General features: G+C 53.2%; 404 protein-coding genes, 8 pseudogenes, 2 riboswitches and 2 other annotated features (1 of these 416 only partly in view). Of the genes and pseudogenes, 78 read left to right on the forward strand and 334 right to left on the reverse strand.

Annotated features, from left to right (window positions below):
- The first annotated feature begins 210 nt into the window (after nucleotides 1-210).
- From AC27KL_RS02885 to AC27KL_RS02895, 3 genes are all read left to right on the forward strand, one after another.
- Nucleotides 211-1,320, forward strand: a complete 1,110-nt coding sequence (locus AC27KL_RS02885) for a BTAD domain-containing putative transcriptional regulator (protein ID WP_487168780.1) — start codon at nucleotides 211-213, stop codon at nucleotides 1,318-1,320.
- A gap of 132 nt (nucleotides 1,321-1,452) precedes the next feature.
- Nucleotides 1,453-5,352, forward strand: a complete 3,900-nt coding sequence (locus tag AC27KL_RS02890; RefSeq protein ID WP_487168781.1) for an S-layer homology domain-containing protein — start codon at nucleotides 1,453-1,455, stop codon at nucleotides 5,350-5,352.
- 461 nt (nucleotides 5,353-5,813) lie between these two features.
- Nucleotides 5,814-7,049 carry a cytochrome P450 gene (locus AC27KL_RS02895; RefSeq protein WP_487168782.1) on the forward strand — a complete coding sequence of 412 codons (1,236 nt, stop codon included), beginning with the start codon at nucleotides 5,814-5,816 and terminating at the stop codon, nucleotides 7,047-7,049.
- Nucleotides 7,050-7,144: 95 nt separating this feature from the next.
- Here the strand turns inward: AC27KL_RS02895 and AC27KL_RS02900 are convergent, their stop codons facing one another.
- From AC27KL_RS02900 to AC27KL_RS02910, 3 genes are all read right to left on the reverse strand, one after another.
- Complete coding sequence (locus AC27KL_RS02900) at nucleotides 7,145-8,266, reverse strand: NAD(P)/FAD-dependent oxidoreductase (RefSeq protein WP_487168783.1); 1,122 nt, start codon at nucleotides 8,264-8,266, stop codon at nucleotides 7,145-7,147.
- Nucleotides 8,267-8,363: 97 nt separating this feature from the next.
- On the reverse strand, nucleotides 8,364-8,690 hold the full coding sequence (locus AC27KL_RS02905) for an AzlD domain-containing protein (protein WP_036715267.1): 327 nt from the start codon (nucleotides 8,688-8,690) through the stop codon (nucleotides 8,364-8,366).
- The gene (locus AC27KL_RS02910; protein WP_339324685.1) at nucleotides 8,681-9,412 is read right to left on the reverse strand and encodes an AzlC family ABC transporter permease; all 732 of its coding nucleotides are present in this window, start codon (nucleotides 9,410-9,412) and stop codon (nucleotides 8,681-8,683) included. The genes AC27KL_RS02905 and AC27KL_RS02910 overlap by 10 nt, the downstream gene beginning before the upstream one ends.
- 345 nt (nucleotides 9,413-9,757) lie before the next feature.
- Between AC27KL_RS02910 and AC27KL_RS02915 the strand changes: the two genes are divergently transcribed.
- The gene (locus AC27KL_RS02915; protein ID WP_339324684.1) at nucleotides 9,758-10,756 is read left to right on the forward strand and encodes a CPBP family intramembrane glutamic endopeptidase; all 999 of its coding nucleotides are present in this window, start codon (nucleotides 9,758-9,760) and stop codon (nucleotides 10,754-10,756) included.
- Nucleotides 10,757-10,921: 165 nt separating this feature from the next.
- On the opposite strand, the gene AC27KL_RS02920 is transcribed toward AC27KL_RS02915, so the two are convergent.
- Genes AC27KL_RS02920 through AC27KL_RS02940 form a run of 5 tightly spaced genes read right to left on the reverse strand, consistent with a single transcriptional unit; the run spans nucleotide 10,922 to nucleotide 15,541 of the window.
- On the reverse strand, nucleotides 10,922-11,698 hold the full coding sequence (locus tag AC27KL_RS02920) for an ABC transporter permease (RefSeq protein WP_339324683.1): 777 nt from the start codon (nucleotides 11,696-11,698) through the stop codon (nucleotides 10,922-10,924).
- Nucleotides 11,699-11,719: 21 nt separating this feature from the next.
- On the reverse strand, nucleotides 11,720-12,496 hold the full coding sequence (locus tag AC27KL_RS02925) for an ABC transporter ATP-binding protein (RefSeq protein WP_036715264.1): 777 nt from the start codon (nucleotides 12,494-12,496) through the stop codon (nucleotides 11,720-11,722).
- Between the two features lie 11 nt (nucleotides 12,497-12,507).
- Nucleotides 12,508-13,518 (reverse strand): ABC transporter substrate-binding protein, encoded by a 1,011-nt coding sequence (locus tag AC27KL_RS02930; protein ID WP_339324682.1) that lies wholly within the window; start codon nucleotides 13,516-13,518, stop codon nucleotides 12,508-12,510.
- A complete protein-coding gene (locus AC27KL_RS02935; RefSeq protein ID WP_487168784.1) occupies nucleotides 13,511-14,965 on the reverse strand; it encodes an aryl-sulfate sulfotransferase in 1,455 nt (484 codons plus the stop codon). Before AC27KL_RS02935 ends, AC27KL_RS02930 begins: the two co-directional genes overlap by 8 nt.
- Before the next feature lie 33 nt (nucleotides 14,966-14,998).
- Nucleotides 14,999-15,541 (reverse strand): MarR family winged helix-turn-helix transcriptional regulator, encoded by a 543-nt coding sequence (locus tag AC27KL_RS02940; protein WP_339324680.1) that lies wholly within the window; start codon nucleotides 15,539-15,541, stop codon nucleotides 14,999-15,001.
- A 536-nt stretch (nucleotides 15,542-16,077) separates the two neighbouring features.
- Here AC27KL_RS02940 and AC27KL_RS02945 point away from each other — a divergent pair.
- Together AC27KL_RS02945 and AC27KL_RS02950 are read left to right on the forward strand one after the other, a co-directional pair.
- Entirely contained in the window at nucleotides 16,078-17,424 is a 1,347-nt protein-coding gene (locus AC27KL_RS02945) for a cytochrome ubiquinol oxidase subunit I (RefSeq protein WP_487168785.1), read from the forward strand.
- A complete protein-coding gene (locus tag AC27KL_RS02950) occupies nucleotides 17,421-18,443 on the forward strand; it encodes a cytochrome d ubiquinol oxidase subunit II (protein WP_487168786.1) in 1,023 nt (340 codons plus the stop codon). The genes AC27KL_RS02945 and AC27KL_RS02950 overlap by 4 nt, the downstream gene beginning before the upstream one ends.
- A gap of 89 nt (nucleotides 18,444-18,532) precedes the next feature.
- Here AC27KL_RS02950 and AC27KL_RS02955 read toward each other — a convergent pair whose 3' ends face one another.
- Both AC27KL_RS02955 and AC27KL_RS02960 read right to left on the reverse strand, forming a co-directional pair.
- Nucleotides 18,533-19,357, reverse strand: coding sequence for an ABC transporter permease (locus AC27KL_RS02955; protein WP_487168787.1), 825 nt, complete (start codon nucleotides 19,355-19,357; stop codon nucleotides 18,533-18,535).
- Complete coding sequence (locus AC27KL_RS02960; protein ID WP_487168788.1) at nucleotides 19,354-20,328, reverse strand: ATP-binding cassette domain-containing protein; 975 nt, start codon at nucleotides 20,326-20,328, stop codon at nucleotides 19,354-19,356. The genes AC27KL_RS02955 and AC27KL_RS02960 overlap by 4 nt, the downstream gene beginning before the upstream one ends.
- A gap of 236 nt (nucleotides 20,329-20,564) precedes the next feature.
- On the opposite strand from AC27KL_RS02960, the gene AC27KL_RS02965 reads away from it, so the two are divergent.
- Complete coding sequence (locus tag AC27KL_RS02965) at nucleotides 20,565-21,341, forward strand: TioE family transcriptional regulator (RefSeq protein WP_487168789.1); 777 nt, start codon at nucleotides 20,565-20,567, stop codon at nucleotides 21,339-21,341.
- Between the two features lie 57 nt (nucleotides 21,342-21,398).
- On the opposite strand, the gene AC27KL_RS02970 is transcribed toward AC27KL_RS02965, so the two are convergent.
- Complete coding sequence (locus AC27KL_RS02970) at nucleotides 21,399-22,097, reverse strand: 2-phosphosulfolactate phosphatase (protein WP_487168790.1); 699 nt, start codon at nucleotides 22,095-22,097, stop codon at nucleotides 21,399-21,401.
- A 227-nt stretch (nucleotides 22,098-22,324) separates the two neighbouring features.
- Between AC27KL_RS02970 and AC27KL_RS02975 the strand changes: the two genes are divergently transcribed.
- From AC27KL_RS02975 to AC27KL_RS02985, 3 genes are all read left to right on the forward strand, one after another.
- The gene (locus AC27KL_RS02975; RefSeq protein WP_339324674.1) at nucleotides 22,325-23,638 is read left to right on the forward strand and encodes an MFS transporter; all 1,314 of its coding nucleotides are present in this window, start codon (nucleotides 22,325-22,327) and stop codon (nucleotides 23,636-23,638) included.
- A 109-nt stretch (nucleotides 23,639-23,747) separates the two neighbouring features.
- Nucleotides 23,748-24,602, forward strand: coding sequence for a phosphosulfolactate synthase (gene comA, locus AC27KL_RS02980; protein ID WP_487168791.1), 855 nt, complete (start codon nucleotides 23,748-23,750; stop codon nucleotides 24,600-24,602).
- 269 nt (nucleotides 24,603-24,871) lie between these two features.
- The gene (locus AC27KL_RS02985; RefSeq protein ID WP_339325128.1) at nucleotides 24,872-25,471 is read left to right on the forward strand and encodes a YitT family protein; all 600 of its coding nucleotides are present in this window, start codon (nucleotides 24,872-24,874) and stop codon (nucleotides 25,469-25,471) included.
- Between the two features lie 35 nt (nucleotides 25,472-25,506).
- On the opposite strand, the gene AC27KL_RS02990 is transcribed toward AC27KL_RS02985, so the two are convergent.
- From AC27KL_RS02990 to AC27KL_RS03070, 17 genes are all read right to left on the reverse strand, one after another.
- Nucleotides 25,507-25,800, reverse strand: a complete 294-nt coding sequence (locus AC27KL_RS02990; protein ID WP_339324672.1) for an RNA polymerase alpha subunit C-terminal domain-containing protein — start codon at nucleotides 25,798-25,800, stop codon at nucleotides 25,507-25,509.
- A 78-nt stretch (nucleotides 25,801-25,878) separates the two neighbouring features.
- Nucleotides 25,879-26,472 carry a dienelactone hydrolase family protein gene (locus AC27KL_RS02995; RefSeq protein ID WP_339324671.1) on the reverse strand — a complete coding sequence of 198 codons (594 nt, stop codon included), beginning with the start codon at nucleotides 26,470-26,472 and terminating at the stop codon, nucleotides 25,879-25,881.
- Nucleotides 26,473-26,503: 31 nt separating this feature from the next.
- A complete protein-coding gene (locus tag AC27KL_RS03000) occupies nucleotides 26,504-26,926 on the reverse strand; it encodes a VOC family protein (protein WP_339324670.1) in 423 nt (140 codons plus the stop codon).
- 29 nt (nucleotides 26,927-26,955) lie between these two features.
- Nucleotides 26,956-27,474 carry a GNAT family N-acetyltransferase gene (locus tag AC27KL_RS03005; protein WP_339324669.1) on the reverse strand — a complete coding sequence of 173 codons (519 nt, stop codon included), beginning with the start codon at nucleotides 27,472-27,474 and terminating at the stop codon, nucleotides 26,956-26,958.
- A 41-nt stretch (nucleotides 27,475-27,515) separates the two neighbouring features.
- Complete coding sequence (locus AC27KL_RS03010) at nucleotides 27,516-27,965, reverse strand: hypothetical protein (RefSeq protein WP_339324668.1); 450 nt, start codon at nucleotides 27,963-27,965, stop codon at nucleotides 27,516-27,518.
- 125 nt (nucleotides 27,966-28,090) lie between these two features.
- Nucleotides 28,091-28,552, reverse strand: coding sequence for a ribosomal-processing cysteine protease Prp (locus AC27KL_RS03015; RefSeq protein ID WP_339324667.1), 462 nt, complete (start codon nucleotides 28,550-28,552; stop codon nucleotides 28,091-28,093).
- Between the two features lie 265 nt (nucleotides 28,553-28,817).
- Entirely contained in the window at nucleotides 28,818-29,714 is an 897-nt protein-coding gene (locus tag AC27KL_RS03020) for a hypothetical protein (protein ID WP_487168792.1), read from the reverse strand.
- 78 nt (nucleotides 29,715-29,792) lie between these two features.
- Nucleotides 29,793-30,482 (reverse strand): DinB family protein, encoded by a 690-nt coding sequence (locus AC27KL_RS03025; protein WP_487168793.1) that lies wholly within the window; start codon nucleotides 30,480-30,482, stop codon nucleotides 29,793-29,795.
- Nucleotides 30,483-30,666: 184 nt separating this feature from the next.
- Nucleotides 30,667-31,119: a GNAT family N-acetyltransferase gene (locus AC27KL_RS03030; protein WP_487168794.1), complete on the reverse strand. Its 453-nt coding sequence runs from the start codon at nucleotides 31,117-31,119 to the stop codon at nucleotides 30,667-30,669.
- A gap of 15 nt (nucleotides 31,120-31,134) precedes the next feature.
- On the reverse strand, nucleotides 31,135-31,560 hold the full coding sequence (locus tag AC27KL_RS03035) for an NUDIX hydrolase (RefSeq protein ID WP_487168795.1): 426 nt from the start codon (nucleotides 31,558-31,560) through the stop codon (nucleotides 31,135-31,137).
- 50 nt (nucleotides 31,561-31,610) lie between these two features.
- Nucleotides 31,611-32,072, reverse strand: coding sequence for a GNAT family N-acetyltransferase (locus AC27KL_RS03040; RefSeq protein ID WP_487168796.1), 462 nt, complete (start codon nucleotides 32,070-32,072; stop codon nucleotides 31,611-31,613).
- A gap of 261 nt (nucleotides 32,073-32,333) precedes the next feature.
- Entirely contained in the window at nucleotides 32,334-32,819 is a 486-nt protein-coding gene (locus tag AC27KL_RS03045; protein ID WP_487168797.1) for a hypothetical protein, read from the reverse strand.
- 251 nt (nucleotides 32,820-33,070) lie between these two features.
- The gene (locus AC27KL_RS03050) at nucleotides 33,071-34,921 is read right to left on the reverse strand and encodes an ABC transporter ATP-binding protein (RefSeq protein WP_487168798.1); all 1,851 of its coding nucleotides are present in this window, start codon (nucleotides 34,919-34,921) and stop codon (nucleotides 33,071-33,073) included.
- On the reverse strand, nucleotides 34,905-36,650 hold the full coding sequence (locus AC27KL_RS03055) for an ABC transporter ATP-binding protein (protein WP_487168799.1): 1,746 nt from the start codon (nucleotides 36,648-36,650) through the stop codon (nucleotides 34,905-34,907). Before AC27KL_RS03055 ends, AC27KL_RS03050 begins: the two co-directional genes overlap by 17 nt.
- 95 nt (nucleotides 36,651-36,745) lie before the next feature.
- Nucleotides 36,746-37,090: a hypothetical protein gene (locus AC27KL_RS03060; protein ID WP_487168800.1), complete on the reverse strand. Its 345-nt coding sequence runs from the start codon at nucleotides 37,088-37,090 to the stop codon at nucleotides 36,746-36,748.
- Nucleotides 37,091-37,313: 223 nt separating this feature from the next.
- Entirely contained in the window at nucleotides 37,314-37,586 is a 273-nt protein-coding gene (locus AC27KL_RS03065; protein WP_339324657.1) for a barstar family protein, read from the reverse strand.
- Nucleotides 37,587-37,606: 20 nt separating this feature from the next.
- Nucleotides 37,607-38,086, reverse strand: coding sequence for a ribonuclease (locus AC27KL_RS03070; protein ID WP_487168801.1), 480 nt, complete (start codon nucleotides 38,084-38,086; stop codon nucleotides 37,607-37,609).
- Between the two features lie 226 nt (nucleotides 38,087-38,312).
- Between AC27KL_RS03070 and AC27KL_RS03075 the strand changes: the two genes are divergently transcribed.
- Complete coding sequence (locus AC27KL_RS03075; RefSeq protein WP_487168802.1) at nucleotides 38,313-39,281, forward strand: phosphotransferase family protein; 969 nt, start codon at nucleotides 38,313-38,315, stop codon at nucleotides 39,279-39,281.
- A 68-nt stretch (nucleotides 39,282-39,349) separates the two neighbouring features.
- On the opposite strand, the gene AC27KL_RS03080 is transcribed toward AC27KL_RS03075, so the two are convergent.
- Together AC27KL_RS03080 and AC27KL_RS03085 are read right to left on the reverse strand one after the other, a co-directional pair.
- Nucleotides 39,350-42,565 carry a discoidin domain-containing protein gene (locus AC27KL_RS03080; RefSeq protein ID WP_487168803.1) on the reverse strand — a complete coding sequence of 1,072 codons (3,216 nt, stop codon included), beginning with the start codon at nucleotides 42,563-42,565 and terminating at the stop codon, nucleotides 39,350-39,352.
- A 73-nt stretch (nucleotides 42,566-42,638) separates the two neighbouring features.
- Nucleotides 42,639-43,721 carry a peptidylprolyl isomerase gene (locus tag AC27KL_RS03085; protein WP_487168804.1) on the reverse strand — a complete coding sequence of 361 codons (1,083 nt, stop codon included), beginning with the start codon at nucleotides 43,719-43,721 and terminating at the stop codon, nucleotides 42,639-42,641.
- A gap of 285 nt (nucleotides 43,722-44,006) precedes the next feature.
- Between AC27KL_RS03085 and AC27KL_RS03090 the strand changes: the two genes are divergently transcribed.
- Nucleotides 44,007-45,335: an NCS2 family permease gene (locus tag AC27KL_RS03090; protein ID WP_487168805.1), complete on the forward strand. Its 1,329-nt coding sequence runs from the start codon at nucleotides 44,007-44,009 to the stop codon at nucleotides 45,333-45,335.
- A gap of 97 nt (nucleotides 45,336-45,432) precedes the next feature.
- Here the strand turns inward: AC27KL_RS03090 and AC27KL_RS03095 are convergent, their stop codons facing one another.
- The 9 genes from AC27KL_RS03095 to AC27KL_RS03135 form a co-directional block, all read right to left on the reverse strand.
- Nucleotides 45,433-46,803: an ABC transporter substrate-binding protein gene (locus tag AC27KL_RS03095; RefSeq protein WP_487168806.1), complete on the reverse strand. Its 1,371-nt coding sequence runs from the start codon at nucleotides 46,801-46,803 to the stop codon at nucleotides 45,433-45,435.
- A 135-nt stretch (nucleotides 46,804-46,938) separates the two neighbouring features.
- Entirely contained in the window at nucleotides 46,939-47,775 is an 837-nt protein-coding gene (locus AC27KL_RS03100) for a carbohydrate ABC transporter permease (protein ID WP_487168807.1), read from the reverse strand.
- 18 nt (nucleotides 47,776-47,793) lie between these two features.
- A complete protein-coding gene (locus tag AC27KL_RS03105) occupies nucleotides 47,794-48,726 on the reverse strand; it encodes a carbohydrate ABC transporter permease (RefSeq protein WP_487168808.1) in 933 nt (310 codons plus the stop codon).
- Nucleotides 48,727-48,918: 192 nt separating this feature from the next.
- Nucleotides 48,919-50,514 (reverse strand): response regulator transcription factor, encoded by a 1,596-nt coding sequence (locus tag AC27KL_RS03110; protein WP_487168809.1) that lies wholly within the window; start codon nucleotides 50,512-50,514, stop codon nucleotides 48,919-48,921.
- Nucleotides 50,514-52,238 (reverse strand): sensor histidine kinase, encoded by a 1,725-nt coding sequence (locus AC27KL_RS03115; protein ID WP_487168810.1) that lies wholly within the window; start codon nucleotides 52,236-52,238, stop codon nucleotides 50,514-50,516. The genes AC27KL_RS03110 and AC27KL_RS03115 overlap by 1 nt, the downstream gene beginning before the upstream one ends.
- Nucleotides 52,239-52,335: 97 nt before the next feature.
- Entirely contained in the window at nucleotides 52,336-53,463 is a 1,128-nt protein-coding gene (locus AC27KL_RS03120; protein ID WP_487168811.1) for a glycoside hydrolase family 88 protein, read from the reverse strand.
- 272 nt (nucleotides 53,464-53,735) lie between these two features.
- On the reverse strand, nucleotides 53,736-54,071 hold the full coding sequence (locus AC27KL_RS03125) for a TFIIB-type zinc ribbon-containing protein (RefSeq protein ID WP_487168812.1): 336 nt from the start codon (nucleotides 54,069-54,071) through the stop codon (nucleotides 53,736-53,738).
- A 154-nt stretch (nucleotides 54,072-54,225) separates the two neighbouring features.
- On the reverse strand, nucleotides 54,226-55,032 hold the full coding sequence (locus AC27KL_RS03130; protein ID WP_487168813.1) for an NAD-dependent epimerase/dehydratase family protein: 807 nt from the start codon (nucleotides 55,030-55,032) through the stop codon (nucleotides 54,226-54,228).
- 23 nt (nucleotides 55,033-55,055) lie between these two features.
- A complete protein-coding gene (locus AC27KL_RS03135; RefSeq protein WP_487168814.1) occupies nucleotides 55,056-55,343 on the reverse strand; it encodes a GNAT family N-acetyltransferase in 288 nt (95 codons plus the stop codon).
- A gap of 215 nt (nucleotides 55,344-55,558) precedes the next feature.
- On the opposite strand from AC27KL_RS03135, the gene AC27KL_RS03140 reads away from it, so the two are divergent.
- Nucleotides 55,559-56,968, forward strand: a complete 1,410-nt coding sequence (locus AC27KL_RS03140) for an amino acid permease (protein WP_487168815.1) — start codon at nucleotides 55,559-55,561, stop codon at nucleotides 56,966-56,968.
- A 157-nt stretch (nucleotides 56,969-57,125) separates the two neighbouring features.
- On the opposite strand, the gene AC27KL_RS03145 is transcribed toward AC27KL_RS03140, so the two are convergent.
- From AC27KL_RS03145 to tyrS, 7 genes are all read right to left on the reverse strand, one after another.
- Nucleotides 57,126-57,701: a YdhK family protein gene (locus AC27KL_RS03145; RefSeq protein ID WP_487168816.1), complete on the reverse strand. Its 576-nt coding sequence runs from the start codon at nucleotides 57,699-57,701 to the stop codon at nucleotides 57,126-57,128.
- A gap of 175 nt (nucleotides 57,702-57,876) precedes the next feature.
- Nucleotides 57,877-58,734: an NmrA family NAD(P)-binding protein gene (locus tag AC27KL_RS03150; protein ID WP_487168817.1), complete on the reverse strand. Its 858-nt coding sequence runs from the start codon at nucleotides 58,732-58,734 to the stop codon at nucleotides 57,877-57,879.
- Nucleotides 58,724-60,202, reverse strand: coding sequence for an MFS transporter (locus tag AC27KL_RS03155; protein WP_487168818.1), 1,479 nt, complete (start codon nucleotides 60,200-60,202; stop codon nucleotides 58,724-58,726). The genes AC27KL_RS03150 and AC27KL_RS03155 overlap by 11 nt, the downstream gene beginning before the upstream one ends.
- A gap of 112 nt (nucleotides 60,203-60,314) precedes the next feature.
- The gene (locus AC27KL_RS03160; RefSeq protein WP_487168819.1) at nucleotides 60,315-60,899 is read right to left on the reverse strand and encodes a TetR/AcrR family transcriptional regulator; all 585 of its coding nucleotides are present in this window, start codon (nucleotides 60,897-60,899) and stop codon (nucleotides 60,315-60,317) included.
- Between the two features lie 182 nt (nucleotides 60,900-61,081).
- Nucleotides 61,082-61,495, reverse strand: coding sequence for a GNAT family N-acetyltransferase (locus AC27KL_RS03165; RefSeq protein WP_339324638.1), 414 nt, complete (start codon nucleotides 61,493-61,495; stop codon nucleotides 61,082-61,084).
- A 193-nt stretch (nucleotides 61,496-61,688) separates the two neighbouring features.
- Nucleotides 61,689-62,159: an ankyrin repeat domain-containing protein gene (locus AC27KL_RS03170; RefSeq protein WP_487168820.1), complete on the reverse strand. Its 471-nt coding sequence runs from the start codon at nucleotides 62,157-62,159 to the stop codon at nucleotides 61,689-61,691.
- Nucleotides 62,160-62,189: 30 nt separating this feature from the next.
- On the reverse strand, nucleotides 62,190-63,461 hold the full coding sequence (tyrS, locus tag AC27KL_RS03175) for a tyrosine--tRNA ligase (protein WP_487168821.1): 1,272 nt from the start codon (nucleotides 63,459-63,461) through the stop codon (nucleotides 62,190-62,192).
- A 56-nt stretch (nucleotides 63,462-63,517) separates the two neighbouring features.
- Nucleotides 63,518-63,768, reverse strand: a binding site (T-box leader).
- A 182-nt stretch (nucleotides 63,769-63,950) separates the two neighbouring features.
- Here tyrS and AC27KL_RS03180 point away from each other — a divergent pair.
- Both AC27KL_RS03180 and AC27KL_RS03185 read left to right on the forward strand, forming a co-directional pair.
- The gene (locus AC27KL_RS03180) at nucleotides 63,951-64,766 is read left to right on the forward strand and encodes an MBL fold metallo-hydrolase (protein WP_487168822.1); all 816 of its coding nucleotides are present in this window, start codon (nucleotides 63,951-63,953) and stop codon (nucleotides 64,764-64,766) included.
- A gap of 15 nt (nucleotides 64,767-64,781) precedes the next feature.
- On the forward strand, nucleotides 64,782-66,065 hold the full coding sequence (locus AC27KL_RS03185; RefSeq protein WP_487168823.1) for an MFS transporter: 1,284 nt from the start codon (nucleotides 64,782-64,784) through the stop codon (nucleotides 66,063-66,065).
- Between the two features lie 125 nt (nucleotides 66,066-66,190).
- On the opposite strand, the gene pepF is transcribed toward AC27KL_RS03185, so the two are convergent.
- Nucleotides 66,191-67,990 (reverse strand): oligoendopeptidase F, encoded by a 1,800-nt coding sequence (gene pepF, locus AC27KL_RS03190; protein WP_487168824.1) that lies wholly within the window; start codon nucleotides 67,988-67,990, stop codon nucleotides 66,191-66,193.
- Between the two features lie 363 nt (nucleotides 67,991-68,353).
- Between pepF and AC27KL_RS03195 the strand changes: the two genes are divergently transcribed.
- A complete protein-coding gene (locus AC27KL_RS03195; RefSeq protein WP_487168825.1) occupies nucleotides 68,354-68,743 on the forward strand; it encodes a hypothetical protein in 390 nt (129 codons plus the stop codon).
- A 193-nt stretch (nucleotides 68,744-68,936) separates the two neighbouring features.
- Here the strand turns inward: AC27KL_RS03195 and AC27KL_RS03200 are convergent, their stop codons facing one another.
- The 21 genes and pseudogenes from AC27KL_RS03200 to AC27KL_RS03300 all read right to left on the reverse strand — a co-directional run bounded on the left by AC27KL_RS03200 (nucleotide 68,937) and on the right by AC27KL_RS03300 (nucleotide 90,867).
- Nucleotides 68,937-69,773, reverse strand: a complete 837-nt coding sequence (locus AC27KL_RS03200) for a hypothetical protein (protein ID WP_487168826.1) — start codon at nucleotides 69,771-69,773, stop codon at nucleotides 68,937-68,939.
- 294 nt (nucleotides 69,774-70,067) lie between these two features.
- Nucleotides 70,068-72,140: a serine hydrolase domain-containing protein gene (locus AC27KL_RS03205; protein WP_487168827.1), complete on the reverse strand. Its 2,073-nt coding sequence runs from the start codon at nucleotides 72,138-72,140 to the stop codon at nucleotides 70,068-70,070.
- A 188-nt stretch (nucleotides 72,141-72,328) separates the two neighbouring features.
- Nucleotides 72,329-74,407 carry an alpha-glucuronidase family glycosyl hydrolase gene (locus tag AC27KL_RS03210; RefSeq protein ID WP_487168828.1) on the reverse strand — a complete coding sequence of 693 codons (2,079 nt, stop codon included), beginning with the start codon at nucleotides 74,405-74,407 and terminating at the stop codon, nucleotides 72,329-72,331.
- A 37-nt stretch (nucleotides 74,408-74,444) separates the two neighbouring features.
- Nucleotides 74,445-75,119, reverse strand: a complete 675-nt coding sequence (locus AC27KL_RS03215; protein ID WP_487168829.1) for a GntR family transcriptional regulator — start codon at nucleotides 75,117-75,119, stop codon at nucleotides 74,445-74,447.
- 39 nt (nucleotides 75,120-75,158) lie between these two features.
- On the reverse strand, nucleotides 75,159-75,959 hold the full coding sequence (locus tag AC27KL_RS03220) for a Nif3-like dinuclear metal center hexameric protein (protein WP_487168830.1): 801 nt from the start codon (nucleotides 75,957-75,959) through the stop codon (nucleotides 75,159-75,161).
- A 283-nt stretch (nucleotides 75,960-76,242) separates the two neighbouring features.
- Nucleotides 76,243-77,094, reverse strand: coding sequence for a VOC family protein (locus AC27KL_RS03225; protein ID WP_487168831.1), 852 nt, complete (start codon nucleotides 77,092-77,094; stop codon nucleotides 76,243-76,245).
- A gap of 25 nt (nucleotides 77,095-77,119) precedes the next feature.
- Nucleotides 77,120-77,527 (reverse strand): DoxX family protein, encoded by a 408-nt coding sequence (locus tag AC27KL_RS03230; RefSeq protein WP_487168832.1) that lies wholly within the window; start codon nucleotides 77,525-77,527, stop codon nucleotides 77,120-77,122.
- Nucleotides 77,528-77,831: 304 nt separating this feature from the next.
- Entirely contained in the window at nucleotides 77,832-78,089 is a 258-nt protein-coding gene (locus AC27KL_RS03235; protein ID WP_487168833.1) for a hypothetical protein, read from the reverse strand.
- 67 nt (nucleotides 78,090-78,156) lie between these two features.
- Nucleotides 78,157-78,942: a VOC family protein gene (locus tag AC27KL_RS03240; protein WP_487168834.1), complete on the reverse strand. Its 786-nt coding sequence runs from the start codon at nucleotides 78,940-78,942 to the stop codon at nucleotides 78,157-78,159.
- Between the two features lie 21 nt (nucleotides 78,943-78,963).
- The gene (locus tag AC27KL_RS03245) at nucleotides 78,964-79,773 is read right to left on the reverse strand and encodes a VOC family protein (protein WP_487168835.1); all 810 of its coding nucleotides are present in this window, start codon (nucleotides 79,771-79,773) and stop codon (nucleotides 78,964-78,966) included.
- Between the two features lie 72 nt (nucleotides 79,774-79,845).
- Nucleotides 79,846-80,016, reverse strand: a complete 171-nt coding sequence (locus AC27KL_RS03250; RefSeq protein ID WP_487168836.1) for a hypothetical protein — start codon at nucleotides 80,014-80,016, stop codon at nucleotides 79,846-79,848.
- Between the two features lie 333 nt (nucleotides 80,017-80,349).
- Nucleotides 80,350-80,847 (reverse strand): DUF4358 domain-containing protein, encoded by a 498-nt coding sequence (locus AC27KL_RS03255; protein ID WP_487168837.1) that lies wholly within the window; start codon nucleotides 80,845-80,847, stop codon nucleotides 80,350-80,352.
- 4 nt (nucleotides 80,848-80,851) lie between these two features.
- Entirely contained in the window at nucleotides 80,852-81,991 is a 1,140-nt protein-coding gene (locus AC27KL_RS03260; RefSeq protein WP_487168838.1) for a DHHW family protein, read from the reverse strand.
- 12 nt (nucleotides 81,992-82,003) lie between these two features.
- Nucleotides 82,004-83,410: an MBOAT family O-acyltransferase gene (locus AC27KL_RS03265; RefSeq protein ID WP_487168839.1), complete on the reverse strand. Its 1,407-nt coding sequence runs from the start codon at nucleotides 83,408-83,410 to the stop codon at nucleotides 82,004-82,006.
- A gap of 38 nt (nucleotides 83,411-83,448) precedes the next feature.
- Nucleotides 83,449-84,135, reverse strand: a complete 687-nt coding sequence (locus AC27KL_RS03270; RefSeq protein WP_487168840.1) for a GDSL-type esterase/lipase family protein — start codon at nucleotides 84,133-84,135, stop codon at nucleotides 83,449-83,451.
- A gap of 33 nt (nucleotides 84,136-84,168) precedes the next feature.
- The gene (locus tag AC27KL_RS03275) at nucleotides 84,169-84,876 is read right to left on the reverse strand and encodes an N-acetylmuramoyl-L-alanine amidase family protein (RefSeq protein WP_487168841.1); all 708 of its coding nucleotides are present in this window, start codon (nucleotides 84,874-84,876) and stop codon (nucleotides 84,169-84,171) included.
- Between the two features lie 201 nt (nucleotides 84,877-85,077).
- Nucleotides 85,078-85,221: pseudogene (locus tag AC27KL_RS03280) on the reverse strand (polysaccharide deacetylase family protein); the annotation flags it as partial.
- A 35-nt stretch (nucleotides 85,222-85,256) separates the two neighbouring features.
- The gene (locus tag AC27KL_RS03285) at nucleotides 85,257-87,083 is read right to left on the reverse strand and encodes a sensor histidine kinase (protein ID WP_487168842.1); all 1,827 of its coding nucleotides are present in this window, start codon (nucleotides 87,081-87,083) and stop codon (nucleotides 85,257-85,259) included.
- Nucleotides 87,080-87,757, reverse strand: coding sequence for a response regulator transcription factor (locus AC27KL_RS03290; protein ID WP_487168843.1), 678 nt, complete (start codon nucleotides 87,755-87,757; stop codon nucleotides 87,080-87,082). Before AC27KL_RS03290 ends, AC27KL_RS03285 begins: the two co-directional genes overlap by 4 nt.
- Nucleotides 87,758-87,964: 207 nt before the next feature.
- Nucleotides 87,965-89,725 carry a dihydroxyacetone kinase subunit DhaK gene (dhaK, locus tag AC27KL_RS03295; RefSeq protein ID WP_487168844.1) on the reverse strand — a complete coding sequence of 587 codons (1,761 nt, stop codon included), beginning with the start codon at nucleotides 89,723-89,725 and terminating at the stop codon, nucleotides 87,965-87,967.
- Complete coding sequence (locus tag AC27KL_RS03300) at nucleotides 89,722-90,867, reverse strand: glycerol dehydrogenase (protein WP_487168845.1); 1,146 nt, start codon at nucleotides 90,865-90,867, stop codon at nucleotides 89,722-89,724. Before AC27KL_RS03300 ends, dhaK begins: the two co-directional genes overlap by 4 nt.
- 256 nt (nucleotides 90,868-91,123) lie before the next feature.
- Between AC27KL_RS03300 and AC27KL_RS03305 the strand changes: the two genes are divergently transcribed.
- Nucleotides 91,124-92,170, forward strand: coding sequence for a PocR ligand-binding domain-containing protein (locus tag AC27KL_RS03305; RefSeq protein ID WP_487168846.1), 1,047 nt, complete (start codon nucleotides 91,124-91,126; stop codon nucleotides 92,168-92,170).
- Nucleotides 92,171-92,214: 44 nt separating this feature from the next.
- On the opposite strand, the gene AC27KL_RS03310 is transcribed toward AC27KL_RS03305, so the two are convergent.
- From AC27KL_RS03310 to AC27KL_RS03345, 8 genes are all read right to left on the reverse strand, one after another.
- A complete protein-coding gene (locus tag AC27KL_RS03310; RefSeq protein WP_487168847.1) occupies nucleotides 92,215-93,012 on the reverse strand; it encodes a polysaccharide deacetylase family protein in 798 nt (265 codons plus the stop codon).
- Nucleotides 93,013-93,172: 160 nt separating this feature from the next.
- Nucleotides 93,173-95,500: a helix-turn-helix domain-containing protein gene (locus AC27KL_RS03315; RefSeq protein WP_487169132.1), complete on the reverse strand. Its 2,328-nt coding sequence runs from the start codon at nucleotides 95,498-95,500 to the stop codon at nucleotides 93,173-93,175.
- 152 nt (nucleotides 95,501-95,652) lie between these two features.
- Nucleotides 95,653-101,301, reverse strand: coding sequence for a discoidin domain-containing protein (locus tag AC27KL_RS03320; protein ID WP_487168848.1), 5,649 nt, complete (start codon nucleotides 101,299-101,301; stop codon nucleotides 95,653-95,655).
- 45 nt (nucleotides 101,302-101,346) lie between these two features.
- Nucleotides 101,347-102,906, reverse strand: coding sequence for an ABC transporter substrate-binding protein (locus AC27KL_RS03325; RefSeq protein ID WP_487168849.1), 1,560 nt, complete (start codon nucleotides 102,904-102,906; stop codon nucleotides 101,347-101,349).
- Nucleotides 102,907-102,973: 67 nt separating this feature from the next.
- A complete protein-coding gene (locus AC27KL_RS03330) occupies nucleotides 102,974-103,852 on the reverse strand; it encodes a carbohydrate ABC transporter permease (protein WP_487168850.1) in 879 nt (292 codons plus the stop codon).
- 16 nt (nucleotides 103,853-103,868) lie between these two features.
- The gene (locus tag AC27KL_RS03335; protein ID WP_487168851.1) at nucleotides 103,869-104,783 is read right to left on the reverse strand and encodes an ABC transporter permease; all 915 of its coding nucleotides are present in this window, start codon (nucleotides 104,781-104,783) and stop codon (nucleotides 103,869-103,871) included.
- 439 nt (nucleotides 104,784-105,222) lie between these two features.
- The gene (locus AC27KL_RS03340; protein WP_487168852.1) at nucleotides 105,223-106,332 is read right to left on the reverse strand and encodes a phosphotransferase; all 1,110 of its coding nucleotides are present in this window, start codon (nucleotides 106,330-106,332) and stop codon (nucleotides 105,223-105,225) included.
- Between the two features lie 109 nt (nucleotides 106,333-106,441).
- Entirely contained in the window at nucleotides 106,442-107,323 is an 882-nt protein-coding gene (locus AC27KL_RS03345) for a class I SAM-dependent methyltransferase (RefSeq protein WP_487168853.1), read from the reverse strand.
- Nucleotides 107,324-107,488: 165 nt separating this feature from the next.
- Between AC27KL_RS03345 and AC27KL_RS03350 the strand changes: the two genes are divergently transcribed.
- On the forward strand, nucleotides 107,489-108,052 hold the full coding sequence (locus AC27KL_RS03350; protein WP_487168854.1) for a hypothetical protein: 564 nt from the start codon (nucleotides 107,489-107,491) through the stop codon (nucleotides 108,050-108,052).
- Between the two features lie 45 nt (nucleotides 108,053-108,097).
- Here AC27KL_RS03350 and AC27KL_RS03355 read toward each other — a convergent pair whose 3' ends face one another.
- The 7 genes from AC27KL_RS03355 to AC27KL_RS03385 form a co-directional block, all read right to left on the reverse strand.
- Nucleotides 108,098-108,664: an SMI1/KNR4 family protein gene (locus AC27KL_RS03355; protein ID WP_487168855.1), complete on the reverse strand. Its 567-nt coding sequence runs from the start codon at nucleotides 108,662-108,664 to the stop codon at nucleotides 108,098-108,100.
- Nucleotides 108,665-108,873: 209 nt separating this feature from the next.
- Entirely contained in the window at nucleotides 108,874-109,959 is a 1,086-nt protein-coding gene (locus tag AC27KL_RS03360) for a GerAB/ArcD/ProY family transporter (RefSeq protein ID WP_487168856.1), read from the reverse strand.
- A 15-nt stretch (nucleotides 109,960-109,974) separates the two neighbouring features.
- Nucleotides 109,975-110,208, reverse strand: coding sequence for a hypothetical protein (locus AC27KL_RS03365; RefSeq protein ID WP_339324603.1), 234 nt, complete (start codon nucleotides 110,206-110,208; stop codon nucleotides 109,975-109,977).
- A gap of 11 nt (nucleotides 110,209-110,219) precedes the next feature.
- Entirely contained in the window at nucleotides 110,220-111,398 is a 1,179-nt protein-coding gene (locus AC27KL_RS03370; protein ID WP_487168857.1) for a Ger(x)C family spore germination protein, read from the reverse strand.
- Nucleotides 111,395-112,894 carry a spore germination protein gene (locus AC27KL_RS03375; RefSeq protein ID WP_487168858.1) on the reverse strand — a complete coding sequence of 500 codons (1,500 nt, stop codon included), beginning with the start codon at nucleotides 112,892-112,894 and terminating at the stop codon, nucleotides 111,395-111,397. The genes AC27KL_RS03370 and AC27KL_RS03375 overlap by 4 nt, the downstream gene beginning before the upstream one ends.
- Nucleotides 112,895-113,142: 248 nt before the next feature.
- Nucleotides 113,143-114,522, reverse strand: coding sequence for an amidase (locus tag AC27KL_RS03380; RefSeq protein WP_339324600.1), 1,380 nt, complete (start codon nucleotides 114,520-114,522; stop codon nucleotides 113,143-113,145).
- 229 nt (nucleotides 114,523-114,751) lie between these two features.
- Complete coding sequence (locus AC27KL_RS03385) at nucleotides 114,752-114,919, reverse strand: hypothetical protein (protein ID WP_487168859.1); 168 nt, start codon at nucleotides 114,917-114,919, stop codon at nucleotides 114,752-114,754.
- 332 nt (nucleotides 114,920-115,251) lie between these two features.
- Here AC27KL_RS03385 and AC27KL_RS03390 point away from each other — a divergent pair, with 332 nt between their 5' ends.
- On the forward strand, nucleotides 115,252-117,213 hold the full coding sequence (locus tag AC27KL_RS03390) for a GTP-binding protein (RefSeq protein ID WP_487168860.1): 1,962 nt from the start codon (nucleotides 115,252-115,254) through the stop codon (nucleotides 117,211-117,213).
- A 69-nt stretch (nucleotides 117,214-117,282) separates the two neighbouring features.
- Here the strand turns inward: AC27KL_RS03390 and AC27KL_RS03395 are convergent, their stop codons facing one another.
- Both AC27KL_RS03395 and aroC read right to left on the reverse strand, forming a co-directional pair.
- Entirely contained in the window at nucleotides 117,283-117,783 is a 501-nt protein-coding gene (locus AC27KL_RS03395) for a GNAT family N-acetyltransferase (RefSeq protein ID WP_339324597.1), read from the reverse strand.
- 76 nt (nucleotides 117,784-117,859) lie between these two features.
- Nucleotides 117,860-118,918 (reverse strand): chorismate synthase, encoded by a 1,059-nt coding sequence (gene aroC, locus AC27KL_RS03400; protein ID WP_212950705.1) that lies wholly within the window; start codon nucleotides 118,916-118,918, stop codon nucleotides 117,860-117,862.
- Nucleotides 118,919-119,026: 108 nt separating this feature from the next.
- Here aroC and AC27KL_RS03405 point away from each other — a divergent pair, with 108 nt between their 5' ends.
- Nucleotides 119,027-119,923: a LysR family transcriptional regulator gene (locus AC27KL_RS03405; RefSeq protein ID WP_487168861.1), complete on the forward strand. Its 897-nt coding sequence runs from the start codon at nucleotides 119,027-119,029 to the stop codon at nucleotides 119,921-119,923.
- A gap of 87 nt (nucleotides 119,924-120,010) precedes the next feature.
- Here the strand turns inward: AC27KL_RS03405 and AC27KL_RS03410 are convergent, their stop codons facing one another.
- Nucleotides 120,011-120,994: an NAD(P)H-quinone oxidoreductase gene (locus tag AC27KL_RS03410; protein ID WP_487168862.1), complete on the reverse strand. Its 984-nt coding sequence runs from the start codon at nucleotides 120,992-120,994 to the stop codon at nucleotides 120,011-120,013.
- Nucleotides 120,995-121,348: 354 nt separating this feature from the next.
- On the opposite strand from AC27KL_RS03410, the gene AC27KL_RS03415 reads away from it, so the two are divergent.
- Complete coding sequence (locus tag AC27KL_RS03415) at nucleotides 121,349-122,530, forward strand: multidrug effflux MFS transporter (protein ID WP_487168863.1); 1,182 nt, start codon at nucleotides 121,349-121,351, stop codon at nucleotides 122,528-122,530.
- 102 nt (nucleotides 122,531-122,632) lie between these two features.
- On the opposite strand, the gene AC27KL_RS03420 is transcribed toward AC27KL_RS03415, so the two are convergent.
- From AC27KL_RS03420 to AC27KL_RS03450, 7 genes are all read right to left on the reverse strand, one after another.
- Nucleotides 122,633-124,162: a glycoside hydrolase family 31 protein gene (locus AC27KL_RS03420; protein ID WP_487168864.1), complete on the reverse strand. Its 1,530-nt coding sequence runs from the start codon at nucleotides 124,160-124,162 to the stop codon at nucleotides 122,633-122,635.
- A gap of 25 nt (nucleotides 124,163-124,187) precedes the next feature.
- Complete coding sequence (locus AC27KL_RS03425) at nucleotides 124,188-125,321, reverse strand: DUF2264 domain-containing protein (protein ID WP_487169133.1); 1,134 nt, start codon at nucleotides 125,319-125,321, stop codon at nucleotides 124,188-124,190.
- A gap of 268 nt (nucleotides 125,322-125,589) precedes the next feature.
- Nucleotides 125,590-125,784 carry a small acid-soluble spore protein H gene (locus AC27KL_RS03430; protein ID WP_339324592.1) on the reverse strand — a complete coding sequence of 65 codons (195 nt, stop codon included), beginning with the start codon at nucleotides 125,782-125,784 and terminating at the stop codon, nucleotides 125,590-125,592.
- A 59-nt stretch (nucleotides 125,785-125,843) separates the two neighbouring features.
- Nucleotides 125,844-126,638: a carbohydrate-binding protein gene (locus tag AC27KL_RS03435; protein ID WP_487169134.1), complete on the reverse strand. Its 795-nt coding sequence runs from the start codon at nucleotides 126,636-126,638 to the stop codon at nucleotides 125,844-125,846.
- A gap of 97 nt (nucleotides 126,639-126,735) precedes the next feature.
- Entirely contained in the window at nucleotides 126,736-127,563 is an 828-nt protein-coding gene (locus AC27KL_RS03440; protein ID WP_339324591.1) for a DUF817 domain-containing protein, read from the reverse strand.
- A gap of 23 nt (nucleotides 127,564-127,586) precedes the next feature.
- Entirely contained in the window at nucleotides 127,587-127,826 is a 240-nt protein-coding gene (locus tag AC27KL_RS03445; RefSeq protein WP_036713996.1) for a helix-turn-helix domain-containing protein, read from the reverse strand.
- Between the two features lie 10 nt (nucleotides 127,827-127,836).
- Entirely contained in the window at nucleotides 127,837-128,319 is a 483-nt protein-coding gene (locus AC27KL_RS03450) for a DUF2975 domain-containing protein (RefSeq protein WP_339324590.1), read from the reverse strand.
- Nucleotides 128,320-128,733: 414 nt separating this feature from the next.
- Between AC27KL_RS03450 and AC27KL_RS03455 the strand changes: the two genes are divergently transcribed.
- Nucleotides 128,734-129,666 carry a VanZ family protein gene (locus AC27KL_RS03455; protein WP_487168865.1) on the forward strand — a complete coding sequence of 311 codons (933 nt, stop codon included), beginning with the start codon at nucleotides 128,734-128,736 and terminating at the stop codon, nucleotides 129,664-129,666.
- Between the two features lie 50 nt (nucleotides 129,667-129,716).
- Here AC27KL_RS03455 and asd read toward each other — a convergent pair whose 3' ends face one another.
- The 14 genes and pseudogenes from asd to AC27KL_RS03525 form a co-directional block, all read right to left on the reverse strand.
- Complete coding sequence (asd, locus tag AC27KL_RS03460; protein WP_212950689.1) at nucleotides 129,717-130,802, reverse strand: aspartate-semialdehyde dehydrogenase; 1,086 nt, start codon at nucleotides 130,800-130,802, stop codon at nucleotides 129,717-129,719.
- Between the two features lie 188 nt (nucleotides 130,803-130,990).
- Nucleotides 130,991-131,252: a binding site (T-box leader), on the reverse strand.
- 130 nt (nucleotides 131,253-131,382) lie between these two features.
- Nucleotides 131,383-131,853, reverse strand: a complete 471-nt coding sequence (locus tag AC27KL_RS03465; protein ID WP_487168866.1) for a pyridoxamine 5'-phosphate oxidase family protein — start codon at nucleotides 131,851-131,853, stop codon at nucleotides 131,383-131,385.
- A 204-nt stretch (nucleotides 131,854-132,057) separates the two neighbouring features.
- Entirely contained in the window at nucleotides 132,058-132,393 is a 336-nt protein-coding gene (locus AC27KL_RS03470) for an ArsR/SmtB family transcription factor (RefSeq protein ID WP_487168867.1), read from the reverse strand.
- Nucleotides 132,394-132,569: 176 nt separating this feature from the next.
- A complete protein-coding gene (gene arsC, locus AC27KL_RS03475; RefSeq protein WP_487168868.1) occupies nucleotides 132,570-132,989 on the reverse strand; it encodes an arsenate reductase (thioredoxin) in 420 nt (139 codons plus the stop codon).
- Between the two features lie 25 nt (nucleotides 132,990-133,014).
- Entirely contained in the window at nucleotides 133,015-134,310 is a 1,296-nt protein-coding gene (locus tag AC27KL_RS03480; RefSeq protein ID WP_487168869.1) for an arsenic transporter, read from the reverse strand.
- 15 nt (nucleotides 134,311-134,325) lie between these two features.
- A complete protein-coding gene (locus AC27KL_RS03485) occupies nucleotides 134,326-134,673 on the reverse strand; it encodes an ArsR/SmtB family transcription factor (protein WP_487168870.1) in 348 nt (115 codons plus the stop codon).
- A 162-nt stretch (nucleotides 134,674-134,835) separates the two neighbouring features.
- A pseudogene (locus AC27KL_RS03490) lies at nucleotides 134,836-136,073 on the reverse strand (MFS transporter).
- 197 nt (nucleotides 136,074-136,270) lie between these two features.
- The gene (locus tag AC27KL_RS03495) at nucleotides 136,271-137,575 is read right to left on the reverse strand and encodes a discoidin domain-containing protein (RefSeq protein ID WP_487168871.1); all 1,305 of its coding nucleotides are present in this window, start codon (nucleotides 137,573-137,575) and stop codon (nucleotides 136,271-136,273) included.
- A gap of 222 nt (nucleotides 137,576-137,797) precedes the next feature.
- Nucleotides 137,798-138,622, reverse strand: a complete 825-nt coding sequence (locus AC27KL_RS03500; protein WP_487168872.1) for a GNAT family N-acetyltransferase — start codon at nucleotides 138,620-138,622, stop codon at nucleotides 137,798-137,800.
- A gap of 269 nt (nucleotides 138,623-138,891) precedes the next feature.
- On the reverse strand, nucleotides 138,892-139,827 hold the full coding sequence (locus tag AC27KL_RS03505) for a cation diffusion facilitator family transporter (protein WP_487168873.1): 936 nt from the start codon (nucleotides 139,825-139,827) through the stop codon (nucleotides 138,892-138,894).
- 204 nt (nucleotides 139,828-140,031) lie between these two features.
- Nucleotides 140,032-140,283 (reverse strand): YuzB family protein, encoded by a 252-nt coding sequence (locus AC27KL_RS03510; protein ID WP_339324578.1) that lies wholly within the window; start codon nucleotides 140,281-140,283, stop codon nucleotides 140,032-140,034.
- A gap of 38 nt (nucleotides 140,284-140,321) precedes the next feature.
- Nucleotides 140,322-141,269: a bifunctional riboflavin kinase/FAD synthetase gene (locus AC27KL_RS03515; protein ID WP_487168874.1), complete on the reverse strand. Its 948-nt coding sequence runs from the start codon at nucleotides 141,267-141,269 to the stop codon at nucleotides 140,322-140,324.
- A gap of 332 nt (nucleotides 141,270-141,601) precedes the next feature.
- The gene (metE, locus tag AC27KL_RS03520; RefSeq protein WP_487168875.1) at nucleotides 141,602-143,890 is read right to left on the reverse strand and encodes a 5-methyltetrahydropteroyltriglutamate--homocysteine S-methyltransferase; all 2,289 of its coding nucleotides are present in this window, start codon (nucleotides 143,888-143,890) and stop codon (nucleotides 141,602-141,604) included.
- Between the two features lie 148 nt (nucleotides 143,891-144,038).
- On the reverse strand, nucleotides 144,039-145,841 hold the full coding sequence (locus AC27KL_RS03525; RefSeq protein WP_487168876.1) for a glycoside hydrolase family 30 protein: 1,803 nt from the start codon (nucleotides 145,839-145,841) through the stop codon (nucleotides 144,039-144,041).
- Between the two features lie 415 nt (nucleotides 145,842-146,256).
- Here AC27KL_RS03525 and AC27KL_RS03530 point away from each other — a divergent pair, with 415 nt between their 5' ends.
- Complete coding sequence (locus AC27KL_RS03530) at nucleotides 146,257-146,796, forward strand: NADPH-dependent FMN reductase (RefSeq protein ID WP_487168877.1); 540 nt, start codon at nucleotides 146,257-146,259, stop codon at nucleotides 146,794-146,796.
- 157 nt (nucleotides 146,797-146,953) lie between these two features.
- Here AC27KL_RS03530 and AC27KL_RS03535 read toward each other — a convergent pair whose 3' ends face one another.
- Nucleotides 146,954-148,507, reverse strand: coding sequence for a carbohydrate-binding protein (locus tag AC27KL_RS03535; protein ID WP_487168878.1), 1,554 nt, complete (start codon nucleotides 148,505-148,507; stop codon nucleotides 146,954-146,956).
- A gap of 323 nt (nucleotides 148,508-148,830) precedes the next feature.
- A complete protein-coding gene (locus AC27KL_RS03540; RefSeq protein WP_156124737.1) occupies nucleotides 148,831-149,343 on the reverse strand; it encodes a transporter family protein in 513 nt (170 codons plus the stop codon).
- 202 nt (nucleotides 149,344-149,545) lie between these two features.
- On the opposite strand from AC27KL_RS03540, the gene AC27KL_RS03545 reads away from it, so the two are divergent.
- Nucleotides 149,546-150,121 (forward strand): nucleotidyltransferase family protein, encoded by a 576-nt coding sequence (locus tag AC27KL_RS03545; protein ID WP_487168879.1) that lies wholly within the window; start codon nucleotides 149,546-149,548, stop codon nucleotides 150,119-150,121.
- 79 nt (nucleotides 150,122-150,200) lie between these two features.
- Here the strand turns inward: AC27KL_RS03545 and AC27KL_RS03550 are convergent, their stop codons facing one another.
- From AC27KL_RS03550 to AC27KL_RS03590, 9 genes are all read right to left on the reverse strand, one after another.
- Nucleotides 150,201-151,166: an ABC transporter ATP-binding protein gene (locus tag AC27KL_RS03550; RefSeq protein WP_339324572.1), complete on the reverse strand. Its 966-nt coding sequence runs from the start codon at nucleotides 151,164-151,166 to the stop codon at nucleotides 150,201-150,203.
- Nucleotides 151,159-152,142, reverse strand: a complete 984-nt coding sequence (locus AC27KL_RS03555; protein WP_487168880.1) for an ABC transporter ATP-binding protein — start codon at nucleotides 152,140-152,142, stop codon at nucleotides 151,159-151,161. The genes AC27KL_RS03550 and AC27KL_RS03555 overlap by 8 nt, the downstream gene beginning before the upstream one ends.
- A gap of 14 nt (nucleotides 152,143-152,156) precedes the next feature.
- Nucleotides 152,157-153,086, reverse strand: coding sequence for an oligopeptide ABC transporter permease (opp4C, locus tag AC27KL_RS03560; RefSeq protein ID WP_487168881.1), 930 nt, complete (start codon nucleotides 153,084-153,086; stop codon nucleotides 152,157-152,159).
- Nucleotides 153,087-153,100: 14 nt separating this feature from the next.
- A complete protein-coding gene (locus AC27KL_RS03565; protein ID WP_487168882.1) occupies nucleotides 153,101-154,057 on the reverse strand; it encodes an ABC transporter permease in 957 nt (318 codons plus the stop codon).
- Nucleotides 154,058-154,136: 79 nt separating this feature from the next.
- Nucleotides 154,137-155,885, reverse strand: a complete 1,749-nt coding sequence (locus AC27KL_RS03570) for an ABC transporter substrate-binding protein (protein WP_487168883.1) — start codon at nucleotides 155,883-155,885, stop codon at nucleotides 154,137-154,139.
- 246 nt (nucleotides 155,886-156,131) lie between these two features.
- Entirely contained in the window at nucleotides 156,132-156,881 is a 750-nt protein-coding gene (locus AC27KL_RS03575) for an ArsR/SmtB family transcription factor (RefSeq protein WP_487168884.1), read from the reverse strand.
- A 476-nt stretch (nucleotides 156,882-157,357) separates the two neighbouring features.
- Entirely contained in the window at nucleotides 157,358-158,674 is a 1,317-nt protein-coding gene (locus tag AC27KL_RS03580; RefSeq protein ID WP_487168885.1) for a hemolysin family protein, read from the reverse strand.
- Nucleotides 158,675-159,070: 396 nt separating this feature from the next.
- Nucleotides 159,071-159,526, reverse strand: coding sequence for a spore coat protein GerQ (gerQ, locus tag AC27KL_RS03585; protein WP_445164767.1), 456 nt, complete (start codon nucleotides 159,524-159,526; stop codon nucleotides 159,071-159,073).
- A gap of 59 nt (nucleotides 159,527-159,585) precedes the next feature.
- Nucleotides 159,586-160,008: a cell wall hydrolase gene (locus AC27KL_RS03590; protein ID WP_339324566.1), complete on the reverse strand. Its 423-nt coding sequence runs from the start codon at nucleotides 160,006-160,008 to the stop codon at nucleotides 159,586-159,588.
- A 711-nt stretch (nucleotides 160,009-160,719) separates the two neighbouring features.
- On the opposite strand from AC27KL_RS03590, the gene AC27KL_RS03595 reads away from it, so the two are divergent.
- Nucleotides 160,720-161,061 (forward strand): hypothetical protein, encoded by a 342-nt coding sequence (locus AC27KL_RS03595; RefSeq protein WP_487168886.1) that lies wholly within the window; start codon nucleotides 160,720-160,722, stop codon nucleotides 161,059-161,061.
- A 153-nt stretch (nucleotides 161,062-161,214) separates the two neighbouring features.
- On the opposite strand, the gene AC27KL_RS03600 is transcribed toward AC27KL_RS03595, so the two are convergent.
- From AC27KL_RS03600 to AC27KL_RS03625, 6 genes are all read right to left on the reverse strand, one after another.
- The gene (locus AC27KL_RS03600; protein ID WP_487168887.1) at nucleotides 161,215-162,315 is read right to left on the reverse strand and encodes a hypothetical protein; all 1,101 of its coding nucleotides are present in this window, start codon (nucleotides 162,313-162,315) and stop codon (nucleotides 161,215-161,217) included.
- Between the two features lie 197 nt (nucleotides 162,316-162,512).
- Nucleotides 162,513-164,285: a hypothetical protein gene (locus tag AC27KL_RS03605; RefSeq protein ID WP_487168888.1), complete on the reverse strand. Its 1,773-nt coding sequence runs from the start codon at nucleotides 164,283-164,285 to the stop codon at nucleotides 162,513-162,515.
- 233 nt (nucleotides 164,286-164,518) lie between these two features.
- Nucleotides 164,519-165,268 carry an SDR family NAD(P)-dependent oxidoreductase gene (locus AC27KL_RS03610; protein ID WP_487168889.1) on the reverse strand — a complete coding sequence of 250 codons (750 nt, stop codon included), beginning with the start codon at nucleotides 165,266-165,268 and terminating at the stop codon, nucleotides 164,519-164,521.
- A 144-nt stretch (nucleotides 165,269-165,412) separates the two neighbouring features.
- Nucleotides 165,413-165,850, reverse strand: a complete 438-nt coding sequence (locus AC27KL_RS03615; protein ID WP_339324562.1) for a DUF2500 domain-containing protein — start codon at nucleotides 165,848-165,850, stop codon at nucleotides 165,413-165,415.
- 211 nt (nucleotides 165,851-166,061) lie between these two features.
- Nucleotides 166,062-167,351 (reverse strand): WD40/YVTN/BNR-like repeat-containing protein, encoded by a 1,290-nt coding sequence (locus tag AC27KL_RS03620; protein ID WP_487168890.1) that lies wholly within the window; start codon nucleotides 167,349-167,351, stop codon nucleotides 166,062-166,064.
- A 275-nt stretch (nucleotides 167,352-167,626) separates the two neighbouring features.
- Nucleotides 167,627-168,304: an SOS response-associated peptidase gene (locus tag AC27KL_RS03625; protein ID WP_212948564.1), complete on the reverse strand. Its 678-nt coding sequence runs from the start codon at nucleotides 168,302-168,304 to the stop codon at nucleotides 167,627-167,629.
- Nucleotides 168,305-168,492: 188 nt separating this feature from the next.
- Here AC27KL_RS03625 and AC27KL_RS03630 point away from each other — a divergent pair, with 188 nt between their 5' ends.
- Complete coding sequence (locus AC27KL_RS03630; RefSeq protein ID WP_487168891.1) at nucleotides 168,493-168,687, forward strand: LysR family transcriptional regulator substrate-binding protein; 195 nt, start codon at nucleotides 168,493-168,495, stop codon at nucleotides 168,685-168,687.
- A 19-nt stretch (nucleotides 168,688-168,706) separates the two neighbouring features.
- Here AC27KL_RS03630 and AC27KL_RS03635 read toward each other — a convergent pair whose 3' ends face one another.
- The 3 genes from AC27KL_RS03635 to AC27KL_RS03645 form a co-directional block, all read right to left on the reverse strand.
- Nucleotides 168,707-169,597 carry a Vgb family protein gene (locus AC27KL_RS03635; RefSeq protein WP_487168892.1) on the reverse strand — a complete coding sequence of 297 codons (891 nt, stop codon included), beginning with the start codon at nucleotides 169,595-169,597 and terminating at the stop codon, nucleotides 168,707-168,709.
- A gap of 24 nt (nucleotides 169,598-169,621) precedes the next feature.
- Nucleotides 169,622-170,254 (reverse strand): streptogramin A O-acetyltransferase Vat(I), encoded by a 633-nt coding sequence (vat(I), locus tag AC27KL_RS03640; RefSeq protein WP_487168893.1) that lies wholly within the window; start codon nucleotides 170,252-170,254, stop codon nucleotides 169,622-169,624.
- Between the two features lie 301 nt (nucleotides 170,255-170,555).
- On the reverse strand, nucleotides 170,556-171,356 hold the full coding sequence (locus AC27KL_RS03645; protein WP_487168894.1) for an alpha/beta fold hydrolase: 801 nt from the start codon (nucleotides 171,354-171,356) through the stop codon (nucleotides 170,556-170,558).
- A 427-nt stretch (nucleotides 171,357-171,783) separates the two neighbouring features.
- On the opposite strand from AC27KL_RS03645, the gene AC27KL_RS03650 reads away from it, so the two are divergent.
- Nucleotides 171,784-172,326, forward strand: a complete 543-nt coding sequence (locus AC27KL_RS03650; protein WP_487168895.1) for a DUF1697 domain-containing protein — start codon at nucleotides 171,784-171,786, stop codon at nucleotides 172,324-172,326.
- Nucleotides 172,327-172,434: 108 nt separating this feature from the next.
- Here the strand turns inward: AC27KL_RS03650 and AC27KL_RS03655 are convergent, their stop codons facing one another.
- The 3 genes from AC27KL_RS03655 to AC27KL_RS03665 all read right to left on the reverse strand — a co-directional run bounded on the left by AC27KL_RS03655 (nucleotide 172,435) and on the right by AC27KL_RS03665 (nucleotide 175,680).
- Nucleotides 172,435-173,268 carry a carbohydrate ABC transporter permease gene (locus AC27KL_RS03655; RefSeq protein WP_212948548.1) on the reverse strand — a complete coding sequence of 278 codons (834 nt, stop codon included), beginning with the start codon at nucleotides 173,266-173,268 and terminating at the stop codon, nucleotides 172,435-172,437.
- A 12-nt stretch (nucleotides 173,269-173,280) separates the two neighbouring features.
- Nucleotides 173,281-174,171, reverse strand: coding sequence for a carbohydrate ABC transporter permease (locus AC27KL_RS03660; protein WP_487168896.1), 891 nt, complete (start codon nucleotides 174,169-174,171; stop codon nucleotides 173,281-173,283).
- A 90-nt stretch (nucleotides 174,172-174,261) separates the two neighbouring features.
- A complete protein-coding gene (locus tag AC27KL_RS03665) occupies nucleotides 174,262-175,680 on the reverse strand; it encodes an ABC transporter substrate-binding protein (protein ID WP_487168897.1) in 1,419 nt (472 codons plus the stop codon).
- Nucleotides 175,681-176,117: 437 nt separating this feature from the next.
- On the opposite strand from AC27KL_RS03665, the gene AC27KL_RS03670 reads away from it, so the two are divergent.
- Nucleotides 176,118-180,935 (forward strand): S8 family serine peptidase, encoded by a 4,818-nt coding sequence (locus AC27KL_RS03670; RefSeq protein WP_487168898.1) that lies wholly within the window; start codon nucleotides 176,118-176,120, stop codon nucleotides 180,933-180,935.
- Nucleotides 180,936-180,992: 57 nt separating this feature from the next.
- Here the strand turns inward: AC27KL_RS03670 and AC27KL_RS03675 are convergent, their stop codons facing one another.
- The 5 genes from AC27KL_RS03675 to AC27KL_RS03695 form a co-directional block, all read right to left on the reverse strand.
- On the reverse strand, nucleotides 180,993-181,343 hold the full coding sequence (locus tag AC27KL_RS03675) for a hypothetical protein (RefSeq protein ID WP_339324551.1): 351 nt from the start codon (nucleotides 181,341-181,343) through the stop codon (nucleotides 180,993-180,995).
- A 287-nt stretch (nucleotides 181,344-181,630) separates the two neighbouring features.
- Nucleotides 181,631-183,235 carry an amidohydrolase gene (locus AC27KL_RS03680; RefSeq protein WP_487168899.1) on the reverse strand — a complete coding sequence of 535 codons (1,605 nt, stop codon included), beginning with the start codon at nucleotides 183,233-183,235 and terminating at the stop codon, nucleotides 181,631-181,633.
- Between the two features lie 161 nt (nucleotides 183,236-183,396).
- Nucleotides 183,397-184,287 carry an aldo/keto reductase gene (locus AC27KL_RS03685; RefSeq protein ID WP_339324549.1) on the reverse strand — a complete coding sequence of 297 codons (891 nt, stop codon included), beginning with the start codon at nucleotides 184,285-184,287 and terminating at the stop codon, nucleotides 183,397-183,399.
- A gap of 90 nt (nucleotides 184,288-184,377) precedes the next feature.
- Nucleotides 184,378-185,151, reverse strand: a complete 774-nt coding sequence (locus AC27KL_RS03690; protein ID WP_487168900.1) for an SDR family NAD(P)-dependent oxidoreductase — start codon at nucleotides 185,149-185,151, stop codon at nucleotides 184,378-184,380.
- Between the two features lie 32 nt (nucleotides 185,152-185,183).
- Complete coding sequence (locus tag AC27KL_RS03695; protein ID WP_487168901.1) at nucleotides 185,184-185,711, reverse strand: GNAT family N-acetyltransferase; 528 nt, start codon at nucleotides 185,709-185,711, stop codon at nucleotides 185,184-185,186.
- Between the two features lie 160 nt (nucleotides 185,712-185,871).
- Between AC27KL_RS03695 and xerS the strand changes: the two genes are divergently transcribed.
- Nucleotides 185,872-186,954: a tyrosine recombinase XerS gene (gene xerS, locus AC27KL_RS03700; protein ID WP_339324547.1), complete on the forward strand. Its 1,083-nt coding sequence runs from the start codon at nucleotides 185,872-185,874 to the stop codon at nucleotides 186,952-186,954.
- A 134-nt stretch (nucleotides 186,955-187,088) separates the two neighbouring features.
- Here the strand turns inward: xerS and mobB are convergent, their stop codons facing one another.
- From mobB to AC27KL_RS03735, 7 genes are all read right to left on the reverse strand, one after another.
- Nucleotides 187,089-187,607 carry a molybdopterin-guanine dinucleotide biosynthesis protein B gene (gene mobB / locus AC27KL_RS03705; protein ID WP_487168902.1) on the reverse strand — a complete coding sequence of 173 codons (519 nt, stop codon included), beginning with the start codon at nucleotides 187,605-187,607 and terminating at the stop codon, nucleotides 187,089-187,091.
- Nucleotides 187,604-188,881, reverse strand: coding sequence for a molybdopterin molybdotransferase MoeA (locus AC27KL_RS03710; protein WP_487168903.1), 1,278 nt, complete (start codon nucleotides 188,879-188,881; stop codon nucleotides 187,604-187,606). Before AC27KL_RS03710 ends, mobB begins: the two co-directional genes overlap by 4 nt.
- Before the next feature lie 101 nt (nucleotides 188,882-188,982).
- Complete coding sequence (locus AC27KL_RS03715) at nucleotides 188,983-189,747, reverse strand: DUF4247 domain-containing protein (RefSeq protein WP_339324544.1); 765 nt, start codon at nucleotides 189,745-189,747, stop codon at nucleotides 188,983-188,985.
- A gap of 10 nt (nucleotides 189,748-189,757) precedes the next feature.
- Entirely contained in the window at nucleotides 189,758-190,264 is a 507-nt protein-coding gene (locus AC27KL_RS03720) for a DUF4178 domain-containing protein (protein ID WP_339324543.1), read from the reverse strand.
- Nucleotides 190,265-190,314: 50 nt separating this feature from the next.
- Nucleotides 190,315-190,719 (reverse strand): DUF350 domain-containing protein, encoded by a 405-nt coding sequence (locus AC27KL_RS03725; RefSeq protein WP_339324542.1) that lies wholly within the window; start codon nucleotides 190,717-190,719, stop codon nucleotides 190,315-190,317.
- A 121-nt stretch (nucleotides 190,720-190,840) separates the two neighbouring features.
- Nucleotides 190,841-191,509, reverse strand: a complete 669-nt coding sequence (locus AC27KL_RS03730; protein WP_036711989.1) for a PspA/IM30 family protein — start codon at nucleotides 191,507-191,509, stop codon at nucleotides 190,841-190,843.
- Between the two features lie 102 nt (nucleotides 191,510-191,611).
- A complete protein-coding gene (locus AC27KL_RS03735; RefSeq protein WP_339324541.1) occupies nucleotides 191,612-192,634 on the reverse strand; it encodes an NADH:flavin oxidoreductase/NADH oxidase in 1,023 nt (340 codons plus the stop codon).
- A gap of 217 nt (nucleotides 192,635-192,851) precedes the next feature.
- Here AC27KL_RS03735 and AC27KL_RS03740 point away from each other — a divergent pair, with 217 nt between their 5' ends.
- Nucleotides 192,852-193,673 carry a polysaccharide deacetylase family protein gene (locus AC27KL_RS03740; RefSeq protein ID WP_339324540.1) on the forward strand — a complete coding sequence of 274 codons (822 nt, stop codon included), beginning with the start codon at nucleotides 192,852-192,854 and terminating at the stop codon, nucleotides 193,671-193,673.
- Between the two features lie 87 nt (nucleotides 193,674-193,760).
- Here the strand turns inward: AC27KL_RS03740 and AC27KL_RS03745 are convergent, their stop codons facing one another.
- The 4 genes from AC27KL_RS03745 to AC27KL_RS03760 form a co-directional block, all read right to left on the reverse strand.
- Nucleotides 193,761-194,417, reverse strand: a complete 657-nt coding sequence (locus tag AC27KL_RS03745; RefSeq protein ID WP_445164766.1) for a 3D domain-containing protein — start codon at nucleotides 194,415-194,417, stop codon at nucleotides 193,761-193,763.
- 7 nt (nucleotides 194,418-194,424) lie between these two features.
- A riboswitch (cyclic di-AMP (ydaO/yuaA leader) is annotated at nucleotides 194,425-194,579 on the reverse strand.
- Between the two features lie 181 nt (nucleotides 194,580-194,760).
- Nucleotides 194,761-195,483, reverse strand: coding sequence for an amino acid ABC transporter ATP-binding protein (locus tag AC27KL_RS03750; RefSeq protein ID WP_339324539.1), 723 nt, complete (start codon nucleotides 195,481-195,483; stop codon nucleotides 194,761-194,763).
- Complete coding sequence (locus AC27KL_RS03755; RefSeq protein WP_445164765.1) at nucleotides 195,470-196,129, reverse strand: amino acid ABC transporter permease; 660 nt, start codon at nucleotides 196,127-196,129, stop codon at nucleotides 195,470-195,472. The genes AC27KL_RS03750 and AC27KL_RS03755 overlap by 14 nt, the downstream gene beginning before the upstream one ends.
- A 160-nt stretch (nucleotides 196,130-196,289) precedes the next feature.
- Nucleotides 196,290-197,096 (reverse strand): transporter substrate-binding domain-containing protein, encoded by an 807-nt coding sequence (locus AC27KL_RS03760; RefSeq protein WP_339324538.1) that lies wholly within the window; start codon nucleotides 197,094-197,096, stop codon nucleotides 196,290-196,292.
- Nucleotides 197,097-197,409: 313 nt separating this feature from the next.
- Between AC27KL_RS03760 and AC27KL_RS03765 the strand changes: the two genes are divergently transcribed.
- On the forward strand, nucleotides 197,410-199,161 hold the full coding sequence (locus tag AC27KL_RS03765) for an alpha-glycosidase (RefSeq protein WP_339324537.1): 1,752 nt from the start codon (nucleotides 197,410-197,412) through the stop codon (nucleotides 199,159-199,161).
- A 74-nt stretch (nucleotides 199,162-199,235) separates the two neighbouring features.
- On the opposite strand, the gene glgA is transcribed toward AC27KL_RS03765, so the two are convergent.
- Both glgA and glgB read right to left on the reverse strand, forming a co-directional pair.
- Entirely contained in the window at nucleotides 199,236-200,672 is a 1,437-nt protein-coding gene (gene glgA, locus AC27KL_RS03770; protein WP_339324536.1) for a glycogen synthase GlgA, read from the reverse strand.
- Complete coding sequence (gene glgB, locus AC27KL_RS03775) at nucleotides 200,669-202,708, reverse strand: 1,4-alpha-glucan branching protein GlgB (RefSeq protein ID WP_487169135.1); 2,040 nt, start codon at nucleotides 202,706-202,708, stop codon at nucleotides 200,669-200,671. The genes glgA and glgB overlap by 4 nt, the downstream gene beginning before the upstream one ends.
- Nucleotides 202,709-202,917: 209 nt before the next feature.
- Between glgB and AC27KL_RS03780 the strand changes: the two genes are divergently transcribed.
- Nucleotides 202,918-204,138: a glucose-1-phosphate adenylyltransferase gene (locus AC27KL_RS03780; RefSeq protein ID WP_487168904.1), complete on the forward strand. Its 1,221-nt coding sequence runs from the start codon at nucleotides 202,918-202,920 to the stop codon at nucleotides 204,136-204,138.
- Between the two features lie 109 nt (nucleotides 204,139-204,247).
- On the opposite strand, the gene AC27KL_RS03785 is transcribed toward AC27KL_RS03780, so the two are convergent.
- Genes AC27KL_RS03785 through AC27KL_RS03805 form a run of 5 tightly spaced genes read right to left on the reverse strand, consistent with a single transcriptional unit; the run spans nucleotide 204,248 to nucleotide 209,707 of the window.
- Entirely contained in the window at nucleotides 204,248-205,699 is a 1,452-nt protein-coding gene (locus AC27KL_RS03785) for a HAMP domain-containing sensor histidine kinase (protein WP_487168905.1), read from the reverse strand.
- A complete protein-coding gene (locus AC27KL_RS03790; protein WP_036711982.1) occupies nucleotides 205,696-206,394 on the reverse strand; it encodes a response regulator transcription factor in 699 nt (232 codons plus the stop codon). Before AC27KL_RS03790 ends, AC27KL_RS03785 begins: the two co-directional genes overlap by 4 nt.
- Nucleotides 206,387-207,733, reverse strand: a complete 1,347-nt coding sequence (locus tag AC27KL_RS03795; protein WP_339324533.1) for a hypothetical protein — start codon at nucleotides 207,731-207,733, stop codon at nucleotides 206,387-206,389. The genes AC27KL_RS03790 and AC27KL_RS03795 overlap by 8 nt, the downstream gene beginning before the upstream one ends.
- Nucleotides 207,734-207,775: 42 nt before the next feature.
- Nucleotides 207,776-208,501 (reverse strand): phosphonate ABC transporter ATP-binding protein, encoded by a 726-nt coding sequence (locus tag AC27KL_RS03800; protein ID WP_487168906.1) that lies wholly within the window; start codon nucleotides 208,499-208,501, stop codon nucleotides 207,776-207,778.
- 54 nt (nucleotides 208,502-208,555) lie between these two features.
- On the reverse strand, nucleotides 208,556-209,707 hold the full coding sequence (locus AC27KL_RS03805) for an MFS transporter (RefSeq protein WP_487169136.1): 1,152 nt from the start codon (nucleotides 209,705-209,707) through the stop codon (nucleotides 208,556-208,558).
- A gap of 168 nt (nucleotides 209,708-209,875) precedes the next feature.
- Here AC27KL_RS03805 and AC27KL_RS03810 point away from each other — a divergent pair, with 168 nt between their 5' ends.
- Both AC27KL_RS03810 and AC27KL_RS03815 read left to right on the forward strand, forming a co-directional pair.
- A complete protein-coding gene (locus AC27KL_RS03810; protein WP_036711973.1) occupies nucleotides 209,876-210,793 on the forward strand; it encodes an ArsR/SmtB family transcription factor in 918 nt (305 codons plus the stop codon).
- Nucleotides 210,794-210,806: 13 nt separating this feature from the next.
- Nucleotides 210,807-211,574, forward strand: coding sequence for an HAD family hydrolase (locus AC27KL_RS03815; protein ID WP_487168907.1), 768 nt, complete (start codon nucleotides 210,807-210,809; stop codon nucleotides 211,572-211,574).
- A 27-nt stretch (nucleotides 211,575-211,601) separates the two neighbouring features.
- Here the strand turns inward: AC27KL_RS03815 and AC27KL_RS03820 are convergent, their stop codons facing one another.
- The 8 genes from AC27KL_RS03820 to pdhA form a co-directional block, all read right to left on the reverse strand.
- Complete coding sequence (locus tag AC27KL_RS03820; protein ID WP_487168908.1) at nucleotides 211,602-213,944, reverse strand: DNA topoisomerase 3; 2,343 nt, start codon at nucleotides 213,942-213,944, stop codon at nucleotides 211,602-211,604.
- Between the two features lie 377 nt (nucleotides 213,945-214,321).
- A complete protein-coding gene (locus AC27KL_RS03825; protein ID WP_487168909.1) occupies nucleotides 214,322-215,809 on the reverse strand; it encodes a glutamate synthase subunit beta in 1,488 nt (495 codons plus the stop codon).
- A 175-nt stretch (nucleotides 215,810-215,984) separates the two neighbouring features.
- Nucleotides 215,985-216,470, reverse strand: coding sequence for a dihydrofolate reductase (locus AC27KL_RS03830; RefSeq protein WP_339324529.1), 486 nt, complete (start codon nucleotides 216,468-216,470; stop codon nucleotides 215,985-215,987).
- Nucleotides 216,471-216,512: 42 nt separating this feature from the next.
- A complete protein-coding gene (locus AC27KL_RS03835) occupies nucleotides 216,513-217,307 on the reverse strand; it encodes a thymidylate synthase (protein ID WP_339324528.1) in 795 nt (264 codons plus the stop codon).
- A 322-nt stretch (nucleotides 217,308-217,629) separates the two neighbouring features.
- A complete protein-coding gene (lpdA, locus tag AC27KL_RS03840; protein ID WP_036711967.1) occupies nucleotides 217,630-219,051 on the reverse strand; it encodes a dihydrolipoyl dehydrogenase in 1,422 nt (473 codons plus the stop codon).
- Nucleotides 219,052-219,054: 3 nt separating this feature from the next.
- Nucleotides 219,055-220,368, reverse strand: a complete 1,314-nt coding sequence (locus AC27KL_RS03845) for a dihydrolipoamide acetyltransferase family protein (RefSeq protein WP_487168910.1) — start codon at nucleotides 220,366-220,368, stop codon at nucleotides 219,055-219,057.
- Between the two features lie 31 nt (nucleotides 220,369-220,399).
- A complete protein-coding gene (locus tag AC27KL_RS03850) occupies nucleotides 220,400-221,380 on the reverse strand; it encodes an alpha-ketoacid dehydrogenase subunit beta (RefSeq protein WP_212948510.1) in 981 nt (326 codons plus the stop codon).
- A 61-nt stretch (nucleotides 221,381-221,441) separates the two neighbouring features.
- Nucleotides 221,442-222,509: a pyruvate dehydrogenase (acetyl-transferring) E1 component subunit alpha gene (pdhA, locus tag AC27KL_RS03855; protein ID WP_036711962.1), complete on the reverse strand. Its 1,068-nt coding sequence runs from the start codon at nucleotides 222,507-222,509 to the stop codon at nucleotides 221,442-221,444.
- Nucleotides 222,510-222,766: 257 nt separating this feature from the next.
- Here pdhA and AC27KL_RS03860 point away from each other — a divergent pair, with 257 nt between their 5' ends.
- The gene (locus AC27KL_RS03860) at nucleotides 222,767-223,498 is read left to right on the forward strand and encodes an alpha/beta hydrolase (RefSeq protein WP_487168911.1); all 732 of its coding nucleotides are present in this window, start codon (nucleotides 222,767-222,769) and stop codon (nucleotides 223,496-223,498) included.
- Nucleotides 223,499-223,702: 204 nt separating this feature from the next.
- Here AC27KL_RS03860 and AC27KL_RS03865 read toward each other — a convergent pair whose 3' ends face one another.
- Together AC27KL_RS03865 and AC27KL_RS03870 are read right to left on the reverse strand one after the other, a co-directional pair.
- Nucleotides 223,703-224,167: a low molecular weight protein-tyrosine-phosphatase gene (locus AC27KL_RS03865; RefSeq protein WP_487168912.1), complete on the reverse strand. Its 465-nt coding sequence runs from the start codon at nucleotides 224,165-224,167 to the stop codon at nucleotides 223,703-223,705.
- Nucleotides 224,168-224,188: 21 nt separating this feature from the next.
- Complete coding sequence (locus tag AC27KL_RS03870; RefSeq protein WP_036712015.1) at nucleotides 224,189-224,854, reverse strand: trimeric intracellular cation channel family protein; 666 nt, start codon at nucleotides 224,852-224,854, stop codon at nucleotides 224,189-224,191.
- Between the two features lie 166 nt (nucleotides 224,855-225,020).
- Between AC27KL_RS03870 and AC27KL_RS03875 the strand changes: the two genes are divergently transcribed.
- Complete coding sequence (locus tag AC27KL_RS03875) at nucleotides 225,021-225,662, forward strand: thiamine diphosphokinase (RefSeq protein WP_339324523.1); 642 nt, start codon at nucleotides 225,021-225,023, stop codon at nucleotides 225,660-225,662.
- Between the two features lie 302 nt (nucleotides 225,663-225,964).
- The gene (locus AC27KL_RS03880; RefSeq protein ID WP_212948504.1) at nucleotides 225,965-226,489 is read left to right on the forward strand and encodes a C40 family peptidase; all 525 of its coding nucleotides are present in this window, start codon (nucleotides 225,965-225,967) and stop codon (nucleotides 226,487-226,489) included.
- Nucleotides 226,490-226,517: 28 nt separating this feature from the next.
- Here the strand turns inward: AC27KL_RS03880 and AC27KL_RS03885 are convergent, their stop codons facing one another.
- The 22 genes from AC27KL_RS03885 to metH form a co-directional block, all read right to left on the reverse strand.
- Nucleotides 226,518-227,213, reverse strand: coding sequence for a response regulator transcription factor (locus AC27KL_RS03885; protein ID WP_487168913.1), 696 nt, complete (start codon nucleotides 227,211-227,213; stop codon nucleotides 226,518-226,520).
- Nucleotides 227,214-227,330: 117 nt separating this feature from the next.
- Nucleotides 227,331-228,362: a thiazole biosynthesis adenylyltransferase ThiF gene (locus AC27KL_RS03890; RefSeq protein ID WP_487168914.1), complete on the reverse strand. Its 1,032-nt coding sequence runs from the start codon at nucleotides 228,360-228,362 to the stop codon at nucleotides 227,331-227,333.
- A gap of 239 nt (nucleotides 228,363-228,601) precedes the next feature.
- On the reverse strand, nucleotides 228,602-230,155 hold the full coding sequence (locus AC27KL_RS03895) for an ABC-F family ATP-binding cassette domain-containing protein (protein WP_487168915.1): 1,554 nt from the start codon (nucleotides 230,153-230,155) through the stop codon (nucleotides 228,602-228,604).
- 123 nt (nucleotides 230,156-230,278) lie between these two features.
- The gene (locus AC27KL_RS03900) at nucleotides 230,279-231,259 is read right to left on the reverse strand and encodes a hypothetical protein (protein ID WP_487168916.1); all 981 of its coding nucleotides are present in this window, start codon (nucleotides 231,257-231,259) and stop codon (nucleotides 230,279-230,281) included.
- Complete coding sequence (locus AC27KL_RS03905; RefSeq protein ID WP_487168917.1) at nucleotides 231,246-231,800, reverse strand: hypothetical protein; 555 nt, start codon at nucleotides 231,798-231,800, stop codon at nucleotides 231,246-231,248. Before AC27KL_RS03905 ends, AC27KL_RS03900 begins: the two co-directional genes overlap by 14 nt.
- On the reverse strand, nucleotides 231,797-232,204 hold the full coding sequence (locus AC27KL_RS03910; protein ID WP_487168918.1) for a hypothetical protein: 408 nt from the start codon (nucleotides 232,202-232,204) through the stop codon (nucleotides 231,797-231,799). Before AC27KL_RS03910 ends, AC27KL_RS03905 begins: the two co-directional genes overlap by 4 nt.
- 28 nt (nucleotides 232,205-232,232) lie before the next feature.
- Nucleotides 232,233-232,712, reverse strand: coding sequence for an ABC transporter permease (locus AC27KL_RS03915; RefSeq protein WP_212948496.1), 480 nt, complete (start codon nucleotides 232,710-232,712; stop codon nucleotides 232,233-232,235).
- A gap of 14 nt (nucleotides 232,713-232,726) precedes the next feature.
- Entirely contained in the window at nucleotides 232,727-234,802 is a 2,076-nt protein-coding gene (locus AC27KL_RS03920; RefSeq protein WP_487168919.1) for a hypothetical protein, read from the reverse strand.
- The gene (locus AC27KL_RS03925) at nucleotides 234,792-236,702 is read right to left on the reverse strand and encodes a pilus assembly protein CpaF (protein WP_487168920.1); all 1,911 of its coding nucleotides are present in this window, start codon (nucleotides 236,700-236,702) and stop codon (nucleotides 234,792-234,794) included. Before AC27KL_RS03925 ends, AC27KL_RS03920 begins: the two co-directional genes overlap by 11 nt.
- Nucleotides 236,703-237,548 carry a hypothetical protein gene (locus tag AC27KL_RS03930; RefSeq protein WP_487168921.1) on the reverse strand — a complete coding sequence of 282 codons (846 nt, stop codon included), beginning with the start codon at nucleotides 237,546-237,548 and terminating at the stop codon, nucleotides 236,703-236,705. It abuts the gene before it with no gap.
- Nucleotides 237,545-238,261 (reverse strand): hypothetical protein, encoded by a 717-nt coding sequence (locus AC27KL_RS03935; RefSeq protein WP_339324513.1) that lies wholly within the window; start codon nucleotides 238,259-238,261, stop codon nucleotides 237,545-237,547. The genes AC27KL_RS03930 and AC27KL_RS03935 overlap by 4 nt, the downstream gene beginning before the upstream one ends.
- A gap of 36 nt (nucleotides 238,262-238,297) precedes the next feature.
- Nucleotides 238,298-239,425, reverse strand: a complete 1,128-nt coding sequence (locus tag AC27KL_RS03940) for an SAF domain-containing protein (protein WP_487168922.1) — start codon at nucleotides 239,423-239,425, stop codon at nucleotides 238,298-238,300.
- Nucleotides 239,426-239,458: 33 nt separating this feature from the next.
- On the reverse strand, nucleotides 239,459-240,940 hold the full coding sequence (locus AC27KL_RS03945) for a serine/threonine protein kinase (RefSeq protein WP_487168923.1): 1,482 nt from the start codon (nucleotides 240,938-240,940) through the stop codon (nucleotides 239,459-239,461).
- A gap of 205 nt (nucleotides 240,941-241,145) precedes the next feature.
- Nucleotides 241,146-242,204, reverse strand: coding sequence for a 23S rRNA (cytidine(2498)-2'-O)-methyltransferase RlmM (locus tag AC27KL_RS03950; protein ID WP_487168924.1), 1,059 nt, complete (start codon nucleotides 242,202-242,204; stop codon nucleotides 241,146-241,148).
- A gap of 6 nt (nucleotides 242,205-242,210) precedes the next feature.
- On the reverse strand, nucleotides 242,211-242,984 hold the full coding sequence (locus AC27KL_RS03955; protein ID WP_487168925.1) for an ABC transporter ATP-binding protein: 774 nt from the start codon (nucleotides 242,982-242,984) through the stop codon (nucleotides 242,211-242,213).
- The gene (locus tag AC27KL_RS03960) at nucleotides 242,981-243,301 is read right to left on the reverse strand and encodes a thioredoxin family protein (RefSeq protein WP_212948487.1); all 321 of its coding nucleotides are present in this window, start codon (nucleotides 243,299-243,301) and stop codon (nucleotides 242,981-242,983) included. The genes AC27KL_RS03955 and AC27KL_RS03960 overlap by 4 nt, the downstream gene beginning before the upstream one ends.
- Nucleotides 243,298-243,639: a cyclic-phosphate processing receiver domain-containing protein gene (locus AC27KL_RS03965; RefSeq protein WP_487168926.1), complete on the reverse strand. Its 342-nt coding sequence runs from the start codon at nucleotides 243,637-243,639 to the stop codon at nucleotides 243,298-243,300. Before AC27KL_RS03965 ends, AC27KL_RS03960 begins: the two co-directional genes overlap by 4 nt.
- A 40-nt stretch (nucleotides 243,640-243,679) precedes the next feature.
- Entirely contained in the window at nucleotides 243,680-244,540 is an 861-nt protein-coding gene (locus tag AC27KL_RS03970) for a deoxyribonuclease IV (protein ID WP_487168927.1), read from the reverse strand.
- A complete protein-coding gene (locus tag AC27KL_RS03975; protein WP_487168928.1) occupies nucleotides 244,530-245,345 on the reverse strand; it encodes an Fpg/Nei family DNA glycosylase in 816 nt (271 codons plus the stop codon). The genes AC27KL_RS03970 and AC27KL_RS03975 overlap by 11 nt, the downstream gene beginning before the upstream one ends.
- A gap of 53 nt (nucleotides 245,346-245,398) precedes the next feature.
- Entirely contained in the window at nucleotides 245,399-246,214 is an 816-nt protein-coding gene (locus AC27KL_RS03980) for a TIGR01457 family HAD-type hydrolase (protein WP_487168929.1), read from the reverse strand.
- Nucleotides 246,215-246,530: 316 nt separating this feature from the next.
- Nucleotides 246,531-247,460 carry a ribonuclease Z gene (gene rnz, locus AC27KL_RS03985; RefSeq protein ID WP_487168930.1) on the reverse strand — a complete coding sequence of 310 codons (930 nt, stop codon included), beginning with the start codon at nucleotides 247,458-247,460 and terminating at the stop codon, nucleotides 246,531-246,533.
- A 161-nt stretch (nucleotides 247,461-247,621) separates the two neighbouring features.
- Nucleotides 247,622-251,065, reverse strand: coding sequence for a methionine synthase (metH, locus tag AC27KL_RS03990; protein WP_339324505.1), 3,444 nt, complete (start codon nucleotides 251,063-251,065; stop codon nucleotides 247,622-247,624).
- Nucleotides 251,066-251,234: 169 nt separating this feature from the next.
- Between metH and AC27KL_RS03995 the strand changes: the two genes are divergently transcribed.
- Entirely contained in the window at nucleotides 251,235-251,777 is a 543-nt protein-coding gene (locus AC27KL_RS03995; RefSeq protein ID WP_339324504.1) for a 1,2-dihydroxy-3-keto-5-methylthiopentene dioxygenase, read from the forward strand.
- A 105-nt stretch (nucleotides 251,778-251,882) separates the two neighbouring features.
- Here the strand turns inward: AC27KL_RS03995 and AC27KL_RS04000 are convergent, their stop codons facing one another.
- From AC27KL_RS04000 to yneA, 5 genes are all read right to left on the reverse strand, one after another.
- The gene (locus AC27KL_RS04000; protein WP_036711916.1) at nucleotides 251,883-252,296 is read right to left on the reverse strand and encodes a FixH family protein; all 414 of its coding nucleotides are present in this window, start codon (nucleotides 252,294-252,296) and stop codon (nucleotides 251,883-251,885) included.
- Nucleotides 252,297-252,528: 232 nt separating this feature from the next.
- Nucleotides 252,529-253,332 (reverse strand): HAD family hydrolase, encoded by an 804-nt coding sequence (locus AC27KL_RS04005; RefSeq protein WP_487168931.1) that lies wholly within the window; start codon nucleotides 253,330-253,332, stop codon nucleotides 252,529-252,531.
- Between the two features lie 31 nt (nucleotides 253,333-253,363).
- Complete coding sequence (locus AC27KL_RS04010) at nucleotides 253,364-253,909, reverse strand: hypothetical protein (RefSeq protein ID WP_339324501.1); 546 nt, start codon at nucleotides 253,907-253,909, stop codon at nucleotides 253,364-253,366.
- Between the two features lie 34 nt (nucleotides 253,910-253,943).
- Nucleotides 253,944-254,138, reverse strand: coding sequence for a DUF896 domain-containing protein (locus AC27KL_RS04015; protein ID WP_036711911.1), 195 nt, complete (start codon nucleotides 254,136-254,138; stop codon nucleotides 253,944-253,946).
- A gap of 101 nt (nucleotides 254,139-254,239) precedes the next feature.
- A complete protein-coding gene (yneA, locus tag AC27KL_RS04020; protein ID WP_036711909.1) occupies nucleotides 254,240-254,620 on the reverse strand; it encodes a cell division suppressor protein YneA in 381 nt (126 codons plus the stop codon).
- Nucleotides 254,621-254,813: 193 nt separating this feature from the next.
- On the opposite strand from yneA, the gene lexA reads away from it, so the two are divergent.
- Nucleotides 254,814-255,440 carry a transcriptional repressor LexA gene (lexA, locus tag AC27KL_RS04025; RefSeq protein ID WP_212948478.1) on the forward strand — a complete coding sequence of 209 codons (627 nt, stop codon included), beginning with the start codon at nucleotides 254,814-254,816 and terminating at the stop codon, nucleotides 255,438-255,440.
- 66 nt (nucleotides 255,441-255,506) lie between these two features.
- On the opposite strand, the gene AC27KL_RS04030 is transcribed toward lexA, so the two are convergent.
- The 27 genes and pseudogenes from AC27KL_RS04030 to AC27KL_RS04160 form a co-directional block, all read right to left on the reverse strand.
- Nucleotides 255,507-256,538, reverse strand: a complete 1,032-nt coding sequence (locus tag AC27KL_RS04030) for a serine hydrolase domain-containing protein (protein ID WP_487169137.1) — start codon at nucleotides 256,536-256,538, stop codon at nucleotides 255,507-255,509.
- Between the two features lie 209 nt (nucleotides 256,539-256,747).
- Nucleotides 256,748-257,941 (reverse strand): response regulator, encoded by a 1,194-nt coding sequence (locus tag AC27KL_RS04035; protein ID WP_339324499.1) that lies wholly within the window; start codon nucleotides 257,939-257,941, stop codon nucleotides 256,748-256,750.
- Nucleotides 257,919-259,733 carry a sensor histidine kinase gene (locus tag AC27KL_RS04040; protein ID WP_487168932.1) on the reverse strand — a complete coding sequence of 605 codons (1,815 nt, stop codon included), beginning with the start codon at nucleotides 259,731-259,733 and terminating at the stop codon, nucleotides 257,919-257,921. The genes AC27KL_RS04035 and AC27KL_RS04040 overlap by 23 nt, the downstream gene beginning before the upstream one ends.
- A gap of 87 nt (nucleotides 259,734-259,820) precedes the next feature.
- A complete protein-coding gene (locus AC27KL_RS04045; protein WP_487168933.1) occupies nucleotides 259,821-260,699 on the reverse strand; it encodes a carbohydrate ABC transporter permease in 879 nt (292 codons plus the stop codon).
- A 14-nt stretch (nucleotides 260,700-260,713) separates the two neighbouring features.
- Nucleotides 260,714-261,604, reverse strand: a complete 891-nt coding sequence (locus AC27KL_RS04050; protein ID WP_487168934.1) for a carbohydrate ABC transporter permease — start codon at nucleotides 261,602-261,604, stop codon at nucleotides 260,714-260,716.
- An 88-nt stretch (nucleotides 261,605-261,692) separates the two neighbouring features.
- Nucleotides 261,693-263,022, reverse strand: a pseudogene (locus tag AC27KL_RS04055) (extracellular solute-binding protein).
- A 167-nt stretch (nucleotides 263,023-263,189) separates the two neighbouring features.
- The gene (locus AC27KL_RS04060) at nucleotides 263,190-263,363 is read right to left on the reverse strand and encodes a hypothetical protein (protein ID WP_156124535.1); all 174 of its coding nucleotides are present in this window, start codon (nucleotides 263,361-263,363) and stop codon (nucleotides 263,190-263,192) included.
- Nucleotides 263,364-263,539: 176 nt separating this feature from the next.
- Complete coding sequence (locus AC27KL_RS04065; RefSeq protein ID WP_156124534.1) at nucleotides 263,540-263,713, reverse strand: hypothetical protein; 174 nt, start codon at nucleotides 263,711-263,713, stop codon at nucleotides 263,540-263,542.
- Nucleotides 263,714-263,931: 218 nt separating this feature from the next.
- Entirely contained in the window at nucleotides 263,932-265,317 is a 1,386-nt protein-coding gene (nhaC, locus tag AC27KL_RS04070; protein WP_487168935.1) for a Na+/H+ antiporter NhaC, read from the reverse strand.
- Nucleotides 265,318-265,784: 467 nt separating this feature from the next.
- Nucleotides 265,785-265,901, reverse strand: a complete 117-nt coding sequence (locus AC27KL_RS04075) for a hypothetical protein (protein WP_036708264.1) — start codon at nucleotides 265,899-265,901, stop codon at nucleotides 265,785-265,787.
- A gap of 212 nt (nucleotides 265,902-266,113) precedes the next feature.
- The gene (locus tag AC27KL_RS04080) at nucleotides 266,114-268,177 is read right to left on the reverse strand and encodes a bifunctional diguanylate cyclase/phosphodiesterase (RefSeq protein ID WP_487168936.1); all 2,064 of its coding nucleotides are present in this window, start codon (nucleotides 268,175-268,177) and stop codon (nucleotides 266,114-266,116) included.
- Nucleotides 268,178-268,439: 262 nt separating this feature from the next.
- Entirely contained in the window at nucleotides 268,440-269,048 is a 609-nt protein-coding gene (locus AC27KL_RS04085; RefSeq protein ID WP_487168937.1) for a DL-endopeptidase inhibitor IseA family protein, read from the reverse strand.
- 122 nt (nucleotides 269,049-269,170) lie between these two features.
- The gene (gene glnA, locus AC27KL_RS04090) at nucleotides 269,171-270,499 is read right to left on the reverse strand and encodes a type I glutamate--ammonia ligase (protein WP_339324491.1); all 1,329 of its coding nucleotides are present in this window, start codon (nucleotides 270,497-270,499) and stop codon (nucleotides 269,171-269,173) included.
- Between the two features lie 30 nt (nucleotides 270,500-270,529).
- Entirely contained in the window at nucleotides 270,530-270,943 is a 414-nt protein-coding gene (locus AC27KL_RS04095; RefSeq protein ID WP_036708262.1) for a MerR family transcriptional regulator, read from the reverse strand.
- Nucleotides 270,944-271,027: 84 nt separating this feature from the next.
- Nucleotides 271,028-272,281 (reverse strand): methionine gamma-lyase family protein, encoded by a 1,254-nt coding sequence (locus AC27KL_RS04100; protein ID WP_487168938.1) that lies wholly within the window; start codon nucleotides 272,279-272,281, stop codon nucleotides 271,028-271,030.
- 32 nt (nucleotides 272,282-272,313) lie between these two features.
- Nucleotides 272,314-273,603: a GTPase HflX gene (gene hflX, locus AC27KL_RS04105; protein ID WP_487168939.1), complete on the reverse strand. Its 1,290-nt coding sequence runs from the start codon at nucleotides 273,601-273,603 to the stop codon at nucleotides 272,314-272,316.
- A 45-nt stretch (nucleotides 273,604-273,648) separates the two neighbouring features.
- A complete protein-coding gene (locus AC27KL_RS04110; RefSeq protein ID WP_212948455.1) occupies nucleotides 273,649-274,635 on the reverse strand; it encodes an AAA family ATPase in 987 nt (328 codons plus the stop codon).
- Between the two features lie 79 nt (nucleotides 274,636-274,714).
- Entirely contained in the window at nucleotides 274,715-275,374 is a 660-nt protein-coding gene (locus tag AC27KL_RS04115; RefSeq protein ID WP_487168940.1) for a YdcF family protein, read from the reverse strand.
- Nucleotides 275,371-275,928 (reverse strand): ribonuclease FAU-1 family protein, encoded by a 558-nt coding sequence (locus AC27KL_RS04120; protein WP_036708258.1) that lies wholly within the window; start codon nucleotides 275,926-275,928, stop codon nucleotides 275,371-275,373. The genes AC27KL_RS04115 and AC27KL_RS04120 overlap by 4 nt, the downstream gene beginning before the upstream one ends.
- A 230-nt stretch (nucleotides 275,929-276,158) precedes the next feature.
- Nucleotides 276,159-278,852 (reverse strand): transglycosylase domain-containing protein, encoded by a 2,694-nt coding sequence (locus tag AC27KL_RS04125; protein ID WP_487168941.1) that lies wholly within the window; start codon nucleotides 278,850-278,852, stop codon nucleotides 276,159-276,161.
- A 190-nt stretch (nucleotides 278,853-279,042) separates the two neighbouring features.
- Nucleotides 279,043-279,282: an RNA chaperone Hfq gene (gene hfq / locus AC27KL_RS04130; protein ID WP_036708256.1), complete on the reverse strand. Its 240-nt coding sequence runs from the start codon at nucleotides 279,280-279,282 to the stop codon at nucleotides 279,043-279,045.
- Nucleotides 279,283-279,302: 20 nt separating this feature from the next.
- A complete protein-coding gene (gene miaA, locus AC27KL_RS04135; RefSeq protein WP_487168942.1) occupies nucleotides 279,303-280,295 on the reverse strand; it encodes a tRNA (adenosine(37)-N6)-dimethylallyltransferase MiaA in 993 nt (330 codons plus the stop codon).
- Nucleotides 280,279-281,064 carry a class I SAM-dependent methyltransferase gene (locus AC27KL_RS04140; RefSeq protein WP_487168943.1) on the reverse strand — a complete coding sequence of 262 codons (786 nt, stop codon included), beginning with the start codon at nucleotides 281,062-281,064 and terminating at the stop codon, nucleotides 280,279-280,281. The genes miaA and AC27KL_RS04140 overlap by 17 nt, the downstream gene beginning before the upstream one ends.
- A gap of 60 nt (nucleotides 281,065-281,124) precedes the next feature.
- A complete protein-coding gene (gene mutL, locus AC27KL_RS04145) occupies nucleotides 281,125-283,137 on the reverse strand; it encodes a DNA mismatch repair endonuclease MutL (protein WP_487168944.1) in 2,013 nt (670 codons plus the stop codon).
- Between the two features lie 44 nt (nucleotides 283,138-283,181).
- Nucleotides 283,182-285,878: a DNA mismatch repair protein MutS gene (gene mutS, locus AC27KL_RS04150; RefSeq protein WP_487168945.1), complete on the reverse strand. Its 2,697-nt coding sequence runs from the start codon at nucleotides 285,876-285,878 to the stop codon at nucleotides 283,182-283,184.
- A 65-nt stretch (nucleotides 285,879-285,943) separates the two neighbouring features.
- A complete protein-coding gene (locus AC27KL_RS04155) occupies nucleotides 285,944-287,200 on the reverse strand; it encodes a putative amidoligase domain-containing protein (protein WP_487168946.1) in 1,257 nt (418 codons plus the stop codon).
- 123 nt (nucleotides 287,201-287,323) lie between these two features.
- Nucleotides 287,324-287,884: an outer spore coat protein CotE gene (locus AC27KL_RS04160; RefSeq protein ID WP_036708252.1), complete on the reverse strand. Its 561-nt coding sequence runs from the start codon at nucleotides 287,882-287,884 to the stop codon at nucleotides 287,324-287,326.
- 210 nt (nucleotides 287,885-288,094) lie between these two features.
- Here AC27KL_RS04160 and AC27KL_RS04165 point away from each other — a divergent pair, with 210 nt between their 5' ends.
- Nucleotides 288,095-288,520, forward strand: coding sequence for a hypothetical protein (locus tag AC27KL_RS04165; RefSeq protein WP_487168947.1), 426 nt, complete (start codon nucleotides 288,095-288,097; stop codon nucleotides 288,518-288,520).
- Nucleotides 288,521-288,596: 76 nt separating this feature from the next.
- On the opposite strand, the gene AC27KL_RS04170 is transcribed toward AC27KL_RS04165, so the two are convergent.
- The 5 genes from AC27KL_RS04170 to AC27KL_RS04190 form a co-directional block, all read right to left on the reverse strand.
- On the reverse strand, nucleotides 288,597-289,577 hold the full coding sequence (locus tag AC27KL_RS04170) for an aromatic acid exporter family protein (RefSeq protein ID WP_339324478.1): 981 nt from the start codon (nucleotides 289,575-289,577) through the stop codon (nucleotides 288,597-288,599).
- Between the two features lie 158 nt (nucleotides 289,578-289,735).
- Nucleotides 289,736-290,581 (reverse strand): ABC transporter permease, encoded by an 846-nt coding sequence (locus AC27KL_RS04175; RefSeq protein ID WP_339324477.1) that lies wholly within the window; start codon nucleotides 290,579-290,581, stop codon nucleotides 289,736-289,738.
- 5 nt (nucleotides 290,582-290,586) lie between these two features.
- Nucleotides 290,587-291,363, reverse strand: coding sequence for an ABC transporter ATP-binding protein (locus tag AC27KL_RS04180; protein ID WP_339324476.1), 777 nt, complete (start codon nucleotides 291,361-291,363; stop codon nucleotides 290,587-290,589).
- Between the two features lie 30 nt (nucleotides 291,364-291,393).
- Nucleotides 291,394-292,404, reverse strand: coding sequence for an ABC transporter substrate-binding protein (locus tag AC27KL_RS04185; protein WP_487168948.1), 1,011 nt, complete (start codon nucleotides 292,402-292,404; stop codon nucleotides 291,394-291,396).
- 231 nt (nucleotides 292,405-292,635) lie between these two features.
- Nucleotides 292,636-294,153: a carboxypeptidase M32 gene (locus AC27KL_RS04190; RefSeq protein WP_487168949.1), complete on the reverse strand. Its 1,518-nt coding sequence runs from the start codon at nucleotides 294,151-294,153 to the stop codon at nucleotides 292,636-292,638.
- Between the two features lie 159 nt (nucleotides 294,154-294,312).
- Between AC27KL_RS04190 and AC27KL_RS04195 the strand changes: the two genes are divergently transcribed.
- From AC27KL_RS04195 to AC27KL_RS04215, 5 genes are all read left to right on the forward strand, one after another.
- Nucleotides 294,313-294,504: a hypothetical protein gene (locus AC27KL_RS04195; RefSeq protein ID WP_487168950.1), complete on the forward strand. Its 192-nt coding sequence runs from the start codon at nucleotides 294,313-294,315 to the stop codon at nucleotides 294,502-294,504.
- Nucleotides 294,505-294,538: 34 nt separating this feature from the next.
- On the forward strand, nucleotides 294,539-295,114 hold the full coding sequence (locus AC27KL_RS04200) for a beta-class carbonic anhydrase (protein WP_339324473.1): 576 nt from the start codon (nucleotides 294,539-294,541) through the stop codon (nucleotides 295,112-295,114).
- Between the two features lie 130 nt (nucleotides 295,115-295,244).
- Nucleotides 295,245-295,805 (forward strand): PadR family transcriptional regulator, encoded by a 561-nt coding sequence (locus AC27KL_RS04205; protein WP_212948431.1) that lies wholly within the window; start codon nucleotides 295,245-295,247, stop codon nucleotides 295,803-295,805.
- Between the two features lie 125 nt (nucleotides 295,806-295,930).
- On the forward strand, nucleotides 295,931-296,377 hold the full coding sequence (locus AC27KL_RS04210) for a hypothetical protein (protein WP_339324472.1): 447 nt from the start codon (nucleotides 295,931-295,933) through the stop codon (nucleotides 296,375-296,377).
- 6 nt (nucleotides 296,378-296,383) lie between these two features.
- Nucleotides 296,384-296,680: a YxcD family protein gene (locus tag AC27KL_RS04215; RefSeq protein ID WP_487169138.1), complete on the forward strand. Its 297-nt coding sequence runs from the start codon at nucleotides 296,384-296,386 to the stop codon at nucleotides 296,678-296,680.
- A 164-nt stretch (nucleotides 296,681-296,844) separates the two neighbouring features.
- On the opposite strand, the gene AC27KL_RS04220 is transcribed toward AC27KL_RS04215, so the two are convergent.
- Complete coding sequence (locus AC27KL_RS04220; protein ID WP_487168951.1) at nucleotides 296,845-297,381, reverse strand: GNAT family N-acetyltransferase; 537 nt, start codon at nucleotides 297,379-297,381, stop codon at nucleotides 296,845-296,847.
- Nucleotides 297,382-297,566: 185 nt separating this feature from the next.
- On the opposite strand from AC27KL_RS04220, the gene AC27KL_RS04225 reads away from it, so the two are divergent.
- On the forward strand, nucleotides 297,567-298,199 hold the full coding sequence (locus AC27KL_RS04225; RefSeq protein WP_487168952.1) for a stalk domain-containing protein: 633 nt from the start codon (nucleotides 297,567-297,569) through the stop codon (nucleotides 298,197-298,199).
- Between the two features lie 130 nt (nucleotides 298,200-298,329).
- On the opposite strand, the gene AC27KL_RS04230 is transcribed toward AC27KL_RS04225, so the two are convergent.
- Nucleotides 298,330-298,842: a DUF3231 family protein gene (locus AC27KL_RS04230; RefSeq protein WP_487168953.1), complete on the reverse strand. Its 513-nt coding sequence runs from the start codon at nucleotides 298,840-298,842 to the stop codon at nucleotides 298,330-298,332.
- A gap of 352 nt (nucleotides 298,843-299,194) precedes the next feature.
- On the opposite strand from AC27KL_RS04230, the gene AC27KL_RS04235 reads away from it, so the two are divergent.
- The gene (locus AC27KL_RS04235; protein WP_487168954.1) at nucleotides 299,195-300,328 is read left to right on the forward strand and encodes a lyase family protein; all 1,134 of its coding nucleotides are present in this window, start codon (nucleotides 299,195-299,197) and stop codon (nucleotides 300,326-300,328) included.
- 141 nt (nucleotides 300,329-300,469) lie between these two features.
- On the opposite strand, the gene rpoN is transcribed toward AC27KL_RS04235, so the two are convergent.
- Complete coding sequence (gene rpoN / locus AC27KL_RS04240; RefSeq protein ID WP_487168955.1) at nucleotides 300,470-301,783, reverse strand: RNA polymerase factor sigma-54; 1,314 nt, start codon at nucleotides 301,781-301,783, stop codon at nucleotides 300,470-300,472.
- Between the two features lie 134 nt (nucleotides 301,784-301,917).
- On the reverse strand, nucleotides 301,918-303,465 hold the full coding sequence (gene pruA / locus AC27KL_RS04245; protein WP_487168956.1) for an L-glutamate gamma-semialdehyde dehydrogenase: 1,548 nt from the start codon (nucleotides 303,463-303,465) through the stop codon (nucleotides 301,918-301,920).
- Nucleotides 303,466-303,684: 219 nt separating this feature from the next.
- On the opposite strand from pruA, the gene AC27KL_RS04250 reads away from it, so the two are divergent.
- From AC27KL_RS04250 to AC27KL_RS04260, 3 genes are all read left to right on the forward strand, one after another.
- Nucleotides 303,685-304,605: a proline dehydrogenase family protein gene (locus AC27KL_RS04250; RefSeq protein ID WP_487168957.1), complete on the forward strand. Its 921-nt coding sequence runs from the start codon at nucleotides 303,685-303,687 to the stop codon at nucleotides 304,603-304,605.
- 83 nt (nucleotides 304,606-304,688) lie between these two features.
- On the forward strand, nucleotides 304,689-306,419 hold the full coding sequence (locus AC27KL_RS04255) for a sigma-54 interaction domain-containing protein (RefSeq protein WP_487168958.1): 1,731 nt from the start codon (nucleotides 304,689-304,691) through the stop codon (nucleotides 306,417-306,419).
- Nucleotides 306,420-306,683: 264 nt separating this feature from the next.
- The gene (locus AC27KL_RS04260) at nucleotides 306,684-307,490 is read left to right on the forward strand and encodes a lipase family protein (protein WP_487168959.1); all 807 of its coding nucleotides are present in this window, start codon (nucleotides 306,684-306,686) and stop codon (nucleotides 307,488-307,490) included.
- 165 nt (nucleotides 307,491-307,655) lie between these two features.
- On the opposite strand, the gene AC27KL_RS04265 is transcribed toward AC27KL_RS04260, so the two are convergent.
- From AC27KL_RS04265 to AC27KL_RS04295, 7 genes and pseudogenes are all read right to left on the reverse strand, one after another.
- Nucleotides 307,656-308,609 (reverse strand): DUF4822 domain-containing protein, encoded by a 954-nt coding sequence (locus tag AC27KL_RS04265; protein WP_487169139.1) that lies wholly within the window; start codon nucleotides 308,607-308,609, stop codon nucleotides 307,656-307,658.
- A gap of 36 nt (nucleotides 308,610-308,645) precedes the next feature.
- Nucleotides 308,646-309,029: pseudogene (locus AC27KL_RS04270) on the reverse strand (S-layer homology domain-containing protein); the annotation flags it as partial.
- A gap of 159 nt (nucleotides 309,030-309,188) precedes the next feature.
- The gene (locus AC27KL_RS04275) at nucleotides 309,189-309,884 is read right to left on the reverse strand and encodes a response regulator transcription factor (RefSeq protein ID WP_340999390.1); all 696 of its coding nucleotides are present in this window, start codon (nucleotides 309,882-309,884) and stop codon (nucleotides 309,189-309,191) included.
- Nucleotides 309,859-311,361, reverse strand: coding sequence for a sensor histidine kinase (locus AC27KL_RS04280; RefSeq protein WP_339324462.1), 1,503 nt, complete (start codon nucleotides 311,359-311,361; stop codon nucleotides 309,859-309,861). Before AC27KL_RS04280 ends, AC27KL_RS04275 begins: the two co-directional genes overlap by 26 nt.
- Before the next feature lie 4 nt (nucleotides 311,362-311,365).
- Nucleotides 311,366-312,309, reverse strand: a pseudogene (locus tag AC27KL_RS04285) (LysR family transcriptional regulator).
- 114 nt (nucleotides 312,310-312,423) lie between these two features.
- Nucleotides 312,424-314,745: a X2-like carbohydrate binding domain-containing protein gene (locus tag AC27KL_RS04290; protein WP_487169140.1), complete on the reverse strand. Its 2,322-nt coding sequence runs from the start codon at nucleotides 314,743-314,745 to the stop codon at nucleotides 312,424-312,426.
- A gap of 156 nt (nucleotides 314,746-314,901) precedes the next feature.
- Nucleotides 314,902-315,738 (reverse strand): helix-turn-helix domain-containing protein, encoded by an 837-nt coding sequence (locus tag AC27KL_RS04295; protein ID WP_487168960.1) that lies wholly within the window; start codon nucleotides 315,736-315,738, stop codon nucleotides 314,902-314,904.
- A 206-nt stretch (nucleotides 315,739-315,944) separates the two neighbouring features.
- Here AC27KL_RS04295 and AC27KL_RS04300 point away from each other — a divergent pair, with 206 nt between their 5' ends.
- Complete coding sequence (locus AC27KL_RS04300; protein WP_487168961.1) at nucleotides 315,945-317,159, forward strand: MFS transporter; 1,215 nt, start codon at nucleotides 315,945-315,947, stop codon at nucleotides 317,157-317,159.
- Nucleotides 317,160-317,297: 138 nt separating this feature from the next.
- Here AC27KL_RS04300 and AC27KL_RS04305 read toward each other — a convergent pair whose 3' ends face one another.
- A complete protein-coding gene (locus AC27KL_RS04305; protein ID WP_339325111.1) occupies nucleotides 317,298-317,888 on the reverse strand; it encodes an ankyrin repeat domain-containing protein in 591 nt (196 codons plus the stop codon).
- Nucleotides 317,889-318,395: 507 nt separating this feature from the next.
- Here AC27KL_RS04305 and AC27KL_RS04310 point away from each other — a divergent pair.
- Nucleotides 318,396-318,929 carry a YjgB family protein gene (locus AC27KL_RS04310; RefSeq protein WP_487168962.1) on the forward strand — a complete coding sequence of 178 codons (534 nt, stop codon included), beginning with the start codon at nucleotides 318,396-318,398 and terminating at the stop codon, nucleotides 318,927-318,929.
- An 80-nt stretch (nucleotides 318,930-319,009) separates the two neighbouring features.
- Here the strand turns inward: AC27KL_RS04310 and AC27KL_RS04315 are convergent, their stop codons facing one another.
- Complete coding sequence (locus AC27KL_RS04315) at nucleotides 319,010-319,546, reverse strand: hypothetical protein (protein ID WP_487168963.1); 537 nt, start codon at nucleotides 319,544-319,546, stop codon at nucleotides 319,010-319,012.
- A gap of 247 nt (nucleotides 319,547-319,793) precedes the next feature.
- Here AC27KL_RS04315 and AC27KL_RS04320 point away from each other — a divergent pair, with 247 nt between their 5' ends.
- The 3 genes from AC27KL_RS04320 to AC27KL_RS04330 all read left to right on the forward strand — a co-directional run bounded on the left by AC27KL_RS04320 (nucleotide 319,794) and on the right by AC27KL_RS04330 (nucleotide 322,359).
- A complete protein-coding gene (locus tag AC27KL_RS04320; protein WP_487168964.1) occupies nucleotides 319,794-320,549 on the forward strand; it encodes an alpha/beta fold hydrolase in 756 nt (251 codons plus the stop codon).
- Between the two features lie 13 nt (nucleotides 320,550-320,562).
- Nucleotides 320,563-321,153, forward strand: coding sequence for a TetR/AcrR family transcriptional regulator (locus tag AC27KL_RS04325; protein ID WP_487168965.1), 591 nt, complete (start codon nucleotides 320,563-320,565; stop codon nucleotides 321,151-321,153).
- A 270-nt stretch (nucleotides 321,154-321,423) separates the two neighbouring features.
- Nucleotides 321,424-322,359: an exosporium glycoprotein BclB-related protein gene (locus AC27KL_RS04330; RefSeq protein ID WP_487168966.1), complete on the forward strand. Its 936-nt coding sequence runs from the start codon at nucleotides 321,424-321,426 to the stop codon at nucleotides 322,357-322,359.
- 95 nt (nucleotides 322,360-322,454) lie between these two features.
- Here AC27KL_RS04330 and AC27KL_RS04335 read toward each other — a convergent pair whose 3' ends face one another.
- Nucleotides 322,455-323,915: a sulfatase family protein gene (locus AC27KL_RS04335; protein ID WP_487168967.1), complete on the reverse strand. Its 1,461-nt coding sequence runs from the start codon at nucleotides 323,913-323,915 to the stop codon at nucleotides 322,455-322,457.
- A gap of 313 nt (nucleotides 323,916-324,228) precedes the next feature.
- Between AC27KL_RS04335 and AC27KL_RS04340 the strand changes: the two genes are divergently transcribed.
- Both AC27KL_RS04340 and AC27KL_RS04345 read left to right on the forward strand, forming a co-directional pair.
- Nucleotides 324,229-325,035 (forward strand): helix-turn-helix transcriptional regulator, encoded by an 807-nt coding sequence (locus AC27KL_RS04340; protein WP_487168968.1) that lies wholly within the window; start codon nucleotides 324,229-324,231, stop codon nucleotides 325,033-325,035.
- Between the two features lie 454 nt (nucleotides 325,036-325,489).
- The gene (locus tag AC27KL_RS04345; protein WP_487168969.1) at nucleotides 325,490-326,323 is read left to right on the forward strand and encodes a hypothetical protein; all 834 of its coding nucleotides are present in this window, start codon (nucleotides 325,490-325,492) and stop codon (nucleotides 326,321-326,323) included.
- A 100-nt stretch (nucleotides 326,324-326,423) separates the two neighbouring features.
- On the opposite strand, the gene AC27KL_RS04350 is transcribed toward AC27KL_RS04345, so the two are convergent.
- Nucleotides 326,424-328,703, reverse strand: coding sequence for an ATP-binding cassette domain-containing protein (locus AC27KL_RS04350; protein ID WP_487168970.1), 2,280 nt, complete (start codon nucleotides 328,701-328,703; stop codon nucleotides 326,424-326,426).
- Between the two features lie 109 nt (nucleotides 328,704-328,812).
- On the opposite strand from AC27KL_RS04350, the gene AC27KL_RS04355 reads away from it, so the two are divergent.
- Nucleotides 328,813-329,760 (forward strand): helix-turn-helix transcriptional regulator, encoded by a 948-nt coding sequence (locus AC27KL_RS04355; RefSeq protein WP_487168971.1) that lies wholly within the window; start codon nucleotides 328,813-328,815, stop codon nucleotides 329,758-329,760.
- A gap of 71 nt (nucleotides 329,761-329,831) precedes the next feature.
- On the opposite strand, the gene AC27KL_RS04360 is transcribed toward AC27KL_RS04355, so the two are convergent.
- The 3 genes from AC27KL_RS04360 to AC27KL_RS04370 all read right to left on the reverse strand — a co-directional run bounded on the left by AC27KL_RS04360 (nucleotide 329,832) and on the right by AC27KL_RS04370 (nucleotide 333,007).
- On the reverse strand, nucleotides 329,832-330,608 hold the full coding sequence (locus AC27KL_RS04360; RefSeq protein ID WP_339324450.1) for a nucleotidyltransferase domain-containing protein: 777 nt from the start codon (nucleotides 330,606-330,608) through the stop codon (nucleotides 329,832-329,834).
- 190 nt (nucleotides 330,609-330,798) lie between these two features.
- Entirely contained in the window at nucleotides 330,799-331,983 is a 1,185-nt protein-coding gene (locus AC27KL_RS04365) for a GIY-YIG nuclease family protein (RefSeq protein WP_487168972.1), read from the reverse strand.
- A gap of 25 nt (nucleotides 331,984-332,008) precedes the next feature.
- On the reverse strand, nucleotides 332,009-333,007 hold the full coding sequence (locus AC27KL_RS04370; RefSeq protein WP_487168973.1) for an SMI1/KNR4 family protein: 999 nt from the start codon (nucleotides 333,005-333,007) through the stop codon (nucleotides 332,009-332,011).
- A gap of 167 nt (nucleotides 333,008-333,174) precedes the next feature.
- Between AC27KL_RS04370 and AC27KL_RS04375 the strand changes: the two genes are divergently transcribed.
- On the forward strand, nucleotides 333,175-333,948 hold the full coding sequence (locus AC27KL_RS04375) for a hypothetical protein (protein WP_487168974.1): 774 nt from the start codon (nucleotides 333,175-333,177) through the stop codon (nucleotides 333,946-333,948).
- Nucleotides 333,949-334,143: 195 nt separating this feature from the next.
- On the opposite strand, the gene AC27KL_RS04380 is transcribed toward AC27KL_RS04375, so the two are convergent.
- From AC27KL_RS04380 to AC27KL_RS04480, 21 genes and pseudogenes are all read right to left on the reverse strand, one after another.
- A complete protein-coding gene (locus AC27KL_RS04380) occupies nucleotides 334,144-334,569 on the reverse strand; it encodes a hypothetical protein (RefSeq protein ID WP_487168975.1) in 426 nt (141 codons plus the stop codon).
- A 216-nt stretch (nucleotides 334,570-334,785) separates the two neighbouring features.
- The gene (locus tag AC27KL_RS04385) at nucleotides 334,786-335,451 is read right to left on the reverse strand and encodes a spermine/spermidine synthase domain-containing protein (RefSeq protein ID WP_487168976.1); all 666 of its coding nucleotides are present in this window, start codon (nucleotides 335,449-335,451) and stop codon (nucleotides 334,786-334,788) included.
- A gap of 148 nt (nucleotides 335,452-335,599) precedes the next feature.
- Nucleotides 335,600-336,823 (reverse strand): VWA domain-containing protein, encoded by a 1,224-nt coding sequence (locus AC27KL_RS04390; protein WP_487168977.1) that lies wholly within the window; start codon nucleotides 336,821-336,823, stop codon nucleotides 335,600-335,602.
- 3 nt (nucleotides 336,824-336,826) lie between these two features.
- Nucleotides 336,827-339,229, reverse strand: coding sequence for a DUF5682 family protein (locus tag AC27KL_RS04395; RefSeq protein ID WP_487168978.1), 2,403 nt, complete (start codon nucleotides 339,227-339,229; stop codon nucleotides 336,827-336,829).
- Nucleotides 339,226-340,326 carry an ATP-binding protein gene (locus tag AC27KL_RS04400; RefSeq protein ID WP_487168979.1) on the reverse strand — a complete coding sequence of 367 codons (1,101 nt, stop codon included), beginning with the start codon at nucleotides 340,324-340,326 and terminating at the stop codon, nucleotides 339,226-339,228. Before AC27KL_RS04400 ends, AC27KL_RS04395 begins: the two co-directional genes overlap by 4 nt.
- Nucleotides 340,327-340,342: 16 nt before the next feature.
- Nucleotides 340,343-342,199 carry a HEAT repeat domain-containing protein gene (locus AC27KL_RS04405; protein WP_487168980.1) on the reverse strand — a complete coding sequence of 619 codons (1,857 nt, stop codon included), beginning with the start codon at nucleotides 342,197-342,199 and terminating at the stop codon, nucleotides 340,343-340,345.
- Nucleotides 342,200-342,227: 28 nt separating this feature from the next.
- On the reverse strand, nucleotides 342,228-343,661 hold the full coding sequence (locus AC27KL_RS04410; RefSeq protein ID WP_487168981.1) for an SWIM zinc finger family protein: 1,434 nt from the start codon (nucleotides 343,659-343,661) through the stop codon (nucleotides 342,228-342,230).
- A 319-nt stretch (nucleotides 343,662-343,980) separates the two neighbouring features.
- Nucleotides 343,981-345,030: a hypothetical protein gene (locus tag AC27KL_RS04415; RefSeq protein WP_487168982.1), complete on the reverse strand. Its 1,050-nt coding sequence runs from the start codon at nucleotides 345,028-345,030 to the stop codon at nucleotides 343,981-343,983.
- Nucleotides 345,031-345,168: 138 nt separating this feature from the next.
- Complete coding sequence (locus AC27KL_RS04420) at nucleotides 345,169-346,422, reverse strand: stalk domain-containing protein (RefSeq protein WP_487168983.1); 1,254 nt, start codon at nucleotides 346,420-346,422, stop codon at nucleotides 345,169-345,171.
- A gap of 246 nt (nucleotides 346,423-346,668) precedes the next feature.
- Nucleotides 346,669-346,872: pseudogene (locus AC27KL_RS04425) on the reverse strand (GyrI-like domain-containing protein); the annotation flags it as partial.
- A 73-nt stretch (nucleotides 346,873-346,945) separates the two neighbouring features.
- Nucleotides 346,946-347,875: an N-acetylglucosamine kinase gene (locus tag AC27KL_RS04430; protein WP_487168984.1), complete on the reverse strand. Its 930-nt coding sequence runs from the start codon at nucleotides 347,873-347,875 to the stop codon at nucleotides 346,946-346,948.
- A 42-nt stretch (nucleotides 347,876-347,917) separates the two neighbouring features.
- Nucleotides 347,918-349,471 (reverse strand): glycoside hydrolase family 3 protein, encoded by a 1,554-nt coding sequence (locus tag AC27KL_RS04435; protein ID WP_487168985.1) that lies wholly within the window; start codon nucleotides 349,469-349,471, stop codon nucleotides 347,918-347,920.
- Between the two features lie 50 nt (nucleotides 349,472-349,521).
- Nucleotides 349,522-350,661 carry an exo-beta-N-acetylmuramidase NamZ family protein gene (locus AC27KL_RS04440; RefSeq protein ID WP_487168986.1) on the reverse strand — a complete coding sequence of 380 codons (1,140 nt, stop codon included), beginning with the start codon at nucleotides 350,659-350,661 and terminating at the stop codon, nucleotides 349,522-349,524.
- A gap of 155 nt (nucleotides 350,662-350,816) precedes the next feature.
- Entirely contained in the window at nucleotides 350,817-351,524 is a 708-nt protein-coding gene (locus AC27KL_RS04445) for a PIG-L deacetylase family protein (RefSeq protein ID WP_487168987.1), read from the reverse strand.
- A 2-nt stretch (nucleotides 351,525-351,526) separates the two neighbouring features.
- Complete coding sequence (locus AC27KL_RS04450) at nucleotides 351,527-352,492, reverse strand: GNAT family N-acetyltransferase (RefSeq protein ID WP_487168988.1); 966 nt, start codon at nucleotides 352,490-352,492, stop codon at nucleotides 351,527-351,529.
- Nucleotides 352,493-352,524: 32 nt separating this feature from the next.
- Entirely contained in the window at nucleotides 352,525-353,721 is a 1,197-nt protein-coding gene (locus AC27KL_RS04455; protein WP_487168989.1) for an anhydro-N-acetylmuramic acid kinase, read from the reverse strand.
- 4 nt (nucleotides 353,722-353,725) lie between these two features.
- Nucleotides 353,726-354,586, reverse strand: a complete 861-nt coding sequence (locus tag AC27KL_RS04460; protein WP_310859170.1) for a carbohydrate ABC transporter permease — start codon at nucleotides 354,584-354,586, stop codon at nucleotides 353,726-353,728.
- Between the two features lie 19 nt (nucleotides 354,587-354,605).
- Nucleotides 354,606-355,508 carry a carbohydrate ABC transporter permease gene (locus tag AC27KL_RS04465; RefSeq protein WP_339324431.1) on the reverse strand — a complete coding sequence of 301 codons (903 nt, stop codon included), beginning with the start codon at nucleotides 355,506-355,508 and terminating at the stop codon, nucleotides 354,606-354,608.
- Between the two features lie 87 nt (nucleotides 355,509-355,595).
- Nucleotides 355,596-357,014, reverse strand: coding sequence for an ABC transporter substrate-binding protein (locus AC27KL_RS04470; RefSeq protein WP_339325110.1), 1,419 nt, complete (start codon nucleotides 357,012-357,014; stop codon nucleotides 355,596-355,598).
- Nucleotides 357,015-357,080: 66 nt separating this feature from the next.
- Nucleotides 357,081-357,995 (reverse strand): N-acetylmuramic acid 6-phosphate etherase, encoded by a 915-nt coding sequence (gene murQ, locus AC27KL_RS04475; RefSeq protein WP_487168990.1) that lies wholly within the window; start codon nucleotides 357,993-357,995, stop codon nucleotides 357,081-357,083.
- A gap of 319 nt (nucleotides 357,996-358,314) precedes the next feature.
- Nucleotides 358,315-359,175, reverse strand: a complete 861-nt coding sequence (locus AC27KL_RS04480; RefSeq protein ID WP_036708118.1) for a MurR/RpiR family transcriptional regulator — start codon at nucleotides 359,173-359,175, stop codon at nucleotides 358,315-358,317.
- 374 nt (nucleotides 359,176-359,549) lie between these two features.
- Here AC27KL_RS04480 and AC27KL_RS04485 point away from each other — a divergent pair, with 374 nt between their 5' ends.
- Nucleotides 359,550-359,783, forward strand: coding sequence for a hypothetical protein (locus AC27KL_RS04485; RefSeq protein ID WP_339324430.1), 234 nt, complete (start codon nucleotides 359,550-359,552; stop codon nucleotides 359,781-359,783).
- Nucleotides 359,784-359,947: 164 nt separating this feature from the next.
- Here AC27KL_RS04485 and AC27KL_RS04490 read toward each other — a convergent pair whose 3' ends face one another.
- From AC27KL_RS04490 to AC27KL_RS04525, 8 genes are all read right to left on the reverse strand, one after another.
- Nucleotides 359,948-361,051, reverse strand: coding sequence for a 5-methyltetrahydropteroyltriglutamate--homocysteine S-methyltransferase (locus tag AC27KL_RS04490; protein ID WP_487169141.1), 1,104 nt, complete (start codon nucleotides 361,049-361,051; stop codon nucleotides 359,948-359,950).
- 335 nt (nucleotides 361,052-361,386) lie between these two features.
- Nucleotides 361,387-362,346 (reverse strand): Gfo/Idh/MocA family protein, encoded by a 960-nt coding sequence (locus AC27KL_RS04495; RefSeq protein WP_487168991.1) that lies wholly within the window; start codon nucleotides 362,344-362,346, stop codon nucleotides 361,387-361,389.
- A 31-nt stretch (nucleotides 362,347-362,377) separates the two neighbouring features.
- Nucleotides 362,378-363,208 carry a sugar phosphate isomerase/epimerase family protein gene (locus AC27KL_RS04500; protein ID WP_340999426.1) on the reverse strand — a complete coding sequence of 277 codons (831 nt, stop codon included), beginning with the start codon at nucleotides 363,206-363,208 and terminating at the stop codon, nucleotides 362,378-362,380.
- Between the two features lie 87 nt (nucleotides 363,209-363,295).
- Nucleotides 363,296-364,675: an extracellular solute-binding protein gene (locus tag AC27KL_RS04505; RefSeq protein ID WP_339324427.1), complete on the reverse strand. Its 1,380-nt coding sequence runs from the start codon at nucleotides 364,673-364,675 to the stop codon at nucleotides 363,296-363,298.
- A 55-nt stretch (nucleotides 364,676-364,730) separates the two neighbouring features.
- Complete coding sequence (locus AC27KL_RS04510) at nucleotides 364,731-365,597, reverse strand: carbohydrate ABC transporter permease (RefSeq protein ID WP_487168992.1); 867 nt, start codon at nucleotides 365,595-365,597, stop codon at nucleotides 364,731-364,733.
- 52 nt (nucleotides 365,598-365,649) lie between these two features.
- Nucleotides 365,650-366,516 carry a carbohydrate ABC transporter permease gene (locus AC27KL_RS04515; protein ID WP_487169142.1) on the reverse strand — a complete coding sequence of 289 codons (867 nt, stop codon included), beginning with the start codon at nucleotides 366,514-366,516 and terminating at the stop codon, nucleotides 365,650-365,652.
- Between the two features lie 254 nt (nucleotides 366,517-366,770).
- On the reverse strand, nucleotides 366,771-366,938 hold the full coding sequence (locus AC27KL_RS04520) for a hypothetical protein (RefSeq protein WP_487168993.1): 168 nt from the start codon (nucleotides 366,936-366,938) through the stop codon (nucleotides 366,771-366,773).
- Nucleotides 366,939-366,964: 26 nt separating this feature from the next.
- Nucleotides 366,965-368,428 carry a 4-hydroxyphenylacetate 3-hydroxylase family protein gene (locus AC27KL_RS04525; RefSeq protein ID WP_487168994.1) on the reverse strand — a complete coding sequence of 488 codons (1,464 nt, stop codon included), beginning with the start codon at nucleotides 368,426-368,428 and terminating at the stop codon, nucleotides 366,965-366,967.
- Nucleotides 368,429-368,628: 200 nt separating this feature from the next.
- On the opposite strand from AC27KL_RS04525, the gene AC27KL_RS04530 reads away from it, so the two are divergent.
- Nucleotides 368,629-369,492, forward strand: coding sequence for a class I SAM-dependent methyltransferase (locus AC27KL_RS04530; RefSeq protein ID WP_487168995.1), 864 nt, complete (start codon nucleotides 368,629-368,631; stop codon nucleotides 369,490-369,492).
- Between the two features lie 7 nt (nucleotides 369,493-369,499).
- Nucleotides 369,500-370,222: an RluA family pseudouridine synthase gene (locus AC27KL_RS04535; RefSeq protein ID WP_487168996.1), complete on the forward strand. Its 723-nt coding sequence runs from the start codon at nucleotides 369,500-369,502 to the stop codon at nucleotides 370,220-370,222.
- A gap of 162 nt (nucleotides 370,223-370,384) precedes the next feature.
- Here the strand turns inward: AC27KL_RS04535 and AC27KL_RS04540 are convergent, their stop codons facing one another.
- The 26 genes from AC27KL_RS04540 to leuC all read right to left on the reverse strand — a co-directional run bounded on the left by AC27KL_RS04540 (nucleotide 370,385) and on the right by leuC (nucleotide 405,207).
- Entirely contained in the window at nucleotides 370,385-371,041 is a 657-nt protein-coding gene (locus tag AC27KL_RS04540; RefSeq protein WP_487168997.1) for an HAD family hydrolase, read from the reverse strand.
- A gap of 180 nt (nucleotides 371,042-371,221) precedes the next feature.
- The gene (locus AC27KL_RS04545; protein ID WP_487168998.1) at nucleotides 371,222-371,977 is read right to left on the reverse strand and encodes a class I SAM-dependent methyltransferase; all 756 of its coding nucleotides are present in this window, start codon (nucleotides 371,975-371,977) and stop codon (nucleotides 371,222-371,224) included.
- Between the two features lie 68 nt (nucleotides 371,978-372,045).
- Nucleotides 372,046-372,702 (reverse strand): bacillithiol biosynthesis deacetylase BshB2, encoded by a 657-nt coding sequence (gene bshB2, locus AC27KL_RS04550; RefSeq protein ID WP_487168999.1) that lies wholly within the window; start codon nucleotides 372,700-372,702, stop codon nucleotides 372,046-372,048.
- Between the two features lie 43 nt (nucleotides 372,703-372,745).
- Nucleotides 372,746-373,090: a YojF family protein gene (locus AC27KL_RS04555; protein ID WP_339324418.1), complete on the reverse strand. Its 345-nt coding sequence runs from the start codon at nucleotides 373,088-373,090 to the stop codon at nucleotides 372,746-372,748.
- Nucleotides 373,091-373,409: 319 nt separating this feature from the next.
- Nucleotides 373,410-374,609 (reverse strand): MFS transporter, encoded by a 1,200-nt coding sequence (locus AC27KL_RS04560; protein WP_487169000.1) that lies wholly within the window; start codon nucleotides 374,607-374,609, stop codon nucleotides 373,410-373,412.
- A 69-nt stretch (nucleotides 374,610-374,678) separates the two neighbouring features.
- The gene (locus AC27KL_RS04565; RefSeq protein WP_036708097.1) at nucleotides 374,679-375,089 is read right to left on the reverse strand and encodes a MarR family winged helix-turn-helix transcriptional regulator; all 411 of its coding nucleotides are present in this window, start codon (nucleotides 375,087-375,089) and stop codon (nucleotides 374,679-374,681) included.
- Between the two features lie 224 nt (nucleotides 375,090-375,313).
- Nucleotides 375,314-377,758: a DNA gyrase subunit A gene (gyrA, locus tag AC27KL_RS04570; RefSeq protein WP_339324416.1), complete on the reverse strand. Its 2,445-nt coding sequence runs from the start codon at nucleotides 377,756-377,758 to the stop codon at nucleotides 375,314-375,316.
- 11 nt (nucleotides 377,759-377,769) lie between these two features.
- Nucleotides 377,770-379,752: a DNA topoisomerase IV subunit B gene (gene parE / locus AC27KL_RS04575; RefSeq protein WP_487169001.1), complete on the reverse strand. Its 1,983-nt coding sequence runs from the start codon at nucleotides 379,750-379,752 to the stop codon at nucleotides 377,770-377,772.
- Nucleotides 379,753-379,834: 82 nt separating this feature from the next.
- Nucleotides 379,835-380,824, reverse strand: coding sequence for an ABC transporter permease (locus tag AC27KL_RS04580; RefSeq protein ID WP_339325107.1), 990 nt, complete (start codon nucleotides 380,822-380,824; stop codon nucleotides 379,835-379,837).
- Entirely contained in the window at nucleotides 380,817-381,800 is a 984-nt protein-coding gene (locus tag AC27KL_RS04585) for an ABC transporter ATP-binding protein (RefSeq protein WP_487169002.1), read from the reverse strand. The genes AC27KL_RS04580 and AC27KL_RS04585 overlap by 8 nt, the downstream gene beginning before the upstream one ends.
- A gap of 31 nt (nucleotides 381,801-381,831) precedes the next feature.
- Nucleotides 381,832-382,674 (reverse strand): GDSL-type esterase/lipase family protein, encoded by an 843-nt coding sequence (locus tag AC27KL_RS04590; protein ID WP_487169003.1) that lies wholly within the window; start codon nucleotides 382,672-382,674, stop codon nucleotides 381,832-381,834.
- Between the two features lie 252 nt (nucleotides 382,675-382,926).
- Nucleotides 382,927-383,688 carry a CAP domain-containing protein gene (locus AC27KL_RS04595; RefSeq protein ID WP_487169004.1) on the reverse strand — a complete coding sequence of 254 codons (762 nt, stop codon included), beginning with the start codon at nucleotides 383,686-383,688 and terminating at the stop codon, nucleotides 382,927-382,929.
- 360 nt (nucleotides 383,689-384,048) lie between these two features.
- The gene (locus tag AC27KL_RS04600) at nucleotides 384,049-384,510 is read right to left on the reverse strand and encodes a GNAT family N-acetyltransferase (protein ID WP_339324411.1); all 462 of its coding nucleotides are present in this window, start codon (nucleotides 384,508-384,510) and stop codon (nucleotides 384,049-384,051) included.
- Nucleotides 384,500-385,690 carry a formate-dependent phosphoribosylglycinamide formyltransferase gene (purT, locus tag AC27KL_RS04605; RefSeq protein ID WP_487169143.1) on the reverse strand — a complete coding sequence of 397 codons (1,191 nt, stop codon included), beginning with the start codon at nucleotides 385,688-385,690 and terminating at the stop codon, nucleotides 384,500-384,502. Before purT ends, AC27KL_RS04600 begins: the two co-directional genes overlap by 11 nt.
- 213 nt (nucleotides 385,691-385,903) lie before the next feature.
- Complete coding sequence (locus AC27KL_RS04610; RefSeq protein ID WP_339324410.1) at nucleotides 385,904-387,775, reverse strand: ABC transporter ATP-binding protein; 1,872 nt, start codon at nucleotides 387,773-387,775, stop codon at nucleotides 385,904-385,906.
- Nucleotides 387,772-389,544: an ABC transporter ATP-binding protein gene (locus tag AC27KL_RS04615; RefSeq protein WP_339324409.1), complete on the reverse strand. Its 1,773-nt coding sequence runs from the start codon at nucleotides 389,542-389,544 to the stop codon at nucleotides 387,772-387,774. Before AC27KL_RS04615 ends, AC27KL_RS04610 begins: the two co-directional genes overlap by 4 nt.
- Nucleotides 389,545-390,135: 591 nt before the next feature.
- Nucleotides 390,136-393,792, reverse strand: coding sequence for a dynamin family protein (locus tag AC27KL_RS04620; RefSeq protein WP_487169005.1), 3,657 nt, complete (start codon nucleotides 393,790-393,792; stop codon nucleotides 390,136-390,138).
- A gap of 223 nt (nucleotides 393,793-394,015) precedes the next feature.
- On the reverse strand, nucleotides 394,016-394,288 hold the full coding sequence (locus AC27KL_RS04625) for a hypothetical protein (protein ID WP_036715558.1): 273 nt from the start codon (nucleotides 394,286-394,288) through the stop codon (nucleotides 394,016-394,018).
- 46 nt (nucleotides 394,289-394,334) lie between these two features.
- Nucleotides 394,335-395,000 carry an endonuclease III gene (gene nth / locus AC27KL_RS04630; protein ID WP_036715557.1) on the reverse strand — a complete coding sequence of 222 codons (666 nt, stop codon included), beginning with the start codon at nucleotides 394,998-395,000 and terminating at the stop codon, nucleotides 394,335-394,337.
- A gap of 91 nt (nucleotides 395,001-395,091) precedes the next feature.
- On the reverse strand, nucleotides 395,092-397,824 hold the full coding sequence (locus AC27KL_RS04635) for an S-layer homology domain-containing protein (protein ID WP_487169006.1): 2,733 nt from the start codon (nucleotides 397,822-397,824) through the stop codon (nucleotides 395,092-395,094).
- 347 nt (nucleotides 397,825-398,171) lie between these two features.
- Entirely contained in the window at nucleotides 398,172-398,843 is a 672-nt protein-coding gene (locus tag AC27KL_RS04640; RefSeq protein WP_339324406.1) for a GerMN domain-containing protein, read from the reverse strand.
- Nucleotides 398,844-398,873: 30 nt separating this feature from the next.
- The gene (locus AC27KL_RS04645) at nucleotides 398,874-400,289 is read right to left on the reverse strand and encodes an N-acetylmuramoyl-L-alanine amidase family protein (RefSeq protein WP_339324405.1); all 1,416 of its coding nucleotides are present in this window, start codon (nucleotides 400,287-400,289) and stop codon (nucleotides 398,874-398,876) included.
- A gap of 269 nt (nucleotides 400,290-400,558) precedes the next feature.
- Nucleotides 400,559-401,248, reverse strand: a complete 690-nt coding sequence (locus tag AC27KL_RS04650; RefSeq protein WP_487169007.1) for a GerMN domain-containing protein — start codon at nucleotides 401,246-401,248, stop codon at nucleotides 400,559-400,561.
- 35 nt (nucleotides 401,249-401,283) lie between these two features.
- Complete coding sequence (locus tag AC27KL_RS04655; protein ID WP_487169008.1) at nucleotides 401,284-402,816, reverse strand: N-acetylmuramoyl-L-alanine amidase family protein; 1,533 nt, start codon at nucleotides 402,814-402,816, stop codon at nucleotides 401,284-401,286.
- Between the two features lie 352 nt (nucleotides 402,817-403,168).
- Nucleotides 403,169-403,771, reverse strand: coding sequence for a 3-isopropylmalate dehydratase small subunit (leuD, locus tag AC27KL_RS04660; RefSeq protein WP_036715016.1), 603 nt, complete (start codon nucleotides 403,769-403,771; stop codon nucleotides 403,169-403,171).
- A gap of 14 nt (nucleotides 403,772-403,785) precedes the next feature.
- Complete coding sequence (leuC, locus tag AC27KL_RS04665; RefSeq protein ID WP_339324402.1) at nucleotides 403,786-405,207, reverse strand: 3-isopropylmalate dehydratase large subunit; 1,422 nt, start codon at nucleotides 405,205-405,207, stop codon at nucleotides 403,786-403,788.
- A gap of 194 nt (nucleotides 405,208-405,401) precedes the next feature.
- On the opposite strand from leuC, the gene AC27KL_RS04670 reads away from it, so the two are divergent.
- A complete protein-coding gene (locus AC27KL_RS04670; protein WP_036715031.1) occupies nucleotides 405,402-406,316 on the forward strand; it encodes a LysR family transcriptional regulator in 915 nt (304 codons plus the stop codon).
- Between the two features lie 49 nt (nucleotides 406,317-406,365).
- On the opposite strand, the gene AC27KL_RS04675 is transcribed toward AC27KL_RS04670, so the two are convergent.
- Nucleotides 406,366-407,217 carry a carbon-nitrogen family hydrolase gene (locus AC27KL_RS04675; protein WP_487169009.1) on the reverse strand — a complete coding sequence of 284 codons (852 nt, stop codon included), beginning with the start codon at nucleotides 407,215-407,217 and terminating at the stop codon, nucleotides 406,366-406,368.
- A 193-nt stretch (nucleotides 407,218-407,410) separates the two neighbouring features.
- On the opposite strand from AC27KL_RS04675, the gene AC27KL_RS04680 reads away from it, so the two are divergent.
- The 7 genes and pseudogenes from AC27KL_RS04680 to AC27KL_RS04710 all read left to right on the forward strand — a co-directional run bounded on the left by AC27KL_RS04680 (nucleotide 407,411) and on the right by AC27KL_RS04710 (nucleotide 414,940).
- Nucleotides 407,411-408,619, forward strand: a complete 1,209-nt coding sequence (locus tag AC27KL_RS04680) for an aminotransferase class I/II-fold pyridoxal phosphate-dependent enzyme (protein WP_487169010.1) — start codon at nucleotides 407,411-407,413, stop codon at nucleotides 408,617-408,619.
- Between the two features lie 388 nt (nucleotides 408,620-409,007).
- Nucleotides 409,008-410,111, forward strand: coding sequence for a glutamate 5-kinase (gene proB, locus AC27KL_RS04685; RefSeq protein ID WP_339325105.1), 1,104 nt, complete (start codon nucleotides 409,008-409,010; stop codon nucleotides 410,109-410,111).
- Nucleotides 410,112-410,199: 88 nt separating this feature from the next.
- Entirely contained in the window at nucleotides 410,200-411,447 is a 1,248-nt protein-coding gene (locus tag AC27KL_RS04690; RefSeq protein WP_487169011.1) for a glutamate-5-semialdehyde dehydrogenase, read from the forward strand.
- 56 nt (nucleotides 411,448-411,503) lie between these two features.
- Nucleotides 411,504-412,364 (forward strand): pyrroline-5-carboxylate reductase, encoded by an 861-nt coding sequence (gene proC / locus AC27KL_RS04695; protein ID WP_339324398.1) that lies wholly within the window; start codon nucleotides 411,504-411,506, stop codon nucleotides 412,362-412,364.
- Nucleotides 412,361-413,575, forward strand: a pseudogene (locus AC27KL_RS04700) (2,3-diketo-5-methylthiopentyl-1-phosphate enolase); the annotation flags it as partial. The gene proC and the pseudogene AC27KL_RS04700, both read left to right, overlap by 4 nt.
- A gap of 6 nt (nucleotides 413,576-413,581) precedes the next feature.
- Nucleotides 413,582-414,259, forward strand: coding sequence for a 2-hydroxy-3-keto-5-methylthiopentenyl-1-phosphate phosphatase (locus tag AC27KL_RS04705; RefSeq protein ID WP_339324396.1), 678 nt, complete (start codon nucleotides 413,582-413,584; stop codon nucleotides 414,257-414,259).
- Nucleotides 414,260-414,262: 3 nt separating this feature from the next.
- Nucleotides 414,263-414,940: a methylthioribulose 1-phosphate dehydratase gene (locus AC27KL_RS04710; RefSeq protein WP_487169012.1), complete on the forward strand. Its 678-nt coding sequence runs from the start codon at nucleotides 414,263-414,265 to the stop codon at nucleotides 414,938-414,940.
- Between the two features lie 574 nt (nucleotides 414,941-415,514).
- Here AC27KL_RS04710 and AC27KL_RS04715 read toward each other — a convergent pair.
- The 5 genes from AC27KL_RS04715 to AC27KL_RS04735 form a co-directional block, all read right to left on the reverse strand.
- Nucleotides 415,515-416,126, reverse strand: a complete 612-nt coding sequence (locus tag AC27KL_RS04715; protein WP_487169013.1) for a histidine phosphatase family protein — start codon at nucleotides 416,124-416,126, stop codon at nucleotides 415,515-415,517.
- A gap of 292 nt (nucleotides 416,127-416,418) precedes the next feature.
- Nucleotides 416,419-417,057, reverse strand: a complete 639-nt coding sequence (locus AC27KL_RS04720) for a cyclodeaminase/cyclohydrolase family protein (RefSeq protein WP_487169014.1) — start codon at nucleotides 417,055-417,057, stop codon at nucleotides 416,419-416,421.
- 3 nt (nucleotides 417,058-417,060) lie between these two features.
- A complete protein-coding gene (locus AC27KL_RS04725; RefSeq protein WP_487169015.1) occupies nucleotides 417,061-417,915 on the reverse strand; it encodes a bifunctional 5,10-methylenetetrahydrofolate dehydrogenase/5,10-methenyltetrahydrofolate cyclohydrolase in 855 nt (284 codons plus the stop codon).
- A 63-nt stretch (nucleotides 417,916-417,978) separates the two neighbouring features.
- Nucleotides 417,979-418,059: riboswitch (ZMP/ZTP riboswitch) on the reverse strand.
- Between the two features lie 39 nt (nucleotides 418,060-418,098).
- Nucleotides 418,099-418,689 (reverse strand): GNAT family N-acetyltransferase, encoded by a 591-nt coding sequence (locus tag AC27KL_RS04730; protein ID WP_487169016.1) that lies wholly within the window; start codon nucleotides 418,687-418,689, stop codon nucleotides 418,099-418,101.
- Between the two features lie 49 nt (nucleotides 418,690-418,738).
- Nucleotides 418,739-419,650: an AraC family transcriptional regulator gene (locus AC27KL_RS04735; RefSeq protein WP_487169144.1), complete on the reverse strand. Its 912-nt coding sequence runs from the start codon at nucleotides 419,648-419,650 to the stop codon at nucleotides 418,739-418,741.
- Between the two features lie 239 nt (nucleotides 419,651-419,889).
- Between AC27KL_RS04735 and AC27KL_RS04740 the strand changes: the two genes are divergently transcribed.
- Entirely contained in the window at nucleotides 419,890-420,309 is a 420-nt protein-coding gene (locus tag AC27KL_RS04740) for an Rrf2 family transcriptional regulator (RefSeq protein WP_339324390.1), read from the forward strand.
- 108 nt (nucleotides 420,310-420,417) lie between these two features.
- Entirely contained in the window at nucleotides 420,418-421,275 is an 858-nt protein-coding gene (locus AC27KL_RS04745) for an SDR family oxidoreductase (RefSeq protein ID WP_487169017.1), read from the forward strand.
- A gap of 446 nt (nucleotides 421,276-421,721) precedes the next feature.
- Here the strand turns inward: AC27KL_RS04745 and AC27KL_RS04750 are convergent, their stop codons facing one another.
- The 8 genes from AC27KL_RS04750 to AC27KL_RS04785 all read right to left on the reverse strand — a co-directional run bounded on the left by AC27KL_RS04750 (nucleotide 421,722) and on the right by AC27KL_RS04785 (nucleotide 430,727).
- Nucleotides 421,722-422,126, reverse strand: coding sequence for an RDD family protein (locus AC27KL_RS04750; RefSeq protein ID WP_487169018.1), 405 nt, complete (start codon nucleotides 422,124-422,126; stop codon nucleotides 421,722-421,724).
- Nucleotides 422,127-422,206: 80 nt separating this feature from the next.
- Nucleotides 422,207-423,187: a phosphotransferase gene (locus AC27KL_RS04755; protein WP_487169019.1), complete on the reverse strand. Its 981-nt coding sequence runs from the start codon at nucleotides 423,185-423,187 to the stop codon at nucleotides 422,207-422,209.
- Nucleotides 423,188-423,482: 295 nt separating this feature from the next.
- Nucleotides 423,483-423,806 (reverse strand): hypothetical protein, encoded by a 324-nt coding sequence (locus AC27KL_RS04760; RefSeq protein ID WP_487169020.1) that lies wholly within the window; start codon nucleotides 423,804-423,806, stop codon nucleotides 423,483-423,485.
- 287 nt (nucleotides 423,807-424,093) lie between these two features.
- Nucleotides 424,094-424,471 carry a DUF779 domain-containing protein gene (locus AC27KL_RS04765; RefSeq protein ID WP_339324385.1) on the reverse strand — a complete coding sequence of 126 codons (378 nt, stop codon included), beginning with the start codon at nucleotides 424,469-424,471 and terminating at the stop codon, nucleotides 424,094-424,096.
- A 16-nt stretch (nucleotides 424,472-424,487) separates the two neighbouring features.
- Nucleotides 424,488-426,008: an aldehyde dehydrogenase gene (gene adh / locus AC27KL_RS04770; RefSeq protein ID WP_487169021.1), complete on the reverse strand. Its 1,521-nt coding sequence runs from the start codon at nucleotides 426,006-426,008 to the stop codon at nucleotides 424,488-424,490.
- Between the two features lie 262 nt (nucleotides 426,009-426,270).
- Nucleotides 426,271-426,912, reverse strand: coding sequence for a DUF1266 domain-containing protein (locus tag AC27KL_RS04775; RefSeq protein WP_487169022.1), 642 nt, complete (start codon nucleotides 426,910-426,912; stop codon nucleotides 426,271-426,273).
- A gap of 21 nt (nucleotides 426,913-426,933) precedes the next feature.
- A complete protein-coding gene (locus AC27KL_RS04780; protein WP_487169023.1) occupies nucleotides 426,934-429,027 on the reverse strand; it encodes a tetratricopeptide repeat protein in 2,094 nt (697 codons plus the stop codon).
- Nucleotides 429,027-430,727 (reverse strand): molecular chaperone HscC, encoded by a 1,701-nt coding sequence (locus tag AC27KL_RS04785; protein WP_487169024.1) that lies wholly within the window; start codon nucleotides 430,725-430,727, stop codon nucleotides 429,027-429,029. Before AC27KL_RS04785 ends, AC27KL_RS04780 begins: the two co-directional genes overlap by 1 nt.
- Nucleotides 430,728-431,214: 487 nt before the next feature.
- Between AC27KL_RS04785 and AC27KL_RS04790 the strand changes: the two genes are divergently transcribed.
- Together AC27KL_RS04790 and AC27KL_RS04795 are read left to right on the forward strand one after the other, a co-directional pair.
- A complete protein-coding gene (locus tag AC27KL_RS04790) occupies nucleotides 431,215-432,870 on the forward strand; it encodes a histidine kinase N-terminal 7TM domain-containing diguanylate cyclase (protein WP_487169145.1) in 1,656 nt (551 codons plus the stop codon).
- A 118-nt stretch (nucleotides 432,871-432,988) separates the two neighbouring features.
- Nucleotides 432,989-433,579: a class I SAM-dependent methyltransferase gene (locus AC27KL_RS04795; RefSeq protein ID WP_487169146.1), complete on the forward strand. Its 591-nt coding sequence runs from the start codon at nucleotides 432,989-432,991 to the stop codon at nucleotides 433,577-433,579.
- A gap of 103 nt (nucleotides 433,580-433,682) precedes the next feature.
- Here the strand turns inward: AC27KL_RS04795 and AC27KL_RS04800 are convergent, their stop codons facing one another.
- The 3 genes from AC27KL_RS04800 to AC27KL_RS04810 all read right to left on the reverse strand — a co-directional run bounded on the left by AC27KL_RS04800 (nucleotide 433,683) and on the right by AC27KL_RS04810 (nucleotide 435,979).
- Nucleotides 433,683-434,156 carry a hypothetical protein gene (locus AC27KL_RS04800; RefSeq protein WP_487169025.1) on the reverse strand — a complete coding sequence of 158 codons (474 nt, stop codon included), beginning with the start codon at nucleotides 434,154-434,156 and terminating at the stop codon, nucleotides 433,683-433,685.
- A 222-nt stretch (nucleotides 434,157-434,378) separates the two neighbouring features.
- Nucleotides 434,379-435,197, reverse strand: a complete 819-nt coding sequence (locus tag AC27KL_RS04805) for a Cof-type HAD-IIB family hydrolase (RefSeq protein WP_487169026.1) — start codon at nucleotides 435,195-435,197, stop codon at nucleotides 434,379-434,381.
- 80 nt (nucleotides 435,198-435,277) lie between these two features.
- Entirely contained in the window at nucleotides 435,278-435,979 is a 702-nt protein-coding gene (locus AC27KL_RS04810) for a DUF421 domain-containing protein (RefSeq protein ID WP_487169027.1), read from the reverse strand.
- A 336-nt stretch (nucleotides 435,980-436,315) separates the two neighbouring features.
- On the opposite strand from AC27KL_RS04810, the gene AC27KL_RS04815 reads away from it, so the two are divergent.
- The 3 genes from AC27KL_RS04815 to AC27KL_RS04825 all read left to right on the forward strand — a co-directional run bounded on the left by AC27KL_RS04815 (nucleotide 436,316) and on the right by AC27KL_RS04825 (nucleotide 440,395).
- Nucleotides 436,316-438,457 (forward strand): alpha-amylase family glycosyl hydrolase, encoded by a 2,142-nt coding sequence (locus AC27KL_RS04815; RefSeq protein ID WP_487169028.1) that lies wholly within the window; start codon nucleotides 436,316-436,318, stop codon nucleotides 438,455-438,457.
- A gap of 412 nt (nucleotides 438,458-438,869) precedes the next feature.
- A complete protein-coding gene (locus AC27KL_RS04820) occupies nucleotides 438,870-439,055 on the forward strand; it encodes a hypothetical protein (RefSeq protein ID WP_487133263.1) in 186 nt (61 codons plus the stop codon).
- A 113-nt stretch (nucleotides 439,056-439,168) separates the two neighbouring features.
- On the forward strand, nucleotides 439,169-440,395 hold the full coding sequence (locus AC27KL_RS04825; protein ID WP_487169029.1) for an MFS transporter: 1,227 nt from the start codon (nucleotides 439,169-439,171) through the stop codon (nucleotides 440,393-440,395).
- Nucleotides 440,396-440,516: 121 nt separating this feature from the next.
- Here AC27KL_RS04825 and AC27KL_RS04830 read toward each other — a convergent pair whose 3' ends face one another.
- The gene (locus AC27KL_RS04830; RefSeq protein WP_487169030.1) at nucleotides 440,517-440,879 is read right to left on the reverse strand and encodes a winged helix-turn-helix transcriptional regulator; all 363 of its coding nucleotides are present in this window, start codon (nucleotides 440,877-440,879) and stop codon (nucleotides 440,517-440,519) included.
- A 180-nt stretch (nucleotides 440,880-441,059) separates the two neighbouring features.
- Between AC27KL_RS04830 and AC27KL_RS04835 the strand changes: the two genes are divergently transcribed.
- Entirely contained in the window at nucleotides 441,060-441,695 is a 636-nt protein-coding gene (locus tag AC27KL_RS04835) for a TetR/AcrR family transcriptional regulator (protein WP_339324363.1), read from the forward strand.
- Nucleotides 441,696-441,849: 154 nt separating this feature from the next.
- Here the strand turns inward: AC27KL_RS04835 and AC27KL_RS04840 are convergent, their stop codons facing one another.
- From AC27KL_RS04840 to AC27KL_RS04940, 21 genes and pseudogenes are all read right to left on the reverse strand, one after another.
- Nucleotides 441,850-442,422, reverse strand: coding sequence for a histidine phosphatase family protein (locus tag AC27KL_RS04840; RefSeq protein WP_487169031.1), 573 nt, complete (start codon nucleotides 442,420-442,422; stop codon nucleotides 441,850-441,852).
- A gap of 42 nt (nucleotides 442,423-442,464) precedes the next feature.
- On the reverse strand, nucleotides 442,465-442,647 hold the full coding sequence (locus AC27KL_RS04845) for a hypothetical protein (protein ID WP_487169032.1): 183 nt from the start codon (nucleotides 442,645-442,647) through the stop codon (nucleotides 442,465-442,467).
- Nucleotides 442,640-443,161 carry a DUF402 domain-containing protein gene (locus tag AC27KL_RS04850; protein WP_487169033.1) on the reverse strand — a complete coding sequence of 174 codons (522 nt, stop codon included), beginning with the start codon at nucleotides 443,159-443,161 and terminating at the stop codon, nucleotides 442,640-442,642. Before AC27KL_RS04850 ends, AC27KL_RS04845 begins: the two co-directional genes overlap by 8 nt.
- Before the next feature lie 358 nt (nucleotides 443,162-443,519).
- Entirely contained in the window at nucleotides 443,520-444,659 is a 1,140-nt protein-coding gene (locus tag AC27KL_RS04855) for a beta-ketoacyl-ACP synthase III (RefSeq protein WP_487169034.1), read from the reverse strand.
- A 118-nt stretch (nucleotides 444,660-444,777) separates the two neighbouring features.
- Nucleotides 444,778-445,260: a DUF4871 domain-containing protein gene (locus tag AC27KL_RS04860; RefSeq protein WP_487169035.1), complete on the reverse strand. Its 483-nt coding sequence runs from the start codon at nucleotides 445,258-445,260 to the stop codon at nucleotides 444,778-444,780.
- 147 nt (nucleotides 445,261-445,407) lie between these two features.
- Nucleotides 445,408-446,205, reverse strand: coding sequence for a phosphotransferase family protein (locus AC27KL_RS04865; protein ID WP_487169036.1), 798 nt, complete (start codon nucleotides 446,203-446,205; stop codon nucleotides 445,408-445,410).
- Between the two features lie 246 nt (nucleotides 446,206-446,451).
- Nucleotides 446,452-447,027, reverse strand: coding sequence for a PadR family transcriptional regulator (locus AC27KL_RS04870; RefSeq protein ID WP_487169037.1), 576 nt, complete (start codon nucleotides 447,025-447,027; stop codon nucleotides 446,452-446,454).
- A gap of 208 nt (nucleotides 447,028-447,235) precedes the next feature.
- Entirely contained in the window at nucleotides 447,236-447,589 is a 354-nt protein-coding gene (locus AC27KL_RS04875; protein ID WP_339324356.1) for a VOC family protein, read from the reverse strand.
- 292 nt (nucleotides 447,590-447,881) lie between these two features.
- On the reverse strand, nucleotides 447,882-448,589 hold the full coding sequence (locus AC27KL_RS04880) for a DNA alkylation repair protein (protein ID WP_487169038.1): 708 nt from the start codon (nucleotides 448,587-448,589) through the stop codon (nucleotides 447,882-447,884).
- A pseudogene (locus tag AC27KL_RS04885) lies at nucleotides 448,579-448,868 on the reverse strand (YkvA family protein); the annotation flags it as partial. The gene AC27KL_RS04880 and the pseudogene AC27KL_RS04885, both read right to left, overlap by 11 nt.
- Nucleotides 448,869-450,388: 1,520 nt before the next feature.
- Complete coding sequence (locus tag AC27KL_RS04890) at nucleotides 450,389-452,026, reverse strand: DUF6119 family protein (RefSeq protein ID WP_487169039.1); 1,638 nt, start codon at nucleotides 452,024-452,026, stop codon at nucleotides 450,389-450,391.
- 274 nt (nucleotides 452,027-452,300) lie between these two features.
- Nucleotides 452,301-453,869 carry a 23S rRNA (uracil(1939)-C(5))-methyltransferase RlmD gene (gene rlmD, locus AC27KL_RS04895; RefSeq protein WP_487169040.1) on the reverse strand — a complete coding sequence of 523 codons (1,569 nt, stop codon included), beginning with the start codon at nucleotides 453,867-453,869 and terminating at the stop codon, nucleotides 452,301-452,303.
- Between the two features lie 84 nt (nucleotides 453,870-453,953).
- Complete coding sequence (gene csaA / locus AC27KL_RS04900; RefSeq protein ID WP_487169147.1) at nucleotides 453,954-454,283, reverse strand: chaperone CsaA; 330 nt, start codon at nucleotides 454,281-454,283, stop codon at nucleotides 453,954-453,956.
- A gap of 255 nt (nucleotides 454,284-454,538) precedes the next feature.
- On the reverse strand, nucleotides 454,539-455,753 hold the full coding sequence (locus AC27KL_RS04905) for a hypothetical protein (protein ID WP_487169148.1): 1,215 nt from the start codon (nucleotides 455,751-455,753) through the stop codon (nucleotides 454,539-454,541).
- A 66-nt stretch (nucleotides 455,754-455,819) separates the two neighbouring features.
- Nucleotides 455,820-456,287 (reverse strand): hypothetical protein, encoded by a 468-nt coding sequence (locus AC27KL_RS04910; protein WP_487169041.1) that lies wholly within the window; start codon nucleotides 456,285-456,287, stop codon nucleotides 455,820-455,822.
- The gene (locus tag AC27KL_RS04915; RefSeq protein WP_339324351.1) at nucleotides 456,280-456,816 is read right to left on the reverse strand and encodes an RNA polymerase sigma factor; all 537 of its coding nucleotides are present in this window, start codon (nucleotides 456,814-456,816) and stop codon (nucleotides 456,280-456,282) included. The genes AC27KL_RS04910 and AC27KL_RS04915 overlap by 8 nt, the downstream gene beginning before the upstream one ends.
- A 169-nt stretch (nucleotides 456,817-456,985) precedes the next feature.
- A complete protein-coding gene (locus tag AC27KL_RS04920; RefSeq protein ID WP_487169042.1) occupies nucleotides 456,986-457,867 on the reverse strand; it encodes an NAD-dependent epimerase/dehydratase family protein in 882 nt (293 codons plus the stop codon).
- A 159-nt stretch (nucleotides 457,868-458,026) separates the two neighbouring features.
- Nucleotides 458,027-458,719 (reverse strand): DnaD domain-containing protein, encoded by a 693-nt coding sequence (locus tag AC27KL_RS04925; protein WP_036710126.1) that lies wholly within the window; start codon nucleotides 458,717-458,719, stop codon nucleotides 458,027-458,029.
- Nucleotides 458,720-458,737: 18 nt separating this feature from the next.
- The gene (asnS, locus tag AC27KL_RS04930) at nucleotides 458,738-460,033 is read right to left on the reverse strand and encodes an asparagine--tRNA ligase (protein ID WP_036710124.1); all 1,296 of its coding nucleotides are present in this window, start codon (nucleotides 460,031-460,033) and stop codon (nucleotides 458,738-458,740) included.
- Between the two features lie 51 nt (nucleotides 460,034-460,084).
- Nucleotides 460,085-461,293 (reverse strand): acetate kinase, encoded by a 1,209-nt coding sequence (locus tag AC27KL_RS04935; protein WP_487169043.1) that lies wholly within the window; start codon nucleotides 461,291-461,293, stop codon nucleotides 460,085-460,087.
- Nucleotides 461,290-461,373, reverse strand: partial view of a 3-hydroxyacyl-CoA dehydrogenase family protein gene (locus tag AC27KL_RS04940; RefSeq protein WP_339324347.1) — the end only. Its footprint extends 789 nt past the window's final position; only the last 84 of its 873 coding nucleotides appear in the window; the start codon falls outside the window, past its right edge; it ends in the stop codon at nucleotides 461,290-461,292. The genes AC27KL_RS04935 and AC27KL_RS04940 overlap by 4 nt, the downstream gene beginning before the upstream one ends.

Below are 461,373 nucleotides of genomic sequence, written 5' to 3' on the forward strand. Positions count from 1 at the left end.
TATAGCAAAGGAATTCTTCCCTCGGGGTGTGGAACTTTGTTATCTCGTCAATAACAATTTCCATTTTGAGGTGCTGAATTCCTTTTAATTATGCTCAAAACACCCTGACTTTTTCAGGGGAAACTAATTATTGAAAGCGTGGAAGGAACAGGAACGAAGGTTTCCTTCTCCATTCCCGCGGAGCCGATCAAGCCGACTGGAGGTTAAGGTATGCTGCGAGCTATGATCGTAGATGATGAAGAATTATCACTGAAACGTTTGAGAAGAATTTTGTCCGAGAACGGAACCGTTGAAATATGCGCTGCTTTTGGGGATCCGCTGGAAGCCTATGAATATGTGAAGAAAAGTCCGGTAGACGTCGTCTTTTTGGATATTTCAATGCCGGAAATGAATGGCATGAAGCTTTCCATCCTGCTGGCTGAGCTCGATGATTCCATAGATTTGGTGTTTGTCACAGGGTATGACGAGTATGCCTTGCAAGCTTTCGAAGTCAATGCCCTCGACTATGTGCTGAAACCAGTCACTTCGGAACGAATTCGTAAAACGCTGAGTAAAGTCAGCAAAAGACGCGGGTATGCACCTGCCGAATCAGGCATAGCCGTTCATCTATTTAACGGATTTAAAATCATGCAGCGTGGACAACCTCACGCCCAGCTAAAACTAAGAAGCCCTAAAACGGAGGAATTGTTTGCCTTTCTGCTGTGCAAAGGTACGGTAAGCAAGGAAGAAATCATCGACACGTTATGGAACGGCCTGGAGCCTCAAAAGGCATGGAAAAACCTGAACCAGACCCTCTACTATATTCGCAAAGCGATTCATGACAATAAGGCAGGTCAGTGCATCGAGGCAGGCAGAAATGACATCCGTATTCACGGGGGCAGCATGTATTGTGATTTATATGAGTTTGAAAACGTGGCGAAACAGATCCGAATGAATCCGTTGCAACATGAGCATCTGCTGGAGAGGGCCCTCTCCCTGTACACGGGGCCTTTATTGCAAGGCAAGTCCTATGAATGGGCAGGCAGCATCATTTACCGTCTCGAACAAAAGTATTTAGAAATGCTGGAGGCAGCCGCAAGACACTATCTCCAGTGCAATGATCACGCTAAATCGCTGTATTACTTTGGAGAAATCGTGAAGCGAGAATCTCTCCGGGAAGATATCCATGATGAGATGATCCGGCTTTATGCCCGGCTTGGGAGAAAGAATGAAGCGCTACAGCAGTACCGCCTGCTGGAGGAAACCCTTCTGCAGGAACTTGGTACGAGGCCGGAACCGCATCTTAAAGAGCAAATCGAGAAACTGCTGCATACGAATTAGCTGAACAAAGAGCCTTCGAATCGACTGCATTCGAGGGCTCTTTCTTGTTTATTTTTTGTTTATCGCGCTCATGTATAATGATCCCGATTTTTGTCGCAGAAAAAACAGACTAAATTAAGAGGGGATCTGAACATGAAGCAAACATTTACAAAAATAGCTATTTGCTCCACGTTGTCATTGGGGCTCGCCGTATCTGGTGTCGGCCCGGTCCATTCCGTATTGGCACAGGCCGGGTCAAGCTTAGTGTGGATTGACAACAGTCCAGCAGCACTGCCGTCCATCAATGAAGACGATGCGAACAGCACAGGAGCGCGCATATCCGATCTTCTGTCAGGGAAAGTTTCGGACCCGATGAATGCAGGAGTCGCGATTACGGACTTGGATAATGCCCATGGCAATTGGCAGTATTATAATGCCAGCATCGGTCTTTGGTATAATATCGAACCTACTTCGGACAATCACGTCTTATTGCTAGAAAGCACGGATCAAATCAGGTTCGTCCCTGCAAGGGATTGGAATGGAGACACTTCAGTAAAGTATAAGCTATGGGATGCGTCGGCAAACGGCCTCCAGAAGTACAGTTATGTGGACTCGACGAGTTATTCGGGATTCGGTTCAGATTTGGGATCGGCCGGCATTCAGGTTCTGCCCGTGAACGACCCGCCCTATCTGACCGAAATCAGCGGAGGAGACTACCTCAGCTTTGATGGCAACGGGGATTACGTGACCTTTCCGGATTTGGGGATGTACGGGAACTCCTTTACCGTAGAAGGATACCTGAAAGTGAATGCCTTTCAAACATGGATGCGATTTTTCGATTCCTCGATTGGCATGAACAACTATAATGTGTTTGTTGGATTCGACAGAACCAAAATGAATTTCTCTTCCTACACAAGTCAATATCCAGGGGCCGGCGGCAATATTACGACGCAAGAAAACTTCCCGCTCTCCCAATGGGTTCATGTGGCGATTGTCTATGACCAAACCCAAAAGACAGGGAGCATTTACTGGGACGGCGCGCTAAAGGCTCGGGGGCCGATGGATTTAAGCGTAATCGGTAATAAAGCCAGACCAAACAACTGGCTTGGTAAAAGTACATGGGCACAAGATGGCGATTATAATGGCGGCATGAAGGATGTAAGATTCTGGAGCAAAGCGAAGAGCCAAGACGAAATTATTCGCGGGATGAACGATGATTTGACTGGTTCCGAAAATCATCTGGTTGCCAATTATAAATTAAACGACCGCAGCAGCGGCAATATTGCTCTGAATACGGGAGGACCACAAAACAACGGTACGATCAGCAACGCTGCCTGGGCGCAAAATACGGGCTTTGTAGGAAGTACGATCACGGATAAAAACAAGTCGGCGGCGAGAACGTTTAAAATACTCGATCCTGACGAAGGGGACCAGATTCAAGTATCGGCCCGTTCTTCCAATCCATCATTGATCGCTGACCAGAACCTCGTCATTACAGGCAGCGGCGAAGAACGAACGTTGACGATGACTCCTGCCGCCAATGCTTATGGTCAATCTGTCATCACCGTGACTCTGAATGACGGAAGCGCAAGCACAACGTATTCTTTTACGCTCAACGTGAACAATACCGGGGACGTTCTCGTTACAGGCGTTACCCTCGATTCAAAAAAACTGGAACTTACCGTAGGCGGAGCAACCCAAACATTGATTGCGACCGTGGAACCCGCAGATGCGGCGAATCGAAGCGTTACCTGGAAATCCAGCGATGAAACGGTGGCTGCCGTGGATCAAAACGGAGTCGTGACGCCGGTAGGTCCCGGAAATGCAACGATTACGGTGGAAACGACTGACGGAAGCTTTAAAGATACAGCAGCGGTTCATGTCGCGGACAAGCCGAGTGCCCCGACCGACGTAAAGGCCCTTGCCGGAGACGGAGAAGCTACGATCAGCTTTAAAGAACCGGATCGTAATGGTGGAAGCCCTATTACTCAGTATACGGTTATCGTGAGTCCGGGAGGCAAGACCGTTACCGGCAGCGGCAGCCCGATTAAGGTAACCGGATTAGATAACGGGACCCCTTACACCTTTACAGTGATCGCGACGAATCGTGCAGGCGATTCGGCAGCTTCGGCATCGTCGGGCGCAGTTATTCCGGTGCCGCCTGCGCCGGGTGCTCCGGTATTGAAGCCGCCTGTTGCCGGCAATGGTCAAGTGGCGCTTGCCTGGGACCCCGTCGACGGAGCAACCGGATATAAAGTTTTCCAAAGTGAAAATCCTGACGCGATTGATACCCAGGTAGCGACCGTCACCGGCTCCGTGTACAACTATTTGGCGACCGGCCTGACTAACGGCACGACTTATTATTTTGCCGTGATGGCAACGAATCTGGGCGAAGACAGCCCTGCCTCCCTGCCTGTAAGCGCAACGCCGGTAACTACTCCCGCCGCCCCGACGAATGTGAAGGCCGTCGCAGGCAACGGTGAAGCGACGATTACGTTCACCCCTCCCGCAGACAATGGCGGCAGACCGATTACGGGGTATGAAGTGTCAGTTCAGCCAGGCGGCATGATCGTCACTGGGGCAGCCAGTCCAATGACGATTACCGGGTTAACCAACGGCGTGAGTTATACATTTACGGTTAAAGCGATAAACAGCGCCGGCAGCGGCGAATCTTCGGCGGAATCGAATCCGGTTATCCCAAAACAGCCATCAAGCGGAGACGATTCCAATACGCCGGCACCGACACCAGTACCGCCAACAACAACCGGGCCAACGGCTCCTACGGCTCCGCCAAAAGCCGATACGAGCACAGCTATACTGGTCAATGGCAACTCGGAAAAGGCCGGAAACATCACAACTTCCAAGCGTGATGGCCAAACCGTTACTACGGTAGCTCTCGATCCGAAGAAGCTGGAAGATATGCTCCAAGCAGCGGGACAGCATGCGGTTGTTACGATTCCCGTGGCCACGGATTCCGATACGGTTTCCTCCGAATTAAACGGTCAGATGGTTAAAAGTATGGAGAATAAACAGGCCGTCTTGGAAATCAAAACAAACCGGGCGACGTTTACCCTTCCCGCACAGCAAATAGACATCGACTCGATCGCCAACCAGATCGGCAAATCGGTAGCTTTGCAGGACATCAAGGTACGAATCGAAATGGCCACTCCGGCTGCGGACAAAGTAAAAGCCTTGGACAAAGCCGCTGCCGATGGATCGTTCACCCTTGTTGCACCTCCGGTCGAATTTGCAATTCGCGGCATTTACGGGGATAAAGTGATCGAAGTGTCGAAATTCAACGCCTACGTGGAGCGTATGATCACGATTCCGAACGGCGTCGACCCAAGCAAAATTACGACAGGCGTTGCCGTTGATCCGGATGGAACGGTCCGCCACGTACCGACCAAAATTACAGTCATCGGTGGAAAGTATTATGCCAAAATCAACAGCTTAACCAATGACGTGTATTCGGTCGTCTGGCACCCGCTCGAATTCAGCGATGCGGCAAACCACTGGGCTAAAGCCTCCGTTAATGAGATGGGATCGCGCATGGTTATCGAAGGCATGGGGGACGGCCGGTTCGGTCCGGACCGCGACATTACCCGCGCCGAGTTCGCCGCGATCGTCGTTCGTGGCCTGGGGCTAAAGCCTGAAGAAGGAACGGCGCCATTCCAGGATGTGAAGACATCGGATTGGTACAGCGGAGCAATCGAAACAGCATCCGCTTATCGGCTGATCCAAGGTTTCGAGGACGGCACCTTCCGTCCGAACGAAAAGATTACCCGTGAGCAGGCTATGGCGATTGTCGCTAAAGCGACGAAGCTTACGGGCCTGGCAGCGAAGCTTAATCAACAATCGGCAGAAAAAACGCTAGAGCCGTATACGGATGCTGCGCATGCCGCACGCTGGGCACAGCAAAGCATCGCAGATTGCCTGCAGGCCGGTATCGTGACAGGCCGAAGCAGCACCCGGCTTGCTCCAGCTTCATTCATCACAAGAGCGGAAGTAGCCGCGGTCGTAGAGCGGCTGCTGCAAAAGTCCGACCTGATATAATACGTAAATCCATATAGAGAAAGGGTTATCCCGATACAGATCAGCTCACTGCGTTCTGTTTCGGATAACCCTTTTTCTCGTCACGGGGCAGTTGTTCTCTTTTTCAAAATGTTCAAACACACTAACGGGACGTTCAGGAGAGGGCTAAGCTCCCCCCCCATTAAATGCAGCGGAAGCGTCAACAAGGACACCAAAATCCCGATCAGTCCCGTGCTGAAGCCGCTGACGGCACCCATCCACTCCGAGTCTTTGAGCACGCACGCCGTGCTTGTTTCCCTGAAAATAGTTGCTCGCTCCGGGCGTTTCTGTACAACGACAATAAATGCGCGCATTCCCATCGGTAAAACAGAACTTTCGGCATGGGTCGTTCGAAAGTGGCCCCTTTATCCCCGGCATGTTATAATTAACATATATTGGAATTCTTGTTGATGTCCCCATTTTACAAACCGGGAGGGAAACGAATGCAAAAGGAAATTATCTCCTTAGCCGAAATCACCCAGTTTCAATCCGCCGCCGAAGAATTTAGCCCTTTTGAATGGTACAAGCACAAATTGGAACAGGAACCGATCAGCTACAACGAAGCAACGAATTCGTGGAATGTTTTCCGGTATGAAGACGTTAAAAGAGTGCTGAGCGACCATGAATACTTCTCCAGTGTCAGAACCCGGACAACCATCAGCGTCGGCGCGGACAATGAGGAAGGCCAACATTCTTCCGGCCGCATTAATTTGAATTCGGATCCTCCGGAACACCGGAAAAGCCGCAGCCTGCTTTCGGCCGCTTTTACGCCAAGAAGCTTGAAACTTTGGGAGCCGCGCATCCATGAAGTGGTCAGGCAGCTGATCCAGGACATGGGCGACGATCCGGTCATCGATATCGTTCCAGCTTTTTCCGGCGCCCTGCCTACCATCGTGATTGCCGACTTGCTCGGCGTTCCGTCGGAGGACCGTTTTTTGTTCAAAACGTGGGTCGACCACCTGTTCCTCCCGCTGCCGAAAGAAAATGTCGAGGACGTTCAGGAGCTGAAACGACAGGCGGCCAAAAACTACTACAGCTATCTTTACCCTCATGTCGTCCATAAAAGAACGAACCTTGCCGATGACATCATCTCGGACCTGATTCAGGCGGAGGTTGACGGGGAACGTTTGACGGATGACGAAATCGTCCGGATGACCATGTTCATCCTGGGAGCCGGCATCGAGACGACAAGTCATCTGCTGGCCTGCACGTTTTATTCGTTTTTATATGACGACGAACGGATTTATGCCGAAGTGCAGTCGAACCGCGAGCTGCTTCCGAATACCGTAGAAGAAATGCTCCGCTACCGTTTTCATGTCGCCAAAATGGATCGGACGGTAAAAATAGACAACGACGTGCTCGGCGTTCCGCTAAAAAAAGGCGATGTCGTCGTTTCCTGGATGAGCGCCGCCAATATGGACAAAGAGGTGTTCGAGGACCCCTTCACTTTGAACATTCACCGGCCCAACAACAAAAAGCATCTCACCTTCGGCAGCGGGCCGCATTTTTGCCTGGGAGCCCCGCTTGCCAGATTGGAGGCCAACATCGGCCTCGGACTGTTCTTGGATCACTTCCGGCGGATCGAACCCGTTCCCGGTTTCAAGCTGGAAGAACATCTGACGCCTTCCGCCGCCGGACAAACGCTGGCTTCCCTGCCGGTACGCGTCCATCGCTGGTGAGAAGGGATATGACTTCTAGTAAGAATGAAAAAAGCCTCTTCCTTGTGAAGAGGCTTAAGTTTATCGCAACCAAACACTCAGCAGCTTGGGTCCGGTTACCCGATGGCTTTTCGGATGTCGTAATCCCGGATGTCGATGTCCAGGTCCATCCCCAATGCCAGCTTGGCCAATTGGCTTCCTAAAAACGGTCCCATCGTCAAGCCTGACGCCCCGAGCCCGTTGGCCGCAAGCAGCCCTTCCCAGCCCGGGACGGCGCCGATGACGGGAAGAAATTCGGGGGTAAACGGGCGAAAACCGACCCTGACCTCCTGAAACTTGCTCTCGGCCAAACGAGGAGCCAAGCTTAACCCTTTATTTAAAATCTCCTGCATTCCCCCTGCCGTGATTCGCGTATCATAACCTTCGATGTCGTTTTCGTGGGTAGCCCCGATCACGATTTTTTGTTCGCCGAATGCGATCATGTATTGATCCGAAGGCGGCATCACGACGGGCCACTTGCCCGTATCCTCTTTGCGGTCGACCTGCACGTGCATGATTTGCGCCTTCTGGAAACGAACGTTAAACCGAATGCCGAGCGGCTCCAGCAGCAGCCCGGCCCATGCGCCGGCGCAAACGACGGTTTGGTCGGCCGAAATGCGCTCATTGCCTACCATGACGCCTGTTACGCGGTTGGCCTCGTACGTTAGGACGGCATCGCCTTGCAGATATACCGCTCCATGCCGCTGCGCCGACCGGATCAGCGCGTCACGCAGGGCGCGTCCATCGACGCGTGCGGCGCCGCTGATGCGAACCGAATGATACCCTTCTCCCAGCAAAGGAAAAAGTGCTTGGGTTTCAGCCTCGTTCAGCATCTCAATCTCTCCGATTTCCGGCGCGTCTTCTTTTCGCAGCCGGGCCCGCTCCTCCATCTTACGAATTTTTTCCGGATCCAGATGGATGCTAAGGGCGCCCACCCGTGCATATCCCGTTTCGGTTTCGCCTTCACGGGTGAGCTCTTCGATCAATCCCGGGTAAAACCGTGCCCCGGCCTTCGCCAGCCGATACCAAGCTTGATTGCGGCGCTGCGACAGCCAAGGGCAGATGATCCCGGCAGCGGCATCCGTAGCTTGCCCTTGATCTTGGCGATCGATCAGAAGGACATCCGCCCCCATTTTCGACAATTGATATGCGGTCGATGCCCCCAGAATCCCCGATCCGATGACGATGACTTTCTTCATGACTACAATCCTTTCCAAAACATGAGGTCGCATGATTCAATAGTTTATGAAACTAATGTTACCAAACGAAATAAAAAAAGCCCAGAGAATCAGGCTTTTAAAGGATAAACCGCAAAACCATCACCGTGAGGATGCCTACCACGACCGTCCCCAACAAGCTTCGCGTAAGGATGGCGGTCGCAAAGGTCGGTACCGCCGCCAATATTTCGGTATAATTCCGGGATATATCAAGCTTTCCGTCATTCATGAACAATTCCTGTCCAATTAAGGCAGCCATAACAGCGACAGGAACATAATTCAGCCACCGCATCGCCCAATCCGGCAGCTGCATCCGGCTGAGCACCACGAGCGGAAGCACTCTCGGAAGGAGCGTCACGACGGAGGCCCCTATAATCGCGAGCAGGATATGCCATCTTATCTCCATTTTTCCACCGCCATTCCAAGCGTCGCCGCAATAACCGTGGCCGCGATGACGGCCATGCTTCCGGTTAAGAAATAGCTGGAACCGATCACCAACCCCACCGCGCAAACGGCAACCATCAGGTCTTTAAGGATCTTCTTTCTGCTGACCATCTGCAGGACGAGCAAACCGATAAACATGCCCGTCAGCGCAAAATCCAGGCCGAACTTTTCCGGTTCCGTGATCCATTGACCGAAAAAAGCCCCGGCAATGGTCGCAATAATCCAATTGAGATACGCGGTAACGTTTAAGCCGTGCATCCATTTCTCGTCGAGGGAAGTTCGATTCATGGCCTTGTTCATCGCAACCCCGAAAGTTTCGTCCGTAAGCAGGGTGCCGATCAACATCGTCTTCAACGAAGTAAGATGCCGGAAATAAGGCGATACGGCCGCGCTTAGCAGCAAGTGACGAAGGTTCACGATAAAAACCGTAAGAATAATAGCCGTAACCGATCCATGGGAAGCAATCATGCCTGCCATGATAAATTGGGCGGAACCTGCATAAATCATCGTTGACATCAAGGTGATTTCCAACAATGACAAGCCGGACGTTTTTCCGACAACGCCTGCGGCGAAACCGATGCTTAAGTAACCGAGCAGCGTCGGAATGCAATCCTTGACGCCTTGGTAGAAGCTGTCTTCGCGCACGGTAAAATCTTGTTTGTTTACTTGAACCTTTTCAGACACCGTTTTGATCCTCGATTCCATTTCGTTTTTTCTCAGATGTCAGCTTGGACAGCGGATGTTGACGAACCCGTGACGTGTTGACGTTCCGAAAATCCCCCTCTCTATTGCATGTGCGTTATAGTATAAATTACGTGCATTATATCATACAAAATGCCGATAAATGAATAGATTTCACCTCGTAGAATGAGCGTTGATTATGATCCGTCGTATTGCAAGGATTTCAAGACATAAAAACGGACCGCTGGCATGTCCAGCGGTCCGTTTGTGTTATGTTAGGCCTGCTGCCTTACCGAAATCAGGCATTCTATCAGTCACACCTTATACGAAAACTTACTATAAATAGTTATGTCAGATCGAAACGAATTCTGGCGAATCTATGAAATTTCGAAAGGAGGGTTTCTTATTTCAACCTTATCCCCTGAATCCCGCTGGCGAAAAGGTCCGGCGGGCGTATTTCTCGAAGGCGACGGAAGAATCCGTCTATTCTGGCGTGTCCTGCTGGGATGGCTCGCGTTCGTTTCCGGCCTTGGGCTGGCGGTAGCCGCGGCTACGATCGCCGGTAACTACGGCTTCCCTACGTTGGCGCTGCAGGTCATTTTGGCCGTGGTCACGACGGGCGTAAGCGTACCGCTCATTTATTTGCTGCGGCGTTATGCCGACAGGCGGCCTTGGAGCGGCCTGGGGTTGAGTTCGCCCCCGAAAGGGCTGCCTTATTTTCTGCTCGGGATCGGTCTGCTGGCATTGTTGACCGCCGCATCGCTCCTCATCGGTAGCCTGCTCGGGTGGCTGAAAGTCGTTGCTTTCCATCTCCCCGCTTCTACCCTTTTTATCATTCTGATCAATTCGGCTATCGCTTTCTTCTACGAAGCATTTCCCGAAGAAATCTCCTTCCGCGGCTACTTGTACCGGAACCTGAACACGCGCTTTCCCCGCTGGCTCGCTCTCGTCCTCCAGGTTGCCCTGTTCGTGCTCGCCCCCATTGCGCTGACCGCGTTGATGGTGCTTGCGGGAATCGCGACCTGGGATCAAGTGACGGTCGACTATATCATCAATCTGGTCGCATTCGGCACGATGCTGCAGCTATGCCGCATTCTATCGGGCAATCTGTGGATGAATATCGGTTTCCATTTGGCATGGCTCGAAATGGTCCGGTACGTTGTCGTCCCTTCCCCATCGGCCATCGTCGAAGTGGAATATATGTCTCCGCTTGCCGGATACCTGGTGAACATCGGCACGGTCATCCTTGGCGTGATCATCCTTTTGGCCTGGTCGCTCCGACAACGGGTGAACTGGAATCGGATCGAGCCTGATGATCAGCCCGAACCCCAGCATCCCGCAATCTAACCGTTTATTGAATGCAGGCTTGTTTAGGGTAACGCAAACCCGGACATCCGCATGGTTTCAGTTTGGCGCCTTCTGCGCTGTTCGAAGCCATCAAAGGCACCCGAAGAAAATATCGGGTGCCTTCTTCGTTTATTCCGTCTCAATTCCATCCGGTATACCTGTTCGTCAGCGTCTCAATGAGCTCGTGCTGACGACGCCGTATCTGGACAGCAGCTTGCGCCCCAGCAGCGCGACGGCCCGGTCGGTGAGAAAACCCATCAGGCCCAGGCAGATCAGCCCGACGAAAATCCAGTCGGTGCGGAAAAACAGCCGCGAATTCCAAATCAGATAACCGACGCCTTCGTTGGATGCGATCATTTCCGCCCCGATGATCGCCATAAACGACGTTCCCATCGCAAGGCGAATCCCGGTAAAGATATAAGGAACCGTTGCCGGAATGATGACGTGGATGACGATTTGCCATTCCGACGCGCCCATGCTGCGGGCCGACCTGATTTTATCCTCTTCGACGGAGAGGACGCCGGTTAACGTGTTCAAGATCACGATAAAAAACGTGGCGTACATGATCAGCATCACTTTGGACGTTTCCCCGATCCCGAACCATACGAGGAACAACGTGATAAACGCGATCGGCGGAATAAACCGGATAAAATTGAGGAACGGCTCCGCAAACGCCCGGATGGCCCCTACTTTACCGATCAAGATGCCGACGGGCACGGCGAGCAGGCTGCCCAGGGTCCATCCGAGCAGCACGCGGTACGCGCTGATCCCGATATATTGCAGCAGTGTTCCGTCCGCAAGCAGCTCGTAGCCGCCTTTTGCCGTATACAGCGGTCCCGGAAGGATTTCCGGTCCGTAGATCAGCGATATCAGCTGCCAGAGAACCAAGATCCCGATCCAAAACGCAATGTTCAATGACGTTTTTTTGAAATTACCGTTCATGGTGTCCCTCCGTTCCTTCCCCTACTCTTCGAAATGCGCCTGAATGCGATTGTACAATGCGTGGAATTCAGGCGCGGACATGTCGCGCGGATAGGCCAGCGGCACATCGTAGATATGCGTTATTTTGGACGACGGACCGGCCGACATGATACCGATGCGCCCTCCGAGCAGCAGCGCCTCCTGAATGTCATGGGTCACGAAAATGACCGTCTTGTCGGTATCCCTCCAAATGTTGACCAGCTCCCTCTGCATCGTGCGCCGGGTCATCGCGTCGAGCGCGCCGAACGGTTCATCCATCAGCAGGATGGACGGGTCGTTCGAGAGCACCCGCGCAAGCTGGACGCGCTGTTTCATGCCGCCGGACAACTCGCGCGGGAATTTGTTCTCATGCCCTCGGAGTCCAACGAGACCTATGAAGCGGTCCGACACTTCCTTCCGCTTCGCTGCCGGAATGCGTTTCATGCGCAGGCCGAACTCCACGTTCTCCCTTACGGTCAGCCACGGAAAAAGCGAGGAATCCGCCTGCTGAAACACCACCGCGCGGTCCTGTCCCGGCCGGTCCACTTCCTTTTCCCCGACCCGGACCTGCCCCGAGGTTTTGGAGACGAAACCGGCGATCAGGCTGAGCAGGGTGGATTTCCCGCAGCCGCTCGGCCCAAGCAGGACAAAAAATTCTCCCCCTTTGACGACCAGGTCCACGTCTTGAATAATGTAATGAAGATGGCCGGCGCCCGGGGACGCGTAGCTCTTGTTTAACCGTTCAATATGGATTTCGTTTGGCTTTGGCAGCGAGCTCATGGGTTTCCCTCCTATTTCAATTCGATGACGCGGTCCGGAAACGCCTGGCGTACCAGGTCCAGATTCAGTTTCGCATGAAGGTCGAAATCTTTTTCGATGATCTTGTTTTCGACCATATATTTTTTCTGTCCGACCAATCCCTCGTATGCTTTTTGCGTGAAGCCGATATTCCACGGATTTTTCGGAAGATCCTTAAGCGTTGCTTCTCTCGGCTGTTTCACTTCGTCGTACATCATATCCGCCGTTTCGTCCGGATGGGCCTGCGCATAAGTCGAGGCTTCATCCAGCGCCTTCAGGAATTCCACCATGCTTTCCTTGTGGTCCTGGATGAACGAACTTGCGGCAATCAGCCCCGTACCGATCCGCACCGGCGTTTGGGACATATCCGACAGCTCGCGGGCCTCCTCAAGCCCGGCAAACTTCTGGTTGAGCACCGCTCCGTATACCCATGCCGCGTCGATTTCGCCTTTTTTCAGCGCGACGTACGCTTCGTCAAACCCGCCCTGCCCTACGAGCGTCACGTCGGATAACGAAATGCCGTTTTGCTGCAGGTAAACGTCCCATAGATACGGAATAAACGTGCCTCTCGAAAAACTCAGCTTTTTGCCTTTCAGATCGGCTGCGCTGGCGATTTCCTTGCGGGCAAACAGTTTCCACTCGCTTGCGCTTAGATCCGTGGCCGTACCGGAGGAGGCGAAGATGGAATAATCGCCTTTGCTGACGGCGTTCAGCAGCGGGAAGTCCGCGCCGAAGGCGACGTCGACCTGCTTGATGAACAAGGAATTCACACCTTCGGCCGGGGTGGCGAAGTTCACGAGCTCGGCGTCGATGCCGTGTTTCTCGAAAAAGCCTTTTTTCTTCGCGACGCGGAAGACCGTATTGGTCGATATATCGGCAATCTTGAGCTTCAGTCGGCCGCCCTGGCTCGATCCCGCGGCCGTTCCGCAGGCGCTAAGGAGCGAAGCCGACAGCACGAGGGCCATGACGACGAGACTCAAGCGCCGAATGTGCAGCTTATTCATCGCCGGCGCTCTCCTTCCGGATGGTTTCGTCTGTCGTGGCCACGCAGAAAGCGCCTTCCCCGTAAGATACCGTCCCTTCCACATCGACGGCCGTGACCGCTCCCCGGGCAGCGGCGCCCGGCAGCCGGAAATCGGCGACGTCGAACGGGGCGATTTCCGTTTCGACCGGCGCTTCCAACTGCGGAATCCACTCGTAAGGGACCCGATAAGCGCGGTAGACCATGTTGGAATTCCGTTTGTTTTTGTACGGCGAAATGTATTCCCATACCAGTTCATGCTCGCGCGTCACTTCAAAGATTCTGCCGTCTGCGCCTTCCGTAATGAGCGTGTTGCCGTTCGGGAGACGCTGCGCCGAGCTGATGTAAGGACTATAGAACCGGTAAGAGTCGAGCGGCGCCTGGAATCCGGCCTCCGTCGGGGTATACTGCCATTCGATCGCAAGCGTGACCGGGTTGATCTCCAGAATGCGGGAATGGTCGCGGCGCGCCACCTTCAGCCCGTCCGGAGCTTCGGGGTTCGGACTGCCGTAGCCGCCCCAGCCGCCGTTATCGAATACGAGGATATTCCCTTCGCCAGGCAGCCCCCGCGGAATGAGATGGGCATGGTGTTGGCCGATGATCCAGCCGATATGCTCCGTTTCTTTCGACGAATAATCGGGTCCCAGCTTCCATACGATGTTCCCGGATTTTTTATCGATGATCGCGATGATGTTCGCTTCGCGGGCGTCCCAGATCAGGTTATCGGGATGGAACCGCTCGTCGCCCGCATCGTAATGTTTGTTCGGGCCGAGCACCGATACGGAGTTGATATGCATCCAGTCTCCCGAGTGGGTGCCGAACGCCCGCGTGTTGGGATCGCGGAACAACGCCTGTTTGGCCGCTTCGTCGAAGCCCAGCTCGTCAAAATGGTCGCTGACCGCCCATTCCCAAATGACGTTCCCTTCCCAGTCCACCTCGATGATCGTATCGTCGAGCAGCTCGGTGTCGGAAATTTCCGGCCGGTTCACGTTTTTATGCGCAAGGATGATCGTGTTCCCTCCGTCCACCTTTGGTGTCAGCCCCGGGGCGTAGTACCCTACCGGGTTGCCTTCGCGCTGATAATCATGATGCTGGCGCGCCATCCATTGCGCCGGATGGCCCGGATCCTCGATCCATGCGTAACGGTCGAATGTCCAGACGATGTTGCCGTCCCAGTCCACTTGCACCAGGTTGGCTTCGTCCTGGAAACCGTATTTCGGGTCGCGTTCCGCCGTGCTGCCGAGCACATAACCTCCCGGAAATATTTTGTTCGGAAAACCCCGCAGCCCTTTCCAAAGACGGACCTCCCTGCCGTTCATGTCAATGAGCAACGCGCCGGTATCGGCCGCCTGATAAATCGTATACCCGCTCCAAGCTTTGCCTGGCAGGTAAACCGTCGTTCCCGTCGGATAAATCGTTGGATGTCCCATCTTGTTTCTCCCTTCCCGTTTGCGATTATCGTTTTAATACGAAACAAATTTGTTTGAGCGCTTGCCGCTCTCCTTGATGCACACCGCTTCCGTCTTCAAGTCCCTGCCGGCCGATTCCGCTTTTTGGATAACCGCTTCGGCAAATCCCTCCAGGCGGCCATGCAATCGCTGGAACAAGAAGATCAGAAGCTCGAGTTCTGCGAAGGTAAAGGACCCGAACAACGCGTCGATCATATAAGTCCCTGCCTCCCTGTTCCGTGCGACCATCTCTCTTCCTTGCTCGGTAATGTCCAGCGCCACCGTCCTCCTGTCGGTTTTGCTTCGTTTGCGGACGGCAAATCCCAAAGCTTCCAGTTTGTCGCAGATCGCGGTGACGGCACCGGACGTAAAATCCAGCTGCTCGGCGATATCCCCAAGTCCTTGTTCCCCGTCCCTCACAATGGCGTTCAGGATGAGCATGCCCGGGAGCGGGACGCCTTCGATCGTAATTTTGTCGCGCTCCTTGACGAATCTTCGGACCAGCTTGCGAAAATGCCAATCCGCTTCCTCCATTTGTGCCCAGTCTTTTTCTTTCATGCCGCTCCTTTCCGGCGTTATCGACCTTGCTCTGGCTGATTTTAAGAAAAAGGCCTTCCCTGCCCCTCCATCGCGAGCCTTGCGCCGGGAAACAGAAAAGGCCCCTGGTTCTCTACCGGCATGTTTCCGGTATCGATCGCAGGAGCCTTTGGTGGACCAATCGGCTGATCATTTTGTTTAATGTTGAAATAACGAGCATTCATTCAATGAACGATAACCCGTTGGGCTTGACGTAAGATTAAACCAATTATTCACACCTGTCAAGTAGGTTTTTATTTATAATTTGATGCGTACGAAAAATTGCCGCTTGAAGTCTATAGGTTAACGATCTTTATATTATGTAAACTGTAAAAACAACAAGTTCACCCTGCTCTCCTTGTTACTCCAATCTCTTCAAAGAGTCATGGAATAACCTACCCGCGCTATTTTCGCCTTTTACCCCCCCTTTCAATTCCCCGAATTTACATCTTAGGAATACTTTGGATGTCTTCGGTTCACAATAAGATGCGATTTTACGTTCAGAACGGAGGCATCTCATGGATAACGTTATGCTGGCGCGATCGCTGTTCGGGTCGTCCATGGCGTTTCATATCATTTTCGCGACGCTTGGAGTTGGAATTCCCTTCATGATCGTTATTGCGGAAATTTTGTATCAGGTAAAAAAAGACAAGGACTACGCCATGCTCGCCAAACGCTGGACGAAAGGCCTTGCCATCCTCCTGGGGGTAGCGATCCCTTCCGGAACGCTCGTGGGCGTCATGCTTTCGCTGCTGTGGCCGGGTTTCATGGAGATCGTCGGCCAAGTCATCGCGCTGCCCTTTCAGATCGAGATCTGGGCGTTTTTCCTCGAAGCGTTGTTCATGTCGATTTATGTCTACGCGGCGGACCGGCTGCCGGCGGCGGTACGAATCCTTAGCGTCGTTTTCGTGGCCATCGGTTCCAGCATGTCGGCGGTGCTGATTACGGACGCCCATGCGTGGATGAACACGCCAAGCGGCTTTCGGCTGGAAAACGGACAGGTGGTGGACGTGCATCCTTGGGCGGCCGTGTTTAATCCCAGCTTGGCGACGACGGCGATGCATGTGCTCCTGTCGGCCTACATGACCGGCGCTTTTGCCGTCGCCTCGGTGGCTGCCATGAAGCTGCTCAAACGCCGCCACTCGGAACGGGAACGGGCCTATCACTACAAAAGCTTGTTCCTCTCCCTGTTCATCGGCGGCATCATCTCTCTGATCACGGCGCTGAGCGGCCATGAAACGGCGCAAATGCTGCATGCGCATCAGCCCGAGAAACTCGCGGCGGCCGAGGGGCTTTTCGAAACGCAAGCCTATGCCCCCCTTTCGATCGGAGGCGTGGTCGACAAGGAAACGCGCAGCATCAAAGGGGCGATCGAAATTCCTTGGGCGCTCAGCTTCCTCGCAGGCAACCGGTTCGATACCATCGTCAAAGGCTTGAACGATTTTCCCGAAGAGGAGTGGCCTCCGCTGTTCGTGCATACGCTGTTTAATCTGATGGTGGGCATCGGCATGCTGCTGATTCTCGTATCTGTTTTTACAGTGGGCTTCCGCATCCTTGCCAAACGCCCTTACCCCAGATGGCTGTTATACTCGCTGCTGTTTGCCGGCCCGCTATCCATGGTGGGCATCGAGACCGGCTGGGTATTCAGCTGCACGGGACGGCAGCCGTGGACCATTTACCATATCCAGAAGACGGCATCCGCCGCGACGCAGGCCCAGCATTTGGGCTCGTTGTTTGTCCTTTTTCTCGGGCTGTATGCGTTTCTGCTGATCGTAACGGCGGTGGTCATGTTCTACTATTTCAAGCGGCATCCCGTTACTTTTGAACCGGTGGAAGGCCGGACCGGAGAAGGGAGGAGCCTATGAGCGACACGCAGCTGGCGATCACCATTCTTTGGTGCTTTATCTTTATCTATTCGATTGCGGGTTCCATCGACTTCGGCGCGGGGTTTTGGTCCATGGTGTTCAGCAAAAGGAATCCGCATGCCGCCGACATTGCCAACCGTTTTTTGTCCCCGTCCTGGGAAGTTACCAATGTGTTTCTCGTGCTGTTGGTCGTGGCGCTTGTCGGCTTTTTCCCCCGCGCCGCCTTTGTGCTGGGGACCCTGCTGCTGGTGCCGGTCAGCCTTGTGCTCGTGCTGCTGCTGTTTCGGAGCGCGTTTATCGTTTATTCGTATTCGGTGCAGAAACATGAACAGGCGCTGCGTATCGTTTCGGGGATCACCGGCCTGTTCATTCCCGGATTGCTGGTTAGCGTGCTGCCGATTTCGCTCGGCGGATTCATCCATACGGAGCAGGGCTTTCCCCAACTCGAATTCGGAACTTTGCTGCGCAGCGCCACATTGTACGCCCATGTCGGCTTCGGCATTCTGACGGAACTGTTCTTATCCGCCATATTCCTGTCCGATTACGGGCGGGAAGCCGGAAACGAACAGGTGTCGCAGCAATTCCGCTCCCTCGCGATCGTGCTTGGCCCTTTGGCCCTTGCCATGGCCGTCTTGGCCACCTTTACGATGGTGCCGGAGGCGCTTTGGATCGTGGCCCGCATGCAGGAGCAATCGGTATGGTTCCTGCTGTCGGTCGTCGCGTTTGCGATCGGATACGGCGCCTTGTGGATTCGCCGGAAAGACGGCAGAAAAGGCTGGCCCCGGCTGGCCGTCGTGATGACGATCCTCCAGTTCGCGCTCGCGAGTTATGCGTACGGGAAAGCGCATCTGCCCTACATCGTTTACCCGGATTTGACCGTGGAAGCCGGCATCACGAACCATTCGATGTTCGTATCCTTGCTATGGGGGTACGGTTTCGGGACGGTCATTTTATTGCCGGTTTTCGTCTTGTTCTGGTGGTTGTTCTTAAAGGACAAGCGTTATCTGCGCACGAAGTAAAGCGAATCTGTTGTGCCGCATGTTGTTGGAGCTGCGAGAAGTCAAAAAAAAAGCGCCCTTGACGGACGCTAAGACCACTATGAACCCGTTTATTCATTCGTTTTTCGGCGGTAAAGCCAAAATGCCAAAGTCATAAAGACGAGCAGAATCGATCCGAGCACGGCAAGCGCGGCGATGAGCACCGGGGCTTCCGCTGTGCCGTGCGTCAGTCCCCGGGCTGCCGAGGACGCCAAGCTCACAGGATTATAAGCCACGATTCGCCCGAGCCATGGCGGCATGGTGGACGTATCCGCAAAAACGTTGCTGGTAAACATGAGCGGGTACAACGCAATATATGACATTGTGGTGAGGGTTTCGGTTTTTTTGACGACGATTCCGATGCAGGCGAAAATCCAGCTTAAGCTGAATGCATACAGCATGACGAGCGCAAACGCAAGCAGGAATCCTGCGATGCCGGCTTCCGGGCGAAAGCCAAGCAGCAGACCAAGCCCGAACGTGGTAAGGATCGCCGCCGCAAACGACAGCAAATGGATCGCCATTGTGCCGATGATTGCCGCGGGCTGCCAAAACGGAAGGCTTCTGAAACGGTTGAAAACGCCCCGTTCGATATCGGTTTTGATTCCGATTCCGATATACACCGTCATCGTGGTGACCGTATAAACCAGCATGCCCGGAAGCAGAAATTGCAGGTAATCGCCCGTCGAGCCGGAGATCGCCCCGCCGAACAAATACGTAAATATCAGCAAAAAGATCGCCGGAAAAACGATCGAATCGATCGCCAAATAATGAATGTTTCTGATCGTTTTGCGCCAGGAGCGCCAGATAAAGGTTGAGACGGCTTGCAGCGCATTAGCTCTTTTGGGGTGCTCCCCTCCGTTCAGCGCCAACATAACCCTGGATGGCATCTGATTCATCGCGTTCCCTCCTCGATCGTTCCTTCTTGGACAGCCCTGCCGGTCAAGGCAAGGAATACTTCATCGAGGCTGGGCTGGCCGAGCGAAAATTGAACCGTTCCGATGCCGTTTCCGGATAGTTCGGCAAGCGCCAGCGCCGCTAGTTTGGGATCCGAAACGGACGCCGTGATCAAAGCGGGATCATCATGGGTAATTACTGTCGTCCCGAGTACGCGGTTCATCACCTGTTCGGCATCTGTCCGCTGCTCCGCACGGGTCAGCCGGACCTGAATCGTGCCCGATCCGACCAAAGCCTTCAACTCGCCCGGAGTCCCTTCGGCGACGACTGTTCCCCCGTCGATGACCGCAAGCGTGTCGGCAAGCTGATCGGCCTCCTCCAGGTATTGGGTCGTGAGCAGCACCGTCGTTCCCCGTCTCACCAACATCCGGACAATTTCCCAGACGTCGTTTCGGCTCCGGGGATCCAGCCCGGTCGTCGGTTCATCCAAAAACAGCAGGTCCGGCGCCACAAGCATGGCCGCGGCAATGTCCAGCCTCCGCCGCATGCCTCCCGAGTATTTTCCGGCCTTCCGGCCGGCTGCCTCGGAAAGGCCGAACCCCTCCAACAGTTCATCGGCCCGGGCTTTGGCCGCTTTGGTTCCATACCCAGCAAGCCTTGCAAACAGCACCAGATTGTCGCGCCCGCTAAGCTCCTCGTCAACGGCGGCAAATTGCCCGGTTAACCCGATCCTTCGGCGAACCGCATCGGCCTCGCGAACGACGTCCCGTCCGAAGATTTTTACGGTTCCCGCGTCCGGGCGAAGAAGCGTGGACAAAATATGAACCAGCGTCGTTTTCCCGGCTCCGTTGGGACCCAGGATGCCGTACACCGTTCCCCGCGCCACGCCGAGGTCCAATCCTTTCAACACTTCCCGCGTGCCGTATGCTTTTCTTAATCCTTTCACTTCAATGGCAAGCTCCCTTTCCGCCATCGTTCCACCCGCTTTCTTACCGGTTTTGATTTTGAGGTTGTTTCCTCTTGAAAATCCGCTTACAACCCGATTTTATAACACTCATGCAAATGCGAAGGTCCAGGAAAATAATTGCCGATGAAAAGCAATTTGATAACATAAACCTTCACATGTTACTTGAAGGTTTTATCAAAGTGTTTGCTTTGCTTGCAACGATTTGGTAGGATATACCCAATTCATGGGGGAGGGATAAGAAATTGCGATACTACAAGCCGATCGAAATCGCCCGGGAACTGTACATCAGCACCAGCGCTTTGCGGCATTACGAATCCTGGGGAGCGGTTCCCGCGCCGGAGCGTTCGGAACACGGTTACCGCCTTTACACCCGGGTTCATCTGGCTTATTTCCGCTGCCTTCGGGCGATGTTCAACGGATTTAGCGTCGGTCTCACCTGCAAAGTCCTTCGCCTCATTCAACAAGGCGACATGGATGAAGCCTTCTGGCTGGTCAATGAGGAGCAGGCGCGTTTGCACCATGAAAAAACGGTTGCGGAGCAGACGTTGACCCTGCTTCAGGATCCGGAGCTTCCGCTTGTCCCAAACGGCAAGCTGAAAAACCGTATGACGATCGGCGAAGCCGCGGCGCTGACCGACGTTCAGCCCTCGGCGATCCGGCACTGGGAAAAGGAGGGGCTGATCACGCCCGAACGAGATCCCGAAAACGGCTATAGGCTGTTTACCCCCGTACATATCAGGCAAATTTTACTTATACGCACCCTGCGCAAAACCGTTTATTACTTGGAAAACATGAAAGAAATCGTGCATGCCGTCGAGCGCAACAGCCTCGAAAAAGCCAAAAAAGTGACTTTGGAGGCCTTGTCCAGCATCCATGACCGTAACCGGAAACAGTTTTACGCGGTGTATCTTCTGACCGAGCTTTGCATTGAAGTCGGCCTGATCGATCCGAAGGAATACAACAAAAATATGTGGTACGACTATTACAACAAAACGGAACAGGATTCCCAGGAAAATTAACCAGTTTGTACGGCGGCACAAAAAAAGCCTGATTATTCAGGCTCCTCCTTCAATCCTTTATGTGCGGGCCGGGACTTTTTGCACGACCGGAGCTTGGCGCTCGTTGCTCACCTTCATGACAAAACCGGTAGCATATTCTCTGGCGCATAACGTGATATCCTCTTCCAGAAATTCCGGCTTCCCCGCATCGTAAAATTTTGCTGCCGCCTCCGAATCGCGGATGCGCTCGATGGTCCGATCGGAGGAAATGCCGCCTTCGCCCTGAAGTATGCCTGCCATATATTCCGCGCATGCCAGATCATCGTCCCCGCTCGGATGCGAGGCGATCAGCTGCACTTTTACGTCTTCGCCCTTCATCAAATTTCGTTTGATGAATTCCGCCGTCGTTTTGGCATTGGTAAACCCGGTGACAAATATGTGGTGCGCGTTCAACGCGTTTAAAGCCGCCGCAACGCCGTTTGTCGTTTTCTGAATCAAATATTTCCCGTTCAAGTCGAAGCGCTGCAAGCGCGCCGGCGAATTGTCCAGTTCAAACCCCGGAATCGGCAGGCCTTGAATCTCTCCGGCCAACAGATGAGAAGGATAACGTTCTTTTAAACGGAAAGCTTCGTCCACCGTCCCCGCCAGCATGATTCCCCGCACCCCGCCGATAAAAGCGTAATGCGCCACCGTAAAAGCGCGTATCACGTCGATGATCACGTTGATGTCGGCGTCTTCCAACTCGCGGCTGCTTCCCTGAATGATCCGTATAGGCATTGGTATCCCCTTTCACCCTATGCGTAAAGGTACTGCAATAGTCAGTATATTGGCCCACATTCAGGTGGTGCTTTTTTAACGCAAAAAAATCCTTCCCCCCTCAAAGCCTGTCAAGCCTCGGTTCGCTTATGCCCATTCCCAAATCCGTAATTCCGGAATGTTATATTCCTTCTGCGGCAATAATTAGAATGGCGGAAAATCGCTAAATACAGTCAAGGAGCCACACCATGGAAAAAACGAAATCACGAAAAATGAATATCCGCTTTGAAAGCGATATCGAACTGACAAGCCCCGATGAGACGGCGGACCAAGAAGAGGCAAGCTCTAAACAATCGTCGGCAGACGGCCGTTCCAAAGGCCAACTATGGGAGTTCATTGCACTGGCCACCATTCCGATCGTGCTCGTTTTCGGCAATTCCATGCTGGTTCCCGGCCTTCCGCAAATGCAAAAAGAACTTGGCATCAGCAAATTCCAAAGCAGCTTGATCATATCGATTTTCTCTTTGGCCGCCGGCTTGTTCATCCCGCTAATCGGATATTTGTCGGACCGGTTTGGCCGCAAGGTCGTGATCATACCCGCGCTGATCATTTATGGTGCGGCCGGTATCCTGGCCGGCTTCGGCGCCATTTGGGACTCCTACACCGTCATTATCATCGCCAGGGCGATTCAAGGTTTTGCCGCCGCCGGAACCGCTCCGATTGCCATGGCGCTCGTTGGCGATTTGTATGAAGGAGGGACGGAAAGCAAAGCCCTCGGCCTCATCGAAGCCTCCAACGGCGCAGGCAAAGTGCTCAGCCCGATCATCGGTTCCCTGCTCATGCTGATCGTCTGGTATGCTTCTTTTTTCGCCTTTCCCGTATTTTGCGCATTATCGCTTTTAGCCGTCATCTTTTTGATCAAAGAACGCAAACGGAGTCAGAAGCAGGAGCTAAAGGCATATCTCGGGAAAATCAAATGCATCTTCAAGGAAAAAGGCCGCTGGCTCGTCACCGCGTTTTTTGCGGGATCGCTTGGGCTGTTTATCCTGTTCGGCGTGCTTTTTTATTTGTCCAACATCCTTGAGGACAAGCCTTACAACATCGATGGCGTCGTCAAAGGCCTCATTTTGGCCATTCCCCTGCTGGGGATGGTCATCACCTCCTATACGACCGGAAGTTTGATCAAGAAAAAGGGCCTCCTCATGCGCGTGCTGATGAATGTCGGACTTATTGCCATGACCGTTTCGCTCGCGGCCACCTTGTTCTTTTTGAAAAACATCTATGTGTTTATCGGCTTGCTGACCATCAGCAGCATCGGAACGGGCATGCTTCTCCCCTGCCTGAATACGCTCATCACGGGAGCCGTCGAAAAAAGCGAGCGCGGCATGATCACGTCGCTTTACAACAGCTTGCGTTTTTTGGGCGTGGCTGTGGGACCGCCGCTGTTCGGCTGGATGATGGATAAATCGGATCGCGTCGTGTTTATTACGGTATCCGCGTTGTCTTTGATCACGCTTGGTTTCGTGTTCTTTTTGATCAAGCCTCCGCGCAAGGTCGGATAAAGCCGCAAAATGATGGAGCGGGATGGGCACCTGCCGTTCGGAATGCGCATAAGATACCAGTGTCATTTCGATTCAACGACAATTCAAAAAGAATTGAGGAGATCCCCAAATGAACATTTCCCTTCGTGCAGTATGGCCAAAAGAGTTATGCGACCCCAGCGGGCTGCGCGAACGTCAACTCGGCGGCAAAAGCCCGCAACAACTCGGCGGCGGGTTTACGATGGTCATCGATAAGGGCCTGGGCAGAAACGCGTTTACGGATCTGGTCGAAACCGCTTCAGATTATATCAGCTGCGTCAAATTCGGTTTCGGAACGGCTCCGCTATATAAAACGGAAGTTCTGCTGCACAAGATCAACCTTGCCAAACAGCACGGCATCCTGGTCATGCCCGGCGGAACCCTGCTTGAGACGGCCGTTCAGCAGGATCTCGTTCCCGTCTGTTTCAAAACGATATGCAACCTCGGGTTTAATGCGGTTGAAGTCTCCGACGGCACGATCGAACTGTCTCGCAGCAAACGCACGGAGCTGATTCGGGAAGGCAAACAGCACGGGCTCCGGGTCTTCACGGAATACGGCAAAAAGCTTTCCGGCTCTCTCATCGACGCCGCCCGATTGGCTGAGACGATGGAGACGGATTTGGCCGCAGGCGCCGAGTTTTTGACGGTGGAAGCCCGTGAATCGGGGGTAGGCGTAGGCGTGTTCGACCAAAACGGCGAATGCCGGGAAAAAGTCATCCAGGATATCATCGAGTTTGTCCCGGATTCAAGCAAGCTGGTCTGGGAAGCGCCCCAGAAGCAGCAGCAAGCGATGTTTTTGCGCAAATTCGGCCCCAACGTGAACCTTGGCAACATCCCTCCCGGCGAAATTCTTGCGCTCGAGACGATGCGCCGGGGCCTCCGCCAGGACACGTTTGAATTCGGAACGAACCAAAAGCAAGCCGACGAATTTTGTTACGTGATTTAACCATACATCTACGGCCGATCGAAAGCTAAGCGTGGCGACAAACGCATAAAAAGAAAACCGAAAGCACTTTCGCCATAAGTTCTGAAGCTAAGGCATTCTGACATGAACCCGTTCGTTATTCCAGAATGCCTTATATGTATCTTTTGCAGTTCCCGGAATCCCCTTCTATAGACAAGCATACAATGTATGCAAAGAAGGATTCATACTCCACTCAATGAAGGAGATTCCGCGTGAAGATTCAAATGATTTCCGGCCGCAGCAAGCCGTTTATGATCCGCCATATTTCCAGAAAACTCTTTTTTATCACCGCAGGTTCCGTCATCCAAGGGTTCGCGATGGCTGTTTTTTTGTTTCCGCATGCCATTCCGTCCGGGGGAGGAGCCGGGATCGCGGTGCTTTTGAACCATGCGTTCGGCGTTCCGATGAGCCTGGGACTGTGGATGGCCAACTTTGCTTTCCTCATTTTTACGGTCCATTATTTGGGCAGCGTCAGCGCCTTCGGGACCGTTTTTGTCATTACGGTAACTTCGGTATCGGTGAATTTCTTCGAGGTGTTCGTTAAACCGCCGATCGGCAACGTATGGATCGATCTTCTTATCGGTTCGGTCATTTTGGGGACGGGCATTTCGGTGCTCCTTAGGCAGAGGGTATCCAACGGAGGCATCGGATATGTGGCGCTCGCGATTTACAAATACAAACGAATCCATCCCGGCACGTCGTTATTTTGGATGAACGGATTCATTTTTATTTTGACCGCCTATGTCATCGACTGGAAAATCATCGTTCTTGCGGTAGCATGCCAGTGGATATCGACCCGGGTCATCAAGTGGATTCACCGGTTTCCGATTCCCGTCTGGCGCGGCAAGTAACCGACTGTTAAAGGCTGCGCAGGACATTCATGCGCTCACGATTTGAAGGACAAACCGGCTTCTTCTAAAGCAGCCCGAAGTTTGGGCAAAGAAGCCGGGCCCATGCCATGAAATTGCAGGATTTCTTTTTCGCTGTACTCCGAAAGTTTTTGGAGAGAGGTGATTCCATGATTCTCCAATGCCCGTCTGGCCGGCGCGGAAAGAAGCAATAGGAAGCCCGTTTCGTTTTTGGGTTCCTGCCCGCAAATCGGGCATGTCGGACAATCGCTGCTTTTATAATACCGGTGTCCTTGGCTGCAGGTTTTAGCATCCCCTGTTGGAGTCGGCATGTTCAATCCTTCACCCTTTCAACAATGCGCCCCTAGCGCATGATATGTATTCATCATTCATTTTCCCGATCGTTCAATTCAGCCAGCGGTTTGCTTGAGGAAATCCTTGCACCTCTTCAGGCATTGGTGGTACTCATTGAAGTTGTAAGCGTCATGATAAGGGTTCATAAATCCATGTTCGGCGTCGATCATTTCGACGTACGCGTTCTGTTTATCCCTTAATTTTTGCTGCAAATCCAATGCGTTAAACGATTTCTCATGCTTAGCGAAAAACAATAAGGAGGCGCAAGCGGGTTCGATCTCCGTATAATTTCTGATTCTCGATCCGTAAAATCCGACGATGCCGTCTACTCCGTGCCCGCTCGTCATCCATGCGATCGTTGCGCCCACGCTAAATCCAATGATAAAAATCCGCTCATACTCGTCCCGGTTTTGATCTACGATGTTGCATACATGGCGATGTGCACCGGCAAATCCGATCTCGTTCATAAAATAATGGTAGGCTTGGTCCTCCTGATCATAGGAAAATGCTTCCCGGCCAATTAGCTTCGGAACGATCACATCAAAACCTTCCTCGATCATCAAGTCGCTATAAAATTTCATATGATCATTAACTCCATAAATTTCATGCAGAAGAATGATCAGATTTTTCCCAGGGTGATTTGGGGTCATCAGGTCTCCAACTTTCTTCCATTTTCTTTGACTAGCTCATTCTTTTCATCATCGGATGGTCTTCGTTGAGCTGCAGCAAATCCCACAGGTTCCCGTAAAGGTCTTTGAACACTGCCACCATCCCATAAGGCTGCTCCTGGGGGTCTCGGACGAACTCTATCCCATTTGAAACCATCTCGCGATAATCTCTCCAAAAATCATCCGTGTTTAAAAATAAAAATACTCTCTCGCCGGTTTGATTCCCGATAAATGGTTCTTGCTCCGGTTTCGACGCTTTTGCCAGCAGTATTGTCGCTCCTGACGACCCAGGGGGAGATACGACGACCCACCTTTTGTCTTGTTCGGGTTGATATGTATCTTCAATTAATTCAAAATGAAGCTTTTTCGTATAAAAATCAATGGCTTCATCATAATCCTTCACGACAAGCGCGATGTGGACGATAGACTGGATCATTCCCTTTTCTCCTCCGATTCCCATAGGCTTCAATCCTTCCAATCATCAAAAGAGCGATTTAACCGGTATTGTATGAGCTGTGCGTTTTTTCCTAAATATACTTCGCTCCCATGTCGGCCCGTCTCCTCAAAACCTAATTTCTCCAGCATTTTTCTGGATCGGATATTCGTTTCATGCGTTTCCGCGTAAAACATGGAAATTCCATACGTCTTTACCCCGTATTCTATCATACATAGAGCAGAATGATATCCTATTCCCTTTCCCCATAAGGAGCTTTCACCGATGGCGATCCCCAGTTCGGCCGTATGGTTTTGAATGCAGGCTAAATCCGCATAACCAATCAACTGTTTATTCCATTCTATGCCCAATCGTACAAAATCATCTGCCGCCGCATGGATGCATTGATTCCACCATTTGCACAGCTCTTCAGGGCTGCGATTCTTCTCCCATCCATTTGCCGAACAGAAGGCGTCATCCTTGCTCCAGTTTAAGACAATGGGATAGTCGCCCGAGGTTAAACGCCTTAGATTTATCGATGCCGTTGACATAGACCCCCCCTACTGTTTACTTCGGATTCCTCCGCTTACCGTCATTTATTTTTTAATTTGCTCTTTATACTTTCATCAGATAAGACGAAAAGAATGGAGAGATCGTTTATGGTTTTTATTTGTACAAAATGATCGTTTTTCAGATCTTCCTTCATCCCCGTTACATGGACTTGACCTTTATTGCTTGGATCACTTGGGTCATAAATAAACGAAACCTCATAATCGGCATAACCTTTTCGATATATGTAAGAATACAAATTGTCTGTATTGGTCCCCTCATTATAAATGAAATATTGTCCCACTTTTCCGGTTTCCCGAGCTTTCGCTAACCATTGATTGACTTGATCGGCATGCTCCTTTTCCACCGCGTTCAATTTGTATTGGATCACTCGATCCATTTCGCTTTCCAAATCTTTTTTATGCGGCTCTTTTTTTATCGAACATCCCGTAAAGATCAATATAAAAGATAAAGCAAGCAACAGCTGTTTCATTATTTCTCCTTTCGTCTTAGATAGGATAAGGCATGTTCATTTACTTCTACGGTTCACTTCGCCACCTCCCTGTTATCTTCCCTTACTCGAAAAAATGAATGCCACTGGAACGCAACCATTGACTTTTAGCCCAGAAAACCAAAAAATCTTTTATTTTTCTCTACCTTGACCTCTTCTATGGTGATGTATTTTTCACCGTACGTGTGTTGGATCGTGTACATACCTAACCGGAGTGATTTGAACAGCAGAATGGATTCTTTGCTGACTCGACCATGAATCAAACATTGGATATAATTTTTGGTCGCTTCAATCTCGGCCTGATCTTCAGTAAATTGCTGGATGGAATGAACCGTATTCATCGACAAGGACGAAACCGCAGCTGCGATGATGTCCAATCCGTATTGAATAAAGCCCGTTGTCCCCTTGGCGATAAAACCAAATATATGATTTTGTGGGTTGATATAAAAAGTAATCGTAAAAGGTTCCCGCTCATCTTCATCCAGAATCTTTCTCTGGGTTTCAATATCTTTTTCCGGATTGTAAACCTTTGGGATCGTGGGTCTCATGTTTCCCATTCGTTCATTCATGATCTTCCTCCTTATCTATCCGGCATTCGTCTCATCATTCGGTCCTTGTCTTCTTCAAAATGATATTGCCTGTATAGACCATGAGCGTCTCGCGTACCACTTCGGGTCTTCGATTTGCCCAATAACTTCTCGACATAAACCCGGTTATGGTTTCCATGTTTAATTATGTTTTTTCATCACTGATCAGAAAATGATCAAATTCAAGTCTCACGCCGATCACCCGTCTCTTTTTAGTTTTTTTTAAATGGCATAAACGATTCCGTATTTACGAAGGAGAGAGCCTGCAGCGTAGTCCGCAAAAATCAAAGAGGCTTTCCATTACTTCAAGGCTCCGGATCGCGCTAAGCGCACCCTCTTTTTGTTCCAATAGATCTAGAGCGATATGTGCCCGCCGATGTGTCTGATTCAAAAATCCCCCTCCAAACCCATGACACCCTCGAGCGAGTGCCCAGCCAAAAGCGATGCATTTATCTCTTCTCAATTTTGTTGCGCCCATCCCCTCCGAACGGTTCCAAGCCCACCATGTTGCCAAGTGAATAAGATAGAATATCTCGTCTTCCCAATCCTGCGCATGAACGTGAAAGCCCTCCATTACCAATCTCTCTTCGATTTCCATTGCGGTTAGAACATAGGGTTCATTCCGGAGATCATATCCCATTCTGTTTCTTACGGCTGCGACATCCATAAATGGCTCGATATAATTCGGCGTTGTTCCCCAAAAATTCCGATCATCGTCCGTTGCAAAAGGAGGAATCTGAAGCATCCCTGAATCTATGAGGTCTTTTTCAGATCGCGCGGGGAAGTATGTCAGCTCTTTATCAGAAGGGTTGGATACTTTGTCGTTATACTCAAGCCAATATCCGCTTTCATCTTCCATATGGATTTGCTTCAACAGGGGCTTCATTCGATAAAAAAATTCCACAACCTGCTTGTGGACTTCGCTTGGCGCCAGTCCGGTTTTTACAAATCCCGAAAATTTCAAGGTGTCATCCCATTGAATGATGATGGATTCGCAATCTTGGTGCGGCGTAACCGTTATTAGATTTTTTTCCTTGCGGTCAATCTGCCAACCCTGATTCCTGGCGGAATCTTCTACATAGCTGATGAGTTTTGGGCCATGGTTTTTCTTCACGATTCCTTCATAATGTATTGTAATCCCCAAATGAACTTGCCTCCTAACAAAATCAGGTATGAAATCGATGCGTATGACAGAAGTGCAATATGTGGTTTCCATGAAGCTTTAATTTTTTTGGATTCTTTGTTTAATGCGGATCGATTTATTCAAATGCAAAAAGAGATGTCTTGTCGCAGGCATCAGCATTAATCCGGCTATAGTCTTATTCCCCCAATAATCAAGCAACCAGGAGGCTTCATTTTTTACCGCTTTTTGCTCTACAAGAATACCAATTCTTTCTGCGTCTACTTTCTTTCTAAACTCCCCCGGCGATAATTGAGCAACAATTTCCCGGGTTTTTCGTCCGACGGCGTTTCGATATTCCATTAATGCATTTATATCCATATTCTCACTTAGATCAGCAATTTCAATTTGTGTCATTTCGTTTCCTGAATGCGGGTAATCGACATTAAGTTGGTTGGCCCAATGACCCGAGTGTAATATTTGATTTCCTCCGTCTACAAGTATATTCATTGTCATATCTTCAATGCGTGTAATATGCCATATATGCCAAACAATAGAGTTCCGTGTATCAGGTGCCGTGACGGGATATGTACGAAATGATTCCTCCAATAAATCCTTCAGCAATTCATCTTCAAGGGACGCCGCTCGTGAATCGCTTATTTTTGATGAATGTAACAAACCATGTTGACTTAAGAAAAGATCCACTGAATTTTGATGTTCGCTTGGTTTTAGAATCATGTTGGTCAGTTTTTTATGATTTTCATTCCATTGCTTTCTTTGGTTTACATCCAAAGGAACACTTCCTTTTATTCGTCTGGTTTGAATTTTATTTGCACTGATTTCATATAACGTTGTTATGTGAGTGAGCCGAACCTTAGAGCGCATTTGTCTTTGGCCGGCTCATGATCCTATTTTCCAGACTGAATGGACAACCTCGAAGAACCTCCGGCGGCCAGGGGACACTCTGCTGACCTTTCTAACAAAAGGAATACCTAGCCAGCATCTCTCCCCACGGTGCTATCCCTACTTCTTTAAACCCTACCTTCGCGTATAAATTACGCGCTCCTTCGTTGTCAGGCTGATAGCCAAGAAAAATAACATTCGTTCGATCATGCTTACTCTCGATTTCGCGAATAATCAACTGCATGGCATCCTTGCCATATCCGCGTCCTTGAAATCGCTCGTCGATCATGAATCTGTAGATCCAATAGTTGCCGTCATCGGGATCTAACCCGTACATGGAAAAACCAATAAGGATTTCGTCCACATAGATTGCCCTGGTTACAAATCCAGGTAAAAATTGTGCCTCCGCGATCGAGTAGAGATTTGATGCAATAAACTGTTGTTGTTCGGGTTTGGGTTTAAGCTGAATACACTCTTCCCAGTTTGTGCGATCAATTGACCTTAAGCTAATCATTTTATTTTTCATGCCACATCACTCCTTTCAAATATTCTCCTTATCCGTAAACTCAACGCAAAATGGTTGCATCTCGGGATTTAGGCAGTACTCTATTCGTTGTCTAAAGTTTTTCCATTGTACTTTATGAAGTGCTTCCTCGATCGGGAAAAATCCTGCTTCCAGGCTTTCTTCCGATTTAGTTAATTCTCCGCCAATGGGCCTGGCTAAAAATAATGTGTTGCAAATGGAATTCCCCATGTTCTGAAATATTCCGCAGAATTTAATAATTTCGATATCGATCCCTGATTCCTCTTTCGTTTCCCTTATTGCTGCTTGGCTTAAAGACTCTCCTTCTTCTACTTGACCGCCAGGCATTTCCCAGCCCCTTCTTGGGCCTTTAATAAGTAATAATTCATTCTTTTCGTTTACAACGATGGCTGCAGCAGAGAGGATATGTTTAGGCGGGCTCATTCAATCGCTCCTTTTTGATTTTTAATGTTTTTCTTCGCAGATGTTATCGTTTATTTTAAATTTAGTTGATATATAACCTCGCCATCTTGATTCTCTTGATCTTGATTTACAAATCCCAGTTTCTCATAGAGTTTTCTTGCATGAGCATTGCTTTTTTCGATTGTTAGAGATATGACTTCGCATTGTCGATGCACTTCCTGTATAAATTCAATTATTCTTGTCAGCGATTGGGTACCTAATCCAATTCCTTGATAGTTCTTGTCTATTTGAAAACCACCGATCCAGTAATTATTCGTGCTATGAGGTGTATAAGAAAGATAGAAAAACCCGACTGTCTTATCATCCTTACGCAAAATATAAGGATCAAAAGCCTCATCCCACGGTTTGATATAAGCCCATGCTAAAGATTCGATCACAGATGGTACAAGTTTCTCTTGGGATTTATGTAAAGATATCGCGAGCGCATCTTCCCAATTTCTTTTGTTAATTGGTTCTATATGGATTAAATTCATTTTTTGGATTCCTTTCGATTTTCAGTCACTATTTAAAGGAGCGGCCGCGATGCAGTTAGTTCACATTGTTGTCCGCAATAAAACGTTTCTCTGAAAAAAGCCATTTCAAGATGTCATGCAAATCTATCTCGATTCGAAATAATTTTCCTGCGAGCTAACCAAGGAACCGTCAGTTTCTGTAGCGTGCTTGTTTTTCTTCATAACTTTGTTGCACAGCCCCATGGCAACTTCAAGGATCAAAACAGCTCTTATGATCTTCTTCTAGCCTTCCTGGATTACCTTTTCATTTCTTTCTACCCATTTACTAATCTGTTTGATCGATTCCTTTGTTTTAAACGTTTTTCTTATAGTTTCAATTTGATGATCCAGTACTTTGTCTTCCTTTAAAGCACTTATAACGATACTTTCCAATGCAATGTAGCGTTCCTGTTCATAAATTTTGATTACTTCCGCTAAAATAGGATCTGACCACTCTTGCTGACTAAAGTAATACCAGATCATATGCTCCTTAACGGATTTATCAATATTTACCTGATCCTTGTGGTCTTTGATCACTTTTAATGTCTTTAGGCTCAATTCCCCATGAAGCCCCAGTTGGTCCGATATATCCAATGAACGAATCAAACGTTCCAACTCTTTCATTTGATGATTTGAGGCGGCCGTTTCTATCCGGCTAATAACAGACAAAAGATCTATGGTATTCCCCTCCAATGCATGAGATCTTGTGCGGGGCATTACATCTAACACTTATTCTACGAATCCCCATATACTTCCTCTATTCCATGTTATTGCGATATTTTCTGACAACTTAACCTCAATTTTTTTGCCGGAGATCAGATCAAAATATCACGCTCTACGCCCCAATGAACTTCAATCCAAAACAGTCCTCGGTTGCAAAAACATAAAAACCACCCGCGAAAGCGGGCGGTTCCATGATACAGATTAAGTTGATGTTGAATGGATGCAATCTATAAAAAGCTAAAAATGCAACGGCTCCCCTAAATCGCCCGCCTGAACTGGCTGTTATAAAGCTCGAAGTAAATGCCCTTCCGTTCCAGCAGCTCCTCATGGCTGCCTTGCTCCGCAATCCGCCCGTCTTGGATGACGAGGATGCGGTCCGCATCCTGAATCGTGCTGAGCCTGTGGGCGATGACGAAGCTGGTGCGGCCTTGCATCAGCGTTTTCATGGCCTGCTGGATATGCATTTCCGTGCGCGTGTCGACGCTGCTGGTGGCTTCATCCAGGATCAAGATGGCCGGATCGGCGAGGATCGCCCGTGCGATGGTCAGCAGCTGGCGCTGGCCATGACTCAAGCTCCCGCCTTCGGCGCCAAGCATCGTGTCATAGCCATGCGATAGCCTTGCGATGAACCCGTCGGCATTGGCAAGCTTCGCGGCCTCTTCCACTTCCTGGTCGGTCGCATCGAGACGGCCAAAACGGATATTTTCCCGTATGGTCCCCGAAAATACGTGCGCATCCTGAAGCACCATGCCAAGCTGGCCCCGTAGATCGTTTTTGTCGATCTCCCGGATGTCCATGCCGTCTATAAGCACCGCACCATCACTGATTTCATAAAAACGGGTCATCAGGTTGATGATCGTCGTTTTCCCGGCCCCCGTCGGTCCGACCAGAGCGATTTTCTCGCCGGGTTTCGCTATGAAGTTCACGCCGCGAAGTATGGGCGAATCCGGCTTATATCCGAAGGACACGTCCCGAAAAACCACCTCACCCTGCAGGCGCTGAAGTTTGGCGTTCTTCTGTTCATGACCGTATTCCGACGCCATATCCATGACTTCAAAGACGCGCTCCGCTCCGGCAATGGCCGATTGGATCAAATTGTACTGGTTGGCCAGCTCGGAAATCGGGCGGCCGAATTGGCGCGAATAGTTTAGGAAGCTGACGATCACCCCAACCGTAGCCATGCCATGGAAAGCCATCCAACCGCCGACGCCGGCGATCAGCGCAAAATTGAGGTTGTTGATCATGTTCATCACCGGACCGACAAGTCCGGAAACAATCTGCGCTTTGATGCCGTATTTGTTCAATTCGCCGCTCAGCTTGCGGAATCGCTTGGCTTCCGTCTCTTCCCTGCGATACTGCTTCACTACCTTTAAGCCGCTTACCGTTTCTTCGATAAAACCGTTGAGCTCGCCCAAATGCCGCTGCTGGTTTTTGAAATAAACCCGGCTGAACCCGGAGATTTTGCGGCTTGCCAGCAGCACGAGCGGAACGGTCACCATCGCGACGAGCGTCAGGGGAATGTTCAGCATCAGCATGATGGCCAGCGATCCGCTGAGGGTAATCAGGCTGTTTAACAGCTGCGTCACGCTTTGGTTCAGCGTGTTTGCGACATTATCGATGTCGTTTGTTGCCCGGCTCATTAATTCCCCGTTTGCATGCGTGTCAAAAAACTGCACGGGCAGCTCGTGGTATTTTGCGAACAGGTCGCGCCGAAGCTCGAACACGGTATGTTGCGACACCGCCGTCATCACGTAAGCCTGCACCCATGCGATCACGCTTCCAAGCGCGTAAATCCCGAGCAGAAGCAGGCAAAACCGGACTAAACCGCCAACATCTCCGGGGATCACCGCTTTATCGATCGCCTTACCGATCAAATATGGCCCGATCAGGGAAGCAAGCGCGTTCAATACGGTAAAGACGTACACCGTGATAAGTCCTGCCCGCTGGCGGTTCAAGTACGCCCAGATGCGTTTGATCGTAGCGCCGCGGTTTTTGGCGCGCACCTTCGGCACGTCGCCTCTTCCGGGCCCCGCTCCTTGCGGCCCGCCCCCGAAACCGCCCGGACGACCGGGAATCGGTATCGGCGCGCGGTTATGTAGATTGGACATAAGACGCCTCCTCCCCATTCAGCTGCGACTGCAGAATATCCTGGTATATTTCGCTGCTCCGCGTCAGTTCTTCATGCGTGCCTTGGGCCGCGATCCGGCCGTTATCCAAAATCAGGATGCGATCGGCGTCCACCACGGACGAAACGCGCTGGGCAATCAAAATGTTGGTGCTGCTCTGCATCTCCGTTTTTAACAACTGCCTAACCCGCGACTCGGTCGCCGCGTCCAACGCGCTGGTACTGTCGTCCATGACGAGGATCGTTGGCCGGATGAGCAGCGCCCTTGCGATCGCAAGCCGCTGCTTCTGCCCGCCGGAGAGGTTGATGCCGCGCTGGCCAAGCACGGTGTCATAACCTTGCGGAAGCTCTGTTATAAAACGGTGCGCCTCGGCGATTACGGCGGCTTGTTCCACTTCCTCGTCGCTGGCGTCCGGACGGCCGAAGCGGATATTGTCCCGGATGGTGCCGCTGAACAGGATGGTCTGCTGCATGACGAACCCGATCCGGCTGCGAAGATGTTCCAGGCTCATCCGGCGAACATCCGTGCCGTCGATCGTAATCGCACCGCTCGAAACGTCATACAACCGCGGAATGAGGCTGACGAGCGTAGACTTGCCCGTGCCTGTAGCGCCAAGGATCGCAGTCGTTTTTCCCGGTTCCGCGACAAAGCTGATATCCTCCAAAACCAGATTTTCATCGCCTTTGTCGTAAGCGAACGAGACGTTATGGAATTCGACCCTGCCTTCACGGATACCGTCGCTTAGGGCGGCGGGATCTTCGGTAATCTCGCTGGCCGCGGCAAACACTTCATTAACCCGGTCGGCCGATACTTTGGCCCGCGATACAAAGGTTAGCATATTGCTCAGCATCATCATGGACATCAAGAGCTGCGTCGCGTAATTGATAAACGCCACCAAATTCCCGACGGGAAATCCGTAATTCCAGTTCTGCACACCCCCGAACCATAACACGGCAACGATGCTTGCGTTCAAAATGAGCATCATAAGCGGCAAATTCAGCGCCATGAGGCGGTTCGCCTTGATCGCAGTCCGGGTATAATCGGTGTTCGCCTCATGAAAACGCTGCTGCTCCTGCCTTGCCCGAACAAATGCCTTGATGACGCGAATCCCGGCCAAATTTTCCTGCAGGACGATGTTGACGCCATCCAGTTTGGCCTGCATTTGAGCGAACAAGGGGAAGGAGAGCCGGATCAACGTATACAAGAAGATAAACAGCAGCGGAACGGCAACAAGCAGGATGACCGTAAGGGACGGACTGATCCGGATCGCCATCACCAAGCTGCCGACCAGCAGCAGCGGCGAACGCACGAACGACCGCAAAATCATTTGCACGAACGTTTGGAGCTGCACGACATCGTTCGTTAACCGGGTGATCAGCGATCCCGTCTTGAGCCGGTCCAAGTTTCGATTCGAAAACGACTGGATATGCTCGAACAGCCGTATCCGCAAGTCGTTGCCGAAATGTTGCGAAGCGATGCTCGAAAACACGGTGCAGCCCACGCCCCCGACTAATCCGATCAGCGCCACGCCGACCATCGTCAAGCCGGTCGAAACGATATGCCCGAGATCATTTTTCATCAAGCCTTCATCCACGATGCTGGCCATCAGCGTCGGCTGCAGCAAATCCATGAATACCTCCACGACCATCAGCAGCGGAGCCAGCAAGCACCACAACGCATATGGCTTCAAAAAGCCTTTAAGTTTCCACATTCCGTTCACCTTCGTTTCCGGCAGGGTTCGGCTTCGTCACGAATGTCCCGAAAGACGAAATCATGTGCAGACCCAGGTTGCCTTTACCCACCGCCTCATTGATTTTCATGTTTCGTGTCGTCTTCTTCGCTTTTGTTGTCGTTCCCAGGGACCGCTTCAAACAATTCGAACGTATGGATAAACTCCTGAATGATCGCATCCGTTGCTTTGAGCTCCCCGCTGATCACCTGTTTAATGGATGCATATTCCGACTGATCCAGCTGCTGCACCAAAGTCGACCGTTTGACGTTCAATTTTTCCAAAAATGCGATCGCTCTTCCCCGGCGAAAGGTCTGGGCGCTATGGAAACGCTCCTTTCTGTCTTCATGTCCGCGGCCCCGGCCTTCCCTATGCTCCATGGGATCGCGGTGTCCCTTCCGTTCATGTCTGCCTTCGCGCATGATTGCTCCCTCTTTCTTATGTATACATTCGTATACACTTCTCGTTTGTATACAAATGTATACGAGCGGCGAGTATGTTGTCAAGACCGTTTCTGGACTTCTCCATGTCCAAACGACTGCCGACGGATCCGCGACATTTTCCGAGAAAAACAAAAAAACCTGACGGATCAGGTTTTTTCGGTACATTTCAAATACATATATGTAATTTTGCAGTCGGCCGATCTTATTCGAGTTCCAACCGGAAGCCTTCAAGCTCCTCCTCGGCGTCGCGAAAGAGCTCCAGCAGAGAATGGCTGTATTCCCCCAGCTTCTTTTCGCTTTCCTTAAAACGGACCCAACGAACCGTCAGCGGCATGTCGACCCATCCGGTCAGACTATCCCACAACGCGTCCAGATTGCCGCCGTAATGATCGGGCAAATCCAAACCTTCCTTGAGGACGGCATGCAGCTGGTCGATGCTCCCGATGTTCCCGCCATCTAAAATGATCGTTCGCATTTGTTAAGCTCCTCCAATGTTTACTTGATTTGCTCAAACGTCTTGTAATGGTCTTCCGTCTTGTAAATTAAACCGTCGTTGGAAAAAAGGATGCGGTCTTTTCCCCGGTGTCCGGATGTATAGTTGATATCCGCTTCATACCAGACCCGCCCTTTTTTATCGGGCAATTTTTTCTCGCGGTTCCGGAAAATATCGCCGCCGATGCTTTTTCCCGGCGCAACCTTATGCAGATTTCCCTTTTGGGCGTCCCAGCCCAGCTTTTTCGCTTCGTTTTTCGTAATAAAGTTGTCGGGCAGTTTATGATGCTCCTTGATGTAATCCGCAACGCCTTCAAACGTGGTTAAACGATCCGACTGCTCCTGACGGTCTTGCCGTTGCGCCTGCTGGTGGCTCGATGGGTGGCCCGGCTGCTGGGTCTGCTGTATTTCGGCTACTCCGCAACCGGTCAAAAGCAGCAAGCAACTGAACAACACAAATAATATGGATTTTAGTGCTTTCAATGTTTCATCCTCGTTTCTTTATGTAATGGTCTAATGATGTCCGGCGTCCCATCATCGGAGCGCAAACAAAAAGCCTAAGGAATGAAATCCGAAGGCTTTGAACGGCTGTTTTTATCGACACCTTATTCAACATCATACCAATCCGGAAAGAAAAAGTCTATATTTTCGGCCGGATTTTATCTATGCTTGGAGGGCCGGCAAAACTTGTGTACGGGAGTGTTGTTCGATGAATGGAACGGATCATCTTGATCCAGCGGATTTGCAGGAGTATATTCGGGATGTTTTGGGTACCGGCTATTCCGTTGCCGAGGTGTCGAGAATGCACGGAGGCGCGCAAAAAGTCGTCTACAAGATCGGCTGCAGCAATGGATTTTCCTGCGTGTTGTACGTATGGGATCTGTCGATGAATTATTTTCAAGAAGAAACAGTGCATCAAAATTCGGGCCAGCGATCCTTCGGCAGCGATCTTTTTGAACATAACAATAAGTATTTGACGCAAAAAGGCATTCGTACGCCTTCTCTTTACGACGTAAATAAAGCACGGAACCGTTACCCTTTTGATTATGCCTTGGTGGAATACGTGGAAGGACAAAAAGCGGAGGACTATTTCCATCATTCCGATTCGAAAGTCCAACATCAATTGTTCCAACGGTTGGGGGAAATGCTTGCGACCATGCATGCCGACAAAAGGGAAACCTTCGGAAATCTGACGGAGCCTAATTTCAGCGCGGGAACCGCTCAGCAGTTTCAAATGGAAAACGCCAAAACGCAGCTGGATTACGTTTCCCGCCACATGGAACGCATTGCAGCGAACCATGGGAAACTGCTTGATACCATGAACGAGCTTGAATCGAGGATCTCGCCGCGGACGGAGTACGGTTTTATTCATGGAGAGCTGGGACCCGATCATGTTCTAGTAGATAACAAACTGGAACCCTATCTGATTGATATTGAAGGGGCGATGTTTTTTGACATTGAACATGAGCATAGTTTTATGTCGTTCAGGTTCGGCGAGTTCTACCGTTATCTGAAACATGGTTCGCTCGATGAAGACCGGATGCGTTTCTACCGCTTCCTTCATCATATTTCGCTGACCTCGGGCGGTTTGAAGCTGCTTCGCCGGGGGTTTCCGGATCAGCGATTCGCCAAAGAGTTGGCCGATTACCATTGCGGATGCGCATTAGCTTTCCTTTAAATGAGGAGCGCCCGTTTCCGCGGAAACAGGCGCTTCGCTTCATCTTCTCTTGTTAAAATGGCTAATGGCTATGGGTTAAGCAGCCGCCCCGCGTCCCGCAGCAAAAACTCCGCGGCTTCGGCAGAGATGTGCTTCCCTTTTTGGGCCTCCACTTCTTGAATAAAGCTGCTTGCATTCCGTTTTTGCAATTTTTTCAGCAGGCTGTTTGCGATCCCTTGGTTGTCGATCCAGCCGCGATTCGCGAAATGCCTGACCAGCTCCCCGAGCGTTTCATAACTGGTCAGCACCTGAAAATGGACGGATTTTTCCGCCCCGTTCCCCGCCAAATCCGCGGCTTGAACGGTCAATACATGATCTCCAGGCTCCAACAAGTACAGAGGTACGCCGTCTAATGTCTCTAATTTGTTACCGTCCAGCAGCACTTCGGTTTTCGCCTCGTCGACTCCGGTCAGACGGTCCGAAATGTCCAATTGCGGTTGAAGCATGCCAGTGTTATATACGGAAGTCGTTACCGAACGGATCGTAATTTCCGGTGCCGTCCAATCGACAGTGATGCGGCTGGAAGCTTCAAAATGGCCGTCATCCGTTTGGGCGGTGATTACCGCTGTTCCTTCTCCTGCGACCGTCACCGTTCCCTGATCGTCCACCGTGGCCACCCGGGCATCGCTTGTGCTCCAAGCGATCTTTGGATTGGTCGCGTTTTCCGGCGTAACGGTTGCCTTCAGTTCCACACGGCGATCGGAAGACTGATTAAGCACAAGCTGGGGCTGATCGAGCGAAATTCCCGTGACGGGAATATGTTCAGGAATGTGCTCTACGATCAGCTCATTGAGCGCAATGTTACCCCACACCCGGTTGCCATCGCTCACCTTCAACCGAAGTTTATAGGCGTTTACCGTCGGAAAAGCAACGCTTTGGCGTTCTTTCGTGCTGTCGTTCAGCTTCCACTCGACGGAAGCATCGGATAACGCCGTTTGCCAGCGGCTGCCGTCATAATATTCAACGTCAAAATCGGTAATGCCTTGGCCAATGCCGAAAAAAGTGACCAACGTGACTTTATTGACGGGTACCGGTCGATCTCCGTAATCCAGGGTGATGTAACCCGGAAAGCTGATATTGGTGGCGCTTCCCCACGCCGAGTTCAAATTGCCGTCAAGGATGTTCGTAATTTCGCCGGCCCCTGTCGGAAAACTCGTCGTGACCATGTCTTTGTATAAATCAGGATTGTTGTATAATTCAAGTTCGTTCAGCGAAAGATGTCCCGATTGCCGATTCCCGTCATGGACCTTCAATCTCAGTTTAGAGAAACGGGTCAGTGGGAACTCCACGGATTTGATCTCGTTATAGCCGGTCGTCGACTCCCACGTCAGGTGAATACCCGTTCGAATCGGAACCCAGGAAGAGCCGTTATGATATTCCAGATCGAAATCCGTGATCCCGGATTCTTTCCCCATTCTCGTATTTAACTTCAACTGGTTGGCGGAAACGGGTTCATTGCCGAAATCCAGCGTAATATCATTCGGGAACGCAGGCGAATCATCGGTTTTCCAAGCCGTGTCGTAATATTTGTCGTTAATGCTGCCGATCGGCTCGGAAGGGGAAGAATGAAACGACGTGCTGGCGACGGCCAGCGGTGCCAAATCATCCACAGGCGTGCTGACCGGACGGATCCGTACGATATCGATCGGGTCCGGCATGGAGCCGGCCGGAGGCACGCTGCCTTCATATTCGTGCGCGCCGATGTCGGGAGCCCCGTTGTACAGCGGATTGCCGAAATAGTCCCGCCCTCCGTTGTCGTTTATCCGTATGCCCGCCCCAATCAACGGGGAGTCGGCTTGCAGCTTGTATCCGCCGACGGTATTCATGCCGATCGAACCGCTTCCGGGGTCGACGAATTTCGGATCGGCGGTCACCTTATGCGCATCGGCCTGCACTAACGTATTCCCTCCGTAATACGCGTTGTAATCGAAGGTCTGGCCCCGCAAATCCCAGCCCCGGTCCCCCGCGCTGTAATACACGTTGTTATAATTTTTAATGTTGCGCGGCGTGCCCGAAGCTTTCGTGAAATAATCGCTCATGACCGGGTTGCCGGACGCTTTGCCTACATAAACCGTATTGTTGTAATTATAGACGTTATCGATCGAGCCGCTGTAACGGAAGATGCTTTTCCGGTCATTTTGGCTGATGTTGTATCGCACGATCGTGTTGACGGTGTAATAGGTATCGTTGACAAAAAGCATGAACCCGCCGGCGTTGTCGTGGCTGTAATTGTATTGGACCAACGAACCGATGTTGCCCGCATCCACGTCGAAGCCGTGGCCGTCCTCGGCGCCGTTGACGCTTGCGAACGATTCGTTGAATTGCACGAGATTGTTGTCCGCATAAGCCCACCAAATCGAAGCATTCGTTGCCAAGTACGTGGCCTGTCCTACCGTATTCCGCTCAACAATCGCGCCGTCGGTTACGTTCCATGCGATCCCGCCGGTTGCAGCCCGGAGCACGGTGTTGTTGGAAATTTTGACGTTCGTGGAAGGCGTCCACGGTCCGTAAGGTTTCGGCACCCAAGGCCATAAATCGCCCATGCCGTAGCGCAAAATGCAGTTGGAGCCGATGTATATGCCATAGGCGTCCACATCGGTCAGCGTGTTGCCGTCAATCAAAATATCATTAAAAGCACTTGGAGTGTTCGATCCGACCGAGTCGACGATAATTCCTCCGGAACGGGTCGTATAAGAACCGTCCACATCGTGGATATTCAAATTTTTGATATAAATATGATTCAATATGCCTGCTTCCTCATTCAAAATATAGACGCCTCTCCGCTGGCCCCGCGGATTCTGCCAATCCCTGTCGAAGGGCAGCGGCGAGCTGTTCGTCACCTCGAGGTTGTTGATTTCCCAATACTGCTGATTTTTCAACAAGACGGCTTCCAGTTCGGACGTCACCCCGGCGATTAACGGCTTGCTGCCGGTGCCGTACATGTCGATGACGATCGGGTTCCCATGTTCCCCGGAGCCTTTAGGCCATAATCTGCCATTCCAGCTTCCCCCGGCTTTAAACAAAATTTTGTCGCCCGGGGCGAAGGTCGTTGCGTTCACTTTATCCAGCGACCTCCAGGCTGAACTTTCGCTTGTGCCGCTATTTCCGTCATTACCTCCTGCACTATCCACGTAATAAGTCGTTCCGGCAGCCTTCGCCTCAGGCGGCAAAGCGATCACCAACGAACAAAACATGGTGAAAATCAGAATCATGCCGATTGCTTTTTTAAATCTCCGTCGGCTCAATGAGCAACATTCCTTTCCGTTTTTGATTTGAGGATTTTGCAAAAATCCTCGTTTATGTAATGCCTGATCGGCTTTACATTCGAAACGTCTTGTACAGTCGTTCATTGACGACAACCTGCGCATCCGCGATCCGTTGACGAACGTAACCGGCATAGCGGTCATCGATATAGTCTTTGGACACCTGATCCTTTACGGCTTCAAAAGACAAATACCGGGAGCCAGCCTTCACGTCCTCCAATCTTTGGATCAGGTAAAAACGGCCGTTTTCTTCAATGATTCCGCTGATTTCTCCGGCCTGCAGCATCGAAGCGGCCTGAGCGACCGGACTTTCGGCGTTATGCCTGAAGCTGTCCAAGGGATAGGACTGCTCCGCAACTTGTCCATCTGGACCGATTTCCTTTGCCGCTTGCTCGAATGCCATGCCGTTTGAGATGTTCGCCGCCGCTGCCTCGATTTTTCGTTTCGCCTGGGCCTTCCGGCGTTCATCGGCATGCAGGTCCGCTTCAAGAAAAGATATCGATATTTGCTTCACCTTTACGGCTTCGGGCGCTTGGTACAGCTCGTTTTTTTTCGTTTCGTAAAACCGTTTCAGCTGCGGTTCGTCCGGTTTCCAGTCATGTTCGGCCAAATGCTTTTTGACCGACAATACCGCATTCACCATCGCATATTCGAAATAAGCATCCTCGGTATATTGGGCAGGCCCGAACACCACCTCATGATTTTCGATGGCCTTTGCTCTTCTTTCATTTTCGCCCTCTAAATTTTGCAAAAAAACGTCGTAACGGATATCCGTCAGCACTCCCTGTTCTTTGGCGATCAGCTGCTGGACTTTCAAATTCACGCTCTCCTCCAGCGCTGTCTTCTTCAAACGCTCAAGCGGCGTTTCTCCACCATAGGTCTCGGTCCAAAAGGAGGCCGACTGCCCGGCGCCGTATTTTTCGTGAAAATAGTCGATGACGCGGGCTTTGTTCGCTTGTACGGCTCTTTGAAACTCGCTTAAGAGGATCGGTTCGCCGTTTACGGTTGCCATCGGATCGTCGGATCGGTTGGTTTTGGAGAAAACGGGCCTTTCAACGAAGATGAACGCAATGGCGGCAATGACGGTCATTCCGGCGATAAGCCACACGCTGGATCTGCTTAATTTTCGTGTCGTCATGGCCATAAGCACCTCCCTCGTCCTTGAATTTTGGCAATGAAAACTTTGATCTGCATCATAGGGCAAGAAAATATCCAAATCATGTTATAAATGCTTCGCAAATCCATTATAGATTTCATTAGAAAACGCTTACAATTTAAAGTTCTTTACTTTTGTTTCATATTTTTTACCTTATTGCTGACATAAATGTGATACAATCATGCACATGGCGGTTTTGCGCCGCCATATCTTTCAATACCATTGAAAGGGTTGGGTGAGGGGCTACAATGGAAAGCAGGTATTCGGTTGGTCCACCAGGAAAACCATGGACCGTCGCATACGAAGGAGAACGGTTCACCTAGTCCGGCTTCCCGCCTTGCCCCGAGCGCTTGGCGGCGGGAGCTGTTAGCGGGAGTCGTATCTTTTTTTGCGATCGTCTACATTATTATTGTGAATTCATCGATATTGGCGGATGCCGGCATCCCTCAGGAAGCCGGGATTATCGCCACGGTTCTGGCGTCGGCGGTCGGGTGCTTCGTCATGGGCATTTGGGGAAAAGCTCCCTTGATCATCGCGCCCGGGATGGGAATTAACGCCATGTTTACCTACACGCTCGTTCAAGGGATGGGGTTGACGTGGCAGCAGGCGCTGGCGGTCGGCATGATGTCCGGTCTCTGCTTTTTGGCCATCAGCATGACCTCTTTCGTCGAAAAGCTGCGGTCGGCCATTCCCGCCTCGCTTCAGGAAGCCATCTCGGTCGGCATCGGCCTCATGCTGGTCCTGATCGGATTGCATAAAGGCGGCGTGATCGCTTCGGATCCGTCCTCGGTGATTGCCATGCGATCGTTCGCCGATCCGGGCGTGCTTGTAACGCTTGCGACGTTGGCGTTGACGTGCATCCTCTACATGCGCAACGTGCCCGGCAATTTGCTGCTGGCCATCATCGGAGGAACGGTGCTGGCTTATCTGCTCGGAGCCGCGCCTTCGAAGGCGGCGGATGTTGGAGGGTCCTCCTGGTCTACCTATGGAGACGTGTTCGGGCAGCTGTCGGTGAAAGGCGCCTCAATAACGACGTTGATCGTCGCCGTATTTTCGCTGACGCTTGTCATCGTGTTCGAGAACGTCGGACTCATTAACGCCCAGTTGAACATGAGCGGAAAACAGGAGCGCTTTAAGCGCGCCATCCAGGCGACTTCGTTCACCGTCCTTTTGAGCGGCCTCTTCGGCACAAGCCCGACGGTCTCTACCGTGGAGGCTGCCGCCGGCATTTCCGCCGGAGGAAAAACCGGCTGGACTCCGATCGTTACGGGGACGCTGTTTTTGCTCTCGCTGATCGCGATGCCGGTCATCATGCTCGTCCCGGATCAGGCGGTTGCGCCGATCCTCGTTTTTATCGGGGGGTTGATGATGCCGGCGGTCCGCAATATTTCCTTTAAACGGCTGGAAGAAGGGTTTCCCGCGTTTTTTATCATCGCGTTTATCCCGCTGATGCACAGCATCGTGGACGGGATCGCGATCGGTTTCATCAGCTATGCCCTGTTCCATATCGCGGTCGGCAAATGGCGCGAAGTGAAGCCCCTCTTTTATGTCGTGTCGCTTCTCTTCGTGATCTATTTCGTGATGCAGGCGATTTGATCCGCACAAACGAAAAAAAGCCCGCTTCGTACGCTTTGGCGTGCGGGCGGGCTTTTTCGCTGCTTGCTGCTTTTGGCTTGAGTTAGTCGAAAACCAATTACTTTGTTTCTTTTTCGTTAATGATTTTGGTCGCTTCCTCCACCATCCACTTTTGAACCTCGTCAATCGGTTCGTTGCTCAGCATGAATTTGCTGAACCCGTCATCGATGACTTTGGTCAGATCGGAAGAGCTTGTCGTCACGATCGGCGAAGCGTCCAAATATTTGATGTCCGGACCAAACAGCGTGTTTTTCAACGAATCCACGTCGTACATGTCCTTGTTTTTGCCGACCAGACGGTCAAGCACTTTGTTTTGGTCGGATTTTTTCCAGCCGGAGAACTCCATTCTAGATTCCGAGTCCGTCGTCGTCATGAAGCGCATCAGCTTGTAGGCTTCTTCTTTATGTTTGGATGTTGCCCCCATCGCCAGCTGGCCGCCGCCCACGAAATATTTGCCGCCCTCGTAGTTTTTAGGCAAAGCATTCTGCGGCGGAAGCGGTACCGGCGCAAACGCGGTTTTGAAATCATGCGGATACTGTTCCACGTTCCCCGGATCCGGGATCATGAAGCTTCCCGAAAGCAGCATCGCGGCATCGCCGCTGAAAAATTCGCTTCGGTAGTTCAGCTTGGCGGCAAGCGTATCGGCGTAAGGCTTCGCGGATTTGTCGGTGTTCTCCATGTCCTTGCGAAGCTGGAAGAAGTACTTGTACGTCGGGTCCGAAAGGATGGTGGTGCCGTCATCGTAGCGGAACGGGTCTTTCATGACCGTCTGGGCAGGTGCGTTCATGTACAGCTCCCACGTATGGAAATACGTGCCGTAACGTTTGTCGACGCCTTCGCCTTTGGTCAGCTTTTTCGCGTAATCGCGGAAATCGTCCCATGTCCAGCCATAGGTCGGCACGGGCAGCCCCGCTTCGTCCAACGCATTTTTGTTGAGCAGCACGAACTGATAACCCGCGGTCATCTGCATGCCGTAATAGTTGTCGCTTACCTTCGGATTGACGTAATATTCGTCTTCCGGCTTTAATCCTTCTTTGTCGTAAAATTCATTCAACGGAGCAAGCGCCCCCCGGGCCGCCCGTTCGATCACGGCGCCTGAGCTTGGCAGGTTGACGACATCGACGGCTTCGCCGGACGATATGAGGAAATCGAGTTTTTTCAGCATTTCCACCGAGTTGCCGGGAACCAGCACGACATGCTCTACTTTGATGTTCGGATTTTGCGCTTCGAATTCTTTGAGCATCGCGTCCGTCGCGGCTTCCTGATCGGCATTGTCCCAGTTGTAGTACTTTATCGTGACTTGTCCATCGGACGATTTCCCGCTGCCGCCGGCCGAACCGGAATTGCCGCCGCATCCGCTCAGCGCGGTAAACGCTGCCAACAACAGGCAAAGTGAAGCCACAAAATTCCGTTTGCTTTTCCTTCTCATTTTTCTGCCCCCTAAATATGGAAGTTCCTCATCCTTGCAACCCCAGTATAATCACTGGCCGTCGTTCGCAAGTGCATAATTTTGAGGTATAACGATCACTTTTTTGACTTTTTGAAACCGCATACGCGATCAACGTCAGCCCTTGACCCCGCCCAAGGCGATCCCGTTGATGACCTGTTTTTGCAAAATGATGAATACGATCAAAAGCGGCACGATCGCGGAAAGCGAGGCCATCATCATGATGGCGTCGTTGGTCGTATAATCGTCCCGGAACAAGGTCATGCCGAGCGGGATGGTATACAGGTCCTTCGTCTGCAAAAAGATGAGCGGGTTCTGATAGTCGTTCCACGACCAGATGAATTTGATGATGGCCACGGTCGCCAGCACCGGCCGGCAGAGCGGGACGATGATCGACGCGAAGGTTCGGAAATGGCCTGCCCCATCGATTTTCGCCGCTTCGATGTATTCATCGCTGATCCCCATCATAAACTGGCGCAGCAGGAACGTAAAATAAATCGAAAACATGCTCATGAAAATCAGCGCAACATGCGTATCATAGAGCCCCATCCAGCGGATGAGCATGAACCGCGGAATCAGCGTGGCTTGGTCCGGGATGATCATGAAGGCGAGCAGCGCCGTAAACACCAGGTTTTTCCCGCGAAATTTAAGCTTCGTGAACGAATAAGCCGCCATGGTCGACACGAGCAAGGTGATGAACGTAACGATGACGGCAACCTTGATCGAGTTGAAATAAATGTGCAGGAAGGGGACTTTCCCCATCCAAACCGCTTTGAAATTGTACACCACATTTATCGATTTAGGAATCCACTCAATGGGAAAACGCATGACGTCCTTTTCGAATTTAAACGCCGACGAGACCATCCACACGAACGGAATCAGGAAAAATACGGATAAAGCCCCCATCAGCACCGTCGTAATGAGCTTTGAAATATTTCTGCGAATAAACGGCATGGTCGTCCTCTCCTCCTTCTACTCTTCTTTTCTCAATTTCCAGGTTGCCGCCGTAATGACCGCAATGATGGCGAACAGCAGCCAGGAAATCGCGGAAGCATAACCCATGTTGTAGTTCACGAACCCTTCCTCGTAGATCCGGAACACGATGACCGTCGAGGAATTGTCCGGCCCTCCTTCCGTCAGGTAGGAAATGATATCGAACACTTTAAAGGAGCCGATCAGCATCGTGATGAGCAGGAAAAAGGTTGTCGGACGAAGCAGCGGAACCGTAATTTTAAAAAATTTCGTCAGGGCCGTAGCGCCATCGATTTCCGCGGCTTCATACAGTTCGCTCGATATGTTCGTAAGTCCGGCCAGATAAATGATGATCGTATACCCGAGTCCGGCCCAGGAGCTGATGATGGCGATCGAAATGAGCGACGTTTTGGGATCCACGAGCCATTTCGGCGGGTTGGAGATGCCCAGGTCCATCAGGAACTGGTTCACCGGCCCCAAGGAAGGATGGAACAATGCGCTCCATACCGCCGCAACGGCAATGATGGACGAGATATACGGTATAAAAAACACGACCTTAAAATAGTCCTTCCAGAACACCTTGTTATGGATCAAAACGGCGAGCACGAGCGCGATCGCGATCGGAACCGGAACCGTCAGGACGGTATAAATCAAATTGTTTTTCAGCGCCTTCAGGATCGTCGGATCCTGAAACATGTGAATGTAATTTTCGAGCCCCGCGAATTTGATCCCCGAAATCCCGGACAAAAGGTTCCAGGAAGTAAAGCTTAAATACAGGGAAAATCCAAGCGCAAAAACATTGAGCAGCAGCATCCCGACGATTTCGGGAGCAAGGAACAACCAGCCGACGAGGGCCTCCTTCCGCTTGGGCGTCCAAAATTTGCGGGCTTTCTGAGGTTTCTCGGCCTTCAGAGTTGGTTTGGCAGCTTCCACTTGTATCACCTCAACATGATTAGTTGGCCTCAAGGCCGCGTGTACGATTTGCAAAATCCAGAGATTTGAACTTGCTTATATCTTAAAAAAAATCCATCCTGCTCGAAGGATGGATTCTGACCTGGTATGGGTAATATTTTGACTTTTTCCGCACGGAGCCGATGTTGGCCAGCCGCCGTGGCTGCAAGCGCTTCATCTTGCGGTTTTGCTTACGGCATGCTTCGCTTTGTATTCGCTGGGCGTCATCCCGATGTATTTCTTGAACACTTTGGAAAAATAGGTGCGGTCGGAATATCCCAGCCCCATGGCGAGCGATTCCAAGGTCTGCGCGGAGCTTTTCATCATTTTGGCCGCGATGCCCATTTTGTATTGGTGGACGTAATCCGTAAAATTGACGCCGGTGAGCCGCTTGAAATAGCGGGAAAAATAACTGGAATTCAAATATAAATACCGGGCGATGTCGATCGAAGTGATATTGTCGGCTAGGTGCTGGTCGATAAATTGCTGAATCACCTGCAGCTTCGGCTCTTGGATGGCCCGGGCCGCTCCCTTCTGCTGATGCTGCGCGATATGCGCAAGCTGCCTTTCCGCAAGCTCCATGCAATCGTCCAAGGTTCTCGCCGCACGGAGGTAAACGTATCTTGTCTCATCCGTTTTTTTCCCCGCAAAGATGACGTCCATGCGGCGCAGCAGCATCGTAATTTCCTGAATGAACTCGGCCGGTTCAAAACGCTTCTCTTTAGCCATATGCCCGATGGAAGCGGCCAACTCGCGAATGGCAGAGAGATCGTTTCGCAACACCGCACGCTCAAGCTCCGCTTTCATACCGTCCAACGTCCCTTGCGGCAAAGGCAAAAACATGTTTTGAACGAGAAGCTGCATGTCGGCAGCCGTAAAATCCCCATTCTCGTAAAACTCGTATTTGTGCCGAATCATCTGATGATAGCAGGAACCCAGGGCCGCAAGCTCCATTTTGTCCGTCACGGCCGAGATGTTTAACCGCAATTTCAAAAATTGCTCCGTTCGGGACCGCAGCTCCCGCAAATAATCCCGAAAATGGGAGTAGGCGTTGCCGGCCAAATTCAACCTGTAATTATATAAAATGATTAAATGATCCTGCTCCATGAACGGCGTGATCCCTTCGTACGAGGAAGCGAGCTCGACGGCGATATTGTATACGGCGTAAGCGATCAACGGGACGTTGCCTTGCACGTACAGCCGTTCAAATGTCGCATAATGCAAATGCGCGATCCCCATCATGAACCAAGGATATTGCCATGAAATCCCGAGCCCGGCCGCGTACTCGCGCGTCGTTTCGGGATGCGCTCCGTCCAGCACCCGTTGGATGAGACCCTGCTTGAACAAATCGCTGTTATAATTGGAGCTTCTCTGAACCAAAGGAGTTCCTTTGGAGCGGAGGAGCCGGATCGATTTTTGCAAACTTTGCTCCAGCTGCGCCGCGGTCAACTGATCCTTGAGCAGGTAATCGTCGGCGTTCAGCTTGATTGCCTGCTGGGCATAATGAAAATCTTCATGGCAGGTCAAGAAAATGACACGGGTGTCGGGTTTCATGCCGCGGAAGGCCTCGGCGAGCTCAATCCCGTTTTTTTGCGGGAGTCCGATGTCGGTTACGACAATGTCCGGCCAAGTCTCCTGGAACATATGCAGCGCTTTGGCGCTCGAATAGGTCGAACCGACGATATGGAGCTGGAGCGCATCCCAATCGATCATTTGCTTCAGCACCTTCAGCATCGGAACGTCATCGTCGATCAACATGACTTTTAACATCAGATAACATACCTCCCTGGAAGAGTATTGCAGGTATCCCGATCCGGAATTCGCAGCACGGCGGTGATCCCCCGCCGCTTGTTCGGAACCAGCGCGATTCCCGCCTCCGAACCGAAGGATAACCGGAGCCGCTGGGCCACGTTGATCAGCCCCACCCTGTCATAAGGGGTATCCGGGCCGGAATCGGGGATTTGCAGCCGATCATTCACCATTAAGAGCCGTTCTTCTTCGATGCCGTCGCCGTTATCCTCGATTTCGATCGTGACGAATCCCTGTTTTCGTTGGGCGCGGATCCGAATGCAGGCATCCGGATGATCCATCAGTCCGTGCACGATCGCATTTTCGATCAAAGGCTGCAGCATCAGCTTGGGCATGGCCCAAGACGCTAAACCGGGTTCCAACTCGATCGTAAGCTGCACCGGGATGTCGTTCCGGATTTTCATGATATCGACGTAATGGCGCATCAATTCGCATTCTTCCTGCAGCGTTGCCGGTTCGTTAAATTTCATGTACGCGCGGAGCAGGCTCATCAAGGAATCGATAATGCCGCTGTGCAGATGATCCTGCTGCAGGATCAGGCTGCACTTGACCGAATTGAGCGTATTGATCAGAAAATGCGGGCGAATCTGCATGAACAGCGCCTCCAGCTCCATGACCCGCTTTTGCTCCTGCTCTTGTTCGATATCGTGAATCAGTCCCTGAAGCTGATCGAGCATCGTATTCAGCGTGCGGCTCAGCTCGGCGATGTCGTCCCTTCCCTTCACTTCCAGCCTGGCGTCCAAATTTCCCATGCCGAACTGCCGGACGACGCGCTGCAGCTTTTGGATCGGCCTGTGCAGCCTTTTGGCGATAAACATCGACGAAATCGAAAAAATGACGAAAAACAAAACGACGCCCCCGATCCCCGCGTAAAAGGTCCGCGAAATTTTCCCGGTAAACGCCTCTTTGCTGGCCTCATAAACCAAGGTCCAATCCGCTTTGTCGAGCGTCACTTCCGAGCGCAGGTTGGACGGAGGGGCTGCCGGATCGGGCGCGGAAAGCTCCGCGCTTCCGGCAATGCGGTTCTGTTTTGCATCAAACAAGGCCACCTTGCCGAACTCGACCGGCTTGAGAAGCTTTTCGAAATACGATTGGGAAATCCCGATCAGAAGAACCGATAAATACTGCTTCTCGTGTTTGTCGTGGATGACCCTGGCGATGTAATAGGTTCCGGCTTTGCCCGGGTTGTCCCTCACCATGCCGAGCCACTGCAACGTTTCCGGCTGGTTGAAATCGATTTTGCCGTACAGTTCGTCCAAGTGCTTGTTGACGCTTGTCATATCGTCTTCGCTCGAAGGAATGATAAAGCGCTTACGGTTTACCAGATACATCCGGGTGTTGTTGTTCAAAGGCTTGGACGTGATCAGGGAAAAGACGCCTTTAATCTCGGTGAAGTTGGTGTAATCGTCGTAAGAACGAAGACGGTCCGTATCGGCGAAGTTTTTCAGGTATTTTTTGAAGCTTGTATCGTTCACCATGAAATGGGAGGCAAACGATGCGTCGTCTATGGTTTTGCCGATTTCGTCGGTCATGACCTTCAAAAAATTGTCGTTCGTCAATTGCAGCTTCTCTACCATCGTTTCTTTGATAAGCGCAAAGGAAATCACCGAAACGGTGATGATCGGCACGATAATGAACAACAGGAATGACAGCTGGATTCTGCGGTAATAGTTCAGCTTGAACATGGGTGACTTTCGCCTCTTTCATGCTTCTAAGATGATCATGCTACCCGTATCGTATCTCGTCTCGGACAAGTTGTCATTCCTTTTTGCCGAATCCCGGTCATTTGCGTTCATGCCAATATCCCGAGATTCCCTTCTCCAATCGCATGAGCGCCTCCAGGTAATAATAATCGCCCCAAATCATGTAATCGTCGGGAGAGATGCCTCCGTTGACGTGATACGATCCGTGCTTCAGCAGCCCCTCCGCGTCTTCTTCGCCGATGGTGGCATAGCGCTCGACCAGGCTTGTCATCGATTTGAGAAGCATGTCCTGAAAATAGCTCCGGTACGGGTCCTGTGCATCCAGATGGGAGATCAGCTCCAGCAGGCCTGCGGCCGCGATGGCGGACGCCGAGCTGTCCCGGTAGGTGTCGGCTTTTACAGGTGCGTTAAAATCCCAATAAGCGACATGATCCTCAGGCAGATGTTCCAGGAAATAACGGGCAAGGCGTTTTGAAGTTTCCAGGAACCGCGGGTTTTGGGTATACCGGTAAGATAACGCGAATCCGTAGATGCCCCAGGCCTGACCTCGGGTCCAGGTAGAACCGTTCGAATACCCTTGATGCGTCGCCCCTCCAATGGGTTCCCCCGTCTCCGGGTTAAAAAAGAATGTATGATACGAACTGTCATCGCCCCTGACAAGATACCGCCTGGATTTCTCCGCCTGCGCGGCCGCAGCGTCCCGATAAACCGGGTCGCCCGTTTGTTCGCTTGCCCAATACAATAGCGGAAGGTTCAGCAAACAGTCGATGATGATCCGTCCCGCTTCCTTGGCGTCGTCCTTCCTGCCCCATGCCTGGATGTAACCGCCGGGTTCCCGCCACCGCTTCATCAACACATCCGCCGCTTGCAGGGTTAACCGCCGGGCGGATTCGTCCTTCAAGATGATCCACTGGGCTTTGGCGGATAACGAATACAAAAAACCGATATCATGATGATCCAGCACCACATGGTCCTCCAGACGTTTGCGAAAGCTCGCGACCGTCGCTTCGGCGGCCTGGCGGAACCGCTCGTCTCCGGAATATTCGTAACACAGCCACAGCATCCCCGACCAAAATCCGTCGGTCCAGTCGTCGTTATCATTAAGCTCGTACGTTCCGTTTCGGCTTACATGAGGGAATTTCGGTCCGAACCGGTCGATATTTTTTAACGTTTTGGCCACGGCATCCTCTATCGCTTGGGTCCACATATGATACATCCCCTATCCTGATTGGTTTACGATTTTAGAACCATCATATCGGATTCAAGGGCTCGCCAGGCGTGTGAATTTGTTCAGTGATGTGCACAATTTTGACTTTTTGTCCAAGGAAACGAACGCGTTTCGAAAGCACAGCGCTGGCGAATTCGGACTGTCAATCGTTGGCCGGATCCAACGAAAAAAGCCCGGCATTTATCCTAAGATAAGCCAGGCTTTCATTTTCGTATATCGCATATGCATGTCTTGGCGTCCCACGGTTAGAATCAGTCGAACAAGTCCCCGAACACGTCCAGGACGCTTTTTTTCTTTTTCTTGTAAGGGTACGAGGAATGGCCGTGCTTGTCATATCCGGAGTCGTGCTGCTTCGGCGGCGGATAATGCTGTCCGCTTGGCTGGTGTCCCCTGGGAGCGCGATGCTCATCGGAATCCCCGTAATACCATTCGTTATATTTCGGACGCTCTTCCCGGACGTTCGCCATCAGCTTGTCCAGTTCCCCCCGATCCAACCACACCCCTTTGCAGTTCGGGCAAATGTCGATCAGGATACCGTCCTTCTCCACTTCCTTCATGCGAGAACCTTCGCAAATCGGGCAATTCATATTGAATTCCTCCTTGGGATCCATTTACAAATTTCACGGCTTAACGCATATTACGGATCAATGCAGGAATGGTTTCAAAACTCCATGATTTTCAGCGGCCAAGCTTCGCTTGGTCTTCGGCTAAAAACATCATCGTCGCTTCACCACGGCGGCTTCACTGCGGCTCCCGTTCTCTCCGCCCCGCCTTCCGGACCCCCGGACCGCCTTGAAACTCGCCGAGATCATGCCGGATGTCTTCTCCTCCGTATTTTTGGCTCGCCAACACTTCTGCCGCATCATCCCTTGGCCGATAGCCGATCAGCTCGCTCAGATACCCGATGTCGTAGTAATTGTCTGCATTGGCCGATGTCCCATATAAGGTGAGATACGTCAATGAAGGGTCGGCCTCAATGCAGCACATCGCCAGGTGCACCATATCGCGGCGAGAAATCCAGATATGCGCGGCCCGTTCAGAATGCGGACGGTCGTCGCCCGGAAAGTTGCCGATCCGGATGTTGAAGGAAGAGATCCCGTATTGATCCGAATATAACCGGCCCAGCAGCTCAATATAGCTTTTGCTTAGTCCATAAAAACTGTCGGGGCGGTGGTCCTTGGGGGTCGCTTGTTCGCCTACCCGGTAAAAACCCGTCGCGTGGTTCGAACTGGCGAAGATCACCCGGGAGACGCCCCCTTTGCGGGCGCCTTCGTATACATGATAGGCTCCGGTCACGATAACGGGGAGCACCTTGCCGAGGAAATCGTCCTCATCCTTCGCCCAGCCGAAATGGAGCACCGTATCCACGCCCTGCAGCGCCGTTTCGACGGCTTGCGCGTCCGTGACGTCCAGCTTTTCGATGCCGCGGTCCGGATCGGGAGCGATGTCGGTAGCGATGACGTCGTACCGGCCGGCGGCCCGCAAGCCTTCGGCCAAACAGCTCCCGATCCGCCCGGCGGCTCCGGTGATCAAAATTTTTTTGTTCATTGACGAATGTCCTCCATCATGACCTATTCTTCTTCGCCCTGCTGCCACACATCCTGGTAATCCTTATGCCGTTTAAATTGGACCAATGCGAACGAACATGCGGGAACGATCTTCTTGCCTTCCTTGCGTGCCAGATCCACGACGGCCTTCACCAGCTGATCGCCGACTCTCTGGCCCCTTAGCTCTTCCGAAACGAACGTATGGTCAATCATGATCGTATGTTCATCCACCGGCTGGAAAGTGATTTCCGCGACCTCCCGTCCATCCTCCGCCATGACGAATCCTCCGCCGATCTCACGAATTTCTCTCATTGGCACACACCCCATCTCGCTTTTTTCTGTCTCTTCTATTCTTCCCCGTCGCGAAGTCTGCCGAAACGTTTAACAAAAATATCAAACCGAAAAAAAGCTCTCTCCTGAAATTTACTCTGGTGCTTTACCAGAAGAAAGTGTATGATTAATACCTGTCAGTGTTTTTTATTCATTTAACTTGCGACTTCATCATTCGACTAAAGGAGTTTGTCATCATGACCAGACACAAATTGGGCTTCTGGATCCTGACCGCGCTTGTCGTCGGCAACATGGTCGGTTCCGGAATTTTCATGCTTCCCCGCTCCCTGTCGGCAGCGGCAAGCCCTGCGGGCGTCATTCTGGCCTGGATTGCTACCGGGCTGGGCGTGCTTACGCTCGCGCTTGTCTTCGGAAGCCTTGCCGTCCGCAAACCTGAACTCAGCGGCGGTCCGCAAATTTATGCGAAGGAACTTTTCCGCGAAGGCTCGCCAGGCTCGCTTATTGCCGGGTTTATGTCCACTTGGGGATATTGGGTCGGCAATATTGCGGGTTTTGTGGCGGTGATCACGACGTTCGCCAGCTACCTTTCCGCCTTTTTCCCGGTGCTTACGAGCGGCAAGGTTTGGGTGGATTTCGGAGGTTTTACGTTAAAAGCAGGTAATATCCTGACGTTCCTCGTCTGCTCTTTGCTGCTGTGGGGGACGCATGCCATCTGCCTCAAAGGAATGAAAGGCGCAGGACGCCTCAATTTCATCGCGACGGCAACCAAGGTCATCGGCTTTGTCCTGTTCATCGTGATTGCGTTATTCGCGTTCCAGCAAAGCAACATCGGGCCGTTTCTGGCTCCGCGCACCAACGACGGCGGCGAGACGCTTGGCCTGCTTTCCCAGGTGAATGCGGCTGCGGTCGCGACGCTGTGGGCTTTCATCGGCGTCGAATCCGCGATGGTCTTTGCCGCCCGCGCCCGCCGGAAGCAAGATATCCGCCGCGCGACCATCGCGGGGCTGCTGATTTCGATCGTGCTGTATGTCGGCATCAGCATGCTGACGATGGGCCTCTTGACGCAGGAGCAGCTGATGGCTTCCCAGAATCCGTTAGTCGACGGCATTTCCGCCGTGACGGGCCCGATCGGGGGCAAGCTTTTGGCGGGTCTTGGGCTGATCAGTTTGCTCGGCTCCACGATCGGCTGGGTGCTGCTCAGCGCCGAGGTGCCTTTTCAAGCGGCCAAGCTGGGCGTGTTCCTCCCGTCGTTTTCCAAGGAAAACGACAAAGGCATGCCTAAGGTTTCCCTCTGGGTCTCCAACGCGCTCGGCCAGATTTTGCTGCTGTCCACGGTTTCCGGCTCCATTTCGGCCGCATTCGATTTTATCATTTATATCGCTACGCTCGCTTATTTGGTGCCTTACCTGATCGCTTCGCTTTATCACCTGAAGCTGATCTGGATCGGCGAAACCTACACGGTGCGGAAGGAGCGCGTAAGCGAGGGAATCATTGCCGGATTGGCGGCGATCTATTCGCTGTGGGTGATCATCGCGGGGACGGCGGATCTCAAGACGTTCCTGCTCGGAGTTGCGCTGATCGTCAGCGGCATCCTGTTTTACCCGCTGCTGCGGCGGCATCGGAAAACCGGAAACAAAACCACATAAAGCCATAAAAAGTCGTGTGTCCAAATGCAAATCAGGCGTCCATCTTTCGATGGGCGCCTTGTTTTACGCAAGTGGAAGATGGAGAAACGGGCATCGTCATCGGCAGCCCCTCCGGGGAAATAGGACGAAAGAGGCTGATTGGTCCGGGTACGGGGAGTTATCTTTTATATAATCTTTCGGAAAGCTCCCTTTCCACGACCCATTTATGGTTTGTTACCGGGGCTCCCCCGTTTGTCGGGATGTAATCCACCATATATACCGTCGTCCGGTCGGCCGTTTCGATCGTGGCCTGAGCCCCCGTCATGCCTTCCATATGACCGGCTTCCAATATTACGTTCTGTCCCGGCTCCAAGGGTTGATTGCCCGCATCCTTGATTTCTTCCTGAATGACCCACTTATGGTTGCGCACCGGGTTGCCTCCGTCCGTCGGCGTGTACGTAACGGAATAGGCTACGGTATCATAAGCGCCGACCACTTTTCCCGTGGCCCCGTCCATGCCAGCCATATGTTTCGCGTGGATGACCACGGTATCTCCCACATGGTATGTCGGATGTTCGGCTTCTTTTAACCCTTTCGGTACTTCTCCCGAATCGGAGTGATGATGCATGCTCATCATGCCCATTTCCGCATTTTCCTTTTCCGCGGCGGTTTCCGCATGGCCGTTGGCACCACGGTCGCAACCGCTTGTCATGAGCACGGCTGCAAGGCACAGAGAGACGATTCTTTTGTTCATCGATGTCACACACCTTTGCGTTTTTTTGGTCTTGCCCGGGAACCCCCTATGCCTTAACATTTTTACCCAAAATCGCCGAGATATGAGATGCCGATGAAGATATATTATTTTTTCAGGCTAATGCCGTCCTGCCCAAAAAGGCAAAAAACCGCGGTATCCGCGGTTTTTTGTTGTATTACGGTTTCCAAACGGAAGCATGCTCGCCGGCGAACTGTTCCAGCGACTTTGGAGGGCGCCCGGTGATGCGCTCGACCGTATCGGTTGCCAAATCCTCCTTGCCATGGAGCTTGATGTCTTCATCCATTCCGGCAAGAAACCGGGCATAATCTTCAGCCATGCCAAAAGACGTCAACCGGTTCGCCAGCTCCCCCGTGCTTACATGTATATGACGGACCGTCCGGCCGGCCGACGCGCCGATGATTTCACCTGCTTCCGCGTAGGTCAGGGAATGCGGACCTGTGATGATATGATCAGTGTTGTGGGGCTGATGATCGATCAAAGCCCTCACCCCCACTTCTGCAATATCGTCGGCGTCCACGAACCCGACTCTGCCCGACCCGGTGGCGGAGATCATGCTCCCTTCACGGATGATTTGGGCTCCATGATGGCCTTCGGTGAAATTTTGCATGAAATAGGACGGCCGCAGCACCGCCCATTCCGGAACGCGCTGGCGTATGGCCTGATGTATATTGCCAAAAACCGGGCCGCCTTCGGGGATCGAAGCGCTGCCGAGAAAAACGACCCTGCGTACGCCTTCCCTTAAAGCTTTTTCCAAAAAAGGAAGCACGATTGGCGAAGGATCCATCATCCCAACCGGACTGACCAAATACAGCTTATCGACGTTTTTTAAAGCGGGTGCATGCGTTGATTCGTCGAACCAGTCAAATGTCACTTGCTCTCCTGCCCCGAGTGTAGCCGATTGCCCCCGGCTCGCGGTTCGAACGCCGTATCCTAACTCGATAAGCCGTTTCGTAATGCGGCTTCCCGTTTTGCCGCTCGCGCCTGTTATTAAAATTTTGCTGTCATTGTTCATGTCTGTTTCCCCTTTTCAGATTGATTGGTCTAAAATATGAATGCGAAGCCACTTCTTTTTTCTCCATCTTGGATGGCTGCTTTTTCCGTTTGAGGGTGATAAAAGTAACGGCTACGCCCAGCAGCGTCGTGACGGAGGCCGCGAAAAAAGATATATGAATGGCATGATTCAAATCGCTTGATTCCAAGGCTTCCAACTTCAGGCCCGATCCGAGGTTGGCGGAGATGATCGCCATGATGGCGGCCAAACCTACCGCACTGCCTATTTGCTGGCCGGTCGAAATGATGGCCGACGCGACTCCTTGCTCCTTGGGATCGATGCCCGTGCTTCCCGCAATGAACATGGTCGTAAATACGAGCGCTTGGCCCAGCCCGACGATGACGGTACCCGGAATGATCCCCCAGGCGGAGCCATTCTCGGATAACTGCGTGAGCACCAAAAAACCGCTGCCTCCCAGAATCATCCCGATGGCGACCGTACCGGCCACGCCTGCTATGGACAGTATTTTATTAATGAGCCTTCCGCCCAAAAAAGCGCTGATCGTCAGCGGCAGGAAGCTGAGCCCCGATTGAATGGCCGAGTAGTGCAGTACCTCCTGCGTATACAGGGTTAGAAAATAATACAGCGAACCAAAGGAGGCCGAAAATAGGACAGCAATGAGCGCCGCTCCGGTTAAATTGCGGTTGCGGAACAGCCTGAACGGGATTAACGGTTCTTCCGTGCGCTGTTCGATCACGACAAACAAAACGAGCAATAACGCGCTGAGCAGTCCAAACGGCAAGGGTCCGAGGCTTAGCCATCCTTCGACCGGGGATTGGATCAAATAATATACGATAAGGATCATCCCCGCCGTCACCGATATCGTTCCCAAGGCGTCATAACGCTTCGGTCCCGAAGCCGCTTTGTTTTCCGCCAGCACGAACGGGGCAAGAATAAGCGTGATCAGGGCGATCGGCACATTCACGAAAAATGTGAACTCCCAGCCTAAATAACTGGTCAAAACTCCGCCAAGAAGCAATCCAAGCGACAATCCGACGCCCCCCATCGACGCCCAAATGCCCATCGCCCGGTTGCGTTCGGCGCCTTCGTCAAAATTGGACATGATCAGCGACAACGTGGAAGGCGACAGCAGCGCCCCGCCCAGGCCTTGCAATCCTCTCGCCGCGATCAGCAACACTTGCGAATCGGCCAATCCGCCAAGAAGCGAACCGGCGCCGAACAGAGCGATGGCGATGATAAACATGCGCCGCCTTCCCATCAGGTCGGATAATCTTCCTCCAATCAGCAAAAATCCGCCGAAAACGAGCGAGTATGCGCTAACCACCCACTGCAAATGATTGGCCGAAAACCCCAAATCCGCTCCAATCGAAGGCATGGCGACAAAAACGATGGTATAATCCAGCGCCAATATCAATTGGGAAACGGCAAGAAGAATGAGCGCCAAGCCTTTATGCCTGCTTTTGTTCATGGATATTTCTCCTTTTCGCAATTTACATACCAAACGGTCTAATTTGAACAAAGATATTTTAGACCATTCAATCTAGAATGATCAAAATGAAGAAGCGTCAACGAACGCTCCATCAACAATCAAGAACCGACAGCGCGACGGCTGCGATTTCTTCCAGCTCTTTCGGGTTATTGGACAGCTTCGCCGCTTGCGTCATCGAATACCTGACATGGTACAAATACCGCGCCAGCACATGCAGATCTTTGCCCGGCCCGATTTCTCCCTGCTTCTGAGCCCGAACGAGCGCTTCGTAAAAAGCTTTTTCAAGCCGTGTCCGATCTTGCTCGAACAGCGCCGCCATTTCCGGATCATGGGGGATCTGGTCAATCGCGCTGTGCAAAATCATGCATTCCTTTTTCCGTTCCTCATCCTGAAGCGTGGACACGATGATCCGAAAAATGTCGCTGATCGTTCGTTTCACCGATTCCGCTTGCTCCAGTTTGGCGACAACCGACGAGGATTTTTCGTGTAAGTAATGTTTGGCTGCCTTGATAAACAAATCCCTTTTCGTCCCGTACGTGTCGTACAGACTCTGGCGGGCGATGCCCAGTTCATCAAGCAGCGTTTGGAGCGATGTGCCATCATAACCGTAATGTCCGAACACTTCCATCGCCTTATGCAGGACAAGGGTCGTATCGAATTCTTTGTTCCTTGCCATCTAACGATACCTCTTTTCCAGGCCTCTTCTGCGGCCAGCAATTCGATTTTTTATCGGACCATTCAGTCTAAAACATGCGAATCCAAACCTCCTTCCTTTTCATGAACGTATATTATCATTTCCGGATCGTTCAGTCAATAATAATAAAATCTCCGAACCGCCGTTGCCGGCCAGTTCCCCCGTCAATCGTATTTTTTGTACATGCCGACGGAAGCAGGAGCTCCGTATTCAAAACCGAACTGCCGGTACAACCGGTCTGCCGGAACATCGGCCATCAGACTGACGTAAGCCCCTTTCGTGGCATGCCGATCCAGGTAAGCCGTCACCTCGGACATGATTTTTTTGCCGAGCCCTTGTCCCTGATGTTCGGGGGAAACGGCAATATCCACGACATGGAACATGCAGCCGCCGTCGCCGATCACCCTGCCCATGCCGATCAATTCCCCGTCAAGCCGAATCGTTACCGCAAACAGCGAATTTTTCAGTCCTCTGCGCGAAGCTTCGATATCCTTGCCGCTGAGGCCGGCCTTTAGCCGCAAATTGACGTATTCCTCCGCTTCGGGAGGCTCATATCCGATCTGGATCTGCTCATTCATGGCGTTGCACATCCTTTCTTTTAGGTCATATCTAATCATAAATCACCCCAAGTCCATTTGTCATCATTTCTCAGGTGTTCATTTCACTGAAACGCGTTTCTCCGGTTCCTCAAAATAATAATATACACATTCCAAAAATGAAGAGGAAAGCCGCTCGGCTTTCCCCTCCTTTGGTACATCCGCCGGAAGTTGCTTACCGTAACAATTCTATCATTTCCAGTTCTTCGCGGCTTCTGGCGATGTCGATCGGGGTCTGGCCGCTCCGGTCTTTTCGCGTTTTGTCGGCCCCCAGGCGCAGCAGCGCTTCGATGACATCCAGCCTTTCCTCGCCGTCGGAAACCTGCGTGTGGAGCGGCGTGCTTCCGTCCTCCGCTGCCGCGTTGACGTCCGCCCCATGGCGGACCAGGAGCGAAGCAATTTCGGGATACAGTGCGATATGCAGAGGCGTAATCCCATCCTCATTCCTGGCATGGATGTCCGCCCCCTGCCGAATCAAATATTCGACCATTTCCTCGTTATCCGTCGAAACGGCGCCATGGAGCACTGAAAATTCGTATTCGTCTTTCCCGTGAATCAACGACGGGTCCGCTTGCAAAACCCGTTTCACGGCCGTAAAATCATCGATCTCCGCCGCTTCGTACAAATCTTCGAACGTATAGGTCAATGTGGCCCCTTCCTTCCCCGATAAAACGTTTTAATGTCCTTGGTCAATCACGATTTTAACAAATTTCCTTTTGCCTGACTGCACGATGTCGCCATGTTGGATCCGGATCGGCTCGTACGGGTCCGACAGCTTTTTCCCGTTAATTCTGACCGCGCCTTGCGTTACGCTGCGCCTCGCTTCGCTGTTGGACGCCACGAACCCGAGCACGACCGGCAGCTTGCCGGCCGGAATGCTTCCTTCCTCCAAATGCTCGCGGCTTAGCGTAAATTCCTCAATATCTTCCGGAAGCGAGCGATGCTGGAATACGGAGGCAAAATGCCTTTCCGCTTGTTCTGCCGCCTGCTCGCCATGGTACATCTGAACATACGTTTTGGCTAATCGGACTTTCGCGTCGCGGGGATGGATCTCCCCGTTTTCAAGCCCTTTCTTCAGCAGAAGCAGGTCGTCGTTCGAGATCGGCGTACTCAATTCGTAGTATTTTAACATGAGTTCATCCGGGATCGACATCGCTTTTCCGAACATATCATTCGGCGAATCGTCGATGCCGATGTAATTGCTGAGGCTTTTGCTCATTTTTTGCGAACCGTCAAGCCCTTCCAAAATAGGCATCAGGATGGCGATTTGGCTGCTGCTGCAACCAAGTGCGCTTTGGAGCGTCCTCCCCATCAAAATGTTAAACGTCTGATCCGTGCCTCCGAGCTCGATGTCGCTTTCCAGCGAAACCGAGTCGAACCCTTGCATGAGCGGATAAAAAAACTCATGGATGTGAATGGGCTGACGATTCGCGTAACGTTTCGCAAAATCATCCCGCTCCAGCATTCGCGCCACCGTCACCTTCCCCGCCAACTGCAGCGCATCTTCGAAATTCAACTTTTGAAGCCATGCGGAATTAAAATAAAATTGGGTCTTTTGAGGGTCAAGAAGTTTATACAGCTGCTTTTCATACGTGGCGGCGTTACGTTTGACATCCTCTTCCGTCAGTTGCTTCCTCGTTTCGGATTTTCCCGTCGGATCGCCGATCCTCCCCGTAAAGTCGCCGATGATCAGCTGAACCTCATGTCCCAAATCCTGAAACTGCCTCAGCTTGTGCAGGGCGACGGTGTGACCGATATGGATGTCCGGGGCGGACGGATCCAGCCCGAGCTTCACTTTCAGCGGTTTTCCCGTAACGATCGACGACGCGATTTTTTGCGCCAACGCTTCTTCCGGAACGATGTCCGCCGTTCCTCTGCGAATGATGTTCAGCTGCCGGTCCAGCTCTCGTTTTTGCTCATCCGACAACTGTCGTATCCACGATTCCATGTGTGTCTCCCCCTTAAACTCAACCAGAAATAATAAAAAAACAGCCCTCTCTCCCATCAAGGGACGAGAAGGCTGTCTCGCGGTACCACCCTAATTAAAGAAGTTTGGAATAACCTCTTTCGCTTATTTGTCATAACGGCATCTGGACATGCCGGGTAAAAGCTACTGTGCGCGCATTTCGCTTTTCCAGCTCCGGATCGTAATTCGGGAACATGATCGCACCGGTTCACACCAGCCACCGGCTCTCTGCAGACGTCCATTCAAGCTCCTTACTGAAGGTGTACACCCTATCCATCATCGCTTTCCTGATATTCAATTTTTTCCATTTAATCAAAAAATGCCATGGATGTCAACGCCTCTCTTTCACCGGCATGGTCTATGTCCGACATGGATCTAACAATTATCCATTTACAAATCGGATCCGTTCCGGTATATGAAAAGAGCGGGGAGAAATGGTTAATCCATCCATAGGAGCGTGATCTGTAAACGATGAAAATTCACTTTTTGGGAACGGCGGCCGCCGAAGGCGTGCCAAACGTGTTTTGCCGCTGCGATACATGCTTGCAGTCGAGGAAGCTCGGCGGGAAAAACATCCGCACGCGTGCTTCCGTCATCCTCGACGACACTTGGAAATTCGATTATTCGGCCGATTCGCAGATGCAGGCTCTGCGTGACGATATCGATCTGGGCCAAATCGAGCATCTGCTTGTGACCCACACGCATTATGATCATTTTCAGCCGCAGGATCTCATCAGCCGGATCGAAGGCTTCGCGCACGGCATCGAGCACCCGCTACGGATTTACGGCAACGATCTCGTCATGTTTCATTCCCGCCAAGCCCTCGGACACTTCAAAAACCGTTTTGCTTTCCATCGCATGAAACCGTTTCAACCGATGCCGATCGGCTCTGCAACCGTGACGCCGCTCCTTGCGGACCACGACCCCATGGAAACCTGCTTGCTTTATTTCGTGGAGAAAGACGGCAAAACGCTTCTCTACGGCAATGATACCGGATGGTTTCCGGATGCGACCTGGGAGTGGCTGCAGGGCAAAAAAGCCGATATCGCGATCCTGGACTGCACCCATGGCTTGACGGGAAACAACCGCCAGTCCGGACATATGAGCGCAGATACCATCCTCGATGTTCAAAGCAAATTTCTGCAGGAAAAGATCCTGACCGAAAACGGTTTGATCTACGTTACCCACTTCACGCACAACGCCGGCCTGCTTCACGAGGACTGGGTCCGAATATTCGAGCCTCACGGCATCGGAGTGGCATACGACGGCCTGATCCTCCATGTCTGACTTTCAGGAGAAACCATGAACTTTACTCTGCGAAAAGGTTATCAAGGAAATCGCCAGCAGCCGGTCACCGTCATCGCCATCGTTACGGCGCTCTGTCTGCTCGGGGATTCGATGCTCTACATCGTTTTGCCGATTTACTGGAAGGAGGCCGGTCTCACGGCGCTTTGGGAGGTCGGCCTCCTCCTTTCGATCAACCGGTTTGTCCGCTTGCCCATCACGCCGCTGATCGGACTGCTCTATCGAAAACTGCCGCTCCGGGCCGGCCTTGCTTTTGCCGTCCTGCTGGCATCCATGACAACGGTCGGTTACGGCGTGTTGAACGGGTTCGCCGCGTGGCTCGTGCTCCGGTGCCTATGGGGGATTGCGTGGTCCTTTCTCCGCATGGGCAGTTACTTAACGGTCATCCGTTATTCCGACGATTCGAACCGGGGCCATCTCATGGGGCGGTTTAACGAAATTTCACGCCTCGGAAGCCTGGTCGGCATGTTGGCCGGAGGCATTTTGGTTCCGTTTACCGGCATGGATGCCGTCTCCGTCGCATTCGGGTTGTTTATGCTGGCGGGACTTCCTTATGTTGCGTTACATATCACCGGCACCACCGATCGGACGGCAAATGGCGGCGACGGTTCATACCGGCAAAAGAGGCGCGGCAACCTGCACGAGACCGTCTGGACGAAACCCGTAATGAAAATCATCGCTACCGGCTTGCTCTTATTTCTCATCCAAACGGTATTAACTTCTACGTTAAGTCTTCTGATCGAAACCCACTATGCGCAGCCGATGATGCTCATCGGCATGATCGTGACAAGCACGATGCTGTCGGGCGTGCTGCAAGCGGTTCGCTGGGCTTGGGAGCCGTTTCTCGCTTCTTTGTTCGGCCGATGGTCGGACGGAGTCAAGGGGAGACTGCCTCTTTTCCGTATGGCATTGATCGTTTCGGCGGCGGGATATGCCCTGATTCCGTGGCAGCTTCCCGTCTACGTTTGGTGCGCGGCCATCTTGTTCGTCATGGCAACCAGTACGGCCATCACCACGTTACTGGATGCTTTGGCTTCGGATGTCGCCCGCCTTTCTTCCGTCATCGCCGTCATGACCGCTTTTTCGGTTGCTGCGGATTTGGGATCGGCGATCGGCCCGATGCTGACGTATTTGATCCTCAACCTGCCTCACGGTATCATGTACACCTACATGGGAAGCGCCATCGTTTTGGTCGTGCTGGCGATATGGCATCGGCCAAATGCGCAGTTGGTTAACGAGGCCTCAAAAAAAAACTTGGGCTCTTTCGAAAAATCCCAATGATGAATGAAAGCTTGGAACCCTTTCACGTTCCGGACGACATGAACGAACAACGGCAGTCTCCGATGGTGTGCATCGGAGACTGCCGTTGTTGGATTCGGCTTCTTTGAACGTTTGCCGCAAACGGCTTAATACAAGCTTTCCAGCTCATCGATAAGCGATCCGACATAGGCAGCCGCGCTGCGGATCGGATCGGGCTGGGACATGTCCACGCCGGCCAGCTTCATCAAGTCCAGCGGGCTCATGGAGCCCCCTGCTTTAAGGACGTCGAGCCAGCGGTTCACGGCTGGCTGCCCTTCCTCCCGGATGAGTTTGGCTACCGCCGTGGATGCGGTAAGCCCGGCAGCGTAAGTATACGGGTACAAGCTCATATAGTAATGCGGCTGGCGCATCCAGGTCAACTTGGCATGGTCATCGATGACCACATCCTCTCCCCAGAACGAGGACAGGATATCCCCTTTCAGTTCGCACAGCTTCACGGCCGTGATCGGAACGTCGGCCATAGCCAGATCGTACACCCGGCGCTGAAGCTCTCCTTCAAGCAAATGGGTGACGAAATTGTGGTAGTAGGTGCCGAGCAGCTGGGAAATGACCCAGCGGCGCATCCTTGGATCATCGGAACGGGACAGCAAATGATCCGCAAGCAGAAGTTCGTTCATCGTCGACGGCGCTTCGATGAAATACAAGGACGGTCTGTAATTCGTCAAACGCTGGTATTTGCTTGCGAGCATGAGGTGGCCAGCATGACCGACTTCATGCGCGAGCGTAAAGGCGCCTCTCATGCTGTCCGCCCAGCTGATCAAAATATAGGAATGCACTCCCGGAATGGAGCTGCAAAAAGCTCCTGTTCTCTTACCGGCATTATCCGCATAGTCCACCCAACGGTCGCGGAAAGCGGCCGACACGATTTCCCCGTATTCCGGACCCAGAATCGATAGAGCTTCCTTGATCAGCTCGCCTGCCTCCTGAAAAGAAATGCTTGGATTGAACTCGGGATCAAGGGGAGCCTTCAAATCCGCAAACGTCATTTCGTCCAAACCCAGCACCCGTTTCTTAAGGGCGGCGTACTTTCGCATATGCGGCGCAAGTTCTTCCTGCAAAATATCCAAAATATTGTTATACATTTCTTTCGTGACCTGCTGGGGCGTGAGCAGCATGTCCGTGACGGAGTCGTATCCGCGCAGGCGCGATTCGATCACTTGCCGTTTCACTTCGGTGCCGTACGTTTCGGCAAACGTATTGCGGTATTTGTGCAGCGTTTCGCTGAAAACTTTGAATGAATTGCGGCGCAAAGCGGTATCCGATGATTCGACGTATTTGTTTTCATAAAGCGCAAACGACACCGGTACCTCCTCCCCTTCGCCGTTTAGGGCGGACGGGAACGTCATGTCTGCCAGCTTGCTGCGTTCATAGATGCGATAAGGCGCTCCCAAAATTTCGCCGAACGAAGCCAGTACCTTTTCGGTTTCTGCCGTCAATCGATGCGGCTTGGTTTGCAAAAGCAGCTGCAGGCTGCGCTTGAAATCCTCAAGGGCAGGTTGTTCTTTTATGTACTGCTCGATCGTTCCGTCAGGCAGCGCGATGATTTCCGATTTGATGAAAGACAATGCGGTGCTGACCAACGAAGATACATCCCGGGCTTTGGCCGCTTTGATCTGATTGTCCGGATTGATGCTGTCCCCCGACTGAAGCAGGTGAGCATAAGCGGCGGTGCGGTTGGTTCTGCTCAGGAGTTCTTCCTGCGCAACCAAACAAGCCAGCAGCGTATCCGCCCCTTCGCCGAGTTTCCCTTCGAACCGGGTAACGGAAGCGATATCCTGCTCAATCGCCTTCAGTTCCTGTTCCCATGCCTCCGGGGTCGCAAAAATATCGTCCAAATTCCATGTGGATTCCACGGCCACTTCGGACCGGGTCAAAATTTTCGCCATACGCTAAGCACCTCTCCCATGATATGAATTGACCAATGTTTAGCTCCAATAAATCCCATTGTATCATACTTTTTTACGCCGTCACCCGGAAGATTTGCACCTATCGACAGTAAAAATGGTAATTTTTACATAACCAGACTATTTAGGTTATGCTCGATGGCATGTCAGATCCGCTCCGGACGCCAAACGCTCCGGATTCCGAGCGCGGAAGCTCCGCGTCCCAGCCAAACTTTAGGATTTTTTAAAGAACGATTAAGGTTCCCCTCAGGTTTGCAGTTTACAATAACATTAGGCTGGTAACCCGCTTCCCGAAACTTTACGCAGACCATACGCACGATAAAACAAGAAAAGAGGATTTTCACCATGAACATAAAGCGAGTGATGATTGTCGGAACGATGGTAGTCATATTGTCCTTTGGAAACACCGCGTTAAGCGGCTCCATCACAAGCGCATGCCCGGCGCCGAAGTGGTCCTCCACGGACGCTCCGGAAAAAGACGATTTTTTGAAGGCACTCAACCAGACGTCCGACGAGGAATTGGTTCAATCTTTATACGAAGGCAAATCCCTGCATGACATTGCGTCAGAACAAGGCGGCGATATCGAAAACGTCATCGAGCTCCAGGTCGCCCAGCTTTCGAAACAGCTGGATGACCGGCTCCGGAGCGGCAGCATAACCGCAGAGCGGCATGCCGCGCATAAAGCCGAAATCAGGGAACTCGTAGAACAGAGCGTCTATACCTCCTTCGGCTGACGGAAGGTACATAAGAAGCAGATGCTCCGTGCCTAAATTTGATATTCTGCTCCGAAAACCCATAAGGACTTTCTCTCCATCGGAACGTTGCGGCGATTGCCGCTCCTTCCGGCGGGAGAAAGTCCTTATTGATGCATCAGGCGATGATGGACATTAATGGCCAAATGGATGATGCTCCATCCGGACCGTCTGATTAACGATGGAGAACGCCATGGATCTTCCGGTACAAACCCCGAACCCATCGAATGACCGTTGGCAGCAGCATCAGAGCGACGACGGCCCCGATGATCAAATACACGATTTGGCTTTTCCGTTCCTCCGACACCATGCGTTCCACGCTTGCTCCGATCAAAATGACGCGCTTCTCATCCTCCCCCGGCAACGCAAACGGCTCCAGCCGTCCATCGCGCGCCAAACCGATGACCGCCACGTGATCGCCCGGCGAAACGGCATAATAGCCGTAAGCCTTTTCTTTCGGGCTTTCGACCAAAAGCGGACGGGAAGAATCGCCTTCATAAATATTCGATAATTCATCCGCATCAACCGTAGAAGCATTCAAGGGCAGCCAGTCCGAGTAAAACCGGAACCAATCCGATTCCACGATGGCCCCGTTTACCCCTATCAAACCCGAAACCTCGGGCTTCCGGTCTTCATTTCGCTTATAGGAGCATCCGCTTTTGCTGCACTGCCAGTAGAACGTTTCCTTTTGGATCAGCGCGAAGTGAGCCCTAAGCTTGCCTTCGTCCGTGAAGGCGGCCGTGCCCTCGGCCTGGCCTTCAAGCTTGACCATGCCTGTCGTCTCGTCGGTCAGTTGATCGACCGGTGTCGCGTTTAATATGATCGACGTCAGCCGGGCCGAATCCCCATAAAGCAGAATCATGCCCAATAAAACCACGAATCCAAGCGCTTTTAAAAATCCGAACCAGAACCTGGATCCCCAGCTTTCCTTGGGGGTTTTGCGCTTGTTTTTGTTTTTGGATGCTTTCTTTTTGCGCGCATGGCTGTACTGGTATACATGTTTTTGTGCCAAAAATGCCGCTCCTTCCCCTATTTGCTGCCCGCAAACTTTTGTCGTTATCTTATACGTTTTCTTCAGCAGCGGGTTTCGTACGCGAGCATTTATGTCGGTCAGCCTGTTAGCCTTCGTCTGTTTCTGCCTTTCGCTCGGGCTGTTTTCCGGCAGCGGGGCGTTTAGCACCGTTCCCCCCGTTTTATCCCATAAAGCAAACATTAAAGCAATGACGTTTGAACCCAAAAAAAGGCGGACATCCCGGTATGTATTCCGGTGTCCCGCCTTTTTGCGCATAAACCAGTTAAAGATGGACTACTTTTTTAACGTAATGCCGAAGGTCGAACCCGCTTCCCCGGCAAAAACGACGGTTCCGTTCTTCGGCAGAACGACGTCGTTTTTCCCGCTGGCGACGGTGAAGTTCACGCAGGTTCCCTTTTCGTCATACACCGCATACGAACCCCGTGCCGGCATGTTGACCGTCATTCGTTTTCCGGCCGCCCCTTCCGGAATGGTGAACCACTTGGCATAGCCGTCAGGCTGGATCGTCACCGTGGACTGTTTCCCTTTATAGAGCGTTTTTACCTTTTCCCCGCTGACGTAAAGTCCCCCGGCTGCCTCCAGGTACTCCGTGCCGTTCTCCTTATAAAAATGGAATTCCGCCTGATCCCGGCCGCTCATGGCTGGAATCTGCAGCTGGCTTGCCGCCGTGTCGGGGCCGGTAATTTGCCTGTCTCCGAAGTATCCTTTCAAATCATCGGCCCGGGTGATTTCGAACGAAGGCTTCATCATGTACATCAGCGAATCGAATTTCTCGTTGATCGGATAGTACGTTTGGCCTTCTCGTTTCGACCACGCTTTTTCGGCTTCCTTGGCGATCGGGTGCTTTTCAAGCTTTTCCGCCAAGTATTGGGATACGGCAATTTGCCCTAAACCCGGTATGCTGGTGTATTCCCGGTCCCACAGGTACGTGCGTCCGTTTTTCTCCTTGACGAAAGCAAGCTTCGCGGTTCCTTCCGCGTTCACGAATGTCCCGTCCGCCGTGTAGACGAATTTTTGTTCCGGAACCCCGAACGCGCCTGGCATTGCCAGCGTAAGCTCCCCGTTTTGGATGGCGACGTGGATTTGTTGGCCCAAGGCACCATAATATCCTGCGTAATTCTTCACTTCGCTTGGCATGTCGGCCTTTACCGGCTTGCCGAACGATTTCTCGGGCTTGATCGCTTGGATCGCTCCCTTTTCCTTCAACGCTTGCAGCAGCAGTTCGGTGGCCAGCATCTGGTTCGTCGCACTGCTCCCCCCGGAAGACAAGACGGCAGCTGCCATGTTCTGCTCCGGAAGCACGACCAACGAAGCATGGTACAAAATGATGTCCCCGCCCTTGACCAAAGCCTTGATGCCATAGTCGTTAAACGGATACAGCCTTACGCTGTCCCAGCCGAGCCCGTAACCGACGGAACTGTCGGCTTCTTTAGGCCACAGTCCTTTTTTGTATTCCTCCTGCTGCATGGCTTGAATCGACTTTTCAGATAAAATTCCTTGTTGTTGTCCCGTAAACAGCTGCGAAAATCGCGCCAGATCCTCCGCCGTCGAGTAGATTCCGCCCGTGCCGATCACGTTCACCGTTACATTGGGAAGCTGCGTGTCAAATCCCGGATAATAAAGCCCGGCAAACTTGCCTTGCCCCAGGGGATCCTGCGAAGTTTTCGTATGATCCATGGACAGCGGGCCGGTAAAATGCTGATGGATGAATGCGGTAAAATTCATGCCGCTGACTCTTTCGACGAGAATTTCGGCCAGCGTGAACCCGTCGTTGCAGTATACGGAAAAGGCGCCCGGATCGGCCTTGAGCCGTTGCGATGCCAGCTGTTTAAGCAGCGTGTCATGCGCATACGTGTCTTGATCGTTGAACAGAAAAGCATTGCCCAGGCTGGACCCCTGCAGGCCCGAAGAATGGTTGAGCAGCATGCGCGGCGTAATTTGCTTATACCGCTCGTCCTTCATTGTAAAATCGGTTATGTACTTCACAACCGGGGTATCCAGGTCGATTTTACCTTCGTCGACCAGCTTCATAACGGCCGCTGTCGTAAACATCTTGCTGGTAGAACCGATGCCGTACATCGTATCCTTGGTCAGCGGAATCTTCCCTGCAGGATCGTTGAGGCCCGTTTGCCCCGAAGCCAATATCGTGCCACCGTCGATGAGCGCATATTGGACGCTGGTCGTCCCGTATTTTTCGGTAAGCAGCGCGGCTTTTTCGGCAGCGAATTGCTCAAGGCCTTGAACCGCAACGACAGCCTTGCTTTCGGATGCATGCGCCCCGGTCGGCACCAGCGGAGTCAGCGCAAGCGCGGCGGCCAGCAGCCAGATGAACTTCTTTTTCCTCATATAACGTACCTCCTTGGAGTAGGAATCTCATAAGTTAGTACGTATTACTAGCAAAAATGGTTCAACTTTCCACTAAAAAACAATAAAAAATGCAGGAGACTTGCGGCATAGCGCAAATATCCTGCATCCTGAAAGTTCCTTACCTTTTGCAGACCGGTCTAGTCCTGCGGCCTGCGGTCCGAAGAAGCTTAATAGATCGGGCGGCCGTGACGGTCTTCGATTCCCGACTTCCGGAAAAAGTACGTGTTGACGACATCTCTCCACTCCCTCGCATGCGCGAGCTGAATCTGAAGCCGTTCCATCACCTGTGAATGGCGTTTCGCATCGATTCGCCCTTCGAGTCCTTGCCAACGTTCGATGAAAGCCTCCACGCCTTCCACCCCTTCGAAGTGGCTGTCATAAATATGTTGAATCACCGTTTTGCCTGAATGCAGCGTATGGGTGTACGGCATGTGATGGAAAAAAAGCAGCAGCTCGTCCGGACAAGTCTCCGGCGATTCGTAACGCTCCATGTTTTCGGGAAAATACTGCGCCGTGTACCCCGTTCCGTCCTTCACGGTCCGATTCACGCCCATGCCGCGGCAATCGGCATAATGATACGTCCCCCATACGGAATATTCGTAACCGTCGACGTTCGGCCCGTAATGATGCCCCGGATTCACCATCCATCCGATCCCGAGCGGCGACGTATAACTTTCGTATACCCGCCAGGATTCGGCAAGCATGGAACGCAAGACTTGATAAACCTTCTCATCTTTGCCGAAAGTGAGCCCGATCCACTCCGCCGTGATCGCCTCTTCCGAAAGGTCCGGATTCCACGCCAACCGCCCGAAGCCGTAAAGATTGGCCTGCGCCAGCGTATGCCCGGTCCAATTCGGATCGTCTCCCACGTTGATGACTGCCGCCATTCCGGAATGCGCATAAGGGTACGTTTCTCCGGCAACGATCTTTTTTACTTCGGAACCTTTGCCCCGTGCAAAGGTATCAAAGTCAAGTACCTCCTTCCACTGCGGAACGAGATAACATACATGTTTTTGCTGGCCCGTGTATTCCTGCGTGATTTGAAACTCCGCCATTTGGTTGGTCTCCGGCATCGCGCCTAATAGCGGGGAAACCGGCTCCCTGACCTGAAAATCCATCGGCCCGTTTTTGATTTGCAAAACGACGTTTTGCTTGAACTGGCCGTCCAGCGGCTTGAAGTGATCATAGGCGGCTCTGGCCCGGTCGGTCGTGCGGTCTCTCCAGTCCTGCAGGCAGTTATAGACGAAACATCTCCAGACCACGATGCCGCCGTACGGTTCGAGCGCCTCCGCAAGCATGTTCGAGCCGTCCGCATGCGTCCGGTTGTAGGTAAAGGGGCCGGGCCGGTGCTCCGAATCCGCTTTCACCACAAATCCTCCGAAATCGGGGATGTACCCGTAAATTTCAGCGGCCTTTTCCTTCCACCATGCCCGCACGCGGGAGTCGAGAGGATCAGCCGTATCCAGCCCTCCCAGCTCGATCGGGCTCGCATAATTGACGCTGAGGAACAAGGCGATTCCGTACCGGCGGAAAATTCCGGCCACCTCCGCCACGTCCGGCAAAAACCGGGACGTGATCAGCTGCGTTTCGGTCTTGTGGACATTCACGTTATTAATGGCCACGCCGTTAATGCCGACGGAAGCCATCAGCCTCGCATAATCCCTGATCCGAGCCTGGTCCCGAACAAACTCGTTATCCTTGAAAAAGATCGATTGCCCGGCGTATCCGCGTTCGATCGAGCCGTCCATGTTGTCCCAGTGGTTCATCATGCGGAGCCCGTTCCGCGGATTTTCCAGAATTTGCAGTCCGCTCGGCAAATCTCCGGTTTGCATCAGCCTCAATAAATGAAACGTGCCGTACAGTACGCCTTTGCCGGATTTGCCCGCTACGAGAATCGACTCTCCCCCGTTTTCCGGGACGGACCGGATGACATAACCTTCCTCGTGCAAATCGTGGAATGGCGCTAGTTCCCGCAACCGTTCCGGCAATGCCTCGTCGAATTGGACGAGCCGGACGACGTTCGCTTCAAGGCCATTTGGATCTTCCCCCGTTTCCGGCACCGTCCCGGTCATCTCCGTCATGCCGTAAACAAGCTCCGCCAGTGCCGAATGGATTTGTTCCGACGAGCCATGGACGGTAATTTTGGTCAAACGCGGGATGTCTTCAAGGGATTCATTTTTCGTATACCTCAACCAGCACGGATCGGCATTCGAATAAGGAAGCTTATCGTTTTTATCAAGCGTCATTTTCGTTTCCCCTTTCGTTTCTCCTCTATGCATTGCTTTAAATAAAGTAGTGCGGGTACTTTTCCTTCAACATGTCCTGTTCGATTACGACGAGCCGCAAATGGTTTTCCATGATTTGTACGGCTTGCTCCTTCTCCTGCCGTATAATGAGTTGGTACATTTCTTTATGCTGCTGGATGATATGCTCCCAATTGGAGTCCTTCGACAGACGCAGCAGCCGGAGCCGGTTGAAATGGATATTCAGCTGCTGCAGCATTTTCCAGGTTCGTTGCTTCCCCGAAGCTTCAAACAAAATTTGATGGAATTCCTCATCCAATTCGTACAGTTTGCAAACATTGTTTTGGGAGGCGCAAACCTCCTGCATCGCGATGTTGGCTTCCATGCGAAAGCGAAAATCATCCCCGAACTGTCCGCAAGCCAGCGCCACGATCTCTTTTTCGATTTTTTCCCGGATAAAACGGCCTTCCTCGACATGCCTCAGATTGATTCGGGAAACGATGGTGCCGCTCTGCGGGATGATGTCGAGCAGCTCCTCCTCCGCCAGTTTCATGAAGGCTTCCCGAACGGGCGTCCGGCTGACGTTCAGCTCGCTGGCGATCTCTTTTTCCGAAATTTTCGTTCCCGGCTCAAGCTCCAGATGCATGATTTTATTCCTCAACAATTGATAGGAGTAATCCCGGGTCGATCCTTTGATCTTTTGTTCCATTGACATACGGCAACCTCTTTCTGCATTCGCTTCTAGGGTAGTCATTCATATGATTTGCAGCGGCGACGGCGTCCGGACGAATTGAACCGGCATGCCCGGGACCAGATCCCCGATCAGTTCCGCCAGCAGTTCCATGCCCGGCTCTTCGCTGGCCGCATGACCCAATACGAACAACGAACGGCCGATGCCTTGGGCTGCCGCATCTCGGACGTATTCCGGCGTTTCCCATTCGGGACCTTCCCCGGCGAGCAGGAGATCGACTTCCGCCTTCTCGTACAAAGGAATGGCTACCTCGCCGCCCCCCCGGTATCCTACGGCGATGCCGATGGTTTGACAGGCGGTTTCCATGCTCCCTGCCGCGCGCAGATAGGGAAGATGAAGTTTGCTTTTGACATGGGACGCGATATCGCGAATCCGGCGCGCTTCGGGCAGGGTCACCACAACCGCGGCATCTGAATAGTTGTGCTCGTACCGCTCCCACTCCAATGCGCGAAGCAGTCCCCGGGTGATCAAATCGGGATTTGTCCGGTGCGGATGGTCATGATACCGATAGATCGCCATTCCTGCCGATTCAATGAAACTTTCCTTCATGAGTCGAACCCGATTGCGATCGTCCGTCTCCCTCCTGCCTTCCCGATGGCGGTAAAACGCCCCTTCATGGGTAATCAGCAAATTGGCGCCAAGCGCCGCCGCTTCCTTGATCGCTTCGTAAGAGGCGACAAACGATACCGCGATGCCGCGGACGGCCGTTTGGCCGCTTCCCGCAACGATGCCGTCCACCGTGGTTTCGTATGGCCCGAATGCACGATGCAGTTTGTCGATCACATTCTGTACGGTGATGCTCAAACGTTTCCCCTCCCCATGGCGCATGCTCCATCAAAGGCACACTAGTATAACTAGTATGGTAGTTTGGTTTGTCTTATTGTAATGGACAATGTTCATCAATACAATCATTGAATTTAATCACTTGGCTGATAAATGTTAGAAACCGGATTTGTATAGCGGCATCTGATCGAACCATCGTGGAAGCGATATCCTCGAAGCTCATCTACTCAGGCAAAATCAGCAAAAAACCCATCGCATGGCCTAATGCCTGCAAATGGGCTTGAATCAATCCGTATTGGCCGGTTTAAATCAACAGCCGGATCCGGTTATGGGACGAATCTTCCGTAATCCAGGCAGCTTGGCTCTCATGGACGGTAACACCCATGGCCTTCAGCCGCTGAGCGGCGCTTTTTCTCGCTTCCTCGTCCGGAAATACGATATCGAAGGAAGCCAACCCGGCGCTGTTTTCCGCGGGCGCAGGAGCGCCTACCCCATTCCAGGTATTTAACCCGATGTGATGATGATACCGGCCCGTCGAGATAAATAACGCCTGGTTGCCAAGCCGGCTGACGACATCGAATCCCAGCCCATGGCCATAAAATGATTCGGCCTCTTGCAAGGAGGAGACATGCAGATGGATGTGCCCCATCAACGTCTCCGCAGGAAGGCCGTCCCATTGGGCTCCCTCCCCTTCCTGCAAAAGATCGCGAATATCAAGGGCTCGGGTATCCATCACGACCTGCCCGTTGGCCCACGCCCATGACGATGACGGCCGGTCGGCATAAATTTCGATGCCGTTGCCGTCCGGGTCCGCCAAATACAGGGCTTCGCTGACCAAATGATCCGACGCCCCTTGAAGCGGAATCTGGTGCTGGATAAAATGCTGCAGCACGCGGGCCAAATCGGACCGGTTCGGCAGCAGGAGCGCAAAATGGTACAAGCCTGTCGTGCGCGGCTGTTTCGGCGAAACCTGTTCGGGTTGTTCGATCGATAACAGCGGGGTTTTGCCGTCCGCCGTCAAGATCGCTTTTCGGCCTGACTGCTCCAAAACGCGAAATCCGATCACATATTGATAAAAGGCAAGCGAACGCACCAAATTGGAAACTTTTAAGTCCACCTGGCCGATAAAGGTGTGCGGTTTACGATGAAAGTTCATGTTACGCCGAGTCCTCCGTTTTGATTTATTGTTGTTTCGATCGAACAATGAGATTGTCCAATGCGAGCGATGAGCGGTTGCCGATGATGAAGTACACGGAAATGATCAGCAGCGCCAGGTCGATTTCGTAACCCGGAGATTGGTTGCTCCCCAAAAAACCTGCGGCCAGTTTTACCTTGAAGATCGCTCCGGCCATAATCAAGACAAACAAGCACGCGATCACCCGCGTTCCAATCCCGAGAATCATGGCAGCTCCGCCGATGAGCTCGATCGTCGCCACGATGTAAGCCGCAAAACCCGGCAGACCCAAGCTTTCAAAAAATGAGGCCGTGTTGCCGATGCCTCCTTGGAACTTAGCCAAACCGTGGGCGAAGAAGGCAGCTCCTAAAAAAATCCTCAACAGCAACGCGCCGATGTCTTGTTTTCTTGTCATGAAAAGAATTCCTCCCTGATAACCTATTGGACTTATCGTTATTTTTGTAAGTTAATTACTTTATGTTTGTGATTATATTTTGACTAGCGATTAATGTCAAGTAAACTAATGTTTTTTGTGAGTTTTTCAATAGAAAGAAACCTTGGACGGAAAACAAAAGGACGATATTCCGGGCAAGTCGATTGACCTTGGAAATCGTCCTTTCTATTTTGTCTTCAAATAATGCTCCAGCCGCGCCATGACCGGGATCCCGTCGATCGTCATGCCGTCAAGGCGGCAGTTGCTCATGTTCACCTCGCTCAGGTTACATCCTTTGAATCGGGCCGTGTTGTTCGGTAAAAATCTGCGCAAAAATGTCGAAATCGAAGTCGTCGATTTCGTCCGCCGGAACGTCAAACGGATTCAACGGATGCAGACGGTTCATTTCGAACCCGAAGGAACCTTCGCGCGTATCCCTTACATATGCGCCCTCTGCAAACCATTTGAATAGGGAGTCGTAAGCCTCCTCCATTCGGGTCCGGTTTCCCTGAACGGTCATTTTCGCAAACCGCTTGGCAGGCATGGTGATCGCCTCGAGTTCGTCAGGCAGCCCGTCAAAATGATTTCGGGTATTTCTACGATTTCCACGTTCACGACGCCAACCCGGCATGCCGCTGGCAAACCATCACGATATTCCCGTCCTCGTCCCGAATGTTGAAAAACGACACGCGGGGCAGCCTTTGAATGCCGTAAACGATCTCGAAGCCGATTTCCTCCGCTTCTTTTGCGGCTTTTTCGATATTGTACGTGCCCAATTGAAAAAGAACCGGCCCCCGCTCGGGAATGGGCACGTCCTCCATCCCGTTGGAATCCAAAATGAGTTCCGTCCCGTTATCCAGATGAAACACGTGCAGATGATCGAAACGGTCCTCCGCCCTGACCTCCAGCCCCATCAGCTTGGCATACCGCTCCACTGCGCTGTTCAAGTCCCGCACCCACAAAAATGCGGCTTGAATATGCGGATCGATGCTGCAATGGGCCCGGCTGCCGTCGATTCCGCCGAACGCCAGATGATACCCGTCCGGATCGGCGATCACGAATTCCTTCCAGGGTCCGCCGTCTGCGTAGATGACCGGTTCTTGAGCGATGATGGCGCCTTTGGACTTGAATTCTTCGTAGAGGCTGTCCAGCGCGGCCCATGTATCGACATAGGCGGAAACATCGATGCCAAGCTCCGCTCCCGGTTCAGGCGGGTTCGGATGTACGGCGGTCGGGTCCGGAGCCTGATGAAGTTTGAGCGCAAGCCCGGTGAGTCCGTCGCGTTCGGCCCACCAGTCCGTCACGTCGAAACCAAGAACCTCCCGGTAATACTGCCTGGAGCGTGCCAAATCGGATACGGACAATACGGTTAATGAACTGCTGATTTGCCTGGACACGTTTTCACTTCTCCTTTTCGATTAAATATGCATATGCGCGACGACGATGCGGTTGCCGTCGGGATCCGCGAGGGCAAATTCGCTCAGATCCGGAAAGCGGCAGGGTTCGCCCGCAATCTGAAACCCCTGGTCTCGGGCGAATGCGAAAGCGGCATCAAAATCGTCCGTCTCGAAATAAAACACTTCCGTAAAAGACTCCTGATTTAAATAACGGTTATGATCGAGCAGCAGCGCGGCGCCGGAATCCGTCGGCACGGAATAGATGCGTTCCTCTGCAGCCGATCCGTCAAAAGGCACGCCCAAAAGATCGGAATACCAGCGCGCAGCCTCCGGCATGTTCTTTACGTCGACGAACACGCCTCCGACGCGCGGCAAAATCGGACTAACGTTGCTCGGCTCGGTTGGCAATGCCTCCCCCGCGTGCTCAGCCCAGCACGCCATATGGACGTTCCCCTCCGGATCGCGGAAATTGAAGAAGGCCATCGTGCCGTGCCTTTCCGGCTCATCGATCGGTTCGCCTTTCTCCCGTACATGCCTAAAGGCTGCATCGATCTCCTGCGCTGCGAACATGATGCGAGGCATCATCCCTTCGTCCCAATCGGGGTTTTGCCGGTTCACGCGGTTCGAATCGAGAATCAAATGCGTGCCTTGAAAATCAAACCAATAGACGGGTCCTCCGTTCAGCCGTTCCTCCATCAGCGGCAGTCCCAATAAACGGCTGTACCATTCCGCCGACGTGCGCAGATCCGTCACGTGCACGAACACGCTCGCTACCCGGTTCGCAAGCGGGATGCCGGCAGCAGCCTGAACGCCATTGCCATGATTAACCAATAAGAACCAACTCCCTTTCCGAAATTTGAAGCGTCAGACCTGTTAAGCGATGTGTCCTTTCCTCCATGCGGATCATGGTAATTGATGTTTCTCCCTCGCCGAGCATCCAATCGATTTCTTTGCTGCCCCGCCGCGCGATTTGAAATTCGAATTCGCCGGCGTACCAGTCCGCTGCCAGCCTGCATCCGGGACCGGAAGAATCACCCTGCCGAAGCGCTCCAGCATTGTTAGCTCGGGCGGCATGGAGTTCCTCCTTTCGATCGGATCTGCTTACTTCATATGAATAACGATGCTTTTAAATCGATCTGATTTTACCACACATTTGTTCCCATTTTCCATACTTTTCCTCACAATGCCGAAAAAAACAGTCAGAAACCGTGCAGCCTGTCAAACAGGTTTTGTGAACCGGTCAGGGAACGTTCCGAATCGCTGTCGTCAGGTTCCTGAATCTCTGCTCCCATGAAAAAAAGCCGCGCGGTTTCGCGGCTTCGTTGCAATTGCGTTTTATCGCTGGCCCTTTGACAGTAAACTATGATCATTTGATATCTATCTGTGCATCTATCCAGTCAAAAAGCATCAAAACGCATCGTCGAACGCTTTTTCCATCTGCTCCGCTTCCTGGGATACAGCGAAAAAGACGAACGAACCTTTGGTTTTCAGCACATGGTTTTCCACCAGAAAAAACTCGTTGGGGCGGTAATCCTTGAATTTGATTTTTTGCGCGGCAATCCGCTGCCCGATGCTGGCTTTGACGTTTTCCGCCTGCTGCGGATCCTTCAGTTGGATCACTGCCCATTCATCCGCTCTTACGTTCGAGTTCGACGTGTAAAGGATGAAGCCCTCGACCGCGTCCGGATCGATATTGTACAATTTCTGCAGCTTTTTCAGGTCTCCCTTTTTCATTTCTTTCAAATCTGCCGCCTGTCCGACCTTTTCCCCGATTTCATCGAGGGACGTCGCGGCGGTTCCTTCACCCCTCCCCCCTGCGCACCCGGATAACAGACCGATGACGACGGCGATTGCGAGGATGGCGGCAAGCCAGCCCCATGTTTTTCCTTTCCATGACGTACTCATAAAATCACTCCGATATGTGTTTGATGGACGGGTCTTCGCAAAACGTGATTGCGTTGTATAACAGCAGCATCTCCCGAATGCCGCGTTCCTTCACCAAAGTCGCCAGATCGTCCTCGTAATAACGAAGATCCACCACGTCAATTTCGCCGAAATGCCTCAGCAAAAACGGAATGAAGCTGTTTGCGTACGAATCCTTGACGACCAGCAGCTTTCTCCCGTTCTTCTGACCCGTTTGGATCCGAATCAGCGCGTGGTTGCCGTTCAAAAAGACCGCATATTTATCCTTCTTCTGCAGCTGATCCATCGCATACAACGAATCGGTGGTCAGCCCTTCGTCGACATACGAGACGGTATAGGCTTCCGGATGCTTTGGCAGATAGAGCTGGATGGGGTCGGGCTTCACATGCCTGAACCCGCTTTTGGAATATAGCGAACCAAAGAAGGCGTCGGTCACCTGCCGGATTTGAAACTCCTCCTCTTTTTGCGGATTCAACCCCATTTCCTTGCACAGCTCCAGATAGGCGGCAAAAGCGCCTTTCGTAGTCCAGTGATGGTCGGTTCGATAAAAAATAGGCTGCTCCCGTACCGCATATAATGCGGGGAACACATCGACAAAACGGATGCCGGGAGGCATCATCTGCCGAATCTTGCCCAAATAAGCCTCCTCGGCGCCGGTTTCGGCGTATTTCGGCAGCTTGTCTTGAAGCACGGCCGCTGCCGTCGGCACGATCATCGCATATTTACGCAAGCCTGGCGTCGCTTGGTCAAACGCATGGATGGCTTGCATTTTGGCTTCCAAATCCCCTTCTGCCGGAGGGACGAACTTCTGGATCAGGTAACCGCCTTTTCCAAGGTAAACGCCGTTGCTTTCTTTTTTTCCCATGGCGCGGTCCGCGTCGGTTTTCGCTCCGATCCATAAGTCGCGTAGGGCAAATTGATCGGACACGTAAGCCTCGAAATCGGAAGTAAAGTCGCCCGAAAGCAGCGATGCGAACGTAAAATGCGGCATCTGCTTCAGCATGCGGTTCTCCGATTCCGAAAAGGTCCGGTCCGGCGCAGCCAGATTCAGGGCGAGTATGATGCCGATAAACAGCGGCAGCAATACCGCCGGCGTTTTTTTGTTGACATTTTCGAACTTGTCCATGGCCGCCCTCCTTTAAAATCGAAAGTATAAAAACGGATTGTACGTTGCGTTGACCAGGTAAGCCGTCGACAAAGCCATGAACACGAGATACAGGAGCGGAACGGCGATGGCGCCGGCCGTTTTCCATTTCGTTTTCACGTACGCGAGCATTTTGCTCGGAAACGGAGTCGCGCAAAAAGCTAATACGACCAGCAGCGCAGCGTTCGTGGACAGCGCGTAAAGCGCTTGACGATCCGCAAAACCGTGCCCGCCGAAGCCGAACAGCACGCCGATGAATTGCATGGCGGCCGCCAAATGCTCCATTTCGAACCATACCCAGCCGACGATGACGATGAGCAGCGTATAGACATGCCCGATCCATGCCGGACAACGGCTCAGCCACCGCAGCAGGAACAGCTTTTCGATCATGACGAAAAAACCGAAATACAATCCCCAGACGATAAAATTCCAGCTGGCGCCATGCCAAAGACCGGTCAAAAACCACACGGCCAGCACATTCCGAAGCTGCTTCGCCATGCCCTGCCGGTTGCCGCCAAGCGGAATATACACGTATTCCCGGAACCAGGCGCCAAGCGAAATATGCCATCTGCGCCAAAACTCCGTGACGCTTTTGGATATGTAGGGGTAGCGGAAGTTCTCCATGAAATCGAAGCCGAACATTTTGCCGAGGCCGCGCGCCATATCGGAATACCCGCCGAAATCGAAATAAATTTGCAGCGTAAACGCGATGATCCCAAGCCAGGCGGACAGGACGGAAAGCTCGGCGAACGGCTCCGCTTTGACGCTTGTCCACAGCAACCCGATGTTGTTGGCCAGGAGCACTTTTTTGGCGAGGCCTCTCATGAACAGCTCCGCCCCTTCGCCGAAACGGGCCAAGCTGACGCTGCGCGAAGCAAGCTGCCCGGCGATGTCGCCGTATTTGACGATCGGGCCCGCGACAAGCTGGGGGAACATCGTCACGTACGCCCCGAAAGCGATGAAATTCCTCTGTACCGGCACTTTGCCCAGATAGACGTCCACGACATAAGACATCGTTTGGAACGTATAAAACGATATGCCCACAGGCAGCGGCAGATCGGCCGTTTGCAGATGCAGATGAAATAATTGGTTGATGTTCTCCGTGACGAACCCGGCGTATTTAAAGAACCCGAGAATGCCCAAGCTGCCGACCATCGAGCCGAAAAATACGGATCTGGCGATCCATTTCCGATACCTGTACTTATCGATCAGCAGACCGTTGAAGTAATCGAACACCGTGGAAAATACCATGATCAAAATGTATACGGGCTCGCCCCAGGCATAAAAAATCAAGCTTGCGACAAAGAGGATGGCGTTCCGCAGCTTCCTAGGCGACGCATAATAAACCAGCAGGGTGACGGGCAGAAAAAGAAACAAAAAGATCAGACTGCTGAAAACCAACCCGCGTCACCTCCAAAAGGGACTGATCCGCCGCCATGTTATTTCGCCTGCTCCTTCAGAAACTCCAGCAATTTCGCATAATAGTCCGGTTTAAAATGAATGCCGTCCGCATCATAGAAGTCAGAGCTGCCAGCAAAGATTGGAGCCAAATCGACGAAGCCGATGCCTTCCTTGTCGGCCAGCGCTTTGACCGCTTGATTGTAATCGGCGATGTTTTTATAGCGCGGTTCTTCTTTGACGGCTTCCTCCGTAACTGGCGTAACCGTCAAAAGCGTGATATTGGCTTGCGGAAGCTTGTCCTTGATAATGCCAATCAGTTTGACGTAGTTTTTCATGGAGTAAGCTATGGGGTCGTCCGTCGGCCATAAAATGTCGTCAGAGCCCAATTGAATAAACACCTGCTTTGGATTGCGCTTCGTGAGCTCGTCGATGTCTTTCAGCGCGAATTCCGCCGTTTTCCCGGCGCCGGCCAGCACGTTTTTCTCGTCGAGCACCTCATGGAAGGACAGCCCCTCCGTAATGGAATCCCCCAGAAACACGCTGTCTTGAAAGATCCTCTGATACGTATCGGCGGTCGTTTCCGTCACCGCAGCATCCCCCTGTTCCTGCGCTTGCGTTGTCTGTTGTTGGGCCTGCTTGTTCGTTGAATCGTTTCCGCAAGCCGCCAAAGCCAGCGCGAAGCTCCCCATAAGTATCGTCGTCACGATTTTTTTGTTCATGTCCATCTACCTTCCTAGAATCGAATTTCCATCTATGGTTTAATCCAGTTTCAGATATTCCTTGATACCGTCCAGGATGGACCCGGCCATCCGGTACTGCGCCTCGTCGCTCAGCATTTTCGCTTCCTCCTGCGGGTTCGTTAGATACCCCGTCTCGATCAGAACGGCCGGCATCTCCGTATCCTTCACGACGAAGTAATCCTCTTTCTTGACGCCCCGGTCCCGAAACCCGCTCCCTTGGAGGACATGCTTCTGCATGATTTCGGCCAAAGGGAGGGAATCGTCGTGATAATAGTAAGTTTCCGTCCCCGAAACGTTTGCGTCCTCGTACGTATTGCCGTGAATGGATATAAACAAATCGGCCCCCAGATCGTTGGCGAATGTCGGCCTTTCGCGGTCCGCCGAAGATATGAAACGGTCATCTGTCCGGGTCAAATGAACCTCGATTTCCGTCTCCTTCTTCGCTAATTCCTCCACTTTAAGCGCCAGCCGCAGCGTAAAATCCTTCTCGAAATTTCCGCTCGCCCCGGTCGCGCCGCGGTCTTTGCCCCCGTGTCCGGGATCGATGACGACTTTATAAGGCGTCCCCGGCGGATGGGAGACGGCACCGTTTTGGCCCAAAAAGCTTATCATTCGATGGTTTAGATCGAAGCTGCCGCGGCTTGACCCTGCCGAACGGAAGCCATTAAGCAGGACGATCAGCGCGACGGACAGCAGGCATGTCACGATCAGCACGGATTTTCTCATTCTCTCTCCTCCTTCCGAAAAATAGTTTAATCGCTCGAAATAAAGATCAAGTGCAGATGGCATCAAAACAATTTATAGATTCCGGTGGGATGCGATGCGAAACGATAAAAAGGAGCTGTCTCCAAGAACCGATCGGCCCATAGAGATAGCTCCTTCCGTCAAATCTTCCTTTTTAACGCCGCCCTGCGGCTATAAATTGCGATCCTTCAGTTTCCAATCGTTCGAATCGATCGTCCAATCCCATATTTTGATGCCATCCCCGGCGATTTGATCGCGAAGCTTACGGTCTTCGAGCCCCGGTGCCGAGCCGTACGGCGGCCGCACCAAATGCGGATGTTCGCCTGATGGGTATCTACAGAACCGAAGTTCGCGCCTTCATCTTACGTTTTTTTATCCAAATAAAAATAGAACAGGACCCCGTCCTCCGTGTTGGTTACGCCGTAAGGGACGCCGTGCATTTCCAGGATTTTTTTGGAGATGGCCAGGCCGAGCCCGGTACCTCCGGTCGACCGCTGGCGGGAGGGTTCCCCGCGGTAGAAACGGTCCCATATTTTTCCCAGCTGCTCCTCCGGGATATGGGCGCCTTTGTTTTCGATGCCTATTTTTACCCGTTCCTTTTCTTCCGTGACGGCGACGAAAACGGCCCCTTCCTCGGGCGTATAACGGATCGCGTTCGTCAAGAAATTGACCAGGACCTGACCGATCCGGAGCTCATTGCCGACGACTTCGGCCGGTTGAAGCGACACGTGCAGGCGAAGCCGTTTTTGCTCCATGTCCGGCGCCAATTTGGCGCATATCCGCCCGACGGCAGCGCCGATGTCAAACGGTCCCATCTCCATTTTGTACGTGCCGGACTCGTATTTGGCCAATTCCAGCATGTCCCCGATCAGCAGGTTCATCCGGTTCACTTCGTCTTCCATCGCCGCAAAATAATGATCCCGCTTATGGCTGGCAATCCCGTCCTTCAGCACGGACAAGCAGCTTTGGATGACGCTCAGCGGAGTCTTCAGTTCATGCGACACCCCGGAGATAAATTCCTTCCGCGTATGCTCGAGCTGCTTTTCCTTTTCGATGTCCCGTTCCAGCCTGACGATATGGCTGTGCAGCTTCTCTGAAAGCTCGTTGATGCTGCGCGACAAATCGCCGATTTCGTCTTTGGTTTCCGCCGGTATTTTTTCGGAGAAATCGAGCGCCGCCATTTGCTGCGCGGTTCGGTTGATGCGGAGCAGCGGCCGGGCGATCCGGCGCGAATAATAGAACGACGCAAGCAGCGCGAGCAGCAGCGCGGCGGCCGCTATGTAGGCGTAATAATGACGGATCATCCCCGCTGCTTCGTTCACCGGCTGCAACGACGTGACCGCAAACAGGTATCCGGTTTTCCCTTTCTCGTCTTGGAGCGGATCGATGAATATTTTGTAATTCACGCCGTTTTCTTCGTAATTCAGCAATGGATTCGCATCCGCCGTTTGATCATAATCCCCGTAAAGCAAATCGGCCTGGAAAGCTTTGATGCGCTCCAGAAACAAGCGGTTCGTGTAGCGCGAGCCTCCTGCGCCTTCCGGTATTTCTACTTTCGTAATCATCCCGGTGAACAAAATGCTGGGATAAGTTTCATGATATTGGGTCGGGGGGCTTGGGTACCGGTTGACGACCTCGTACTCCTTGTTGACCATTTGCCGATTTTCCAACTGGCCTTCCTCCCGCAGTCCCGATTTGTATTTCGCCATCCGCTGGATAACCAGCTGCTTTTTCATGATCAATCCTTCAAAGGCGATGGGTTCGCCCTCCTTGATCCAAGGCGTGATAAATAGGTTATCGCTATAAAAATCTTCCACGTGAATAAAGCTGTAGAGCGGGACTTTTATCGTGCGACCGGAGAACTCAGGGTAGTCGTCCATACGGTCCAGCTTGATCTCCATAAAGTAATCGTCGGTATGTTGCAAATTTCCAAAGGAGTCCAATTCCGTGATCCATGTATTATACTTTTGGTAAAAATCTTGCTCCAGCTTCGCCGTCCGCTGCGCGTTCGCGGCATGTTTCACGTAGTCCTGTCCGTAAGCCTGCAGCGCCGACTGAACATCCTTTACCTTTTGATGGGCATAAAATTGTTTGAAAAACACGGTTTGCAATGCGAAAATCACGGCGATCAGGAACAGGCACAACCCCGCGGTCAATAAGAACAGCTTAAGCACGATGCTCCTTTTCATGGCTGCTCCTCGAATTTATACCCCGAACGTACGACCGTGACGATATGTTTGGCATGCTCCCCCAGCTTGGAACGCAAATTGCGGATATGGCTGTTTACCGTGCGGTCGTCGCCTGCGAAATCATATCCCCAAATTTTCGTGATCAGCTGCTCCCGGGTGATGATAATTCCTTTGTTTTTCATGAGATGGGCCAAAATCTCGAATTCGGTATGCGTTAAGCTGCAGTTTTCCCCCTCGACCGATACGGTGCGGGACGGAAAATGAATCGTAATGCCGCTGCCAGACAGCGTATCTTTATCCTGTCCGCGAACCTGCCGGCGGTCCAAAAGCCGCTTCGCCCGTGCAAGCAGGATCGGCGGGCTGTACGGCTTGGTGACGTAATCGTCGGCGCCCAGCTCGAATCCGAGGAGCGTATCGTCTTCGTCCGAGCGGGCGGTAAGCATGATGATCGGGACGTTCGACGCCTTGCGGATCCTCTTGCACACGGACCAGCCGTCCAATTCCGGCAGCATGATGTCCAAAATGATCAAATCGACCTCATGTTCCTGGAATAACGCAAGCGCTTGTTTGCCGTCGGCAGCTTCGAGCACCTCGTATCCTTCCTCAAGCAGATAATCCTTCATGATTTCCCGTAAAATAGGTTCGTCTTCCACAATGAATATCGTATTCGGCATATGACAACCTCTCTGCATGTTTCTTGCCTATGGCTGCGGCGCGGGTTCCCTGATGTTCCGAAAGGAGTCCCGGCAACGTATGTATTCGTTATCCTAGCATGTTTGCATCTTGCAGACAAACCCTTGCCCCATTGAATCCATGAAAAAAGATGCCGCATGTTCGCGTTGAACATGCGGCATCCGGCATCTTATGCAATCATCCGTCCGTTACGATCTAAGCGACTGGGCAATTCCGGTAAAAATGACGCCCAGCGCATACGCTCCGGCATCGGGATACCCGATGCTCCGGTCGCCGACCGTTCCCGCGCGTCCCATCCGGGCGGCAATGGCTTCGGTTTTTTTGGCGCCTTCGACCGCCGCCTCCGCTGCCTGGATGCCGGCGGCAATCAGGTCAGCGCCGTCTTCAGCGGCCGCTGCCCACGCATCCGCGTAAGGCGCCAGCGCGTCGACCAGCGTTTTGTCGCCGACGACGGCTCCCCTGCCGAAAGAACGCTCGCCGGTATCCTGAACGCCTTTGACCACGGCGGCCATCATTTCGGCGATTTCCGGCACGGAAAGCTCTTTCCGCTCGCCCGCATATTTGCCCGCCGCCCGGAACGCCGAACCCCAGATCGGTCCGGAGGCTCCGCCGCAATGCTCCATGATCACCAGCGAGCACGCGTCCAGGAATGAACCGATGTCTTTTGCTTGGGCGGTCACTTCGTCCCATTCCGCTTTGAGCTGCTTGAATCCTTTCGCCACGCTCATGCCGAAGTCCCCGTCCCCCGCATGGGAATCCAGTTCGCAGAAGGGCACTTCGTTTTCGATGATGATGGCGCTCATTTTATCGACCACATAAATCAGGTTATCTAGCGAAAGCTTCCCGTCGCGAATGACCGCATGCTCTTCGCTGGTCGTCAGGCCGAAGGAAGCCGGCTTTTTGCCGCTCTCTTCAACGGCGCCGTTGCGATAGCGCACCGGTTCGAACGGGCCGCCCACGGCCAGCGCCGGCGTCTCGCATTCGGCGGCAAGCAGCCGCTTCAGCCGGTCGTCCAGCTTCATGATCGAGACGGATGCGCCGGCCATGTCGATGCTTGTCATGTAGTTGCCGACAAACACTTTGTATACGGCGATTCCGCGTGCGTCCAGCTCCCGCATGACGGCATGATTAAGCAGATAAAGCTCCTGCAGCGGCGTGCCCCCGAAGCCGTTGACCAATACGGCAACCTCTTCGGCGGCCTTCCCGTTCATCTGCAGGCTTTCCAGCAGCTGCGCCACCATCCGGGCAGCCAGGACGTCCGCCGGGATCATCGGTTCGCGCCGGATGCCCGGTTCGCCGTGGATGCCCACGCCGTATTCCATTTCCCCTTCGCCGATCTCGAAGGTGGGCGTGCCTTTGGCCGGCACGGTACAGGACGTCAGCGCAAAACCGATGCTTTTTACGTTGTCGATCGCATGTTGGGCGCAAGCTTTTACCTCTTCCAAGGACATGCCGGCTTCGGCGGCGGCCCCTGCGATTTTATGCACGAGCACCGTGCCTGCGACGCCTCTGCGCCCGACGGTGTAAAGGCTGTCCTCCACCGCGATGTCGTCGTCCACTTTGACGTAATCGACCTGGATGCCGTCTTCGCCGGCAAGATGCGCCGCGTTTTTAAAGTTCATGATGTCGCCGCTGTAGTTTTTGATAATGAGCAGCGATCCTTTTTCGCTCGCCGACGAGCGGATGGCTTGGTAGACCTGGATTTGCGACGGCGAAGCGAACACGTCGCCGCAGACCGCGACGTCAAGCATCCCTTTGCCCACAAACCCGGCATGAGCCGGCTCGTGGCCGCTGCCGCCGCCGCTGATCAGGGTGACCTTTTGCGGGTTGATGTCCTTTTTCTTGACGATTTTATATTTGCCGTCGAATTCGAGTTCCGGATGCGCCATGACGAGGCCGCTAAGCATTTCCCTGACAAGCGTTTCCGGTTTGTTCATGATTTTTTTCATCGTATCGCATCCTTTTTGCTTAGTTTAAAGTCCCGGCCGATTCGGTCCGCGACTACGATCGCCGAAATCACGGCTTCCTCCGTGATCGGGAACGGCATCGCATGGATGGATTCCTCCGGAATGCAGGCCGTTTCAGCCACCAGACGCAGCTCGTCCGCTGTAACGGCATCTACGCCGATGTCCGCCAAGCATACCGGCAGGCCGACCGAGGAGCAAAATTCCAGCACTTCGTCGATTTCCGCCTTGGGTGCGTTTTCGAGCACGAGTTGGGCGATGGTGCTGAACGCCACTTTTTCCCCGTGGAAATAATGATGAGTGCCCGGCAGAACCGTCAAGCCGTTGTGGATCGCGTGCGCGGCAGCCAAGCCGCCGCTTTCGAAGCCCAGGCCGGACAGCAGGATATTGGTCTCGATGATGTTCTCGAGCGCCGGCGTCACTTGGTTGGCATCGCAGGCGATTTTGGCCTGCACTCCGTCTTCCAGCAGCGTTTCGTAGCACAGCTTGGCCAGCGCCAGGGCCGCCTTGGTTCCTCTCGCCGCGGGCGCCGCACCTTCATGGACGCCGCAGGGCAAACCTGCATTCACTTTCGAAAAGGAGCGGGATGTGGCTCGGGCTTCAAAATACGTCGACAGGGCATCGCCCATCCCGGATACGAGGAATCGGGTCGGCGCATTGGCAATGACGGTCGTATCGATCATCACCACGCTTGGGCTTTGCTTGAAATAAGCATAATCCTCAAATGCCCCCTCCCCGGTATATATAACCGCCGAATGGCTGGTCGGCGCGTCCGTGGCGGCGATCGTCGGCACGATGATCAGCGCGTCGCCTTCCGCGACGCATTTGGCCGTGTCGATCGCTTTGCCCCCGCCGAGCCCGATCGTGCACGAACATTGCTTTTCCCGCGCCAGATGCTGCAGGCGCTGCACTTCTTCGCGGGAGCACTCCCCGCGGAATTCGCTTTCAACCAGCGTAACATTGAACTTTTTGGATGTAAAATCAAGCTTGTCCTTCACCCGTTTGACGTCCTCCGGATGGGCAATCAGCAGCGCGGACTCGCCGTAAGTTCGAATAAAATATCCCAAATTCAGCAGTTCGTTTTCGCCTTGGACATATTTGCTTGGACTGATAAACGCTTTTCTCATGATCTCTTTTCCCCTCCGCCGTAATCTCATGTCCATTATACGCGCGGGGACCAGCGGAAATCATGGCACTCAAACCGCCTTTTAAAGCGCTTTCCGATGGTGTTTTTTTGTCCTTTTGCCTGTAAAATTGTACTATCTTGTTCATTCAAACCGGGTTTTTAGTATAATAGAACAAGCGCAGTTGCGCTCAAATGCAGATTCGCTGCAGCCGCACCCTGCACTGCTCTCAGGGAATGAATATTTGGAGACGATGCACATGAACCCGCGCTACGACTTGAAACGAATCATCGATATCGAAAAATGGCACAAGCTGCAGGATTCCCTCTCCCTCGTAACCCAAATGGCGATCATCACCGTTGATTACAAGGGCGTTCCGGTCACCAAACACAGCCGCTGCCAAGCCTTTTGCCAGGGAGTTCGCAAGGACGGCAACCTGTCCTCCTACTGCCAAAAATGCGATGCCCGCGGCGGCCTCGAAGCGGTACGCACCAATAAGCCGTACGTTTACCGCTGCCATTTCGGCATCGTCGACATCGCCGTGCCCATCATCGTCGAAGGCCAATATATCGGCGCCATCATGGCGGGGCAAATCAAGCTTCGCGATGCGGACTTGCCCCTCGAACAAATCGTAACCCGTCCGCCGAACGCTGAAACGGACCGGAAGTTCAAGGAGCTGGAACCCGAATACCGCGCGCTTCCCGAGTTGTCCTCCGGGGAGGTGTCGGCCATTGCGGACATGCTGTTTCATTTGTGCAACTACATCGTCGAGGAAGCGATCCAAAAACATGCGACGATCGACATGTATAAAAAGGTATTGACCGCGGAGCCGGCCGCTCCCGACACGGTCAGTGCCGCGCCGCAAGCCTACGAGCAGATCCAGGCCATGCAGCACGAGCTGTCCAGCACGCTGATCGAAGCGAAAATCAAGCAGGGCACGGAACGCGTATATCGCGCGGCGAACCCGCTGCTGCAGCCCGCTTTTGATTACATGTACCGGCATAAAAACGAAAACGTGCGCCTGCAGGATATGGCCGCGCTGTGCCACGTCAGTCCGAGTTATTTCAGCCGCGTCTTCACCCGGGAAACGGGAGAAAACTTCTCGGTGTTCGTCCCCCGCCTGAAAATCGAATGGGCCAAGCAGCTGCTCGAGACGACCGATTTGTCCGTGAACCACATCGGCGATGAACTCGGCTTTGCGGATCCCGGTTATTTTATCAAAACGTTCAAAAAGTTCGAAAGCTTAACGCCGGCCGTATACCGAAAAATCTATTCTCGTGAGCAGCGCCGAATCTCTGCCGATTAAAGCCCCCGTGCGTGAAAACCCGGCTTGTTCTTTTCCCGCACGGATTATAATCGTACCGTTTGCCCCGCGGGGATCTCGACCGGGTCGCCTTCCGCGCTGATCCAGACGGACAAGGCCGACGGGTTATGGACGATGCGGTTGTCCGCAGAGAAACGAAGCCGTTTTAACGCGTCCGCATAGGCATAAATTTCGGCGTTGGTCGCGTACCAGATGTCCTCCCGTCCGCCGACGGTTTCGCCGAACCGTTCGATCAGCTCCCAATTCCCGTCGTTTTCGAATTCATAGCTGTGTCCCCATACGTACAAAAGCGCCATGCGCGAAAACCGCTGCTCCAAACGGACGAACTGCTCCGCGAATTCCACCATTTGTTTGTGGTGGCAGGTCGGATGCCAGCGAAGCCAATCTTCGGGCATATGGAACGAGCCGTGGCTGTTGACTGTCCGGGCATATTCGATGCCGACGGCGCGAAGAAGGCTTACCACCTGATCGTTGTAGGTCCCGAACGGATAACTCATTCCTTTGATCGGCACGTGGACGAGAGCTTCAAGCGCCTTCCGGTCCTCCACGACCTGCGAAACGACCTGCTCCGGCGGGGACTGCTCCAAAAACGGATGGCTGACGGTATGCGCCGATACCTCATGTCCGCGGTACAACGTCCCTGCCTCTTCCTTGCCGATGTATCCTTCTTTGCCCAAAAAACCGCTGTTTAAATGAAACGTCGCTTTAATACCGTAGCCGTTCAGCATGCGAACGAATCTGCGGTCATGGTCCCTCCCGTCGTCGAAGCTGAGCGTCAGCGCCTTATGCAGGCCGTTCGGAAACCGGTCCAATTGAATGCGCATTCAAAACTTGCCTCCCCCAAAATGATGTTCTCGTCCAATACTATATTCAATTCGCGCCGGGAAGTAAATCGGTCCTGCCGGACCAAGGGACTTTCTATTGGATCCAGCCGCTGAAGCGCCATGGCACGAACGGCAGCGCCCATAAAGTGAACAAGTCTGATCATGGCTCCGCCGCACGGCCGGTCTTGTTTAATTTTCTGAACTGGTTGGGCGAAGTGCCGTTTTTCTTTTTGAATACCGTAATAAAATAGGAGCTGTTTTGGAAGCCGATCCGCTCCCCGATTTCTTTTACGTTTAACGTTGTCGTCAGCAGCAGTTGTTCGGCATCGTACAGCCGCAGATCGGTCACGTATTGCGTAAAGGACACGCCCATGGCTTCATTGAACAGCTTGCTGAAATAAGGCACGGAAATGTCGAGTTCGGAAGCGACAAGTTCGGCCGAAAGACCGCTGCTCCGGTAATGGTTTCGGATAAATCCGCAAGCGGTTTTTACGAGTTCGCCGCGATCTTGGTGCCGGTTCGTTTGCAACTGTCCGATGATAAAATCGGCCAGCTCCCCGTAAAATGCCTCGACCCGTTCCAGCTCCGCAAAGCGCTGCACGATCCCGTAAAGCGAATCTTCTCCACGATCCATCAGCAGCGGCGTAAAATCCGTCATCGTCCCAAATTCATGTTCAATCGTCGTCACCGATTGCCGCAACGCGGCACGGATATCTGCCGGCGCGCTGCCCCGCAATGCTCCGAACCATTCGCCGAGAATCCTTCTCGCCTCTTTTCGGTCGTTGACTTTGATGGCATCAAACAAAGACCTTTCCAATTTGGCGGGATAGCGGAACGGAGTGCCGGTTGCAGCGCGAACACCCTCAAAATCATAGACCGTTCGGCGATAATCCACGAAACTGTACTCCAACGCTGCCCTCGCCTCCTCAAAAGACCGTCCCAGTTCCACGATCGACTCCGCACGGCCGCCCACGCCGATTTTCATCCGGAAACCCGTCACCCTTTCGGCTTGCTGCACCAGCCTGTTGAGCCGATGGATCGAAGGATGATCTTCGGGCTCCCGCATCAAAATGGCCAGCGACTGCCGCCCAACGTCCACCTTTTCCATCTCGTCCCGTTCTGGAAAAATGCGGCGGGCCAGCTCGAATACGGTATCTTTGACCAATCGGATCCCTGCGTCCGTCACGCTGCCATCCCTTTGAAGCGAATCCTCTACGACCACCGTCAAGGCTCGCATCGGTCCTGTGCGCAATAATATGCCATGCTGCGCGGCATGCAGCTCTTCATGCGGATCGCCGGCAGAAATATCGCTAAAAAGAAGATCTTTAAGGTAGCTTTCTTTCAGCTTCTCCCTGCTTTTGACCGCCGAATCCTCAAGAGACGTCACCTTGCCGATCAAACTTTTGAATACGTCGCTTAAATACGCGGCTTCATCGGCCGATCCGTTGCGGGCCTCCCCGGATGCATTCGCAGGATGGCTTCCTCGCACCATTTGAACGACGTTCCCGATCGGGCCGTAAATTTTACGGTTCATCAGGATCGTGGCCGCAAAGCATGCCAAAAGCATCAGCAAGGATACGATGATGATGTTTCGCTGAAGAATAAAGCTCCCTTGGGCCAAATAAGCATAGCTTGTCGCATTGACCAAATACCACTCAAGCTTGTCGTTGTAAGTATAGGTGATCAGAGATTTTGAACCGTTCATCGAAGCGACGAAGCTGCCGGAATCGGTGCCCGAATTCATCACCTTGCCCATGAATTCGGCGCCGGAAGCCGCATCCATAAAGGCATCGGGCTTGTCGCTGCGGGTGATCAAAATCCCGTTTTTGTTCGTGACCATGAAGCTGGATTCCGGGGAATTGCCCATTTTATCAAACAAATCCTGGAGCGCGGACAATTTCAGATTAATAAAGATCGCATACTCCGACCTCGCGTCGGACGGAATAAAGATAAGGGACAGAATCGGGTTGTCGTATCGCTTGCCCGAATAGACGTACTGCTGCCTGTGGGGGAGGAAAATCATTTTGCCCAGCCCGTTGCGGACCTGAACCAGCTTGCGCGCTTCCGGATCGATGTCGGCGATCTCGACGTCCCGCGGAATCGAATGGATGAATTGCCCCGTCGCGCCGTTGCGCAAATAAACGGAATCGATAAAATCATTCGCATTGACGATTTCATGGAGCTTTCGGTCCAGTACAAGCGAGTCGACCGGATCAAGGTTTGGCGCGTACAGGCTTTGGATGACATCCTTGTCGTTCAGGAGCTGTTCCCCGGCCCGAAACGCCCTTTCATACAGCATCTCGATGCTGGCATCGGTTTGATGGAGCAGCTTTCGGGTCGCCTCCGAGATCTGCTTCTCGCTGATCATATTGGTAAACGTGTAGTTCACGGCCGAAAGCATGAGCAGGCTCAGGCCAAAAACGATCGTGTTGGCCGCGATCAATCTGAACAAAAAGCTTCGGGTCGGTACATGCCATCTCCATTTCATCGGGTTCACCGGCATTTCACATCCTGTCACTCTGGAATCCTAAATATATTGGCCGTCGATCGGCTGAATCCTCCCTGTTCAAAGGCAGCCGAATCGGGCTTGATCGATGATGCAGGCCTTCCCCTGAGGGAAGGCCTGCTGGAATGTGTATTTTAACGAGCCGGCTCAAGTTTGGCATCGGCCCAATCGGCATGGTCTTCGGCGTTTCCGTCTCCGCCGTCCAGAACCACGAGTTTGAGCTCGTTTTTGCCGGAAACGTCGACATCGACTTGGCGGGCAGGCGTGTTTCGGTTCATCGTGCCGCTGTCGAACAGTTTGACGCCGTCCGCCCACACCTGGAACACCGCCGAACCACCAGGGCTCTCCAGATCGATTCCCGCCGCGGCGGTAAACCGCTTATAGCCTTTGCCTCCGATGGAATAGCGGATTTCCGAGGCAGCATGGGTGCCCAAGCCCTTGTCGTACGAACGGCTGCCTTCTCCGTCATACAAGGTCAGCACGTTTCCGCCGACGCTCCAATCTTTTTTCACCCGGCCCCAGCCGCTGGTCGCGTCCGACCACTCCATATCGCTTAAATACTGCGGCACGTCCGTGAATTTGAAATCGAAATCGTCACGGTCCGTGAGCTTCATTCGGACGGTACCGGTATAGCCGGAATCGACCGCGATCGGCTTTTGCACCGGATTGGCCTCGACCCAGCCCGGGAATCCGGCGGGATGGGACCATTCGTTCCGGATGTGCAGGCGGACCGATCCGTCAGCGTTCAGCGAAGCTTTGACCGCCCCCGAGCCGTCTCCCTGCACCGAAATCCGGTTTCGGGATTTGCCGAACAGGAGGGAAGCGTAATTCACGTTCGTCTTGGAGGCGCGGAAATCCGCCGTCCCGAGGCCCTCCTTCTCATCCTCCATCCACGGCCAATCCGGCTTGACGCCGTACTTCTCTTCACCTGAGGAACGCTTCTTATAAGCGGTGCCGGAGAGTCTGCCAATATGGTTTTCCGGATATTCGTTCCATTCCCCGTTCCGATCCCAGGTGATCCGGTCGGCATCCGCGGTTGCATCAAAGGATACGCCGACGGCGTCGTAAGTTTCCGGCGGGTCGGTGACGGTATACGTGGTGGAGATGAGTCCCTTGCCGTCCACGTGAACCTCGAAATGGACGCCCGTCTTGCCGTATTTGCCCGAAATGCGGATGATTGCTTCTTTGCCCGAGCGGATTTGGCTAATGTCGGAAAGCGTCCAAGCCCCAAGTTTTGACGTGTAGCCCATATCGAGGTACGGCCCGCCGGTGATCATCGTTTTCCCTTTGTATTCGCCGGTTTGGATCATGCCCGTCGTTTTGCTGAACGTGAGGCTGAAATCATTGCCGGAAACGATAATTTGGCTGTTGGTTTCCCGGATATCCGGGGTTTTCCCTTGCGGCTTCCACGGCACGACCGTTTTCCGGCCGACGGCAAGCACGTATTCGTCCACGAGCGAATCGGCAGCGGTATGGTCGTCCCGGTAAATTTTCAGGCGGACGGATTCTCCGTTTTTCCACTTTCTTGCAGGAAGCGTGAGCTGCCCTTTGCTCATGGGTTCCACGGATGAGCCTTGGAGCTTTCCTTTTTCTTTGCCGACGCTCCACTCGATGGTAACCTCACTCAGATTCGTATGATTATAACGGTTTTCGACCGGTATCGTCAGCGGTTGGCCCGCTCCCGGGTTCGGAAGCGAATCGGCCCCGATTCTTACGGGCGAATAAGCTTTTTTGACATTCCAATATTCCGGCTTTTCCCGGTTCCATTCGTCAAGGATGCCCCAGTTGACCAGAAAGCCCTGCCAGATCCCGTCCGGACCGTAAAAGCGCAGGTCGCGGGAGTGCCAGATGGCTCCGCCCAGAACGCCCGGCGTCTCGTACAGATCATCCCACAGCCGGTGAAGAGCGGTGCCGTAAAAATCCCTGTAGGCCGGATCGTCGTCGATCCAGTCGCCGTAATAGACGTAACCGTGGGCATATTCGTCATACAGCTCCGGCTTGTCATGCGTGCCGAAGGTATGGCCGTATGGGGTGTAATGAATGCTGAACAAGTCGGTATACCCGGCAGGAGCGTTGAATCCCCAACTGAATTTCACGGGGCGGGAAGGATCAACCGCCTTGACGTAATCATGGGTTGCCGCCACGTTGCTTCCCCACGCGCTTTCATTGCCGATGGACCAGATGACGATGCTCGGATGGCTGCGGTCCTTCTCGATCGTTTCGGAGAATTGGCCCATATAGTTGTTTAGATATTTCGGATCGCTGGCCCTGCCGTCGCTGACGAACATCACCGAGTTTTCCTGTTCGACGTAAAAGCCGAGTTCATCGGCCAAATCCAGCACGTATTCGTACTGCGGCCAATGGGAAGCGCGAATGTAGTTGACGTTGGCTTCCTTGAGCTTGATCAGCGACTCGCGGTCATGTTCCGGATCGGCGGCGACACCGATAAGCGGGGACGACTGATGCCAATCGACGCCGCGCAGCTTCACGACTTTCCCGTTCACCAGCATCTGGTTGCCCTCCATTCGGATCGACCGGAAGCCTATTTTGCGGATCACGGTTTGCACGGATTTGCCGTCTGCTTTCGCCGTGGCTTTCAGCGTGTACAGCCGCGGATGCTCGGCATCCCATTTCACGGGTTTTGCAACCGGGATTTGGATCGACGCTTCCGGCTGACCGCCCGTCAAGGAAATTGCAGCGGGCTCGATCGGTACGTCGTTTCCGTCCGGATCGGTAAGCTGCAGTTCGATTTCCCCCTGCATCGCCTCCTCTAACGCCATGCCGGCCGATACCTTCAAGGTCGCGTCCGAATACGCGGCGTCGAACTCGGTTTCGGCGTGCAGGCGGGTGATGTGATCGACGGGCAGCGCAAACAGCTTCACCTGGCCGATCAGTCCCCGGACATGCTGGTATTCGACAAACCCGGTTTCCGCCGTAATCCCGACGGTGATCGTGGCGTCTTCGCCCGGGGCAACGTATTCCGTAACATCGGCGTCAAACGTCGTAAAACCTCCGCGGTGCTGGCGGACCAAATGGCCGTTGACCCAGACGCGGGCGAAGTTGAACGCCGCTTCGAAGCGGAGCATCACCCTGCTTCCATTATAGGAAGACGGAATGTTTACCGTCTTCTGGTACGCGTGTTCAATATTGCGGTCCGGGAACCAATCGCCGCCCTGCTGGCCGCGGATATCGAAGCCGAGCACCTCGATGTTGGCCGGGACCCGGACCTCTTTCCACTCGGACGTATCGGTGCCGTTTCGCCAGAAGCCCTGTCCGGGATTCAGCTTGAATTTCCACGTGCCGTCCAGACTGACGACCGGCTCGGGTACACCGCTGACCGAAGCCGGAAGCGGAACGATCACCGACCGCGGCCAACCGTTCGTTGCCGGACCTATCGGAACGAAAGGCATCGGTTCGCTTGGCGTTCCCCAAACCGCCAACTCGCGGATGCCAGCCTTGGTGCCGGGCTCCAGCCCCGTGACGGTCACCCGGACATAACGCCGCGCCGTTTCCAGGAAGCGATCTTTTCGGACCTGGTCCCGGCCGGTAAGACCGGTCCTGTCAGCAACCGAATACCAGTGAAGAGCGTCGGCGGACACTTCGATTTTGTATTTGTAATTTTTGGCTTCATTCCAGGCGATTTGCGTGCCTGTCAGGTCGTAATCGCCGCCGAGATCGACCTGAAGCCAGCCGTTGGCTTCCAAGCTGCCGGCGATCCATGCGGTATCTTGATCGCCGTCGACGGCGTTACCCGGTTTAGCCGTCAGCTGCGACGACGATGCAGACGCCTCTTTGTTCAGCGCGACGTTGGTTTCATCCCGCATTATGCTGTACGGAATGGAAGCCGAAGGGCTTGCATTCGCCCCGTCCGATACGTAGGCGCGGATCATGACGTCCTCTTCCACGATCAGCGGCTCCGTATACAGGCGTTTGGAGACCGATGTCCCCGGATCCGTTCCATCCAGCGTATAGAAAATGGAAGCGCCCGGAATGGAGCTGGATAATGCAACGGCCGTCCCTGCAGCCACATCCCCCGGCGGCGGGGTAGCCGACAACGGTATGACCTGATATTCGAACGTTTTGACCTCGCTGTCCTCTTTTCCCTCCATGGCCGCGTAAGCTTGCAGTTTGGTTGCGGCTCCGATGCTCCCGCCGTGCAGGATGATCGGTTCCCTATACACGGTCTTGGTCTCCGACGTCTTTGGATCGGTGCCGTCCGTCGTATAATAAATCGCGGCTCCAGGCTGCCCGCCGAACAGCTCGACGGCCGTGCCGTCGATCACCGGTCCCGGCTTGACGCTGGTTTCCACAGGCAGCACGACGGCCGTATTATACAGCTCGAACTCCCATATGGCCGCGGCGATGCCGATTTTGTCCAACTGATGAAGCCTGACGTAACGCGCCTTCGTCGGGGCGAAACCGTATATCTGATCCTTGGAATCGTCATTGCCGGTTTCTTCGGCCACCGTCGTCCAGCGCTCCCCATCTTCCGATACGTCGATCGTAAATTTCGTCACGTAGTTGACGTGATCCGGATTTTTGCGAAGGACCGCATAATTTACCGGCTGGCTGCTGCCCAAATCGACGGTCAAATCCCACAGCACGTTTTGTTCCGGTTGGGCATAGGTCCCGGGGTTGCCGTCAATGGCGCGTCCGGCGACATTGCCCCAGCCTGCCGGGGACGACATTTCTGCCGTGGCCGTCAGCGCGAGGTTCGGATATTGGGATAAATCCTCCTTGGGAACCCGGTATTCAAAGCTCCCGACCTCGCTGACGCCACCTTCCTTTTCGTCGACGGCAACCGCTTTGATGTTCAGGTCAGAACCGACCGAAATCGGTTCGGTATATGGATGCCGGGTCTCGGATGTCACCGGATCCGTTCCGTCCGTCGTGTAATAGATGGCTGCCGTGCCTGGAGAGCTGGACAGCTTCACTTGGGTGCCCGGCAGTACGGTTCCGGACGGCGGAGCGGCCGTCAATACGGGAATGACCGCGGCCTTCGAGAACAGTTCCAGCTCGCTGACCCGTACGGCCGGCCAGTCGACGCCTTCAGCCGTTTTTTTCGTGACATGAAGACGCACATACCGGGCAGATATCTCATCCGGCAACGTCCGGTCGGTCACGGCATCCATGTTGCCGACCACCGAATCCGCCGTTTGCCAGGGGCCGCTTGCATCCCCCGTGCTGTATTCCAATCGGAAATCCTTCGTTGCCCATGTTCCCGCCGCGCCGTGATAGACCGTCCAGCGCATGATCGGTTGAACGGCGCCCAGATCCACCATCGCCCATTCGTCGGCCACCGGGCTGCTTTGCCATCCGGTATCGCTGGTGGACCACATAAGGTCCAGCCTGCCGTCCGTCAAATACGCTCCCGGATGCTGCGGAAGCGCGCTGCTCGCCGTTACCGGCTTGTTCAGCGCCAGGTTTGCCCCGGGTACGGCCGCGACGCCGCTGCCGGGGGCCATCGCTTCCTCTCCCGGCCGAGCCTCCGGCGGGGCCTGCCCATCCGTGCCGGGCGGCGCTTGGACATCGGCAGGGGAAGGGTTTTCCCCTGGCTGCTCCGGCTCCGCTCCGGGCGGCTGATCGCCGGGCGGTTCTTGTGCTGCCGGCGGTACTTCGCCTTCAGGCCATCCTTCTTGCGGCGGGGCCTCTCCCGGACCCTGCGTTGCGGTCCCTGAAACGGCGGCATAGGCCCTGGGGGAAAAAAGCGGCGCGGCAGCAAACGGTCCAAGCACTAGCGAAACGGACAAAGCCGCGATGGCCCATGATTTCAACTTGAGCATGATCGGATATCCCTCCAACATTCAAAATGTTACGCTGCGCGTACCTCAGCCTCGCGGTGATTTGGGCTTAGAAGCGATAAATGCATCCAGCTGGCGCTGCATCTCCGCGATGACTTTATCGATCCCCGCCGATTTGAGCTTGTTTTCGAATTTCGGGTAAAACTGGTCGTAATCCGAAAATCCCGCGTACGCCGCATCGACATATTCCTTCTCGACGGCGTTGATTTGGGCCATTTCGGCTTTGACCGGGTCGGCATTAAACCGGAAGCCGAGGGTCGGGGCCTCTTTCGCCCCTTCGTCCCATTTCTGCAGCGACTGGATGAGTTCTGGGCTGACGTGCTTGCTGAAATGTTTGAGGCGAATATCGTCCCAAGCCCAATACACCTGATTATAGGTTTGCTGCTCCCCGATGCCTTCAAGGGAAATGGCGCTGCCGTCCAGTTTGAAGTTGACGTCTTTCACGCCGTAAGAGAAGAGGTCGTAATTCTCCTGTTGGCTGCGGAACCAACTGACGAAAGCGATGGCCCCCTCCGGGTTTTCGCTCGTCGAAAATACCGACAAAAGGTTGGAAGCGGCATCGAAAATGTACTTGGGCTTGTCGGGGTTTAGAAACACGTCTTCCAGCTCCCCTTGAGGAAGCGTTTTCTTGAATGCGTCGATCCGTTCCGTCGTTTTTAGCACGTTGGACCAGATTGCCGCAAGTTTCCCGTTGTTGAGCGCGGCTTCGGGGTCTTTGATTTCCTGCGCGTCCTTCGGCATCCATCCGTTCAAATACCATTTTCGTTTCGTGTTTACGATGTTTTTAAAAATTTCGGATTCGTAAAAATTGCGCACCTTCAGCTCTGGATCGGCGGGATCCACATATCCCGGCCCTGCTCCCATGTCGCCGACGGGCAAGTAGACGTCGCCGAACTCCCGCAGCAGCGCGCGGGTACCGTCGTTGGCGATCGGCATCATCCCTGGTTCGTTTTTCTTGATCGTGTCCAGGTAATGCTCGAAGTCGGCAAGCGTGCGAATTTCGGGCAGGTTGTATTTTTTGCGCAGATCCCCCCGAACCGCAAAGAAGTTGTTGTTTTCCGCCGTCGGCACGAGCGTGGGAATGCCGTAAATCTTGTTGTCGATCGAAGCGCTGAGCCAGTTGGCGGAAGGAATGTTCGCCTTCAGGTCTTTGCCGTTCGTTTCGAGCCATTCGTCAAGCGGGGACACGACATGTTTGGAAACGATTTGCGACAGCCAGCTGACATGCGTCCAGGCCAAATCGTATTTTTCGCCCGAAGCGGCGATCAGGTTCAGCTTGTTGGAATACTGATCCCACGGGAAATACGTGAATTCGAGCTTCAGCGGCAGCCCATCGGCGTTCAGCTTGTCTTCAAGCGCTTTCTGCACGTTCGCCAGATCTTTCGGCGCATCGCCGGGAAGCACAATTTTGACCGTTCCGCCGACTTGCGTTTTGCCTTCTCCGCCCGTTCCCTGCTCGGTTTTCTTGTCGCCCGGGTTTTCCTCCTTTCCGGTCGCTGAACCGCCGGAACCGGAACAAGCCGCAAGCAGGCCGCTCAGCATCATTGCCAGAATGAGCATGGTAGCAAATGCATTCTTTTTTGTCACCGTTTAGAACCTCCCCGATTAAGTTGAAAAAGCTGTCTATGTTGAACCGTCTTCGGACGGCTGCAACCTATCCTTTGACCGCGCCGATCATGATGCCTTTCACGAAATACCGCTGAATAAACGGATAAACGAGGATGATCGGGCCGATCGTGACCAGCACCATGGCCATCTGCGCCGTCTCCGACGGCAGGGTCTGGCTGCCAGACACCAGGTTCCCCTGCGTGCTCATGTAATTGATCATGGATTGGATTTTGAAAAGGATGAACTGAAGCGGATACAGCTCCCGGTTGTCGATCAGCCAGAGCGCCAGCCCCCAATCGTTCCAATATGCGAGCGAGTAGAACAAGGCCACCGTCGCGATGATCGGCGTGGACAGCGGCAGCATGATTTTGGCAAACACATAGAGCGGTCCCGCTCCCTCCATTTCGGCCGATTCCAGCAGCGCTGGCGGCAGCGACTTGAAGTAATTGCGAATCAAGAACACATGGAATGGATTGATGAGCATCGGCAGGATTAAGGCGGCCAGCGTATCCTTCAGATGCAAATATTTGGTGACGAAGATGTACCATGGGACAAGCCCCGCGTTAAAAATCATCGTAATGAAAATAAACAAGGCGATGCCGTTGCGGTATCTCACTTTCTGCCTGGCCATCGTGTGGGCAAGCATGGCGCTAAGCAGCAGCCCGGCCCCCGTCCCGATCGCCGTCACAGTAACGGAAACCATGTACCCCCTCCAAATTTCGTCTCCGGAGAAAATAAGGCGATAGGCATCCCACGAAAACGTGTCCGGAAACAGCGAATACCCGTGCTTAATTACCGAGGATTCGCCGGAGACCGAGACCATGATCGTCAGAATAAACGGAATGGTCGTAAAAGCGCAAAAGGCGATGGCGATCAGATGAAATAAGACCTGAGAAAACGAGTACCTTCGTTTTTGGATGTGCATAAGATCCTTCCTCCAGTTAGAACAGCGCGTTATCGTTGTTGATTTTTTTGACGGCCCAGTTGCAGCCGAGCACGAACAGGAATCCGCAGACCGACTGGTAGAGGCCTACCGCCGCAGGCATGCTGATGTCGCCGACGTTTTTGACCGCGCGGAAGACGTACGTATCGATGACATCCGTCGTTTCATACAGCAGCCCGTTATCGCCCACGATCGAATAAATCGTTTGAAAGTCCCCGTAGAAAATTTTCCCGACCGCCAGCAGCGTGACGATCGTGATGGTCGGCACAAGCAGCGGCAGCGTAATGTGGCGGATGCTTTGCCAGCGGTTTGCGCCGTCGAGCGCGGCCGCCTCGTACAATTCGTCGTCGATGCCAATGATCGTGGCCAGATACAAAATGACGGCATACCCGGTATTTTTCCAAACGTAGACCCCGACGAGGATGGCTACCCAATACCCCGGAGCGGAATACCAGTCGACCGGCGCCAGGCGCAAGAGATCCCTCAACTGGTTCACCAGCCCGTATTTGGAGCTGAACATCAGATACACGAAGTTGCCGACGACGACCGCCGAAAAAAAGTAAGGCAGAAACATCAGGCTTTGGTACGTTCGGCGAAAAAAGCTTTTGCGGATCTCGTTCAGCAAAATCGCAAAGCCGACCGCGATCACCGTGCCGAAAACAATATAGTTGGCGTTGATAAACAGCGTATTGAAAGTCGTTCTCCACGCATAATCGCCCTGGAAATAAAAAGCGAAATTTTGCAGTCCCGCCCACGGGCTTCCGAAAATGCCGTCCTTGAAGTTGTAATCCTTGAACGCAATCAGAATCCCGGGCAGCGGCAAATAACAGAACACCAGGAAGTACAGCAGTCCCGGCAACGCCATGAGGTAATACCATCCGTTGCTTCGCAGTTCCTTGAACATGCCCTTCATACCATCGAATCGCTCCCCAAACATAAATTCCGCTTTTGTAAGCGTTGTCAACTTCGATCATAGGAGGTTTGCCCCGGAAAGGAAATTTCACTTTGTTAAGATGATATAAAAAATTTACGAAACGCCCTTTGAATTTTTAATCGGATGCGGATTTTTGCAGTTTGCCAGGGAAAACGCCACTATTTTGCTTTAACTGGCCGGGAGTCGCCCCTCTTCTTGCAATTGCTGTTCCACAAAAAAACCGCCTTAAATTTTTAAGGCGGGCCAATCTCTTATGGCATGCGATTACGCAAAAATCGAACGCCACCATCGTTAGGGTATGACCTAATTCTCCTGACCAAGATTGCAAGCGGCGGCGGCTTCATCTGTTTTCGTAAAAAATATGATCTTCGCGAAAAATAATGGCTTCTGACGGTTCTTAACCGGTTTCATGCGGCATTCAGCGTCGTAAAATCACTTCCGCTTCGGCAGCCGCCTCCATCTGCATCTCGGCGATCAGCGCGAGTTTGCCGCACTGCGGCGATGTTGAATCCTGCTTCAGCTTTTGCAGCAGCTTGGGGACCTCCCATACGGAACGCAGCGCGAAAGCCGCCAGAAAACCGAAACGGGGAAGCATTTCGTCGCCATGCCAGCCTGCCTCTCGCAGCCCTTCAATATAGGAGGAGAGGAACTGTTCGCGCAAGTCCCTGCCTGACTCCGGCTGCATTTGCCCTCTGCTGACGGATAATCCGAAAAAGCGGCCCAAATCTTCCCCGACGCCGGAAATGCTGGCAAACTGCCAATCGATCAACGCCAGACTTCCTTCGCGCAAGCGATTGCGACTGAACAAAATGTTGGCTTCATAATAATCCTGATGCGAAAACGTTCTGGGCAGTCGCTCCAGCGCATCGATCCACTGGGGTATGGAGGTTTCCAGCGCCGCAAACCTGTCCAGCAAGGAAGCTAATCCATGGCGGGATACCGCCGGATCACGGGCTATTGTTTCAACATTCAAGGATCGGTATTTCTGGCATTCCCGGATCCATGACCGCATCCAGCCGCGGTTGATCCACGGATATTCAGGCAGCGCCTTTCCGAGGAGATAGGCGCCATGAAACGCTCCCAGCTTTTTCGCTGCAAACGCATAGTCCTCCAGTTCCCATCCCTTGGACTCATGCGGCATCTCCTCAAGCCACAGCCATACGGATCCGTCAGCCTGTTCATCGATCCCATAACATACCGGCGCCTGAAAACCTTCCGGCAAATCTTCCAGCAAACCTGACTCGTAGGCCAACACTTCGCGGCGCCAATAATTGTAGTGCGAAGGGTCGCTCCGATTTGGGTCGGCCAACACGATTTTAAGGATGACGGTCCATTCGCGAACCGTTCCTTTGACCTCATTGGTACCGGAAACGCGGTACACCCCGTCGGTCACGAAATTACGGGCCTTCGGCCCGACCGGTTCGCAAGTCCAACGGGTCATCGACCCCTCTTCGGTTTGGAGGATACGCTTCGAAATGTCGGTCAGCCGTTTTTCGTCGATTTGGGAATATACGCTTTCTTTGATCATAAAAATGAAATCCTCCTTAAAAGGGCATTTTATCGCCCCTCCCCGTCAGGGCCCGGCATGAATGCCAAAAACATCGGATGCATGCTGCCGCTGCAGGTCCCATGAGGCTTTATTGGGATGTTTTCCGTTTATTTTTGCAAATAAATGCTCCGACGGGTTTGGACAAAACCAGCTCGCCCCCGTTTGACCGAATCATTTCTTCTGTCAATAACATAAAACACGGAGCGATGGCGTCGCGAACCTCTCTTGGCAGGTTGTCATCGTTCATGGGACCTTGGTATAACTGCGTCGCCGCATAATACTGAAATACGGGCATCGGATCAGCCACCTTAAACCCCGCCTCATAGGTCCATAACTCGACGTGTTCGAAATGTTCCCTTAATATTTGCTCTCCGTTTTCCAATGAAAAGGTAATCAGATCTTCCTTGACGCCGAAAGGAATGCCCAGCAGCTCCATCGTTCTCAGATGCAGCTGGAACAGCTCGGGCATTCCTTTTTCGCTGTTGGTCGTAGCGAGCAATTTTCCCGTGTTCTTTAACACCCGGCTCAATTCCGCAAGTCCCCTGTGCAAGTTCGGGAGATGGTATAACATATGGTTGGCCATCGCAAGGTCGAATTGTTCGGATAAAAAAGGAAGATTCTCCGCGTCGGCCGCCAGATGAAGCATCGGGAGGGATTCCGTTTGGGCTTGCACGCAGGACGGAAGCATCACGCCCTCTGCCAGATCGCATCCGATCAAAAATCCCGTTTTTCCCTTCAGGATCCGGCTCACAGGCAACGAAAACCGCCCATTCCCCGTGCCGAGATCCAGAACGTACTCCGTTCCCGACAGCGAGAGCCTGCTTATGACCCATTCTTCAAACGATTCCTGCTGCAAGCGGTATTTCTCCATGACTTCGTACTTTGCTTTGAGGTTGCGCTCGGTACCATAGACGGATTCAATGACGGATTTATCGCGGGAACCTTCATAATAATTCCGAATCTTCTGCACTGGGCCGGCCTCCCTTAACTTATAATCATAACGAAACGGGCTTGTATTGTTCTTCACATGTTCCGCTTTCGTTCGTAAATTCGCTGCTGCTTTTAAAATTCCATTTTATTCATGAAGCCGGTTGATTATAATCATGTCATGAGCTACTTGGAAAGGAAGTGTCACATGAGCAAAACGACCCGAGTGCCTTTGACCGCGCTGATTTCGGTTTTGAATCTCTTCCCCCCTGACGGGCGGGTTTGGTACAAGAAAAAAAGAAACATCCTGCGGATGGCCCTCATCGCGTTCTGCTTGATCGGCATGCTGGTCGTATGCTTCAAATACGGAGGCAATGTGCGCAAGCATTTATGGATCGGCATCGGAGGATACAGCGGCGTACTGTTTTTCTTCAGTTTTTTTCCTACATATGTCTTTTATCGAATCCGCCGCCGGCAGGCAGGCCCGACCAAAGCGGATCTCGGTTTTATGGCGTTCCTCTTCCTGCTGTCCTTCTACCCGCTGATCATGCTCGGAATGGTAACGGCAGATATCGTGCAGGGCCCGATCGACAAAGTGATCCATGTGGAGGAAAAATGGGATCCGAAACGCGGCGGGGACATGGTGAAAACAAGCGAGGGCACGCAATACGAGATTGCCGACCGCAAGATCAAGATGAGAGAGGGCGGCACCTACCGCGTCAAAGTGTTGAAGCATTCCAAGCTGATCCTGGAAGCGAAGAAACAGCGCTAAAAAAAGCGCGTCAGCCAATGCCCCCCCTCCCGGCGGCTCTTTTTTTTACCCTTTCTCCACAAAATGATGGTCAAAATAAGCTTTAAAATTCGGATACAACAATGCAAGATGCTCTTGGAGCTGCTTCCGATCCGTATGTACTTCGTCCAACCCGAACAACATTTCGTGGTCAATTTCGTAAATCGCCTGTTGATCTTCGTCCGGTCCGCTGCCCACGTCGATGCACCAAATGCATCCGTACTCCGCATCCCATGCGAATGGAAGATAACCAAGCCTGCAGAGCAGCGGGTTGTACATGTCCCGGATGTTTTTCAAAGGCTCGTTCGTATCCTGCTCCGGAATATCGTCGAAATAGTGATGATAGGTGGAGATGAAGGCCTTGTACCATTCCGGAAACGTCAAGCCGAACTCTTTTTCCAGCTCCGATATATCCTCTGCGGAGACCGTCGACGGCACCAGCTTCCACACGGACCATTCCTCTTGGCTGTCATCCGCTTTCATCGGAGCAGGCACGCCAGGACGCATCCATACGCAAAACCCGTCCTCCCCAACCTCGCTGTGCCGGTCATAATAAGCTTCAAATCCTGATTTGATGTAGTCTCGTATATTCATCGCGGGTTCCCCTTCAATATGAAAAAGTCCGAACTTCAAATGCTGCAGCCTTTAGCCGCTCCGGTTCGTATTTTTATGGTAACCCAAGCCGGCAATCCAAAGAAACCCCTGATAGACAAAAAATAAAAAGCCGCTGGAAAGCGGCTTTTCGTTAAACATGACTCAAGGGTACAAGCTATGCTTCCTCCCCTTGTTCCCCCCGCAAGAATTCAGGAAGATATTTTCCGCCGCAGCCATGCGGCAGCCACAAGGAGAAGCGGAACCAGGACGAGCACGATCACCGACGAACCTGTACCTCCCGTAGGGAAATAGTGGAGCATTTGCTGGAAGTTTTTTGCCACCCATATGCTGAACACCGAGATCAGCAGACCGACCGGAAACACCAGCGGACGATAATCCTTGATGTTTAGCCATTGGGCCAGATTCAGGGACAGCGAGTAATACCACATCGAAATTTGCACGAAACCGCCGAGAATCCACAAGGCCATCACGATCGCTTCCACGTGCGAGAAAAAGTCGGAAATGCTGATATACCGGGAAGCCGACAGAAAAGGAAACGTCAAATTAGCCGTGGTTTCCCCGAACAAAAACAGGCAGGTAAAGTTGGTGATCACCATCGTAAGCATCATGAGAAATACGGCGAATAACCCTCCTTTAAACCCTTTGTCCCCCTTCCGGACAGACGGATAAAAAGACGTGATCAGCAAAAATTCCATAAACCAGACGGCAGGCTCCAAGGAGCCTTTCAGCGAAGGGAGCACCCCCGTTCCGAAGACCGGAAGCATGTTCAAAACGTTGTACTCGGGCAGAAGGAACAAAAAAATGGCCGCGACGAACAAAAAGAATATCGGCGCAAAAATCATCGCAAACCTCCCGATGACTTCCACGCCCGAACGCACGGCAAACGAGGACGTGGCCACGATGGAGCCGATGATCACGGTCAGCGGCGTCTGCGAGAGGAAAGCCTGCACGATAAATTCGGCATATTCCCTCGTAATCAATCCGGTCGCATCGATCTGGAAAAACAGGAGCATGAACCCGAGCACGCTCCCGAGCCACTTGCCAAACACGCGGTTCAAATGGCAGATGATCGTTTCCCCCGGATAATATCGGTTCATGATCCACGCAAGCCCCACGCATAGGAAACCAAACACCGAGCCTATGATAGGCGACAACCACATATCCTGCTTCGCATACATGGCCGTGAATGACGGTACGACGAGGATCGAGGTGCCGCCGATCATCAAATACATCATCAAACCCAATTGGATGTTCGAGATTTTTTCCTTCTCCATCGTTTCCGTCCCCTCCTATCCTTCTGGATAAAAGATGCTCCAGATCGGCTTCGTCACGTAATTGATGAATTCGGTCGGACCGGGAAGACGGGGAAACCACATCAAAAGCATCGCCAATGCCCACCCGGCCGAGGCCAAGACCGTAAAAGCCGCCTTTTCTTTCTTGTTTTCGGGGCGAAATCTCGGATATTCGTAAAAAAACATCAGCAAAACCAGCAGGGTAACCCCCAAGTTTTTCAGAATAATCATCGAGTTCCCCCTTATTTATAACTTTTGCCGGAAAATCCCGGCGATAGAATTTTGACTCGGGATTCGGCGCGAATGTTGACGTTAGGAAAAATTTCATCCCAGCGCCGCTGCTCCCTCAGCCATACCTTGGGATACTTCCGCCAAAAAGCGTCCGAAGCTCCGAATATGTCGGCACCCGTTTCCCTTTGAATGAGCCGGAACGTTTCTGCCACCCGTTTTTCGATTTCCTTGTTCAGTTGCTCTTCCACGCCGCGCAGCTCCTGCGGTTTCATCACGTTGATGCGGGTTTCGTTTTGCAGGATGCTTGCTTCCCCGTCAAAACGGACGATGATGCTCCATGAATGACCGCGGATGACGGGAATGAGGGCCGTTCGGCCTTTAACGATCTGCGCGGTCATCTTGCCTTCATCCTTCCCCCGGTTGCCGCTAACGGGAAAAGTGACATTGGTCCTCTTCAGTTTGTTCCGGATCAGCAGCGTTTCGCGTTTGACCTTGTCGCCGAATGTTCCCGTCAGTTTCCCATCCTTAAGCACGGCCGCACCGGTGATATATGGAAAGGCGTTTCCATCGGCTTCCACTTTACTATCCACCAGCGGAACGACGGCCGCTTTGGATCTTCCCGTAAGCATCTCGCTCAAATCTTTGAGCGAAACGCCCATTCCGAACGGCAAAATGGCCATCTCGCGCAGCGTCTCCGCAACATCCCTTTCGACCTTCGGAATGATTTTCAAAATTTCTTTGGCATCCCCCTTGCTTACGAAAACGTAAGCGCGCTCGCGCGGCTGCGGGTGGCGGAAAATAAAATCCATTTGATTCAGGATGCCTTTCCGCGCAAGTTTCTCGCCAAAAATAAACACCTCGCCGTGTCCCCAAAAAACCTTTCGCGGCATCTGCTCCTGCAGCTTGGCCGCCGCATCGGCAAAATCGGTTCCACTGGCGCTTTGCACGATAATCGAGTTGCTTCCTCCCGAGCCTCCGCCCATTAAGCTGTTGCTTCCCCCTTCGCTGCTGGATTGGCTGGGCGTAAAAACCTGCACGGAAAGTTCCACGTTTCCATTATCGGCGAGATCCAGCCCTGCCGCCATAATCAGTCCCAGATCGTTGACTTCCGTCCGGTCCCAGCACCCTCCGACCAGAGGCAGCATGCAGAGCAGAAGACAGGTCATGCCGAATTTTCGGAGCAGCCTCATGTTTTGCTCCCTCCATCGGGGGGACCCGGACGTTGATGGGCGCCCTGCCGGTACCGGTTCCAGAATCCCGTTTTCGGTCTTCTGTTCATTTTCCAAAACGGTGCCCGGACCGCGACATCCTTCAACTGGTTCCAATGGGTGACGGTGGCGATCGAAGTATACGGCATGCCAAACGACCGCAGCGAGAATAGATGGGTCAAAATAAGCGCAAATCCCATCATCAAGCCAAAAAAGCCGAGCGTCCCTGCCAAGAGCATCATCGGAAATCTCAGCAGCCGGATGGTTATCCCGAGGGTGAAATGCGGAATCAAAAAGGAGGCAATGCCGGTAATTGCAACGACCATAACCATCGGGGAAGAAACGAGGCCCGCCGCAATCGCAGCTTGTCCGATGACGAGCGCCCCTACGATGCTGACCGCCGCACCGATCTGTTTGGGCAGCCTCACTCCCGCTTCACGGAGCGCTTCAAACGTAATCTCCATCAGCAGGGCTTCAACAAGCGCCGGGAAAGGAATTTGTTCCCGCGATTTCGTCATGTTCAGCAGCAGCGTGGTCGGAATCATCTCCTGGTGAAACGTGACGACGGCCACATAAAAAGAAGGACCGATCAAAGCAATGAGGGAAAACAGATAACGGAGCCACCGGATCGCGGAGCCGATATAATAACGTTGGTAGTAATCTTCGGGCGAATGCAAAAACGTGAAGATCGACGTCGGCATGACCAGGACGATCGGAGTCCCTTCAACCAGGACCGCCGCCCTTCCTTCAAGCAGATTGGATGCCACGACATCCGGACGTTCGGTCGTCTGCATTTGGGGAAACGGCGAATACGGATTGTCCTCAATGAGTTCCTCAATGTTCCCGCTCTCCAAAATTCCGTCGACGTCGATTCGTCCGAGCCTGGCTTCGATTTCCTTAATCAGCGCCGGATCTACGATATCGTTCAGGTAAGCGATCACGACCTCCGTTTGCGAATAGCGCCCGACCCGCATCGATTTCATCTTCAGCGCCGGCGTTTTCAGCTTTCGGCGAATCAGGGAAACATTGTCGATCATCGTCTCGACGAATCCTTCGCGCGGGCCCCGTACGACCGATTCGGCCTCCGGTTCGGTGATGGACCGTTTTTCCCACTTGGCCAATGAAAACGTGAGCGCTTGCTCCTCATCTTCCATCAGCAGCACCGGATTTCCGTTTCCAATCTCCATGATCAGTTGATCAAGCGTTGCTGCCTTGGCGAACGACGATACGGGCAGACATTCGCATAATGCGCCAAGTCCCCCCTCTTGGTCCTTCATCTTTTGCAGCGCCGGCTCCAGAACAAACTGATTCAGTTGATCGCTGTCGGTCAAGCCCGTCAAATAGATGACGGCCGCTGCCTTCTCGCCGCATTGGAGATGGTGAAATACGACATCATAACTATCTGCGTACAACGCTTTGATCCGATCGAGATTTTCCGTCAATCGCGGCGAAATTGCAGATTCGCTATTGTTGTTCATGTTCACGCCTCCCGGGAAATCATTCGTTAACGCATTGGAAAAAATCTGGTTTTCGGTTAGTATGTTCCTCCGTACTTGAGAAAATACGGAAATATTGCGTTTTTTTCTCTGCTTAGGCTGCCCCGGCGACGGCTATGATTCGCCATGTACCACGTGCGAGTGCTGGAACTAAAAAAGCATCCGGCGCGCGCAAGGCGTCCGGATGCCGGTTGAAACGATCGTAAGACGTGGTAATTTCGGTCTTTGCTTTAATATCCGGCGCATATTTCGTCGCGCAGCCGGTAAAAATCCTGCAGCTGATCCTGCTCGTACGCATACCCGGCACGAATCAGCAAATCTTCCCTGCAGCGCGCGGCGACCAGTTGAAGCCCTACCGGAAGTCCTTCGCTCGTCAGACCGTTCGGGATGGACAGGGCAGGCAGCTCCACCATATTGAATATGCCGGTGTATCGGGTCATGGCATCAAAAATGCTTTCCTTGTACGACCCGATCTGGACCTCGTCCACGCCGATTTTTCTTGCCGGAATCGGTATCGTCGGCGTGGCGAGCACATCGATGCTCTCCCTGAACAGTTGATTGAATTTCTTCATATAGAATTCCTTCATCTTCAGCGCTTCAATATATTGCAGCGCGGTGATATCCCGCGAAGATTCAAGGAAAGCTCTCGCGTCAGCCCCGTACTGCGACAGGCAGCATTCCATCCTGGATTTGTGGACGTATCCTGCTTCGGACGCTGCGATCGTTAACGAGACGCCGGCGTTGCCCGCAACAAACGACACGTCCGTATCGATCAGGATTGCGCCAAGCGCCTCCAGCGCTTCCAGGGATTTCACATACAGCGCATACGTTTCGGCTTCGATATGCTCGTTGAAATAACTTGTGGGCACGCCGATCCGAAGTCCCCGGATATCCTGCTTAAGGTACGGCAGATAAGACTGCTTTGCCATGGCTCCCGCAAGGATGGCCATATCCGTCATATTGGCGGTCAGCGGACCTACATGATCCAGCGTCCATGAAACGTTAAAGACTCCCTTGGTGGGAACCTTGCCATACGTCGGTTTCAATCCGACGACCCCGCATGATGCGGCCGGAATCCGCACTGAACCGCCGGTATCCGTTCCGACCGAGGCAACCGCCAAGTCGGCGGCCACGGCCGCTCCCGATCCGCCGCTCGAACCCCCGGGCGTGTATTCCGGATTCCATGGATTATGGACCGGACCGTAGTGGGGATTGTTGGAGGTTACGCCCAAGGCGTATTCATGCATATTGTTTTTTCCGAGGAGAATGGAATCCTCCCGGTAAAGCCGCTGCACGATCGCCGCGTTTTGATCGGGAACATGATTCGCATCGATCGAAGATCCGTAAGTCGTGCGGATGCCTTTGGTGTCAATGTTGTCTTTATACGAAAGCGGAATGCCGTAGAGCAGCCCCGTCTGTTCGCCCGCGTTTTCTTTGGCCTCGGCCATCCGCGCCTCTTTGACCGCTCTTTGCTTTGCCACCGTGATATAAGTGTTCAGTTCGGGGTCCATGCATTTGATTCGTTTCAAATAATGTTTCGTTATTTCCAGGGGCGTAAACGAATGGTTCGCATAACCCGCCTGCAGTTCTTGTATCGATTTTCTGCCCATGACCTTTGTCTCCCTTCAATCCAAAATAAGGATAGAAAAAAGCTGATCCAATTCGGCTTTTTTCCTGCGTCCCTATCAATTTATGCAGGATTTGATAGATCGGTATGGGGAAAAACTCATACAGACGGAAAAAGGCTGGACCTCTCTTTCGAAAGGAACCGCCTGCGCAGGTTTGTCGATTTGAATGTAACGTTCCCGTTCGGTGCCTCCATCGGCAAAAAACCGCACATCAAATCGCGATACGCTCAAGTACGCGGCCGACAAAAGCGAATAATCGCTCACCAATGTGCATGGACCAATCCATCATATGACCAATCGCCAGCGACAGGCAGCATAATACCATGACGACCAAAAGGACGTTCAACCAAATCTCTTTTTCCTGTTTCTCTTCCATCATAGTCACCCTCATTTCAAAAATAGGAATCTCGCCTTGCAAAAATGGATGTTGATGCAACCATGAGCATCACGATGCGACCGAATGATTCGCAGCTTTAGTATAAAAGATCCTTCCGGTTTCCCCTATTGATTTGGCTTACGCCAATCTTACAGCCTTGTAAGCCGTGCCGCGGTAAAAATCATCTATAATCGATTTCTCCCCCTCACCGCCCGGCCATCACGGGTAAAATAAGAAGCAATAAAACAAACGGAGGCGATTGTCAATGCGGCAATTCAAACATTCAACCCATTCGAAAGAACCATTTCACATGAGGAAATCGAGGTTTAAACGATATGAAAATTATCAATATTGGGGTGTTGGCCCATGTTGACGCCGGCAAAACGACGCTGACGGAGCAGATCCTCTACCAAACGGGGGTCAAGGAGCGGGCCGGGTCCGTCGACCAGGGCGATACGACGACCGATTCGCTGGAAATCGAACGGAGAAGAGGCATTACGGTCAAATCGGCGGCGGTATCTTTTGATGTGGACGGCTTGAAAGTCAATTTGATCGATACGCCGGGCCACGCCGATTTTATTTCGGAAGTCGAGCATGCTTTAAGCGTGCTGGACGGGGTCATACTCGTCATCTCCGCGGTGGAGGGCGTTCAGGCGCAGACGAGGGTACTCATGCAAACGTTAAAAGAGCTGCGTATACCGACGCTCTTATTCATGAACAAAATCGACCGCCGGGGCGCGAATTACGGGCAAGTGCGGACCCGGATCCAAAACCTGTTGGATCCCCATATCTGCGACATGACGGTCACGGAAAACGAAGGATCCGAAAACGCCGGGGTTCGCCCTGCGGATCCTGTATCCGCAGGATGGCTGGAAACGCTGGCCCTTCAGGACGACGAACTGCTGCGGATGTATGCGGAGGACATCCCGGTTTCGGCAGACAGGCTGTATGAAGAATTGATCCGGCAAACCAAGGCGGGAAAAGCCTTTCCTTTATTCGCCGGTTCAGCGGTCAAAGGCATTGGCGTCGATCGGCTGCTGTCCCGTCTGGGCGATTTCATTCCGACAAACGGATCGGCCGTGTTTTCAAATGCCGAAGATCTTCCTCCGCTGTCGGGGTTCGTGTTTAAAGTGATCAAAGATTCGTCCGATGAACAAGCTGCTTACGTCCGGTTGTTCGCGGGCCGGCTTCGGCTGCGGGATGAAGTTCGGGTCATTTCCAGGGCCGGGCACACCCGATTCTTGAAGGTCAAGCAGCTGTACGCCTTGCAAGCCGGGAAAAAAACAGCGGCCAGCTGCATCGAAGCGGGGGACATCGCCGTGCTTCCCGGCAGCGAATTGCTCATTGGCGATGTGATCGGCTTCCGTTCCGACCGAATCAAGGACTTTGCCTTCCATAAACCGCCGATCCAGGTCCAGGTACTTGCCGAAGAAAAGGAGCATTCGGCGACGCTTCATCAGGCGCTCAGCAGGCTGACTGTCGAGGATCCTTATTTGGAATACCAACACGATCAGTACGCCAACGAGCATACGATCCGGGTATTCGGCAGGGTTCAGCAGGAAGTGCTGGCCGAGACCATCCGGGAGCAGTACGGGATACAGGTGACTTTTTCCCCGCCAAAAGTGCTGTGCATCGAAAAACCGGCCGGTGTAGGGGAATCCGCGGAAATGATGGGGGATCCGGGCAATCTCTTTTGGGCCACCGTCGGTTTCAAAGTCGAGCCGGGAACTTCCGGCAGCGGGATTACCTATTCCTTGGCTGTTGAATTGGGGTCCCTTCCCCTTTCTTTTCAGAAGGCCATCCGGGAGACGGTTGAGGAAACGTTGAAAGAAGGTTTGTACGGTTGGCCCGTCACCGATATCGCCGTTACTTTGACGCATACCGGATACGCCAGCCCGGTATCTACGGCCAAGGATTTCCGGAGATTGGCCCCGCTCGTGTTGATGGACGCGTTGTCCAAAGCGGGGACGGCCGTTTTCGAACCTGTGAACACCGTTCACTTGGTCGTGCCGGAGACTGCTTTAAGTAAAGTGATTACGCGGCTTGCGCAGCTTGAAGGCTCATTTCATGAGCCGGAGCTTCAAGGGGCGGCGGTGCGTTTGAACGGGACTATTCCGGTGCGTACGGCCGACCGGCTGCAGACGGAGCTGAGCTCGTTAACCAACGGCGAAGGCCTGCTGTCGATGAAGCCGGGCGGATACGCGGAAGTCCGGTCCGCTTATCCGGAAAATGAACGCAGACGGTTGAATCCTTTGAACCGAGGGGAATACTTGCTGCGTTTGAATAAGATTCTGTAATCCATAAAAAAAGAGTCCCGGTTCGCCGCCTTAGGCCATCGAGACTCTTTTTTCTTTGCAACTCGGAGATCAACCGATCGTTTTCTCCATGACATAATCGTCCATCACAAAACCGTTCCCGATGTCCGCCACCTGGGTCTTGACGGTTTTAAAGCCTTTTTTGTTGTACACGGCGATGGCCGAATGATTATGCCGGTTGACCGTCAACCAGATCGAGGCCAATTTTCGCTCTTTGCAGCGCCCGGTCAGTTGTTCCATCGCTTGGCTGGCATATCCTTTTCCCCGCTCTTCCTTACGGATGTAGAATTTGCTCAGGAACAGCTTGCCTTGATCCTCTTTGACGGCCAAATAGCCGACGTTCCGGCCCTCTGCTTTCATGACGTAATATTCATATCCTTGCCTTTTGATTTGCTCCGTCATGGCCGGAGCGGATTGGAATTTCTCCACCATATATGCGATTTGTTCCTTCGAGATGATGCTTACAAAATACTCGAACCAAATTTGCGATGCCATTTCAGCCACGGTTGCTATTTCGTTCTCCGTTTCCACTTTGGCCAGTATCAAGTCCATAATCTTCCCCTCCTGTGTTTGCGCATGGCAAAAGGAAAAGGCCAGCCGATCGAAAATTCGTCGGCTGACCCCCTTTCTATTCGTCCAGCAGAGCTGCCTGACGTTTGTAATGATCTTCGACAACCATGCACGCCATCGCCTCGATTACCGGCACGACGCGCGGACAGATGCACGGATCATGTCTGCCGATCGTCTGAATCTCCCTTTCGTTCCCTTCCACGTCCACGGTCCGCTGCGGAGCGGAGATCGACGACGTCGGCTTGACGGCCACCCGGAACACGATCTCTTCCCCCGTGCTGATCCCGCCGATGATGCCTCCCGCGTTGTTGGTGAGGAACCCGCTCGCGTCCATCTGGTCGTTGTGTTCGCTGCCCCGCATCGCGGCCGCCTGAAAACCGGCGCCGAATTCGATGCCTTTGATCGCCCCGATCGACAGCATGGCTTTGGCCAGCTCCGCATCCAGCTTGTCGAACACGGGCTCCCCGAGCCCCGGCGCGACGCCGCGAATGCGGCATTCGACGATGCCGCCGCAGCTGTCGCCTTCGGCAGACAACCGTTCGATAAGTTCAATCATGCGTTCGGCCGCCGCCGGATCGCATGCACGCACCGCGTTGCGTTCAATGGCGCTTTCATCGAAAACGTCGCATTGGATGCCGCCGATCTCAGTCGTGTAGGCCACGACCGAAACGCCCCGACGTTCCAGCAATTTCCGCGCCACGGCGCCCGCGGCCACCCGGCCTGCCGTTTCTCTGCCCGAAGCTCTGCCGCTGCCGCGGTAGTCGCGGATCCCGTATTTTTTGTCGTAGGTGAAATCCGCATGTCCCGGTCTGTACATGGATTTGATGTCATCGTACGCCGAAGGGCGCATGTCCGTGTTGTTCAACAAAATGCACAGCGGCGTGCCGGTCGTGCGTCCCTCGAATATTCCGGATACGATCCGGATTTTGTCATATTCCTTGCGCGGCGTCGTAACCGAGGATTGCCCCGGCTTTCTCCGGTCCATCTGAACCTGAATGTATGCTTCGTCCAGCTCGACCCCCGGCGTAACGCCTTCCACGATGACGCCTACCGCCTCCCCGTGGGATTCTCCGAACGTGGTCATTTTTAATCGTTCTCCAAACGTGCTTCCTGCCATATCGATTCCTCCATGTTGTTGGGATTCCTTTTTATTTAGTTTAGCGTTATATTTGAAATAAATGAAATTGCAATTTTCCCTGTTTGACATAGAGAGGATTGATATCAAATGGTCATCAATACCGAATGGTACCGCATCTTCCTTCATGCTGCCGAACATTCCAACCTTACCAAAGCGGCTCAAACCTTGCATATGACGCAGCCTTCCGTTAGTTACGCCATCAAGCAGCTGGAAGATGCGCTCGGGGTCGCTTTGTTCGACCGGCTGTCGAAGGGCGTGCGGCTGACCCAGGAAGGCCATGCCTTGTACCTGCACGTGAGACAGGCTTTTGCGGAACTGGATTCCGCGGAACGGCACATGAAGAAGCTGAAGGGCTTCAGCGAAGGAAGGCTGCGCATCGGCGCAAACGGAGCGATCATCAAGGATTTCCTCCTGCCGTCGCTCGACGTTTACCATGCCCGATATCCGCATGTGCGAATCCAGATGTCCCAGGAAAAAACGAGCCGGATATTGGAGCGCCTGAAAAACGGTTCGCTCGATCTCGGGTTCGTCCATCTCCCGATTTCGGACGACGAGATCATGATCCATTCCACCCAAGCGTCCCCGTATTGCGCGGTGGCAGGCACCGCCTTTGCCGATTGGGCCAGGCAGCCTCTATCGGCGGCAACGCTAACCAAGCTTCCTTTGTTGATGTTATCTCCCGACAGTTCGACCCGCTCTTTTATCGAAGGATGGTTTCGATCGCAGGGATTTGAAGCGGAAGCCGATTTCGAGTTAACCAATTTGGACATGCTGGCCGAGTTTGCAAGGCGCGGGTACGGGGTTGCTTTTTTGCCCCGAACATTTGTCGCTTCCGATATCGCGGACGGTTCCCTGCTGGAACTTGTCACGGAAACCCCCTTGCCCGACCGGCGGATCGGCATCGCGGTCCCGAAAGCCCTGACCCCGTCGTTGGCCGCAGGAGTGTTTTTGGAGCTGCTTCAGGACAAAAAAGACCGGGCTTAAGGTAAACAAACTTCAGATTCGAAAGAAAAACAGGAGGATGACCCGCGCTAACGGGGCTGTCCTCCTGTTTTCAACATGTTCCGATCTTTACCGTGTATTCACGTCCAGGATGATTTTCCCGATATTCCGGTTGCCCAGCATATGCTCGTGCGCTTCCTCCGCTTTTTCCAAAGGAAAGGACGTATCCACGACGGGCAGAATCTCCCTTTTTTCGAAATAAGGCAGCACCGCCTGGTAAAACTCCCGCGTCAAACGGGCTTTGTAATCGTCATCCCGCGGCGTCAGCAGCGTTCCCGTTATCTCGATCATTTTGGACATCAGCGGAAACAAGTCCACCTTCTCGACGGTGCTGCCTCCCAAAATGCCGATCAGCACCCAGCGGCCGCCTTTTTTGATGCTGTTCAAATTTCGGGTCCAGTAATCCGCTCCGACGAAATCGAGGATGACATCGACCCCTTGACCCTCCGTGGCCTTCAGCACTTCCTCGTCGAAGTTTTGCTCTTTATAGTTGATAAGGACGTCGGCACCGAGCTTTTGGCAAAATTCAAGCTTTTGCCGGCTGCCGGCCGTCACGATGACTTTGGCGTTGCGCAGCTTTTTTGCGAGTTGAATCGCCGCCGTGCCCACCCCGCTTGCGCCGGCATGAATTAATACCGATTCGTTTTCCCGGAGCTTTCCGATCCAAAACAACGTTTGATAAGCCGTCAGGAACACCTCCGGGATCGCCGCCGCTTCCGCGAACGTGAAGGATTCCGGAATTTTCATCGCCCGATCCGCGGGCATAACGGCATATTCCGCATAACCTCCCCCATTGACCAACCCCATGACGCGGTCGCCGGCTTTAAATCCGGTATCGCCGCTGGCCTCTGTGACCGTTCCGGCGACTTCAACGCCTAAAATGGGATGGGTCATATAACCCGCCTTCCCCTGCCGGTTAACGATATCGGTCCGGTTGACCGCTGCAGCATGCACTTGAATCAGCAGTTCGCCCGCAGCCGGGCGCGGAACTTCCACTTCTTTCACTTCGAGCGAACGACGCTCGTCCAATCGATTGACCGTGACACCTAACATAGCTTAGCCTCCTGCGTTTTAGCATGATGTATATGAGATTATGATCGCCAAGATGGCCGATTCTATGATCCTTACCTTTTTATTATAGTACCCGGCTTTTTTCATCACAAACTAGGGCTGCCGGCCGCCGTCACTGAAATAGCCGCCATTGATTGACTCCAGGTCTTCTTAATGATACTCTATCCAGAGTTTGTCTCTTAGGCTTAACCCCTCCTACTTTATTTTGAGGAAAGGTTTTTGAAGCATGTCGATTTACAGCCGTATCGCCATCATGATGCCCCCTTTTCCCTAGCTAGGCTCTTATTCTTGTCGAATCGGAATATCAGCTTTAGCTTGTAGGAGGGCTAATATAAAATGAAAACTTACGCAGCACCGTCATTACTGTTGATGATTGTTCTTGTAGCGTTTCCGCAAATCAGCGAAACCGTCTATACGCCATCGCTTCCGGATATCTCCGCGGCATTTGGCGTTTCCAACAGCTCCGTCCAGTTCACTTTAAGCATATATTTTATCGGTTTTGCGCTGGGCGTTTTCGGCTTCGGATGGTTATCCGACCTGATCGGGCGCAGACCGGCCATGCTCGGCGGCCTTGTCGTCTACGGAGCCGGCAGTTTATTGTGCTTTTTCTCGGAATCCATTGCCTTGCTTATGACAGGCCGGTTCATTCAGGCATTCGGCGCGGCAACGGGGTCGGTCATCACGCAAACGATGCTTCGCGAAAGCGTTCCGGAAGAAAAAAGGCATGGGATGTTCGCCCAAATCTCAGCCGTCATCGCCTTTACGCCTGCGGTCGGGCCGCTGATCGGCGGGTGGATCGACCAAGCGTTCGGTTTTGAAACCGTCTTTTTTTCGCTTGTGACCATGAGCTGCTTGCTGTTTGCATATGCTTACGTGAAACTGCCGGAAACGGCGGATGCGTCCATAAGGAGAAAAGCCGCTGTTTGGCCTGTCGTCAAAAAGATGCTGTCGTTGCCGCGGGTAATTGCGTTCGGCGCCTTGATCGGCGGAATCAACGGGGTTTTATTCAGCTACTATGCCGAGGCCCCCTTCCTGTTCATCGAGCGTTTTCGCCTTTCGCCGGGAGTGTATGGATGTTTGGGCATTTTTGTCGCTTTGGCCTCCGTCTTGGGTGCCATGATCTCCAAGCGACGGCTGCTCACCCGCGCTCCCGAAAAGATCATTCATCTGGGCTGCCTCGTCATGACAATAGGTGCGATTCTGTTAACGATCGCAAGCAGCTTGTCGATGCTGTCAGACATTGTGGTTATGATCGGCATCATCGTTGCGATGTTTGTGTTGTTGACCGGGGCCGGCATTGCCCTGCCCAATTGCCTGAGCCTTGCGCTTGCGGATTTTAAGGACGTGATCGGTACTGCCGGTGCCGTATTCAGTTTGGGATATTATTTGCTCGTCAGTTTGGCGACGTGGGGAATGAGCCTTTTGCATAACGGTTCGCTGCTGGCAATGCCGCTTTATTTCTTGGCGATCAGCATCGGCATGTTGTGGATCGGCCGCCAATTCATCCGAACGCCGTAAGTGTGTTTTTCTATCACGGATATAAGGAGTTATAGACCGGGGCATAATCAATCGGCAGTCCAGCGCTTGAAGATCAAGCGGCTGGACTGCTTTTTTGGCAGTTTATTGCTTTCGGTACCACGGAAGCCTCGACAGCGGTGCGGCAACTTCCCGTTCGCACGGTCCGATGACGATGCTGCCGTCATCCCCCTGCCACGTTCCGGACGGGAAGACTATTTTACGCGTTACCGCGCCCTTTTTGACTACCGGAGCCACCAAAATATCGTCCCCCAGCATAAATTGATCGCTTACCTGCTCATATCCTTCTTCCGGAAACACATAGGCCAAATGCCTCATGATCGGCTCTCCCGTTGCTGCGGCGGACTTGGCCAAAGCCGCGATTTCCTCTCCCATTCGGCAGTGCAAATGCGCCGCTCCAATGCAATGCTTCAGATGTGTTTCATCCAGCACCCTCCACGGCGCGGTAGAAAATTGCATCATCGGGAACAACGCCGAACACTGCGCGTAACGGACGAACAGCTCGGCATCGACTTCAAAATCAGGCCGGATCAAGTCCCCGTACTGCCCGCCGCCGACCATGTCCGGGCAATGAAACGCATAACCCGCAAGCCCCTGCGCCAAACCGTTCGGAATCAAGCTGGCCAGGCCGTCGTCTCCCCAGCTGTGGTTTTTGTCGCTGAGCCGCTGCACCAACGGCTGCCCTGCGCATTTCCAGCAAGCCCGGTATTCGTTGAAGGCATACCGCAATCCGATGCGGGCCCAAGCCTCGCATTGGCCGTTCGGCGTCATCGGCTGAGCGCTGACATCATCGGCACGGTAATATTGGGGATCTCCCGCGTCCAATTTAAAACCGTCCACCCCGTAAATATGGATAAGCCGGTCCAGTTCGCCAGTAAACCAATCGACGGCTTCGGGATGCGATCCGTCCAAAACGGCGCTGTACCCGTTCCACCATTCTCTGACGATCGGGCTTCCTGCGGAATCCCGCAGCAAATACCCCCGCTGCCGGAGCATGCGGAACACCTCGCCGTCCGGGCTGATAAAGGGGCAAACCCACAGCATGATGCGGAATCCGAGCTCATGGAGCCGGTCGATCATGCCTCTCGGATCGGGGAAACGGCCCGGGTGGAATTCAAGCGTTCCGTAATCTTCATGCCAATTGTCGTCGATCATCAGAATCCCCGGCGGAAGCCCGTGTTCAAGGATCGCCTCCGCATAGGCTATCACCTTCTCCTGTGTCGGCTCGTAGCTCATTTCCATCCAGGTGTTGTACTGGGGAACGTTAAAAAACTGGATGTCCGGATACGTTCCGGATGGCGGGAAATGGTTTCGGGAGGCCTGAAGGAACGCGCCGCGCAAGTTCCCTCCGTCCGCTCCGAACGTCAATGTTCCTTTCTCCCCTTCAATGGTTAATTGGCCTTCGGCCAACGCAAAACGGAAGGGCTCATCCGACCAGACGTACCTCCCTTTGTTTGAAAGAAGCAGCGGATTCCCCTGATTGTACGCCAGGTCCCCCGACAGATCGCGCCGATGCGGCAGCGCGCCGAAAGGCATATGCGTCCCGTCCTGAACGGCCCCGCCCCACCAGCATTCACCGGGCAATAAAGGAATCGTTATCGTTTCGTTATACATGAATTTCCTCCCCTTTCCCGGCCGCCTACAAGCTTTTATCGATCGGAAAAGAACGTCCCGACCATGCCCGGCGCGAGGTCCAATCCTGGTCCGGATCGCTCCAGAACGGAGACTCCGCCGGGAGCCCCAGCGGCAAAAAGACAAGGGAACAAAGATATACACTTCCGGTCGAAATGTATAACTCGCCGATTTCCGGCTGGTCGCCGCAAAAGCCGATGTTCAGCCACCCCTGTTCGTCATAAAAACCCGGGGCTTCCGCCATTCGCCGCATGACCGCCGTCAATGCGCAGCGCACTTGGGACGGGGCAAGCTTGTCGGGAAGTTCGCCGCGGAGCGCCATATGGCTTAACGGCTGAAAAGCGCCGAAACGGTACGCCAGCGATCGGCCGATCGGAGGAAACGTCCCTTCCGGCGAAATCAACCTTTCCTGGATCGCCGCATACCGTTTTGTTCTCTGAACGGCTATTTCCTTCCGGGCAGCCCAATCCCCGTATTGATCGCCGACCGTTTCCAGAATATCAAGCAGCATCGGATGAATGACGAACCCGTTGTAATAGTCCCATGCGAACTCCTCCCCGTCCGAATACAGCCCGTCGCCCACGTACCAATGTTCATGCTGCTTTAGCGCGTAGTCGATCCGCATCGGGTCCCACTGCTCGCCGATCCGGAACAAACACGCCTCCACCGTCGCCGCAAACAACAGCCAGTTGTTGTAAAAAGGCCTGACTCGCCGAAGCGCATACAAAGCTTGCGCCACATTTCGTTGGACTCGGGCGTCCAGCTGATCCCACAGCTCGTTAGGCGCACGCAGAATCGCCTGGGCCAGAAACGCGATGTCGACCAGCGGCTGCTCGCCTTCGGTCAAGTTGACGTAATCCGGGGAATCCGGATCCGTCCCGGCATCGATCGCCATCCGCGCCAACGCCGCGTACCGCCCGCGCAGCTCCCCTTCCGCTCCCGACCGCGCACCCGATTCCAGCCAAGGAGCCATGCCGGCCAGCAATCGGCCGAGCGCCTCCAAATGCATATACCGAATCCGCGAAGGATCCCCTTTAATCGGCATTACGGCTTTCAACCGTTTTTCGGAAAGCGCATTCAAAACCGGGTCCGCAATGCGGCACAGCGTCTCCACCCAATACTTTCTGCTGTCCAGTACCATATCCAACAGTCGCACCTCATTTTTATCGAAATGATGTCATCCTTGCCAAATCATCTACAACCAATTAACTCATTTCTTCGCGATCCGCCCATTTCCTTTTCTAACTTCAAATTTATTCGACAAAAACGCGTCAAAAAAAATCCCCCGCCGGGTTCATCCGACAGGGGATTTCATTGCAGCTATGGCCGACGCCGGGCATTTCCCCGAACCGCCGAAGGTTCCTTACACGCTCTTTCGCGCCGGGATAATGCAGGCCGGTATCGCGTTTTTATTCCAGCGCTCCATTTTGCTCCGATAACGAATATAACGGCACTTCCCGTTCCTCTTCCGGATTGCCGAGCGGATAGATGCGGGCCGTTTCCGTTTGCTCGTTTACGTGCTGGATGTAGATCTGCGTGCCTTCGCACAGCACGTTCGCCATGACGGGAGACGCAGCGATTTCTTTTGCCCTTTGAACATTCATGCGAAAAGGCCTCCTTGCTTGATCGGTACGCCTTTTACTATGCGCAAAGCCAATATTCGCTATTCGCGTTTTGCCCCTTCGCGGCCGAAAATTTCAATCTGGCTCAGCGCCGGGAACGGGGACGGATCTTCTGCTTTTATCAGTTCTTTTAACGTGACCCATTCCACGTTGCGCGGCTCCAAAACGATCGTTTGCTTCTTATGGGTTTTGATCAAATCCGCCGTATGCCAGCTTCCGTCCGAAAATGCCAACGTAGCCCGCTCCCAATAACTGTCATGCGGGAAATCGGCACGGATCGTTAACGCGACCTTATCGATTTCGACGAACCTGCCAAAATGGACGGTAAGCTCCGCATCGGGCCGCTGGTTGATTCCCCAGGATTCGAACGGCCACTTTCCGTGCGAGAAGTTCACGCCGTTGCCATTAATCACGTTTCGGGCCGCAAACACGGATTCGCCGCGCGTTTCCACGTTGGCGCAAGCGTGCGGGAAACACGCATTGTTTTCATGCTGGTCGTACACATTGAGCGCTACATCCTTGTAAGCGCCGATTTCATCTTCCGTTGCCAAGCGCGCGGTCAACACATGCAATTCGCCCGAAAAGGCTTTCGGGGAATAGGAAAACTTTTTTTCGCCAAACGGTACGGAAAAGCGGTATTCGGTTTCCGCTAAATAGACGAAAGCTGGCCCCATGGCATCGTCAAGCTGAAGGATGAGATAAACGTTTTTCGATTCGCTTCGTAAAATGATTTCGTCCCCTGGCTGATAGGCACCCGAATATACGAGTTGGGCTTGGCCGTCATCCGAGCCGGCTGCCTTGACGATCCCGTCGTTGCCGCGAACTTCGAGGGTCATTCGGTTCAATTGGCATCCTCCCCATTTTCATGTTTGCTGTCATTCTCTACCACCATATCACATCTTCCTGAACCTGGATACTGACGCTTGGAACAAGTCAAGAATCGGACTTTTTAAAAGAATGGCCATGGCGTTTCAACAATGGAGCGGCATCCGTCCCGGCGGGTTGATTCCCCTTCACCTGCTTTAACGTCGCTACGATCAAAAAGCTAACGATCACCAACAAAAGCCATGAACTCACCTTCCCGAGATGGACCAAACTCCACGCTTCCGCCTGATTCGGATATTTCCAAGCTCCAAAAAACGTTGCGATATTTTCGGCGATCCATATAAAAAATCCGATCAGCACGAAGGAAAGCGCGAGCGGCATCCGGTAACGGGTTCCATTGACCTCGTAAACGACCCAGGATTTCCAAAAGACGACGATGACCAGTCCCGACAACCACCAACGAACGTCAATCCAATAATGGTGGGTGAAAAAATTCAAATATATCGCCGCCGCCAGGGATACAACCGCCATAAACGGAGGCCACCGGACCAGTTCGACCTTCAGCCTTCTCCATGCCTGGCAAAGATAACTCGCTACGCTTGCGTACATGAATCCGCTGTACAAAGGCACTCCGTAGATTTTGAAATATCCTTCCTCCGGATAGGACCACGAGCCCATATGTACCTTAAAAAGCTCCAGGGCCAAGCCGATCAGGTGGAACAAGGTGATCACTTTCAGTTCATCCCGCGTTTCAAGCCCCGAACGGACCATCCACCACTGCATCAAAAGACAGATGATGAGCAGCCAGTCATACCGCGGCAGGAAGGGAAGCGGAATGATCTGCGTAAGAGCCAAAGAGGCGAAAATAACGACGGGAAACAAACATGAAAGGGCCTGCTCCCAACCGAAACGGACGAGTTGCTTTAGTGCTCTCAAAATTCGTCCCCCCATGCGTGAGTTTAAAAATCTCCTTTGGATGAATCACGGGAGTCTTCGTCGCTCCGGTATTCCAGAATATCTCCTGGCTGACAGTCCAAAGCCTTGCAAATCGCCTCCAAAGTGGATAAACGAATCGCTTTTGCCTTCCCGTTTTTCAATATCGAAAGGTTGGCCATCGTGATCCCGACCCTCTCCGACAGTTCCGTGACGCTCATTTTCCTTTTGGCCAGCATGACGTCAATATTGATGATGATTGCCATTGTTTTCACCTCAGACCGTTAAATCATTTTCAGATTTGATGTCGATCGCTTCTTTCAGCAATTTTTGAAGCACGGCAGCAAACACCGCAATGACCATGGAAGCGAAAGGAACCACCAAGCCGACGAAGATCACGCCCGGGGCGTCGTCCTTCTCCGCAAAGAGATAAAACAGCGGCAGGACCAGCACGTGCAAAATACTGATGGCGATGGCGCAGCGTTTAATGTTCTTTAGAGCCATGACGGCCAAATCGGAGAACGCCTTGCTTTGATCGATATACTGCAATAGCTTGAAGGCTTGGTACAAAGCAATGTAAAAAGGAATGGCCGACGCGTAAAAGACGGCGAAAACCAGATATTTGACGAGCGCGAATTCCGGAAGCAACTCCGCCGCAAGCTTCCCTAACTCAGGCACCAAAAAGATGCACAAGGCAAGGATCGGAACTCCAATGAAAAACAGGGCTATTTTCAAAAAAAGCGTTGACACCCGTTGCATAAAAAGCACCTCACTCATTGATTATCAACTTGAATTTAGCATATTATTTATCGTTTTACAATAAATAATTACCGATTAAGATCATATTTTTGTTGTCATTTAGAAATGTGACCAACCGGACGACCCATGTTTGCAAAAGAAAAAACCGCGATCGATCGCGGTTTTTCAAGTGTGCACGATGCTGCCGTATCATTTGCTATAGGTTCATATTCATTTCGTACACATCATGTCATTCGCTGTACTCGCCGGATCGGCTAGTCCATGTCCATACAGAGACCTTCGCGAAAGGATTGGGCTCTTCCAACCTTTCGAACCCGTAAGATTCGTGTAAGTTAAACCGATAGGTTTTTGCAGGCGCGATGCTTATACTTGGAAATACCGATATCAACATCGACATACTGCAAAGGAGCACATATGGAAACCAAAAAGCGAAAGATCATTCTCTTCATTACCATTTTATATGCGATCATCATTCTGTATTTCATGTTTCTCGGTTTCGGCCGGATCGACGCGGCACGGCGCATGGATGAATTTACGTTTATATGGGTACCGGACAGCGTGTTCAGCTTACGATTCCCGAGGGCTTCAGATCTGGATTTTTTTAAGCTGTGGTTGTTCGACTTCGGCAATCTGACGGCGTTTATCCCTTTCGGGATCTTGATTCCGTTGCTGTTTCGCCTAAAGTTCATCCCGTTTGTTACTATGTTTTTCGCCGCTATCCTATTGCTCGAGACGCTGCAGGCGCTTACGCTGCTCGGAAGCTTCGACATCAATGACGCGATCCAAAATACGATGGGGGCCGCCATCGGTTACGGGGCGAGCAAACTCGGATTTCGTTCGGCCAAAACGTGGAGCAAGCTCATGAGGACCGGGTTGTCGGCGGTGGTCCTGATCGCAGGCGTTTTGGGCCTTTCGGAGGCGGTTCGCGCCACATTCGCCAAAATTGACGGCCCGGTCATCGCTTTAACGGAACTGCAGGAAGCGAACGGAAAGGCGTCCGCCCCAATGGCATCCCCGCCTTTTGCGATTGGCGGCAAAACCGTCACCCCCGCCATAAACCTATACGCAATCCAAGACAAACATACGGAAACCTATACGTATCATTTTGGAAAAAAAGAAGTGATTCTTGCGGGCCATTACGGCATCCCTGATGGATCCGGCAGCGGCAAACTAACCATTTTCGCCGACGGCATCGAAATCCTAAACGAGTCGGCCGAATGGGAAAACGGTCAAATCATCAAGTTTGAACTTCCGCTCGAAAAAGTCGATGAGCTGACGATTACCCTTGAAAGCGATCAAAAGCTGTGGGACGTCACGTTCAAAGAAAAAAAGCATCGGTGGGAATAAAAAAGCAGCAAGCTCCTGAAATCAGGATGCCTGCTGCTTTTTATATGCATCTATTTTGCTTGAATATACCCTTCCGCTTTCAGCAATTCGGCAATCAGTACGGCGCCGCCTGCCGCTCCGCGGAGCGTGTTGTGCGAAAGGCCGACGAATTTGTAATCGTAAATGGAATCCTCGCGAAGTCTGCCCACCGAAACGCCCATGCCGCGTTCGATGTCGCGGTCCAGCTTCGTCTGCGGACGGTTTTCTTCTTCAAAATACGTGATGAACTGCTGCGGCGCGCTCGGGAGGCCAAGCTCCTGCGGACGGCCTTTGAACTCGCGCCAGCGCGTGATGATTTCCTCTTTCGACGGTTTGTTTTCAAAGGAGACGAAGACGGTGGCCAAATGTCCGTCCGTGACCGGAACGCGGATACATTGGGTCGTAATGAGCGGCGAGCTTGCTTTGACGATTTCGCCGTTTTGAAGGCTGCCCCAAATGCGCAGCGGCTCCTGCTCGCTTTTTTCCTCCTCGCCCCCGATGTAAGGGATCACGTTGTCGAGCATTTCCGGCCAATCGGTAAAGTTTTTGCCTGCGCCTGAGATGGCTTGATACGTCGATGCGACCACTTTTTCCGGTTTGAAGTCGAGCAAGGCATGAAGCGCCGGCACGTAGCTCTGAATGGAGCAGTTCGGTTTTACCGCGATAAAACCGGTTTTGGTGCCCAGACGTTTTCTTTGCGCTTCAATCACGCCGATATGGTCCGGGTTGATCTCCGGAATGACCATCGGAACGTCAGGCGTCCAACGATGGGCCGAGTTATTGGAAATGACCGGAGTTCCCGTCTTGGCGTAGGCTTCCTCCAGCGCTTTGATTTGATCCTTGCTCATATCCACCGCGCAGAAAATAAAATCGACCTGCGAAGCGAATTCCTCCACCTGCGAAGCATCCTGCACGACGATTGTTTTGACCGGCTCCGGAATGGGACCGGCCATTTTCCATCTGCCCTGCACGGATTCCTCGTACGTTTTGCCCGCCGAGTTTTTGCTCGCCGCAATCGCAGTCACTTCAAACCAAGGATGTTGATCCAGCAGCTGCACAAAACGCTGGCCAACCATTCCCGTTCCTCCGACAATACCCGCTTTAAGTTTTTCAGACATAAATTTTCAATTCCTTTCGATTGTGTCATCTGGCTTCAGGTTTGTTTGGATCGTCCGCGTACCGGACTCGTATTGTTGCGTAGTTCCCTTACTCAATAACTATTCAATGCATCTTTGCCGCGTACATGGCGTACATGACCTGTATGAATGCCTGATACAATAAAAAATCCCACCCCCAAGACCGTAGTCTTAGGGACGAGATTCGAACACTCGTGGTACCACCCCAAATTCGCCAATATGTCGCCATATTGGCCTCTTCAAGTACGGCATGCAAACCATGCATATACTCTAGCTCTGTAACAGGAGCACCTGGCACACTATCCCCGCGGCTTGCGGTTCCAATGTGCTGCTCGGAGGCTTTGTTCAATAAACGCTTCTTTGCTCCTTTTCAGCGGACGGAGCTCTCTGGGAAAGAATCGGCTTATCTACTCTTCTCTTCATCGCATTTGATATGACGCTTCATTAGATATTACGTTAATAATATAAAAAAATCGTTTGAAGGTAAATATGTTTTTTGAATTTTTCGCGCGATGGATCAAATTTCCCTGTCGAATGCCTTGGCGCTTGCGGGACGGCCCGCTTAACGCTTGGTTTCCTTTACCGTTTCGTTCCAACGCTCGAGCACTTCGCCTTCATGCTTCAACCGGATTTGAATGCCCGAGGTAATGTCCGCATATTTGGCCTGATCCTCTTTAAACGATTCGACGGCGGCCGAAAACCGTTCCAACGGATGTTTTGCGCCTTCCAATATGCCGATGTGATGAAGCGAAAGCCTTACGTAATTCACCTTGCCTTTATAGACGGCGACGAGAACGGCCTTGCCGCTCCGGATGCAATTTTGGGTCGTGTTCGTTCCCGGCCACAATGCGATCCGCAGCGTTTTTTTATCAATGGCGACGACTTCTCCTACGCTGACCATGGCGTTGTGCGGCCATCCGTCTTCGGTTACGGTCATCAAAAACATCGCCTCATGCTGTTTCCGTTCGAGATGTTCGCCGTTTAAAAGCTCGAAAAGATCATCCGAAAGCTCGGAACCGTGCAAATGTTGCATTTCCCTACATCCTTTCAAAAAACGAAGTCAACCGACCAACGGGACAGGGCCCCCACCAGCAAACCAGATGCCCGGTTTCCGTCCATGCCTGCCACACCAATTCGCGCGGCGCATCATAAGTGCGGTTGAATACGATTTCCCGGTCCTGTACGTGTGCTCCGTTTCCACCCCGTTAGCCCAATCCTCCATCGTCTCAGGTTTTCCCTATTCGGGACGTTGTTTCTGATTCTCCTTCATGACCTGCAAATATTGCTCCAGCCGATCCAACCGTTCCTCCCAGACCTTGGTGATCGATTTCAGCCAATCCTCCATCTCTTGAAAGGGCTCCCGGCGCAAACCGTAAAACCGGCGGTTCGCTTCCGCATGGACTTCGACGACCCCTGCTTCAAGAAGCACGCGGAGATGCTTCGAGGCTTGCGGCTGCCGTATGGCAAGACGTTCGCTGATCTCCCCGACGGTCAAGGGGCCGCGCCGGAGCAGTTCGACGATTTGAAACCGGTTGGGTTCGGCTAGTGCGCTGAATACATTCGTGTTGTTCACTGAACCCGCTTCCTTTCTTTGCAACATTCTCTGAACTTAATGTATCACACCAGGAATATTCCTTCAACGGAATATTAAATGCCAAATGTCTTTCTTCCTTTTTTTCGACCGCGGGAATGTTTCCGGCGTTCCGCTGGATGGCATCGACCATGGCATCGGCGGTGTTTCTTAAGTACTCATTCCCCGTTCTCAGAGAACTTTTTGATGCGTTCCCCGATCTGGTCCCGTACTCGCTGAAATACGGCCCATTTTTCTTGATCCGTCCCCTGAGCTTTGGCAGGATCATCAAATCCCCAATGTTCGCGTCGAACATGAGGCGGCGTCACCGGGCAGCGATCAAAAGCATCGCCGCATAAGGTAACCACCAGGTCCGCTTCCTTCAAACGTACGGGATCGATAACATTCGAGGTTTGACTCGAGATATCGATGCCCACTTCCATCATGGCTTTGACTGCTAACGGGTTAAGGCCATGTGCCTCAATGCCGGCGCTGCTTACCTGCCACTTGTCCCCCAAATAGGTTTTGGCCCAACCCTCCGCCATCTGGCTTCGGCACGAATTGCCGGTGCATAAAAAATAAATGGATTTTTTCCTCATCATGTTTTCTCCTTTTTGAATGGATTTAAACCACCATCAACCACAGATAAAGCCCGACAAGCGTGATGAATAAGGTCGGGATGGTCAGGATAATCCCCGTTTTGAAGTAGGTCCCCCAAGAGATTTTAATGCCTTTGGTGCCGAGCACGTGAAGCCACAGCAGCGTAGCCAGCGAGCCGATCGGCGTGATTTTCGGTCCGAGATCCGAACCGATGACGTTCGCGTATACCAGCGCTTCTTTGACCGCGTCCGTGGCGTGAACCGCATGGATGGCCAAGGCGTCGATCATGACCGTCGGCAAATTGTTCATCACCGAGGACAGGAATGCCGATAGGAATCCCATCGAGATCGTCGAGACAAACATACCTTGGTTGGCCGCCGCCCGGATCAATTCGGCAAGCCAATCGGTCAACCCGGCGTTTCTGAGCCCGTAAACGACGACGTACATCCCGATCGAAAAAAACACGATGGCCCACGGCGCCCCTTTGATGACGTCCTTTACGGGGACCATCGGGCTTTTCCGCGCCATCAGCAAAAAGAATACCGCAATGATTCCCGCAATGATGCATACCGGCATGTCCAAAAATTCGCTGACAAAATAACCGACGAGCAGCACGCCCAACACGATCCACGACCATCGGAACATCACCGGATCCTTGATCGCGTCGGATGGCGTTTTAACATATGCCAAATCATACTTCTTGGGGATGCTTCTCCGGAAAAACAAATACAGCACCAGCATGCTGGCGCCCAGCGCAAACAGGTCCGGAACGATCATGCGGCCGGCATATTCCATAAACGTGATTCCGAAAAAATCCGCCGACACGATATTGACCAGATTGCTGACGACAAGCGGCAACGAGGTCGTATCCGCAATGAAGCCGCAGGCGATGATAAACGGAAACACTTTTTTCTCGTCGAAACGAAGCGCCCGGACCATCGCAAGCACGATCGGCGTAAGGATCAGGGCGGCTCCGTCATTGGCGAAAAATGCCGATACGCCGGCTCCGAGAACGGTCACGTATACGAACATCCGAATGCCGTTGCCGCGGGCGGCCCGCGCCATATGCAGCGCAGCCCACTCGAAAAAACCGATGCTGTCCAGAACCAGCGAAATAATGATGATCGCGATAAACGTCAGCGTCGCGTTCCAGACGATCTGGGTAACGTCCCACACGTCCCCGAACGTGACTACGCCAAAAAGCAGCGCCAAAACCGCCCCGCCGCAGGCCGACCAGCCGATGGACAGATTTTTGGGCTGCCAAATGACAAACGTAAGCGTGATGAGAAAAATGATGACGGCTAGAATGACTGATAGCAAAAGTATACCCTCCAATTAACAACAATTAGGCGTGATCCCTTGATCTTCTACCGCCTTGAATTCCTGGTCTTGAGCCGGCACATGGGCCATGATGTCCGCAATAAGCGCATGATGCCTGCTTTGGGGATTCCAAGCGTAGTGGACCCACTGCCCTGCCTTTCTTTCCTTTAAAAGCCCCGCATCCTTTAATTTCCTTAGATGCTGGCTGATCGCAGGCTGGCTCACTTCAAAAAATTCGACCAGCTCGCATACGCAGCATTCCCTGTATTGAAGCAGTTTGATGATCGTAAGCCGGGTCGGATCACCCAGCAGCTTCAGAATTTGGGCGATCCCGCCCGCTTCGTCGGACACTGTTTTTGGCATCTCCTCACATCCTCGATTCATTGATGAACTTCATCATTATATAAGCATATGCTTATATAGACAATAGACTTTGTTGCGCCTGTCAGCGGAAAGAGACGCTTGGCCCCCATGGACGGGCCGGTACGAAAAAAGCCCCCGGAATCCCGGGGACAACTGCCTGCATTAAATCAGCTCGTTTCTTTTCTTTAAAAACCGATACAAAACTGCGCTGCAAACGGCGCAGACGGCCGCGCACGCCCGATAAACCCGTATCCGGCCTGCAAACCGCGCAACAATCCGATTTCGGCTTCGCCTCCAAAGATCTCTTTGGCGCTTTCGATCACGCCTCCTATCAGGTAATTGCCGATCACGCTGCCGACGCCCATCAGCGTAACCGTAAAGGTGATTGCGGTATCACTGCCTCCCGGAAACCTCTTGGCGATAAAAGCCATCACCGTTGGATAAATCATCGCCACCCCAATGCCCGCCGCGGCGAACAAAAACGCAAAAGACTCCCCGCCCGCGATCGCCGCAAACGTGCAAACGGCCGAAAACGCCGGAAAAATAACCAGCGATAACGTGAAGCCGATTTTATCGGTAACCGGTCCCAAAAGCAGCCTCGCCAGCGTAAAACACAAAAAGAACCCGGACAGCATGCCCGAGGCTTTGACCGGCTCCCAGCCGTATGCCTTCTCAAGAAAATTGACCAGCCAGCCGCCGACCGCCAGCTCCGAGACCACGCCAAACGAAAGGATCAGCACCGTGAACCATAACACCCGGTCCCGCAGCAGCGTTTTTAACGGAACCCGGTCCTCATGGGACAGCTGATCGCCGGGGAACGTCCCGCACAAAGCGAATATCATCGGCAAAACGGAAAGCGACAGCATCAAAAGATACATGCCGCGCCAATCCAGGGGATGGCCGAAAAGGCTTGCCGACATGAAACCGGTTGCGATCATGGGAGCCACGGTCGAGCTAAGCCCATAAAACCCGTGAGCCAAATTCATCATCGTTCCCGTGTTTTTCACGAAAATTCTCGCCCCCAGAATGGCTAGCGCAATTTCAAGCATGCCGTTGCCGATATACATGAAGAAATACGAGGCCGAAAAGGCCGGGTAACTGCGGGACAAATAAATGAATACGCCTGAAAGAATCATCGCGCCAAAGGAAAGGCTGCTGACGATTTTAATCCCCCACCATCGCGTCAACACATTGGTAAACGAACAGGCGATCAAATATCCAAGCGCGTTCAGCGACAACAAAGTGCCGATCTGGGATTCGTCCAGCATAAAGTCGATCTGAATCCGGGGAATGGCCGGCCCTTTGATGTTTTCCGAAAATCCAAAGATAATGAAACCTAAAAAAATGGTCGCCAATTGAATGACATACCTGCTATTCGTTTTTTTCAAACGTTTCTCCACTCCGCTTAACCTCCAAGCTGATTGCGCGAACGGCCGCACTCTGAAAACGGGAACGGCACACATGCAATAATGGACTAATGATAAAAGAAAAGCGGCCCTATGTAAATATAAGATATAACAAATATATCGAACTACGTTCGAGCCTCAATAAAAACTCCGGCGGGCTGCCGCAGCAGTCCCGCCGGAGTATGCGCATTTTAAGGATACAAACCGATTTCCGCGATTTGAAGCTCCGCCCCGCCGTTGTTCGCCGTGACGTGGAGCCGGTAATATTTAAAGGCGGACGGCTGGTTAATGGTATAGGTTTTGGTCAAAAACCGGCTGGAGAAAGCTTCGTTCGAACGGGTATCGAGCGTCGTCCAATTCGTCCCGTCGTTGGAACCGAGAAGCGTCCAATTTTTCGGGTCTCTTGACGGAAAGTCGTTGGCGGACGTGATCGAATACGTTGCGGCTGCATGGGAAGCGTTGTTTCCGAACTGGTACTGAATCCATCCGGAATTCGCGAAAATCAGCCATTTCGTTGCGCTGCTGCCGTCAAACGCTTTTTCCTTCCCTTCCCCGGACGGGCTGTTGGAAGAACTCGCCGCAACCGTTCCGCCGGTCGTCAACGACCCGGTATTAGGCGAAGACAGTGCATTGTTGATGGCAGCGGCATAATCGGCCGCCGACCCGGCGCTTGGGTTGTTCAAAATCGCGTCATAATACCAGATGAATCCGCCTTGAATGCCCGCTTGCGCCTTCCATTCGGCCATGCGGGAGGCGACTTGGCCCGGGGTATGGCCGCCGCCGGACGTTTTGCTGTCGAGTCCCGGCATGACGGTCATGCCCATTTGGCTGTTCCAGTACGCTGGATCATTCCCCGCTCCGCCGTCATACACCTGCAAGTAAATGCGGTCCACGTTAGCCCCGAGCTGGGATTTGACGCTTTTCCAGTAGCTGACGTTGGTATATGGACATAAGGTGATTTTGTATCCGAGGCCGGCCAGCATGCTGCCAAACGATACCGATGAACTGACGTCGTACAAATCCTCGTTGTCGAAGCTGACGGCATCCGCCATAGTTGCGGTTTTCAGGGCCGCAAAGTTTTTGTACAGAATGCTGTTCGTACCCGTGCCCTGGGCGGCGATCAGGTTTTTGATGTTCTGGAAATCGCTGACGCCCCAGGAACCGACGCTGATCTCCAGGCGTTTCACCGAAGTCGGGGCTTGCTTGAGCGTGGCGAGTCGGGCCGGCCAGGCCGAATCGCCCACGTAAGCTCCGTTCGAAACGACGAGCTGATCATTGTAGTAGAGATCTCCGTTGCCGTGAACGTGGATCGTCCATAACATGACGGTCGTGAAGCCGGATTGCTTCAGGATGTCCATCGTCTGCGTTCCGCCGGAATAAAACGGGCCTCCCCCGTAAATGACGGATTCCGGTTCCGTTTGGGCCGATGCGCCCGCCGGAAACAACCCGATCATCATCAGGCAGCTTAGCAGCCAATAAAACGGTTTTCTTTTCATCGATTCACCTCCGGGGATTTGTAAAAATGTTCTGTGCATGCAGAACTGAAGCTATCTAACGATATGTGTCAGTTCCCGGTTTTTAGAATCGGACCGCTTGCACAAATTTTCACTTTTTACAAAATCAGCCGGCAAAAAGGCGGGACTCCTTGATCAAAGCGATTCGCTTGGCCTTTGAAAGCATGGTCATCCGCCCAGATTGGCTAATCGATAAGCTGAAATTCAGCGGCCCGCGATCGGCGCCCAAACGGCCCGCGTCCATGCGATCCGCATCCCTGCCCGCTCCATGTTGTTTTGGCTCGAGCTTCCGAAAGCGGCCTGGGCGGCAACCAGCTCGCATTCGGCCTTATAGGCTTCATGCAAACGCCACTTCAACAGCGACGTCTGGAGTCCGTTGTTCCTGAACTCGGGATGCGTTGCCGCCAAGGTCAACGAGGCCGTCCGGCCGCTGATATGCATGACGCCGACGGCCGCAGGCCGGCCGTGCCATGACGCCATAAACAATTTCCAGCCGGGGCGGTTCAGCAAGCCGATGTTGTTTTGGATGAAATGATGTTTATGCGCGATATCCATGCCGGAGCCGACGCAATGAATGCCTGCGTAAACGTCAAAATCCGCCTCGTTTTCGACCGGACGGATCGTAATGCCCGAAGGCAGATCAGGCGCTTCCGGGGCTGGCAGCCCGTACAAAACGGAATGGAATCCCTGATGGGCAAGCCCGTTTTCGGTTAAATGGCGGAGCAGCTCCGGGCTTGTCCCTACCGGATCGATATCCAACCCGAACGCACGGTCCCGTTCGCAGTAAAATTGAATGATTTCTGCCACGTGGTCTATGTCCTCATCGGTCAAACCTTTGACGGAATTAAATACGCTCCACGGCATCGTCCGGATATAATAGGACACCGCATTTCCGAAGGTCTGGATTTCGACCCCTTGCGGGTTGCCTTCTTGCTCGCCAATCGAGCGGATCCGCGAAGTCGTGAAGTCGATTTCCGACTGCCGGATTCGCTTGGCCAATGCTTCACGGATTACCGGTAATGCTTCCATGCGATCCCTCCCGCTTTTTTTATGTCATCTATTTTGAAGACATTCCATCCCAAAGGGGTACTTCAGTCATCGCTTGTCCGGCGCCATGAAAAAATCATCGAACGACCGGGAACCAAAAAGCCGCAGATGAACAACGGCCCATCTACGGCTTAAGACATCTGTCAAACACCCGGGATAAAAATAATAAGCTGCAATTTCACATATTTTCCTATATTGTATTTCGCTGCATTTTTAACGTCAATCTATTTTTTAGGCTCCATCTGTTTCCCTCACGCGTGCTTAAACAAAAACTGCTTTCCGTATTCCCCATGGTCATGGATCGACGGATGTTCGATTTGAATGGTCGAATGTGCGATGCCGTATTTTTCTAGGAGGAGTTGATTGATCGCCGAGATCACCCGGAACGCCTGCATGTCTTTCCGGATGAACACATGCGCCGTAAGCGAATAATGATCGGTGGATACGGCCCATAAATGGAGCTCGTGCACGTCATTGATGCCTTCCAGGGCGCGGATATCGCTGCGAATGGCGTCCAAGTCGAATTGGTCGGGCACGGATTCCATCAGCACCAGGTAAGACTCGCGGATAATTTTGGCCCCGCCGGTAAAAATGATTCCCCCGATGACCATACTGATGAGCGGATCCAAAAAGTGATAACCGGTAAAATAAATCAGCACGGCCGACACGATAATCCCGACGGAGCTTAACAGGTCCCCGATAAAATGCCAAAGCGCGCTTTTGACGTTAAGATTCTCTTCTTCCTTCATGCTGCGGCTCAGAACAATCGTAAGGACGACGTTGACGATGAGACCGATCACCGCGATCGTCAGCATCGTAGGCAGCTTCACTTCGACCGGATGGATCATGCGCTGAATGCCTTCCACAAAAATGCCCAATGCAATGACGGCCAATGCCAGGCCGTTCAGAAACGACGCGATGATCTCGAAACGGAGAAAACCAAACGTATATTTCCGGTTCGGTTTACGCGTGGCCATGTAAATGGCCGCCATGCTTAACCCCAAGGCCAAGACGTCGGAGATCATATGCGCCGAATCGGATAACAAGGCCAAGGAATGGGAGATCAAACCTCCGGCGACTTCGACGATGGTAAAAAACAACGTCAGCAGCAGGGTGATCCAAAGCGTTTTTTTCGAGGTTTGCTGTTCTTTCACGTGGTCGAGGTGGTGATAGTCGTAATTTTTCATGTCTTGCGTCCTCCTGTATCTTAATTAGAATCATTCTAATCTGATAATTTATATAAATAATATACCCGTTTTTGCGTCTCCCGTCAATTGAACTTTTAATGGATACCACGGATGATGTTCATGGCCGCAAAACGCAAAAAAAGCTGCCGAGATTTTGTCTCGCACAGCTTTGCTTTAGGATCTCCGAAAATGATATTGTCATGGCTAAATGGATGCGTAGACGGCTAATTCCAGGTCGATACGCTGCCTGATGAGATCTAGGCATTCGGCGGCCGTTTCGGCAAAGATCCGCTTGCCGTTGACGATCGCATAGGGCCTTCTCGCGCATATCCCGCAAAACGAAAGGCAGGTGCTTTCAAGCACGGCCACTTCCGGATATTCGGCCTCCAAAATTTGTTCGATCTCGATCTCTTGAATCAGGCTGCCGTCGCAAATTTCGACGATTATGATCCCCATGCCGCTTCGCCTCCCTTCAAGCAGGCCGATCCGCCGATTCAGGCGGGAGCGACGCTAAGCAACCTTCTGGCATTCACTTCATCCTGTTTCATTTGCTCGATCAGCGCATCCAGACCCGTAAATTTGATTTCGCCGCGCAAATAATGCATGAAAGTCAGCGTCACCGTCCGATCATACAAATCTCCGGAGAAATCCAGCAGGTAACCTTCGATCAAATACCCCTGACCATCAACGGTGGGCCGGTACCCTGCGCTGATCAGGACGTGATACCGGCTTTTCCCTTCCGGTTCGCCATGGATTTCGGCCGTCCCCACGTAAACGCCGGGTTTCGGGAAAACATAGTCGTCCACCCCGCCCATATTAATAGTAGGAAAACCCAGCTTTCTGCCCAGCTTCTGGCCGTGTATGACGATTCCGGTAACCGAATAAGGCCGGCCTAAAAGCGAAAACGCCGTTTCCACGCGTCCTTCCGAAATGTCGGTTCGGATCTCCGAGCTGCCGATTTTTATGCCGTTATCGGTCACGAGCGGAATCACCGTCACTTCCGCGCCGATGCGGGCACATAATTCGCCGAGTTCCTTCGTGCCTCCCCCTTGCCCGTGCCCGAAATGAAAACCCTCGCCGACCACGATGCGCTTGACGTTCAGCCTTGAAAGATGCTCCATGACGAATTCTTCCGCCGAGATTTGGGCGTATTCCTTCGAAAAACGAATCCGGTAATAACGTTCGACGCCAAATTGCTCAAGGATGCGAATTTTCTCGTCCTCAGGCGTTATTTTTCGCTTGAACGCTTCGTCCTGCTTCAACACCCACAACGGATGCTCCGAAAAACTCATGACGGCGAGCGCTTCCCCTTCCCTTTTCAGTTCGTTGGCCGTTTGGAGGATCGCCTGATGCCCTTTATGGATTCCGTCGAATTTTCCGATCATCAGCACGATCGGCATGGAATCATAAGGAGGTTGTGACGCGATGTCGATGACTTCCATGAAAAATACCCCGCTTTATCCTTTAATATGATGGATTGTTTCTAAAAAGCGAATATCGTATTCAAGAAAACATACTACACTTAGTATAGTAGAATGTATAAAAAATTGGTGATTTCATTAGAACATAATGAATTGAAAAAATCAATCGCTTATTTTCAATACGGACCGTGCGCATAGCGCCATGGTGATCCGCGTTGCGGTGCATCAAACATACGTTTCGTTAGCTGCTTATTTAATTATACTAACAAACCGGGGAAAACTAAAGTACCGAACTTTTCGCCCGAAAAAAAGAGACCCGCAATCCTGCGGGTCCATGGGCGTTACATATGAAATCACACTTGTACGGCATATTTTTCTCGTGCGATCTTGGTCGCTTCCACCATGTTGCGCAAGGAGGCCACCGTTTCTTCCATGCCTCGGGTTTTCAGTCCGCAGTCCGGATTGATCCAGAACAGCTTCGGATCGAGGACCCGCAGCGCGCGGTCGATCATGCCTGTCATTTCCTCGACGCCGGGAACGCGCGGGCTGTGGATATCGTAAACGCCAAGTCCGATGCCGAGCCCGTAAGTGTTCTCTTCAAAGCTATGGATCAGCTCGCCGTGACTGCGGGAGGTTTCGATCGAAATGACGTCCGCGTCCATCGCCGAAATCGAATCGATCATGTCATGGAACTCGCAATAACACATATGCGTGTGAATTTGCGTCGTATCCTGCACCGTGCAGGTGGTCAGGCGGAACGCTTTGACGGCCCATACCAGATATTCGGCCTGATCTTTTTCTTTCAGGGGAAGCCCTTCGCGGACGGCAGGTTCGTCCACCTGGATCATGCCGATGCCGGCCTTCTCCAATGCTTCTACTTCTTGCCTCAAAGCATAAGCCAATTGATAAGCGATCTGCTCGCGCGAAATATCCTCGCGGACGAACGACCAGTTCATGATCGTGATCGGACCGGTAAGCAGCCCTTTGACGGGCCGGCTCGTTTTCGACTGGGCATATTGCGTTTCCTCGACGGTCATCGGCTTTTCGAACGCCACGTCCCCGAAAATGATCGGCGGTTTGACGCACCGGGAGCCGTACGACTGCACCCAGCCATACTGGGTAAAGGCAAACCCCGCAAGCTTCTCCCCGAAAAACTCCACCATGTCCGTCCGCTCGAATTCGCCGTGCACGAGGACGTCCAGCCCGATTTCCTCCTGCAAACCGATCCAGGTGTCGATCTGTTCCCGGATGAAGCCGGCATACTGCTCGCCGCTCCATTCCCCTTTTCTCCACAGCTGCCTTGCTTTGCGCACTTCTACGGATTGAGGGAAACTTCCGATGGTCGTCGTCGGCAGTACCGGGAGCTGCCATTTTTTCTGTTGCACGGCATGGCGCTCGGCAAAAGGAAGGCTGCGTTTGGCGTCCTGATTGCTGATGGCGGCAACGGCCTGCTGGACGTCGTTCCGGTTGCGTTCCTTGGACCGCTCCAGCGCGCGGATGGCAAGGTCGCATTCGTTCAGTTCCTTACCGATCGCGTCCGTTCCCGAAGAGACGGCCTTCGTCAAAAGAACCAGTTCGTCCAGCTTTTCGTCGGCAAAAGCGAGCGCCCCCTTTAATTCCGGCAATAGCTTCGTTTCGCTGCTCGCGGTCACCGGGACATGCAGCAAACTGCACGAGGACTGCACGATGATCCGGTCCGCTGGAACGAAGGATTGAAGCGTCTCCAGCAGCGCGGCCTTCTCGCGGAGCGATGCCTTCCAAATGCCGCGCCCGTCCACGACGCCCGCCCCCAACACTTTGTCTTGCGGGAATCCCGATGCCTGGATCGACCGGATATTGCCCGCATAACCATGGACAAAATCGAGGCCGATCCCTTTGACCGGAAGGGAGACGATGTCGCTGTAGCTTTCGACGGCTTCAAAATAGGTTTGCAGCATGATGTTGAGGGTTGGGACCTCTGCGGCAAACGTGCCGTAGATGCTGTGTAACCGCCGGATGTCGGCATCGCTTAGGCCGGTAACCAGAATCGGCTCGTCGATTTGCACCCACTCCGCGCCTTCAAGGGCCAGTTCCCGAAGTATTTGCGCATAAAGCGGCACAAGGCGCTCCAGCCAGGCTTCCGTTTCGGATTCGTCATAACCTTTGGACAATTTAAGGAAGGTGAGCGGCCCGAGAATGACCGGCTTCCCTTCGATGCCAAGGCGTTCCTTCGCTTCGCGGTAGGCAGCCAAAGGCTTGTTTTCCGTAACGGCGGGCTCCGCTCCGTCCAATTCAGGGACGATGTAGTGGTAATTGGTATTGAACCACTTCGTCATTTCGCTTGCCGCCGCATCCGTCGTTCCCCGCGCGATTCCGTAATAAACGGAGAGCGGCACGGGTCCGCCATCATAAGGAAACCGTTTCGGAACGATGCCGAACATCGCGGCCGTATCCAGAACGTGATCGTAATAGCTGAAATCGTTCACCGGGATCAGATCGATGCCCTTTTCCTGAAGCTTGCGCAAATGGTTCAACCGAATGTCCTGCATCCGGCTCTGAAATTCCGATTCTTCGATCTTTCCCGCCCAAAACGCCTCAAGCGCTTTTTTCCATTCGCGGTTATCGCCGATACGCGGATATCCCAAAATACTGCTTTTTGTCATCTTGTAACACTCCTAATCATGGATTTTGCGAAAATTCCAATCCAAATGGTTACAAGAAAGATATCACGGATTCAGCGATATAGTGTAACTGTATTATCCTATATCCAGTTATAGCCAAAAGCTATATTACAAGGATGCCGATTTTAGATTATGATAAAGAGTTAATAACCACTCTGGATACTTGCTTTTCCCAGGAGTCGCTGCCGGACAACTCGATTTTCAGGTACTGCGTTCCTGCGGGGACTTGCAGCGGCGTGTACGTTTTTTTGTACCATTTGCTTCCGGTATAACTTCCCGGCGTGCTCGTGTGCGCGACTGGGGTCCAATGCTGATTGTCGGCCGACGCATAAAACGCGACGCCGTCCCACACGCTTAATTGATACAAGTCCGCTTTAAAATTCGTGATGTTGGGAACGCGGTAAACGAAGTTTTCGGTCGTGCCGCTGCTCCGTTTCACGCGGGACGTATCGCCGTTAAAATATCCGCTGTTGGAGGAATCCATGACCAGGCCGCTTGTATGGGAAAAGGTTTTGGACCAATCGTTCAAGTCGTCCGTCAAGGTTTGCTCCTGAAGGGACGGCGAGCCGTTTTCGCCCGTGTAGGTCACGACGCTTTTTGGAGGAAGGGAGACGTTGAATTTCCCGTTTTGCAAAGGAACGGCCGGGCCTTCGGCTAAATTGAGGTTATCGTTGGTGGTGTAGGGAGTGAGCCGTCCAGCCGTGAAGCTGTTGGGCACAAAGCCAAGCTCTGCCGTGGCATCGGTATCGTTGATGGCGACGATGGCGAACTTTCCGGTTGCCGGATCTTTGTAAGCCGAGGTGTATACGCCGGACTGGGGATTGTCAGGGGCTCCGATCCGCACGTAGCCGGGTTTGATGAATTTGCTGAAGTTGCCGAAGGTAAAGTAGCGTTTCGTCAGCGCGTAGGTGTTGGCGGCTTTGTCGACGTTGATCAAACCTTCGTCGTTATTGCCCGGGATCGCGCCCGTCCAATACATCCAAGCGTTGACGCCCGCCTTGGTCATGAAATTATGGGTCTGCTTCGCGAACTTGAGGCCGGAACCCATGCCCGGATCGTAAGAGTCGACTTTGGACACTTCCGTCATCCATACCTTTTTCCCTTTGGATTGGGCGGTCGTAAACGGGGTTGTCGGCAACTCCGCATTGATGATCGGCACGGGGTAGTTATGTCCGGCCACGATGTCCAGCCTTTCGGCGGAAGCCGGGTCGTTCAGGGAGTCCTTGATCAGGTCCTCCGACCACCAGGACGATTCGCCGGCGATGACTTTGGTCGATGCCACGCCTTCGTTGATCATCGCTTGCTTCAAATAATCCTTCAGGAACACCTGGAAGTTCGTCGAATTCCATTCGCTCGAATCCCAGGTCAGGAACGTCATGGAGTTCGGCTCGTTGGCAATGGAGACGGCGTACAAGTCAAGACCGAATTGCCGTTTGTATTCTTTGATGAATTTGGACATTAGCAGCGCGTAGTCGCCGTAATTTTCCTGCTTCAGGTACCCGCCGTTCGTCGTGGAGTTGTTCGTTTTCATCCATGCCGGCGGGCTCCACGTGCTGGCGATCAGCTTATCCACGCCTCTTGCTTTCGCCTGCTGCATCACCCAAACCTGGTCCGGTCTGGCGTTGAAATCATATTGTCCCGGGGCAGGATTAAACTGCGGGAACAACGCGCCGCGGAAAATCGAAATGCCGATGCCGGTGTCCGGTTTGAACAGCAAATCCATGATCTCGCTGCGGGCGGGCTCCTGCAAATCATAGATGGCGTCGGACCAGCCGGCCTGCGACACCCCGAAGCCGTCGATTTCCTGCTTAACGTCATTCCAGTTGACCGTAACGTCCGATGCTGCATGCGCGGTAAAAGGTACGGCCGCGAAAGCCGTCAGCATCACGCTCATCGTCAAGCCCATCAGTTTTTTGGCGAATGTTTTCCTCATAACAAACCACCTTTCGAATCGTTGTCATGAAATCCTAAAAAAACAAAACGTATGCGGTATCATGCTCGCAAAACCACGCCGCTGCTCCTTGTGCCGAGCTCGTTGTCTTATCTTCTTTCTTCCATCCTCCTTCCCCCATAGAAATGTAAGCGTTTGCATATAGATTATATCCATCCTCCTCGAAGGCCGCTACCACGATCATGACCTGTTTCTAACATTCCCGTGACTTTTTCGCGCTCCCCTTTCATATAACAAAATAGGGTCATGGAACTGAATCCAAGCCAAAAAAATTTAATGCACAAACTTTTTGTAAGTGGCTTGACAAAATATATGCGCAGAGTTTATGATACTGACAACTGATCATGCATACCTCATAAATGACGAATAAAAACGAATGATAAGGAGAGAAAACAATATGTCCAAATTGAACATCGGTATTATTTTGGGAAGCACCCGCGAAGGCCGTTTGAGCCCGCAGGTTGGGGAATGGGTCAAAAAAATCGCGGATGAGCGCGGCGACGCAAACTACGAAATCGTGGACATCGCCGATTACAAGCTGCCACTTTTGGGTGAAGCAGACGCTGCCGAGCAAGCCGAAGCATGGAACAAAAAGCTTTTCAGCCTGGACGGCTTCGTGTTTATCGTGCAAGAGTACAACCACAGCATCTCGGCTTCCCTGAAAAACGCGCTGGATTACGCGCGCGACGCCTGGTTTAATAAAGCAGCGGGCATCGTGAGCTACGGTTCCGTGGGCGGCGCCCGTGCGGCCGAGCATCTGCGCGGCATTTTGGGCGAATTGTCCGTGGCGGACGTTCGCGTTCACCCGGCGCTTTCGCTGTTCACCGACTTCGAAAATTTCTCCACCTTCAAACCTGCCGACCTGCATCTGACGAACCTGAACGGAATGTTGGATCAAGTGCTGGCATGGAGCGGCGCTTTGAAGACGTTGCGATAAACAATGCGGAAACCGCCCTGATCGGCCATCGAGAGATGCCGAAAGGGGCGGTTTTTTATATGCCTTTTGCCGATGCCAAACTCGGTGCCATCATCAAAAAAAGCGGCGCCGCCGGGCTTCGTTTTTCCCGTGCAGGCATGCCGCTGAAAGGTGTCATTTATTTCATCTGCCAAAGGGCCGGTACGTTCGGCGGCTCCCACCCCGTCAACGAGGTATGGGGCTGGCGGCAGACATAGGTTTTCCCTCCGTAAGTAACTTCGTCGCCGGATGTATAGCCGACATTCGGGGCCCAAGCTTGAGCGCCGCCCTGTGCATCCGTCGTGACGGCAATCACGGTGCCTGGCGACAGGTTTCCTGCCGCATCCCTAGCGGTCACCGTAAACATGTAGCTTGTATTTGGCGTCAAACCGCCGATGACGGCACTGGTCCCGCTTACGGTAACGCTCCCCGTTCCATAGGATACGGTATAACCGGCAACGCCGACGTTATCCGTCGAAGCGGTCCAGCTCAACGAAACGCTGGTTGCCGTTTGGGACGTAACGATGACGTTCGAAGGAGCCGTAGGCGGCACGGAATCCGGCACCGGCGGACTTAACACGTCCAGATAGGCGCGGTGGCTGTTCGAAAATTCGAACTGGTTGAAGCGGTCCCAGTTGATGGACCATGTCATCAGCCCCCGGAAATCCGGATAGCCTCCGGCATTCCCCCGCATCGTATAACCGGGCAGCTGAACCCCTTTGATCAAGGCATCGAGCGCTTTATGGACTTCGCTGACGGATGTGAATCCCCCTCCCGCATTCGCGTTCGCCGGAAGTCCCAACACGACTTGATCCGGACGCAGCGCCGGAAAGAAGCGGTTCGGATTTTTCGCAACCGGAAAACCGGTCAGCACCATGTCCGCCATCGCGACATGAAAATCCGCCGTTCCCATATTGTGAAACTGATCATCCAGTCCCGTGATCGGCCCCGAATTATAGTTCTGCACTTGGAGCCAGTCGAGTATATCCCGCGTCGCGTCAATGACCGGCAAATAAGCACCCGCACGGTTGTCGCAGCTGATGCAGCTTCCCCCGTAGAACGAATACCCCAGCTGCACGAAAAAAGTCTCGGGCGCCATCGTCAAATAAAACGACTCCGTCCCGAAATGATCGTTGATCGTGCGCAGCGCCGAGATCAGGTTGACGATGACCGGCGTTGTCGGATGCTTAAAATCGGTGTCCCCTGCATTCAAATAAAGCGAATGGCCTTCAAAATCGACGTCCAATCCGTCAAAGCCGTATTTTTCGATGATCGCCGTGACGGAAGCCACGAAATTATCGCGGGCTTGCGCGCTTGCAAGCTGCACCTGCCCGTTCGCGCCTCCGATGGAAATGAGGACCTTTTTCCCTTGGCTCTGCAGATAGGCAACGTCCGCCTTAAAATCCGCTTCCGTGTAATTGTAGGGCGTAAAACCGATCGTCCCGTTGGTCGCCCCGGCGGCTGGTTCCGCGAAAGCGACGTTGACGACGTCAAACTTGGGCGAAACGTCGCGGAGCCTGATAAATCCGGAGCCGTTGTCGAAGTTGTGCCAATACCCTACCATCGTTTTGCTCCCTACCGCCGCATGGGCTTTGGGTACGGCTGCCCCGAATCCTTGGATCAAAAAGCAAAACGTCAATGCAATCAAGACCATGCTCCACGTTTTCCGGAACGCGATACGTTTGAGGATCATCGGGCATATTCCTCCTTGTCATGGGATGAATGATACCGCTTCCAAAGGATGGTTCTCGGCTTGAACCGCCTGGCTGCCCCTCCCTTCTCCCGAGGCGTTTACCGGCCATCTCCTTTGAGCGATTGCTTACCTCTCCATTATCAGGAAAAGGGATGCCGAGCAGAAGGGATAATATACTACACAAAGGGATAAATTTCCATATTATGTATTCTTGAGGGTTAATCCGCAGAAATAAGGGCTCGGATTGCTCGCCTTTCGGTTTTGTCGCGCAATAAACGCGAAAAACGGCAAACCGGAATCGGTTTGCCGCTTGACGATGACGATTAATAAGCCAACACGCTGGATGTATATTCAATGCTTTGTTCGAAAACACCGTTTTTATTGATCGAATGAATGCAAGCAACGCGGTAATAAAAACCTTTCACTCCGGTAAAGACCGCATCTCCAACGACGAAATCGGACGAATTTTTGGAGAACAGGGTGGAATTGACGTTCACCCAACCGGTTCCCGTGAACCGCTGCAGGGTTACGTCGGCTTTAATGACATCGACCACCGTGGTAGCGGTCGTATCGGCATTCACGCTTAACTTCCCGTTGCCGATGGCCGAAATGTTTGCATTCCCGCCAGCCAGATACAAATAATTGCCGTTAATGCTCAAGCTATTCAATGTTTCCGGAGGTGGTGGTGTGAGAGCGCCCGGCTCGGTCACTGCAGAAGAAGTAGCGGTATTGTCGGCTGCGTACGATTCGGCTCCCGCCCCGGTCGCCAGCAGCATGCTGAGCGCAGAGACGGCAACGGTCATGGTTAATAGCTTGCGAACATTGGATTTCTTCATACTCTCACCTGTCCTTAAATGGTTAATATTGGAATACAATATGTATAACGTTTGAAACGTGGACAAGTTTCGCTGTTACGCGAATTTTTTTGTGAAATTTGCTTCTTTTTCGATTTCGCCGTCTGTTCGTGTAGTATAATAGGGTTTCGTTTCGCGTAGTGGCTATTTTTATATCGGTTATTTTCGATCAAGGAGGGAAAACATGATCCAATCCGAACAAGATCTGATCCGCCTCGTGCAGCAGGACGACTGGATGATGGACATTCTTCATGCCGCCAAAACGCTGCATCTGCCGGACTGGTGGGTTTGCGCCGGCTTCGTCCGCTCGAAAATATGGGACGTGTTGCACGGCTTTGCCGAAAGAACGCCCTTACCCGATGTCGACGTGGTCTATTTTGACCCCGGTCACCTGGACGAGGCTGCCGAAAAAGAACTGGAGCGCAAGCTATATGCCATCCGTCCGAACGTCCCGTGGTCGGTCAAAAACGAAGCCAGAATGCACATGATCAACCAAATGCCCCCTTTTATCTCGTCCACCGACGCCATTGCGAATTTTACGGAAACCGCGACGGCTCTTGGCCTGACGTTGGACGAACAGGACCGCGTTCGGCTGACGGCTCCGCACGGCATAGAGGACGCCGTCAACCTGGTCGTTCGGCCGACTCCTTATTACATTCAATCTCCGGATCGGGCACGAATCTACGAGAACCGCGTCTCGAAAAAACGGTGGAGCGAGACCTGGCCCCGCGTCGTGATCGAGCATATTCGGATGGTTTAACGTATTCCCCCTGGATGTTTTCGCTAAAAAGGCATGGTTCCTAAAGGAGCCATGCCTTTTTCATATTCAAGATTCAAACCTACGCCAGATGGCAAGCCACGAAATGCCCGCCGCCCGCGTCGCGGAACTCCGGCACCTCTTCTTTGCATCGAGCTACGGCAAACGGGCAGCGCGTATGGAATTTGCAGCCGGCCGGCGGGTCCGCCGGATTGGGGATGTCCCCTTTCAGGACGATCCGTTCTCGTTTCAGCTTCGGAATCGGAATCGGCACCGCCGACAGCAGCGCTTTGGTATACGGATGAAGCGGATTTTTGAAAAGTTCGTCCCGCGATGCGGTTTCCATCATCGAACCCAAATACATCACCCCGATCCGGGTGCACAAATGCTCGACCACGCTAAGGTCATGGGAGATGAACAGGTACGTCAGCCCCCGCGTCTCCTGCAGCTTCCGGAACAGATTGATGATCTGGGCCTGGATCGACACGTCCAGTGCGGATACCGGTTCGTCCGCAATGATCAGGTCCGGGTTCAGAATGAGCGCCCGCGCAATCCCGATCCGCTGGCGCTGCCCTCCCGAAAACTCGTGCGGAAAGCGGTCGATGTGATAGGACGACAAGCCGCAGGATTGCAATACTTCAAGCACCCGGTCGCGGATTTCATCCTTGGGCACGAGGCCGTGGTCCAGCAGCGCCTCGCCGATGGCGTCTCCGACGCGGATTCGCGGATTTAACGAGCTGTACGGATCCTGGAAGATAAGCTGCATGCTCGGACGGATTTTGCGGAGCTCATCCGAAGACAAACCGTACAGGTCGATGCCTTTGAACTTCACTTCGCCGTCGGTTTTCTCAGTAAGGCGGATGATCGTTTTTCCGACCGTGCTTTTGCCGCTTCCGGATTCGCCGACGAGGCCGAAGGTTTCCCCTTTCTGAATCGTCAAGCTGATGTCGTCGACGGCTTTCACGTGCCCGACCGTCCGGTTCAGCAGCCCTTTTTGTATGGGGAAATATTTTTTTAAATGATTGACTTCAAGCAATGCCTCAGGCATGGACCAGCGCCTCCTCGTACAGCCAGCAGGCAGCCTTCTGCTGCTCGCCGACTTCTTTCAATACAGGCTGCTTCGTTCTGCAAATGTCCATGCAGTGCTGGCAGCGGTCATGGAAATAGCAGGATTCCGTCAACTCCAGCGGATTCGGGACCTGGCCCGGAATCGAATACAGCTCATCCGTGCGCTGGTTGATGATCGGCTTGGATTTCAGCAACCCTTGGGTATACGGGTGTTTCGGCGATTGGAACAGCTGGACGACTTCGCCTTCTTCCACGATTTTGCCCGCGTACATGACGATGACGTAATCCGCCATTTCGGCCACGACGCCGAGGTCGTGGGTGATCAGCATGATGGACATGTTGTTTTGTTCTTTGAACTGGCGGAGAATATCCAGGATTTGCGCCTGGATCGTTACATCGAGCGCGGTCGTCGGTTCGTCGGCGATCAGCAGCTTCGGATTGCCCGAAATCGCGATCGCGATCATGATCCGCTGGAGCATGCCTCCGCTCAGCTCATGCGGGTAAGAATCCGCAATTTGCTCCGCGCGCGAAATGCCGACTTTTTCGATCAGTTCGATCGCCCGTTTCCGGGCTTCCTTTTTGCTCAGCTTCTGATGGACGAGCAGCGGCTCCATGATTTGCTGGCCGATCTTCAGGACGGGATTGAGCGAAGACATCGGCTCCTGAAAAATCATCGATATTTCGTTGCCGCGAAGGGAGCGCAGCTCGTTTTTGCTCAATTTCAAAAGATCCCGGCCCTCAAATTCGATTTGGCCGTCCACGACTTTGCCGCCGGGTTCCTCTACCAAACCCATGATCGACATGGCGGTCACGCTTTTTCCGCAGCCGGATTCCCCCACGATGCATACCGTTTCGCCCTCGCGAACGCGGAAGCTGACATCGTTGACGGCTTTGACCGTGCCGTTTTCGGTATTAAAATGCGTGCTGAGATGATTTATTTTCATTAAATCTTTCATCGGAAGTTCCCCACCTACCTCTTCTGTTTAGGATCAAGAACGTCCCTGAGGCCGTCCCCGAAAATGTTGATCGCGATGACGGTGGCGAAAATGGAAAAGCCCGGAGGAACCCACAGCCATGGATGCTCCTGAAAATCGATCAGGTTGTTTGCCGCGTCGATCATGTTCCCCCATGTCGGCGTCGGCGCCATGACCCCAAGCCCGAAGAAGCTGAGCGCCGATTCGCTGAGAATCGATCCGCCGATGTTCAGGGTCGCGATTACGATCAATAACGGGACGATGTTCGGCAGCAAATGGTTGAACAGTTTGCGGCGGTCCCGGAGCCCGAGCACGACGGCGGCCTGCATGAATTCCCGCTCCCGCAGGCTCAGCATCTGGCCCCGTACCATCCGGGCGAGGCCCGGCCAGTTGACCAAACCGAGCATCACCATGACGATGTACATCCGGTATTCGGTCGGTACCTTCCAATCGGAAAGCAGCGCCCCGAAAATAAACAGCAGCGGCAGTCCCGGAATCGTCAGCAGCAAATCGGCGATCCGCATGATGATTTGGTCGACGATGCCCCTGTAATACCCTGCGATCGCTCCAAGAAGCGAACCGATAAAAACGGACAATACCATGGACGCCATGCCGACGGTCAACGAAATGCGCCCGGCCTGGAGCACGCGGGTGAGGACATCCCGGCCAAGGGCGTCCGTTCCCAGCCAGTGCTTAAGGCTCGGCGGTTTATTCATTAAGGCCATGTTGACTTTATTGTCCGTATAAGGCGAGAAAAACGGCCCGATGAAACAAGCCAAAAACATAATAACGACTACGACGAGCCCCGAAACCGCGAGCTTGTTTTTCATCAGCCTGCGCATCGATTGCTTGAAAAGGGATGATGATTTGGCAGGAGCGTTTTTCGCCCCGACCGCCTCCGGTAGCGGAGTGCTGTTCAGTGACATGTCTGGTCCCCCCTCTAATGCAGCCGGACGCGCGGATCGGCGATATGGTACAAAATGTCGGATAGCAGCGTCCCGATGACGGTTAGCACCGCCAACAACATCGTAAAGCCCATGAGCAGCGGGTAATCCCGCAGCCCGAAGGACTGGATGTACAGCTGCCCGATCCCCGGCCAGTTAAAAATTTTCTCAATGATCAGCGAACCGCCGAACAAGGAAGGAAGCTCGAACCCCACCAGCGTAATGGCCGGCAGGAGCGCATTGCGAAGCGCGTGTCTGAACAGCACCTTGTTTTCCTTCAATCCTTTGGCCCGCGCCGTGCGGATATAATCCTGTTTGATGACGTCGATCATGTTGCTGCGGAAATAACGGGTCAAGGAACCGACGCCCAGCAGCGTCATGACGATGACAGGGAGCGTCATATGATGAATGACTTCCTTGACGTACGCCAGCCCCGTCGCGTTGCTGCCCGTCGTCAGCATGCCGCCCGGCGGCAGCCATTTCAGGTCGACGGCGCATATTTTGATCAGGAACAAACCGATAAAAAACGACGGTAGAGACATGGCCGCAAAAATCAAAACCATCACAAGCGTGTCGAACCAGGAATACTGCTTGTACGCGGAAACAACGCCGATGATGACGGCGATCAGCCAGGTAAAAAACGTCGATACGGCCGCAAGCAGGAAGGAGTTCCATATGTACTCGTTAAACAGCGTCAACACCGGCTTCTGCTGCGCCAGCGAGAACCCGAAATCGCCGTGCAGCGCGTTTTTCATCCAAATGCCGTATCGCTCGAGCAGCGGTTTGTTGAGCCCGTAAATTTCTCGCAGCTCAGCCTTGCGCTCGGGGCTCAATTTGATATTGCTGCTGATGAAATCCCCGGGCGTCAGCGCATACAGGCAAAAAATCAACAGCGACGCGGCCAGCAAAATGATCACCATGTAGCTGATCCGTTTCGTTAAATACGCACTCATCATTAGCCTCCTAATCGCATGGTCCCCCGCCCGCGGCGATCATGCCGCGATAAGCGAGGGACGGGATGGTTGTTACGGATTATTGCGCCGGTTTCAGCGTCCAGTCCGGAAGACTGTTGGCCAAGCCGACGAACGGGCTAACGGACAGGTTGTCGATTCGTCCATTGTATCCATAGACGGTTTTTTTGTAGCTCGTGAAAATGATCGGCAGTTCGTCGTTCAGCAGCTGGAAGATTTCTTTGTAAACCTGTTTCCGCTGCTCGATGTCGGATGTCGCCAAGCCTTTTTCAAACAATTCTTTGAATTTCGGATTGTCGTAGCCTTTGATCTCGCCGTCCATGAATTGCACGATGCCATCTGAAGGGTCGGTCAGCATCGGCGTGGAGAAGGACACGAGATCGTAATCTCCGCTTTCCACTTTGGAAATGAGCGAGTTGAAGTCCGCGAACACTTCCGGCTCGAATTTTACGCCCAATGCCTGGAAGTTTTCTTTGGCCACGGCGATGAAAATATCGGTTTGCTTGCTCTTGGACCCCAAGTAATGGATGGTCAGCTGTTTGCCGTCTTTTTCGCGGATGCCGCCTGCGCCTTCTTTCCAACCTGCTTCGTCCAGAAGCTGCTTCGCTTTTTCCGTATCGAATTTATATGGGTTGATGCCTTCTTCCGTGTACGCCCAGGAGATCGGGGAAGCCGGAATGTTCGCAACCGAACCTGCTCCCTGGTTGGCGTCCACATAGATGCTTTGGCGGTCCAAACCGTACGTGAGCGCTTGCCGCACTTTTTTGTCCTTAAGCGCTTCATGCTCCAGGTTAACCTGAAGGTATCCATAGGAACTAGGCGTGTAAGGGATGATGTTCACGAAACCGAGGCTTTTCAGCTTCTCGATGTTTTCCGTCGTGGCGCTGAACGAAGCGTAGTCAACTTCGCCGGTTTCGAGGTACTGCCATGTGTCGCCTTCCGACGTTTTATAGATGAAGCGTTCCGTTTTCGGTTTGCCTTTGTAATAATTTTCGTTGGCCACGAAACGGACTTCCTGTCCCGGAATGAATTTTTCGAGCTTGTATGGTCCGCTGCCGACCGGGTTCGAATGAAGTTTTTTGATGTAATCCAATTGTCCGAACTTGTAGTCTTTGCCGTAATAAGCTTTGGACAAAACCTGTCCTCCCAGCATGACGAGCGCGGTGGCGTTCGGCTTCTCGAGCGTTACGGAAATCGTCTGCGGATCGATGACTTTGATCCCTTCGATGCTTTGCGCTTTGCCTTCTTTATACGCTTGCGCCCCTTTCACGGCGAGCGTCGGAACCATGGAATCTCCGTCGTACGCTTTGTCGAACTGAATCGTCCACGTAAACGCGACATCGTCCGCCGTCAGTGGCGATCCGTCGCTGAATTTCAGGTCTTTGCGCAAATGGTATGTATAAGTGAGCTGATCGTCCGATACGTCCCATTTTTCGGCCAGATCAGGAATTGGCAGCCCTTTATCGTCAACGGTTACCAAAGAGCTGAACAACAGGGAATTGACGTTGCCGTCGTATCCGCTTTGGGTAAAGTATGGCGTAAACGCGCCGCTCGGATCGGTGAGCCCGACGATAATCGTATCGGTACGCTGCTTGGCGACCGCCGGAAGTTTGGACATGTCCGCTGCCGTGTAAGGTTCCGCTAACCCGGATTCGCCGCCCGGCGCCGTCGTATTCTCTTTCGCGCCTTGATCGGTTTGCGCGGCATTGCCGCTTGGAGCCTGCCCCGCATCGTTGTTGTTCGAGCACGCCGACATCAGCAGCGAACCGACGAGCATGAGCGACGTTAATAAAATGACACCTTTTTTCATGAAACTCTAACCTCCCGTTTTGTACCCATCTCGATCATTCCTATAAGATAAGTATGAATTAAGATTCCATTAATTATTGTCTATTATAGGAAGCAAACCGAGTTCTGTAAATAGAGAACTTCAAAAGTTTTCTGAAAAAATTTTTATAAGGCGCAATCGGCTTGCACGGATAACGCTTTTTGCTAACGAATGAACGATCAAAAAACCTCCTTACTGCCCGCCAGGCAAATAAGGAGGTCCCGGAACTTATCCCTCTTCAATATAACGGTAGATCCGCTCTTGAAGCTGATCCAAAGCCCGTCTTCTCAAGCTGTACTCCGTCAGGTTTTCGCCTTCGAAATGCGCGTAAAGCACGCCGGCGCTGCGGAGTTTCGAGATATGGTCATGCGTGATGCCTTTGGAAAGCTTCAGATGGCTGACGATTTCCGTGAACGTGCGCGGTCCCTGGTTCAAGAATTTCAAAATTTTCATCCGTTTTTTTTCGCCCAGGCTGCGCAGCAAACGGAGATCATGCGTCGGAATGAGGTCCTCATCCCCCAAATAGATGCGCGCATTATAATGGCAGACGAGCATGCTCCCGTATTGGGCCACCATATTCAGCGGTTGAAAATGATATTGCGGCACAAGCACGAGCTTCTCGATTTCGGGAAGCGGCTTGAAAAGCATGCCGTTGGTCGTTTCGTCGACGAATTCTTCGCCATCGATTTCGGTCAAACGCCGAAGCCGGTCTTGTTTTTCTTGCTCTAAAGCGAGCAGGATGGCCGGATCGACATGTTCGAAATATTGCTCATGCCACTGCCGGAACAGGTGAATCGTTTTTTCATGGAAAACCTCGATGTCTTCCTCCGGAAATTCATTGCCGTTGGCGGCGAAAAGCTCGATCAAATCATGGGTGCTCAATTGCCCGAACCAATCGAGAAAGCCGTCGACCCCCAACCCTTCGGGAGCAACGAAAGCGGTCAAATACGCGAATCCCCAATCTCCGTTAACGAGCATGTCATCCAGCAGGCGGGCGAATTCAGGGGTGAGCCGCTCCTTTGTTTCTTGTGCCCAGCATGGGGCAAGATCTATCTTTTTGTGCGACTTTCGACATATGTAGGAATGCAAGCTATTCATAAACTCGTGAACAGGCTCGAACGCAATTTCTAAATCAAACGCCAACTTCTCTCTCCTCCCTCCCATTTTACGAAACGAAATTGACTTCATTATAACGTGAACACTTTAAAGCAATCCACTATTTCCATCGTATAACTTAGGAATGCATAACATTTTTATGCAAAAGCATGCATCCTTTTGGCGGTTGGATGAAGACCGTTGCCATCATACCAGATATTCCGCCGCCCCTTCAACAATCCAAAAACATCCCGCAACGCTGAACGCCGGGCCTTTTAAGCCCCAAATTCGATTTCCCCCGTCTTGAACAACAAAAAGACACGGGGCGGATGCCCCGTGCCTTTCATCTATTTCACACTTTATGCGCCCGCTTCCTCCGCCATCACCTGCGGAACCAGAAGCTTAATCCTTGAGATGCGCTTATGATCCGTTTCCTCCACTATGAAAACATGCCCGTCGACTTCGGCCGATTGCCCCTTATGCGGCGGGATCGTCTCGATATGGGAATACAGCCAGCCGCCTACGGTGTCGTAGTCGGTCGTATCCAAATCAAGCCCGAATCGGTCGTTGATTTCTTCAATGAGCATCAAGCCGTCAATCGAATATTCATGTTCCTGAATTTTTTCGATGCCGGGACGTTCCTCGTCGAATTCATCCTGAATTTCACCGACGATTTCTTCCATAATGTCTTCCAGGGTTACGAGCCCGGATGTGCCGCCGTATTCATCGATCAAAATGGCGATCTGGGTCTTTCCCCGCTGCATCAGCTTCAGCAATGCGCTGATCTGAATGGATTCCGGTACAGCCAGGATCGGACGAATTAAAGTATTATATTCGGTAGCCGTAGAACGCAATAAGTCCTTAATATGAATGAATCCGATAATATGATCCTTGTCACCATCGCAAACCGGGTATCTTGTTCTCATGCCTTCGTAAGCAATTTCAAGATTTTCTTCTCGGGAAAGCTGCGTGTTCAGGCAGATCATTTCCGTCCGGGGAATCATGATTTCCCGTCCGGTCGTTTCCGCAAAATCGAAAATATTGTCCACCAGCGCAAGTTCCGTATTGTCGATCAAGCCGTTTTTGTTGCTTTCTTTCATCAAAATCCGTATTTCTTCCTCCGTATGGGCGGATTCGGATTCCGATGCCGGGGCGATCCCGAAAAGGCGCAGCAACGCATTGGCAAGCCCGTTTAATACCCAGATGAAAGGATACATCAGCTTATTAAAATAAACCATGGGAGCGGCCGACATCAGCGCGACGGATTCCGACTTGCGGATCGCCATCGATTTCGGCGCCAATTCACCAAGCACGATATGAAGAATGGTAATGATGAGAAACGCGATGACCACGGCGATCCCGTGAACAGCGGCTTCTCCGAAGCCCAAGGCGTGAATCAGAGGTCTGACGAGGGTTGCTACGGCCGGTTCCCCGAGCCATCCAAGCCCCAGTGATGCCAACGTGATGCCAAGCTGGCAGGCGGACAAATAAGCGTCCAAATTGTTGACGATGCTGCGGGCGAACACCGCGCCTTTGCGGCCTTCGTCAACCAGCGTTTCCACGCGGCTGCTTCTGATTTTCACCATGGCAAACTCCGCGGAAACGAAAAACCCGTTCAATAAAACGAGTATTACTACCCAAATCAAATTGATCAAACTCGGTAAGGGGTCAGTCAATCTTTTTCCTATTCACCGTACGTCTTGACCGGCAAATAGGTACACCTCCTTCGTATTTTGAGATCATGAGTCCTGTGATGCATAAAAATCGCGTTTGCCGTCAACTTCCCAATGGATCCATCTCCTATCTTAAGTCAAGATTTTTTGCAAAATCAGCTTGTGTATGATTTTGGAATATATCTTTAATTATATAATTATACACTATACAGTCAAACCATCGGGTATGACTGCATACGAAAGGGACCCGTTGTTATTGCAAGCAAAACTCTGATATACAGGCAAAAAGAGCCGCCTTTTGTCATTTATGACATGAAAGGCGGTCTTTTCGGCGTTGAAATCAAAATATGGAGTTAAAAAGGCTTCAAACCTCTAAATGTTGAGTTTGTCAGCGTTTTGTTACCGGCCTTGAGGCGGATTGCCGACGACGCCGGGATATTGGTAAACGAGAGGTTCGTTGAATACGATGTAATCCAGATTAAGCGTCAGCAGGAGGATTCGCTGTCCGGTGGAACGTTCGGAGATAATGATATGATCACGGCCTGCGGCTTCGATGACGCCGGTAAATATTTTGGCGTTCCATTGGGAATTGTTTTCGTACGTCATGTAAAAGGTTCCCGTTTTCCCCAAATTCAAACGCAAAATGTTCTCCACGTACGATTGCTCGAATTGCTGCTGCGGAGCTTGGATCACTGCTCCCGTCGGAGTCATCGGACTGCCGCTCGTGACTTGGGGCGGAACTGCGCCCATGCTTCCGGGCGTTCCCATGCTGCCGGGAGTTCCCGTGCCGCTTCCCGACACTCCTGGATAACCCCCCATTTGATAAGGCGATGGACGAAAAAACTGAGGCACCATACTTTCAAATCCTCCTTCAATTAAGTACGAAATCAAGTTTCATTCTGTTTTTTGCCCAATCAAAACACGTTAGGACAATCCGCGCTGGAGGGACTGAAGAAGCAATGGCTTTTGTATCGTCCCGTATTCGATTGATTGAACCAAGTTGCCGGACAGCCGCCCGTGGGGCGAAAAAACCATAAAGCATTCGAAGCCGGCCAAAACCGTTCGCCGTTAATGGCGCGTTGCGCAAGCCTGATATCCTGTTCTCTGGCCCTTTGATAAAAATACGACTTCTGCGGGGCTTCAAAACCGCCTGGGCTTTGGTAAACCATATCCCTGATGCTGCGGATATTGTTGAAATCCAGACAATTTCCCAGAATCCTGTTCACGCCGACGTTGCCGACCATCAGCATGCCGAGACTCCCTTCACCTTCAGCTTCAGCCCTCATCAAACGAGCGAGCAGTCTTGTTTGCTCCGTGTTCGTTTTGATAACAGCCAAGTGTCTACCTCCCTGCATGAATGATTTTCCTTATAAGTGTATGTGCATTCGCCCAGTTGAGTGACAACAAATCTTTACAACTTGTACCCTATTGCGACATGGATTGCTTACTTTTTGCGTTATAATTTTCTGTATTTAGGCGAATATGAACTGCTTTGAACACTCGTTGAAATAGTGATAGTTGTTGCGAAATTCTTAGTTTTTAAAAAATATATGAATTTTATCGTAACTTTCATTATTTGGAAGTGTTATTAAGAGTAAGTACTAACAATACTTAACAATTAATGGTAAATGGAACGTAATAAAAATGAAAAATTTGCTGTTTTCTTATTGTCATTGAGTATGTTTGCTGCTTTAGCCCCAGCTGTAAGTGCTGCTGAGACACCTTAAAAATTTGAATGAAGGGGATTCTGTCAAAACTGATAGTTTTCAAATCGGTTCTAATGGACTAGCTGTCCTTACAGTTGTTCAATAATATAATGCTAGTGGACCAGATTTTGGACAAGGCCCTAGTGTCATTTACCTGCTTGTTGATCTAAATGGTAATGAGGTCGGAAACGCTATTAAAATTCCTGGAAAATACACTGATAAAAATTACTCTGTTGCCTTCAGAAACATCCCGCCGGGTACGTACCGTCTGGAAATAACTAATGTTAGTTTCCAACTTCCAATGGCAGGAAATGGATTTATTGAATAAAAAGGAGACAAACAATGAATAAAACCGCTAGAAGAACTATTGTCGTCTTGTTAGGATTAACTTTTGTTGTAGGCGGGGTGATGTATTCAACGAATAGTTATGCAGATGTTAGTAATACTTCATCAACCTCGGTTACTCCAGCAAAAAAACTCAGTCAAAAGGAACTTGAAGATCTTAATAAAAACATAGGCGAAATTCATACACCAAATGGGGTCTTTATACGATCTAGTGAAGTCCCCGATTTTGATTCATCCCAAATAGCCAATAATGAAGAAGATGTTACTTCTGAAACTAAAGCCATTATCACATCATACGGGACCTTTATTAAAAGTAATGACTTTAACGTCGCCAAATAATCATCACAAAACACCTCTTCCCAAGATTGCGGGAGAGGTGTTTTTCTGTTCATATTCCACAAAAGGACATTTCTTTGCAAAATGGCGTCCCAGGTTTGATTTATTGGGATCGCGGGGAGCTTGATCGAAGTTCTCTTACGTTAGATGCTATGCTTATAAATTCGCTGAGGAGTTGGTTAATACCTCGACCTGTTCAACGATCTGATTCTTGATGCCTCGTAAAGACGTCTGATCGACCGCCGCGTCATACACCGACCATACCTCGTCCCGTATCCGCTTAATGTCCGCCAGAATGGAAATTGAATGTTTCATGGAAGCCGTATATCTGCTGCGAATCTCGGCGATTTCCTCGGCGAACGCCTCATCCGTGCCTTCCTTGATGGCCAGTTCGTACACGTCGAGGATGCTGTCCCCTTCCCGGCTCGGAAAATGCTCATGCGGTGCCGTACTGTCGAAGATGGCCAGGCTAAGCTCAGGAAAGATAAGCATATCGAGACTGTTCGGATCAAACCCGCAGTGGTAGATTTCGGTGTCGATCCCCCGCGCTTCCGCTTCTTTGGCCAATTTTTTGAACATGGTGGATTTTCCGGAACCCGGGCGGCCCTTGACGAAAATCCGCGTGCGAAGGTTTTCCGTCAAGTTCGGAACGTAATCGAGGGCTCCTTGCCACGTAGCAGCGCCGAGAAACCGGCGGGTAACGTTCGCTTTCTTCGAGCGGAATGGAACCAAATATTCGTCGGCAAAATCCGCCGTGATTTGATTGGCCCGTTCGCGGTCTAAATTGTCGATATAAAATTTCTCCCATTCGTCATGGATGCGCAGCGTTTTTAAAAAGGAGTCGAAGGCCTTCGCGTAAAGCGAGGCGATTTCCTGCTCCCGGTCTTTCGTCCGCGCTTCCACATCGTCGATGAAACCGCTTCGCAGCGCCGCGGCAGCGTCAATGACGCGAATTTCCGTACCCTCCAGAACGGGATCGGCGCTCCAGGCGTTCCCGTCAATGATGCCGATCCGAGCTTCCTCCAAAATGATGCCCTCCAGCCGATCACTGTCCAACGTTTCATGTATAAAGTGCTTCGTCCAGTCATTATCTTTCCACGTCGCCGCCAGCTCCGCTAGCACCTGCGAAGTCCCCGATCCGATCCGTCCGTCGATGACAAATACCGTGTCGAGTCCGTTTAAAATGGAATCGTACAACGTGTACAACCCCGCCGCCGTATTGCCGCGCCCGAAATAATGCTTTTCCAGACCTGCCATTTTCGTTCACGCTCCTTTATCTCACTCGCGTTGCCAACACCTTATGGTATGCCGGCAGCCGTTTCTGTGTGAATGCCCAGCCCGCCGTCCGGTATGCCCTCGGCTCGCCCTGACGAGTGATCACGCTTCGGAACAAAAAAATCTGCTTGCCGCCTATTCGGCGCAAGCAGAACATTTTGCTCATTAGCGATTCAGGTTCAAGGTTTTGCGTTCCTCCAATAATCATAAGCGTGCACCACGTTGCCTGCGTAGGAGGGGGAATCTTTCAACAAACCGGGCAGCTTCGCCAGCTCTCCCTCCATGTATTCCGCCCCTTCTTCGAAGAAGGTAATGTGGTTGCCTTCATGGCTTTCTTTCATTTCGACCGAAAGGAGGATCGGCTTGCCCAATTCGTCCGCAAAACCGATTTCCTCTTTGGCGACGTTAACGATGCCGTTCGAACCGGCAGCGGAATCCCGAAAAGCCATCAATGACACATGGTCCATGCGCTGGATCATCCATTTGCTGATCGATATGTCCTCGCCCGGGACTTTATATTTGTCGAGCCAAACCGCCAAATCCATGCTCGCTTGCAAACGGGAGTCCTTTTTCAGCTCCGTGACGAACGCATCCAGGTTGGAGGTCCATTCCGAAAGGACCCGCTGCGTGTCGGACCTCCATTCCGGAAGCACGTAGGGCTCGATATCCAAATGGATGCCATGGAAACGTTCATCTCCCTGAACCGAGCGGTTGTAGTCCTTGACGTATTTGACCAGCTTCATCATTTTGGGACGGCTTTCCTGCAGCGCCCAAATCGGGTGCCCCCCCATGGCGTGCACTTCAATGCCTGCGGCCGAAGCCTGTTTGACGAAAGCTTGATACGCGCTGAAAGGCTGCTGCAAATCCAACCTGACGTAAAGCCAGTTCAGCTTTTTCTCTTTGGCGAAGCCGATGATCTCCTGACCGTTCTGAAGAACCTGGTTTGCTTCCCAAATATAGGTGCCCCTTACCATGGAATCCCGAACGACCGGGTCCGCATCGGGAACGTTGCCTTCCGGGCCGGGGTCCGGGACTGGTTCGGGGTCCGGGCCGGGTCCCGGCTGATCGCCGCCCCCGCCGCCGCTAGGCATGTTTTCCCAATAACGGAAGTCATGGATGGCCAGTCCCGCAAAAGAGGAATGAGCGTCCAACCGGCCCGTCAGATCAGATAAGGACTGGTTCATCTGCTCTTTTTGCTGCCCGTAAAAGGTCGTGTAGCTTTCGCCCGGCATTTCCTTCGTGTTGACGCCGATCAGCACTTTTTTGCCGAGTCGGTCGGCTAGGTTGAGCTCGTCTTGGGACAAAGCGATAATGCCGTGTTCCGAATCGACGTCATTCCGGTAAGCCAGCACCGTGACATGATCGAATTGCCGCATCAGCCATTCATTGAGCGCTTCGCCCCCGGAGGCGCTGTAACCGTCAAACCAGAAGGGAATGTCGATTCCGAGTTCGAGCCCCGAGCCGGAGGTTTTGCCGAGAAAAGCCGACAGGTTGCTCTCCCACGTTTGGATGACTGCATCATGATCCGCTGCCCACTGGGGAAGAACATAAGGTTCTATATCGAGATGGATTCCATCGAACCGGCTTTCGGGCGAAGCGCCGGCATTATACTCCATCGTCCATTCGGCAAGTCCTAACATGCGGTCCCGATGTTCCGTCAGGGCCCATCCTGGATCGCCGCCGAGCGCATGGACGGCGACGCGTTCCTCATGCGCGTGCTGCACGAACGTTTCATAGGTCTTTTTAGGCAAATCCCGGTTGATTTGCAGGTAAATCAGATTAATGCCTTCATTGCGGGCAAACTCTAGCAATTTTTCTCCGCCATCCTCGATCAGTTCCGTCTGCCATACCCAAGTGGCCTTGACGTCCTTCGACGGGGCGCTGAATCCCGTAAGCAGGATCGCCGCCAGAAACAGCAGGGCAGTGAGCCATCGAGAATTTTTGACAAACATAATTTCCCTCCATTCCTATGCGAGGACTTGCAATCCTCATGTAGTAAACGGAGTAATTATAGCATTGATCCCCCAAAAAAAGATGAGCCCAAGTCCTTAAAGAACGGGCTCATGCAAGTCGCGCAAAATCAAAAATGCCTAAAAGGAACTATGCCGGCCGCGGAAGACGGCCCGGAATGGTCGGAGAAAGAGAAATACTGGAAGGCATTAGGGCCAACTGCGCAGGAGAAAAGTTACGGTTCATAGATCATTTTCCGCGTCATGCCCCCGTCGATCACCAAATGAGTCCCGGTTACGAAGGAATTGTCCGGGTCTGCCAAATAGAGGCAAGCCTTGGCGATATCCTCCGGTCTGCCTACCCTGCCTGCCGGATGTTGTTCATGATCGGCCGGTTTTAGCGAGTCGTAGTTTTGCGTTTCGATCCAGCCGGGGCTTACGCAATTGACGCGGATATGGTCCGGTCCGAGGGAAACGGCCATGGCATGGGTCAGGGCTACGATGGCCCCTTTCGAAGCGGCATATGCCTCCGAATTCGGTTCCGACATCAGCGCGCGCGTGGATGCAATGTTGACGACGGACCCCGAAACGCCGTTCCTTTTCATGGAGCGGGCCGCTTCGCGGGTCGCCAGAAAGCAGCTTCGCACGTTCGTGTTCAGCACGTCGTCCCATTCGCCGACGGACAGCTCAAGCGGCGATTTCCAGCGGGACACCCCAGCGTTGTTGATCAGCACATCGATTCTGCCGTATTCGTCCTCCGCGGCTTTCATCAGCTGCCGGATATCCTCTTCTTTGCGCACATCGCAAGGCACGAAGATGGCTTGTCTGCCTTCGTTGCGGATCGCAGCCGCAGCTGCTGCGCCTTGATCTTCGTTCAGATCCGCCATGACGAGTTTGGCGCCTTGCTCGGCAAATGCTTTGGCGACGCCGAAGCCGATGCCTTGGGCCGCTCCGGTGACAACCACGACGATATTTTGAAATGTCATATGGATTCCTCCTTTAGTCTAACCTTACCCGATGCTTCTACTTTAGATTCAATCGTCTTCCCATTCAAGCATACTAGCAAAAACAAAAAGACCACATCCTTTGGAAGATGCAGTCCAATCATTTGATTTTGCCATCGGTACGCGTCATAAACGCTCATAATTCCGATAACGCGCCCCCGTCTCGGCTTCGCCGGCAAACCGCATACGGCGCTCAAAACCTTTGAACCGGGTGCCTTGAAACGTAAGCCTTCCCGTATCCCCTTCCGCGCATAATCCGAACTGTTTTCCGCTGACGGGAAACTCCATGCGGTCCCCGCTTTCCACTTCGAACGTAATATAGTAGACCGTATTCGTATGGCTGGTCATCTGATCATTCGGCTCATGCGTATGGCGCTGGTTGATTTCGGTCCGTTTGCTGACGATCCGGGAGTCGACCGTGAGAACAGGCTGTTTGTTGTTCCGCCCCCACTGCAGCAATCCTCTGCCGACAGACACGGCAATGATACCGATCACGGCGACAAAAAAGATCGGCATGACTTTTCCGAAGAAGTCGAACATCCAAAATGACGAATCTCCTGGCATGCTTCCCCCTCCTTTTCGACTTTAGGCTGAGCGATGCTCCTCTAGCGGGCCTGTTCATAACAAGTATATGCGGGGGATATGACAAAAAAACCACTAGTCCTTGTCAGACAAGCCTTTCCCGAACTTTTTCCCTGGTATTCGAACCGGACAACCGTTTCCCCGCCGAACGCAAAAAAGCGAAGAACCACCGTTCTTCGCTTCCTTTTACAACTTACAACACTCTCCACGTTGCACCGCCGTCCGTCGTTTGCAAAAGCCTCGAGCTCCGCTGCTCGCTGTTTCCTATCAAAAGCCAGCCTACATGCGGCGACGTAAATTGCAGCTTCACGACTTCGGGATACTCCTGAAGCTTTTGCTGCAGCACCTCGTTCTTCGTGATTGCAAGCCATGTCTTGCCCTGGTCCACCGTATGGTACAGCGTACTGCCGACAAGAGCCCAGCCTTCAGCGGGATTGATGAAAGTAGGCCGCAGGGATTGGTTCAATCCTTCGCTCGAGGGAAGGCCGAAGTTGACGAATTTCCACGTGTCGCCGCCGTCTTCCGTGAAATAACCGTTGTATTTCGTACTGTCTCCAAGCTTGCAGCCGATCGGAATCCATCCGTCCTTATGCGACCCGAAAAATTGAAGGTTGCCGGCCGCATAGGAAATGCACGGCTTCAGCTTTTCCCGGTCAAAAAACGCCGGGCCCGAAGTCCATTTTTTGCCCCCGTCCTTCGTCCGGTAGAGCTTGGGTTCCCCCAATTCCTGAATCATGGCGTATCCGTTCAAGGAGTCGGTAAAGTTTATGCCTACCGTATAACCCAGATGAGGGATCGGGGCGCCGGTGTCGGATCTTCCCGGATCGTACACCGTGTTCTGCATCGCGATATTCCAGACGGCCCCGCCGTCATCGGTGCGGTAAAGCACCTTGAGCTCCTTGCCCGTCGACGACTCTTCCGTCGTCATGAGCCAGCCGTGCTGCGGCGAATTGAAATGGATCGCGGAAACCTTGTTTTTTTGGGGGATCGAGGAGATGTTCCAATTTTCTCCCCCGTCGCTCGTATGAAGCACGATCGTCTCCGACATGCCTGCGGGATCGCGGACGATCCAGCCGTTTTGCGGATCCGTAAAATAGACGTCCTTTCCATACCTGGGATTCGCTGCGAACTGCACGTTCGCCGACGGCGAAATGTTAACCCAGGTCCGGCCGTTGTCCTCGGTCAAATACATGCGAAGTTCATTGCGGGTCAATCCCCAGGCAATGCCTTGAGTTTCGCTTAGAAGCTGGAATTCCGTAAGTTTGGTTTGAATTTTATATTTGCCTGCATCATGGTTTATCTTGTTCGCTTCGCTCGGCGCCACCACCGTTAGGGTCTGGCCGTCACCGGCCGCCGATTCGGCGGAATCCTGCAATGCGGGAGCCGACGCCGGTTCCGCGGTCTGTCCCTCCTCGGAAGAACATGCGCTTAACAATAGGCTGCACAGCAAAGCGATGCCAACGAGTTGTCTGCCCCACTTCATCCTAAGTTCCTCCTCTCCTGAGGACAGCCTGTCCTTTCAAAGAAGCCCCCAACTCAATTAATATAACATATCGGCAGAGTTGAGCCAATTCCGGCGGATCGTCGGCGGGACCGTCAGATACGGCAATCCCAAAAAAAGGATTCGGAGGCGTCTGGAAGCAAACGAAAAAAGCGCCTAAACTTCCCGGTCGGGATGTAGACGCTTATCACGTAAAACGTAAACTATGGTCAGCTGTCTGACCGCTTCGATCGCTGAATTTTAAGGAGTGCTTCGGCCTATTGTTTCACCCACGCGGTACGCAAATCCATTTCGCGGATGCATTCTTCGCTGTCATGCCCGTCGTTGCCGATGAGCGGCGTAACCGGATATGCCTCCATCTCTTCGTCGGAATAGGTTTGCAGGAGCGAGCTTAACGAATGAAAAGCCGTGTTTTCTTCATTCAGCCAGTCCTTCATCGCTTCCTCCGGCAAAATGGCGGGCATGCGGGATTCCTCGAAGTCCCCGATCAGTCCGTTAGCCCCGGTCATGACCAGCGTGAACGTCCGCAGCGGCTCGCCGTGATGGTCCTTCCAGATTTCATACAAGCCGGCGACTCCGAACATCCCGCGGTTTTTCAGCACGACGCGGACGGGGTAAGCTTTTTTGCCTTCCTTTTTCCAATAATAAAAGCCGTTGCACGGAATGACGCACCGCTGTTTTTCGATCATTTTGCGGTACGTGGGATTTTCCTTTACCGTATGCAGATCGGCATTGACCGCATCCTTCCCCCAATAGGGAATGAAGCCCCAGCGGAATTCGTCCAGGACGCGTTCGCCGTTTTGCTGAAGTATGACCGGCGTGAACTGGGTCGGACTGACGTTGTATCGGTTTTTGTAGTAATACATCACGCGGTCAACCTGAAAATGATCCATAATCATCGGCAGGTCGGCAGCCATTGAATAACGCTGGCACATGCAGCATCACCCTCCTCTTTGGACGTTAGTTTCCGCCAAAAGAGGAAAATTATGCATGATTTCATGAGAAAACGTCGTTAAACCTGAACGTCTGGATGACCGGTTTGGCATGCTCCAGCTCGGCGCTTACCGGATAACCGGTCCGTCACCGGTCCGTCCTGCAGCTCGTAGGCGGCGCAGACCGGAATTTGATCCAATTCACCCAAAGAGGCTTTGGGCTTACGATCATCGCGCGCCATTTTATCACGGAGGAACTCGCCCCGGGCAAACTGGTCGAAGTGCCGCTGTTGCCGCCCATCCCCGAGCGCCATGTCGGCATAGCGATCCTGAAGGGAGTCCCGCTTTCGGCGGCTTCGAAACATTTTATTCAATCCTTGCCATAAATCCGATGTATTTCCCGGATCATTCTGCAACCATCAGTCGCCCGATCCGGTCGCATTCCTCCGCGAACCAGACGTCCCCGCCGGCGGATACCGCAATGCCATGCGGTTCCGATTTCGCGGTTGGGATCGCATATTCCGTGATTTTTCCATCGATCGTGATCCTGCCGATTTTATTGCCCGCCCACTCGGTAAACCATAAATCCCCCCGTATTCCCGGCGTGATGGCGTGCGGGCGCGCATTCGGCGTCGGGATGTCATATTCCGTGATCGCGCCGCCGGGGGTCATTTTCCCGATTTTATTTCCCATAATCTCCACGAACCAGATCGCTCCGTCGGGTCCGCATGCAAGTCCAACCGGGCCGGATTGTGGCGTCGGAATGTCATATTCGGTTATTTCGCCTGCCGTGGTGATCCTGCCGATTTTATTTCCCTGGTTTTCCGAAAACCAGAGCGCTCCGTCCGGCCCTTGGGTGATAAAGGAAGGATATGCTTTGGCATCGGGCAGGTCGTATTCCGTGATCTCCCCCGACGCAGTGATTTTGCCGATTTTGCCTGCATGCATCTCCGTGAACCATACGGCTCCGTCCGGTCCTTCCGCGACTCCGAAAGGCGCCGCGTTGGCTCCGGGAAGCGTGTACTCCTTTAAGGAACCGTTCGCCTGCAATTTCCCGATGCGATTCGCATGATATTCGGTGAACCATATGTCCCCCCGAACATCCGAAATGATCGACATCACGCCCGCTTGCGGGGTCGGGACTTCAAACGATGACATCCCGCCGCCGTCCGTGATTCGCCCGATCCGGTTTCCTTTTTGCTCCGTGAACCATAAGGCACCGTCTTTGCCGCAAGTGATGCCGTACGGGCCCGATTCAGGTTCTGAAACCGCATATTCAACAAAGGTCGTTTTCATGGGATTACCCTCCTTAAAAGTTCATCATTGCTGCTTCATGGTACGCATCGTCTCGATATCTCCGCTGACGATCGCACCCATGAACTTTTGGATGACGGCGATCTCCAAGTCCCACCATCTCAGGACAAGCAGCTCTTCTATGATCTCCGGCGAAAAGCGCTTCCGTATTTCCTTTGCCGGATTCCCACCTACGATCGTGTACGGCGCAACATCCTTCGTGACGACGGCTTCCGCCCCGATGACCGCCCCGTCGCCGATCCGCACGCCCGGCATAATGGTTGCCCGCCTGCCGATCCATACATCGTTGCCGACGATTGTATCGCCTTTGATCCTCAGCTGCTCCAACGTCGGCGCGTATTGCTCCCATCCGTGGCCAAAGAGGTTAAACGGATAGGTCGAACCATCCATCCTGTGATTGCCGCCATCCATCATAAACCGCGTTTCCGGGGCAATGGAGCAAAACTTGCCGATGATCAGCTTGGTCCCGATCACTTCGTAATGGTACAAGACCTGGTCCTCAAAGGACTCGCCGTTCGCCGAATCGTAATAAGAATAATCGCCTGCGATGATGTTGGGCTTCGTAATCGTATTTTTAATAAACTGCACATTGCGGTATCCGGGAATCGGGTATTTTTCGCTGGGGTTCGGTCCTGTCATTGAACAATCATCCTCCGTCATAATAGATGAAAACCGCCCGACCCAGGGACAACCAATCATAAAAAAAGCCCCTGTTCCGGACATCCGGACAGGGGCAGGCAGACGCAAGCCGCGGCTCGTTCCCTCGGAGGGAACGTCTCGCTGCACGTCCATATCTATAAAAGCCCGCACTAATCCTATCCGGAAAAATGATCGTCGATCTCGATTTTTCGCTGGAATAGGATTAGTAGATCATTGGCCTTGGGTTCACCCTTTCAATACTGGTTGGATTAACCATATCACACGCTTGAAAAGGAATCAACTACGCTTTGAAAAAATCCGCCAACACGGGGGCAATCGCATCAGGGGATACATCGTGTCCTTGACCTGTCAAAGCCGTATATTCGGCATGTTTGATGCGATCCGCAACGGCTTGTGCCGCATCGCGAAACATCGGTTCGCTTTGGTCGCCGTGGATCGCCAGCGTGGCAGCGGTTATGGAAGACCATTTACCGGCCGGCAAAGGTTTGCCCGCCATGACATCCCGGGAGATCATGCCGTCATAGGCCAGCGTATGCGCCATTTCCTCCATCTCCTGCCACATCGGGTCCGCTTTCATCGGAGCCAGGTATTCTTCGGGAATGAGCAGCGCTTGCGTCATAAATACCTCGATGGCTTTTCCCCGGTTCCCCGCGCCGATGGCAGCCTGGATTTGCTCGACATAATCTTCCGGCAGCGGTGGACGGCTGTCATCCAAAATAAGCGGAGGCTCATACAAAGCCAGTTTCCGCACTTTGCCCGCAAGGCGGTCGGCAGCCTCCAGCGCCAGGATCGCTCCCGAAGAAATTCCGTAAACGTATGCGGACCCGCCTGCTGAATCAATCAACGCCTCGATATCTTCGATTTCCCGCTGCACCGTATAAGGAAGCGTATCGCCGCTATCCCCGCGTCCCCTCCGATCGTAGTTTATCACGGTGAAATGCTCTGACAGCAGTCCGGCCAGCTGAATCCATTGCGGGTGGTGACGCGTACCCAGCGCACCTGGGACGATAATCACCGCGTCCCCTCTTCCCGATTGCTCGAATGCGATTTCCGTACCGTCTTTTGAAATGACCTTATTCATCATATCTCTCCTCAGCATGAATTGGAGCTGCTGGCGCCATTCGTTGGAGTTTTGGATGCCGGTTTCTTTAGCTCCTATAACACAATTATGCCACAAAGGGAATATTCCTGTAAAGGTATATTACGTTCTTGATCCGCCCCTTATCTCAAAAAGATCAAATGTCCCGTCCACGGCATGGCCCCGGCACTCCCTCATAAAATAAGCCCGATCCTGCTTCAAGCAGGAATCAAGGCTCTTTTTGCACGGCGGTTCAGTTTTCGGGTGAGAAAACTACTAGCGCCCATTGCAGGCCGCTTGAATTATGTGAACGATTGGATGCTTCCAAAGCCATTTTTATTGCAACGTTAATAAAGATTCTGTAAAATCCATACATACAGATTGTACCATTTCCATAAACCTATTTTTGACGGGAGATGAATTGCAGAGCATGACCATTTATGTCGTTTTGCTCCGGGGCATCAACGTCGGCGGACATAACAAAATCAAGATGGCCGAGCTTCGGGAGGTTCTCGAAAAAGCGGGCTGCCGGCAGGTACGGACTTATATCCAAAGCGGAAACGTGGTGTTGGCCTCCGGGCTGGACGGAACGTCTTTGAAGGAGCTGATCGAAAGGGAAATCAACGCCGCGTTCGGCCTTAACGTTCAAGTGATCATCCGCAGCAAGGAAGAGTTTGAAGCGATGATAAAAAATTGTCCTTATGACGACGCCTCGCTGCAGGAAGGAGAAACGCTCCATGTATCGATTCTTTCAGGCATCCCCTCGGCTGAAGGCATGGAAAAGCTGGCGGCGGTGGATCGCGGCATCGACGAATATACGATCATCGGCACCGAACTCTACATGTTCGTCCGCAACAAATTCAACGAATCCAAGCTGGCAGACAGTTTGGGCAAGTTGGGCACCCCCGGCACGGTGAGGAATTGGAAGACGATACGAAAGCTGGAGAGCATGGTTCAAGAGCTTCAGCCGTAATAAAAAAAGCGAAGGAATTCAACGGGCGGATCGCCTGGCGTTCCTTCGCTTTTCCAGGTTTTTCCTGCAGGGCTAACCCGTCAGCCACACCGTTGAAATGAAACTCCCCTATCCCTTCGTTCCCCCCTGCATGCTGAATCCTTTGGACATAAACCGCTGCGAAAGAATGTACAGCACGATCGACGGAATCGCGTAAAGCACCGAAAATGCCGCCAGCCTGCCGTAGTCCACCATGCCGTATTGGCCGAAGAACTGGTATAACTTCAAGGAAGCCGGAAAATTTTCCGGGCTTTGCAGCAAAATGTAAGGGACAAAAAAGTTGCCCCAGCTGCCGGAGAACGTAAAAATCGCCACCGTGCAAATCCCCGGCACCATCAGGGGCGCCACGATTTTCCGGATGCCCGTAAACACCGAAGCGCCGTCCACCCATGCCGCCTCCTCCAAATCTTCGGGAACGGAGTCCATAAAGTTTTTGATCATCCAAATGCCGTAAGGCATGGACGAAGCCACGTAAAAAAGCACGACGCCGACCACGTTATCGTACAGCTTTAAGGTCAAAAACAGCTGATACACGGGGACCATCACCGCGGTGATGGGCAGCGAGGTCATAAACAGAATGGTCAGCATGAACGGTTTTTTGAACTTCAACTGATAGCGGGACAACGGATAGGCCGCCAGCAGCGCCAGAAGAACGACGATCACCGCTTGCCCGAGCGACATCAACAGGCCGATGGCAAACGCCCGCTGGTTTTCGCGGCTCGTCAGCACATCCACGTAGTTCCCCGGGGTTACCTGCTTGGGCATTTTGAGCGATTGCATCGCATTCGGATCGACGGAAGCCACGAGCACCCACAATAGCGGCAGCAGAAAACAAATCCCGATGAGCGACAAGACGACATAAGGAAGGATTCGATAGATAAGTTTGCGCTGTTTGGCGTTCATACGAAATCTCCTTTACTTTTTGAACGAACGGATATAAAACAAGCTGAGCACGATGCCGAGCAGCAGCAGGAGAAGCGAAATGGCCGTGCCGTAACCGAGCTGGTAGTTCACGAAAGCCTGGTTGTACATAAAAATCGGGAGCGTCGTCGTTTTGGTGCCCGGACCTCCGCCCGTCATGGCATAGATGAGACCGAACACGCCCAGCGTTTGCAGCGTGACGAGCATCGCGTTGGTCGTGATCGTTTCGCGGATGTAAGGGATGGTGATGCGCAGCAAGATTTGCAGCTTGGACGCGCCGTCCACGACGGCGGCCTCTTCGATTTCGCTTGGCACGTCATCCAGCGCCGCCTGAAAAACGAGCATGGAAAAAGCGGTACCGTGCCATATGTTCGCAAGGATGACGGTCAGCATCGGAACGGTAAACAGCCAGGTGACCGGAGAGATGCCAAAAAACGAAATGATCGCGTTCAGCGTGCCTTCGTCCCCAAAAAAGCTGTACAAGCATAAGGCGCACACGATCTCGGGCGTGACCCATCCGGCCAATACGACGGTGCCGATGACGCGCCGGAACGTCTTGTTTTTATTCTTCATTAGCAGGGCGATCAGAAAACCGAGCACCTGCTGGCCGATCACGGCCGATCCGATCAAGAAGACAAGCGTGTTCCATATGCTGATCCGGACCGTCGGGTCCTGAAACATCCGGGTATAATTGTCCAAACCGACAAATTTCAGCTCTTTGGCCGCTTCACCGGTCAATGCCAAATTCGTAAAGGAATAAAAAAACGTCAGCAGGATCGGATAGATAAAAAACAGCAGCATGATGACGATGGACGGCAGCAGGAAATAGAGCCAAGTCCAGTTTCTTTTTTGAAGCTGCGGGGATGATGCCGAAATCCCTCCCATGTTGAAGCCTCTCCTTTCTCGGATGAATGCGAACACCGCATGCCCGCGCTTCGCACCGGATGACGGTTCAGCGCAGGCATGCGGTGCCGCTTATTTTTCTATTGCATGATCCTGCCCGACAATGCGGGTGACGTCCTGTGCGTACTTGTTGGCGGCATCGGCCGCGGATGTGCCCGTGGCGACCGATTCGACCATCGTTTGGATTTGCGTCGACACTTCGGGATATTTGTCCTGGGCCGGCCGGAATTCGGCGTTTTTCAAATATTCGGTCGCGATTTCGTTAAACGGCATTTGGGTGTATTCCGGATCTTTGGCGACATCGGCGCGCACCGTGATGTTGCCGGACGACATGACGAGCTTTTGCGTGTTTTCCTTATTCAAAGCGAATTTGATAAAATCCCATGCCTCGTCTTTGTTCTTCGCATTGCTCGGAATGGAGAGCGCCCAGCCGCCCGCCAGCGTGATCGTTCCCGGCGCCTGGCCTTTGCTGGTCGGCATCGGGGCAAAACCGAGCACGTCTTTGTACTCGGGCCACGGGGAAGCTCCGCCTTCCAGGTAATTGCCCGTAATCCAGGAACCGTCGAGAGAAATCGCCAGCTTTCCTTTGGGGAGATATTCGCGCGTCGCCGTATTGCCGGCCTGCCCGTTCAACACTTTGGAGAGCGGCGGGCCCAGCTTTTCCTTTGCGACGGTCTCGATAAAAGCAAGCGCATCGTTGATGCCTTGGCTTTTGACGATCCATTTTTTGCTTGCGTCATCGTAGAGGCGTTCGCCCGTTCCGTACAACAGCATTTCGTAGGTCTGCATCGAGGTGGCTTCCCCCGTTGCCTTGCCAAGGTTCATCCAGATCGGAACGACGTCGCTGCCTGCTTTTTCCTTGATCGTTCTGGCCGCGGCGAGCACCTCATCCCACGATTTCGGCTTCCAGTCTTCGGGAAGGCCTGCCTTCTTGAAAATCTCTTTGTTGTACCAAAGCCCCCTCGAGTCCGTATTGTACGGCACGCCGTATACTTTGCCGTCGCTGGCGGTCACGCCTTTTTTCATGGCTTCGATGAACGAGCCGTTGCTCCAGTCCTCCCAACCTTTCAGCCTGTCGTCCAGCGGCTCCAGGAAGCCGGCGCTGGCATCCGAATTCAGCATGAACGTATCTTCGGTCACGATGTCCGGCGCGGTGTCTTTCGATTTGAGAGCCAGCGCGATTTTGGCAAAATAATCCCCTTCCGAAGCCTGAATCGGCGTCGGCTTGATTTCGACGTTTTTATTCGGATAGGACGCGGACACCTCTTTGATCCATTTGTATAACGTTCCTTTTTCCCCGGTGCCGTCGTCGCGGTAAGTGATCGTAATCGTTTTCTTTTCGGTCGCGGCTTTATCCCCGCCGCCCTGGGATGGGGCAGGATCATTCCCTTGTGCTTGAGGGGCCGAGCTTGAACCCGAGTTTGAGCAGCCCACCGTCACCGCAAGCAGCAAGGCCGACGACATCAGCGCCCATTTTCTTTTTGCGAGCATCTTCATATCCCTCCTTCGTTCGCTTTGAAAGCGATTCCGTAATTCATCTTTATTGCGCTTTGTCCGCAAATATTCAGGCAGGCCGCAAAAGTTCAGAGAACGATCTCTGGAGAATCCGGCCGATTTTTGCAAGATCGTTTTCGCCCTCCCCCATGTCCTGAAACCTATCCCGAACGACAGGAAGAGATGAAAAGACGAAACAACGGACGGTTCGGGGCGTTCGTCCCCGCAGAGGAAGATAGGCAACCGATTTCGACACCTCGAAAACGACGGCGTTCGCCAGGTCTGATTCTAAAGACTGTCCCTCTTCGGTCTCATACCAGAGAAATGTAAAAATTGTAAAATGTAAATGTATTTTACTAGTGTTCAATTATCGAAAGGAGCAAAGGAGGGCCGCATTCGCAGCATTTCATTATCGATTCTAAGGAGGATATGAATTGAGCAGAAAAAAGCCGTCTAAAGTTCGCAGCTATTCCATGCTTGCGCTGAGCACCGTGCTTGCGGTAGGAATCACCTCCCCCAGCGCGGTCTTCGCATCGCCGGATCGGTTAAAGCTTCCGGAACAAACCCAAATCAGTCTCGACTCCCTGCTGAAGCAAGGGCAAACGGCAAAGGATTTGCTAAAACAGAAAGCGCCGGATCTTCGTGCATTTTCTGCATCGAAGCAGCCTCTTAATTTGGTGGAGGAATCGGACAGCAGCGAGCCCATTTCGGTCATCGTTCAGCTGCAGAACGATCCGCTGAAAGTATACGAAGTCAAACCGTCGACCCGTGCACGCTCTTCGATCGGCAGCTATCAGGCACAACTGAACCAGGAGCACCTGAAGTTCAAATCCGCGGCGCTTGCCAAAACTTCCGCCCAATTCACCAAGGAATATTCGAAAGTGTTCAACGGTTACGCCGTCACCCTGCCGGCCAATCAGGTCGACCAGTTGTTGACGCTGCCCGGAGTCAAGGCGGTGTTCCCGAACGAGGAGGTCCATGCGCTCCCGATCGAAGAGAAGCCGGAAATGACTCCTTACATGGACGAAAGCGCCCCGCTCATCGGCGCAAACGAAATGTGGGACTCGGGATATGACGGCAAGGGGATTAAAGTAGCCGTTATCGATACGGGCATCGATTACAACCATCCCAGCTTGAAGGATGCCTACAAAGGCGGATACGATTTTGTGGACAACGATGCCGATCCGATGGAGACGCTGCCGGATCCCAGCAAACCGGTTAAAAACGGCAAACCTTACGATACCTCCCACGGTACGCACGTATCCGGCACCATTGCCGGCCGCGGAAACCCGGAACATCCCGATACGGGCAGCGGTTGGGTCCGCGGGGTAGCTCCAGCTTCCGACCTGTACGCCTACCGCGTTCTCGGCCCTTACGGCTCGGGCAGCACAGAAAACGTCATCGCGGGGATCGAAAAAGCGGTCAGCGACGGCGTGGACGTCATCAACCTGTCGCTGGGATCCTCCCAGAACAATCCGTATACGCCGGATTCGATCGCCGTGGATAATGCCGCATTAGCCGGCGTCACCGTCGTCGTGGCCAACGGCAACGACGGTCCCGGAGCCGAAACCGTGGGCAGCCCGGCTTCCGCCCAGCTGGCGATTTCGGTCGGCGCTTCGACGCCGCCGCTCAACACGCCTATTTTCATATCGGACAGCTTAGGCACGGTCTACGCCCAACTGGCGGCCGGTTCGGCCAAACTGGACAATACGGATGAAAAGCTGGAGCTGGTAAACGCGGGACTCGGCAAAGCGGATGATTACAAAAATGTGAATGTCGCCGGAAAAACGGTTCTCGTCTCCCGAGGCGAAATCTCTTTTGCCGAAAAATCCGAAAACGCCGCCAAAAACGGCGCAAAAGCACTCATCATTTATAACAATACGGCGGGGGAAATCAACGCTACGATCGAAGGCGCCAAACAATCCGTGCCAACCTACACCATTTCCCAGGACAGCGGACTGAAGCTGAAAGCGGCCGTCGAAAAGGGAGATAATCAGGTCGCCTTCAATTACAAGAAGGAGCAGGATTTGCTCGCCGACTTAAGCTCAAGAGGCCCTTCCCTGCCGCATTACGGCATCAAACCGGACATCGCCGCCCCGGGCGTCGGCATCAAATCTTCCATTCCGGCGTTTGACGGAGACTATGCCAATGCGTATGAGGAATTGCAGGGAACCAGTATGGCAACGCCTCACGTAGCCGGTTCGGCCGCGCTCTTGCTCGAGAAAAGCCGCAAAGACGGCCTCAGCTTGAAGCCGGATCAAATCAAAGCGTGGTTGACGAACAACGCGGTGCTGATGAAAGACCGTCAAGGCAACCCATACGGCGTAAACGAACAAGGTGCCGGCCGCGTCGATTTGAAACATACCGCCGATGCCCAAGCGATCGTCAAAGTCGAAGAGCCGTTGCCGGTTCCGCTTCAGGACGAAACGCACCAAACTTCCTATTCCGGCAGCCTCTCCTTCGGCCTGCTAAAGGCTGGATCGACGGTGACACGGAAGCTGAGCATCGATAATATCGCAGGCAGCAACCAGCACTACGCCGTATACGTCGATTGGGCGAGCAACAGCGGCCTGCAGCTGATCCCCGAGCTGTGCGATATCCATCTGAAGGCCAACGAGTCTTCATATGACCTGCCGGTTACGCTAACCATTCCGGAAGGAACGCCGGAAGGCATCTATCAAGGTCATATCCAGTTCACGCAGATGAAAACCGGACATCAGCTCCATGTGCCTTTCAGCGTATACGTCGGCGAAACCTTCGAACAGCCGGCCATGACGTCCGTAGAAGTGGATCCGATTTATCTCTCTACGGCCGAAGGCGGCAATGGGATGGCTACGGTGTATTACTCGTTGAATGAGAAGGTCGAGGATTACGGCTTCTACCTATTTGGCCCAACCGCGAACGACGATAACTTATCGCTGCTTGGCCTAATTTACAGAGAAGATTTCCAAAATAAACTCGATCCGTTCTACTATTCGTTTGATTGGGATGGGACGATCATCGGTTTGGACGGAAAAGAGACGAAGTTGAACAAGGACGCCAACCCTGACGGGATTTATGCCTTAGTTCCGGTCGTCTTCAAAGTGGGCGAAGAGGAACCGATTCTGTTGGAGGACTCGCTCAAGGCATTCCTTTTGGACAATACGGCGCCTACAGCCGTGCTTCCCGAGAAAGTGACGGTAAATGCCGAGAAACCAAATGAAGGCATATTGCAAGGCCGCATTGAAGACGACTTGTTGCTGCAATATCTCGGTACCGCCCAAGAATACGTCCATGTAAAAGCGGTCGTGGATACGGCCAATAACCAGGAATTTGCGGGCACGATCGATGCTAAAGACAACTTTACCGTCAAGTTCCCGTTAACGCAGGGATCGAACAAAATCCAGCTCTTCGTCTACGACGATGCCGGAAACGGTTCGGCAGTGCCGGCCAAAACCTATGAGTACGCATTAAAAGACGGCAGTACGGCCGTTGGACTCGCTACGGTCCAAGAAAGCGTGTATACGAACGAACCTTTTGACGTTAACGTTCATTTCGAGGGTGCCGAAGACGTTCAACGCATGACCGTCGACGTCACGTACGATGCTGAACTGAAACTGAATCAAGTAACGCCGGGCGCCAAAGACATTCAAGTCGAATCGCAGCAAAACGTCGCCGCAGCCGGCCATGCCGACGGCAAAAAAACCGTGACTTTCGGCTTCGAGCTGGACCAACCGGCGAAAACCGGCACGTTGGCCCATTTCACGTTTACGCCATCCGAACCCGGAATTTTCTCGCTGGATCTCAGCAATGTAAAATTGTGGAATGCCGAACAAAAAGAAGTTGCTGCATCGACGTTAACCGGGATCCAAGTTAAAGTAACCGACCGGAACGTTTCGTATGATTCTCAGAATCCTGACCAAAACAATCCGGTGACCGAGCCTGACAAGGGATCGGAACAGCCGGGCGGCAACCCGTCCGCTGAACCTTCCAAGGACAACCAAACATCCGGCTCCTTGAAGGTCACCAGAGAGAAATTCCAATCGGCTCCATCCGTGGAAACATCCGAAAAACCGGTGCCGAACCGAATGCCTTGCTCGAAACCTAACCCGAATCCAGGCAGCCCGGATCCCGATCCGAATCCAGGCAGCGGTAACGGAGGCGGTTCATGGTCCGGCGGAGGATCGGCATCCCAAACGCCAAGCACGCCACCCGGCACGAAACTGGCTGCCGGCGTGTTGACTGAAAAAGGTACCGGCGAGCAAAAAACGGCCGAACTGAACGTTGATGCCTCATATCTGACAGGACAGCTCAACAAATCGGACAGCAAAAACGTGACGGTGGACCTTAGCGACGCGTCGTTCGATTCCTACCATCCGTTCACCCTGAAGATCGGCAGTACGCTGACGGAGCAGCTGCTGAAATCGGGCAAGCCATTGATCATCAAAGGCAAAGGTTTTGAGATCCACGTTCCGGCCGGCACCCTTAAAAGCTTCGTGGCGAAAGACGGGCTTTCCGTCTCGTTCAGCTTTAGCGGTACCGCTGCAGGAACGATTCAAGCCCCGGCCGGCGGCAGCGCTGGTTTCGTTTCCGGCGCCCTGACGATCAACGACCCGGCGACGGCGCTGACTTCCCCGGTGTCCATCACACTGGCGCTCGATGCCGGGAAGGTGAAAAACCGCGGCAAAGTCGGCATCTTCGCGAAAAACAAGGAAGGCGTATGGACCTATGCCGCTTCGGGCAATAACCAAACCGGATTTGTCACGTTCCAAACATCCAAACTTGGCGCGTTCAGCGCGGTTGAAGCCCTCAAAACCTTTAACGACATCGTCCATCATTGGGCCAAAAACGAAATCGAAGTGATCGCTTCCCATTACCTGGCGAACGGCAAGGACGCAACGGATACTTATAAACCGAATGACCCCGTGACGCAAGCGGAATTCCTGTCCCTGCTTGACCGGCTTCTTGGCACGGGCAAAACATGGAGCGACCGCGCGGCCGAGACAGGTTCCAGCCATCCGTTAAGCCGCGAGGAGCTCGCCGCATTGCTTGCTCAAGCATTAGGCGCCGGTTCGACCGGGGGAGGCTCTGATCTTGCCTTCAAGGATGGGGACGATATCCGGGATTCGGCCAAAGGAGCCGTTTCCTATGCCGTTGAAAAAGGGTATTTGAAAGGCAATCCGAACGGAACCTTCAATCCGAAAGGCAAATTGACCCGGGCTGAAGCCGGCATCATCTTGTACCGCATTCTTCAAGAGCTGCAATCCAAATAAAACCACGCTAAAAACGGCAGGCAGCGGAGAGGATTCTCCGCAACGCCCGCCGTTTTTTCATTTTACCCGATCCACCTGCAGCAACGTGATCTCTTTGCATTCATACGTGTCTTGGAGCGCTTCTTCTTTGACGACCCCCAGCTTGACCAGTCCGGCGATTTTGCCGGGGTCGGATTTGGAGAGCAGCTTCCACACTTCCAGATCCGGAAGCGCTTCGAACAATTTCTCGTCGTCGTATTCCTTGCGCGTTTGCGAGACAAGTTTGACCCGGTAAGGCCCGGAGATGAAGTCCGCCGTCCCTTGTTCCCTGCAATAGCCGATGATTTCATCGCGAAGCTCTTTAAGCTCCTGCTCGGTTTCTTTTTGCTGCTGTTTCAGCTGAAAATACCTTTTGACGATCTTTTCCATGTCCTGATCACTCTCCCCTTCTACTACATGTGTATGCAGCAAAAGGCACGGATTAGGACGCCTGGCGCGGCTCGCCTATGAATCTTGCGGTAGATCTGCCCTCCTTTTTTAAACCTTTGGGCTGTAGATAGAGACTATGAAAAATAAGGGTATCATCGAATGGTCAAGGTGTGAGCAGATACGATGTTTTTCTATTGTGAATTTTTCATATGATGATATTTTATCATATATGGCTAACGGTTGTTGCCGCAAGCTAAACCGATCCGGACGAGATTCGGATGTTTCCTTTATTCCGCCCCGCCTCGGCCCTCGTACACGACGTTTCCGTTCACTACCGTCATTTGCACGATATCCTGCAGCAGCACATCCGGATTTTCATGAAACGGATCGCGGCGCAAAATCGTGAAATCCGCCGCATATCCTTTTTCGATCATCCCCCGGTCCGATTCATGGCCGCCGGCATACGCGCTCCCTCTCGTATACAACGCAATCGCCTCGTACATGCTTAAACGCTCATTTTCGCCATAAACGGTATCCTGAAACGGTTTGGTGCGGGTGACGGCCGCATGGATGCCTTCGAGCGGGGACACCTTTTCGATGGGCGCGTCGGAACCTCCGGCACATGGGATGCCCTGCTCCAGCAGCGTCCGCCAGGCATACACCAGCCTCTCCCCGGGATCGCCGATCCGTTCCATGACCCAGGGAAAGTCGGACGCGACAAAACTCGGCTGAATGTCCGTGATGACCGGCAGCCGTTTCATCCGCGCCACCAACCCGGGGCGCAATATTTGGCCGTGAATCAGGCGATCCCTTTTCCCGTCCGGGCAAGGGTGTTTCTCCAAATGCGCGAGCACCAATTCCGCCGCCCCATCCCCGATCGCATGCGCGGCAACCGCCATGCCGTGAGCTCTTGCTTTCATGACCAAGCGATCCAGCTCAGGCTCCGCATGAACGGCGACGCCCGAAGTCGACGGGTCATCCGCGTACGGCCGGCTGAGCAGCGCGGTTCTGCCGCCCAAAGCCCCGTCGGCAAACAGCTTCATGGCCCCGAACTCGAGCAGCGGCGACCGGATCTGCTCCCCCCGTCCCGCGGCGAGCCATTCGTCCAATGCCAAATGATGAACGAGCAGATGGGCCCTGAAATGTTTTTGCCGCCCATGAATCACCGTGTCGAATGCGCGCATGGTCCGGCTGCAGCTGCCATAATAACTTAAATCCTCCGTATGGCCGCCCGTCAGCCCCTTGGCCCAGCAATCTTCGATGGCTGCCGCAAGCGCCGCTTCCAAATATTCGTCCGTCGGGCCCGGCACGGCACGGAGGACAAGATCCTGGGCGGACTCCTTCAAAATACCGTTCAGCCGTCCGTGCGCATCCCTTTCCAGCACGCCTCCCGCCGGATCCGGCAGGTCATCGTCGATGCCTGCTGCCTGCAAAGCCGCCGTATTGGCGGCCATCATATGCCTGCACACCCTGCGCAGCAGCACGGGATGCTCAGGAGCCGCGTCGTCCAAAAATTCCCTCTCCGGCTTTCCGGAGTCATCCCATTCGTTTTCGTTCCAGCCTTCGCCCAGGATCCACATCCCTTTCGGGAGCACCGACGCCTGTTTCTTAACGGCTTCGAGCACTTCATCTCGGCTGCGGCAGCCTCCCAGCTGGAGCTTGAGGAAGGTTTCGCCGTGACCGATCAAATGCATATGGCTGTCCACGAATCCCGGGAACATCGCCGCGCCTCCCAAATCCCGAACCTCATCGATCTTTCCGCGATATGTTCTTTCCAGCTCGTCCAACCGCCCGGCATCCCGGATCGCTCCGCCTTCGGTGTACACCGCTTCCACCGTATGGGATTCCCGCAACATCGTGTAGATGGTGCCGCCCTTCCACAACGTCCCCATCGTATTCCTCCTTTGCCCTGATCTCTTTTAGCTATTGTGAATTTTTCATATGTTGAAATATTAATCAAAGGACCGGCCCCCGTGTCCGTATGCCCCGCCTGCAAACAAAAAAGCGGCCCTAGCAGGCCGCTTTTTTGCGCATTCGTCAGCCCGCCGGCCGATCAGGTTTTACCCACCCAATCTTCTCCGGCGACCTGCTTCCAGCGGGCACGTATGTTTTCGTATTCCGGGCCGGACAACGTGCTCGTGCGCAGCAGCTCCGCGTTTTCCGCCCATCTTCCCGGCTTTTGCGTGCCGACCACCGCCGTATGCACGCCGGGCACGGTCAAAGCAAAACGGAGCGCCGTTGCGACGGCCCGATCATGATCCGCCAGGAAGTCATATCCGAGCTCTTTCAGCCGTTGCCAGTAGACGTAAGGATATGCTTTTTCGGACAACGTCTCGTATGTCCAGGCGACATTGGCCACGGGCCTTTTCGCGACCACGCCCATTTGCCGCTCCACGGCCTCCGGCAGCACCAAATCGATCCCTTCCTGGTCGGCAATGTTGAGCGATATCATCAAGCTGTCGAACAAGCCGGTTTGCACCGCGTAACGGGCATCGGTCCGGTCGCCGCTGTAGCCGATAAACCGTGTTTTCCCCTGCTGCTTCGCCTTTTGCAGCACCTCGATCACCGCGCCTTGGCGCAGTATTTTTTCCGAGCAGCTGTGCAGGTGGATGACGTCCACGTAATCCGTGCGGAGTCGCTTCAGGCTGCGGTCAATGCTTTTTTCCAGCATCGCGGGGTTCCAGTCCTCGTCTTCGAAACCGGCCGAATGGCCGCATTTCGTGAACAAATAATAATCGTCCCTGCGGCGGGATAACGCCTTGCCGATCAGTTCCTCGCTGTCGCCGTAGCATTCCGCCGTGTCAATGACGTTCAGTCCGGCGTCCAGCGCTTCGTTCAGCAGCTTTTCAACCTTGGCCAAGTCGGTTTCGGACCCGATTTCCGAGCCGCCGAAGCCAAGAATGCTGACTTCCATCCCCGTTTTGCCAAAAATACGCTTTTCCATCTTCCAGCCTCCTTATTCATCATACGTGATGTGAACCAGGTATCCTTCCGGCGAGAGCGTCTTGCTGATCAATCCTGCAGCATCCATTCGTTAAAAACCGTATATGCTCATGCCTCCATCGACAAGGAGGGTTTGCCCGGTCATGTAGTTGGCCGCGTCCGAAGCCAGGAACACGACGGGCCCGACGACCTCCTCCAGCTGTCCCACCCGATTGAGCGGCGTGCGGTCGAGAATGTCCTGCAAATATTGTTCGTCGCTTAAAAGCTTTTCGGTCAGCGGCGTCCGGAAATACCACGGTCCGACGGCATTGACCAAAATCCCGTACTTTCCCCATTCCAGCGCCAAAATTTTCGTCATATGGATCAGCGCCGCCTTGGTTGAGCCGTACACCACGCCGGTGCGAAGCGCAGTATGGCCCCCGACGGACGAAATGTTGATGATTTTGCCGCCGCCGTGGTCTTTCATGTAACGTCCCGCCGTCTGCGACGCGATAAACGCGGACTTCAGATTCGTCTGCATGATCGTCTCCCATTCGTCGTCCGTCACTTCCAGCGCCGGCGTGCGGATGTTCATTCCCGCATTGTTCACCAAAATATCGAGTCGTCCGGCTTCGGCGATCAGCTTGTCAAAAGCGCCTTCGATTTCCTTCCGCACCGTAATGTCCGCAGGAATGACATAAGGCTTTGCATTCGTATGTTTGCGGATGAGTTCCGCCGTTTCCTCCAAATCGGCTGCCGTCCGCGACACCAAAGCGACGTCGCATCCCGATTCCGCCAGCCCGACCGCAAGCGCGCGGCCGATGCCGCGTCCCGCGCCCGTCACGAGCGCCGTTTTTCCTTCAAGCTTAAACGATGGCAAATACATGCTGTAAACGCTCCTCTCCATCCTGTCCTGTTTTAATTTATGGCATGAACTTTGTGCGACGTAAAATATTGGCTGACGTTCCCGCTTGACGGATGGATTTTCTCCTCGAATTGCTGATCCGTATATCCGCCGATCACTTTCCGCCAAAATGCCTGAGCGGGCAGGTTTTTTTTCACCTGGGTCACTTTCCACCGTCCCTGGAAGCGGTCGAAGAGCTCGCATGCAGCCCAGCTTCCCAATCCGCAGCGGCGGTATTTTTGCATAACGAAAAATTCGGTCATGTAATAGTCGCCTTCCTCCGATTCGGTTAAACGGTCCACGAGCGCAAAGCCGGCGGGATGTCCCCCATGCGTCATCAGAAAAGGATATTTCCCCGTCCCCCTTCTCCAATAGTCGTCCAGGCCCGGATAGCCGGGAAACACGCCGTCCTGGTTCACTTCCAAATCCGTATATAGGGTGAAATCATATAAATACAGCTGCATCAGGCCGGCAATGACCTGTTTTCGCCGCGCGGGCACGAGATCCAATCTGAAATCCACGAATTCACCTCTTTTTATCATGCAGGTATGTAGATCGTATCATATCCAATATATAACTTTGGCCGCCGCGGAGCAAGGTGAACCATTTTTCCCGATCTTTCAAGCGCCTTGCAAGCCGCCCGAACGGATCCTATGGTAAAATAATCTTGTGAAGACCAACTAGACTCGAGGTGATGCCCGCATGAACGTACAAAAAGAAATCGACCGGATCAAGCTTGACGAAAAAGTACTGGGCATGCCGTGGTTTGTCCAGCAGTTTATCGACTACAAGCTGCCGGATCTGTCCCCCTCCACGCTTCTCGAATATGTGAGGGACTATGAAACGTTTTTTGGCTGGTTGCGTTCCGAAGGGCTTTCGAGCGCATCGGACAACAAAGGCGTTACGCTGCAGGAGCTGGAAGTGCTCCGGATGGAGAACGTCACCAGCTACCGGATTTTTCTGGCGACCAAACGGGAAGGGGCCAATTCCCGCATAACCGTGTCCCGGAAGCTTTCCTCCCTCCGATCGTTATTTCATTATTTAAGCCAAATTGCGGAGGACGAGGAGTTTTATCCTTTGCTGAAACGAAACATCATGGCAAAAATCGAAATCAAACGGATCCACAAACCGAAAGATACCGCCGCCAAGCTGAAAGGCAAAATTCTCGAAGAAGACGAGCTGCTCGAGTTTATCGGCTACATTCTCGAAGGCTACGCCAAGGACGTTGAAAACAATAAACAGGCGCTGTATGCCCATGAGCTGAACAAAGAACGGGATGCCAGCATTACGAGCCTCATTTTGAATTCCGGCCTGCGGGTGTCCGAGGTCGTGAACTTGAACGTGGACGATATCGATTTGAACAACAAAATGCTGTACGTTTACCGCAAGGGCAACAACGACGAAACCTTCAAAACCCCGGTTTATTTCCGGGAGCAAGCCAAAGACGATTTGATGGCCTACCTGAATCTGCGGCAAACCCGCTATAAGGCGCCCAAAAAAGAAAAAGCGCTGTTCCTCGCTCTCGCCAACGGCCAAAACGAAGGCAGACGCATGACGAAACGGGCGATCCAGGCGATGATCATCAAATACGCCAAACGGTTCGGCAAACCTTATTTAACGGTCCATAAGCTCCGCCATTCTTTTGCCACGGACTATTACTTGCAAAACGACATTTACAAAACGAAGGAACAGCTCGGGCACGCTTCGACCGAAACGACCGAAGTATACGCCCATCTGACCGACAAAACGATGTCCGAAGCCATTGAACGGCGCGTGGATGCTTGATCCGTATATCAAAAAAAGGGAGAACCTTAACAACAGGTTTTCCCTTTTTTCAGCTAGCCAAATACCTCGTGAATGGACGAGCCACTGCCCGATATCTAGTTTGGATACCCCCACACCAACCAACGAATCGGCAATCAAGCCGGATCGGTGACCTGCCGGATAACCCAATCGGCGATCCCCGCATGATCGTCTTTGCCAAACCGCACAAGATGTTCGCGAGGTTCCCCGGCCGGGAATACCTGCGCCTCCGGCAGCCAACTGACGACGCCCGCTACGTTTTCCAACTCCCAAATCAGCTCCGTATCTTCGGCTCTTCTTACCATGACAAGCTTGGGATAACGCTCCTTCTTGAAGCCTTCCACCAGAATGACCTCATAGCCGCCAAAATCTTCGATGAGCTTCTCCAAAGACGTTTCTTCTTCGCGGATGACCGCCGTTTGCCGCGGGGACACGAGCGCGATCGCCGCTGCCCCCGCGGCCCGGTGGCGGTAGGAATCGGTGCCCGGATGATCCATTTCGAAATCATGGGCGTCATGTTTGATGACCGCCACGCGGCGGCCCTCCGCCTTCAGCCTTTCGACCAGCGCGCAGACGAGCGTCGTTTTGCCGCTGTTTTTGTAGCCGACGATTTGGCACACAAACGGTTTTTTCACAGCCTGTTTCCTTTCAGCATCAATATGTTCACCTTCGAGCCTGCAGGCGTCGCCTCTTTGGCCGGCGGAACGACGATAAGGCAATCGCTGTCCTTGATCGTCACCATGACGCTCGATTCGTCGACCGCTGCCGGTATGGCGTACAACACGCCGTCCCTGGCTTCAACTCTCCCCCGAACGTAACGCGTAAAAGCGTTCACTTTCGTATAGTCGCGGTCCAGCACCGCCGTCCATTCCGTAAGATAAGGCTGCTCGCTTCCCAGCGCCTGCTGGATGAATGGCCGCACAAACAGCTCAAAGCCGACGAAACACGCCCCGGGATTGCCGGATAGGGCAAACAAAAGCTTTCCGTTTTTCACCGCAGCCGTCGTGACGCTTCCGGGACGCATCGCGATTTTGTTATACAGCATGTCCACGCTGCCGCTCCGCACGAAGTCGCCCATGATATCGTAGTCGCCGACGGACACGCCGCCGCTTGTCACGACCGCGTCATATTCCTGCAGCGCTTTTTCCACCTTGGCTTTGGCAAGCGGGAGCTCGTCCATGACGGCTTCCAATATAAACGGCTCGCCACCGGCCGCGCGCACCTGGGAGGCTAACATATACGTATTGCTGTTGCGGATTTTTCCCGGCTGAAGCGGCTCGTCCACGGTTAAGAGTTCGGAGCCGGTCGAAAAAATGGCGATGCGCGGTTTCCGATAGACGGGCACCCGATGAACGCCAAACGAAGCGAGCACCGAAATTTCGCCGGCCTGGATCCGGCGTCCGGGACGGAGCAGGATCTCCCCTTCCTGCACTTCAAAGCCGATCGGCGTCACGTTTTTCCCGGGTTCGATGCTTCGCTTGAGTCCCATTTGCACCCGTCCCCCATGTTCGCGAAGCTCGGTCATTTCCAGCATCACCACCGCATCCGCGCCTTCCGGCACCTGGGCTCCCGTCATGATGCGGGCCGCGGTTCCCGGCGTGATCGTTTTCCCGGAGACGGAGCCGCAAGGGATCTCGTCGATGACGTCCAGCCAGACCATTCGATCCGAGCCGGCGCTTGCCGTATCCTCCGATCGGACGGCGTACCCGTCCATGCCGGAACGGCGGAAACGCGGAAACGGATGCGGGGCCCGGATTTCCTCCGCCAAATACCGGCCATCGCTTTCTTCCAAAGGAACCGTTTCGATGGGACCGGGTTTCCCGTACGCCGCGAGCAATTGCTGGGCGGCCTTGACTTGCAGCGGTTTGCGATGGAATTTATCGCGTTCGTCTTTCGTTTGCATGTTCATGTCGTAAAACACCTTCCTCTTCTCGTTCACCCAATACACTCATGCCTCTATCATGACACAAAAAAACGCACGAATCCATGCTTCGTGCGTTGCTTTTCCCGTCATCTCCGCGACCTTCGCGTTATTTTTCCCGAACCGACCCTCGTTTTCGGCTTGGTGTACGACTTTTTCGGTGATTCAAACAAGCCGCCCGACCCGCCTCCGCGGGATATTTTCCCCCTCGATGGGGTGGTCGAATCCGGTTTGCGGTCAAAGATGCTGCCCCCCGAGCCGACGCTCGAATCCCCTCCGCTCGAACCCCGGCGGAAGATCGAACCCTTTTTCTCCACCGTCAGCGGAGGCGCTACCTTTTTGTCGCTGGAAGTCGGGGCGTGGTACGTCCCTTGCTTCGGCTGGTAAATGTCGCGGCTGGAATACCCCCGGTATCCACCGCCCCCGCCGAACGAGTCGAATAGATGCCCGATGAGCGCTGCCGTCAGATAACCCTGCAGGAAGCTTGAATCGTAGTTTTTCTGGACGTATTCCTGGGAATCCACTTCGATCAGCGTGTCGGTTGCCTTTTTGGGATCCTTTTGCAGATGATAATAATCATGGCCGTAAACGAGAAACATGTGCTCGGCGTCCTCTTTGGACATTTGGTCCGGCGTTTTCTCGTCCGATAGTTCCTTCGCTACTTCCGGGACGGTTTTATCCGCTGCGCGGTATACGTACGAGGTCGCATTGCCGCTTCGGTTCACCGATTCCAAAGGATACGTTTCCTTCACGTTCGGAGCGCCGATTCCGCACCCGGTCAAAAGCGACATGACAAGGCTGATGACAAGCAGGATTTTCAAGCTGAGCAGCGACCGCCCGTGTCGTCCTTTCATACGATCACTCCTAATTGGCCCGGATGACCCTTACGTCTCCCGGCAGCACTTTCTCTCCTTCGTAAAGCATGAAACGCCCGTTCTGCCATTCGATCCGCACCAGCCGGTAATCGTCCGATTGGTACTGCCAAACGTGTTGCGCTCCGCTTTGGGTAAACGGCGTTTTGCCGCTGATCATGACATGGCCTTCGTATTCTTCTTCCAGATAAAAAACGTTGTCGTCCAATTCCAGCTCAGTCGGAACCTCGCTCGGATTGTCGAGCCGTCCGTCGAGCGGACTGTACAGCGCATACTGCAGCGTTTCGCGCTCTTCGATGTGCAAATACATGATGGTGTTGCCGTCCTGAAGCGTAAGAACAACGGCGTTGCGTCCGCGGTTATGGACCCTTCCCGTCACTTCGTACGTCACCAGGGACACTTCGCAAATATCCCCCGGCATCAGGGAAAGCATGCTTTTTTCCGCTTTCGGCGGCTCGGGTTTGGCAAACAGGTTGCCGATACGTTTAAATACGCTCATAATGTGATAACTCCTTACGTTCCATACTTAGTCTGCGACGAAACTCTAAATTATAGGCAGGCGGTAATAATTAACGCCCCCACCAGATGGAGCGAACCTGCAAACAAGCCGTAACCGATCTTTCCCTGCTGCGTGCCGACGTCCAGCTCCAGTTTGGCCCATACCCGGAGAAGCACCCGGACGATGGCCTCCAATACAAGCAAGATCAGGAACGAAATGATGGAAACCATGATGGCATCCAGCAAATTGTTGGATGTGCTAATGGACGCGGACAAAATGTAACCTTGCGCAAGCAGCTTCAGCACAAGTCTTGTCGTCACCGCCATGTTGCCCGCCTTGACTTCCTCAAAGTCCTTGTATCTCGTGAACAGCGAGTCCACAAACATAAGAATAAACAGGAGCAGGGCTCCGGATCCTGTCCAAACGAGGATCGCCATAATCGTGTTAAAATCCATTGACACGTGCCTCCACAGGTCAGCTTTTTTCGTTGTTACAACAGAGCAGCGAAGGGGGACATGGATGGTGCACAATCCCCTTCGCTGCTTTTACAAACTTACGCTTCAATTACGGACGGTATTACTTGTTTTCGTATTGTTTCATCAGAGCGGCAAGCTCGTCTTCCACGGCTTTGTCTTTGCCGAGCTGTTCGAACTCGTCGTCAAGGGATTTGCCTTTGGAGGACATTTCGTTGCTTGCTTCGGCTTGCGCCTCCATTTGCAGCATTTTTTCTTCCATGCGCTTCATGCCGCTTGTAGCGCTGTCCGTGCTGAAGCCCTGCATCGCTTTGTTGATTTCGGTTTGCGCTTTCGCTGCGTTATAACGGGCTACCAGCGTCTCGCGCTTGTTTTTCATTTCGGTCAGCTGTTTGCGCATTTCGTCCAGCTTGTTCCGAAGGTTGTCGGCAGCAGCTTTGTTTTGGTCGTAGCTTGCTTTGTATTCCGCCATTTTTTGTTCCGCGGCTTTCTTTTCTTCCAGGGCGCGGCGCGCCAGTTCCACGTTTTGGGCCTGTGCGGCCGTATGGGCTTGCTGGGTGCGCTTTTCGACGAGCGCTTGTTGTTCTTCGTAGAGCTGCTTGAATTTTTTCTCGATCGCGATTTGCGCGGCTACCGCTTTCTCCGCATCCTCAAGATCTTCCGTCATATCGCGGATGTATTGGTCGGTCATTTTCACCGGATCTTCCGCTTTATCGATAATAGCGTTAATGTTGGACATCGTCAGGTCGCGTAATCTTTTAAAAATTGCCATCGTGTCATTTCCTCCTAAAAGGTTTGAGTTTGTTCTTTATGATATTCTTTTACGGCGCAAAACCGAAGTCGTTTCAAAAATCGAAAAAAATTTTTTCGCTTCTCAGAAACCGCGAAGGTACTGTTTCGGAATTTTGGCGCTGCCCTCCAGCGCCTGCGAAGCATGCAACGCCCAATAAGGGTCCTTCAGCATGCCGCGGCCGACCGCGACCAAATCCGCCTGCCCGTTCAGCACCACGTTCTGGGCATCCTCGAAACCTTCAAGCCGTCCGACGGCAATGACCGGCACGTTCAGCTTTTCCTTCAGCTGTTCGGCCAGATTCACTTGGTAACCGGGACCGGATTTCGGCCCTCCGTTGGAACCGACCGGACCTTCCCCACCGGACGACACGTGAAAAATATCCACTCCCGCATCCCGGTACCGGCGGCATACTTCGGCAATGTATTCTATGCCGTATCCCCCGTCGACGTACTCCTGCGCAGAAACGCGCATAATGACGGGCATCTCTTCGGGCACCGCCTCCTTGACGGCTTTGACGACCTCCTCGCCAAAAAGGGGCAAATCCTGCCCGTAGGCATCATCGCGCCGGTTCGTCAGCGGCGAATGGAATTGATGGATCAGATACCCGTGCGCGCCGTGGATTTCAACCGTGTCGAAGCCCGCTTCCACGGCCCTTCTCGCAGCTTCCTTATAAGCCTGCACAAGTTCCTTCACTTCTTCGGTGGTCAGCGCCCGCGGGGTGCGGTATTTCTCGTCAAAACGGATCGCGGAAGGCGCTACCGGCGGGTTCGCGTCTTCGGCTTTTCGTCCGGCGTGCCCCAGCTGAATGCCGATCCGCGTGCCGTACGTATGTACTTCGTTTACGATTTTGCGGTATGCGGGGATCTGCTCGTCGCTCCAAATTCCCGTATCCCGGTTCGTGATGCGCCCATCCGGATGCACTGCCGTCATCTCGACGATGATCAGTCCTGTTCCGCCGACCGCCCTGGAAACATAATGCACAAAATGCCAGTTGTTAGGAACGCCATCTTCAGCCTGTACCGAATATTGGCACATCGGAGGCATCACGATCCGATTTTTTAATGACAATCCCTTTAATACGTAAGGTGTAAATAAATCCGCCATGCTTAAGTCTCCTTTCAGCGAGCTTTAGTCTTGTGGTTATGCCTATATCTTGCTCAACAGGACAAGTTTGCACACATTATTATACACCTTCGGCCCGGAATGTTGGCAATATGCGGCATGGATTTGGCCCATCCATCATAATTCCTTCCAATTCGGGACATAACAGTAGAGACCGTTTCATTTATGAGCACACCGCCGAAAGGAGCCGATTACCGTTATGAGAAACGCCTATCTCGGCAAAGCCTGTTTGGGGCTGCTTCTGATCAGCCTCCTTTGCCCAGACCCCGGCCTTCAAGCGGCAAAGCTGACAGAACCCTCTCCCTCCCATCCCGCCAAGGAAACCGGCGCAACCAGCCGGGCGGAAAAAGGACAGGAGAACCAGACGCTGACCTTGGGTCAGCTGATCAAAAAATATCCGGATACGTTCAAAATCCACGGCCCCCGCGTCAAGCAAATCGCCCTCACGTTCGACGACGTCCCGGATCCCCGGTTTACGCCGCAGGTGCTCCGCATCTTGTCCGAAAACAAAGTGAAAGCGACGTTTTTTGTCGTCGGCAGCCGGGCCAAAAAACACCCCGACCTTGTCGCCCGCATCGTGCGGGAGGGACATGTCATCGGAAATCATTCCTACAACCATCCCCAGTTCCACAAGTTGACCATGTCCGAATACATGGACCAAATCATCCGAACGGAAAACATTTTGTACGGCCTGACCGGCTACAAGCCGAAGCTCATCCGGCCGCCTTACGGGGACATTACCGAAAGCCAGCTGCGCTGGGCTAAGCGGGAAGGATACAAAATCGTGAACTGGAACGTGGATTCGCTGGATTGGAAAGGCATCGGCAAAAACACCGTCAAAAAAAACATCATGACCGCGGCCGGGCAAGGCTCCATCATCCTGCAGCATGCCGGAGGCGGAAGCACTTCCGATTTGACCGGAACGATCGAAGCCTTGCCGGAAGTCATTCGCGAACTGAAGCAAAAGGGATACACGTTCGTGACCGTGCCGAAGCTGCTGAAAATCCAAAAAGACAAATGACGGCTTCAATCGCAAAACAGCCTCCGCGAATTCATCGCAGAGGCTGTTTTAGCGTTCCGGTATATTGGCAGATGACGGGATGCCATCTTATTTAATGAAATACAGTTCGACGTCCTGGAAACCGAAGTTGCTGACCGACTGAGGGCTTCCCGGCACGAAAATGTCGATGCGGTTGCCTTTGATCGCGCTGCCGGTATCGCTGGCCGTCGCCACGAATGCTTTTTTCGGAAGGCCCGGGAAGCTGTGCCCCGTTACGAGCACTTTCGTACCGAGCGGAATGACGGACGGGTCGACCGCGATCGTGCCGAGCTCCAAGGGGTTCCCGAAATAGTCGACGGCTCCCCATTTGCCGTTTTCGCTGGCGGCCGAGGAATATGCCGTCGCTTTGACTTTCAGCGTTTTGTTATAAGCGAAGGTCTTGCCCCAAGCTTCGACGACTTTTTCGCCGGAATCGACGTTAAGCGATGCTGAAATCGCCACCGGAGCAGGATCGGCATAGGCTTTCATCGTTTCGCTTGCAGGTATGTTCAGCTTCAATCCGGCGTAAATGTTGGTTGCCGGTATGTTCGGATTTGCGTTCATCAATTGGTTCAGGTTCACGCCGTATTGTTTCGAAAGCGTATAGTAAGTGTCGCCTTCCTTGGCTACATGGACGGAATCCGCATGGACCGGCACGGCCTGTACCGCCAATGCGATGCCAAGCGCCGCTGCAAAAAACTTCATTTTCATAAATCTCTTTTTCATAGTTCCTCCTTAAAATCCTTCATGCCTGCGAGGTTAGCTGTCGGGTTCGGATTGAGGAGACAACCCTACGATCGAATACGATTCACCCCAAGTGAACATGGTGATTCACGGTGGAAATGGTCCCCCGCACTTTTCGTTCCAAAGTTTTGGCTCATTCAATATATCACAATTTTGTAACCTGTGCGCATGAAAATGTTACCAAATTGCAATCTTCCACCAAAAAAGTGCCATTATCAAGGCGTTTTCGCGCAAAAAGATTTCAAAAAAAATGAAGCAAAAGTTACAATCGCACAAAAAAAGCCCCGGGCAGGAAACGAAGCCCGAAGCTTGAAATATGGGTTCTCTATAGTACCTTGCTCAAAAAGTCTTTGGTTCGCGGATTTTGCGGATTGTTGAACACCTCGGCAGGCGTTCCTTCTTCCATGATTTTACCGCCGTCCATAAAGATAATGCGGTCCCCGACCTCTCTGGCGAAGCCCATCTCGTGCGTCACGATGACCATCGTCATGCCGCCTTCGGCAAGCTTTTTCATGACCTCGAGCACCTCGCCGACCATCTCGGGATCCAGCGCCGACGTCGGTTCGTCGAACAGCATCACGTGAGGCTGCATGGCCAGCGCCCGCGCGATGGCGATCCGCTGCTTCTGCCCTCCGGAAAGCTGGGAAGGATAAGCATCCTTTTTGTCTTCCAGCCCGACGGTCCGCAGCAGGTCCATCGCGATTTTTTCAGCTTCGCCCTGCGGCATCTTTTTCACTTTGACCGGAGCCAGCGTAATGTTTTGCAGCACCGTTTTATGCGGGAACAGGTTAAACTGCTGGAACACCATGCCCATTTTTTCGCGGGTCAGGTTGATGTTATGCCGTTTTCCGGTGATCGACTCGCCTTCAAACATGATTTCGCCGCTCGTGGGAACTTCCAGCAAGTTCAGGCAGCGGAGGAAGGTGCTTTTCCCCGATCCGCTCGGGCCGATGACGACGACGACCTCCCCCTTTGCGATTTCGATGTCGACGCCTTTCAAAATCTCCAGTTTTCCGTACGATTTATGCAGATCTTTAACGGTGATCATCCGTTCTCAACCTCCTTTCGAACAAACCAAGCAGCTTGGAAAGCAAAAACGTCATGATGAAATAAATCACGGCGATGATCAGCAGCGGTTTAAGGTAATCATACGTGATGGTGTTGACGGCCCCGGCTTGATACATCAAATCGCCGACCCCGATAAAGGACACGATCGAAGATTCTTTGATAATGGTAATGAATTCGTTGCCGATCGCCGGCAGCACGCTTTTAACAGCTTGTGGAAGGACGATATGCCTCATCGTCATGGCTTTGCTCATCCCGAGCGAACGGGCGGCTTCGGCCTGCCCTTTGTCGACGCCTTGAATGCCCGCCCGAAAAATTTCCGCCAAATAAGCGGAGCTGTTGATCGTTAACGTAATCGCGCCCGACTCAATGGCTGAAAATTTGATGCCGAACGAGACGAGCCCGTAATGGATGATGAACAGCTGCACGAGCATCGGCGTTCCCCTCAAAAACTCAACCCAGATGGATCCGATGAAGCGAAGAACCCGAATCCGGGACATCCGCAGCAGCGAAACCAGCATGCCGAGTATAAAACCGCAAAAAACGCCGATGACCGCAAGCAGCAGCGTGTATTGAACTCCCGTGAAGAAATAGGAGCGATACGTCCAAAAAATATTAAAAATGTCCATGTAACGGTCTGTTCCTCCTTATATTACTGGGACCGGAGCTTATTAAGCAGCACGGAATCCCTCATAGATTCGACATGCCGCCGGCACCCCGGGGCAGAAAAAATAGCGGAAATGGCTTCCGCATATTTTTCCTCCGTGCCTATTTATTATGTCGCCGAATTTATTTTTGCGCGGCGAGGTCGCTTGCCTCGGATACGAATTGATCGATTTTGTTTTCCGATTTGAGGCGGTCCAGCGTTTTGTTGATCTGGTCGAGAAGCTCTTTGTTGCCTTTTTTCACGCCGATGGCATAACCGTCTTCTTCGTATTCCGGCACGGCTTCGGCAATCGTCAGACCTTTGACGTTTTTAATGAAAGCTTCCGCAACCGGCTTTTCCATGATAGACGCGTCGACGCGGCCGGAGTTCAGCTGCATGATGATGTCGTTGATTTTGCCGAGGCCGGTGATTTGGGCCCCAGGAATGGATTTGGCGATATCTTCCTGGATCGAACCGGTCTGGATGCCGAAGGATACGCCCTTAAGCGAGTCCATCGTTTTGTATTTGTCTTTGTCTGCTTCGCGGACGACGACGGCTTGCTGCGCTTTATAATAGTTGTTGGAGAAATCCACCTGTTTTCTGCGGGTTTCGTCCGGGGTCATCCCGGAAATGACGAAATCGACGCGGCCCGTGGACAATTCGCCGAGCAGCGCTTTGAAATCCATGTCCTTCACTTCCAGCGTCGCGCCCATGTCGGAGGCGATTTCTTTGGCGATTTCGATGTCAAAACCGACGATCTGGTCTTTGCCGTCAATCATTTTGTGGAATTCGTATGGCGGAAAATCGGCGCTTGTTCCGAGAACAATCGTTTTCCCTTCCGTTTTGCTGCCAGTTTGGCCGGCGTCCTGCTCGGACGATTTATTGCCGCAGCCGGCGATCAAACTTCCGGCCAACACCAGGCATACCGTTAAAATACCCCATTTTTTCATGATCTATCTCCCCTTGTTCTTTGTCTTTGTTTGATTGGATTAACGCTAGTATGGACTTGATGGCATGTCGCAATCAGCTTTCAGAAAACATGTTTTATCGTACAACAAACTGCATTTTTATGCAATGTATTTTCACGTAATTTCATCTAATTACAATATATTTCCAGACACTTGGACCTATCCGTTTCATTTCGACTTTAGATTGGTAATTAACCTACATGATACATTGCCGAATCATGCTTCGGAGCATACTACCGTTACGAGCGACCGCATGATTGGCAGCATATAGAGGATTTATTGGAGGTGCAGTGTCATGCTATTGGAGGCTTTATACCACGTGCCCCGCAACAAGTGGGCTTATGCTTACGATCCGCGGACCATTCATTTGAGATTCCGAACGAAAAAAAACGATGTGACTTCGGTCGTCGCAATGACCGGGGACAAATACGACTGGAAGGCCACCTATTTTGAAATTACGATGGACAAGGCGGCCTCCGACGAAATGTTCGATTATTGGGAGGCGGCGGTCAAACCCAAATACAAACGTTTATCTTACGGGTTCCGCATTTCGGCCGGCTCCGAAACGGTGTACATGGTCGACAGCGGCATTTACCGCAATTGTCCGCCTCCGCCGGGGGGATATTACGAATTCCCGTACATACATGAAATCGATGTGTTCAAAGTGCCGGATTGGGCCAAGGATGCCGTGTTCTATCAAATCATGCCCGAACGGTTCGCGAACGGCGACCCGCGCAACGATCCGCCGGGAACCGAAGCCTGGGGCGGCAAGCCGAAAACGGACAACTACTTCGGTGGAGACCTCCAAGGGGTGCTGGACCATCTGGACGATCTGGCGGATCTGGGCATTAACGCCATTTATTTTACGCCGCTGTTCAAGTCGCCGTCCAACCACAAATACGACATCGTCGATTATAAGCAGGTCGACCCGCACTTTGGGGACAATGAGCTGCTCAAGCGGGTGGTCGACGCATGCCACGCCAAAGGCATCCGGGTCATGCTCGACGCCGTGTTCAATCATTGCAGCGAGCAGTTCCCGCCGTTCCAGGACGTGATCCGAAACGGGGAAAAATCGAAATATAAGGACTGGTTCCATATCAACAAATTTCCGGTCCGGGTCGAAAACGGAATCGCGACGTACGATACCTTCGGCTTTTTCGGGAACATGCCGAAATTCAACACGGCCAATCCCGAAGTCAAAGCCTATTTGCTCGACGTGGCCGAATATTGGATCAAAGAAATCAACCTGGACGGCTGGCGCCTGGACGTCGCAAACGAAATCGACCATCATTTCTGGCGCGATTTCCGAAACGTGGTCAAAAAAGCGAATCCGGAGGCGTATATCGTCGGAGAAGTATGGAGCGATTCGCTCGCTTGGCTTATGGGCGACCAATTCGATTCGGTGATGAATTACCCGTTTGCCGACAAAGTGCTCGAATTTTTTAACGGCGGCATGGACGGCGCGGCTTTTTCCGATCGCATGAGTTCGCTTCTGATGCGTTATCCCCAGCAGACGAACGAGGTCGTTTTTAACATGCTGTGCAGCCATGACACGCCGCGTTTATTAACCCGGCTCGGCGGGGACAAACGAAAAATGAAGCTTTCCGTCGTGTTTCTTTTTACGTATATGGGGACGCCCTGCATCTTTTACGGCGATGAAGTCGGCCTTGCCGGCGACGGAGATCCGGACTGCCGCAAATGCATGATTTGGGAAAAGGACAAGCAGGACCGCGACCTATACGATTTCTACAAATTGATGATCGGTCTCCGCAAAACCCATAAGGCGCTGCGCGAAGGCAGATTCCGGTTCCTCAAAGCCGAGCCGGGAAACCCGTGCATCATCTACGAACGCGCCGACGACCAGGATCATTTCACGATCTGGATGAACAATACGGCGCAAAAGCAAACGCTGTCGCATCCGATGGAGGCCACGGATTGGCAGGACGCGTTAAGCGGGGAAAAGGTCTCGCCCGAAAACGGCGTCATGAACGTGGCCCTGGATCCTTACGGGTACCGCATTTTATACCGGCGCATCGCCAAAAAGTAATTCGGCTGAACGAAAAAGAAGCGCCCGAAGTCTTGGATCAAGACTTTGAGCGCTCCTTTTTTTATCCGGCCGACCTAAGTTCCGATCGTCACGCGATCGTAGATTTCCTGGTAAGCCCGGGCCGATACGTTCCAGCTGTAATCGCCGCTGACGGCGTTTTTGACGATTTGGCTCCAGTGCCGGGGCTGCCGGTAAAACGACACCGCCCGGCGGATCGTGTGCATCATGTCATGGGCGTTGATATGGGCGAAGCTGAAGCCGTTCCCTTCCCCCGTATATTCATTGTAGGCCTGCACCGTGTCATTCAGTCCGCCCGTTTCCCGGACGATCGGAATGCTTCCGTACCGCAGCGCGAGCAGTTGGCTGATCCCGCACGGCTCAAAACTCGACGGCATCAGGAACATGTCGCTGGAGGCGTAAAATTTGCGCGATAGCGCCTCGCTGAACGTAATCCGGGCGGACATCTTTTGGGGGTGGCGCCGCTCCGCCTCCTTGAACCAATGCTCATATTTGCCGTCTCCGGTGCCCAGGATCACGAACTGGATGTCATCGAAAGTGAGCATTTCATCCAGCACCCGGATCACCAGCTCCAGGCCTTTCGGTTCCACCAAACGGGTCACCATGGCGATGAGGGGCGTATCGGCCGATACCGGCAAATCCAGCTCTTGTTGAAGCCGGATTTTATTTTCTTTTTTCTTGGCAAGGCTTGAACGGTATTGCTTGGCGATATGCGGATCGGTTGCCGGATTATAGCTTTTCGTATCGATCCCGTTCACGATCCCGCTAAGCTTCGGTCCCAATGCGCGCAGAAGCCCATCCAAACCGTAACCGTAATACGCGGTTTGGATTTCCCGGGCATACGTCGGGCTGACCGTCGTCACATGATCCGAATACACGATGCCGCCTTTCATGTAATTGACTTTTCCGTAATATTCGAGTCCATCCATCGTAAAATACCGGTCATCCAGCTCCAGCAGCTCTCCCAGTACTTCATACGGAAAAATGCCCTGGTAAAGCAGATTGTGGATCGTATATACCGTCCGGATGCCTTCGTAAAGGGGGTCATGCCTGTAATGGGCATGCAGCAGGACGGGAATGAGCGCCGTATGCCAGTCATGGCAGTGAATGACGTCGGGCCGGAAATCGATCGCCTGCAGCAGCTGCAACACCGCCCGGTTCAAAAAAGCGAACCTCTCCCCGTCATCCATGTAGCCGTATACGGCGTCGCGGCCGAAGTAATATTCGTTGTCCACGAAATAATAGGTGATGCCGTCGTGATTTAACGTTTCGATGCCGCAATATTGGCTTCGCCAGCCGACCGGAACGTAAATCTCGCCGACATGCTCCATTTGTTCCCTGTATTGTTCCGGGATGCCCCGGTATTTCGGAAGCACGACGCGGACATCCACCCCGTTTGCCGCAAGCGCTTGGGGCAATGCTCCGATCACGTCGGCCAACCCCCCGGTTTTGATGAACGGGACGGCTTCCGCGGCAGCAAATAATACGTTCATGCTTCGTTGTCTCCTTCCTCTGCCATTAAACTCTCGACAAGGGTCCGGCTTCCTTTTTTGCCGGTTTCGGGCTCTGGAATCGGCCTGGCGGCCTCAGCGCGGCGGTTTTGCCGCCTTCTCTTGGATGGGATGTTCCTGTCTTTCTTGGCGGCCGGTGCCCGCTTCAGAATGATCAGGCTCAGCGGCGCAAGCGTGAGCTCCAAGCTGTTTGGCTCATCATGCCAGGGGATTCGTTCCGACCGGATCGGGCCGTTGACCGATACGCCCTGCCCCCCGTACGTTTGATCTTCGCTTTGGAACAACGGAACATAAGTCCCGGGACGAGGAACGCCAATCCGGTAATGCTCGCGCCGTACGGGAAGAAAATTAATGAGGACGATGAGCGTGTCGGCTTGTTTTTTCCCTTTTCTCACAAAGGAAATGACGCTTTGCGAAAAATCGTGCGGACTGATCCACCGATATCCTTCGGGCTCATGATCCAGCTCCCACAGCGCCTTCTCCTGGAGATAGAGCCGGTTCAAGTCGGCCGCGTATTGCTGCAGCTGACGGTGTCTTTCGTACTCCAGCAGCAGCCAATCCAGCTCATGCTGGTCGCGCCATTCGATGAATTGGCCGAATTCGCCGCCCATGAACAGCAGCTTTTTTCCCGGATGCGTCATTTGATACCCGAGCAAAATGCGAAGTCCGGCGAACTGCTGGTCATAACTGCCGGGCATTCGGCCGAGCAGCGATTTTTTGCCGTGGACGACTTCGTCATGGCTCAGCGGTAAAGCAAAATTTTCCGAATAGGCGTAGGCGATCGGGAACGTCAGCAGGTTATGCTTCGACGGCCTTTGCTCAAAGGGGGCCTCGACGTAATCGAGCGTGTCGTTCATCCAGCCCATATTCCATTTGTAGTTGAATCCGAGCCCGTTTTCGCTGACCGGGGCCGTGACGCCCGGCCAAGCGCTGGACTCTTCGGCCATCATGAGCGTGTGGGGAAAATAGGCAAACACGGTTGTGTTCAGCTGCTGCAAAAAACGGATGGCCTCCAAATTTTCCACGCCGCCGCGTTCGTTGAGCGGAAACTGGCCTTCCTTTTTTTCGAAATCAAGCCGGATCATGCTGGTCACGGCATCCACGCGGAGTCCGTCGATATGGAATACGTCGAGCCAAAACAACGCATTGGAAATCAAAAAAGAACGGACCTCCGGTTTGCCGTAATCGAAGCTGAGCGTCCCCCAGCCGGGTTTTTCGGCCTTTAAAGGATCGGCGTATTCAAACAACGGCGTGCCGTCGAACATGCGCAGCCCGTGGGCGTCTTTCGTGAAGTGGGCGGGAACCCAGTCCAAAATGACCCCGATATCGGCCTGATGGCAGGCATCGACGAGATACATAAAATCATGCGGCGAACCAAAACGGCTCGTCACCGCGTAATACCCCGTGCATTGATACCCCCATGACAAGTCGTAAGGATGTTCGGCCAGCGGCATAAATTCCACGTGCGTATAGTTCATCCGTTTCAAATAAGGGATCAGCAGATCGGCGATTTCCCTGTACGAATACAGCGATCCGTCTTCCTTCCGCCGCCAGGTTCCCAGGTGCATCTCGTAAATGTTGACGGGCTTGGCGTACGGCCCTCTTTTTTTCCGCCGCCATGCCGCATCGCCCCATTCATATCCGCTGAGGTCCGTGACGACGGAAGCCGTTGCGGGACGAAGCTCCGCCTGAAAAGCATACGGATCCGCTTTGAGAAAACGTTCGCGATGCGGTCCCTCGATATCGAATTTGTAAAAAGTACCTGTCCCGATCCCCGGAAAAAAACGAGTCCAAATGCCCGAATCGGGTATCTTATGTAATGAATCCTTCGCTCCGTTCCAACCGTTGAAGTCGGAAGCCAGACCGACATGCCGCGCATGCGGAGCCCAGACGGTAAACCGGACGCCTTCCAGACCATCTTCCACAGCAGGATGAGCGCCCAATATTCTGTAACTGTGGTAGGAGGTCCCTTCATGGAATAAGTATATGTCTTTTTCTGTAGGCGCAGCCCCGGGCATCCCATTCGTTTTTGCCAATCAAGATCACCTTCTTTTATTAAAAAGAGTGGACGTGTACCATTACCCCATTGTAGCCAGATTAAACATAAAAATGACTTTTGAAAAATAAATTCGTAATTTTCCAAATTTTTTTCAATACAATTGTTTCAGATGGGCGAGGCCCCGTTTAAGCAGTAATTACCTTGACAAATTTTTGGGAGGGAAACGACATGAAAAAGAAAGAATGCATCGCCATGTTGCTTGCCGGGGGCGAGGGCCGCAGGCTGGCTCCTTTGACATCCAAACAGGCAAAGCCAGCCGTTCCTTTTGGCGGCCGTTACCGTATCATCGACTTTCCTCTCAGCAACTGCGTGAATTCGGGGATTGACACGATCGGTGTTCTCACGCAATATGAGGCGGAATCGCTTCACAACCACATTGGAGAAGGCGAACCTTGGGGCCTGAAGCGCAGCGGAGAAGACGGCATCACGCTTCTGCCTGCATCCAGTGCAAGCTCTGCGACATACTTAGGGACGGCAGACGCGATTTACAAAAATCTGGAATACATTGATCGCCAAAAGCCCGAACATGTCCTCGTCCTTTCGGGTGATCATATTTACCATATGGATTACAAAAAAATGCTCCGGTTCCATAAAGAGCAGCGTTCCGAAGCGACCATTTCGGTCATGGAGGTGCCTTGGGAGGAAGCGAGCCGCTTCGGCGTCATGAGCGTGGACGGAAATCACCGCATTTCCGAATTTGCCGAAAAGCCGGCCGTGCCGCAAAGCAATTTGGCTTCGATGGGCATCTATCTGTTTCAATGGGATTACCTCCGCCGCCATTTGATCGAAGATGCCGAGGATGCCCATTCCAGCCATGACTTCGGCAAAGACGTTATCCCGAAAATGCTTGCCGAACAGAACCGGTTGTTCGCTTACCGTTTTGACGGGTACTGGAAGGATGTCGGAACCGTTCACAGCCTGTGGGAAGCGCACATGGACTTATTGTCGGACGATAACGCATGGAAGCTCCACAACAGCGATTGGCCGATGTACACCCGCCCTTGGGCCGCAAAATCGGCTGGGCATCGCATGCGGGCCGGAGCGGCGGCGAACTGCCTCGTGTCCGAAGCTTCCTCCATCGACGGCACGGCCCATCAATCCGTTATTTTTTGCGGCGTCGAAATCGGAAAATACTCGGAAATCAAGGACAGCATCGTAATGCCGAACGTAAGAATCGGACGGAACGTCTACATCGAACGCGCCATTATCGGGGAAGGCGCCGTCATCAAGGACGGTACCATACTCAAAGGCTCTCCGGATCAGGTGTTTGTGGTAGGTCCTCACGAAACGGTGCTGCCCAAACCGACGATTCGTACACAGCCTGCCCGCCTTTTGCAGGAAGTATACGAAAAAACCGGGCGACTGCGTGCGGGAGGCTTATCTTCATAATATTCAAGCAAAGCCCAAAGCTTGTTTACTAATTTTCGCGAAGCTGCAAACAAGGAGAAAAAGCAAAAAGAGCGAGATCCATGGAAATGGATTTCGCTCTTTGCGGTTTTTATTCGTTCCGGGAGCCTTCCGGAAGCTGCGTTTGCGTTTCCTGCGCTTGGACCGCAGTTTCCTCCTCAAGCAATCTCGGCAAACGGACGACGATCGTCGTGCCCACGCCCAGCTCGCTTTGGATCAGCAGAATGCCGTGATGCAGCTCGACCAGCTGCTGCGAGATGGCCAGCCCCAGGCCCGTACCGCCATTCAGCGGATCGACCTGGAAAAACCGGTCCTTGACCTTCACCAAATGGTCTTCGCTGATGCCGATCCCCGTATCATGGACTTGAACGACGACGTTGTTGCCTTCGAACGTAACCTGCAAATCGATAAACGAATTTTCGTGCGAAAACTTGATGGCGTTGTCCACCAGGTTCAAAAATACCTGCTTAAGCCGGTTGGCGTCCCCTTCCACGAGTGGTTTGTCAACCGAATCGAGCCGAAGCTGAATAGAACGTTTTTCCGCTTTGGTCCACAAATTCAGCATGATCTCCTGGAGAAGCTCCTTCAAATCCACGCGGCCGAACACGACCTTCATCTCGTTTTGCTGCAGCTTCGAGAAATCGAGGATTTCTTCGACGAGGCCGATCAGGCGCTCAGTCTCTTTCGTGATGATTTCCATCCCGATTTTCGTTTCCTCCGGATCGTATCCGCCGGAATTGATCGTTTCGCTCCAGCCCTTGATGCTGGTGAGCGGCGTTCGCAGCTCATGGGAAATCGAGGAGATGAAATCGTCTTTTACCTGGTTGCTGCGTACGATCTCCTGCGCCATGTAGTTCAACGTCGAAGCGAGTTCGCCCAATTCGTATTTGTAGTCGCCTTTGATGCGGACGTTGAATTTGCCTTTGGCCATCTGCGCCGAAATCGCGGTGATCGTATTCAACGGCTTTACGATCGAGTTGGCAAGTCCCAGGCTGAAGGCAAGAACGAGCGCAAGGACCGCGGCGGCCACGCCGGTGGCGAGGAGCGTGACGTTCAGCAGCTTCTCGTTCACTCTTTCCAGCGAAGTGACGTATCGGACGATGTACGCGTCCTGCCCGTTCGTCTGCTCCATCTTCGACACGGCCATGACGTCTTCGCCCGTAATCGGCTGGCGGCCGACCCATCGCCCGATATTCCCCGATTGGGCTTGGGAAATGTCGCTTGTTTTGATCGACACGTCGGGCTGAAACTCCGAGGAGTTGATGAGGACCTCTCCCTGCGTATTCAAAATCTGCAGCTCCGTGAATTTCAATTTATAGTTGGAGAGCAGATTGGTCAAATCGGTCCTGCCGTCATCCGACGTGGTGATGAATTTCTGGTATTCCTCCATCAGCGTTATATGCTGCTTAATATGGCTGTATATGCTGTCATAATAATAGCTTCGTATCGCAAGCAAAAAAATGACTTCGGCCAGGAGCAGCGTCGAAAACACCACGATGAAGTAGTGCATCACGATCTGCCGGCGAATGCCTTTTTTGATCATTGTCCCTGACCCTTCCATTTATACCCATGACCCCAAACGGTCTGGAGGAATTCGGGTTCGGAAGGATTATCCTCGATCTTCTGGCGAAGACGGCGGATGTTGACGTCCACGATTTTCGGATCGCCCATGTAATCCTTGCCCCAAACGTGATCCAACAGCACATCCCGGCTGAGCGGGGTATTTTCTTTTTCCAGGAAAAATTGTACCAATGAAAATTCCGTCGGCGTAAGTTCAATCGTATGCCCGTTTTTCCGAAACTGCTTCGAAATCAAATCCAGCGAAAACGGTCCGGATTGGAAAGTGACCTTCGCGGACGTTTCGCGGTGAATGTTCACCCTGCGCAGCAGCGATTGGATTCTTGCAATCAGTTCCGTCGGGCTGAACGGCTTGCTGACATGGTCGTCCGCCCCTACCGACAGCGCGTACACCTTGTCCTGCTCCTGCACTTTGGCCGTCAGGAAAATGATGCCGAGGCGCTGGTTGGTCTCGCGGATCCGGCGGCATACCTCAAACCCGTCGATTCCCGGCACCATGACGTCAAGCAAGGCGATATCGATGTCCGGCGTATTCAGCAAAATATCCAGCGCTTCGTTACCGTTTGTCGCTTCCAGCACTTCAAATCCGTTGCGTTTCAAGTTGATCACGGTAAACCCGCGGATCGAATCTTCGTCTTCCAAAATTAAAACTTTACTCACTTTGCCTGTCCTTCCTTTCTATTGGCGGTACTTCGTCCTTGGACTTGTTTTTGTTGTTGTTCATGACGTCAAAGTCGAAGTTTTTCTTGTAACCGATGACTTTGCCGTTCGTCCGGTACAGGTACTTCCAGTCATCGCTCTGCTTATCCCATTCGCTTTGCGTGAAATATTTGATCTCCGCGATCGTTTTTCCGGTGTCCGTCGCCACGAACCGCAAATATTTGCCCAGCTGCGACTTGGTGTCCACCGTAATTTTGTTATGAAGCTGCGGAGGAAAATATCCGAAATCGAAATCATTTTTGAAATCGTGGAATTTTTCGGCCACGAACTTCAATCCGCTTTTGCCGTCCCATTGATAATACGCGTAAAAATACGGGACATCATCCTGATTCTTAAAATACGACCAGCCGACAGGCGGCTCCAGCAGCGGAATTTCGATGATCCCGTCGCCGTTGATATCCTCGCTGTACACCCGGTACATACGCAAGGTTTGATCCTCTTTCGGAAGCACCGATTTCAGTTTGCCGTCTTCCATCACGATAATGCTCGTAATCGAGGATTCTCCGACCGGGGAAAGCGAAGCGTCCAGCACGATGCCTTCCACGCTGTTTCCTTCTTGATCGGCGTACACCTTGCCTGCGGCAACGTTGTAGTAATTGTAAATGTACGGCTTCATCTCAAGCTTATCCAGTTCGATAAAACTGCCGTCCTTATATTGATACGTCGTTATGAAGTTGCTTTCCCCGCGTTTCAGGTTGACGACGGTCAAGTCATACAGGTGATCCCGGTTCATGTCGCTGATGACGTAATTGGTGTACGGAAGCTCGAGAATCCGTTCGACGTTTTTGCCGTTGTAGCTGTAAATGATGAGTCCGTTTTGCAGGTCCTCTTCGGTTTCGTTGTCGCTTTTCCCGGAAAAACCGGCGACGATGTCCATATGGCCGTCATTGGTCATGTCTTTGAAATATAAAGACTCGAGCACCTTGCCTTCGCCGTCAAACGTGGTTTGTTTTTCCCAAGCGTCGCCGATTTTTTTGAAAATCATGCCGTGAATGCCGATATTTTGCTCCGATGTCTCGTAAAATACGACGGCTTCGTTTACGCCGTCATTATCCAAATCCACGAAATGGATAATATTAGTATCCTCTTCCGCGTTGGCACGAATCAGGGTGGAGTTTTCCGGACGGTTCGCCTCGATAATCGAGCGCAATGATTCCTTTTCAGCCGAAAGCTCCGGCGTTTTCATCAGCTGCACCGGGTCGGTGATAAACGAGCAGCCGCTAAGCATCATCACCAGCAGCAAAGCAGCGGGAATATAAAACCAATTGCGTTTTACCAAACATGATCACTCTTTTCTATCCAAAGCCCTGCTTAACAGGCTTTATAGCATATTTCGTTCGCGAACCGTCAGCCGGCGCCCGGAAATATCGAAGGCGATTTCGCCGTCGGATAAAGCGACGATCCGCGTCGCGTAACGTTCGGCGAGTTCGATCGGGATGACGGTGAGCACGGTCGCCCGCTCTTCTTCGCAGAGCTTTTTCAACGTCTCCATGACGCTCTCCTGCGATTTCGGATCCAGTCCGATGACGGGCTCATCCGCCAGGATCACCTTGGCCCCATGCACCAACGCGCGCGCGATCGCGATGCGCTGGCGTTCGCCGCCGCTCAGCTTTTCGCATTTGTCATGCGCCTTCTCCAACAGGCCAAGCTGCTCGATGACGTCCATGGCGCCCATGTAATCGTCCGACCTCACCATGCCTGTCGCCATCCGCCACAGCGGCGTTTGGCCGGCCTGTCCGATCAGAACGTTTTTCAAAGCGGTCCGTTTCAGGTTCAATTGCGGATTCTGTTCTAAGTATGCCCATTCCCGCCTGATTTTTCTTTTTCCGGCAAGCGGATCTTTCAAAATGTCGGTGCCGTCGACTACGAAGCTGCCCTGATCCCATTTTTCCTTCAGCGCCAGACAGCGCAGGAGGGTGCTTTTGCCGCTTCCGCTTGCTCCTACGAGCGCAATCATTTCCCCACGCTGAAAATCGAGAGAGACGCCTTTTAAAACGGGAATTTTATCGACTCCGACGGACTTGGTTAAATGCTGGATTCTGATCATGACATTTCTCCTCTTGTCTCTCGTTCTCTTTCTTCTATCATAATGCATTCGCATTCAGGAGTACAGCGATACGCCGGATTCGGAATCCGCCCTTTTCCTGAAAGCGAAACCGAGGAATCCGAAGAGGACAAAACCCAGGCCGAGCGCGAAAAACAGCCCCCCGTTCCAGCCGTACTGCATCAGCGTGCCCCCGACGTTCGGCCCGGCGATGCTGCCGGCGTTGAAATGAAATGACGCGACCACGTTCGCGGCGGGCAGGAGCGCTTTCGGAAGAATGTCGGCCGCATAAGCAAGCCCAAGCGAAAAAAAGGAACCGATCATGCCGCCGGCAAGAAGAAGCAGCGCCAAAATCGCGGCCGTCGACGTTCCCGCAAGCGGCACGAGCATAAACGCCAGGCCGCCAAGGATGCCGGTGATCATGAGGATCCGTTTACGTCCGAAACGGTCGCTGAGCATGCCCAGCGGGAGCTGAAGGATCAAACCTCCCACCCCGATAAACGGCAGCAAAAAGGCAATCTGCTGCTCGCTTAGCCCGACGCGCAGGCCGTATACCGGAAAGTTGCTGTTGATTCCCGATTCCATGTAACCATAAAGCAAGGCAGGGATGAGCGCGTACCATGCCAACGCATAGCTGCGGCGGAACCGTTTGACCGGACGGTCCTCCGCATCCAGTTTTTCGGCGCGCAGATCCGGGAGTTTGACAAGCACCAGCACCAGCACCAACAGGACGAGCACAGCAAGCACGATGAACGGCGCGTTGTCGCCGAGCTGAAGCAGCGGAATGCCGAGCGGTCCCAGGCTGAAACCGAGGCCATAGGACATGCCGTAAATGGAAAGATTTCTCCCCCGTTTCTCTTCCGGCGTCACCATCAATACCCAAAGCTGCGCCGTGTAATGGACCGCGCTGTCTCCGATGCCGACCAGCAGCCGGAGAACGAACCAGAACGTGACGTTTGGCACAAGAGGGAACAATATGACGGAAACCAGCACGAGCACGAGCCCTGCGCTCGCAAGCTTTTTAAAGCCGAGCTTCCCAAGCGTCCGCTCGGCGATGAGCGTCATGGCAAAGGAGCCTACGTACAGGGCTGCCGCATTCAATCCGTTCATGGAGGACGATACCCCCATCCGTTCGAGAAAAATCGCCAAAAGCGGCAAAAGCAGCCCTTGGCTGACCCCTGCCGCAACGATAACGGTAAGCAAAATCATGTAATTTAAAGATGACGAGCTGCGTTTCCTGCTGTTGGATCGTGACACGAATATACTTCCTCCTTCTATACTTCCGGGCAAACTACTTGAACATTATAGTGGACAACCCGCTACTCAACAAGCCATAATGAAGAAGGTGCACTGATTTCATAGGAGGTTGTCAGTTTCATGAACTATGAAGTGAAAGTAGACGTTTCACCCATATATGAGCTGCTGGGCAGTTTCATGGTATATATATCGAAGAAATGGGTCCGCAATCTGGACATCGGGCCGGAATGGATCAGCGAAGTCGCAAGCAAGCTCCCGCCGGACGTGTCGGCCGCCCTGTCGCAAGCGTCGGCTTGGCCTTTCGACGATTACGACGTGCTTTATGCCTGGGCGATCCACCGTAACAACGGCGATTCCGTTCCTTGCTTCCTGGAATGCTTATACGAAACGCCCGACGATGTGCTCCACAAGGCGGCGTCCCCGTACCTTCCGGACCTGACGGTCGAGGAAGCCCGGCGGATCCGCGATCAATATACGCCACTGTTAGAATTATGGTATGAGCATTATTTTAAGAACATCGAACCCGACATTATCCCGCTCATCGAAGAAGATGCCAAAGAGAAACGGATCCTGCTCACCAAAATGGACCCGCTGAGCCTCGTCGAATACGCTTCGGGCGGACTGGTCATCGAAAACGCGCCCGAAGTGCAAACGATTGTGCTCTTCCCGACCGTTCATAATCGGCCGATTAACGCCTATTGCTATTATAAAAAAATGATGCTGATCCAATATCCCGTCGACGTGCCGGAAGAAGACGAGGACGAGCCGCCAACCTGCCTGCTGCGGATGACCCACGCGCTTTCCGATCCGAAACGGCTGCGCCTGCTCCGCTACGTGGCGGAAAAACCGCATTCCCTCAAAGAAATGATCCGGGACCTGGATCAATCCGAGGAACTGCTTAAGCACCATTTGATGATTTTGCGGGTGGCCGGGCTTCTCCGGATTCATCTCGGCGTGGAGGAGAAGGAAAAATTCAGCATCCGTCCGGACGGTGCATCGGAGCTCCAAATGTTCCTGGAATCTTACATGCGTCTATAAGGAGTGAACCGCTTTGAGTCAGACATTCAAACAGCATATTTTGTTCGACCTGGATGACACGCTCATCCATTGCAATAAATATTTCGGCCTTGTGTTGGGCGAATTCTATGAAATGATGCATCACTGGTTCGGAGCCCAGACGCTTACGACCGACGAAATCCGGCAGAAACAAATCGACATCGACGTCGAACAGGTAAAACGCACCGGCTTCAGCAGCGGCAACTTCCCCAAATCCCTGATCGAAACCTACCGGTTTTTCTGCCGCAAATTGGGCCGTCCCATCCGCCTGGATGAAGAACAAGAACTGAACAAGCTCGGGCTGAGCGTATACGAACGCGAAGTGGAGCCTTATCCCGGCATGGTCGAAACGCTGGAAACGCTGCAGAACGAAGGACATCGGCTTTACCTTTACACCGGAGGGGAGACCGCGATCCAGCAGCGTAAAATCGATCAGATGAAGCTCAGCGACTACTTCGACGACCGGATTTACATCACGCAGCATAAAAACGAAGCGACGCTAGAACATATTTTGCAGGTCGGCGCGTTTGACCGCTCCCGCACCTGGATGATCGGAAATTCGCTGCGAACCGATGTCATGCCTGCGCTTTCCGCCGGACTGAACAGCATTTACATCAAACAGTCCAACGAGTGGGTATACAATATGGTGGAACTGCGTCACAATCCCGACAGTTCCTTTTACACTATCTCCTCGATCGGGGAAGTGCCGGGCATCATCGAGCGCAAACTCACCGAGGAACGCAAACAACGGGCTCTAAACTAAGAGTCCGTTGTTTTTTTTGGGTACGCATTATTCCTCCACGGAAATTTCGCCCTTTTCCCGATCCAGCAGCACGAAAGCGGCTTGACGCGGCCCTCCGTCGTCTTCGATCCGAAAACTCCTTGCGGTTTTCCCCTTCAACGCCAGCGACGCAATGTCTTCCGGTTCGAGCGAGACGCCGAATTGATCCTTCCAAATGACGAACGTGCAGCCCGTTTTGTAATGGGAGCAGCCATATCCCCGCCGGCCCATGATCAGCGTGCCTTGGCAGCCGGATCTTGGGCAAGGGGCGATTCCGGAAACCGTTCGGACCTCCGGCGCAGGTGGTTTCGGTCCTGTATTTTTCGCCGCTTCCGACGCGGATTCGGCTTGTTTGCCTGCAGCTTTTGGGTCTGCGGCTTTTTTCGGAGCCGCTTGTTTTGCGGTTTTGGTTTTAGCGCCGGATGCGCCGTCCCCGTCATTTCCCGTTGTTTTTTTGCGGCTCCGGGATGGTTTGGTCTCCCCTCCGGGCTTTTCCTCAAAGGATTCTTTCGCGACTCTGGACTGCATTTTCACTTTGCTGATGATCATGGTCGCAAACTTTTTCACGTTGGCCATAAACGCTTCGTCCGAAGCCGAACCTTTGGCGATTTCGTTCAGCCGGCGTTCCCATTGTCCCGTCATTTCCGGCGAAGTCAGCAGGTCGACCCCTGCCCCGCGAATAACCTCGACGGCCATTTTGCCTTTTTGCGTAATGACGATCCGCTTGCCTTTCATCACGATATAACCGACCTGCTTCAGCCGTTCGATGATGGCGGCGCGCGTTGCCGGCGTACCGAGCCCCGAGTCCTTCATCGCATCTCGGAGCTCCTCGTCTTCGATCTGTTTGCCTGCGCTTTCCATCGCTTTCAGGAGCGTTCCTTCGGTGTATGGCTTGGGCGGCTGCGTTTCTTTTTCTTTCGCTTTGCTGCGGAGGCAGCGAACGCCTTCTTTGGCATTCAGGTGAAAAGGCGTCGTAACCTCTTCTTCCGCTTGCGATACGTCCTCGTCATCCTTGTCTTTTTTGGACCGGCTTTTTTTGCCGTCTTTCTTTTGATCGGCATAAATCACCTTCCAGCCCTCGGACAACAGCTGTTTTACCGTCGTCTTAAACGATTCCTTCTCCACTTCCGTCATGACGGTGTGCACCTTGTATTCGGCCGGAGGATAAAAATGGGACAAAAAACGCCGTACGATCAGATCATAAATTTTAGCCTCGTCCGGAGCAAGGTTCCGCGCCGTTTTGTTGGTCGGCAAAATCGCGTGGTGATCCTCCACCTTGGCTGGATTGCACACCGACTTGTTGTTTTTATGTACGATTTTTTTGTCGGCCTGCTCCGCGAATTTCGCATAATCCGTCCCCCGGAGCTGATCCAGGGATTTGTGCATCTGCGAAATGTTTTGCTCGGTCACATAGTTCGAAGTCGTTCTCGGATAACTGATGACCTTATGTTTTTCGTACAGCGCTTGGGCCAGGTCCAGCGTTTTTTTGGCGGAAAAACCGAATTTGGCGTTTGCCTCCCGTTGAAGGAGCGTAAGGTCGTACAGCTTAAACGGATATTCTCTCGTATCTTTCACTTCATAGCTCTGGATGATGCCGTCTTTCCCCTGGACTTTAGCGGCAATCGCCTTTGCTTTTTCTTCGTCCTGAATCCGTTCGCCCTGCCACAAACCTTTGTATTCGGTATCTCCCTGCTTGAATGTCGCCTCCACGTCGTAAAACTTGGCCGAGCTGAACGCGTCGATTTCCTTTTGCCGGTCATAGACCAGCGCAAGCACGGGCGTCTGCACCCTGCCCACCGACAGCAGCACGTTATGTTTCGTCGTAAAGGCGCGCGAGCCGTTCATGCCGATCAGCCAGTCCGCTTCGCTTCTTGCCCGCGCCGCTTTGGACAGGTTTTCGTATTCGCTTCCGTCCTTCAGCTCTTCGAACCCCTTCCGTATCGTTTCGGGCGTAAGGTCCGAAATCCAGAGCCGCTTGACGGGCTGCCGCAGCTTCAAATGCTGCTGGATCAGGCAAAAAATATGCTGCCCTTCCCTTCCTGCGTCGCATGCGTTGATCAGCAAATCGCTTCGTTTGGCAAGTTCGGCGATCACCTTGAGCTGGTCCTTCGTTTTCGGATTGGGCTTCAGCTTGAATTGTTCGGGAATGATCGGCAGGTCCTGGATGTTCCATTTTTTATACTTGTCGTCGTAAGCGTCCGGTTCGGCCAGACCGATCAGATGCCCGATCGCCCAGGTAATGATGTACTTTTCCCCTTCGATGTACGTGCGGGCATTTTTTGCCTTCGGTTCGATTACGGCCGCGATGTTGCGCCCCATGTCGGGTTTTTCTGCAATTACAAGTGTTTTCAAACTACCGTCTCTCCTCATGTGGACGTTCCGTTTCCACGGCAATACCCCCGCAAATGGAAGCTCAAGCTTGCGCAAGCAGGCTTCTTTCCGGGGCTCCGGTAAAATAGGCTATTATGAATGCAAAAGGCCCAGAAAAGGAAGTTTCCTCGGGCCGCGGATCGTTCATTTCATAGATTCGAATAGTCATAGAATAGCATAAAATCGTCTTTTTTTCAATGAAGCCCGCCGGCTCGCCCTTCCAAACGGATGGCTGGAGGCACGTCTTACAGGCCATTCTTTTTATGTCTTTAGCGGTGGTTTCCATCCGTTGAAACAGAAAAAGACCTCCCTGAATAATAGGGAAGTCTTCTCTCGATAAGGAATACATGGATTTCGATTTATACGAGGACCGTTGCGCCCATCAGGTATTTATCGACCTCGCGCGCAGCCTGACGGCCTTCGTTGATCGCCCAAACGACCAAACTTTGACCGCGGCGCATATCGCCTGCGGCGAACACCTTATCGACGTTCGTCTGATATTTGCCGTAAGCGGCTTTGACGTTCGATCTGCGGTCGGTTTCCAAACCAAGCTGGTTCACGATCGTTTGCTCCGGTCCGTCGAACCCGATGGCAATCAGCGCCATTTGCGCCGGGAACACTTTTTCCGTGCCGGGAATCGGCTGGTAGATTTTACGTCCGTTTTCGTCTACGATCCGCTCGATTTGCACGGTATGCAGCTCCTTGAGGTTGCCGTTGTCGTCGCCGACGAATTTGGTCGTCATGATGGAAAACTCCCGGGGATCTTTGCCATATACCGCCTTGGCTTCCTCCTGCGCATAATCGAGCGTATACACGTTCGGGAACTGCGGCCACGGGTTGTTGATCGTATCGCGTTCGAGCGGGGCCATCGGATGCGTACCGAACTGGGTTACGCTGCGGCAGCCATGGCGCAGTGCCGTCGCCACGCAGTCGGAGCCGGTATCGCCGCCGCCGATGACGATGACGTCTTTGCCTTCCGCGGAAATGTACTTGCCGTCGGATAACCCGGAATCCAGCAGGCTTTTGATGGTGCCGTTCAAGTAGGTCATCGCGTAGTGGACGCCGTTCAGATCGCTGCCTTCGATATTGAATTCACGCGGCTTGGTTGCGCCGCCGCAAAGCACGACAGCATCGTAATCGTCCACCAGCTGCTGCGAAGAAATATCCTTGCCGATTTCGGTATTCGTCACAAAGCGGATGCCTTCGGCAGCCATGAGGTCGACACGGCGCTGCACGACCGCTTTGTCCAGCTTCATGGACGGAATGCCGTACATCAGGAGTCCGCCGATCCGGTCGGCGCGTTCATAGACGGTCACGTGATGGCCGGCCTTATTCAACTGGGCTGCGGCGGCCAGCCCCGCAGGGCCCGAGCCGACGACGGCCACGCGTTTGCCGGTCCGTTTTTCCGGCGGGGTCGGAACGATCCAGCCTTCTTCAAAACCTTTGTCGATGATCGCCTGCTCGATCGTTTTGATCGTTACCGGCTGGCCGATCAGGCCCACGGTGCAAGAGCCTTCGCACGGAGCCGGGCAAATGCGGCCGGTAAATTCCGGAAAGTTGTTGGTTTTCAGCAGACGGTCGAGCGCTTCCTTCCACAATCCGCGGTAAACCAAGTTGTTCCATTCCGGAATCAGGTTGTTTACCGGACATCCCGAAGTGCCTCCGGCCATGTCGATTCCTGTATGGCAGTAAGGCGTGCCGCAATCCATGCAGCGCGCGCCTTGCGTACGCAGCTCTTCTTCGGACAAATGCTTGTGGAATTCTTCCCAGTCTTTTATGCGTTCAGCCGGTTCGCGGTCGGCCGGCAGCTGGCGGCTGTATTCCATAAATCCAGTAGGTGTAGACATGACGTGTTTCCCCCATCCGTTCTTTTCCTGTTGATTCTACGCATCTATGAGAACGACGCAATGATATTTCAATTATAGTAGCATCCCATTCTTTGAATATTAAATGGATTATCCGAATAATTATTTGTACTAATTAACATGCTGTTTACATTGCGATGCCAGTTATGCGTCGAGGCTACCGTCGCTCATACGTGCAAAAACGGTAATCATACGGATTTTTTTCGTCACGGATTCCTTGTACTTCCTGAATACATTCCCATTCGTTTTCGTCGAGTTCCGGAAAAAACGTATCCCCCTCGAACGTCTCGTCGATTTCCGTAATGAGCAGGCGGTCGGCGTAGGGCATCAGCAGCCGGTAAATCTCCTCGCCGCCGATGACCATCACTTCCTCCCCTTTGCTCGTTTCGACCGCTTCTTCGACGGTATGGATCACCTGGGCCCCAGGGGCCTCATATCGTGCATCCCGCGTCATTACGATATTGGTCCGGCCTGGCAGCGGCTTGGCTCCGAAAGACTCCCACGTTTTCCGCCCCATCAACACTTTTTTGCCCATCGTTTGCTCTTTGAAAAAGGCCATGTCTCTCGGCAGCCGCCAAGGAAGGGCGTTGTCGCGGCCGATGACCCTGTTTTTTCCCATAGCCAAAATGTACGTCATGCTCATGCCATTCACGCTCCTTTTTTCCGGGATGATGCAGCTCTTTGCTTATATGGCGACCGGCGCTTTGATGCCCGGATGATGCTTATAATTGACGAATTCGAAATCTTCGAACTTATAATCGAAAATCGACTCCGGCTTGCGTTTGATCACCAGCTGCGGAAGATCGTACGGCTCCCGTTCCAGCTGCGTTTTGACCTGCTCCAAATGGTTCGTATAAATATGCACGTCGCCGCCGGACCAGATGAATTCTCCCGGTTCCAGCCCGCATTGCTGCGCAACCATATGCGTCAGCAACGCATAGCTGGCGATGTTGAACGGCAGGCCGAGGAACGTGTCGACGGACCGCATCGTCAGCATGCAGGACAGCTTGCCGCCCGCTACGTAGAACTGGAATACGAAATGGCATGGCGGAAGCTTCATTTGCTCGATTTCCGCTACGTTCCATGCGCTGACGATATGCCGCCGCGAATCCGGATTGTTTTTGATCGAATCGATCACGTTCGCAATCTGGTCGATATGCGTGCCGTCCGGCGACTTCCAGTGGCGCCACTGCGAGCCGTACACCGGTCCCAAATCCCCGTTTTCGTCGGCCCATTCGTCCCAGATCGTTACGCCGTTTTCCTTCAAATAACCTATGTTGGTTTCGCCGCTGAGGAACCACAGCAGTTCGTGCACCACGGACTTAATGTGAATCCGCTTCGTCGTCAATAAAGGGAAACCTTCGGAAAGATCGAATCTCAGCTGTCTACCGAAAACGGAAATCGTGCCCGTTCCGGTCCGATCTTCCTTCGGCGTGCCGTTTTCCAAAATATCTTTCAACAAGTCCAAGTATTTTTTCATGTTTTTGCTCAACCCTTCCGCTCTGTATGCTGTATGCTGTATGCCTATCCGGATCGGCTTAAGCTTAAGATGCCCTGAATAGCAGCGGGTCCGTCTGCCTGAGCAAGATCCGTCGTTTGATCACAATCCTTTTTACTAGTTTACCATCCGCAAAGCCGCACGGAAATAGATAATTTCATCCTCCGATCTCCATAACGTTCGGAAAAACGGTAGCGGAGGCGTTCATTTTGGACGAATCCCGCACAAAATGGCCGTAAAACAAAAAACAAGAGCCTTGCATAAAAGCAGGCTCTTGTTCTTTTAACGCCTTATTAAAAGCGTATTATCTGCGAGGCGCAATGACGTGGATCGGGTTGCCAAGCGCAAGCTCAGCCGTTTCCATCACGATTTCGCCCAGCGTTGGGTGAGCGTGGATGGTCAGGGCGATATCTTCAAGCGTAGCACCCATTTCGATTGCGAGACCCAGCTCGGCAATCAGGTTGGAAGCTTCGATCCCGGCGATGTGGCAGCCCAGAACCAACTGCGTTTCTTCGTCGAAAATCAATTTCACGAAGCCGTCGGCATTGTTCAGCGACAACGCGCGTCCGTTGCCCGCAAACGGGAATTTGGCGGCTTTCGCTTTGTAGCCTTTTTCTTTCGCTTCTTTTTCGGTGTAACCTACGCTTGCGCATTCAGGATCAACGAATGCCACCGCAGGAACCACTTTGTAATCGACAACCGAAGGATGTCCGGCGATCGCTTCGGCAGCTACCTTGCCTTCATAAGAAGCCTTATGCGCAAGCGCTGGTCCCGGAACGACGTCGCCGATCGCGAAAATGTTCGGTTTGTTGGTGCGGCCTTGATGGTCGACTTTGATGAGTCCGCGGTCGGTCATTTCGATGCCGATGAGGTCCAGACCCAAATCGCCGTCGGTGTTCGGGCGGCGTCCAACCGTTACGAGCAGGTAATCTGCCGTAACTTCTTTCGTTTCGCCGTTCACGGAATATTTCACCGTCACGTCGTTATCCGTTTGCTCTGCGCTTTCGGCTTTGGCATTCGTGATGATTTCGACGCCGGTTTTGTTCATGCTTTTTACGACCAGCTTCGTCATGTCCGGATCGAATCCGTTCAGGATCGTGTCCATGCCTTCCAGGATCGTAACCTTCGCGCCGAATTTCGAGAACATTTGGCCAAGTTCCGCGCCGATGTAGCCGCCGCCGATGACGACAAGGCTCTTCGGAATTTCAGGCAGGTTGAGCGCTTCTGTCGAAGACAGGATGCGTCCGCCGAACGGGAATGCTTTCAGCTCGATCGGACGGGAACCCGTCGCGATGATGCAATGTTTGAAACGGTAACGAGGAGATTCATGCTCGTTGAAGCAGCGTGCTTCGTTTTCGCTGATGAACATGCACTCGCCATGGAATACTTCGACTTTGTTGCCTTTCAAAAGGCCCGCAACGCCGCCGGTCAGCTTTTTCACGACGCTGTTTTTGAATTCCTGGGTTTTGGAGAAATCCACTTTGACGTTTTCGACGGATACGCCGAACGCGTCCGCATGTTTAGCCGATTCGTATTGGTGAGCCGCAGCGATCAGCGCTTTGGAAGGAATACATCCGCGGTTCAAGCACACGCCGCCCACTTCGGATTTGTCCACGATCAGTACCTTTTGACCCAGCTGAGCAGCGCGGATGGCGGCTACGTAACCGCCGGGACCCGCACCGATGACTAATGTGTCGATATCGAGAGAAGCGTCTCCTACTACCATGTCTTATACCTCCATTACCAGCAGCTCAGGATTGCTGAGCAGCGATTTGATATAGTTCATAAAGTTTTGAGCCGTTGCGCCGTCGATGATGCGGTGGTCGAAGCTCAAGGACAGAGCCATGACAGGCGCCGCTACGATTTCGCCGTTTTTCACGACAGGTTTTTCCGTAATGCGGCCGGTACCCAGAATCGCAACTTCAGGGAAGTTGATGATCGGCGTGAAGAACATGCCGCCGGCGGAACCGATGTTGGTGATGGAGATCGTGCTGCCTTTCATTTCGGCCGGAGTCAGTTTGCCTTCACGGCCGCGTGCCGCGAGGTCGCGGATCGCGTCGGCGATCATCCAGATGCTCTTACGGTCGGCATCTTTGATGACCGGTACGATCAGACCGTTGTCCGTATCCGTAGCGATACCGATGTTGTAGTACTTTTTATACACAATTTCGTTGTTTTCTTCGTCGATCGTCGCGTTCAGGGCAGGGAATTGGCGGGAAGCCGCAACCAGCGCTTTGACGATGAACGGCAGGTACGTGATTTTCGTGCCTTTTTTCTCGGCGATCGGCTTCATGCGCGTGCGGAATGCCACCAGCTCGGTAACGTCCACTTCGTCCATGATCGTCACGTGAGGAGCCGTGTAAGCCGATTTGACCATCGCGTTGGCGATCGCTTTGCGGATGCCTTTGAACGGTACGCGTTCTTCTTCGGCGCGTGCGTCGACAGCCGGAGCGGCCGCGGACGCTGCAGATGCGGCTTTTTCTTCTTTGGCCGCAGGAGCTGCTGCTTGGCCTCCGCCGTTTTTGAAGGCTTCAACGTCTTCTTTGGTGATTTTGCCGTTGTTGCCCGTGCCGGTCACTTGCGTGATGTCGACGCCTTGTTCGCGCGCAAATTTGCGGACGCTTGGCGTAGCCAGCACTTCCTTGTTCGGAGCCGCAGGAGCCGGAGCGTTTTCCCCGCCTTGTTTAGCCGCTTCAGGGCTGTTTTGGGCCGGAGAAGAAGTGGTGTCCGCGCCGCCTTGGGCCGCGTCGGCTTCCATGGAACCATGGTCCGCCGCAGGAGCGTCCTGTTCCGGAAGTTCGCCTTCCGCATCGATGATGGCAACGACTTCGCCTACGCGGCACACTTGTCCGTCCTTGGCGAAAACTTCCTGCACGGTACCGTTTACCGGGCAAGGAACCTCGACCACCGCTTTGTCGTTTTGCACTTCCATGATGATGTCGTCGTCTGTTACTTTATCGCCGGGCTTGATGTGCATTTTAATAATTTCGCCTTCATGCAAGCCTTCGCCCAATTCCGGGAACCGATATTCAAATTTTGCCACCTTAAGTACCTCCTATCAAAACTTCTTTTTCTTAGAATTCCATGACTTTGTTAACTGCAGCGATAATCCGGGCCGGCGTAGGAAGCCATGTATCTTCGATTTGCGCAAATGGATATACCGTATCCGGAGCCGCTACGCGGAGAACAGGCGCTTCCAGGTGCAAAATGGCTTTTTCGTTGATTTGTGCAATGACTTCTGCGGCCACGCCGGAAGTTTTTTGCGCTTCCTGAACGACGATGGCACGGTTCGTTTTCTTCACCGAAGCAACGATCGTATCGATGTCCAAAGGATTCAGGGTACGCAGGTCGATGATTTCGGCCTTGATGCCTTTCGTTTTTTCAAGCTCTTCGGCAGCTTTCGTTGCCGTATGAACCATCATGCCGTATGCGATGATCGTCACGTCGGAACCTTCGCGGACGACATTCGCCTTGCCGATTTCAACCGTGTAGTCCCCTTCAGGAACTTCCGCGCGGAACGCATGGTACAAGTTCAAATGCTCCATGAAAAATACAGGGTCGTTGTCGCGGATGGCTGCGATGAGCAGGCCTTTGGCGTCGTAAGGGTTCGAAGGCACTACCACTTTAATACCCGGAGTTTGCACCGCCAAACCTTCGAGCGAGTCGGTGTGCAGCTCAGCCGCTTTAACGCCGCCGCCGAACGGCGTACGGAACACGATCGGAGCGTTGTAACGGCCGCCGGAACGGTAACGCATGCGTGCAGCCTGCACGAACATTTGGTCCATCGCCTCGAAAATAAAGCCGACGAACTGGATTTCGGCTACCGGACGGAAGCCTTGGATCCCCAAACCGACAGCCAGACCGCCGATCGCGGATTCGGCCAGCGGGGTGTCGAAGATGCGCTCTTCGCCGAATTCTTTTTGCAGTCCTTCCGTCGCCCGGAACACGCCGCCTACATTACCGACGTCTTCACCGAACACAATGACGTTAGGGTCACGTTTCATTTCCACGCGGATTGCGTCGCGGATTGCTTCTTTCATATTCATTTGTGCCATTGCTTCATTTCCTCCTTAACAATACTGTTCACGTTGCTATTCCAGCCTAGCGGATCTTCGATTATTGGAAATCGGCCTTTTGCTCTTCCAAATGTTTCGGCGTCGTTTCGAACATGCTGTCGATGAGGCCGGGAACCGTCATTTTTTCGGTTTGTTCCGCTTTTTTGATTTCTTCGTTCACTTTGGCTTTCGCTTCATCTTTAACGCGAGCCGTATCTTCTTCGGACCACAGTCCTTTTTTCTCCAGGTATTTGCCCAGACGGGTGATTGGATCCTTCGCGTTCCATTCGCCTTCTTCGTCCTTCGTGCGGTATTTGGTCGCATCGTCGGACAAGGAGTGCGGACGGTAACGGTACGTTACGGCTTCGATCAACGTCGCGCCTTCGCCTTTGCGCGCAAGTTCCGCCGCTTCCTGAACAGCGCTGATGACGGCAAATACGTCCATACCGTCGACTTTGACGCCGCGGATGCCTGCCGCCACCGCTTTATGGGCAATGGACAATGCAGCCGTTTGCTTCGAGAAAGGAGTCGTAATGGCATAACCGTTGTTTTGCACAAAGAAAATGACCGGAAGTTTGTAACGTCCAGCGTAGTTGAGGCCTTCGTAGAAGTCGCCTTCGGAAGAACCGCCGTCACCCGTGTAAGTGATGACAACTTGTTTTTGTTTTTTCAGCTTGTAACCCATCGCGATGCCCATCGCGTGCAAGATTTGCGCGCCGATGATGATTTGCGGCATCAATACGTTTACGCCTTCCGGAATCTGACCGCCATGCTGATGTCCGCGGGAGTACAGAAAAGCTTGGTACAGAGGCAATCCATGCCATACGATTTGCGGCATATCGCGGTAACCAGGGCAGATGAAGTCGTCTTTTTCCAGTGCGAATTCGCTGCCGACCATCGTCGCTTCCTGGCCGGATACCGGCGCGTAGAAGCCCAAACGGCCTTGGCGTCCTAAGTTAACGGCGCGGTCGTCCCAAGTGCGGGTAAATACCATGCGGTACATAATTTCTTTAAGTTGATCATCAGTAAGGTTAGGCATTTTATCTTCGTTAATGATTTCACCTTCGGGAGAGAGCACGGAAAGCGCTTCGACTTCCTCGGTATACACTTCATAAGGCACCTTGCTCATTATCTTCACCTCAACAAAAAAATTTGAATATCAGGCTCTGCTGTTATAGAATTATTATACACCTGTTTTACTCGATTCGTCAAAGCAATTGCGGATAAATTTCGAAAATATCGAGTTTTGTATGTATAACAGTGTGCCAATAAAAATATAACAGTTTTCAAACATTTGACAAAAGCGTGGAGATTCCCACATGATGGAAACCGAATGACAACGCTTTTTTCAGGCTGAAAAATCAACCGCGAGAAGGGTGAACACGAATGACGGATTCAAAGTATTTGAAAAGAACGATCCATAAGGAAGAAATCGAAAGCCGTTTTTTGAATGAAACACGCCATCTGCGCGTGTACCTCCCGCCCGGCTACAATGAAATTCTGAGCTACCCTGTCGTCTATTGTCAGGACGGCGAAGAATTTTTTAACTTTGGACGCATTGCCACGACAGCCAACCATTTGATTCTGGACGGCCATACGGAGCCGTTCATCATCGTTGGGGTCGATGTGGACACGTCGGTCCGCACCGAAGAGTACGCTCCGTTCGGCAGCCGGTTCGACGCCTATACGCGCTGCTTCGCAGAAGAGATTATTCCCTTCATCGAAGCCAAATATCCCGTGCGGAAAGAGCCTTCGGAACGGGTGCTGGCCGGCGATTCCCTCGGGGGCAGCGTCTCTTTGCACCTGGCGGTCCGGTATCCGGAGCTGTTTCGGCGCATCATCAGCCTGTCGGGCGCTTATTATCCGGCCTCCCAGGATATTTACGAGGCGCAGGACGACTTGTCCTGGCTGGACATCTACATGATCGTCGGATTGCAGGAAACGGCATTCGAAACCGATCATGGCATCCATAACTTCGTGGAGCTGAACCGCCAGACCCGCGAGCTGCTGCTGGATCGTGGTGCAAAAGTGGAGTATGCCGAAAAAGACGGCAAGCATATTTGGGGATTCTGGCAAAAAGAACTGCCGGATGCGCTGACGTACTTTCTTCGCGCGTAACCCTGACAGTCTTCATCGTAGATTAAAAAGGTGAACCGGGAACATACGATGCCTATGGCTCAATGGTCTTGGTTCACTTTCTTTTTAACCCTTCCTCTTCTCAAATCCGAAATGATTGCGTTTTCATTGTTTTTCCGAAAAAACGGCAAACATGCCGCTTTTTCATGGAAACAAAAATTTTTATTCCTGCTCTTCAATAAAAAATTATAGCTTCTCTGCGCGTATCTTTTTCAAAAGCGCCTCGCAACCTGCGTCGATCATTTCGTACACCTGCTCAAAATTCCCCGTGTAATACGGGTCCGGCACTTCTCGAAGCTCGTGGTCCGGCAGCAGATCCATGAACTTGAGCAAAAGCTCCGTTTTGGCTCCCGGAAGCTTTTTTACGTTTTCGAAATTGCTGTCGTCCATGCATACCATGTAATCAAAAGTCTCAAAATCCGGGCTGGCGATGCGGCGGGCTTGGATGCCTTCGTGCCCGATCCCATGCTGGTCCAGAATACGGCGCGTGTCTTGATGCGGTCTTTGCCCGAGATGCCAGTCCCCCGTCCCGGCGGAGTCCACCGTGATCAGGTGTTGAAGTCCGGCCCGCTCGACCTTGTGGCGCATGACCGCTTCGGCCATCGGCGATCGGCAAATGTTGCCCAAACATACGAATAATACGGATACCATGATTGTGAATTGCCTCCTCTGTTATGCAGTCTTCCGGCTGTGTTTGCCCTTGTTTCCCTGTATGGATAGATCGGTCGAAGAAGACATGTGAAGCGAACGCCGCGGCAGCTTCCATTTATAATGTACGGAAAGCATGCGCAGCAGGACGATCACCGCAAACAGAAGCACCGCCTGCCATGTCGAGTGAATCCAGCCCATCCCGATGACCGCGCCGGCGATGGCCGCCCATACGGCGTAAATTTCATCCTTGAGGACGAGCGGCTTGCGCCCGGCCAGCAAATCGCGGATAATGCCGCCGCCGATTCCCGTCATGACGGCCGCAACGATAACGGCTGACAGCGGATGATGCATATTCTGGGCATAAAGCGCCCCTTGAATGGCGAAAGCCGATAAGCCGATGGCATCAAAAAACGCCTCCGTCCGCTTCCAATGCCTGATCCAGCCCAAAGGCAGAAGGAACGCGACGATGACCGACAAAATCGCCAGCTTGATCAGCAGGCCTTGGCTCCATAACGTCGTGACGGGAACCCCGATTAGCACGTTCCGAATCACCCCTCCGCCGAATGCCGTGACAAGCCCCAGCACCAGGATGCCCAAAATGTCGTATTCTTCCTCCATGGCCACAAAAGCTCCCGACATCGCAAAAGCGATCGTGCCGATGATGCTGAATATTTCAAAAGCATGCATGTCCAATTTCTCTCTAACCTCTCCCCTATCCTATGTCTCCATTATTGTAGTCGTGTCCTGCCGAATTGCGCAAGATTGTTTTTAACTTTTTGGATTTTTGCAAAATCCTCATTTATACTGGAAGCACGATATAGTAGGAGAAAATCGATTTTAGGGGGAAACGCCGATGAACGATAAACGCGTAGTTATTTTTTCCGGAGGGGATCTGTATCCCCAATACATAGATGAAATTCGACCGACGGATTATGTCATCGGGGCGGACAAAGGAGCGTTGTTTTTGATACGCCACGGCATCAAACCCGATCTGGCCGTCGGCGACTTCGATTCGATTTCTCCGCAGGAGCTGGAGCATGTCCGGGCGGAGTGCGGAAACATCGTCGAATGCGATCCCGTCGATAAAGACTTGACCGATACGGAACTGGCCATTGAAATGGCGGCAAGGGAAGAACCCGGCTTCATCTTGCTGATCGGCGGAACGGGAACGCGCATGGATCACACGCTGGCGAACGTGCAAATGCTGAACCGGGCGCTTCAGCATCAAATCCAGTGCGCCATCATGGACCGCAACAATTACATTACGTTAACCGGCTCCAAACTCGAGGTAATCGACCGCGGCTACAAATACGTATCGCTGCTTCCGCTGACGCCGGAAGTAACCGGCATTACGCTCGAAGGTTTTCGATATCCGCTCGACAACGCCACGCTCAAGCTGGGAGAATCCCTTGGCATCAGCAACGTCCTTCTCGGAGAGCGCGGACAAATAAGCATTGCCGGCGGTCTTTTGCTCGTCATTCAAAGCAATGACTAACGGATTGGAAAATCGTTGGGTCCGCTGCCATTGAAAGAGTTTAAAATGGTTACAGTTTGCCGAATTTGCAACCCAAAAACAGACTCGAAAAAACCCTTGCGCATCAAGGGTTTTTCTTATTTTCTGAACTATTTTCACTCTATTTCTTAATTTTTTGTAACTTTTAATCGTTTTTTAATAAAAAAGGAAATTTCTTAGAGCCCCAAGGGTTTGAGACATGTCATCCATATTTTAGGGAGTTACAAAACTGTTATACTCGGAATCGAGCCTGAAAGAAAACGAAATTTGGAGGTAAACACAACATGAACCAAAAACATCTATTCCAAAAATTAGTAGCCGTAGGGCTATGTGCATCGATAGGCATTACAGGAATGTTGGCAACGGGAGCATCGGTCACGGAGGCTTCTTCTTCCAAGTCCGTCACGGCTTCTTCTTACTCTTCTTCTAAAGGACAGGCCATCGTTAATTATGGCAAAAAATTCATGGGCACGCCTTACAAATTCGGAGCTTCCACAAGCACAACGCGCGTATTCGACTGCTCCTCGTTCATGAAATATATTTTCGGACATTATGGAATCAAATTGCCGCGTACGTCCGTACAGCAATCCAAAGTCGGCGTTGCGGTTTCCAAATCGAACCTGAAACCTGGCGATCTCGTATTTTTCTCCAGCGGCAGCAGAGCCAACGGCCATAACGTAACGCACGTGGCAGTATATGCAGGCAACGGCAAAATCCTGCACACTTACGGTTCCCCCGGCGTAACGGTCTCCGACCTGAATTCCGGCAACTGGAAAAGAACGTACCTGAAAGCACGTCGGGTATTGTAGCATATAAGGAAGGCGGTAAGCTGAAAACTTACTCGCCTTCTTTTATTATATAACCGACCCCGCGCACTGACTGAATCATTTTATTGCGGAACCCTTTGTCCATTTTTGTGCGAAGATGCCTGATATATACGTCTACCACGTTCGTGCCCATATTAAAATCATAATCCCATACCTCTTTTAAAATATCCTCCCGGGTACATACCTCATTGACATGCCGCGCCAAATAAAGCAGCAAATCGAATTCCTTTACGGTAAGCTCGATGTCCTTCTCCGATCTGGAAACCGTTCGGGTGGCTGGGTCGATGATCAAATCACCGACCGTAACTTTCTTCAGGCTGCGCTCATGTTCGATGCGGAATATTCGCAGCAGATTCCGGACTCGTGCCAGCAGCTCTTCGGCTGAAACCGTCCGGGGCACGACATCGTTCGCTCCAGCCTCCAATCCCGCGATAACCGCTTGTTCGTGGTAAGGATGCTCGAAAACGATGATCGGAAACGGCCGATCCGCCTGCTCCCGGAGCAGGGCCTTCAACAATTTAGGCAGCGAGCTCCCCGCGTATTCGGCCCGGTCCAAAAGCAGCAGGTCGATTTCATGCTCGCCGATCAGGCGCAGAGCCTCATATTCGCTGGAAACGGCCTCGATCTCGAATCCTTTTGACCGGAGCGCCTCAAGGATGCCGCTTTGCCCGAAATATTCTCCTACCGCCAACAGCCGCTCGTTCATCGTATCACCCGTATTTCCGCTTGTCGTCCGTTTGGAACGCTTCCCATAGGGTTGCCGTGCATCATAAAAACCATTCCCCGCGGAATGGTTTTTATGGATTCCTCCGGTTTGGCGGACTTAGCCAAAATACCGGTGATATATCGTTCTGGCTTCGGCGATGTCTTTCGTGCCGTGAATAAGCGCCCTTCCGTCCGAGAAAACGACGAGACGTTTGTCTCCGGTCGTAAAAGAAACGAGGAACGGGTTGCTTTCCACCTTCCCCTCCCCAAGCGAGGACAAGCGATTTGCCGTTTCCTGCAGGTCAAGAGACTGTTTTTGGCCGGGACGGATTTGTACCGTGTCCCTCCCGCATAACACATCGGTTTTTTCCAGGTTGGACGCGGACAAATATGGATACGTCCGATGGTCGCCGCAGGAAAGGCAGTCCGCCTTCCGTGCATGCTTGACGCCCATGGACATATGTTCATTCCGCCAGAGGTCAAACGTAAGCAGCTTATCGCGAAGCGCTTCCGGATGGCCGCTCAGCAGCTTTAAAGCCTCTGCCGTTTGATGCGCCGTCACCACTTGTACCGCTTGAGGGATGATGCCCGAAGTATCGCAGGTATCTCCTCCGAGCGGAACCGTTCCGAGCAGGCAATTCAAGCAGGGCGTCTGTCCCGGCAATATGGTGTACGTGATGCCGTAGCTCCCGACGCATCCCCCGTATATCCACGGGATTTTATATTTTTGGGAAATATCGTTGATCAACAGCCTGGTGTCGAAGTTGTCGGTTCCGTCCATGATCAGATCCACGCCTTGGATGAGCGACTCGAGCTCGTCAAGCTTGACGTCCATGACATGACTGTCGATCCGAATGGAAGAATTGATCGCTTCCAGCCTTTGTTTGGCGGCTACGGCTTTAGGCAGCCTATGTTCAGCGTCCTGTTCGGAAAATAGCTGCTGCCTTTGCAGATTGCTCCACTCCACGTAATCGCGGTCAGCGATCGTCAAACGTCCGATGCCCGCTCTCGCAAGCGTTTCGGCGATCGACGTGCCAAGCGCGCCCGCACCGATGATCAAAACGTGGCTCTCCCCCAGCTTCCGCTGGCCCTCGGGTCCCAACGGCGCAAAACGCTCTTGTCTGGAATAACGGTCATTACCGGTGCTCACATGTTTCATCTCCTGTACATGCTCAGTAATAAAATTCGCAAATAAAATGCGCACGCAGGCGTAAAACAAACATACGCAGGCCTGCTGCTTATTTCTCCAATAAAATGGCAGAACGATCACTCAGGTTTCTTCTTGTCATGGACAGCAAAATGAGTTCGTTGATGCCATCCGTCACATATATTTTGAAAAAGCCGCGTTCCCTTCGGGAACACGGCAGCTCGTTATCGGAAGAGAGCGAATCAAACCCTTTGATGCGACCATTCTTCCACGTTCCAAATTTTCGTCACCCAATCCTCATAAAAATCCGGCTCGTGGGACACGAGCAAAATCGTACCTTTATACTCTTGCAGGGCGCGTTTCAGCTCGGCTTTGGCGACGACGTCCAAATGGTTGGTCGGTTCGTCGAACAAAATCCAGTTGGATTCCCGCATCATCAGCTTGCATAACCGGACTTTGGCCTGCTCGCCGCCGCTCAGCATGTTCAACGGGCGGGTAATATGCTCGTTTTTCAGTCCGCAGCGCGCCAAATGCGCACGCACTTCATGCTGATTCAAGGAAGAAAACTCGTTCCAAACGTCATCGATCGGCGTCAAGTTGCCCGGCCGAACCTCCTGCTCGAAATAAGCGGGATGCAGAAAATCGCCCAAATACGTTTTGCCGCTGATCGGCGGAATTTTGCCCAGGATCGTTTTGAGCAGCGTCGATTTCCCGACGCCGTTGCAGCCGACGATGGCGATTTTTTCGCCGCGTTCGATCGTCATGGTCATTTTGGGCAACAGAGGATGGGAATAGCCGATCTCAAAGTCGATGCCTTCGAACACGACCTTGCCGCTGGCGCGGGATTCCTTGAATTGGAACACCGGCTTCGCCGCTTCTTCGGGTTTGTCGATCCGTTCGATGCGGTTCAGCTGCTTCTCGCGGCTTTTTGCACGTCCGGAAGTCGAATAACGGGCTTTGTTGCGCTGGATGAAGTCCTCTTGTTTTTTGATGAACTCCTGCTGTTTTTCATACGCTTCGATATGCTGGTTTTTCGAGATGTCGGCCATCTCCAGAAACTTCTCGTAGTTGGCCGAATACCTTGTCAGCTTGGCGAATTCCAAATGATAGATTACGTCGACGACCTGGTTCATGAATTCCGTGTCATGGGAAATCAGGATGAAAGCGTACGGGTAGGACTTCAAATATTGGGTCAGCCATTCGATATGCTCCACGTCCAAATAGTTCGTCGGTTCGTCCAACAGCAGCACGGTCGGCTTTTCGAGCAAAAGCTTGGCCAATAGAACCTTGGTGCGTTGGCCGCCGCTCAGCGCCGACACGTCCTTGTCCAATCCGATGGCCGACAGTCCGAGACCGTTCGCCATTTCCTCGACTTTGACGTCGATCATGTAGAAATCGCCGATTTCAAGCTGTTCCTGGATTTCTCCCATTTGCTCCAACAGCGTCTCAAGCTCTTCCGGCGTTGCGTCGGCCATTTTATTCGTGATCTCCATCATTTCCAGTTCCAGCTCGAGCAGCGGCAGGAAGGCGTCCTTCAATACGTCGCGGACCGTTTTGCCGGGCGTCAGCTTGGAGTGCTGATCCAGGTAGCCGTAACGGACCTTCGGCGTCCATTCCACCTTTCCGCTGTCCTTTAACAGCTGCCCCGTCAAAATATTCATCAGCGTCGATTTGCCGACTCCGTTTGCGCCGACCAGCCCGACGTGCTCGCCTGCCAGGAGGCGAAAGGAAACATTTTTAAACAATGTGCGTTCCCCGAAATTATGGGAAACATTTTCAACGGTCAATAAGCTCATATATACGTTCTGGCTCCTGTCTATAATAAATAGTTCTTGGCTTGCACTTTACCCTAACTTACAGGCATTCAAGATACCATTTTATCATAAGAAGGAGTTTTCATGAAAGATGAAAAATGACGGTTACTGCCTGCAGCTTCTTTCAAAATAACCGTTTGCCGCGGCTTCCTTCGCATCCGTGAAGGTTTCTTCGTAGATCAGTCCGCTGCGGCAGCTTCCGCGCTCGAAATATCGAATGCCGGTCGCAGGATCCGTTCCGGCGAACAGATCGGGTCGTTTTACGAGCCTTCCTCCGCCGAGAGCATAATTGTTGATATAACCGCTTCCGACCGGAATGCCCTGGACAAAAGCCATCATGCCGATATCCTGAATCGAATTGTTCCACTCCTCGCCCGTTATCGAAGGCAAAGTGAACAGGTACGATATGCCGTTTTTGGCTGCATATTCGTTATGACGGTTAATGACGTTCGCCAAATCGCTTTGAATCGTTTGGACGATCGCCGCTTTTTTCACCTGCTCAAACGTTTCGGAATGGGCAAGAAGCGGGACGTTGGTCGTCGCCATCATTTCTCTTTGCAGCCCTCTGATCCACTGCCCGGCATCGCGATCATACACTTCCACCTCATTGTCCAAGGTAAATCGAATGAGATTGCCGTTTGCGTCGCCGTAAGCATAGGGTTTCTTCGGACTCCATACATGCCTGATCCGCGGCTTGTTATCCTCTCCGACATATTCTTCGTCCGCATATACGTAATATCCGTCATAGTCGATCACGACCACGGCAGGAATGTAATAGTCCAAGGCGGCTTGTGCCGGCGCATCGTCATCGATCCCAAAATTCGCATACAAGCTTTTATAAAACATCGCTATCGCTTGTTCCTTGTCGGCCCGGAAAAACTTTTCGGATCCGTACCCGGCCTCAAACTCCTGCTTTTCGTTTTTGTTCAGCACGCTGGCACCGTCTTGTACCGCCGTCCGCAGCGCCGCGGCGTATTTGGTTTCGAGGAACAGGACGTTCTGCTGATCTTTGACGGAATAACCGCTCATCAGAAATGCCGGAACGAAAATAAGGACAAACACGATTGAAAAATCAGTAATCTTCATTGAGCACCATGCCTCCGTAAGGAAATGCGAGCACGGGAGCGGCCCCGGAGATGGATCCGGTAACAAAATCCAACATGATCGTTCCTGCCGTACGATTGATGTTTCGGACCGTGACTTTAAAAAAGTCGCCGACGTTCATCCTGTACTTTCTGGCCTCGTGGTCTTTGGGCAGCGTGTTGTCCGGGTAGATGACAGACAAAATATCCGCCGTATAAAATCCTTCGTATGAAACGTCCACATCGTCCTGGAACGTATCCGTGTTCGCGGCATCGGCATAGACGGGCGTATATTTTTTGTGCAAATGCTCCATTTGGACGTCAAACGCATTGCCAGTAGCTTCGATTTCTTGCAGGAAGTCCTGGTACATGACCGGCGTAAGATAACCTTTGTTCCTGACGGCGTCAACGAACTGCGTGACGGCATTGTAAACGACCAGCCGCGACAAGTCATCCTGCTTCTGATACGCTTCCGCCGCCGGATAAACGAACAGGAGGGCAACGGCTAGCAATACGGCAACGAATTTCGATACGGCGCTGCTCATAGAACGTCCTCACCGGGCTTTAATTTTGCAAAACGTATTTCCTTCAACAGCCCGTTCCAATCCCTCACATATTCGGCCCGGTATTTGGCCTCCGGCTGGAAGACGGCCGTTCCGGCCAGTTCGAGCGGATCGCCCGAAGCTACCGGAACGCCATCGACCTTGACGGCGACTCCCGCTCCAACCTGATCCACGGTAACCAAAAATGCCTGCGAACCGCTGTAGATGTCAGGCCGGGCAAGCGTCAACGTAGAATGAACGCTGCGTTTTTGGCCGGAAACGACTGCCGAAACTTCGTCCAAAGCCCCGTCGATTTGCCTGGTCAGTCCCAATGCCAAAAAGCAGGCGCTTAGAAACAGGGCAAGAATGGCGCTTATCCCGATCATATTCTGCACATTATCGTTCACGGTGCCCTTCCCTCCCTTTTGTCACGCATTATTGCTCGAACACAAGCCCGCGGACGACGTTGGATTTGTCTTTGATGATGCTGGCTTTGAACTTCCCGCTCGGATTGACGTATTCGTTGCTGGATTCGTTCATCGTGTTCCGTAAATCCCCTTCCCGGTTGTTAATGTCGATGACCGATCCGTATTTGTCATCCGCCACGTTACCGATGTACAGGCTGTTGCCGTACCATTGGCCGTTTCTGTTTTTCCCCGTTTTGACCAGGATGCCGAATTGATCCTTGTCCCTGAACTTCCGCAAAGCGTTCGTTACCTGCGAGCCGCTGATGCTCGTGCCGTCATAGACCGTAAAGGAAGCCTGCGAAAGCTCGGTCTGGATGTCCGAGAAGTTGTTTTGGGCCGTTTTGGTCGCTTCCTGGGCCGAAATGAACAGGATCACGACAATGGTAATAAGTGCAATGGTCAAAAAGATGCCTGCGGCAACCTTCAACGCGCTGGATGCGTTATTCATTGAATATCATCTCCTTAAATTTTTCGGATTTCTTCATAATAAACATTCATCTGCATAAAGCTCATCGCGATCAACGGTATGACCAGGTACATAAAAACAAGGGCATACATCGGCGCAAAACCGAGCATCTTTCCGAGCGCCGCTTTCGTGTCTATGATTTTTTCGTATTCCTGCTTGCGTTGTTCGAAATAGAAGGCCATTTCGTTGTCGAGATCATCAAAGGCCTGTTCGATCGGAATTTTCTCCACGCACAAAAGCAGTTTATCGACCAATCTTTGGAATTCCGTCAATCGGACCTCCTCCCTCAGCTCGGTCAGCGCCATTTCCGCGCCGTGATCATAGTGCAGCACGCATCTTTGAATCGGCGTTTTGAAAATGATCGCGAATCGGTTCATCCATTCCAATATTTCCTCAACCGATATCCGTTCCATTTCCCGAAGCATGGAGATGACCGTTTGGAACTGGTACACCTCATGCCGCATGTCCATATAGCGGATCTTTCGCTGAAAATAGAGCAGCCACAGCGGAAATTGGTACCCCGCCCAAGCCGCCAACAGGGACGCAAGCAGCTCCCACCATTTGACATACTCGGCATGATAAGCTTTGATCTTGGCCAAGATCCGGTTTACGTCGGCCACCATCGTATCCTTGCTTCCAATGCCGGTATGCTCTTGCTTGACGCTCCAACGGCTTGCGACATCGTCGTAGGTGGCTGTAGAAGACATGCCGACCTCCTCCATGATCTCCCGATCCCGGTCGCTGATCCGCTGCCCTTCCGCCCGTTGTTCGCTCGACAGTTGGCCGAAAAAGGTCGTTCCCTGGACGGGGGCGTACAGGATCTGTTTTTTAGCCGATTGATGCAAAAACAGGATCATGGTCATCGTGACGGCAAAGGTCAGGCAGAAAAATGCTATCCTGCGAACGTAAAACCATTCATACCGCAGATGGGTGCTGCTCTCCCTAAGCAAACGGATGATTTTGGCATAAGCAGGCGATGCCGGTCGAGGAGCGACAAAAGCGGCGATAGCCCGGACCACCGCAAACGAAGACAGAAACTGCTCCCAGGACTTCTTCCGATCCCCGGTCCGGTATGCGGTTTCGTTGTCCTGCTGCAGGCGCTGCAATAAAACAAAAGATAAGATGATCACGGCATAAATGACGATTTTGGTCAGGTACCCCAGCTTGCTCGTATAAAAGGCGTCCATGGCCGGAAAGCTTCCGCGTGCCCAGCGTTCGATCGGTTTGGCAAAAAACACCGGGGCAAGGGCGATGACATTCAACCCCTTCAAAAGATAATCAAGCTTGTCCCGCCGCAGGATCTCCAAATGGATTTCCTTCGTTAATCCCCCGAGGCCTTTTAAATAGATGGAGCCCTGCTCCTTCACTTTGTCTCCAAACTCCATGATCATATAGGAGATGCCCGCAAACGCCTTTAGAAAACGGTTGGGCGCGGATTCGTAATATTTCTCCAATTCCACCGAAGGATCTTTGGCATTCAACGCCTCGTAGATTCTCCGAGTATGGATTGCCGCTTCGTAGCCGGCGGTTTCCGCCGCCTCATACAGCGCTTCGTCGATCATTTCATGCTGCTGGTAACGATGCCGCACCTCCGAAAACAAATCCACCATTTGGACGAGAAGCCGCTTCTCCAAACGGTTCACGTACATATCGATCAGCAAACTGTTGAGGATCACTGCCGTAAGCAACACCAGCAGCAAAAAACTGACGCTCGGATTCAGCAGCAATAAAATACATGCCGAAAGGCTTAGCAAGCCTAAAACCGCCAACGTCACTTGCGCCGTCTCATGTCTCAAGCGGAATTCATCGTAAGCATGAATGGCGAGCCGTTTTCTGATCCTTCGGATGTAGGCCGACAGCAACGGAACCCGAACCATCCAAATGTAGGATTGTTGCAGGATGCGGTTCCACTGCCCCCTCCAACCTACGCGTTTGCCTCCCGCTTCCCCGTAAAACTTGTCATGCACGTCCTGCTGCTGTCTGCGGCCGATCCATGCCAAAACCGCATACGCTGCGGCAAACAAAACGAGAGACGAAAGCAATACGATTAGCAGAATGGATTTAATACTCATAACGTCCGCTCCAATGATGGTTTAGAAAATCAATGAAACTTTCAGCATCGCTTGCGCCCATCTGATCTGCCATTTCCCGCACGTTTCGGTCCGAAACGGGATCGGCCGCAACATACCGCCCATCCCGGTATTCGATGACATTGCGGGAAATATACGACCTCCGATGCTCATTCAGCCGGGCTTCGTTTTGGAGCTTGATCAGTCGGCTGAGCATTTGTTTGACCGTTGCTGCTTCGCCGTCGTCGTTCCCTGCAGGGTCCGCGGCATCTTCCAGCGGAACGCACTCGGTAATCCGTTCGATATACCTCCGGCCGTACGCATCCCGCTTCATGTGGACATCAAAGTTAATGACCTGAACCACCTGTTCCTCGGCGATGCGCTCATGATGAAACACCCCGATTTTCAGGAGCGAATTCCGCAGGGAAAACACGAGATCCCGGAATGTCTTGGCATGATGGGTAAACACGGTGAATAAGCTGGCGACTTGCGACATCTGGATCATCCAGGCAGCCACTTCGTCGCTTGCCACTTCGCCCAAAATATTGACCGTGCCATCGGTTTTTTTCTGCAAGTCCAGTCCCTCTTGTCCCGTAATCCGTTCCGTTTCGCGAAAGGAAAGGATGTTTCTCCGGCTGTAAATCTTTCTTAAATGAAGCTCGAATGCCATTTCTTGCACGCGCAACGTATATGTAGGGTCGATATGCTCCACCATGGCCATCAGAAGCGTCGTTTTGCCGGAACCCTGCGCTCCGGTAATGGCCGTGATCCGGCTTCCTTTCATGAGGTATGCAAGCAAACCGATCGGCAGCTCGGCATTGTCCCCCGTGATCAATTGCTCCAGGGAAGCGTTCGGAATATCGAATTTGCGCACGAAAAATGCCCACGATTCCGCAAACGGCGGCCGAACGACGACCACCCTGGACCCGTCCTTCATCTCGTTCACTTTGTAGCCGTTGGATTCCGACAGCTGGCCGGGGTGGTTATACTTATAGATGTTTTGGCAAACCCGTTTAAGCTCCAGCTCGGATCCGAAGGAAAGAAAGGACATGTGCACCGCCTTGCCTCTATAAAAAACCCATACGCTTTCCGTGGCAGACATCGGCTTGCGGCATTCGTCCACGTACGGCGGCGGAAAAGGAAAACCCGGCCCGACGTATGCTTCCAGCTGTCCATCATCCGTTAAAATGCCGCTGACCCCTCCGCTGACTCCGTCGATGCGCTGATCGCGCAAATCGTCCACGACCGAAAATCCTTTGTACTGCTGATAAATCCGCTGCACTACAATGTCCAGTTTTTCGTGGAAAGAAAGGCTCCGATATTCCGCCGTAAATATCCGTTCGATATCTTCCGCCGTGACCGCGAACACCGGTTGTTCCCCATAACCCTCAAGCATGCGCGGCTCCGCGAGCCCGTAATGTTCGAACAGCGCGGACAACGCCTCCGGACCATATTGCTTTTGATATAAATAAAAAATGATTTCGAATTGGTCCTGCGGCGTCAACCGGCCGATATCCTCAAAAGAAATGGCGTCTTCGATACGGTCTTCGTTAAGCCCGTAGCTTTTGACCAAGAGATCCGCCATAAACTGCTTGACGTATTGTTTTTCGCGGACGTCGCCTGAAATGCAGTCCTTCAGCGCTTTGCGCAGCTCGCTTCGTTTATTGATTCTGCGCCTGTACTCCTCCTCGTGGAGGCCCAGGTCGGTCAGCTGCCTGTGGGTGAGCTCATGCAGCGTTTCCTTCACGAATTCCGTCATCGCTTCGATCGTGCACTGTTTGCCTTCCGTTTGGCTTGAAACCTGCGGACGGCGGTAATCGAGCCATTTGACGTAGAGGAGCAATAGAACGAATAACATGATGAGCGCGATCATCAACATGTTGACGATCATTCCGGAGCCCATTTACGCCCCCCTTTCCACGAGCTTCAATGCCGCGGTCATTTCGAGCTGCGTCAATATGTCTTTGGCCAACGAGCGGATGCTGGCCAGAAACGCGGCGGCCGGCTGTCTGCCGTTCAGACTGCGGCTCCGCTGAAGGAACGGAAGAACGCCGCGCATATTCCACGCATCCAAAAAGTCCGTCGTGTACGGAATTCCATGGATGCTGCCCTTGTAGCCGAATCTGCGCTTGACGTTATTCAACGTACAGTGGGAGTATTTGTCGTACCTGCCCAGCACCACGATATAGGTTTTTTCGCGAACGATCGGCGGACATCCACCGTTCTTGAAAAACGAATCCAAACCTTCGATGCCCTGATTCATGCTGACCACGACCAGGTCCGATGCTTCGAGCAACGCTTGGTCGCCGCTTCCTTCCTTCGGCCATCCGCATCCGGCGTCGACCAATACGAGATCGTAACATTGGTTCGCCACCGAGCATATGGACTGAAGCAGCTGTTTCCTATACCCCGGCATCGTGCCTTCGGGCTTGGCGTTCCCTTGGACCAGATCCAAACGGTCGGCGAGCAAGGGAAGCGTATAATCCCGCAAATTTTCACGGGTCAGCCTGCGGTTCATGCATAACCTCTCCAAAGCGTCCATCCCGTGATCCTGAAAAGCAACAAGCGAATGGTCCAAAGCATAGGCGGACATCGGGAAGGCCCCTTCGACCCTTTCCTTGGCCATGCCCCCATGCGCCATCAGCAATTTCAAACGGTAATCCATGGCGATCGTCGCCGCAGCCGCGGCAGCATGCGCCGAATTTCCGCTGCCGCCCTGAAGCGGGCTCCAAAATGCGATCGTACTCATGCTCGACTCCTTTCTGCATTCTTCAATGCGCGCTGTATTTGTTTTCGATCCCAATCCGTGAACGTTTCAAAAATGCCGCACAACCGTTTTTTATAGGTGCGTGTCAGTGCCTTCATATGGATTCGTTTCGCATGTTCGTTTCTGAGTTTCAATGAATAATCCAGCTCGTTCCAAGGCATGACGACCGGATCTCCTTTCCAGCGGACCGGCAGACGTTCGAAGTACCCGTCCAAATAGGAAGGGCCGAACCATTCCTCGACGGCCCTGACGATGAGCCGCTTCATTTCCGGCCTCGCTCCCGGATCGAAATAACGCAAGACCGCTTCCGACAGCCATTTCCCGCCCTCTTCTAGCGTCCAGACCTCGTAATCGGTCACCCAGACGAGTTCGGAAGCGCTCATCCAATCCTCCTTTGCGCAAAAGTCCGGGAGTTCCAGATCGTAAAGAACATAGTCGTAATGTTCCAAGGCGCCGCCATGGCTTTGGAAGTAGGCTTTCAAACCGGCCGAATCCGCGAATCCGCATGCGACGTCGAAACCGGCAAATTCCGTGATGCATAACTTCTCGCCCAATCCGCCAATGAAATAGGGATATCTTCTTTTTTCGCTCGCGTCCACCAGCAGGACGCTGCTGCCCCCGGACGCAAGCAATTTGCAAATATGCATCAGGGTGTCGCTTTTATCGCATAGGCCGGCAAAAATCCAAGTATTCAAAGATGTCCGTCTCCTTTCTTTCGTCCGCCGGCAGCCTCAAGGTTGACCCGAAGGTGCCGCGCTGCCCTCCCGGCGATCATTCAGGCTTTGCTCAAGCAGTTTGTTCTCCTGGACATCCCCCAGCGAAAAACTGTCTTGGTTTGGATCCGGGGCCGTGCTCTTGCCGGTTGTTCCCGGAGCGGGATTCCCCGCGTGTTCGTTCGCCGCCCCTGCCGCTTCATCGTTCCATAAGCCGTCGGCGTTCGATGCTCCGGAGACATCCGATGCCGCGGAACCGCCTGAAGAGTACATGCCTCCGCTCAAGCCTGAGGGAGCGAATTCGGATTCGGCGAAGCTGCCGTTTGGCCGTTGCTGCACCGCTTTTTCCAAGTCTTGTTCCAGGGAAACGCGTATGGCTTCGGACAGCTTCCGTTCCGCTTTGTTTACGATGTTCGGGTCGCTTGCGATCAGCTTCATCACCTCCTTGTTGACCGGATAAGTCGGAATCGCCCGATCCTGCATCTCCGGCTCCACGTAAGTCACGGCGTACAGCTTCGCGTCATGCAGGTAAGCATCCACCATCGCGCTGGACAATGCCAATATCTCCTGCTCCGTCAACCGGATCCACATGGCCGGGCTAAGCAGCTTATCGATTTTCTTTTTGGATAAAATGATGTAGTCCTGTCCCGTAGGAAATTGGATGCGTACGTCGACCACGTCGCGCTCGAGCAAATTCGATGGCAATACGACGGCCTGAATCTCCTTGTTCCGAAGATCCGCTTGGATCGGTTGGCCCTCGTAAACCATGGCCTCCGTCAGGGGCGTCCCCTTTTTTAGCTCGATTTTTGCAATCTTGTTTTCGTCGCCAGTGCCGCCTTCCAGCAGATTCGCGGGCGCCGTTCCTTTCGGCAGCTTGGCGCGCACAAGGTCTTTCGCCGTGACGGCCTCGCCGGCGGCAACGTCCCGCGCAAGCGTCCAGGCCGGGACCATCTGCTTCTCCTCATTCAGCCTCGCTTGTTCCAACTTGGCGATTTGCCGGCGGTACTCTTCCCTGATCTCGTTTTCCTTGGCATGGTGCCGAATCCCGCTAACGGCGGCGTACGCTGCAAACACGATGCCCACCGCCGAGGCTCCCGCCAAACCGGCGTAAAGCATATGCCTCGTTCGCTGTCTCAGTTTTGACATGAATTTGATCATCCCCCTCCATTAAACCGCGGATCAGCTGAGACCGAACCGGAATCTCCTTCTCCGCTGGATTCCGGCCGCCGCCCCATGAAAAATGCGGCTCAGCACTTTGTCCGTCTCTTCGCATTGATCGAACGGATCCATTTGCAGCGGCAGCGCAAACACCTGCGTGGAATCCAGCTGCTTGCGAAGCCGGGATACGGCATCCTCCCCGGCCAGCGGAAGGACATACATCCACTTCTGCCGGGGATATCGCGACAAGCCGTGGACCATATCCAGCACGTCCTGCTGGCGCCACTCCGCGCCGGAGGCGACGATGATCGGAAAGTCGGCGCGCAGAAACTCTTCCAGCCGTTCCCGCTCCCTGAATGTTCCGAGATCGATCACAAGGAAATCGTAGCTGCCGGACAATAACGCTATCACGTCGCTTCTGGCCGTCTGCCGCCAATAATCCACGCCTTCCACCTCGAATTTGCGGCTGCCCGGCCCGGCGGAGCTTTCCCCGTCGACGATTTGTTGGATCCTTCGGAATGCCGGCGACCTCATGTTCATTTCGACCAGCGCGACCTTGCTGCGGCTTCTCGCCAAGAAATGGCTGATTGCGATCGCCGTATGCGTCGTCCCCGTGCCGCCGCTGGCTCCCATCACCGCAATCACCTGCGTGCTTTTTCGCCCGGCCATGTCCCTTCCCCGCTTCGGGGCCGGCTTCATTTCCTGCCGGACAGCCGCCGCGATCACCCCGCGTACTTCGGCGGCGGAGGCGTAGCGGTTTTCAGGCATGGGCTCGAGCAATTTCCGTATGACGGGAACGAGTTGACGGGGCAAATCTTGGCGTATGCTGTGTGCCGCGTCCTCCGTCCACTCGCTGAAAGCCCCTCCCGTCGTCAAATAAAGCATCAACGCCCCGAAACCGTACAAATCGGACCGGGCATCGCTTTGGCCTGAACCATACTGCTCCGGAGCGGCAAACCCGACCGTACCCAGCTTTACCGTGTCCTGCGCCTGCGCCTGCTTGTAATTGCGGGCGATGCCGAAATCGATCAGCCTCAGCTCCAGCTGCTCCGTCAGCATAATGTTCGACGGCTTCAAATCCCTGAAAATGACGACCGGATCATGCGTGTGCAGGTAATCCAGCACTTCCAGCAGCTGATCCGCCAGCTGCAGAATCGAATCGATCGGAATCCGGCCGCGGTATCCGCGAAAATATTTCTCCAGCGTAATCCCTTGGATATAATCCATGACCAGATAGGTGTAACCGTCCTCGTCTGGCGGAAAAAAATCCACGATTCGGGGCAGCCTGGCATGGCTAAGGGATATCAAAAGCTGCGCTTCTTCCCGTATGCTGCTGTACCGGGCCGGGTCGGAAACGCTCTCCTTGACGGCCCAGAGTTTACCCGGCAGCTTCAAATCCTCGGCCAGATAGACATGGCTCATACCGCCTTCGCCGATCTTGCGGATGATCTCGTATCTCCCCCCAATCGAATGGCCGGCATGCAGCTTGGAAGGATGAATCATGTGTGTCCCTCTCTTTCAAGACAAAAAAAGGGAAAGCCCCCCGGCAAAGACGCTTACGATCAGTCGTAAGGCTTTGCTCAGGGATGCTTTCCCTTTAATTATCGTATGGTGAATTTGGTATCATTATAGAGCAATGGCAATATCTGTGTAAAGTACTATTTTTATATTCGTTATCTTCATGTACCCATCACCTTGTTTTATTCCGTTAATATTTAATCATGTATAAAGTGATTTCGTCCCGGTTGTGGAACAGCTGCTTCGCTCGCTGAATCTGCATGTTCGCGGCCTCGAAAGACGACATGACATCGTCGACAAGCGCCATAGGTTTCTTGTGCATGAGTTTGACCGTCACGACGGCCGTGCCTCCTGCCCGCAGGCTTGGAAGCAGTTCCGTAACCAGTTTGACCATTTGTTTCGGGCTCCAGCTCATATCGCATACCAGCAGATCGAATTCGCCTTCCTGAAAATGGACTTCCGAGGCGTTTTTCTTGAAAATACGCAAGCCAGGATGATTTCGCAGCGACTCGTGCATCAAGGCAGGGTCCACCGCCGTCACCTGCAGTCCCCGCTCCAACAGGAACGAGGTCCAGCCGCCCGGAGCGGCCCCGATATCCAGAGCGGTATGAAACGCCTTGAAATCGATCCCGAAGCTTTGCTCGGCCTCCAGGAGCTTGAACTTCGCCCGGGATATTTGCCCTTCCTCGCGCTGGAAGCGGACCGCGCCCCCGCTCCAGTCGGACAGGTTGTCGTTCGGTTCGGAAACCCCGACGTACAGCATCTCTTCTGCTGCAAAAACAGATACGACCCAGTCGGCGTCGCGAACGACAAATTCGGCGTTTAACCCCGTTAATTGCTCTTGGAGGCTCTCGCGAATCTCGCCGGCGCTGCCGGATACGGCGCTTTGCTCCGCTTTCCTTACCTGCAGTGAAACCGCGGCCCCATGAAGTTTGTCTTGGTGAAGCAAAAATTGAACCATTTGGGGATATGCATTGTCTTGATCCGCTCGCAGTTCAAGGTGTACCGGCTGTATGTGGCGCAAAAAAATAGGCGGGTGGGCAACGATGCTTGCGATCGCCCTATCCGCATCTTCAAACAAGGTCACAAGAAAAACCTCGCCGGAAACCAGCATGCTGCTTTTCAGCTTGCCGAATCTCCGGCGCAGCTCCTCCTGGGCATAGGGTGCAAACCCGTGGTTGGCCGTGCATATAAACCGGGAAATTCCCGTGTTTTTTTCATCGTTTGTTGTTGTTTGTTTATCATCCAAAACGGATTAACCTCCAGAAACCACTTTAATCCAAGGCCGGCCGCCATCCCATTCGATCCGTGCCGGAATATCGTAGGTTTGTTTTATCATTTCGTCGTTCAGAACTTCTTGTTTCGGGCCGGAGCCCGCGATTTTCCCGTCCCGGATCAAAGCGACGTGGCTGAAAAGCGGCATAATTTCCTCCACATGATGCGTCACGTACACCACGGTGATGTCCCGTTCGCCGAGACGTTCCACCTCCGCCAGCATTTTTTCGCGTTCGTACAAATCCAGCCCGGCGCAAGGCTCGTCCATGATCAGAAGCTTCGGCTCGCTCATCAAACTTCTCGCAAGCATCACCTTTTTCCGTTCCCCTTGCGACAGGGTGCCGAGCGGATGGTAGGACAACTTGCCCAAATTCATTTCTTCCAGCAGCTTCAGTGCTTTTTCTTTCACGTCTTCGGGTATTTCCTGATAGAAACGCAAAAACGCGTAAGCGCCCGTGGCCACGACCTCCCACACTGGATCGCTCATATTGAGTTTTTCCAGCAAGCTCGGACTAATATATCCGATCTCTTTGCGGACCTCGCGCACGTCGCATTCCCCATAAACGTTGCCGAGCACCTCGATCCGGCCGCTGCTTGGAAAAAGGTAACCCGTCAGCATCTCCAAAATGGTCGTTTTGCCGGAGCCGTTGCGCCCCAAAATAACCCAGTTTTCCCCTTTTCGAATGTTCAGGGAGACGTGGTCCAAAATCTGATTCTCTTCTCTCCGCAAAGACACATCCCGCATCGTAATCATGAAAGCACTCCCCTTATTTGAGCTAACAAGTCTCCGACCGATCCCATGGAATAGATGATTTCCGGCTTTCCGCTCCGCTCCTTGTCCGCCAAAAGCAGGGCCGGAACGCTGCGGATTTTGTACTGCTCCACAACCGTCGGCGTCATATTGACGTCGGCTTCGGCCAATAAGCCCTCCGGCAGCAAATGTTCGGCCACTTCCAGCATCCGCCGCGCCACTTTGCATGTCCCGCAAAATGGGGTGTGCAGAAACACGGCCAACGGTTCGCCTTTGCGCCACAGCTCCTCTAGAAGCTGTTTTTCGTCCAGCGGCCTCATTCCTGCTCCCCCTTGGCGGCCCGTTCCAGTACGTTCGGAGGCATGGGCCCGTTATGAAGCTTCACATGATCCGGCACCGATTGGTAGAGCAGCTCGTACATTTCCCTCTTCCCCCGCATGCTGGACGTATGCAAAAAAATCTCTTGCGGGAACAGCCGCCCTGCGATCATGCCGTGCACGACCTCTTTTCCGGACGGCTCGCCGGGTCCGAGGTCGTAGTCCAGCGACAATATGCCGACCTCGCATTCCTGCAGCAAAAGAAGGCATTCCTGCGCATTTTTCGCCAGAACAAAACCCTCGGGACATCGCCGGTAATCATCCAAAAATACATGCAGCACGGCTTCCCCTCCTTTCTCCCGTCCTTGCAAGCAACGCTTCTTATCTTTTTCCTTCCAAAAGACGGTACAGCAATTCCATTTCGTCCCCGTGCGTTCCATCCGGTCCGGGATCCGTCTCCAATACGATCGGCAACCCCTCGAATTCCGGATTCGAAATCAGCTCCGCCAATCGATCCGCGCCGATGCGGCCCTCCCCGATCCGGGCATGGCGGTCTTTTCCCGAGCCGGAAGGGTATTTCGAATCGTTCATGTGGACGGCGACGAGGTTTTGCCAGTAGCCAAGCTCCCTCCCCCGTTCCATCCATCTGTCCGTTTCCTCCGGAATCCACGTTCCCGATGCAAACGCATGGCAGGTATCCAAACAAAATGCGATTTTCTCCGGCTCTTCGGCCAGGTTCCTCACGTAAACCAGCTCTTCCAGCGTAATTCCCATCGCCCCGGGCTGTCCCGCCTGGTTTTCTAGCAAAATTTTGGTCTTGCCCTGCCATCCGCCAAGCGTTTCATTTAAACATTGTATTATATTTTTGTAGCCCTGTAACGGGTCGCTGCTTTTCAAATGGCCGAAATGGACGACGATCCCGACGGAGCCGCAGGCTTCGGCAATGATCAAATCGTTTTTCAGCGAAGCGACCGTAGCTTCGTATAACTCGCGGCCGCGGGTCTCGCCGATGGCGATGTTGACCGGGTACGGCGTATGGGCGATGCTCGGCATTCCCTTTTCCCGGCAAAAACGAAAGCAATCCGTCGCAGCGGATGCATCAAGTTCCTTGATGGAAAGACTGCGCGGATTTTTCGGAAAATATTGAAACGATTTGGCCCCCATGTCCCAGGCCCGCCTGGCGGCTCTCCCAAAACCGCCGCGGGTGCTGACATGGCAGCCGATCATTCGATTAGCGGTCATGCTGGCAGGACGGGCAGAAAAAGGCTTTTCTCCCCGTCAATTCGATTCGGTTCACGACCCCGCCGCAGCGCACGCAGCTTTCCCCTTCGCGGTCGTACACTTTGCACATCTCGTCATAACCTCCGGTCAACGTATCGCCGGCCATGAAGGGCGACTCCATGTAACCCCCATGTTCAAGCGCTTCGGGCAACACTTTGACGGCGGCGTCATACAAGCGTCCGATCGACTCCTCGGATAAATCCTGCAGTTTGGCCGAAGGCAGCAGCCCCGCCTCAAACGCGATTTCATCCGCATAGCAGTTGCCGATGCCCGCAATCGCATGCTGATTGACGAGCAAGCTTTTCAACGAGCCGCGGCGGCCTTTGACCAGCTCCGTAAAACGCTCCTTGTTCATCCGGCGGTCCAACAGTTCCGGCCCCAGCGGTTTGAGCGTTTCTTCGGTTTCCTTCGCGGACAGCAAGTGAAGATATCCAAGGCGAAGCCCGATAAAATAAAGCGTATTCGCCCCGAAAGAAATTTCCACTTGGGTATTCCGGTCCGGGCGGTCTTCCTCCGTCCCGTAATACAGCATGCCGCCCAGCATCAGGTGCAGCAGCAAACGCCGCCCGTTGTTCATATGGAACACAAGGAATTTGCCCCTTCGTTCCACGAAAATGACGCGCAGTCCCGTTACCTCTCCGATAAATTGTTCGGCCGGGACGTTCAGCGATTTTTCCCGATGGATTACCACTCGGGTAATTGGCAGGTTGATTATATGTTCCGAAAGCAGTCTTCGGTAATTCTCCATCTCCGGCAGTTCCGGCATTCGTTCATCGATCCTTTCGTTTGCAGCATAGATGACATGATCATTTCAAAAATTTAGTAACCGTCCGTTTCATCCGGGCAAATCCGTTGCATTAATTCATAAAGGTCTTTGCAAACCACATCCGGACGGACGCCGGCTCCCTCGATCAGAGCCTCCATGTTTTCCTCCGTCGTCAGTCCCGTCAAAACCAAAATCGTTTCGCATCCGGCAGCCGCCCCGGCGGCAATGTCGGTACGCAAATTATCGCCCACCACCGTCGCATCCGCAGGCGAGATCCCGAGCCTGTCCGTTGCAAAGCTCATCAAATGCCCCGCCGGTTTGCCGATGACGATCGGCTCGGTTCCGGATGCGGCCTGTATCGACGCGGATAGCGAGCCTGCTCCGGGCACGAGTCCATGATCCGACGGGAGCAGCAGATCGGGGTTGGTCAGGACGTATTTTGCTCCGCCGCGAATCCACTGCACGGCTTTGGCCAAACTTTCGTATGTAAAAGAACGGTCGATTCCTTGCACCACATATTGCGGATTCTCGTCTACGATATGTAATCCGGCATCGGACAACGCCTGGCGGAGTCCTTCTTCTCCTAGCATAGCCACGGAAGCTCCCGGAGATTCTCCGGCGATGTATTCGGCCGCGGCAAGCGACGAAGTGCACACTTCTTCCGGCCTTGCTTCGATTCCCATCTCATTCAGATGCTTCGCTACGCCTTCCGCCGTACGGGACGAGTTGTTCGTCACGAACATATAAGGGATTCGGCGTTGTTTTAACGACCGGATGAGTTCATCCGCGCCGGGAATCCGATGTTTGCCGTGGTAAAGCGTTCCGTCAAGATCTATCAACAGACCTTTGGTCTTTTTGTTTTGGGGCATGTCAGCTTCCTCTTTTCTTGTGTAAACCTGGGCAATCGAAGATGGCATTTCTTCGCTTCGACAGTTCTATTTTAAAAAAATTGGAGGAATGCCGCAACTTATCAGGGCCGCAGCCTCCCACGCCGCGACGCATTAGACATTTTTTCTATGAGGTTCGCCAAAGAACGGCTCATGGTCCGCCTCTTTGATGGCTTGTGCTGGTGCCTTATGTCATTTCCTGCGCTTTCCCGGAAAATAATCCATTTCCCCGGGCAATTCCAAAAAGAAAAGAGCTCCGTACGGAGCCTTTCTGGAAACCGGAAATCGCGTCCTTGCTTCATTCATGTCTGTGCACGGGGAACAACATCAGCTCTTCGGCAAGCAGCGTTTTGGGAAACACCGACTGCGCTTCTTCGAGCAGCGGCTTTAAATGTTCCATGTCCTTATACCGCGAGCTGAAATGGGTCAAAATCAGTTCTTTGGCCCCGGCGGCGGCCGCAGCCTCCGCTGCCTGAACGGACGTGCTGTGATGGTAATTGTGCGCCGATTCTTTCAAATCGTCCATGAACGTCGCTTCGTGCACGAGCAAATCCGCATCGCGGGCGAGCTTCAAAACGTTGCCGCAAGGACGGGTATCTCCCAAAATCGTGACGACCCGCCCTTTTTTCGGAGCTCCCAGCACTTCTCCGGGATGCAGCGTCGTTCCATTTCCCAGGTCGATGCTCTCCCCTCTTTTCAACCGCCCGTATGCTGGTCCGGGTTTTAACCCGTATTCGGCAAGCCGCTGCAAATCGAGGCTCCCCGGTTTGTCTTTTTCGGTGATGCGGTATCCGTAACTGTCGATCCGGTGATCGAGCAGCAGCGATTCGACGACGATGTCCTCGTCTTCGTAGACCGTTCCCCCGGTATGTTCAACGACCTCAAGCTCATATTCGATCCGGGATTGGCTGAGCGTCAGGCTGACGTCGATATACTGTTTGATGCCCGGCGGGCCGTACACGTGCAATTTCGTCGTGCCGCCTTGATAAGCCCGGCTGGACAGCAATCCCGGAAGGCCGAAAATATGGTCACCATGCAAATGCGTGATGAAAATTTTCTCCAATTTGCTGAGCTTTAACGAAGATCGCAGGATCTGATGCTGCGTCGCCTCCCCGCAATCGAACAGCCAAAACGAGCGGCGCTCCTCGAACATGCGCAATGCCATCGACGTTACGTTCCGCTGCAGCGAGGGTACTCCCGCATTGGTCCCCAAAAATTCAAGTTCCATAACAAGCAACCTTCTTTCTGTAATGTCAGCAAAAAAGCGGCCGCCCTTGACAAGCAAACGGCCGCTTCAGCGAAACAAGCTTGCAAAGCTTGGCATGGCGGCAAAAAAACCTCCCGAAAAGGAGGATTTTTTCGCTCGCATCATCCGTTAGGATGAGTATATCATTTTGCCTTGTCGACATTAAAGTAACGCGCTTCCGGATGCGCAAACACCATCGCCGATACCGACGCCTCCGGCTCCATCATGAACCCTTCCGTCAGATGCACGCCGATATCTTCCGGCTTCATCAGCTTGAACAGCGGCCCCTGATCCTCGAGATCCGGGCAGGCGGGATAACCGAACGAAACACGGATGCCTTGATAACGCGCCCCGTGGCGCTGCTTCATCGTCATATCCGCCGGGTCCGGGAATCCCCAAGAGTCGCGCATGATGTGGTGCACGCGTTCGGCAAGCGCTTCGGCGGTTTCGAGCGCCACCGACTGCAGGGCATGGGAGCGCAGATAGTCCCCTTTGTCCTTCCATTCCGACGACAGCTTCGATATGCCTTGGCCGGCCGTGACCACCAAAAATCCGACATAGTCCATCTGCCCGCTGTCTTGGGATTTCAGGAAATCCGCAAGGCAAAGGAACGGCGGCACGTTTTGGCGCGGAAAAGTGAACGTATGCAGCACTTTGGACATGTCTTCGGGGTCGTAAATGACGATATCGTTGCCCCGGGATTGCGCAGGGAAAAAGCGGTACATCGCATGCGCCTGAATGATCCCCTCGGAGGCTGCCTCTTCCAGCAGGCTGTCGACGGTCGCTTTCAATTCCACGGCCTTTTCGTTGCCTTCGGCCAAAAGCTGTTCCACCTGGCCGCGCAGTCCCAAATGATGTCCCAAAAGCATCTGCATGTTCATGTACGGCACGATATGGGTAATCGGATAATTCCGGATGATGTGACGCTCCAAATCCGGCGGGATAAACACCGGAACATCGGTCGATACGCTGGACTTTGCCGCTCGCGTAATCTCCGGCAAAACCTGCGGCTTCTCCGTTTCGGCCTTGAGCGCTTCCAGCTCGGCCTCCATTTCCGCCCGCATCGCTTCGCGCTGTACCGGATCCATCAGCTTGTTGGCCAGATCGAGCCCGTCCATCGCATCCTTGGCATACACGACAAGCCCGTTGTATTCCGGACGGATCCGCGTTTTTGTGAATTTCCGCGTCAACGCGGCACCGCCGACCATAATCGGAACGTCTACGCCCGCATTTCTCAAGTCTTGCGCGGTAACGACCATTTGCTGTGCCGACTTGACCAGCAGGCCGGACAAACCGATCAAATCGGCCTTTTCCCTGCGGTAAGCCTCGATAATGGTTTCCGGTGCTACTTTTATGCCCAGATTGACGATCTCGTAACCGTTATTGGAAAGGATGATTTCCACCAGATTTTTCCCGATGTCATGCACATCGCCTTTGACGGTGGCGAGCAGCATTTTGCCTTTGACCGAGGTTTCGTTTTTTTCCATGAATTGTTCCAGGTACGACACGGACGCTTTCATGACTTCCGCGCTTTGCAGCACTTCCGCGACGATCAGTTCATTGTTGTTGAACAGCCTTCCGACTTCCGCCATGCCGTCCATCAAAGGCCCGTTGATGATTTCCAGCGCGCCGTATTTTTGCAATGCGGCATCCAGATCCGGGATCAGCCCTTCCTTGGAGCCTTCCACCACGTAAGAAGCAAGCCTCTCTTCCAACGTCAGGTTGGACAGTTTTTCTTTTTTCTCGACCTTTTTGTTCCGGAATGCGGCGACAAACGCGGCAAGCGTCTCGTCATTCGTGTCGTAAATCAACGCCTCCGCCAGCTTGCGCTCCTCCTCCGGAATCGAAGCGTAGCGCTCCAGCTTTTCGGTATTGACGATCGCGTAATCAAGTCCCGCTTTCGTGCACTCGTACAGAAATACCGAATTCAGCACCTCGCGCCCGGCTTCGGGCAGGCCGAAGGATACGTTGCTGATGCCGAGGATGGTATGGCATTCCGGCATGGCTTGTTTGATCAAACGGATGCCTTCGATCGTTTCCCTGGCAGAGCCGATATATTGCTCGTCCCCCGTGCCGACCGGAAAGACAAGCGTATCGAAAATGATGTCCTCCGGGGCAAGCTTGTATTTATTCACGAGAAGATCATAGGATCTTTGGGCCACTTTAAGCTTGTCGTCGCGATGTATCGCTTGTCCGCTTTCGTCAATGGTGCCGACGACGACGGCCGCGCCGTATTTATGGATCAGCGGCGTCACCTTTTCGAATTTTTCTTCACCATCTTCAAGGTTAATGGAGTTAATGATCGATTTGCCCTGCGAATATTTCAAGGCAAGGTCAATGACCTCGGCATCGGTCGTATCGATCATCAGCGGCACTTTGACTTTCTTCACGACCAGCTCCAGGAATTTTTTCATGTCGATCGCTTCGTCGCGGTCCGGGTCCTGCACGCATACATCGATGACATGCGCCCCGTTTTTCACTTGGGCGCGGGCGATTTCCGACGCTTCTTCGAACTTGCCCTCGACGATCAGCCGCTTGAATTTGCGCGAGCCGAGTACGTTGGTTCTTTCCCCTACCATGTAAGGGCGGTTATCCTGTTCGATGTAGACCGGTTCGATGCCGGAAATCGCTGGGGCATGGGTCCCCGCAAGCGGCCGCGGCTCGTACTTGCCCATCGCTTCGGACATGGCGCGGATATGCTCCGGCGTCGTGCCGCAGCATCCGCCGGCGATGTTTAACCAGCCGTTTTTCGCGAAGTCTTCCATTTTGCGCGCCAAAGAATCCGGGGATTCATGATAGTTCCCGTTTTCGTCCGGCAGCCCGGCGTTCGGATAGCAGCTGATCGCCGTTTTGGCCATGGAGGACAAAGAGCGGATATGATCCCGCATAAATTCCGGGCCTGTGGCACAGTTAAGCCCGACGGATATCGGGTTTAAATGTTCAAGCGAAATATAAAAGGCTTCGATGTTCTGCCCCGCCAGCGTCGTGCCCATCGGTTCGATCGTGCCTGAAATCATCACCGGCAGCGTCGTGCCGCTGCTTTCAAACGCTTGGCGGATACCGATGCTTCCAGCTTTCACGTTCAGCGTATCCTGGCTCGTTTCAAGAAGCAGCGCGTCAACGCGGCCCTCGATTAAAGCCAGCGCCTGCTCTTTGTAGCTGGCGACCAGCTCGTCGAACGTCACGCCGCCCGTTACCGACAATGTTTTGGTCGTCGGTCCCATGGCTCCGACCACGTATCTGGGCTTGTCCGGCGTGCTGAATTTATCCGCCGCCCGGCGGGCGATTTCCGCCGCTTTTACATTGATTTCACTTGCTTTCTCCGGTATATCGTATTCCGCCAGCACAACGGACGTTGCGCCGAAGGTATTGGTTTCGATTAAATCGGCCCCTGCTTCCAGATATTTTTCATGGATCTCTTCGATGACGTCCGGACGCGTCAGCACAAGCATCTCGTTACAGCCTTCGAGTTCTTCTCCTCCAAAATCCTGGGGACCGAGCTGGACCTGCTGGATCATCGTGCCCATGGCACCGTCGAGTATTAATATTCGGTCTTTCATGATTTCCTGCAAGCTAGGTCTGTTCATGTATTTTCCCCCTCGCGAAACGTTAAATCTTAGTTTAGCAGAATACCTATATTTAGAAAAGTGCCAAAACGGCGGTACGGCGACGGCTGGAACGGAAGAAACGCATCGACAAAAAATGGCGGCTTCGTTATAATATAAATTAAACCAAGTGGAAAAGAGGGGAAAGGCAATGGCTGAAATCGTAATTCGTAATACGAATGAAAGAATCACCGGTGACGATAATGTTCGTGAATTCTTAAACAAACAAAACGTATTGTTCGAGAAATGGGACGCTTCCAAGATGCCCGCCGAGCTTCGTAATAATTTTCAATTAACCGACGAGCAAAAAAACGAAATTTTGAAGGTGTACGACGAAGAAATCCGCGATTTGGCGGCACGCCGCGGTTACCAGATCTGGGACGTGATCACGCTGTCGGACGCGACGCCGAATCTGGAGGATCTGCTCAACAAATTCGAAGAGGTACATACCCATACGGAGGATGAAATCCGCGCCATCGTCGGGGGCAAAGGCATCTTCGTCATCAAAGGCAGCGACGATATCGGATATTTTAACGTGGAACTCGAAGCCGGCGACGTCATTTCCGTTCCTGAAAACACCAACCATTTCTTTACGCTGATGGATAACCGCCAAATCATCGCCGTACGTCTCTTCATCGAAAAAAACGGCTGGGTCGCTTACCCCGTCGAAGATCCGAGTTTCCAAAAAGCCTAAACGGAGATTGGAAGTCAGGCCTTCCTCCCGTTCATGATATACATGCAACGAACCCCGCTCCTTGTTGTCCAAGGGACGGGGTTCGTTTTTACTTTCTTACTTCCGTTACTCGCTTACGGTCAAACTTTTGGTCGGCATCGTATGCTGCGGTCCGTAGGTGACATGAGAGGTGATTTTATAGGTTCCCGCGCCGTCGAACGTTTTTTCGAGCACGTATTTTCCGTCTCCCGCATTTTCGGCAGGCACTTTCTCGTGCACGCTGCTGTCGCCGTCTTTTATGATTTCGATTTCGACTTCATCCGCTTTATCGACTTTTTGATCCTTCTGCGTAACCAACACTTCAATCGAAACCTTTTCCCCGACTTTTGCCTGCTCCGGATTCAAAGTTAAATCGACTTTTAACGGTTCCATCATGCCTTCATCCATGTTCATGCCGTCATGTCCGCCGCTGCCTCCGCAGCCTGCCAAAGCAAAAACGACAAGCAAGATGATGCCTATGAAAACATATTTCTTTTTCAAATTCCTGCCACTCCCTTACGTCAATCTGCAGATATGTAGGCTTTTTGACCGCACTTCATTTATTATACATGCTTTTCAGGCTTCCAAAACGGCGGGGTGATCACAAATTGATGACAATATTAGCAGTGCGCTGGGGCGATCCCGCAATAAGATCATGAAAAAAGCCTGCGCATGCGGCAGAACCGCAAACGGCAGACTTTTAATTAACAAATCGCATTTAATGCTTGGCCGGTTAAACTTGCTGCTTCATAGACTCCAAAATACCGTGCAGCTCGGACAAATGCTTGATTTCATAATGCGGCTGGATGTTCGAATGATACGGCCTGCCGTTGCGGTTGATCCAAACCGTCGTTAACCCAGCGGCCAGTCCGCCTTTAATGTCCGTCGAAAGTTTGTCGCCTACCATGACGGCTTCATCCGGGGTTACGCCCAGGCGGGAGAGCGCATGCTCAAAAATGGTGGGATCCGGCTTGCCTTTGCCGAAGTTGCCCGAAATGACGACTTGGTCGAAATAAGGGACCAGCTCCGGTATGCCATCCAGTTTTTCCTGCTGCAATCCCGGGCAGCCGTTCGTCAGCAACAGAAGCTTATAGTTCCCTTTCAGCTCTTGCAGCACTTGGAACGTTTCTTCATACACATGGGGGCGGGAGCGTCTTTCCATCCCGAATTGTCTGGCAAGTTCTTCGGCCAGCTGCGCGTCTTCCACACCCAGCTCGGCGAGGCCGCGGCGCCAAGATTCCTTCCGGTATTCAGGGACGATTTCGGCCATCCGTTGAAACTCGGGCTGCTTCCCTACGGTAAATTCCCCCCATAATGCTTCAAACGGGTTAATGCCGATCATGGCGGTAAAAGCATACGTGTCGTACGACTCGTACAAAGCCCGCGCCTCTTTGCGGACAGCCGCTTCAAGCGCCTCCGCGTCGACCCCGGTTTTGGCGGCGGCCGTTTCGCAGGTCGCTTGGAAGGATTCCTTCACGCTGCGCTCATCCCACAACAACGTATCGTCCAAATCAAAAAAAACGGCGGTAACTCCCATCTTCCCATCCCTCTCCCAACGTTAATCTGTACTATTGTTTTTCAAACGGAATATTAAAAGAGGCGGCAAAACGCTCAAGACGTTCGGCCATGGCTTCGGTATCGTAGCGGTTGATCAAACGGGTAAACACCCAATTGCCGCCCTTTATTTCCTTGCCCTTTTTCCCCTTCGTTCCTTTCATTTCGATCACGATCGAACCGGATCCTGCTTTGATTTTGGCGATTTGGTCCGCCGTCAAACGCCGGTCGCGATTGAACTTGATCGTGGAAAGCGTGTTTTTGTCCACTTTAAGAAACGGGCGGCGCAAAAAAATCATGATCGCCAGCAAAACGTACAATCCGACCACGATCCAATTCAAGGAGGTGTTCATCGCCGCCTGCTGGCTGGTCATGCCGAGCAAAAGGTAAATGACGGCAAGCGCTACCAGCGTGATGGGAAGAACGAAATTCCGCCCTTTGAAGACGTCGGCCGTGGCGGAACCGTTCGAGGAATACAGCGAAGGTTTCCCCTGTTTTTTACGCTGCTTGTTTAGTTGAGCCGAGTTTTTCTGAACCATTCTTTCCCAAGATCGGGACATCGTGTTTCCCCCTTAACCATGATGTTCTTTATTTTTATTTGCGCTTTCCGTCATTGCGGTCTTCTACCCATTCGATCGAATCCAACTGGGCCCTGAAGTTCCGACGGACGTTTTGAAGATATCTCTCGCGCAATTTCGCACGTTCTTCGGTTTCTTCCTTGGTCAGGCCAGTCTCTTTGTCTTTGCGCGCAAGCTCGTTAATGCGCTGAACTAAGCTGTCGATATCCATACATGACTCCTCCAATAATCAATTCATACCTAACTTTGCCATGAGAAAAAGAGCTTGTCAAGGCGTGAACCTTACCAAGCTCTTAGGCATAAAAACGAAGTCTAATATATAGGAAGAGAAAGGACATCTCCGGCTTGAATGCCGCTGGATTTCAGATGGTTCGTCTTCTTAATGATCTGAATGTATGCGCGGGTATCCATGTCCTTCGGTTTATGATCCCGGGCGATTTGCCATAGCGTGTCCCCTTGGGACACAACGATTTGTTCCATTTGCACCTCGTCTTGAGGGGAACCGGCAAATACGCGTACCATGCCCGTACACCCTGCCGTCATAATTATGACGATCAGCAGAAGCTTCACCATCAGGCGCCGCGTGAACATGGCCTGGAAAGCGTGAAGCTGTTCTTTTAGTTTCCCGCCGTTGCGGTCTCCCCCGGAAATTTCATGATTATATATGCTTTGATATGTACTGTATTTTAACATGTTAACCGTTCCTCCAAACATTTGTTCTTGTATGAGAACAATATAACACGAACACATGTTTTGTTCAATAGTTTTTTCGAACAATTGTTCTCCATTAAGGAAAAATCATGTTCCCGTTTTAGAACTTGTGTTTGTACGAACGGCAGTTCTATGTTATACTTTTACCAAACGTTACTAATGGGGTTGATGGGGAATGTCGAAGATATCTAGCCGGCAGCAAGCGATATTGGAATTTATAAGAAACGAAGTCCGGGCCAAAGGTTATCCTCCTTCCGTCCGCGAGATCGGCGAAGCCGTCGGACTGGCTTCCAGCTCGACGGTGCACGGCCATCTGGACAGACTGGAGAAAAAGGGATTGATCCGCAGGGACCCAACGAAACCTCGCGCCATTGAAATTTTGGGCCAGGAAGAATCCGAAAGCAGCAACCTGTTCACGCAAACGATCGCGCGGGTTCCCGTGGTAGGTAAGGTTACGGCCGGCGTACCGATTACCGCTACGGAAAATATCGAGGATTATTTCCCTCTGCCCCAGCATTTTGTCGGGGACGAGAAAGTCTTTATGCTATCGGTCGTAGGGGACAGCATGATCGAGGCGGGCATTCACAACGGCGACTACGTCATCGTCCGCCAGCAGCAGACCGCTGATAACGGAGATATCGTCGTTGCCATGACGGACGAAGACGAAGCTACCGTAAAAACGTTCTATAAAGAAAAGGATCATATCCGTCTGCAGCCGGAGAATCCGTCTTACGAGCCGCTGCGCTTGAATCACGTGACCATTCTCGGCAAGGTCGTCGGTTTGTTCCGCGACATTCATTGATCCGTTTTGGCCTCGCCAATGGACAAGCCCTTGTTCTTCCAGGAGAACAAGGGCTTTCTATTTGGGTTAGCCGAATTTCTCCTGCTGCCACATCGTTGTGATATATCCGAGGAGGCTCTCGGCTTGATGCACGCCCGGATCCGCGTTCATCATGCATATCGCCCCTATGCCTTTCTCGGGATAAACGGTCATCATGCATTGGAAACCGCTGCCCCACCCGAGCGAGGTGATCTCCAGCTTCCCGCCAAGGCATTCCATGAATACGCCCAGCCCGGCCCACTTAAAACCGTTCTGCGGTGTAAACATTTCCTTTGCGGTCTTTGGGGAAATCCCCAACATCCCCTGCCCCTGCAGCGAAGCCATCAGCTCGGCGGCCAACATTGCGAGGTCCGTCGGTGTCGTCCAGAGCCCGGCAGCCGCAGCATACGGATAAATCGGATAGGGGCTGGCCAACCGGTCGCCATATCGGTTATGTCCGGCGGCCGATCCCGCGCGAATGTCGGATTCGTCCATGACGAAACGGCTGTTTTTCATCCCCAGCGGTTCAAATATCTTTTTCCGCATCAGCTTTTCGAACGGTTCCCCTGTCGCATCTTCAATCAGCAGCTGCATGACGCAAAATCCCGTATCCGAATAGATGAACCGGCTTCCCGGCTCGGCGACCAGTAAAGCAGGCTCCTGCCTATAAACCGTTAATCCTGTTAACAATTCCGCCATGGACGGAGCTTTGCGGTCCTTGGCCAACGTCGGAAAGCTTCCATCGGGATCGGAAAAGCCGGCTTGATGGCCAAGAAGCCTGCGCAGCGTGACGCGGCCGGAACGGAATTGCGGATGCTCCGGAACCTTCCACGATATCAGGCGCCGGTTCGCGTCTTCATCCAATTGAAGGGCGCATTCCTCTACCAGAACAAGCGCTAAAACGCTTGCCGCAAATTTGCTGATGGAACACGCGTTAAACATCGTATCCATCCGGACCGGTTCCGTCTCCCCCGCCGCAAGCTTTCCCCAGGTCTCCCGATGGCTGATCAAACCATCCTCAATGAATGCGATGCTTAACCCGGGAATTCCCTCCCTATCCATCCGTTCGCTGACGCTCATTGGATCCACTGTTTTCCTTCCCCCCGTCCCCAACCAAAGTAACAATACATCAATTATAGAACATTTGTTCCCTTTTGGCAATAAGCAACCTAGCGAGCATCTCCTAACATCGCCCAAATCCGGACTTTCCTAGGCAAGAAACGCAAAGAACCGTGCCAGTCGAACTGGCACGGCCCAAGGCGGATATCGAGGCGCATCCTTTTTCCCTTCTACGGACAAGCTCGGTTCAGCCCGTCCTCCTCCCATCCCCGCTGCCGGTATTCCGTCGGCGTCATGTTCGTCCGCTTGCGGAAAACCTGCGTAAAGTGTTTGACGTCCTGGTAACCGACCTTTTCGGCGATGTCGATCAGCTTCAGCTGCGTATGCTTCAGCAGTTCCATCGCTTTTTCCATCCGCAGCGAAATGACGTACTCCTTGAACCCGCTTCCGGTTTTTTGCTTGAACACTTGGCTGAAGTATGCCGGGTTCAAAAAGACGACGGAGGCGACCTTTTCCAGCGTCACGTCGGTATTGTAGTTCGCCCGGATATATTGGAGGGCTACTTCGACCGCCCGGTTTCCGCCCGGGGCGTAATATTCGAATTCGAGCGTTCCGGACTGCCGCCCCATCCCCCGGATCGCCGCCGGGATGCTGTTAAAGTCGCGGATTTCTTCGGACAGCCCGACTTGGAACGGCACCTTGACGTATTTTTTCAGATGCAGCCGCAGCTCGTCGCTCAAGCGCTTTGCCCCGTCCGGCGAATCCGGCGTCACGAGGCCCAGCAGGCTTTTGCCGTCGAGGCTGGTGACGAACCCTTTTCCGTGGCGTTCGATCAGCTCGGTCAGCACGTTTTCGACGATAAAATGCTCGAGATGTACAGCGTCGTCGCTTTCCATTTTGACCAGCACCAAATAAAAGCGGGGGTACCGCTCCACGAACGGGGCAATGTCCAAGTTCCCGATGTCGAGTCCCGTCGCCCAGCGCTGGAATACCGCTTCACGCAAAAACTTCAGGTTGCTCCGGAGCAGCCGCGTTTCCTGCTCCAGCTCGGCGTCCCGCTCCACTTCCTCGCCGAGCCGCCCGATCATCGAAATCAGCGCCTCCTTGCCGATCGGCTTAAGCATATAATCCTTGGCCCCGAGCCTGACCGCTTCTTTGGCGTAAGCAAATTCGGAATAAGCGGAGATGATCACCCATTTCACGTGCGGATAATTGCTCCGGGACACCTGCATCAATTCGAGTCCGGTCATGCCCGGCATCAAAATATCCGTGAGCACCACGTCGATCTGGCCGCCCCGGAGAATTTGCGCCGCTTCGTCCGGATTTTCCGCCAATTGCACGCCGTGGCCGGGAAACGCTTTGCGGATCGTCCGCTTGATCCCCTCCCGGATCACGCTTTCATCATCCACCACCAATATGTTCATCTTCGTCCTCCCCTTCGGCCGGAATCGGTATGGCAACGGTCACCGTCGTTCCTTGCAGCGGCTCGCTTTCGATGCTCAAACCGTATGGTCCGCCGAACATCATCACCAGGCGGTCGTGTACGTTCCGCAGCCCGATGCCGCGTCTTCTTCCGGGCGAATCCTCATCCGGCGACCGCTGATGTTTGGCGTGCATCGTCTCTTTTACCCGCTCCAGCGTCTCGGCATCCATGCCCATTCCGTTGTCCTCGATTTTGATCAGCAGCTTGTTCCCTTCCTTTTCCGTGCGCACGTTCAGCACGCCCATGCCTTCCTTCGGCTCCAAACCGTATTTGACCGCGTTTTCGATGATCGGCTGAATCGTCATTTTCGGAAGCGGCGCGTCCAGCCAGGCTGCGTTCGCGTCAATGTTCGTTTGCAGCCTTCCGCCGAGCCGCGTTTCGATGATCGTCAAGTAATGGCCGATTTGCTCTAATTCGCGCCCCAGCGTGGTTCGCGCCGCTTCTTCCCAATTGCTGCTGTACCTGAACATTTGCGAAAGCGACAGAACCACCCTGCTCAGCCGTTCGTTTTCCTGCTCGTCCAGCATCCAATAGATCATGTCGAGCGTGTTGTAGAGGAAATGCGGATTCACCTGGGCCTGCAGCGCTTGCAGCTGCGCGTTTTTTTCGCTGACGGTCGAAATTTTGATCGTTTCGATCAGCTCGTCCATCCGGTGCACCATCCGGTTGAACGACGAGACCAGGCTGTTGATTTCGTCGAAGGAATCCACGTTGACCGAACCGCTGAAATTTCCCATCTCGACCTTTTTCATCTCCCGGATCAAAAGCTTGAGCGGAGACGCGATATTGCGGGAGACGATCGAAGCCAGCACCGTCGATAAAATGATCAGCGCCAGCACGACAACCACCAAAACTTTCGTCGTCCGATATACTTCCGCCTGGATGTCCTGTTTCGGCGTCAGGCCGTAAATCGTCCACCCGGCCATCGTCGTGTTGGCGGCGACGATCAGCTCCTTGGACGTGCCGTCGACGAAGATATTATCTTCCGGCGACGGCTGCGGCAGCCGGTCCAGCTCCGGGCGTTTCGCTCCTTTTCGTTCGGAGGAGGCGATGATTTTTTTCGCTTCGTCCAAAATGTAAACCTGCGTTCCGGGGCTGATGCTCACGTTAGACAGCGCTTCCATCATCGGAGACGGGTTCGTTTCGATCATCAACATTCCGATCTCTTTATGGTTATCCAAATCGTACAGCTTGCGCCCGAACACGAACGCCTGCTTTTCCGCCTGCAGCGTGTTGATTGGCGAACCGGGGTATAACCCGAGCCAGACCATGTTGCCCGAAGATGCTTCGAGCTTTTTATACCATTCGGTTTGGGCGTAGTTGTTGTCGATGACCCCGGCAAACTGCCTTTCGTAGCTGTACACCTTGCCGTCGGGCGATAATATGTGGATGCCCAGCACATCGTCCCGCGAATAGTAGGCCGCCCCGATAATGTTCGTGATGGTGCGTTCGTTCATGATTTCCGCCGCCGGATCGTCCGGCTTTTCCTGCAGCAGGCGGGTAAGCTCGTAGTTGCTGTTCAGCGATTTGGACAAGCTGTTATAGCCCTGCAGCATCAAGTTGAACAGCCCCGCGGTCTGGGAGATGTTTTTTTCGGCGATGTCGCCTACCTTGGCGTGAATGATCGATAACGTTCGATTGTAATACAGCATGCTCATCAATATCAGGATTCCCGTCATGCATCCCATAAAAAGCAGGAACAAGCGGCTGCGTATGGATCGGAAGCGTCTCACGTACCTCGGCTTCCCCCTTTCAAAGCATCGGCTTTTCGTGTCCATTTTAGCATATGCGCCGCTTGTTCCGCCCGATTTTTTGGCCCTTTACCCCTTGACGGCGCCTGCCACCATGCCTTCGGTGATTTTATCGGATAACAAGAAATAGATCAGGATGACCGGCAGCGCGCCGAGCACGAGAAAAGCACCGATCGCGCCGTAATTGACCGAATATTGGCTGACGAAGCTGTTCACGCCGAACGGCAGCGTTTTGAGCTTTTCCGACGAAATAAACGTAGCCGCCAAAATGTATTCATTCCAAATGTTGATGAACGTCAAAATGCAAACCGTCATGACCGGCGGAACGGACACCGGCAATATGATGCTGCGGAAAATGCGCCAGATGCTGGCCCCGTCGATCACGGCCGACTCTTCGATTTCATGCGGAATGGTTTTCATGAACCCGCTCAAAATAAACACCGCGATCGGCATCGAAAACGCGACATAAGGCAGGATCAGCGACAAATGCGTGTTCAGCACGTGCATGTTTTTGAAAATGATCATGAGCGGCAGCAGTGTGGCCTGCATCGGGATCATCATCCCAATCAGGAACAGCAGCATGACCCCTTGCCCGTATCGCCAGCGGAATCGGCTGATCGCATACGCGCACAGGGAGCTCAGCAAAATGACCGCAGCCATCGTCACCGACGTGACGAATAAGCTGTTCAGCAAATATCGGAAATAATTCCCTTCGAGCGCCGCGCTATAGTTGCTCCATTGCGGAGCGTGCGGCAGGGCGAAAAAGCTGCCCGACAAAATTTCTTCGTTCGTTTTCAGCGAATACAGCACAAGCCATAGCAGCGGATATACCTGCGTGACCACCAATAGGGACAAAAACAGGATGACAATCGTTTTCGCAACAGAAAACCGTCCGCGGCGGGCAGCGGCCGCCGGCTTGTTCAACGTAACGGCAGAGCTCGTATTCATGGCGTTTTCCTCCTTTACGAAAAGCGTTTCTCCAGCTTGTTGAATATCAGATTGATCAGGAAGGTGGCCGCAAGGCAAAGCACGACCAAACATGCCGCAATCGAGCTGCCGTACCCGTATTTCATGGACAGGAAGGACATGTTGTACATATGGGTCGAAATGACGTCGGTTGCGTGCGCGGGTCCGCCGCCCGTCATCACCATCACCATGTCAAAAGCCTGCAGCGAGCCGATAAACGCCAGCACGATCGAGATTTTGAAGATTGGAATGATGTTCGGAAACGTGATGTAGCGGTCGGCGGCAAACCCATCGGCGCCATCGATCCGCGCTGCCTCATAGATTTCTTCAGGAACGTTTAATATCCCCGTATACTGGATCAGCGTGTGGTAACCCAAGTACTGCCAGAGCGCCACGAAATACAGCGAATACATCGCAATTGACGGGTCGGTAAGCCATTCATGCGTCCATGATCCTAGGCCGACCGCTTCCAGCACCTGGTTCAGCATGCCCCCCATCGACGCGGGATTGTAAATCGTTTTCCACAGCTGGCCGACGACAACGACCGACAGAATGACGGGCAAAAAGTAACTCGACACGAGAAAATTCGGTCTGCGGATATACCGTTTGAGCAAAATGGCCACAAGCAGCGCAATCGGGATTTCCGCCATCGAAAACACGGCAAACAGCAGCGTTCTCCGTACGGACGGCCAAAATACCGGATCATGGAAAAACAGGTTTTTGAAATTTTCGAACCCGACGAACCTGGACTCCCCGATGCCGTTCCAATCCAGCAGACCGCTGTACATGGAGACGAGGATCGGCACGAATACGATGCCTGCGTATAGGATCAAGCAAGGCAGCACAAACGCGGCAATCGTCCAGCGGGAGACTTTGAGCACGTTCATGGGAACCCCTCCTTTTTCTGGCTGGTCTAGTGAAGCAGAAGGGAACGGCATGCCGCCTTTCGCACGCGTTCCCTCCATTACGTCAAGCTTATTTGTTGTTGGCTTCGAATGCCGACTGATGTTCCTTCGCGACTTCGGCCGAATCCTTTTTCTGTACGAACAGGTTTTGGATGCTGGCAAGATGAGCTTGCGCCGTTCCCGGGTTCATCGTGTTGTCGAACGCCAGATCCCCGCCCTTCACGTCTTTGAACAGATTCAGCACCTCCATCGCCATGTCGGAGTATCCGGCCGCCTTGAAATCGCCGTCCACTTTTTGTCCGATCCCCACTGCGCCTTTGGCTTCGAACGCTTCTTTCGGGAAGTTCAGCATAAACCAGTTCAGGAACGCCTTCGTTTCATCCAGATGTTTACTGTCCGCGGAGATCGCAAACGCGCTGCCCGGCGCCAGCATGAACTCGTCCGTTGATCGTCGGGAACTTGAACACGCCGACTTTTCCGTTGACGGAAGACGTTTCGATGCCTCCCGTTGCCCACGTGCCCATAAAGTACATGGCCGCTTTGCCGGTCTTGAACAGGTTTTCGCCTGCGTTGTAGTCGAAAGACGTGACGCCTTCCTGGAAGGCTCCGGCCTGGATGAGGTTTTGGAACGCGTCGACAGCTTCCTTGAATGCCGGATCTTCGAACGTTTTCTTTTTATCGAGCACGTCCTTCAGGAAGCCCGGGCCGTTGTTGGTCCGAAGCAGCATGTTCATGAACAGGAACGATCCCGTCCAGGTGTCTTTTTCGCCGATCGCCATCGGTTGGATGCCCTTGGATTTCAGCGTTTTGACGACATCGACCATTTCTTCGAACGTCGTCGGCACCTTAACCCCGCCTTTTTCGAAAAGCTCCTTGTTGTAGTACACCACGCCGATGTTGTTGCCGTCCGGCACGGCATAGGTATGGCCGTCAAAGCTGTACCAATCGAGAAGCCCGTCCTGGAACGTGCCCCGGAGTCCGTTTTGGTCCAGCATGTCGTCCAGCGGCGCGAGCAGCTTCGCTTCCACGAACGGCTGCATTTGCGCGGCCGGGTTGACCACGGTAATGTCCGGCACCTCTTTGGACGCCGCTTGCGTTTTCAGCTTCAGCTTTTGCTGATCGGTGTTCAGGGAATCGAGCTCGATTTTGATGTTCGGATGCTCCGATTCGTATTGCTTCACCAGCTTGTTCATCAATTTGTTTTTCGGATCGGTCGGATCCGGATAAATGTTTTGGAACGTGATCGTTACGTTTTTCTCTTTCACCGTGCCGGCCTTGTCGCCGCCGGTTCCCGCTCCCGACGAAGCGTTTCCTTCATCGGCTTTGCCTCCGCATGCCGTCAAACTGAAGACTAACGCGCCTGCCATCGCCAAGCTTAGCCATTTCGACATTTTCGCCATCGCTTATTCCCCTTTTTGTTTGGTATGAACCCATTATGCAGGGAAACGGCAAAGATCGGGAGGTGAGAAATTCAGGTTTTAGGTTTGTTTTCTATAGATATCGCTTTAAAAAAGAAAATCCCCCCAAAGCCGGGAGGACTCGCTCAGTTGTTATATGCAGCCGCAGGTTAGACCGACACGAATTGCAGAACGCCAAGCAAAATCAATAAAATAAATACGCCGTAAATGATGTACAACACGATCCGCAGCCCTTTCGAACCCTTCCGCGTTTCGCGGAGTTGATCCTCAAGTTCGGCTACCCGTTCTTCCAACGCCAGCAAACGTTCGTCTTGACCGTTCATGTCCGGTGCTCCTTCCCAATATCTAAGATCTCGAATATGTTTCTACCAGATTACATAATATGGGTGATTTTGTAAATCAAAAAAAGCATGGCATGCCAAGATGATGACACCGATCCGCATCCGCCAACAAAATAAAAAGCACGCATCAGTTCCACCTGTGCGCGCTTCCCTGTTGGTTATTTTTCTTCGAGTTCGTCCGGGACGTCGTATTTATTGATATGCGAAGTCATGGCCGCGACGGCATCGTCGACATTCGTTGTGGCAGGCTCGCGTCCGACGACGTCGTCGGTTTGGTCGTGAAAATTCAAACGGTCCGCTTCGGCCTCTTTATATTTATTGCTTTTCAGCATAAGCGCTCCCCTCCCTTCTGCATCCTGTGATATGGATCGACCTCCCCATAAGGGCAGGAATCGTTTTTTACTATGCTCTAAGGTTCCTCACCTTATGTGTGCGGACCGGCAATAATGCCTAGAGCCCCCCGGTTGATCCGCCACGGGTGCCGCAATTGCAAAGCAAAAAGGCCTTGCCCCTAATCCATTAGGCGGCAAGACCGAGCGTAGACGTTATATTAAGCAGACCATGTGTTTGGGCCAAGCGCGTTCTTTTGCAGCTTCGGTATAAGCGCATATCCGAACGTAATGAGGGGGCTTACCCACAGCAAGACGGCGTACGGAACGTATTCCGGCACCGGAACCCCGAGGGCAGCCGCAAAAAAAGCGCCGCTGACGCCCCAGGGAACAAGCGGATTGACGAGCGTACCGCAATCTTCGAGGGTTCGGGACAGCGTTTTTGCGGGCAGTTTTCTGCGGTTATATTCGTCCTTGAACATTTGACCCGGCAAAAGAATGGACAAATATTGCTCGCCCGTCATGGCGTTTACCGCAATCGAGGACGCGCCCGTCATCAAAACGATGCTGCTGCCGCGTTTTAAAGGCTGAACGGCCTTTTGGAAAAAAGCTTCGATGACGCCGCAATGCTGCAGCAATCCGCCCAGCGACAGCGCGATCAGGATCAGCGAGACGGACCACATCATCGACTGCAAACCTCCCCGGTTTACGATCGATGCGACCGTTTCGTTGGCGCTGGCCGTTTGATAGCCGCTTTGCATGACCTGAAACCATACGTCGATTGCCGTCTCGCGTTGAACGACAGCCGTCACCAGCAGACCCGTCGCGATGCCGACGATCAGCGTAGGAAGAATCGGCATCCGTTTGATCGAGCAGGCAATGACGGCAATCGGCGACAGCAACGTAAGCCAATGAATGCGAAACCCATCCTGCAGCGCAAACTTGATTTGTTCGATGGACGATAAATCGACCGTGCCAGCGCTTGGCGCGAACAAGAAAAATATCGTCGTGACGATGAGCGCCGGCACGGTCGTGTAGAGCATGTTGCGGATGTGCGTATAGATGGGAATGCCGGCCACGGCCGGGGCAAAATTCGTCGTATCGGATAGCGGCGACATTTTATCCCCGAAGCAAGCCCCGCAGATGACCGCTCCCGCGGCCAACGCCGGGGAAACTCCCGTCGTCGCGGCAATCCCCATAAAGGCGACGCCGACGGTGCTGACGGTCGTAAACGAGCTTCCGGTAAACATCGACACGACGATGGTGACGTATAACGCGCTCACCGCAAATAAATGCGGTTTGATATAATCCATGCCGTAATATAAGATCGTCGGCACCGTCCCGCTCATCATCCATACGGCGATCAAAATGCCGATCAGCGAAAGGATGAGAATCGGCATAATGGCCGTTTGAATGCCTTGAAGGATGGAAGCTTCAAGCTTCTTCCAAGGAATGCCGAACAGCCGCAACAAAGCTGCGGTCCCGACCGTTGCGGCGAGCAGCGGAAGATGGGGCTCCGCTTTGAGCAGAAAAATCGAGATGAACAATAGCGCAAGAATGAATGCAATAATCAAAATGCTTTTCGAAAAAGTGAGCTGTCGGTCCATGAAGATGATACTCCTTGTACATAATTGTCGCAGACAGGGAAATTGCATAACGTCTCCGTCCGCTTTGTTTGATCCGTAAACAAGTCCTTCTTTGCTTTTATGCTTTTTGGCTTTTTTGCATTGAAGCACAGGGGAACAATATATACCAAAACCACGGCCGAGTCAATGTTATGAACATGCATTGCAGGATTTTTCAGCCAAAAAAATCAGAAAGAAGCGTAACATGATACGGTTTCATTGCGTTATAAACATGTATGGCATTTTGAAGGAGAGGTACCTGCATGAACGGGTCTTGGAAAAACCGGATGATCGTCATGGGGATTGGCCTGATCTGCTGCATCCCGCTGGGGTTATTATACTTATGGTATAAGTTCGTCAGCATGCCGCTGATGCCTTGACCCCCCATCATGAAGGGAACGCGAAAAAGCTCCTGCCGGCATGCCGGCAAGAGCTTTGAAAATACGAAATTAGTAAATGAAAGCTTTGGTGATGATAACGAGCAAAATAAAGAGAACCAGAATCGCACCGATGCTGCCATACCCGCCATGGCCGTAACCGCCTACGCCTCCAACGACTTCACTCATGTGTTCACCCTCCTTTCAGAAGCATACTTTATCTTATGATTATGCTTTTGGAAGGGAAGGGCAAATAGGAAACTCCTTGCGAAAATAGATATGAGTTTACCATCCGGGCACACCGCCGGTGTATGCAAAAATACGGAGGGATAAGCGCGGCTTTAAGGTCGAACCCCATGAATGATCGGCTGGCAGCGCCATGTTTATGATCGATCGTTTTCTTAAAGCCTACTGTCTTCCGTGAGGCGTTCTTCCATATTCCGGGCGATCCAATCGTCCATTTCGCTCACGTCCATCGGCTTTCCATAATAATACCCCTGCATCACGTTGCATCCGGAGGACCGAAGAAAATCGATTTGTTCCACGGTTTCAACTCCCTCGGCGACAAGGTCCAGCTGCAGGTTGAGAGCCATCTCGATGATCGCGCCCACGATGGCCCTTTTGGCGGGCGAATCGCTTTCCCTGATAAAAAGCTGATCGATTTTGATCGTGTCAATCGGAATTTGATCCAACGTCCCGAGCGACGAATACCCAGACCCGAAGTCGTCCATCGAAATGCGAACGCCGAGGCTGCGAAGCTCGCTGAGCTGCCTGATCATGTCCTTCACATCGTACAGCATCATGGATTCGGTAATTTCAAGCTCGATAACATGCGGAGATAAGTTCGCGGACTTCAGCAATGTACGGGTCATTTCGATCAACTGCTGGCTTTCGAATAAACGAATGGATACGTTGATCGATACGGGAAGCAGCGGAACGCCTTTTTCCATCCATTGTTGAAGCAGCTTGCCCACTTCGGAGAACACCCATCGGGTCATGGGAATGATCAATCCCGTTTCCTCGGCAATCGGAATAAATTCGCTGGGGGAAACTTCGCCGAATTTCGGATGCGGCCAGCGCATCAGCGATTCGAAACCGACGGCTTTTTCCGTTAGCGCATTCCACTTGGGCTGATAAACGATATAAAATTCCTTTCGTTCCAAGGCGCCCCGCATGTCTTTTTCCAATTCGAGACGGCGAAGCAGCATTTGATCCATTTCATCGTCAAACACGCAAAACCGGTTTTTTCCCGCCCTTTTGGCATTGTACATTGCCGTATCGGATGCCTTGAGGAGCGATTCGCGGTCCGTTCCGTGCTTCGGCGCCAGACTGATTCCAACGCTCGCCGTGATGTAAAGCTCATTCCCCTTGAGGTCAAACGGTTTGGTGATCGCCTCCAAAATGTCTCCGGCAAGCTGTTCCGCTTGATCTTGGCTGCACCGTTCAGCAGCAATCAAAAACTCATCCCCGCCAAGGCGGAATACTTTCCGACCTTCGCCCGTTAACCCGCTTAGCCTTCTTCCGACCTCCTGGACTAGCATATCGCCGATATCATGACCCAGCGTATCGTTAATCGTTTTGAAGCGGTCCAAATCGATAAAAAGTACCGCCGTTTCGCGCGAGCCGTCGACGCCGTCTTTAAGAAAACGATTGAGATCATGCCGGTTGGGAAGTCCTGTTAGCGGGTCGCTATAAGCCATTTTCTCCAAAACATGCCGATCGAAAAACATCGCTCCCCACGAAACCATTAGCATAAAAAAGGTTGCCAAGGTGACGCCGGACAATAAAACGAGGTTGACTTCCCCGCTATCGGTTGCGATCAGGGCACCGGCATCCCCGCACCAAAAATCGGCAGCCCTCATCCCGGTAAAATGCATCCCGCATATGGCGATTCCCATGAGCAAGGCGGAAGCCCATTTCCACCAGCTTACCGATACGTTACCCCGAAATTTAATGAAAAGGAACAAGGCCACATACGATGCCACCAAGGCGATTGCCGCTGAAAGCAGCCAGTAGCCCCTGTCGTACGCCACCGTTGCGGGAAGCCGCATGGCAGCCATCCCCGTGTAATGCATAGCCACGATCCCGCTGCCCATAATAAAGCCGCTCACGCCAAATTTGCGCCAATCGATCCGCTTGGACAACAAGATTTGAAAAGCGATAAACGAAGCAACGATGCTGCATAACATGGAAAGCAGCGTAACCGATAAATCATAATGGATATGTACATTGAGGTGGAACGCAAGCATGCCGACAAAATGCATGGCCCATACGCCGCACCCCATGACGCATGAACCCGCGATCAACCACCATTTTTGCGTTAATCCCTGGGACCCGGATATTTTCGACGCAAGGTTCAGCGCCGAATAGGACGCAAAGACGGCAATGATCAATGAAAGGATGACGACCCAGTGGTTATACGTTTCCTGTAACAGAAAGATGGAAAGCTCACTCCTTGTTGTCAATAAGCTCTTCGAGTCGTATGACACCGTTTTGTCTACATTCTTCTACATTTTATCACAATCTTTGACGGCCTGAATATGGATTTCAGATCCGGTCCTATTCACCCTCCCGTTTTTCTGGGATCAGAACCACAAAAAAATGCCCCTTTGGCCTACGATCCGTTGAACTCCGAGGTTCTCCGGTCGTTCGTTCCAAAGCGAGCATTTTTTAATCAGCCTGCTGGCCGGGATTATTGATTTATGGTGTCATCGATGCGGCAGAACATTAAAAAACGGCATGCGGAGCAGTCCCCACCCGCCAGTGGTCCCCGACCTTTTCGAATTTTACCGTTATATATTCGGGCCCCTGCAGATGTTCCGGGTAAGGGACGCACAACTTGTACACCCGTTGCGTCGGCGTCATGGACAGCATTTTGGCGGTCGCCTTGCCAAATTCAAGTATATTCCCCGTATCGGCATTCAGCTGTGCCAGACGTCCGCCATGGCTGATGAAATATTTGTCGACAAAGTAAGCCGCCGCTTTTTCCGTATAGGCTTGCTTCAGGTAATCCATCAGCTTTGCGCGGGTTCCGATGTCATCGGACAAATAGCGGTATTGCTGGCCGTTGATCTCGAAAACCTCGGTCGAACCCTTGCCGCCGCCCATGGCGTAAAAATATCTTTTTTCGGCCTCGACGATCAGTGGCGGCACGCTCGTGCTGTTGAGCTTGGTAATGGCTGTCGGATCGGTAACAACCACCTTTTCAACCTTTTGTGCTTGTCCTTGCGTTTGTTGGTTTCCTGCTCCCGCTGCAGCGGCACCCATGGACATCGACATGCTTAAACCCAGGACTGCCGCAGTCAGCGTAAAAGTGAATCTTTTATTTCGTTTCATATGTATCGCCTCCACCATCTATACGAAGCAAGCAGGCAATATGTTTCAGCTTAGCTCGGACGGATCTTTTTCCTGCAAAATTAAAAACCCCTCACGCCGGACGGCGCAAGGGATTTTCCAGATTAATAAAGCGTCATATATTGATCGCGTTCCCATTGATGAACTTGCGTGCGGTACATATCCCATTCGATTTCTTTCAGCTCATAGAAGTGGGACATGGCATGATCGCCCAGCGCTTCGACGATGACTTCGTCGCGAACGAGTTCGTTCAGCGCTTCTTTCAGGTCAGCCGGCAGGCTTGGGATGCCTTCTTCGATGCGCTCTTCTTCGGACATCACATAGATGTTGCGGTCGATCGGCGCAGGAAGCGGCATTTCTTTGCTGATGCCGTCCAAACCGGCGCGAAGCATGACGGCAAGCGCCAGATAAGGATTCGCCGCAGGGTCCGGGTTGCGGACTTCGACGCGCGTGCTGAGACCGCGGGAAGCCGGGATCCGGATCATCGGGCTGCGGTTGCTGCCGGACCATGCTACGTAACATGGAGCTTCGTAACCCGGAACCAGACGTTTGTAGGAGTTTACGGTCGGGTTGGTGATCGCCGCAAACGCGCGCGCGTGCTTCAGGATGCCGGCCATGTAGTAACGGGCTTCCTTGCTCAGGCCCAGCTCGTCGGACTCGTCGTAAAACGCGTTGACGTCGCCTTTGAAGAGCGATTGGTGGCAGTGCATGCCGGAGCCGTTCACGCCAAACAGCGGTTTAGGCATAAACGTCGCATGCAAGCCGTGCTGGCGGGCGATCGTTTTTACGACCAGCTTAAACGTTTGGATCTGATCCGCCGCTTTAACGGCATTTTCATATTTAAAGTCGATTTCATGCTGTCCCGGGGCCACTTCGTGGTGGGAAGCTTCGATTTCAAAGCCCATTTCCTCGAGCGTAAGCACGATTTCGCGGCGGCAGTTTTCGCCGAGGTCAGTCGGAGCCAGGTCGAAATATCCGCCTTGGTCGTTCAGCTCCATCGTCGGGTTGCCTTTCTCATCGGTTTTGAACAGGAAAAATTCAGGCTCTGGACCGACGTTCATGGAGGTATAGCCCATTTTCTCCGCTTCCTTCAGGTTGCGCTTCAAAATGCCGCGCGGATCTCCGGCAAACGGCGTGCCGTCCGGCATGTAAACGTCGCAGATCAGACGCGCGACGCGATCTTCGGTAACCCAAGGGAAAATCACCCATGTGTCCAGGTCCGGGTACAGGTACATGTCGGATTCCTCGATACGTACATAACCTTCAATGGAAGAACCGTCGAACATCATTTTATTGTCAAGGGCTTTTTTCAATTGGCTGACGGGAATTTCCACGTTTTTGACCGTACCGAGCAAGTCGGTGAATTGAAGGCGGATGAAACGGACGTTTTCTTCCTCGGCGATGCGAAGAATATCTTCTTTTGTGTAGCTCACAAGATCCTCTCCCTTTCCTATTATGACTCGTTATTTTTTATTAAAAAACCGGGACAACTCGCCTTGGATCAAAGATACCTGGCCCGGTCTCTTACCCGAAACAAGCTGCTGCTTGAGCAACCGGTGCAGCTGCGATTCCGTCATCTCTTTCCGCTTTACTTCCGTGTCTGCGGTAATGACCGTCGCTTCCTCCGATTCCTTGGACACCGGGTTCATCACTTGCTTGATGCCGGCAATATTGACGCCTTTTTCGATCAAGGATTTGATTTCCAGCAATCTTTCCACGTCATTAAAGGAGAACAGCCTTTGATTGCCCGAGGTGCGCGCAGGAACTATCAGGTTATGCTGTTCATAGTACCGGATTTGTCGGGCGGACAAATCGGTCAATTTCATCACAATCCCAATCGGGAACAATGCCATGTTTCTGCGAATCTCATCACCCATGACTCATCTCAACCTTCCAGTTAACTTTTCTCACTCATATTGTACCTTTCCTGATCTGTCGCGTCAATGACATGTCAGAAAAACTCACAATAATTTTTGGTCTATCATCCGTTGCAAGGCCAACATGACCCCAAACTTGACATGGGAATAGGTCAAGCCTCCCTGCATATACCCGATGTAAGGTTCCCGAATCGGCGCGTCCGCGGACAATTCCAGGCTCCCCCCCTGAATGAACGTCCCTGCGGCCATGATCACCGGATGATCGTAACCCGGCATGTCCCAAGGTTCGGGAACGACATGGCTGTCCACCGCGGCTGCCCGTTGGATGCCCTGCACGAATGCGATCAGGTGTCCGGCTTCTTTAAATGAGATGGCTTGGATCAAATCCGTTCGCGCTTCGTTCCATGCCGGCTTGGTGACGAATCCCGCCTGCTCGAACATGGCCGCCGCAAAAATGCTTCCTTTTAACGCTTGTCCCACAAGCGTAGGCGCGAGAAACAACCCCTGGTAAATGCCGCGCGTCGTCCCGAGCATGGCCCCGACTTCGCTGCCGATGCCCGGCGCGGTCAGCCGGTATGCGCACAGATCCACCAGATGCTGCCGGCCGCAAATATACCCGCCGGTTTCCGCAATGCCGCCGCCCGGGTTTTTGATCAGCGAGCCGGCGATCAGGTCGGCGCCTACCTCTGTCGGCTCCATCGTTTCCGTAAATTCCCCGTAACAGTTGTCGACGAACACGATGACGTCCGGCTTGATCTCTTTCACTTTTTTCACCATGTCGCCGATTTCGCCGACGGTAAACGATGAGCGCCAATCATAACCCCGCGAGCGTTGGATGCCGATGACCTTCGTCGATTCATGGATGCCTGCGCGCACCGCATCCCAGTCGATGCCTCCGTCCGCCGTCAAGGCGGCCTCCCGGTACGTGATGCCAAAATCCCTCAGCGACCCCGTCCCGTCGCCTTTTTGGCCGATCACCTTATGCAGCGTATCGTACGGGCGCCCCGTAATGTAAAACAGCTCATCGCCGGGTCTCAATACCCCGAATAGAGCTGTAGAAATCGTATGCGTGCCCGAAGCAAAATGCGGGCGCACCAGGGCGGCTTCGGCCCCGAATACGTCCGCATATACCAGATCCAGCACTTCTCTTCCCCGGTCGTTATAAGCATAACCCGTCGAGCCTGCAAAATGAAAATCGCTGACTTGATGCTTCTGGAACGCTTCGATGACCTTCCACTGATTGTGGTCGATCACGCGATCCAGCTGCCGAAACGGCTCCGTTATCCGCTCTTCCGCGGCTTCCTTCCATTGTTCCAATTGTTCTGCGAATTGTACCATGTCTATCGAATTTCCCCTCTGCTTTTTCCCATTTAATCCCTGATCAGATAAGGTTCGACCATATGTCCCCATTTATCGTAATCGGGTTTGTGAACCTGTACCTTATAAATCATATCATGTTCTTCGGTTTTTTGCTCCACAACGTCTCCGATCCGGTACAGCAAAGCCATGGCGTTGCCATCCTCTGAGGGCACCCGGAACGACAGGATTCCCCCAGACAAACGTTCCTGGATCGCCTGTTTCACGGCAAGCAAATCTCCTTCGTCCAACGCGCTGATCTTCAAATGCCCAGGACCGGAAGGCAGCATCTCCAGCTGCTCTTGCGTGCAAACATCCTTTTTGTTGAACAAAACCAGCTGCGGTTTGTCGGCAGCCCCCAAATCCTCCAAAATCGAATCGACGACCTTCATCTGATCTTCCCGCATCGGAGACGAAGCATCGACGACATGCAAAATGAGATCGGCTTCATTAGCTTCCTCCAACGTCGCCCGGAATGCCGCCACAAGGTCATGGGGGAGATTCTGGATGAACCCGACCGTATCCGTCAAAATAACTTCGCTTCCCCCCGGAAGCTCCAGCGTGCGCGAGGTTGGATCGAGCGTTGCAAACAGCTGGTTTTCGATGTAAACGTCGGCGCTGGTCAGCTGTTTAAGCAGGGTCGATTTCCCCGCATTCGTATAGCCGACGAGCGCGACTTGGATGGCGCCGCTTTTTTGCCTGCGGCCCCGGTGCAGCTTGCGGTGTTTGATGACCGCCTCAAGCTGCCTTTTCAAGTCGCCGATGCGGCTGCGAATATGGCGTCTGTCCGTTTCGAGCTTGCTTTCCCCCGGGCCTCTCGTCCCGATGCCCCCGCCGAGCCGCGACAAATTTTTGCCGTGGCCGGACAGGCGCGGAAGCAGGTAGGACAGCTGTGCCAGCTCCACCTGAATGATGCCTTCGCGCGTTTTGGCGCGCTGCGCAAAAATATCCAAAATAAGCTGCGTGCGGTCGATGATTTTGACGTCCAGGCTCTGCTCCAAATTGCGGACCTGCGCGCCCGAAAGATCATGATCGAAAATCGCGGTGTTTGCTTGCACGGCAAGAATCGCCTGGCGCAGTTCCTCCACCTTGCCTTTTCCGATCAGCCAGCGGGCATCCGGCACGTCACGATTTTGGGAAATCACGTCCAGCACCTCGACGCCGGCCGTTTCGGCCAAGCTGACAAGTTCCTGCAGCGAATGCTCCGGGTTGATGCCCGATCGTTTGACCTCGTCCGTGACGAGGCTGACCAGCACCGCCCTGTCGCGTATGGTCATATTCGTGTCATATGTGGTATGTGTCAATGAATAAGAGCCCCTTTTTCCGCAGCCTTACAACATTCCAAGCCCTTACGTCGAACCTTTCGTCTCCAGCTTGAAATCCTCGGTCCTGAGCGTCATCAGTTCAAGCTTCCCGGGATTCGTATTCGCGTATACGTTCAGAAGCCTGACGGCCTGGTTGCGTATCGCTTTTTCGATCGTGTTGCGTACGTATCTGGCGTTGCTGAAGGCATGCTCGGTTTCGTTTTTTTCCTGAATCAAGTGCTGCCTAAGCTTCATGATCGCCTGCGGCATCAAAATGTAATCCCGTTCCTTTGACATCAGTTCGGAAATTTGAATCAGCTGATCCACCGAATAATCCGGAAACTCTACCTGAATGGGAAAACGGGAAGGCAGTCCCGGATTCGTCTGCAAAAAATAATCGATCTCCTCCGAATACCCCGCCAAAATCAGCACGAATTGGTTTTTATGGTCTTCCATCGCTTTGACGAGCGTATCGATCGCTTCTTTGCCAAAATCCTTTTCCCCGCCGCGGGCGAGGCTGTACGCCTCATCGATAAAAAGAATGCCGCCGAGCGCTTTTTTGACCAAATCCCTTGTTTTCTGGGCGGTGTGTCCGATATATTCCCCGACGAGATCCGCGCGTTCCACTTCGATCAAGTGCCCTTTGCTGAGCACCCCCATCTTCTGGAACAACTTTGCGATGATCCGCGCCACCGTCGTTTTCCCCGTTCCCGGGTTTCCTTTGAAAACCATATGATATACTTGCCCTCCGCTTACAAGGCCCGCTTCTTGGCGCATATGCGAGATTTGCAACAGGGCGTAAATTTCAAACACGAACTCCTTAATATTTTCGAGGCCTACCAACTTATCCAGTTCTTTCTGAATTTCCTGGTACAAGGTGTGCTGTACAACGTTTTTTTGCGCCGGCACCGGTTCCTTTTCCGGGACGGCGCTGCTGAGTACAGGAGGCTCCTGGCTGCGTAAAATCACATTGATTTGTCTGGATGGCCTGCCTTCCGGCCGGCCGTTCGCGGCCGCAACACGCCCGTTCATGCATCCATCACCTCATATTCTTCCGCAAGATGGTTTCTCTATTCAATGTATTCTACTTCGGTGACGGTTATTAGCAGTTTCAGCCCTTTTTCCAGCCGAGCCACAGCAGGAGCTCATCGACCTTCCATTTGGTATAGGCGAGTACCTCGCGCGGCTTATGGTATTTCATTTGCAGCGTTTTGGACTCCGTGAGGCCAAGCTTGGGATCCTCGTAATCCAAAAAATCCGCGATATCCTTGGAGCGCATTCCGTGATATTGGTGCGTGACGATCACCGCATTCTTGAATCCCCGTTCTTCCATGATTTGTTTGCTGTACAGCAGGTTTTCGTAAGTGCTGCGCGCCTTATTTTCCAAAATGACGGCCGATTCGGGAACGCCATGCTGAACGAGATAATTTCTCATCCCTTCCGCTTCCGTATATTTATTGCCGGGTTTGTCCAATCCGCCGCTGACGATCATATAGCTGAATTTCTTTTCATTGTACAGCTTCAGGGCTTCGTCGAGCCTTTCCTTCAGCCCCGGGCTGGGGGCATCCCCCCACATGGAGGCACCCAAAACGATGCCGACGTCGCGCGGCCCGTTCAGGACCGAGCTTGCCGCGCGGTCCATTTTCCAATACACGTAACCGGACCACAAAAGCCCGGCGATGATCATCGCCGCAACGATGGCAAGCGCCAGTTTCAAAGGGGAGCGCCTTTTTTTCGCCAGGACGATAGGTCCCTGTTCATAACCGTTCATGTTTTCCTCCTGAAATCTCCATTCTCGAACAGCCGCTTGCGATGGTCCAACGACATCAGGAAATACGGAAACGTATGGGCATTGATCGCATGCAATACCTCCCTGGCCGTCGTCGTCGCCAGCATGTAATCTTCCTTCGTGATGACGCCGCGGGCGAGCGCTTCCTCCAGCTCATCCTCGTCCAGCAGAAACACCTCTCCGTTTCTCAGGACGACGATGTCCAAATACAGATCATCAAACCAAGGGACGCCCTGTTCGGTCACGCCCTGCGTTTTGCAGGTGTCAATGTACCACTGTATGATTTCCTGGCGTTCATCGAACATCGCCGTCACGATGTAATGGCTGTTTTTCGGAAAATATTGCAGCCAAGAGTACCCTTTATCGGCAATCCGGTACGTATGGGTTCCATAATGCTTCCACAGCGGCTCTTTTAAATTGTAAATGGTGTAGAGCGTTATGTAGCCGGTAAATTTCTCGCTTTCCACATAACGGCAGGCAAAACGCCGGCGGGAAATCCGGCGCCAGTTCGCGCGATCTCCAAATTTTCGTTTCATGGAAATTTCCCTCTCCAATATGTTAGCTTCAGCTTATCACATTTAGGAAACACACTCAAAATATATACCATTAATATAGCGCAACCGCAGGCTAAAGTAGAAGAAAAAACTGCGGATGCCGCTTCTTTGGCAAGGCGATTGACCGTTTCCTCACGGTATGCCGCCGTCCTGAGTCCTCTCCGACAAAAAGAAAAAGAGCCCCCCAAACGATGGGAGGCTCTTGATCCGCCTTACGGGTTATTGCTTTCGTTTTGAATCGGAAATGTACCGGTATTGTCCGGGGTTTGGAAACTTTCGATGCTTCCCTGGTCGGTTGTGCTGCCGTCGCCGCCGTCCGGCGGTACGGTTACGCCGCCCGAGTCTCCGTTTCCGAAGCCGGACCCGTCATTGCCGCCTTGCTGACCGTTTCCGCTACCCTTGCCGTTTCCATTACCGTTACCGTTTGAATGATCGTTGCTGCCGCTATTGTTGCCGTTGTTGTCATGATTCCCGTTACCGTTAGTGCCGCTGCTGTTATTGCCGTTGCCCTGGTCCTGGCCGCTGCCTTGATCAACGTTCCCTTGACCGTGATCGAAGCCGCCGTCCTGGTTAGGGTCCTGTCCGTTCGTTCCGTCGCCGTTTTGCCCGTTATCTCCCGTGTTTTCATCCGGAGGCGGCAGCTGATCATCCGGCTGCGGTTCGATCGTGACTTTCACCGTATTCGACGGATCGGACTGCTGGCCGGTTTCCGGAGATACGGCGACGACGTAATATTCGTAAGTTTCGCCGGCGACCGTTCCGATATCATCGATGCTCGTCGTCGGAATGCCGTCCTGCAGCACCGAGAAGTCCGCTTCGGACGACGCTTTGCGGTAGAGGCGGTAAACGGCGTTTTCGTTCCCCTCTCCGTTCCATGATAAAGATACGGTTTGCGTATCCGGACTATAACTTGCGATCAGCCCGCTGACATGTAGTTCAGGTGTCTCTTGAGCAGGCGGTTCCGGTTCCTCGACCTTCACATCTTCAGGCACTTTAAACTGCTTCTCAGGGAAGTTTTCAAGCGCCTGCTTCATCACTTTGCCCCAGAACGCCGCGGCAAGCGGACTGCTGTTGTGGAGCAAATGGTCTTTGTCCGGTTTATCGTAACCCATCCATACGGCGGCCGTCAGTTCCGGCGTGTAGCCGACGAACCAGACGTCGCGGTTGGACTTGTAACCTTTGATCCCGCTTTGGGTCGTCCCCGTCTTGCCCGCAACCGGTCTGTCGATCCGGGCTTTGCGGCCCGTACCGCTGTTAACGACGTTTTGCATCATCTGGGTCATTTGGTAAGCCGTGCTTTCTTTCATGACCCGTTCGCCGTTGTCCTTGTGTTCATAGACGACTTTGCCGTCGCTGTCCACGATTTTTTTAATCGAATAAGCTTTATAGAAGGTACCGCCGTTAGCGAACGCCCCGTATGCCTGCGCCATTTCCAGCGTGTTGGTGCCTTTGCTGATGCCGCCGAGCGCCATCGCCAGGTTTTTGTCTTCTTCCGTCAGCTGAATGCCCAGCTTCGTCGCGAAATCATATCCCCTTTTGACGCCGATTTGGTTCAGCAGCCATACCGCCGGGATGTTCTCCGATTTCGTGATCGCGTCCTCCATGCTGATCGTGCCGGAATATCCGTGAAGGTTCGTCGGGCAATAATTGCCGAAGCACTGTTTCTCGTTGCTAAGCCGCGAATTCATGTTGAAATCCCCTGAATCGATAGCCGGCGCATAAGAGACGATCGGCTTGAATGCCGAACCCGGCTGGCGGCGGCTGTTCGTGACGCGGCTGTAGCCTTTGCGTTCATAATCGCGTCCGCCGAGCAGCGCAACGAGCGAGCCGTTCTCCTGGTTCATGATGACCATCGAGCCCTGCACGAGCTGATCGTCTTTGCCCTTCTCGAAATTCGACGCATCGGCGAATTCTTTTTCGAGCACTTTCTGGGCGTTGGCGTCCATCGTGGTGTAAATTTTATAGCCGCCGATGTTCAGATCGTCTTCGCTTAGGCCCGTGACATCCTCGGCTTCGTTCATGACGTAATCCATAAAGTTCTGGTAATTTTGCTTTTTCTTCGGCGGCTCGTAGTCGTAAACGACCTTTTTCGCCTGCTCCGCTTCTTCGGCCGTAATGTAGCCCTGCTCGGCCATCAAATTCAAGACGACCGCGCGGCGCTGCATGGACAGTTCGGGATTACGGAGCGGATTGTATTTCGACGGCCCCTTCGGCATCGCCGCGAGGGTAGCCATTTCCCAAAGTTTCAAATCGTTCAAATTGCTTTTTCCGAAATAATACTTCGACGCTTCCTTGATGCCGTAAATCTGACCGCCGAAGTTGATCCGGTTCAAATACATCGTCAACACTTCGTCTTTGGTCAAATTCCGGTCGAGCGCCAGCGCGATCGACACTTCCGTCGCCTTACGGAAAAACGTCTTGTCGCGCGTCAGGAAAATGTTTCGCGCCAGCTGCTGCGTGATCGTACTGCCGCCCTCCACCTTGGAGCGGGCGATGATGTCCTTGACCGCCGCACGGCCGATCGACCAAAGGTCGACGCCGCTGTGTTCGTAGAACCGTTTATCCTCCGTCGCGACAAAAGCTTCCTTGAGCAGCTTCGGAATGTCCTCGCTGTTGACCGGGTCGCTTTTTTGCAGCGACAGCTCGCCCATCACGTTCCCGTTGCGGTCATAAACCTTTGAGTTTTCATGCAGCGTAATTTTGTCCTTGTTCGCCTGATACAGCCGTTCCCCGTTGACGGAGATGTACAAGTACCCTGCCAATGCGCAAAATACGGCAATGGCGCACGTAAAAAACAAAGTCCAAAAGATGCGTTTGCCCGACAGCTTTCTTTTCTTCTTTTTGGGCGTCTTGGACGGTTGCTCTTTGTTTCTGTTGCCCGTCCGCGACAGTTTATTGTTATCCATGGTGCCTCCTGACTCCCTTTAGGACGATTTTCGGTTTTGGAATGAAAAGAACAACCTTGTCAAGGTTGCTCCGCTCCATTTTCTATGCCTACAGACATCTCCGGCAAGCGTGCGGTTCGGCCGCCCCGCTCCCCCTTGCTGTCTATATACTTAAACGAAAATCATCCAGAAAAGTTTCAAATTCCGGCCGTTAGCCCTCGTTTTGCGTCTCCTGCATCAATGAAACATTGCGTTGAGGCGTAACCGTAGAGATCGCGTGTTTGAACAGCATCTGCTGTTTACCGTCAGTATCCACGACAACGGTAAAGTTGTCAAATGCTTTGATGGTGCCGCGAATCTGAAATCCGTTCACGAGAAAAATGGTCACTGGGATATTTTCTTTGCGCAGCTGGTTTAAGAATGTATCTTGGATATTAATGGATTTGTTCATTTATCCGTACCCCCAACGTTTCATTTAGATTGTTTTGAAGTATATTCAAGATTTGAGAGAAACTTTCCTGCTATTATATCACGGATTTCCGCCATTTTAGCAGAAAAATTTACGGGCTCCGTGACGTCCACCCATGAAATTTCCTTCATGTGGCGGAACCAGGATAGCTGGCGTTTGGCAAACCGGCGGGTGTCTCTCTTGAGGACCGCAACCGCGTCTTCGAGGGATTCGCGACCTTGAAGATAGCTTGCGATCTGTTTGTAACCCAGCCCCTGCATCGAGACCAGGTCGATTCCGTAGCCCTTGTTCAGCAGCGAAGATACTTCTTCTACCAAACCCTGCTTCAGCATTTCGTCAATGCGGGCTTCAATACGTTTATATAGCATTTGCCTATCCATTGTCAAACCGAGCAGGCATAATCGGTAAGGAGACTCCCGGGTTTGCCCCTTAAGTTGGGACGATAGGGGGATGCCCGTCAAATGAAAGATTTCCAAAGCCCTAATAATTCGTCTCTGGTCGTTGGGATGGAGTTTTTCCGCGCTGGCCGGGTCTACCGCCTTCAGTTTGGCATGCAGCGCTTCCGCCCCGTTTTTGTCGGCGAATGCCGCCTGTTCGTCCCGAAAAGCTTTGTCTTCCCCCACCTGGGCAAATTGATAGTCGTAGCAGACCGATTCGACGTACAAGCCGGTTCCGCCGACGATAAAAGGCAGCTTGCCCCGTCCATGAATTTCCTGGATGAGGCGGTGGCATTCCTCTTGAAACTCGGCCACGGAATACGGCTCGTCCGGATTGTGGATATCGATCAGATGATGGGGGATTCCCTCCATCTCCTCCTTCGCGATTTTGGCGGTGCCGATATCCATTTCCCGGTATACCTGCATCGAATCGCCGGAAATGATTTCGCAATTCCATTCTTTCGCCAGCTCTATGCTCAGCCGCGTTTTACCGACGGCCGTCGGTCCAACGAGCACCAGCAGCTTCGGTTTGTTCCGGGGCTCATTTATCCCTGTCAACGGTGATCACTCCATAAGAAATTTTTGAATGTGCCCGGGTTTCCTCCGCAAACCCGAGACGGGCGAATTCCCCGCTGCCTCTTTTTTCTTTCAGCACCACTGTTTTCCGGGCAACCCTGACGGCTTCCTTGATGCTGTCCGGAGAAAGCGGATCGCTGTTCGCAAACCACCTTAGCGGCCGAATCGCCGAGGAATCCATCAGCGGTTCGCGGAACATCGGGTCGAAATAAACGATGTCCACGCTACGGTCCGGCATCGAGCGCAGCACGTCCAAATGATGGCCGCTGACGACCCGGATGCGGCGCATCGCTTCGTTGATCTCTTCCACGTTGGAGGTATAATGGGCCAAGCCTTCGGTCAGAAGCGCCGACAGGGAAGCCGAACTCTCCACCGCCGTAATCCGGGAACCTGGCCCCCCCTTGACGGAAAACACGAGCGTATCGGTTCCTAGCCCGGCGGTGCAGTCCAGCACGCTGTCTCCCGGATCCATGGAAGCGGCGTCGAGCATCGGGTCGCTTTCGCCCTTCAAAATTCGTTTCGCACGGATGAACCCCATGCTGGGATGAAATTCCATCGGCTCCTCCCCGGGTCTGACCAGCCTCGCCCCGCCGTCCAGCACGACGATGATGTCGTCTTCCCCGTAAGCCCTGGACATTTTGCCGAGCGGCGTATGGCGCCTCGGGACGTAGATGCCCCCGGTTCGGGAGGCCAGGGCTTCGGCCCGGCGAATAACGGCTTCCCCTGCCTTATCCCCTGTTGTAATGATCATGACGTTCTCCAATCCTGCTTGTATAGTTTTCGGTGATGTCCTTCAAAATGGGCCGCCGTTTTACATGACCCGTTTAAACAGTTTTTCCAAATCATAGGTAGAAAATGAAACGACGATCGGCCGCCCGTGAGGGCATGTATACGGCTGCCTGCACGCTCCCAAACGTTCGATCAGCGTTTTGGCCTCATCCTCGGTCAGCTTCTGGTTGGCTTTGATCGAAGCCTTGCAGGAACAGAGGATCGAAGATTTCTCCCTCAGCTTGGCAAGGTCGATTTTGCGTTCACCGAGCACCCACTCCGCCATTTCCTCGATCAGCGATTTTTCTTCGCCTTTCGGGAACCAATACGGGAGGGAGCGCACGCGGAAGGTTTGGCCGCCAAAATGTTCCAAATAAACGCCGACCTGTTCGAACCACTGCAGCTTGTCTTTCAGCTGCTCCGCTTCGGATGGGGTAAACTCCAGCGTGATCGGCAGCAAGAGCTCTTGGGAAGCATCGGCAGGCTGCCCGAATTTTTCATAATAGTATTCGTAGTTGACGCGTTCATGGGCCGCATGCTGGTCGATCAGGTACAAGCCTTGATCGTTTTGCGCGATCAGGTACGTGCCGTGATGCTGCCCGATCAGCGTCAGTTCCGGAAACGGCGGAATGTCAGCGGGAGCGTCCGCCGATGCCCCCAACAGCCGGCTTGCCAGCCCGGGATTCGAGCCGGGGCTTACCCGCTGCTGGGAAGGGGCGGCCCATTCCCGGTACGATGCCGGGCGCGTCTCCCTGACCATTCCGTTTCCGGCCGTCCATGCGTCCTGGGAGGCGGTTCCGTACGAACCGCCGCTTCCGGCAGCCGGACGTTCCTGAACCTTTTGACCCGGAGCCTGGGAATCGGTGGCGATCATCGGCTCGGGCGCAGGGCGGTTTTCCGGAACGGCCGAAACGGGGCCGGGTCCGGCCTCCAGCGCGGCCGCCGCCTCCTCTTTTGGGTCCGCCAAAGGCGCGGGAGCGCTCCGATTCGGAAAATGGAACTGCTCCTGGATGAAGGAACCGCTGTTTTTTCCGCCGATGTTTTGCTTCACCGCCTGAGGGATGAGCACCTCCTGCCGGAGGACCCGGCGGATGCTCTCCTCGATGAACGGATACAGCTCCTGCTCTTTGCTGAAGCGAACCTCCAGCTTGGCCGGATGCACGTTCACGTCCACGAGCGACGGGTGCATCTTGATCTCCAGCACCGCAAGCGGGTACCGGTTAATCGGGAGCAGCGTATGGTAGGCCCGCTGGATCGCCTGATTCAACCCGTAATTGCGGATGTATCTGCCGTTGACGATCGTCGACACGCCGTTCCGGTTCGATCTTGTCCATTCGGGCAGGCTGACGAAACCGCTGAGCTCGAAGTCGAGGTTTTCCGCCTGGACCGGCAGCATGGCTTTGGCTGCCTGCGTCCCGTAGATGGCCGCGATGACTTGCAGCAGATCCCCGTTGCCGAGTGTTTTGAGCAGCTGGTTTTCGTTATGCCGGAGCGTGATCGCGATTTCCGGGTGGGAAAGGGCGATTCTGTACATATAATCGGACACGTGGCCGAGTTCCGTCTGGATCGTTTTCATGTATTTCAATCGGGCAGGCGTATTAAAAAACAGCTCTTTTACCTGGATATCCGTCCCCCGCGGCGCCGGCGAATCTTCTTCCGCCAGCAGCTTGCCGCCTTCGACGCGGATGCGGCGGCCCAGCCCGTCGTCGCCGCTGGCCGTCGTCAGCTGCACTTTGGCGACGGCCGCGATGCTGGGCAATGCCTCGCCCCGGAAGCCGAGGCTCGTGATATGGAACAAATCCCTGCTGCTGCCGATTTTGCTCGTTGCGTGGCGGTAGAAAGCCGTCTGCAGGTCATCCGGCTCGATTCCCGAGCCGTTGTCGGTTACCCGGATGCTCTCCAGGCCGCCTTCTTCGACGTGAACGTCGATGCGGGTCGCCCCGGCGTCGATCGAGTTTTCCACCAGCTCCTTCACGACGGAAGCGGGGCGCTCCACCACTTCGCCGGCGGCTATTTGGTTGGCAATATGCTCGTCCAAGATATGAATTTTGGCCATATCCGTCACCCCTTCATTTTCTTGCTTGCGGTAAAATCCGTCCGTTACAAATCCTTGGCCTTCATCTTGAGTTCGTTGAGAAGCTGCATGGCCTGAAGCGGCGTCATGTTCATGACGTCCACGCTTTTGATCGCGTCCACGATCTGGCCGATCGCCGGATCGGGCTTATCGGCGGGCGGTGCCGTTTGAGGCGCCGGCAGCGCTTCTTCTTCGCCGAAAATCGACAGCTGCACGACTGCCCCGGCCGGCGCCTCCGGATTGGCCGGTTCTTCCGCAACCGGGCTTGGCACGGGCGGGCGTTTTGGAGCTTCCACAGCTTCCGCAGCTTCCGCGGCCGCAGCCGCTTGGGCAGCCCCCTGCTCGATCCCTTGCAGCAAGTCGTAAGCCCGTCCGATGATCGAAGAAGGGAGCCCTGCCAGGCGAGCGCAATAGATGCCGTAGCTGCTGCTTGCGGGGCCCGGCACCAACTTGCGCAGGAAGTGAACGTTTTCCCCGCTTTCCTGCACGGCCATCGAGTAATTTCTTAAACGATGGAGGCTTTCTTCCAGATGGGCCAGCTCATGGAAATGCGTGGAAACCAGCGATTTGCAGCCGATGGTGTCATGCACGTATTCGATGACGGCCTGGGCGATGGCCATGCCTTCGCTGGTCGACGTGCCGCGGCCGAGCTCATCGATGATGATCAGGCTTCGCGGCGTCGCTTTTTCGGTCATGACCTGGATATCGGCCATTTCCACCATAAACGTGCTCTGCCCGCCGATCAGGTCGTCGGCCGCGCCGATCCGGGTGAAAATCCGGTCGACCATCGGCACTTCGGCCTTGCCCGCCGGCACGAAGCTGCCGATTTGGGCCATGATCGAAATAAGGGCCACCTGGCGCATGTACGTGCTTTTCCCGGCCATGTTCGGGCCGGTTATGAGCAGAATCGCCGCATCGTCGCGTGTCAGCCGCGTTTCGTTGGCGATGAAGGAAGCGTCCTTCATCACCGCCTCCACGACGGGATGGCGCCCGGCTTCGACGATAAGATCGTATCCGTCCGTGAGCTCCGGCTTCACGAACCCTTGCTCGGCGCTGACCGCGGCGAGCGACTGGTAAACGTCAATCTCCGCCACCTTCTCGGCAAGGTGCTGCAGCCTCGAAATCTCGGCGGCCAGCTTATCCCTTAACTCGGCGAAAAGGGCGTACTCCAAATCGACCATTTTTTCTTGGGCTTCAAGGATCAGGCCTTCCTTCTCTTTCAGCTCCGGCGTAACGTACCGCTCCGCGTTGGTCAACGTTTGCTTGCGTTCGTACCGGCCTTCGGGCAGGGAGCTTACGTTGGCTTTGGTCACTTCGATATAATAGCCGAACACCTTGTTGAATCCGATTTTGAGCGACCGGATCCCCGTGACTTCCCGTTCCTTCGCTTCCAGCTCGGCGATCCACTTTTTGCCGTTGGTGCTTGCTTCCCTCAGTTCGTCCAGCCGCTCGCTGCATCCCGGCTTGATCAGCCCTCCGTCCCTGACGGACACCGGAGGATCCTCGACGATGGTCCGTTCGATGGCTTCGCCCAAATCCCGGCAGTCGTCCATTTCGCTTGCGATGCGGCGCAAGGTCGCGGAAGCCGAGGACGCACAAAGCTCCTTCAGGGCTGGAATTTGCCGAAGCGACACTTTTAACGCGTTCAAATCGCGCCCGTTGGCGCTTCCGAACGCGATTCGGGCCACGAGGCGTTCCAGGTCATAAATTTCGTCCAAGGAAGCTTTGAGGTCTTCCCGCAAGATAAACTGGTTGTACAAGTGATCGACCGCTTCCAGGCGCTCTTCAATCGCTCCCCGCTGCAGCAGCGGTTTGTCGATCCATCTCCGCAGGAGGCGCGCCCCCATTGACGTCTGCGTGCGGTCCAGCAGCCAGAGCAGCGAGCCTTTTTTCGAACGGTCGCGCACCGTCTCGACAAGCTCCAGATTCCGGCGCGTGAACGGATCCAAGATCATGTAATTGCCCGGTTCGTAAGGCGCGATCTGCGTCAGCTGCCCCAAAGAGCGGCGCTGCGTCTCGCTTAAGTACGAGATCAGAACGGCGACGCAGCGGCGGCGCTCCGGATCCAGCCTTGCCCACGCCGCTTCCCCGAATTGGCTCCGCACCAGGTTTTCTTCTTTTTTCTCCCATGGGGTATATACGATCGGGCGGCTCCACTGGATTTGCTCCGCTTGGATCAGCTCAAGCATGCGGTTGTCGCCGATGATTTCCGCCGGCTCGTAAATGCCGATTTCGTCGCGCAGCCATTCGACGGAGGACGGCACCGAGGTGACGTACAATTCGCCCGTCGAAATATCGCATGCGGAGAGCGCCATCATCCGGTCGCTTTCCGTGACGCACACCAGGTAGTTATTGGATTTGTCGGCAACGGTTTTGCCTTCCATGATCGTCCCCGGCGTGACCACCCGGACGATCTCCCTGCGCACCATCCCTTTGGTGACGGCGGGATCCTCCATTTGCTCGCAAATCGCGACTTTATATCCTTTTTCGATCAAACGCTGTATGTAGCCTTCGGCCGAATGATACGGAACCCCGCACATCGGAATGCGCTCATCCCCGCCGCCTTCCCGGCCGGTTAACGTAATTTCGAGTTCCCTGGACGCCTTCACGGCGTCTTCAAAAAACATTTCGTAAAAATCGCCTAAACGAAAAAAAAGGAATGCATCCTGTGCTTGTTCCTTGATTGCCAAATATTGTTCAATCATTGGCGTATATTTTGCCATGACTTACCTCCACACTCGAACTTTGCTCACGCCCTATTATAGCAGAAATCGGAGGGAGTTCATCATCAGGGGCGAAATGGAATATTCCATAGCGGCCGGATGTCGCGGCTTTCGTTCCACGTCCCGCCCTGCCGGATGCGGTTCAGCAAAGGCAGGATGTGCTTTTGGGCCTCTTTTTGCTCCGCAAGGGACTCCAGATCCGCAAGCAGCGGCTCCAAATATTCCCGGATAACGTCCCGCTGCCCGGCGTAATACGCCCTGTGGAGCCGCTCTTCCTCATCCAGCGGGCGGCGCGTCAGCTCGGCGTGATTCGTGGCAATCAAATGCGCCGTATACACGATGCCTTTCGTCAACATCGGAGACACGAGAAAGCTCGGCAGCGTGCGGTACTCGAAGCCGCCGTGGGGCTGCCTGCGGAAATCCCCGAGGTATCCGTACTTCGGGCGCCTATTCTGGCTGCTTGGCGCCTCCAGGACGGAAACGGGAAGCGTCAAATAATTATCGAGGGCCCGCAGCAGCTCCGCGGTCAGCGCAATCCCGCTGAAATGCAAATGTCCCCCGAGGGGCAGACCTGATTTCGGCATCCCTCCGGCAAGCCAGTGAAGGGAACGGTCGCCGATCATCTCGCCTGCCATGCGGAGCGTCCGCATCAGCCCGATGAGCAGGCCGCGCGGACTTTCGCTCGGCTCCGGGCGCAGCTCCGCGATCGGATACGATATCCCGCCTTCCCCGTGAACGGCGTCGCACCCCACTTCCCCTTCCTTATCGAGAAACCGGGATGCGGGCACCACCTCCCCGCTTCTCGCTGGATCCACGATCAGGAATTCCGGATCCATGCCGAGCATGAGAGGCAAGCCGCCTTCCCGACCCTCCGCCTGCCTGCGCTCCTGCTCCTTTTGCGCCCGCTCGTAAAGCGATCTCAGCCGCCGGCTTCCGATCCAAGCGGAAGGCGTCACTTCCTCGACCGCATATCTCCTTTCGCCTCCGGCGGAAACCAAAATCACCTCGCCCGCGCTGAGCCCCAGCGTATAAAGGCTACGAATCGCCATTTTTTCCAGCTGCCTCAGCAGGGAAGGAGAGGAAGCCCGATCCCGGCTTAACGCGATCGGAGTGCGCAAATTCCGGTTCGCTCCCTCCACGCTTGCGATTTCGATCGCCTGCAGTCCCGAGGCATGAACCGCGTACCTGCGCCGGTACACCTCCTGACCGTCCCGCTTACCGCCCTGAACGAGCAGCGAGCCGATTCCCGATCTTTGCAAGCGCGAATGCCTGAGCTGGACGGACCAGCTTCCGAAACGTTCCGCTTCTTCCCGACTGTCCATGGGCTCCCTTCCCTTCGCAAACGAAATTTTTTGGCAAAAAAATAAAAAAGGAGGGCATCCGCCCTCTACGCCGCCGCCCTCTCGTCATATATTAAACCATACCTCTTTTCCAGCTTCCGCGATTTACAATTCATCGTCATCCAGCGAATCAGGATCCAAATCTTCATAATCCCCGTCGTCGCTGAAATCGAATTCCTTGTCTTCGTAATCGCCATGGCCTCTGCCGCACACGAGCACACGAACTTTGGTTTCGGCCACCAGCTCCACACGAAACTCGCGTTCTACCCGGATGATGACATTGCCTCCCCCTGACGAAACACTGGCTTCAACGCAGCTCGGTTCCTGCGTGGCCTCCGCTGAAACCTCCACGGTTGAAGCCCGGTGTTTCGGATCCAGGTACGAAAGCGGGACTAATTCTACATAAGATACCGTTTCTTTCGCGACGTCGGTTTGAGAGTTTTTGTCATAGGAATACCAGATGTTGATATCGTAAGTACCAATAACTTCAATTCCGTCGCCTGCGGCAACCGCTTCGTACTGGTGGTTTATAATCCAAGCCCCCAAAATACTGGTCGGATTATGAGGCGGTGTCACGGTATGTGTTACGGTAGAGAACTTACGACCCTTGCCGCAGATCGCTTTCGTGATGATCTCTCTACATTGATGTTTATCGCTTAATGACATCTTTGAACCTCCTCCATACAATCATTCACTTAAGTGTATGCAGGACATAGGCATTTGTTGATTAAACGAGCATAAATGTATGAAATATTATTCTTCCTTTCCGAAAAAGAATGAGGGCGATTCTCGAAAAAACGCAACATTTCCGCCGGACGCCGCGTTTTAGAAAATAAAAATTCAAGAGAGCTTAGCTCTTATGGAGCGTGAAGCCGAATGAAGAAGATAAAAAGAATGGCCTGCCTGCTGCCGCTCTTCGGATGGATTCTGGGAGGCTGCTTCGCCGCGTCCGTGCCGCCTGGGGACGAGCCGTTTACGGCCGATGACGCCATCGCCAAGGTGATCCGCCAAGAGCAGCGCATCCATTTCCCCGAAAGGGAGGGCAAAATCGAAGGCATCATCCACGGGGGCGGTCCGGATCCGGGAATGCGCGTCCCCGGTACGTTCGCGTCCGCCGCGAAAAAACGAGGCGGCACGGTCTACGTCGTCATGCTGACGGAAACGTGGAACGCGAAAGATTTCAGGCCTGAAGGGGCGCCTGCGGAGGGAAATTTAAGTTATTCCTGGGAGTACGAGGTCAGTCCCGCGGAAGTCAAGCTGGTGTCGGAGGGCGGGGATTTCCCGCCGGATCATGTGGAGTGAACGCGCCCGTTGCAAACAAAACCCCTGCCCGGTCAGGTTCTTCGTAATCCTGGGGCAGGGGTTTTGCGATGGCCTTTCATTTCGACGCGATGGCGGCTTTTCTTGCGGCCACCGAGGTCGGCGCTTTATTTTTTTTGGCCAATTTGAGATAAAGCGAGAGCTCGCGGTTCAGCTGCAGGATCGCCGAACGGATTTCGAACTCCTCCCGCGTTGCGGGCAGCTCCATCCGCTTGAACTCCTCCTCCAGGCGGCTCAGCAGAAATTCCGTCCGTCCGGTGTAGATCTCCTCCGTGACGTCGCGGCTGAGCTGATCGAACAGTTCGGCGACGTCGTCGGCCTGCGGCAGCTTCCGGTAAACATGCGAAACCAGCTGCATCATGTTCTGGATCGACTCCAGCTGCTCTTTCCGCATGTAAAAATAAATGCTCCAGGTTTCGTCCGGATGAAGCATCTGGTTTTCCATCGCCCGGTGCGCCGCTTCCTTTCCCTTCCGGATTTCCTTGCCTGCTTCGATGATTTCTTTTCCATCCCATATATCGTCGGGATTGCGCAGCGACTCGGCGATCTTGGAAAAGATGATCGAGAACTGCTTATCCACCCGTTTGCGGATTTCAACCATTTGGTCGGATGCGCGCGGCATATACGCCAAATTGACGATCAGCGCCGAGCCGAGCCCGATCACCAAAAGCTCGATCTGCGTCCAAAGCGACTGCATCGTGATGCTGCCGTTCCCGTACACCCGGAATACCACGACCGAACTCGTGACGATGCCTTCCTTGAAATTGGCGCGGGCGATGGCCGGAAAAGCGACCAAAATATAAATCGCCAGCACCCAATAATGGAAGCCCAAAATTTCAAACAACACGCAGGCGAAAACGAGACCCAGAAGCGACGCGAAAAATCTGGCCGAAATCGTTTTGATGCTCCGTTTGCGGGTGACGTCCACGCCCAGCACGGCCAGCAGACCTGCGGACAGCGGTCCCGTCACGCCAAGCGCATCCGCCACCAGGATCGCCATCAGGGTCGCAATCGCCGTTTTAATGACCCGAAAGCCCATGAAACCGCCTCTTTCTTTTGCATAAGGATTTGAACAATCCTCTCCTCTTTTGACGTATTCCATGGTATCGGATTTCGGCGGCCAACACAATGTTACGCAGGCCTGTCAGCTCTTTCGGCAAAGTCAAACTCTTCCATAAAGTCAGCGATCCCAGGCTGTCAGCGGTGCGTCAGCAGCTTGCGTTCGACGTAAACCACAAGCTGGTACATGCCCGTCGCAACGACGGCAATGATCACCAGGCTGGACAGCACAAGCGTAAAATTGAACACCTGAAAGCCGTAAATGATCAAGTAACCGAGCCCCATTTTCGCCACCAGGAACTCGCCGACGATGACGCCGACCCAAGCCATGCCCACGTTGACTTTCAGCGTGGATATAATCGTAGGAAAGGATGCGGGCAAAATCACTTTTTGGAACACCTGCGTCCTTGTGCCTCCGAAAACGCGCACCACCTTGATCAGATTCGCATCGACTTCGCAGAAGCTGTTATATACGACCAAGGTCGTCACGATCACGGTAATCGACAGCGTCGTCACCGTAATGGACAAAAAACCCGCCCCGAACATGACGATAAAAATCGGGCCCAAGGCGACCTTCGGCATGCTGTTGAAAACGACCATGTACGGGTCAAGCACCTTGGACAAAAACGGGGACCACCAGATCAGCACCGCAATGAGCGTGCCAAGCAGCGTCCCGAGCACGAATCCGACCACCGTTTCGCCGACCGTGATGCCGAGGTGTCCCCACAGCTCGCCGCTCGCGGCGTCCTTGCCGATCTGGGCGAATACTTTCGACGGGTAACTGAACAGCAGCACGTCGATCCATTTCAGCCTGCCGGCGATTTCCCACAACGCAAAAAACAACAGCAGAATCGCTATCTGAACCGAAAACACCTGCAGCCGCTGTCTTTTTTGGCGTTTGAGATGCGCTGCATGCAGCGCCTGTATGCCGTCTTCCGAAAGAGCGGGCGCTCTTGCGCCGATGCGGCCGTCCACAGCTGACATTCCCCTCACTCCTTATCTCCGGCGCTCTCCATTTCGCGCCAAATGTCATGAAACAATTCGTTAAAACCCGTTTGTTCCCTTGCAAGCAGCGGTCTTGCGCTGCGAATATGTTCCGGCACTTCGAACGATTTGCGGATTTTGCCCGGACGGCTTCCGAGCACGACGACCCTGTCGCTGACCGCGGCGGCCTCGGACAAATCATGCGTCACCAGTACCGCCGTTTTGTTTTTTTCGCGAAGCGTCCCTGCGATCAGGTCTTCGAGCTGCAGCTTCGTCTGGTAATCGAGCGCGGAAAACGGCTCATCCAGCAGCAGGATGCCGGGATCGGTCGTCAAGGTGCGCACGAGCGCGACGCGCTGCCTCATGCCCCCCGACAACTGCTGCGGATAAAGATTGCGGGCTTCCGAAAGGCCCATTTCTTCAAGCAAAGCGCCGGTGCGCGCCAGATGCTCCTGATCGAGCCGTCCCGTAAGCTCCAAACCGATCGAGGCATTTTCGAAAATGGTGCGCCACGGGAAGAGATAATCCTGCTGCAGCATATAGCCAACCTCGGCTGTAGGTCCATCCACTTTCCGTCCGTACACGAATGCTTCGCCTTTCGTGGGCTTCATCAGCCCGGCGATGATCGAAAGCAGCGTCGTCTTGCCGCACCCGCTGGGTCCGACAAGGCTCACGAACTCCCCCGGATATACCTGCAAATCCAAACCGTCCAGGGCCAGCGAGGCTTCGCGGTCACTGACGTATACGTGTGTGATATGTTTTAATTCGACTACCGGCTCCATGCTTCCATTCTCCTTTCGGCGTTCGGAATGCTATTTGACGGAAGATTTGGCTTTTTCGGCAAAGCTGTTGTCGACGATTGCGTTTGCCGGCACCTTCTCCTTCAGTTCTCCCGCCTGGCTCATGACTTCCAGCAGGTTGTTCCATTCCTCCTCGTCCACGACGGGGTCCGCCGCGTACGTTCCTTGATCTTTGTAGCGTTTGACGGCCGAAGCGATGATGCCTTTGTCCGTGTCCTTAAAATAAGGAGCAATCGCATCGGCGATTTCTTCCGGGCTGTGCTGCTGCACCCAGTTTTGCGCTTTTTGCAGCGCGTTCGTGAATTTTTGCACCGTGTCGCCGTGTTTTTTGATGTAGCTCTGCTTCGCCATAAACACCGTATAAGGAAGTCTGCCGCTTTCTTCCCCGAAGGAAGCCACGACGCGTCCTTTGCCTTCTTTTTCGAAAATCGATGCCTGCGGCTCGAACAGCTGCACGTAGTCTCCGGTTCCGGACAGATACGCCGAAGCGATGTTGGCAAAATCGATGTTTTGGATCAGGTTCAAATCCTGACGCGGGTCGATGCCATGCTTCCTCAGCGCGAACTCGCCCGCCATCTGCGGCATGCCGCCTTTTCGTTGGCCGAGGAACGTGCTCCCCTTGACGTTGTTCCAATCAAGCTCCCCTTCGGCATTTCGCGCCATCAAAAACGTGCCGTCCGTCTGCGTCACTTGGCCGAAATTGACGACCGGATCCTCCGAACCCTGCTGATACACGTAAATCGAAGTTTCCGAGCCCACCAAGGCGACGTCGATGGCACCCGACAACAACGCCGTCATCGTTTTGTCGCCGCCCGGAATCGTCTGCAGTTCGACATCGAGCCCTTCTTCCTTAAAAAATCCTTTTTCCAGCGCCACATATTCAGGGGCATAGAAAACCGATCTCGTGACTTCCCCTACCTTTACCTTTTGGGCGGCGTCGCTGCCTGAGCAGCCCGAAAATACCATTCCGCACAGGACTAGGGAGAAAAGTCCGATCCAGATTCCGCGTTTGCCTTTCGTCATACGCCTTCCTCCATCCTCTTCATTAGCCTACTGCCATCATATGCAGGCGCCCAGCAAAGGGTTATTCCTTCGAGTGCCAGGAAACAAGGAATGGCTGCCCTGGAAAACGAAACGACGCCAGGATGTTTCCTCGCCGGCTGCCCAAGAAAGAACAAAAAACCCCCGAGCTTTGATCCGCTGCTGGATGCATGCGCGAATCGGCTCAAGGGGTTTTGGTCGCTGTTTTTTCGCTTAAAGCTTGTAGATTTCTTTATACTTCTCTTCCAGATAGTCGGCCAGGTAATCCGGATTCAGTTCTTCGCCGGTCACGTGCATGATAATCTCGGCCGGCGTAAGGCTTTTGCCGAAGCGGTAGATTTTTTCGGTCAGCCATTCCTTGATCGGAATCAGGTTGCCTTCGCGGATGTATCGATCCAGCTCCGGCAGCTCTTTTTTCATCGTGTTCATGATTTGGGCCGCGTACATGTTGCCGAGGGAGTAGGACGCAAAATATCCGAAATCCCCGCCCGACCAGTGGACGTCCTGCAGGACGCCAAGGCTGTCGTTCGGAGGCGTGATCCCGAGGTACTCCCGGTATTTTTCGTTCCATACCTTCGGCAGGTCCTTCACTTCCAACCCTTCGTTAAAAATCATTTTCTCGATTTCGTAACGGATGATGATGTGCAGATTGTACGTCAGCTCGTCCGATTCGATCCGGATCAGGGAATTTTCCACGCGGTTCACCGCACGGTAGAAGTCGTCGAGCGAGACGTCCTGGAGCTGCTGCGGGAAATGTTTTTGCAGATCCGGGTAATAACGCTCCCAGAACGGGCGGCTGCGGCCGATGATGTTTTCCCACAGGCGGGACTGGGATTCGTGGATGCCCATCGACGTACCGGTCGCAAGCGGCGTGCCCGCCAAATCCTTGCTGATGTTTTGCTCGTACAAGGCATGTCCGCCTTCATGCAGGGAGCTGAACAGCGCGCTGGTCACGTCGTCCTGCAAATAATGGGTCGTGATCCGCACGTCGCCGGAGTTCAGTCCGATGGCAAACGGATGCACGCTTTCGTCGAGGCGTCCGGCATCGAAGTCGTAACCCATCTGCTCCAGGATGAACAGCCCCATTTTTTCCTGCTGCTCACGTTCGAAAATTTGGTCCAGGAACGTCGTGTCCGGCTTGTTCGGAGATGCTTGAATGGCCGCAACGAGCGGCACCAGACGGTCGCGCAGCCGGCCGAACACTTCGTCGAGCTTGGCTACGGTCAGATCCGGCTCGTATTTATCGAGGAGCGTGTCGTACGTCGTTCCCTTGACGCCCCAGTATCCGATGAACTCTTTCAGCAAATCGACGATTTTGGCCAGGTTCGGCTCGAACGAAGCAAAGTCGTCGTTGGCTTTGGCTTCTTCCCAAATCGTTTGCGTATGCGCGGACAGCACGGAGAACTCTTCGATTTTTTTCGCGGGAATCCGTCTGTTTTCGTCGTAATCCTTTTTGCATTCCTTCACGACGCGGCGGGTCGCTTCATCCAGCTGGCTGTCGACTTCCGGCCGGGTAAAAAAGGCTATGTACTCTCCCATTTCGTCCGAGACGCGCAGCTTGAACTGCTCTGCGGACAAGGTGCCGATGACGCCGGAACGAAGCTCCACGCTTTTGCGCGGCGCGCCTGTGCGCAGGTCCCAATGCATCAGCGAGATCGCTTCGTTATATGCGCTAATTTTGCGGACAAGTTCCATAAATGCTTCCAATTTCGCTTTCAAGTCTGTTTCCATTTTATGTTTCACCTCGCCACGTATTTTTACCTTCCCTCTTGATGATACTTTTTGCGGAAAGTATAATCAATATTTAATACGAAATGTTCGTAGAAGGATTGCCGAAACCACGGGGAGGAGGCGGCTGCGGAGTGAACGGCATTTCCGGCATGATGGATCGTGCCCGCGCGGGACAAAGACGATTTGCCGATACATAGCGAGCATTTCCATTTTGTCACCAACCGGGACCATGCCGTATACTTCGAAGAGAACCTGTATCTCGATTCCGAAGAAACGTTCCCTTCCTTCCGCCTCTTTACTTGGGACAGCCAGCTGTACGGCAAAAATATCCGCTTGCTGGATCAACGGTAGAATCATATTTTTTAACGAAAGGTAGTGTTGCACCATGAGCCAAGTATCCGAAATTTTGCAGTATAACCGTCAATTCGTTGAAGACAAAGAATACGAAAAATATTTGACGGGCAAGTTTCCCGACAAAAAAATGGTCGTCATCACCTGCATGGACACCCGTCTCGTCGAACTGCTTCCGAAAGCGATGAACCTGAAAAACGGTGACGTCAAAATCATCAAAATCGCCGGCGGGATCGTTTCCCATCCGTTCGGCAGCGTCATGCGGAGCATTCTCGTCGCCCTGTACGAGCTGAAAGCGGACGAAGTGATCGTTGTCGGCCACCTGGATTGCGGCATGGCGGCGCTGGACGGCGATCATATGATTCAGGAAATCAGAAACCGCGGCATTTCGGAGGAAGTGCTGTCGACGCTCGAACATTCCGGCATCGATCTGAACAGCTGGCTGCGCGGATTCAAGGACATTAAAGCTGGCGTGACGGGAACCGTCGACCTGATCAAAAACCACCCTCTCCTGCCTGCCGGCGTGCCCGTACACGGCATGATCATCGATCCGAACACCGGCGCGCTTGATCTGGTCGTCGACGGATACGAGCAAAAATCGGCAAAATAACGTATCATTCATAAAATTGTCAAAACACGGATACCTGTATCCGTGTTTTTGTTTGCTCAGGTTGAAAACCATACAGTTTAAGTGTACACTTTGGGTTGAAAGAACATATCACGTATGGGAGACATTGCAAATGAATACGTTATCCTACGGATTATTGGCTTTTTTGGCGCGGGAACCTTCCTCGGGCTATGACGTTATGCTGAAAATTCAGCCGTTCTGGCAGGCCAAGCACAGTCAAATTTATCCTCTTCTGGCGCAAATGGAGGAAAAGGAATTCCTTACTTCGCATTGGGTCAAACAGTCGGAAAAGCCCGATAAAAAAATCTACTCGATCACAGATAGCGGGATTCGCAAACTGAAGGAATGGATGTACATGCCTCTTCCCGACCCGGTCACGCGGGATGAGCTTTCGATGAAAACGTTCTGCATGTGGCTGACCGACCGCGACAACGCGATCGATATCGTGGAGACGAGAAGAGTGTATTTTACGCGCAGGCTCGAATCGTTCCATAAAATGATGGAAAGCATCCCGGAGGAAAAGCGGGTTTTCGGCCATCGCGAGTTTTATGACTACATTCTCATCCAAAAAGGCATATTCAACGCGACCGCGGGAAAAGATTGGTGCGAATGGGTTCTGGGCATGCTAAGGGAGCAGCAGGCCAAAGAAGCGCCGGCCCAAACGGTAAATTGAAGCCAAAAAAATTTAAGTTGTTGTATATTTTTTTATTAAAAAATGAAACTTTAAGATACTAAGCACGTAAAGCATAGTAGGCAGCCTATACATGCCAGCAAAATATTCGGGAGGGTTATTACTTCATGATGAACAAATCGATCAAGAAATGGATCATGATTGTCATGGCGTTTACGTTTATCTTCGCCGTCACGGTACCGGCGGACAACGCGGATGCCCGTCGCGGCGGCGGCGGTGGCTTCAGATCCGGCACGAAGGGTTTCACCAACACGCCTAAAAAATCGACGACGTCGGACAATTACAAAAAATCCACGAATACGAGCAACGCTTCGACAAGCGCTCCTCAGAAACGCGGATTCTTCAGCGGCGGCGGCTTCTTTAAAGGCCTCATGATCGGCGGCCTGGCCGGCATGCTGTTCGGCGGATTGTTCGGCAACATGGGCTTCTTCGGCAACATCCTTGGACTTCTCATCAACCTGCTTGCGATCTACGTTATCATCGCCCTCGTCGTCGCAGCGGTCAGAGCGTTCAAGAACCGGCGCAAACCGGATACGCGCAACGGACGGTATTAAGCCATGCTGGTACTGTCCATGGATGAAATCGTCAACGCGATCTGCCTCCATATCGCCGAACGCAAACAAATTCGTCCGCAAGACGTTCAAGTCGAGCTTTTCTGGGACGAAGACACCGGTTACAGCGCAGAGGTCTGGGCTGAGGGGCGCAGCCAATATTTGGTGGAATCGAACATGATCGAAGCCATCATGCGTTATCTGTACAGCGAATACAATATTCGCGCGTACCGCGAGCAGATTACGCTGGATCTGGATGAAGAGATCACCGCGCATGTCGATGTGGAAATGGAACAAGCGTACTGATATATACCGCTTTGGAATGATCAAGCCTGGGACCGAGGTCCCAGGCTTTTATTTTATGCGGAAGAACGCGTACGACTTGGTTTAAACGGAACCCCGTCCGGACGAAGCGCCCGCTTGAACCCATACTCGATAGCCGCTAAACGTTGCCGCGTACCCTCCTCCCTTTAAAATATATAATACCAATACATCGCAACCTCATCGGTATCCTTGTTGATCCCTTTATATGCCTGCAAGTCGAATCCGCCGATAAAGAAGCCGCAGCGTTCGTAAAACTTGCATGCGCGGACGTTATTGTTTTGCGTTTCCAACATGAGACCGGGCATTCCGTTGGCTTTCGCCCAACGTTTGGCTTGTTCCACCAATTTCGTTCCGACCCCCTGCCGCCTGAACTTTCGGTCCACTTTAATGTCCTCAATGTATGCGTATTCGTTCCAATTGCGTTTGACGACAATCTGCCCGGCCGGTTGGTTTTCCATGAACGCCAAAAAAACGGCCTGATCCGGATGATCGATTTCCATCGAGCAATCGGGTTCCGCCATATCTTTAAATGGTTCGTCTTCATAGCTTTTTTCGTAGCTTGGCACGGGCTTAACCGCCCGCAGCGACAGAAGCAAAATCGAGTCCACCGTAAACCGATCATCGATGTCGATTCGTTGCATGCAATCCTCTTTCGTCATTTTCCGTACGATGATGTTCTCCATATAAACGACTCCCCTTTGTGATCACGCTGAAAGTAGTTCATAAGCCTTCGGGCCCACCGCAAAAAAGCCGGAAACTTTGTCTCTTTCCAAACTTGGCTTAGCTTCAAAATCTATCAAAATATTCCCTATTATGCTTATATATGCTATCATAGATAGGAATATTATACCAGCAAGGAGTTCATACTATGAAAAAAAGATGGTTAACTAGTTCTTTTGCATTACTATTTTTGCTTTCCGGCACTCTTGCATCTGCACACCCGGGCAGAACCGATGCCCAAGGCGGCCATACCTGCTGGACCAATTGCTCCCGATGGGGCCTGGAATATGGCCAATACCATTACCATAACGGAGGAGGCTCCTCTTCGGGTTCCAAAAAGTCTTCAGGCAGCTCTTCTTCGACCTCGAAACGTTCCAGTGCGCAAACATCCAAGCCCAAACCGGCAAAACCAACGCCTTCCTATAAAGAGTCCGGGCTTAAGGTATACGTCAATGGAAACAAAATCAATTTTACGAGTGCGCCTTTAATCATTGAAAATACCAATCTGGTGCCTCTCCGGGATCTCGTTACCGCATTGGGAGCCAGCATGAATTACGATCCGGGCAGCGGGACGATCGGGGTTGCCAAAGGCAAATCCAAAGTCACGCTAACGATCGGAAGCAGCACCGTATTTTACAACGGCAAATCCGAAACGGCCAGCGCCGCTCCCAAAATCATTCACGGGATTACATACGTGCCGGTGCAAGTGATCGTCAAAGGACTTGGAGCGGGCATGGACTACAGCTCCGGCGACCATTCGTTCAAAATCACGATCAAATAAACGGCAGTCCAAACGTTCCGTATTGCGCAACATGGCGTACGACCCGTTTGCCATTCAATAAATGCACGACCTTTATACATCAAAGCCCTTGCCATCAAAATACCGGCAAGGGCTTTTTGTCATGATGCTGCTATTCCTCTACAGGTCTTTTGATTTGCAGCGGAGGCGGAATCAGCCAGCCTTTTTCCTTGCTGAGCCGAAGAATGCGGAGGCCAAGGGCCATTTTGGTCGCATGGTATTTCGCAAACAATGCGCCGATGTCCTCGCGGATGCACTGGCCGATGATCGAGCTGCAGGCGACCAGGCCGGCAGCGGTTTCCACCGCGATTTTGGCGGCGATTTCCTGGTCCATGAATCTGGCTCCGATCGGAATGTCCTCCAGCTTGGCATCGGGCCTTTCCGGGAGTACCGGCGCGGGGGCAATGCCGTTATCCGTCAACAGCGCGTCGCATTCCTTGATTTCAAGTTTGGCTTGGTCGATCAAGTCGTCGAGGATTTTTTTCAATTCCTTGTCGCCGGCGTGGTTCAGATAAGCCTGATAGCAGGATACCGTTCCTTTGGCCGTCTTGGAAGCTTCCCATACACTAAATATTTCGCCGTAATGCATCGGCTCGTCTTTTGGATTTCCGTCTAGAATGCCCATTGTATATGATCTCCTTTGATCGTTATCGTTACCGATTCATTATCTGCAGGAAATCATTGTTTTATGTTTCCGGAAATCGAATGGGGGTCACCCTTAATCCATATAAGGATCAAATTCATCCGCGCCAGCCATGCAGACGCCGATCGGCTCCACTTCCGTTTCGATCAGATGAAAATCGGGGGCGACCGATGCGCAGCAATGTCTGCCGGATGACAACGTTTGAGTCGTTTTTATTCGAGGGGAGGAGTTCTTTTTCGCATGCGTCCCGTTGTTGGAACGAAATTTGCTTGCGTAAGAGGATGACAAAGTAAAACGCGAGTGGATGTCCAAAGCGAAAGGGGAAGCGAAACATATGATCAGAATCGAACAAGACGGGTTGGGGGCGCGGGCGCTGCCCTCCCATGCTTATTACGGAATTCGTACGCTCCGGGCCTCGGAAAAGCTTCCGCACGGCGCGGGCATGCCGATCCATGGGGAGCTCATGAAGGCGCTGGCATGCGTAAAAAAAGCCGCGGCACTTGCGCATCTGGAATCGGGGACGCTGCCGGCGCGGATCAGCGGTCTCATCGTCAAGGCGGCGGAAGAAGTCATCGCAGGACAACATGCGCGGGATATCGTCGTCGATTGGCTTCAGGACCCGACGGGCGAATCGCTGAATATGAATGTCAACGAGATTATAGCCAACCGGGCTCTTGAACTGATGCTGGAGGACAAAGGCAGTTATTCCATTCTTGATCCCGTCCGGCACGTGAACCGGGGGCAGTCGGCAAACGGCGTCATCGCGATAGCCCTTCGGGTTGCCTCCCATCGGTTAGCTGAACGGTTGATCCGCTCCGTCGACCAATTGATCGGCGCCCTGGTCGCCAAAAAAACGGAGATCGGCAGCCGGCCAATGCCTGAAGACCATCAGGAACAGCCGGGAACGCCGGCGTGGTTCAGCCGCCGACTGGATGAAGGCGTGTGGCAGCTGCAGTCGGGTATGGAACGCATGGCGGACGCAAACGCCCGGCTTGCCGCAAGTTTGACGACGACGAATGCCGGCATGGAGGATGAGGCCATCGCTTCCAAAACGTTATCCCATTTGCGCAATACCGCCCGAATCGGCGAATCGATCGGAGACGGTAACGGGGCGGCGGAGCGAAACAACGAAGCGTTTACCCGGCTTTCGTCCGCCGTAAGGCACTTGGCGCTGAATCTGTCCAACCTGTGCAGCGACATTCGGCTCGCAGCCTCGCTGCAGAACCATGCCGAGATCAGCGGCAAAGAGGTTGCCGCCAGCGAAGCCTTGGGCCAAATCGCTTTTCAGGCGATCGGGTTTGATCACAGCCTCGGCCTTGCCGCCGAGGCCGGTATGCTCGATCCCGGCGCCATCCCGCCCGTCGTCGCTTATAACCTGTTGGAATCGCTGACCATGATGGATAAAGGCGTGGAGGCCTTTACGGCGGCGGTCCAGAGCCATGCCGAACGGAGAGCTTCCTGCCGGTAACGCCAAGCCCCCCCTGACAATGAAATTGAATCCTTCGAAAGACCATCCAGCGCATCATTGCCGCTCGTTTGAGCGGCATTTTTCATGCGGGACAAAAATAGGCCGCTCCCGGAAGCCGCGTTTTCGGGAACGGCCTATTTTTTAGATTTTGTTTTTCCGGCCCGGCGAGGATGCAATGTTTAATTCTTCCCGGTATTTGGTGACCGCTCTGCGCGATAGCCGGATCCCTTCCGAAAAAAGCGCGTCGGCGATGTTCTGGTCGGATAACGGGCGATGTTTATCTTCGGAAGCGATGAGTTCCTTGATCCTTGCTTTCACCATCCTGGATGAAGCCGATCCCCCGTTTGAAGTCGCAACCCCGGCGGCAAAAAAATACTTCAGCGGAAACACGCCGTGCGGCGTAAGCGCATACTTTCCGCGAATCGCGCGGCTCACCGTCGACTCGTGCATATCCAGCTTGCCTGAAATCGTGCTTAACGTCATCGGCCGGATGCCTTTGATCCCTTCGTCGAGAAATGCCTTCTGTTCCTCCATCATGGCATATGCCACTTTCAGCAAGGTCGTCTTCCGCATCTCCACGCATCGCATGAGCCATTCGGCCGACCTGAAGCAGTCTTTTACGTAGGAAAAAGCCGCGGCCGATGGGCGGGTTTCCGCCCATTTCCGATATTCTTCGCTTATGGAAAGTTTGGGACGACTCATCGCATGCAGCGTGACCGAAAAGGAGTCCGCATAACGTTCGACGATCATGTCCGGGACGACATACTGCGGCTCGAAAGCCGCCAAAGCCAGCCCCGGGCGCGGATTCAACGTCCGGATGTATTGCAGCGCGCGGACCGCCTGCTCCTTCGGAATCCGAAGTGCCGAAGCAATCCGGCCAAGATTGCCGCCGGCTGCATCGGACAAATACCCGTCGGCGATCTCGAAGGCATACGGCACGGATTGCGGATCGCGGACGATCTGGAGGATCAGACATTCCCGCAGATCCCTGCAGCCGATTCCCGCCGGTTCCAAGGATTGCAGCTTTTCCAGCGCCATCCCGACCACCGTTTCAGCAACCTTTAAGTTCCCGGCGATTTCGGTTAGCGGAACGTCCAAATACCCGTTTTCGTTCAAATTGCCGGCCAAATAGGCAGCCGCTTTAAACACGTCGGAAGGGAGCGAAAGCAGCCGAAGCTGGCTCAGCAGTTTTTCTTCCATCGTATCCTGCTTGGCGGCGGCGCACCAAAGCGGATCGGGCGTCATCGCCCCGCCTTTTCCGGTTCCGGTCCTTTTTCCGAACGCCTCCCGGCTTCGGGAAAACTCAAACTCCAGCACCGGATTTTCCGTCGCCTGTTCCTGCAAATATTGCAGCAGCTCATCGGCGGACAACGATAAAATATGGATGGATTGCTTCAGTTCAGGAGTGACCGCCAGCTTCAAGCGTTGGTCTTGCGCCAGTTGGTAGCCTAACAACGTCCTCTCCCCTTCCGCGCAGGTCGTTCTATCTCAAGAATGAAGGTGCTTTTTACAATACTCAATAACGGTACTATGAAATTGATTCTACTTAACCTTATGCAAAAAGGCTACCGCTGCCACTGTCTAAAATTTTAGAATCGATCGGAAACCAGCTTCGCTTGCGTAAACAGTAGCAAATAATCCCTGCCCCCGGCTTTCGAATCGGTTCCCGACATGTTGAACCCGCCGAAAGGATGCGTACCGACGAGCGCTCCCGTACATTTGCGGTTAAAGTAGAGGTTGCCTACGAAAAACTCGCGTCTCGCTTTTTCCAAATGGGCCCCGTTACGCGAAATGACGGCTCCGGTCAATCCGTACACGGTATTGTTCGCGAACTCCAGCGCTTCGTCGAACGATTTGGCTTTCGTGAACGCAACGACGGGACCGAAAATTTCCTCCTGCGAAATGCGTGCCTCCGGATCCACGTCCGCAAAAATGGTCGGCTCGATAAAAAATCCGTCGGGAGATCCCGTGCCGCCGCCTAACACCAGGCGCCCTTCCTGTTTGCCGATTTCGATGTATTCCTGTATTTTGGCATACGCCTTCTCGTCGATCACCGGCCCGAGGTTCGCGGACACTTCGGCCGGGTTGGCCATGATCAGCTTGCTTGCGCGCTCGACGACTTTGTCCAGGACGATGTCGTACACATCCTCATGAACGATGACGCGCGAGCAGGCCGAGCATTTTTGCCCGGAGAAACCGAAGGCGGAAGCGGTGATCGCATCGGCTGCAAGCTCAAGGTCGGCTTCTTTGTCGACGATGATGGCATCTTTTCCGCCCATTTCGGCAACGACGCGTTTGATCCATTTTTGCCCCGGCTGCGTTTTGGCTGCCCGTTCGTTGATTCGCAGTCCGACATCCCGCGAGCCCGTGAAGCTGATGAACCGGGTAAGCGGATGATCCACGAGGTAATCGCCGACCTCCCCGCCCGGTCCCGGCAAATAATTGACGACCCCCGGCGGCAAGCCCACTTCTTCGAGCAAAGCTACGAATTTCGCCGCGATGACCGGCGTCGTGCTGGCCGGCTTGAGAACGACCGTGTTGCCGGCGACCAGCGCAGCCGTGGTCATGCCGGCCATAATCGCAAGCGGGAAGTTCCACGGAGGAATGACGACGCCGACGCCGAGGGGCAGGTAATAAAGCTCGTTTTCTTCCTCTTCGCTAACCGTCAACGGCTGCGGCAAGCTGAGACGCTGCATTTCCCGTCCGTAAAATTCAAGGAAATCGATTGCTTCGGCCGTTTCGACGTCGGCTTCCACCCTTGTTTTACCGGCCTCCAAGGTCATCAAGGCGGAAAACTCGTGGCGGCGCCGGCGCAAGATCGCGGCGGCCCGGAACAAATACCGCGCGCGTTCGTTCGGATCGGTACGCTTCCAAGTTTCGAACGTCGCCGCCGCCGTTTGAATCGCCTTCTCCGCGAGCGGAATGTCGGCTTGCGAGACGCTGCCGATGATCTGCTTCTTATTGGCCGGATTGATCGAAGCGATTTTGCGGTCGGTCATGATTTTTTCGCCGCCGATGACGACGGGATACGCCTTCCCCAGTTCCGCTTCCGCCTTTTTCAGCGCGGCATCGTATGCCTCGTTGTTGCTTTTTTCTTGGAAATTGACAAAAACCTCGTTTTTGAATTCGGATCTCATAAATCGTACCATCCTCTCTTTTCGGTTTCGATAGTTCATCCTGCTTCTACAACGGTATGCAAGCAAAATCCGTGCCAAACCACCTTCCCGGTGCGCGTGCGGACGGCAACCAAGCAAAAACAGGAAGAGCGGCCTGCATTACACGCTTTTTTTGGCATGCCTTTTGCTTGGATCATCGTTAAAGAACGTTTAGCGATATATTCGAAAGGGGAAAGATCCATGGACGCTACCGAACTATACCGAAAGGTGCTGCTCTCGATCGCCGGCAACAAGCTGGTCGAGAAGCTGTCCCTTAAATATGGAAGGAAATTGGCGAGCAAATTCATCGCGGGAGATACGCTGAGCGAAGCGCTGGACGAAATCGAAGTTTTGAACCGCAAAGGGATCATGGTGACGCTGGACCATTTGGGCGAGGGCATCCAGGCTTTATCGGAAGCTGCCGGCTACAAAGAGGAATATCTCAGGCTGGTTGACGGCATCGCCGAAAGGAAAGTGAACTCCAACGTCTCCTTGAAGCCGACCCAAATGGGGCTGGCGCTGGATCCGGAAGCATGCTACGGCAATATACGGGCGGTCGTCAGCCGAGCCCAAAAACACGGAAATTTCGTCAGGATCGATATGGAGGACTCGCCTTTCACCCAAGCGACGATCGATATCGTTTTGCGCCTCCATAAGGAAGGGCTGACCAACGTCGGCACCGTCATCCAAGCGTATTTGCACCGTACCGAAAACGACGTCAAACGGCTCATCGAGGCGGGCGTCAATCTCCGCTTGGTCAAAGGCGCCTACAAAGAACCGGGAACGGTCGCTTTCCAGCAAATGAGCGAAGTAATCGACAACTACAAAAAAATCATCCGCATGCATTTGGACAAAGGCATTTACACCGCCATTGCCTCGCATGACGACCGCATCATTTCATGGGTCAAGGATTATGCCCGCGCGATCGGCATCCCGAAGGATGCCTTTGAATTCCAAATGCTTTACGGCCTCCGGATGAGCGAGCAGGAACGGTTGGCCAAGGAAGGCTACCGCATCCGCTGCTACATGCCGTACGGAACCATGTGGTATCCCTACTACACCAGACGGCTGGCGGAAAAACCGGCGAATTTGTGGATGGTGCTCAAAAACATGTTTAAGTGAAACGGAAAGATGATTTACACCGAAAAACAGGCTGGGTATAATGGCCCTAACGATAGAACATCACCTGCATAGGGGGCAGCAAAATGAAACACGTATTGCCCAGTCTGGAACGTTTAATCCGTACGACATTCCATATCATCGGGCCGGACGACCTGGAGCTGTATCAGAAGGGCCGCCCGGGCGCGGAGGATTTCCCGGTTTTCGTGAAGCAGCCATCCGGTCCATACGGCTTGTTGGCCCCGTCGACGGAAGCGGACGGCCGGCTTCGAATCATGGATGTAAGGACGATTCAAGCAGAGGAATCATTCTTGAATATTTCTTCCGCTTTTTGTTCCTGTTCGTTGGCGATCGTGCTGCAGGACGGCGAACCGGCGGGTTATGTCGCCGCCAGCGATGTCATCGAGGCTGTCGTCGAAGCCCATCGGCATCTGGAGGCTTATTTTTCGACCACCTTGGAAGCGCTTAACCCGGACGTCGCCATCACGCTCATTGACGATGAAGGCCGCGTGGCCGGCTGGACGACCGGCGCGGAGCATATTTTTTCCATACAAAAAAACGAAATCATCGGCAAACCCGCTTCGGATTTTTTTCCCGTCGATCGGCTGCAATCGCTGAAAACGCTGGAAACCGGCGAATCGGTCCAGAAAAAACTGCATCGGCCCAGACCGGACATGTTCGTTCTCATTAACTCGGCCCCCGTGATGCTGGATGGCCGGATCGTCGGAGCGGTCGCCGCCGAATCCGACCTGACCACGCAGATGAAACTTCACCAGGAATTGCTGCATATGACAAGCAAAGTCCATCACCTTCAAAAGGAAGTCGCGTTGCTGAACCCTTCCAGCGATCCGTTCCAGCCTATCAAAGGAACCAGCCCGGCGATCAAAAAAAGCATCGACGCGATCCGGAAGATCAGCACGACCAAAGCGACGGTTCTGATCCAGGGGGAAAGCGGCACGGGGAAGGAATTGTTCGCCCAGGCGATCCATCGCTGCCGCGAAGCGCCGAACGCCCCGTTCATCGCCATCAATTGCGGGGCCATCCCGGCCGCATTGTTCGAGAGCGAGTTGTTCGGATATGAAAAGGGCGCGTTTTCGGGGGCCGACCCGAAAGGAAAAAAAGGAAAAATCGAACTGGCTAGCGGCGGCACGCTGTTTCTCGATGAAATCGGGGAAATGCCGCTTGATATGCAGGTCAAAATGCTTAGGGTGCTTCAGGAAAAAAATTATTTTGCGGTAGGCGGCACGAAACTGAAGCATGCCGATTGCCGAATCGTCGCGGCCACGAACCGCGATTTGAAACAGATGATCGCCGAAGGCTCCTTCCGCGAGGATCTGTTTTACAGGCTGAACGTCGTCTCCCTGGATATCCCTCCCCTGCGCCGACGCAAGGAGGATATTTATGAGCTGACGCAGTCGTTTTTGCACGAATTTTCCATCGTGTACGGCCGCCATATCCATACCATCCCGCCGGACGTGCTCGAAGATTTGCTGCAATACGATTGGCCGGGCAATATCCGCGAACTTCGAAACACGATTGAACGGCTCGTCATTTTCTCGACGGACGGCGAGGTGAAACGCGAATATTTGCCGGCCAACATTTATGCGGGGGATACGAATGCCGACCCGGGACCCGATTCGCTTGTAACCGGGGAAGAAATCAACGGCTCCCTATACCAGGCAAGGCTCGATGATTACGAACGAAACCTGCTGCAGCAGCTGCTCGAGGCAGCCGGCGGCAATAAGCTTGCAGTCGCGAAGCAGCTTGGCATATCGAGGGCAACGTTGTACAACAAACTGAAACGGCTTCAATTGTAAACGATGGCATTTGTTTGCTTTCTTAGACAGTCAAACTTTGAATGTCTAAAATTTTAGACGCAATCATCCCGCCATGCGAGAAAATGCCTTCAATGATGCAATGGCCGTTCCGCATGCTTAATATGTCCGCGGGGTATCACAAACCGAACTTGCAATGATGCGGCAAAAAACGCCGGCTGATCTCGCGGCCGCTGATCCTCCTTGCCATAGGCACCTCTCCCCCTCATTCCTAATAGTATGGAAGGGAAAGGCGGGATCGGTGTGTTGAGCGTAAAACCGGATCAAGAAAAGCGGGCTATTTTTCTCGCGGCGGTATGCGGACAGACGTATGCGCAATTTAACAACCCGGACGGCTTGTTTGTTGTCCCGGCGAACTATTCGGTCGCGGACGTGATCGAGGCCAAATCCATTACAGGGGTGTGGGAACGTTTTGGCTTCATCCTTGATGCTCCGAAGGAAATCATCATCGCTTTCCGCGGAACCAGTTCAGCGGGCAATTGGATTTCGGACATCATCGCTTCGCAAAAAAACTTCAAATACGTAAAGGAACCCTGCCTCACGCACCGCGGGTTTACAAGCATTTACGCCTCGGCACGCAGCCGGGTGATCTCCGCGCTCTCCGGCATGTCGCCGGACAAAACGCTGTACATTACCGGTCACAGCCTGGGCGCGGCGCTTGCGACGTTGTGCGCAATCGACGTGGCGGCCAACACCTGCTTCGCCTCCCCGATCCTGTTTACTTACGGGTCTCCTCGGGTCGGCGATCCGGCGTTCGCAAAAGTATTCCCGAAGTACGTTCGCAACAGCTGGCGGGCCTGCAACCTGTTTGACGTCGTCACCCACGCCCCGCCGCCCGTCTACAAACTGCCTAAGCGGGAGAAAAAATATTATTACAGCCATGTTCCCGCTTCTTCGCCTTTAACATTCCAAAACGGATCGATCGGCGGAAACCACGTCATCAGCAGCTATTTCACGGAACTAGCCAAACTTCAGCCGCAGTTCGCAGAGTTGATGTGCTTGGCAAATCCCGGCTTTTGCCCGGTCGCGGCCGAGCCGCAACCGGCTGAGTAAATCCCGCCTAGGCTGGGCGAGCGTACTTAAAAAGACGGCCCAGGGACCCTTCCCTGATGCCGCCTTTTTTCATTTCCGCTTATTTCAACCGGATCGGGCTGTCTACAATCCACACTTGCCGTACGGGACAGCTCCTTTTGGCTTCACTTCCCTAGATTCAACGCCTTAGAACGTGAATTTCGGATTCAAGCTGCCTTGATACGGCTCATGTTCGACGAATACGGCGATGTCTTTGCCGTCTTTGTCTTTGCCCGTTCTTTTATACGTAAATTTATCGGGGTTCAGCTCCGTAAGCTCCAGAACGGCGCCGTACTTATTGGTACCGATGGAAACATGGGCTCTGATTTTATTTTCATGCGCAATGTCGAAGTAGCCGTAATCGCCGCGGCTTGCGCCTGTTTTCAGGTTGAAGAACTCATATTGATTCGTTTTGTCGTCGAATTTCGCCAGGCTTATAAAATTGGAATTAAACGCGGTGACATCGTTGCCGTTTTCGTCCCATACCTTCGTTCCGTTCCAAAGCGTGCCGCCTAAAATGCGATCCCCGTCAACGTCTTTGACGATATCGCCGGTAGTCGAATTCAACGCTTTGTCAGGGCTTGTAAATTCAAGCTTTTTCCCTTGGTAAGGGATATGCTCGACGTATACCTCCACATCGTTGCCCTGCGCGTCTTTGCCCCATCTTTTATACGTGAAGATGTCCTGGTTCAGCTCCGTGATGTCAACGACGGCCTGGTAGTTCATGGATTCCGAAATCAATATTCTCTTTTTCCCGTCGTTCGTCACAAAAAAGGTGCCTTGATCGCCGCGGCTTGCGCCTGTTTTGGCATCGAAAAATTCATATCTTCCGGACTTCGCATCGTATTTCGCCAGACCGATGAAGTTTGCATTTTCTTTCGTCAGGTCGTTATGGTTTTTGTCGTATACCCTCGTCCCCTGCCAATGGGTGCTGCTAAGGATGTTAGCCAATTCCTGACCTTTCGTGAGCTTCGCGTTCGGCGAAAGACTGGCTTCATGCGCCAGATTCAGCAGATAAGCCGCCTGACCGCGCGTGGCATGGCTTCCCTTTGCATAGAAGCGTTCCGCCCAGGAGGTCACGGTATCCAAATCGCGATTCAGCGCTTTGGATACGATTTGCACCAATTCGTCGCCCGTTACCGCGCCCCGCGGATCAAAACGGCCGTCTTTCGCCTGCATGATGTTTTGTCCGACAAGTTCGGCGGCGTAATCATAAAACCAAGGGCCGGGGCTTGCATCCGCGAAGCTTGCCGGCGATTCGGCTTTGCCTTGAAGCCCGAACGTCTCCACGACCATTTTTGCCAGCTCCGCCCGGGTAATCGGCTTTTCAATCCCCATGGAGCCGTCCTCATAACCTTGCATGGCATGAAGTTTGGCCAGCCCGTTTACGGCTTGTTGTATCTCTTCCGCGGACAGTTTTACAGAAGCAGCCTCGGCATTCGGCGTGTTGAACGGAAACGCGGCGGTTCCCAGCGCAGCCGCCAGCATGACCGCCGCCCATTTCGTGGAATATTTATTCATTCGGTTGTCCTCCTTTGAATCAACAAGAATCGTTGTTTGGTGTATACGTATATCATAAAGGAGACACCTAAAATCCCAAGAAACCGGGGATTAACGTTTTCGAAACAAAATATTAAAATTTTCTAAACGAGGATTTTGAAAAATCGTGAAACTGCGCTACTACACCGAAAAACGGTATCCCGCGCCCCAAACCGTTTCGATATATTGCGGGTTGGACGGATCGGCTTCGATTTTTTCCCGCAGCTTGCGGACATGCACCGTCACGGTCGCGATATCCCCGTTCGAATCTAGCCCCCAGATCCGTTCGAACAACTCTTGTTTGCTGAAGACGCGGTTCGGATGATTCGCCAGAAACTCCAGCAGGTCGAATTCGCGGGTCGTGATCGCCACCTCACGGCTGCGTACGAACACTCGCCGCGCGGCTTGGTCGATCACGAGCCCACGGATATGAATTTCGTTTTTTTGCGCGGGAGGCCGTTTGCCGAGAAGCCGCTCGTACCTCGTCAGATGCGCTTTGGCTCTCGCCACCAGCTCGCTAGGACTGAACGGTTTCGTGACATAGTCGTCGGCGCCGAGGTTAAACGCCCGGATTTTGTCGATCTCCTCGTTTTTGGCGGAAACGATCAGAATCGGCACCTCTTTGCGCTGCCTGATTTGATGGCATAATTCGAAGCCGTTCGCGCCGGGAAGCTGCAGATCGACGATAACGAGATTATATTCGCCGCTTAGGGCAAGCCGTAACCCCTCGTCGCCCGTATGGCATAAATCGACGGTATACCCGTTCAGCTCGAAATAATCCCGCTCCAGCTGGGCGATCGTCACCTCGTCTTCAATGATGAGAATGCGTGCCGTCATGGCTCACCAAGCCCCCTTCTTCCAATGTCCGTTTCAAGGTGAAAAACAGGCTTGTACCTTCTCCTGGTTCGCTTTCCGCCCATATCCGCCCCCCGTGCCCTTCGATGATCTGCCTCGCGATCGCCAGCCCCAGTCCGCTGCCGCCCTTCGCGGAATTGCGCGATCGTTCCGCCCGGTAAAAACGATCGAAAATATGCGGCATGTCCTCTGCGGAAATTCCCATGCCGTTATCCCGGATTTCGACGGTAACCCGCTCGGCGGAAGCTTGCACGGAAACGGCAATGCGTTTTTCCGGCTTGTCCATAAAATGCTGGGCGTTGCCGATGATATTAAGCACGGTGCGCTTCAATTTTTCAAGATCCGCCATCACCGGAATGCCGTGATTCGGCCGTTCGTTCCATTGCAGCGCAATGCCTTTCTCCTCCATCGCATAATGCAGCTCGTCGATGCAGTCATCCAAAAAACGCACGATGTCCACCCTATCGAAGGTGAAGGGAACCTGGTTTAAATCCAGCTTGGAGTACAGAAACAGCTCGTCGACGAGCCTGTCCAAATCGACGGCTTTGTTATAAATGATGTTGACGTATTTGTCCATTTTTTCCGGGGTATCCGCAACCCCGTCGCGAATGCCCTCAATGTAGCCTTTGATGTTCGTGATGGGCGTGCGCAAATCATGCGAGATGTTGGAAATCAGCTCTTTGCGGTTCTCTTCGTCCTGCAGCCTCAGCCGGACCGATTCCTGAAGCCTTTTCCGCATATTTTCAAAAGCTTCGTTCAATTGTCCGATTTCGTCCTTGGAGCGCAAATCGAGCGAAAACTGCAGGTTCCCCTCCTGGATGCGTTCCGCCGAGTGGCGCAGCTTGTCCAGCGGCCTGACGACGCTGCGGGTGATCCAGCGGTATAACAGCAAATTCGCAACCACGATCACGCCGATCAGCGCCACGATCAAAATCGGGAGGAGCCTGCGCGTCACTTCGCCGAACGGACTCCGTTCGCGGATGACGAACACGCTGCCCTTGGCTCCGTCCGCAAAGCGGAAATCGTATTTCGCGTAGGCGTAAAAACGTTCCCCGATGTTAAACGTATTGCGGATTCGGTAATTATTCAAATCGTAAGGGGGCAGATGGCGATGGAGTGCGGGCTGGTTAAACGTACCCGATTCGAATACCTGGCTGTCTTCCTTGCGCACGTATAGTCCTGCTCTAACGGTTTTAAGCTTAAAATCATAGTCCTTCAGCAGATTGATGTCCAGCAGTCCGTCCGGATCGTTTTTCGCCATGTATTTCAATTCCAGAAAAATCGATTCCTCCTGCTCCGTGAGAGGGTTCAGTTGATAATGCACCTTGTAAAAATCCCTCAAGCTGTGAATATCGCCCGTTGCCGCGATGGTAAACAGGCCGGCGGTCAGGACGAACACCAGCAGGCTGACGACAAGCATGCCAGTATAAGAGAGAAGCAATTTGATCCGGATCGACACGCTTTCACCTCCGTGGTTGGAAATAGTTTTGGATGCGTTCCATAAAAGCCTTGGCGGCTTGGCTTAAATATCGGTCGGAGCGGTAAATGATGGACAGGCTGCGGCATGGCGCCCCGCCCTCGATGCTTATCGTGCGAAGGGTCGGATCATTCACTTGTCGGATGAGCGGGTACGGCTGCACGGTGGCGCCGAGCCCCTCCCTGACCAGGTTGATGATCGAGGTGGCCGAGCTTGTTTCCAAAATGGAATGCAGCCGGAAACCATGGCGCCGCACCGCTTCCTCCACCAACTCCCGGCCCATAAAACCTTCGGGATATATGATCATCGGCACGTCCCGGAGTTCATGTATATCGATGGTTGTCCGCGCGGCGAGCGGATGATTCGCCGATACGGTCAGTACGTACTCCTCGGTGCATAGCGGATCGAGACAATCCGGTCCGTTTCCGGGACGTTCGTGCCGACCCCGATATCGACTTCGCTTTCAAGGACCTGCCGCAAAATGTCGATCGACGCGATCACCATCAGCTTCACTTGCGGAAAATCGCGATGAAAATCGACGACAAGCTGCGTGATCCGGTAATCCAGGTCGGACGGCATAATCCCGACCCTGATCTTCCCGCCGTGGACTTGGCGCAAATCGGCGATCGAATCCTTGACGTTTTGCAGCGTATCCATGATCGCCTCCGCATTGCGCAGCAGCAGCTCCCCCGCCTCGGTCAGCGAAATTTTTTTGCCGATCCGGTCAAACAGCGGCATATGCAGCTCGTCCTCAAGGGCCCGGATCTGCTGGCTCAGCGTCGGCTGGGAGACCCCGATCTTTTCCGCAGCCTTCGTAAAATGCATCTCCTCGCAGACCGCCATAAAATAATGAAGTTGGCGAATTTCCAAACGGGTCCACTCACTTTCATTCGTAGTACTTATGATCATATGCAAAACGATCATGTACATCAATCAAAAAAAGATCCGCGGCCGTGCTTTTACAGGTTCGGCGGTAACCAAAAAGCCATGAAGGCCCCCTGTCCAGAGGGCCAGAAAAGCAATCAAACCAAGCCGCCGCAGGGCTCAAGGTTTGACAAGCACCGTCACAAACGCGTCGCTTCCTCCGCTAAAGGAAAAAGCCAGCGCCTGCGGACCGTCGGGAAGCGTCGAAAGATACGCCTTTTGCAGGACGACCGCGGCATCCCGGACGATGTAATCGGTCCCTTCCTTCAACGGGCCTCGAATGTCTTGGATCGCCACCAGCCGGTTGCCGTTTAAATCCATGCCGATCGACGCTGCATCTCCGTTTTTTGGATGCTCGACGATGCGGGCGGACAATCTGGCCGGGACGCGGGGCAGTCCGGATATTTGCACTCCCGTTTCCCGAAGCGGAATAGGCTGAAACGCCGTCAAGCCGGCAAAGGCTTCCGCAGCGTCATTCAGCTCCAGGGTTTTGCGTTTCAAATCCACGGTTCCGATGTCGCTCAGCTTGCCGACGGAAACGTTGTTTTCGACCGTCCCGAGCTGCATGTTCAAAGGATCGCCGATGATCGGGCCGCTATTCACGAAAATGTTGTTTCGCACGACATTCCGTTTGGGGAGCAGCGGCTCGTCATTCAATAGGTTCGGCAGCGTCGGATAACGCTCGCTCCAAATGACGCCCCGGTAAGGAACCTGGTCGAATTTGCCCATCAGCGAGTTGTAATTTTTTTCGCCGGGCTTATAGTTGCGCGCCATAAACGCGACCGCGGTGCCGGAATCGATGACGAGGTTGTTTTCGACGACGTTTTCGCGTCCGTTGGCCAGCTTGAACGCTTGTTTGCCGATGTTGTAAAAGACGTTGCCGCGCATCTCCACGCCGCTCATGTAATCGTCCAAATAAATGCCTGCCGTGGAGACGCGCAGGTTGCTGGCCGCGATGTCATGGATGTAATTGTAGTTGATGGCATTGCCCCGCCAGACGAAGCTCCGGCCCGAATAGATCGCGGAGGCGTCCGCGGTCTCTTTGACCACGTCGTAGATATCGTTATAAGCGATAAGATGGTCGTTCCCCCGGAACTGGATGGCAAAATGCGGCGCGTCGTGAATATTGTTATGCGTCGCCCTGTTGCCTACGCCGTTGATTTCGACCGCGGGAGCGTAGGTCAGTTTGATCCGCGAATAATCGGATATGTCGTTGTTGTCGGCATAGTTCCCCGCCGGCGTCAACGTGCCGGAATCGCCGCCGTTTAAGGAGATACCGCCGTTCCCCGTGCCGTAGATGCTGCAGCCGTACACGCCGTTGCCGCGGCCGCCGTCGATTTTAACCGCGTACCCGCCCATGTTGCGGATCGTCATGTTGCGGATCAGATTATGTCCCCCTCCCTGGATGGTGATTCCGTTTCCCCGGCTGATTTCCAGGGTAAAGCCGCTGAAAACCACGTTGGACGTGCGATCCGTCCGGATCATATCCTGTTCCAGCAGCGACAACTGAAGTTTGATTTGTTGAAGCGGCGCCGGCGGGAATACATACAGCATGCCGGTTTCCCTGTTCAATACCCATTCGCCCGGCATGTCGAGCTCCTCGAGCACGTTGTAAAAATAAAACCGCTGCCCGGCTTTCATGGCATAGCTGGTGCCTTTGTAGGTTTCGATGCGCTTTTGCCGCTGGTCGATCGTTTGGATCTCCAAATCGTTGGTTGCCCAATCGTTTCCCCAATAGCCCAGCATCCAGGCGTCCCGGACATCCGTCCAAGCATGGGGCATGCCGTCTTTATACGTAAACGTGTACCCTTTTCCGGCCGCGTCATCCGCTTTGGCGACCACCTGATCCACCGTCGTAAAACCGCTATTGGGCCAACGCGCCAACGTCATGACATTGCCGCTCGCGAACAGCTCCGGCGCGACGGCGAGGTGATTGCCAAGCTTGCCGTAGTCCGTCAGGCCGATCGCTTTCAGGTCGATTTGGACGACGCTGCCCCGCCCCTCTTGCGGGATTTTCGCCAATATTTCCGGATCGGACACCGGACGGAACAAGGAAGGGCTCAGCGTGTCCCCGCCGACGAACGTCACCTTTTCCCCTTCAAACGCCTGGTAGGTTATGGGGGCCTCCGGTGTTCCCGAATCCCGTTCATCCAGCTCAAACGTATGGGTGAGCCGGTATTCCCCGCCGCGAATGAGGATTTTGACGCCGCCCGGGGGAAGTTTGCCGCCCCGGATCCGCTCCCGAACGGCGTCCCTTGCTTTTTCCAAGGTTGCAAACGGTTTGTTTTTCGTGCCGTCGTTGGCATCGTTTCCGTTTTTGGATACGAACAGCAGCGTTTGGGCATCCTGTTTCGCTGGCGCCGCATCGGCCTGCATGGGGGAATAGGAAGCGCTGCCCCAGAACATCAGGCCCAATGCCGCAAGCAGCTTCAATCCGGTCATCGCTCTCAACCCAATCACCTCGCAAATGGGATCTCCGCTTGAACCAAGCGGGCCCCATCATCATACAGCGCATTCCCGGCGGGCGATAGCGGTCATTCTAACCGGAAATGTTGCAAAACAAACGACTTGGTCCGGACGATGTCGAAAGCAGCGTCGTCATCCAGGATCCGGAAGGCATGCGTTTCGATATTCGGACGGGGATACCCCCGACTTCTTTTTAAATGCGGCGGAAAAATGGGATACGTCCCTGAAACCGCTTTGGTAAGCCACCTCGCTTACGGGCAGCTCCGTCGCTCCCAGCAGTTCCTGCGCATGCTCCAGCCTGCGCTCCCGGATATAACGCATCGGCGTCATGCCCAAATGCCTCTTGAACATCCGGATGAAATAGTTCGGGTGAAAATGCGCATGCCGGGACAGTTCTTCAATGGTAAGCTCAGCGGATAAATGGGCATCGATAAAATCGAGCGTCGCAAGCAGCTCCGGCGAAGCGCAGGCTGCGTCCGCACCGGGGGTTCGGACCGCCCGTTCCAGGAAATAAGCGATAATGGACAGCAGCGCGGACTGGATTCGGAGAGGTGCTGCCGGATTCCCGCTGACCCGCTGCTCGACCAGCTCCCGAAAACGGCCGTACAATTCGGAAGAATGGCCGGCATCGATCGCATAAGGAAGGCCGTATAGATGAAACAATTGCTCAAAATGAACGTTGGCCCGAAAATGGCACCAATATTTCGTGTAAGGCGGACCGTTCGTCACCGAGTAGGACTGCTCCAATCCGCCGGGAATGAATACCAGTTCCCCGGGTTTGGGCCGCAGCTGCGTCCCTCCGACCTGAAGCCACCCTTCCCCGTCGCAAATAAAATAAAGCTTGTGGTATGCAGGGATAAACCGATGCCTCCGCCAACCGGCATGGCATACGGACCTTTTGGCGAGAAGCAATTGGACCCGCAGCCGGGAAAGCTGATGATTCATGAATTGACGCTGAACAAGCTCCATCTCCGATCTCCCTTCATCGTTTGTTATTCATCATCTATGCGAACCTCACCGAAGTATGCGGAAGCTTGATCCTTTTTCGCCCGGCAGTCATCATTCGAAATTCGAATGATTTCAATAGAAACAATAATATTGATCAATTAATGCTCTCCCTATACACTGGATTAGACTTTATTGACTTAGAACATATCGGATGGAGATGAAACATCATGCGTTTTGTTTATTTGATCGCCGCGCTTTTTCTGGCTTCCCTCAATTTGCGTCCCGTCATCACCTCGGTGTCTCCCTTGCTGCGAACGATCCAGGACTCGCTCGGCATGAGCGGCGCCGAAGCCAGCCTGCTGACGTCGTTGCCGGTGCTCTGCATGGGATTTTTCGCCCCCGCCGCGGTGAAGCTGAGCAATCGCTTGAGCATCGAGCGGACCATTGCGTACTGCCTGCTGCTGATCGGCCTGGCGACGGCGGCGAGGTATTACGCATACAGCGCGTGGCTGATGCTTCTCACCGCTTTTCTCGCCGGCGCGGGCATTGCCGTGATCGGGCCGCTTTTATCGGGTTTTATCAAAAAGAACTTTTCCAACCCATCGGCGATCGTCGGCGTTTATTCCATGGCAATGGTCGTCGGGGCGGCCCTGGGATCGGGTTTGTCCGTATCGCTCCAAAATGCGCTGGGCCATTCCTGGCAGGCTTCCGCCGCCTCCTGGTCGTTGATGGCCGTCATCGCGCTGCTGTTATGGTGGAGACCCGTCAAGAAAACCCCGGCACGGGCCGAAGCGGCAGCCGTCAGTTCCGTGCAAACGAATCCGGCCGGCGGCTTCAAGCTGCCGTTAAAAAATAAGCGTGCCTGGCTGTTGACCAGCTTTTTCGGGATGATGGCGTTCATGTTTTATTCGCTGACAGCTTGGCTCCCTCCGATCGTGCAGGAACAAGGGTATGACAAACATACGGCCGGCATGATATTAACTTTGTTTACGCTTATCCAAATTCCGGTCAGCTTTTTGCTCCCTATTCTCGTCAGCCGGTTTCAGCACCGCGTCGTATGGCTTGTCGGATGCGCCGCGATGGAGCTTGCCGGACTGCTGCTCACCCAGCTTCACGTGACGCCTTGGCTGACGTGCATTTTCCTGGGGATCGGCGCCGGAGGATTGTTCCCGATGGCGTTGATGCTGCCGATCGATGAGTCGGCCAGCACGGATGAAGCCAATGCGCTGTCCGCCATGACCCAGTCCGGAGGTTACATCTTCGCTTCCCTCGGACCGCTGAGCGTCGGTTTTATCCACGACATCACGGGCGGTTTCCCGCCGGCGCTTTTCGGTTTGATGATCGTTGTGGTTATCATGATTTTGATCCAGCTGAAAATCGGCAACCGGAAAATCCGAACGGTCCGTTCCGAGGATGCCCCTTTGTTAAGCAACAATCGCTAGTTCTTTGCCGGTGTCGCCAATGATGTGTCCCCGTCAGATTTAGAACCGGACGCTTCAAGCAAAAAAGCGAACGGACTGTCCGTTCGCTTTTTTCGTATGCGGGCATCACGTCGTTCGAACCCATATTTTCAGGCTCTTTCAGGCTCCGGCCTCTTTCAAAATCCGTTCAATGTCCCGGTATCCCCGTCTTTGCGCATGCTGCAGCGGGGTGACGCCTTCGCGGTCGGCTATATGGACATCGGCTCCATGATCCACCAGCAGTTGAACGATTCGTTGATGGTGTTCCCCGCCGTCGCCCAAGATGACCGCTTCGAGCAAAGCCGTCCAATGCAAATTGTTGATATGGTTGACGTCGACATCCGTACGCTCGAGCAGTTCCTCGACCACTTCGACATGTCCCCGTTCCGATGCGGGAATTAATGCCGTCCCTCCGAAACGGTTCGTCAGCTTCGTATTTGCTTTGGCATCGATGGCGAGCCTTAGGATGTCCAGGAATCCTTCCGCTCCGGCATACAAAAACACGTTATTCAGGTTATGGTCGCGTATGTTGATGTCTGCGCCATGTTCGATCAACGCTTTGACCGTATCCGCTTTGTTGTTGTAAGTCGCCGCCATGACGGCCGTTCTGCCGCGTTCGTCGGTAGCGTTGACATCCGCCCCGTCTCGAAGCAGCTTCAGCACGTTTGCCGTGTCGCCTTTCTGCGCCGACGAAATGAGCTGCTGATCCAGATCCATCGCATCCACCTTCTTATCCTTAGATTCAAATTCTATCGGAACAGGCTGCGTGGGAGCGGAAATCGAAGCGCATCCGGAAAGCATGGCGACGACAAGAAACGAAGCCAAAAATCGGTACAATCCCGTTCCCTCCCTTCCTTGCCTATCTCGATGCTATCACGAACGCTTCTATATGGAAAATATACAAAAAATAATAATTTATTAGGTTTTTCATATATCTTGACGGCAACTGCGGGGGAAGGGGAAATTGACGCGGAACGGGATAGCTTTGCAGGAATTTTCCAAATCGCAACGCTTGCCCCGATTCGCAAATGCGTCACGGGAAGCGCCAACCCCCTTTTTACGGGTGTCAAAACTGAAATTTCATTTTCATGACTTCGTAACCAAAAATTTCAACGGCTCTCTTATGATTTAGTAGAACTCGAAAGGAGAGGAACAACAATGATCCATCAGACGATAAAAAAATCCATATTGGCCTTTACCGTTGCGGGAGCTGTATGCTTGGGAGCTTTCGGAAGCGGAGATGGCGTTTATACGGTCCAGCAAGCAAAAGCCGCCTCAGCCGCAAGTGCCGACGGATATGCCGCCGAGCAAGCGCTTAAAACCCTAAACAGCTTTTACAAGCCTGCCTTGAAAGGGCAATTTCCCGGATACGTGAGCGGTCTTACCGTCGGAAAAAGCACCCGGCAAGACGTGATCCAAAAGATCGGCGAGCCTACGCTTCCCGGAAAAAGCGCAGGGGCTTTCGATTTGTACGGAGCCGACATGGGCAGCCCCGGTTTCGCCTTTTCCTATAAACAAAATAAAATCCGCGAAATCCGTTATTTCGGCACGAACGTGGAACGCCAAACCAATATCGGCGGCATCACCATGAGCATGCTTAAAAAGCACTGGTACGCTCCAAGTTCCACGTCCACGTTCAAAAACGGCAAAACGACGCAAACCAAACTGACCTATAACCGCGGAAATTACAAGCTGGAATTCATCTTCAACAGCAGCACGGACCTCGACCATATCAATTTGACCACAAAATAATGCGGATACGATAAAAAATCCTCTTCGCCCATGCGGACGAAAGAGGATTTTTTGGTTGCTTCAGGGAAGCGAGCGGCCCGTTAACGGGCGTTTTTCAGCTCCCTGACGATGTTGTCGAGCTTGTCGTTTATGTAGGTCAAACCTTCCTGAACCTTTTTGCTGAATTCGTCCTCCCGCATCTGATCCTTTCCTGACAAGTGCGCTTTGATCATTGCGGATAAATCCCGCTTGTACTTGTCCACTTCCCTCAATTGGAGGTTGCTGCGCTTTTTGGCATCGTTCACTTTTTTCGTGCAGGCCTTTTTGGCGTCCAGCAGCGCTTTTTTATCTTGATCCCGCACCGTTTTCGCTTGGGACAACGCCTCCTTGCCTGCCTTGCTTTTGACAAGGTTGTTATACTGCGCTGCCGAAGCTTTCGCCTTGGCGGTCAAAGCGGGCAATTCCGAGCAAAGCGAACCGTAAAGGGCCTTCTGTGCTTCCCTCACCTCTTTGACCTTGCTTTTATAATTTTCGAAATACAGTTTCTCTACGGTCGCGGTGGATACGCTTGCCGCAAATGCGCTTTGGTAAGGCAGCGTCAGCAGCAGCAGAACCAATAGTACGATGGTCTTCTTCATTTCCTGTTTTGATCCTCCCATGCAAAGTTACTATCATCATAGGACAATTAGAAAAATATTACAATGGTTCCGTCTGGTTTTTTGCCGGTTTTTGTCGTTTTTGCCGACATATATAGTCGATCCTGAAAGATCCGAACGGTAAACGATGACGTTTAATCAGACCTCCGTTTTTTCATTGACTGAACATTCAGTCTTAAAATATAATGCATTGTGAGTCATAAATTTCCAATAGGACAGGTGAAGCGCCATGGATTTATTTTATGAGGTTCAAGGAACAGGTTCGCCGATTCTCATGATTCACAGCGGAGGCGTCGATTCTAGAACGTGGAAATATATCGCGCCTGCGCTCGCCGTGACCCATCAGGTCATCACGTTTGACGGACGGGGTACCGGACGTTCCCCCGCTCCGCATGCCCCCATGAACATCGCCCAAGATATCAAAAACCTGCTGGACCATTTGAATCTTGCATCCGCCGTTCTGATCGGACATTCGATGGGCGGGCAAGCGGCGACGGAATTTGCGCTGACATATCCGGAGATGACGGACCGGCTGATCCTGATTGCCCCGTCACTTTCCGGATTCGCCTTCTCCAAGCCGTACACCGATTGGATGATGGAGGTCAATTCTCTTGCCCCAAATTACGTAAAAATGACTGAATTTTCCTTGCAAGGCCTGCCCTATCGCGTAACGATGTCCAGTCCGCAGCGGGATTTTTTTGCCGATATGCACCTGCAATATATGAAAAGAGTGTTTACCGAATGGAAAAGCTTTGAACTGATATGGCCCGAAACGCCGGCAATCGAACGTTTGGAGCAGCTTGAGGCCCCTACATTGTTCATTGAAGGAACTTGTGATTGGGAAGATATCTCTTTGATTGCCGACGAGTTTAAGCGCGCTCCCTCGTTTCGGCATGTCCGGATCGAAGGCGGGGATCACATGATGATGTTGACGCATGGCGATGAAATTGCCGGCCACATCAAGCAGTTTCTGACAAGTTCGTAAGGAGGTATAACGCATGCCGCGTTCGCAGAAAGACAATGAGCGGGTCCGCCAGCTTGCCAAGGAAAACATCCGAACCTCAGCCATGGAAATCTTCATCGAAAAAGGATACCATCGCGCCTCCATCGATGACGTGGCCCGGCGTGCGGGAGTATCCAAAGGTTTGATGTACAACTACTATAAAGGAAAGGAAGAGCTTCTTGCCGAGATGGTTGAACACCGCGTACGGGAAATCAAAACCGTGATGGAGGCGGCAGCGAGCTTGGAAGCGCCTGCGGATCAACTGATGCACATCATCGACGGCGCCATCGACAACGTATATGAGCGTCCGCAAGTTTTTCGTTTTTATTTGCATCTGCAAACCCAGCCGGAAGAAGATTTGGCGCTGGCCAAATACAGCCGCATGCTCAATCAGGAAATGGCGGAACAATTTAAGGTGCAAACCCGTATGTTCGAACGCCTTGGGGCAGTTCAACCGCAAGTCAGATCGCTTTATTTTTCCTCCACCTTGCAGGGCATCATGCTGATGATTTCCACCTATCCGGAGCATTACCCCGTTTCCGACATCAAAGAGCAGCTGATCAGGGAGTTCTGCAAAGCGGATTAACCGGCGCATTCCGGAGCCCCGGATGGTCTTTCGTTTCATGTTCGGCCGGGATCCGGCCGCAATCGCCGCCCATAATTCAAATGGCCCCCCGAACATTCGAGAGGCCGAAAAAGCCGCCATTTCCGCCAGTCGGCCCGCTATTCCATACGTCATTCGGCATCGCCGGTTTAGATAGATGCCGAAGAATCCGCTATTACCCCTCGTCAATCGTCTATACCTTTCGGTACCCGCAAACGTATAGTAAACCAAACCCAAAGGAGGCGATTGTACTTGAGTCACTGTAAAAAAGAAGACCATAAGCCACATGTCGTCAAACCCAAAATCCGTAAAATTTCGCGCAAGTGCATAGATGGAAAAAAACTTGTATGCTGCCGCGGAAAAATCGGCAAAAGAGGTCCTAGAGGACCGGTAGGCTTCAGAGGACCCGTCGGACCGCAAGGGCCGCAAGGACCGGTCGGAGCACCGGGACCTGTCGGCGCCATCGGACCCGTCGGACCGCAAGGACCGGTCGGACCGGCAGGACCCCAAGGGCCTGTAGGACTCGCCGGACCTATCGGAGCTACCGGCGCCACAGGTGCAACGGGGGCAACCGGTGCACCAGGGCCGGCAGGCGGCGCAACCGGCGCGACGGGTGCTACCGGGGCAACGGGAGCAACCGGGGCGACGGGAGCCACGGGACCTGCGGGCGGAGGCGCGATCATTCCTTTCGCTTCCGGTATTCCTGCGATTTTGACGACCATTGCCGGCGGCTTGGTCGGCACTACAAGCCTTGTAGGCTTCGGAAACTCGGTTTCCGGCATCACCTTGGCCGGAACGACGATCGACCTGACAGGGGCAGGCGGCACGCTGTTGAACTTTGCCTTCTCCGTTCCGCGCGCAGGAACCATTACGTCGATTGCGGCATACTTCAGTACCACGCTAGCCCTCAGCCTGCTTGGAACGACCGTTACCATCACGGCGCAGCTCTATAGTTCGACGACGCCAAACAATATATTCACAGCCATCCCAGGAGCTTCCGTAACTCTGGCTCCTCCGCTTACCGGGGTATTGGCCCTCGGCACCATTTCAAATGGCATTACGACCGGCCTGAACATTCCGGTAACGCCTCAAACCCGGCTGTTGATGGTATTTTCGGCAACGGCAGCCGGAACGACGCTCGTCACGACGGTTGCCGGATATGCTAGTGCCGGCGTCAATATCGTCTGATAGTTCATGTATACGCGAATCATCAGCCATGCGTGAAAAAAACAAGTCACTTGTCCGAAAGAAACGGTCAAGTGACTTGTTTTCCTGCGCCTTGTTTAGGCGAATTCCCGCGGATGGCGCTTCATCAGCTCCTCTACCGCGTCCCCGCGGCCGGTTTTCTTCAGCCGCTCAATATACATAGGCAAATGCCCTTTGGCATGGTACGGTCCGCCTTCCTTCATAACCGTCCAGAGCGGATCCACGTCGAACTTCATCGTCTCCATCATGCGGTCATGCCATTCATTCAGGAAATAAACGGCCTCCTTGCACAGATCCCTGCGCTGCCGGGCAAGATTATACTGCTCATGCGGATCTTCGGCGATGTTAAAAAGCATCTCCTTATCGAATAAATGATAGCCGTCATGATAGGTTCGAACGTACAGCCAGTCCCCGAAGCGAACGCTCCGCTGGCAGACATGGGCGCACTGCGATACGACCAGGAAGTCGCGTCCGGTTTGTTCGCCGCGGGCGACCGTCCCCGCATAGCTCATGCCGTCCCAGCTTGGCGCCGGGGAGACGCCTAGCAGTTCGGCCATCGTCGGAGGCAGGTCCAGATGGTAGTGGAGGCCGGTATCGACGAGCCCTTTTTGCATGCCCGGCCACCGGATGATCATCGGGATGCGGCAAGTCCCCTGGTCAGCCGTTCCATGCTCCCCGTAGATGCCAAGCTCGCCCATGTTTTCCCCATGGTCCGCCGTAATGATGATGACCGTGTCATCCATAATCCCCTTTTGTTCCATCAGCCGGAAAATGGCGCCGACGTGATCGTCCATATGCCGGATTCCGCAATCATAGCCGTCGATCATCCTCCGCAGGTCGCGCATCGATTGAATTTCGCCGGGATGGCGCGGATATTTGGGCAGCGTGTCGCTGTTGTACATATTGATTTCGTTGGCGCCGTGCGGCCCCACTTTTTTCTTATGAAGCTCCAGCACCTCTTCCGTGATCCAAGCAGGCAGCGGCTCGTTTTCGAACGGATTGCCGAACGATTCCGGAGCGCGGTACGGCGTGTGCGGATCCCAATAGTTTACGTACAGCATCCAATCATCCTGATCCGCATTGCGCTCAAGCCAATCCAAAACGGTGGGCGTCACCTCTTCGGCGGATTCCATGCCGGATTTGCCCGTATTATAGATTTCGTTAAATCCCGCGTAAAAGGTCCAGGCCGAATGCCGTTCTCCGAACGGGCTGACGAGCGCCGTCTTCATGCCCGCCCTGCGGAACAGCGCAGGAAAACTTTCCGTCGTCAATTTATCATGAAAGTCCCGGTCGGCCCCCTCATGCCTAACGTCCGCCGCCGTCCCCCCATGGCCGACGACCCCGTTATGAATGCCGAACCGCCCTGTCATGAGCGCCGTCCGAGACGGAAAGCAAGGCGCGTCGGAAGTATAGTAGTTTTCGAACCGGACGCCTTCGGCGGCGATTTTATCGATGTTCGGCGAGGTATTCCGGTGATAGCCGTAACATCCGAGATGATCCGGTCTCGTCGAATCCAAATCGAGCAATAAGATTTTCATTCCATCCATCCTCTCCCCGTTTGTAAAAAATTATAGGCCACAGGCGCCGTGATCGTCATGTATATTCCTCCAATGATTTGGAATGATTCACGCGCTCCCTAGCCTGCTGCACGCAGGCCAATTCGCTAGTTATTTCTCAATTTCCATCAGCCGAAAACAACCGCCCTGCTTTTGTGGTTTTGAACAACATGCCTTCTTAATTGTACAATTCTATAATTCATGAGGACCCGACATCGACAATAAAAGAATGTTTACGGTCCATGTTCTTTATGTTAGGGTTTGGGATAGAACTTGCTTGAAAGGGGCGGTTACCTTGTTCCAGTTGATCAGCGTAAACTTCGACAACCATATTCCGAACTGGCATACGCAGCTTGAATCGATCCCTTACAACGTACTTTCGATCGTGAAGGAAGGAAAAGTCCGGTACGACATTAACGGAGAGGAAGTGATCGGGGAACGAAGCGATGCATTGTTCATTCCGCAGTCCACCCGCCGGGCCGGCGGTAATTGGATGGGAACGGCCCATCAAAAATTCACGATTTTATTCGCCTACGACAACGCCCCGATAACCGGAATCCCGTTTCTCGATCAAGCGAGGTTTGCGAAATTCCGCATGCCGGATCCCTTGCAGGTCTTCGACCTCTGCGAGAGATTGCACGAGGAAATGAGGGGCGGCAAAAGCTACCGCGCCTTCATCTGTTTAGGCTTGTTTCAGGAGTTGGTCGGCACGCTTGCCCGCGAGATGGAAAAATCCCCGGAGCTAACGCCCAGCAAACTGAAATATGCCGAAACGATAAAAAAGCATTTGCTTGCGCATTACCGCGACCAGATCGAAATCGAACAATTGGCCGGCCTCGTCGGGCTTACTCCCAACTACGTGACGGCCATGTTCAAGGAGGTTTGCGGCCACTCCCCGATCCGGTACATGCACCGGCTCCGCATCCTCGAAGCCTGCGGCCTGCTCCTCGGCTCCACCATGACGGTTGCCGATATAGCGCAATATTTGGGGTATTACGATACCTCCTATTTTTGCCGCATGTTCAAACAGCTCGCCGGAATGTCCCCTACGGAATACGCGAAACGGGGAAGCCTTTCGGAAACGTCCAAGCTTTTGGTTTGATGCCGGAGGCCGCTTGTTTCGGCTATAGAAACGCTCCTTGGTTCGCCGAATCCAGCCAGCTTGCCGCCGTTTGCGGCGGTTTGCATCCCCCTTCGGGATGGGCGGCGATCGGATCGGTGCGTGGGTTATCACATGCTGTCTCTCATTTCCCTCATCACGCATACTTCGTACTGTACCCGATCCATTTTTCATCATTCGCGGTTCCAAGGTGATCCGGCGCATGTATATGGGCGTGATCGACAGCTTCGCCTATTTGCGCAAACAATCTTTGACGGGGGATGCCTTTGCATGAGGCCCTTCCCGGCGTCTGCTTTTTCCAATAAGCCCGCTTATTTTGCTCCCCTGATCTCCTTCGGCGTGAGGTGAAAATAATTGACCACCATGCAATTTATCTATACACTCAACCTATGGAATATAAAGGGAGGAGACACATATGGGAGTAGGGGCATCCGCAATGAATACCAACGCAGACACATTAGTGACTATGCTTCGTATGGCCTTTTCTTTTGAAAACTGGGACAATCTTATTCTTTTGGCGGATGAGCTGCTGGATAAAGTGTACGGCCCTTACAGGGAAGACTCCGATCAACCCAAGCCCGTCATGGAACGGCCGCTGGTTTATTATTTGGGATACAGCAACCTGATGAAAGGCGTAGCCTATCAGAAGAAGAAACTATATAAAGAAGCGATGGAATGCATCGATCAGTACCGGGATTTAAGCCTGTTTTCGGACGGAAGCAAAAGCAACGCCAGCATCATCGAAGACTTCAGCTTTTTGGCCAAGGCCAACTCGTATACCCTCGAAATTTCGTCGGGAAATACGGACAGCATCGAAGAGTATGCATCGTTCATCCATCAATATCCTTCCGAAACGCTGCCCGGGCTGGTCACGATCTTGGAATGCGCCAACAAACATGACCTTGACGTCGACACCATCGTGAACCCCCTGCTCGAATACATCAAAAAAATGAACCATCGGGACCTGAACCCGACCGACCGCTCCTATTATCTTTCGATTTTGTATTTGATTTCGATCTACCATTTGAAAAAAAGCAACTATAAAGAAGCCATCCATTACACGATAAAATCGTTGATATTTGCCGATAAAATCGAGGATCACCAGCATTTCAAGAAATCGGTGGCGTTGTTTGAAGTTTTTAGGTCGCACGCGACGAGGCAACAAAGAGATACATACGCTGCCGTATTAAAAAATTATCTGACGCTGGCGATCGAACATGAGGACGGCTTTTCGCTCGACAACGGTCGTCACGATTCTGCTCGGCCCTGAGCTGCCGGCGTCGGCTGCGGCGGCGATCCCAACGAGTCGAAACAGGGTTCCCGCGGGCTAACCCCTATCGTTTGGGCGGAATCCCCGAACCGCTTGCGCCTTATCCATCTTGAAGATATTTTTTCAAATACCTCCCCGTAACTGACCTTTCGCATGCAAGGATGTCTTCCGGCGTCCCCGAAAATACGATCTCTCCCCCCTCCTGTCCCGCTCCGGGTCCCATATCGATAATCCAATCGGCCCGGCTGATCAGGTCGAGGTGATGCTCGATGACCACCACGGTACAACCTTGATCCGTCAAACGGTCCAGCATTCGCATCAGCTGCCGGATATCCGACAAATGAAGCCCCGTCGACGGCTCGTCCAAAACGTACATCCCTCCTTGCCGTTCCATCTCTTTTGCAAGTTTGATCCTTTGCAGCTCCCCTCCGGACAATGTGCTGAGCGGCTGGCCAAGCGTCAAATAGGCTGCTCCCGCTTCGCGGAGACGGGCCAGAATCGCCAGGATCTCGGGTTCCGCAAAAAAGTTACCTGCTTCTTCCACGGACATGCGAAGCACGTCGCTGATGGTTTTCCCGTCTACCGTATAGGAAAGCACCTCGTTTTTAAACCGCTGTCCCCCGCAAACCTCGCATACCGTTTCCACGGAATCCATAAACGCCAGGTCGGTCGTCACGAGCCCCGTCCCTTTGCATTCCGGGCAAGCTCCCCGGGAGTTGAAGCTGAATAGGGAAATATCCGCCCGATTGCGTTTGGCGAACAGCGTCCGAATGAGATCGAACATGCCCGTAAACGTCGCTAGATTCGAACGGCTCGAGGCATGCACCGCATCCTGATTGACATAGACGGCCTCCGGCGCGTACCGGGGGAGGATTTGATTGATGAGCGTGCTTTTTCCCGATCCGGCTACGCCCGTTACGACCGTCATGACGCCTTGGGGAATACGGACGCTGACGTTTTTCAGATTATGCAGGTTCGCGCCCTGTATGGACAGCCATCCGGATGGGGATCGGGTTGCCTGTTTTAGCGCGGGTTTCTCCTTCAGGAATTTCCCCGTCAGCGTATCCGACGCCAGCAGCCCCTGGAAATCCCCTTCGTAAACCACGTTCCCGCCGTGGATGCCCGCCCTAGGCCCCATATCGATGACATGATCCGCGATCCGAATGACGTCCGGATCATGCTCGACGATGATCACGGTATTGCCTTTGTCTCTCAATTGCTTGAGGAGCTCGTTGATGTTGCGAACGTCATGCGGATGCAAGCCGATGCTGGGCTCGTCAAAAATATATGCAAGATCGGTCAGGCTGCTCCCGAGCTGGCGGACCATCTTGATCCGCTGGGATTCCCCGCCCGACAAGGTGGCCGTTTCGCGGCTCAAAGTCAAATATCCCAACCCGACGGAAAGCATCTGCCGCAAACGAAACCTCAGCGCCTCGACGATGGTCGATAAGATCGGATCATGAATCATGCCCAAAAAATCGATGAGATCGCTGACCTGCATCGCAGTGCACTCGGCAATGTTTTTCCCTTGGATCCGGCATTTCAGCACTTCGGCATTTAATCTTGCGCCGCCGCATGCCGGGCACGTCCCCCGTCTGACCACACGCTCGATATCCTCCTTGTACAGCTCGGCATCCCTTAGATCTTTGCTGAGAAAGCTGCGAACGATTCGGGGAACGACTCCTTCGTACGTGGAGGTTGGCGGCCATCCTTCCGTCGGATGCGGAGGTTTGAAGCCCGACTTGTACAGCAGCGTATCCCACTCCTCCTCCGTGAAATCCTTCAGTTTTTTGTCGTTGTCGAACAAACCCGTGCAAACGTAACGCTTCCAGCGAAAATCGCCGGGCCTGAACGTCGGGAAACGAATGGCTCCTTCGTTTAAGGATTTGTCCCTGTCAATGAGCTGGTCGATATCGATCTCTTTGGCGGTCCCAAGCCCTTCGCATTTCGGGCACATGCCTTTCGGATTGTTGAACGAAAAGACTTCAGCTTCGCCGGCGAAAGGTTTTCCGATCCGGGAAAACAACAACCGCAGCAGCGAATAGATATCCGTGATGGTCCCGACGGTCGAACGCGAATTCCCGCCGATCCGTTTCTGGCTGATGACGATGGCTACCGGCAAATTGGCGATGGCATCCGCATTCGGCTGCCCGTAATGGGGCATCCGGTGGCGCACAAAACTCGAGTAAGTTTCGTTTAACTGGCGCTGCGATTCCGCGGCGATCGTATCGAAAACAAGCGTCGACTTGCCGGAACCGGAAACGCCGGTAAACACCGTGATCCGTTTTTTCGGAACCGATACGTCGACATCCTTTAAATTTTTCCCTTTTGCTCCGACGATGCGGATGTGATCTTGTTCGTCAGGTCGATGCCTTTTCATCGTTTGTCCTCCTCTTTCGTCCTTTGATCCTTTATCAGTCCTAGCATATACTTTAATCATGACAATAGCTGTCCAGTTTAAACAAAATGCCACCCGGAGGAGAGGGATCATGTCCAAAACCAAGCTGCTGTTCGATCTCATCATGTACGTCAATTCCAAACGCCATTTTACGGCCCAGGACGTCGCCCATGAATTCGGGGTATCCGTCCGGACGGCTCATCGTTATTTGATGGAAATCAGCGAATTGGGCGTTCCCGTCTATACCGAGCAGGGCCGAAACGGCGGGTACCGGACGTTGAACAACCGGATGCTGCCGCCGGTATCGTTTGACGAAAACGAAGCGCTCGCCATTTTTTTCGCGTTCCGCTCACTCAGGCATTACGATTCGCTGCCCTTTGATGCCGACATCGACTCCGCATCGAGAAAATTGTTTGCTCTCCTGCCGGCGGACGTGAAACCGAAAATCAACCGGCTAGAACATGTGCTGTCTTTCTGGAATCCGAAACGAAGCGTCAAAGCCCCTTATTTGAAGGAACTCATCGAAGCCGCCGTGGAGCGCCGAATCGTCTGCATGACGTACCGTTCCAAATCGGGAGCCCGAACAAGGAATGCCGTGCCGGTCGGCGTATACGCCAATGACGGATTATGGTATATGCCCGCCTGCGACGTGGACAAAGGCAACGTGCGCCTGTTTCGCGTAGACCGGATCCAATCGCTTCAGATCTCGGATGAAACCTATGAAGTGCATACCGAACTTATGGAATGGCTTGAAAATTATACGGTATCTTCCCCTGTCCGACTGGTGGTCGAACTGACCGAAGAGGGCATGCGGCAATGCCAAAGCTACCCCTGGTGCGATCCGGTCCCACTTGGGGAAGGGATTGGGAACAGGGCGGCCGGCAAAATCGATACGGTCATTGACCGCGGCGACGTCGGGTATACGGCCGCATTTTTCGCCGGATTGGGAAAGGAAGCCAGAGTGCTGGAACCGCAGGAAGTCATCGACTTGATCCGGACGCATGCTGAAACGCTGCTGCATCAATATTCGCAAGTTTAGGCGTGGCAGAACGAAAAAAAGCGGCCGATCCCTAAAGACCGGCCGCTTCGCCCTTGCCTATGCTCCTATGTTCATCCGAAATTCCATACGATTTTTAAATATTTCCGGAACAGCTCGTCCAGCATCAGGGTAGGATCTTCAAGCTCGGAATGCGCGGACCGCGCAAAAGCCGTCAAATGTTCGATCTCCTTTTCGATGAACTCATGGATGACCTCCACCCGATGATCGAGGTCCAATTCCTCGCCGGCGATTTTCCGCTTCAGCAAATCTTCGATGGCCGCCTTCAGCTCCGGCTCCGTAACCAAATCGCCGACCAGGTCCTGAAACAAAATCGGCGGGTTCGCGTTGTATTTTTCAACCCATTTGCAGGCTAGAATCGGCCTGAGTACATAAAAATACTTTTTGATTTTCACCTGCTCCCCCTGCAAATAGCCCCGAAAATTTCCCGTCGCCATATGCAAATAATGATGCACGGAAGCCCTTGGAGAAAACACCCGGTCTCTTAACGCAAGCATGTCTTCCTTAAAACCGTAGGCTTCGTAATACCGGATATCCGAACCGAGCCACTCCAGCAGCGGCGGGTTCGATTTCCGAAACAGTTTCAGCGCTTTCCGGATATCCCAGCCGTTGATGTCCAGCTGCTCGTTGATCGGCACCTCGATGACGTCCCGTTTCTCGTCGATGGACAAATACCATTCCGGCCGATGGATATAGACGAATCGCACGTCGTAGTCGCTATCCCGGGACGGAAAGCCCCAAGCCCGGCTTCCCGATTCGACCGCAAACAAAATCTTGACCTGATGCTCCCGTTCGATTTCATGAATTTTATCCACGATGACTTCTTTCAATCGTTTTCTCTCCTATTCTGTAAAGAGCTGCGTCCCCGGCCCCTTTGCCAGGGAGTTTAGGGAATCACTTTCCGTTTTCTTTTGGCCGTTTGTCCCTTCTGATTTGGTCCGTTTACCGCTTCCCGGATTGTTTCGATGACCCGCGACTGCTCTTTTACAATGCTCTGCAGCCGCTTCATCTCCAACCGGTTTATCCATCATCGTATTCGTCCATCCCGTTAGGTATGCCCGACATTAATGAATGCAAAGCATCGGCTAATGCCGACGACGAGTCCGATTCGAGCCATTCATCCGGGATGAGCAAAGCTTGGCGGGGATGGGCCTGCACATAACTGTAGAGGATCTGGGCTTCGTCGATCTCGTCTTTGCCGACTTCCGATGCAAACGCCCACTCCTTTTGCTTGAAATAAGCCTGGACCAGTACGTTGGCTTCTTTTTCCAGCCGCTGCGCCTCCTTTTCGGTTCCGATGGAAAACACCCGGCTAAAGAGAACGGTATGCCTTTTGACGAGAAAAAGCTTGATCGCGTTTTGGTCCACAGGTTCGTAAAGAAGCACATTGGGGTTGTTTCCGGCAAAGCCGATGATTTTCTCTTTCCGCTCCAAAAATCGGATCGCCTTCAGCACGTCCCTATATCGGGCAGCCGCTTCAAAATCAAAGCGTTCGGCTGCCGCCGCCATTTCCCGCTCCACCTCATCGCAAAGGCTCCGGTCGGTGCCTTTAAGCATCCCGATAAACCGGTCCATCCTTTCCTGGTATTCCGCCAACTTCGGACCGCCCAGGCACATGCCCAGGCACAGACCGATGTCGTGGTTCAAACAGGGCGCGTTTGCCGCTGCCGCGGGACTGCAGGCGATTCTAAAGGATTCCAAAATCGTTTGCACCGCTTTTTGGACCGCAAGTTCGCTTGCCGGATAAGGGCCGAACACTTCGTCTCCCGGAGCCGCCATTGGCTGGCGGGTCGTCTCGAAATGGCGCAGCCCCGCCGATGCCGGGATGACGATATATGCGTACGAAGCAGGGTTTTTCATTTTCCGGTTGTACATCGGCTTGAATTTGTGAATCAGGCTGCATTCCAGCAGCAAAGCTTCGAATTCGGTATCCGTCCGGATGATCTCCAAATCCTGTACATGCTGGACGAGCCTTTTGATTTTGGGCGCATGGGACTTGGAGCGATGGAAATACGAACTCACCCTGTTTTTTAAATGCTTGGACTTTCCGACATATAAAATGCCGCCGCTGGCATCTTTCATGATATATACGCCGGGCGCGTCGGGAAGACGCCGGAGCTTGTCTGTCAACACGGAGCCGGCCGTTTTTCCGGGATCGGTTTCGGTTGGGTGACCGGCAAGACCGTTTATGCGTTTTCCGCTCATGTTGCTCCCCTTTCCCCCGCGGGCCTTAATATTCGATGGCATCCATCAGGCCAAGATTCAGGTTCGATTCCCTCAACAATTCCATGAAGGAATCCGCGACGTAATAAACAAAATCCGGATCATGCACGTAGCTGATGACTTGCCCATAGGTTCCCTGCTCGGACGGATCGAGGTCAAGCATCAAATAAACGGAGCCCCCGGCCATCGTCGCAAACGGCAGCCATTTCTCATGAAATAAAAAAGGTTTGATCTCCGGATCCAGCTTTCGGACCTCCTCTTCGGAATAATGCTCTGCCAGCAATTCGTCCCGTTCGCAAAAATAGCTTGTGGTCTCTTCGATTTCGTCCAAGGACATCAAATAAAACGGCATGCCCTCATCCGATTCGCCATCTCCCGGGTACAAAACGTGAAACGCATACCCGCTGCCGTCCTTCCGGCGATAAAAAGCGCGGAAATCCTCGGGCAGCAGCCCGAATTTTGCCTCGAACGCAGCCAATTGTTGTTCATCCGCTCCGGGGCGTTGCTGATAGCTTGCATACAGCTCCTGAATGTCGGCGTCGACGGCTTTTTCCTTTAGCAAAACATCGAGCTCGGCCATGAGGGGATCCAACTGTTCCGATATATACTCGCGGTAACCCCAGAACGCTTCTTCTTCGCCGCCGTTCTCCAGCAAAATCATGACCGCGTAAGAGATGAGATCCAGCCACCGTTCCATCCGGGCGACCTGCTCGTCCGCAATCAGGCCGTTGCGGCGCAAAACTCCGTCCGGCTCCACCGCCCATGCCCGGGCCAAATGGGTGATGCTCCACAAGCAGGCGATGAGCTCCCGGTTTAACGCCGGCTTGCCAAGCTCTCCGGAAAGCGCGCGCACAACAGCCATGAGTTCATGGAAATAGCTCTCCTGCAGTTCCCCGCTGAACGGCCTCAAACTTCCGAGAAAACCGTACGTCATTTTATGGTGCCGCACATTTTCATGGGCAAAAGCATGGCATTGTAATAACTGCATAGCAGATGAAGCGTCCATATGGATTTCCCCCTATTGATTTCCATGTTTCAATATTTTCTTCCTTATTTTCACATTTTTATTGACCCTATGACTCGCATTTAGTATGATATATACAAATCTTGTAATTATTAGGAGGTGAAGTCGAAATAGACGAAGTCATCGAAATCGATGAGATGGACCTTGACGTGGTCACGAAAATGCTGAAAATGACTTACTCCTTCGAATTATGGGACAAGCTATTGGAATTATCGGATTCGCTTTACAAGCGGGTTCAAAGCCTCTATGAAAATCAACAAGGTACCTCTGACCAATTTTTGAAGCCTTCCCGCCATCTGGTCTATTACTATGGATATAGTCTACTCATGAAAGGCCTGGCTTACAAGGAGCTCGAGCATTACGGCGAAGCTTTGCGATGCATCGACCAGTATGCCGATTTAAGCTGGTTCCAGCCTTTGGACGAGGAAGCGCTGCAGGAAATTCGCTACTACAAGTTCATCTCCGAGCCGAACAGGCTGGAAGTGCTGCTGCTTTCAGGCGAAAGCGACATCCTCCCGCACTACGTTGAATTTCTGCTTCGCAACCCCAAGGAAGTGCTGCCCGGACTGATGTCGATCCTGAAGACGGCCAACAAATTCAGTCTCAATATCGATTATGTACTTACGTTGTTCTCCGGGCAAATCTCGGACCTGCTTCACAGCAGCTCGCAAGGCGTGATCGACACCGCATACCTCCATAACTTCCTGCTCGGGATCATCAAGTACAAAATCGCCCACGCCGATTACAACGCCGCAATCGATTACACGTTAAGGCTGCTTACCTCTACCGATAAGACGGAAAACGACAAGTATTACAAGCAGGCCATTGTTTATTTTGAGTCCCTTCGACCATTTGCAAGTCCGGAACAAGTCGACACATTTCATTTGCATATTGCCAATATTATGGAAAGGGTTGTGATTTGAATGAAAAAGCTTATCCTGTCCGCCATTCTTGTATTGTCCGTCATCAGCGTCGTTCCGGTTTCGGCCGCTCCCGGCACAGGCATCGTCACTCCGCTGGATCACGGCGCAGAACATTGATGCACCAACCAACCTAGATCGATGCACTATGAAAAATCATCTGCAGACAAGATCTCTGCAGATGATTTTTTTCGTTCGTTAAGCCACCGCATACTGGATAATGATCGCTAGCTCCACCGTCTTCTGGGCCAACTCTTTGACGCCTCCCTCGGAATCGATCGCATGGATGTTTAATTGATCGCTGTCATCCAAGGTAACAAGAATCAACCGCCCATTTTGATAGGTTGAAACAAGCTGTCCATGCAGGTTGGAACGAAGCGGGAGTTTTTTCAGCAATTGTTGCGTTTTGACGTCATACAGCTCGCCCCGAAGTCCCGTATCGTCATCTTCTTCAACCGACATCACCTTATTGCCGCCGTCCAGAAAAAACAAGCTGCGGTCGGATGCGGCCACATGTTTTGCGTTGGCTTCGATCCGGCTGGAAGAATCGTTCCAAACCATAAAACTCAACACGATGGCCGGAATCATAAATACCAGATTAAATAGCGAGATGGCTCGCTTCACCCGGGCCCCCTCCTTTGCTGCTTTTGGTATCTAAAAACGCAAAAAGGCAGATATCCTGCCTTCATGCGAAAAACTTTATCCAAACTTTCCCCTCAATCAAAAAGCCAATGTTGCCGCCGGTTGCCTTGCAAAAGCAAATGCCGCCCTTGGCATGATGAAGCACGGTATCCGCCGTGTCGGTGTCAAAACCGTTTGGAGTGAGAGAAGAAACACGGGTTAATGTATGCTTTTGGGCGAAGAAGCCAAATAAACATAGTCGGGTTCCCCCCGCTGCTGGGGAATCTGCAGTGCTTCGACGTCATGGAAAAATCGCTTCAAATATTCAGCGAATTCAGGCGACGCCCCGGCGCTCCAATAGGATACGGCGCCATGCGGACGAAGCAGCCGGATGGCCGCCTTTATGCCTTGCTCCGAATAAAGTCCCGTATTTAACGCCGACACGGTCCAATCCGGTCCGTTATCAATGTCGAGGCAAATGGCATCGTAGGAAGCATCGGTTTCATTCATCCATTTTACCAGGTCGGTATGAATCACATTCGTGCGCGGGTCATCCAGCGCGTGGCCGGAATACGGAGCCAAATGCTTCCGGTTCCAACGAATGATCGCTTCCTCAATCTCGACGACATCCACCTGCTCCACTCTCGAATCCGATAAAGCTTCTTCCAGCGAAAACCCGACCCCCAACCCGCCGATCAGCACTTTGCGCGGATATGGGCATTGGCGGAGCGCGCTGCTCACCAGCAGCCTTTCCGACTCTCCGTTGTACGTGGCCATCAGGAAAGTGCCGTTGTAGATGATCTCAAAGTGATTTTCCCTTTTCTGAAGCTGGATATCTCCCCGATCCGTGTGACTGCGTTCTATGATTTCCGGTGCGTAATTCATGATACCTACCTCCTGCCCTAGAAAATGTTCATCAACTCTGCCATTCTCCATTATAACCCTACAGGGACACAGGAAGTCCAATCCAAAGCTTAATAAAACCGTTCACTTCGCTTATAAAAGATAAAGAGGCGCATCTGCTGCAACAATGTTAAACGCCCGATTTGCCTTGGGTATCCAGCCGCTTTGCCAGCTCCGCCAAGTCCTGCCCTTTTAAAGCGCCTTCCACCAATTGCGGCAGCATCGCAGGCGTACAAGCAAAACAAGGCGTCCCGTCCTTGGACAACACCCGCGCAAGCCGTTCGTCGTAAAACGGTTTGCCTTCATCGGACAAAGCGAGGAGGCCGAGCGTTTTGACCCCGGCTTCCCTCATCTCCCGCATGCGGCGGATGAGCCTGGACTGGTTGCCGCCTTCATAAAGGTCGGAAATGAGGATGAACAGCGTTTTTTTCGGTTCCTTGATGAACTGCTCGCAGTATGCCACGGATTTGTCGATATTCGTGCCGCCGCCAAGCTGAATGCCGAACAGCATATCCACCGGATCGTTGGCGCATTGCTCGGTCAGGTCGACGACCTCCGTGTCAAACACGACGACGCGGGTATCCAGCGCAGGAATGCTGGCAAAAATAGAGCCGATCACCGACGCCCAGATCACCGATTCGGCCATCGAACCGCTTTGGTCGATGTCGACGATAACCGTCCATTCCTTGCTTCGTTTCGCCCGGTCAAAATAATAAAACTTTTCGGGTATGATCCGTTTGCGCTCGACGTCATAATGCTTCAGGTTCCGCTGGATCGTCCGTTTCCAGTCGATCCCGCTAAGGGACGGCAGCGGTGTATGCCGCCTCCGGTTCAGCGCGCCGGTGACCGCCCTTTGAAGCTCATGGCTCATGCGTTTCACCAGTTCGTCCACCACCGCCTGCACAAGCATGCGGGCGGTATCTTTGGTCTGCTCCGGAATTTTCCCTTTCAGCGAAAGCAGCGTTCCGACGAGCTGGATGTCCGGCTTGACGCTGGCCAGCACCTCCGGCTCGAACAAAAGCTGCTTCCAACCTTTGCGCTCCATGGCATCGTTTTGAATGACGGACACGACGTCCTCCGGAAAAAACGTGCGCACGTCCCCCAGCCATTGCGCCATCCGGGGAGCGGATTTCCCCCTTCCCGCGCCGCGGGCGCCAGACCCGGCACCCGGCGGGCCTTCTCCTCCATCTTCCGTCCGGTCATAAATGGCCGCCAGCGCCCGATCCATGATCAGCTCGTCGCTGCTCAGCTCCAACATGCCGTTTTGGCCATACCGGCTAAGTTCCTCTTCGGCGGCTTCGCCCAGAATAAGCCGCCAACGGGATAACGGCTGACGATTTACGGTGTCGGCCATGGCCTAAAAATCCTCGAAATCAAAATCGTTAATTTCATCCAGCATCCGGGCTTCTTCCTCCTTAAGATCGTCCATGACGATTTCCGCCGCCTGCTCCGGCTCGACGCCCCACAACTCTCCGAGCAGTTCGGCAACCATTGTTTTTTCTTTCGGGCTGAAGGCGCTGAAGGCGCGGCGCAAAAATACGAGCGCACGCTTGAACTCCTCATCCTCCAGCGTGGAAATGTATTCGTCAAGCTGCTGCCATAAGCTCATGCGCGACAGCAGCGCGTAACGATTGCGCAGCGCTAACCCTTCGAACCATCCCGCGCCCAGTTCGGCGGGGATTCCCGGCGACAGCCGCCGCGACACCTCCGCGGCGCACTGCTCCGCCGAAAGCTCGCCCCGCTCCAGCAGCATGGCGCAGGCCAGTCCCGAGAGCAGGGGATTGGCGTCGTCCCGGTCGGACAGTCTGGCCAGCTCCCGAACCCAAAGCTCGTCATCGACCTCGCCGCTATGTTCCGAAGCGATGTGATTCATTTCGTTCATCGCGGCGGCCATCGGCTTGGCTGCTTCGTCATTGCACTGGCTTGCCTCGTATAAATACAGGCAAGCGCGAAGGAACAGCTGCTGAAGCAGCGGGACGAGCGGGGCCGTATCGATTCTGCGCACGCCGCCAAAACGGACGAGCTGCGACATCTTTCTCGCCGCCTCCGCGATTTCGGCGACGTTCTGGTTCTGCACGGCCAGCTTTTGAAGCGCCGACCGGCCCGCTTCCATCTGGTGGATCATGCCGCATTCATACGCCGCCGCGATGAGCTCGGATGCCTCCTTGATCGTGGAACAGGATTCCAGCCTCTGCTGCAGAACAAATGCCGCGGCGGTTTCCACGGTTTCGCCCAGCAAATTCGATTCCACCACTTCGATTTCCACTTCGGGCGACCACTGAACGATCCAATGCTCCGCCCAGGCCGCCTGTTCCCCGCCCCTGGCTTTGGCCTTCACAAAATGGATGCCGAGCAGGGATAACCGGTGGAACCAAAATGATCGGTTCAAGTCGAGAAACGCCGCATCCTTTGAAGACACTCTCCGGTTTTCCCGCAGATCCAAAGAAAGGTCGGCGGCAACCGCCGTTTTGTACTTCTCCAGCTTGAGCCGTTTGAGCTGCCGGTTCATGTCTTCCTGAATCGGCGTTTGGCTGACGCCCTCGGCCAATGATCCGATCGCCGTGCCTACCTCCGCTTTCGCAAGCGATTCGGCGACCACGGATAACTCCCCCCGGCCCAGCAGCGTTTTGGCGGCATCCCTCAGGTCCATGAGCGTCGGGGCGAGACCGTCATGAAGGGCCGCCAAAGATTCCGCAAACCTGACCGCTTCGATCACCTCGGCCGTCGAACGGTGCGTGCCCGCTGCTCTCAAATCGGCGGCGACGGATGCCAGATAACGATGCGGCAGCTCCTGGAGCGTTCCGCGCCGCATATGCTCCCACATCATCTCGAAATAGTACGGAGCGACGTTTCCTGCCCCATAACCCGTCAACGACGACAGCTTCAAATACGAGTACGGCATTAGCGTCAGCTTCGTTCTGCGCGAAGGGAGGAGCTTCATCTCTTCATCGCTCATCGCATTGGCAAGGTCGCCGAGGGCGGAAGCATGGTAAGCCCCGCAAACGACGACAATCCGGTCGGGGCTGTGCCCGGCCGCGATGGCATCCGCGATCTGCCGGCACATATAGGCTTCGCGAATCGCGTTATAAGCGTATTCCCCCCGCCGGGACGTTTGCTCCGACTCCTCCGTCAGCTCGCGCATGCGTTCGGAATAAGCCAATATCGTTTGGCGGTACGCGTCAGGGCTTAAGTTATGTTCAAAATTTCGCTCCCAGTACGTGTCAAAATCAGGCTCCCCTGATATTTTCGCGATTCGCTCATATAGAGACGATGCCGTCGTTTCGTTTCCTTCATCCGCTCCGGACCGTCCATCTTCTGGCCCTTCGGCGCCTCGGCCGGCGGTTTCTGCCGGAGCCGGCAAGTCGGAATTTTCTTCTTCCCGTAAGCCGGCAGGACTTGCCGCAGCCGAACCGCGGATATCCTCCAGTCCGATCACGGAGGACGATGGCAAGTCGATGAACGCGCAGTACGCCCCATGTTTCCGTGCCCACAGCATCGCTTGATATTCCGGCGAATATGCCGCAAACGGCCATAGAGCGGTACGGACCGGAAGCTCCTCGGTAAAGGCCAGCATCGCGACGGGCGGTTTCGTCGATGCGTTCGTCAAATGCGCGATTTCGGCAGTGGCGTCCGAGGGGCCTTCGATCAACACTGCCGTCGGCTGTGCCTGATCGAGAAAGTCGGCGACATGATAAGCGCCGGCCGGCGACAGGTGCCGGACGCCGAAAATGTGCACGCCAGCGCCGCGGGCCGTCTTCATGAATTCATCTCCTTGCAGGCGGCATAAAGGCCTCTCCAGCTTGCTCCCCGCTTTTTCATCACGTTGTCCAAATATTCCTTCCAGACGAGACGGTCTTTGTCGTCGTCTTTAACGATCGCGCCCTGCAAGCCCGCAGCCAGATCCTCGTCCGTGATGTCGCCGCTTCCGAAGCTGGCTGCCAGCGCCATGCTGTTGGTGAGGAGCGAAATGGCCTCAGCCGTCGAGATCACCCCGGCCGGGGATTTGACCTTTTCTTTTTTGTCGAGCGTCATGCCGCTGCGCAGCTCCCGGAAGATCGTCACGACCTTGAGCAGCGCCTCGTCCGCCGGAACTGCCGCCTGGAGGTCGTAGGAGGCGGCAATTTCGGAAACGCGTTTTTTCACGATTTCCATCTCCGTTTCCAGATCCGCCGGCGCCGGCAAAACGATCATATTAAACCGCCGCTTCAGCGCCGTCGACATTTCGTTGACGCCGCGGTCGCGGGTGTTCGCCGTCGCGATGACGCTGAATCCTTTGCGCGCGTTCAGCTCCTTGCCGAGTTCGGGGATCGATATCGTTTTTTCCGACAAGATGGAAATCAAGGCATCCTGAACCTCGGACGCGCAGCGGGATATCTCCTCAAAACGTGCGATCCCGCCTTCCTCCATCGCCCGCATGATCGGGCTTTTCACCAGCGCTTCGGGCGTAGGCCCCTGGGCGATGAGCATGGCGTAGTTCCAGGAATAACGGACCTGCTCCTCCGTCGTTCCCGCCGTCCCCTGCACCACCAAACCCGAGTTGCCGTAAATGGCGGCGGCCAGGTTTTCGGACAGCCACGATTTGGCGGTCCCCGGTTCGCCGATCAGCAGCAGCGCCCGGTCCGTGACCAGCGTCGCAATGGCCATTTCGACGATGCGCGGGTTTCCGATGTATTTGGGCGTGATGACCTGCTTGCCGGCGGTCCCGCCGACGATAAACTTGAGCACCGACTGCGGAGACATTTGCCACCCCGCCGGAATTTTCCCCTGATCCTCGCGGATCAAAGCCTGCAGCTCATCTTGGTATAAAAGCTCCGCAGGCTTGCGCATGATGTCCTGCATCGTGGATTCGTTACTCATTGCCTATTCGCTCCTTTTATGATCGATTGGATGACTCCATCGTTTTCAAAATGTATTCCAGCTGTTCGGCGCTCGCGGACCCGAATTTAGGCAACGCCGCCCGGATTCGGTCCGCGTACGACGCAGGGAGCCGGCAGAGCTGATCGAAAAGGAACGGCTCGATTTCGCGGCATTCCGTATTCCTGTCGTCTTCAACGGCCCGAACCAGCGCTTCATGAAGCTCTTCTCCCGATACGCCTGCGCGAACAAGCCCCATGACAGCCAAGTTCGCAAACCGGTTGCGGAACTCCGGCGATCGCTTCAGCTTATCGAGCAAATAGGAAGCCGCCTCCGCGTGTCCCGGGCGCGCAAACGCGCTGACCAGCGCGAGGCGGTCGAGGGAGATGAAATGATCGAGCCAGCGCGGATCCCACATGACGGCCATCTCCTCCTGCGGCAGCATCTCCACATGGTAGGTATAGCCCGTTTCGCCGTAGGACCAGCTTTGTTCGATTTCGCGATACCTTCGGATGACTACCATATCTTCGATCGTATCCATCAGTTGTTTGGCAAAGTTAGCGCTCCGGCTCAGGGACGAGGCTTTCGCCCGCTCCTCCAGGATATTCCCGAATGCTTCAAACAACCGTTCCGGAGGCAGCACGGGCAGCGCTTTTTTGAAAATATCGCGGGCAAACGAAGCCGTTTGGGCATGTTTTTTCAAGTCGAGTTCGACCGCCGCCCGGACGAGCTGCCGTCCTTCTTCGGAATGCTCATGCTGTATGTACGCCATCGCTTCGTTAGCCAAAAACGCCCAGCCCAGTTTATACATGTACAGCTTGTAATTCCTCATCACATCCATATAAAGCCGGCCGAGTTCGGGACTTGTTTTTTGATGCAGCGCCCAGAGGTAACGTTTAACCTCGTTCCAGACGTTTGCCATCTCCTCTTGGCTTGCGGCCCCTTCCCTTACCGATGCCACGAGTTCCGACAAATCGCGGACCAGCCAGCCGTTCAGCAGCTCCGACCGGGATTGCATGACGGACGACGAGACCGTCTCGCGGTCTTTTCCCATAAAAGCCTCGTATAAACGTTCGGCCGCACTTTCCCGGTCGGAGGCCGCAAGCGCCTGAAAAGCCGCTTCGCGGATGCTCTTTTTCTTGTCGCGGCTGAAATCCAGCAGCGCCTGCTCATATTCGGGATGGCCCGCCAAAAGCCGGATGGCCGTCGTGCGAACCTCGTCCGAACCTGAGACGGACGCTTCATAAACGACGTCGAGCACGTCTTTCCCGCCGTTTCTGGCGATGACGGTCAGTTTGCGTGCCTCAAGCTTGCCTCCATCAGGCCGGAAGCTTTCGAGCAGATGCGGCACGATGTCCGGACCGTAGGACGGCAAAATGTCGTTCATGGCAAACTCCGCGATCTCCACATAGGGATCGTTCAACGCTTCGATCGCTAGCGGGACCAGGCGAACATCGCGAAACAGCCCTTCGCGGAACGCTTCGACGATGACTTCGTGGCGCCCGCCGCCCCGTGTCGTCAGCGCCGTGCGGACCGCGGAAAGCTTGCGGTAAGAAAGATTCGCCTCCAACCGGACGGGCTGCGTTCGCAGCGGAGCCGTTTCGCCCTCCGCGGCCCCTTTCCCTTGGGTGCGCAGCACCGACTGCAGCAGAAGATTCACGTCCTGCAGCCGGCGGGCCGTATCCGTCCCTGCGCCTTCGTCGATCAAAGCAGCGATGCCTTCGGCCAGCTTTTTAAACACCGGGGCCCGCTCCCCCAGCTGTTCAAAGGACGGCAGCAGCCGTTTCAATCTATAATCACCGGCTGCCAAATCGCTCCCCGCGATATACAGGCGCCGGATTTCTTCATTCAGCTCCATCAGCAATGCTTGGCTCATTTTTTGCATGTTCCTCCCATTCGGCTCGTTAGTAAAGCAAGCGTACCAGCTCTCGTTCGTTGACGATGCTCAGCGGCTGGACAACCAGTCTTCCGCTCCGCATCTCGTGGTTAAACATCCCTAGCAGGGCAACGTCCCGCAAATGTTCTTCGGCCAAATACTTCAGCAGGTGAACGGTCCCGTCTTCGAGCACGTCGCGAAGCTCAAGCGTTTCCCCTTGGGCATCCACGATGAAAATCCGGCCGTTCGAATCGGTCACGATGTTTTTCGCACGGAGCAGCACAACGGGATTCGGATCGCCAAGCGGATTTTTAAGCTGGTTTTTCACCTTTTTGACGACCTCGGCATAAGACGCGGCGGCGTGCCGGCGAATCCGGCCCATGTCGCTTTCCGTAAGCGGTCTGGAAGCGAAGGACTCGTACCGGACCCTGCGGTTCAGGTCGCCGGGATAGCGGTAAAGCTCCGGCACCGCGGCCACCTCGAAAAAGCTGTCGTCCTCCCGCATCAATTTTGCCGCTTTGTATGGGCGGTACTGGACCGTGAAGTGGATTTCCCCGTTGTCCATCTGCATCCAATAACCGCAATCGACGAATTCCTGGCGGGAAACGTCGTCATAGCTGATGAATGAAAGCTGGATCAGTTCCGCATCGGATCCGGCAAGCCCCGCCTCTTTAAGTTCCGTCAGCTGCCATGCGTGACCCAGCCACTCTTCGATCGTGGATTCATGGTCCGGCGCAAGCTCCGGATCTTCCAGCCTGGCGTTCAAATGGGCCCGGCCCTTCTTAATGAAGGCATGGATGACGGCAAGCTGCTCCGCCGCCCGCGAATATGCGTCTTCCCGGTCTTCCTTGGCCGATAAAAGCAAATGAAGCTTGCGCAGCTGAATTTGGGCGCCGCTCAAATAATGGCTTCCCATTTGTTTCACGTGCTCCTGAACGGCTTTAAGCTCTTTGGCGTCCAAGGTGCCCAGGCCGCGGCGGATCAGCGAATGCGTCAGCTTCTCAAGCAGCTCCAAGCCTTCCAGCTGCGCCAGGATTTTTTTCTTCAAAGCCGCTTTATTGGTTTTTTTCGGTTTGGCCGGCGTCCCGGCTGCCGCTTCCTTCGCTTTTTTCTCTTCCCGTTTCTCCGCCTTCTCCCGTTTGGCCGCCAGATCGTCCGGGATTTGCGCCGCCGCGAACGGCTTGCCTTCGGCATAAGCGTAGAGCAGGCCCAAGACATGCTTGCAAGGGAACTGCCGGCTCGGACAGCTGCATCGCATGACCGGCTTATCCGGTGTGACGAAATCGGCCGAAGGCGTATAAGGCGTTTTCCCGCTTCCCTGGCATTCCCCGAAAAGCACCTGACCGTCTTCGGACCGGTGCAGCCCGGTAAACTTCCCTTTTTTATTCAGATCTCTCCCGTTTTTTATCGCAGCGCTGTTCGGCGCAAGTGAGTCGATCCAAGTTTCCGTGATCTCAATCAAACGTTTCCCCTCCACCATCGCTCTGTTTACAGATCAACCAAATTTATGATATTAACCCTCATATCTAAATCATACCTAATAATTGCGGCTGTCCCTACCCTCTAAAGACCCAATTAAGAACATACATTCTTATTCCGGAATCCAATGAAAACAGGCAATTGCAAGCTCTCCCCTTGCCGAATCCAGCCTGTAATCACAAATTCCTGAAGATAACATCCCTTCATATCCCTTGAAATTGCGTATTTATGAAATCGGCAATAAAAAAAGACTGCCGGAGTCCCAGCAATCCCATAGAACATCATCAGAGTGGTATTGACGATTATTCTTTGCCCGTGATTTCCGGGTTCGCATGCGTGATGCTTTCGGCGATCTGCCGCAGCTTCGGCAAATAACGCAACCCCTCTTCGGCGCGGCTAAGCAATTCCCCGCTCGAATGGATGCCTAAATCCGCCAGGAAACGGGCAAAAAAAGGTTCGTGCGCGCGGCGTACCTCCGCCTCCGCGTCAATCGACAAAATGTGGTGGCAGCGCGCATGCGTGACCGCCATCCAAAAGACCGCTTCGCGGGGGTTTCCGCTTCGGATCAATTCAAGGCTGCCGTCAATGGCAATCGTTTTTGCCCCGCGCGTGATGTCCGAGCTGAACGCTAGCGGCGTCCGGGCCGCGGCGGCCGCAGCCTCAAAACACCGTTCAAGCCCTTCCAGATGACGCTCCGCCAATCCAGCGGTCCAGCCGCTGCATCCCAAAAATCCGAGCAATTCCGGGTACGCACCATCAAATCCGTAGTCTTCAAGCACGCGGCGGGCTGCCAAATATCTCAGCCTTACCGTCGGGTTGCGGAGCGCGGCGACCAAAAGGACATGTGTCATCACCCCCGTCGGAAACAGCCAAGGCATAACCAGCTCGAACAAAGGAGCTGACGGATTCAGCGACCTTAGCCCTTGGTCCACCCGATTCCACGCCTCCTCGCAGCGGAGTTTCACCCATTTTTCATCCGCAAATTTTCCGGAAACCTGCCGCTGCAGCTGATGCAAATATCCGCTCGGGTCATCGATCACCGCAGGCAGGCGGAAACTACCCGCCAGATGGTAGGAGCCCAACACTTGTTCCGCCGAAGCCAGCTGGTTGAAGGGCAGGTAGGTGATCTCGATCAGAGTATCCTTGTAAATCATCTTTCCCGGCTTCGGCGGAACCGTCTCCCCTCTGAGGACCACGACAACATCGACGTCCGAACCCGTCGGCAGCGCCTCCTTCTCCGGCCTTCCCACCGTCGAGCCGCTGAAATAGGCCCCAATATAACCCGCCTGCATGCAGGCATGTTCCCGGACCCACTCGGCAGCCCGTTTTCGCGCCGTTCCGATCGTAATCATCCGACCTCACCTCCAGTTTTTTTACCGCTCATTCTTACGCGAAACCTTACCGGTGCTCCGATGCATGCAAAGGCAGCCTCCGTCTCCCAAAGGCTGCCTTCGCCTCCAATTTCCAAAATTGTCCCTGCGTTCAATACCTCAATCGTTATCCACGTAAAAATTGCGGTCGCCGATTTGGATGTCCTGCGGGTTGGGTTTCCCGTCTTTTCCCGCGTGGACGAAAAACACGAAACGTTTCGTTTTGCCGTCGGAAAATTTAAGCGTGATCGTATTGCCCGAGATGTCGTACGTTCCCGTGCCGCTTACGCCCGATGAGGAATTGGTTGTGCCTGCCCCCGTATCCAGCGTCCCCAAAGCGAGATTGTCGCTTTTGAACGTGCCGTCCGTTTGGAAGGTGATCCACTCTTCCCAAGCCGAAGAGGCCGAATTGGCGCCGGCCATGCCCGAATAACCCCGGTAGACGTAGCTGCCGCTAAGCTTGAAATGGGCTGCGACGGGTTTCACGGGCTCCAGCTGAACGTCCTCGATGAACAGGTTTCCTTTGGCCGACACCCGGATCGCATAGGACTTGCCGTTATTTAACGTCAGGCGATTATTTTTGATGCTGTAGGCGCTGCAGGCCTGCTTGGAGCAGTCGATCGTTTCCGGCCCGCCGGAGACGGGCTCGCCTACGACGACTTTTTGCCCCGGAAGGAACGTGTAATAATCCCAGCATGCACCGCCGCATTCGTAACCTCCCGGATCGGGCCGCATGCCGACGTACATGCCTTGGAGCTTGTCGAGCTTGACCGGGGAAGCCGGAGCGGTTTCTTCATCGCCGCTTCCGGTCTGTCCCGTCCCGGGAGGATCCTTCGGCGGGTTCGATGTCGTCATGTCCCCGTTTTTAGCGAGTATTTCCGCAGCCTGCTCTTTGGTGAGGCCAAGCTGGCTCAGCATTTGCTCCGAAAATATCGTGATTTCGCGGTTTTTGGGATCCCACACCACCAAACCGCCCGTCGCCTCCCCCACGAACCGCAGCGGTACCAAGGTATTCCCTCGGACGACCCGAGCCGGCTTATCGAGCTTGATTTCTTTCCCGTTTAAAACGGCCTTTGTGCTGCCTACCTTCAAAGTGAACGACATGGAACCTTTTTGTCCCGTAATCGTTTGGTTCTGCTGATTCCATGTCAATGCAATGCCCATCGTTTCAAACAAAGGGCGCATCTGGACCAGCGTCGAACCGCCGTCCAGCAGCGGATCGACCGAAAAGGATACCCATTGCGTATCGACCGCCACCTTGATCGGTGCCGCCGCAGCCGCATAAGCCTGCTTCATTCCCCAAACACCGGTTGCCAGCAGCAACGCGAAGAACAGCAGCAATCCGGCGCCGGTTTTCTTATAAACAGCTCGCATGTTTTGCCTTCACTCCTTTTCCTGCGTATTCGCTCGAGACGTTTTTGCCGCGTCGACCATCCGTACGCATCCATCATCAGGCTATTCACGACTTTTTCCAATTATATCCTGAATTTTTCGGTATGGGGCTGGACCGCAGCCGCATTTTGGTCAAAAAAAACATAGGCCAGAAGTTATCTTTACTTCCAGCCTATGCACCTATTTCATCATAGGGAAATACGCAAAGCAGCCTTTTACGTTGTCCTGTCAATCCTTGATTTTTTGGACCTCGGCCAGGCCATATCCGGATTTCGGCAGCCGGCTTCCGTATATATGATCAAAAGCATTGCCCAAAGAATCCAGCTTGCCTATATGGGCGACGACCACGTACTCCCTTTTTGGAATCGTTCCGGCCGCTATCGATTCCGGCAGATCTTCGACGCTTCTCACGGGAACGCAAGCCATGTACGTAAAAGCTTCCGAGCCGACTCTCTTCTATTAAAAACAGCCCGGGCGGAAATGATTTTCCGTCCCGGGCCGGCATTCACGGTTTCGAACGCATCCGTTCCAACGCCATCAAGGCAGCTCCCGTGGATGCATCGCTTTTGGGCGTGATGCACTCCATTCTGGGGTAACGCGCGCGAAGCTTCTCTTGGAACTTCGTTCTAACGAAGCCGTTTTTGAGCAGCACGCTGCCAGCCATGGCAAGGCTGCCTTCCTGCAGCGAAAGCGTTTCGGCCACCGGAATGACCAGCTTCAGCAGGGATGACGCACAGTTATCGGCGATATCGAGCGCCGCCTCGTCTCCCGCCGCGCAGGCTTCGGAGAGGATCGGGGCCAGTGCAGCGATTTCTTTTTTGTTTCTGCTTTTGTCGTAGACAAAACCTACGATGTCCTGTACCGATCCGATGCCGAGCTGCCCGTAGACAAGCTCTTTAATGATCGTGTCCGGAATCCGCCCGTCATGCGCCTGCACGACGGCAGCCAGCAAATCGCGCCCGATCGCGTAGCCGCTTCCTTCGTCGTCGATCAGGTGCCCGAATCCTCCCGTTCGATGCGATTGCCCCGCTTCGTTTTTGCCGAGTCCGATGGAGCCGGTACCGGCGATCAGAATCATGCCGCAATTTTTCTGATGGGCCCCGTACAAAGCGGTCTCGTGATCGCCGGTGATGTGCAGACCTCCCGGATAACCCGCGTCCCGGATTTGTCCGGTCAGCCTGCCGACGACGCTCGGATTGCTTACTCCGGCTGCCCCGACGCATAGTTCACCGCAGTTTTCGAGCCCTCCGCATGCCGCCCCGATGGTTTCCATCATCTCCCGCAGGGAAGCGCCGACGCTTTCTTCGTCCTGACCGTTATAGTTGATGGCGCCGGAGGCAAACGTCTTTACCGCCCTGCCGTTTTCGTCCACGATCGTGACGGCGGTTTTCGTGCCTCCCCCGTCCAAGCCGGCCGCATATTTCATCGTTCTCATCACATCCTTCGTTTGATTTTCGACAACAGCTGCGGCCGTTCTTTAGTTGCGCAAGCTGATCTTGCCGGTCGGCGCTGCTTCCCCGCTTAAAATGCGGATGACCGAACGAATGGACAACCGGGTATATTCGAAAGCGGCCAATCCGCAAACGCCCGCTTCCAGCAGCTCCAAATCGTACGGCTTACCGAGCGCCACCGCGGTTACCCGGTGGCCTTCCCGGAGCAGCCGGTTCGCAAGCCCGATTTGCCCCTGATGATCGCATCCGTTGTAAAGGCCGATAATGACGTTCGGAACATGTTTGATTTCGTCCGCAATCCGCTTTTGCTCCGCTTCGTCCGGATTGATGTCCGTCATCACATGCTCGACGCCCAAAGCCGCCGCGGCTTCCGCCGGGAAGGACAATTCGGCGCTCGCCTTGCTTGAAGCCTGATCCGGGCGATATGGCAGGCTGCCGATCACGATCGTATCCGAAGCATCCTTCCGCACAGGCACAAGCGTACTGCCGACATGGCAGATGCTTTCCAGGCTGATCGCCTCCGCCGCCCGCCGATTCACCTCATGTTCCGCTTCGGTCATTTCCCCGTCTTTCACCACCCCGTATTTCGCCTTATAAAACAGCACCTTTTCCACGGCTTCGTCAAGGATGTCAATCGGCAGCTCTCCGGTTTCCACCGCGTGTTCGATCCGGCGGACCGCATCCTTCACGAGTTGCGCGCTATGGCTGATAAAAAGCAGGTGAACCCCGGCCTTCAGCGCTCCGACCGCGCCTTCGGCGGTTCCGTAATAGTTTTGGATGGCATCCATTTCCAGGCAGTCCGAGATGACCAGTCCGTCATAACCCATTTGATGCTTGAGCAGGTCGGTAATAATCGTTTTGGACATCGTGGCCGGAACCTGATCTTTTTCGATGGAAGGGAATAAAATATGCGCGCTGGTCAGACACTCCGCCCCGCCGTCGATGGCCGCCTGAAACGGCTTCAGTTCAAGCTCGGCCAGCGCTTCCAGCGATTTGTCGATCGAAGGCAGCCCCAGATGGGAATCCACCGCCGTGTCGCCATGCCCCGGAAAATGCTTGATGGCAGCCAGCACGCCGCCATCCTTGAGCCCGCGCAGCATTTGCAGCCCGTATTCGGTCACGACTTCCGCCGTATCGCCGTAAGAGCGCACGTTAATGACCGGATTTTGCTTATTGTTGTTGATATCCAGCACGGGCGCAAGGTTAAAGTTGATTCCGAGCGCGCGCATTTCGCGGGCCGTTATCCGTCCTGCCGCATAGGCGTTTTCGGGGCGGCCCGTCGAGGCGATCGCCATCGCCCCCGGCACGTTGACCGCATCCTTCGGCAGGCGCGTGACCCGCCCCCCTTCCTGGTCGATCGAGATCAGCGCCGCGTGCCCCGTATGTTCGGTAATGCTTCGCTGCAGCTCCGCGCACAGGCCTTTCAGCTGCTCGCGGTTGACGACGTTATGCGCGAACAAAATGATGTTTCCGATTTTATATTCCGCAAGCAGACGCTGCGTTTCTTCATCAATCTCAGGTCCTGGAAAACCCGCCACGATCAGCTGGCCGATTTTTTCTCTTAATGTCAGTTGTCTCATCCGGATACCGGCTCCTTTATTTCTTTTCGGATTTGCTAGGTTTTATCGAATCAATACAGATGGTATTCCGCCTTCAGCTTTTCGAACCGGCGGCTTTCTTCGCGGAATTGCTCGAGCAGCGCCGGAACGTCCACGTGCTCATCCCGGTACATGTTGTCTCCGCCGAGCAAATCGATAAACGGCCTGGAATTTTCTCTGACCGGCGGCAGGAACGAAAACGGTTCATAGTTGTTTTTGATCGTAAACATCAGGCGGACACCGGTTTCCAGCGGGCGGAACGCCCGGACGTCCGTGATGTGGAGCTGAACTCCGCCGCATTGCTCGCCCTGGAATTTCGAAAACGACGGCTTGAAGTACACCGGACGGAACATAACCCCCGGATGCTTCTGCGCATTCATCTCGTCGGCCAACCGCTCGGCCTGGATGAACGGCGCGCCGATGATCTCGAACGGAGCGGTCGTGCCCCGGCCTTCCGACAGGTTCGTCCCTTCGAACAGGCAGGTGCCGGGATAAACAAGCGCCGATTCGAACCGTGGAATTCCGAGGGACGGCATGACCCAAATGCGCCCGGTTTCCGGGAAAAGCATGCGGCGGTCCCAGCCTTGGCAGCGGATCACATGCAGCTTGGCGTTCCAGCCCTTCTGGTCATTGGCCATCATCGCCACCTCGCCGGCGGTCAAGCCGTAGCGGACGGCAAGCGGATAATTGCCGACGAACGATTCGAATCCCGGTTTTAATATATTCCCTTCGACCGTCACGCCGTCCAGCGGGTTGATCCGGTCCAATACGACGATTTCCTTGCCTGCTTTCGCGCAGTCTTCCAATGCGTACAACATCGTGTAAATAAACGTATAATAACGCGTGCCCACATCCTGAATGTCGTAAACGACCGTGTCCACTTCGTCCAGCATTTCTTGGCTTAAACGTTTGGAGTCCTTGCGGTACAAGCTGTATACCGGCACGCCCGTAATCGGGTCGGAATACGTTTCGACCATCGCCCCTGCGGCCTGATCCCCCCGCACCCCGTGCTCCGGCGAAAACATTGCCGCCAAATGAAAATGCTCGTGCAAAATCTGGATCGTCGATACAAAGTCTTTATTGAGTCCGGTCGGCGAGGTAATCAGGCCAAGTCTTTTTCCTTTTAATACATGGGCGGCTTCCATGACCGTGTCGATTCCGTTCAAAATCATCGCTGCTTCCCCCTATCGCATGTCGTTTTTGAAAAAAATGACTGCCGCTCCGCAAAAGTCCATTCCGTCCGGAAATGGTGCGGCTTCGCAGAATTCAAACAAGCGCCAGCTTGCCGAATCCTGCCCTGCAGGCAGTCATTTTTTCTATCCTTTTCCTACAACAGATCGCTCTTCAGCACGCGTTTCGTTTCTTCCGGAACCATGAACGTTTCGGCGTATTCCTTGCGCGCTTCGATCCCGCGAACCCTTGCCAAATGTTTGTAGTACTCCAGGTATGGGAACGATTTGCTGTTCGTGACGAACCAATGCTGCTCCGTTGCTTTGACCCACAGGTCGAATGCTTCTTTGGAGAAATCCACGTATACATACGGCTTGTAGTCCACCGCGTCCTCCCAGTTTTCCGCATAATACAGCCTGGAGGCAAAATGCGCCGGCAGCTCTCTTTCGAAGGAAGCGAGTCCCGCAAAGAAACGGGCGTCATTGACGATGTTGTGGGTAATCGCATGGTCCTTGTGCATGCTGTTTTTCCAATGCGTGATGATCACGTTCGGTTTGACTTGGCGGATACAATCGCAGACGCGCAAACGCATGTCCTCGTTATCCTTCAGTTCGCCGTCCGGAATATCGAATACGATCGATTCGCCGCCGAGCATATCGGCAAAAGCTTTCGCTTCGTTGACCTTTTGCCGGCGGTATTCGGCCATGTCCTGCCCGGCCGGCACGCCGCGTTCGCCCGCGGTCAAAGCAAGCGTTACGATCTTGTCCCCTTTCAGCGAGTGGCTGGCCAGCACCCCGCCTGCCGTCAATTCCGCATCCCCGACATGTCCGCCGATGGCCATAATCGTCAATTTCTGTTCGCTCATTCCTAAAACTCCCTTCTCATGATAGAAAATCGTTTTACGGTTCGGAAGCCTGCTTTTTCATAGATCCGGATGGCCGGATTGGTGCTGCCCGTGTACAGCGACATATAATCGGTCCCGATCGCCTTGAACGCTTCGCACAGCTTGAAGAACAAAATCGTGCCCAGCCCGTGCCCTTCGTGCTCGGGATGCACCCCGATGCCGGCAAAATAACCCCGCCCGTTATCCTGGCGGATGACCGGCCCGGCAAAACCGACCACCTGGCGCCCGTGCGCCGCGACGACAACCGGCGTGCCTTCCGACGTGCACTTGCCGATTTCCTTTTCCCACAACGGGTTGTTCAACCCTTGAAGCATGCCGGCCACGCCTTCGTGTTTCGCGCCGTCGAACAGTTCCACCCGATAGCCTTCTTCGGCGGCTTTCCGCTCTTTCACCCGGATTTCGTCCGGCATGGAAAACTGCCCGAGATTCAAATACATCGCGCACTCCTGGGCGCGTTCCGCATAACCTTCGCCAAGCAAAAAGGAATGCAGCCTGCTGCCCGTCGGGACGCCCGGGGCGTTGTTATGTTCATGCCGCGGCGTATCCGATATGTACCACGGCAGCATCATTGGATTAAAAAACAGGAAGTCCGCCTGCTTTTTGCCAAGCTCCCGAAACCGGCCTTCGACGGCTTGCAGCAGCTTTTTGTACTGTTCGTCCGTCTGGCTCGCCTCCTCAAGCACGATGCAGGTCACGTACCCTGCCGTTTGCCCCAGCGGAAGATCGTCGCCGGTACACCCGCAGGCAAACCCCGTCACCCGTCCGTCTTCGATCAGGACGAATGCGTTCAGCTTATCGAAATAAGGGCTGGAAGCGAAAATATGATGGAAGCTTTGCTCCGTCAGCTCCTTGTACCCGTCTTTTACGGCCTCTTGATTCCACAAATCGATGACCGCCTGCGTATATTTTTCATCCCAGGCATCAATCATGCTCAGCGGCACCTCCGTCCCCTGTCAGAGATTTAGTAGCTTATTTTTCCCATGATGACGGGCCTTGCGGCCCCGGTTACGTTTGGCAGATTGTTCGGCTTCCGCTTTATCGCATAATCGGCGAGGATTGCAAACGCCACCGCTTCCTTCGCGTCGCTGCTGCGGCCGACTTCCTCCTGCGTCAGCACCTCGACCCCCATGGATTCCATTTCGCTGCGCAGGAAACCGACCAATACCGGATTATAGCTTCCGCCTCCGCCGACGATCAGGACATCGGCCGGCGTGCGGCCTTGGACGTAGCGGCGGTATGCATCGCCGATCGACCAGGCCGTCAGCTTCGTCACGGTAGCTACCACATCCTCCGGCTTCATGCCTTTTTGCGCAGCAATGCCCAGCAGCCTCTCGACATAGGCCGAGCCGAACAGCTCCCTGCCGGTGGATTTCGGAAGCGGCTGCGCATAATAAGGTTCTTTGGCTAAAAAACCGAGCAGCTCCTCGTCGACCGTCCCCCGGCCGGCAATCGCCCCTCCGATGTCCATCGTGAGTTGTCCCGGATACAGGCGTTCGACGACGCCGTCGATGATCATGTTTCCGGGTCCGGTATCGAAGGCATACACGTCTTCCGGCGCGCAGCCGGCGGGAATGACGGTCATGTTGCCGATGCCGCCGATATTTTGCAGCAGGAGTGTGCGATTCGCTTCCCTGTAAAACAAATATTCGGTGAACGGAACTAGCGGCGCCCCCTGACCGCCAACCGCCATATCGGCGGGGCGAAAATCGGTCACGCACGGAATTCCCGTCCGCGCGGCGATGACCGATCCTTCCCCGATTTGCACCGTATAACGTATGTCATGTCCATGGCGCTTTTCTGCGGCCGGCGCATGATAAATCGTTTGGCCATGCGAGCCGACGACGGCGATGTCCGCGGGCTTCAGCCCCGCCGCCTTAATGACGGCGAGCGCCGCTTCCGCGTACAGCTCGCCCAGCAATACGTTCATGCTTCCGACTTTGTCGATCGTAGCCTTGACCGGATCAAACAGCTCGAAAATCTCCTGCCTGACGGCAGCCGGATACGGCCTGTTTTCAAAGGCAACCAGCGAAACGGCGATCTCCCCTCCGGGACCGTCCGCGATCCGTACCACGGCTGCATCTATTCCATCCACTGACGTGCCGGACATAAGTCCTACGGCATAGCGGCTTGCATACATATCCAAAGTTTCGCGCTTCATCGGTTCAGCCTTTTACCGCGCCTACGGTAACGCCTTCCAGGAAGTATTTTTGCAGGCTGAAGAACAGGATGAACATCGGCAGCGCAGAAATGGTCGCGCCTGCCATCATTGGCGCAAAATAAGTCGTGTTCGCAAAACGGAAGTTTTTCAGTCCGACCTGAATCGTCTGCATATCCATGGAGTTGGTGACCAGGAACGGCCAGAAGAACGTGTTCCAGTTGTCCATGAAGGTCAAAATGGCCATGACTGCAAGTACCGTTTTGGATAACGGAATAATGATACGGAAATAGATTTGGAACTGGTTGCAGCCTTCGATTTTGGCGCATTCCAAAATTTCGTTCGGGATGCTGCTCATGAACTGCTTTGCGAGAAAGATGTTGTACACGGTGACCAGACCCGGCAAAATCAATGCCGTATACGTGTTTTGAATATGAAAAATATTGACGATTAAAATATAGAGCGGAACTTGCGTCACCTGATAAGGAATCATCATGGCGATCAGCAGCAGCGAGAAAATGAGCGCTCTGCCTTTAAATTTGATTTTCGAAAACGCATATCCCGCCATGCTGGCGAACAATACGTTTGTGACCATAACCGTGGTTGCCACAATCAAGGAGTTCAGCAGCCAGCGGTAGGTATATTCGCTGAATTCGAAGAAAAATTTGTATGATTCCAGAGAAAAACTGCCCGGGATCAGTCTGTAATCCATGGCCCCGGCTTCAACGGGTTCACCAAAGGAAGAAATAATCATATAGTAGATCGGAAACAGGGTTGCCAGCGCGAATACCAGAAGAATGGCGATCAGAACCGTGTTTCTGGCGAGCCGGAGCTGTGGTCTCCCTGCATGAGGGTTATAAAGCGACATAATGCTGCATCTCCTTCCTTTAATATTCCACGTCTTTGCCCAGGAATTTGAATTGAATGACCGAAATGAGCGCAATAATGGCTGCAAGTACAAGCGACTGCGCTGCGGCTTTGCCGAATTCGAAATATTTGAACGCGTTGTTGAAGATCAGCAAACCTACCATCGTCGTCGCGTTGTCCGGTCCCCCGCCCGTCATCAGGTAGGCGTTCTGGAATACCTGGAAGGAACCGATGACGCCCGTTACGAGCAGGAAGAGGGTTGTCGGTTTCAGGCAAGGCACAACGATGTACCACAGCTTTTGCAAAAAGGAAGCTCCGTCGAGTTCAGCTGCCTCGTAATAACTACCGTCAATGCCGAGCAATGCGGCAAGATAAATGATGATACTCGTGCCGTGACTGGACAGCCAAGCCATCAAAACGAGCGAGAACATGGCATAGGCGCTGGATCCAAGCCAGTTATGCGTGCCGAGGCCAAAAAACGAAGTCACCTTATTAAATATTCCGACAGGCATCGGATCGAAGATCCACAGCCAAACGAGGGACAACGCCACGCCGGAAGCGACTGCCGGAAGGTAATAAACCGCCTTGAAAACCGTCTGCATTTTTTTCTTCAGCGGCAGAATCATGATCGATACCGCAAAAGAGAGGAGAAGCGACACCGGTACGGTCAAAACCGTATAGACGATGGTGTTTACGACAGCCTTCCAGAACAACGAGTCCTTGAATGTGGCCGTATAATTGTCAAACCCGATGAACTCCGAACCCCGCGGCTTATACTGTTGAAAGCTGATGATGAGTGCGCTGATTACCGGATATAACGTAAACATCGCAAAAACCAAAAGGGCCACGGCTATAAAAGCATATCCCCATGCTGCATCGCCTTTTATTTTTCGCCGTTTGATCGGTTTGGCATATTCAGTCATCTTGCGAAACCCCTTTCATACTTCTTTTCAAAGGCAATTGGGTGAAAGCCGTATGGAAGTCATACGGCTTTATTCCAATTGTATTCTCTAGTCTTTTACGATGCCGTCTTCGCCGAAGGCTTGAACCGCAGCGGATTTCACCGCTTCGTACATCGCCTCTGGCGTGATTTCGCCGGCGATCAGGGCTTGAAGTTTCGGCACGATAACTTCATCTTCAAGCTTGATGGCTTTTGCACCAAGATCCGTAGGGATATCAGGACGGGCAGGAACCGCTGTTTTCAGCATCGCTTCCACCGCTGCTTTGTTATCCGGATCGCGTTCGTTAGGCATGTTTTCGGCCGCTTTTCTGCCGCTTTCCGTAATTTGGGCTACATACAGCTCGTTGTTGGTCGTCGCCGCAATTTCGCCGCTGGACAGGAAGTTTGCTGCTTTAACCACATTTGCTTTGTGGGCGGCGGTTGGATCTTTGGTGCCTTGGAATGTAACATAACCGTCTACCGCTACGCTTGCTTGCGCTTGTGCACCTGCAAAAGACGGCACAGGCAGCACGACATATTCAACAGGAATGGAACCTTTGACAGCGCTGTCGTCTTTGTTTTTCAGCTTTTCGTTGTTCAGCTTCGCGGATCTTTCGAATACGGCGAGGCCTTTACCGGTGATCATCGTTTGACCTGTCAGGAACATGTTCCAGCGTTTGCCGGCATCAATGGAGCTCAGCTCTTTCGGCATGGAGCCGTCGTCGATCATCACGCGGATGTCCTTCAGCACTTCCAGGAAGTTTTTGCTTGTGTAAGCATATTTCAGGTCCTTCGTGAATGCGGCTGGCATGCCGGCGCTTTTCACGAGAATGCCGAGGTAATCTTTGGAGGTTACGCCGGCTGTTGCGAATACGAATCCGTAACGGGAAGTTTTGCCGTTTTCAGTCACGACGCCCTTTTTGATCGCTTCGCGGAACTCGTCGAAGGTCCAGCCTTCTTTTTGCACCTTTTTGTAGTCGATGCCGGCTTTTTCTAAATACTCTTTGTTGCCGCCGATCGCATGAGCTTCCATGTATGCCGGGAAACCGTACAGGCCTTTGCCGTTTTTCATGTATTCAAGCGGTGCAGCGTCATAATCTTTAAGCATATCTTCGGTGGCCACATCGGAAATATCCATCAGCATGTCATTCTGCGCATATTTCGAAATACCGTCGGAGCCCATGAATGCGATGTCAGGCGGGCTGCCTGCATTGACCTGCGTGTCCAGCTTTTGCGTCATGTCCTCCCAGCTGGCAGGCTCGATTTTGAGCGTCAGGTTCGGATATTTTTCATTGAATTGTTTTTCCATATCTTTAAAACGGTCTTGGAAGTTTGCCGATACCGGCGGCAAAAGCGCCGTGATGGTGTCTTTTGCGTTCGGATCGTCCACGTTCGCAGCTTTGTCGTCTTTGCCGCCGCAAGCGGACAATGTGGTCAGGGCCATGCTGAGGGCAAAGACGGATGCCAATACGCGCATTTTCTTTTTCATCATCAAAAACAAGCCTCCTTGAAAATATAAATCGTATTAGACCTTCTGTTTCTTTAAGCCAAATCCTTAAACGACCTGATTGAACTCATGAATTGCTCTTTTCAAGCTGCCGTCGGCCCGGTTCAGCGCCTCTTCGGCCGGACCTGCCGCAAGCCCGGTTTTGATCATCATGATCGCCAGCTTACAGTTCATGGAAGCGCTTTCTAAATAGGCGGCAGCCTTGGCGTCATCGACCCCTGTTGCCGATTTGATGATGCGGATCGAACGATCCCGAAGCTTGATGTTGCTCGCTTTCAAGTCTACCATCAAGTTATTGTAGGTCTTGCCTAACTTAACCATAGTACATGTGCTGAGCATATTCAAAACCAATTTCTGGGCAGTTCCGGCTTTCAGCCTCGTTGAACCCATGATCACTTCAGGCCCGACCACCGGCGCAATGCAGATATCGCAGACGTTCTCTAATTTGGACGGTTTGTTGTTTACGACGCCGATCGTTGCCGCTCCGATCTCGCGCGCTTTCCGAAGCGCCTCGATGACGAATGTCGCGCTGCCGCTCGCCGTAATGCCGATCACCGCGTCCTTGTCCGTGATCCCGCACTGCTCGATTAATGCAACCCCCTCCTCCGCACTGTCTTCGGAACCTTCCACAGCCAGTCTCAGCGCCCCATCGCCTCCGGCAATATGACCTTGCACAATCGAAGGATCAGTGCCGAATGTCGGCGGACATTCAGATGCGTCCAGAACGCCCAATCTGCCCGAAGTCCCTGCTCCTATATAAAACATTCTGCCGCCATTTTTAAGCACGCGGTGCAGAACGTCCACCGCCTTCGAAATCTGCGGGATTTCCGCAGCCACGGCGGCCGGAACCTTGGCATCTTGTTCGTTCATGAGACGAAGCATTTCTTCTGTGCTGCATTCATCGATCATCCGAGTCTGCTCATTGATACCCTCTGTTGTCAGCCCCGCCAGATACTCATCCATTGCGATCCTCCTATCCATATATTCATTTCTGGGAAGTCGCAAATTCCAAAGACGGATCAAGGCACAATATGTAGTTCTTTTTATATGGTCTGTCCCTACATCATGTGTATCAAAACCGCACTTTTGATATTTGCCAAATCCTCTTCTTGATTTCATATTAACGAGAAATTTCATTTTGGTCAACAGTTTTTGAAATATTATTTTATTATAAAATAAATTATTGTTGTTTAATTTTAGCTTGTACGCCTGCGGACCTTCAACGGAAAACAAAAAAAGACACCGTCTTTCGGGCGAAAGGCCGGTGTCTGGATCGCATCGGTCAGCGGTGTTTGCTTGCCGCGATGATGTTATGCGTTTTGGTCAAATATTTTTTCACGTTTTTGTATTCGGCGCTTGCCACCCCGGCAAACAGGATGTCGATGATCGTCAGCATGGCGATGCGCGAACCCATGGCGCCGCTGCGGATGGTCACTTCGGGGGTCGAAATGTTCAGCACGATATTCGCTTTGTCCGCCAGCTCGCTTTTCGTGTATTTCGTAATGGCGATGATGGTGGCCCCGCTTTTTCTGGCGATTTCAAGCGAGTCCAGAATTTCCGTGGTTTTGCCCGAATTGGAGATAAACACCGCCACGTCCCCTTTGTCGAGCAGAGTTGCGGCGGTCAACTGGCTGTGCCCGTCGGTGTACGTATGGCACATCTTATTGATCCGCGAGAACTTCTGTTCCGCGTCGATGCCGACCAGACCCGAAGCGCCGATGCCGAAAAAGACGATGCGGTTGCTTTTCCGCAGCACCTGCACGGCTCGTTCCACTTCGTTCTTATCGATGACGCTTAACGTGTCTTCGATCGATTTGATGTTGTTTCTGAACGTGTTGGAAATGATGACGGACAGGTCGTCTCCCGGCTGGATGTCCGTATACTGATCCTTTTGCTCCTCCATCGAACCAAGCGACGCCGAGATGCTGACGATAAAGCTGCGGTAACCCGAATATCCCATCGTTTTGCAAAAACGCAGCACGGACGCGTCGCTTGTTTTCGTCAGCTGCGCCAGGTTTTTGATCGATAGATGGGGGATTTCTTCGACGTTTTGCAGAACGTATTCCGCCACCATTTTTTCGACCGGGGTCAGGCTGTCTTTCATTTCGCGAATTTTAATCAAAATGTTATCGTGTATTGACATACGTTTCCCTACTCATCTCAGTTTAATAGAATCCAATTGCGTCAATCGCTAGTGTACATAAAAACAAGAGGTTAATCAATATAATTGAAAAAATAGAAAAATCATGAAGTTTTCGACAGGATAAAAATAAATTTCAAAATTCACCAGCCAATTTAAAATTTAAATCCATTTTATATTACGGAGCGCAAAATTGCAATAAACCTTACATGCCGGGTCAGCGCTTATTCGCGGGGACATGCGACCCCTCCCGTTTCCGCGACCCTTAAAATCTATCGTTTAGAAATCGTTTTTCGCCGCTGGCGGAAGGTATAACCGCCGTTTCCGGAGATCCTCTTCTTTCATATGATATTTTGTCAGCGCAAAGGAGTGATATGATGGACGCGTATTATAACTGTTTGCATTGCATGAATCGGAAGGTTCGCATATTAACGACGGACGGCAAAGTGCATGTAGGGAAAATCGTGAAGGTCGACAGGGAGCGCGTGTATTTGGAAACCGAGCAAGACGGGCCTGTCCGAACCTCGGCTTTTTCGCCTTACGGATGGGGTTACCGCAGAGCGATTATTCCGCTTAGCTTGTTTACTCTGCTCGCGATCGCGTTGATCTGACCGAATTTGTTCTCCCCGGTACCGGGGAGATTTTTTTTGAGGAGCCGAAACCATTGGAGGGCAAGCCCCGAAGGCCGCCGCGGCTGAATGGCGCTACAAAAAACACGAAGCACAGATGTTTGCGCCTCGTGTTGTTTGCATGCCGCTGAAGGATCAGCCGAAAATCAGTTCCAGATCTGCTTTGCCGCCGAAACGACCAGCCCCAGCTTGTTCCACTGGTCCTGATCCGCGACCGCATTGCCCTCTTCCGTCGAAGCAAAGCCGCATTGCGGGCTCAGGCAGAGCTGTTCGAGCGGCACGTATTCGGCCGCTTCCCGCACGCGCCGCTTGATGTCTTCCATATTTTCCATCTCGCCGGTTTTGGTGGTGACCAGTCCAAGCACGACGCGCTGGCCCCGGATATGGCGAAGCGGTTTGAAATCGCCCGCACGATCGCTGTCGTATTCCAGGAAAAAGCCGTCCACATTCACGCGGGAGAACAGCTCTTTGGCAATCGGCTCATAACCTCCGTCGTACAGCCAGGAAGATTTGAAGTTGCCGCGGCAAATGTGAATCGTGATGGCCATGTCGGCGGGCTTTTGCTCGACGGCTTCGATGGTGATATCGGCGAACGTTTTCATCAGTGCATCCGGATCGTAGCCTTTCGCCCTGATTTTCTCCCGAAACGCGTCGCTGAACAACGCGCCCCAGCTTGTATCGTCGAGCTGAAGGTAGCGGCAGCCGGCATCGTAAAATGCCTGAATCGCGTTACGGTATACTTGCACGATGTCTTTCGCGGCATCTTCCAAAGCAGGGTATGCAGGGTGATCGGCATATTTCTGGCTGTTGACGACGCCGGAATAAAAGATCATGTTCGGACCCGGAATCGTAAACTTGGCCACATGCTCCCCCGCAGCCTGCTTCAGGAATTTAAAATCCTCCAAAAACGGATGATCCGCAGGAAAAGCCAGCTTCGAAGCAACCGTGTATCCTTTGGCTTTGCTCATCGCTCCATGGAACAAGCCGGAAGCATCGAGATCAAACACCTCGATTCCATGGATGGCTTCGATGAAGTCCAGATGCCACCAAGTGCGTCTGAATTCGCCGTCCGTCACGGCCGTCAGGCCGACCGCCTTCTGTTTATCCACCAGCTTCACGATCTCGGCGTCTTCGACTGCGCGCAGCTCTTCCTTCGAAATCAGTCCTTCCTGGAACTTGGCTCTGGCTTCTTTGAGAACTTGCGGACGCAGGAAGCTTCCCACTTGGTCGGCGCGGTACGGCGGCGCCATGTTGTTTGTTTCCGTTTTCAATTCGTTTCTCTCCTTTGTCTCCAGCAGCAAAAAAATGTCGATGGTATTTTGCGGCAAACCGTTATATCTGATTATCCTACTTCTCCGCGCGGTATACAAGTCATGATTTTGCAAAATTCGCATCGGGCATAAGTTTATCGTCATTTTTCGGCGATGTTCGGCATACGCGCTTCCGTTTAACCGATTTGCCGAAAAATCGCGAATTGCGTTTCCCGACACAAAGACAAAAAAAGACCGTTTTCACCCCATATGGCGGATGAAACGGTCACGTACGGTTCCCTGTTTGCGGCAACCTGATTCCGCCGCGGGCCTGATCAAAAAATAACCGGCAGCCCCGTTTTGGCGGACTCGTTGGCGGCCAGCGTCACTTCAAGCGTCCGCAGCGCCTCACCGTACGGGGCGAGAATCAGGCTGCGGTCCCCGGTTTCCACCGCCTGGATGAAGGCATCGTCCTGCGCCTGGTAAAAATCGTCCCGGCCTTTGAATACCCAAGTTTGATCCGGTTCCGTTATGGTCAAGTGGCTGCCTTCCAAGGTCAGCCTGAAGTTGCGCCCCATCATTTCCAGCGAAGACCTTCCGTCCGGCTGCGGAAAAAACCCGGTATCGATATGCCCGAGGGCGCCCGATGCAAACACCATGTTGACCGAAGCCGCATCGGGGGTGGTGATCCCGGGAACGTCCCGGCTGAGCAGCAGCCCCATGTCGGCGGATATTTTGCGGACGTCGCCCGCCAAATACAGCATCAAATCCACGTTGTGCGTCGTCTGCTCCACCAGCTGTCCCCCGGACTTGGCATGGTCCACCCACCATGGATTCGGCGGAAGTCCTCCGAAACGGTAAGCCCGAACCATCGCGATCTCTTTGCCCTCCAGGTAACGTTTGGCCCGCTGAACGGATTCCATATAACGCAAGCAGTAGCCCGACCCGGCGATGATCCCGGATTGCTCCAATGCTTCCGCTTTCCGGCGGACCTCATCCATGCGGAGTCCAAGCGGCTTTTCGACGAGCAGGTGAATCCCGCGTTCCGCCGCTTTTTCTTCCATGTTCCCGTGGGCGAACGGCGGGACGCATATAAATAAGGCGTCCAGCTTTTCGCGGTCCAACATTTCGTCGAAATCATCATACGCCTTTCCCCCGTACTGCCGGGCGGCCCGTTCCGCCGCAGCCGGCGCGACGTCGCAGACGGCCGCCAGCTCGGCCCGTTCATTCCGGTGAATATGCTTCAAATGCTCTGCAGCGATGATCCCGGCCCCGACAACGCCGATTCTGATCATTTGCCTGCCTCCCCTTCGCTTTTTTCGCGTGTTAATACGGATTTTTGCCCAAAATGACGTCCAAATGGCGGGACGTGTCAAAGATCAGCTGGTCCGGAAAACTTGCGTAGGGCTCCAGCTCGGCGGTCAAGCTGTCGCGGTATCCGATATCGCTCAAAGCCAGGCGGACGTTCAGCCAGTCCACGTCCCCGGATAACAGCGGCACGAAACCGTGGTAATTGCCGACCTTCGTCCGGAAATCTTTCACGTGAATTTTGCGGATGCGGCTTCCGAGCGTCCGGATCCAATGTTCCGGTCTTCCGAAGGCCAGCGTGTTGCCGACGTCGAAATAAGCCCCGACATGCTCCGATTCGAACTGGTCGATATAGCGGGCCATTTCAAGCGGACTCCACAGAAACTGGTTCCAAACATTTTCGATGGCGATGCTTAAAGGCGTGCCGGCGATATCGTCGATCAGCGGCTGCAAAGCCATCGTCGAGCGCTCCCATACTTCCTCGTACGAGACGTTTTCTTCGATCCGCCCCGGCACCACGAGGATCGTATCGACTTCAAGCTCCAGCGCCAGTTCGATTTGCTTGCGGACGGATTCTACCCCAAGGCTCCTCGTTTCTTTGTCCGGGGAACTAAGCGGGTATTTTCCAAGCATCTCGGTCGAAAGGCTGCTGATCGTCAGCCCATAGCTGCGGACCAGCCTCCCGAGCGCTTTCGCGTCTTCAGGCGTCGTATCCATCGTCAATCCCACGCCGCCGGGAGCGTACAGATTCAGCTCGATCGTGTCAAATCCGGCCGCCGAGCTGGTGCGCAGCACTTTGCTCAGCGGAGTCCCCGGCGGGAAACACCATTGATTGATTCCCTTCTTCATCTTCAGTCCTCCTCCCATCTCTCGCCCGTCACCCGAAAACGAAATGGATAAGTGCAAAGCTCCGCGGGGAGCTTTGCACCTTGGCTGTCACTTCAAGTTTGCCGACCATTTTTCCGCGCGCTGCTGCAGATCGTCCAGGAATGACTGGATATCCGGAGCGTTGCCGGTGGCCGCTTTGCTGATGAATCCGTTAACCGCGGGCACGATGTCGCTCATGTAGAAGGGGTTGGCTTCGTCCATGAGTTCCGAGTGGCCCACTTCGGCGATTTCCAGCGCCTTTTTCACGTATTTGTCTTCAGGGGAAACGAAATCCGCATTTTTCAGCGTCGGCGTCAGCGCAAAATTTTCGTACATGTACCGCTGGGTCATCGGACTCGTCAGGAACTTGAGCACTTCCCAGGAGGCTTTGACGTCCTTGGCGTTTTTCGCCATGACGAACGGGTCGACCGCCACCCAACCTTCCCCTTTGGGTCCCATGTTCATGACCGGCTCAAACCGGTCCAGCAGCTCCTTGTTTTTCTTGCTTAAATATTCGTTCATCGTGGAGCCGCCGGTGGAATCCAGCGCGATCGCGATATTGTTGCGTTCAAGCCCGAAGTTCTCCGCACCCTGGGCGTTCACGAAGCCGGCCGGCGGCAGTTTTGCCGCTTCCTTCAGCCATTCCATGACCTTCACCATTTCCGGCGTGTTCAAATGCCATTTGATGTTCTTGACGTCCTTTAACGTGCCTTCGGCGCCTTTGGCTCCAAACGCCAGCGTCAACGCGACGAACGTCGATCCGTTGAGCGAGTTGCCGCTCCAGTACAGTCCGTAGTTATCTTCGCCGGTTTTCGGGTTTTTGCCGGTCATTTTTTTGGCCTTTTCAAGAATTTCGGCCGGGTCGGCTTTGGCGGAAAGCGGTTCCACTCCCCAGTCTTCAAAAAGCTTTTTGTCGTAGATGGTCATTCTGCGCCCAAGCGCCACCGGAATGCCGAATTGTTTCGAGCCGTCGGGCGACTTGGTGCTGTAGGAATTGTTCATGATGCCTGCCAGGTAAATATTCGGGTCAAAGCTCGCATCTTCCTTGATCAGGTCATCCAAGTCCCGGAGCAATCCGTCCTGGTACCACTGGGACGCAAAAGCTCCGCCGGTGTACAGCACATCCACGTCGCCGGAAAGCAGCATCGCGGATTGTTTGGCTTTGACGTTTTCCCATGGAATTTGATACAGCTCGAGTTTAATGTTCGGATACATTTTGTTGAACGTCTGCTCAAGATACTCGTTCAGCCCGATGGTCGGGTTTCCCGTCTGCGCGTTGATGCCGTTGTCCAGCTGCCATCCCGCCAACGCCACCCTGACGTTCCCTTTCATGTCGGACACCTTCTTGATTTCCACGCCGCCCGTGACGTCCGTATCCGATCCGCCCGAACAAGCTGCAAGCGAAAGCGTCAGCAGGCTGGACATGAGAAGCAATAGAAGCTTTTTCATGAATCCGTTCCCCCTTTTTCATCACACCTGGAATGGAAGCACTTCAAAACGCTGCTTACTGTTTGATTCCCGACAAAGCGATGCTTTCGATAATGTAGCGCTGCAAAAACATATATACGACGACGACCGGAATCAGGCTTACAGTCGTGGCAGCCATAATGATGGAAGGCTGTTTGTCGATGCCGTTGTTGTAGGTGAACATCGCGAGGCCGATTTGGATGGTGTATTTGGTCGCTTTTTTCAGGATCAGAAGCGGCCACAGCATGTCGTTCCAAACGCCCAAAAAGAGCAAAATGACCATGGTGGCGATGATCGGCGTGCACAGCGGAAGGTACACCCTGCCGAACACGGACCCCTCCTTCGCTCCGTCCAAAATGGCGGCCTCCCGGAGCGTCGTCGGCAGCTGATCGAAAAAGGCTTTGGCCAAAAACGTCCCGAACGCATAGTTCAGGGCGGGCAGGTAAAACGCCAAATAATTATCGACAAGCCCCAGCTTGCTGAACAGCAAATATTGCGGGATCATCGTCATTTCAAAAGGGATCATCATCGTGCTCAAGGCAAGCAGCAGCACGATGTTCGCCCCCTTGAAACGCAGCTTGGATAACGCGTACCCCGAGAGCAGCGCCGACAAGGCGCTGACGATGATGACGCCGGCGCTCACCAGAATCGAATTCGAAATGTATCGGAACATCTTGATGCTGGTAAACGCCGCCTCGAAGGTTTTGATGGAGGGTTCCTCCGGCCACAGCCTCGGCGGGAAATTGATATGAAGACGGGCAGCCCAGTCGAAGCTTGTGACGAGCATCCACAGAAACGGCACGATCATAATGAAGGATCCGAGCGAAAGCACGATCGTCAATATCCATTGGTTCAGGGAAATCTTTTTTCGCCGGTGCTTGAAATTGGCATCCACGGTGTTCATCGATTGACCTCCTAACTCAGAATGGGACGGGTTGAAGCTGCAACTCCCCCGATCAGTCGAAGCTGTCCTTCCGCCGGTTCAGCAGCATCATGACCGCCGTCAGCACGAAAATCATGATAAAGAGCAAATACGAGGCAGCGGTCGCCGTACCCATCTGCGAGGAGAGAAAGGCGTTCCGGTAAATATACAGCACCACCGTCATCAGGCTGCCGCCCGGATTGCCCGCCGTGCCGCCGATCAGCCACACGTCCGTAAACCGTTTCATGCCGCCGATCGTGCCCATGATGAGCATGAACACGAATATCGGCCTTAAATACGGAATCGTCACATACAGCCATTTGCGGTAGGTACCCGCGCCGTCGACCTCGGCCGCTTCGTACAGATCCCGCGGAACGCTTTGCAGCCCCGCCAAAAAAATGATCGTATTGTAACCGAGCGCCCCCCATAAGCTCATCAGAACGATGCTGTACCGGGACACCTGCGGATTCGTGAACCAGCCGACGGGGTCGATGCCGAACAAGCCGATGACGAAGTTCAGCAGCCCTTCCTTGGAAGGGTAAAACAGAAACGAAAACAGCAGCGTCGTCGCCACCCCGGACACGACGTTCGGCAGAAAAAATACGGCCTTGAAAAAGTTTTTGCCCATATGCCATTTCAGGTTGTTGATCAGGCTCGCCAAAATAAAGGACAGGGCGATGCCGAGAATTACCGACCAAATGCCGATAAAAAGCGTATTTGTAAGCGCTTGCCAAAACAGCGAATCCGACAGCACGTAATCGTAGTTGCTTAGTCCGACCCATGTTCCGCCGATCGATAGTCCCGAGGTTTGATGGAAGCTCATGATCAGCGCAGCGATCATCGGATAAATCGCAAAAGCGAGCACGCCGATGATCAGTGGTGCGCTGAACAGGTAACCCATCCAGTCATTCCGGGTGAATCGCCTTTTCCGCTTGACCTTGGGTTCCAGGGGTGTATCCGTTTTCACATTTGCGTTCAATGACAAGCCGGTTTCCTCCTTCCGGTTCGCAGCACTTGCTAAGATGTTGACGACATGATCAGAATCTGGCGAAGCATTTTTTAAAATATGTATGTGTACGGGATGGGTTTATGTTTTCTTTTTTTGGGAGGGAACAAAAAAAGAGAGCCGGTCCCGGCTCCCTTTCCCTGCTGCTTCTACTGCTTCGGTTTTTCATGGTTTACGGCAAGTGTGATAATCATGACGACAAGCGTCAGCAGCGCGATCAGCTGGTCGATGGTCATAACCGTCCGCCTCCCTGCAATCAGGATGGCTCTGTCGGGCGGTTTCCTTGCTCCCATGATTGCCTGGTTACGTTTCCCCATACATACTTATTCGCGCCGCCTGCAGCTTATTCGTCTTTTGGACGCAAAAATGCCTTCACTTTCCTGATGCAACCCTCTTTGTCCGTAAACGCATGGTACAGCCTGCCCGCAACGACCGATTGGTCGCCGAAAAAGAACCGTTCGTACAGCGTCTGCCGCCCGCCGAACCCGCTCGAGCTGAGGTCCCACGCCAGGCGGAACAGCGCCGTTTTCGAACATGCGTCGATGCCTGCGCCCCGGAGGTAACGTTCCATCGCTTCGCTGGATTCGGACGCAAAATCGCGCTCGGACGGAATCATGATGACGCTGCTTCCCCCAAGCAGCTGAATCAGTTCGATCATGCGCGGATACATCTTGGGAAACAGCACGTTTGCCGTCCAAATCGGCCGCCGGTTCGGGAGCATGCTTCCGAAACGGTCGGGAGCCGCTCCCGCTTCCGAGGCAATGAGCAGGGATTTCAGCGTCTCGAAAAACGCGATGACTTCCGTGATTTTATCGATGGTGGACGGATAAGAAGCCCGATCCAACGTCTCGGCCATATAAAAAAGAATGCCCAGCGCAAATTCCGTTTTGGCGACATACCTGCAAAGCACCTGATGGCCGCAGTGGACATGAAAACCGCTTGCATTGAAAAATCGCATGGACAGCCGCTCGTCCCCCAGGATAAACACGCGCTCCCACGGCACAAGAACGTCTTCGAACAAGACCAGCGTATCCATCTCGTCAAACCGGGAGCTGAGCGGATAGTCGTATGCCGAAACGCCTTGCGCCAGGCTTTCCCTGCATAACCAACGCATGCCCGGAAGATTGTTCGGAACGGCAAACGCAAACGTTCTTGGACTGTCCTCTTCGGGCATATACGGCGAGGCCGGAGGGTATACCAAAATTTCGTCCGTCGTCACGCCTTGGGTCGCCAGCAAAAAAGCGCCGTTTACGACGATGCCTTCCTGGTTCCGTTCCACGATCCTTGCCGCGCAGCTGGATATGCTGCCGTCCTCAAGCAATTCGTCGAAACGGCTGGCATGGGGCTGCACGAATGCATGGGAAAGGGAGATGTCACGCTCCCGGCAATAGACGTAATAGGCTCGCATACGATCCGCAAATTCGGGTTTCTTTTCGCCAAGCAGTCCGGCGGCCGCGTAAAATGCCATCAGCCCGGTATTCATGTAATCCGGCGATCTTCCCAGCAGTCCATGATGCCGCTCTCCCCATAACGTCATCATCTCCCTGCGTTTCGCCAAATCCTCCTTCGTTACGGGCTGCTTAAACGACAATCCGACGGCGTCTCCCGTGGACGGGGAGCAATAGGTCATGCGCTCCCTATAATCGGGATGATGCTGCAAATCGTACAGCTCCGCCTGCGTAGTCATCAGCCCCCGAAAAGCAGCATGATCCGAAAGCCTGCCGTCCACTCGTTCTCCGTCTATCCAAACCCGGGGGTTGGCCTGATCGATACGCTCGATAAACTGTTTTCCGTTTTTTGCCGGCACAGGCGCAGCCTCCTTTGAAAAATGGATGATCCCATTCTATTCAGAAGGGCCTCCGTCAGGAAGCGGCAGCAACCTAATAGGAAGCCAAAATGCCGTCAAACGAAGCAGAACCAAGTGCATTGTTACCGTAAAATGTTGTACAATAGAGGTTATGGTTATGTTAATTCATGAAAAAAATGCCTAGAAGGATGGATCGCAAAATGTATGTAGCCCGTGATTGGCAAGATTACGAATTGATGGATACGGGATCCGGCGAAAAGCTGGAACGCTGGGGGGACGTCATCCTCCGCAGACCGGACCCGCAAATCATATGGCCTATCCAAAACGAAAGCGTGAAGTGGCGCGAGGTTCACGGCCATTATCATCGAAGCTCTTCCGGCGGCGGACACTGGGACATGAAAAAGAAACTTCCGGACCGCTGGACGATCTCTTACGACCAATTAAAATTTTATATCCGCCCGACCAATTTCAAACACACGGGCCTGTTCCCGGAACAAGCGGCCAACTGGCGCTGGATGATGGACAAGATTGCGGCGGCCAAACGGCCGATCAAAGTGCTGAATTTGTTCGCCTACACCGGAGGCGCTACGGTTGCGGCAGCTTATGCCGGAGCGGAAGTCGTCCACGTCGACGCAGCGAAAGGCATGGTGCAGTGGGCGAAAGAAAACCTTCAGCTGTCGGGCCTCGGCGATCGCCCGGTCCGTTTCATCACCGATGACGTGTTCAAGTTCGTGCAGCGCGAACACCGCAGAGGAAACCGTTACGACGGGATCATCATGGACCCTCCGTCTTATGGTCGCGGACCCGGCGGGGAAATGTGGAAACTGGAGCAGAGCCTGTACCCGTTCGTGGAGAGCTGCATGGGCATCATGTCCGACAATCCGCTGTTCATGCTTATCAATTCCTATACGACCGGCATTTCGCCGACCGTGCTTCACAACGTTTTAAGCATGACCGCAGGCCGACGTTTCGGCGGAACCATCTCCTGCGGAGAGCTGGGGCTTCCGATCACGGCGTCCGGGCTTCATTTGCCGTGCGGCATCCTCGGCCGCTGGGAGTCGTGACCGGGTTATGAGCCAAGAACATGCATCGCAAATGCCGATATTATACGAGGACAATCACCTGCTCGGCATCGTCAAGCCGGTCAACATTCCGACCCAGGCCGACGTCTCCGGCGATCCCGACCTGCTTACGCTGCTGAAAGAAGACATTAAGGAGCGTTACAACAAACCCGGGAACGTCTATTTGGGGCTCGTGCACAGGCTGGACCGGCCGGTAGGCGGCGCGATGATTTTCGCCAAAACGTCGAAAGCCGCTTCGCGCCTGTCCGAAGCCGTCCGCAGCCGGAGCTTCCGCAAAATATACGCGGCCGTCGTTCACGGGCGGCTCCCCGCTCCCCGGGGCACGCTCAGGGATATGCTGTTGAAGGATCCGAAGACCAATACGGTCTCCGTGGTCAAGGCCGGAACGCCGGGGGCCAAGGAGGCTGTCCTCGATTACGAGGTGCTCGGCACCGACGGCTCCTTCAGCCTCGTCCGGGTCGAGCTGCATACCGGAAGATCGCATCAGATTCGCGTCCAGATGAATCAGGCAGGCTGCCCGTTGTACGGCGACCAAAAGTACGGAAGCCGCGTCAACAAACCCGGGCAGCAAATCGCGCTTTGGTCGGTCTTGGTCGGCTTTCCGCATCCGGTGACCAAAGAGAACGTGGTCCTGACTTCCCTGCCCCCTGCGGAGCACCCTTGGAATTTATGGTCCGACACGGTGTTGGAGCGTCTGCGGGACGATTTCTAAACGATATAAAGCAGTCGTGCCGGGTCATTGTAACCGGCGACTGGATTCTAAACTCAAAAAGGCACGTCAACGATTCGGTTGATGTGCTTTTTTTCATGACGCAAAGGAGCGGGGAATCCCCGCTCCTTTGCTTTGGTTTGGTATATCGTTCCCGAACGTTTGCTATAGATCGTTCCCGAACAGTTCCCGTACCCGGATCTCGTCATAGGAACGTACCTGAAGATCCGCTTCGGCCAAATCTTGGTTTCCCGAGTTCGGATTAAGGTATCCGATGCATCTCATGCCGGCCGTTTTGGCGGCAAGCATGCCGTTTCTTGAATCTTCGAGCACGACGCAATGCTGCGGCTGCACGCCGAGCTGCTTGGCCGTTTCGAGGTAAATATCAGGCGCGGGTTTTCCTTTGGGAACCTCTTCGCCGCTGACCACCGTCTTGAAAAAGCGGCTCAGACCGAATTTCCCCAAGACGCCTTCAATGAATACTCTCGGGGATGAGGAGGCAACCGCCATGGGAATGTTCATTCCGCGAAGCTGCTCCATCAGGGCCACCACCCCCGCGATCGGCTCAATCTCCAGATTCTTCAGAATGTTCATTTTCAGGTTCAATTGGTATTCGATCATTTCCTCCACCGTATGGGGCAAATTTCGTTCCTGTTTAAAAATGCCCAGCATTTCCGGGTTCGTCATCCCGACGAACCGTTCCAGCTCCTGCTCGTTCGTTTCCACGCCGAAATGCCCGAGCGTTCGGATATCGACGTCAAAATGAATCGGCTCGCTGTCGATGATGACCCCGTCCATGTCAAAAATAAATGCGTGTTCCATGTTGATCCTCCATGATCTTCCGGTACTCGCCGGTTTTCCTTTGTACGTTCATGTTCGTTGGGCGGCAGGCTCGATCGGCGTCCCCGCCATCTCCGGATCCGGATTAAACATAAAGGACAGCAGCACGCTGCTGTCCTTTATGGTGCCGGAAAGGGCGTTAGCGGCCCAGGGTGTCCGTGATCAAGATCCGTTACTCCCTGCACGCAAAATAAGCACGTGATCGGCATTCCGCTGAAAATGGTACGGTACGGCTTTCGTTTCCGCGTCCCATCCCTCGCTTTGGGCAAACGCGATCAATCGCTCCGCTTCATCCGGCCTGCGGCCGCTTTGGTCAACCAGCGGGAAAATCCTTAACTCTTTGCCGGTGACCCGAAGCAGCTCCCGCAAGGCGGCGCGATGGAACTCCGCGTCCAGCCTGTCGGCGTATGTAAACAAAAAATGGGCCGACAAGGTCAAGTCGAATTGCCGGTCCCGGAAGGGCAGCGACGGCAGCGTCACGGGCACGTACCTTTCCGGACGCCTTTCCATATCCTCCGTGCAGGACCGCAGCGCTTGAAGGCGTTCGGCGCGCAATGCTTCGACATCGCGGAATTCACTCCAAATGTACCGCTCCCGCTGCGTTGCCACATGTTCCATGGCATGGTCGATATCCCGGAGGCCCTTTTCAAGCAGCAGGCCCGCCTCATGGCCATATGCGATATCCGCCGCCGTCACCTCGCAGCCAAGCTCGCCCGCCTTGGCCGTAAACGAGCAGGCGCCGGCCGGACAGTCCAGGATTCTTTTGCCTTGAATATGATGCTCCTCGAGGCCGAACATACGCATATATTCCTCGTATGTCCTGCCGATAAAGACGATCCGCTCCAGCATGTTTTCCGCCGGCTCTGCGTCTCGTCCGCTCTTTGCGCTAAACCCTCTGCTATCCTCTGCTCTGCTCATCTCGTCTCAACTCACCTTTCCGAATATGTCATCCGCACGGATGAGTCCGTGCTTATGGAAATATTATCCTATTCGAATCGATAAGTCCAGAACCTTTCCGTACTAAACCGGCTTTTGATCTGTTCATCCTCTTCGGAATACGTGCCCAGCATTTCACTCCAGCGGAACTGGGAGGCGTGCGCACGGATGGAACCGAATTTGTTCGGCAGGAAATCCCTGACGTCGACCGCGACGTCCGGTTTGCCGATGATCTGCTCGCAGCCTTTCGCAAACGCGACGCAGTTCACGACGGGACGCTGTTCCTTCGGCATGGCCGCAACCGTCCGGATCACCGCTTCCCCGGTGGCATCATGGTCCGGATGGACGCTGAATCCCGGGTAAAACGTAATGATAAGGGACGGCTTCACTTCATCGATCAGCTTGCGCAGCATGCCGTCCAGCATGTCCCGGTCTTCGAATTCGATCGTTTTATCATGAAGCCCCATCAGGCGCAAATCCTGAATGCCGATCGAGCGGCAGGATGCCTCAAGCTCCTTCCGACGGTGCTCCGGCAGCGTGACGCGGTTGGCCACGAGCGGTTTGCCCATGTTTCTCGCCATTTCGCCCAGCGTCAAGCACGCATACGTCACGGTTGCGCCTTCATGGATGCGTTTGGCCAGCGTTCCGGAAGTGCCGAAGGATTCATCGTCCGGATGGGGAAATACGACCAATATATGATTTTCCATTTTCTATAATCACCCTTTCACTTGATGACGGCAGACTTGCTGTTTAGAACGGTTCTTTGCCCAACTGCAGCGCGACGACCAGCTTGCCGTCGCTGTCATGGCCCGCCATAATCAGCCGCTCGGTTTCCGTTTCCTCGAAATGCGTCAATCCTTGCGAATAAATCCAGCCTTGCTCCATCTTAAGCCCGACGCGGTATGGCCCCGTTCCTTGAATCTTTCCGTGGGTATACCGGACGATGCCGTTTTTGATGAACGTCGAGGCCGTAAACTTCGATTCGTCGTTATGCGAAGCATAAGCCCCCGTCGTCATTTCGAGATGTATATAAAGATCCTGATCCTGCAGTTTGTCGATTAACTCCTGAACCATCTGCGGATTAATAAGCTGCAATCCAATCCCTCCGTTTCCAAGACGTCTGTCGAAATCGTCCGAATCCTCCTGCAAACCAGGTTCGATCGATCCCGAATGCTGCAGGTCCAAACTGCAACATATTTTATTATAATTCAAAGCACTTCATTTTCACAAACATGCTTTTGCCTCATCCGGCCGGCTATACCGTTAAAAAACTCGACTTGTACTCGAATTAGCCCGCATAGCGGAGCCGATCGGCGAACCATGATGTTTTCGCATTGCTAAAATCGGCTTTTATGCCCCATCCCGTTGAACGAAAAAAGCTGCCTTACGGCAGCCTTTTTCCCCATATTTCCGTTTAATCGGCCAATGCCTTGCCCTTGGTTTCTTTCCCCAGAAAAAGCACGCCCAAGGCCCCGATCAAAATGATGACGAAAAACATGATAAATATCGCATTGATTTCGACGTGACGCTGCACCAAATACCCCACAAGGAACGGCGCGATGACGCCGCCGATCCGGCCGACGGAGGTCGCAATCCCGACGCCCGTCGAACGGACCGAAGTCGGATACAGCTCCGGCGTGTAGGCGTACAGGCCGCCCCAAGCACCGAGGTTGAAAAACGAAAGGCAGATCCCCGCCGCGATAAGCGAGCCGGCCGAATCGGCGTTGCCGAACCAGGCGGCGCTGACGGCGGTGAGAACCAAGTAGGTGATCATGACGAATTTCCGGCCGAATTTCTCGATGAAATACGCAGCCGTAAAATAACCCGGAAGCTGGGCGATCGTCATGATCAGCACGTATTCGAAGCTTTTGATCAGGCTGAAGCCCTTCATCGTCATGACGGACGGAAGCCAAAGGAACATCCCGTAATACGAAAACACGACCGTAAACCACAAAATCCACAGCATCAACGTCGAGCGGCTATGTTCGCGGGTCCAGATGGAGGCCAGCTTGCCGGCAAACGATAAGGATGCCGCTTGGGTCCGATTGTTCCGGTATACGGGCGAATCGTCGATGGCGCGGCGCAGATACAGCGCGTAAAAGGCCGGAAGAGCACCAATGACAAAAGCGATCTGCCATCCGTAAGCCGGAATCAAAAAATACGATATGAGCGCGGCGGCCAGCCAGCCGCCCGCCCAAAAGCTCTCCAGCAGCACGACGGCCCGTCCCCGCTGGCTCGGATGGACGCTTTCGGACACCAGCGTCGACGCCACCGGCAGCTCGCCCCCAAGGCCGACGCCCGTAATAAAACGAAGCAGGCACAGCACCCAGAAGCTGGAGGCGAGCGCCGACAATCCGCTGGCTATCGAAAAGATGAGCAGCGTCCACAGCAAAACCTTCTTTCGGCCGAATTTATCGGCCAGATACCCGGCGGCGGCCGCGCCGACGACCATTCCGACGGAATTGACGCTCGTCAAAATGCCCACATCCTGCGGGGAGAGTTTCCACTCCAGCTGTAATGCCGTCACGATAAAAGAAATGATGCCGACGTCCATGGCGTCGAATAACCAGCTGAGGCCGGCGCTGAAAAGCAGTTTTCTCGTTTTTGGTTTCATAAGCGTTGCATCATTCATCTGGTTGACTACTTCCTCTACATTTATTCTTTTAATCTTTGAACCCAGGTTTTAAGGCGTTATGGTTAGTTTGCCCAATAAATAGATCAGAAGCTGCTGATTATGCGCGGAAATTCGCGACAATACCTTCGCCAGAAACGCATCGCGGATTTGCACGCCGCGTTCGACCTCCGCTTTCCCTTTCGCGGAAATGGACACCCAAACGATCCGGCGGTCGTTTCCGTCCCGTTCGCGCTGAATCAAACCGTTTTTTTCCATCCGGTCGAGCAGCATCGTAACCGCCGCCGGGCTTGTCGCCAGGAGCGGCGTCAGGTCGGAAGGCTTCATCCGCTCGTTTTCGCCCAGCACTTCGAGCACGGCCAACTGAGCTTCGGTGAGCGCCGGAGCCAACTCGTTCTCCATATGCAGTTTATAATCTTTGCTTAGTTTGGACCATATTTTCGCAAATTCGGAAGTATGCACGGGTTATACCTTCCTTTCGCAAGCAATGTTTTACAGGATTAACTTTCGCGCATTTCGTGCCAATTCCTTCTGCAATTCCGAATTTTTTTAGAAAAACATCGTCCGACACCGTTCCCCAAAAGACGATTCACGGACGTTTCACCGCCTCAAAAAAGGCATCGTTCGCAATTGAGCGAAGATGCCTTTTTTCACGCTTTAACGCCGGGTTCGGACAGCATCCGATGTCACGTCGTTTCCTCGAATGCCAGCAGCGCCGAAATTTCATCTTTTTTCTCCAGGTGAACAAGCAGTTTTCCTGTCGATTTGCGTTCGGCGATCGGAGCCTGCTCCGAACTGAACGCATAACTTAAGCCGTCCCGCGTGATAGCCGTAATTTGCAGCGGCTGGCGGCAATAAAACGCTCCGGCAATGCGGCTGCCGTTCGGCTTCACGCGTTTGCCTTCCTTGAATTCGAACGTCGCCAGCCCTTTGCCTCCCCGGCTTTGCGGCTGGTAATCCGCGAGCAGGGAACGTTTGCCGTATCCGAGATCGGTCAAGGTCAGCACTTCGCCTTCGTCATCCTCAACCCACAACGCGGACACGACCTCGTCGCCGTCGCGAAGCTGGATGCCTTTCACGCCGGCGGAGACGCGGCCCATGGCGTTGACTTCCTGCTCCTTGAACCGGATGCTCATGCCTTCTTTGCTCACAAGCAAAATGTCTTTGCTACCGTCGCTCAGCGTGACGGAAATGACCTCGTCCTCCGCGCCGACCTTGCAGGCGGCAACCGCGCTTGAGCGATTAGTCATGTATTCTTTTAATTCCGTGCGTTTGACCTGCCCTTTTTTCGTGACGAACACCAGGGAGCGGTTCGGCTCCTCGAAATTCGTGACCGGAATGACGTCGACGATGACGTCTTCTTTGGACAACTGGATGACATTGACGATGGCGGTACCCGGGTCCTTCCATTTGAATTCCGGAATTTGGTGGACAGGCAGCAGGAAATATTGGCCTTTTTGCGTAAAGATGAGCAAATTGTCCAGCGTATTGATTTCGAACACCCTGGATATATAATCCCCTTCCTTCACGCCCGAGCTGCTGAGCTCCCCGCCGGACCGCGTAAAGGAAAGCATGCTTGTCCGCTTGATGTATCCGTCTTTAGACAACGTCACCAGCACATCCTCGGAGCTGACGATGACTTCAAGGTTGACCTTGATTTCCTCGACTTCCTCCTGAATGGCGCATCTGCGGTCAATGCCGTATTTGTCGCGGATTTCAAGCAGTTCCTTACGGATCAGCGCGATCAGCTTCTTGTCGCTTTCGAGGATGGACCGGTAATTGTCGATTTTTTTCAGCAAATCCTCAAGCTCTTTTTGCAGCGTCGTGATCTCCAGGTTCGTCAAACGGTACAGCTGCAGCGTCAGAATCGAATCCGCCTGCCGCTCCGTAAAGCCGAACATCCATTGCAGATTATTTTGGGCATCCTGGCGGTTTTTCGACGCTTTGATGGCGGCGATAACCTCGTCGAGAATGTTCAGCGCCTTCACGAGTCCTTCGAGCACGTGGGCCCGGTCTTCGGCTTTTTCCAATTCGAAGCGGGTACGGTTCGATACCACTTCGCGCTGGTGGGCGATATACGCCTCCAGCATCGCCTTCAGGCCAAGCTGCTGCGGCGCCTTGTTGACGATCGATACCATGTTGAAGTTGTACGTGACCTGAAGATCGGTCTTTTTCAGCAGATAAGCCAAAATGCCCTGGGCATCGGCCTCCTTTTTGATTTCGACCACGATCCGCAGACCGTCCCGTCCGCTTTCGTCGCGCACCTCGGCAATGCCTTCGATTTTTTTCTCCAGCCGGATATTTTCCATTTGGGTGACAAGGCGCGATTTTACGACCTGGTAAGGGATCTCCGTAATGACGATCTGCTGTTTGCCGCCGCGCAAAAATTCGATGTCGGCTTTGGAACGGAGATAAATCCGTCCTTTCCCCGTCCGGTAGGCCTCTTTGATTCCCTCTTCGCCCATGATCAGGCCGCCGGTCGGAAAATCGGGACCCTTGATAAAGGTCATGATTTCTTCCAGCTCGATTTCCGGTTTTTGCATCACCGCCACGCAGGCGTCGATGACTTCGCGCAAATTATGCGGCGGAATCTCCGTCGCAAATCCCGCGGAAATCCCGCTGACCCCGTTGACGAGCAGGTTCGGATAACGGGAAGGCAGCACGACGGGCTCCTTCGCGGAATTGTCGAAGTTGTCCTTGAACTGCACCGTCCGTTTGTCGATGTCCCGAAGCATCTCCATCGCGATCGGCGACAGGCGCGCTTCGGTGTAACGCATCGCCGCCGGCGGATCGTCGTCGATCGAACCCCAGTTGCCGTGCCCGTCGACGAGCACATGCCCCATTTTCCATGGCTGGGCCATGCGGACCATGCCGTCGTAGATGGAGGAGTCCCCGTGCGGATGGTAATTACCCATCACGTCGCCGACGGTTTTGGCGGATTTGCGGTATGCTTTGTCCGGCGTATTGCCGGATTCGTACATGGCGTACAAAATGCGCCGCTGCACGGGCTTAAGCCCGTCGCGGACGTCGGGAATGGCGCGGTCTTGAATGATATATTTGGAATACCGGCCGAAGCGGTCGCCGACGACCTCTTCGAGATAAGCCGGCAGAAACTGTTCTGATAAACTCATCGATTCACCTTCTATTCCTCGAACTCTCTAAAGTCGACATTTTCCACGATCCAGCGCTTGCGCGGGTCGATTTTGTCGCCCATCAGCGTGGATACGCGGCGCTCCGCCTTCGCCGCATCTTCGATCTGTACCTGCAGCAGCGTGCGCGTTTCCGGGTTCATCGTCGTCTCCCACAGCTGTTCGGGATTCATCTCGCCGAGTCCTTTGTAGCGCTGCAGCTCGTAATTTTTGCCGAATTCCTTCAAGTAGTTTTGCAGCTGCTCGTCGCTGTAGGCGTAACGGACCGTTTCCAGCTTGCCCGACTTCCGCGAAATTTTATACAGCGGAGGCTGGGCGATGTACACGCGGCCCTCGTCGATCAGCGGCTTCATGTAACGGTAAAAGAACGTCAGCAGCAGCACCTGGATGTGCGCGCCGTCCGTATCGGCGTCCGTCATGATGATGATTTTGGAGTAATTGCTGTCTTCGATTTCAAACTCGGTTCCGATTCCGGCTCCGATCGCATTGATGATCGTGCGGTATTCCTCGTTTTTCATGATATCGGCAAGTTTGGCTTTTTCGGGGTTGAGCGGTTTCCCCTTCAGCGGCAGGATCGCCTGAATTTTCGAATCGCGGCCCTGTTTGGCCGATCCGCCGGCGGAGTTTCCTTCGACGACGAACAGCTCGGTACGGGTAAAGTCCTTCGATTGGGCCGGACTCAGCTTGCCACCGAGGCTCGTTCCCTCGCTCCGTTTTTTCCCGCTCCGCATGTCGTCGCGGGCCTTGCGGGCCGCTTCACGCGCTTTGGAAGCCTGAATCGCTTTTTTGATGAGCGTCTGGGCCACCTGCGGGTTTTCCTCCAGGAAAATTTGCATTTTTTCGGTCACGATCGCGTCGACCGTGCTGCGCGCCGATGCGCTTCCCAGCTGGTCTTTCGTCTGACCGACGAATTCGACTTCGGCCATTTTGACGCTGATGACCGCCATCATGCCTTCGCGCAGGTCGTTGCCTTCAAGATTTTTGTCTTTTTCTTTGAGCATATGGTTTTTGCGCGCGTAATCGTTCATGATCCGCGTATATGCCGTCTTGAAACCGGTTTCGTGCGTTCCCCCGCCCCGCGTCGGGATCGAATTGACGAACGAAGCGAGCGTTTCGGTATATCCCGCGTTGTATTGGAGCGCAACCTCGACTTCAACGTCGTCCTTTTCGCCGTAAAAGTGAATGACGTCGTGCAGCACGTCTTTGCCTTCGTTCAAAAATTCGACGAACTGGCTTGCCCCGCCTTCGTAATAAAATTCGTCCATGCGGTCGGAGCGCTCGTCTTTAATGACGATGCGAAGCCCGGAATTCAGGAAGGCGATTTCCTGCAGGCGTTCCGCCAGCGTATCGTAGTTGAACTGGATTCCGCTTTGGAACACGCGAATGTCCGGCTTAAAGGTGACCTTGGTGCCGGTTTTGTTCGTGTTGCCGAGCACTTCGAGTCCCGTCACCGGTTCGCCGACATGCTCCTTGCCGTTTTTGTCCTGCCAGTATTCGAAACGCTGGCGGTGGATCTTGCCGTCGCGGTAGATTTCGACCTCGAGCCATTCGGAAAGCGCATTGGTCACCGAAGCCCCGACGCCGTGCAGGCCGCCCGATTTTTTGTATCCGCCTCCGCCGAATTTCCCTCCCGCGTGCAGGATGGTGAATACGACCTGCGGCGTAGGGATTCCCATTTTATGCATTCCGGTCGGAATGCCCCGTCCGTTATCCACGACGGTGATGGAACCGTCTTTATGCAAAGTAAGATCTATTCTCGTGCAGTATTTGGCCAAATGCTCATCGACGGCGTTATCCACGATTTCCCATACCAGATGATGAAGCCCCGATGAACTGGTGCTGCCAATATACATGCCTGGGCGTTTGCGAACCGCAACCAGGCCTTCGAGCACTTGAATGTCGTCTGCATCGTAACTGGCGCTGCCTGCTTCGTTGCTGCCCGGCGACTTTGCAAACATATCGATCTGCTCGACCATTCATGCTCCCCCTTTGTGTTTCTTTATGTAGGATATCATCCAAAATGCAAACAGATGTTTTGTTTTGTTATCCTTGTCCATTTTAATTCAAGATATCCCTTTTCGTAAAGACAAGGAATGAGATTACGATCGCGGCAATTGCCCAAACGGACAAAACCGCAAGCGAAAAAGCCAGGTTCATGCCTTCGATCGGAGCCGGCGTACCGGACAGGTAATCGGTCAGCTCCAGGTTGACCATAAACAAATATTTCGCGCTTTTCCAGGCCGAAGCCATGTTGGTCAGAATGGTTCCCGCGATCAGCGCGGCCATCATCACCACGATGCTTGCCGCCGTGCTCCGGACGAGCACCGACACCATGAACGCAAGCGATGCGACGACAAGGCTCACGAACCAGATCAATCCGCCTTCCATCAGCAAATATTGCCACTGCGGCACCGCGTGCACCGCGGACATGTCGACATCGGACCCTTGGATCCGAAAACCGGTGAAGACCGGAAAATCAAACCCTTTATATCCGAAAACCGCCCCGGAAATGAGATACGCGATGACAAAAGCGGACACGATGATCAGCGAAGAGAACATGTAAAGCGTGATCAGCTTGCTGAGCAGCACCTTCCACCTTTTGACCGGGCGGGTCAGCAACATTTTGATGGTGCCGCTCGTTCGTTCCCCCGATACTATATCGGATGCGATCGCCATAATGAGAAGAGGAATGAACAAAGTTATGGAATTTGCCATAAACTCGCGCGTAAACGTCACGCCGTTCGGTTCGTTCGGGTTCACGTCATGCTCCAAATAATATTGCAGCTGCTGCACGAAGATTTTCCTGAATTTCTTCCACTCGTCCGGCACCCGGTCGCTTCCGAGCGAATTTTCATTATCCGTGATTTGCTGCTGCACTTCAAGCCGCCAGTCGCCTTTGAATTTGTCCCGCGTTTGTTCGGCGGACCGCATTTGCGCATAGGTAAACACCGGGACCAGCACAAGCAAGATGAGCAAAATGACGTAAAAACGCTTCTTTTTGATGATTTTGATCGTTTCGTTTTTGATCAGGGGCAGCACGCTAATCAATACTCTCACCCTCCGTCATTTTCAGGAACAGCTGCTCGAGCGTCGGGTTGATTTTATGGACCCCGCGGACGCGGATGCCCATGGCGACGAGATGCGAAACCGTTCCGGAAATCAGTTCCTCTTCCATCGCCGTTACGACCGATTGTCCGCTCATCCCTGCGATGATCGCGTCGTCCAGCACCTGTTCAGCATGTTCGATGACCTCGATGCCTTCCCGCATCGCCAGTTCCCGTTTTCCGGCTTCAACAGGTTCCACGTCCCAAATGACGTATTTCGCGTTAGCGGCCACGAGCTCCCCGACTTCTCCAACCGCAAGCACCCGGCCGCGGCTGATGATGGCCACCCGGTCGCATAAAAGCTGGATTTCGCTGAGCAGGTGGCTGGATACGAAAACGGCCAGTCCGCCGTCCGCCAGCTCCCGGATAAATTGGCGCAGTTCCTTGATGCCCTTCGGATCGAGCCCGTTGGTCGGTTCGTCGAGGATGAGCAGCTTCGGCCTGCCGAGCAACGCTTGCGCAATGCCGAGCCTCTGCCGCATCCCGAGCGAATACGTTCTGACCTTGTCGTGGATCCGCTGGTCCAGCCGGACGATATCCACCACTTCCTGAATTCGTTGCTTGTCGATTCCCGGTTGCATGCGCGCAAAATGCTCCAGATTTTCCCATCCGGTCAAATACGTATAGACTTCCGGATTTTCAACGATCGAGCCGACGAAACGGAGCGCTTGTTCCTGCTGGCGGTTCACGTCGTAACCGCATACTTTGATGACTCCGCTGCTCGGTTTGATCAAATCCACCAGCATGCGGATCGTCGTCGTTTTTCCTGCCCCGTTCGGGCCCAAAAAACCGAAAATTTCGCCCTCCCGGACATCGAACGTCACGTCCTCGATGATCCATTTTTTTCCGATCCTTTTTTTGACGTGTTCGACCGATAAAACGATGGATTCCCTTTGGTCCGGACTGACCGTCATTGACATGTTCTCCCTCTCCTTTCTTCCGTATGCTTGATTAGCGGATGGCCTGAACGATCCGGACGGCGATTTGCTGGTACCCGTCACCGTTCGGATGAAAATGATCCGACGCCAAATACCGGTCCAAATGCTGCTGGAAAATGTCGAAGGTCGGCACAAGCGTCATATTGCCGTTTTTATTGATCGTGTCGAGGGCCGCTTCATTCCATTTTGCAACGGCCTGATTTCCCGGGACCTGAAGCTCCTCGATATCCCCGAACGGATTATACAATCCGACGTACACGATCATGGCGTCCGGATTAATCGCGCGGATGCGTTCCAAAATCGTTTTCAGCTGCGTCGATGCTTTCGGCAGTCCTTTCAACAGGTCCTCCGGATCGAGCTCCTGCCCCTTGGCAGTCGTCGACGTTCCGGAAATGCCTTTGGACGCAAGGTCCGCTCCCTGGAATAGATCGTTCCCTCCGATGGATAGGAGGATGACGTCGGCTTCTCCAAGCACGTACTTCGTCCCCCGTTCTTCAAGCTTCGGCAGGAGCCCCGTCGTCGTCAGGCCGTTAATGCCCAAATTGTTCAGGAGCGTCGCTTTCCTGCCGGCAGCCGTCAGCTCCCGGATCGTTCGCCGCGCAAACCCCATCCCGGAGTTGTCGCCCGTGCCTTTTGCAAGCGAATCGCCGATGACCGCAAATTTCAGTTCCTTATTGGCTGCCGGGGTTGCCGGACCCGTTTCCTTATCCGGGGTTGCGACTTTGGCGGGCCGATCTTTTGCGGCCTGCGGATTCTGAATGTCCTTTACCGCATACACAAAGCCTGCCAACAGGAGCAGCGTGGAAAATACGGATAAAATACTGACGCTGCGCCAAATCCATTTCGATGATTTCAAAACCGATCCCTCCATGTCGACGTCATGCGATTCGTCATTTTTCCGGCAATACATATGTACATAAACATAAATCTTCTAGGATCAATTTGCAAATCCGACGGTCGTTTTGCACCGTTTTCATTTCGCCTTGAAACCATGATTCGATGCAAAAACGGGCTGGCGTTCCATCCGTTTTTCAAATAAAAAAAGCCCGTTCCATCAGGAAACGGACTTTTTCTTCAAACCGCAAGCTTACGATATATAATATTAGAATTAGTTCGCGATAAATTCTTGCACCCAGTACCCGTTGTAGTAAGCCACGCCGATCGTCGTGTAGTTGCTGTTCAAAATGTTGGCGCGGTGTCCTTCGCTGTTCATCCAGGCGTTCATGACATCTGCAGGGGTTTTTTGGCCCTTAGCGATGTTTTCGCCCGCATAGCTGAAAGAAATGCCATATTTTTTCATCATGTCGAACGGAGAGCCGTACGTCGGGGAATTGTGGTCGAAGTAGTTGTTGTTGCTCATGTCCTTCGCTTTATCCATCGCCATATTGGACAATTTTGCATTTTCCGTCAGCGGCTTCAAGCCCGCTTTGGCGCGTTCCTGGTTGACCAGCTTGACCACTTCGGCAGTATAAGCCGATGGGTTCGAAGACGTTCCGGTCGACGGTTTGGACGTTTCCGGCTTGGATGGTGCAGGCTTCGACGGTGCAGGCTTGGAAGGCTGCGGCTTGGACGTTTCCGGCTTCGAAGGCGTCGGTTTCGAAGATGCCGGCGTTGTCGGCTGCGGGTTCGTTGCCTGGCCAGCGCCCGGGAATTGGAATTGATATTTGAATACGTAAGCACCACCGTTGTTTTGCAGCCATTTCTCCACATAGCTTTGCAGATCCTGCAGGTTTTGGAAGCCGCTTGGCGCCGGTACGGAATTTTGCTGGGCAGACGCTGCCGATGCCGGACCTGCTCCAATCAGACCCACCGCCAAAACGGCGGCACATGCCGTGCTGACCAATGTTTTCATCACTTTATTGTTCTTCATGGATACATCTCCTTCTCATGGTGTTGTTGCTCGAACCGATCCATTCCGGTTACAAAGTTGTCATTTCTTACTCCCACATTGTAACATGTTTGTATTCCTTGTGTAGGCCTCAAATATTGGAAGTGAATTTCCAGAAATCCGATTCCAGGCTTGATACGAAAAGCGGGGGGCTTTGACGCTACCGGGGTTTATGTCGAATTTCGGCGAAACAAAGTCCGTATGCCTCGCCGAAGCTCCAAACGGCAACGGGAGTGAGCCTCCCTAAGTTTTTTTCAGCCCCTGACTCCGGCAGGAATTCGCGGGCAAACGACAAAAAAGCCCGTCCCGAAACGGGACGAGCGTATCATCATGTATAGTGAATTAGTTCAGTTTTCTCACGAATTGATATCCGATTTTTTCGAAACCGATATGTTCATAAAATGCATGCGCCGGTGCTCTTTCCACCCGATTGCCGCTCACCAGGAAAAGCGTTTGGCTTCCTTGCTTTTTGCCCCACTCTTCCGCGCTGCGGATCAGCCTTTTGCCGATGCCTTGACCGCGGTGTTCCTTGGCCACGATCAGAGCCGACACCTGCGTCGCCGTCTCGTTTCTCGCAAAGGACTTCACCTGATTCAGCGCAACCATGCCGATGACCTTGCCGTCAAGTTCAGCAACCATTGTGCAAAGCTTCGGATTGCTCTCGGAAGCTTCGATCCGCTCGCGCATCACGTTAATGGTCGTCGGATAATTCAGTTCCCGCATCAAAGCCACGACGGCTTCGAGGTCGCTGTCGCAATTCGAGAAACGTATTTGCAGGGCGGGTGCCAGAATGTTACTGTTCATGATCATATTCCTCCACTTTTAAAAGACTGGCGGCATGTTTCGCCGTATTCCGTGCTTTCTGAAGATCCCCATCAGCGCTTAAGGCGACAGCCATTCTTCGGCCGGCTCTCGTCTCAGGCTTGCCGAACACCCGGACTTGGGTCCGCGGCAGGCTGAGCGCTTCCTCTATGCCTCCAACAGTAAAATTCGTACTTGCGTCGTCCGCTTTCAAAGTTGCCGAAGCACCCGGCGTCAGCAATTCGACCGACGGGATCGGAAGTCCGAGAATCGCTCTGACGTGCAGGGCAAATTCCGATAAATCCTGGGTGATCATCGTCACCATCCCGGTATCATGCGGACGTGGCGAAACTTCGCTGAATATGATTCCATCTTTCGTAACAAACAACTCGACTCCGAAAACGCCATAACCGCCCAATTCGTCGGTGATGGCTTTCGCGATGAGCTCCGCTTCCTTCAATTGATCCGGGCTGAGCTCATGAGGCTGCCAGGATTCAACATAGTCGCCGTCTTTCTGAATGTGGCCGATCGGTTTGCAAAAGGTGGTGCCGCTTACAGAGCGTACGGTCAGCAGCGTGATTTCGCTTTCGAACGAAACAAACGATTCGACGATGACGCGGCTGTTTTTGGCGCGTCCGCCTTCCATGGCGGCGTTCCAGCATGCTTCAACATCATCCTCCGTACGGCACACGCTTTGGCCTTTGCCGGATGAGCTCATGATCGGCTTGACCACGCATGGCGTTCCCAAAACGGCAACTGCTTTCTTCAGCTCCTCCAAACTATCGGCAAAACGGTAATCCGCAACCTTCAGGCTAAGCTTCTCGGCGGCCAGACGGCGGATGCCTTCGCGGTCCATCGTCAGGCGCGCGGCCCGTGCCGTCGGAACGACGCGGTACCCTTCTTCCTCCAGCTCAAGCAGTGCCTCGGTTGCGATTGCTTCTATTTCAGGTACAATCAGATCCGGTTTTTCCTGATGAATCATCTGTTTCAGGGAATCGGCATCGAGCATATCAATCACATGGGACCTATGCGCGACCTGCATGGCGGGCGCATGTTCGTATCGGTCCACGGCAATGGTTTCCACGCCCAGTCTCTGGGCTTCCAGTACTACTTCTTTCCCCAATTCGCCGCTGCCCAGCAGCAGCATTTTCTTGGCATGTGCAGAAAAAGGAGCACCCCACACCACTTCCCTATTCCCCCCTACTAGTGTATACCACATCTGTATACCTCAATCACTATTTTCGGGGTTTAGGAGAAAGATTGCAAGAGTGCTCCGACATTTTCCTCTAATGTTCACAAACTTTCCTCATTTTTAGGCCTTAAGGCTGTCGAATCAGTGAGGAAGTTCATTGATTTTACAGAAGTTTGTTGTGAAATGTTCCAAATCGTTTCCGGATCAAACGAATTTAAACTGGGCTTCGATCAGGCCGTGGTACGTTCCGCGCTGACGCATCAGCTCGGCATGGTTGCCCTCTTCCTTGATCTCCCCGTGATCCAGCACGACGATTTTGTCGGCGTGGCGGATCGTCGACAGACGGTGCGCCACGATAAACGAAGTCCGGCCTTCCAGCAGCACCTTCAGCGCCTCCTGAATTTTCAGCTCCGTTTCCGTATCGATGCTCGCCGTCGCTTCGTCCAAAATGAGAATCCGCGGATCGGCCAAAAGGGCGCGCGCGAAGGATAGCAGCTGGCGCTGACCCATCGACAGCATGTTGCCGCGCTCCTCGACCTCCGTATCGTAGCCGCCCGGCAATTTTTCGATGAATTCGTGGGCGTTGACGGCTTTCGCCACCGCTTCGATTTCTTCGTCGGTCGCATCCAATCGTCCAAACCGGATATTGTCGCGGATCGTGCCGGAGAAAATAAACGTATCCTGAAGGACGATGCCGATCTGGCTGCGCAGCGTTTCCAGCTTCACGTCGCGGATATCCATGCCGTCGATCGTGATTTTCCCGCCGGAAATGTCGTAGAACCGGCTGAGCAAGTTGATGATCGTGCTTTTGCCTGAACCTGTATGCCCGACGAGCGCGATCGTTTGGCCGGCTTTGACGTCCAGGTTGATCCCTTTCAGCGCCTGACGGCCTTTGACGTATTCGAACACGACGTTGTCCAGCCTGATGTCGCCTTTGATTTTCGGCATCGGCACGGCGTCCGGCTTATCGTCGATGCTCGGCTTCTCGTCGATGAACTCGAAGATCCGCTCGGAAGAAGCCATCGCCACCAGCAGCTGATTGTACATTTGGCCGAGACGGTTGATCGGCTCCCAGAAGCTGCCGACGTAACTCGAAAAGGCGACGAGAAGGCCGACGGTCAACTGGTCATGCTGGATCAAATAAGCGCCGAACCAGAACAGGATCAGCGTACCGATCCCGCCCGTAATTTCGATCAGCGGCCCGAAACCTTGGTTGAGGGCGGAAGCCCGGTCCCAAGATTTTTTGCTGTCCATGTTCATTTTGTCAAAGAACTTGATGTTTTCCTGCTCCTGCGTAAACGCTTGGGTCACGCGGATTCCTTGGATCGATTCGTTCAAGTGGGAGTTGATCCGCGAGTTTTTCATCCGCACGTCCTGCCAAGCCCGGCGGATTTTGATCCGCAGCTTGGTCGATATGAAAAACATGATCGGCACGGTCAAAATGACCGCCAGCCCCAGCTTCCAGTTGATCAGAAGCAAAATGACGACGATGCCCATCAGCTGCACGCAGTCGATCATCAGGTTGACGACGCCGTTCGTAAACAGCTCCTGCAGCGAGTTGACGTCATTCGTGACGCGCACGAGCACCGATCCCGCCGGACGTTTATCGAAAAAGTTGAACGACAGCTTCTGGATATGCTTGAACAAATCGCTCCGCAGATCATATATGACGCGTTGTCCGATAATATTCGTAAATTTGATGCGGAACGTGCTCGCCAGCCACTGAATAATATAAAGCACAAGGACGCATGCCGTAATCGTATAAAGCCAGGTCAAGCTCGGGGAGCTGCCGTCCGTCGGCGCGATCGCCTTGTCGATCGCCATACTCGTCAAATACGGAACCGTCAGCTTCGTCACCGTGCCGAGGACCATCATCAGAATGACCAGCGGCAGCAGCTGTTTGGCATAAGGTTTCATGTAGGAAAACAATCTCGTCAACTGCGACCAGTTAAACGGTTTTTCGATGACTTCGTCGTCCTGGTACACGAAGCGTTCCCCGGTTTTGCCGGAGGCGTTGCCCTTCGCTTTGCCCGCTTCTTGATGCGAACGCTTCTCTGCGTTAAAAGCCGTACTCATGAGCTCACCTGCTCTCCTGCATCCCCATTCATCCGGGCAATGTGGTCTGCATATTGTATATGGTATACGTCCTGGTATGGGCCAGGAACCGCAATCAATTCATCGTGTCTGCCCCGCTGCACGACTTTGCCTTCATCCAAAACGAGGATCTCGTCGGCATGACGGAGCGAGGAAATCCGGTGCGCGATAATAAACGTGGTCCGTCCCTTCATGACCTCCTGGAATCCCGCCTGGATCTCGTGTTCGGTTTCCATGTCGACGGCGCTTGTCGCATCGTCCAGGATCAGAATCTTCGGATTTTTGAGCAGGGCGCGCGCGATCGCGATCCGCTGCTTCTGCCCGCCGGACAAGCCCATTCCCCGTTCCCCGACGATCGTGTCGTAGCCTTCGGCCATTTCCATGATAAAGTCATGGGCTTTGGCGAGCTTCGCCGCCCGGATGATCTCGTCCATCGATACGTCCTTCATGCCGTATGCGATGTTGTTGCGGATGCTGGAGGAAAACAGGAACGTTTCCTGGAACACGGATGCCACTTGGCTCCGCAGGCTGTGCACTTGAATATCGTTAATGTTGACGCCGTCCAGCTTGATGCTGCCGCTGTCCACGTTGTAGGCATGCATCAGCAGCTGAATGATGGTCGATTTGCCGGAGCCGGTTCCGCCAAGCAGGCCGATGACCGTTCCCGGAGGCGCATCGAGATTGATGTCCTTGATCGCCGGAAGCTTGTTCCCGTAAGCGAAGGTGACGTTTTCAAAAGTGACGTGCCCCTTGACGTCCTCCGCGCGCAGCGCGATGGCGCCTTCCTTATCCTTCACGTCGATCGGCTGGTTCAACAGCTCCATGACGCGTTCCCCGGAAGCTTCCGACTGCGTGTAGTTGTTGATCAAATAACCGATGTTCCACATCGGGCCGATAATGTACCAGATCAAGCTGAAAAACGCGACCAGGCTCCCGAGCGTCAGCGATTCGCGGATGACCATCGAGCCGCCGACCCCAAGGAGGATGACGACGCAGATGCAGGCCAAAAGCTCCATTAACGGAAAATAGCTGCTCCACAAACCGGATGCAAAGATCTGGTTGTTTTTGTACCGCTCGTTGCGGATGGAGAACTTATCCACCTCATGAGGCTCGCGCGCAAAAGATTTCACGGTTCTGACGCCCGTGATGTTCTCCTGCACCGACGTGGTCAGCGCGCTGAGCGCAAGGCGCATTTCCTGGAAAGCCGGATGAATTTTGTTTTCGAACTTCAGCGCCACGATCACCAGAAACGGAATGCTGATCATCGTGATGAGCGTCAGCTGCCAGCTGATGGACAGCATGACGACGGCGCCGAAAACCACCATCAGAATCGTATTCAAAATTTGCGGAATGCCGAAGGCGATAAACTGGCGAATCGCTTCGAGATCCCCGGTCAGACGGGACATCAGGTCCCCCGTTCTGGCCTTGTCGTAATAACGGAAAGACAAAACCTGGAGTTTCTCGTAACAGCCGTTCCGCAAACGGTAAGCCAAATAATTCCCCATTCTTCCGCCGAAGAAACCGCTTAAAAATTGCATTAGCGCTTTCAAAGACACGACCGCGATGACGGTCAGCGCAAGCGCGGGGACTTTCTCAAAATGCTGCTCCTGGATGGCATCGTCAATCAGCGTGCGGAGCAGGTTCGGGGTTACAAGCCCGAGTGCAGTAGCTATGGCGAGGCAGAGTATAGATAAATATAAAAAACTTCTCTTCTCCCAAAAAAAGCTCTGCATTTGCCTGAGAACATTCATGGTTCTCCTCCTTCATATCATCTCAAAACTTGATCGCTTCACGTTCCGGATTGCATCCATCCGGCGAAACGCCGTCCTTGGAATCCAGCCCCCGCGGGAAGCCGTTTCGATCTATCGGAATGCGTGCCCATTCGCCTATCCCGATATCCTTCAAAGCGGATCCTGCCGACCGAACGGCGATTTCAGGCCGTTTCCCCTCGTTTTTGCATTTTTTCCCGGAAGTGACGTCGAATATTTTGAAGTTTATCACCCTCTTCCAAAGGCGGCAAAGAGGATAACCGGGCATATTCTCGCTGCATTGGCAATCAATGGTCATTACCTCGGCTTAATCCTGAATTACTTATCAAATCATTGAAAATCCTCGCGTTCTCTGCCGAACCCAACAAGAAGATCATTCCAGCTGGCAAAAGCTTTCCAAAAAGCGAAATACCGCGGTTAACCATTGGGCCATCCGTTCCCGAAACGGTCTCTTTCCTTTCGAAAAATGCGTTTCAACCGTGTAAGGTTCGTCTTTATGATCCCCCGCTAAAAAACACGAAAAAGGAAGCGCCTGACGATGACGCTTCCTTTTTCTCCCGCCGGATTTGCCGGTCATATATGGATGGTTTTTTCCATTTCCTCCAGCTGGGCCGCCAAGCGGTCCCAAACTTCAGGCTGCTCCCCGGAAGCCAAGGATGCGTTAGCAGCCTCCAGCGCTTCATTCAGCTGTTCCCGCAGCCTTTGCGCTTGCCTGGACTGAGCAGCGGCCGCCAATTTGCCGTAGAACTCCACGAGGATTTCCTGCTTTTGGGCGGCTTCCGTGCTTAAAGCTTCTTTGATCACGGGTTCGATGGCGTTTTTCAGCTTCTCCCGGCCGCCCCCTTCGAAGAAATGTTTAGGCGACTTGAAGAGCGGCCAGTAGGCGTTCCAATCCACGAAATGAACCGCCCCCGATTCCTCCCACTGCGGAGAAGCCCATTCCGATTCCTCCGGCGGCGTCAGCATCATCGCGGCGTCGTATTCCCGAATGTCGTTTATCGCTTCTTCCGCAGCGGTCCGCAGCACCGCCTTGCCTTTGTTCTCCAGGCGCAGCGTCGTCGCCCACAGCTCCTGCTCCAGCTCGCGGACGATGGTCCGTTCGAGCTCGCGCCCGCAGCCTTCGAAAATCCGTTTCAACTGGCCGGCATCTTCCCGGAGGACCGACGGATGGAAAGCTTCGGCGAAAAACTCGCCGAGACCGAAACCGATCCGCTGCCTGACATGGAAAAGCAGCTCCAGCGTCTCCTGCTCCATATCGCCGGAAAGATCCTGCCCGGCAAAAGATTCGATCCGCTTCAGGGCAAGCCGGCCGACCTCCTGCAGCTGCAGGCGGCGCCGTTCGCGCGCCCCTTCGTCCTGGCGGGCCAACCCGGCCCACTCGGCGACCCGCCGGCGCACGGCCGAAATCTCCTGCAGGCTGCCGGCCAAAGACAGCTTCGGCAGCTCTTCGCCGGCAAATGCGCCAAGCGCGTTTTCGAAAGCTTCAAAGGCCGATTCCGCATACAGCCTTTGGTCTCCCGCCAGTTTGCCTTCCAGCGCCTTCATGCTGGATACCGGGTAAATATGCGGAAGCCGGATGCCCCGCGCTTTCAGATTGCCCTCGACATGTTTGACGACCTGCTCCAGCTCCTCTTCCGAGGACGCAAGGTCCGAGGCGTTGACGATAAAGAACATTTTATCGAGCGCAAAGCTATCCTTCACCCTGCCGAGCTGGGCCAGAAACTGGCGGTCGCCTTTGGAGAAGGCATGGTTGTAATACGTCACGAAAACGATGGCGTCCGCATGTTTCATGTATTGGAACGTGACGCCCGTATGCCGGGCATGAAGCGAATCGGCGCCCGGCGTATCCACGAGCACGATTCCCTGCTCCGTCAGCGGGCAGCTGTAATATAAATCGATCCGCTCGACGAAACAGGAGCGCGTCTCGTCGGCGACAAAGGTTTTGTAGCGATCCAAATCCACGGTCTGCACCGTGCCGAGCAGCGCCCGGGTCTCCTCCCAGCCTGCCGCCGCCGCTTTCAGGAACCCGTAATGCGGCAGCCCGGCCGGATGGATCCCTTCCGGCTGAAGCCCTTCGACGGCCTGGATCCAGCCTTCCTCCGGCGGCGTTCCGAGCTGCAGCACGGAGAAGGAATATTCCAGGTCTTCCCGGAATGCGGCCGGCGATTTCATCGTCACCTGGGCGGTGCCGTGCTCAAAGCCGTCCTGCGGGGCGAGGATGCGGTTGATCGCCGCTGTCGTCGGATGCGGCGATACCGGCAGCACGCGTTCGCCGAGCAGGGCGTTGGCGAACGACGATTTCCCGGCGCTGAACGCTCCGAACAGCGCCATCGTAAAGGAGCCGCCGGCCAGCGCCTCGGCCCGGCTCTTCAGCCCCCGCGCGGCGGAAGCGAGCGCGGGATAACGCGCAAGCAGCGCCGCCGCGTCCTGCAGGCGGGCTGCTGCGGCGTCCAGCCGCTGGCGGCGGCCGAAGGCCGCGCCGCCAAGCGGCTCCGCCCCGCGTAGCGGGGCGGCGGCGGGCGCGGTCTCCCGCGCGCCCGCGTCCATGCCCTGCGGCTGCGCAGCCGCAGGGGCAGGGGCGCTCACCTCCGGCAGGAAGCCGCGGGTGAGCGTGACGCGCGCCGGCAGCAGCGCCTCGGCGGCTGCCGCGCGCGCCGCGATGTCCCGCTCCAGCTCCTGATAGCGGGACATCGCGGCGGACTTCTCCAGCAGCGCGTTCAGGTCGCGGATCACGCGCTGCTGCTGCTCTTTGGCGGATGCCGCCACATCCGCCAGCACGTCCTCCGCCGCGTTCACCGCGGCGCGGCGGTACATGCCCTTGATGTCTGCCGACAGCATCCGGCAGTAATTCAAAACATATTCGCCGGACATGACCGCATCCGGCTTCACCGAACTCTCCAGCATGCCCTCGCCGATCTCGGGCATCGTCTCCTGCAGCTTTGCCTGCAGCCCTTCCGTCCAGACATTCAGCGATTTGCTCCACTGCTTCAGCAGCTCCAGCAAATGCCACTCGATCTGGGCCGATGTCTGCTCCCGCAGCGCCGCCGCGAACTTGCGCAGCCGCTCCTGCTTCTCCTGCTCCGTCCTGGCGCCGCTGAAAAAGAGCCCTTTCTTGAAGCCGGCCTTCCGGCTTTCCAAAAACGCGCCGGCCAGGTCCCGCAGCTCCGCAGGGGTAATGTTGGCATTGTCGAGCAGCGAATCGACCTGTTTGCGAATGTGCTCGCGCTCCGTTTGCGGCAGCTCCTTCAGCCGCTCCAGCTCTTTGCGGTAGCCGGCGATTTCCGCCTCCAGCTTCGCCGCCGCTTCGGCGCCGCCCATTTCCTCCAGCAGCCGCTCCTTCGTTTCCTCAAGCGAATCCGCATATTTCTTTACATGCTGCTCGGCGATATGGCGAGCGGAGCAATCCAGGCTGTAGCTTAGGATCGGTTCCCGCTTTTCGATCAACCGTACGACCAGTTCCTTGATCTGCTTCCATTGGTTGTACGGATGCTCCGGTTCCTTCAGCGACGTAAACAGCAGGCTCACATAATGGACCTGCCAGCGTTTGAACGCAGCCTCCACTTCGGCCCGATAGCTTTCAAAAGACAGCTCTCTTTCGCGGTGTTTATCGATTTGGTTCACGACAAGATACAGCGGTTTGCCCCAATCGGACAAGCTTTTTGCGAAAGCGAGGTTATTTTCCGACTGCACATGGTTGTAATCCATGACGTACAGCACCGTATCCGCCAGATGCAGCGCCGAATGCGTCGCCTTCTGGTGGCTGTCGTCCGTCGAATCCACCCCGGGCGTATCCATAAGCACGCCGCGCTCGCCCAGCAGCGGAATCCGGTCCCACACCTCGACGGAGGAATACGAGCCGCCATTGGTGCAGTATGCGTATAATTCGTCCAGGGAAACCGTTTGTGGTTCGGATGTTTGCCCTGCCCTATTCGCAGCGGCTGCCGGATAAATCAAGGCTTTCGGCTCGCCGTTGCGGATCGAAACGACGTTGGCGCTCGTCGGAACCGGGCTCGACGGCAGCACCTTTTTGCCGCATAAGGAGTTGATCAGACTGGACTTGCCGGCGGAAAAATGGCCGCAAAACGCGATCGTCATCTCCCCTGCCGCAGCTTTTCGTATCAAATCGCTTACCCATTGGGCCGACTGGCGGTCTCCCCAGCCGTCCAATGTTTGCTGCAAATCCTGCAAAGACTCCGTATGAGATTGAATGGTCGGACTCGATGTCGACATACTGCCTTTCTCCCCTTAGCTCTGTCAGTGACTCCGGAATGATCCTGTTGATCCGTTTCCAGATTCCTCAAATAGTTACATTTTAACATTTCGGCAGCGGAATGAGAAACATTTTTCGCCGGGAGCCCCCCCTTTTTGGGCGGCGACGGGCAAAAAAATAAAACCGAAAATTCCTTTCGGTTTTATGGTATCAAGCCATTGATTCAATTGTGCGCCGCTAACCTTAAGCGTTGGCGTTTTCGATTTCCGGAACGAGAATTTCGAATACTTTGCCATGCTGCAAAATGGTCGTGCCGCGGGACTTGTCCTTCATGACGACAACCTCGGGCTTCACCGACATGCGGTCCAAATAATGCTCCGGAACGTCGCCGGAGTGGCTGACGGTCACGCCCTCGAATTCTTTTTCTTCGTTTTCGGCCAGCTCGGTCTCCATCACTTGGTCCATAATATCGGAAAACAGTTCAAAATTGTCTGTATACACTGAGATGCATTTCATGTATAATCCCATCCTTCTCCATCTTTGTAGGTCCTATCCTTTATTGCTATTTCTTATCTTTTCTGATTTGGGACGTCTTCATACGTTTTTTCCCTTCGCGGCATACGTCAAGCAGCGGGCAGACCTGGCATTTCGGGTTTTGGGCTTTGCAGTGGTAACGGCCGAAAAAAATGAGCCGGTGATGCGTCAGCGTCCACTCTTCGCGCGGCACCTGCTTCATCAGCTTTTTTTCCACTTCCAGCACCGAATCCTTCCAATTGGCCAGTGCCAACCGTTTCGAGACCCGCTCCACATGCGTGTCCACCGCGATGGCCGGAACGCCAAACGCGTTCGAAACCACGACGTTGGCGGTTTTGCGGCCCACTCCCGGCAGTTTGACCAATTCGTCGTGTTCGCTGGGAACCTCGCCGCCGTATTGCTCCATTAACAGCATGCATAAATTGCGGATATGTTTCGCCTTATTCCGGTAGAGTCCGATTCTGCGGATGTCCTGCTCCAGCTCCTCCAGCGGAACGGCAACGTAATCTTCGGGGGACTTGTACTTTTGAAACAAATCCTTCGTGACCTTGTTTACCGTCTCATCGGTGCATTGCGCCGACAACAGCACGGCGATCGTCAATTCGAAAGCGTTGCTGTGGTTTAATTCACAATGAGCGTCGGGAAACATTTCGCCGATCGTATCCAGTATATGTCGTACCGTGGCTGCCTTCATCGCTTTTGTACCTCCTGCAAAAAAAACGTCTTGATACGGGTAAGACTCCCCGTATCAAGACGGTGTATCTCATGACCATTCCCAAAGCATACTATTGTTTCTGTATTTCGACAATCGTTCCATTGCTTAAATACAAAACAATATTATCATTTTCTTTCAGGGATTGCACGGTTAATGTGGTATCTCCCTGATGGATGTATGCAGCCGGAGAAAGCGGGAATTGGTTTACGTCATTGACATTTTGGCGTTTCACATATATTTCCTTCGCATAACTGTCATATTTCCAAAATGCTTTGGTGGCTACGGAAAGCACTTTGACGACCGAATTTCCGTCCGCATCCTTGCGCACCTCGACGCGGTTGCCCGCCGAAACGTTGGTGATGCTCAGCGCGCTACCGGCATCGTTCATGATTTTGGAGGAGCTGTCCAGCTTGAACGTTTCCGTCGTTCCGCCATACGTTTTGACCGTAATGCTTGGCGCAGTCGACGAATTGACCGCGGTCACCTCGCCGGTAGTCAGCTTCACCAGCTGAACGGATGCCGGTTCCGTGCCGTTGAAGGTCACGTTCAGCAGTTGTCCTGCACGCAGATCCTGAACCGTGATTGCCTGCCCGTTTTCGTCCTTCAGCGCGGTTTTGTCCACATAGAACTGGCTGGTTACGCCGTCTTTTTTAACCGTTACGCGGGAGTTGGCATAATCCACGCCGAGAAGCTCGAATTGCACGTTCGTTTTGACTTGAATGGTCTGGATCGCGTCCTGGGTCGCATTCAGCACGGCCGCAATGTCGGTGCCGACTTTAACGTCGGAGAGCGAACCGCTGTTTTTTCCGTATACCGAAACGACCGGATTGTTGAACGGCAGCGTGATGCTTTGGCCGTCCGCCCCGAGCAGCGTCAGCTTTTTGGTCGTCAAGTTCAAAGAGGATACTTTGCCTTCATATTGGTAAATGACGTCGATCGAAAGCGCCCGGTTCGACAGGTACGTGATATTGACCTTCCGGCCGTTCGTCAGGTATGGCGCAATGCCGTCCAGCGTAGGTTCGGACGCGTTGTAAGACAATTTGGTTTTTTCGTCAAGCGTTACGACATAAGGCTTTTTATTGGCATCCATCAGCGTCAGCACTCTGGATTTCGGTTCGTATTGAACGACCGTCGCCCCTTTTTTCTGTTCCATTTGGCGGTTCAGAACCTGGATTTTCGTTACCTGATCCTGCGGATTCAGCGTAATTTCCACCTGATCGCCGTTCGTCTCGTCCGCGTTCAAATCGCTGAGCGTCGGCGCGGCGATTCCGCTGATGAAAATCTCCGGTTTTTCGGCAAGCAGCTTCACTTCAAGCTGTCCGCCGTCGCGTTTGTAGGTGATCGTGGCATTGTTCGCGCCGACTTCATACAACGTGCCGCGGATCGTTCTTTCCACGCTCTGCGTCACTTCCACCGTTTCGAGCACATTGTTCTTCACGGTGTATTTGATCACCGCGCCGTTTTTCAGCTCGGATGGGGACAGCAGCTGATTTTGGTATTTGACGACCAGGCTGTCGTCCCAAGTGTAGCTCTCCAGGTCGCCGGACGCATTTTTAATGACCAGGGATTTGGTCGCCGTATCCACGCTCTGCAGCGTGCCGGTTCCGTTTTTGTTGACGACGCCGGATTTCACCTGAACGATGACAGGTTTTTTCGCCGACGTGAACGTCTCTTGGCGGATGACGATTTTGCTGCCGACGACGAGGGCCGAAGGATCGATTTTGGCGCCGTTTTGATCCAGGAACGCCGTGCTCTCGTCATACGTGAATGGTTTGAAGGTGCTGTTCGTTTCCAGCCACAAAATGTTGCCCGGGGAAAGCTTCTGGAACGTGCCCTCTACGCTTTCGAGCTGCTCTTTGGCATCGGTCACCTCTACGTAAGCCGCCTTCGATCCGCTGCCGATGACCAGCACTTTCGTGTACGGCTTCAGGTCGGCAAAGCTGATTTTGCTTTCGGAAGCGCTCGTGAAGTACATGGTGGAATTGTCCAATGCATATGTACGGATGGCCCCATCGACGTACAGGTCCAGCTTGTTGCTGCTGAGCCCGGTAACGACGCCTTCCGCCGTGTTGGCATATTTCACGTCGTTATAAGCTTCCGCCCGGCTGAAAAACGTTGCGAGCTGGGCGCGGGTGACGGAGCCTTGAGGATCAAAGCGGTTGCCTTCCACGCCGTTGGTCAGCCCAAGCTCCAAAGCCGCGTTGACGAAACCTCTTTTGGCTGCGGAAATTTTGCCGTTGTCCGCGAAATTGGTCGCTTTGCTCGCAAGCGCCGCCGCTTGGCTTTCTTTGCCCAACGCACGGATCAAAACCTCGGTGATCCATTCGCGGCTTGCCTTGCGTTCGCCCCAGGTCTGTTTGGAGTCGGAAGCCGCGTTTTCGCTCGTTTTATCCAGCAAGTTTTGCTGAATGGCTAGCGCGACGTACGGTTTGAAATAATTGTTGACCTGCATGTTCGACGGCAGCGCCACCGAGGCGTTTTTGTCGACTTTGCCTTCGAGCCCCGCAAAGCGGATCGCCATCGTGACCGCTTCCTGCTGCGTGACGTTGTCATTGGGGCGGAAAAGTCCGTTGTTGCCCAGGAGAATGCTTTGGGAAGCCAGCTTATAAATATGTTTTTCGGCCCAGTATCCGCTTTTGACGTCTTTGAACAGCGCGCTCGCCGCAGTGGATTGGGCTGCCGTATTGTTGGACGCGTTGTCGGCGAACACCGCCGTTCCGGAACCCATGACCATCATGCCTGCGATGACGGCCGAAACTACTTTTTTAGAATGAGATGATGAATTGCTGCGCCGTTTGACCATTCTTTACTTTTCCCCTTTCGAAATGACGGTCGTACCGCTACCGGTATAACCCTGAAAATAACAAGAAAAGAACTAAAGAGATTGCGCTCCCGCCCAGGCTTCTGTCCGAAACCCGGCCGCTCCCGGAGCGCAAACTTTAGTTCAATTCATATAAGAAAACCGTCTATCATCGTATCGTGAGCATCTTCAACGAAGACAGACTGCATTCAGCGGAATTTTTTCTTGCGATCATCGGCTTGTCCGGCTTCGCAGAAGCGGTTGCGCATTCCGATGATCTTCAAAAAAATCGCGACGTTTTATGCTATTCGACAAGAAGAACGCATTCTCCTGCTTTTATCCGAATATTTTCAATGTCTTGTCAACGGATGTTCCAAATCGACGTGGCCCATCAGGCTCTCCACCTTGGCTCCGTCCACCAAAAGCTCCACGGATTTGACTTCGTCAAACTGGAACATTGTTTTGGTGAGCGCATCCAGGGCGAATTGTTCGCCGCCGGCTCCGAGCCTAGCTTCATCCGGCATATGAACGTCCATGGTGATTTGCCCGTCTTTAAAGTCAAGCTTTTTCAGTTCGATTTTCCCCCAAAGCGGAATCAGGTCGGCGTTGCCGCTCGACTGCAGCGCTTTGTAAGCTTCCGCGTATTTGTCGGCTTCGTCCTTATAGCTGATTTCTTTCCGGGATTTTTTCAAATCGAGCTCTTCCGGATCCGTGTAATACACGTCGATCGTTTCTTTTTTGGCCGTCGACTCCGGCGGCTTTTGCGATGAAACCTCTTTGCCCGGAGAAACGTTCCCTTGGGACGTTTCTTTGCCCGCGTCGCTTCCGCTTCCGTTTCCTTCGGTCTTCGGTTCGCTGACGCTCTCGCCGCCGCTTCCCGTCGTTTGCTGCTGCTGATCGCCCGGAACGGTCTCCTGTTGTTGTTGTCCGCTTTCCGGTGCGGATGTCGGCTTTTGGCCGCAGCCGGCCGAGGCGACCATCACCAAAGCCAAAATGCCTGCACACCAAATTTTTCTGCTCATTCTGTACCGCCTCCTAAAAAGGGACATTCATTATTGAACACCCAAATATTCTTTGATTCCATCTGCAATTCCTTGGGCAACACGCTGCTGGAAGCTTTCCGAAAAGAGGGCGGCTTCGTCGTTTTTGTTGCTCAAATATCCTACTTCAAGCAAAACGGCCGGCATTTTCGTTTCGCGGATGACATGGAAATTGCCGTAACGTACGCCGCGGTCCTTCAAGCCGGTGGCTTGTACCAAATGCTTGTGCATCACGTTCGCAAGCGATTTGCTGGCTTCCCGCTGGTAGTAGGTCTCGCTGCCGGTTGCCGCCGAGGAACCCGCGCTGTTCGCGTGGATCGATACGAACACGTCCGCTTTCAAGTCGTTGGCGATTTTCGCGCGTTCTTTCAGTTCAAGGAACGTATCGTCGCTCCGGGTCAAGACCACTTCGAAGTTCGAATCCTGCTCCAAAATTTTGCCGACCTTCAAGGCCATCGCCAAATTAAAGTCCTTCTCCTTTTTGCCTGTCACGCCCGTCGTTCCCGGGTCATGATCGCCGTGTCCGGCATCGATGACGACGATCTTTTTGCCGCTTGTGCCGGGTTTGGACGGCGTTCCACTGTCTGATGTGTTCAAATCGACGATGTATAAACCGTTGTCGTTCGTCAGCTTATAATTTTTGGCATAATTCAAATCGATAACGATCCGGACGGTTGAAGGATTGCTGTTGTATAACGAATATCTGACCTTTGAAACATCGGGATAACCTTTGACGTCCAGGGAGCCCGTTTTGTTCTGGTCCAGGGACGCGCTGCTGAACGTGTCCGAAAATCCCGTATTTTCGAGATCGACGACGATGCGGTCCGGCCCGCTCATTTTAAAGTCGTTCACTTTCGCTTTCCCGGTAACGGCGATCATCAGCCGGTTGTCGCTGAAGCTGATGCCGTCAACCTGCGCGGCGGCTCCGCTGCCGGCATCCGGATTCGTTCCGTTCCCGGCGCCGGTTCCCGCATCCCCGTTTCCGCTCCCGAAATTCGGGGTATATAAGTTTACGATCTTTTTCTGATTGTCCCAATATACCGTGAGACCCATTTCTTCGCTGACGAAGCGGATCGGCACGATCACCGTATCCGTGCGTAAAATGGGGGCGATATTCATGGACGTTTTTTTGCCGTCCACTTCGGCCGTTTTTTGGCCGACGACCAGCTTCATGACTTTGGAATCTTTTTGTATGGTTACCGTGCGCGTCTTTTTTTCCCATGCGACGTCAAACCCCAGATTCTCTCCGACGACACGTAATGGAATCATAATATTGCCATTTACATTTTCCACTTTTGCATTTCCCGACAGACTCAGTTCTTTGTCGTCCAGAACAATTTTGGCACTTCCCGCCGCAGCCTGTCCATTGTGAGGAAACGCCAAAATGAAGACAAAGAGGAGCACTGCCATAAAACCAAATTTTTTCATCCTTCACCCTTCCATTCTTAAATTTTTGTCGTTAGCTCTGACGTTTCGGCTTTGGCTATCCTTCGACATCACCAGACATAAGTTAGACGTCGGAAGCTGCGAAAAGTTGCGAATATATTCCTCTTTATGCAAAACTTTATCTATGGCTTAAGGTAGACAAATCGATGCTTTTGTGCGTCTTCCGCAGAACTGTTTAAGCATAAACAAAAAGACCGCCGTATGGGCCTGGGCCTCAACTGACGGTCTTCGTTTCGTGTCGTGTTTGCGGATTAGTTCCCGTTTCTTTTGATCGGATGGTCCAGATCCATATGCCCCATCAGGCTTTCGAGCTTTTGCCCGTCCACGAGCAGCTCGATCGATTCCACCTCTTTGAATTGGAACATGGTTTTGGTCAGCGCATCCAGGGCAAACTGTTCGCCGCCGGCGCCAAGGCGGGCTTCATCCGGCATATGAACATCAAGCGTTACCATGCCTTCCTTGAACTCCAGCGATTTCAGCTCCATTTTGCCCCACAGCGGGATCAAATCGGCGTCCCCGCTTTCCTGCAGCGCCTTAAAAGCCGCTTTGTATTTATCGTTATCCTGGCCGAACTCGATTTCCTTTTCGCTTTTTTTCAGTTCAAGCTCCTGCGGGTCCGTATAATAGACATCGATCGTCTGCTTCTGAACCGACGGTTCCTCCGGCTTTTGCGGCTGCTTGTCCGGCTTGTCCGGCTGCTTGTCCGGCTCGTCCGGCTTATCGGTCTGGTTCGGGGCCGTTTCCTTCCCTTCCTGTCCGTTCCCTGTCTGTTCAGGTTCGGTCGGATCGGTTGGATCGGGCTGGGCCGCGTTGACGGACGTATCGCCGGGCTGCTGCGTGGTGTCCTGCGCCGCAGGCGCTGCCGCCGGTTTTTGGCCGCAGCCTGCTCCCGCCACCATGACAAGGGCCAAAAGCGCCGCGCTTAATAGCTTTTTATTCACTTAACCGCCTCCTTCTTCCTTGCAAAACCTCTTTATTACTGAATGCCGAGATATTCCTTGATTCCGTCCACAATAGCCTGGGCGATGGCATTTTGCACGCTTTCGCTGAACAACGCCGCTTCGTCTTTCGGATTGGAGATGAACCCCGATTCAATCAATACGGCCGGCATCTTCGTTTCCCGGATGACATGAAAATTCCCGTACTTATACCCTCGATCCTTAAGGCCGGTGGCTTTGCTGACATAATTATGGATCACTCGGGCCAATTCCTTGCTTGCATCCCGTTGATAGTATGTTTCGGTGCCGTTGGCCGTCGTCGATTTATCGCCGGTACTATTGGCGTGTATGGAAACGAATACGTCCGCATTCAAATCGTTGGCAATCTTCGCTCTTTCCGCAAGCTTCAGGTAGGTATCGTCGCTGCGGGTCAGCACATAATCGATGTCGGGTTCGTTGGCCAGCAGCTGCCCTACTTTCAAGGCGACGGCCAGGTTGAAATCCTTTTCTTTGGTTTTCGAATATCCCGTTGTGCCCGGATCCTGGTCCCCGTGGCCCGCGTCGATGACGACGACCTTTTTGCCGTTGCCGCCGACCGGAGGCGTTACAGGGGGTTCGGCGCTGCCCGTTTTGTTCAAGTCTACGATCAGCAATCCCGAATCCGGCCCATCATTTTCGTTGTATACCGCATAATCCTTCGCGTAATTCAAATCAATGACGATTCTCACCGTAGCAGGATTGCTGCTGAACAGGGAGTAACGGATCGTCGACACGTCCGGATAACCGCTCACGTCGAGTTTGTTCTGGTTGCCCACGCCGGCAGCTTGTCCGCCCAGAAAATCCGGCGAAAAGGAAGTGTTCGGCAGATCGACGACGACCCGGTCGGGGCCGGACATCGTGAATACTTTCGGCTTCATCGCTCCGCCTTGCGTAGAGACCATCAGGCGATTTTCGCTGAAGCTGATACCGTTGATGAGCGCCTGGCCGACGGCCGGCGTCGTCGTAACGGGAAGGGTTCCCTCATCCAGCCCGCCCGAAGGTTTTTCCGTGGATTCCGGCCGGGTTACCGGCGGAGGCACAGGCACGTCTCCCGCGCCCGCCCCGGTTCCGTTATCCTTGGCAGGCGGCGCTTCGGCCGTCGTCAGGTACACCGCCTTGTCGGCGTTATCCCAGCTTACGTGGAGTCCCATTTGTTCGCTCACGAAACGGACGGGTACGCTTACGATGTTTTTGTCAAGCAGCGGCGGGGTGTCCAGCTTAACCTTTTTTCCGTTTACCGTGGCGTTTTTTTGGTTCACGGCCAGTTCCATCGACGTTTTGTCTTTGCTGATCAGAACCTTTTTCGATTTTTGCTCCCATTTCACGTCAAAGCCGAGATTCTCCCCGATCACGCGAAAGGGAACCATGATGCTTCCGTTCACGTTCGTTACTTTGGCGTCTTTGGACACGTTCAGCTCGCTGCCGTCCAAAAAGATGTGGACGCGCGCTTCGCTGGCCGACGCCTGGTTCTGAAGCGGAACCAGCAGGACCAATAACGACAACAAAAATAGTAAAAATCCGATTTTCTTCATTGTACACCTCTGCCAATCTGATTTTTTTGCCGGTAAAAAGGCAATATGAAACAAATCTATCTAAAAATGTTCATAATCTTCGCCATGCAGGCAATATTCGCCACCCACCCATCTTTTTCCTGCCGAACTTTCATTTTTTGCTTATTTATTTTCCGCCGTTGCAAAATCCGCCATATAAACAGCCCAATCGACCGTGTGCAGGATCATGGCGAGTTTTCGGGCTTTTTGCGTTTTCCATGACGACATGTTTCGCGCAAGCCGCAAAAAAAGGCTCCTATTTCCTGAGGGAAAATAGGAGCCTTTGCAGGCCGAAGCTGATAGACGGCCCAAATCGGATAAACTTCGCCGCTGCTTAAGCGAACAGGCGCGAAGCATGCTTTTGCTCATAAGCCGCGATTTCGTCCTCATGCTGCAGCGTCAAACCGATGTCGTCCAGGCCTTGGAGCAGGAACTGGCGGCGGTGCTCATCCAGATCGAAGCCGATGTGCAGGCCTTGGTTGTCGGTGATCGTTTTGTTTTCCAAATCGACGTTCAGCTCATAACCTTCATTGGCCGCGGTGCGCTGGAACAGTTCCTCCACCTGCTCTTCGGAAAGCTTGATCGGCAAAATTCCGTTTTTGAAGCAGTTGTTATAGAAAATGTCCGCAAACGACGGCGCGATGATGCATTTGAAGCCGTAGTCCAGGATCGCCCAAGGCGCATGCTCGCGGGAAGAGCCGCAGCCGAAATTGGCTCTGGAAATCAGGATCGAAGCGCCCTTGTAGCGCGGCTGGTTCAACGAAAAATCGGCGATGTCGTTTCCTTGCTCGTCGAATCTCCATTCATAGAACAGGAATTGTCCGAAGCCGGTCCGTTCGATCCGTTTCAAAAATTGTTTAGGGATGATTGCGTCCGTATCCACGTTTACCCGGTCTACCGGGGCAACAAGTCCGGTCAATTTAGTAAAAGCTTCCATGTTCGTTGTCCTCCTTAGCTAACCACTTCAGTTTTGAATTTCCAGTCGCGAACGTCGGTGAACCGCCCTTTGATCGCTGCGGCCGCAGCCATTGCAGGGGAAACCAGATGCGTACGTCCGCCGCGTCCTTGACGTCCTTCGAAGTTCCGGTTGGAGGTCGATGCGCAGCGCTGCCCAGGCTGCAATACGTCCGGGTTCATCGCAAGGCACATGCTGCATCCGGCATCGCGCCATTCAAAGCCCGCTTCGATAAAGATTTTGTCGAGGCCTTCCTTCTCGGCTTGCAGCTTCACGCGTCCGGAGCCCGGCACGACGATGGCCGTTACCCGGTCGGAAACTTTGTAGCCTTTGGCCACTTCGGCTGCGGCGCGAAGGTCTTCGATGCGTCCGTTCGTGCAGGAGCCGATGAACACGTAGTCGATTTCGATGTCCGTCATTGGCGTACCCGGAACGAGTCCCATATATTCGATCGCTTTTTCAGCGGCTTTCCGCTCGTTTTCGGTCGGCAGCTCCGCAGGCACCGGCACTTTTGCCGTGATGTCCGTGCCCATGCCCGGGCTGGTTCCCCAGGTCACTTGCGGGATCAAGGATTCAACGTCGAACTCCACGACCTTGTCGTACGTCGCCCCTTCGTCGGTGACAAGCTGCTTCCATTCTTCCACTCTCTTTTCGAACTCTTCGCCCGCAGGCACGTACTGGCGGCCGCGAAGATATTCGAACGTCGTTTCGTCCGGCGCGATCATGCCGGCGCGCGCTCCGCCTTCAATGGACATGTTGCACACGGTCATGCGCTCTTCCATCGTCAGCTCGCGAATGGCTTCGCCCGTATATTCGATGACGTAGCCCGTCGCAAAGTCCGTCCCGTATTTGGCGATGACGCCGAGGATCATGTCTTTGGCCGTAATGCCCGGTTTGCGTTTGCCGACGAAGCGGACCTCCATCGTTTTGGCTTTGGCCTGCTGCAGGCACTGCGTTGCAAGCACGTGCTCAACCTCGCTCGTTCCGATTCCGAAGGCCAGGGCGCCGAAAGCGCCGTGCGTGGAGGTATGGCTGTCGCCGCAAACGATCGTTTTGCCCGGATGCGTCAGCCCGAGCTCGGGACCCATGACGTGGACGACCCCTTGGTCGATCGTTTCGAGATCGTACAGCGTCACGCCGAAATCGCGGCAGTTTTGGGTCAGCGTATCGATCTGCTGCTTCGAAATCGGGTCTTTGATGTTGAAACGGTCTTTCGTCGGCACGTTGTGGTCCATCGTGGCGAAGGTCAGCTCCGGACGGCGGACCTTGCGGCCGCTGAGGCGAAGTCCTTCGAACGCCTGCGGGGAAGTCACTTCATGGACGAGATGCAAATCGATGTATAGGATGCTTGGCTTGCCTTCTTCCTGATGAATCACGTGGTTATCCCAGATTTTTTCAAACATTGTTCTTTTACTCATCTTTTTCACCTCATCGTGGTTATAACGTCCTTGGTTAAGCGTGCCGTCGGGTCAGCGGCGCGACTTGAATGAAATAAATATAGCATTGGTTTCTTCATAGTTCCAAGATATAATATCTATAAACGTAATAGGAAATAACTATTAGATGGACATCCGTATTTCGAACGATTCAAAAGACGATGGGACCGGTGAACATGGAACTGAGACAACTTCAATACGCATTGCAGATCGCGGCGGAGCGCAATTTTTCGCGGGCGGCCGAAAAGCTGCACATCGCCCAGCCTTCCCTCAGCCAGCAGCTGTCCAAGCTGGAAAAGGAACTCGGCGTGCTGCTTTTTCAGCGGAACACAAGCACGGTCGAGCTGACGCATGCGGGAGCTTCATTTATGGAACAAGCGCAAAAGATCATGGACGCGGTGGAGCTGCTTCGCCAGGAAATGTCGGACATTTCGCAGCTGCGGGGCGGCAAGGTGGTCGTGGGCAGCATGCCGATTACCGGCGCGCATTTGCTGCCCCATGTCCTTCCTTCGTTCAAGCGAAAGTATCCCGAAATCGAAATCACGCTGCTCGAGGATTCATCCATGAATCTCGAGAAGCTTACCGCCGGCGGCAAAACCGACCTGAGCCTGCTTGCGCTGCCGCTTCAGGAGCCTTCCCTTGCTTATGAGGTCATCGGAGAGGAGGACATCGACCTTGCGGTGCCTGAGGGGCATCCTCTGGCGGAAAGGACGAATCACGGCAAACCTCTCCCCGTGCGCATCGAGGAATTAAGCGAGGAATCGTTTATCGTGCTGAAAAAAGGCCAGGGTTTCCGCAAAATCACCTTCGACCTGTGCCAGCAAGCCGGGTTCGAGCCGAAGGTGGTGTTCGAAAGCAGCAACATGGAAACGATCCAGTCGCTGGTCGCGACCGGGATGGGCATCACGCTGGTGCCAAGGTTTATTTCCCGATCGTCGAGAAGCGAATTCGTTCCGGTGTACCTTCCGCTCGCGGAGCCCGTCCCAAGCCGGACGCTGGTGATCGCCTACCGGCGCGGACGTTATCTGTCCAAAGCGGCTGAAGCATTTATCGAGACATTCCGGGAAACGATGCGGGAATTGGTCAAATAAAAAAGGAACGGGCCTGATGAACGTTTCAAAAGGCTCGTTCCTTTTTTATTTATTGCGGCTGCGAACCTTGGTCGATGTCCGCCCCCTGTTTTCTATCCGCGTACATCTCGGGCCGCCGATCCGCGAATACCGGAATCCGTCCCCGTACCTCGTCCACCAGCTCCGGCGAAACGCAGCCCGTGACGATCTCCTCCGTCTCGCCGCCCTCGGCGACGATTTCGCCCCAAGGATCGATGATCAGCGAATGGCCGAAAAAGTCGGTGCCCCGGCTGCTGCCCACCCGGTTGCAGGCGACGACGTACATTTGGTTTTCGATCGCCCGCGCCGCCAAAAGCGTACGCCAGTGGCGAAGGCGGGGATGCGGCCATTCCGCCGGCACGATCAGCATTTTGGCGCCGTCAAGCGCCAGGCTCCGGGCCAGCTCCGGAAAACGGATGTCATAGCAGATCGATGCGCCGGCCGTCAGGCCTTCAAGCTCCAGCTTCACGAGCTCGCTTCCCGCGGTCAAATGTTTCTCCTCGTCCATCAGGCGGAACAGGTGCAGCTTCGAATATTCCCCAATCTGCCGTCCGGTCCGGTCAAATGCGTACATCGTGTTGTAAATGCGGTCTTCGATCTTGACGGCTGCGGAACCCCCGACGATCATGACCCCGTGTTTCCTTGCAAAAGACGACAGCCATTCCCTCGTGTCCTCCCCGCCCGGATCGGCGATCTCCTGTATTTGCTCCAGCGCGTACCCGGTATTCCACATCTCCGGCAGCACCAGCAGGTCCGGCTTCGGATCGCCTTGAACCGCCTTCTCCATCAAGTCCCCCAAGTGAGCCTTATTGGCCTGCGGGCGGCCGATTTCGATGTCGGCTTGGATGAGCGCCACGGCCAATGTTTTTCCTGTATGTGTCATGTTTCTCCTCCTTGCCCTCCGCGTTAGGATTAGGGCGGGAGAGCTTCCCCGCCTGCGTTGTCTTCCATCATAAATGCAGCGGAGCGATTCATCAAGGGCAGGTGCAGGATGGCTATTCCCTCTATACAGCCCGGATAAATCATGTTAGATTAAATCTATTCTATTCGATGCTGGAAACCGGAGTGATCATACGATGAAATCGACAGACCCCGCGCAATATCGATCGGCTTTTCATATCCAACCGGCGGACGTGATGACGCAGCTGCCGACGCAATTTTTCGCCACGCTCGTGCAAAAGGTGAACCGCGAAATTTCCGCGGGGCATGACGTCATAAACTTGGGACAGGGCAACCCGGACACGCCGACACCGCCCCATGTCGTCCAAGCGCTGCAGGAAGCGGCGGCAAACCCTGTATATCATAAATACTCCCCCTTTACGGGATACGGCTTTTTAAAAGAAGCGATCGCCAAACGCTATTTCGAGGATTACGGCGTCGCGCTCGATCCCGAAACGGAAGTCGCCATTTTGTTCGGAGGCAAAACCGGCCTCGTGCAGCTCCCGCAAATCTTGCTTAATCCGGGGGACCTCTGCCTGGTTCCCGATCCCGGCTATCCGGATTACTGGTCCGGAGTCGCCCTTGCGAAGGCCGAAATGTCCTTCATGCCGCTCCGAAAAGACCATGCCTTCCTGCCGGACTACGCCGGCATCGCCGAGTCCGTCCGTCGCCGGGCCAAGCTGATGTTCTTGAATTATCCGAACAATCCGACTTCCGCCACGGCGCCGTTGTCGTTTTACGAGGATACGGTCAAATTCGCCGCGGAAAACGGCATCGTCGTCGCCAGCGACTTCGCGTACGGCGCCATCGGCTTCGACGGCCGGCGGCCGGTCAGTTTCCTTCAGGCGCCCGGCGCCAAAGAGGTCGGCATCGAGTTTTACACCCTTTCCAAAACGTACAATATGGCCGGCTGGCGCGTCGGCTTTGCCCTCGGCAACCGCGAAGTCGTCTCGATGATCAACCAACTTCAGGACCATATCTACGTCAGCCTTTTCGGCGGCATTCAGGTTGCGGCTGCCGAAGCCTTGACGGCTTCCCAGGAATGCGTCCGCGATCTGGTGCAGCGTTACGAATCCCGCAGGGATGCTTTCTTCGCAGGGCTCGCCGAAATCGGCTGGGAAGCAGAGAAACCAAGCGGCTCCTTCTTCAGTTGGCTGCCGGTGCCCCAAGGGCATACGTCGGCTTCGTTTGCCGATCTTCTGCTCGAACGAGCCAAGGTTGCCGTCGCGCCCGGCATCGGCTTCGGCGATCACGGCGAGGGCTACGTGCGCGTCGGACTGCTCACATCCGAGGACAGGCTGCGGGAAGCCGCCCGGCGCATCGGCGGGCTGGGCCTGTTCGCATAAATCTTTATTTTGCAAACCTGCCATTTCCGTGGTATTCTAAGTGGAAATAACGGGTTTTCCATACCAATGAAACGTGACGACGGGACCAGTAAGAGGAACCATCCGCGCAAACAGAGAGTAAATTCCAGCGGCTGAAAGAATTTACCCGGGTGCCCTCCGAAACCTACCCCTGAACGGCCCGCATCCCCTGCGGGACAGTGCCTTCTGTTACAGGGCTTAAAGCCGGATGATTTATGTCATCAATAAAGGTGGTACCGCGGAAGTTCAGACTTTCGTCCTTTGCAATCAAGGACGAAAGTCTTTTTTGCATTCTCCATCGACTTCGCGACTTTACATTGGTATGTTTCCGGCGCCTGATGCGAAATTAATGAAATGGAAGTGATGAATGATGTCGACGCGCGTCGTCGTCAAAATAGGAAGCAGCTCGCTGACGTCCGCCGAAGGCGGACTCAACCGGGATGCCGTCGCGTTTTTTGCGAACGAAATTGCAGCTTTGAAAAAGGAAGGCGCCGAAGTGCTGCTGGTGACTTCCGGGGCAGTGGCCGCCGGGTTTCGGGCCATCGGTTATCAATTCCGCCCCAAACTCCTGCACGAAAAGCAAGCCGCCGCCGCGGTCGGTCAGGCGCTGCTGATGCAGGCCTACCAGGAGGCATTTGCCGCCCATGGCATCACGACGGCGCAAATCCTGCTCACGCGTACCGACTTCGGCAACCGGAAGCGGATGAACAATGCCGGCATGACGATCGAGGAACTACTGAAGCAAGGATCGATCCCGATCATCAACGAAAACGACACCGTTTCGGTGGATGAGCTGAAGTTCGGCGACAACGACACGTTATCGGCTCTCGTAGCCAATTTGGTCAAAGCCCAAAACCTTCTCATCCTCACCGATATGGACGGCCTGTATACCGGCGATCCGCGCAAACATCCGAATGCGGTCCGGTTCGATCATATCGAGGAAATTACCGAAGAGATCTACGCCATCGCCGGAGGAGCCGGTTCTTCCGTCGGAACGGGCGGAATGCGCTCCAAAGTGGATGCGGCCAAAATCGCCATGCGCGGCGGCGTTCCCGTCTTCGTCGGCAAGGTGGATTCCCGCGGGGATTTGCGGCAGGCGGTGGCGGGAAGCGGCAAAGGAACGTATTTCGATACGACCCTCCACTCGCTGCCGGTGAAAAAACAATGGCTCGGGTTCATGTCGACACCGCTCGGCACCCTCCGGGTCGATCCCGGGGCCGAACAGGCGCTCGTGAGCGGCGGCCACAGCCTGCTGCCGGTGGGCATCAAGGTCGTCGAAGGGCATTTTCAGGCGGGGGACGTCGTGGAAGTGCTCAGCCTCGAAGGCACCGTGCTTGGACGGGGCATCGTCAATTACGACGACGAACAGCTGCGCCGCATCCAAGGGATGAGCAGCGCCGAAGTCATTCAAACGCTGGATATGGTCCATCGTCTCGAAGTGATCCACAGGGACGAATGGATCACTTTAAAATAGCCTTATCCGTTTGGTACCATGAATCGCGGCCGACAAGTGTCATAGCCCGTTTTGCGTATTCCATTACTTTAAATAAGGAGGATGTTTCATGAGTGAAGTCAAATTAAAGGCCGGAAAAGCGCGTGCCGCCGCAGCGGCATTAAACCGGATGACCACGCAGCAGAAAAACGAGGCCCTTCAGATGATGGCCGACGCCCTTCGCCGGCGCCAGGAAGACATCATCGCCGCCAACCGGGAAGACCTGGAACGCGGCCAAGCCCAGGGAATCTCCGCTTCCCTGCTCGACCGGTTGGCGCTCAATCCGCAGCGGATCGAAGCGATTGCCGAAGGCCTGGAGCAAATCATATCGCTTCCCGATCCCATCGGCGACGTGCTGGACGATTTCGAACGCCCGAACGGGCTGAACATTTCCAAGCTCCGCGTCCCTCTCGGAGTGATCGGCATCATATACGAAGCGCGTCCGAACGTGACCGTCGACGCCGCCGGCCTGTGCCTGAAAGCGGGCAATACGGTCGTTCTTCGCGGAGGTTCGTCGGCTTTGTCGTCCAACCGCAAAATCGTGGAGGTGCTTCACGAAGCTCTGGACGCTTCGGCGCTGCCCGCGGATGCCATCCAATTGATCGAAAGCGCGGACCGTTCCTCGGTCGACGAGATGCTGAAGCTGAATGGGCTGCTTGACGTCATCATTCCGCGCGGCGGGCAGGCGCTGATCCGCAATGTCGTGGAAAACGCCACCGTTCCGGTCATTGAGACCGGGGCAGGCATCTGCCATACTTATATCGATGAAACGGCCGACGGCGCCATGGCCGAAGCCATCGCCATCAATGCCAAAGTCCAGCGCCCTTCCGTCTGCAATTCAATGGAGACGCTGCTGGTCAACAGCCGCTTTGCTGCCGATCGGCTGGCCCCTCTCGCGGAGGCGCTGCGGCAAGCGGGCGTGGAAATCCGCGGCTGCGAACGAACGCTGAAGCTGGTGCCGTGGGCCGTGCCCGCAACGGAACAGGATTTTGCCACCGAATATAACGACTATATTTTGAACATCAAAACGGTGGATACGCTCGATGAGGCGATGGACCACATTTCCCGTTACGGCACCAAGCATTCCGAATGCATCGTGACGGAAAACGAAGAACATGCCCGCCGGTTTTTGCAGGAGGTTGACGCGGCGGCGGTTTACCACAATGCGTCCACCCGCTTTACGGACGGCTTCGAATTCGGCTTCGGCGCGGAAATCGGCATCAGCACGCAAAAGCTGCATGCCCGCGGTCCGATGGGACTTCCTGCGCTGACTTCAACGAAATACGTCATTCACGGCAGCGGCCAAATTCGCGGCTAATCCCGCGGCTTTGGTCCGGCTGCCCATTCGATACACCGCAGGGAGGATGATATAACATGAGTCAACAGCAAGCGATGATCGCGGAACCTATTACCTTTTACGGCGCCGGATCGATGGCCGAAGCCATCGTCCGGGGGCTGATCCACAAATCGGTGGTGCAGGCTGCCGACATTACGATGCTTAACCGCAGCAATACCCGCCGCCTGGATGAGCTTCAGCAGAAATACGGCGTGAATGTCAGCAACGATGCGGAGGCGCTGCCCCGGATATTGCAAAATGCGCCGGTTATCGTCCTTGCGATGAAACCGAAGGACGCGGCGGAGGCGCTTAAACAATTGGGGCCGCTGCTCTCCGACGACACGCTGATCGTATCGGTCATCGCGGGTCTTACGATCCGCACCATGCAGGATTTGCTAGGCCGCAAACAGCCGGTGGCCCGCACGATGCCGAATACGTCCAGCTCCATCGGCCTCGGGTCGACGGGCATCGCCTACTCCAAGGAAATCACCGACAAGCAGCGCCAAACCGTCATGACGCTGTTCGGCGCGGTCGGCACCGTCACGATCGTCGAAGAAGAAAAACTCGAAATTCTGACCGGGATTTCAGGCAGCGGACCGGCCTACATCTATTACATGATGGAAGCGATGATGGCCGCCGGCATCCGCGGAGGGCTTACGCCTCAGCAATGCCGCGAACTGACAGTGCAGACCGTGCTTGGCGCCGCCCGCATGGTGCAGGTGACCGGCGAAGAACCGGCCGCATTGAGAGCAAAGGTCACCTCGCCGAACGGCTCGACGCAAGCCGCGCTGGAAGTCCTCGATAAAGGCGACTTCTTCGAGACGGTCATCGCTGCGGTCGCCCGCTGCGCGGAACGTTCAAGGGAAATGGGAGCTGCATTGAAGGAGGGAATTTCATGAGTTATTGCACGGCCACATACCGCTTGTACGACGACAAAGCGGATTTTCGCAAAAAAGCAGAGTCCATCGCCGTCGGCATGACCGTCGGCAGCTGGACGGAGCTTCCGCAAGCCAAACGCGAGTCGATGCAAAAACATCTCGGCCAGGTGCTGAACGTCAAAGTCCATGAACCGGAAGGCGCAAAACCGGGTGAACGTTACGCCGACGTAACGATCGCCTATCCGGACGTCAACTTCAGCAAGGACATTCCGGCGCTGCTCGTCACCGTTTTCGGCAAAATCTCGATGGACGGGCGGATCAAGCTGAACCGTCTCGGGTTTTCGGACGAATATCTCTCGGCCTTCCCCGGTCCGAAGTTCGGCATTGGGGGCATTCGCGATTTGCTGGGCGTTCACGACCGCCCGCTGCTCATGAGCATTTTCAAATCCGTCATTGGGCTCGACATGAACGAGCTCCGGGACCAATTCGTCAAGCAGGCCCTCGGCGGCGTCGACCTGATCAAGGACGACGAAATCCTGTTTGAAAACGAACTGACGCCGATCGAAAAACGTGTCGAGGTCTGCCTGAAAGCCGCAGAGGAAGCCAGCCGCGCGACGGGCAAAAAACTGCTGTACGCCGCCAATTTGACGGGCCATACCTCAAACCTCAAATCCCAGGCGCTTAAAGCGATCAACGCCGGCGCCAACGCTCTCCTTTTCAACGTGCTGTCGTATGGATACGACGTCCTGCATGAGCTGAGTTCCGATCCGGAAATTACCGTGCCGATTGCCGCGCATCCGGCCTTGGCCGGCGCTTTTTATCCTTCTCCCCACTACGGCATTTCCGCCTCGGTGCTGCTCGGGCAATTGATGCGCCTGGCCGGCGCGGACCTGGTCCTGTTCCCTTCGCCTTACGGGTCGGTGACGATGCCGCGCGAAGAAAACATGGCGATCCGCGACGAACTGCTGACGGACGGGCTGCCGGTCAAAGCGAGCATGCCGGTGCCTTCCGCGGGCATCCATCCGGGACTCGTCCCGCTCATTTTGCGCGACTTCGGCCAGGACGTCGTGGTCAATGCCGGCGGCGGCATTCACGGGCATCCGATGGGGACCGAAGCCGGCGGACGCGCTTTCGTGCAGGCGATCGAAGCCGCGCAGCGTTCCGTTCGCCTGGCCGATTACGCGGAAGACGGCCATCCCGAGCTGAAGGCAGCCCTTGAAGCTTGGGGGGGGAGAACGATGAAATCAGGCAAAAAAACCGTCATTTTTTGCGATTTCGACGGGACGATTACCCTTTCGGACAACATCGTCGCCATCATGAAAGAGTTCAAGCCCGAAGGCTATGAGGCGATCATGCAGCGGACCGTCAACCAAGAAATTTCACTGCGCGAAGGCGTCGGTGCCATGTTTGCCCTCCTCCCTTCCGGCAAAAAGGAAGAAATCGTCGATTTCGTCGTGAGCCGCGCAGGCATCCGCGAAGGATTTCGCGAGTTTCTCGGCTACGTGAAGCAGGAAGGCATCGATTTTTACGTCACCAGCGGCGGCATGGATTTTTTCATCGACCCGCTGCTGGCGCCGTTCGACATCCCAAGCGGCCATATTTTCTGCAACAGTGCGGACTTCAGCGGGGACCATATCGAAATATTGTGGCCGCATCCATGCCAGGAGCCGTGCCGGAACGGCTGCGGCATGTGCAAGACGACGGTCATGCGCCGTTTTCCGGAGGACCGGTACGAACGGATTCTGATCGGGGACAGCCTGACGGATTTCGAAGGAGCCAAAATCGCCGATTTGGTGTACTCCCGCTCCATCCTGACCGACAAGTGCGCCGAGCTCGGCGTCAAGCACGTACCATTCCAAGACTTTTTCGATATCATGAACGATATGAAGCAGAAACGACAACAGGGGGTGCGGTAATTTATGACGTTTGCGAACATCAGCCTGGAGCATAAACAGCAAGCGCTGGACGAGCTCCGGCAAATCAAGCAGCAGTTCGCGGCCAAAAACTGGTTTCCGGGAACCAGCGGCAATCTGTCCGTCCGCGTCGGCGAATTCGATCCGGAGCAGTTTTATTTTGCAATCACCGCCAGCGGCAAAGACAAATCCGTAAGCACGCCGGAGGACTTCCTGTTCGTGGACAAAAGCGGCCGGGCCGCCGAAACGACCAGACTGAAGCCCAGCGCGGAAACCCAGATCCACTGCGAAATTTACCGCCTGACCGGTTGCGGCGCCGTGTTTCACGTCCACACGGTTTTCAACAACCTGATCAGCGAATGGTTCGGCGATCAAGGCGCAGTGCCGGCCCAAGGCATCGAATTGATCAAGGCTTTTAACATTTGGGAGGAAAACGCGGCCATTTCCATCCCGGTGCTGCCCAACTTCGCCCATATTCCGTCGATCGCCGAACGCGTCGAAGACGTGCTGAACCCGAACGTGCCTGGCATTCTGCTGCGCAACCACGGCATCTACGCCTGGGGGCAAAACGCGTTTGAAGCGAAAAAACATCTGGAAGCGTTTGAATTCATTTTCGAATATTTGTACCGCAGCATCCTGCTGAAAAACAGCGTGCCTCAGGTCAACGCCGACGGCCGCCGTTGACAGCGAAATGAAGAAAACCGTCCCGCCTCGTGAACCGTGGCCCGAAAGACGGACACTTTGAACAAAAGTGCCCTTGCCCCGGCCGCTACTCATCGGTTCATGTCGGGACGGTTTTTTCTATAAAACCGCTAAGTCCATTTCCAGCGCCATCATCGCTATTCCGGATTTCCTTGCATCTGCGCTTCGGTCAGCGACCCCTTGTCTTCGGCAGCGCTCAACTCCTTGACCTGTTGGCCTCATGCTGGTCTAAGCTTGGAAACGCCTCTTTTACTGACATGAACCATAAACTCAGGCCACCGTTAGCCCCCTGCCGAGTAAGAAAAAAGGGACTTCCCGGCGGTTCGGTTCGTCCCCTTTGATGTCCGTATATTAAATCTCTTTTAGCAGGCGATTTGCCCGTTGAACGCTTTTGCCAATCTGTAAGAATTTTTAATGCCCAACCAACCTTGCGATTTACGTACATATTTTCATTCAAGACCGATTCATAGTAACTTCCGGGTCCGACCGCTATTTTTCCTGTTCAAAAACAAAAACACCGGCGGATTGCCGGTTGTTAAATATCGCCGATTTTAAGTTAGCGGACTGATTTCAAATGATCGACGGATGCAAAGTCCGCGATGGCATAAGTCCCGCATTCATATATAAGCGTCGTAATGGAGCATTCGGGAATCAACTCGCTTTGGACGGCAGCGAAATTCGGATGCCAAACCTCCAAAGCTTCTTCGGAAAAGGCATGCACCAAAAAGTCGGTGATCAGCCCTCCATGCGTGACCAATACAATTTGACTTTCAGCGGCGTGCTCCGCGGCCAGTTCCGATAATAAGGAGTTTAACCGCTCCCCCGCTTGCTTCGCCGAATCCCCGACGGGCGGCAAATATTCCGGATCACGCGTACACCGCTCCCACATGGCGACAAACGCTTCAAAACTTTGTCCGGGCAAATCCCCCCAATTCGCGCGCTCCCTCAAACGACTGTCCACGCGGACGGCCGATGCTGTCGCTTGGGCAATGCATCCTGCGGTCTCTTGCGCCCTTCGAAGCGGGCTGGAATAGACGGCTGAGATTGGCAAATGGCAAAAACGGCCGGCCGTCGCTTGAGCTTGCAGCACGCCCTTAGGGGTGAGCGGAACGTCCCCGACGGCTTTTTCTTTTATGGCATGCCGTACCAGAAAAAAAGTTGTGCCCATTGACGAACCACCTGTCGATTGAATTCCGTGCGCCATGAGACGTCTTAACTAAACGTATGTGGAATATCCCGTTTTTTTGCCATCCTCAAGCACGAAATTTCGAAAATTCCTTGTTTCGGTCCGTTTTCGCTATGCCGGTGCGCTAGCAGCTTCCCAGTACAGCCTCCCGGCAATGCACGTTCAAGCCTCGTTACCAGGGCCGGCACGCCGCTTCAAGCTAGTGGGCCGCGGCAGCTTGGCTTCCGGATGGATTCGAGCAACGACCTGCTCCCGCAAGCCTGCGATCGATCGGTTACGCCAGCCTCTCCCGGATCCGCTCCAACACTTGATTTTTCAGCTCCGCCGACCGCGCCGAAAGCTCCGCCCCCGTGTCCTGGAACGTGGCTCGCACGCCGGCATCCTTGATGCTGCCAAGATTAATCTCGACGGTGATCCAAGCCGATTGAACCGCCGCGTCGAGCATGAACAAGGCGATGCCGAGATCGGAAATGACGTTTTTATTGACTTGTTCGGTGACCGATGCCAAGGCGGCCATGACTTCCAGGCAACGTTTCATGAGATGCAGGGGCACGGAAGCCGCCTGCACCGCCGCTTGCTGCAAAGCGATGGAGCGCTGCCGCTTTTCCTCCTCCGATGCTTTGGGGAGCCCAAGCGCGGCCATGTAACCGTTAAAGGATTCGATGTCCTTTTTCAAAAAGGTTTCGGCTTCGGTCATTGCGTCCTGCATCAGCTTCACGATTTCCGCCATTTGTTCCCGCACCTGCTCAAACTTCGGTCCGCTCGTAATGTTCGCCACCATGGAGCCCATGGACGCCCCCAGGGCCGCAGCCAATGCCGCAACGCTTCCCCCGCCCGGCGTCGGCGCACTGGAAGCGGCCGAATGCAAAAATTCGCGGATCGGCTGATCAAATACGTGATTCTGTCCGTTCATGCGCTACACCTCTTTCGATGGCTGCTGCAGCCGGATGGCATGCAACAAATTTTCGAACAACAGAACGGTCGTTAACGTCCCCACCCCGCCCGGTACAGGCGTTACCGCTTTGGCCGCTTCCACTGCTTCGGGAACCGCGTCTCCCACGATGCCGCTCGGCGTTTCGGAAATGCCGGCATCGATCACGACCAGCTCGGGATGCAGCATATCGGCCGTAATCAGCCCGGCGCAGCCGGTGGCGGTCATCAAAATATCCGCGCCCGCGATATGTTTGGCGAGATTTTGCGTGTAATAATGGCAAACGGTGACGGTCGCGTTTTCGCGGAGCAGCATCTGCATCAAAGGTCTTCCGACGGTTTCCCCGTGCCCGACCAGCACCACGTTTTTCCCTTGCAGCGAAAACCCGAAATGTTTCACGATCCGAATGCATGCCTGCGGCGTCGCCGGATAAATGCCGGTTGCCCCCGTCATGCAGGCCAGCTTGTTCGCCGATGAAATGCCGTCGACGTCTTTTTCCGGTGCAATGGCGTCGCAGCAGGTTTGCAGGCGGATATGTTTGGGGAGCGGCAGCTCCAGCATGATGCCGTGCACGGCCGGATCTTGGTTCAATTTTTCGATTTCGTCCAGCAGGCGCTGCTCGCTCACCTCCGGCGTAAACGAAATCAGGTCGAACGCGATGCCCAGCTGTTGGGCTTTTTTCTCTTTGGCTTTCGCGTAATATGCCGATGCCGGATCGCCTTCTACCAAAATGACAGACAGCCGGGGGTGAATCCCTTTTGCCTTGAAGCGGTTCACCTCTTCGATGATCGATTCCGACACCTCGCTCGCCAGCGGTTTCGTTTTTAGCAGCATGCTCATTTCTGTCGCCTCCGATTTTGGTTTCAAACAAAAAAAAGCATTCGGAAAGGAATCCCCTCCAAATACTTTCGCCCAGGCGTACGGCTGTTATGATCCATGTGCTCCCTCGTGGTTCCCCACGTTACGCCAGTCACACACGGCTTGAAGTTATCTCTAGTATAGCACAAAATCGGCGTTGATACGTCATATTTTTGCCCATCCGGGTTCTTTCGCGGCGTCTTCCTTCAATTTGCCGTAAATTTCAAGATCGACGACCCCTTTTCCGGACCATAACGTTGCTTGTCTCAGCAACCCTTCTTTCCGGAAGCCGTTTTTGGCAAGCACCCTTTTGGAAGCTTCGTTCGGCGGCATCACTTCGGCCTGAATCCGGTTAACGAGGGCCTCCTCGAACAAAAAACGGGTGAGTATTTGCAGCGCTTCCGTCGCAATGCCTTTTCCATAATGCCGTTCCGCCAGAAAATAACCCACGGAGAGCGAATTGACCTTCTGGTTCCAATCGAACGCTTCGATGATGCCGAGCAGCTTGCCGGGTTCCTCCACCGCAAAAATGCCCCATTTGATCCGGCTTTTTTTGAGGAAATCCCGTTCGAAATGTCCGATCATGGACTTGACCGTATTTTTGTTATGCTTCGGAATGATGCCGCAGTATGTAAACACGTTGTCATTGTGATAGATTTCAAACAGTTCCTCCAAATGCTCCTCTCCGATTTTGCCTAACACGAGCCTGTCTGACGCGATCACGGGAAACCGGCCGAATGCCGCCTCGAAATTCATTTTCATTCCTCCAAGCTGCAGGCGTTCTGCCTTGCAATGTCTTTAAATTTTATTTTTTGATCGGCACGTACAAGTCCACCCTGCATTTTCCCTCCGCATCCCGCGCAGGATCGTTCTGGCAAAATTCCAGGCATGGCCGGTCGTCGGGTTCATAGCCGCTGTTCGGCAGCCAAAGGCCGAAGACGTTTTGATACGCCAACACGAATTTATCGACGGTGTCATAAAAAGGGTACACCGCATACGTGCCCCCGGACAGCGACTTAAACTGCACCTGCGGGTCCGCGGAATCCGGCGTCCAATCTTCGGGCAACGTGACGCAAGCGTCATACCGGCAGGAGTATTCGTCCACCAGCCCGGCATCATCCAGCGAAATGCCGATAAACTGCTGGCTTGGCGGCGTGATTCCCCGTTCGAAGGCCCAACGGCCAAGTTTGTCCCATGCGGCGCCCGTGTCGAGATAACTTCCCACATGGCGGACATATGCGACGTTAAGGGGGGTTAATTCTTTTATGGCGATCATCCGATCCCACGTCCTTCCTAGCAATGATCTCTTACGGTTTTCATTGTAGGCCGTTCCGGACGCGGTCTCCTCCTGCATATTGCTTGCCCATTGCGAAATATTGCTGTATTGGGTTCGTGCCTTCCGCACCTCGTTGGGCGTTGTTCCGTAGTGCTTTTTGAACAGCGCGTGATATGCCGACAGCGACTCGAACCCGCATTCGCCCGCGATCGCCAACACCGTCATATTCGTTTCCCTCAGCAGACGCACCGACTTCTCCAGCCTCTTCCGATTCAAAAACGCCACCGGCGTTACGCCCGTCATGGCCGTAAAAATGCGGGAGAAATGGTATTTTGAAAAATTCGCGGCACGGGCCAGATCTTCCAGCGTCAATTTTTGGCTGCCGTTTTCTTCGATATATCGGATCACCGAATCGATCCTGTGCTTGTATTCCTCGTTCATCACGCTCGGGTTCCCCGCCTTTTCCGGAATCTGTTACCAAAATTATACACGATGACAAGCCCTTCGGAGTACCGAATCTTCGGGGCAGGAACGCTTTGGGCATCTTTTTTCAGAAAAAAATCAGGAGCCACTTTTTTGTAGTTGTATGATAAAATCGGAACTTGTGGTGGACTGATCTACAAGTTATTGAATTTTGAATCCGGTATAACTATAATGGTTATAACAAGAGGGTGAAACAAATGAAAAAATTAAGCAGTCGTTTCTCGGTTGCAGTTCATGTTCTCTGTTTGATACATTTAAGCCCCTCGCTTTGTACTGGGGATTTCATTGCAGCGAGCGTAAAGACCAATCCAGTTATCATTCGCAATATTCTTGCCAAACTCAAAAAAGCAGGACTGCTTGATGTACGCCCAGGAGTGGGAGGAGCATTTTTGCTGAAGAACTTGGAAGAGATCACGTTGCTGGACGTATACAATGCAGTGGAAGTTATTGACAATGGTGAGTTGTTCAATATACATGCAGAACCAGATCCAAATTGTCCGATAGGAAAAAATATCGTAGCTGTTCTACGGTCAGAAATGAGAGCGGCTCAATCAGCAATGGAACAGAGGTTAGCTCAGGTTTCATTGAGACAAATAGTTACAGAATTGGGCAAATAGAATGGTGTTTTACTGAGCCATTTTTTTTGATCTCGTTATAATCAAAGTCATTATAACAATTTTGATTATAACTTGATTATAGATAAATAACGAAAGGAAAATCAGCCCATGAAGATTATTGTTACAGGAGCAACAGGTCAACTTGGAGGTCTCGTTATTCAACATTTGCTCAAAAAGGTTCCGACAAATCAAATTGTTGCAGTCGCACGCAATCTCGAAAAAGCCTCTGCGCTTGTGGAGTTTGGCATTGAAGTCCGTCAGGGAGATTATAATAACCCAGAATCTCTTCACAATGCATTTGTTGACGGAACCAAACTACTGTTTATCTCAAGTTCAGAGACTGATGATCCATTACGTGTCGTCCAACATGCCAATGTCGTAAAAGCCGCCCGAGATGCAGGTATTAAGCAAATTGCCTATACCGGCTTTGCTTTTGCCGAGGACAATCCATTCGCTCTCGTTCATATGGCTACGGAGTATGCGATTCGCACGACGAATATTCCATACACCTTCTTGCGTAACGGCGGTTATACAGAGTTTTTTGTCAATCCATCACTAAAAGCAAACGTAGAAAACGGGGCGATCATTACGAATGCCAATAAGGGAAAAGTGAATTCGGTTAGCCGTAGTGATCTGGCTCTTGCTGCCGCCACAGTTCTGACAGAGGATGGACATGAGAACAAGGAATACAACCTTGTTTCCAATTATCCTTGGAGCTTTGATGATTTGGCTGAAATTCTTTCCGAAGTTTCTGGGAAACGTGTTGTCCATCAATCGGTTTCCTTCGAAGAAGAGAAGAACATACTCGTTCGAGCAGGTATGCCGGAATCTTTTGCTGAAACCACGGCTTTTATCTATAACACAATTGCAGAGGGGAAAATGGCAAGAACGACCGATGATTTACAAAAGCTAATTGGATTTCAAACGCCTATTAAAGAGATCGTCATAAAAGCCTTGCAAGGCTAAGTCATGGACATGCAGCCCATTTTTTTGTAAGACAGAAGGTATCGCAATGGACATACTCAATCTATCTCGTTTAAAAATTTACGGTATATTGGAAAGCGAGCATGACTTACAAATACAGGTGAAGATAACATCTCCACCTTCTTCTTGTCCTCATTGTGGATGCGTAGCGACTTTTGGGAAACCTTATCCAATGTTCAAAATACCCCCTATTTATGTTCGAGATCAGGAGGAACGCAAGAATCTTGGAATGGACCTTCCCACCTTAATTGAGAAATTGGAGAAGGGCCGATTATAAGCCCTTTTCCACCACATAATCCGGATTGGTGTAAAATAAAGATCGATGTTTTTCAAGGAAACGTCCAGCGTTGTCATCATGTCGTCGGCCGCATATTTGCCCGCTATGGATTCTTGATCGGTACATTGCACGGCCAATCAAAATGATCCGTCTACGAAAACTCATCATGCACGACTTCCGTCCCGGCAATAAAATCGTGAATCGATCGCTTATCTTCCCGCAGCGCAACCATGAACGCGCTAATGATCGTGCCGATCCCAAACGTCAGGCCGTAGATGATGCCTCCAACGACATGGCGCAGCAGCATGGTTCCGATCCCGGGCGGAGAATAGTCCTGCACTTTTCTAATTTTGATGCCGCAAATCCGCTTACCCACCGTATATCCGCCCCAAAAAACAGGCACCAGCAACGAATACAAAAAGGACAATATATTGGTTACATATTCTTCATTGGGTCTTCCGCCGGTAATCAGCAAAGAAAGGATGACCAAAGGCAATCCGACGATGAGGGCATCCAACAACATCGCTCCGAGCCTAATCCAAAATCCCGCTTGCATAACTTAGCTCGCTCCTTAACGGTTTGATTGAATCATTCTTTTAAGCATATGTAAGCATCCGTTAATCGTTGCCGGATATTTTACCGATGATCCGCGTGACGGAATTCCTCAAGAAAGCCGTTAAGCCATCCTTCGCCATAATCAAGGGCCCCCGTATCCTGATGGATAAAGGCGACATCCAATCCCATCACCCAAAACCGCCTTGCCATGATAAACAACTCGATGGCTCGTTCGTCTTCGGCTGAGAAATGCCTGACCGATCGGTATCCTCTCATCAGCGAATTCCATAAGGCATCTTGCTTTTCCGGCGACTGGCGTTTCCTTGCCTTCACCTGCGCAAGATCATACGCCCTCCACCCCTTTGCAGCCCACTCGAAATCATAATGGGTGAATTGCTCTCCTTCTAGAAAGGCGTTATTGTTGCCGTGCATGTCGCCGTGGCACAGCCCCCAATCCAAACCGGATGCAGCCGCAGTTTCGATGCGTTGTTGCAATGAAACGGCAAATTCCCGCAAAAAAGGAACGGCTTGATGTTCTATCCCTATGTATTCGCAAATCCGTTTTAACGGTTGTTGAATAAGAAAATCGGTATCCAACTCAAACCGCGGCTGCTCGATGGTTACCCGGTCCATGGCGGTATGCAAGGCGGCGGCCGATTTGCCGAAGGCGTAACAGGATGCCTCGTCATCAAGCGGATGTTCAATGCCTTTCAAATAACGAAAAATGACCGCGATCCGCTCCCCCTCCGGCGTATCCAAAACAGTATACAAAGTGGAATCGTTTTTCGGGATAGGCTCTGATGCATTGGTTGTCGCATCCATCATTCCCTGGAGTTCGGTTAGTAGAGATACTTCAAAGTTCACGTCGCTTTCACTGACCTCGGAACGGTACACGCGCAAAATATAAAACCCGTCGGGAGTTTCGATCCGGTAAGTGTCATTCAAACCTCTTAACCAGAACAGGCATTGCTTCCACGGCCCGATATCATATAGGCGGCTCAAGCAATGCTCCAAATATTCGGGAGCCAATACGGAGCGTAAAGCTGTTGGTCGATTGTACATGTCCATCTCCTCGGTTTGTGATCCGGTTCAGGTAACCGGTAGTCATACCATTAGATTAACACAGCCTTTTTGCCGGCAGGCGGGAGAAAACGGTTATAGTTGAACGATCCGGGCCAAGAGCTCCGGCGGCAGTTGCCTTTTTCAAAATTTGAGCATCGCCTCTGATCGTTGCCCACGTCATCTCCACATCCCCCCAAGACTTGTTCCAGCTCTTTAAAAAAGGCCCCCCGGTACGGAAGGCCTTCTTGTGCTGCTATATTCAAAAAACCCCAACCGGGACAGGACCAAATGAGGCCTACCCGGCGTTGACTTGCGTCTGCGCTTGGTCGTCTTCCTTGACGCGGATGAAATCGGCGTGAATGTATTCCCGCGTGACCGGATCGCGCTGCACCGCTTCCAGAAGGACGGTTATAGGTCCATGATTTTCAAGATTCAGCTCGACAATCCCGTCTCCCCCGCTTCGGATCCATCTTGCGAATTCCCTTGCGGACAGGTGGATATGGACATGATTTGCACCCGAACCGAAAACGTTCGCGGGCAGCCGTCCCGAGTTCCGTAGACGTTTGAGGCCCGTCCGATTCATTGGCGTGCGCTGCAGAGCTTGAAAACATGTTTTCATTTTAACAACTCTCCTCTTATCATTGGTCATTTATGCTCTCCAAAATCAATCGTCTATTCGACTACGGATTTCGCCCCCCGTAGCTGGGGAAGCACGAGCACCATCACATCACCGCCCTTTATACATTTAATGTCATTTAAAACCGAATATGGGATAAGGCATTTCGTTCCATGGAACGAAATGCCTTATCTACCGGTAACCATATCATAGAAAACCGCTCTTGTCGACCGCTCGTCCTCTTGGATCCGGTCATGGATTGCAAGCGCTTTGCAAGCTTTGATGCCGTTTTACAAAAGCTTCAATTTTCGCTGCTCCTCTTCGGTAAAAACGCGGGAGCGGGTCAGAAATCTTTGCCCCTCCGGTCCTTCCAGCGAAAACATGCCGCCGCGGCCCGGAACCACGTCAATGATGAGCTGCGTAAATTTCCAATACTCGTATTGGGCCTTGCTCATGTAAAAAGGAGCACCCCCGATCTCTCCCATCAGCACGTCGCTGTCGCCGACGATAAATTCGCCTAATGGAAAGCACATCGGGGAACTTCCGTCGCAGCATCCCCCCGATTGATGGAACATGACCGGCCCGTGTTTCGAGCGAAGCCGTTCAATCAGTTCCAATGCGGCCTCCGTCGCAACGACCTTGCGAACTTCGCTGTCCCCTTGCGTCATCTGCGGCTCCTCAGGCTTAGAACAATCCGAGCGCTTTCGGGCTGTAACTGACTAACAGGTTTTTCGTCTGCTGATAATGGGACAGCATCATCCGATGGTTTTCTCGGCCGATGCCGGACGACTTATAACCTCCAAACGCCGCATGAGCCGGATACGCATGATAACAATTCGTCCAGACGCGGCCGGCCTGAATTTCGCGTCCGACCCGGTACGCGGTGTTGACGTCTCGCGTCCAAACGCCTGCGCCAAGCCCATAAAGCGTATCGTTTGCGATCGCAAGCGCTTCTTCCCGATCCCTGAACGTCGTCACGGCGACGACCGGTCCGAAAATTTCCTCCTGGAAAATCCTCATGTTGTTTTGCCCTTTCAAAACCGTCGGCTGGATATAGTACCCGTCCGAAAGCTCCCCAGGGATCGAAGCTCTGCCGCCGCCAATCAGGCACTCCGCGCCTTCCTGCCTGCCGATGTCGATGTAGCTGAGAATTTTCTCCATTTGTTCGGTAGAGACCTGCGCGCCGATCATGGTCGCCGGATCCAGCGGATGGCCTTGTTTGATCGAGGCGACTCGCCTCAGCGCCCGCTCCATGAATGCATCGTAAATGGATTCCTGAATCAATGCGCGGGACGGACAGGTACAAACTTCCCCTTGATTCAGCGCGAACAACGTAAAGCCCTCAAGCGCTTTATCGAAGAAAGCATCGTCCTTGTCCATGACGTCTTCAAAGAAAATATTCGGCGATTTGCCGCCGAGTTCCAGCGTCACCGGGATGAGGTTTTGCGAGGCATACTGCATGATCAGCCGCCCTGTCGTCGTTTCGCCGGTAAAAGCAACCTTGGCGATTCTGCTGTTCGATGCAAGCGGTTTGCCCGCTTCAAGCCCGAACCCGTTCACGACGTTGACGACGCCCGGCGGGATCAGGTCCCCGATCAGCTCCATAAGCACCATGATCGAAGCTGGCGTTTGCTCCGCCGGTTTCAGCACCACGCAGTTGCCTGCCGCAAGCGCGGGCGCAAGCTTCCAAGTCGCCATCAGCAGCGGAAAATTCCACGGGATGATTTGCCCGACGACCCCGAGCGGCTCATGGAAATGATAGGCCACCGTATCATCGTCGATTTGGCTGAGCGTTCCTTCCTGTGCCCGAATACAGCCGGCAAAATAACGGAAATGATCGATCGCAAGCGGCAAATCCGCTGCCAGCGTCTCCCGGACCGGTTTGCCGTTATCCCATGTTTCGGCCACCGCAAGCAGCTCGAGGTTGTCTTCGATCCGGTCCGCGATCCGGTTTAACATATTCGCACGCTCAGAAGCGGAAGTCCGTCCCCAAGCCGTTTTTGCTTCATGCGCAGCGTCGAGCGCCAGCTCGATGTCTTCCGCCGTCGAACGGGCAACCTCGCAAAACACCCGGTTGTTGACCGGCGAAACGTTTTCAAAATATTGGCCTTGAACGGGAGGAACCCATCTGCCCCCAATATAATTGTCGTAGCGTTTTTTAAACGTGACCTTCGATCCGTTTTGTCCCGGTTCAGCATATACCATATCCAAACAGCCTCCTCTAATAAAAATGTGGCTGCCATGCAGCCCAGACTCGTAAAATGGATCACCGAGCATGTCCAACATCATGTATATGGCGATATTTTCCAATCTAGTCCTGTTTTATAGAGAAAACTTTATGTAATATGGTTCGCTATGCGGTTTCATAGAGTTCGGCCCGTGACAAAAAAAGAACCCGCCCCTCGATGTTTACGTCTCTTTGCACTGCAAGAGACCGCTTCTCAAGGGGTACGGATTCTTTTATCGCTTAGTTCAGCTGCACTTTCCGGAACGGGCTAAAGCGCGACCGCAGCAGCTTCGCGAAAACGGCTTGATTGTCCGAGATATAGCTGCTTCTTTTTTGCCCGAAAGCATAGGCGGCCCCGGCCGCAAAACCCGCCATGTAATCGTTCCAGTCCGAATAGTTTTCTTTCGCAAGCGCGACGAATCGGGCGACATAATCCCACCGCTCCTGTTCGGTCAAATAAACCATTTTCCTAGCGGCACAGCTGATAAACACGCCCCAGCTGCAATCGTACGCCGCGATCCCCCCGGCAGGCAGCCGCCCCAAATATTGGTTAGCGACGGACAGCTTATGCCGGAGGACCGGGTCCTGCGTTTCCTCGATATATCCGGCCCGCTTTTCATCCTTCAGCACGGACAATGTCCCGCCCAGATCCGCGAACTCTTTCCTCATTCCTTCCGCCAAAAACCACTCCAGCGCTTCTTTTAATCCGTCCGCATTTTCGATGTTCCATAATTTTAACGTATTGCGGGTATCCGTTGTTTTGGAAAACACCCTGTTCGGGTTTTGAACGTGATAGTCGGCATAACGCCCTTCGATGCACAGCGCCGTCATTGCATCGACATAGGGCTGCAAAGCCCCGGCAAGCTCCATCGTCTGCTGCAAGCCGATTCCTCCCTTCAAGCCTTAATTGTAACGCAGAAACCGCCATATTCTTCGAATTTCGGCAAAGACGGAGATGTAAAACAACGCCAGAATGAAAAACAGGATATAAAACCTTACGGGGATGCGGACATGACCGTCGCTTGTCGGCGTCTTCACCGCATCGACGTAGGTTTCCGGCTTGGGATACATGAACGGTAGATTCATCTGTACCTTTTTCATTCGTTCAAGGCTGTTCTTGATTTTGTCCGCTTCGTCTTTTTCCGGCAATGCCGCCGCGGCCGCTTCGGCTTCGGCCATATGGCTTCTCCATGCTTGGTATTCGCTGACGATATCCTCATCCGTATCGCGAACCGTTCCTTCCAGCTCGATCTTGCCCCGGCCGCCCATCTGTTCGGCCTGCTTTTGATTCGCAAGGACGATCAACTGCTTGCCGTTCAACTCTCCCACAAATACATATCCGGTTATAACCGAATCCGGTCCCTGCTTTTGCGCTTCATCTTCTTTCAAATAACGGATATCCCCTTCATCCTCTTCATCCTCTTCCTTCGTCGTCACCTGAACCACGCCGGTATATTGCGCATTTTCAAGCGCGAGACGAACGCCGTCCACCTTCGCGGGCAGCCGGCCGAGTTCGTCGACGGAAGCCACCGTTCGGATTTCGAGCGGTTTATCGGCATGGGCGAAATAACCGGTCAGGCTTTCCCCCGTGTACTTCGCAAAAGAGGATGCCGCATAAAGATGCAAAATGACAAGGATGACCAGGCTGACCCATTTCCCCGAGAGCAGAAAATAAGCGCCCTGCTTGAGCCTTAGGCCAAGAGGTTTGCTGCCCAGCGCCCGCAGCAGCTTTTTCCGTTCCGATTGTTTGCCGCCGGCAGGCCGGGCCTTCAGCGCGTCCAGCTTTTGCATGTCGATGTCCGCCAGGGCCAACACGGCTTCAATATCGTTTGGCTGTTCGTCCGCGATCCGTTTGAACATGCCGCGCGCCTTATCCAGCTCTCCAAGCTTCATGTAACAGCGCCCGGCAATGGAAAGCGCCAACCTGTTGGAAGGGTTACGCTCCAAAATGAGATTTGCGTCCTGGAGGCTTTCGTTAAGGTTGCCTTGATCAAGCCAAAACCGTGCCCGGTGCAGGTATCCGTCAATTTCGTCAGGCTGAAGCCGGATCAATTCGCTGCTTGCCTGAAGCGCTTTATCCCGCTCTCCCGTCTGCACGTAACATTCCGTAAGCAGCCGGACGACATCCGGATCGGCCCCGAACATGCCTGCCGCTTCTTCAAGCAGCTCCGCCGCCGACTCGTAATCTTGTTCCAGCATCAGCAGCAGCCCTTTTTCCCGCAACCACAAAAAATCCTCCACATCGGCATCCTGTGCCTGCAAAAGCGCCGAATATCCCATATGCAGCAGCGACGGTTTCTCCACCGCATAGGCGTATACGTTCGGGAATTCGTCCTTGAACTCTTCCGGATCCTCCGCAGCCATTTCGCTCCAATGAAAAGTGCCTTCCAGCATCGTCCAAACGGCTTCGGGCACAAAATGATGATCATCCATGAAATAAAGCAGCCGGCCGGATACATTGGACTGGATGCTTACGTTCCAGATGGCGTCGGAATGAAGCAAATCCATCCACCGGTTCGGATCGATCCGCGAAGGAAAATCCTCGTACAGCCGTTCGATCCGTTCCATGAAGGATTCCGTCGGATCGGCTTGCTCGAGGGGCAGGGGCTGGCCAAAATCGGCAACGCGGCGGTGAACGTACGTCATTTCGGTCTCGGGCTCCGAAGCAGCCCCATCCTCCTCCTGTCCGTCTTCGTCCAGGTCGAACATCTCGCCATGCCAGGCTTTATGGTGCTGCTCCAATTCCGTCTCCGTTTCAAAATAAGCCGATGTCCCGTCTTCCTCCCGCAGCCCTTCCGGTTCCGCGGAAGCCGCGCTTGCCGTTTGTTTCCGCTGCCGCTTTGCTTCCTTCAGGGCGAAATCATACGCCTCCCTGAGCCGCTGATACCCTTCCGGATCGTCCTCGGGATGATGCTGCTTCAGTTTGGCCGCATATGCCTTTTTGATCTTGGCGGTATCATCCGTCTCTTCGATCCCGAGGATATTCCAAACTTGCATTAATAGTCACGCCACCTTTCAAGCTCCTCCAGCTGTTTCTTTAAGACCGCCGCCGCCTTTTTGACGTCCTGCTCGTTTTGGGAGGCAAGCACCTGCTCGAATCTTTGCAGCAAAAACGCGATCTCCGAGCGTCTTTCGCCCAGCGATTCCTCGTAAAGCCGCTCCCCTTTCGCCAGCAGCAGCCGGTTTTCCGCACGTTCGCGGGGATGGATTTTGATGTCTTTCAGCTGCTGCAGCCGTTCTTCGATTTCCTTTTGCGACAGTTTGCCGGGATTTTTTTCGATGACGGTTCTTTGTTTGAGGCCTGTGCTCAGCACGGTAACCTCGACTTCCAAAATTCCGTTGATGTCATACGTAAACCTGACGTCGATCGACTGGTTCCCCGCTTCATCGGCCGGGATCTGGACCTCCAGCTCGCCAAGGCGGATATTGTTGTCCACTTTTCGGCTTTCGCCTTGGTAGATCACGACGCGAATGCTTTTTTGCTGATCGTGGATGGTGCTGTAGGTTTCGACCTTGCTCACCGGAATCGGCGTGTTCCGCTCGATGATCGGGCTGAAATGGCCGCTGTCGAATTGGCCGCCGCCCAGCGGCTTCGTCGTTTCGATGCCAAGCGTATAAGGACATACGTCCGTCAGCACGACCTCTTTGAGCGCCTCGTCCCTCTGCTTGAGGGCCACCTGGATCGCCGCGCCCAACGCCACCGCCTCATCCGGGTTGATCTGGTTGAACGGCAGCTTGCCGAACATGCGGCTGACGACCGATTTGATGACCGGCATACGCGTGGCTCCGCCGATTAAAATGACCGCATCGAGTTCGTCCGGCGTAAGCGAGGCGTCGCGCAGCGCGCGTTCGATCGGATGGCGCAGCCGAAGCATCAGCTGGCCGGCGATTTTCTCGAATTCGTTCCGGTCGATGGTCGATTCGTATTCCTTCCCGCCACAAGTAAAGCTCATTTCCCCGTATGTACCGTTTCCGATGCCGCGCTTGCATACTTCCGCTTGCTTGAACAGCGCGGATCGTTCCTTCGCTTCCAAGGCATGAATGTCGATGCCGTGCCTTTCCGCAAACCAGGATGCAAGGAGCTCGGTAAAATCCTCGCCGCCCAAATAATTGTCGCCGGCAATCGACTGGACTTCCATGACGCCCTCGAAAAATTCCAAAATCGACACGTCAAACGTGCCCCCGCCCAGGTCAAATACAAGAAACTTCGTTTCCGACTGCTGTTGATGCAGCCCGTACGCGATGGCGGCGGCCGTAGGCTCGCTGATCAGCCGCTCCACCTTCAGCCCGGCGATTTCCGCGGCCCGCTTCGTCGCCTTGCGCTGGGTATCGTTGAAGTACGCCGGAACGCTGATGACCGCCTCCGTCACCTCTTGTCCGAGATAGGCTTCCGCATCCGCCTTCAAAGCTTTGACGACAAAAGAAGAAAGTTCTTCCGGCGAAAACGAATATCTGCCGAGACGGAACACCTTTTCCGTCCCCATATATCTTTTGAACGCCGCGGCCGTCAGCTCGGGGTGGGTGATCAGCCGTTCCTTGGCGATTTGCCCGACCAAAATTTCCCCGTTTTCGTCCACGCTGACGATGGACGGCGTTAGCCGCTCTCCGAGCACGTTCGGAATAATCACAGGTCCGCCCTCCGTCCAGCAGGCCGCAAGGCTGTTCGTTGTTCCTAAATCGATGCCTATCATTGTCACGAAAAATTACCTCATTCCACAAACGATTTTTATAGGGATATGCGCATGAAAAACGGCAGGTTTCCAAAAAAATGGGACACAATCTTTATTATAACAAGCAATCCTTCCCCTAAAGTAGTTGCAAAAGTAACATAAAGCGGTGGAAGTTCACCCTTAAGCTGCTTCATATTTGAGTAGATTAGGCCATTCAAACTAGATTCAGCATAATCTGATTTTCCTAAAAGCGGTTTCGAATATGGAACGGAGATCACCTCCGCAAGCTTCGGCAGCATCCGGCCTTCGATCCCAAGCCGTTTGACCGCGATGCTCCTTCTCGGAAACCGAACGCGTATTTTTCGTCGACGAGAAATACCGTATTGTCCCAGCCAAGCCCCGGCGTCCTTATCTAAAATTTTCTTATCCTGAAATATTTTGTTCGTTTATCTTTTTCCGTGTTAGAATGAATGAGTCGACTTTACTTTAACACATTCGAGGTGTACATCGTGTGATGGCATGGATCGATTTATTCGTTTGCATCCTTTTATTGGCTTTGCTTGCGTATGTATTTATTTCCGTCACGATCACCGTCCTGCATAAGGTTTATCTCATGTTTCATTTCTTCATGACGTTATGGCCGCTTTGCCAGTTCGCCATCCAGGTGACGGATTCCCCGAGGCTCCAACTATTATACGTGAAGATCGCATTCGTGGATCTGGCGCTGTTGGCGGTGGGGTGGCTGTTTTTTACCCTTCTGCTGACGAAAAGGACGCTGCCCGTCCGCAAAGGACTTCCCGTGCTGATCGCCCTTCCGGCATGTCTTGCCGCAGCCATCGTCATCACGAATCCGAACGGAATGTTCGTGCAGCCGCTGCACGGCCAATACGCCGAACGTAGTTACGGACCGCTTTTTTGGCTGACGTCTTTGGTGCTGATTGGGTATGGGGTCGTTTCGCTGTGGGTGATTCATTCCGCGTTGTCGGCCAGCCGGGCAGACCGGATCAAAAAGCAGGTCACGCAAGTGCTCCGCGGAATGGTCGTCGTCATGGCGTTTATTGGCGCGGATATTTTGGTGAACGTCGTCTTTCGCGTTTCCTCCATGGTCATTCCCGGGCTGACGTCGGCGGGCATTTTGCTTTCAGCTGTCTTTTTTATCGTCGCCATACATCGGGACAAGGTTTTTGATTTGCTGAAAATCGCCCACCAAGACATTATCAATACCATCAATCTGGGCATCCTGGTGCTGGACGATAACGAAATCATCGTGGAGACGAACCGTTCGCTGCCTGCCTTTTTGGATTTGCACATCGGCGACCGGTTTGAAATCGCGGATATTTTGCCGGATGCAGGCACCGGCACGTCGGGCACGTTCATTGCAAAATACAAAAACGATCCGCTCGAGAGCCCGGAAATCGACGTTTTATACGAGAAGGGCGACAGGCGTCATGTTCATATCCACGTTTCGCCCATCGTCGTCGGCGGGACGCGCGTCGGACGGATCATAACATTCCAGGACCGAAGCCGTCTGCGCCAGCTCATCGAAGAAACGGCAAAGCAAAACGAGATCCTGCAGGAACGCAATCAAACGTTAAGCGAGATGCAGCAGGAGCTGCACCTCACGAATCAGAAGCTTCAGCAAATGGCAATTACGGACGGCCTGACCGGCTGCTTCAATCGAAATTACATAACCCAGCAATTAGAGCAAGAAGTCAGAAATCATATCGAACGGCATATCCCCTTTTCCATCCTGTTGTTGGACATCGACTTTTTTAAGCTGATCAACGACCGGTACGGGCACTTAACCGGGGATGAGGTCATCTGCAGCACGGTCAACGTCATAAAGCAAACCCTTAGGGATACCGATATTTTGGCCCGCTTCGGCGGCGAAGAGTTCATCGTCTATCTCCCCTTTACCAGTTCGGAAGCGGCGCTGGATCTGGCCGAGCGGATTCGTGCGGCCGTTGAAGCGAATAAAATGATGGTGCCCGGCCTGAAAAACGCATTATCCGTGACGGTAAGCATCGGGCTGTTGTCCGTCGATCGTTTCCCGCTCGATTTGTTCCCGGGCTCCATGACCCTGATCAGCGAGCTGTTCCAATCGGTCGACCATGTGTTATACCAAGCGAAAAGGGAAGGCCGGAACCGTGTGGTGAGGGCCTCGAAATGAGCTTTTGGGGCTGGCTGGCTCAACCGGCGGTTGAACCCGGGAAAAAGTCAATTTCAAAGTTATTGTCCGCTCCAATGCCCGCCGCTACAATGTGGTACATAAAGGAGCGTGGCATATGTTGAAAGAAACTTTGGCGAGAAACATCGTTAGATACCGGAAAGAACGGGGATTAACGCAAGAGGAGCTGGCCGCACGGCTTGGCCTCTCCTTTCAAGCCGTATCCAAATGGGAAAATGCACAGTCGTTGCCCGAGCTATCCCTGTTGCCGGCGTTGTCCGAAACGCTGCAGGTCGGCATCGACAAGCTTCTGGGCTACCTTTCTTACGACAAGGCGGTTACGGTTTATGAAGAGGAATACAAAACGCCGGATTACATTTGGGGTCTGGAACCGAACAGCGCATGTTATCAGGTCCTGCAGCTCATGCCCCCGACGAAGCGCTTGAAATTGCTCGACATCGGGTGCGGCGAAGGGAAAGACGCGGTGTTTTTTGCGAGAAACGGCTACGACGTCACCGCATTCGACATTACGGATGCCGGAATCTCCAAAACGAAAAGGCTCGCCGAAAAAACCGGCGTCCGCGAATTAATCGGACATTACCGCGACTGGTTCCTGCATGAAAGCTCCGAAGTCGTATTTGACTGCAATTCATCGGGCGTTCCGCACCAGCACGCCATGACGAAATTGATCGCCCGAAAAGTCTCCGTGTAGTCCGCTGAGCCTTTTCCGGAAAGAAGGCAGCGTTTTGAGGAAGGGGCCAAACGGCCCCTTTGTTTTGAAGGAGTCCTAAAAAACACCCGTGATGACATCCTTTTTAACCAATCGTGGCCTGACTCCCGACGTACATGATCGCAATGACCAAAATGATCGTGATCGTCATCAACGCAACGGGAATCGCCGTTAAGGTGATGCCTGCGATGGCCATCCCCCTGCCGCTTGGCGATCGCCTGGCCCGGATTCCAAGCACAAAACCGAGAAGGCTGACGATAAAAGACAAGAGCATCATGAACATTGCGCCGGCTGGAGCCTCGTAACTGTATCCGGATCCTAAATCCATCGCAAACAACGACATGATAAACATGAGAATCCCGAAGATCCCAAAGATGAGCGAAACGACCGCTTGACCCAGCCTGTCCTTGGGCTGCTTTTTCTTTTTGGTTGCGGGGGCCGGCCTGCCGGCCTGCGGTGCTTGCTTCTGATTGCCGGCAACAGGAGCACGGCCCTGATTCCCGGCAGGCGTACTGCTCGTCCGGGCTTGGCTGCTTGCCGACCGATGGGGTGGCTGCATGATTTAACTGTTCTCCCCTCTTAACGATATAGGTATGTAGAACTACTGATAACGTTTCCATAATACTCCAAAGGTAACACCTTGTCAAAATTTGCTCCTTTTGTCGTATTATAGCGATTGAGAGGGTCTCATCATTGATAGGATTTCTCTTATACGGTGGCACTGCCTCATTTTTTTGAAGCACCGGCCCCTGGTTCATCCGGAGGACACCCCCGCTGGCCGCTAGACATGAAAATACTTTTCTATTACTTTGGCTACGCCGTCGTCATCATTCGACAACGTGACTTCATCCGCCGCGTTTTTTACAGACTCGGGCGCGTTTCCCATGGCTACGCCAAGGCCCGCATATTCCAGCATGTCCATGTCGTTGAAATTGTCTCCGACCGCGATGACCTGCTCCCGCGCCACGTCCCATCGTTCCTGCAAAAACCGGATGGCCGACGTTTTCGAAACGGTACGGTTCATAATTTCCAGGTAGGTAGGTTTGGACCGGTAGATGGCAAGCTCTTCCGCAAACTGCTTTTTCAAAGAGTTTTCCAGCGCCCCGATCTCATCTGCCCCGCCCATGCATAACGCCTTATGGGCCCCATGAAGCGAACTTGCCGGCAAACGGAACATGGCTTCGAAGTCGATGACGGCCGGATCGGTTTTGGCGATATCCCGCTCTTGCAGCGCCCACTCGTCCAGGCTGTCGACATACCAGTCGTCGTCCTTGTAAAACCCGGCATGGATTCGTCCGAGCTTCGCCTGCCGGTATATGTTCTCGATTTGAGCCATGGTCATCGTTTTGTTCCAAAGCGCACGATAGGAGCCTTCCTCCTCCGTTTCGACAACCAATGCGCCGCTGTAGCAAATAATCGGAGTGTCCAGACCCAGCTCCCGATGAATAAACGCAATGCCCTTGGGCATCCTTGCGGAAACCAGCACGACCCGAACGTCGCCGGGCAAGGCGCGAATGGCCCGCTTGGTCCCGGAAGAAATTTCATGGTTCGAATTCAGCAGCGTTCCGTCGATGTCCAGGCACAGCATGTGATAAGTCATTTTCCCCATCCCCTTCGTTCCTCTTCTGCTTCCGGTTCCATTATAACCTAGAGGATGCCCGAAGTAAGACGGGGATTTTTTTAACGGCTTCGGCTACCGGCGTAGGTTTGGACGAAAATGCCATCCCCCTCCAGCCATTCGGCGATCAAAACCTCCCGATAATCGGAAATATGCTGGGTTTGAAGCTGCTTGTGCAGCCAGGCTTCGTCAAAGCCCGCGTCTCGGATTTCGTCCCACAATACGTTTCCGTCGCGAATAAGCGTGACCGGGACATAAACGGGGGTTTCCTGGAGTTTCAAATCTCCCTGCGTCGTTTTCTGATATTTGGACTTTTTCAAAATGCTGAGGGAACCATCGACCTCCAGGTAGCAAAAGGCCACCTCCCGGATCGAAAAGGTTTCGCTTTGGCGAAGCAGGCTTTGCAGCTGATTGAGATTCATCCGGTTTTTTTTCAGTGCTTCATAATCCACGACGCCGTTTTTAATGAGCGCGGACGGCTTGCCCTCGAACATCCCGCGGAAAAACAACGATTTTTGTCCAAGGTATTCCACGACAATGAGCAGCAATCCCCATAAGAAAATGGAATATAAAATGTGAATAAGCCCGATGCCGGGTTCAAACAAGGCGTTGCCAAGCAGCTCCCCAAACACGATGGACGCGATGAAGGCAAACGGCGTGATCTGCCGGATCAGCTTTCTTCCGACGATTTTAACGACGATAAACAACAAAAAAAATCCGACAATCAGCTCAACAGTCAAAGAAGAGAGAGTAATTTCCTTCATATCATAAACCTCGTAGCGATTGTTATTTTGGAGGTACATTTTATGTATTCCCACATTGCGCCCGATATCTACGCTTAGAAAAAAATCGCGGGAAAGCGCCCAAAAAATTTTTTTGTTATTTATTGACAGTTGTATTCGCTTTCATCTACAATGATGGAGGAACGCAATACTCGATATAATTTAAGGGCCATGCATTCCGTAACCGCACACCCGGTATGGAACAACCCCGGTATCTCGATGGAGAAGCCGGGGTTTTTTGTCGCCCTTTTTTAGGAGGTGATCCGGCGGCGACAGCGGACAAGCCTGGAATTCAAACGATTACATAGGAGGTATAACATGAAGAAATTTCTGAAAACGACAGCTGCGCTTGCCCTGGGATTATCGCTGACGTTCGGGCTTTTCAGCCCTGCCCAGGCCGCGCCGGATACCTCGGTATCCAACAAGCAAAATTTCAGCACCGACGTCATCTATCAAATTTTCACCGACAGGTTTTCGGACGGCAATCCCGCCAACAATCCGACCGGCGCGGCGTTTGACGGAACCTGCACAAACCTCCGGCTGTATTGCGGCGGCGACTGGCAGGGCATCATCAACAAAATCAACGACGGTTACCTGACCGGGATGGGCGTTACCGCCATCTGGATCTCCCAACCGGTCGAAAACATCTACAGCATCATCAATTATTCCGGCGTAAACAACACGGCCTATCACGGCTACTGGGCTCGGGACTTCAAGAAGACGAATCCGGCCTACGGCACGATTGCGGACTTCCAGAACCTGATCACCGCCGCGCATGCAAAAAACATCAAAGTCATTATCGACTTTGCCCCGAACCATACGTCGCCCGCCTCGTCCGACCAGCCTTCCTTTGCGGAAAACGGCCGGCTGTACGATAACGGCACGCTGCTCGGGGGATACACGAACGATACGCAGAACCTGTTCCACCATAACGGCGGCACGGACTTTTCCACGACCGAAAACGGCATATACAAAAACCTGTACGATCTCGCCGACCTGAACCGTAACAACAGCACCGTGGACGTCTACTTGAAGGACGCGATCAAAATGTGGCTGGACCTCGGCATCGACGGCATCCGCATGGATGCGGTGAAGCATATGCCGTTCGGCTGGCAGAAGAGCTTTATGGCTGCCGTCAACAACTATAAGCCGGTCTTTACCTTCGGCGAATGGTTCCTGGGCGTAAATGAAGTGAGTCCGGAAAACCATAAGTTTGCCAACGAATCCGGCATGAGCCTGCTAGATTTCCGTTTTGCCCAAAAGGTGCGGCAGGTGTTCCGGGACAACACCGACAATATGTACGGCCTGAAGGCGATGCTGGAGGGCTCCGCAGCCGATTACGCCCAGGTGGATGACCAAGTGACGTTCATCGACAACCATGACATGGAGCGTTTCCAAGCAAGCAATGCAAACCGCCGGAAGCTGGAGCAAGCGCTTGCGTTCACGCTGACCTCGCGCGGCGTCCCCGCCATTTATTACGGCACCGAGCAGTACATGTCGGGCGGGACCGATCCGGACAACCGGGCGCGGATCCCTTCCTTCTCCACGTCGACGACCGCCTATCAGGTCATTCAAAAGCTGGCGCCGCTGCGCAAGTCCAACCCGGCCATCGCCTACGGATCGACGCAGGAGCGCTGGATCAACAACGACGTGCTCATTTATGAGCGCAAATTCGGCAGCAACGTTGCCGTCGTTGCCGTCAACCGCAATTTGAACACGCCGGCTTCCATTTCGGGACTTGTCACTTCCCTGCCGCAAGGCAGCTACAACGACGTCCTTGGCGGCCTTCTGAACGGCAACACGTTATCGGTAGGCTCCGGCGGGGCCGCCTCCAATTTCACGCTTGCGGCCGGCGGCACGGCGGTGTGGCAGTACACCGCGGCAACGGCGACGCCGACCATCGGGCATGTCGGGCCGATGATGGCCAAGCCGGGCGTGACGATCACGATCGACGGCCGCGGCTTCGGCTCTAGCAAAGGCACCGTCTACTTCGGTACGACGGCGGTGAGCGGGGCGGACATCACGTCTTGGGAAGACACGCAGATCAAAGTGAAAATTCCGGCCGTCGCAGGCGGCAACTACAACATTAAAGTCGCAAACGCCGCCGGAACGGCAAGCAATGTGTATGACAACTTCGAGGTATTGTCCGGAGACCAGGTCAGCGTCCGCTTCGTGGTCAACAACGCGACGACGGCCCTTGGGCAAAATGTGTACCTGACGGGCAGTGTCAGCGAGCTGGGGAACTGGGACCCGGCAAAAGCAATCGGGCCGATGTACAATCAGGTCGTTTACCAATATCCAAACTGGTATTATGACGTCAGCGTTCCGGCCGGCAAAACGATCGAATTCAAGTTTTTGAAAAAACAAGGCTCCACCGTCACGTGGGAAGGCGGCAGCAACCACACCTTCACCGCGCCGTCCAGCGGCACCGCGACCATTAACGTGAATTGGCAGCCATAAGGCGTGAGGGATAGGCGGCTACATTCATCGGGAAAGGCGACTATATGACGTCCGTTCCGTGAGCAACCGCCCATCGCTCCGTTCAAACCGCCACAGGCTGATCTTCAGCCAAAAAAGAGGGGACCTTTCCCCTCTTTTTTATTTTCCGTTAACCAAATGGTATTCCCAAAAATCACGTTCCCCCACAAGCTCCCTCCCCTCTAAGTAAACCCAACCAGGTGATCCATAGCGTGCGGTTGCCTTTAATCCCGGTATCAAAATGTATCCTACCTTACAAAAATGTTCCGATCATACAAAATAGTGCGTACTACTCAAGCGTAATAGAACCTGATAACCTACATACAGAACGATCGATCCAGATTTCAACAAACGGCACGGTCGTTTAAAAAAATGGTGTGCGGGGTGCGAGAATATGCAAGAATATCAACTGACTTTGAAAGATAAGCGGATCGTATGGGGGAAGGCGATCGACCTTGAGCCTCTCTATTTGGCAAATATCCTGGCGAACGGCCGCGAGTTTACAGTAGATCTCGGTCAGCTTTTTAGAGGGCAACGCTTTTATATCGGCCGCAAGAAAGCGACAATGCCGGTGCCGTGAAGCGAACCTCCATGGCTGTTGACATCCATATTCGGCAGCCCTACATCAAGCTATTTCGAAATATACAAGATGATATTCAGTCATCCGGATCAGGAGCAGGAAGGAGACTTACCGTGACTAAGCAGCAAAAATTGTTGACATTCAATTTATTTTTATTGACCTTCGTACTGGGAACCAGTGAATTTGTGATGGTCGGATTATTAACCGAAGTGGCCGAGGACATGAAGATCGCCATCTCGGCCGCAGGCTCCCTGGTATCGGCTTTTGCTTTGTCTTTTGCCATCGGTACGCCGATCTTTACGGCTTTATTCAGCCGGTTCTCCAAGCGCCCGCTCATCCTTGCTTTGATCGGCGTATTTATATTCGGGAACATGATAACCGCTATATCGGGATCGTACGGATTGCTTCTGGCGTCCAGAGTGATCACGGCCGTGGTTACGGGCGTCTTGATTGGACTCGCGATGGCGGTGGCCAGCGAAACGATGCCTCCAGAAAAAAGAGGGCCGGTGATCTCCATCATCTTTACGGGCTTTACGGTGGCAAGCGTTCTCGGCGTCCCCCTCGGCACTTCCATCGGGCAATGGGGCGGATGGCATTTGTCCTATTGGTTTACCACGTTATTGGGAATCGTGTCTCTGTTGGCAAGTTATGCAACCATTCCTAAGGGGTTAAAAGGAGCTCGGAGTTCGCTCAAAAAACAACTCAGATTATTCGCCTATCCTAGAATTGTGCTTGCTTTCTTTATCCCTGCGTTAAGCATTGGAGCAACTTATAGCGTTTATACCTATTTAGCCCCATTGCTTCAGGATGTGCTGTTGGTTCCGGCACAGTATATCAGCCTCGTCTTTTTGCTGTACGGCGTCGTGTCCATCTTCAGCACGTTAATTGGCGGAAAGTTGGCGGCCCGTCATGGGACGGGAAAAATACGCTTCGTATTCCTGGCTCAAGCGGTCATTCTCGCGTCGCTTTTTGTCTCATCCGGCTCACTTGTCGGGGGACTTATCAGCATCTCATGCATGGCTCTCGTCGTTTACCTCATGAACTCAACGATGCAGTTGTACTTCATTGATTGGGCCGGTCGGCATGTTCCGGAAGCCAGGGATTTGGCTTCGTCCTTAACCTCCGTATCCATCAATGTTGGCATTGCGATGGGATCCGCCTTGGGAGGGTTTGTCACAACGAATATGAAGCTTATTGATCTGTCCTGGTCCGGGGGAATCGTTGCCGTCTTGGCAGCCGTGCTGGCTTTTATCAACTATCGTTTGGAGCGAGGAGACCGCAGCGCAAGTGCACTTAAAGAGGAAACCGGGCTAAGCGGCCAATACGGGGAAAGCATGTAATATAGGAACATCAGGTTTAGAGGTACCCTTCCTGGGTACCTCTTCAACTTCCAGTACCTTCAGCTAATCAATCAGGTATGGTGAACAAGCAACGGACAACGAGCCGCGTTGAATTCATTTCTTAGGCATGCTTTTGATTGGTGCGCGATACTTCATCGGGGTAGCTTTCGATATAAGCGGTGCCAAAATCGCACAAAATCAAGAGCATGGGAGCCAGTTGTTTGCCCAACTCGGACAAATCGTATTCCACTTTCGGCGGTGACACCGGATACACCTTGCGGCTAATGAGTCCGTCGCTTTCAAGCATTCTAAGCTGCATCGTAAGCATGCGTTGCGTCGCGTCGGGAAGCAGCCGCCGCAGCTCATTATACCGGATCGGCCCCTTGGCCAGTTCGTTTAAAATAGCTATTTTCCACTTGCCGCTGACTAAGCTGAGGACGATTTCGGAGGTGCAGCGATAGGTTTTATCTCTAAACGTTATCATCTGTCAACACATCCCTTTCTTTGAAATGAAGAAAGACCATTTGTGAATTACTTCAGTTTTTGCAACATCCTCACTTATGACGAATTCTGAATCGATCATTCCATATATTAATTTCAACCTTGCTCCCTTGTCAAGGACTTATGGATCGATTAGTATATAAAAAATAAAGGAGGTCTTCTTATGCCACGAACGGGACGCCCGCGCGCATTTAACCGTGACGAGGCGGTTGCCGCCGCGATGGTGCTTTTTTGGGAACACGGCTATGAATCCACTTCACTCGCTCAGCTGCGCGCTGCGATGGGAAATATATCGGCGGCGAGTTTTTACGCGGCATTCGATTCCAAGGAATCGTTGTTCCGCGAAGCGGTGGACAAATATCTCTCTACTTATGGACAAGTGTCGGAATGTTTTAGGGATACGAGTCTGACATCAAGAGCAGCCATGGAACAGGGTTTGCGGCAATCGGCGCGGATGCAGACGGAGCACTCCCATCCACTAGGTTGTCTGTTGATTTTGTCCGCGGTAAACTGTTCTCCCGGGCACCATCACATTCAGGAGATCCTGGCCAAGGAACGGGAAAAGGTTCACGGTTGGCTGAAAGATTGCATCGAACGGGCCGTTGTCAACGGGGAGCTGCCCGATTCAACGGATATCCCCATGCTGGTGACGTTATTTGAAACATTTCTTCGAGGAATTTCCTTACAAGCCCGGGACGGTGTCCCATACGAAACCATTGACGCTGCCATCACTCAACTGATGAGCGTATGGGATGCGCTATCCGCCAATCCGCGCGATCTAAGGGACAAAAGGCTATGACGCCCGCGGCGCGCTTTCCACGACGGCTGAAGAACATGGATGAAAAAAACGGCTGAACCCCTCCTTGCCCAGGGCAGCCGTTACTTTGATGGCTCCTATGATCATCGTCATTTGTCGTCTGAATCAAAGGCGTCATCAAGCATATCCCTTTTGATCATTCGACCCATAATCTTTTAACCCCTATCAGTTCCTGATCGTCAAATTGCATCCGGTACACATCCGGCTTCGATAATTGGAGCAAAAACTCCAAACCGTACCGGCTGTCGTAATGCCCCATCATCAGCGTCATCACGGCGCCGTGGGTGCCAATGGCTATCTTTTGTCCGCGGTAAACCTCCAAAATTTCCTGAAGAACGCCGATCGCCCGCTGCCGGCAGGCCGCGTTCGATTCCCCTCCCGGCAACGCATAATGCGGATCCGCAAACGACCGGTCCAGCAAAGGATACAGCTCCCGATCGGAAATCCGGTGTTCTCCTTCGTCAAATTTCCGTTCTTTAAGCCCTTCGTATACAATGATCTCCTTCCCGGCTTGATCGGCTGACTCCTGTATGGTCATCACCGAGCGGGCGTACGGGCTGGAAACAAAAACGCCGATTTCTTCCTCGCGCAAAAGTTCGGTGACCCGGCGGGCGTCTAACCGCCCTTTTTCCGTGAGCCCTCGCGTGCTCTCCGTTCCGCCCGTTTTGGGCGATTCCCCATGTCTCACCATGTATATGTACGTGTGCACGGTCGCTCCTCCTTTATGTTGGAATCCGAAGCCATATTTCCCTTAAAGCGGCTTCCCAGGCTTTTTCCCCTCCTCGATGCTTCCGCCGATGTAGCACCATGCACCGTTCAGCACCGAAGAGGCTCGTTTTAATAAAAGCACCTTGTATTCATCATCGATTTTTTTCAATAGGACGGCAGCGATTCCGCTGCAAATGACGGGAACAGCATGGTTGGATTCAGCCATCCATCTCTCCTCCTAGCCGTTCGGTTTCCTTTTTGGCATCTTCGAGGATGGCATCCTTCTGGCCGATTAATGCATGGAGCGCCTCATGCACAAACCCGTTTTCGAATTGAGGCAGCGGCTCCGGCAGTTCGTCTTCGTCCAAAACGAAATGCTCCCCGTTCGGAAGAACCAGCAGATCGATGATCAAATCTTCAAAAGATACGGCCTCATCGGTAACGGTCGTGTTCCTCACCAGATTAAAATACGAGCCGAGATAGTTCCCTTGGCGGTCTCTCCAAAAATAAAGGTTATAAGGCCGATCGATCCAATAATAAGCAATGGTATACGTTCCTTCCGGTATCGTGAGTTCGCTTGCGCCGGCCGGCATCGTAAACGGCTTGTCTACCTGGTGCAGCAGCACGATCTTCGGGAGCTCCATCTTCAAAAGTGTGCAGTCATGATAGGCAACGGTTGCATCATAGCGGATTTTTCGCTCGATAATCGGTTGCCCCTTGTGCAGCGATTGCGCGGGCATGTTGGAAAACCTCCCTATGAAAATGATTTTCAGAGTATTCCTTCTTAATGATGATTATTGTAACAAAGGCGGAGTTCAATTTCTAATGTGGTAATATGGATATGGACAGCTTAGCGGAAACTAACGCAGCCAATTATTGGGAAAGGATCCGAAGATGAAGGTCATTACTTTATGCGGTTCAACTAAATTCAAACATGAATTCGCTGCATAAAACGGCCGGGCAAGTCGCGCAAGAAGTAGAATTTAAATAGCGCCCGTACAAACATAAGGCTCACGCTGCAGAACGCAGCATGAGCCTTACGTTGATGTTTGTATGCTTGACCTGCAGACGGCCGCCCGTCAAACCTGTACAAGCTCGTTAGGCTTCCGGGGAAGGCCCCACGACGGTCAGCATGAAAAACGAGGTCTGGAATCTTCCGCTTTCGGGAACGATGCACATCAACCGCTGCCCTTCGGCAAGATGCCCTTCGTTCAACAGCTCCTCCAGCATGATATAAATCGAAGCCGCGCCCGTATTCCCTTTCGTGTACAAATTCGTAAACCATTTTTCCTCCGGAATGTTCACGCCGCCAAGCTCAAACATCCGGAACAGTTCATCCTTGAAAAAATGCGATGAATAATGGCAAAGCATCCAATCGATATCCTTCGGATCGAATCGCCCCTCCTCCATCAGCTCCAGGAAACGGAAGACGCCTACTTTGACGATTTCATTAACCAGCCGGACGTCTTGCCGCAAATTAAGCGCACCGCGGTCCGCCGCTTCATGAATCGAAGGGTAATCATGCCAGGACGAAAGTCCGTCCTCCTTATTCATGCCCGAATACATGCAGACTTCGTATTGATTCGCAAAGGACCTGTTATCCATCCAATCGATGCGCAGCGATAAGCCCGTACGGTTCGGGGTGTTTTGCAAGACGGCCGCCCCTGCTCCATCCGATATCATAAACCGCAAAAAATCGGTATCGAACGGAACGCGGCTGTTGGTGTAGATCCCCTGCGCTTCAAACTTGGTATGCTTAAACTCTCGGCTGTAAAACTCGCTTCCGCAAGAGACGGCGGCGTCATGCTCGCCCGATTTGATTTGTACGTATGCATTTTTAAGCGCTTGGGTTCCGCTTACGCATAAACCGGAATGCGAGGCGATTTCCATCGCGGGCAAGCCGGTTTCGCCGTGCACCATGCTTGCAAACCCGGGCAAAAGCAAATCGGGTCTGGTCGTCCCGGCCGCCAGAAACCCGATCTCCCGTTCCGTTACGTTCGTATTCCGTTCCAGCGCGTCGCGAATCGCCAAAGCAGCCATTTCGGCATTCGAATATAAACTTTTTTGATTTTTATCCATCGCATAATACCGGTATTTGATTTGATTTTTCTCCAGAATGATCCGTTTTGTTTTGGAAGGTTTGCCCCCGATTTTGCCGATATAATCCTCGATTTCATCATTGCTTACCGGAGATCCCGGCAGGAACTTTCCAACACTTGTAATATAAACCTGATTCATAGAACACCTCTCAAATTCTAGTATATACCGTTATTATCATAGATGTTCTATCAATTGTAAAGTATTGGAATTCATTCTTGATACTCCCATTCAGCATGAGAGGATTACGAACTTCTTTTCAATGGCCATCTTGAACTTTTACGACAACGTTTCCAAATAGCCGATCGTCGATATAAGTTTCCAGCTTCCATAAGCCTGCGGTTGGAAACTCCATTAAAGAGGGAACATGCGTATCGGCGCCGTTGTGGGGGTTCACCCCAAATTCGGGATATTCCCATGTTTTTTCGTCGGAGGCAATCAATATTTGATGTTTTTCTCCCTTTTCATTGATTCCGATGATTTTTAGTTTTCCCGCCACTTCTTCTGCGCTTCCCCAAAAATGCCACATATATTTATTGCTTTGCCCTGCAACAATGGGCTTAAATTCAGCCGGCTTCCCATCTTCCACGGAATAGGAGTCGATCAAAAAGCCAAGCCTGCCTTCTTCGCCCCGCAGGACGTATTTGCTCTTTTTTCCGTCACTTGCGGTATAGGGGATTTCAAAAGTCGGACTCTCTTGCCAGTCTTGGCTTTCAGTGCTAGTGCAGCCCGTTAAGCTCATGCCCAGTATGAAAAGAAGCATCGGAACGAAATGGGGGATGATTTTTCATCGTCGAACCTCCACATAAAATATTCGGCTTCCTTGGGTCGGTTTACAAATATGTATGCTTACCTTCTTCTATTTTAATTTCCAATCGCTATTTTGGCATTAGAAAAAGGCGTAGAGGCCGTTCGCAAAGTACTCGTATTCTTCCTTGGTGATCCGGTTGCCATAACCGTCAAAAAAAGCGCGATAGTCCAGGGTCGTTTGAAAAACATGCGGTTTCGGTCTGATCGCCAGGGCCACGTCGTATCGAGGATCTCCCAAAGCTGCGCCGCTCCAATCAATCATTCCGGATACGCCGCCCTCGTGCACCAATACATTGTCAATGGTAAAATCGCCATGGATCAACGTTTGTTCAATTTTCGCCGGCCTTGCGGTTTTTAAACTTTCAAGCAATGCCGGACTGCCGTCCACCTCGAAATGTCCCAAATGGCGTTCGGCTTGTTTGAACATACGATCAAGCCATGTTTCCTCGTTTTTCAGTTCTTCCGGACAAGGAGTCATGTGAAGATTCCGTAGGCTTTTTCCAACCTGAAACAGAATGTCATATCTGGCGGAAGGATCGTTTTCATGGGTTAAGGTTCGGCGCAGCGTTTCTCCCGGAAGGCATTCCATCAAGAGCCAGCTCTGCATTTCCTGATTTTTATCTTCCCGCTCTACATATTGATAGACCTTGGGGACGCGAAGATTCGTTTGCAACAAACATTTTAAGATGAACGATTCTCTTTTCAGCCATTCGTTGTAGTGTGTTCCCTTCGTTCTTTTTAGGACAACACGCCCTTTTTCGGTATCGATGGTTCCGACGTCCGAGGTATGCCCCTGCCTGGGAAAGCTGATTTTGCCGACCGCGCCGAGTGCATTGAGAATCTCGTGGGGAATTTCTTGCAGGGAAATGGGGAACAACTTGGCACCTCCAGCCATAATCAGGGTTAAAAAAATCGGTCATTTAAGCGAAGACGGGCCACTCAAAAAATACAATTTGCCGAGCCATCGGTTGGCGTTCGATAAAAGATCGATAAAAGCAGCTTGCCTTTCTGATGCAAGACGAAGATTCGCCCCCACTAAAACAAAAGGACGCAGCCTGCATAAGCTCGCCCCTTCGTTCCATCGCTAGACGCTATATATGCTTCGCATTAGCTTTTCTGGCGTTCACTCCCGCTCAAGCCCTTGTCCATCGGCCCGATGGCTCTCGATTAACTGCATAGCCCATTGTTCATCAAATCGAAGCTTTTCCAACCGATGCCGGAAAAAGATCTGAATATATTGCTGCTCCCCGCCGGGAATCCGTTCGTCTTTGCTCGCATATTCCAACCGTTCTTCCTCGTGACGAATTTCGTACCGCAAGTAGTCCTTGTATTGGTGCAAAATCAAAAACTGCAATTCCTTGCTGATCAATCCGAAGTTTTTCAGTTTCGTATAAAAATGGAGCTCGTAATCCGGTGAATATGGAATCGGTTCTTCCATCAACCGGAAAAAACGTATTCTGCCTTCGTCCGTAAGTTTATAGGTTTTGATCTTTTTTCCTCTTCCTTGTCGGGCGCCTTCCGGTTGTTCATCGGGAACCTGCTCGATCAGCCCGTCCGCCACCATGCCGTGGATCAGCGGATAAATCGCCCCCCAGCTCACCTTTCGCGTAGGACCGACAATTCCGTTCAAAATCTGATGCAGCAAATAGCCGTGCATCGGGTTATTCATCAATTCGCCGAGTATGAACAATTCGTACAAAACGAATGGCCTCCCTTGTAAGTTCTACTGCTTTTAAGCAATCAACAGTATAACATACGGCTGCCTGAAAAAACAGAAAAGCCGCGGTCGCCGCGGCTTTCCCGGGCCGCATCCGTTTGCGGCCGGTGAGGTGAATCCTCCGAATGGTCTGAACCGCTGTCAGCAGCATTTGGCGGCAGGGAAGCAACGGTTGCGCCAACCTTTCGGCTTAACGATTGCAAACCAAATAGAGGGTATTCCCTTCCGGATCGCTGAAGTGCACAACTTGGGCCGCTTTGCCTTCCACCGCATCATGGAACTCGACGCCGCGGGATTTCAGGGTTTGGATGGCTGACTCCATATCGTCCACTTCAAAACCAATGGACATGCTCCCCGATTTAACCGGCTCGGAACCATGATCTCCGGCCAGGTGCAGCAGTCCGATCGTTAATCCCGGCGCTGCGACTTGGGCAAAATGTCCATCCCCTTCATGCTGCAGCTCCAGTCCCAGAGTATCGACGTAAAATTGCACCGCCTTTTTCATATCCGCTGCCATCACCGTCACGTTTCCGCTTTTCAACATAATAAAATTCCTCCTTATTCGTTCGATCGGTTTTATTATATCAAAATAATATAATAAATAAATATATTTTTTAGATATAATTAATGGGAACTTTAGGATATTTATTAAAAACAAATGGCACCCGTAGGTTCCCCTTGCCATTCGCATGGGAAGCGGAGCCTTGAGAGGCAAATAAAAAAGAGAACGCAACTAGGCGCTCTCTTGCATCTTCGATATTTTCAAGTGAAACGTATTTCAATTGGCGTGTTTTCCCGCGATCCATCCAAAAGCATGAACACTTCGCTTGGATGTTTTAACATCTGACATATTTGCGTTTAAAACCGAGCTGCTGTTTTTCAACCGCTTTTTGAATGCTTTCGGAAGCGTTTAGGATGCTGCTTTTTTTGTTGTCGCGTTTCATTTCCACCGGGCCTACGGCCTTTGCGGTCTCGACCGCCAATTCATGGAGTGGCAGATAGGATACAGCCACGGTGTACATAAAATTATTCATCGCGGATTTTGTGCGTTCTGGAGAATCGTGGATCGTCTTTTTCACCCGCTCCAACATGCCGGCGATTTTGCTTTCGGCAAACTGGACGTCCGGCCGGCTGCCCAAAAGCCAACAATAACAGCTCCAGCCCGCCGACATTTTTAATTCCTCGCCGCTTTCGATCCATTGATCCGCGACTTCTTGCGCAATATCGGTTTCCGCCAAGGTCACCGCCACCACGTAATCGGATAGCATATAAAAATAGGCGCCCTCGATCCAACGCTCAAAATCCGCCGGGGTCATCGCTTTCGGATCCGCAATGATGCCGGCAAAATACATCGCGTCGTAGTTTCCTGTCGCGTATAGCTGTTCGGCTAAAGGCTGATTGATTTTGATTTTCTTGGCAATGGGTTTCATGGCGCCCGTCGCTACGCCAAAAAGCGGCTCGTGCGCTCCATTGGACATATACTGTTTCTTAAGCCGTTCCTTGCCGAGAGCTTCAAGCTCCTGCATGACCGATTCAAAGTTCATCGTTGGCACCGCCTTTTTTCGATTTAAGTTCAGACTTCTTCAATATTGCCCCAGCCACCCAATTTTTCGGCTTCCCGTTCTTTCCCATTTCCTTCGCCCTTATTCTGCAGTCTTCAATGACAGACGATGGAATCATTTAAAGTGCAAGCGTGATTCCGAGCGGTACAAATAATGAAATCATCAAGATAACCCAAAAAGGGAATGAAATCAGGGATGGATATCGATTGGACTATTTGCATAAGCAACAACAATCGTGAATAGCTTAGCATACCACGAAACTCATGATTCCTCCACCCATTAGTCTTTTCCACTTCCCCTTCGACCTTACCTTTTTCGCATAAACGGTTTCAACAAAATTTTTTTGTATGTTTCTCATTCAAAACTAACATCATAAAATAATGCGGAAATATTGACAAATCATTTCGTCGGTCTGCCTCATTGCAACTTCATAGGGCGGTTTACTTCAACGATCATTCGAATTTTTCAGAATAACGTTCAAATAAAAAGAAATCGCCACGTGCTGTTCAAGCAACGTGGCGATTTCTTGTGAGACGGAATTAAGTCGAGATCGCATTAATATCTTTTATATTGATTCTAGTAAGTCTACGAAGTCGAATACCAGTTGTCAAACTTCTCAAATCGGTAAAAAGAGCATTTCCGAAACCATCCATGCCTTCAAAAGTCCCCCGGAAAGCGCCTTGAATTCCTCCACCGTCAAACTGAATTCTAATTCTAGTTCCCGGGCTTAAATTTTCAAGAAATTCCTGGATTCCGCGGCTCCGGTTTCCTGCGCTTTGATTCCCCGCGCTGCGGTTACCGACACTACGATTTCCTCTGCTGCGGTTACCAACGCTACGATTCCCTACGCTGCGATTACCAGCGCTTCGCTGTCCTCTAGAGCCTCTGCTATGAGACATGATCCTCACCTCCTCTATCTGGATAGTTCTATACTATGAAAAACAAGAGGAAAGTCTTGTACTATTATTCTGATAGATTCGTATATTTTGAATACGTTATTTCCTATGTATTAGTCATTAACTGGTAAGGGGCGATTCGGTAAGTATAATGAAAAAATGGCAGGCAATTGTTGATATTCTGATAGGAATAAATTATAAAAGGCCCCGCCTACGCCACGATGTAGGAAGAGGCCTTTTCTATGCCTTTATTTGAGACAAACGAAGATCAGTGAACCTGCCATCCGCTACCTTTGTAAAACCAAGGAGCAAACGCACTCCACGCGTAGCTTGAGTGTCGGTCACTGTATTTTAAGATGAAATAAGGGCGGGGGCAGTAAAACTTATAATGAATGTTTACCTAGCCATCCGCTCTGAAATCAATCTTATCGACCAAACGATGTACCATCTCAGAAGTCAGTTCATCCAACTTCATGAACCGCTTGAGCTCCTTCTTCCAATCGAACGATATTTTCACCTGTGCTACTACTTGTCTGCAACGACTGATAGCTTTTTAACTGGGCATGTAAGCTATAAAGTTCAGCATTGCTACTCTCCGTTGCTTCCTTGTATTCAGTCTCTGTGGTTGTGCCACTTGCCAACAGTCTGATTAATCCTGTCTTTTGTTCCTTCAGCTTTTCAATGCGCTTTGTGTAGGGGGTACAACAAAGACGGCTGTTAATAGCCGCCCCTGACTGAACTCATGATCAAAAAAAGAAGCGAGACTGTACCCGCTCCTTTGCCATATACGCCAATACACCTCAACTATGGGTCTTTCCAGACCAACAGTGAGTGTTGATACGGAATATTCCTGAATAGACATTATTCTGCCAAACTTGTTAACTATCACTCTTCATCTATATCAGTATCACCTATTTCTCCATTTACTGGTATTTTGTATAAAGCTACTTTTATTCCCAGTCTTCTAATAAGACTAACATGATGCAAAAGATTAACTTTACTAAAGAACGGTAATGTCGTTCTAATATCAGACGAATTGGCAGAAGAAATTGCATAAACTAGGGTACATTCGTTGTAAGGAAAGCTTTCAATGCTGTAATTTTCCTCGGGAAATTTCTTTGTAGCTTGACTTACCACATACTGCCGATATTCAGACGAGTCCTTTAATAAAACCATTGACACAGAACCTTGTGCAAAAAGATGACTTAAAGTCGCTGAACGTGTTCCTTTTTTGACGCAAACAAAGTGTTTATCCTTCGACAATAGATCACAAACTTCAATTTTGCTTCTCGTATTTGTTATCTGAAAATTACGCTTATCCAAACATAGAAAATATTCTGAGTCCTGTCGTTCGTTATAGCTACCTTCCGACTCATTAGGTTGAATTACAGTAAGAAAGTTATCATTTTCAACTAACGGTATTTCCATTATTTCATTATCAATTCTTGCAATATAATCAGTGTCAATTTTATACCAATTATTAAGTGAAAAAATATAGGTGTTCTGATCATGCTCAGTTTGATAAATCAAAAAATGATTTAGTGATACTGAGGGAGTAACGGGACTGTTCGCATCGTCAAATCCTATTATTTTTATTTTCTCAATATCATTGGGTGAATCGAATTTAACATTTTGATCATCAAGTAGTGCATACAAATCTTCTAAGGTGACCTCAGTAGTATCCGTTTTCCTATATCCCCGTTTAATTTGGTAAGAAGAACACCTTTCATATTCGATCATATCTGGGTAAGCCAAAGAAAGATTATCACCTTGGCGATTACGAATAGCATTAAATAAGTTATCATTTAAAACATTAACTATTTCAGGGTCTTTAATTATTTTAATATTATCAATAAATCCGAAATTCTCCTTGTAATCTTCGCTTAAATATAAATCCAATATTTGCAGACATTTCTCACCTAGCCTCGAAAAAGTTATATCACTATTTAAGCTTAAAGACGATGTAGAACCCCTTACTGAAGTGCCAAATTCTTGATCTCTTGATTTTCCCGAAACCAAATTTATAAGGTCTTGCTCAAAATCCAAATCAAACTCTCCGATCTCACTCCCCTTATTAAAGAGTACTCTCTTTTGTCTCGTTTTCAAATCAATATTCCTTACATCAAAAGCCTTAAGTTCCTTAGTATCAATGGAATTTAAGGCTACCTTCAATCCAAAATTGTTTTCTAAATTATTTTTATTTATTGCTGTAAACCCAAATCCACCAGTGATAGCGAAAAAGTACGGCGTGTTATCTTTTAATACTTTAACTAAAATGACAAATGAGTTAACTGTATTTTTAATTTCATCCCTATTAGGAATTTGTAAATCCCTTTCAAGAAAGCTTATCCATTTTGGCTCTTTTGATCTATTTCTTTGAATAAAAACCTTAAACTCGAAATTCCTTTCTGCCTCTGTCGGTTGTAATTCAAAGTAGTTATTCTCCTCATTAACTTTATTAGGTAGAATCAACTGATTAAAATTCCTTACATTCTCATTAAAGAGATAGTATGATAGCTTCAAAACAAGTCCCCCCCATGAATTGGAAATGTATATTTCTACAGTTTTCTACAAAATCACATAAATTCCTTCATTACAACTATAGTGAATTAACAAGAATGAGATTCAAAGAAAAAAATCCCCTCCGTACTTGCGATTCAAGTTAAAAAATACTTTTTTTAGGACTTCTGAGTTGGGTACAGAAAAAACATCTATTTCTGCACAGCCCACATTAAGCATAAAAAAGAAGCGGGCTATTAACCCACTTCGTCAGTTTCCCGCCAATACACCTCAATTATTAGTCATTCCTAACTAACAGTGAGCAACACTCCACATGGCTCGTCTGCGGGAACATGTCCACCGGCTGCGCCCACTCGATCTTGTAGCCGCCGCTGATGAGCACCTGACAATCCTTGGCCAAAGTGGCCGGGTTGCAGGATACGTACACCATCCGCTTCGGTTTGGCTTTGATGATGGCGTCCAGCAGCGGACGCTCGCAACCGGTACGCGGCGGATCGACGACGACGACGTCGGGGCGGATGCCGCGGTTCACCCATTCGGGCAGCAGCTGTTCGGCACGGCCTTCGTAGAAATGCGCGTTGTCCACGCCCGTCGATTTGGCGTTGTCGCGCGCGTCCGCCACCGCCTCCGGTATCAGCTCGATCCCCCGGACTTCCCGCGCAAACGGCGCAAGCCACAGCCCGATCGTGCCCGTCCCGCAATAGGCATCGACGACAAGCTCGGAACCGTTAAGGCCGGCCGCTTCCTGGACGGCATTGTACAGCTTCACCGTCTGTTCGGGATTCAGCTGGAAAAAAGCGCGCGGCGACAACGCGAACCGCACGTCTCCAAGAGACTCTTCCAGCTGTTCTTCGCCCCATAAAATGACGGTTTTGCTGCCGAACACGAGCGGCGACTTCCCTTTGTGGATATTATGCGCGATCGTCGTCACCATCGGCAGGCGCGCCCGGAGGTGCCCGACCAGCCTTCTCGAATCGGGCAGCCGGTCCGTCGCGGTAATCAGCGTGAGCTGAACCTGGCCGCTGGTCTGCCCGACGCGGGCCACGATCGTTTTGATTGCGCCTTCGCGCGTCCGTTCATCGTAAACGGGGATATCCAGCTCCTCCAGCACTTCCTTGACCTGCTCAATGACCCGGTTCACCACTGGGTGCTGAATCGGACAGCCGCTGATATCGATGAGCCGGTGCGTTCCCATCGCATACAGGCCGGCAACGATGTCTTTGCCTTCGCGCCCCACCTGAAGCTGGGCTTTGTTCCGGTAGCCCCACGGATTATCCATCCCGATGATCGGGCGGATCAGGAGCGTCTCCAGCTTGGCGTAACGCTGGAAAGATTCCCGGACGATCTCTTCTTTGGCCTGAAGCTGCGCTTCATAGGTCATATGCTGGATCTGACAGCCTCCGCACTTGTAATAAATCGGGCACGGCGGCTCTTTGCGCTGGGGCGATTTTTTTTCGATTTCGAGAATCTCCGCGGTCAAATAACCCGGCTCGACGCGGGTCACTTTCGCTTTGACGACCTCTTCCGGCAGCGCGCCGTGCACGAACACCGCCTTCCGCCGATAGTAACCGACGCCTTCCCCGTTAATGCCGATCCGTTTGATCGTCACGACAATTTTTTCTCCTGCCTTCACGGATTCCGCGGAAGGCTCGGTTTTAGGGGAGAGCCCTTTTTTGCTTGGGGCTGCTCTATGCCATTTTTCTTCCGATTTTCCATGCTTGCCTGTTTCTTTCGGATGGGCAGCCTGTCGCTTGGCTCGGCGGACGCCCGCCGGGTTGAAATCGCGTTGTTCCGTTCCCCGGCCGCCTGCCGCTCCCTTTGCTTTGTTTTGTTTGTTCTCGGCCATCCTGTCAATCGCTCCGTTTCTGTCCTGAATTCATGTCTTTACTATACCATAGCGGAGCCTCTTCCCCTAATGCGTTCCAGCCCCTTAAGCAATCGGCGTTCCATTGGGCACAACCAAATCCGGCTTCAAGAGCACGACGTCCCCCTCCCCGGGAACGCCCCCAAGGACCAGCACTTCCGAATCGAAACCCGCAATCCTGCGGGGCGGAAAGTTGACGACGGCTGCCACTTGTCTCCCCACCAATTGTCCGGGCGAATATCTTCGGGTAATTTGCGCCGACGAACGTTTGATTCCCAAGTCGCCAAAATCGATTTCAAGTTTGATTGCGGGTTTGCGGGCTTTCGCAAAGTTTTCCGCTTTTATGATCGTGCCGATTCGTAAATCCAGCTTCAAAAAATCTTCAAACATTGCCATTTCCATCACGCTCACACTCCAAGTTATTGTTCGTTCATTTCCGGCGATCTGTCAATCCCTACACATCTTAGCAGATCGTCCGAAAGATGCACAAACGTAAGCATGGTTTAAATAAAAAAATACGAACAAAAAAGGGAAGCCGCCGCTCCCCCTTTGTAAACGTCATATTGTCATTTTGTACTCGCGATCATGCCGATCATCCAGGCAGCCCCGGTTAGACCAGCAGTCGAATGCAAGTTTCCGCAGCAGCCTCGTTTAGTGGAACTTCCTATTTTTGTTCGCGCGGCTTTTATTCGAACCGGTCATCAGCTTGATGCCGCCCGCAATGAGCAGGATCGACACGATCGCAGGCTTCAAATAACGCATTTTATATTCGATAAACCACTCCGGGAACCACCGGTCAAGGAACGGGACCAAGATCGTGGATCCGACGTAATACAGTCCAAGCAGCACCAGCCCGATGCCCAGCCAGCGCTGGTGGTCGGAAATGCCTTCGACGATCGGACGGTCCACGAGCGGCTCGCGTCCATAACGGCTCGTTTGCTGAAGCCCGTCAAAAAACGAAAAGAACCAGACTAGCGGAATGAGAAAGAGAAACAGGGACAAATGCAGCACATCCAGCACATACACGCTGCCAAGGAAAATCACCATCAGCTGCAGCCCCCGTTTTTGCAGTCCGAGGTACATATGCCCCGCGCCCGGAAAAGCGGACAGCAGCGTCGCGATCACTTTACTGCGTTTGCCTTCCTCGCGGCCCGCCTCCATATCGTCGAACAGCGAACGGTCGCGAAGCGCTTCCCCCGCCTGTCTGCGGTGTATAAGCTGAACGGCGTCAAACATGCAGTACAGCCAGATGATCGGGAGCACGCCGAGGAACAACAGGAAAATCGTATGGCTCGTAAGTCCGGTCAGGAAAAACATGATCGTGCCCAAGCCGAAAAAGGCGATCAAAAACGATAGTCCCCGCTGCATGAGTCCCATGTGCAAATGGCCGAGTCCCGGCACGAAGGACAGCAAAATCGTATAAAAACGTTCGCTTTCCGGGCTCTGGGACGATCCGGTACGTGGCGGATACGGCGGATACGCATAGTCGCCTCCCGTTTCATCCTGCCCCGCAAACATGCCGGCAGGCGGCGCGTTCAGATCGGCATACGGCGGATGGCCGCCAGGGTGATATCCGTTAGGATCATAACCTTGAGGCGGGAACGAAGGCAGACGCAGCAAAAACACGACCAAATCCAGCATGCAGACGAGCCACAGCGCTATCGCGCAAATCGCGGTCAAAACGATAAAAAAACCCGCTTCGTGCGTGTTGGCGACGGCCAGCATAAAACCGAACAAGATTCCCCCGAAAAACAGAAACGGATAAACAAATCCTCTTCCTTTTCTGCCCATATAATAATGCCCCAGCCCAGGGATGAAATTCAGGATAAAGGCTGTCATTTTATTGCGGTAAGGTTCCACATTCATCTGTCCTTTCAAAAAATGTTCGTCCTCAGGATGCCCAAGGCATCCTGAACGGTACGGTCTTTATCTTTAACGGCCTTGAGGCTTTAGCCGGTCGATCCAGCCCGTCGTAACTTTAACCAGCTCTTCGCTGAAGGATGCCTCGTTGCCATGTTTTTTGACATCTTCCGGACCGGGCGTCAGCTTATCGAACCACCCCGCCGAGAGGAAGATCAGCGTCAGGCAAGCTGCTATAGCATAATGGAACAAGCGATGTTCGTACCAGCGGCGCCTGTCGTTCCTTGCCTCCATGTTGACGACCTTGGCTTGCGGCTCCGCGATCCGCGACATGACATTGTCCGCAAACCGCTCGGGCTGCGCCAAAACGGGGAGTTCGGAGCCTTCCAGCTCCAGCGCCTGCATGTACAGCTCCAGCGCCTGTTCATCTTCGAGCAGGAGCGTTTCCATATTTTCCACCTGCTCCCGTACCGACTCGTCCCCGCGGATGTATGCGGCCCATGCCTCGACGGACGGCATCGCTTTCCGGTTGTCATTCATCCCATTCTTCCTCCTTCCAGTGCTTCCGAATCCAGCTTCGCGCCCGGTAAAGCCTCGATTCTACCGTTTTTACCGCAATGTTTTGCTCCCTGGCGATCTGGTCATAGCTTTTTTCCTCTATATAGAATTGAACTAAAATGTCCCTGTGCTGGGCAGGCAAACCGTCCATTTTTCTCTCCAGCAGCTTCTGCTTTTCTTTGCGGACCAGCTGCCTCAGCACATCCTCTTCCGCCGACGGCAAATGCTCGATGAGCTCTCCATCGGCCATCTGCTCTTCCCGCCGCCTGCTTAGCTTGCGTTTGGCGTCGATCGCCTTGTTCACGCTAATACGGGTAATCCATGTTTTGAACCCTTGGGAACGGTATTCCGGGAGAGATTTATAGACCTGCAAAAAAACTTCCTGTGCCGCATCTTCCGCTTCTTTGGCGTTTTTGAGCACGGAATAGGCGGTTTGGAACACGTGCTGCGAGTATTGCTCCACAAGCATCCGGAATGCAGCCTGGTCGCCGCGCCTGATTTGATCGATCAATCGTGCTTCGTCAATCTTTCTCTCCCCCTTCCCCGTAACAATAGACGACAACCGCTTTGCCAACCCTGCATCTTTTTCAAAAAATTTTTAGCATGATAGATTTCCCCGTACGATTGCAAAAAGAAAAGCCTTTCCCCGCAGGAAAAGGCTTAAACAAGGCGAAGTTTCATCATCTTTCGGCAGACATGCGGCCAATCAGCGCCGGCAGCCAAGCACGGAGCGGCTGGAACTCGAAGCCCAATCGTTCCGCTTTGCTCGTATCCATCACCCACGAATCGGGAACGCCGAACGGGGATTTGTCCTCATCGCGGACCTGTTTGGCGATTACCGCTTTTTTGCCGGTTTCTTTTTCGATCCACCCGATCAGCTCGGACAGCTTCACTACCCCTTGCGAGCATGCGTTGATCGCTCCTTCGACGCGCTGCTTTCGCAGCCAGGCGAGGAACGACGCCGCTTCGCCGGAGGATATGAAACACATCTCCGCCTTCAGGTTCGGGATGCCGATCGGCTGCCCTTGCTTGATATGATCGATATGGAACTCCAGCCGGCCCGTGTAGTCGTCTTCGCCCAGCACGATCGGAAAACGTGCCGCCGCGACCGGAAAATCGGCCTGCTGCAAAAATACCGCTTCCGCCAGCCGTTTGCCTTCCCCGTAGGAAAAATCGTCTTTTCCGCCGAGCGTTACCGGATAAATATAAGGATTCACGTCGTTTTCTTTATGTTTGCGCGGAGCCGGGTCATAGACGGACAACGTCGAAGTCAGGATATATCTCCTAACCTTGCCTTGAAACACTTCGCAGGCATCCTTGGCCGCTTGCGGAGAATAACAGATATTATCGAAGACGGTATCCCATTCCTGCCCCGCTTCGACCGCTTTCATCAGCGAAGTTTTAACGTTGCGGTCCAGCTGGATGCGTTCCACCTGGTCGCCAAATTCGTCGTTTGTATTCCCACGGGTGGCAATCGTCACTTTAAAGCCTTCGTCCAAAAGCAAACGGACAAGCCTTTTGCCAAAAAAGCGCGTTCCACCCAAGATTAATATGTTTTTCATGGATGTCCTCCCAACATCGATTTTCGATCAGTCCTTACTTTCGTTTCCTATGTATTTTACCACAAAAGCGTGCCCTCCGAATGCACCGGAAAGGCACGCTTTACGTGGAATTTCAAAACATCTCGCCATTAAAACGCCCGCCGCATGCGGCCCGTCATGTTATGCTCGTCCGCCGTTGCGGAATTTTTGCGTATAGGCTTTGGCATCGCTGACCGTTTTGACCCGGTTGCGGCTCCATTCCAGCAAAATCCGGTCGATGTACCGGAAATGCACCTTCCCGGCAAATACGGCCTCCTTCAGCGCCATGCGGATCAGTTCTTCCGGATAACGGTCCTGATCGATCCATCCGGAGATGGCCTCCAGTTCCATCGGCGACAGGGGCCGTCCGAATTCCTTCTCGAACACGACGAACAGATTGCGGCCCGCCTCCTGCTCCGGACCGGTGTCCGAATGCGGGCGTGACGCGGGAGTGGACCTGTTTTTCCGCTGATCCGCCAAAAGCATGCCCAGCTTCTCGAACAAGCCGGACAAATTGTACCGCTCGTATTGAATGTTGCGGAGCTCGTCAAGTTCTTCGTCGATGCTGATCATCCCTGCTTTCAGCAGCTTCTGCAGGCTTTGGGCGATGGCTTGGGCCGAGACGCCCATGACCTCCTGAAGTTCCTCCAGCGTCGGAAAATCTTTGTGCTCTACCTGCTTGAAAGATATCAGATGGATGAGCAGCAGCACCTCTTGATCGCTCAGCTTCAATTTGCGGTAATGCCGGAGCAGCACATACGGAATGACCGCCATGCCGGATCCCAGGCCGAAGGAAGCACCCTCGGCCCATGCGTTCCATCCTGCGCCGTCCATGAGCTTCACCTCTCTTTATTAAGGGTAGAGGCGATACAATGTGCGAGGGAACGGAATCGTTTCGCGAACGTGATCGAGTCCGCAGATCCAAGCTACCGTACGTTCCAGCCCCAGACCGAATCCGGAATGCGGCACCGTTCCGTACTTGCGCAAATCCATGTACCACTGGTACGTTTCCATCGACAGGTCATGCTCCTTGAAACGCTGTTCCAGCAGGACCGGATCGTCGATCCGCTGCGAACCGCCGATGATTTCGCCGTAACCTTCCGGCGCGATCATGTCGGCGCACAGCACGACCTCCGGACGGTTCGGGTCCGGTTTCATGTAAAACGCCTTGATTCCCGCCGGATAATGCGTAATGAATACCGGTTTGTCGTATTTCTCGGCGATGGCCGTTTCGTGCGGTGCCCCGAAGTCTTCGCCCCACGGAATGTCGAAGCCTTCTTCCTGAAGGAATTTGATGGCATCGTCATACGTAATGCGCGGGAACGGCGCTTGGATGTTTTCCAGCTTGGAAATATCGCGTCCGACCGCTTCCAGTTCCTTCTTGCAGTTTTTCACGACGGATTGCACGACATGCGTGATGAACTGCTCCTGGATCTGAAGGCTTTCTTCATGATCGGTAAAGGCCATTTCCGGCTCGATCATCCAGAACTCGATCAGGTGGCGGCGGGTTTTCGATTTTTCGGCGCGGAACGTCGGCCCGAAGGAATAGACTTTACCGAGCGCCATGGCCGCAGCTTCCATGTAAAGCTGGCCGCTTTGCGTCAAATAAGCGTCCTCTTCGAAATATTTCGTGTGGAACAGGTTCGTCGTTCCTTCCGCGGACGTCGGAGTCAAAATCGGCGGATCGACCAGTGTGAATCCGTTTTGATCGAAAAATTCCTGAACGGCGCGGATAATTTCTCCGCGGATGACCAAAATGGCGCGCTGCTTCGGCGAACGCAGCCACAGATGGCGATGGTCCATCAGAAAATCGATGCCATGCTCTTTCGGGGTAATCGGATAATTTTCGGTCAAGTGAATGATTTCAAGTCCCGTTACCGTCATTTCATAGCCGGACTGGCTGCGCGGCTCCTCGCGAATGACGCCGGTGACGTATACCGAACTTTCCTGCGTCAGGCTTTTGGCATCGTTCCATACCTGCTCGGAAACTTCGTTTTTCACGACGACGCCCTGAATATATCCGCTGCCGTCACGCAGCTGCAGAAACTGGATTTTTCCGCTCGAACGTTTGTTATGAATCCAGCTGCCGATCGTAACGGTCTCTCCTACGTGCTTGTTCACGTCACGAATCACACTTTTGGTGGCCATGCCTAAATCTCTCCCTTTACAATAACTTGCTTGAATTCGATGATATCGCGTCTACGACTTCAATCCTTGTACGAGGCGGTTCGTGTCCCGGGCGATAACAAGCTCTTCGTTGGTCGGGATTACCAGAACCTCCACTTTGGAATCGGCCGAAGAAATGCGGCGCGGTTCGCCGGAACGGATCGCGTTTAATTCCTTATCCAGCTCGACGCCCAGATAAGTCAAATTTTCGCATACTTTTTCACGCAAAACAACCGAATTCTCTCCGACGCCTGCCGTGAAGACAATCGTATCGACGCCGTTCATGACGGCGGCATACGAACCGATGTATTTGCGGAGACGGTATTCGTACATGTCGAATGCCAGCTTCGAATTGGCGTCGCCGTTTTGCATCCCTTCGGTAATTTCCCGCATGTCGCTGCTGATGCCCGAAATCGCCAAAAGTCCGCTATGTTTGTTCAGCATCGAGTTGACCTCGTTGACCGTCAATTCTTCCTTGTTCATGACGAACGGCACGATCGCCGGGTCCAAATCGCCGCTGCGCGTGCCCATCATCAAGCCTTCAAGCGGCGTCATGCCCATCGAGGTATCGATGGAACGTCCGTTTTTCACGGCCGTGATGCTGGCTCCGTTGCCGATATGGCAAGTGATGATTTTCAGATCTTCGATTGGACGGCCCAGGAATTCCGCCGCGGCTTGGCTGACGTAATCATGCGACGTGCCGTGCGCGCCGTAGCGTCTTACTTTATGTTTTTTATAGAGCACTCTCGGAATGGCGTACAGGTACGCATGTTCCGGCATCGATTGATGGAAGGCGGTATCGAAGACGACAACCTGCGGAATGTTCGGCATGTTGGCTTCGGCGGCCTTGATTCCCATCATGGAAGCCGGGTTGTGAAGCGGCGCCAGGTCGAAGAGCTGGCGGATTTTGGACTTCACGTCGCTGTCCACGACCGCGGACTCGCCGAAATATTCGCCGCCGTGAACGACGCGGTGCCCGACCGCGTCGATTTCGTCGATCGAACCGATCACGCCGTGCTCAGGGTTTGTCAGCAGTCCGAGCACTTTGCGAATCGCCGTCGTATGCTCCAAAATTTCGCTCACTTCCGTCACGTCGGCTCGTCCCGCAGGTTTGTGCGTTACGATGGAGGAATCCATGCCGATCCGTTCCACCAGCCCTTTGGCAAGCACGGATTCGTCGGTCATGTCGTACAGCTGGTATTTAAGGGAAGAACTTCCCGCGTTAATGACTAAAATTTTCATACCCGGTCACCATCCTTGTCGTACTTGAAGAAGCCTTCGCCTGTTTTGACGCCCAAATGCCCCGCGCGCACCATCTTTTT

This window comes from Paenibacillus sp. YAE3, assembly GCF_057546105.1.

What these genes read in the sequence shown, in the direction of transcription:
- AC27KL_RS03390 (WP_487168860.1), top strand. Translation starts at nt 115,252, where the DNA reads ATGAAAATTATCAATATTGGGGTGTTGGCCCATGTTGACGCCGGCAAA.
- AC27KL_RS04745 (WP_487169017.1), top strand. Translation starts at nt 420,418, where the DNA reads ATGAAGATTATTGTTACAGGAGCAACAGGTCAACTTGGAGGTCTCGTT.
- AC27KL_RS03420 (WP_487168864.1), bottom strand. Translation starts at nt 124,162, where the DNA reads ATGTATAACGAAACGATAACGATTCCTTTATTGCCCGGTGAATGCTGG.
- AC27KL_RS03365 (WP_339324603.1), bottom strand. Translation starts at nt 110,208, where the DNA reads ATGATTATTCTGAAAAACTTGGGGGTTACCCTGCTGGTTTTGCTGATG.
- AC27KL_RS03500 (WP_487168872.1), bottom strand. Translation starts at nt 138,622, where the DNA reads ATGGAAGCATTACCGGTAATCCGTGAAGCATTGGCCAAGCGAATCCGG.
- AC27KL_RS04485 (WP_339324430.1), top strand. Translation starts at nt 359,550, where the DNA reads ATGGACGCGTATTATAACTGTTTGCATTGCATGAATCGGAAGGTTCGC.
- AC27KL_RS04445 (WP_487168987.1), bottom strand. Translation starts at nt 351,524, where the DNA reads ATGAGCGAACAGAAATTGACGATTATGGCCATCGGCGGACATGTCGGG.
- AC27KL_RS03135 (WP_487168814.1), bottom strand. Translation starts at nt 55,343, where the DNA reads ATGAGAGAAATTCGTGAGATCGGCGGAGGATTCGTCATGGCGGAGGAT.
- AC27KL_RS03730 (WP_036711989.1), bottom strand. Translation starts at nt 191,509, where the DNA reads ATGGCAATTTTTAAAAGATTACGCGACCTGACGATGTCCAACATTAAC.
- AC27KL_RS02915 (WP_339324684.1), top strand. Translation starts at nt 9,758, where the DNA reads ATGTCAGATCGAAACGAATTCTGGCGAATCTATGAAATTTCGAAAGGA.
- AC27KL_RS03780 (WP_487168904.1), top strand. Translation starts at nt 202,918, where the DNA reads ATGAAAAAGAAAGAATGCATCGCCATGTTGCTTGCCGGGGGCGAGGGC.
- AC27KL_RS02940 (WP_339324680.1), bottom strand. Translation starts at nt 15,541, where the DNA reads ATGAAAGAAAAAGACTGGGCACAAATGGAGGAAGCGGATTGGCATTTT.
- AC27KL_RS03850 (WP_212948510.1), bottom strand. Translation starts at nt 221,380, where the DNA reads ATGGCACAAATGAATATGAAAGAAGCAATCCGCGACGCAATCCGCGTG.
- AC27KL_RS04275 (WP_340999390.1), bottom strand. Translation starts at nt 309,884, where the DNA reads ATGACGGCACGCATTCTCATCATTGAAGACGAGGTGACGATCGCCCAG.
- AC27KL_RS04850 (WP_487169033.1), bottom strand. Translation starts at nt 443,161, where the DNA reads ATGCCCGCGCAATCGCTGCACAAGGGGCAACCGATTATCGAGCGAAAA.
- AC27KL_RS03620 (WP_487168890.1), bottom strand. Translation starts at nt 167,351, where the DNA reads ATGAAGTGGGGCAGACAACTCGTTGGCATCGCTTTGCTGTGCAGCCTA.
- AC27KL_RS02935 (WP_487168784.1), bottom strand. Translation starts at nt 14,965, where the DNA reads ATGGGACATCCAACGATTTATCCGACGGGAACGACGGTTTACCTGCCA.
- AC27KL_RS02930 (WP_339324682.1), bottom strand. Translation starts at nt 13,518, where the DNA reads ATGAATAAGCTGCACATTCGGCGCTTGAGTCTCGTCGTCATGGCCCTC.
- AC27KL_RS03760 (WP_339324538.1), bottom strand. Translation starts at nt 197,096, where the DNA reads ATGAAAAAATGGGGTATTTTAACGGTATGCCTGGTGTTGGCCGGAAGT.
- AC27KL_RS04085 (WP_487168937.1), bottom strand. Translation starts at nt 269,048, where the DNA reads ATGAAACGAAATAAAAGATTCACTTTTACGCTGACTGCGGCAGTCCTG.
- AC27KL_RS04780 (WP_487169023.1), bottom strand. Translation starts at nt 429,027, where the DNA reads ATGCAAGTTTGGAATATCCTCGGGATCGAAGAGACGGATGATACCGCC.
- AC27KL_RS04250 (WP_487168957.1), top strand. Translation starts at nt 303,685, where the DNA reads ATGGACGCTACCGAACTATACCGAAAGGTGCTGCTCTCGATCGCCGGC.
- AC27KL_RS04315 (WP_487168963.1), bottom strand. Translation starts at nt 319,546, where the DNA reads ATGAAGAAGACCATCGTACTATTGGTTCTGCTGCTGCTGACGCTGCCT.
- AC27KL_RS03830 (WP_339324529.1), bottom strand. Translation starts at nt 216,470, where the DNA reads ATGAGCATGACGTACATTTTGGCTATGGGAAAAAACAGGGTCATCGGC.
- AC27KL_RS03030 (WP_487168794.1), bottom strand. Translation starts at nt 31,119, where the DNA reads ATGAAAAATAAAATGATTAGCTTAAGGTCAATTGATCGCACAAACTGG.
- AC27KL_RS03970 (WP_487168927.1), bottom strand. Translation starts at nt 244,540, where the DNA reads ATGACCGCTAATCGAATGATCGGCTGCCATGTCAGCACCCGCGGCGGT.
- AC27KL_RS02950 (WP_487168786.1), top strand. Translation starts at nt 17,421, where the DNA reads ATGAGCGACACGCAGCTGGCGATCACCATTCTTTGGTGCTTTATCTTT.
- AC27KL_RS03735 (WP_339324541.1), bottom strand. Translation starts at nt 192,634, where the DNA reads ATGGCGGATTTATTTACACCTTACGTATTAAAGGGATTGTCATTAAAA.
- AC27KL_RS04180 (WP_339324476.1), bottom strand. Translation starts at nt 291,363, where the DNA reads ATGGAGCCGGTAGTCGAATTAAAACATATCACACACGTATACGTCAGT.
- AC27KL_RS03405 (WP_487168861.1), top strand. Translation starts at nt 119,027, where the DNA reads ATGGTCATCAATACCGAATGGTACCGCATCTTCCTTCATGCTGCCGAA.
- AC27KL_RS04670 (WP_036715031.1), top strand. Translation starts at nt 405,402, where the DNA reads ATGGAACTGAGACAACTTCAATACGCATTGCAGATCGCGGCGGAGCGC.
- AC27KL_RS03315 (WP_487169132.1), bottom strand. Translation starts at nt 95,500, where the DNA reads ATGAAATGGAGATGGCATGTACCGACCCGAAGCTTTTTGTTCAGATTG.
- AC27KL_RS03410 (WP_487168862.1), bottom strand. Translation starts at nt 120,994, where the DNA reads ATGTTAGGTGTCACGGTCAATCGATTGGACGAGCGTCGTTCGCTCGAA.
- AC27KL_RS02895 (WP_487168782.1), top strand. Translation starts at nt 5,814, where the DNA reads ATGCAAAAGGAAATTATCTCCTTAGCCGAAATCACCCAGTTTCAATCC.
- AC27KL_RS04290 (WP_487169140.1), bottom strand. Translation starts at nt 314,745, where the DNA reads ATGACCGGATTGAAGCTGCTTGCGGCATTGGGCCTGATGTTCTGGGGC.
- AC27KL_RS03755 (WP_445164765.1), bottom strand. Translation starts at nt 196,129, where the DNA reads ATGGACATTTTTAATATTTTTTGGACGTATCGCTCCTATTTCTTCACG.
- opp4C (WP_487168881.1), bottom strand. Translation starts at nt 153,086, where the DNA reads ATGTCACTGAACAGCACTCCGCTACCGGAGGCGGTCGGGGCGAAAAAC.
- AC27KL_RS04045 (WP_487168933.1), bottom strand. Translation starts at nt 260,699, where the DNA reads ATGAATACGAGCTCTGCCGTTACGTTGAACAAGCCGGCGGCCGCTGCC.
- AC27KL_RS04615 (WP_339324409.1), bottom strand. Translation starts at nt 389,544, where the DNA reads ATGAATGTTCTCAGGCAAATGCAGAGCTTTTTTTGGGAGAAGAGAAGT.
- AC27KL_RS03340 (WP_487168852.1), bottom strand. Translation starts at nt 106,332, where the DNA reads ATGATCAAAGAAAGCGTATATTCCCAAATCGACGAAAAACGGCTGACC.
- AC27KL_RS04050 (WP_487168934.1), bottom strand. Translation starts at nt 261,604, where the DNA reads ATGAACGTGCTCAAAGTCTCCCGCTGGACGATTGCCGCGTTTGTGCTG.
- AC27KL_RS03920 (WP_487168919.1), bottom strand. Translation starts at nt 234,802, where the DNA reads ATGAGTATTAAATCCATTCTGCTAATCGTATTGCTTTCGTCTCTCGTT.
- AC27KL_RS03060 (WP_487168800.1), bottom strand. Translation starts at nt 37,090, where the DNA reads ATGCGCGAAGGCAGACATGAACGGAAGGGACACCGCGATCCCATGGAG.
- AC27KL_RS04540 (WP_487168997.1), bottom strand. Translation starts at nt 371,041, where the DNA reads ATGGAACACGCATTTATTTTTGACATGGACGGGGTCATCATCGACAGC.
- AC27KL_RS04015 (WP_036711911.1), bottom strand. Translation starts at nt 254,138, where the DNA reads ATGGATATCGACAGCTTAGTTCAGCGCATTAACGAGCTTGCGCGCAAA.
- AC27KL_RS04760 (WP_487169020.1), bottom strand. Translation starts at nt 423,806, where the DNA reads ATGAAAACATGTTTTCAAGCTCTGCAGCGCACGCCAATGAATCGGACG.
- AC27KL_RS03655 (WP_212948548.1), bottom strand. Translation starts at nt 173,268, where the DNA reads ATGAACGCCAAACAGCGCAAACTTATCTATCGAATCCTTCCTTATGTC.
- AC27KL_RS03885 (WP_487168913.1), bottom strand. Translation starts at nt 227,213, where the DNA reads ATGAACGAGCGGCTGTTGGCGGTAGGAGAATATTTCGGGCAAAGCGGC.
- AC27KL_RS03255 (WP_487168837.1), bottom strand. Translation starts at nt 80,847, where the DNA reads ATGAGTACGTCATGGAAAGGAAAAACATGGGGCTGGCTTGCCGCCATC.
- AC27KL_RS04535 (WP_487168996.1), top strand. Translation starts at nt 369,500, where the DNA reads ATGAGCCAAGAACATGCATCGCAAATGCCGATATTATACGAGGACAAT.
- AC27KL_RS04585 (WP_487169002.1), bottom strand. Translation starts at nt 381,800, where the DNA reads ATGTCAATGACGGTCAGTCCGGACCAAAGGGAATCCATCGTTTTATCG.
- AC27KL_RS04705 (WP_339324396.1), top strand. Translation starts at nt 413,582, where the DNA reads ATGAAATCAGGCAAAAAAACCGTCATTTTTTGCGATTTCGACGGGACG.
- AC27KL_RS04385 (WP_487168976.1), bottom strand. Translation starts at nt 335,451, where the DNA reads ATGAATTACGCACCGGAAATCATAGAACGCAGTCACACGGATCGGGGA.
- AC27KL_RS03535 (WP_487168878.1), bottom strand. Translation starts at nt 148,507, where the DNA reads ATGATCCTCAAACGTATCGCGTTCCGGAAAACGTGGAGCATGGTCTTG.
- AC27KL_RS04680 (WP_487169010.1), top strand. Translation starts at nt 407,411, where the DNA reads ATGAAATCGACAGACCCCGCGCAATATCGATCGGCTTTTCATATCCAA.
- AC27KL_RS03330 (WP_487168850.1), bottom strand. Translation starts at nt 103,852, where the DNA reads ATGCACATCCAAAAACGAAGGTACTCGTTTTCTCAGGTCTTATTTCAT.
- AC27KL_RS04595 (WP_487169004.1), bottom strand. Translation starts at nt 383,688, where the DNA reads ATGAAGAACAATAAAGTGATGAAAACATTGGTCAGCACGGCATGTGCC.
- AC27KL_RS03465 (WP_487168866.1), bottom strand. Translation starts at nt 131,853, where the DNA reads ATGCAACATTTGCACGGTTCCGAGCTTTCGGATGATCTTTTCGAGCTT.
- AC27KL_RS03225 (WP_487168831.1), bottom strand. Translation starts at nt 77,094, where the DNA reads ATGAACTTTCATCGTAAACCGCACACCTTTATCGGCCAGGTGGACTTA.
- AC27KL_RS03380 (WP_339324600.1), bottom strand. Translation starts at nt 114,522, where the DNA reads ATGGGCAGAAAATCGATACAAGAACTGCAGGCGGGTTATGCGAACCAT.
- AC27KL_RS04545 (WP_487168998.1), bottom strand. Translation starts at nt 371,977, where the DNA reads ATGAGCAGAGCAGAGGATAGCAGAGGGTTTAGCGCAAAGAGCGGACGA.
- AC27KL_RS04465 (WP_339324431.1), bottom strand. Translation starts at nt 355,508, where the DNA reads ATGACTGAATATGCCAAACCGATCAAACGGCGAAAAATAAAAGGCGAT.
- AC27KL_RS04500 (WP_340999426.1), bottom strand. Translation starts at nt 363,208, where the DNA reads ATGAAGAAGGGAATCAATCAATGGTGTTTCCCGCCGGGGACTCCGCTG.
- AC27KL_RS04325 (WP_487168965.1), top strand. Translation starts at nt 320,563, where the DNA reads ATGCCGCGTTCGCAGAAAGACAATGAGCGGGTCCGCCAGCTTGCCAAG.
- AC27KL_RS04035 (WP_339324499.1), bottom strand. Translation starts at nt 257,941, where the DNA reads ATGAACATATTGGTGGTGGATGATGAAAGCGTGATCCGGGAGGGGATC.
- AC27KL_RS03625 (WP_212948564.1), bottom strand. Translation starts at nt 168,304, where the DNA reads ATGTGCCAGCGTTATTCAATGGCTGCCGACCTGCCGATGATTATGGAT.
- AC27KL_RS03960 (WP_212948487.1), bottom strand. Translation starts at nt 243,301, where the DNA reads ATGAGGCCGCTGGACGAAAAACAGCTTCTAGAGGAGCTGTGGCGCAAA.
- parE (WP_487169001.1), bottom strand. Translation starts at nt 379,752, where the DNA reads ATGGTCGAGCAGATCGATATGTTTGCAAAGTCGCCGGGCAGCAACGAA.
- AC27KL_RS04510 (WP_487168992.1), bottom strand. Translation starts at nt 365,597, where the DNA reads ATGAACACCGTGGATGCCAATTTCAAGCACCGGCGAAAAAAGATTTCC.
- AC27KL_RS03100 (WP_487168807.1), bottom strand. Translation starts at nt 47,775, where the DNA reads ATGCCGTTTATTCGCAGAAATATTTCAAAGCTCATTACGACGGTGCTG.
- AC27KL_RS04560 (WP_487169000.1), bottom strand. Translation starts at nt 374,609, where the DNA reads ATGAAACCAAAAACGAGAAAACTGCTTTTCAGCGCCGGCCTCAGCTGG.
- AC27KL_RS03235 (WP_487168833.1), bottom strand. Translation starts at nt 78,089, where the DNA reads ATGCCTGCCAAGCGGTTTGCGAAAATGACCGTTCAGGGAAACCGGACC.
- AC27KL_RS04655 (WP_487169008.1), bottom strand. Translation starts at nt 402,816, where the DNA reads ATGAAGAAAATCGGATTTTTACTATTTTTGTTGTCGTTATTGGTCCTG.
- AC27KL_RS03785 (WP_487168905.1), bottom strand. Translation starts at nt 205,699, where the DNA reads ATGATCAAAAAAGGCATTCGCCGGCAGATCGTGATGCACTACTTCATC.
- AC27KL_RS03695 (WP_487168901.1), bottom strand. Translation starts at nt 185,711, where the DNA reads ATGATAAAAAGAGGTGAATTCGTGGATTTCAGATTGGATCTCGTGCCC.
- AC27KL_RS03275 (WP_487168841.1), bottom strand. Translation starts at nt 84,876, where the DNA reads ATGAGAAAATCCGTGCTGATCGTGACATGCCTGCTGTCCGTCGCGCTG.
- asnS (WP_036710124.1), bottom strand. Translation starts at nt 460,033, where the DNA reads ATGGCCACCAAAAGTGTGATTCGTGACGTGAACAAGCACGTAGGAGAG.
- AC27KL_RS04440 (WP_487168986.1), bottom strand. Translation starts at nt 350,661, where the DNA reads ATGATTTTGAACGGAATCGACACGGTCATGGAAGCCGCCCATGTATTA.
- AC27KL_RS04010 (WP_339324501.1), bottom strand. Translation starts at nt 253,909, where the DNA reads ATGTCCCGATCTTGGGAAAGAATGGTTCAGAAAAACTCGGCTCAACTA.
- AC27KL_RS04735 (WP_487169144.1), bottom strand. Translation starts at nt 419,650, where the DNA reads ATGAACGAGGAATACAAGCACAGGATCGATTCGGTGATCCGATATATC.
- AC27KL_RS03160 (WP_487168819.1), bottom strand. Translation starts at nt 60,899, where the DNA reads ATGGCAAGGAACAAAGAATTCGATACGACCCTTGTCCTGCATAAGGCG.
- AC27KL_RS04470 (WP_339325110.1), bottom strand. Translation starts at nt 357,014, where the DNA reads ATGAAAAAGAAAATGCGCGTATTGGCATCCGTCTTTGCCCTCAGCATG.
- AC27KL_RS04790 (WP_487169145.1), top strand. Translation starts at nt 431,215, where the DNA reads ATGGCATGGATCGATTTATTCGTTTGCATCCTTTTATTGGCTTTGCTT.
- AC27KL_RS03765 (WP_339324537.1), top strand. Translation starts at nt 197,410, where the DNA reads ATGCTATTGGAGGCTTTATACCACGTGCCCCGCAACAAGTGGGCTTAT.
- AC27KL_RS03925 (WP_487168920.1), bottom strand. Translation starts at nt 236,702, where the DNA reads ATGGGCTCCGGAATGATCGTCAACATGTTGATGATCGCGCTCATCATG.
- AC27KL_RS03375 (WP_487168858.1), bottom strand. Translation starts at nt 112,894, where the DNA reads ATGAACAACAATAGCGAATCTGCAATTTCGCCGCGATTGACGGAAAAT.
- AC27KL_RS04675 (WP_487169009.1), bottom strand. Translation starts at nt 407,217, where the DNA reads ATGACACATACAGGAAAAACATTGGCCGTGGCGCTCATCCAAGCCGAC.
- AC27KL_RS04750 (WP_487169018.1), bottom strand. Translation starts at nt 422,126, where the DNA reads ATGCAAGCGGGATTTTGGATTAGGCTCGGAGCGATGTTGTTGGATGCC.
- pruA (WP_487168956.1), bottom strand. Translation starts at nt 303,465, where the DNA reads ATGAGATCCGAATTCAAAAACGAGGTTTTTGTCAATTTCCAAGAAAAA.
- AC27KL_RS03860 (WP_487168911.1), top strand. Translation starts at nt 222,767, where the DNA reads ATGACGGATTCAAAGTATTTGAAAAGAACGATCCATAAGGAAGAAATC.
- AC27KL_RS03810 (WP_036711973.1), top strand. Translation starts at nt 209,876, where the DNA reads ATGAACTATGAAGTGAAAGTAGACGTTTCACCCATATATGAGCTGCTG.
- AC27KL_RS04365 (WP_487168972.1), bottom strand. Translation starts at nt 331,983, where the DNA reads ATGAGCGGAAAACGCATAAACGGTCTTGCCGGTCACCCAACCGAAACC.
- AC27KL_RS03095 (WP_487168806.1), bottom strand. Translation starts at nt 46,803, where the DNA reads ATGAGAAGGAAAAGCAAACGGAATTTTGTGGCTTCACTTTGCCTGTTG.
- AC27KL_RS04120 (WP_036708258.1), bottom strand. Translation starts at nt 275,928, where the DNA reads ATGAAACGAAAATTTGGAGATCGCGCGAACTGGCGCCGGATTTCCCGC.
- AC27KL_RS03930 (WP_487168921.1), bottom strand. Translation starts at nt 237,548, where the DNA reads ATGAGTACGATCGCATTTTGGAGCCCGCTTCAGGGCGGCAGCGGAAAT.
- comA (WP_487168791.1), top strand. Translation starts at nt 23,748, where the DNA reads ATGAACATTTCCCTTCGTGCAGTATGGCCAAAAGAGTTATGCGACCCC.
- AC27KL_RS04820 (WP_487133263.1), top strand. Translation starts at nt 438,870, where the DNA reads ATGCAAGAATATCAACTGACTTTGAAAGATAAGCGGATCGTATGGGGG.
- AC27KL_RS03980 (WP_487168929.1), bottom strand. Translation starts at nt 246,214, where the DNA reads ATGCCCCAAAACAAAAAGACCAAAGGTCTGTTGATAGATCTTGACGGA.
- proB (WP_339325105.1), top strand. Translation starts at nt 409,008, where the DNA reads ATGTCGACGCGCGTCGTCGTCAAAATAGGAAGCAGCTCGCTGACGTCC.
- AC27KL_RS03385 (WP_487168859.1), bottom strand. Translation starts at nt 114,919, where the DNA reads ATGATGGAAGAGAAACAGGAAAAAGAGATTTGGTTGAACGTCCTTTTG.
- AC27KL_RS03320 (WP_487168848.1), bottom strand. Translation starts at nt 101,301, where the DNA reads ATGCTCAAGTTGAAATCATGGGCCATCGCGGCTTTGTCCGTTTCGCTA.
- AC27KL_RS03680 (WP_487168899.1), bottom strand. Translation starts at nt 183,235, where the DNA reads ATGGGGACGTTGTGGAAGGGCGGCACCATCTACACGATGTTGCGGGAA.
- AC27KL_RS04480 (WP_036708118.1), bottom strand. Translation starts at nt 359,175, where the DNA reads ATGTCAATACACGATAACATTTTGATTAAAATTCGCGAAATGAAAGAC.
- AC27KL_RS03370 (WP_487168857.1), bottom strand. Translation starts at nt 111,398, where the DNA reads ATGAGGCTGCTCCGAAAATTCGGCATGACCTGTCTTCTGCTCTGCATG.
- AC27KL_RS03130 (WP_487168813.1), bottom strand. Translation starts at nt 55,032, where the DNA reads ATGAACAAAAAAATTTTGATCACCGGAGCCGCCGGGCGGATCGGGAGC.
- AC27KL_RS02900 (WP_487168783.1), bottom strand. Translation starts at nt 8,266, where the DNA reads ATGAAGAAAGTCATCGTCATCGGATCGGGGATTCTGGGGGCATCGACC.
- csaA (WP_487169147.1), bottom strand. Translation starts at nt 454,283, where the DNA reads ATGGCAATGTTTGAAGATTTTTTGAAGCTGGATTTACGAATCGGCACG.
- yneA (WP_036711909.1), bottom strand. Translation starts at nt 254,620, where the DNA reads ATGTTAAAATACAGTACATATCAAAGCATATATAATCATGAAATTTCC.
- AC27KL_RS04160 (WP_036708252.1), bottom strand. Translation starts at nt 287,884, where the DNA reads ATGTCATTAAGCGATAAACATCAATGTAGAGAGATCATCACGAAAGCG.
- AC27KL_RS02925 (WP_036715264.1), bottom strand. Translation starts at nt 12,496, where the DNA reads ATGAGCTCGCTGCCAAAGCCAAACGAAATCCATATTGAACGGTTAAAC.
- AC27KL_RS04255 (WP_487168958.1), top strand. Translation starts at nt 304,689, where the DNA reads ATGAAACACGTATTGCCCAGTCTGGAACGTTTAATCCGTACGACATTC.
- AC27KL_RS03740 (WP_339324540.1), top strand. Translation starts at nt 192,852, where the DNA reads ATGAGAAACGCCTATCTCGGCAAAGCCTGTTTGGGGCTGCTTCTGATC.
- AC27KL_RS04115 (WP_487168940.1), bottom strand. Translation starts at nt 275,374, where the DNA reads ATGAACGGTTATGAACAGGGACCTATCGTCCTGGCGAAAAAAAGGCGC.
- AC27KL_RS03065 (WP_339324657.1), bottom strand. Translation starts at nt 37,586, where the DNA reads ATGCGAACGATCATTTTAGATGGCGGGAACATCGGGAGCATCGACCAG.
- AC27KL_RS03260 (WP_487168838.1), bottom strand. Translation starts at nt 81,991, where the DNA reads ATGGACAAGTTCGAAAATGTCAACAAAAAAACGCCGGCGGTATTGCTG.
- AC27KL_RS04355 (WP_487168971.1), top strand. Translation starts at nt 328,813, where the DNA reads ATGTCCAAAACCAAGCTGCTGTTCGATCTCATCATGTACGTCAATTCC.
- AC27KL_RS04370 (WP_487168973.1), bottom strand. Translation starts at nt 333,007, where the DNA reads ATGGACGCTTCATCTGCTATGCAGTTATTACAATGCCATGCTTTTGCC.
- AC27KL_RS03085 (WP_487168804.1), bottom strand. Translation starts at nt 43,721, where the DNA reads ATGACGACACGAAAATTAAGCAGATCCAGCGTGTGGCTTATCGCCGGA.
- AC27KL_RS03485 (WP_487168870.1), bottom strand. Translation starts at nt 134,673, where the DNA reads ATGCCAAAAACAGTGTCCGACGAAGCGGGCGGGATCGCCCAAATTCTG.
- AC27KL_RS03575 (WP_487168884.1), bottom strand. Translation starts at nt 156,881, where the DNA reads ATGCTCGTTAACGGAGATTGGGGATTCGCGTATTTGACCGCTTTCGTT.
- AC27KL_RS03995 (WP_339324504.1), top strand. Translation starts at nt 251,235, where the DNA reads ATGGCTGAAATCGTAATTCGTAATACGAATGAAAGAATCACCGGTGAC.
- AC27KL_RS04320 (WP_487168964.1), top strand. Translation starts at nt 319,794, where the DNA reads ATGGATTTATTTTATGAGGTTCAAGGAACAGGTTCGCCGATTCTCATG.
- asd (WP_212950689.1), bottom strand. Translation starts at nt 130,802, where the DNA reads ATGTCTGAAAAACTTAAAGCGGGTATTGTCGGAGGAACGGGAATGGTT.
- mutL (WP_487168944.1), bottom strand. Translation starts at nt 283,137, where the DNA reads ATGGCCAAAATTCATATCTTGGACGAGCATATTGCCAACCAAATAGCC.
- AC27KL_RS03155 (WP_487168818.1), bottom strand. Translation starts at nt 60,202, where the DNA reads ATGAACAAAAGCAGGCATAAAGGCTTGGCGCTCATTCTTCTTGCCGTT.
- AC27KL_RS03745 (WP_445164766.1), bottom strand. Translation starts at nt 194,417, where the DNA reads ATGAAAAAGAGATTTATGAAAATGAAGTTTTTTGCAGCGGCGCTTGGC.
- AC27KL_RS03215 (WP_487168829.1), bottom strand. Translation starts at nt 75,119, where the DNA reads ATGTCAATGGAACAAAAGATCAAAGGATCGACCCGGGATTACTCCTAT.
- AC27KL_RS02920 (WP_339324683.1), bottom strand. Translation starts at nt 11,698, where the DNA reads ATGAACGGTAATTTCAAAAAAACGTCATTGAACATTGCGTTTTGGATC.
- AC27KL_RS04165 (WP_487168947.1), top strand. Translation starts at nt 288,095, where the DNA reads ATGAAGAAGATAAAAAGAATGGCCTGCCTGCTGCCGCTCTTCGGATGG.
- AC27KL_RS04005 (WP_487168931.1), bottom strand. Translation starts at nt 253,332, where the DNA reads ATGGGAGTTACCGCCGTTTTTTTTGATTTGGACGATACGTTGTTGTGG.
- AC27KL_RS03210 (WP_487168828.1), bottom strand. Translation starts at nt 74,407, where the DNA reads ATGACGCTTGATAAAAACGATAAGCTTCCTTATTCGAATGCCGATCCG.
- AC27KL_RS03270 (WP_487168840.1), bottom strand. Translation starts at nt 84,135, where the DNA reads ATGGACATGAACAAAAAAATCGTGACGACGATACTTATGGGGAGCTTC.
- AC27KL_RS03645 (WP_487168894.1), bottom strand. Translation starts at nt 171,356, where the DNA reads ATGAATAAGGTCATTTCAAAAGACGGTACGGAAATCGCATTCGAGCAA.
- AC27KL_RS02885 (WP_487168780.1), top strand. Translation starts at nt 211, where the DNA reads ATGCTGCGAGCTATGATCGTAGATGATGAAGAATTATCACTGAAACGT.
- AC27KL_RS02945 (WP_487168785.1), top strand. Translation starts at nt 16,078, where the DNA reads ATGGATAACGTTATGCTGGCGCGATCGCTGTTCGGGTCGTCCATGGCG.
- AC27KL_RS04400 (WP_487168979.1), bottom strand. Translation starts at nt 340,326, where the DNA reads ATGAGTAACGAATCCACGATGCAGGACATCATGCGCAAGCCTGCGGAG.
- tyrS (WP_487168821.1), bottom strand. Translation starts at nt 63,461, where the DNA reads ATGGAATCGTGGATACGACAGTTGTCGGATGAGCAAAAACGAGAGCTG.
- AC27KL_RS03165 (WP_339324638.1), bottom strand. Translation starts at nt 61,495, where the DNA reads ATGAATGAGCAGATCCAGATCGGATATGAGCCTCCCGAAGCGGAGGAA.
- AC27KL_RS03635 (WP_487168892.1), bottom strand. Translation starts at nt 169,597, where the DNA reads ATGAAAACGACCTTTGTTGAATATGCGGTTTCAGAACCTGAATCGGGC.
- AC27KL_RS04235 (WP_487168954.1), top strand. Translation starts at nt 299,195, where the DNA reads ATGATCAGAATCGAACAAGACGGGTTGGGGGCGCGGGCGCTGCCCTCC.
- AC27KL_RS03035 (WP_487168795.1), bottom strand. Translation starts at nt 31,560, where the DNA reads ATGAGCCCGCCTAAACATATCCTCTCTGCTGCAGCCATCGTTGTAAAC.
- arsC (WP_487168868.1), bottom strand. Translation starts at nt 132,989, where the DNA reads ATGAGGAAAAAATCCATTTATTTTTTATGCACCGGCAATTCGTGCCGA.
- AC27KL_RS03425 (WP_487169133.1), bottom strand. Translation starts at nt 125,321, where the DNA reads ATGGTACTGGACAGCAGAAAGTATTGGGTGGAGACGCTGTGCCGCATT.
- AC27KL_RS03710 (WP_487168903.1), bottom strand. Translation starts at nt 188,881, where the DNA reads ATGAACATGCAAACGAAAGACGAACGCGATAAATTCCATCGCAAACCG.
- AC27KL_RS04225 (WP_487168952.1), top strand. Translation starts at nt 297,567, where the DNA reads ATGAAAAAAAGATGGTTAACTAGTTCTTTTGCATTACTATTTTTGCTT.
- AC27KL_RS03525 (WP_487168876.1), bottom strand. Translation starts at nt 145,841, where the DNA reads ATGAGGAAAACATTCGCCAAAAAACTGATGGGCTTGACGATGAGCGTG.
- AC27KL_RS04345 (WP_487168969.1), top strand. Translation starts at nt 325,490, where the DNA reads ATGAATACCAACGCAGACACATTAGTGACTATGCTTCGTATGGCCTTT.
- AC27KL_RS03540 (WP_156124737.1), bottom strand. Translation starts at nt 149,343, where the DNA reads ATGAAGAAATCCAATGTTCGCAAGCTATTAACCATGACCGTTGCCGTC.
- AC27KL_RS04810 (WP_487169027.1), bottom strand. Translation starts at nt 435,979, where the DNA reads ATGAAGGAAATTACTCTCTCTTCTTTGACTGTTGAGCTGATTGTCGGA.
- AC27KL_RS03555 (WP_487168880.1), bottom strand. Translation starts at nt 152,142, where the DNA reads ATGAAAGATTTAATGAAAATAAATCATCTCAGCACGCATTTTAATACC.
- AC27KL_RS04800 (WP_487169025.1), bottom strand. Translation starts at nt 434,156, where the DNA reads ATGCAGCCACCCCATCGGTCGGCAAGCAGCCAAGCCCGGACGAGCAGT.
- AC27KL_RS03435 (WP_487169134.1), bottom strand. Translation starts at nt 126,638, where the DNA reads ATGACCCTCGAAGTTCGCGGCAACGACGGGATCGTCAAGGCAGCCGGC.
- AC27KL_RS02995 (WP_339324671.1), bottom strand. Translation starts at nt 26,472, where the DNA reads ATGACCCCAAATCACCCTGGGAAAAATCTGATCATTCTTCTGCATGAA.
- AC27KL_RS03350 (WP_487168854.1), top strand. Translation starts at nt 107,489, where the DNA reads ATGAGCAAAACGACCCGAGTGCCTTTGACCGCGCTGATTTCGGTTTTG.
- AC27KL_RS04600 (WP_339324411.1), bottom strand. Translation starts at nt 384,510, where the DNA reads ATGAACAGTAACATTCTGGCACCCGCCCTGCAAATACGTTTCTCGAAT.
- AC27KL_RS04075 (WP_036708264.1), bottom strand. Translation starts at nt 265,901, where the DNA reads ATGAGTGAAGTCGTTGGAGGCGTAGGCGGTTACGGCCATGGCGGGTAT.
- AC27KL_RS03000 (WP_339324670.1), bottom strand. Translation starts at nt 26,926, where the DNA reads ATGATCCAGTCTATCGTCCACATCGCGCTTGTCGTGAAGGATTATGAT.
- dhaK (WP_487168844.1), bottom strand. Translation starts at nt 89,725, where the DNA reads ATGAAAAAAATCATGAACAAACCGGAAACGCTTGTCAGGGAAATGCTT.
- AC27KL_RS04110 (WP_212948455.1), bottom strand. Translation starts at nt 274,635, where the DNA reads ATGAACGGGCGTGTTGCGGCCGCGAACGGCCGGCCGGAAGGCAGGCCA.
- AC27KL_RS03110 (WP_487168809.1), bottom strand. Translation starts at nt 50,514, where the DNA reads ATGTTAAAAGTCATGTTGATCGACGATGACGTTCCGATGCTGAAGGTG.
- AC27KL_RS03725 (WP_339324542.1), bottom strand. Translation starts at nt 190,719, where the DNA reads ATGGATTTTAACACGATTATGGCGATCCTCGTTTGGACAGGATCCGGA.
- AC27KL_RS03880 (WP_212948504.1), top strand. Translation starts at nt 225,965, where the DNA reads ATGAACCAAAAACATCTATTCCAAAAATTAGTAGCCGTAGGGCTATGT.
- AC27KL_RS04390 (WP_487168977.1), bottom strand. Translation starts at nt 336,823, where the DNA reads ATGGCCGACACCGTAAATCGTCAGCCGTTATCCCGTTGGCGGCTTATT.
- lpdA (WP_036711967.1), bottom strand. Translation starts at nt 219,051, where the DNA reads ATGGTAGTAGGAGACGCTTCTCTCGATATCGACACATTAGTCATCGGT.
- pepF (WP_487168824.1), bottom strand. Translation starts at nt 67,990, where the DNA reads ATGGCGAAAATTTTGACCCGGTCCGAAGTGGCCGTGGAATCCACATGG.
- AC27KL_RS04715 (WP_487169013.1), bottom strand. Translation starts at nt 416,126, where the DNA reads ATGGGCACAACTTTTTTTCTGGTACGGCATGCCATAAAAGAAAAAGCC.
- nth (WP_036715557.1), bottom strand. Translation starts at nt 395,000, where the DNA reads ATGAAGGCAGCCACGGTACGACATATACTGGATACGATCGGCGAAATG.
- AC27KL_RS04730 (WP_487169016.1), bottom strand. Translation starts at nt 418,689, where the DNA reads ATGAATTTCGAGGCGGCATTCGGCCGGTTTCCCGTGATCGCGTCAGAC.
- rnz (WP_487168930.1), bottom strand. Translation starts at nt 247,460, where the DNA reads ATGGAACTTGAATTTTTGGGGACCAATGCGGGAGTACCCTCGCTGCAG.
- AC27KL_RS04635 (WP_487169006.1), bottom strand. Translation starts at nt 397,824, where the DNA reads ATGGTCAAACGGCGCAGCAATTCATCATCTCATTCTAAAAAAGTAGTT.
- AC27KL_RS04640 (WP_339324406.1), bottom strand. Translation starts at nt 398,843, where the DNA reads ATGAGCAGAAAAATTTGGTGTGCAGGCATTTTGGCTTTGGTGATGGTC.
- AC27KL_RS04190 (WP_487168949.1), bottom strand. Translation starts at nt 294,153, where the DNA reads ATGGAAACAGACTTGAAAGCGAAATTGGAAGCATTTATGGAACTTGTC.
- AC27KL_RS03290 (WP_487168843.1), bottom strand. Translation starts at nt 87,757, where the DNA reads ATGCCGAATACGATATTCATTGTGGAAGACGAACCTATTTTACGGGAA.
- AC27KL_RS03835 (WP_339324528.1), bottom strand. Translation starts at nt 217,307, where the DNA reads ATGAAAAAATACTTGGACTTGTTGAAAGATATTTTGGAAAACGGCACG.
- AC27KL_RS03565 (WP_487168882.1), bottom strand. Translation starts at nt 154,057, where the DNA reads ATGAGTGCGTATTTAACGAAACGGATCAGCTACATGGTGATCATTTTG.
- AC27KL_RS02890 (WP_487168781.1), top strand. Translation starts at nt 1,453, where the DNA reads ATGAAGCAAACATTTACAAAAATAGCTATTTGCTCCACGTTGTCATTG.
- AC27KL_RS03335 (WP_487168851.1), bottom strand. Translation starts at nt 104,783, where the DNA reads ATGAAGGGCATGTTCAAGGAACTGCGAAGCAACGGATGGTATTACCTC.
- AC27KL_RS03870 (WP_036712015.1), bottom strand. Translation starts at nt 224,854, where the DNA reads ATGCATGCTTTTGAAATATTCAGCATCATCGGCACGATCGCTTTTGCG.
- AC27KL_RS03040 (WP_487168796.1), bottom strand. Translation starts at nt 32,072, where the DNA reads ATGAATTTAATCCATATAGAACCAATTAACAAAAGAAATTGGGAAGAT.
- AC27KL_RS04855 (WP_487169034.1), bottom strand. Translation starts at nt 444,659, where the DNA reads ATGAATCAGGTTTATATTACAAGTGTTGGAAAGTTCCTGCCGGGATCT.
- AC27KL_RS03595 (WP_487168886.1), top strand. Translation starts at nt 160,720, where the DNA reads ATGAATAAAACCGCTAGAAGAACTATTGTCGTCTTGTTAGGATTAACT.
- AC27KL_RS04430 (WP_487168984.1), bottom strand. Translation starts at nt 347,875, where the DNA reads ATGAGAACGATGAAATATGCGGCCGGCTTGGACGGGGGAGGCACGAAA.
- AC27KL_RS03015 (WP_339324667.1), bottom strand. Translation starts at nt 28,552, where the DNA reads ATGAATGAACGAATGGGAAACATGAGACCCACGATCCCAAAGGTTTAC.
- AC27KL_RS04060 (WP_156124535.1), bottom strand. Translation starts at nt 263,363, where the DNA reads ATGAACGGTCAAGACGAACGTTTGCTGGCGTTGGAAGAACGGGTAGCC.
- AC27KL_RS04455 (WP_487168989.1), bottom strand. Translation starts at nt 353,721, where the DNA reads ATGAAGCGCGAAACTTTGGATATGTATGCAAGCCGCTATGCCGTAGGA.
- AC27KL_RS03515 (WP_487168874.1), bottom strand. Translation starts at nt 141,269, where the DNA reads ATGGAAGTCATCGACATCGCGTCACAACCTCCTTATGATTCCATGCCG.
- AC27KL_RS04125 (WP_487168941.1), bottom strand. Translation starts at nt 278,852, where the DNA reads ATGGATAACAATAAACTGTCGCGGACGGGCAACAGAAACAAAGAGCAA.
- AC27KL_RS03310 (WP_487168847.1), bottom strand. Translation starts at nt 93,012, where the DNA reads ATGCGCATTCAATTGGACCGGTTTCCGAACGGCCTGCATAAGGCGCTG.
- AC27KL_RS04710 (WP_487169012.1), top strand. Translation starts at nt 414,263, where the DNA reads ATGACGTTTGCGAACATCAGCCTGGAGCATAAACAGCAAGCGCTGGAC.
- AC27KL_RS03075 (WP_487168802.1), top strand. Translation starts at nt 38,313, where the DNA reads ATGAATGGAACGGATCATCTTGATCCAGCGGATTTGCAGGAGTATATT.
- AC27KL_RS04720 (WP_487169014.1), bottom strand. Translation starts at nt 417,057, where the DNA reads ATGAACGGACAGAATCACGTATTTGATCAGCCGATCCGCGAATTTTTG.
- AC27KL_RS03005 (WP_339324669.1), bottom strand. Translation starts at nt 27,474, where the DNA reads ATGTCAACGGCATCGATAAATCTAAGGCGTTTAACCTCGGGCGACTAT.
- AC27KL_RS03720 (WP_339324543.1), bottom strand. Translation starts at nt 190,264, where the DNA reads ATGAGCGTATTTAAACGTATCGGCAACCTGTTTGCCAAACCCGAGCCG.
- AC27KL_RS04690 (WP_487169011.1), top strand. Translation starts at nt 410,200, where the DNA reads ATGAGTGAAGTCAAATTAAAGGCCGGAAAAGCGCGTGCCGCCGCAGCG.
- AC27KL_RS04200 (WP_339324473.1), top strand. Translation starts at nt 294,539, where the DNA reads ATGAGCCAAGTATCCGAAATTTTGCAGTATAACCGTCAATTCGTTGAA.
- AC27KL_RS04530 (WP_487168995.1), top strand. Translation starts at nt 368,629, where the DNA reads ATGTATGTAGCCCGTGATTGGCAAGATTACGAATTGATGGATACGGGA.
- AC27KL_RS03600 (WP_487168887.1), bottom strand. Translation starts at nt 162,315, where the DNA reads ATGGCAGGTCTGGAAAAGCATTATTTCGGGCGCGGCAATACGGCGGCG.
- aroC (WP_212950705.1), bottom strand. Translation starts at nt 118,918, where the DNA reads ATGGCAGGAAGCACGTTTGGAGAACGATTAAAAATGACCACGTTCGGA.
- AC27KL_RS04415 (WP_487168982.1), bottom strand. Translation starts at nt 345,030, where the DNA reads ATGATTACGATCGGAACGGCGCGAAAACGGGCTGCCGAGTGGGTCCGG.
- AC27KL_RS03570 (WP_487168883.1), bottom strand. Translation starts at nt 155,885, where the DNA reads ATGAAAAAAGGTGTCATTTTATTAACGTCGCTCATGCTCGTCGGTTCG.
- AC27KL_RS02985 (WP_339325128.1), top strand. Translation starts at nt 24,872, where the DNA reads ATGATCCGCCATATTTCCAGAAAACTCTTTTTTATCACCGCAGGTTCC.
- AC27KL_RS03530 (WP_487168877.1), top strand. Translation starts at nt 146,257, where the DNA reads ATGTCCAAATTGAACATCGGTATTATTTTGGGAAGCACCCGCGAAGGC.
- AC27KL_RS04450 (WP_487168988.1), bottom strand. Translation starts at nt 352,492, where the DNA reads ATGATTGATGCCTGGGATGAAAAATATACGCAGGCGGTCATCGATTTG.
- AC27KL_RS04620 (WP_487169005.1), bottom strand. Translation starts at nt 393,792, where the DNA reads ATGTCGACATCGAGTCCGACCATTCAATCTCATACGGAGTCTTTGCAG.
- pdhA (WP_036711962.1), bottom strand. Translation starts at nt 222,509, where the DNA reads ATGAGCAAGGTGCCTTATGAAGTGTATACCGAGGAAGTCGAAGCGCTT.
- AC27KL_RS03205 (WP_487168827.1), bottom strand. Translation starts at nt 72,140, where the DNA reads ATGAGGAAAAAGAAGTTCATCTGGCTGCTGGCCGCCGCGCTTGCGCTG.
- AC27KL_RS03120 (WP_487168811.1), bottom strand. Translation starts at nt 53,463, where the DNA reads ATGTGGACCCAAGCGATAGAGGATGCCGTGGCCAAAACGTTAAAAAAT.
- AC27KL_RS03940 (WP_487168922.1), bottom strand. Translation starts at nt 239,425, where the DNA reads ATGTCAAAACTGAGACAGCGAACGAGGCATATGCTTTACGCCGGTTTG.
- metE (WP_487168875.1), bottom strand. Translation starts at nt 143,890, where the DNA reads ATGACAAAAAGCAGTATTTTGGGATATCCGCGTATCGGCGATAACCGC.
- AC27KL_RS04505 (WP_339324427.1), bottom strand. Translation starts at nt 364,675, where the DNA reads ATGAAAAAGCTTCTATTGCTTCTCATGTCCAGCCTGCTGACGCTTTCG.
- AC27KL_RS04095 (WP_036708262.1), bottom strand. Translation starts at nt 270,943, where the DNA reads ATGGGTGATGAGATTCGCAGAAACATGGCATTGTTCCCGATTGGGATT.
- AC27KL_RS04860 (WP_487169035.1), bottom strand. Translation starts at nt 445,260, where the DNA reads ATGAGCTTAACGGGCTGCACTAGCACTGAAAGCCAAGACTGGCAAGAG.
- AC27KL_RS03550 (WP_339324572.1), bottom strand. Translation starts at nt 151,166, where the DNA reads ATGCCTGAGGCATTGCTTGAAGTCAATCATTTAAAAAAATATTTCCCC.
- AC27KL_RS03010 (WP_339324668.1), bottom strand. Translation starts at nt 27,965, where the DNA reads ATGAAACAGCTGTTGCTTGCTTTATCTTTTATATTGATCTTTACGGGA.
- glgB (WP_487169135.1), bottom strand. Translation starts at nt 202,708, where the DNA reads ATGCCCGGGGCTGCGCCTACAGAAAAAGACATATACTTATTCCATGAA.
- AC27KL_RS04520 (WP_487168993.1), bottom strand. Translation starts at nt 366,938, where the DNA reads ATGGGGAAACGTAACCAGGCAATCATGGGAGCAAGGAAACCGCCCGAC.
- AC27KL_RS03945 (WP_487168923.1), bottom strand. Translation starts at nt 240,940, where the DNA reads ATGATTCATCCTTCCAAGCTGCATGCCGGCCATTCGATTGGGGGGAGA.
- AC27KL_RS03145 (WP_487168816.1), bottom strand. Translation starts at nt 57,701, where the DNA reads ATGAACAAAAGAATCGTCTCTCTGTGCCTTGCAGCCGTGCTCATGACA.
- AC27KL_RS03800 (WP_487168906.1), bottom strand. Translation starts at nt 208,501, where the DNA reads ATGATCAGAATCCAGCATTTAACCAAGTCCGTCGGAGTCGATAAAATT.
- AC27KL_RS02905 (WP_036715267.1), bottom strand. Translation starts at nt 8,690, where the DNA reads ATGGAGATAAGATGGCATATCCTGCTCGCGATTATAGGGGCCTCCGTC.
- AC27KL_RS03195 (WP_487168825.1), top strand. Translation starts at nt 68,354, where the DNA reads ATGAACATAAAGCGAGTGATGATTGTCGGAACGATGGTAGTCATATTG.
- proC (WP_339324398.1), top strand. Translation starts at nt 411,504, where the DNA reads ATGAGTCAACAGCAAGCGATGATCGCGGAACCTATTACCTTTTACGGC.
- AC27KL_RS03685 (WP_339324549.1), bottom strand. Translation starts at nt 184,287, where the DNA reads ATGGAAAAGCGTATTTTTGGCAAAACGGGGATGGAAGTCAGCATTCTT.
- AC27KL_RS04845 (WP_487169032.1), bottom strand. Translation starts at nt 442,647, where the DNA reads ATGGCTGAATCCAACCATGCTGTTCCCGTCATTTGCAGCGGAATCGCT.
- AC27KL_RS04830 (WP_487169030.1), bottom strand. Translation starts at nt 440,879, where the DNA reads ATGATAACGTTTAGAGATAAAACCTATCGCTGCACCTCCGAAATCGTC.
- AC27KL_RS04920 (WP_487169042.1), bottom strand. Translation starts at nt 457,867, where the DNA reads ATGAAAAACATATTAATCTTGGGTGGAACGCGCTTTTTTGGCAAAAGG.
- AC27KL_RS02990 (WP_339324672.1), bottom strand. Translation starts at nt 25,800, where the DNA reads ATGCCGACTCCAACAGGGGATGCTAAAACCTGCAGCCAAGGACACCGG.
- AC27KL_RS04460 (WP_310859170.1), bottom strand. Translation starts at nt 354,586, where the DNA reads ATGTCGCTTTATAACCCTCATGCAGGGAGACCACAGCTCCGGCTCGCC.
- AC27KL_RS03055 (WP_487168799.1), bottom strand. Translation starts at nt 36,650, where the DNA reads ATGTGGAAACTTAAAGGCTTTTTGAAGCCATATGCGTTGTGGTGCTTG.
- rlmD (WP_487169040.1), bottom strand. Translation starts at nt 453,869, where the DNA reads ATGGCCGAGAACAAACAAAACAAAGCAAAGGGAGCGGCAGGCGGCCGG.
- xerS (WP_339324547.1), top strand. Translation starts at nt 185,872, where the DNA reads ATGAACGTACAAAAAGAAATCGACCGGATCAAGCTTGACGAAAAAGTA.
- AC27KL_RS03415 (WP_487168863.1), top strand. Translation starts at nt 121,349, where the DNA reads ATGAAAACTTACGCAGCACCGTCATTACTGTTGATGATTGTTCTTGTA.
- AC27KL_RS03495 (WP_487168871.1), bottom strand. Translation starts at nt 137,575, where the DNA reads ATGAAAAGAAAACCGTTTTATTGGCTGCTAAGCTGCCTGATGATGATC.
- lexA (WP_212948478.1), top strand. Translation starts at nt 254,814, where the DNA reads ATGTCGAAGATATCTAGCCGGCAGCAAGCGATATTGGAATTTATAAGA.
- AC27KL_RS03510 (WP_339324578.1), bottom strand. Translation starts at nt 140,283, where the DNA reads ATGGGGATCATAATCGTCGAAATTTGCGACGGCAGCCTGATTCAAGAG.
- AC27KL_RS04765 (WP_339324385.1), bottom strand. Translation starts at nt 424,471, where the DNA reads ATGACGCAAGGGGACAGCGAAGTTCGCAAGGTCGTTGCGACGGAGGCC.
- bshB2 (WP_487168999.1), bottom strand. Translation starts at nt 372,702, where the DNA reads ATGGAAAATCATATATTGGTCGTATTTCCCCATCCGGACGATGAATCC.
- AC27KL_RS04100 (WP_487168938.1), bottom strand. Translation starts at nt 272,281, where the DNA reads ATGGTACAATTCGCAGAACAATTGGAACAATGGAAGGAAGCCGCGGAA.
- AC27KL_RS04805 (WP_487169026.1), bottom strand. Translation starts at nt 435,197, where the DNA reads ATGACTTATCACATGCTGTGCCTGGACATCGACGGAACGCTGCTGAAT.
- AC27KL_RS03285 (WP_487168842.1), bottom strand. Translation starts at nt 87,083, where the DNA reads ATGAAAAGGAGCATCGTGCTTAAGCTGTTCTTATTGACCGCGGGGTTG.
- AC27KL_RS04925 (WP_036710126.1), bottom strand. Translation starts at nt 458,719, where the DNA reads ATGGACGGCGCAGGATGGAACGCATGGGCCGAGGGTGCTTCCTTCGGC.
- AC27KL_RS04185 (WP_487168948.1), bottom strand. Translation starts at nt 292,404, where the DNA reads ATGACGAAAGGCAAACGCGGAATCTGGATCGGACTTTTCTCCCTAGTC.
- adh (WP_487169021.1), bottom strand. Translation starts at nt 426,008, where the DNA reads ATGGTATATGCTGAACCGGGACAAAACGGATCGAAGGTCACGTTTAAA.
- glgA (WP_339324536.1), bottom strand. Translation starts at nt 200,672, where the DNA reads ATGAACGTATTATTTGCTGCCGCGGAAGCCGTCCCGTTCATCAAAACC.
- AC27KL_RS03395 (WP_339324597.1), bottom strand. Translation starts at nt 117,783, where the DNA reads ATGGACTTGATACTGGCCAAAGTGGAAACGGAGAACGAAATAGCAACC.
- AC27KL_RS03905 (WP_487168917.1), bottom strand. Translation starts at nt 231,800, where the DNA reads ATGAGCAGCGCCGTATCGAAATTCGTTGCCGTATTGCTAGCCGTTGCC.
- AC27KL_RS02975 (WP_339324674.1), top strand. Translation starts at nt 22,325, where the DNA reads ATGGAAAAAACGAAATCACGAAAAATGAATATCCGCTTTGAAAGCGAT.
- AC27KL_RS03455 (WP_487168865.1), top strand. Translation starts at nt 128,734, where the DNA reads ATGGAAACCAAAAAGCGAAAGATCATTCTCTTCATTACCATTTTATAT.
- AC27KL_RS04140 (WP_487168943.1), bottom strand. Translation starts at nt 281,064, where the DNA reads ATGATCATTACAACAGGGGATAAGGCAGGGGAAGCCGTTATTCGCCGG.
- AC27KL_RS04835 (WP_339324363.1), top strand. Translation starts at nt 441,060, where the DNA reads ATGCCACGAACGGGACGCCCGCGCGCATTTAACCGTGACGAGGCGGTT.
- AC27KL_RS03300 (WP_487168845.1), bottom strand. Translation starts at nt 90,867, where the DNA reads ATGAGAAAAGCGTTTATCAGTCCAAGCAAATATGTCCAAGGCGAAAAC.
- AC27KL_RS04405 (WP_487168980.1), bottom strand. Translation starts at nt 342,199, where the DNA reads ATGAGCCAAGCATTGCTGATGGAGCTGAATGAAGAAATCCGGCGCCTG.
- AC27KL_RS03505 (WP_487168873.1), bottom strand. Translation starts at nt 139,827, where the DNA reads ATGAAAAATTACGACTATCACCACCTCGACCACGTGAAAGAACAGCAA.
- AC27KL_RS03690 (WP_487168900.1), bottom strand. Translation starts at nt 185,151, where the DNA reads ATGTATTTGCCATCGTTTAAGCTTGAAGGAAAAACGGCGCTCGTGACG.
- AC27KL_RS03445 (WP_036713996.1), bottom strand. Translation starts at nt 127,826, where the DNA reads ATGGCAATCATCATCAATATTGACGTCATGCTGGCCAAAAGGAAAATG.
- AC27KL_RS04740 (WP_339324390.1), top strand. Translation starts at nt 419,890, where the DNA reads ATGAAAAAATTAAGCAGTCGTTTCTCGGTTGCAGTTCATGTTCTCTGT.
- AC27KL_RS03715 (WP_339324544.1), bottom strand. Translation starts at nt 189,747, where the DNA reads ATGAAAGGACGACACGGGCGGTCGCTGCTCAGCTTGAAAATCCTGCTT.
- AC27KL_RS03125 (WP_487168812.1), bottom strand. Translation starts at nt 54,071, where the DNA reads ATGAATTGCCCGATTTGCGAAGGTTCTCGCATGAAGGAAGTGGAGAAG.
- AC27KL_RS03355 (WP_487168855.1), bottom strand. Translation starts at nt 108,664, where the DNA reads ATGAATATACGAGACTACATCAAATCAGGATTTGAAGCTTATTATGAC.
- AC27KL_RS04175 (WP_339324477.1), bottom strand. Translation starts at nt 290,581, where the DNA reads ATGTCAGCTGTGGACGGCCGCATCGGCGCAAGAGCGCCCGCTCTTTCG.
- AC27KL_RS03545 (WP_487168879.1), top strand. Translation starts at nt 149,546, where the DNA reads ATGATCCAATCCGAACAAGATCTGATCCGCCTCGTGCAGCAGGACGAC.
- leuD (WP_036715016.1), bottom strand. Translation starts at nt 403,771, where the DNA reads ATGGAAGCTTTTACTAAATTGACCGGACTTGTTGCCCCGGTAGACCGG.
- AC27KL_RS03450 (WP_339324590.1), bottom strand. Translation starts at nt 128,319, where the DNA reads ATGCAACGGGTGTCAACGCTTTTTTTGAAAATAGCCCTGTTTTTCATT.
- gyrA (WP_339324416.1), bottom strand. Translation starts at nt 377,758, where the DNA reads ATGAGTTTATCAGAACAGTTTCTGCCGGCTTATCTCGAAGAGGTCGTC.
- AC27KL_RS03050 (WP_487168798.1), bottom strand. Translation starts at nt 34,921, where the DNA reads ATGTCCAATCTACATAACCGCGCGCCGATACCGATTCCCGGTCGTCCG.
- AC27KL_RS04905 (WP_487169148.1), bottom strand. Translation starts at nt 455,753, where the DNA reads ATGAATGTGGAACCTTACCGCAATAAAATGACAGCCTTTATCCTGAAT.
- AC27KL_RS04625 (WP_036715558.1), bottom strand. Translation starts at nt 394,288, where the DNA reads ATGAAATGCATCTCAGTGTATACAGACAATTTTGAACTGTTTTCCGAT.
- AC27KL_RS04515 (WP_487169142.1), bottom strand. Translation starts at nt 366,516, where the DNA reads ATGGGTTACCTGTTCAGCGCACCACTGATCATCGGCGTGCTCGCTTTT.
- AC27KL_RS04395 (WP_487168978.1), bottom strand. Translation starts at nt 339,229, where the DNA reads ATGAAGACGGCCCGCGGCGCTGGCGTGCACATTTTCGGCGTCCGGCAC.
- AC27KL_RS04065 (WP_156124534.1), bottom strand. Translation starts at nt 263,713, where the DNA reads ATGCTGAAAAGCAATAAATATAAAGAGGCCGAAGCGGACCGTTTGAAT.
- AC27KL_RS03605 (WP_487168888.1), bottom strand. Translation starts at nt 164,285, where the DNA reads ATGTTTGTCAAAAATTCTCGATGGCTCACTGCCCTGCTGTTTCTGGCG.
- AC27KL_RS04030 (WP_487169137.1), bottom strand. Translation starts at nt 256,538, where the DNA reads ATGAGCGTCAGCGAACGGATGGATAGGGAGGGAATTCCCGGGTTAAGC.
- AC27KL_RS04300 (WP_487168961.1), top strand. Translation starts at nt 315,945, where the DNA reads ATGCGTTTTGTTTATTTGATCGCCGCGCTTTTTCTGGCTTCCCTCAAT.
- AC27KL_RS04420 (WP_487168983.1), bottom strand. Translation starts at nt 346,422, where the DNA reads ATGCGAGCTGTTTATAAGAAAACCGGCGCCGGATTGCTGCTGTTCTTC.
- AC27KL_RS03610 (WP_487168889.1), bottom strand. Translation starts at nt 165,268, where the DNA reads ATGACATTTCAAAATATCGTCGTGGTTGTCACCGGAGCGGCCCAAGGC.
- AC27KL_RS03615 (WP_339324562.1), bottom strand. Translation starts at nt 165,850, where the DNA reads ATGCCAGGAGATTCGTCATTTTGGATGTTCGACTTCTTCGGAAAAGTC.
- AC27KL_RS03825 (WP_487168909.1), bottom strand. Translation starts at nt 215,809, where the DNA reads ATGTCTACACCTACTGGATTTATGGAATACAGCCGCCAGCTGCCGGCC.
- AC27KL_RS03305 (WP_487168846.1), top strand. Translation starts at nt 91,124, where the DNA reads ATGAACCCGCGCTACGACTTGAAACGAATCATCGATATCGAAAAATGG.
- AC27KL_RS03230 (WP_487168832.1), bottom strand. Translation starts at nt 77,527, where the DNA reads ATGACAAGAAAACAAGACATCGGCGCGTTGCTGTTGAGGATTTTTTTA.
- AC27KL_RS04935 (WP_487169043.1), bottom strand. Translation starts at nt 461,293, where the DNA reads ATGAAAATTTTAGTCATTAACGCGGGAAGTTCTTCCCTTAAATACCAG.
- AC27KL_RS04350 (WP_487168970.1), bottom strand. Translation starts at nt 328,703, where the DNA reads ATGAAAAGGCATCGACCTGACGAACAAGATCACATCCGCATCGTCGGA.
- AC27KL_RS04435 (WP_487168985.1), bottom strand. Translation starts at nt 349,471, where the DNA reads ATGAGACAACTGACATTAAGAGAAAAAATCGGCCAGCTGATCGTGGCG.
- leuC (WP_339324402.1), bottom strand. Translation starts at nt 405,207, where the DNA reads ATGAGTAAAAGAACAATGTTTGAAAAAATCTGGGATAACCACGTGATT.
- AC27KL_RS04170 (WP_339324478.1), bottom strand. Translation starts at nt 289,577, where the DNA reads ATGGGCTTTCGGGTCATTAAAACGGCGATTGCGACCCTGATGGCGATC.
- AC27KL_RS03650 (WP_487168895.1), top strand. Translation starts at nt 171,784, where the DNA reads ATGACCATTTATGTCGTTTTGCTCCGGGGCATCAACGTCGGCGGACAT.
- AC27KL_RS03180 (WP_487168822.1), top strand. Translation starts at nt 63,951, where the DNA reads ATGAAAATTCACTTTTTGGGAACGGCGGCCGCCGAAGGCGTGCCAAAC.
- AC27KL_RS04155 (WP_487168946.1), bottom strand. Translation starts at nt 287,200, where the DNA reads ATGGACAGTCGGGAAGAAGCGGAACGTTTCGGAAGCTGGTCCGTCCAG.
- AC27KL_RS03150 (WP_487168817.1), bottom strand. Translation starts at nt 58,734, where the DNA reads ATGAACAATGACAGCAAAATTTTAATAACAGGCGCGAGCGGCAAAACG.
- AC27KL_RS02960 (WP_487168788.1), bottom strand. Translation starts at nt 20,328, where the DNA reads ATGGCGGAAAGGGAGCTTGCCATTGAAGTGAAAGGATTAAGAAAAGCA.
- AC27KL_RS04205 (WP_212948431.1), top strand. Translation starts at nt 295,245, where the DNA reads ATGAATACGTTATCCTACGGATTATTGGCTTTTTTGGCGCGGGAACCT.
- AC27KL_RS03660 (WP_487168896.1), bottom strand. Translation starts at nt 174,171, where the DNA reads ATGGGAGGGATTTCGGCATCATCCCCGCAGCTTCAAAAAAGAAACTGG.
- AC27KL_RS03665 (WP_487168897.1), bottom strand. Translation starts at nt 175,680, where the DNA reads ATGCTCGCAAAAAGAAAATGGGCGCTGATGTCGTCGGCCTTGCTGCTT.
- AC27KL_RS02970 (WP_487168790.1), bottom strand. Translation starts at nt 22,097, where the DNA reads ATGCCTATACGGATCATTCAGGGAAGCAGCCGCGAGTTGGAAGACGCC.
- AC27KL_RS03975 (WP_487168928.1), bottom strand. Translation starts at nt 245,345, where the DNA reads ATGCCGGAACTGCCGGAGATGGAGAATTACCGAAGACTGCTTTCGGAA.
- AC27KL_RS04815 (WP_487169028.1), top strand. Translation starts at nt 436,316, where the DNA reads ATGAAGAAATTTCTGAAAACGACAGCTGCGCTTGCCCTGGGATTATCG.
- AC27KL_RS03865 (WP_487168912.1), bottom strand. Translation starts at nt 224,167, where the DNA reads ATGGTATCCGTATTATTCGTATGTTTGGGCAACATTTGCCGATCGCCG.
- AC27KL_RS03185 (WP_487168823.1), top strand. Translation starts at nt 64,782, where the DNA reads ATGAACTTTACTCTGCGAAAAGGTTATCAAGGAAATCGCCAGCAGCCG.
- AC27KL_RS03805 (WP_487169136.1), bottom strand. Translation starts at nt 209,707, where the DNA reads ATGATTTTGCTTACCGTTATCGTTGCGGCAGGGGTCAGCCAAGGGCTG.
- AC27KL_RS03750 (WP_339324539.1), bottom strand. Translation starts at nt 195,483, where the DNA reads ATGATCACCGTTAAAGATCTGCATAAATCGTACGGAAAACTGGAGATT.
- AC27KL_RS04880 (WP_487169038.1), bottom strand. Translation starts at nt 448,589, where the DNA reads ATGAACTTTGAATCGGTCATGCAGGAGCTTGAAGCTCTCGGCAAGGAA.
- AC27KL_RS03875 (WP_339324523.1), top strand. Translation starts at nt 225,021, where the DNA reads ATGAACGATAAACGCGTAGTTATTTTTTCCGGAGGGGATCTGTATCCC.
- AC27KL_RS04875 (WP_339324356.1), bottom strand. Translation starts at nt 447,589, where the DNA reads ATGTTGAAAAGCGGAAACGTGACGGTGATGGCAGCGGATATGAAAAAG.
- AC27KL_RS03900 (WP_487168916.1), bottom strand. Translation starts at nt 231,259, where the DNA reads ATGAAGATTACTGATTTTTCAATCGTGTTTGTCCTTATTTTCGTTCCG.
- AC27KL_RS04210 (WP_339324472.1), top strand. Translation starts at nt 295,931, where the DNA reads ATGATGAACAAATCGATCAAGAAATGGATCATGATTGTCATGGCGTTT.
- AC27KL_RS04490 (WP_487169141.1), bottom strand. Translation starts at nt 361,051, where the DNA reads ATGGCGCCGCCGTACCGCGCCGACCAAGTGGGAAGCTTCCTGCGTCCG.
- AC27KL_RS04335 (WP_487168967.1), bottom strand. Translation starts at nt 323,915, where the DNA reads ATGAAAATCTTATTGCTCGATTTGGATTCGACGAGACCGGATCATCTC.
- mutS (WP_487168945.1), bottom strand. Translation starts at nt 285,878, where the DNA reads ATGGCAAAATATACGCCAATGATTGAACAATATTTGGCAATCAAGGAA.
- AC27KL_RS04610 (WP_339324410.1), bottom strand. Translation starts at nt 387,775, where the DNA reads ATGAGTACGGCTTTTAACGCAGAGAAGCGTTCGCATCAAGAAGCGGGC.
- AC27KL_RS04910 (WP_487169041.1), bottom strand. Translation starts at nt 456,287, where the DNA reads ATGAATGACAACCGGAAAGCGATGCCGTCCGTCGAGGCATGGGCCGCA.
- AC27KL_RS03140 (WP_487168815.1), top strand. Translation starts at nt 55,559, where the DNA reads ATGACCAGACACAAATTGGGCTTCTGGATCCTGACCGCGCTTGTCGTC.
- AC27KL_RS02955 (WP_487168787.1), bottom strand. Translation starts at nt 19,357, where the DNA reads ATGAATCAGATGCCATCCAGGGTTATGTTGGCGCTGAACGGAGGGGAG.
- AC27KL_RS03675 (WP_339324551.1), bottom strand. Translation starts at nt 181,343, where the DNA reads ATGGAAAAGATCGTCAAAAGGTATTTTCAGCTGAAACAGCAGCAAAAA.
- AC27KL_RS04645 (WP_339324405.1), bottom strand. Translation starts at nt 400,289, where the DNA reads ATGAAAAAATTTGGTTTTATGGCAGTGCTCCTCTTTGTCTTCATTTTG.
- AC27KL_RS03430 (WP_339324592.1), bottom strand. Translation starts at nt 125,784, where the DNA reads ATGAATGTTCAAAGGGCAAAAGAAATCGCTGCGTCTCCCGTCATGGCG.
- AC27KL_RS03895 (WP_487168915.1), bottom strand. Translation starts at nt 230,155, where the DNA reads ATGAGCTTATTGACCGTTGAAAATGTTTCCCATAATTTCGGGGAACGC.
- AC27KL_RS03115 (WP_487168810.1), bottom strand. Translation starts at nt 52,238, where the DNA reads ATGTTCAAGCTGAACTATTACCGCAGAATCCAGCTGTCATTCCTGTTG.
- metH (WP_339324505.1), bottom strand. Translation starts at nt 251,065, where the DNA reads ATGAACAGACCTAGCTTGCAGGAAATCATGAAAGACCGAATATTAATA.
- AC27KL_RS04755 (WP_487169019.1), bottom strand. Translation starts at nt 423,187, where the DNA reads ATGTACAATCGACCAACAGCTTTACGCTCCGTATTGGCTCCCGAATAT.
- nhaC (WP_487168935.1), bottom strand. Translation starts at nt 265,317, where the DNA reads ATGGACCGACAGCTCACTTTTTCGAAAAGCATTTTGATTATTGCATTC.
- AC27KL_RS04295 (WP_487168960.1), bottom strand. Translation starts at nt 315,738, where the DNA reads ATGGAGCTTGTTCAGCGTCAATTCATGAATCATCAGCTTTCCCGGCTG.
- AC27KL_RS03955 (WP_487168925.1), bottom strand. Translation starts at nt 242,984, where the DNA reads ATGATTACGATGCGGGATGTGTCTTTGCGGAGAGAAGAGAATCAGATT.
- murQ (WP_487168990.1), bottom strand. Translation starts at nt 357,995, where the DNA reads ATGGATGAGTATCTGGCGGGGCTGACAACAGAGGGTATCAATGAGCAG.
- AC27KL_RS04220 (WP_487168951.1), bottom strand. Translation starts at nt 297,381, where the DNA reads ATGGAGAACATCATCGTACGGAAAATGACGAAAGAGGATTGCATGCAA.
- AC27KL_RS04230 (WP_487168953.1), bottom strand. Translation starts at nt 298,842, where the DNA reads ATGGGCATTCTAGACGGAAATCCAAAAGACGAGCCGATGCATTACGGC.
- AC27KL_RS03915 (WP_212948496.1), bottom strand. Translation starts at nt 232,712, where the DNA reads ATGAATAACGCATCCAGCGCGTTGAAGGTTGCCGCAGGCATCTTTTTG.
- gerQ (WP_445164767.1), bottom strand. Translation starts at nt 159,526, where the DNA reads ATGGTGCCTCAGTTTTTTCGTCCATCGCCTTATCAAATGGGGGGTTAT.
- AC27KL_RS03360 (WP_487168856.1), bottom strand. Translation starts at nt 109,959, where the DNA reads ATGGAGAAGGAAAAAATCTCGAACATCCAATTGGGTTTGATGATGTAT.
- AC27KL_RS04725 (WP_487169015.1), bottom strand. Translation starts at nt 417,915, where the DNA reads ATGAGCATGCTGCTAAAAACGAAACCGCTGGCGAGCGAGGTGTCGGAA.
- AC27KL_RS03250 (WP_487168836.1), bottom strand. Translation starts at nt 80,016, where the DNA reads ATGCCGCCCGAGCTAACAATGCTGGAGCGCTTCGGCAGGGTGATTCTT.
- hfq (WP_036708256.1), bottom strand. Translation starts at nt 279,282, where the DNA reads ATGAACAAATCCATTAATATCCAAGATACATTCTTAAACCAGCTGCGC.
- AC27KL_RS04495 (WP_487168991.1), bottom strand. Translation starts at nt 362,346, where the DNA reads ATGATCAGAATCGGCGTTGTCGGGGCCGGGATCATCGCTGCAGAGCAT.